This is a genomic window from Halomonas sp. 7T (assembly GCF_025643255.1).
Classification (GTDB): domain Bacteria; phylum Pseudomonadota; class Gammaproteobacteria; order Pseudomonadales; family Halomonadaceae; genus Vreelandella.
Genome location: NZ_CP087112.1, coordinates 343,488 through 804,860 on the forward strand (window position 1 = coordinate 343,488; position 461,373 = coordinate 804,860).

The 461,373-nt window shown below is 54.2% G+C and carries 397 protein-coding genes, 5 tRNA genes and 1 pseudogene (2 of these 403 running past the window's edge); 248 read left to right on the top strand and 155 right to left on the bottom strand.

Going from position 1 to position 461,373, the window contains the following annotated elements:
• Together mnmC and LOS15_RS01640 are read right to left on the bottom strand one after the other, a co-directional pair.
• Positions 1-166: the 5' end (the start) of a bifunctional tRNA (5-methylaminomethyl-2-thiouridine)(34)-methyltransferase MnmD/FAD-dependent 5-carboxymethylaminomethyl-2-thiouridine(34) oxidoreductase MnmC gene (gene mnmC, locus LOS15_RS01635; protein ID WP_263067659.1), read on the bottom strand. 1,865 nt of this gene lie to the left of the window's left edge; the window shows 166 of its 2,031 coding nt (coding positions 1-166); it begins with the start codon at positions 164-166; its stop codon lies off the left edge, out of view.
• A gap of 169 nt (positions 167-335) precedes the next feature.
• Positions 336-635, bottom strand: coding sequence for a YciI family protein (locus tag LOS15_RS01640; protein WP_263067660.1), 300 nt, complete (start codon positions 633-635; stop codon positions 336-338).
• A 166-nt stretch (positions 636-801) separates the two neighbouring features.
• Between LOS15_RS01640 and LOS15_RS01645 the strand changes: the two genes are divergently transcribed.
• Together LOS15_RS01645 and LOS15_RS01650 are read left to right on the top strand one after the other, a co-directional pair.
• Positions 802-1,731, top strand: coding sequence for a PHP domain-containing protein (locus tag LOS15_RS01645; protein ID WP_263067662.1), 930 nt, complete (start codon positions 802-804; stop codon positions 1,729-1,731).
• A gap of 80 nt (positions 1,732-1,811) precedes the next feature.
• Positions 1,812-2,435 carry an L-threonylcarbamoyladenylate synthase gene (locus tag LOS15_RS01650; protein WP_263067663.1) on the top strand — a complete coding sequence of 208 codons (624 nt, stop codon included), beginning with the start codon at positions 1,812-1,814 and terminating at the stop codon, positions 2,433-2,435.
• 55 nt (positions 2,436-2,490) lie between these two features.
• Here the strand turns inward: LOS15_RS01650 and LOS15_RS01655 are convergent, their stop codons facing one another.
• Positions 2,491-3,372, bottom strand: coding sequence for an ion transporter (locus tag LOS15_RS01655; RefSeq protein WP_263067665.1), 882 nt, complete (start codon positions 3,370-3,372; stop codon positions 2,491-2,493).
• A gap of 29 nt (positions 3,373-3,401) precedes the next feature.
• Positions 3,402-4,301 carry a CYTH domain-containing protein gene (locus tag LOS15_RS01660; protein ID WP_263067667.1) on the bottom strand — a complete coding sequence of 300 codons (900 nt, stop codon included), beginning with the start codon at positions 4,299-4,301 and terminating at the stop codon, positions 3,402-3,404.
• 136 nt (positions 4,302-4,437) lie between these two features.
• Here LOS15_RS01660 and LOS15_RS01665 point away from each other — a divergent pair, with 136 nt between their 5' ends.
• The 4 genes from LOS15_RS01665 to LOS15_RS01680 all read left to right on the top strand — a co-directional run bounded on the left by LOS15_RS01665 (position 4,438) and on the right by LOS15_RS01680 (position 10,137).
• Positions 4,438-5,118: a TIGR00153 family protein gene (locus LOS15_RS01665; protein WP_263067669.1), complete on the top strand. Its 681-nt coding sequence runs from the start codon at positions 4,438-4,440 to the stop codon at positions 5,116-5,118.
• 9 nt (positions 5,119-5,127) lie between these two features.
• Positions 5,128-6,393, top strand: a complete 1,266-nt coding sequence (locus tag LOS15_RS01670; protein WP_263067671.1) for an inorganic phosphate transporter — start codon at positions 5,128-5,130, stop codon at positions 6,391-6,393.
• Positions 6,394-6,532: 139 nt separating this feature from the next.
• The gene (gene argA, locus LOS15_RS01675) at positions 6,533-7,849 is read left to right on the top strand and encodes an amino-acid N-acetyltransferase (protein ID WP_263067672.1); all 1,317 of its coding nucleotides are present in this window, start codon (positions 6,533-6,535) and stop codon (positions 7,847-7,849) included.
• Positions 7,850-7,953: 104 nt separating this feature from the next.
• Positions 7,954-10,137 (top strand): OsmC domain/YcaO domain-containing protein, encoded by a 2,184-nt coding sequence (locus LOS15_RS01680; protein WP_263067673.1) that lies wholly within the window; start codon positions 7,954-7,956, stop codon positions 10,135-10,137.
• Positions 10,138-10,211: 74 nt separating this feature from the next.
• Here the strand turns inward: LOS15_RS01680 and LOS15_RS01685 are convergent, their stop codons facing one another.
• From LOS15_RS01685 to LOS15_RS01710, 6 genes are all read right to left on the bottom strand, one after another.
• The gene (locus LOS15_RS01685) at positions 10,212-11,081 is read right to left on the bottom strand and encodes a DMT family transporter (protein ID WP_263067675.1); all 870 of its coding nucleotides are present in this window, start codon (positions 11,079-11,081) and stop codon (positions 10,212-10,214) included.
• 191 nt (positions 11,082-11,272) lie between these two features.
• The gene (locus LOS15_RS01690) at positions 11,273-12,505 is read right to left on the bottom strand and encodes a DUF3422 domain-containing protein (RefSeq protein WP_263067677.1); all 1,233 of its coding nucleotides are present in this window, start codon (positions 12,503-12,505) and stop codon (positions 11,273-11,275) included.
• 54 nt (positions 12,506-12,559) lie between these two features.
• Positions 12,560-13,798, bottom strand: a complete 1,239-nt coding sequence (locus tag LOS15_RS01695; protein WP_263067679.1) for a nucleoside recognition domain-containing protein — start codon at positions 13,796-13,798, stop codon at positions 12,560-12,562.
• A gap of 84 nt (positions 13,799-13,882) precedes the next feature.
• On the bottom strand, positions 13,883-14,815 hold the full coding sequence (locus LOS15_RS01700) for a lysine exporter LysO family protein (RefSeq protein WP_263067680.1): 933 nt from the start codon (positions 14,813-14,815) through the stop codon (positions 13,883-13,885).
• The gene (locus LOS15_RS01705; RefSeq protein WP_263069592.1) at positions 14,816-15,412 is read right to left on the bottom strand and encodes a hypothetical protein; all 597 of its coding nucleotides are present in this window, start codon (positions 15,410-15,412) and stop codon (positions 14,816-14,818) included.
• Between the two features lie 212 nt (positions 15,413-15,624).
• Positions 15,625-16,560, bottom strand: coding sequence for a 2-hydroxyacid dehydrogenase (locus LOS15_RS01710; RefSeq protein ID WP_263067681.1), 936 nt, complete (start codon positions 16,558-16,560; stop codon positions 15,625-15,627).
• A gap of 269 nt (positions 16,561-16,829) precedes the next feature.
• On the opposite strand from LOS15_RS01710, the gene doeA reads away from it, so the two are divergent.
• From doeA to LOS15_RS01780, 14 genes are all read left to right on the top strand, one after another.
• Complete coding sequence (gene doeA / locus LOS15_RS01715; protein ID WP_263067682.1) at positions 16,830-18,029, top strand: ectoine hydrolase DoeA; 1,200 nt, start codon at positions 16,830-16,832, stop codon at positions 18,027-18,029.
• Between the two features lie 30 nt (positions 18,030-18,059).
• Entirely contained in the window at positions 18,060-19,091 is a 1,032-nt protein-coding gene (doeB, locus tag LOS15_RS01720) for a N(2)-acetyl-L-2,4-diaminobutanoate deacetylase DoeB (protein WP_263067684.1), read from the top strand.
• Between the two features lie 8 nt (positions 19,092-19,099).
• Positions 19,100-19,576, top strand: a complete 477-nt coding sequence (locus LOS15_RS01725) for an Lrp/AsnC family transcriptional regulator (RefSeq protein ID WP_263067686.1) — start codon at positions 19,100-19,102, stop codon at positions 19,574-19,576.
• Between the two features lie 179 nt (positions 19,577-19,755).
• On the top strand, positions 19,756-20,619 hold the full coding sequence (locus tag LOS15_RS01730; protein ID WP_263067687.1) for a carbon-nitrogen hydrolase family protein: 864 nt from the start codon (positions 19,756-19,758) through the stop codon (positions 20,617-20,619).
• Between the two features lie 165 nt (positions 20,620-20,784).
• Complete coding sequence (locus LOS15_RS01735) at positions 20,785-22,257, top strand: biotin carboxylase (protein WP_263067688.1); 1,473 nt, start codon at positions 20,785-20,787, stop codon at positions 22,255-22,257.
• A 2-nt stretch (positions 22,258-22,259) separates the two neighbouring features.
• Complete coding sequence (locus tag LOS15_RS01740; protein ID WP_263067689.1) at positions 22,260-23,297, top strand: C45 family autoproteolytic acyltransferase/hydolase; 1,038 nt, start codon at positions 22,260-22,262, stop codon at positions 23,295-23,297.
• A gap of 63 nt (positions 23,298-23,360) precedes the next feature.
• Complete coding sequence (locus LOS15_RS01745) at positions 23,361-26,138, top strand: aminotransferase class I/II-fold pyridoxal phosphate-dependent enzyme (protein ID WP_263067690.1); 2,778 nt, start codon at positions 23,361-23,363, stop codon at positions 26,136-26,138.
• A gap of 215 nt (positions 26,139-26,353) precedes the next feature.
• A complete protein-coding gene (locus LOS15_RS01750; RefSeq protein ID WP_263067691.1) occupies positions 26,354-27,850 on the top strand; it encodes an NAD-dependent succinate-semialdehyde dehydrogenase in 1,497 nt (498 codons plus the stop codon).
• Between the two features lie 77 nt (positions 27,851-27,927).
• A complete protein-coding gene (locus LOS15_RS01755; RefSeq protein ID WP_263067692.1) occupies positions 27,928-29,361 on the top strand; it encodes an aspartate aminotransferase family protein in 1,434 nt (477 codons plus the stop codon).
• Between the two features lie 131 nt (positions 29,362-29,492).
• A complete protein-coding gene (locus tag LOS15_RS01760) occupies positions 29,493-30,170 on the top strand; it encodes a haloacid dehalogenase type II (RefSeq protein WP_263067694.1) in 678 nt (225 codons plus the stop codon).
• A gap of 25 nt (positions 30,171-30,195) precedes the next feature.
• Positions 30,196-30,651, top strand: a complete 456-nt coding sequence (locus LOS15_RS01765) for a DUF302 domain-containing protein (protein ID WP_263067696.1) — start codon at positions 30,196-30,198, stop codon at positions 30,649-30,651.
• 85 nt (positions 30,652-30,736) lie between these two features.
• Complete coding sequence (locus tag LOS15_RS01770; protein ID WP_009721375.1) at positions 30,737-31,084, top strand: putative quinol monooxygenase; 348 nt, start codon at positions 30,737-30,739, stop codon at positions 31,082-31,084.
• Positions 31,085-31,137: 53 nt separating this feature from the next.
• Positions 31,138-31,605, top strand: a complete 468-nt coding sequence (locus LOS15_RS01775) for an S-ribosylhomocysteine lyase (protein ID WP_263067699.1) — start codon at positions 31,138-31,140, stop codon at positions 31,603-31,605.
• A 209-nt stretch (positions 31,606-31,814) separates the two neighbouring features.
• Positions 31,815-33,566 (top strand): HD domain-containing phosphohydrolase, encoded by a 1,752-nt coding sequence (locus LOS15_RS01780; RefSeq protein ID WP_263067701.1) that lies wholly within the window; start codon positions 31,815-31,817, stop codon positions 33,564-33,566.
• A gap of 63 nt (positions 33,567-33,629) precedes the next feature.
• On the opposite strand, the gene LOS15_RS01785 is transcribed toward LOS15_RS01780, so the two are convergent.
• Positions 33,630-36,458, bottom strand: coding sequence for an EAL domain-containing protein (locus LOS15_RS01785; protein WP_263067702.1), 2,829 nt, complete (start codon positions 36,456-36,458; stop codon positions 33,630-33,632).
• A 340-nt stretch (positions 36,459-36,798) separates the two neighbouring features.
• Positions 36,799-38,781, bottom strand: a complete 1,983-nt coding sequence (locus LOS15_RS01790; protein WP_263067704.1) for a diguanylate cyclase — start codon at positions 38,779-38,781, stop codon at positions 36,799-36,801.
• A 426-nt stretch (positions 38,782-39,207) separates the two neighbouring features.
• Between LOS15_RS01790 and LOS15_RS01795 the strand changes: the two genes are divergently transcribed.
• Together LOS15_RS01795 and LOS15_RS01800 are read left to right on the top strand one after the other, a co-directional pair.
• The gene (locus tag LOS15_RS01795) at positions 39,208-41,748 is read left to right on the top strand and encodes an EAL domain-containing protein (RefSeq protein WP_263067706.1); all 2,541 of its coding nucleotides are present in this window, start codon (positions 39,208-39,210) and stop codon (positions 41,746-41,748) included.
• Between the two features lie 68 nt (positions 41,749-41,816).
• On the top strand, positions 41,817-42,908 hold the full coding sequence (locus LOS15_RS01800) for a sensor domain-containing diguanylate cyclase (RefSeq protein WP_263067707.1): 1,092 nt from the start codon (positions 41,817-41,819) through the stop codon (positions 42,906-42,908).
• Between the two features lie 12 nt (positions 42,909-42,920).
• Here the strand turns inward: LOS15_RS01800 and LOS15_RS01805 are convergent, their stop codons facing one another.
• From LOS15_RS01805 to LOS15_RS01825, 5 genes are all read right to left on the bottom strand, one after another.
• Positions 42,921-43,337, bottom strand: coding sequence for a DUF3037 domain-containing protein (locus LOS15_RS01805; RefSeq protein ID WP_263067709.1), 417 nt, complete (start codon positions 43,335-43,337; stop codon positions 42,921-42,923).
• 5 nt (positions 43,338-43,342) lie between these two features.
• A complete protein-coding gene (locus tag LOS15_RS01810) occupies positions 43,343-43,849 on the bottom strand; it encodes a hypothetical protein (protein WP_263067711.1) in 507 nt (168 codons plus the stop codon).
• A 3-nt stretch (positions 43,850-43,852) separates the two neighbouring features.
• Positions 43,853-47,320 (bottom strand): class I SAM-dependent DNA methyltransferase, encoded by a 3,468-nt coding sequence (locus tag LOS15_RS01815; protein ID WP_263067713.1) that lies wholly within the window; start codon positions 47,318-47,320, stop codon positions 43,853-43,855.
• A 112-nt stretch (positions 47,321-47,432) separates the two neighbouring features.
• The gene (locus LOS15_RS01820) at positions 47,433-47,915 is read right to left on the bottom strand and encodes a phosphate-starvation-inducible PsiE family protein (protein ID WP_263067715.1); all 483 of its coding nucleotides are present in this window, start codon (positions 47,913-47,915) and stop codon (positions 47,433-47,435) included.
• A 162-nt stretch (positions 47,916-48,077) separates the two neighbouring features.
• On the bottom strand, positions 48,078-48,737 hold the full coding sequence (locus LOS15_RS01825; protein WP_411537340.1) for a DUF1826 domain-containing protein: 660 nt from the start codon (positions 48,735-48,737) through the stop codon (positions 48,078-48,080).
• 80 nt (positions 48,738-48,817) lie between these two features.
• Here LOS15_RS01825 and dksA point away from each other — a divergent pair, with 80 nt between their 5' ends.
• From dksA to LOS15_RS01850, 5 genes are all read left to right on the top strand, one after another.
• Positions 48,818-49,300, top strand: coding sequence for an RNA polymerase-binding protein DksA (dksA, locus tag LOS15_RS01830; RefSeq protein ID WP_411537341.1), 483 nt, complete (start codon positions 48,818-48,820; stop codon positions 49,298-49,300).
• Positions 49,300-50,442, top strand: a complete 1,143-nt coding sequence (locus tag LOS15_RS01835) for a CobW family GTP-binding protein (RefSeq protein WP_263067716.1) — start codon at positions 49,300-49,302, stop codon at positions 50,440-50,442. The genes dksA and LOS15_RS01835 overlap by 1 nt, the downstream gene beginning before the upstream one ends.
• Entirely contained in the window at positions 50,442-51,326 is an 885-nt protein-coding gene (gene folE2 / locus LOS15_RS01840; RefSeq protein ID WP_263067718.1) for a GTP cyclohydrolase FolE2, read from the top strand. Before LOS15_RS01835 ends, folE2 begins: the two co-directional genes overlap by 1 nt.
• Positions 51,327-51,440: 114 nt before the next feature.
• The gene (locus LOS15_RS01845) at positions 51,441-52,478 is read left to right on the top strand and encodes a CNNM domain-containing protein (RefSeq protein WP_263067720.1); all 1,038 of its coding nucleotides are present in this window, start codon (positions 51,441-51,443) and stop codon (positions 52,476-52,478) included.
• Between the two features lie 101 nt (positions 52,479-52,579).
• Entirely contained in the window at positions 52,580-53,230 is a 651-nt protein-coding gene (locus tag LOS15_RS01850; RefSeq protein WP_263067721.1) for a peroxiredoxin, read from the top strand.
• A gap of 55 nt (positions 53,231-53,285) precedes the next feature.
• On the opposite strand, the gene LOS15_RS01855 is transcribed toward LOS15_RS01850, so the two are convergent.
• The 8 genes from LOS15_RS01855 to LOS15_RS01885 form a co-directional block, all read right to left on the bottom strand.
• Entirely contained in the window at positions 53,286-54,164 is an 879-nt protein-coding gene (locus tag LOS15_RS01855) for a methyl-accepting chemotaxis protein (RefSeq protein ID WP_317629625.1), read from the bottom strand.
• Positions 54,149-54,541 (bottom strand): PAS domain-containing protein, encoded by a 393-nt coding sequence (locus LOS15_RS16970; protein ID WP_317629626.1) that lies wholly within the window; start codon positions 54,539-54,541, stop codon positions 54,149-54,151. The genes LOS15_RS01855 and LOS15_RS16970 overlap by 16 nt, the downstream gene beginning before the upstream one ends.
• A 271-nt stretch (positions 54,542-54,812) precedes the next feature.
• Entirely contained in the window at positions 54,813-55,562 is a 750-nt protein-coding gene (locus LOS15_RS01860) for a VIT1/CCC1 transporter family protein (protein WP_263067722.1), read from the bottom strand.
• A 155-nt stretch (positions 55,563-55,717) separates the two neighbouring features.
• Positions 55,718-56,392: a DUF3047 domain-containing protein gene (locus LOS15_RS01865; protein WP_263067724.1), complete on the bottom strand. Its 675-nt coding sequence runs from the start codon at positions 56,390-56,392 to the stop codon at positions 55,718-55,720.
• Positions 56,379-56,594 (bottom strand): zf-HC2 domain-containing protein, encoded by a 216-nt coding sequence (locus LOS15_RS01870; RefSeq protein WP_263067726.1) that lies wholly within the window; start codon positions 56,592-56,594, stop codon positions 56,379-56,381. The genes LOS15_RS01865 and LOS15_RS01870 overlap by 14 nt, the downstream gene beginning before the upstream one ends.
• Before the next feature lie 187 nt (positions 56,595-56,781).
• Complete coding sequence (locus tag LOS15_RS01875; RefSeq protein ID WP_263067728.1) at positions 56,782-57,240, bottom strand: thioredoxin family protein; 459 nt, start codon at positions 57,238-57,240, stop codon at positions 56,782-56,784.
• A gap of 1 nt (position 57,241) precedes the next feature.
• The gene (locus tag LOS15_RS01880) at positions 57,242-57,808 is read right to left on the bottom strand and encodes a sigma-70 family RNA polymerase sigma factor (RefSeq protein ID WP_263067729.1); all 567 of its coding nucleotides are present in this window, start codon (positions 57,806-57,808) and stop codon (positions 57,242-57,244) included.
• Positions 57,809-57,891: 83 nt separating this feature from the next.
• On the bottom strand, positions 57,892-58,449 hold the full coding sequence (locus LOS15_RS01885) for a carboxymuconolactone decarboxylase family protein (protein ID WP_263067731.1): 558 nt from the start codon (positions 58,447-58,449) through the stop codon (positions 57,892-57,894).
• Between the two features lie 282 nt (positions 58,450-58,731).
• Here LOS15_RS01885 and LOS15_RS01890 point away from each other — a divergent pair, with 282 nt between their 5' ends.
• From LOS15_RS01890 to LOS15_RS01900, 3 genes are all read left to right on the top strand, one after another.
• Entirely contained in the window at positions 58,732-59,436 is a 705-nt protein-coding gene (locus LOS15_RS01890; protein WP_263067732.1) for a c-type cytochrome, read from the top strand.
• A gap of 137 nt (positions 59,437-59,573) precedes the next feature.
• A complete protein-coding gene (locus LOS15_RS01895; RefSeq protein ID WP_411537347.1) occupies positions 59,574-59,729 on the top strand; it encodes a hypothetical protein in 156 nt (51 codons plus the stop codon).
• A gap of 2 nt (positions 59,730-59,731) precedes the next feature.
• Positions 59,732-60,796 (top strand): L,D-transpeptidase family protein, encoded by a 1,065-nt coding sequence (locus LOS15_RS01900; protein WP_263067733.1) that lies wholly within the window; start codon positions 59,732-59,734, stop codon positions 60,794-60,796.
• Positions 60,797-60,892: 96 nt separating this feature from the next.
• On the opposite strand, the gene LOS15_RS01905 is transcribed toward LOS15_RS01900, so the two are convergent.
• The 3 genes from LOS15_RS01905 to LOS15_RS01915 form a co-directional block, all read right to left on the bottom strand.
• Entirely contained in the window at positions 60,893-61,501 is a 609-nt protein-coding gene (locus LOS15_RS01905) for a hypothetical protein (protein WP_263067735.1), read from the bottom strand.
• Between the two features lie 74 nt (positions 61,502-61,575).
• The gene (locus tag LOS15_RS01910) at positions 61,576-61,836 is read right to left on the bottom strand and encodes a hypothetical protein (RefSeq protein WP_263067737.1); all 261 of its coding nucleotides are present in this window, start codon (positions 61,834-61,836) and stop codon (positions 61,576-61,578) included.
• Positions 61,837-61,890: 54 nt separating this feature from the next.
• Entirely contained in the window at positions 61,891-64,227 is a 2,337-nt protein-coding gene (locus LOS15_RS01915; RefSeq protein WP_263067738.1) for a PqqD family peptide modification chaperone, read from the bottom strand.
• Positions 64,228-64,490: 263 nt separating this feature from the next.
• On the opposite strand from LOS15_RS01915, the gene LOS15_RS01920 reads away from it, so the two are divergent.
• Positions 64,491-65,474: a sulfurtransferase gene (locus LOS15_RS01920; RefSeq protein WP_263067740.1), complete on the top strand. Its 984-nt coding sequence runs from the start codon at positions 64,491-64,493 to the stop codon at positions 65,472-65,474.
• 70 nt (positions 65,475-65,544) lie between these two features.
• Positions 65,545-66,183 carry a TetR/AcrR family transcriptional regulator gene (locus LOS15_RS01925; RefSeq protein ID WP_263067742.1) on the top strand — a complete coding sequence of 213 codons (639 nt, stop codon included), beginning with the start codon at positions 65,545-65,547 and terminating at the stop codon, positions 66,181-66,183.
• A gap of 104 nt (positions 66,184-66,287) precedes the next feature.
• Here LOS15_RS01925 and LOS15_RS01930 read toward each other — a convergent pair whose 3' ends face one another.
• Positions 66,288-67,301 carry an isocitrate dehydrogenase gene (locus LOS15_RS01930; protein WP_263067744.1) on the bottom strand — a complete coding sequence of 338 codons (1,014 nt, stop codon included), beginning with the start codon at positions 67,299-67,301 and terminating at the stop codon, positions 66,288-66,290.
• A gap of 523 nt (positions 67,302-67,824) precedes the next feature.
• Here LOS15_RS01930 and LOS15_RS01935 point away from each other — a divergent pair.
• Together LOS15_RS01935 and LOS15_RS01940 are read left to right on the top strand one after the other, a co-directional pair.
• Positions 67,825-69,315 carry a SulP family inorganic anion transporter gene (locus LOS15_RS01935; protein ID WP_263067746.1) on the top strand — a complete coding sequence of 497 codons (1,491 nt, stop codon included), beginning with the start codon at positions 67,825-67,827 and terminating at the stop codon, positions 69,313-69,315.
• 19 nt (positions 69,316-69,334) lie between these two features.
• Positions 69,335-70,192 (top strand): universal stress protein, encoded by an 858-nt coding sequence (locus tag LOS15_RS01940; RefSeq protein ID WP_263067747.1) that lies wholly within the window; start codon positions 69,335-69,337, stop codon positions 70,190-70,192.
• Between the two features lie 104 nt (positions 70,193-70,296).
• Here LOS15_RS01940 and LOS15_RS01945 read toward each other — a convergent pair whose 3' ends face one another.
• From LOS15_RS01945 to crcB, 3 genes are read right to left on the bottom strand one after another with little or no spacing between them, the layout of a single operon-like run.
• The gene (locus LOS15_RS01945; protein WP_263067749.1) at positions 70,297-71,256 is read right to left on the bottom strand and encodes an arsenic resistance protein; all 960 of its coding nucleotides are present in this window, start codon (positions 71,254-71,256) and stop codon (positions 70,297-70,299) included.
• Positions 71,256-71,660, bottom strand: coding sequence for a fluoride efflux transporter FluC (locus LOS15_RS01950; protein WP_263067750.1), 405 nt, complete (start codon positions 71,658-71,660; stop codon positions 71,256-71,258). The genes LOS15_RS01945 and LOS15_RS01950 overlap by 1 nt, the downstream gene beginning before the upstream one ends.
• Positions 71,657-72,046, bottom strand: a complete 390-nt coding sequence (gene crcB / locus LOS15_RS01955) for a fluoride efflux transporter CrcB (RefSeq protein WP_263067751.1) — start codon at positions 72,044-72,046, stop codon at positions 71,657-71,659. Before crcB ends, LOS15_RS01950 begins: the two co-directional genes overlap by 4 nt.
• Before the next feature lie 177 nt (positions 72,047-72,223).
• On the opposite strand from crcB, the gene LOS15_RS01960 reads away from it, so the two are divergent.
• The gene (locus tag LOS15_RS01960) at positions 72,224-73,078 is read left to right on the top strand and encodes a universal stress protein (RefSeq protein WP_263067752.1); all 855 of its coding nucleotides are present in this window, start codon (positions 72,224-72,226) and stop codon (positions 73,076-73,078) included.
• 184 nt (positions 73,079-73,262) lie between these two features.
• Here LOS15_RS01960 and LOS15_RS01965 read toward each other — a convergent pair whose 3' ends face one another.
• Complete coding sequence (locus LOS15_RS01965; RefSeq protein WP_263067753.1) at positions 73,263-74,951, bottom strand: 2-isopropylmalate synthase; 1,689 nt, start codon at positions 74,949-74,951, stop codon at positions 73,263-73,265.
• 217 nt (positions 74,952-75,168) lie between these two features.
• Between LOS15_RS01965 and LOS15_RS01970 the strand changes: the two genes are divergently transcribed.
• Entirely contained in the window at positions 75,169-75,657 is a 489-nt protein-coding gene (locus tag LOS15_RS01970; protein ID WP_263067754.1) for an Lrp/AsnC family transcriptional regulator, read from the top strand.
• A 69-nt stretch (positions 75,658-75,726) separates the two neighbouring features.
• On the top strand, positions 75,727-76,086 hold the full coding sequence (locus tag LOS15_RS01975) for a RidA family protein (protein ID WP_263067755.1): 360 nt from the start codon (positions 75,727-75,729) through the stop codon (positions 76,084-76,086).
• Positions 76,087-76,112: 26 nt separating this feature from the next.
• Here the strand turns inward: LOS15_RS01975 and LOS15_RS01980 are convergent, their stop codons facing one another.
• The 4 genes from LOS15_RS01980 to LOS15_RS01995 all read right to left on the bottom strand — a co-directional run bounded on the left by LOS15_RS01980 (position 76,113) and on the right by LOS15_RS01995 (position 82,780).
• On the bottom strand, positions 76,113-76,976 hold the full coding sequence (locus LOS15_RS01980; RefSeq protein ID WP_263067757.1) for a MurR/RpiR family transcriptional regulator: 864 nt from the start codon (positions 76,974-76,976) through the stop codon (positions 76,113-76,115).
• Positions 76,966-78,735, bottom strand: a complete 1,770-nt coding sequence (locus LOS15_RS01985; protein ID WP_263067759.1) for an EAL domain-containing protein — start codon at positions 78,733-78,735, stop codon at positions 76,966-76,968. The genes LOS15_RS01980 and LOS15_RS01985 overlap by 11 nt, the downstream gene beginning before the upstream one ends.
• Positions 78,732-81,344, bottom strand: coding sequence for a GAF domain-containing protein (locus LOS15_RS01990; RefSeq protein ID WP_263067760.1), 2,613 nt, complete (start codon positions 81,342-81,344; stop codon positions 78,732-78,734). The genes LOS15_RS01985 and LOS15_RS01990 overlap by 4 nt, the downstream gene beginning before the upstream one ends.
• Before the next feature lie 80 nt (positions 81,345-81,424).
• Entirely contained in the window at positions 81,425-82,780 is a 1,356-nt protein-coding gene (locus LOS15_RS01995) for an aldehyde dehydrogenase family protein (protein ID WP_263067761.1), read from the bottom strand.
• Between the two features lie 172 nt (positions 82,781-82,952).
• On the opposite strand from LOS15_RS01995, the gene LOS15_RS02000 reads away from it, so the two are divergent.
• From LOS15_RS02000 to lpxL, 12 genes are all read left to right on the top strand, one after another.
• Entirely contained in the window at positions 82,953-84,101 is a 1,149-nt protein-coding gene (locus LOS15_RS02000; protein ID WP_263067763.1) for a GNAT family N-acetyltransferase, read from the top strand.
• 112 nt (positions 84,102-84,213) lie between these two features.
• On the top strand, positions 84,214-84,567 hold the full coding sequence (gene ftsB, locus LOS15_RS02005; RefSeq protein WP_263067764.1) for a cell division protein FtsB: 354 nt from the start codon (positions 84,214-84,216) through the stop codon (positions 84,565-84,567).
• Positions 84,564-85,274: a 2-C-methyl-D-erythritol 4-phosphate cytidylyltransferase gene (gene ispD, locus LOS15_RS02010; RefSeq protein ID WP_263067765.1), complete on the top strand. Its 711-nt coding sequence runs from the start codon at positions 84,564-84,566 to the stop codon at positions 85,272-85,274. The genes ftsB and ispD overlap by 4 nt, the downstream gene beginning before the upstream one ends.
• The gene (ispF, locus tag LOS15_RS02015; RefSeq protein ID WP_263067767.1) at positions 85,274-85,762 is read left to right on the top strand and encodes a 2-C-methyl-D-erythritol 2,4-cyclodiphosphate synthase; all 489 of its coding nucleotides are present in this window, start codon (positions 85,274-85,276) and stop codon (positions 85,760-85,762) included. The genes ispD and ispF overlap by 1 nt, the downstream gene beginning before the upstream one ends.
• Complete coding sequence (gene truD, locus LOS15_RS02020) at positions 85,755-86,795, top strand: tRNA pseudouridine(13) synthase TruD (RefSeq protein WP_263067769.1); 1,041 nt, start codon at positions 85,755-85,757, stop codon at positions 86,793-86,795. The genes ispF and truD overlap by 8 nt, the downstream gene beginning before the upstream one ends.
• Positions 86,796-86,844: 49 nt before the next feature.
• Positions 86,845-87,591 carry a 5'/3'-nucleotidase SurE gene (surE, locus tag LOS15_RS02025; RefSeq protein WP_263067770.1) on the top strand — a complete coding sequence of 249 codons (747 nt, stop codon included), beginning with the start codon at positions 86,845-86,847 and terminating at the stop codon, positions 87,589-87,591.
• On the top strand, positions 87,578-88,255 hold the full coding sequence (locus tag LOS15_RS02030) for a protein-L-isoaspartate(D-aspartate) O-methyltransferase (RefSeq protein WP_263067771.1): 678 nt from the start codon (positions 87,578-87,580) through the stop codon (positions 88,253-88,255). Before surE ends, LOS15_RS02030 begins: the two co-directional genes overlap by 14 nt.
• Entirely contained in the window at positions 88,252-89,247 is a 996-nt protein-coding gene (locus tag LOS15_RS02035; RefSeq protein ID WP_263067772.1) for a DUF368 domain-containing protein, read from the top strand. The genes LOS15_RS02030 and LOS15_RS02035 overlap by 4 nt, the downstream gene beginning before the upstream one ends.
• Positions 89,248-89,254: 7 nt before the next feature.
• Entirely contained in the window at positions 89,255-90,313 is a 1,059-nt protein-coding gene (locus tag LOS15_RS02040; protein WP_263067773.1) for a peptidoglycan DD-metalloendopeptidase family protein, read from the top strand.
• A gap of 220 nt (positions 90,314-90,533) precedes the next feature.
• The gene (gene rpoS / locus LOS15_RS02045) at positions 90,534-91,508 is read left to right on the top strand and encodes an RNA polymerase sigma factor RpoS (RefSeq protein ID WP_263067774.1); all 975 of its coding nucleotides are present in this window, start codon (positions 90,534-90,536) and stop codon (positions 91,506-91,508) included.
• A gap of 139 nt (positions 91,509-91,647) precedes the next feature.
• Positions 91,648-92,748: an alanine racemase gene (gene alr, locus LOS15_RS02050; RefSeq protein ID WP_263067775.1), complete on the top strand. Its 1,101-nt coding sequence runs from the start codon at positions 91,648-91,650 to the stop codon at positions 92,746-92,748.
• A gap of 12 nt (positions 92,749-92,760) precedes the next feature.
• Positions 92,761-93,675 (top strand): LpxL/LpxP family Kdo(2)-lipid IV(A) lauroyl/palmitoleoyl acyltransferase, encoded by a 915-nt coding sequence (lpxL, locus tag LOS15_RS02055; RefSeq protein ID WP_263067776.1) that lies wholly within the window; start codon positions 92,761-92,763, stop codon positions 93,673-93,675.
• 140 nt (positions 93,676-93,815) lie between these two features.
• On the opposite strand, the gene speD is transcribed toward lpxL, so the two are convergent.
• The 4 genes from speD to LOS15_RS02075 form a co-directional block, all read right to left on the bottom strand.
• Positions 93,816-94,610 carry an adenosylmethionine decarboxylase gene (gene speD, locus LOS15_RS02060; protein ID WP_263067778.1) on the bottom strand — a complete coding sequence of 265 codons (795 nt, stop codon included), beginning with the start codon at positions 94,608-94,610 and terminating at the stop codon, positions 93,816-93,818.
• 213 nt (positions 94,611-94,823) lie between these two features.
• Positions 94,824-95,243: an OsmC family protein gene (locus LOS15_RS02065; RefSeq protein ID WP_263067779.1), complete on the bottom strand. Its 420-nt coding sequence runs from the start codon at positions 95,241-95,243 to the stop codon at positions 94,824-94,826.
• A 71-nt stretch (positions 95,244-95,314) separates the two neighbouring features.
• Entirely contained in the window at positions 95,315-95,986 is a 672-nt protein-coding gene (gene murU, locus LOS15_RS02070; protein ID WP_263067780.1) for an N-acetylmuramate alpha-1-phosphate uridylyltransferase MurU, read from the bottom strand.
• Positions 95,983-96,993, bottom strand: coding sequence for an aminoglycoside phosphotransferase family protein (locus tag LOS15_RS02075; RefSeq protein ID WP_263067781.1), 1,011 nt, complete (start codon positions 96,991-96,993; stop codon positions 95,983-95,985). The genes murU and LOS15_RS02075 overlap by 4 nt, the downstream gene beginning before the upstream one ends.
• A 70-nt stretch (positions 96,994-97,063) precedes the next feature.
• Here LOS15_RS02075 and LOS15_RS02080 point away from each other — a divergent pair, with 70 nt between their 5' ends.
• The 7 genes from LOS15_RS02080 to LOS15_RS02110 all read left to right on the top strand — a co-directional run bounded on the left by LOS15_RS02080 (position 97,064) and on the right by LOS15_RS02110 (position 104,898).
• Entirely contained in the window at positions 97,064-99,511 is a 2,448-nt protein-coding gene (locus LOS15_RS02080) for an LPS-assembly protein LptD (protein WP_263067782.1), read from the top strand.
• A 35-nt stretch (positions 99,512-99,546) separates the two neighbouring features.
• On the top strand, positions 99,547-100,584 hold the full coding sequence (locus LOS15_RS02085) for a peptidylprolyl isomerase (RefSeq protein ID WP_263067783.1): 1,038 nt from the start codon (positions 99,547-99,549) through the stop codon (positions 100,582-100,584).
• Entirely contained in the window at positions 100,584-101,648 is a 1,065-nt protein-coding gene (gene pdxA, locus LOS15_RS02090; RefSeq protein WP_263067784.1) for a 4-hydroxythreonine-4-phosphate dehydrogenase PdxA, read from the top strand. Before LOS15_RS02085 ends, pdxA begins: the two co-directional genes overlap by 1 nt.
• A 95-nt stretch (positions 101,649-101,743) precedes the next feature.
• A complete protein-coding gene (gene rsmA / locus LOS15_RS02095) occupies positions 101,744-102,571 on the top strand; it encodes a 16S rRNA (adenine(1518)-N(6)/adenine(1519)-N(6))-dimethyltransferase RsmA (protein ID WP_263067785.1) in 828 nt (275 codons plus the stop codon).
• Positions 102,568-102,945 (top strand): Co2+/Mg2+ efflux protein ApaG, encoded by a 378-nt coding sequence (gene apaG, locus LOS15_RS02100; protein ID WP_263067786.1) that lies wholly within the window; start codon positions 102,568-102,570, stop codon positions 102,943-102,945. The genes rsmA and apaG overlap by 4 nt, the downstream gene beginning before the upstream one ends.
• 23 nt (positions 102,946-102,968) lie before the next feature.
• A complete protein-coding gene (locus tag LOS15_RS02105) occupies positions 102,969-103,781 on the top strand; it encodes a symmetrical bis(5'-nucleosyl)-tetraphosphatase (protein WP_263067787.1) in 813 nt (270 codons plus the stop codon).
• Position 103,782: 1 nt separating this feature from the next.
• A complete protein-coding gene (locus LOS15_RS02110; RefSeq protein WP_263067788.1) occupies positions 103,783-104,898 on the top strand; it encodes a polynucleotide adenylyltransferase in 1,116 nt (371 codons plus the stop codon).
• Positions 104,899-104,906: 8 nt separating this feature from the next.
• Here LOS15_RS02110 and folK read toward each other — a convergent pair whose 3' ends face one another.
• Positions 104,907-105,452 (bottom strand): 2-amino-4-hydroxy-6-hydroxymethyldihydropteridine diphosphokinase, encoded by a 546-nt coding sequence (folK, locus tag LOS15_RS02115; RefSeq protein WP_263067789.1) that lies wholly within the window; start codon positions 105,450-105,452, stop codon positions 104,907-104,909.
• Positions 105,449-105,829 carry a dihydroneopterin aldolase gene (folB, locus tag LOS15_RS02120; RefSeq protein ID WP_263069595.1) on the bottom strand — a complete coding sequence of 127 codons (381 nt, stop codon included), beginning with the start codon at positions 105,827-105,829 and terminating at the stop codon, positions 105,449-105,451. The genes folK and folB overlap by 4 nt, the downstream gene beginning before the upstream one ends.
• Positions 105,830-105,946: 117 nt before the next feature.
• On the opposite strand from folB, the gene plsY reads away from it, so the two are divergent.
• Positions 105,947-106,516 (top strand): glycerol-3-phosphate 1-O-acyltransferase PlsY, encoded by a 570-nt coding sequence (gene plsY, locus LOS15_RS02125; RefSeq protein ID WP_263067790.1) that lies wholly within the window; start codon positions 105,947-105,949, stop codon positions 106,514-106,516.
• Here the strand turns inward: plsY and tsaD are convergent.
• The gene (tsaD, locus tag LOS15_RS02130) at positions 106,500-107,558 is read right to left on the bottom strand and encodes a tRNA (adenosine(37)-N6)-threonylcarbamoyltransferase complex transferase subunit TsaD (RefSeq protein ID WP_263067792.1); all 1,059 of its coding nucleotides are present in this window, start codon (positions 107,556-107,558) and stop codon (positions 106,500-106,502) included. The genes plsY and tsaD overlap by 17 nt on opposite strands.
• A 210-nt stretch (positions 107,559-107,768) precedes the next feature.
• On the opposite strand from tsaD, the gene rpsU reads away from it, so the two are divergent.
• The 3 genes from rpsU (at position 107,769) to rpoD (ending at position 112,102) form a co-directional block, all read left to right on the top strand.
• Entirely contained in the window at positions 107,769-107,984 is a 216-nt protein-coding gene (gene rpsU, locus LOS15_RS02135) for a 30S ribosomal protein S21 (protein WP_007113641.1), read from the top strand.
• Between the two features lie 187 nt (positions 107,985-108,171).
• Positions 108,172-110,022 carry a DNA primase gene (gene dnaG / locus LOS15_RS02140; protein ID WP_263067795.1) on the top strand — a complete coding sequence of 617 codons (1,851 nt, stop codon included), beginning with the start codon at positions 108,172-108,174 and terminating at the stop codon, positions 110,020-110,022.
• A gap of 223 nt (positions 110,023-110,245) precedes the next feature.
• Positions 110,246-112,102, top strand: a complete 1,857-nt coding sequence (rpoD, locus tag LOS15_RS02145; protein ID WP_263067797.1) for an RNA polymerase sigma factor RpoD — start codon at positions 110,246-110,248, stop codon at positions 112,100-112,102.
• Between the two features lie 105 nt (positions 112,103-112,207).
• Here the strand turns inward: rpoD and LOS15_RS02150 are convergent, their stop codons facing one another.
• Both LOS15_RS02150 and LOS15_RS02155 read right to left on the bottom strand, forming a co-directional pair.
• On the bottom strand, positions 112,208-113,779 hold the full coding sequence (locus LOS15_RS02150; protein WP_263067798.1) for an AbgT family transporter: 1,572 nt from the start codon (positions 113,777-113,779) through the stop codon (positions 112,208-112,210).
• A 187-nt stretch (positions 113,780-113,966) separates the two neighbouring features.
• Positions 113,967-114,614 carry a hypothetical protein gene (locus tag LOS15_RS02155; protein WP_263067800.1) on the bottom strand — a complete coding sequence of 216 codons (648 nt, stop codon included), beginning with the start codon at positions 114,612-114,614 and terminating at the stop codon, positions 113,967-113,969.
• 187 nt (positions 114,615-114,801) lie between these two features.
• Here LOS15_RS02155 and LOS15_RS02160 point away from each other — a divergent pair, with 187 nt between their 5' ends.
• Complete coding sequence (locus tag LOS15_RS02160) at positions 114,802-116,169, top strand: L-serine ammonia-lyase (protein WP_263067802.1); 1,368 nt, start codon at positions 114,802-114,804, stop codon at positions 116,167-116,169.
• Here LOS15_RS02160 and LOS15_RS02165 read toward each other — a convergent pair.
• Positions 116,166-117,062 carry a LysR family transcriptional regulator gene (locus LOS15_RS02165; RefSeq protein ID WP_263067804.1) on the bottom strand — a complete coding sequence of 299 codons (897 nt, stop codon included), beginning with the start codon at positions 117,060-117,062 and terminating at the stop codon, positions 116,166-116,168. The two genes, LOS15_RS02160 and LOS15_RS02165, sit on opposite strands and share 4 nt — an antisense overlap.
• Before the next feature lie 160 nt (positions 117,063-117,222).
• Between LOS15_RS02165 and LOS15_RS02170 the strand changes: the two genes are divergently transcribed.
• From LOS15_RS02170 to mtgA, 3 genes are all read left to right on the top strand, one after another.
• A complete protein-coding gene (locus LOS15_RS02170; RefSeq protein WP_263067806.1) occupies positions 117,223-118,332 on the top strand; it encodes an S-(hydroxymethyl)glutathione dehydrogenase/class III alcohol dehydrogenase in 1,110 nt (369 codons plus the stop codon).
• A gap of 80 nt (positions 118,333-118,412) precedes the next feature.
• Positions 118,413-119,267, top strand: a complete 855-nt coding sequence (gene fghA / locus LOS15_RS02175) for an S-formylglutathione hydrolase (RefSeq protein WP_263067808.1) — start codon at positions 118,413-118,415, stop codon at positions 119,265-119,267.
• A 10-nt stretch (positions 119,268-119,277) separates the two neighbouring features.
• Positions 119,278-119,994 carry a monofunctional biosynthetic peptidoglycan transglycosylase gene (mtgA, locus tag LOS15_RS02180; RefSeq protein WP_263067809.1) on the top strand — a complete coding sequence of 239 codons (717 nt, stop codon included), beginning with the start codon at positions 119,278-119,280 and terminating at the stop codon, positions 119,992-119,994.
• Here mtgA and LOS15_RS02185 read toward each other — a convergent pair.
• On the bottom strand, positions 119,991-120,680 hold the full coding sequence (locus LOS15_RS02185) for an EAL domain-containing protein (protein WP_263067810.1): 690 nt from the start codon (positions 120,678-120,680) through the stop codon (positions 119,991-119,993). The two genes, mtgA and LOS15_RS02185, sit on opposite strands and share 4 nt — an antisense overlap.
• A gap of 120 nt (positions 120,681-120,800) precedes the next feature.
• Positions 120,801-121,724, bottom strand: a complete 924-nt coding sequence (locus tag LOS15_RS02190) for a DMT family transporter (RefSeq protein WP_263067811.1) — start codon at positions 121,722-121,724, stop codon at positions 120,801-120,803.
• Positions 121,725-121,855: 131 nt separating this feature from the next.
• Here LOS15_RS02190 and LOS15_RS02195 point away from each other — a divergent pair, with 131 nt between their 5' ends.
• The 3 genes from LOS15_RS02195 (at position 121,856) to LOS15_RS02205 (ending at position 125,180) form a co-directional block, all read left to right on the top strand.
• Positions 121,856-122,245, top strand: coding sequence for a DUF4168 domain-containing protein (locus LOS15_RS02195; RefSeq protein ID WP_263067812.1), 390 nt, complete (start codon positions 121,856-121,858; stop codon positions 122,243-122,245).
• Positions 122,246-122,542: 297 nt separating this feature from the next.
• A complete protein-coding gene (locus LOS15_RS02200; RefSeq protein WP_263067814.1) occupies positions 122,543-124,453 on the top strand; it encodes a DUF294 nucleotidyltransferase-like domain-containing protein in 1,911 nt (636 codons plus the stop codon).
• 1 nt (position 124,454) lies between these two features.
• Positions 124,455-125,180: a 3'-5' exonuclease gene (locus LOS15_RS02205; RefSeq protein ID WP_263067815.1), complete on the top strand. Its 726-nt coding sequence runs from the start codon at positions 124,455-124,457 to the stop codon at positions 125,178-125,180.
• A 78-nt stretch (positions 125,181-125,258) separates the two neighbouring features.
• Here LOS15_RS02205 and LOS15_RS02210 read toward each other — a convergent pair whose 3' ends face one another.
• From LOS15_RS02210 to LOS15_RS02230, 5 genes are all read right to left on the bottom strand, one after another.
• Positions 125,259-126,899: a BCCT family transporter gene (locus LOS15_RS02210; RefSeq protein WP_263067816.1), complete on the bottom strand. Its 1,641-nt coding sequence runs from the start codon at positions 126,897-126,899 to the stop codon at positions 125,259-125,261.
• 82 nt (positions 126,900-126,981) lie between these two features.
• On the bottom strand, positions 126,982-127,404 hold the full coding sequence (locus tag LOS15_RS02215) for a universal stress protein (RefSeq protein WP_263067817.1): 423 nt from the start codon (positions 127,402-127,404) through the stop codon (positions 126,982-126,984).
• Between the two features lie 169 nt (positions 127,405-127,573).
• Positions 127,574-128,446: a glycine betaine ABC transporter substrate-binding protein gene (locus tag LOS15_RS02220; RefSeq protein WP_263067819.1), complete on the bottom strand. Its 873-nt coding sequence runs from the start codon at positions 128,444-128,446 to the stop codon at positions 127,574-127,576.
• A gap of 104 nt (positions 128,447-128,550) precedes the next feature.
• The gene (locus tag LOS15_RS02225) at positions 128,551-129,387 is read right to left on the bottom strand and encodes an ABC transporter permease (RefSeq protein ID WP_263067821.1); all 837 of its coding nucleotides are present in this window, start codon (positions 129,385-129,387) and stop codon (positions 128,551-128,553) included.
• Positions 129,387-130,589 carry a glycine betaine/L-proline ABC transporter ATP-binding protein gene (locus tag LOS15_RS02230; RefSeq protein WP_263067822.1) on the bottom strand — a complete coding sequence of 401 codons (1,203 nt, stop codon included), beginning with the start codon at positions 130,587-130,589 and terminating at the stop codon, positions 129,387-129,389. The genes LOS15_RS02225 and LOS15_RS02230 overlap by 1 nt, the downstream gene beginning before the upstream one ends.
• Before the next feature lie 476 nt (positions 130,590-131,065).
• On the opposite strand from LOS15_RS02230, the gene LOS15_RS02235 reads away from it, so the two are divergent.
• Both LOS15_RS02235 and LOS15_RS02240 read left to right on the top strand, forming a co-directional pair.
• Entirely contained in the window at positions 131,066-131,470 is a 405-nt protein-coding gene (locus tag LOS15_RS02235) for a hypothetical protein (protein ID WP_263067823.1), read from the top strand.
• Between the two features lie 226 nt (positions 131,471-131,696).
• Positions 131,697-131,915 carry a YgdI/YgdR family lipoprotein gene (locus LOS15_RS02240; protein WP_263067825.1) on the top strand — a complete coding sequence of 73 codons (219 nt, stop codon included), beginning with the start codon at positions 131,697-131,699 and terminating at the stop codon, positions 131,913-131,915.
• A 57-nt stretch (positions 131,916-131,972) separates the two neighbouring features.
• Here LOS15_RS02240 and LOS15_RS02245 read toward each other — a convergent pair whose 3' ends face one another.
• From LOS15_RS02245 to LOS15_RS02280, 8 genes are all read right to left on the bottom strand, one after another.
• Positions 131,973-133,376 carry a sigma-54-dependent transcriptional regulator gene (locus LOS15_RS02245; protein ID WP_263067826.1) on the bottom strand — a complete coding sequence of 468 codons (1,404 nt, stop codon included), beginning with the start codon at positions 133,374-133,376 and terminating at the stop codon, positions 131,973-131,975.
• An 11-nt stretch (positions 133,377-133,387) separates the two neighbouring features.
• Positions 133,388-134,833, bottom strand: coding sequence for an ATP-binding protein (locus tag LOS15_RS02250; protein WP_263067827.1), 1,446 nt, complete (start codon positions 134,831-134,833; stop codon positions 133,388-133,390).
• 110 nt (positions 134,834-134,943) lie between these two features.
• Positions 134,944-136,146 carry a PQQ-dependent sugar dehydrogenase gene (locus LOS15_RS02255; protein ID WP_263069596.1) on the bottom strand — a complete coding sequence of 401 codons (1,203 nt, stop codon included), beginning with the start codon at positions 136,144-136,146 and terminating at the stop codon, positions 134,944-134,946.
• A gap of 82 nt (positions 136,147-136,228) precedes the next feature.
• Positions 136,229-137,104 carry an AEC family transporter gene (locus tag LOS15_RS02260; protein WP_263067828.1) on the bottom strand — a complete coding sequence of 292 codons (876 nt, stop codon included), beginning with the start codon at positions 137,102-137,104 and terminating at the stop codon, positions 136,229-136,231.
• Positions 137,105-137,173: 69 nt separating this feature from the next.
• Positions 137,174-138,097, bottom strand: coding sequence for a LysR family transcriptional regulator (locus tag LOS15_RS02265; protein ID WP_263067829.1), 924 nt, complete (start codon positions 138,095-138,097; stop codon positions 137,174-137,176).
• 140 nt (positions 138,098-138,237) lie between these two features.
• Positions 138,238-141,399 carry an efflux RND transporter permease subunit gene (locus LOS15_RS02270; protein ID WP_263067830.1) on the bottom strand — a complete coding sequence of 1,054 codons (3,162 nt, stop codon included), beginning with the start codon at positions 141,397-141,399 and terminating at the stop codon, positions 138,238-138,240.
• Entirely contained in the window at positions 141,399-142,496 is a 1,098-nt protein-coding gene (locus LOS15_RS02275) for an efflux RND transporter periplasmic adaptor subunit (protein WP_263067831.1), read from the bottom strand. Before LOS15_RS02275 ends, LOS15_RS02270 begins: the two co-directional genes overlap by 1 nt.
• Positions 142,497-142,728: 232 nt before the next feature.
• Complete coding sequence (locus LOS15_RS02280) at positions 142,729-144,942, bottom strand: TonB-dependent receptor domain-containing protein (protein ID WP_263067833.1); 2,214 nt, start codon at positions 144,940-144,942, stop codon at positions 142,729-142,731.
• 313 nt (positions 144,943-145,255) lie between these two features.
• Here LOS15_RS02280 and LOS15_RS02285 point away from each other — a divergent pair, with 313 nt between their 5' ends.
• The 5 genes from LOS15_RS02285 (at position 145,256) to LOS15_RS02305 (ending at position 151,074) form a co-directional block, all read left to right on the top strand.
• Positions 145,256-146,191 (top strand): ABC transporter substrate-binding protein, encoded by a 936-nt coding sequence (locus tag LOS15_RS02285; RefSeq protein ID WP_263067835.1) that lies wholly within the window; start codon positions 145,256-145,258, stop codon positions 146,189-146,191.
• Positions 146,192-146,265: 74 nt separating this feature from the next.
• Positions 146,266-147,234, top strand: coding sequence for a FecCD family ABC transporter permease (locus LOS15_RS02290; protein WP_263069597.1), 969 nt, complete (start codon positions 146,266-146,268; stop codon positions 147,232-147,234).
• Positions 147,235-147,258: 24 nt separating this feature from the next.
• Positions 147,259-148,389, top strand: a complete 1,131-nt coding sequence (locus tag LOS15_RS02295; protein ID WP_263067836.1) for a FecCD family ABC transporter permease — start codon at positions 147,259-147,261, stop codon at positions 148,387-148,389.
• A complete protein-coding gene (locus LOS15_RS02300) occupies positions 148,386-149,186 on the top strand; it encodes an ABC transporter ATP-binding protein (protein ID WP_263067838.1) in 801 nt (266 codons plus the stop codon). The genes LOS15_RS02295 and LOS15_RS02300 overlap by 4 nt, the downstream gene beginning before the upstream one ends.
• A 112-nt stretch (positions 149,187-149,298) precedes the next feature.
• A complete protein-coding gene (locus tag LOS15_RS02305; RefSeq protein WP_263069598.1) occupies positions 149,299-151,074 on the top strand; it encodes an ABC transporter ATP-binding protein in 1,776 nt (591 codons plus the stop codon).
• Between the two features lie 26 nt (positions 151,075-151,100).
• On the opposite strand, the gene LOS15_RS02310 is transcribed toward LOS15_RS02305, so the two are convergent.
• On the bottom strand, positions 151,101-151,676 hold the full coding sequence (locus LOS15_RS02310) for a hypothetical protein (RefSeq protein ID WP_263067840.1): 576 nt from the start codon (positions 151,674-151,676) through the stop codon (positions 151,101-151,103).
• A 141-nt stretch (positions 151,677-151,817) separates the two neighbouring features.
• Between LOS15_RS02310 and LOS15_RS02315 the strand changes: the two genes are divergently transcribed.
• Positions 151,818-151,894: transfer RNA gene (locus LOS15_RS02315), tRNA-Ile, on the top strand.
• Positions 151,895-152,383: 489 nt separating this feature from the next.
• Here the strand turns inward: LOS15_RS02315 and LOS15_RS02320 are convergent.
• Positions 152,384-153,103, bottom strand: a complete 720-nt coding sequence (locus tag LOS15_RS02320; protein ID WP_263067841.1) for a Crp/Fnr family transcriptional regulator — start codon at positions 153,101-153,103, stop codon at positions 152,384-152,386.
• Positions 153,104-153,666: 563 nt separating this feature from the next.
• On the opposite strand from LOS15_RS02320, the gene LOS15_RS02325 reads away from it, so the two are divergent.
• Complete coding sequence (locus LOS15_RS02325) at positions 153,667-155,502, top strand: putative bifunctional diguanylate cyclase/phosphodiesterase (RefSeq protein WP_263067843.1); 1,836 nt, start codon at positions 153,667-153,669, stop codon at positions 155,500-155,502.
• Positions 155,503-155,610: 108 nt separating this feature from the next.
• Here LOS15_RS02325 and LOS15_RS02330 read toward each other — a convergent pair whose 3' ends face one another.
• A complete protein-coding gene (locus tag LOS15_RS02330) occupies positions 155,611-156,669 on the bottom strand; it encodes an SPFH domain-containing protein (RefSeq protein ID WP_263069599.1) in 1,059 nt (352 codons plus the stop codon).
• A gap of 14 nt (positions 156,670-156,683) precedes the next feature.
• Positions 156,684-157,178 carry a nodulation efficiency, NfeD-like protein gene (locus LOS15_RS02335; protein WP_263067845.1) on the bottom strand — a complete coding sequence of 165 codons (495 nt, stop codon included), beginning with the start codon at positions 157,176-157,178 and terminating at the stop codon, positions 156,684-156,686.
• A gap of 164 nt (positions 157,179-157,342) precedes the next feature.
• On the opposite strand from LOS15_RS02335, the gene LOS15_RS02340 reads away from it, so the two are divergent.
• Positions 157,343-157,768, top strand: coding sequence for a DUF305 domain-containing protein (locus LOS15_RS02340; RefSeq protein WP_263067847.1), 426 nt, complete (start codon positions 157,343-157,345; stop codon positions 157,766-157,768).
• 118 nt (positions 157,769-157,886) lie between these two features.
• Positions 157,887-158,600: a trimeric intracellular cation channel family protein gene (locus tag LOS15_RS02345; protein WP_263067848.1), complete on the top strand. Its 714-nt coding sequence runs from the start codon at positions 157,887-157,889 to the stop codon at positions 158,598-158,600.
• Positions 158,601-158,638: 38 nt separating this feature from the next.
• Here the strand turns inward: LOS15_RS02345 and LOS15_RS02350 are convergent, their stop codons facing one another.
• The gene (locus tag LOS15_RS02350) at positions 158,639-161,587 is read right to left on the bottom strand and encodes a hypothetical protein (protein ID WP_263067849.1); all 2,949 of its coding nucleotides are present in this window, start codon (positions 161,585-161,587) and stop codon (positions 158,639-158,641) included.
• Between the two features lie 107 nt (positions 161,588-161,694).
• On the opposite strand from LOS15_RS02350, the gene LOS15_RS02355 reads away from it, so the two are divergent.
• Positions 161,695-162,402, top strand: coding sequence for a DUF3581 domain-containing protein (locus tag LOS15_RS02355; protein WP_263067851.1), 708 nt, complete (start codon positions 161,695-161,697; stop codon positions 162,400-162,402).
• Positions 162,403-162,432: 30 nt separating this feature from the next.
• Here the strand turns inward: LOS15_RS02355 and LOS15_RS02360 are convergent, their stop codons facing one another.
• The gene (locus tag LOS15_RS02360; RefSeq protein ID WP_263067852.1) at positions 162,433-163,332 is read right to left on the bottom strand and encodes a universal stress protein; all 900 of its coding nucleotides are present in this window, start codon (positions 163,330-163,332) and stop codon (positions 162,433-162,435) included.
• Between the two features lie 215 nt (positions 163,333-163,547).
• On the opposite strand from LOS15_RS02360, the gene LOS15_RS02365 reads away from it, so the two are divergent.
• Genes LOS15_RS02365 through LOS15_RS02375 form a run of 3 tightly spaced genes read left to right on the top strand, consistent with a single transcriptional unit; the run spans position 163,548 to position 166,376 of the window.
• Positions 163,548-164,534 carry a TRAP transporter substrate-binding protein gene (locus tag LOS15_RS02365; protein WP_263067854.1) on the top strand — a complete coding sequence of 329 codons (987 nt, stop codon included), beginning with the start codon at positions 163,548-163,550 and terminating at the stop codon, positions 164,532-164,534.
• 43 nt (positions 164,535-164,577) lie between these two features.
• Entirely contained in the window at positions 164,578-165,114 is a 537-nt protein-coding gene (locus LOS15_RS02370; protein ID WP_263067855.1) for a TRAP transporter small permease, read from the top strand.
• Positions 165,111-166,376 carry a TRAP transporter large permease gene (locus tag LOS15_RS02375; protein WP_263067856.1) on the top strand — a complete coding sequence of 422 codons (1,266 nt, stop codon included), beginning with the start codon at positions 165,111-165,113 and terminating at the stop codon, positions 166,374-166,376. The genes LOS15_RS02370 and LOS15_RS02375 overlap by 4 nt, the downstream gene beginning before the upstream one ends.
• 18 nt (positions 166,377-166,394) lie before the next feature.
• Here the strand turns inward: LOS15_RS02375 and LOS15_RS02380 are convergent, their stop codons facing one another.
• The 3 genes from LOS15_RS02380 to LOS15_RS02390 form a co-directional block, all read right to left on the bottom strand.
• Positions 166,395-167,276 (bottom strand): transglutaminase family protein, encoded by an 882-nt coding sequence (locus LOS15_RS02380; protein ID WP_263067858.1) that lies wholly within the window; start codon positions 167,274-167,276, stop codon positions 166,395-166,397.
• The gene (locus tag LOS15_RS02385) at positions 167,273-169,681 is read right to left on the bottom strand and encodes a circularly permuted type 2 ATP-grasp protein (protein ID WP_263067859.1); all 2,409 of its coding nucleotides are present in this window, start codon (positions 169,679-169,681) and stop codon (positions 167,273-167,275) included. Before LOS15_RS02385 ends, LOS15_RS02380 begins: the two co-directional genes overlap by 4 nt.
• Before the next feature lie 76 nt (positions 169,682-169,757).
• Entirely contained in the window at positions 169,758-173,108 is a 3,351-nt protein-coding gene (locus LOS15_RS02390; protein ID WP_263067861.1) for a DUF2126 domain-containing protein, read from the bottom strand.
• A gap of 464 nt (positions 173,109-173,572) precedes the next feature.
• Between LOS15_RS02390 and LOS15_RS02395 the strand changes: the two genes are divergently transcribed.
• Both LOS15_RS02395 and LOS15_RS02400 read left to right on the top strand, forming a co-directional pair.
• Positions 173,573-175,057, top strand: a complete 1,485-nt coding sequence (locus LOS15_RS02395) for a circularly permuted type 2 ATP-grasp protein (protein ID WP_263067862.1) — start codon at positions 173,573-173,575, stop codon at positions 175,055-175,057.
• Positions 175,058-175,061: 4 nt separating this feature from the next.
• Positions 175,062-176,066 (top strand): alpha-E domain-containing protein, encoded by a 1,005-nt coding sequence (locus LOS15_RS02400; RefSeq protein WP_263067863.1) that lies wholly within the window; start codon positions 175,062-175,064, stop codon positions 176,064-176,066.
• On the opposite strand, the gene LOS15_RS02405 is transcribed toward LOS15_RS02400, so the two are convergent.
• Positions 176,067-177,128, bottom strand: a complete 1,062-nt coding sequence (locus LOS15_RS02405) for a putative zinc-binding metallopeptidase (protein ID WP_263067864.1) — start codon at positions 177,126-177,128, stop codon at positions 176,067-176,069.
• A gap of 191 nt (positions 177,129-177,319) precedes the next feature.
• The gene (locus LOS15_RS02410; protein WP_263067865.1) at positions 177,320-178,492 is read right to left on the bottom strand and encodes an RNA-guided endonuclease InsQ/TnpB family protein; all 1,173 of its coding nucleotides are present in this window, start codon (positions 178,490-178,492) and stop codon (positions 177,320-177,322) included.
• Positions 178,493-178,719: 227 nt separating this feature from the next.
• On the opposite strand from LOS15_RS02410, the gene LOS15_RS02415 reads away from it, so the two are divergent.
• Positions 178,720-180,216 carry a CoA-acylating methylmalonate-semialdehyde dehydrogenase gene (locus tag LOS15_RS02415; RefSeq protein ID WP_263067867.1) on the top strand — a complete coding sequence of 499 codons (1,497 nt, stop codon included), beginning with the start codon at positions 178,720-178,722 and terminating at the stop codon, positions 180,214-180,216.
• Positions 180,217-180,312: 96 nt separating this feature from the next.
• Here the strand turns inward: LOS15_RS02415 and LOS15_RS02420 are convergent, their stop codons facing one another.
• Positions 180,313-181,005, bottom strand: a complete 693-nt coding sequence (locus LOS15_RS02420; protein ID WP_263067869.1) for a hypothetical protein — start codon at positions 181,003-181,005, stop codon at positions 180,313-180,315.
• A gap of 214 nt (positions 181,006-181,219) precedes the next feature.
• Between LOS15_RS02420 and LOS15_RS02425 the strand changes: the two genes are divergently transcribed.
• From LOS15_RS02425 to LOS15_RS02445, 5 genes are all read left to right on the top strand, one after another.
• Complete coding sequence (locus tag LOS15_RS02425; RefSeq protein WP_263067871.1) at positions 181,220-181,804, top strand: peroxidase-related enzyme; 585 nt, start codon at positions 181,220-181,222, stop codon at positions 181,802-181,804.
• Between the two features lie 91 nt (positions 181,805-181,895).
• A complete protein-coding gene (corA, locus tag LOS15_RS02430) occupies positions 181,896-182,864 on the top strand; it encodes a magnesium/cobalt transporter CorA (RefSeq protein WP_263067872.1) in 969 nt (322 codons plus the stop codon).
• Between the two features lie 104 nt (positions 182,865-182,968).
• A complete protein-coding gene (locus LOS15_RS02435; RefSeq protein WP_263067873.1) occupies positions 182,969-183,547 on the top strand; it encodes an NnrU family protein in 579 nt (192 codons plus the stop codon).
• Positions 183,548-183,686: 139 nt separating this feature from the next.
• On the top strand, positions 183,687-184,868 hold the full coding sequence (locus LOS15_RS02440; protein WP_263067874.1) for an alcohol dehydrogenase catalytic domain-containing protein: 1,182 nt from the start codon (positions 183,687-183,689) through the stop codon (positions 184,866-184,868).
• Positions 184,865-185,917 (top strand): proline racemase family protein, encoded by a 1,053-nt coding sequence (locus LOS15_RS02445; protein WP_263067875.1) that lies wholly within the window; start codon positions 184,865-184,867, stop codon positions 185,915-185,917. The genes LOS15_RS02440 and LOS15_RS02445 overlap by 4 nt, the downstream gene beginning before the upstream one ends.
• A gap of 30 nt (positions 185,918-185,947) precedes the next feature.
• On the opposite strand, the gene LOS15_RS02450 is transcribed toward LOS15_RS02445, so the two are convergent.
• Together LOS15_RS02450 and arfB are read right to left on the bottom strand one after the other, a co-directional pair.
• Positions 185,948-186,160 carry a DUF1289 domain-containing protein gene (locus LOS15_RS02450; protein ID WP_263067876.1) on the bottom strand — a complete coding sequence of 71 codons (213 nt, stop codon included), beginning with the start codon at positions 186,158-186,160 and terminating at the stop codon, positions 185,948-185,950.
• 57 nt (positions 186,161-186,217) lie between these two features.
• On the bottom strand, positions 186,218-186,631 hold the full coding sequence (gene arfB, locus LOS15_RS02455) for an alternative ribosome rescue aminoacyl-tRNA hydrolase ArfB (protein ID WP_263067877.1): 414 nt from the start codon (positions 186,629-186,631) through the stop codon (positions 186,218-186,220).
• Between the two features lie 236 nt (positions 186,632-186,867).
• Here arfB and LOS15_RS02460 point away from each other — a divergent pair, with 236 nt between their 5' ends.
• Together LOS15_RS02460 and LOS15_RS02465 are read left to right on the top strand one after the other, a co-directional pair.
• Positions 186,868-188,022, top strand: coding sequence for an ABC transporter substrate-binding protein (locus tag LOS15_RS02460; protein ID WP_263067878.1), 1,155 nt, complete (start codon positions 186,868-186,870; stop codon positions 188,020-188,022).
• A 46-nt stretch (positions 188,023-188,068) separates the two neighbouring features.
• Entirely contained in the window at positions 188,069-190,189 is a 2,121-nt protein-coding gene (locus LOS15_RS02465) for a methyl-accepting chemotaxis protein (RefSeq protein ID WP_263067880.1), read from the top strand.
• 105 nt (positions 190,190-190,294) lie between these two features.
• On the opposite strand, the gene LOS15_RS02470 is transcribed toward LOS15_RS02465, so the two are convergent.
• Positions 190,295-191,065, bottom strand: coding sequence for a DUF1499 domain-containing protein (locus LOS15_RS02470; RefSeq protein WP_263067881.1), 771 nt, complete (start codon positions 191,063-191,065; stop codon positions 190,295-190,297).
• Between the two features lie 108 nt (positions 191,066-191,173).
• On the opposite strand from LOS15_RS02470, the gene LOS15_RS02475 reads away from it, so the two are divergent.
• Positions 191,174-191,527: a hypothetical protein gene (locus tag LOS15_RS02475; protein ID WP_263067883.1), complete on the top strand. Its 354-nt coding sequence runs from the start codon at positions 191,174-191,176 to the stop codon at positions 191,525-191,527.
• A gap of 10 nt (positions 191,528-191,537) precedes the next feature.
• On the opposite strand, the gene LOS15_RS02480 is transcribed toward LOS15_RS02475, so the two are convergent.
• Positions 191,538-191,756, bottom strand: a complete 219-nt coding sequence (locus LOS15_RS02480) for a DUF3820 family protein (RefSeq protein ID WP_263067884.1) — start codon at positions 191,754-191,756, stop codon at positions 191,538-191,540.
• Between the two features lie 215 nt (positions 191,757-191,971).
• Here LOS15_RS02480 and LOS15_RS02485 point away from each other — a divergent pair, with 215 nt between their 5' ends.
• Positions 191,972-192,397: a VOC family protein gene (locus LOS15_RS02485; RefSeq protein ID WP_263067885.1), complete on the top strand. Its 426-nt coding sequence runs from the start codon at positions 191,972-191,974 to the stop codon at positions 192,395-192,397.
• A gap of 26 nt (positions 192,398-192,423) precedes the next feature.
• Here LOS15_RS02485 and LOS15_RS02490 read toward each other — a convergent pair whose 3' ends face one another.
• The gene (locus LOS15_RS02490) at positions 192,424-193,317 is read right to left on the bottom strand and encodes an AraC family transcriptional regulator (protein ID WP_263067886.1); all 894 of its coding nucleotides are present in this window, start codon (positions 193,315-193,317) and stop codon (positions 192,424-192,426) included.
• A 198-nt stretch (positions 193,318-193,515) separates the two neighbouring features.
• Here LOS15_RS02490 and LOS15_RS02495 point away from each other — a divergent pair, with 198 nt between their 5' ends.
• A complete protein-coding gene (locus LOS15_RS02495) occupies positions 193,516-194,577 on the top strand; it encodes an NAD(P)-dependent alcohol dehydrogenase (protein ID WP_263067887.1) in 1,062 nt (353 codons plus the stop codon).
• A gap of 87 nt (positions 194,578-194,664) precedes the next feature.
• On the opposite strand, the gene LOS15_RS02500 is transcribed toward LOS15_RS02495, so the two are convergent.
• A complete protein-coding gene (locus LOS15_RS02500; RefSeq protein ID WP_263067889.1) occupies positions 194,665-195,432 on the bottom strand; it encodes a class I SAM-dependent methyltransferase in 768 nt (255 codons plus the stop codon).
• 258 nt (positions 195,433-195,690) lie between these two features.
• Between LOS15_RS02500 and nfsA the strand changes: the two genes are divergently transcribed.
• Positions 195,691-196,422 carry an oxygen-insensitive NADPH nitroreductase gene (nfsA, locus tag LOS15_RS02505; RefSeq protein ID WP_263067890.1) on the top strand — a complete coding sequence of 244 codons (732 nt, stop codon included), beginning with the start codon at positions 195,691-195,693 and terminating at the stop codon, positions 196,420-196,422.
• An 82-nt stretch (positions 196,423-196,504) separates the two neighbouring features.
• Positions 196,505-197,134 carry a hypothetical protein gene (locus LOS15_RS02510; protein WP_263067891.1) on the top strand — a complete coding sequence of 210 codons (630 nt, stop codon included), beginning with the start codon at positions 196,505-196,507 and terminating at the stop codon, positions 197,132-197,134.
• A gap of 56 nt (positions 197,135-197,190) precedes the next feature.
• Here the strand turns inward: LOS15_RS02510 and LOS15_RS02515 are convergent, their stop codons facing one another.
• From LOS15_RS02515 to LOS15_RS02535, 5 genes are all read right to left on the bottom strand, one after another.
• Entirely contained in the window at positions 197,191-197,988 is a 798-nt protein-coding gene (locus LOS15_RS02515; RefSeq protein WP_263067893.1) for a PEP-CTERM/exosortase system-associated acyltransferase, read from the bottom strand.
• A 7-nt stretch (positions 197,989-197,995) separates the two neighbouring features.
• Positions 197,996-200,869, bottom strand: a complete 2,874-nt coding sequence (locus LOS15_RS02520; protein ID WP_263069601.1) for an EAL domain-containing protein — start codon at positions 200,867-200,869, stop codon at positions 197,996-197,998.
• 26 nt (positions 200,870-200,895) lie between these two features.
• On the bottom strand, positions 200,896-202,107 hold the full coding sequence (locus LOS15_RS02525; protein WP_263067895.1) for a hypothetical protein: 1,212 nt from the start codon (positions 202,105-202,107) through the stop codon (positions 200,896-200,898).
• The gene (locus LOS15_RS02530; RefSeq protein ID WP_411537381.1) at positions 202,076-202,561 is read right to left on the bottom strand and encodes a hypothetical protein; all 486 of its coding nucleotides are present in this window, start codon (positions 202,559-202,561) and stop codon (positions 202,076-202,078) included. Before LOS15_RS02530 ends, LOS15_RS02525 begins: the two co-directional genes overlap by 32 nt.
• A 305-nt stretch (positions 202,562-202,866) precedes the next feature.
• Complete coding sequence (locus LOS15_RS02535) at positions 202,867-203,802, bottom strand: glycerophosphodiester phosphodiesterase (RefSeq protein WP_263067897.1); 936 nt, start codon at positions 203,800-203,802, stop codon at positions 202,867-202,869.
• Between the two features lie 224 nt (positions 203,803-204,026).
• Between LOS15_RS02535 and LOS15_RS02540 the strand changes: the two genes are divergently transcribed.
• The 4 genes from LOS15_RS02540 to LOS15_RS02555 all read left to right on the top strand — a co-directional run bounded on the left by LOS15_RS02540 (position 204,027) and on the right by LOS15_RS02555 (position 206,573).
• Entirely contained in the window at positions 204,027-204,656 is a 630-nt protein-coding gene (locus LOS15_RS02540; RefSeq protein WP_263067898.1) for an SDR family oxidoreductase, read from the top strand.
• 148 nt (positions 204,657-204,804) lie between these two features.
• Entirely contained in the window at positions 204,805-205,374 is a 570-nt protein-coding gene (locus tag LOS15_RS02545) for a DJ-1/PfpI family protein (RefSeq protein ID WP_263067899.1), read from the top strand.
• Positions 205,375-205,478: 104 nt separating this feature from the next.
• Complete coding sequence (locus LOS15_RS02550) at positions 205,479-205,841, top strand: ribbon-helix-helix domain-containing protein (protein WP_263067901.1); 363 nt, start codon at positions 205,479-205,481, stop codon at positions 205,839-205,841.
• Positions 205,842-205,970: 129 nt separating this feature from the next.
• Positions 205,971-206,573 carry a glutathione S-transferase family protein gene (locus LOS15_RS02555; protein WP_263067903.1) on the top strand — a complete coding sequence of 201 codons (603 nt, stop codon included), beginning with the start codon at positions 205,971-205,973 and terminating at the stop codon, positions 206,571-206,573.
• Positions 206,574-206,610: 37 nt separating this feature from the next.
• Here LOS15_RS02555 and LOS15_RS02560 read toward each other — a convergent pair whose 3' ends face one another.
• Positions 206,611-207,504 carry a LysR family transcriptional regulator gene (locus tag LOS15_RS02560; protein ID WP_263069604.1) on the bottom strand — a complete coding sequence of 298 codons (894 nt, stop codon included), beginning with the start codon at positions 207,502-207,504 and terminating at the stop codon, positions 206,611-206,613.
• Between the two features lie 123 nt (positions 207,505-207,627).
• Here LOS15_RS02560 and trpB point away from each other — a divergent pair, with 123 nt between their 5' ends.
• From trpB to LOS15_RS02575, 3 genes are all read left to right on the top strand, one after another.
• Positions 207,628-208,845 carry a tryptophan synthase subunit beta gene (gene trpB, locus LOS15_RS02565; protein WP_263067904.1) on the top strand — a complete coding sequence of 406 codons (1,218 nt, stop codon included), beginning with the start codon at positions 207,628-207,630 and terminating at the stop codon, positions 208,843-208,845.
• Between the two features lie 20 nt (positions 208,846-208,865).
• Complete coding sequence (trpA, locus tag LOS15_RS02570) at positions 208,866-209,714, top strand: tryptophan synthase subunit alpha (protein WP_263067906.1); 849 nt, start codon at positions 208,866-208,868, stop codon at positions 209,712-209,714.
• 156 nt (positions 209,715-209,870) lie between these two features.
• Positions 209,871-210,191 (top strand): hypothetical protein, encoded by a 321-nt coding sequence (locus LOS15_RS02575; RefSeq protein WP_263067908.1) that lies wholly within the window; start codon positions 209,871-209,873, stop codon positions 210,189-210,191.
• On the opposite strand, the gene LOS15_RS02580 is transcribed toward LOS15_RS02575, so the two are convergent.
• Together LOS15_RS02580 and LOS15_RS02585 are read right to left on the bottom strand one after the other, a co-directional pair.
• The gene (locus LOS15_RS02580) at positions 210,175-210,786 is read right to left on the bottom strand and encodes a LysE family translocator (RefSeq protein ID WP_263067910.1); all 612 of its coding nucleotides are present in this window, start codon (positions 210,784-210,786) and stop codon (positions 210,175-210,177) included. The two genes, LOS15_RS02575 and LOS15_RS02580, sit on opposite strands and share 17 nt — an antisense overlap.
• A gap of 27 nt (positions 210,787-210,813) precedes the next feature.
• The gene (locus LOS15_RS02585) at positions 210,814-211,641 is read right to left on the bottom strand and encodes an AraC family transcriptional regulator (RefSeq protein WP_263067912.1); all 828 of its coding nucleotides are present in this window, start codon (positions 211,639-211,641) and stop codon (positions 210,814-210,816) included.
• A gap of 175 nt (positions 211,642-211,816) precedes the next feature.
• Between LOS15_RS02585 and LOS15_RS02590 the strand changes: the two are divergent.
• Together LOS15_RS02590 and LOS15_RS02595 are read left to right on the top strand one after the other, a co-directional pair.
• A pseudogene (locus LOS15_RS02590) lies at positions 211,817-212,570 on the top strand (SDR family oxidoreductase).
• A gap of 55 nt (positions 212,571-212,625) precedes the next feature.
• Positions 212,626-213,519 carry a dihydrodipicolinate synthase family protein gene (locus LOS15_RS02595; RefSeq protein ID WP_263067913.1) on the top strand — a complete coding sequence of 298 codons (894 nt, stop codon included), beginning with the start codon at positions 212,626-212,628 and terminating at the stop codon, positions 213,517-213,519.
• Positions 213,520-213,543: 24 nt separating this feature from the next.
• Here LOS15_RS02595 and LOS15_RS02600 read toward each other — a convergent pair whose 3' ends face one another.
• Positions 213,544-214,512 carry a putative zinc-binding metallopeptidase gene (locus LOS15_RS02600; RefSeq protein WP_263067914.1) on the bottom strand — a complete coding sequence of 323 codons (969 nt, stop codon included), beginning with the start codon at positions 214,510-214,512 and terminating at the stop codon, positions 213,544-213,546.
• A 166-nt stretch (positions 214,513-214,678) separates the two neighbouring features.
• Between LOS15_RS02600 and LOS15_RS02605 the strand changes: the two genes are divergently transcribed.
• The 9 genes from LOS15_RS02605 to LOS15_RS02645 all read left to right on the top strand — a co-directional run bounded on the left by LOS15_RS02605 (position 214,679) and on the right by LOS15_RS02645 (position 223,299).
• Entirely contained in the window at positions 214,679-215,014 is a 336-nt protein-coding gene (locus LOS15_RS02605) for a zinc ribbon domain-containing protein YjdM (RefSeq protein WP_263067915.1), read from the top strand.
• An 82-nt stretch (positions 215,015-215,096) separates the two neighbouring features.
• Positions 215,097-215,351: a type II toxin-antitoxin system Phd/YefM family antitoxin gene (locus LOS15_RS02610; protein WP_062360219.1), complete on the top strand. Its 255-nt coding sequence runs from the start codon at positions 215,097-215,099 to the stop codon at positions 215,349-215,351.
• Positions 215,344-215,610 carry a Txe/YoeB family addiction module toxin gene (locus LOS15_RS02615; RefSeq protein ID WP_159342812.1) on the top strand — a complete coding sequence of 89 codons (267 nt, stop codon included), beginning with the start codon at positions 215,344-215,346 and terminating at the stop codon, positions 215,608-215,610. Before LOS15_RS02610 ends, LOS15_RS02615 begins: the two co-directional genes overlap by 8 nt.
• Positions 215,611-215,702: 92 nt before the next feature.
• The gene (locus LOS15_RS02620) at positions 215,703-216,497 is read left to right on the top strand and encodes a carbon-nitrogen hydrolase family protein (RefSeq protein ID WP_263067918.1); all 795 of its coding nucleotides are present in this window, start codon (positions 215,703-215,705) and stop codon (positions 216,495-216,497) included.
• An 84-nt stretch (positions 216,498-216,581) separates the two neighbouring features.
• Entirely contained in the window at positions 216,582-216,866 is a 285-nt protein-coding gene (locus LOS15_RS02625) for a DUF427 domain-containing protein (RefSeq protein ID WP_263067920.1), read from the top strand.
• 275 nt (positions 216,867-217,141) lie between these two features.
• The gene (locus tag LOS15_RS02630; RefSeq protein WP_263067921.1) at positions 217,142-218,026 is read left to right on the top strand and encodes a hypothetical protein; all 885 of its coding nucleotides are present in this window, start codon (positions 217,142-217,144) and stop codon (positions 218,024-218,026) included.
• Between the two features lie 159 nt (positions 218,027-218,185).
• The gene (locus LOS15_RS02635) at positions 218,186-220,192 is read left to right on the top strand and encodes an AAA family ATPase (RefSeq protein WP_263067923.1); all 2,007 of its coding nucleotides are present in this window, start codon (positions 218,186-218,188) and stop codon (positions 220,190-220,192) included.
• Complete coding sequence (locus LOS15_RS02640; protein ID WP_263067925.1) at positions 220,189-221,955, top strand: UvrD-helicase domain-containing protein; 1,767 nt, start codon at positions 220,189-220,191, stop codon at positions 221,953-221,955. The genes LOS15_RS02635 and LOS15_RS02640 overlap by 4 nt, the downstream gene beginning before the upstream one ends.
• Positions 221,956-222,387: 432 nt before the next feature.
• A complete protein-coding gene (locus tag LOS15_RS02645) occupies positions 222,388-223,299 on the top strand; it encodes a DUF6602 domain-containing protein (protein WP_263067927.1) in 912 nt (303 codons plus the stop codon).
• Between the two features lie 120 nt (positions 223,300-223,419).
• Here the strand turns inward: LOS15_RS02645 and recD are convergent, their stop codons facing one another.
• Both recD and recB read right to left on the bottom strand, forming a co-directional pair.
• Positions 223,420-225,627, bottom strand: a complete 2,208-nt coding sequence (gene recD, locus LOS15_RS02650) for an exodeoxyribonuclease V subunit alpha (protein WP_263067928.1) — start codon at positions 225,625-225,627, stop codon at positions 223,420-223,422.
• Positions 225,624-229,412 carry an exodeoxyribonuclease V subunit beta gene (recB, locus tag LOS15_RS02655; RefSeq protein ID WP_263067929.1) on the bottom strand — a complete coding sequence of 1,263 codons (3,789 nt, stop codon included), beginning with the start codon at positions 229,410-229,412 and terminating at the stop codon, positions 225,624-225,626. Before recB ends, recD begins: the two co-directional genes overlap by 4 nt.
• Before the next feature lie 246 nt (positions 229,413-229,658).
• Here recB and LOS15_RS02660 point away from each other — a divergent pair, with 246 nt between their 5' ends.
• A complete protein-coding gene (locus tag LOS15_RS02660; RefSeq protein ID WP_263067930.1) occupies positions 229,659-231,230 on the top strand; it encodes an ATP-binding protein in 1,572 nt (523 codons plus the stop codon).
• A 30-nt stretch (positions 231,231-231,260) separates the two neighbouring features.
• Here the strand turns inward: LOS15_RS02660 and recC are convergent, their stop codons facing one another.
• Positions 231,261-234,821: an exodeoxyribonuclease V subunit gamma gene (recC, locus tag LOS15_RS02665; protein WP_263067931.1), complete on the bottom strand. Its 3,561-nt coding sequence runs from the start codon at positions 234,819-234,821 to the stop codon at positions 231,261-231,263.
• A 145-nt stretch (positions 234,822-234,966) separates the two neighbouring features.
• Between recC and LOS15_RS02670 the strand changes: the two genes are divergently transcribed.
• From LOS15_RS02670 to chrA, 4 genes are all read left to right on the top strand, one after another.
• Entirely contained in the window at positions 234,967-235,287 is a 321-nt protein-coding gene (locus LOS15_RS02670) for a type II toxin-antitoxin system RelE/ParE family toxin (RefSeq protein WP_263067933.1), read from the top strand.
• On the top strand, positions 235,284-235,577 hold the full coding sequence (locus tag LOS15_RS02675; RefSeq protein WP_263067934.1) for a helix-turn-helix domain-containing protein: 294 nt from the start codon (positions 235,284-235,286) through the stop codon (positions 235,575-235,577). The genes LOS15_RS02670 and LOS15_RS02675 overlap by 4 nt, the downstream gene beginning before the upstream one ends.
• A 95-nt stretch (positions 235,578-235,672) precedes the next feature.
• Positions 235,673-237,358, top strand: a complete 1,686-nt coding sequence (gene ilvD, locus LOS15_RS02680; RefSeq protein WP_263067936.1) for a dihydroxy-acid dehydratase — start codon at positions 235,673-235,675, stop codon at positions 237,356-237,358.
• An 87-nt stretch (positions 237,359-237,445) separates the two neighbouring features.
• The gene (gene chrA, locus LOS15_RS02685) at positions 237,446-238,639 is read left to right on the top strand and encodes a chromate efflux transporter (protein ID WP_263067938.1); all 1,194 of its coding nucleotides are present in this window, start codon (positions 237,446-237,448) and stop codon (positions 238,637-238,639) included.
• A 19-nt stretch (positions 238,640-238,658) separates the two neighbouring features.
• Here chrA and LOS15_RS02690 read toward each other — a convergent pair whose 3' ends face one another.
• The 6 genes from LOS15_RS02690 to LOS15_RS02715 all read right to left on the bottom strand — a co-directional run bounded on the left by LOS15_RS02690 (position 238,659) and on the right by LOS15_RS02715 (position 244,133).
• Positions 238,659-239,141, bottom strand: a complete 483-nt coding sequence (locus tag LOS15_RS02690) for a molybdopterin dinucleotide binding domain-containing protein (RefSeq protein WP_263067940.1) — start codon at positions 239,139-239,141, stop codon at positions 238,659-238,661.
• Positions 239,142-239,240: 99 nt separating this feature from the next.
• Entirely contained in the window at positions 239,241-239,573 is a 333-nt protein-coding gene (locus tag LOS15_RS02695) for a hypothetical protein (RefSeq protein WP_263067941.1), read from the bottom strand.
• Positions 239,549-241,753, bottom strand: a complete 2,205-nt coding sequence (locus LOS15_RS02700; protein ID WP_263067942.1) for a molybdopterin-dependent oxidoreductase — start codon at positions 241,751-241,753, stop codon at positions 239,549-239,551. Before LOS15_RS02700 ends, LOS15_RS02695 begins: the two co-directional genes overlap by 25 nt.
• Positions 241,746-242,921, bottom strand: coding sequence for an NrfD/PsrC family molybdoenzyme membrane anchor subunit (gene nrfD / locus LOS15_RS02705; protein ID WP_263067943.1), 1,176 nt, complete (start codon positions 242,919-242,921; stop codon positions 241,746-241,748). The genes LOS15_RS02700 and nrfD overlap by 8 nt, the downstream gene beginning before the upstream one ends.
• Complete coding sequence (dsrO, locus tag LOS15_RS02710; RefSeq protein ID WP_263067944.1) at positions 242,806-243,603, bottom strand: sulfate reduction electron transfer complex DsrMKJOP subunit DsrO; 798 nt, start codon at positions 243,601-243,603, stop codon at positions 242,806-242,808. Before dsrO ends, nrfD begins: the two co-directional genes overlap by 116 nt.
• Positions 243,604-243,860: 257 nt before the next feature.
• A complete protein-coding gene (locus tag LOS15_RS02715) occupies positions 243,861-244,133 on the bottom strand; it encodes an XRE family transcriptional regulator (protein WP_009097209.1) in 273 nt (90 codons plus the stop codon).
• Between the two features lie 219 nt (positions 244,134-244,352).
• Here LOS15_RS02715 and purE point away from each other — a divergent pair, with 219 nt between their 5' ends.
• From purE to LOS15_RS02730, 3 genes are all read left to right on the top strand, one after another.
• Positions 244,353-244,871 carry a 5-(carboxyamino)imidazole ribonucleotide mutase gene (gene purE / locus LOS15_RS02720; RefSeq protein WP_263067945.1) on the top strand — a complete coding sequence of 173 codons (519 nt, stop codon included), beginning with the start codon at positions 244,353-244,355 and terminating at the stop codon, positions 244,869-244,871.
• Positions 244,872-244,883: 12 nt separating this feature from the next.
• Positions 244,884-246,023 carry a 5-(carboxyamino)imidazole ribonucleotide synthase gene (locus LOS15_RS02725; protein ID WP_263067946.1) on the top strand — a complete coding sequence of 380 codons (1,140 nt, stop codon included), beginning with the start codon at positions 244,884-244,886 and terminating at the stop codon, positions 246,021-246,023.
• Between the two features lie 158 nt (positions 246,024-246,181).
• A complete protein-coding gene (locus LOS15_RS02730) occupies positions 246,182-247,807 on the top strand; it encodes a diguanylate cyclase domain-containing protein (protein WP_263067947.1) in 1,626 nt (541 codons plus the stop codon).
• Here LOS15_RS02730 and LOS15_RS02735 read toward each other — a convergent pair.
• From LOS15_RS02735 to LOS15_RS02775, 9 genes are all read right to left on the bottom strand, one after another.
• Complete coding sequence (locus LOS15_RS02735; protein ID WP_263067948.1) at positions 247,785-248,603, bottom strand: conjugal transfer protein TraX; 819 nt, start codon at positions 248,601-248,603, stop codon at positions 247,785-247,787. The genes LOS15_RS02730 and LOS15_RS02735 overlap by 23 nt on opposite strands.
• Positions 248,604-248,684: 81 nt before the next feature.
• Positions 248,685-249,848 (bottom strand): beta-aspartyl-peptidase, encoded by a 1,164-nt coding sequence (gene iadA, locus LOS15_RS02740; protein WP_263067949.1) that lies wholly within the window; start codon positions 249,846-249,848, stop codon positions 248,685-248,687.
• Between the two features lie 90 nt (positions 249,849-249,938).
• Entirely contained in the window at positions 249,939-250,736 is a 798-nt protein-coding gene (locus tag LOS15_RS02745; RefSeq protein ID WP_263067951.1) for a transporter substrate-binding domain-containing protein, read from the bottom strand.
• Positions 250,737-251,065: 329 nt separating this feature from the next.
• Positions 251,066-251,836, bottom strand: a complete 771-nt coding sequence (locus LOS15_RS02750) for a transporter substrate-binding domain-containing protein (RefSeq protein ID WP_263067952.1) — start codon at positions 251,834-251,836, stop codon at positions 251,066-251,068.
• Between the two features lie 137 nt (positions 251,837-251,973).
• A complete protein-coding gene (locus LOS15_RS02755; protein ID WP_263067953.1) occupies positions 251,974-252,705 on the bottom strand; it encodes an ABC transporter permease in 732 nt (243 codons plus the stop codon).
• Between the two features lies 1 nt (position 252,706).
• Complete coding sequence (locus tag LOS15_RS02760; protein ID WP_263067954.1) at positions 252,707-253,408, bottom strand: ABC transporter permease; 702 nt, start codon at positions 253,406-253,408, stop codon at positions 252,707-252,709.
• A 19-nt stretch (positions 253,409-253,427) separates the two neighbouring features.
• Entirely contained in the window at positions 253,428-254,198 is a 771-nt protein-coding gene (locus tag LOS15_RS02765; RefSeq protein WP_263067956.1) for an ABC transporter ATP-binding protein, read from the bottom strand.
• A gap of 233 nt (positions 254,199-254,431) precedes the next feature.
• Entirely contained in the window at positions 254,432-255,415 is a 984-nt protein-coding gene (locus LOS15_RS02770) for a succinylglutamate desuccinylase (protein WP_263067958.1), read from the bottom strand.
• A 203-nt stretch (positions 255,416-255,618) separates the two neighbouring features.
• Positions 255,619-256,059 carry a hemerythrin domain-containing protein gene (locus LOS15_RS02775; protein ID WP_263067960.1) on the bottom strand — a complete coding sequence of 147 codons (441 nt, stop codon included), beginning with the start codon at positions 256,057-256,059 and terminating at the stop codon, positions 255,619-255,621.
• A 227-nt stretch (positions 256,060-256,286) separates the two neighbouring features.
• Between LOS15_RS02775 and wrbA the strand changes: the two genes are divergently transcribed.
• Positions 256,287-256,886 (top strand): NAD(P)H:quinone oxidoreductase, encoded by a 600-nt coding sequence (gene wrbA / locus LOS15_RS02780; RefSeq protein ID WP_263067961.1) that lies wholly within the window; start codon positions 256,287-256,289, stop codon positions 256,884-256,886.
• A gap of 79 nt (positions 256,887-256,965) precedes the next feature.
• Here wrbA and LOS15_RS02785 read toward each other — a convergent pair whose 3' ends face one another.
• Positions 256,966-258,039, bottom strand: a complete 1,074-nt coding sequence (locus LOS15_RS02785; RefSeq protein ID WP_263067963.1) for a tartrate dehydrogenase — start codon at positions 258,037-258,039, stop codon at positions 256,966-256,968.
• 130 nt (positions 258,040-258,169) lie between these two features.
• Here LOS15_RS02785 and LOS15_RS02790 point away from each other — a divergent pair, with 130 nt between their 5' ends.
• Positions 258,170-259,087, top strand: coding sequence for a LysR family transcriptional regulator (locus LOS15_RS02790; protein ID WP_263067965.1), 918 nt, complete (start codon positions 258,170-258,172; stop codon positions 259,085-259,087).
• A gap of 9 nt (positions 259,088-259,096) precedes the next feature.
• Here LOS15_RS02790 and LOS15_RS02795 read toward each other — a convergent pair whose 3' ends face one another.
• Entirely contained in the window at positions 259,097-259,630 is a 534-nt protein-coding gene (locus tag LOS15_RS02795; RefSeq protein WP_317629642.1) for a lipocalin family protein, read from the bottom strand.
• Positions 259,631-259,822: 192 nt separating this feature from the next.
• Between LOS15_RS02795 and LOS15_RS02800 the strand changes: the two genes are divergently transcribed.
• The 4 genes from LOS15_RS02800 to LOS15_RS02815 all read left to right on the top strand — a co-directional run bounded on the left by LOS15_RS02800 (position 259,823) and on the right by LOS15_RS02815 (position 262,932).
• Positions 259,823-260,242, top strand: a complete 420-nt coding sequence (locus tag LOS15_RS02800; RefSeq protein ID WP_263067967.1) for a secondary thiamine-phosphate synthase enzyme YjbQ — start codon at positions 259,823-259,825, stop codon at positions 260,240-260,242.
• Positions 260,243-260,354: 112 nt separating this feature from the next.
• A complete protein-coding gene (locus LOS15_RS02805) occupies positions 260,355-261,806 on the top strand; it encodes an alanine/glycine:cation symporter family protein (protein ID WP_263067968.1) in 1,452 nt (483 codons plus the stop codon).
• Between the two features lie 188 nt (positions 261,807-261,994).
• Entirely contained in the window at positions 261,995-262,603 is a 609-nt protein-coding gene (locus LOS15_RS02810; protein ID WP_263067969.1) for an FMN-dependent NADH-azoreductase, read from the top strand.
• 29 nt (positions 262,604-262,632) lie between these two features.
• A complete protein-coding gene (locus LOS15_RS02815; RefSeq protein WP_263067970.1) occupies positions 262,633-262,932 on the top strand; it encodes an MGMT family protein in 300 nt (99 codons plus the stop codon).
• 54 nt (positions 262,933-262,986) lie between these two features.
• On the opposite strand, the gene LOS15_RS02820 is transcribed toward LOS15_RS02815, so the two are convergent.
• Both LOS15_RS02820 and LOS15_RS02825 read right to left on the bottom strand, forming a co-directional pair.
• A complete protein-coding gene (locus LOS15_RS02820; RefSeq protein WP_263067971.1) occupies positions 262,987-264,555 on the bottom strand; it encodes a carbon-nitrogen hydrolase family protein in 1,569 nt (522 codons plus the stop codon).
• Positions 264,556-264,596: 41 nt separating this feature from the next.
• Positions 264,597-265,514: a DMT family transporter gene (locus LOS15_RS02825; protein ID WP_263067972.1), complete on the bottom strand. Its 918-nt coding sequence runs from the start codon at positions 265,512-265,514 to the stop codon at positions 264,597-264,599.
• Positions 265,515-265,706: 192 nt separating this feature from the next.
• On the opposite strand from LOS15_RS02825, the gene LOS15_RS02830 reads away from it, so the two are divergent.
• From LOS15_RS02830 to LOS15_RS02850, 5 genes are all read left to right on the top strand, one after another.
• Entirely contained in the window at positions 265,707-267,728 is a 2,022-nt protein-coding gene (locus LOS15_RS02830) for an NADPH-dependent 2,4-dienoyl-CoA reductase (RefSeq protein ID WP_263067974.1), read from the top strand.
• Positions 267,729-267,870: 142 nt separating this feature from the next.
• Complete coding sequence (locus tag LOS15_RS02835; RefSeq protein ID WP_263067976.1) at positions 267,871-268,914, top strand: threonine aldolase family protein; 1,044 nt, start codon at positions 267,871-267,873, stop codon at positions 268,912-268,914.
• 276 nt (positions 268,915-269,190) lie between these two features.
• Positions 269,191-271,113: a PrkA family serine protein kinase gene (locus tag LOS15_RS02840; protein WP_263067977.1), complete on the top strand. Its 1,923-nt coding sequence runs from the start codon at positions 269,191-269,193 to the stop codon at positions 271,111-271,113.
• Between the two features lie 19 nt (positions 271,114-271,132).
• A complete protein-coding gene (locus tag LOS15_RS02845) occupies positions 271,133-272,422 on the top strand; it encodes a YeaH/YhbH family protein (RefSeq protein WP_263067979.1) in 1,290 nt (429 codons plus the stop codon).
• Between the two features lie 20 nt (positions 272,423-272,442).
• On the top strand, positions 272,443-274,005 hold the full coding sequence (locus tag LOS15_RS02850) for a SpoVR family protein (RefSeq protein WP_263067980.1): 1,563 nt from the start codon (positions 272,443-272,445) through the stop codon (positions 274,003-274,005).
• Between the two features lie 86 nt (positions 274,006-274,091).
• On the opposite strand, the gene LOS15_RS02855 is transcribed toward LOS15_RS02850, so the two are convergent.
• Positions 274,092-274,406: a high-potential iron-sulfur protein gene (locus LOS15_RS02855; RefSeq protein ID WP_263067981.1), complete on the bottom strand. Its 315-nt coding sequence runs from the start codon at positions 274,404-274,406 to the stop codon at positions 274,092-274,094.
• 264 nt (positions 274,407-274,670) lie between these two features.
• On the opposite strand from LOS15_RS02855, the gene LOS15_RS02860 reads away from it, so the two are divergent.
• Both LOS15_RS02860 and LOS15_RS02865 read left to right on the top strand, forming a co-directional pair.
• Positions 274,671-274,946: an Lrp/AsnC family transcriptional regulator gene (locus LOS15_RS02860; protein WP_114486176.1), complete on the top strand. Its 276-nt coding sequence runs from the start codon at positions 274,671-274,673 to the stop codon at positions 274,944-274,946.
• A gap of 94 nt (positions 274,947-275,040) precedes the next feature.
• A complete protein-coding gene (locus LOS15_RS02865; RefSeq protein ID WP_263067983.1) occupies positions 275,041-275,889 on the top strand; it encodes a DNA/RNA non-specific endonuclease in 849 nt (282 codons plus the stop codon).
• A 306-nt stretch (positions 275,890-276,195) separates the two neighbouring features.
• Here LOS15_RS02865 and LOS15_RS02870 read toward each other — a convergent pair.
• From LOS15_RS02870 to LOS15_RS02880, 3 genes are all read right to left on the bottom strand, one after another.
• A tRNA-Leu gene (locus LOS15_RS02870) sits at positions 276,196-276,282 on the bottom strand.
• 45 nt (positions 276,283-276,327) lie between these two features.
• Positions 276,328-276,414: transfer RNA gene (locus LOS15_RS02875), tRNA-Leu, on the bottom strand.
• A 76-nt stretch (positions 276,415-276,490) separates the two neighbouring features.
• Positions 276,491-276,577 (bottom strand) — tRNA-Leu (locus LOS15_RS02880).
• Between the two features lie 282 nt (positions 276,578-276,859).
• Between LOS15_RS02880 and rnr the strand changes: the two genes are divergently transcribed.
• From rnr to LOS15_RS02925, 9 genes are all read left to right on the top strand, one after another.
• Positions 276,860-279,244 (top strand): ribonuclease R, encoded by a 2,385-nt coding sequence (gene rnr / locus LOS15_RS02885; protein WP_263067984.1) that lies wholly within the window; start codon positions 276,860-276,862, stop codon positions 279,242-279,244.
• A gap of 2 nt (positions 279,245-279,246) precedes the next feature.
• Positions 279,247-280,044 (top strand): 23S rRNA (guanosine(2251)-2'-O)-methyltransferase RlmB, encoded by a 798-nt coding sequence (gene rlmB / locus LOS15_RS02890; RefSeq protein WP_263067986.1) that lies wholly within the window; start codon positions 279,247-279,249, stop codon positions 280,042-280,044.
• 211 nt (positions 280,045-280,255) lie between these two features.
• Entirely contained in the window at positions 280,256-280,633 is a 378-nt protein-coding gene (rpsF, locus tag LOS15_RS02895; RefSeq protein ID WP_263067987.1) for a 30S ribosomal protein S6, read from the top strand.
• Positions 280,634-280,666: 33 nt separating this feature from the next.
• Positions 280,667-280,894 (top strand): 30S ribosomal protein S18, encoded by a 228-nt coding sequence (gene rpsR / locus LOS15_RS02900; RefSeq protein ID WP_009097135.1) that lies wholly within the window; start codon positions 280,667-280,669, stop codon positions 280,892-280,894.
• A gap of 12 nt (positions 280,895-280,906) precedes the next feature.
• A complete protein-coding gene (locus LOS15_RS02905) occupies positions 280,907-281,758 on the top strand; it encodes a hypothetical protein (protein ID WP_263069607.1) in 852 nt (283 codons plus the stop codon).
• Positions 281,759-281,773: 15 nt separating this feature from the next.
• Positions 281,774-282,220 carry a 50S ribosomal protein L9 gene (gene rplI / locus LOS15_RS02910; protein ID WP_263067991.1) on the top strand — a complete coding sequence of 149 codons (447 nt, stop codon included), beginning with the start codon at positions 281,774-281,776 and terminating at the stop codon, positions 282,218-282,220.
• A gap of 247 nt (positions 282,221-282,467) precedes the next feature.
• Positions 282,468-285,104: a replicative DNA helicase gene (locus LOS15_RS02915; RefSeq protein WP_263067992.1), complete on the top strand. Its 2,637-nt coding sequence runs from the start codon at positions 282,468-282,470 to the stop codon at positions 285,102-285,104.
• 98 nt (positions 285,105-285,202) lie between these two features.
• The gene (locus tag LOS15_RS02920; protein ID WP_263067993.1) at positions 285,203-285,496 is read left to right on the top strand and encodes a hypothetical protein; all 294 of its coding nucleotides are present in this window, start codon (positions 285,203-285,205) and stop codon (positions 285,494-285,496) included.
• Positions 285,497-285,635: 139 nt separating this feature from the next.
• Complete coding sequence (locus LOS15_RS02925) at positions 285,636-285,938, top strand: DUF6482 family protein (protein ID WP_263067995.1); 303 nt, start codon at positions 285,636-285,638, stop codon at positions 285,936-285,938.
• Between the two features lie 38 nt (positions 285,939-285,976).
• Here the strand turns inward: LOS15_RS02925 and LOS15_RS02930 are convergent, their stop codons facing one another.
• Both LOS15_RS02930 and LOS15_RS02935 read right to left on the bottom strand, forming a co-directional pair.
• The gene (locus tag LOS15_RS02930) at positions 285,977-286,387 is read right to left on the bottom strand and encodes a thiol-disulfide oxidoreductase DCC family protein (RefSeq protein ID WP_263067997.1); all 411 of its coding nucleotides are present in this window, start codon (positions 286,385-286,387) and stop codon (positions 285,977-285,979) included.
• Positions 286,384-287,967: a cryptochrome/photolyase family protein gene (locus LOS15_RS02935; protein WP_263067998.1), complete on the bottom strand. Its 1,584-nt coding sequence runs from the start codon at positions 287,965-287,967 to the stop codon at positions 286,384-286,386. Before LOS15_RS02935 ends, LOS15_RS02930 begins: the two co-directional genes overlap by 4 nt.
• A 111-nt stretch (positions 287,968-288,078) precedes the next feature.
• On the opposite strand from LOS15_RS02935, the gene hemH reads away from it, so the two are divergent.
• On the top strand, positions 288,079-289,149 hold the full coding sequence (hemH, locus tag LOS15_RS02940) for a ferrochelatase (protein WP_263067999.1): 1,071 nt from the start codon (positions 288,079-288,081) through the stop codon (positions 289,147-289,149).
• A gap of 8 nt (positions 289,150-289,157) precedes the next feature.
• Here hemH and LOS15_RS02945 read toward each other — a convergent pair whose 3' ends face one another.
• The 6 genes from LOS15_RS02945 to LOS15_RS02970 are packed head-to-tail and all read right to left on the bottom strand — an operon-like array spanning position 289,158 to position 295,062.
• The gene (locus LOS15_RS02945; RefSeq protein ID WP_263068001.1) at positions 289,158-289,595 is read right to left on the bottom strand and encodes a Na+/H+ antiporter subunit G; all 438 of its coding nucleotides are present in this window, start codon (positions 289,593-289,595) and stop codon (positions 289,158-289,160) included.
• Between the two features lie 11 nt (positions 289,596-289,606).
• Positions 289,607-289,876, bottom strand: a complete 270-nt coding sequence (locus LOS15_RS02950) for a K+/H+ antiporter subunit F (RefSeq protein ID WP_009097114.1) — start codon at positions 289,874-289,876, stop codon at positions 289,607-289,609.
• Positions 289,870-290,361, bottom strand: a complete 492-nt coding sequence (locus tag LOS15_RS02955) for a Na+/H+ antiporter subunit E (protein WP_263068002.1) — start codon at positions 290,359-290,361, stop codon at positions 289,870-289,872. Before LOS15_RS02955 ends, LOS15_RS02950 begins: the two co-directional genes overlap by 7 nt.
• Positions 290,361-291,893: a monovalent cation/H+ antiporter subunit D gene (locus LOS15_RS02960; protein ID WP_263068003.1), complete on the bottom strand. Its 1,533-nt coding sequence runs from the start codon at positions 291,891-291,893 to the stop codon at positions 290,361-290,363. Before LOS15_RS02960 ends, LOS15_RS02955 begins: the two co-directional genes overlap by 1 nt.
• The gene (locus tag LOS15_RS02965; protein WP_263068004.1) at positions 291,893-292,234 is read right to left on the bottom strand and encodes a Na+/H+ antiporter subunit C; all 342 of its coding nucleotides are present in this window, start codon (positions 292,232-292,234) and stop codon (positions 291,893-291,895) included. The genes LOS15_RS02960 and LOS15_RS02965 overlap by 1 nt, the downstream gene beginning before the upstream one ends.
• Positions 292,234-295,062, bottom strand: coding sequence for a monovalent cation/H+ antiporter subunit A (locus LOS15_RS02970; RefSeq protein WP_263068005.1), 2,829 nt, complete (start codon positions 295,060-295,062; stop codon positions 292,234-292,236). Before LOS15_RS02970 ends, LOS15_RS02965 begins: the two co-directional genes overlap by 1 nt.
• Positions 295,063-295,438: 376 nt before the next feature.
• Here LOS15_RS02970 and LOS15_RS02975 point away from each other — a divergent pair, with 376 nt between their 5' ends.
• The 12 genes from LOS15_RS02975 to LOS15_RS03030 all read left to right on the top strand — a co-directional run bounded on the left by LOS15_RS02975 (position 295,439) and on the right by LOS15_RS03030 (position 305,572).
• Positions 295,439-297,787 (top strand): putative monovalent cation/H+ antiporter subunit A, encoded by a 2,349-nt coding sequence (locus LOS15_RS02975; RefSeq protein ID WP_263068006.1) that lies wholly within the window; start codon positions 295,439-295,441, stop codon positions 297,785-297,787.
• Positions 297,780-298,211: a Na+/H+ antiporter subunit B gene (locus LOS15_RS02980; RefSeq protein WP_162218899.1), complete on the top strand. Its 432-nt coding sequence runs from the start codon at positions 297,780-297,782 to the stop codon at positions 298,209-298,211. The genes LOS15_RS02975 and LOS15_RS02980 overlap by 8 nt, the downstream gene beginning before the upstream one ends.
• Positions 298,212-298,229: 18 nt before the next feature.
• The gene (locus LOS15_RS02985) at positions 298,230-298,577 is read left to right on the top strand and encodes a Na+/H+ antiporter subunit C (RefSeq protein WP_263068008.1); all 348 of its coding nucleotides are present in this window, start codon (positions 298,230-298,232) and stop codon (positions 298,575-298,577) included.
• The gene (locus tag LOS15_RS02990) at positions 298,574-300,175 is read left to right on the top strand and encodes a Na+/H+ antiporter subunit D (RefSeq protein WP_263068009.1); all 1,602 of its coding nucleotides are present in this window, start codon (positions 298,574-298,576) and stop codon (positions 300,173-300,175) included. The genes LOS15_RS02985 and LOS15_RS02990 overlap by 4 nt, the downstream gene beginning before the upstream one ends.
• Positions 300,172-300,645 carry a Na+/H+ antiporter subunit E gene (locus LOS15_RS02995; protein WP_263068011.1) on the top strand — a complete coding sequence of 158 codons (474 nt, stop codon included), beginning with the start codon at positions 300,172-300,174 and terminating at the stop codon, positions 300,643-300,645. Before LOS15_RS02990 ends, LOS15_RS02995 begins: the two co-directional genes overlap by 4 nt.
• Positions 300,645-300,914 carry a cation:proton antiporter gene (locus LOS15_RS03000; RefSeq protein ID WP_263068012.1) on the top strand — a complete coding sequence of 90 codons (270 nt, stop codon included), beginning with the start codon at positions 300,645-300,647 and terminating at the stop codon, positions 300,912-300,914. Before LOS15_RS02995 ends, LOS15_RS03000 begins: the two co-directional genes overlap by 1 nt.
• The gene (mnhG, locus tag LOS15_RS03005) at positions 300,907-301,311 is read left to right on the top strand and encodes a monovalent cation/H(+) antiporter subunit G (RefSeq protein ID WP_263068013.1); all 405 of its coding nucleotides are present in this window, start codon (positions 300,907-300,909) and stop codon (positions 301,309-301,311) included. Before LOS15_RS03000 ends, mnhG begins: the two co-directional genes overlap by 8 nt.
• A gap of 238 nt (positions 301,312-301,549) precedes the next feature.
• Entirely contained in the window at positions 301,550-301,687 is a 138-nt protein-coding gene (locus tag LOS15_RS03010) for a DUF2256 domain-containing protein (protein ID WP_263068015.1), read from the top strand.
• Between the two features lie 22 nt (positions 301,688-301,709).
• A complete protein-coding gene (locus LOS15_RS03015) occupies positions 301,710-303,161 on the top strand; it encodes a DASH family cryptochrome (protein ID WP_263068016.1) in 1,452 nt (483 codons plus the stop codon).
• Entirely contained in the window at positions 303,142-303,588 is a 447-nt protein-coding gene (locus tag LOS15_RS03020) for a DUF3429 domain-containing protein (protein ID WP_263068017.1), read from the top strand. The genes LOS15_RS03015 and LOS15_RS03020 overlap by 20 nt, the downstream gene beginning before the upstream one ends.
• A gap of 74 nt (positions 303,589-303,662) precedes the next feature.
• On the top strand, positions 303,663-304,976 hold the full coding sequence (locus tag LOS15_RS03025; RefSeq protein ID WP_263068018.1) for a lytic murein transglycosylase: 1,314 nt from the start codon (positions 303,663-303,665) through the stop codon (positions 304,974-304,976).
• A gap of 23 nt (positions 304,977-304,999) precedes the next feature.
• Entirely contained in the window at positions 305,000-305,572 is a 573-nt protein-coding gene (locus LOS15_RS03030; protein ID WP_263068019.1) for an ATP-dependent zinc protease, read from the top strand.
• Here the strand turns inward: LOS15_RS03030 and LOS15_RS03035 are convergent.
• Positions 305,569-306,282 (bottom strand): 16S rRNA (uracil(1498)-N(3))-methyltransferase, encoded by a 714-nt coding sequence (locus LOS15_RS03035; protein ID WP_263068021.1) that lies wholly within the window; start codon positions 306,280-306,282, stop codon positions 305,569-305,571. The two genes, LOS15_RS03030 and LOS15_RS03035, sit on opposite strands and share 4 nt — an antisense overlap.
• 134 nt (positions 306,283-306,416) lie before the next feature.
• Here LOS15_RS03035 and phaR point away from each other — a divergent pair, with 134 nt between their 5' ends.
• From phaR to LOS15_RS03070, 7 genes are all read left to right on the top strand, one after another.
• Positions 306,417-306,893, top strand: coding sequence for a polyhydroxyalkanoate synthesis repressor PhaR (gene phaR / locus LOS15_RS03040; protein WP_263068022.1), 477 nt, complete (start codon positions 306,417-306,419; stop codon positions 306,891-306,893).
• Between the two features lie 133 nt (positions 306,894-307,026).
• The gene (gene purD / locus LOS15_RS03045) at positions 307,027-308,313 is read left to right on the top strand and encodes a phosphoribosylamine--glycine ligase (protein ID WP_263068024.1); all 1,287 of its coding nucleotides are present in this window, start codon (positions 307,027-307,029) and stop codon (positions 308,311-308,313) included.
• Between the two features lie 72 nt (positions 308,314-308,385).
• The gene (locus tag LOS15_RS03050) at positions 308,386-308,826 is read left to right on the top strand and encodes an acyl-CoA thioesterase (protein ID WP_263068025.1); all 441 of its coding nucleotides are present in this window, start codon (positions 308,386-308,388) and stop codon (positions 308,824-308,826) included.
• Entirely contained in the window at positions 308,826-309,698 is an 873-nt protein-coding gene (locus LOS15_RS03055; protein WP_263068026.1) for a phosphoribulokinase, read from the top strand. Before LOS15_RS03050 ends, LOS15_RS03055 begins: the two co-directional genes overlap by 1 nt.
• A gap of 72 nt (positions 309,699-309,770) precedes the next feature.
• Positions 309,771-310,112, top strand: a complete 342-nt coding sequence (locus LOS15_RS03060; protein WP_263068028.1) for a histidine triad nucleotide-binding protein — start codon at positions 309,771-309,773, stop codon at positions 310,110-310,112.
• A gap of 50 nt (positions 310,113-310,162) precedes the next feature.
• Positions 310,163-310,804, top strand: a complete 642-nt coding sequence (locus tag LOS15_RS03065) for a 3-demethoxyubiquinol 3-hydroxylase (RefSeq protein ID WP_263068029.1) — start codon at positions 310,163-310,165, stop codon at positions 310,802-310,804.
• Between the two features lie 253 nt (positions 310,805-311,057).
• Entirely contained in the window at positions 311,058-311,216 is a 159-nt protein-coding gene (locus LOS15_RS03070) for a DUF1328 domain-containing protein (protein WP_263068030.1), read from the top strand.
• A gap of 103 nt (positions 311,217-311,319) precedes the next feature.
• Here LOS15_RS03070 and ettA read toward each other — a convergent pair whose 3' ends face one another.
• The 4 genes from ettA to LOS15_RS03090 all read right to left on the bottom strand — a co-directional run bounded on the left by ettA (position 311,320) and on the right by LOS15_RS03090 (position 315,697).
• On the bottom strand, positions 311,320-312,981 hold the full coding sequence (gene ettA, locus LOS15_RS03075) for an energy-dependent translational throttle protein EttA (RefSeq protein ID WP_263068032.1): 1,662 nt from the start codon (positions 312,979-312,981) through the stop codon (positions 311,320-311,322).
• Between the two features lie 260 nt (positions 312,982-313,241).
• A complete protein-coding gene (locus tag LOS15_RS03080) occupies positions 313,242-313,454 on the bottom strand; it encodes a PA3496 family putative envelope integrity protein (protein WP_263068033.1) in 213 nt (70 codons plus the stop codon).
• 186 nt (positions 313,455-313,640) lie between these two features.
• Entirely contained in the window at positions 313,641-314,078 is a 438-nt protein-coding gene (locus LOS15_RS03085) for a PAS domain S-box protein (RefSeq protein WP_263068034.1), read from the bottom strand.
• Positions 314,079-314,383: 305 nt separating this feature from the next.
• A complete protein-coding gene (locus LOS15_RS03090) occupies positions 314,384-315,697 on the bottom strand; it encodes an MFS transporter (RefSeq protein ID WP_263068036.1) in 1,314 nt (437 codons plus the stop codon).
• Positions 315,698-315,852: 155 nt separating this feature from the next.
• Between LOS15_RS03090 and LOS15_RS03095 the strand changes: the two genes are divergently transcribed.
• The 8 genes from LOS15_RS03095 to LOS15_RS03130 all read left to right on the top strand — a co-directional run bounded on the left by LOS15_RS03095 (position 315,853) and on the right by LOS15_RS03130 (position 335,629).
• On the top strand, positions 315,853-316,122 hold the full coding sequence (locus tag LOS15_RS03095; protein WP_263068037.1) for a SelT/SelW/SelH family protein: 270 nt from the start codon (positions 315,853-315,855) through the stop codon (positions 316,120-316,122).
• The gene (locus LOS15_RS03100; protein ID WP_263068038.1) at positions 316,119-317,009 is read left to right on the top strand and encodes a DMT family transporter; all 891 of its coding nucleotides are present in this window, start codon (positions 316,119-316,121) and stop codon (positions 317,007-317,009) included. The genes LOS15_RS03095 and LOS15_RS03100 overlap by 4 nt, the downstream gene beginning before the upstream one ends.
• Before the next feature lie 251 nt (positions 317,010-317,260).
• Positions 317,261-319,060 (top strand): TolC family outer membrane protein, encoded by a 1,800-nt coding sequence (locus LOS15_RS03105; protein WP_263068039.1) that lies wholly within the window; start codon positions 317,261-317,263, stop codon positions 319,058-319,060.
• A gap of 64 nt (positions 319,061-319,124) precedes the next feature.
• Entirely contained in the window at positions 319,125-321,302 is a 2,178-nt protein-coding gene (locus LOS15_RS03110) for a type I secretion system permease/ATPase (protein WP_263068041.1), read from the top strand.
• Complete coding sequence (locus LOS15_RS03115) at positions 321,302-322,732, top strand: HlyD family type I secretion periplasmic adaptor subunit (protein WP_263068042.1); 1,431 nt, start codon at positions 321,302-321,304, stop codon at positions 322,730-322,732. Before LOS15_RS03110 ends, LOS15_RS03115 begins: the two co-directional genes overlap by 1 nt.
• The gene (locus LOS15_RS03120; RefSeq protein WP_263068044.1) at positions 322,732-323,361 is read left to right on the top strand and encodes a response regulator transcription factor; all 630 of its coding nucleotides are present in this window, start codon (positions 322,732-322,734) and stop codon (positions 323,359-323,361) included. Before LOS15_RS03115 ends, LOS15_RS03120 begins: the two co-directional genes overlap by 1 nt.
• A gap of 199 nt (positions 323,362-323,560) precedes the next feature.
• Positions 323,561-335,218: a BapA/Bap/LapF family large adhesin gene (locus LOS15_RS03125; protein ID WP_263068045.1), complete on the top strand. Its 11,658-nt coding sequence runs from the start codon at positions 323,561-323,563 to the stop codon at positions 335,216-335,218.
• An 87-nt stretch (positions 335,219-335,305) separates the two neighbouring features.
• Positions 335,306-335,629 (top strand): tryptophan synthase subunit beta like protein, encoded by a 324-nt coding sequence (locus tag LOS15_RS03130; protein WP_263068046.1) that lies wholly within the window; start codon positions 335,306-335,308, stop codon positions 335,627-335,629.
• Between the two features lie 50 nt (positions 335,630-335,679).
• Here LOS15_RS03130 and LOS15_RS03135 read toward each other — a convergent pair whose 3' ends face one another.
• The 3 genes from LOS15_RS03135 to LOS15_RS03145 all read right to left on the bottom strand — a co-directional run bounded on the left by LOS15_RS03135 (position 335,680) and on the right by LOS15_RS03145 (position 339,201).
• Positions 335,680-337,584 carry an EAL domain-containing protein gene (locus LOS15_RS03135; protein ID WP_263068048.1) on the bottom strand — a complete coding sequence of 635 codons (1,905 nt, stop codon included), beginning with the start codon at positions 337,582-337,584 and terminating at the stop codon, positions 335,680-335,682.
• Positions 337,585-337,598: 14 nt separating this feature from the next.
• On the bottom strand, positions 337,599-338,312 hold the full coding sequence (locus LOS15_RS03140; RefSeq protein WP_263068049.1) for a transglutaminase-like cysteine peptidase: 714 nt from the start codon (positions 338,310-338,312) through the stop codon (positions 337,599-337,601).
• Between the two features lie 127 nt (positions 338,313-338,439).
• Positions 338,440-339,201: an arylesterase gene (locus LOS15_RS03145; protein ID WP_263068051.1), complete on the bottom strand. Its 762-nt coding sequence runs from the start codon at positions 339,199-339,201 to the stop codon at positions 338,440-338,442.
• Between LOS15_RS03145 and LOS15_RS03150 the strand changes: the two genes are divergently transcribed.
• The 3 genes from LOS15_RS03150 to glyA all read left to right on the top strand — a co-directional run bounded on the left by LOS15_RS03150 (position 339,200) and on the right by glyA (position 344,043).
• Positions 339,200-340,024 carry an ABC transporter ATP-binding protein gene (locus tag LOS15_RS03150; RefSeq protein WP_263068052.1) on the top strand — a complete coding sequence of 275 codons (825 nt, stop codon included), beginning with the start codon at positions 339,200-339,202 and terminating at the stop codon, positions 340,022-340,024. The two genes, LOS15_RS03145 and LOS15_RS03150, sit on opposite strands and share 2 nt — an antisense overlap.
• Complete coding sequence (locus LOS15_RS03155) at positions 340,017-342,581, top strand: ABC transporter permease (protein ID WP_263068054.1); 2,565 nt, start codon at positions 340,017-340,019, stop codon at positions 342,579-342,581. The genes LOS15_RS03150 and LOS15_RS03155 overlap by 8 nt, the downstream gene beginning before the upstream one ends.
• A gap of 196 nt (positions 342,582-342,777) precedes the next feature.
• Positions 342,778-344,043, top strand: a complete 1,266-nt coding sequence (gene glyA, locus LOS15_RS03160) for a serine hydroxymethyltransferase (protein WP_263068055.1) — start codon at positions 342,778-342,780, stop codon at positions 344,041-344,043.
• Positions 344,044-344,150: 107 nt separating this feature from the next.
• On the opposite strand, the gene LOS15_RS03165 is transcribed toward glyA, so the two are convergent.
• From LOS15_RS03165 to rfaH, 3 genes are all read right to left on the bottom strand, one after another.
• On the bottom strand, positions 344,151-345,590 hold the full coding sequence (locus tag LOS15_RS03165; RefSeq protein WP_317629628.1) for a phosphomannomutase: 1,440 nt from the start codon (positions 345,588-345,590) through the stop codon (positions 344,151-344,153).
• A 123-nt stretch (positions 345,591-345,713) separates the two neighbouring features.
• Positions 345,714-346,880 (bottom strand): nucleotide sugar dehydrogenase, encoded by a 1,167-nt coding sequence (locus tag LOS15_RS03170; RefSeq protein WP_263068057.1) that lies wholly within the window; start codon positions 346,878-346,880, stop codon positions 345,714-345,716.
• A 22-nt stretch (positions 346,881-346,902) separates the two neighbouring features.
• Positions 346,903-347,436, bottom strand: a complete 534-nt coding sequence (gene rfaH / locus LOS15_RS03175; protein ID WP_263068059.1) for a transcription/translation regulatory transformer protein RfaH — start codon at positions 347,434-347,436, stop codon at positions 346,903-346,905.
• A 203-nt stretch (positions 347,437-347,639) separates the two neighbouring features.
• Between rfaH and LOS15_RS03180 the strand changes: the two genes are divergently transcribed.
• The 14 genes from LOS15_RS03180 to LOS15_RS03245 all read left to right on the top strand — a co-directional run bounded on the left by LOS15_RS03180 (position 347,640) and on the right by LOS15_RS03245 (position 367,675).
• A complete protein-coding gene (locus LOS15_RS03180; RefSeq protein ID WP_263068060.1) occupies positions 347,640-349,406 on the top strand; it encodes a type I secretion system permease/ATPase in 1,767 nt (588 codons plus the stop codon).
• A 1-nt stretch (position 349,407) separates the two neighbouring features.
• The gene (locus LOS15_RS03185; RefSeq protein WP_263068061.1) at positions 349,408-350,787 is read left to right on the top strand and encodes an HlyD family type I secretion periplasmic adaptor subunit; all 1,380 of its coding nucleotides are present in this window, start codon (positions 349,408-349,410) and stop codon (positions 350,785-350,787) included.
• Positions 350,787-352,241: a TolC family outer membrane protein gene (locus LOS15_RS03190; protein WP_263068063.1), complete on the top strand. Its 1,455-nt coding sequence runs from the start codon at positions 350,787-350,789 to the stop codon at positions 352,239-352,241. Before LOS15_RS03185 ends, LOS15_RS03190 begins: the two co-directional genes overlap by 1 nt.
• Positions 352,242-352,250: 9 nt before the next feature.
• Positions 352,251-353,627, top strand: a complete 1,377-nt coding sequence (locus LOS15_RS03195) for an undecaprenyl-phosphate glucose phosphotransferase (protein WP_263068064.1) — start codon at positions 352,251-352,253, stop codon at positions 353,625-353,627.
• A 79-nt stretch (positions 353,628-353,706) separates the two neighbouring features.
• A complete protein-coding gene (locus LOS15_RS03200; protein ID WP_263068066.1) occupies positions 353,707-355,146 on the top strand; it encodes a mannose-1-phosphate guanylyltransferase/mannose-6-phosphate isomerase in 1,440 nt (479 codons plus the stop codon).
• Positions 355,147-355,161: 15 nt separating this feature from the next.
• Positions 355,162-356,310 carry a glycosyltransferase family 4 protein gene (locus LOS15_RS03205; RefSeq protein ID WP_263068068.1) on the top strand — a complete coding sequence of 383 codons (1,149 nt, stop codon included), beginning with the start codon at positions 355,162-355,164 and terminating at the stop codon, positions 356,308-356,310.
• 136 nt (positions 356,311-356,446) lie between these two features.
• A complete protein-coding gene (locus LOS15_RS03210; RefSeq protein WP_263068070.1) occupies positions 356,447-358,387 on the top strand; it encodes a hypothetical protein in 1,941 nt (646 codons plus the stop codon).
• 5 nt (positions 358,388-358,392) lie between these two features.
• On the top strand, positions 358,393-359,382 hold the full coding sequence (locus LOS15_RS03215) for a glycosyltransferase family 2 protein (RefSeq protein ID WP_263068071.1): 990 nt from the start codon (positions 358,393-358,395) through the stop codon (positions 359,380-359,382).
• Positions 359,372-359,779, top strand: a complete 408-nt coding sequence (locus tag LOS15_RS03220; RefSeq protein ID WP_263068073.1) for a GtrA family protein — start codon at positions 359,372-359,374, stop codon at positions 359,777-359,779. The genes LOS15_RS03215 and LOS15_RS03220 overlap by 11 nt, the downstream gene beginning before the upstream one ends.
• Before the next feature lie 188 nt (positions 359,780-359,967).
• The gene (locus tag LOS15_RS03225; RefSeq protein WP_263068074.1) at positions 359,968-360,762 is read left to right on the top strand and encodes an ABC transporter permease; all 795 of its coding nucleotides are present in this window, start codon (positions 359,968-359,970) and stop codon (positions 360,760-360,762) included.
• The gene (locus LOS15_RS03230) at positions 360,759-362,036 is read left to right on the top strand and encodes an ABC transporter ATP-binding protein (protein ID WP_263068075.1); all 1,278 of its coding nucleotides are present in this window, start codon (positions 360,759-360,761) and stop codon (positions 362,034-362,036) included. Before LOS15_RS03225 ends, LOS15_RS03230 begins: the two co-directional genes overlap by 4 nt.
• Positions 362,036-365,548: a glycosyltransferase gene (locus LOS15_RS03235; RefSeq protein ID WP_263068076.1), complete on the top strand. Its 3,513-nt coding sequence runs from the start codon at positions 362,036-362,038 to the stop codon at positions 365,546-365,548. The genes LOS15_RS03230 and LOS15_RS03235 overlap by 1 nt, the downstream gene beginning before the upstream one ends.
• 143 nt (positions 365,549-365,691) lie before the next feature.
• The gene (gene gmd, locus LOS15_RS03240) at positions 365,692-366,723 is read left to right on the top strand and encodes a GDP-mannose 4,6-dehydratase (protein ID WP_263068077.1); all 1,032 of its coding nucleotides are present in this window, start codon (positions 365,692-365,694) and stop codon (positions 366,721-366,723) included.
• 43 nt (positions 366,724-366,766) lie between these two features.
• Complete coding sequence (locus LOS15_RS03245) at positions 366,767-367,675, top strand: GDP-mannose 4,6-dehydratase (protein WP_263068078.1); 909 nt, start codon at positions 366,767-366,769, stop codon at positions 367,673-367,675.
• Positions 367,676-367,692: 17 nt separating this feature from the next.
• Here LOS15_RS03245 and LOS15_RS03250 read toward each other — a convergent pair whose 3' ends face one another.
• Positions 367,693-368,679 carry an acyltransferase family protein gene (locus LOS15_RS03250; protein ID WP_263068079.1) on the bottom strand — a complete coding sequence of 329 codons (987 nt, stop codon included), beginning with the start codon at positions 368,677-368,679 and terminating at the stop codon, positions 367,693-367,695.
• Between the two features lie 479 nt (positions 368,680-369,158).
• Here LOS15_RS03250 and LOS15_RS03255 point away from each other — a divergent pair, with 479 nt between their 5' ends.
• The 3 genes from LOS15_RS03255 (at position 369,159) to LOS15_RS03265 (ending at position 373,910) form a co-directional block, all read left to right on the top strand.
• Entirely contained in the window at positions 369,159-372,662 is a 3,504-nt protein-coding gene (locus LOS15_RS03255) for a beta strand repeat-containing protein (protein WP_263068081.1), read from the top strand.
• 206 nt (positions 372,663-372,868) lie between these two features.
• The gene (locus LOS15_RS03260; protein ID WP_263068082.1) at positions 372,869-373,681 is read left to right on the top strand and encodes a SapC family protein; all 813 of its coding nucleotides are present in this window, start codon (positions 372,869-372,871) and stop codon (positions 373,679-373,681) included.
• A gap of 22 nt (positions 373,682-373,703) precedes the next feature.
• Positions 373,704-373,910, top strand: coding sequence for a DUF6447 family protein (locus LOS15_RS03265; protein ID WP_263068083.1), 207 nt, complete (start codon positions 373,704-373,706; stop codon positions 373,908-373,910).
• Between the two features lie 71 nt (positions 373,911-373,981).
• On the opposite strand, the gene LOS15_RS03270 is transcribed toward LOS15_RS03265, so the two are convergent.
• Positions 373,982-376,054, bottom strand: coding sequence for a hypothetical protein (locus LOS15_RS03270; RefSeq protein ID WP_263068085.1), 2,073 nt, complete (start codon positions 376,052-376,054; stop codon positions 373,982-373,984).
• Positions 376,055-376,290: 236 nt separating this feature from the next.
• Here LOS15_RS03270 and LOS15_RS03275 point away from each other — a divergent pair, with 236 nt between their 5' ends.
• The 6 genes from LOS15_RS03275 (at position 376,291) to LOS15_RS03300 (ending at position 381,910) form a co-directional block, all read left to right on the top strand.
• On the top strand, positions 376,291-376,455 hold the full coding sequence (locus tag LOS15_RS03275) for a hypothetical protein (RefSeq protein WP_263068086.1): 165 nt from the start codon (positions 376,291-376,293) through the stop codon (positions 376,453-376,455).
• 250 nt (positions 376,456-376,705) lie between these two features.
• Entirely contained in the window at positions 376,706-377,902 is a 1,197-nt protein-coding gene (locus tag LOS15_RS03280; RefSeq protein ID WP_263068087.1) for a Calx-beta domain-containing protein, read from the top strand.
• An 85-nt stretch (positions 377,903-377,987) separates the two neighbouring features.
• Positions 377,988-378,602, top strand: a complete 615-nt coding sequence (locus LOS15_RS03285; protein ID WP_263068088.1) for a hypothetical protein — start codon at positions 377,988-377,990, stop codon at positions 378,600-378,602.
• 99 nt (positions 378,603-378,701) lie between these two features.
• Complete coding sequence (locus LOS15_RS03290; RefSeq protein ID WP_263068089.1) at positions 378,702-378,914, top strand: DUF6447 family protein; 213 nt, start codon at positions 378,702-378,704, stop codon at positions 378,912-378,914.
• Positions 378,915-379,103: 189 nt separating this feature from the next.
• Entirely contained in the window at positions 379,104-380,522 is a 1,419-nt protein-coding gene (locus tag LOS15_RS03295) for an MBL fold metallo-hydrolase (RefSeq protein ID WP_263068090.1), read from the top strand.
• Between the two features lie 131 nt (positions 380,523-380,653).
• Positions 380,654-381,910 carry an O-antigen ligase family protein gene (locus tag LOS15_RS03300; protein ID WP_263068091.1) on the top strand — a complete coding sequence of 419 codons (1,257 nt, stop codon included), beginning with the start codon at positions 380,654-380,656 and terminating at the stop codon, positions 381,908-381,910.
• Between the two features lie 3 nt (positions 381,911-381,913).
• Here the strand turns inward: LOS15_RS03300 and LOS15_RS03305 are convergent, their stop codons facing one another.
• Both LOS15_RS03305 and LOS15_RS03310 read right to left on the bottom strand, forming a co-directional pair.
• Positions 381,914-382,501, bottom strand: a complete 588-nt coding sequence (locus tag LOS15_RS03305; RefSeq protein ID WP_263068092.1) for a FlgO family outer membrane protein — start codon at positions 382,499-382,501, stop codon at positions 381,914-381,916.
• Between the two features lie 4 nt (positions 382,502-382,505).
• Positions 382,506-383,243 carry a hypothetical protein gene (locus LOS15_RS03310; protein WP_263068093.1) on the bottom strand — a complete coding sequence of 246 codons (738 nt, stop codon included), beginning with the start codon at positions 383,241-383,243 and terminating at the stop codon, positions 382,506-382,508.
• A 102-nt stretch (positions 383,244-383,345) separates the two neighbouring features.
• Between LOS15_RS03310 and LOS15_RS03315 the strand changes: the two genes are divergently transcribed.
• From LOS15_RS03315 to LOS15_RS03365, 11 genes are all read left to right on the top strand, one after another.
• On the top strand, positions 383,346-384,413 hold the full coding sequence (locus LOS15_RS03315) for an OmpA family protein (protein WP_263068094.1): 1,068 nt from the start codon (positions 383,346-383,348) through the stop codon (positions 384,411-384,413).
• 401 nt (positions 384,414-384,814) lie between these two features.
• Positions 384,815-385,759 (top strand): HAD-IIB family hydrolase, encoded by a 945-nt coding sequence (locus tag LOS15_RS03320; protein ID WP_263068095.1) that lies wholly within the window; start codon positions 384,815-384,817, stop codon positions 385,757-385,759.
• A 19-nt stretch (positions 385,760-385,778) separates the two neighbouring features.
• On the top strand, positions 385,779-386,999 hold the full coding sequence (locus LOS15_RS03325) for a glycosyl transferase (protein ID WP_263068096.1): 1,221 nt from the start codon (positions 385,779-385,781) through the stop codon (positions 386,997-386,999).
• A gap of 201 nt (positions 387,000-387,200) precedes the next feature.
• Positions 387,201-388,067, top strand: coding sequence for an MBL fold metallo-hydrolase (locus LOS15_RS03330; RefSeq protein ID WP_263068097.1), 867 nt, complete (start codon positions 387,201-387,203; stop codon positions 388,065-388,067).
• Positions 388,068-388,097: 30 nt separating this feature from the next.
• Positions 388,098-388,289 (top strand): DUF2892 domain-containing protein, encoded by a 192-nt coding sequence (locus LOS15_RS03335; RefSeq protein WP_263068098.1) that lies wholly within the window; start codon positions 388,098-388,100, stop codon positions 388,287-388,289.
• A gap of 63 nt (positions 388,290-388,352) precedes the next feature.
• On the top strand, positions 388,353-388,814 hold the full coding sequence (locus LOS15_RS03340) for a YeeE/YedE family protein (protein WP_263068100.1): 462 nt from the start codon (positions 388,353-388,355) through the stop codon (positions 388,812-388,814).
• Entirely contained in the window at positions 388,811-389,239 is a 429-nt protein-coding gene (locus tag LOS15_RS03345) for a DUF6691 family protein (RefSeq protein WP_263068101.1), read from the top strand. Before LOS15_RS03340 ends, LOS15_RS03345 begins: the two co-directional genes overlap by 4 nt.
• 165 nt (positions 389,240-389,404) lie before the next feature.
• A complete protein-coding gene (locus tag LOS15_RS03350; RefSeq protein ID WP_263068102.1) occupies positions 389,405-390,106 on the top strand; it encodes a response regulator in 702 nt (233 codons plus the stop codon).
• Complete coding sequence (locus LOS15_RS03355) at positions 390,103-391,419, top strand: ATP-binding protein (RefSeq protein WP_263068104.1); 1,317 nt, start codon at positions 390,103-390,105, stop codon at positions 391,417-391,419. Before LOS15_RS03350 ends, LOS15_RS03355 begins: the two co-directional genes overlap by 4 nt.
• Before the next feature lie 110 nt (positions 391,420-391,529).
• Positions 391,530-392,210, top strand: coding sequence for a c-type cytochrome (locus tag LOS15_RS03360; RefSeq protein ID WP_263068106.1), 681 nt, complete (start codon positions 391,530-391,532; stop codon positions 392,208-392,210).
• On the top strand, positions 392,207-393,262 hold the full coding sequence (locus tag LOS15_RS03365; RefSeq protein ID WP_263068108.1) for a c-type cytochrome: 1,056 nt from the start codon (positions 392,207-392,209) through the stop codon (positions 393,260-393,262). The genes LOS15_RS03360 and LOS15_RS03365 overlap by 4 nt, the downstream gene beginning before the upstream one ends.
• A gap of 96 nt (positions 393,263-393,358) precedes the next feature.
• Here the strand turns inward: LOS15_RS03365 and hdhA are convergent, their stop codons facing one another.
• The 5 genes from hdhA to LOS15_RS03390 form a co-directional block, all read right to left on the bottom strand.
• Complete coding sequence (gene hdhA / locus LOS15_RS03370; RefSeq protein WP_263068110.1) at positions 393,359-394,126, bottom strand: 7-alpha-hydroxysteroid dehydrogenase; 768 nt, start codon at positions 394,124-394,126, stop codon at positions 393,359-393,361.
• A gap of 127 nt (positions 394,127-394,253) precedes the next feature.
• On the bottom strand, positions 394,254-394,700 hold the full coding sequence (locus tag LOS15_RS03375; RefSeq protein WP_263068111.1) for an META domain-containing protein: 447 nt from the start codon (positions 394,698-394,700) through the stop codon (positions 394,254-394,256).
• Between the two features lie 66 nt (positions 394,701-394,766).
• Positions 394,767-395,561 carry a thiol:disulfide interchange protein DsbG gene (gene dsbG, locus LOS15_RS03380; RefSeq protein WP_263068113.1) on the bottom strand — a complete coding sequence of 265 codons (795 nt, stop codon included), beginning with the start codon at positions 395,559-395,561 and terminating at the stop codon, positions 394,767-394,769.
• 46 nt (positions 395,562-395,607) lie between these two features.
• Positions 395,608-396,423 (bottom strand): TlpA family protein disulfide reductase, encoded by an 816-nt coding sequence (locus tag LOS15_RS03385; protein ID WP_263068115.1) that lies wholly within the window; start codon positions 396,421-396,423, stop codon positions 395,608-395,610.
• Between the two features lie 105 nt (positions 396,424-396,528).
• Positions 396,529-398,310 carry a sugar phosphorylase gene (locus tag LOS15_RS03390; RefSeq protein WP_263068116.1) on the bottom strand — a complete coding sequence of 594 codons (1,782 nt, stop codon included), beginning with the start codon at positions 398,308-398,310 and terminating at the stop codon, positions 396,529-396,531.
• Between the two features lie 169 nt (positions 398,311-398,479).
• Here LOS15_RS03390 and nrdR point away from each other — a divergent pair, with 169 nt between their 5' ends.
• The 18 genes from nrdR (at position 398,480) to LOS15_RS03480 (ending at position 421,444) form a co-directional block, all read left to right on the top strand.
• Entirely contained in the window at positions 398,480-398,980 is a 501-nt protein-coding gene (gene nrdR / locus LOS15_RS03395) for a transcriptional regulator NrdR (protein WP_263068117.1), read from the top strand.
• Positions 398,980-400,179 carry a bifunctional diaminohydroxyphosphoribosylaminopyrimidine deaminase/5-amino-6-(5-phosphoribosylamino)uracil reductase RibD gene (gene ribD / locus LOS15_RS03400; protein ID WP_263068118.1) on the top strand — a complete coding sequence of 400 codons (1,200 nt, stop codon included), beginning with the start codon at positions 398,980-398,982 and terminating at the stop codon, positions 400,177-400,179. Before nrdR ends, ribD begins: the two co-directional genes overlap by 1 nt.
• 73 nt (positions 400,180-400,252) lie before the next feature.
• Positions 400,253-401,419, top strand: coding sequence for a bifunctional 3,4-dihydroxy-2-butanone-4-phosphate synthase/GTP cyclohydrolase II (ribBA, locus tag LOS15_RS03405; protein ID WP_263068119.1), 1,167 nt, complete (start codon positions 400,253-400,255; stop codon positions 401,417-401,419).
• 4 nt (positions 401,420-401,423) lie between these two features.
• Positions 401,424-401,912, top strand: coding sequence for a 6,7-dimethyl-8-ribityllumazine synthase (ribE, locus tag LOS15_RS03410; protein ID WP_009098693.1), 489 nt, complete (start codon positions 401,424-401,426; stop codon positions 401,910-401,912).
• A complete protein-coding gene (nusB, locus tag LOS15_RS03415; RefSeq protein WP_263068120.1) occupies positions 401,909-402,412 on the top strand; it encodes a transcription antitermination factor NusB in 504 nt (167 codons plus the stop codon). Before ribE ends, nusB begins: the two co-directional genes overlap by 4 nt.
• Before the next feature lie 34 nt (positions 402,413-402,446).
• Positions 402,447-403,424: a thiamine-phosphate kinase gene (thiL, locus tag LOS15_RS03420; RefSeq protein WP_263068121.1), complete on the top strand. Its 978-nt coding sequence runs from the start codon at positions 402,447-402,449 to the stop codon at positions 403,422-403,424.
• Positions 403,421-403,894, top strand: a complete 474-nt coding sequence (locus LOS15_RS03425) for a phosphatidylglycerophosphatase A (RefSeq protein ID WP_263068122.1) — start codon at positions 403,421-403,423, stop codon at positions 403,892-403,894. The genes thiL and LOS15_RS03425 overlap by 4 nt, the downstream gene beginning before the upstream one ends.
• A gap of 102 nt (positions 403,895-403,996) precedes the next feature.
• Complete coding sequence (locus LOS15_RS03430; protein WP_263068124.1) at positions 403,997-405,256, top strand: YdgA family protein; 1,260 nt, start codon at positions 403,997-403,999, stop codon at positions 405,254-405,256.
• A 132-nt stretch (positions 405,257-405,388) separates the two neighbouring features.
• Positions 405,389-407,866 (top strand): endopeptidase La, encoded by a 2,478-nt coding sequence (gene lon / locus LOS15_RS03435; protein ID WP_263068126.1) that lies wholly within the window; start codon positions 405,389-405,391, stop codon positions 407,864-407,866.
• A 186-nt stretch (positions 407,867-408,052) separates the two neighbouring features.
• Positions 408,053-410,212 (top strand): PAS domain-containing methyl-accepting chemotaxis protein, encoded by a 2,160-nt coding sequence (locus LOS15_RS03440; RefSeq protein ID WP_263068127.1) that lies wholly within the window; start codon positions 408,053-408,055, stop codon positions 410,210-410,212.
• Between the two features lie 306 nt (positions 410,213-410,518).
• Positions 410,519-412,681, top strand: a complete 2,163-nt coding sequence (locus LOS15_RS03445) for a methyl-accepting chemotaxis protein (RefSeq protein ID WP_263068128.1) — start codon at positions 410,519-410,521, stop codon at positions 412,679-412,681.
• Between the two features lie 140 nt (positions 412,682-412,821).
• A complete protein-coding gene (ilvD, locus tag LOS15_RS03450; RefSeq protein ID WP_263069609.1) occupies positions 412,822-414,666 on the top strand; it encodes a dihydroxy-acid dehydratase in 1,845 nt (614 codons plus the stop codon).
• Between the two features lie 75 nt (positions 414,667-414,741).
• A complete protein-coding gene (locus LOS15_RS03455) occupies positions 414,742-415,797 on the top strand; it encodes an oxidoreductase (RefSeq protein ID WP_263068129.1) in 1,056 nt (351 codons plus the stop codon).
• Positions 415,798-416,136: 339 nt separating this feature from the next.
• Positions 416,137-417,489, top strand: coding sequence for an NADP-specific glutamate dehydrogenase (gene gdhA, locus LOS15_RS03460; protein ID WP_263068130.1), 1,353 nt, complete (start codon positions 416,137-416,139; stop codon positions 417,487-417,489).
• A gap of 107 nt (positions 417,490-417,596) precedes the next feature.
• On the top strand, positions 417,597-418,010 hold the full coding sequence (rnk, locus tag LOS15_RS03465; RefSeq protein WP_263068132.1) for a nucleoside diphosphate kinase regulator: 414 nt from the start codon (positions 417,597-417,599) through the stop codon (positions 418,008-418,010).
• A gap of 271 nt (positions 418,011-418,281) precedes the next feature.
• Positions 418,282-420,303 carry a diguanylate cyclase domain-containing protein gene (locus LOS15_RS03470; protein ID WP_263068134.1) on the top strand — a complete coding sequence of 674 codons (2,022 nt, stop codon included), beginning with the start codon at positions 418,282-418,284 and terminating at the stop codon, positions 420,301-420,303.
• Between the two features lie 65 nt (positions 420,304-420,368).
• Complete coding sequence (locus LOS15_RS03475; protein ID WP_263068135.1) at positions 420,369-421,316, top strand: AEC family transporter; 948 nt, start codon at positions 420,369-420,371, stop codon at positions 421,314-421,316.
• A gap of 51 nt (positions 421,317-421,367) precedes the next feature.
• A tRNA-Arg gene (locus tag LOS15_RS03480) sits at positions 421,368-421,444 on the top strand.
• A 160-nt stretch (positions 421,445-421,604) separates the two neighbouring features.
• Here LOS15_RS03480 and hmpA read toward each other — a convergent pair.
• A complete protein-coding gene (gene hmpA / locus LOS15_RS03485) occupies positions 421,605-422,777 on the bottom strand; it encodes an NO-inducible flavohemoprotein (RefSeq protein WP_263068136.1) in 1,173 nt (390 codons plus the stop codon).
• 231 nt (positions 422,778-423,008) lie between these two features.
• Between hmpA and LOS15_RS03490 the strand changes: the two genes are divergently transcribed.
• Entirely contained in the window at positions 423,009-424,220 is a 1,212-nt protein-coding gene (locus tag LOS15_RS03490) for an NnrS family protein (RefSeq protein ID WP_263068137.1), read from the top strand.
• 7 nt (positions 424,221-424,227) lie between these two features.
• On the opposite strand, the gene LOS15_RS03495 is transcribed toward LOS15_RS03490, so the two are convergent.
• Positions 424,228-424,674, bottom strand: a complete 447-nt coding sequence (locus LOS15_RS03495) for an Rrf2 family transcriptional regulator (protein WP_263068138.1) — start codon at positions 424,672-424,674, stop codon at positions 424,228-424,230.
• A 308-nt stretch (positions 424,675-424,982) separates the two neighbouring features.
• On the opposite strand from LOS15_RS03495, the gene hemN reads away from it, so the two are divergent.
• Positions 424,983-426,368, top strand: a complete 1,386-nt coding sequence (gene hemN / locus LOS15_RS03500) for an oxygen-independent coproporphyrinogen III oxidase (RefSeq protein ID WP_263068140.1) — start codon at positions 424,983-424,985, stop codon at positions 426,366-426,368.
• 73 nt (positions 426,369-426,441) lie between these two features.
• Here hemN and LOS15_RS03505 read toward each other — a convergent pair whose 3' ends face one another.
• The 3 genes from LOS15_RS03505 to LOS15_RS03515 are packed head-to-tail and all read right to left on the bottom strand — an operon-like array spanning position 426,442 to position 430,729.
• On the bottom strand, positions 426,442-427,593 hold the full coding sequence (locus LOS15_RS03505; RefSeq protein WP_263068142.1) for a lipocalin-like domain-containing protein: 1,152 nt from the start codon (positions 427,591-427,593) through the stop codon (positions 426,442-426,444).
• Positions 427,590-430,067 (bottom strand): ABC transporter permease, encoded by a 2,478-nt coding sequence (locus LOS15_RS03510; protein ID WP_263068144.1) that lies wholly within the window; start codon positions 430,065-430,067, stop codon positions 427,590-427,592. The genes LOS15_RS03505 and LOS15_RS03510 overlap by 4 nt, the downstream gene beginning before the upstream one ends.
• Positions 430,064-430,729 carry an ABC transporter ATP-binding protein gene (locus LOS15_RS03515; protein WP_263068146.1) on the bottom strand — a complete coding sequence of 222 codons (666 nt, stop codon included), beginning with the start codon at positions 430,727-430,729 and terminating at the stop codon, positions 430,064-430,066. Before LOS15_RS03515 ends, LOS15_RS03510 begins: the two co-directional genes overlap by 4 nt.
• A gap of 524 nt (positions 430,730-431,253) precedes the next feature.
• Between LOS15_RS03515 and LOS15_RS03520 the strand changes: the two genes are divergently transcribed.
• The 14 genes from LOS15_RS03520 (at position 431,254) to LOS15_RS03585 (ending at position 450,701) form a co-directional block, all read left to right on the top strand.
• The gene (locus LOS15_RS03520; RefSeq protein WP_263068147.1) at positions 431,254-432,777 is read left to right on the top strand and encodes an SrfA family protein; all 1,524 of its coding nucleotides are present in this window, start codon (positions 431,254-431,256) and stop codon (positions 432,775-432,777) included.
• Between the two features lie 30 nt (positions 432,778-432,807).
• Complete coding sequence (locus tag LOS15_RS03525) at positions 432,808-435,885, top strand: virulence factor SrfB (protein ID WP_263068149.1); 3,078 nt, start codon at positions 432,808-432,810, stop codon at positions 435,883-435,885.
• Positions 435,882-438,623: a putative virulence factor gene (locus tag LOS15_RS03530; RefSeq protein ID WP_263068150.1), complete on the top strand. Its 2,742-nt coding sequence runs from the start codon at positions 435,882-435,884 to the stop codon at positions 438,621-438,623. The genes LOS15_RS03525 and LOS15_RS03530 overlap by 4 nt, the downstream gene beginning before the upstream one ends.
• Entirely contained in the window at positions 438,613-439,755 is a 1,143-nt protein-coding gene (locus LOS15_RS03535; protein ID WP_263068152.1) for a hypothetical protein, read from the top strand. Before LOS15_RS03530 ends, LOS15_RS03535 begins: the two co-directional genes overlap by 11 nt.
• Complete coding sequence (locus LOS15_RS03540; RefSeq protein ID WP_263068153.1) at positions 439,752-441,752, top strand: vWA domain-containing protein; 2,001 nt, start codon at positions 439,752-439,754, stop codon at positions 441,750-441,752. The genes LOS15_RS03535 and LOS15_RS03540 overlap by 4 nt, the downstream gene beginning before the upstream one ends.
• Positions 441,753-441,785: 33 nt before the next feature.
• Positions 441,786-442,484: an ABC transporter ATP-binding protein gene (locus LOS15_RS03545; RefSeq protein WP_263068154.1), complete on the top strand. Its 699-nt coding sequence runs from the start codon at positions 441,786-441,788 to the stop codon at positions 442,482-442,484.
• Positions 442,468-443,697 (top strand): ABC transporter permease, encoded by a 1,230-nt coding sequence (locus LOS15_RS03550; protein WP_263068156.1) that lies wholly within the window; start codon positions 442,468-442,470, stop codon positions 443,695-443,697. The genes LOS15_RS03545 and LOS15_RS03550 overlap by 17 nt, the downstream gene beginning before the upstream one ends.
• Positions 443,687-445,258, top strand: a complete 1,572-nt coding sequence (locus LOS15_RS03555) for a formylglycine-generating enzyme family protein (protein ID WP_263068158.1) — start codon at positions 443,687-443,689, stop codon at positions 445,256-445,258. Before LOS15_RS03550 ends, LOS15_RS03555 begins: the two co-directional genes overlap by 11 nt.
• 21 nt (positions 445,259-445,279) lie before the next feature.
• Positions 445,280-446,044, top strand: a complete 765-nt coding sequence (locus tag LOS15_RS03560) for a hypothetical protein (protein ID WP_263068160.1) — start codon at positions 445,280-445,282, stop codon at positions 446,042-446,044.
• A 29-nt stretch (positions 446,045-446,073) separates the two neighbouring features.
• Positions 446,074-446,568, top strand: a complete 495-nt coding sequence (locus tag LOS15_RS03565) for a hypothetical protein (protein WP_263068161.1) — start codon at positions 446,074-446,076, stop codon at positions 446,566-446,568.
• 15 nt (positions 446,569-446,583) lie between these two features.
• Positions 446,584-447,888, top strand: a complete 1,305-nt coding sequence (locus tag LOS15_RS03570) for a vWA domain-containing protein (RefSeq protein WP_263068162.1) — start codon at positions 446,584-446,586, stop codon at positions 447,886-447,888.
• Between the two features lie 115 nt (positions 447,889-448,003).
• Positions 448,004-448,441 carry a hypothetical protein gene (locus LOS15_RS03575; RefSeq protein WP_263068165.1) on the top strand — a complete coding sequence of 146 codons (438 nt, stop codon included), beginning with the start codon at positions 448,004-448,006 and terminating at the stop codon, positions 448,439-448,441.
• A 228-nt stretch (positions 448,442-448,669) separates the two neighbouring features.
• Complete coding sequence (locus LOS15_RS03580) at positions 448,670-449,641, top strand: GlxA family transcriptional regulator (RefSeq protein WP_263068167.1); 972 nt, start codon at positions 448,670-448,672, stop codon at positions 449,639-449,641.
• A 112-nt stretch (positions 449,642-449,753) separates the two neighbouring features.
• On the top strand, positions 449,754-450,701 hold the full coding sequence (locus LOS15_RS03585; RefSeq protein ID WP_263068169.1) for an ABC transporter substrate-binding protein: 948 nt from the start codon (positions 449,754-449,756) through the stop codon (positions 450,699-450,701).
• 7 nt (positions 450,702-450,708) lie between these two features.
• Here the strand turns inward: LOS15_RS03585 and LOS15_RS03590 are convergent, their stop codons facing one another.
• From LOS15_RS03590 to LOS15_RS03610, 5 genes are all read right to left on the bottom strand, one after another.
• Positions 450,709-451,527, bottom strand: a complete 819-nt coding sequence (locus LOS15_RS03590) for an alpha/beta hydrolase (protein WP_263068170.1) — start codon at positions 451,525-451,527, stop codon at positions 450,709-450,711.
• Between the two features lie 98 nt (positions 451,528-451,625).
• Entirely contained in the window at positions 451,626-453,176 is a 1,551-nt protein-coding gene (locus LOS15_RS03595; RefSeq protein WP_263068171.1) for a BCCT family transporter, read from the bottom strand.
• A 233-nt stretch (positions 453,177-453,409) separates the two neighbouring features.
• Positions 453,410-453,865, bottom strand: a complete 456-nt coding sequence (locus LOS15_RS03600; protein WP_263068173.1) for a thioesterase family protein — start codon at positions 453,863-453,865, stop codon at positions 453,410-453,412.
• Entirely contained in the window at positions 453,865-454,821 is a 957-nt protein-coding gene (locus LOS15_RS03605; protein WP_263068175.1) for an L-carnitine dehydrogenase, read from the bottom strand. Before LOS15_RS03605 ends, LOS15_RS03600 begins: the two co-directional genes overlap by 1 nt.
• Positions 454,818-455,738, bottom strand: coding sequence for a 3-keto-5-aminohexanoate cleavage protein (locus LOS15_RS03610; RefSeq protein WP_263068176.1), 921 nt, complete (start codon positions 455,736-455,738; stop codon positions 454,818-454,820). Before LOS15_RS03610 ends, LOS15_RS03605 begins: the two co-directional genes overlap by 4 nt.
• 199 nt (positions 455,739-455,937) lie before the next feature.
• Between LOS15_RS03610 and LOS15_RS03615 the strand changes: the two genes are divergently transcribed.
• Positions 455,938-456,411 carry a CreA family protein gene (locus LOS15_RS03615; RefSeq protein WP_263068177.1) on the top strand — a complete coding sequence of 158 codons (474 nt, stop codon included), beginning with the start codon at positions 455,938-455,940 and terminating at the stop codon, positions 456,409-456,411.
• A gap of 82 nt (positions 456,412-456,493) precedes the next feature.
• Here the strand turns inward: LOS15_RS03615 and LOS15_RS03620 are convergent, their stop codons facing one another.
• Positions 456,494-456,982 (bottom strand): pyridoxamine 5'-phosphate oxidase family protein, encoded by a 489-nt coding sequence (locus LOS15_RS03620; protein ID WP_263068178.1) that lies wholly within the window; start codon positions 456,980-456,982, stop codon positions 456,494-456,496.
• Between the two features lie 263 nt (positions 456,983-457,245).
• The gene (locus LOS15_RS03625; RefSeq protein WP_263068179.1) at positions 457,246-458,262 is read right to left on the bottom strand and encodes a potassium channel family protein; all 1,017 of its coding nucleotides are present in this window, start codon (positions 458,260-458,262) and stop codon (positions 457,246-457,248) included.
• 193 nt (positions 458,263-458,455) lie between these two features.
• On the opposite strand from LOS15_RS03625, the gene LOS15_RS03630 reads away from it, so the two are divergent.
• The 3 genes in view from LOS15_RS03630 to LOS15_RS03640 are tightly spaced (at most 44 nt apart) and all read left to right on the top strand, a layout consistent with a single transcriptional unit that may run on beyond the window.
• Positions 458,456-459,964: an amidase gene (locus LOS15_RS03630; RefSeq protein WP_263068180.1), complete on the top strand. Its 1,509-nt coding sequence runs from the start codon at positions 458,456-458,458 to the stop codon at positions 459,962-459,964.
• 44 nt (positions 459,965-460,008) lie between these two features.
• Positions 460,009-460,842, top strand: a complete 834-nt coding sequence (locus LOS15_RS03635; RefSeq protein ID WP_263068181.1) for a methyltransferase domain-containing protein — start codon at positions 460,009-460,011, stop codon at positions 460,840-460,842.
• Positions 460,839-461,373: the 5' portion of a methyltransferase gene (locus LOS15_RS03640; RefSeq protein ID WP_263068183.1), read on the top strand. Its footprint extends 521 nt past the window's final position; only the first 535 of its 1,056 coding nucleotides appear in the window; it begins with the start codon at positions 460,839-460,841; the stop codon falls past the right edge of the window. The genes LOS15_RS03635 and LOS15_RS03640 overlap by 4 nt, the downstream gene beginning before the upstream one ends.

Below are 461,373 nucleotides of genomic sequence, written 5' to 3' on the forward strand. Positions count from 1 at the left end.
CTCCTAAAAAGACGTGCTCGGTCTCTGCGCGGCCATCTTCGCGAGAAAAGTACACATCACCGAAGGCATCCGAATGCGGCGAGGCGTCGTTCCAAGAGAGCAGCGGGGCACTTAGCGCAGAAAGCGGAGGAAGGGCATTTGAGCGATGTTCAGAACGATGGTGCACGCGGGAGTCCGTGGTGGTGAAGTCAGTAATGAAAATTGGTTAAAAAACGACCAATTTGTTAATCGTAGCGCTATCTCTGGCTTATAGAAAAGCGTCCGCCGAGTTTTCACAGAGTTTTCCACAGGCTCTGTGAAAAAGACGGCGGACCCTCCACACTCGCGCTAATCGGTCAAGGCAAAACTTTCTTGAACGGTTTAACAATGACCTTGGCATACACCCCGGCAATGATATAAGGGTCGGCGTCTGCCCAGGCTTGAGCGGCCTCTAGGCTTTCAAACTCTGCAACCACCAAGCTACCGCTAAAGCCAGCTTCGCCCGGGTTTTCGGCATCAATCGCCGGGTGGGGGCCTGCTAGCACCAAGCGACCTTCATCGCGCAGTGCCTCTAGCCGGGCGAGGTGGTCTGGTCGGGCCGCTAAACGACGCTCCAAGCTGTTAGATACATCTTCACTGATAATCGCATATAGCATGGGTGTAACTCCTTGAATGCAAGAGTCGGCTGTTAACGTGTAGCATTGACCGCCCCTACATTAGCGCGCACCATGGCGAGCGCCTGTGAACCGTTAACGGGAAACAGGATGCCTGTTTGTGTATGACTCACCTATTCTGACAAACTCGCCACACGGCGTCATGCTTATGCCCTTACTTCCTGCAATTTCTCTGCCCCGCGTGTTTGATGCCGACCAGCGTTATCCGGTGGATTTACACATGCACTCAACGGCGTCCGACGGCGCACTTCATCCTGCGGAGTTAGTAACGCTGTGCGCTGAGCGCGGCCTTACCCACATGGCACTCACTGACCATGACACCATGGACGGCATCGCCGATGCGGCAGACGCTGCTCAGCATGCGGGGCTTTGCCTGATACCTGGGTGTGAAGTATCTACCCAATGGCAGGGAATTAGTATTCACGTGGTGGCGCTTATGCCCGGCGGATTGCAAGGCCCCATGGTAGAAGGGCTGGAGCAGCAGCGGCTGGCACGTATACAGCGTTCCGAGGTGATTGCGGAGCGGTTAGAGAAAGCGGGGCTTGCCAACGCGCTGGAAAAAGCGCGTGCTCAGGCGGGGAGCGAGCGCCCTCTGGGCCGCCCGGATTTTGCCCGCGCTTTGGTCGCCGATGGCATGGTTCCCGACTGGGCTAGCGCGTTTAAGCGCTACTTGGGCAGCGGTAAAAAAGGCGATGTGAAAGCGCTTTGGCCAGACATTAGCGAAGCCGTGGGATGGGTCGTGGCCTCGGGGGGCGTGGCGGTATTGGCGCACCCGTTACGCCACGGGCTAACGCGGCGTAAGCGCGGCCTGCTTATGGATACGTTTCAAGCAGCGGGCGGACAGGGGGTTGAATTGGTGAGTGGTCAGCAAAACCCGGACAGCACCCGTGATCTGGCACGCCAGCTGGTCGAGCGTGAGTTATACGCGTCTATGGGCAGTGATTTTCACTTTCCCGGTAGCCATGCGGCCCCGGGGAGTATGAGTCTGATCCCTCGTACCGCTGCGCCACCTATCTGGGAGCACCCGCGCCTCGCGCATCTGCGTGATGCGCCCAGTGGAATGCTGGCGCGTGGGTGACAAGCCTGCGAATCAGCTAAGCTGAACGGATAAAGCTAAAAAATACCTAGCGAACATAGCCCTACCAGCAGGAGCAAGCGATGAGCCAATATTTCCAGATACACCCAGAAAATCCGCAAAAGCGCTTGATCGACCAAGCGATAGAAATTATTCGTAACGGCGGTGTGGTCGCGTATCCGACAGACTCAGGCTATGCGCTGGGCTGCCACTTGGGCGAAAAAAAGGCGATTGAGAAAATAAAATGGCTGCGCTCTTTAGACGATAAACACAACTTTACGCTGGTATGTTCGGATCTTTCAGAGATAGGGACCTACGCCAAGGTCGATAACGCCGTGTTTCGGCTATTAAAAGCGCACACGCCTGGCCCTTACACGTTTATTCTGGATGCCACCACCGAAGTGCCGCGCCTGTTATTGCACCCGAAGCGCCGCTCCATTGGTGTACGTGTCCCTGATCATCGCATTACCCATGCACTGCTAGATGCGCTTCGGGAACCGCTGATGAGCGTTACGCTAATTCCGGTCGGTGAAGACCTGCCAATGAGCGATCCTGAAGAGATTCGTGAACGCTTTGGCGCTCATTTAGACGCCATTATCGACGGTGGTGCCTGTCATTTAGATCCTACCAGTGTGATTGACCTGCGTGAGCTGCCGCCCAAAGTGGTTCGGGAAGGGCGCGGCGATATTGCTCCTTTTATCAGCTAAAGCGTATCCGCTAAAGCGTTAGGAAGTACCACCTAGGCTATGTATATGGGCAAGACTATGTATCTGGGTGGTGCTGTTGATTGCTTTTGCGTGGGTCTTCGCTCTCTTCATCCAGCCATGTGCCACAACGCAGGCAGTAGCGGGCGCGCTTTTCGTGTCGGTCGTGGCCGCAACCGGGGCAGGCTTCTTCTGAATAGCGATCTTCGCGAATGGAGCGGATTACTTGAGCGGAAAACACGCCGGTAGGCACGGCAATAATCGAGTAACCAATGAGCATTAAAATAACGGTGATCGCCTTACCAAGCGGGGTGGCAGGCACAATATCGCCGTAGCCCACGGTGGTCATGCTGACAATCGCCCAATAAATCGACATGGGAATGCTGGTAAAGCCTGCTTCTGGCGACTCAATCGTGTACATCAGCGCGGCGAACAGCGTGACGACCATCAGAATGCTGCTAAAAAACAGCAGGATTTGGCGAAGGCTGCGCTTAAGGGCATCCATTAATAGCCGCGCTTCGCCGACAAACTCCATTAAGCGCAAAATGCGGAAAATGCGCAGCACACGAAGCAGGCGAACAATCACTAGTCCTTGGGCGCCGGGCACTAGCAGCACTAGCCAGGTGGGAATAATGGCAATCACATCCACAACGCCATAAAAGCTTTTTAAATAAATCGTAGGGCGTTCAAGGCAGTAGATTCTCACCGCTAGTTCAACCGTGAACAGCAGAGTAAACATCCACTCCACATAGAAGAAAAATTCCCCGTAGCGCTCGGCGTAGGCGTCCACGCTGTTCAAGAGAATCACCAAGACACTCAGTAAAATGGCGATAATCAGCGCAATATCAAATGCCTTGGACCCCGGCGTATCCGATTCAAAAATAATATGGAAAAGCCGTGTGCGCAGTCCCTCTGCACCGGGAGTTAAATGAAAACTCATCGAATCTTCCTGAAGTAGGCTAATGCGTATTAGCGTAGCGTGGTTTGCCCCGCCAAGCGATGGGCCAGCGTTAACGCGGCGTGGCCATAGCCCGCGCTAGGTTGCCCACTGTGGTTAAGTGCTGTGGGCAACTGCTGAGCGGTAGGGCGAAGGCGACTCGCTAATAAAGGATGCGTCGCAAGGGCGCTCAAAGCCTGCTGGGCCGCTACTAAATGCGCGTCCTGTCCACTGTCGTGATACGCGTCCAGCGCGACCGTCGCACGGTGTAGCCATTGAGAAGGTGTGCTGGCCTCAGGAAGCGGCCAATGGTGAGCGGCCAAAGCATTGCCTCGGGCAGCTTTACTGCTATCAGACGGACGCAGCGGCACACTTTCTGCGAGCGCGAGTGCCAGCGACCATAGCGCCTCGGGCTCGCCAGCTTTTAACTCCAGTTCGATTTCGCAAATGGGGGCGCAGGCACCACCGCTAGTGATCTCCCCGTTGTCCAACACCAGCTCAATGTGGCTATTTTGCCACGTCAGCTGCCAACTGTGACGGGTAAAGTCGGTATTTAGCGTTGGGGCTAGCTGTTCAATGGCGCTTAGAAGCTCACCTTGAAAGGGGGGTAATTCTCTCAAGGCGGTAGCGTCAAGCTGCTGGTGGGTAAGCACCCACTCCCACTCTTGCCGGCTGGATAAGCCACCGCCGCCATGGCCTGCGGTTTTTACCGTTTGCAACACGTGGTGATCGACTTGACGCAGGCGCACGGCAATCTGTGCCTTCGCTAAATCACCGCTGGGCGTATCGAAGTAGGTATTAACCAAGTGCTGTTTTAATGGCGCCGTACCTGTCACGGCTGGGTGGTTAAACAGCGCGTCTATCTGTGTGGAAGGCAGCGCTAACTTAAGCTCGATTTCGTTGACAGCGGTATTGGCAGTTGAATTTTTCATGGCATTAGCCACCTTGGAAGTGAGACGAGTGGGTGCGTTTTTAAAGGCAATGTGAACTTTTTATGACGGCGGCGGGCGCACTCTTTATACTGGCGCCCGCCATTTCCAGGCTCCCCGAAAACAGGCTAAAGGCTATATGGTTACCTCCAACCCTTTTTCCGCGATGTTTGGCCGCTCGCCATTCCAGCCGCTGCTGGCCCACATCGTCAAGGCCAATGAATGTGCCGATCAACTGTTGCCGTTCTTCGAGGCAACCCTTAGTGGTGATTGGGAAACCGCCACCACGTTACGCGAAAACGTGACCCGGTTAGAACACGACGCGGACACGCTGAAAACCGAGCTGCGGCTCAACTTACCCAATACGATGTTCTTACCCGTATCGCGCTCTGACCTGCTCGACTTGATCAGTGTACAGGACAAGATCGCTAATAAAGTACGCGACATTACCGGCATCATGCTGGGCCGTAAAATGCGCGTGCCCGACGAGCTGGCGGATCTCATGCGTGAATACATGATTACCAGCGTGGCTTGTGTCGCTCAAGCGCGCCAAGCGCTTGAAGAGCTGAAAGATCTGCTGGAATCGGGTTTTGGCCGCAATGTGTCGGAGGTAATGCAGAACATGATCCGCGAACTGCACACCCTGGAGCATCAGGCTGACGATCAACAAGTCGCTATCCGCCGCCGTCTGTTCGAGCTGGAAAGCCAGCTGCCACCGGTAGATGTGATCTTTCTCTACAAGATCATTGATTGGGTGGGCGAGCTATCCGATCGCGCCGAACGCGTGGGCAGCCGCCTACAGATTTTGACTGCTCGCTAAGGGAACCCCATGCTGATTATTGCCCAGCACGGTGACATTTTTATCATCTTAGCCTGTTTGTTTGGTTTCTTTATGGCGTGGGGCGTTGGCGCCAATGATGTGGCCAACGCCATGGGAACCTCGGTGGGGTCGAAAGCGATCACCATCAAGCAGGCCATCATTATTGCGGTTATTTTCGAATTTTTAGGCGCCTGGCTGGCCGGTGGTGAAGTCACCGCGACGATTCGGGGCGGTATGCTCGACCCGGCACTGTTAGAAGCAAACCCGCAGCTGTTGGTGTACGGCATGCTCTCCGCGCTGCTGGCCGCTGCGATTTGGCTGATGATTGCCTCTGCTCGCGGCTGGCCGGTATCGACCACCCATTCCATTGTGGGCGCTATTGTCGGCTTTGGTGCAGTGGGCCTGGGGATGGAAGCGGTCGCTTGGGGCAAGGTGGGGCAAATTGCCTCAAGCTGGGTTGTGTCGCCTTTACTGGCCGGTAGCATTGGCTTTGTGCTGTTTAAATCAGTGCATCATCTGATTTTCGAAAGCAACGACCCGTTTGCCGCTGCCAAGCGCTACGTGCCGGGCTACATCTTCCTGGTCGGCTTTATTGTCTCGATGGTCACCCTCACGAAAGGTCTTAGCCACGTTGGGTTAGATCTCTCTTTTGGTCAAAGCTTTCTGCTGTCGGTTCTGATCGGGGTCGCCATTATGGGGGTAGGCGTCGTGATGCAGCGGCGTATACAGTTTGAGCAAGACGCTAGCGACCACTTTGGTTACGCCAACGTTGAGCGGGTGTTTGGCGTGCTGATGATCTTTACCGCCTGTGCCATGGCGTTTGCCCACGGTTCTAACGATGTGGCCAACGCGGTTGGCCCGCTAGCAGCGGTGATTAGCGTCGTGCGCAGTGACGGTGTGATTGATAGTGCCGCGTTAGTGCCTTGGTGGGTGCTGGTGTTGGGCGGCGGCGGTATTGTCGTTGGCCTGGTGACGTACGGCCATAAAGTGATTGCAACCGTTGGCACGGGTATCACCGAATTGACCCCTAGCCGTGGCTTTGCGGCAACGCTGGCAGCGGCTACCACGGTGGTGTTGGCTTCTGGCACCGGTCTGCCGATCTCCACCACGCATACGCTCGTCGGTGCCATTCTTGGGGTAGGCCTAGCTCGCGGTATGGCAGCGCTGAACCTGCGGGTTATTGGCACCATTGTGATGTCGTGGCTGATTACCCTTCCGGCTGGCGCAGGCTTGGCCATTCTATTCTTCTTTATGTTCAAGGGCATGTTTGGCTAATCAGTTGCCTTTGTGTAGCGCCAATGAGCTGCTACTGCTTTCAGCGGCACCTTCTTTTCACAAGAAGGTGCCGCTGCTTTTTGTGCTCTGTTAAAGTAAACACGCTTACTTTCATTCACCTGCTGCCGGAGAGCGGCCCTTGGACACACGGTTCCCCTTTGTTGATTGGTTTCGTAACGCTTCCCCTTACATTAATGCGCACCGGGGGCGAACCTTTGTCATCTTAATTGAGGGCGAAGCGATGGCGTCTGGGCGAGGGGAGCAGTTGATTCAGGATTTGGCGCTACTACATACCTTAGGCGTGCGGCTGGTGGTGGTGTTCGGTATTCGACCGCAGGTGCATGAGGCGCTAATGGCGGCGGGCGTAGAGCCAACGCGAGTGGATGGCCGCTGGGTGGCTGACCGGGCCGTGATGGCCCAGGTGGAGCAGGTAGCTGCGCACCAGCGGCTGTGGTTGGAAGCGCGTCTCTCCCTAGGCCTGCCAAGCACCCCGCTGCATGGTGTAGAACTCAGCGTGATTTCCGGCAACCTAGTGACTGCCAAACCGCTGGGCGTGCGCGAAGGCGTCGATTTTGACCACAGCGGCGAAGTCCGCCGGGTGCGGGCAAGCGCCATTGAAGGGCTGCTTGAGAAAGGCTCGCTGGTGTTGCTGCCGCCGCTGGGCTTTTCCAGCACAGGGGAGGTGTTTGATTTAGATGCCTCAGAAGTGGCTCAGCACGCTGCGGTTGCGCTTAAAGCCGATAAGCTGATTTTACTGGGGGAGTCTGAAGGGCTAGAAGACGAGCAGGGCGCGTTGATGCGCCAGCTTTCCCCGTTTGAGGCCGAGCCGCGACTGCAAAACGCCGTGCCAGGCAGCGAGCTGGCGCGGCACTTAAGCGCCGCTTGCACCGCCGCTCGGGAAGGGGTGGCGCGCACGCACCTACTTTCCTGGCGCAATCACGATGCGCTGCTCGGTGAGCTGTTCACCCGCGACGGTGTGGGCACCATGATCACTCAGCACCGTTACGAGCAGCTTCGTCCTGCCACGCTTAACGATGTGGCCGGCCTGCTGGAGCTGTTAGAGCCACTTGAACGGCGCGGTATGCTGGTGGCCCGCTCCCGCGAGCGGCTAGAGCATGAAATTGATGACTACATGGTGATTGAGCGTGACGGCATGGTGATTGGCTGCGCGGCGCTGCACGTGTTTCCAGGTACCACCGTAGGCGAAATGGCCTGCGTAGCCGTTCACGGTAACTACCGAGGCGGTGAGCGGGGCGAGCGCTTGGTTGAGGCGCTAGAGCGTCGCGCGCGCCAGCGTGGTCTTGCGGAAATGTTTGTGCTGACTACCCATACCGCCCACTGGTTTGTGGAGCGCGGCTTTCGCACGGCGAACCTGGACGACCTGCCGCCGTTAAAACGCGAAACCTACAATCACGCCCGTAAATCAAAGGTGCTGGTGAAATCACTAAACGGGTAACGTGAACCAAGACGAAGCGGGTGAAAAACTGGATAATGGCCGCCATTCGCCTATCGGCATAGGTGTTATCGCCCAGGCACACTCATTACTCCGGATGCCCGCTCATGGAAATCAAAGTTAACTATCTCGATAACCTTCGCCTAGAGGCGAAGTTCGACGACTTCACGGTGATCTCTGATCAGCCGATTCGCTACAAAGGCGACGGCTCCGCTCCCGGCCCGTTTGACTACTTCTTGGCGTCGTCGGCCATGTGCGCGGCTTACTTCGTTAAAGTGTATTGCAACGCGCGCAATATCCCCACTGAGAACATTCGTCTTTCTCAGAACAACATTGTCGACCCAGAAAACCGCTACAAGCAGATTTTCAAAATCCAGGTCGAGCTGCCGGAAGATATCTCCGCGAAAGACCGCGAAGGCATCCTGCGCTCCATCGACCGCTGCACGGTGAAGAAGGTGGTGCAGGAAGGACCCGATTTTCAGATTGAAGTAGTCGAAAATATCGACGAAGACGCCCAGGCACTGTTAATGGGCGCGCCAGAAGGCAGTACGACCTACATCCCAGGCAAAGACCTGCCGCTGGAACAGACAATTGCCAATATGAGCGCGATGCTGGCGGATCTCGGCATGAAAATCGAGATCGCCTCTTGGCGTAATATCGTGCCCCACGTCTGGTCGCTGCATATTCGTGATGCGGCATCGCCGATGTGTTTTACCAACGGCAAAGGCGCCACCAAAGAGAGCGCACTCTGCTCGGCGCTGGGCGAGTTTATCGAACGTCTGAGCTGCAACTTCTTCTATAACGATCAGTTCTTCGGAGAAGAGATTGCGAACAGTGAGTTTGTTCACTACCCCAATGAGAAGTGGTTTAAGCCAGGGCCCAATGACGAGCTGCCCACCGAGATTCTCGACGAGCACTGTTTAGCTATCTATAACCCGGAAGGTGAGCTGTGTGGCTCGCACCTGATAGATACTAATTCAGGCCGTGAGGATCGGGGTATTGTGTCGCTGCCGTTTGTGCGCCAAAGCGATGGCGAGACGGTCTATTTCCCTTCGAATCTCATTGAAAACCTGTTTCTCAGTAACGGCATGAGCGCGGGCAATACGCTGGTAGAAGCCCAGGTGCAGTGCCTCTCGGAAATTTTTGAGCGGGCGGTAAAGCGTGAGATTCTTGAGCAGGAGCTTACTCTGCCCGACGTCCCGCAAGAGGTGCTGGCCAAGTACCCGGACATCTTGGAGGGCATTAACGCCCTGGAGGCTCAAGGGTTCCCGGTGCTGGTGAAAGATGCTTCCATGGGCGGTCAGTTTCCGGTGATGTGTGTGACCCTGATGAACCCGCGCACCGGCGGTGTGTTTGCCTCCTTTGGTGCCCACCCAAGCTTTGAAGTGGCGCTGGAGCGCAGCCTGACCGAGTTGCTGCAAGGCCGCAGTTTCGAAGGCTTTAACGAATTGCCGTTGCCAACCTTTAACTCACAGACCGTCGCCGAACCCAACAACTTCGTTGAGCACTTTATTGACTCGTTTGGCGTGGTGTCGTGGCGCTTCTTTAGCGCCAAGCCTGATTTTGAGTTTAGCGAGTGGGACTTCTCTGGCAGCAACGAAGAGGAAGCCGCAACGCTGTTTGGTATTTTTGAGGAGCTGGGCGCAGAAGTGTACATGGCGGTACATGAAGACCTGGGCGCGCCGGTGTGCCGCATCCTGGTGCCGGGCTACTCTGAGGTCTACCCGATTGAAGATCTGATTTGGGATAACACCAACAAGGCGCTGGATTACCGCGATGATATTCTCAACCTGCACCGTCTAAATGACGATCAGCTCACCGATTTAGTTGAACGGCTAGAAGAGAGCCAGATGGATGACCATGCCGATATCATCACACTGATTGGTATCGAGTTTGATGAGAACACCGTGTGGGGCCAACTGACGATTCTGGAATTGAAGCTGCTGGTGTATCTGGCGCTACAGCGTCACGAAGAAGCGTTGGACTGTGTGCAGATGTTCCTGCAGTACAACGATAACACCGTGGAGCGTGGCCTGTTCTATCAGGCGGTGAATGCGGTGCTGGAAATTGTGCTGGATGACGAGCTGGAACTGGATGACTACCTGCCCAATTTCCAGCGTATGTTTGGTGAGGCCACCATGGCGGCGGTGGTGGGCTCAGTCAGTGGCGAGGTTCGCTTCCATGGCCTAACGCCAACGAATATGCAGTTAGAAGGCCTAGAGCGCCACCAGCGCCTGATCGAAAGCTATAAAAAGCTTCATGCGGCTCGGGCGGCAAAGGCGAATAGCTAACCCGTTGGCTTTATCGTGATCAGCGCCATCTAGCGATCAACGGTGCGTCGCCTTACAAGGCGCGCACCGTTTTGCTATTTGCTTGAAGAGACGCTGAGTTTTGTTACGGTCGCGAGTATTAACGCCATGCCAACCATTTGAACAACGCCCAGCTGTTCGCTCAGTATAACAACGCCAAACAGCGTTGCCGTAACGGGCTCAACCATAGCAATCATAGAGGCGAGGGCCGCCGACGTATGGTGGATGCCTACGATATACAGTAGGAAAGAAAGCCCAGCGCCTAAAATGCCCAGCGCCAAAAACAGCGGTAAATCGGGCGTGCCTAACACGCTGATCGCTTGGTTGATATCAGTGGGCAGTATGAGAGCGATCGCCAGGATGGCAAAGGCAATAGAAAGTATCGCCTGAGGGCTACCATGGGGTGCGGCATATTTAAAACCAAAAATGAAAGCGGCATAGGAGAGACCCGCCAGTAGCCCAGCGCCTACCCCAAACAGTGACAGCTCGCTTGCGCCAATCTCATATAGCTTGGTCAGCATTACGATGCCTAGCATTACTAGAGCGATCGCCGTCCATTTTGCAACCGTCGACTTTTCGAGCTTCAGCATAAAGGAGATTAGGTAAACAAATATCGGCGCGCAGTACATCAAGGTAGCGGCTACCGCCACATTACCGTAGTCAATACTGATAAAGTAGAACGTGAAATTACCCGCCACGCCAAGGCCAGCGATAACTGACCAAAACCAAAGTTTTTTGTTTCTTAGGCCGCTGTGCTTTCGCTGAAGCAGTAGCCAGAGTAGGGCAAAGAGAAGCCCGACGGCCCCGCGGTAAAATGACACGACGGATGCATCCCACCCATCGTCTAAAAGAATGCCCGCTATTCCCCCTGATACCCCCCAGAAAAAAGCGGCAAGCACAATCAATATGCTGCCTTTACTTAGCATAACCTCTCCCATCATCCATGATGTCGCCTACTACAATGGCGTAGGTGTGGTCGACCAATGAATAAAACAAAAGCCCTAAAACAAGTATGGCAGCCATATAGGCTGCCAAGATATAACTTAGTTTAAAGATACACATAACCTGCTTGTCGATGAAACCGTGGGCCAGGCCTGTGTCTCACCTTACTAGGTGGCTAGTGCTTTTTTACCTTCCAAATGCGCCAGGTGAGTGTCGCGATAGTAAGCGCACCCAGTGGGGCTAGCACGGCTGCGGCAACGTTAGGTTCGATATCGATGCCTAGCGCACGTAAGCTTTCCAGGCCTAACTTCATCAGGCTGAAAATGTAGTAGCTGATCACAATGATCGAAAGCCCTTCGACCGCTTTTTGTATTTTAAGCTGGCTACTGGCGCGCGCATCTAAGCTCTGCAAAATTTTATAGTTTTGCCCCTCGATTTCTACTTGAGAGCGTGTGCGTAGCAGATCATTCAAGCGCGTAGCACTGGTAGCGAGGGTTTCAACGCGACGGTTCATGGCATCGCAGTAGCGTATCGCAGGCTCGAAGCGGCGCAAGATAAACATGCCAAGCTGAGGATAGTGGCCGACCCGCTCTTCGCGCAGTTCACTGATGCGAGTAAACACGATACTGGAATACGCTTCGGTTGCGCTAAACCGCTGACGGGTTTGGACACCGCAGCGTTCAAGCTTTGCTGAAAGTAGCGTCAGGGCGCTTAGTAATGGTTCCGCCGGGGACGTGTGCTGCTCGGCGTGTTGGTTAGAGAGGGTCGACAGTTCGGCTTCGTAGTATTGCAGTTCACTGCTCAGTGCTTTTGCTTCAGGCAGCGCCAGCATGGCCATCATGCGGTAGGTTTCAATATCGAATAGGCGTCTTGCCATTCTGCCAAGCCGGTAGTTGTCCAAGCGGTCGTTGACCAGTAAAAAGCGGTTGATATGCCGTTCATCGAGATTGAAGTCGCTCCACACCGTGGCATCACCGCCTCCTACGCGCGAGCCGGCGGGCTTATCCAGTCCGTAGGCTTCAACGCTGCCAGCCCAGCGGTTGGCTGTTTCCACGCGTAGTGTGCTGGCGCTAATCATTTTGTCCGCATAGTCTGCCAAGACGCTGAGTAAAAACTCGGGCGGCGTTGGCCAGATTTGCGGGTCTTCACTGTTGGCTTGCTTAATGGTCAGGGTAAAAAACTCGGTGTGCCGTTCCCATTTCACCGAGCATGCTTGGTAGCTGACAATCTGCTGCACTTGTTCAGGGGTGAACGTTGCGCCCGTTGCGTCGGCAAGACGAGCGAGCAGCGCGTCAACATCATCGCCTTCAATAACAAAAGCGAAGTGATGCAGGCAGGCCGGGCCTTCAAAATAGATAGGGGGTCTTGCATGGAGCTCGTTATGGAGCGCCGCATGTTGATGATGCATAGGTACTTATCCAATATATTGTTATAGAAACACTATGTGTGGCTGAGTGGGTGGCTAGACGGCCTGGCCGAAAAACCAATAGCAGACGGCAATCGCCGTTAAAATACCTGCTGCATCGGCTACCAGGGCGCAGCCTAAGCCGTGACGAATACGGCGAATACCCACTGCGCCAAAGTAGACGGCAATAACGTAAAACGTGGTTTCAGTGCTGCCCTGTAGGGTGGCGGCCAACAGCCCTGGGAAGCTATCAACGCCGAACGTATCCATGGTTTCAATCATCATGGCGCGGGCACCGCTGCCGGAAAGCGGTTTTACAAAGGCCGTAGGTAGCGCATCTACAAAGCGGGTATCCCAGCCAATCCCTTCTACCAGCCAGCGTACGCCGCTTAAGCCTGCATCAAGTACGCCGCTGGCGCGCAGTACCCCCACAGCGACCAGCATGGCAATGAGATAGGGCAGCAGGGTGATGGTAAAACTGACGCCCTCTTTCGCGCCTTCAATAAATGCGTCATATACCTTCACACCCCGCAGCGCGCCCACCACTAAGAACATCATCACAATGCTAAAAAGCGTAAGATTACCCACGAGCGTTGACGCTGCCGCCAGCGCCTGTGCTGACATGCCCGCCAGCGTTGTCATTAAAAGCCCTAAGGCCAGCGCGGCGGCAAGTAAATAGGCCATTACGACAGGCTGCCAGAGCTTTAAGCGCTGCATTAACGCTACCGCAAGCAGCCCCGCCAAACTAGAGGCGCTGGTGGCGAGTAGTATCGGTAAGAAGACGAGCGTTGGCTCAGCAGCGCCTTGCTGTGCGCGGTACATAAAAATCGTCACTGGCAGCAGCGTGAGCGAGGACGTGTTCAGCACTAAAAAAAGAATTTGTGCGTTGCTGGCGGTTTCTTGACGGGGGTTGAGGCTCTGCAGCGAGTGCATCGCTTTAATACCAATCGGCGTGGCGGCGTTATCTAACCCAAGAATGTTAGCTGCAAAATTCATACTGATAAGCCCCATGGCTGGATGACCACGGGGAACCTCAGGCATTAAGCGGCAGAACAGCGGGTCCAGCACGCGCCCTAATAGCCGTATCAGTCCTGCTTTTTCAGCAATCGAAAGAAACCCCAGCCACAGCGTCATGGTGCCCAGCAGTACTAAAATGATATCGACACTCACCCGCGCCATATCGAACAGCGACTGCACTAAGCGCGCAAAGACCTCGCTGTCGCCCCCCACCAGCCACTGCCAGAGCGATGCGGCAAAGGCGGCAATAAAAAAACTTAACCAAATTCCGTTGAGCATTGGGTGCGTGCATCCTGGGCATTGAAGCGATGGCGATATAAACCGTCAGAGCTGCTTATCCTAACCAATACGCGCTTACGATGACTAACCGGAAAGCGAGAGAAAGAACAGAATCAGCGGCGGGGAGAGCAGCGAGAGGATAAAGCCGCTGACCACGGCCACAGGCACACAGGCCACGCCGCCATGTTGTTGGATGACGGGCAGGGTGAAATCCATGGAGGTGGCCCCGCCGTAGCCAATCGCCAGGGCGGTGTGGCGGTGAATAACGAGCGGAATCAGGATAAACGCCAGCAGTTCACGGGTAAGGTCATTAAAAAATGCCACGCCACCCATCAGTGGTCCCAACTGGTCGCCAATCAAAATAGCGGAAAGTGAGTACCATCCAAAACCCGACGCCATGGCAAGGCCTTCATTCCAACTCAATGAAAGCAGCGGGGCGGCTACCAGCCCCGCTAACAGAGAGCTAGCCGCAAGGGTTAAGGCAATGGCCAACCCCAGGCGGTTGAGCAAAATTTGTTTTAACGGCATGCCCGAGTTGCGCAGCTGGCAGCCAATCAGCACCAGTAAAAGATACAGTACCCACTCTGCAAGCTGCTCTGCTGTGGCAAATAGGGGAGCGCCTATCCAGGAGCCAAATAGCAAGCCCAGCACCACCCCGGCGGTGACCACCGCGACTAACAGTAGCGACCCTGTCATAGCAGCTAACTTGCTGGTAGGCGCCCCTTTTACCACGGGTGAGGACCCCGCCTTTAGCGCTAAGCGTCGTGAGAGCCACCATAGCGCCACTAAGTTGCAGGCCGTGGTAATGCTAAACAACAGCAGCGCATTGCCGCCCAGCCGTGACAGCTGGCTGGCGAGGTTCTCAAGCCCGGCAAGGCTAACCCCCATCAACAGCAAAATGGCATAAACCGATCCGCTAACGGCTCGGTTTATCAGGTCTAGTAAGTAGGGTGAGCGAATGCGTACTAAGTAGCCTAGTACCAGGGGCAGTAAAACGATCAGTAATCCTGAGAGCATTTAGGGCGTTTCTACCTCGGCAGGTTTAAATTGCGTCATCGTCAGCTGTGTTTGCCGCCGGCCCTCTTTCTCATAGCGTGCCGAAAGCACTAGCCCTGGCCATTCAGGGTGGAAGTGAATCTGTAAATGGCGGTTTGGCTTTTCCACATCGAACAGGGTAACGCTGCGCGCTTCAAATTCACCTGCCGGAACGCTAACCGTGCCAAGCTCGTGCGCATAATACTGAAAATGCTCGTCGCGTCCGCGGTGGTCGACGAATTCGATATCGCAAGGAGCGTCTACGGTGCAGCTCTCGTGACCTGCTCGGCGGGAGAGGTCGAACAGCGCCGCCTGACGGTCAAGGGAGATAATGTCATCTTCAGAGAGTTGATAACTATCGCCTACGCCAAACAGCGAGTAGCTGCTGTTATAAAGCAGTGAGCGGGTTTCATCGTCACTTAGCGCAAAGCGGCTGCGCTCTTGGCCGCGCGCCACAGCGACAGAAAAACGCATATCACTCAGCCAGTGAAGCCCTTCATTGTTGAGCGTGTGAGTAATGGTCGCACTCGGCCAGCCGCGAATTTCAAGCTGGTACTGAGCCTCAAAGGGCTGCGGCATGGGCAGCAGTTGAGCCGTGGCATTAGGCGTAGCATCGGCGGCGCAAGTGCCGTAAATAACCAAGCTACCTATAGCCAGAGCGGACGCACGGTATATCTTGCTTTTAGTTGAACGCTGAGAAACGTTACGCAAAAGCTCATCCTCCGTTGATGGTGTTGTCCTAAGAGACTTGTACCAGCGCTTGGTTCCTGGGTGCGAGTATAGCGAGTGCGTCAGTATCCTGCGTCTGGATTAACCGTCTCGAGCGTTTCACCGGCTTCAAAGGCGCGAAGATACGAGATTACCTGGTCAATCGCATCGTTAAGCGGTGTGGGGCCGGCCATATGGGGCGTGATAGTAACACGTGGGTGCTGCCACAGTGGATGGCTGGCAGGCAGTGGTTCTTCGCAGAAAACGTCCAGCAGCGCACCGCGAAGATGCCCTGGCTGGCCATCTTGGCCAAGAGCCTCTAGTAACGCCTGCTCGTCGATAAGGCTGCCCCGGCCTGGATTAATGACACTGGCGCCTTGGGGGAGTGCTGCCAGGCGTTTAGCATCAAGAATTTGCTGAGTCTCTGCGGTATCAGGCAGCAGCGCTACGACGCACTGTACCTGACTTAACAGCTCATTGAGCCCGCTTTCACCATGCAGGCAGCGCACACCGCTAATCTCTTTAGGCGAGCGGCTCCAGCCCAGGGCGGGAAAGCCTGCCTGTGAAAGACGTGTTGCTACCAAGCGACCAATCGCCCCAAGACCCAGTACCCCCACGGGCCATTGAGATTTTTCAGGTACTGGGTGCGGTTGCCACTGGGCGTCACGCTGGTGTTGGGCGTAGCGGTCCATGCTGCGGTAAAAATGAAGTACACCATAAAGGGTGTAATCCGCGATCAGCTCGCCCATCCCCGCATCGCGTAGTTTCATAATCGGCACATTACTGGGTAGTCCAGGCGTATTCAGCAGATAATCGACGCCAGCGCCTAAGTTAATAATGCCTTTCAACTGGGTTTGTTCCTGCAATAAGTGCGCCGGCGCTTTCCAAACCGCTAAATAATCAGCATGGGCGCGCTCTTCAGCTGGCGCCTCGCTCGTTAGCACCGTTGCGTGGGGGAGCGCTTTTTTAATCGCTGCCTGCCACTGGTCTGCGTCATCAATATGCACCACTATTTTCATACCGTTTCCTCTGCTTAGCGTCGTGTTTTGTCAGCCTAGCATGTTGCGTACTAAAGGGAGCCCCACGCTGTTAGCACGTATATCATCGTCCAGTATGCACTTTTTGTAATAAAGGCTTTGACCGGCAACCAAGGGTGAGTGCTAGTATCGGCTTAAGACGACATTGGCGGGCCTACTGCGGCGGTGGCCAGGTCGATCCTGTGGCCCAGCGCAGCGCCTATTATGGGTGGTGTGATGGTTCTTAGTGATCTTTGATGGCGAGTTGCCCGATGACTGAGGTTTCCCTGCCTTTTACGCGCGAAGAGTATGCTACTCGCCTGTGGAAGGTGCGTGCAGAGATGGCTGGCCGTGGCATTGATGTGCTGATCGTCAGCGACCCCTCCAATATGGCGTGGCTAACCGGCTATGACGGCTGGTCCTTTTACGTTCACCAGTGCGTGCTGGTGGGTCTTGAAGGCGAGCCGGTATGGTTTGGACGCCGGATGGATGCTAACGGCGCGCTGCGCACCTGTTGGATTCATCCCGATAACATTACCTATTACCCGGATTACTATGTTCAGAACCCGGATATGCACCCCATGGAGTATCTGGCGCAGTCCATAATGCCTGACCGTGGCTGGCATACCGGCGTGGTGGGTATGGAGATGGACAACTACTACTTCTCCGCCAAGGCGTATCAAAGCCTGTTGCGTGAGCTTCCCCACGCGCGCTTTATGGATGCTAATGCCCTGGTGAACTGGTGTCGGGCGATTAAGTCGCCACAGGAAGTTGCCTACATGCGGGTGGCGGCCAAAATTGTGGAAGGCATGCATACGCGCATTTTAGAAGTGATTGAACCCGGCCTGCCTAAAAGCAAACTGGTGTCGGAAATTTACCGTGTTGGCATCGAAGGTTTTATCGACGAGAACGGCAAAGTGTTTGGCGGTGATTACCCCGCGATTGTGCCCATGCTGCCTACGGGCAAAGACGCCGCTGCGCCACACCTGACCTGGGACGACACGCCCTTTCGCAAAGGCGAAGGCACGTTTTTCGAAATTGCCGGGGTGTTTAAGCGTTACCACGCACCGATGTCGCGCACGGTGTTTTTAGGCACGCCACCCGCAGACTTTATTCGCGCGGAATCCGCCCTCCTAGAAGGTATTGAAAATGGCTTAGCCGTCGCCAAGCCTGGCAACCGCACGGCAGATATCGCCATGGCGCTAGGCGCGGCGATGGATAAATACGGCTTTGATCGGGGCGGCGCTCGCTGTGGTTATCCTATTGGTATCTCGTACCCGCCCGACTGGGGTGAGCGCACGATGAGCCTGCGCCCCTCCGATGAAACCATCCTAAAGCCCGGCATGACCTTTCACTTTATGCCCGGCCTATGGGAAGACGACTGGGGCCTGGAAATTACCGAAAGCATACTGATTACCGACACCGGCTGCGAAACCCTGGCCAATTTCCCCCGCCAGCTATTTGTTAAGTAGCGGTTTGTAAAAGATAAAAAGGAAAACGTAATGACCGATCAACTAAGTCAAAAACGGCCCAGCCCGATTTCCGCCACCGTTGATTTTGATGCCGATGGGGTGCAGCACGGTTTTTTGAAGCTACCGATCTCTACCGATGAGTCCGCGTGGGGAGCGGTGATGATCCCCGTAACGGTCGTAAAAAATGGTAACGGCCCGACGGCACTGTTAACCGGTGGTAACCACGGTGACGAGTACGAGGGTATTACCTCGCTGCTCAAGCTCTCTTCGACGCTGAAGGCGGAAGAAGTGACCGGACGTGTCATTATCGTGCCCTGCATGAATACGCCGGCGGTTATGGCGGGCAAGCGCACCTCGCCGATGGATAAAGGCAATTTGAACCGCAGCTTCCCTGGCGATCCCAACGGCACGGTGACCTCGCAAATTGCTGACTACTTTACCCGCGTGCTGGTGCCCATGAGCGATGTGGTGCTCGACCTCCACTCTGGCGGCCGAACGCTGGATATCCTGCCGTTTGGTGCGTCTCACGTATTGGATGACAAACGCCAGCAGCAGGCAGCCCTGGAAGGTGCCAAAGCGTTTGGTGCGCCATACGCCATGGTGATGTTTGAGCTGGACGCTGAAAAACTTTTTGACACTGCCTGTGAGCGCCAGGGCAAGGTATTTGTAGCCACCGAGCTAGGCGGTGGCGGTACCTCCACGCCGCAAAGCATTGCCATTGCCGAGCGCGGTGTGCGCAACTTCTTAATTCATTATGGATTGGTAGCGGGTGAGGTGGAAATGCCCGAAGGCGGTCAAATGTATCTCGATATGCCGGATGCCAGCTGCTACGTGCAGAGCCAGCATTCCGGCGTACTTGAGCTGCTTGTCGCACTGGGTGATGAAGTGACAAAAGGCCAAACCATTGCCTATGTGTACGACATGACCCGCAGCGGCACCGCTCCGGTGGCTTATAAAGCAGAACGTAACGGTGTTTTAATGGCCCGCCGCGCGCCCTCGCTTATCAACATGGGGGATACCCTTGCGGTGATCGCCGATGTTGTTGAACGCCTGGAGGCTTAGCCCTCGGCATGATGAAACTGGACCGTTATGATTTAAAGATCCTCGATATCCTCTCCCGGGATGGGCGAATCACCAAATCGAAGCTGGCGGAAGCCATTAACCTTTCGGTAAGCCCTTGCTGGGAGCGGGTGAAGCGGCTGGAAAAAGCGGGTGTGATTGAAGGATATACCGCCCGCATCAACGCCGATGTGTTGGTGCCGCGTAACTCCGTATGGGTGCAAATCGAGCTTAAGCAGCACAATGCTGAAAGTTTTTCCCGCTTTGAAGCGTTAGTCATGCAAACGCCAGATGCCACAGAGTGCGTAGCGGTAGGTGGCGGTGTGGACTATCTGGTGAAGTTTGAAGTGTTTTCCATCGACAGTTACCAACGTTTGATCGATAGTTGGTTGGTCTCCGATGCGGGAATAGAACGTTATTTCACTTATATCGTAACTAAGTCGGTAAAACGAACCGAGCCAGGTATTGGGTCAAACGATTTTTTGTAATATTGCCTGCACAAATCGAATCTAACAATTTATCCAGGTGCTTGATCAACGCCATTTCAGCGTTCCGTTGGCTTAACATGAAAGTTGAGGCCATTCACCACCCGCTTAGCGAAAGACATTCATGAAATGTTAGTGTGCTAAGCGGAAACAGTCAGATCGCCTGACGCAGAGAGAAGCTAATGTCATATTTCACCATTGCCGGTGTTCAAATGCATGCCCTGCACCATGGCGACAATACCGAGGCTATGCGCCATCGGATCGATGCGCTAATGAACCGTTTTCCTCAAGTTCAAATGGTGCTGTTCAGCGAATTAATGCCGATGGGAGCTTCACCGCTCCATGCTCAAACGTTGCCCAGCGATACTGAAGCATTTTTTTGCCAACTGGCCGCGCAACATCGTATCTGGTTAATTCCAGGCTCCATGTTCGAGCAAGTAGGCGAACATACCTACAATACCCTGGTAGTCATTAACCCCTTGGGCCAGGTTGTAACGCGGTATCGCAAAATGTTCCCGTTCCGACCTTACGAAGCAGGCGTAGAAGGCGGCAGTGAATTTGTGGTCTTCGATGTACCAACGATAGGTCGCTTTGGCGTTTCTATTTGTTATGACATGTGGTTTCCCGAAACGACGCGTACTTTGGCTTCAATGGGGGCTGAAGTTATTCTTCACCCCACTATGACGGATACCATTGACCGAGATATTGAGCTGTCAATTGCCCGCACCAATGCGGCGATCAACCAGTGCTACTTCTTCGATATCAATGGCGCTGGCGCGTTAGGAAATGGCCGCTCTATCGTCGTTGGTCCCTCTGGCGACGTGATCCATCAAGCGGGGATAGGGGAAGAGGTCATGCCCATCGAAATTGACCTCAACCGCGTCCGCCGCGAGCGCGAAACAGGGTTGCGCGGTTTGGGCCAGCCACTGAAAAGTTTCCGTGACCGTGAAGTCGATTTCTCGCTATACCGTAGCGAAAATAAATCCTCTCCTTTCCTTGATACCTTAGGACCACTTGCTAAACCCGTACGAACTGACCTGACCTAGACATTTTTTAGGAGTCTATTTGGCTTGCCCTATCACCACAAGAAGAACGGACTTCGCGCCAAGTTGGATGATCAATTTAGGCGAATATCGCGATATTTAGCGAAACTCCTAGGCAGCACGAGTTCCACGCAGCCTTCTGTACCAGTCATACAAGGAGCGAAAACAATGAATAAAATAACGTCCATTGCAGATGTCCGTAGGCATTTTCTAAATAATAAAGAGCCGATTTACTTTATTTCTGCGACGAACTTCAACCTTCTAGGTATTGGTGATTGGGTAGGTAGCTTCCGTCATATTAACTATATCGACTGCTTTGAAGGTAAGCAGCGAAATGTCTTCGTGCCTAAACAGAAGTTTTCCCGCGACTTCGAGAGCATTGAAGACATTAATAACTATCTGCTTGAACACAAAGAAGTCATTGATTTCATTCAATCACGAGCCAACAGCGAAAGTGCTGGGGTGGCATCGTTTTTAATGTTCGATGAGCACACTGAAGAAATTTGTGAGCAGTTGGGTCTGCGGGTTGCTTTCCCCCCCGCCGAACTGCGCAAGCGGATGGATAATAAAATTGAGACAGTGCGTATTGGCAACAAAGCTGGCGTGCCCAGCGTGCCCAACGTGTTGGCCAGAGTAGGCAGTTATCAGGAGCTTCTAGAGGTCAGCGAGTCGCTCGGTAACGATTTAGTGGTACAGACCGCGTTTGGCGATTCTGGGCACACCACCTTCTTTATTGCCAGTGAAGAAGACTATTACAAGCATGCTGAAGAGATCGAAGCCGAGCCCGAGGTCAAGATCATGAAGCGCATCAACTGCCGCGGCTCGGCGATAGAAGCTTGTGCCACGCGTTGCGGTACGGTTGTTGGCCCGTTGATGACAGAGCTTGTAGGTTTCAAAACATTGACTCCATATAAAGGCGGTTGGTGTGGCAACGAAATGTTCGCTGGCGCCTTTAGTCAGGAAGTGCGTGATTTAGCGCGCGAATACACCTTTAAGTTTGGTGAGGCACTCCGCGAAGAAGGGTATCGAGGATATTTCGAGCTCGATTTTCTGATCGATATGGATACCAATGAAGTGTATCTAGGCGAACTTAATCCCCGCGTGACAGGGGCAAGCTCCCTGACGAATGTGGCGGCGTTTGCCCACTCCGATATTCCGCTGTTCCTGTTCCACCTGCTTGAATTTTCGGATGTCGATTTTGACCTGGATATCAATGATATCAATGAGCGCTGGGCGCATCCTGAAAGTGTCGACAGCTGGAGCCAGCTGGTTATCAAGCATACCGATGAAAGCGTTGACCTGTTAACTCAGGCGCCTACAACCGGCGTATGGCGCATGAATGATCAGGGCGGGATTGCCTATGATCATTATAGCTATCACCCTCATGCGGCAGAGAACGAGGAGGAAGCCTTTTTTCTGCGCATTAGTGGCGCAGGAGACTTCCGATATGAAGGGGCCGACCTGGGTATTTTGATTACCCGAGGACGGTTAATGGATGATGACTTCCAGTTGAACGAGCGTGCCAAGGCCTGGATAGACGGCATTCGTGGTCAGTACACCGGACAGGCGTTGCAAGATCCAGTGGTGGAGGAAGTTGCCGTTAGCCATGCTATCGGCGGTGGCAACTTTAAAATCCTTTAATCATGGATAGCAACTTTGCTGCAGGCCGAGCGCCTGGTGTGGAGCTGGACAAGGCACTGACGTTTCGCACTGTGCACGAAGAAGTAGCGGGACCAAAATGGCAGTCGTTGTTCCATTACCACTGGCCTGCCTATGAGCCTTGGTATCTGGCCGAAGGTGAGCGCGAGCGTCCCTCTTACTTAGAGTGTCATAACGCTTTACGCAAGCACATGCCCGAACTTCTGGCTACTTACCGCACGCTATGTGAACTCGCTGGTGGAGGAGATCTTTCATCACGGCTACTGAGTTTGTACCGTCCGCCGCCCTATATTACTGGTTGCTCGCAGGCGGTACTAACACGGCCGATATCAACCATGTTGGCACGCAACTACGACTACCCGCCGGAGCTGTGCGAGGGCACTATTCTCTACACTCGATGGAATCAGCGCCGTGTTATTGCCATGTCTGATTGCCTGTGGGGCGTGCTAGACGGGATGAACGATTCAGGACTTGCTGTTTCTCTGGCGTTTGGTGGACGTAAGGTGGTAGGGGATGGATTCGGTGCCCCGATAATACTTCGCTATATCCTTGAGTTCTGCGATACCGTGCCCGAAGCAGCGGCGGTACTGGCGAGAGTGCCTACCCATATGGCCTACAACATTACTGTGGCAGACGCCTCAGGTCGTTATGTCACAGCGATGATTGCTCCTGATTGCCGCGCTAGCATTCGGCGCGTAGCGGTGGCTACTAATCATCAAAAGAAAATTGAGTGGTATGCCCATGCGCTGGCTTCGGAAACCTTGATTCGCGAGCGTCAGCTCTCGATTCTGGTGGACGACGACGCCACCACTGAAGAGCGACTAATTTCAGCTTTCTCCGCTCCCCCTTTGTTTCGCCATGACTATCGGCGCGGCCTGGGCACAGTATATACCGCGGTATATCGCACCAAGGAAAGACTTACTCAGTTTCGTTGGCCCGGTAGAGTGTTGGATTTGAACTTCGACGTGTTTCCTGAAGAGCAAATTACCGTTCGCTATGGCTCACGTGGGCTGTACGGCTGATTTAGCACTATTGCTGAGGAAGTGTCTTTTCCAGATAAATACCTACAAAGGATGGGTGTCGTCATGCAAGAGAATAATTCAACCGAAACTTCCTACACCGCCCTGGGTTTTTATCACAAAATTTCCCAACTTCGTGCTGATACCTGGAATGAGCTTAAGCGTGATCTGGGTATTTTGATGCGCCTTAAAGAAGAGGATCGCGCCAAGAACTTGATTAAAGCTATCGACATCAAGTTGACACGCTTAGAAATTATTGAGGATTACCACGCATTTCCATCCAAAGAGGATTTTCGCCACCTTTGGACGCTATTTAATCGCGGCGAATATGCGCTGCTGGATAAAGTTGTTAAGCGTTTAGTAAGAGCCTTGATCAGTGAGTCTTATCGTCGACGACATGTGGATCTCTCTGAGACAGATGCCGGTGCTGAAGACATGGAGGCACTGGACGCGCTTAATCAACTTCGCCGCGGGCATCCGGCTTCCAATAGCTCGGCGCAACCTTACTTTGAACTGCTGATCGTAGATAATCTTTCTAACCAAGAAGAAGACGTGGTACGTGAAGCATTTCACAACATGCGTCGCCCTGAAGATCGCTTTGTTTACGATGTTGTAACGGTAAAAAGCTTTGAAGATGCGTTGATTGCCGTATTGGTGAATCCTAATATACAGGCATGCCTGATTCGCTACGAGTTTCCGTACAAGTCCAAGTATAACCTCAGTGCTTTGCGTAATTATCTAGAAGGTCTCTCAGAAAATGAGCTGGAGCACCATAGCGAAGCTGAGCGCAGTATTCTGCTGAGTTCGATGATTCATGAGCTGCGCCCAGAAATTGATCAATTTCTAGTGACGAGTGGTGATGTTGAAGCCACGGCAAGCCGAGATATTAAGCACTTCAACCGTATTTTCTACCGTGAAACGGACTATATCGAGCAGCATCATACGATTCTACGCGCCATTGATAATCGCTATCGCACACCGTTTTTTGATGCTCTGCGTGAATACAGTAGAAAGCCCACTGGGGTGTTTCATGCCATGCCCATTTCCAGGGGCAAGTCGGTGACTCGATCCCACTGGGCAGGGCACATGATCGACTTCTACGGCATTAATATTTTTCTGGCAGAAACATCAGCAACATCGGGGGGGCTAGACTCGCTGTTGCAACCGTTCGGGCCAATCAAGAAGGCTCAAGAGTACGCTGCCCGAGCCTTTGGAGCTCGTCGTAGTTTCTTTGTAACCAATGGCACGTCCACGGCTAATAAAATTGTGGTACAGGCGCTTATTAAGCCGCGAGACATTGTGCTGATCGACCGTGACTGTCACAAATCGCATCATTACGGCATGGTGTTAGCCGGTGCACATGTCAGTTATCTAGACTCCTATCCACTTGATGACTATTCCATGTACGGTGCGGTGCCGCTGCATGAAATAAAGAAAACGCTGCTCGCCTACAAGCGCTCCGGCGAACTTCACAAGGTGAAGATGTTGTTGCTGACCAACTGCACCTTCGATGGCATTGTGTATAACGTGCGCCGGGTGATGGAAGAGTGCTTGGCGATTAAACCAGATCTGGTTTTTCTTTGGGATGAAGCATGGTTTGCCTTCGCTGGTTTTAACCCGACGTATCGGCCACGTACCGCCATGAATGCGGCACGGACGTTGCGAGATCGTTACCGCAGTGAGAGTTATCGGGAAGAGTATGCGGCTTGGAAAGCCGAGTTCGATAAGCTCGATCCAGAAGATGACGCTACATGGCTTGACCAGCGATTGATGCCCGACCCGGATGAAGTACGTATTCGCACTTATGCGACTCACTCAACCCACAAAACGCTGACCTCGTTACGCCAAGGCTCAATGATTCACGTGTGGGATCAAGATTTTCGTCAGAAAGTGGAGGCTTCTTTCCATGAAGCCTACATGACTCACACTTCTACTTCGCCCAATTATCAGATTGTGGCATCGCTGGATGTGGGAAGAATGCAGGCGGAAATGGAAGGGTTCGAACTGGTGCATGCTCAGGTAGAAACGGCGCTTTCGTTACGCGAACAGCTTTACACCCATCCCTTGCTGCAGAAGTATTTCCGCGTATTGAAGAATAGCGACATGGTGCCCGAAGCCTATAGAGAGTCGGGTGTCGAGTCCTATTTTGACCCTGTGACGGGCTGGAACAAAATGGAGGAAGCCTGGGCGCGAGACGAGTTTGTTGTTGATCCTTCACGTGTCACGATTGCCATCGGCAATACTGGTGTTGATGGCGATACATTCAAAAATGAATACCTGATGAATAAGTACGGTATTCAAATTAACAAAACGTCCCGCAACACCGTACTGTTTATGACCAATATCGGTACTACACGGGGTTCTATTGCCTACCTGCTGGATGTGCTGATCAAATTGGCGAAAGAGTTCGAATATCGCTTGGAAGACAGTAGCCGCCCTGAACGCAAGATTATCGAGAACCAGGTGCACTCGCTGAATCATGATTTGCCGCCCCTGCCTGACTTCAGTCGTTTCCACGATGCCTTCCGGCCGAATCCCGATACGCCTCAGGGCGATATTCGCTGTGCTTACTTTTTAAGTTACGACGAAGAGAATACTGAATACTTACGCTTCGATAATGGTAAGTTGCAGGCGCAGATGCGTGCTGGTCGCGATGTTGTATCGGCAAGTTTTGTCATCCCTTATCCGCCAGGATTTCCGGTATTGGTACCAGGGCAGGTCATCAGCGAAGAAATCTTATCGTTTCTTCAGGCGCTGGATGTCACTGAGATCCATGGCTACCGGCCGGAGTTAGGACTAGTGGTATTTACTGAGGAAGCCTTGATTAACCCCGCAGCAGGTTAAATGCAGCAGATTAAATAGAGGCCTGCCAAAAAAAAGCACTGTAAAGATAGCTTTCACAAAAAAAGCGCCGGAATTATCCGGCGCTTTCAAAAACACTTCGTGACCACTCTCCCTTACTCTATGGACATCGAATCAGCTCGGCTGTTAAGCCGAGCGATTCATCTTTTTTATCACGGTTTGTTGCCCGCTTTTGGCTGCAACCTGGGGAGGTGCCCATGACCACATTATCGACCACGCTTGCGAAACGCCTGGAAGATCCACGCCTTTTCCGGCAGTACGCCTACGTAGACGGAAAGTGGACCCATGGCGAAGGCGGCCGCGAAGAAGCGGTGTATGACCCCGCGACTAACGAAGCCATTGGGCATATCCCGCTGCTGGAAGCCAGCCAAATAACCGCGGCGGTAGATGCTGCAGAAGAGGCGTTTACACATTGGCGTGCCTTACGTGCTGATGAGCGCTGCGAACGGCTGCTTGCTTGGTACGATCTCATCCAAGCGAATCGCGAAGACCTAGCGACCATCATGACTCTGGAACAGGGCAAGCCGTTGCCCGACGCCCGTGGTGAGGTGCAGTATGGCGCGAGCTTTGTGCGTTGGTTTGCCGAAGAGGGCAAACGCACCTATGGCGAGACCATTCCCAGCCACATTCCCAATGCATCGCTTGGCACCATTAAAGAGCCGGTGGGGATCGCCGCGATGATTACGCCCTGGAACTTCCCACTGGCGATGATTACCCGCAAAGCTGCCGCAGCGCTTGCCGCCGGCTGCCCGGTAATCGTCAAACCTGCCAATGAAACGCCGTTTTCAGCGCTGGCGCTCGCTGAGCTGGCTGAGCGTGCGGGGATTCCGGCAGGAATTTTTAACGTCGTGCTGGGCGAGCCTGCTGAAGTTTCCAAGATTCTGTGCAGCGAGCCGCGTATTCGTGCGCTGTCGTTCACCGGCTCCACCCGCGTGGGCCGTCTGCTGATTGAGCAGAGTGCAAACACCGTTAAGCGCCTCTCGCTTGAACTAGGCGGCAATGCGCCGTTTATCGTTGGACCGGATATGGATCCTAAAGAGGCGGCTTTCGCGGCTATCGACGCCAAATTCCAGACTGCCGGGCAGGATTGCCTGGCCGCTAACCGCATTCTGGTTCACGAGTCGATTCACGATGAGTTCGTTGAATATTTCAAAGAGCGCATGGCGGCCCTCACCGTGGGGAATGGCTTACAGAGCGAAATTGACCTTGGCCCGCTCATTCACCGCCAAGCGGTTGAAAAAGCAGCCGCCATTGTTGATGACGCTATTTCCAAAGGCGCCACCGTCAGCGGCGGCGATCAAAGCCAAGCGCCCGGCGAGAACTTCTTTATGCCCGTCATGCTGACAGGTGTAACGCCGCAAATGAAAGTATGGCGGGAAGAGAACTTTGCGCCTGTCGCCGGTATTACCGCTTACAGCACCGATGACGAAGTGATCGAGATGGCCAACGACACCGAGTACGGCTTGGCAGCGTATATTTACACTCACGATATCCGTCGTATTTGGAAGCTGATGCGCGCGCTGGAGTACGGCATGGTCAGCGTCAACTCCGTGAAGATGACCGGCCCGCCGGTGCCCTTCGGCGGCGTCAAACAGTCAGGCCTTGGCCGTGAAGGCGGCGCGACGGGTATCGATGAATACCTGGAAACGAAGTACTACTGCCTGGGGGCGCTGGGTTCCGTATCGGGTAGCTAGTGATTGTTCAAAAAAGAACCTGCTAATTTAAAATACCCTCCCCGCTATGGGGAGGTTTATCGTACAGAGAGAACGCTATGAGCTTGCATCAGGATTTGATCGAACGCGACCGTAAAGTCACTTTTCACGCCTCAACCCACCTACGCGATTTCGCCCATGGCGATTCGCCGGGCCGCGTGATTACCGGTGGTAAAGGTATCAATATCGTGGATAAAGATGGCCGTGAATTTATCGACGGCTTTGCCGGCCTGTACTGCGTCAATATCGGCTACGGGCGGACGGAAGTAGCGGAAGCAATCTATAAGCAGGCCCTAGAACTGTCTTACTACCACACCTACGTGGGCCACTCTAACGAGCCGCAGATTGAGCTTTCAGAGCGCATTCTGAAGATCGCGGGCATGAACATGTCCAAGGTCTACTACGGCATGTCCGGCTCAGACGCCAACGAAACCCAGCTCAAAATTGTGCGCTACTACAACAACGTACTGGGCCGCCCGCAGAAGAAAAAAGTTATCTCGCGCATGCGCGGCTACCACGGTTCCGGCATTGCCTCTGGCTCATTAACCGGCCTTAAAGCGTTTCATGATCACTTTGATCTGCCAATCGACACTATTCGTCACACCGAAGCGCCGCACTACTACCTGCGCGCTGCTGAGCAGCACGGCATGACGGAGCTTGAGTTCTCAGCCCACTGCGCCGGGAAGCTGGAAACGATGATTTTGGAAGAAGGCCCGGACACCGTTGCCGCCTTTATCGGTGAGCCTGTGCTCGGCACGGGTGGCATTGTGCCGCCGCCGGAAGGCTACTGGGAAGCGATTCAGCCGGTACTGGAAAAATACGACGTGCTGTTGATTGCTGACGAAGTGGTGTGTGGCTTTGGCCGCACCGGCTCTGACTTTGGCAGCCACCACTACAACATGAAGCCTGATCTGGTCACCATCGCCAAAGGCCTGACCAGCGCGTACCAGCCGCTGTCGGGTGTAATTGTTGGCGATAAAGTGTGGAAAGTGCTGGAGCAGGGCACCGGTGAGTTTGGCCCCATCGGCCACGGCTGGACCTACTCAGGCCACGCCCTAGGCTGTGCGGCGGGCCTTGCCAACCTGGATATCATCGAGCGTGAAAACCTCGTGGGCAACGCGGCGGAAACCGGTGCTTACTTCCAGCAGCAGCTTAAAGCCAACTTTGAAAGCCATCCGCTGCTGGGTGACGTGCGCGGCGTTGGCCTGATGGCCGCGCTGGAGTTCTCACCAGACGCCAAGCAGCGCCTGCACTTCGACCCCGCTCTGAAAGTTGGCCCGCGGGTGGCGGCAGCGGCGATGGAAGAGAACCTGATTGCCCGCGCCATGCCCCAAGGCGATATTCTTGGCTTTGCGCCGCCGCTCACCATCAATCGTGGAGAAGTAGATGAAATGATAGGCCGTGCCAAACGTGCCATTGATCGTGTCACCGATGAGTTGGTGCGCTCTGGCGACCTGAAAACGGGTCAACAGGAAGCGGCCTTGACGATTTAATAGCGCTTAATGCTCTCTACGCCGCTGCCAATATCGCAGCGGCGTTTTTGTTTTTGATGGGGGCAGCTATGCTAAATGCATGAGATTGCCTATCTCCAACGATTTTTCAGCCCACTAGACCAGGAGTGATCATGCAACCGGTACTTGCCTTTGATGTATATGGCACGCTGATTGATACCCATGGCGTTACCATTGAGCTGGAGCGTAGGTTGCGCGACGCTCAGCAGGCGGGTGAGTTCGCTAAACGCTGGCGGGAGAAGCAGCTTGAATACAGCTTTCGCCATGGGTTGATGGGTGCCTACGTACCGTTTTCGGAGTGTACCCGAGAAGCGCTTGTATTTACCGACCGCGCGATGCAAACCGGTCTTTCTGATCATGATCAAGACCACTTAATGGCCGTGTATGCCGAATTACCCGCATTTCCTGATGTGGTGCCTGCCCTTGATCAACTTCGCGATGCCGGTATTCGCTGTGTGGCATTTTCCAATGGCACCCAAGAGGCCGTCACTAAACTGCTTGCTCGGGCAGGCGTGGAGAGCCACATGGACGCTGTCGTCAGCGTCGATGACGTAAAACGCTTCAAGCCTGATCCTGCAGTTTACGCCTATTTACGCAGCCGGCTAGAGGTCCGGCCAGAGCATACCTGGCTGATTTCCAGCAACCCCTTTGACGTGATTGGGGCCATTCATGGAGGGCTGCGCAGTGCCTGGATAAGGCGTCAAGCTGACGCGCCATTTGATCCATGGGGTGGGGAGCCCGATATGACCGTCGCTGATCTTGAAATTTTCGCCGACCGTTTACTCAAATAACCTACCCTAGCGCGAAGGAGATAGTATGCGTTTTACTTACTACGCTTTAGCCGCCGCTGCATTAACTCTTGCCCAACCTGCTCTGGCCTCTTCTTCCATGGGGATTGAGCATGTCAACAGTGAGCACTCATTCGAGCAAGTGACCGATCAACTAAGCTCGACACTTGCAGAAAAAGGGCTGACGCTGGTCGCCAGCATCGACCATGCTCAAAATGCCGCTAATAACGAGCTATCGTTGCCTGCCACCACGACGTTTATTTTCGGCAACCCTAATGTTGGCACCCCGATGATGCAGTGCCAGGGCAGCGTTGCGTTAGATTTGCCGCAAAAAATGGTTGTGCGCGAAACAGGGGAGGGCGTACGCATCGAATGGAATGCCCCGCAATATCTTGCCGAACGTCATCAGTTGGAGACGTGCGATCTACCACTTGATGACGTGGCTAATGTATTACGTGACGTGGCTGAAAGTGCCGCCCAGTAGTCGCTTGAACGCAGCAGCTTAAAGGCTGTCAATATGCCCAGTGGCCGCGCATAATAATGGCCGTTTAATCAGTTAGGATGTCAGCATGTCGGAAAAAATCTACTGTATCGCCAGTTTTAAGCCTAAAGCCGGTAAGGAAGAGGCGGTATTTAAAGCGTTACAGAGCCTGGAACCGAATACGCATCGCGAAGATGCTTGTATTCATTACACTGTGACTCGGCAGATTGATAACCCGTTTGCTCAAGGCACTAGCTACCCGATCGTATTTCACGAGATTTGGGCTAGCCGTGAAGAGTTTGAAGCCCATTGCCAGCGCAAAGAGATTCAAGATTTTTTCGCTAAGCACGTCGAGTCACCCGATGGCGATATTGAAGATGCCAACGTGTGTGTTTATACCGATGAGCCATGGAATTTTGACGCTCCCAAGGTGTGAAACCGGCAAGCGCTTAGAATACATTTGCGAAACATCAAGATAGCGGAGCCAATATGACCGAAAAGAAAATGAACGTTGAAAGCTTTAATCTGGACCATACCAAGGTAAAAGCACCTTACGTGCGTTTGGCTGATATTAAAGAAGGCCAAAATGGCGATCGTATCCATAAGTACGATCTGCGTATCTGCCAGCCCAATAAAGAGCACATGGAGATGCCTGCGTTGCACTCTTTGGAGCACTTGATGGCTGAAATGTCACGCAACCATACGGATAAAGTGGTCGATATAAGCCCGATGGGCTGCCAAACCGGCTTCTATATCGCGCTGATCAACCATGATGATTACGACAATGTGATTAATATCATCGAGCAAACGCTCAATGACATACTCACTGCGACGGAAGTACCTGCCTGCAATGAGTTGCAGTGCGGCTGGGCCGCAAGCCATAGCCTGGAAGGTGCTCAAGAGCTTGCCAAGGCCCTGCTGGCCAAGCGTAGTGAATGGACCAGCGTGTTCGCGTAAGCAAAGCGAATACGACAATAACCTCAACGCCTCCGTGCTGTTAGTAGCGGCACGGAGGTGTTTTGTTAAATGATGATATTTAGATTTTTTGGGAGTCGTGTATTTGTTGATAAAATAAGTCTTTATAGCTATTTTTAATAATGTGTAACCCTTAGTTTTAGAGGTTCATTGCCCCACCAATATAAGTACAACGTATATGGGGATTAACTATGCACACCCTCTACAAAAGCAAGAATCCGTCCGCTAAAGTTCTACAAACGTTTATCAATCACGAGTATGAGCTTTGCATCTATGCCAAAAATGTACCTAATACATTAGCGGCTGAAGTGGTGGGGCTTAGCCTGGATAGTGGGCAACTACTGCTAAAGGTAGAGACCCAGGGGGAGGAAATAGAGCATTATTTCGAGGAAGAGTGCATTAATTTTGATATTGAGGCACTTCATCCCTATGAGTTAAATGATATCAAAGGTGCGGTTAGACGCGACGCCTATAGTATTAGCAATGTCCCCGCTGTGGCAAAAAAGCTCAATGCGGGTGCTTGTCAGTTATCTTGCCAGCTACCCCCCTCCGTCTTTTTAGTAGAGCACCGAGGCACTGCCAGAATTCCCTTCATTTTAGGAATGAGCGCGCGGGTAAATATTGAAGTTTATAGCAACGGGTTAGTCGTTAACGGCTCTCTGCGTAATATCTCAGTAGGTGGCTGCTTAGTCGATATTAGTGTTGAGGATAGTAATGCGTTAACCGTTGATCTTTTGCTGCCTGGAGTGACCATTGAGTTTCCAAACGGTACATATTTTCATTCAAAAGCGTTACTGCGCCACATGCGTCCCTTTGGTCACCACGGCTATGCCGCGCTTGGGCTTCAGTTTGAGGAGCTAGACCCACAACAAACAGAGGAGATTTTTCACTTGGTCTCCGAAGTGGAGCGCGAAGCTGCCTATCGCTCAGGTATTAACGATAAAATAGTGAGCCATTCGTATCTTTTTCTACCTGGTACAAAAGAGAAAACGATGCTTCGCCGTGAAGAGCAGGGTTTGGAAAAGCGCAAACGTCAATCATCTATACAGCGGGGGATTTTGGACTTAGCGCATCAGCTTCAATATGCGCTTATGTATATTAAAAGCCGTAGTCACTTTCCTGAAAAAACACTCTATGACTGTGCTGAAACGGTACTTTATTTGGTTAGGCAGGATAGGAAGTCCGCGCTTTACGCGCTTACTTTTTTGCACAATGAGCCTGACTGGGCAAGGCACGCAATACGCGTCGCCATGCAAACTGCTGACATGATGCTGTTAAGAGATGCCCACTCAAAGAGCGTTAGGGAAGTGGTCATGGGCGCGCTCATGCATACCATGGGTAAACCTTTGATGGTCAGCGAAGAGATACCTTCTTTAAAAGAGAGCATGAACACGCGTCAGAAGCAGCTGTTAAAACAGCATGTCAATGTGCTGCTAGAAAAGCTGACTGCACTGAGTTGGGTGCCAAGCGAGATATGCGAAGATGTGATGATACATGCGAACGAGCGTTTGGATGGCGCTGGGTATCCCAGAGGTTTGAAAGGTGAGCAGTTATCAGATGTCGTTAAGCTCATATCTATCATTAAAGCGGTGGATAAGTTAACCCATACGCGCAACGGCACCCCGCCCCGCGCCCCTTTAGATGCGTATCGAATTATCAATGAGCAGCACGGCAGTTATGATAAAACAGTGTTAGTAGAGTATATCCAGTGTTACGGCCTTTATCCTATAGGCAGCTTGGCTAAGTTTTCAGGTGGGTTTTTAGCGTGGATAATGGATGTTGATAATAAGGGAATGCCAGTAAAAGTCGAAGTAGTTAAAAATTTAACGTTTAAAGATACTAATATTGATACGGTTTTAAACGAGAGTGACTTTGATCAAATTGGCAGGCTAGAAGGAGTGGTCAACCCTGATGACTATGGCATTACGTTTGCAAAAATGTGATTTCAGCGATTGATGCACACGCCCCTGCTTAAGCACGTTAGGGGCATGTGGAAAGGCGGTACATCAGCGTGGTGCTAGCCATTTTTTCATAAACTCATCACCGGGCAGAGGTTTGTCGTACCAATAGCCTTGTCCCTCTTGGCAGCCCATTTCAAGCAGGGCGGTGGCTAGCTCGCAAGACTCGACACCTTCGGCAACCGTGACCATACCAAGACTATGTGCCATCGCAATAATGGTTGCCACGATAGTACGATCGTGATGGTTGTTTAGCATGTCGAGAATAAACGACATATCAATTTTAAGTTTGTCGGCTGAAAAGCGTTTTAAATACGCCAGCGATGAGTAGCCTGTACCAAAATCATCAATGGCGAGCCCATAGCCAGCCTCTTTAAGAGTTTGTGTTATCGCCACGGCTTCTTCTGGAGCTTCCATAAAGCCACTTTCAGTTAGCTCAAGACAAATCTGTGAGGGTGTAACGCCATGGGCAGTACATTTGTGTTGCAGGTTGTCGATAAGTCGAGGGTCTTCGAAGTGGCGAGAGGCAATATTAATCGCTATTTGTCCGGGCATGGTGTGCCCTTCCAACTGCCAAACGGCTAACTGGCGAAAAACCTCATTAATCACCCAGTTGCCCAGTGGGATGATAAGGCCGCGCTCTTCTGCTAAGGGGATAAACTCATTCGGCCCAACGGCGCCTAGCACGGGGTCGTACCAGCGACAAAGCGCCTCTGCACCGGTTAGCTGGCCAGTTTTAAAATCAATTTGTGGTTGATAATGAAGGCTTAACGACCCATTGACGAGCGCTTCAGAGAGCCGCTTGGCCATATCCAGCCGTGAAGCAAGTGCGACCCCCATTTGGGCTTCAAAAAACAGGTAAGGTAATTTTTGTTGCTTGGCTTGGTACATAGCAATGTCAGCGTGTTTGAGGAGTTCGCGGGCGCTGCCAGCGTCATCCGGATATAACGCAACGCCAATGCTGACTTCTAATTCAAAGCTTTGACCATCGATGACCAGAGGGTCAGCCAGAGAGTGCAGCAAGCACTCTGCCGTATGGGTAAGCAAACCCTGAGAGTTTGGTTCAAGCAGCACCACAAACTCATCGCCCCCCAAACGCGCCAGGTACTCATTATCCTTAAGCGATCGCTGGAAAGCCGCTGCTACCGCTTTTAATACTTTATCGCCAACATCGTGACCTTGGGTATCGTTGATCTCTTTAAAGTGGTTCAAATCGAGCAGCATTAGGCCTAATTGGTGGCCATGTTCTACCGCATGGTTAAAGCTGTTTTCCAAGCGCCGCATAAACGCAGTACGATTTGGCAGCCCGGTGCCTATATCGTAGAAAGCTAGTTGACGAATATGCGCTTCATCTTTTTGACGCGCCAGCTCAGCGGTGACTCCAGAGGCGAAGATTTGCAGAACGCTGGACACTAATTCAGTGTCGTGTAGTGGTTCCCGATACATCACGCCTAACAGCCCAACGGCTTTGCCCTCATTGTTGTCTAACCGACGACCTGCATAGGCACGCACCCAATGAAGCGCCTCACGACCTTCCACTGGTAGGGATTGCCCCGCGCCATCAGCGACAATACATTCGCTATTAGCCAATACCTTTTCACAGGGGGAGCCTGGTAGCGTGTAGGTAAAATTGGCCTGAGGCTCGCCGTCAATCACTACTGCCAGAGTATCTGCACGACTGGGGGCATCAGCATTGAGCTGTGCAATAAACGCCAAGTCGGCGCCTAATGCATCCGCCATGTGATGCGTTAGCTGATCAAGAAACTCGCCACCTGTGCGCGCAGAAACAGCCAGCGTGATTTTGAGAACGGCACGCTGGATGCGTTGCTGTGCCGCTTTACTACGCAGCGTATCAATCCCAAAGGCGATATTACCCGCTAGCGCGTTAAGCAGTTGTAATTCATCATCATCAAATGGTTGAATCTCCGACTTGTAGAGCGTTAACAGACCATAACATTGGTCGTGACACTCAAGCGGTAGGCATACCACGCTGCGTAAATGGCAGGCTAACGCGATATCTTTTAGCGTGCTGAAGGCTGGATGATGCGCCATATCCGCGAGCTGGATAGGCGTGCAGCTGCCTGCTTCGGTATGCTCAATGTGGGGAGATGTTGCATAGAACTTCCCAAACGCCTCCACAATAGGAGATAAATAATGGCTTGCTTTACCAGCAGCGGCTTGGGGAGTGATGACATCTCTATTGCCTGGCTGAGAATAGCCGATCCAAGCCATTGAGAACCCGCCAATCGCAATCGCTTGCTGACAAATAGTGTCAAATAGCGCCTGTTCGCTGCTGGCATGTGTGATGACCTGATGGCTTTGGCTTAATAGCTGTAGCGCTTGCCGTTTGTACAGCGTGCGCTGTTGCTGCCGCCGCTTTTTTTCTAGCCGGGTAATCTCTACCGCTATATTCACCGAGGCAAGGCGTAGGACTTCCACTGGATATTGGGAGTTTTTAACCGGGCTTGCGTTAGCAGCGGCGACAAACCCTGTGCTGCCTCTTTGAGAGTTCACAGACGAGGGCAGAGAGAAAGAAACACTCAAATAGGCATGAGCATCTAGCGAGGTGAGGAGCTGGTTCTTCGGAAAGCGCTGTGCCGCGCTTTCAGGAATATGAATAAAGTCTGAAGTGTCCGAAGCGCTAATCGGCAAATCATCTAATTTAAAAGTGATGTTATGTTGTAGCTTGCCTTTCGACCACAGGGCCAATGTAGTGGCTTGTTGGCTCTCATCAATACGCCCGATGATCAGGTGATCAACTGCCAGCGACGCGCCTAATGCGGCGGCAACTTGCTCAAAATAGCCCTCACCTTGGGCCTGAGAGAGCGCATTGGCGAGGTGATGAAAAATATTAGCGTCTGAAAACTGGCGGTTCATTCATTATCCTAAGAATTTTTATGTAAACGCCAATGTGCGTATTAATAATCTCATTGCTTAAATGGGTAGAGGCTGCTTCTGCTAGTTAAGATGCAGCTAACTTTTAGGCGCTGTTTATTAAGTTTTTTATCAGCTGCCTATGGCGAGCGGAAATTATAAAATTAACGCTAAATGCCTAGATAAACGAAAGATGTAGAAAGTAGCGTCAGCAGGGCGAATGCGGTGACTTTTTAGACCGTTGCTATTATGGCGATGATATCACGTTAGGCAAAAAGGCTTAAAAAAATTTCACCGGTAGTGCCAGGCAGCTGCCTTATGGCAATTTAAAACGCTTGTTAGATTAAACGTCTTGCCAGTGGGACTGGTTGCGCCCTGCTTTTTTTGCGATGTAAAGCCCTTGATCGGCGCGCTTGATCGCGGGTTTTAGCAACGTTTCATTGATGCTAACAAGGGTAACGCCTAACGAAGCGGTATAAGAAACAACGCTCTTGGTGATGTTACTTATCTCATCAGATGTTAACTCAACGGGTGTGCGCTCTACCGCGTGGCGTAGGCGCTCCGCCACCTGCATGGCTTGCCCAGCGGTAGCGTTGGGTAGCAATATAGCAAATTCCTCTCCTCCCATGCGGCATAGCACATCGCCGTCACGCAGCTGGGCGCGTGCCGTTGCGGCGAAGGCTTGTAGTACCTTATCGCCGCCATCGTGGCCATAGGTGTCGTTAATATGTTTGAAATGGTCTAGGTCAATTGCGATCAAGCTAAGTGGTTCACCACTACGTTGCGCGCGGGCAATCTCCATAGCAGCCTGATCCTCTAAAAAACGCCGGTTGCCAAGACCTGTCAGTGCATCTGTCATTGCCTGCTGCTCTAGGCGGGACTCTAGCTGCTTGCGTTCGCTCAAATCGAAGACGGTGGTGCGGGTATACTGAAAACCCTCTTCGGTCACATGTGCAGTGGCTAAGATAGCCACTGGCAACATGGTATCATCGCGTTTTAGCAGCGCGCACTCAGCCGAGGCCGCTTGTTCCATGTTAATCATTTGCTGAAACGCTGCATCGAAGGCCGGTCGGGTATCGGGGGTAATAAAATCCCGATACAACCGTTTACCGATGAGCTCCTCGGCGCAATAGCCTAGCCAGTTAAGCTCCGTACGGTTGATTTTGACGATATAGCCTTGGCTATCTAAAGAGTGGTAGCCACAAGGGGCATTTTCGTAAAGATCCTTCACTTCGCTAGCGTAATGCCGCGCTTCACGCCTTAACCGCCGCAGGCGATGGGTGCTAAGTGCCCAAAAAAGACTAAAAGCGATAGCCAGTAGGTAAACCAGTATCGTCGCAAGGAGTTGCGTTGGGCTTTCCAATATTAGCCCTTTCAAGCTGGGCTTGGTCATCACAATGCCTAGCCGCCAGGGCTGAGAGTCAGGGTGGCTGGTTACCATCCCCGCTTGGCTGCGGTAGTGATGCGTCCGAATATCATGGCTTAAAAACCATAAAAGCTGATTGTCAATGGTGATGTCGCCACGATTGCGCCGTGCCATTTTCTGCCACGCGTCAGGCCACAGTTCTGTTAGGGTATCGTTAAAAGGTATTAGCCCTTCGCTACTGTCGGGCAATAGGCCAGTGCCCCGCGCATCGACCAACAGCACCTGGGGGATGTTGGCTGTGACAGTCGACCAGTCGAGTGTCAATAGCAGCACGCCGAGGCGGTTCCCCATGTTATCGAACACGGGGGTAGCGATATCGATGACCGGCGTGGTTGTGAGGGTGGTGCTGGTGCCGTATGTCGCGCTGTGTGATTGGGCGCCTAAATAAGGGGGCGATACGTACAAGTCACGTTGCTGCAGTGCCATTGCTTCGTTAAAGGCGGCGTTAGCGGTGTAAGTTGTCAGTGGAGCATCCGGCAATAGCGTGGACGTGTTGACGGAAAGCAACCCTTTGCCCTCTGTATCAATAAGTACTACACGCGTATAGCGTCCAAAATGCACTAACAGCGTGTTAAAGAGGTCGTTTAGCTGCTCTGCGAAGCGTGAAAGTTTTTGGTTTTGAACATCATTCGGAAAAGCAGAAAGGGACGCCCGTTGGTGGGCCACTAACATTAGACGCAGTAACGGAACTTCTGCGGTGGCAAGAACCTGGTTAAAACTGTCGTTCATATCTTGCAACAGGGTAGCGTACTTGGCCTCCAGCAAGGCATCGGCGGTCACACGTGTTCTTTCCAGCTGGGTGTCTAGCTGTGCGTTAAACATAGGGTAGAGTGTTGCCGTCACTAACATAATGGGTGTGAAAATAGCGACGGCTAATCGGGCCCACAGCGTTTTGAGCATCAGCGGTGAAACCTCGTATAGCGTAACAACCAGCGCACCTCACGCTGCATAATGCGGCTGGGATGACGTGTGTCGAAAAGGGGGTGTGTTGATGGTGGCGCAGTATCGTCCATCATGCGTCGAACGTCATCAAGAAAATGATAAACAGAACAACAACTTTCACTACAGCTGCTGTTAGCTGTAGTGGCGATGCGTGTCGGTAGGTTAAGCGAACAAACATTAGTCAAAAACTAATATTCTCTTAGTGACTATTTTAATAACAAATACGCTTATGATAGCCATGCTTTTGTTGTGTAAATTCATGGTATCAAGCATTGTAAAGGCGTGATGCATGTTAGTGTTCTTAGTGCTTGGTTTACCAGCGAGAAGTAAGCCGCGCTAGCTATTAATGGTCAGCATAACAATAAACGGAGTGTTAGCGCCTTCATGCTACTCAATGTGTTGTCGGACCCCCAGGCGCTTGATGCGATTCAGGGAAAACACGATATACCGCTTGTCTTTATTTCATGGCTCGTGGCGTTGGCAGCCTCTTACGCGGGCTTGGATATCATCAAACTCGTACGCTGGGTGTCTAGTCCGGTTGGGCGTAGCCTATGGTTTCTTGCGGGTGCGAGCGCAATGGGGCTGGGGGTTTGGAGCATGCACTTTATTGGCATGCACGCCTATCAGTTGGACTTTCCCGTTACCCATGCGCCGTTGCCTACGCTGCTTTCGATACTGCCAGCGGTTTTAGGTAGCCTGAGTGCAATGGTGGTGCTTTCGCGTCAAGCTCCTTCACATCAAGCGTTATGGCTGGCGGGGCTTGGGCTTGGGCTGGGTATTGGCGCAATGCACTACAGTGGCATGGCGGCGATGCGTATGCCTGCCGAGCTTTATTATTCGCTCAACTTTTTTCTAATCTCACTGCTCGTGGCGGTCGGCTTGGGCATCGCGAGTGTCTATGTTTACCGCTTCTGCCAGCACGAGTGGGGCATACAGCACTCCAGGCGCTGCGCGTTTATCGCCGCGCTGTGTGTTTCTACTGCCGTGAGTGGCATGCACTATGTGGCGATGCAAGCGGCGTGGTTTGTTCCTATCGCCAGCCCTACGTTTTCCGTGCTTCCTTCCGCTATTTCTGAGTCGGCTAACGCGGGATCTGTCGCTTCATCACACGCCAGTTGGCTGATTTATTTGATTGGCGTAGGCGCTGTACTCACCGCCTTGCTTACGTTGATTGCCACGCAGGTGCAGCGTCGGCTACACACAAGCCAGCGCCATGAATATATGACGCAAACGCGCTTGTTAGAGGTGATTTCCTCCCTGCAAGATAGCGTGGTGTTGCTGGATTATCGTTCACGTATTCGCTTATGCAATGCCGCGTTTGCGCGCTGGGTAGGGGTGCCAGGCGACCACCTAGTGGGTAAATCTGCCTCGCAGCTTGCTTACGCGCAAGATCACCAAGCACTGAACATAGTGATTCGCCAAGCGCTTGCACAACGTGGCGAATGGAGCGGCATGATACAAGCGTTACGTGCCAATGGCGCTGTGTTTCCAGCGTGGTTAAGCGTCACCCGTGTGAAGTACACCGACAGCGATGATAGCGATTACGTCGCGCTACTTAGCGACCGCTCAGCAGAGCAGCAAGCCCAACAGCGTATTCACTATCTGGCCTACCATGACGTGCTAACAGAACTTCCCAATCGACGAGCATTACAAGCGCGGTTAAGCGAGGTTGGCAACACGCACCCAAGTGGCCATCGCTATGCCTTTATGGCCCTTTTGGATATCGACCGTTTCAAACTTCTTAACGACAGCTTAGGCCAAGAGATCGGCGATGAGTTGCTGCGTCAATTAAGCAGGCGGCTTCAGTATTGGGCAGAGTCGGGCTTGTATGCAGCGCGGTTAGATGGCAATGAGTTCGCCTTATTGGGCGCGTTTTCAGCCGCAGATGATGCCAGCGCAGAGCGTGGCGTTGATATGCTTATGTCGAAAGTGTTGGCCTCCCTAAGCGCGAACTATGAACTAAAAGGGCACGCCTATCCGTGTAAGCTGAATGTAGGCGTGCTGCTATTTAACCCGTTTACGCGAGAAGGCATTGCCCCTTTATTTAAACGCGCCGATCTTGCGCTACTGGCGGCAAAGCGCCTTCGTGATGGTAAGCCCCAGTTCTTCCAAGTGGAGCAAGAGCGCGAGCTTGAAGCGCGTTTGGTAATGGAGCGCGAGCTACGCAGCGCCATTGAACAGGATGAGCTGTGCCTGCATTTACAGCCCCAGGTGGATGTACAGCGCCAGGTGATAGGGGCAGAAGCCCTGGTGCGCTGGCAACACCCGACGCGGGGCATGGTATCGCCCGGTGCTTTTATACCGCTAGCCGAAGAGACCGGGCTGATTTTGCCGCTGGGTGGATGGGTGCTTAAGGAGGGGTGCCGCCTGTTAGGCGAGTGGCGCCACGACGAGCGGCTTAAGCATGTAAAGCTATCGCTGAATGTGAGCGTGCGCCAATTTCAGCAGCCCGACTTTACTGAACAAGTGTTGTCGGCCATGCAGCAATATGGCGCCCCGCCTGAACGCTTAACGCTGGAACTCACGGAATCGCTTCTGCTCAGCGATGCAGAGGGCACCATTAACAAAATGCAGCAACTAAAGAGCTTAGGCGTTAGCTTTGCATTGGATGACTTTGGCACGGGTTATTCATCGCTTGCCTATTTAAAGCGCCTGCCGCTGGATACGCTGAAAATTGATATCGCCTTTGTGCGCGATTTAGCCCTCGATATGCAGGCAAAGCCTATCGCCGAGACGATCATTACCCTGGCGGAGAGCTTAGGTCTTGGCGTAGTCGCTGAAGGCGTAGAAACGGAAGATCAGTGTAAGGTGCTGACCCATCTGGGATGCGGTGTTTATCAAGGTTTTTTGTTTGGCCGTCCCGCGCCGGTTGAGATTTTTACTGAAGCGTTAAAGCGTCCGTTAGTCAGTGCCCCGTTTGAGTAGCTTCATGTGTTATCACGAATGAATCACGAAAAAGGCGATCCAGTGATGAGTTTTTCTAGAGAGATTCAATGCAATGGCGAGTGCCCATGAACGGTGAGCAGACAGCGCAAGATTACGAAGCTGCACGCCTAGCGGCCTTGGTGGAGTATCACATACTGGATACCCCTCAAGACCCCTTGTTCGATGAAATTGTTGAGCTAGCCGCTATCATTTGCCAGGCGCCTATCGCCGTCATCAATTTTATTGACCGTAATCGGCAGTGGTTTAAGGCGGTGAAGGGGCTTTCCGTGCGTGAAACGCCGCTGGATATCTCTATTTGCTCCCACGCTATTCTTCAGCCAGGCCTTTTTGTGGTGTCCGACACCACCCAAGACGAGCGCTTTACGTGTAACCCGCTGGTAACCGGAGAACCCTTTGTACGCTTCTACGCGGGGGCACTGCTTAAAAGCCATGACGGCCACCCATTAGGCACGCTCTGCGTGCTGGATGAGAAGCCGCGCGAACTTAATGATCAACAGCGCTTTGCTCTACAAGCGCTGGCTAACCAGGTAATGGCGCATATGGAACTCATGCGCTCGCATCGGGAACAAAAACGTCTTATCGCAGAGCTAGAAAACGCACGTCGCGAAATGGCTAGCTTAGCCGCCACGGATGTACTTACCGGGCTATTAAACCGCCGGGCGTTAGAGCGAAGGCTGCGTAATACGTTGGCCTCTATCAAACGCGGTGCTTCCCCTGCGGCGATCGTGATGATCGATATTGATAACTTTAAACATATTAACGACAACTATGGCCATCCAGTGGGAGATAGGGTCATTAAACGCTTCGCGCAGCGCTGCCGCTCCATTATACGGCAGGCGGATGTACTAGCCCGTTGGGGCGGTGAAGAGTTTATGTTGCTCATGCCCCACACATCCGTAGACGAAGCGTACCAAGCCGCTAACCGGTTGCGTGACAAGCTGGCCCGCCAACCATTGGTCGCCGATATCGCTGAGCCGCTCTATGTAACGGCAAGCATGGGAATTTGCAGTCTGAAAGAAGCCAACAGCCTGCAAGAACGGCTACACGTGGTTGACCAACTGCTATATCAAGCCAAAGACCAGGGGCGAGACTGTATTGTGTTAGAAAAATCACTGCCACACATTGAGCGAAGTGCTTAAGCCTGATATGGCCTACTTGCCTTCTGGTGATGCTACGTGCTTGAAATCATGATGAATATAGCGGTTGAATAGCTCATCTAGCGCTGCTTGTGGGTCTTTAGCGACGAGCGTGCCTGCTTGGCTGTAAGTAAAAACGCCTTCACCAGGTTCAATAAGGTTCTTAAACAACTGCTGTTGTGCGTCAATCTTACAGTTACTGGCGAGTGTTTCGATACGCGATAGCTCTCGTTTCAGCGGCTTAAGGTGTTGAGCAAACAAGCCTTTTAGCAGTGCCGGAAATACGTCATAAACGCGAGAATAGCCTGCATCAACGACCCGCGTAGAAAAGCTACCGTCATTGCCATGGATGACGATGCCGATATTAATAAATTCGCCTATGTCTCTGTAAGGCAAAAAGCGGATGATTGAGTAATTAAAGTAAATATCCACCTCATTTAGCGCCGTGGCAGAAATTTAAGAAACGTCCAGCGTAAATCTTTCCGGGCAACAGGGGTTAGCTGGTCAATTGTTTCAATGACAATACTTTCGTGCTGACTGAAGCCATCGCTAATGTAGGTGTCATCATAGCCGCCCATTTGGGCATGCTCTACCCAGTCAAATTCTTGTTGCTTAGCTTTTTTCACATACTCATCGATAACACGGGTTGCCTCTGCAGAAATAAACAGCGAGGCAATGGAACGATGATGGGCGAGCCAGTTGACATTGTTTGCAATTAAATAGCGAATCTCTGCTGTGGATTTATCTGTTAGAGCTGAGCCCACAGGTAAACTAGTAATGGCGGCATCCGCTGAGTAGCTACGTATCTCATCTAGCTTCACCAAGATGCTTTGGTAGTGGTCGTTTTTAAACGACCATGCCCGCTCATATCTAAGCCGAGCGACACCGGCTAAGAAGCCAATGATGCCGCCTAACAATAGTGTCGCCAAAGCCTCAAACGTCATAAATCACCTCACCAGCCGCCAGTGTTCGCCTTCTTGGTGGGCTTGGCCGAGGGCGGCTAGCGCCGAGAGCACCTCGTTGACGCCTTTTAACGGTTTGCGTTTGAACTGGGCGGCTAGGCTTTCCGCACTGTGGGGGCTGGCGGCGAGCATGTCGCGCAGTAGCGTGACCTGGGTGGCGAGGTCTTTGGGCCAGGTGGCTTTGGTTTTGTCGGCGGCTGGGGCGCTGGCCTCAGCCGTAGCGCTTTGTAGCTCGGTTTGGGTAGGCGCGGCTTCTTCCGGCGCTTGGTAATCCGGGCGCAGCCAGCGCACCTTGCCTTGGGCTTCCTCTGCGGCGCGTTGTTGGTTGAGCGCCACTAGGCGCATCAGCAGCTCTTCCTCGGCTTCGGCTTGAGCGGCGGGTTTATCCGGCAGCGGCGTGGTGGCACCGGGTAGTCCGACCAACTGTTTGGCTAAATCATCCCAGCCGTAGGCGTTAAATACCGCGCGGTCTAAGGCGTCGTGGTCGGCGAGCAGGGTGCTGACCAAGCCTTGCTGGTTGATGGTTTGCTCTTTGGCGTTGAGCTCTTCACCTGCTCGCAGCTTCTCCATCACGTTATACATGCCGGTGAGCGTGAGCGTTGGGTGCTCTGCCTGCTGGCGCTTGCGATGGGCGTCGATCTGCTCGGCCAGCTGGCCGATACGGGTTTCTTGCTCGGCTGTGAGAGCAGGAAAGGGAAAGGTCTCAAAGCACAGCGTATTATTATAAGTCGGTCGATCTTCTAGTGTGCCGCCGGATTTAAGCGACCATATGTTATGTACTCTAGAGCTTAATATCCCTAGTGAATGAGGCTTACCTAAGGCAATGCAGGCAAGGTTATAATCAGCTGCTGTCGATACCCTAATTGTGGTAAACACGCGATGCTTCGCTACTCGAGTGGTTACAATAAAGTGTGTCAACTTTTCTGTCATTTCACGCAAGTCGCTACGCGAACGCCTATGGAGCCACCAGTTTTTTCTTAACTTGGGATCCCTGTTTTGCTCTCTTTCAGGTTTTACTCGGTTCAAGGCCCACTGATAAAGCTCAGGGTAAATATTACGAGCTTCGCTTTCATTTAAACCATTAAAATCAATTAGATATACATTTCTTGGGGTCTGGATTATATCTTTTCCGTTGACATAGTAGCGTAGAGCAGGCGCTTCTTTATATTTTTCAATTAGTTGAAGTTGCTCATGATCGTTAACTGAAAGAACGAATCCTGTACTACCTGGTTCAAAACCACGTTGACTGATTCCAGAGTTGCTTTTAAGCGATTTAGCCCCTGCTACATCCGCCCCAATACTCAAGTCGGCAAATACCTTACCCTCGCGGCGGCTTAATGCCACGCTGCGGGCTTCGCGGTTGTCGTCGCTGCTTTCGCTGGTAACTTGCTGTAGCAGCCCAGGCGCTTCGCCTGCGCGGCCGACGGTCATGGCGATGCGCACGGCGGCGCCGTCGTTGCCGTCTACCCAGGGGTGGTCGGGAATCGCAAAGGTCAGCGAAAGCGGCTTTTTGGCGTCGTTTAGGTGCGGTTCCAGCACGCGGCGGTTGAAGGTTTGGCGCAGGCTGTTGGTGGTAATAAAGCCAAACTGCTCGGCGTGGCCGTTGCGCACCGCTTCGGCAGCGATATGCCACCAGTACATCACAAAATCAGCTGATTCCGGCACGCTGCCTTTAAATACCTGCCGCACGGCATCCACATAGCCATCGCCGAGGGCACGGCGCATGGTGGAAGCGCCAATAAACGGTGGGTTGCCAACAATGTAATCCGCCTGGGGCCACTCGGCGCGCTTGGGGTTGTGGTAGCGGTACACGGGCGTGCGGGCGCTTTCATCGGGGATCAGCTCGCCGGTGGCGGGGCTTTTCTTCATGCTGATGCCGTCCCAGATGGTGACTTCTTTGCCTGCGTCATCCAGCAGCGGTTCGCGGTGTTCAAACTCGATCAGCGCATCGCGGTTTTCGATGTTGTGGAAATCTTTGAGAATTGGCTCGGGTAAATCGAGGCTGCCGTTAATGCGGTAGTGCCACTGCAGGTAACCAATCCACAGCACAATTTCCGCAATCGCGGCGGCGCGGGGGTTAATTTCCATACCAAGGAACTGCTGGGGCGAGACGGTAAAGCCTTCGGCTTCTAACGAGTCTTGCCCGCCGCTTAAATCGGCAATCACGTTCAGCACTTCACCTTCCAGGCGCTTCATGTGTTCCAGCGCCACATACAAAAAGTTGGCGCTGCCGCAGGCGGGGTCAAGCACGCGCACTTGGCACAGCTTGTGGTGAAAGGCGCGCAGGGTTTCCAGCGCTTTATCGGTTTTGCCTTTCTGGTTGTGGGCTTCTGCGACTACCTGGGCGGTGGCCCATTCGCGGCGCAGCGGGTCAATCAGCGTGGGCATTACTAGCCGTTCGACGTAGGCGCGGGGCGTGTAGTGGGCACCCAGTTTGTGGCGTTCGCGGGGGTCTAGGGCACGTTCTAACAGCGTGCCGAAAATGGCCGGTTCGACAAAGCGCCAGTCGGCTTTGGCGGCGTCAATCAGCAGCTGAATTTGTGCGGGGGTGAGCGGGATTGGGTCGATGCCTTTAAACAGGCCGCCGTTAAAGCGCAGCACCTTAGCGGTGAGCACGCCGCTGAAACCGCCGCTGTTCATGCTTTCCCATAGCGAGCCAATGGCGTCAGTAAAGTGTTCGGGGGTTTCTTTCATGCGCTCTAAAAACGCGGTGAAGCTGCCTTTGGGCAGTAGCTCTACGTCTTCACTGAACATGGTGAACAGGCAGCGCTTCAAAAAGTGCGCCACGCGGTCTACTTCATAACCGTCGGCTTCCAGCGCTTTGGCAAGCAGGGCTAGCGTTGCGCTCACCTCACGGGTGACGCGGGCGGCGTATTGGCTGGGGTCTAGGGTGTTCGGTGCTTCCCACAGCGCTTTTAGGCGCTGTTGCACTTCCGGCTGGCGCAGGTCTTCCAGCTTAATGCGGTAGTTGCGCGGGTCGGGGAAGGGCACATAGGTGCCGCCAGAACACGAAAATTCTGAATACAGCGCCAGGGTGCGGCCTACATCCGTTACCACAATAAACGGCGGGCGGCCTTCGTGGGCGGGCAGGGCGCGCACGTACTGGTCGGCTTGGTTATAGGCCGCCTGCATGGCTTTGTCCCAGCCTTTGGTTTCCAGCCCTTTGCCGGTTTGCTTGGCTTCCAGCACGAACGCGCCGCGCTTGTAGAGGTCGATAAAGCCGCGATTTTCACTGCCATCGGGGTTCTGAATATCTACCCGCCGCTCGAAGGTGTAGGCGTTTTCGCGGTTGTCTTTGCTGGCAGGGTCTGGCGTGGGTAGCGTCAGCAGCGCACACAGTTCTGAAAGGAATAGCTGGTAGTTGGCCTTTTCGGTGCCGGTGGTGCCCTTCCAGCGGGCAATAAAGGTCTCAACGGCGTCAGGCGTGGCAACAGCAGCGGGCGTATCAAACATCAGCAAGCATCCTTTCAGGCCTGGGTCTTTGGCACAGTATTCAAGAGAGTTAAGCAGGGTTAGATAGTAGCATGATTGCATGTGCTTTCGAGACGGTGCGTGTTATCCGCCGTCAGTGACTGCTTGGTTTACCTACCAGCCAATGCGTGACGCCGAGTGCCAGTACAATCGCTGCAATGCCGACCATTTCAGCGGCAGTAATCAGGCTAATATCAAGAATGATGACTTTACGGGCGATGGCCATCAGCGCGGTGGCGACGACCAGCCGAATGGGCAAGATGTTGGTGCCGAGATAGAGTCGGATATTGATAAAGATTTCGACGGCGATGAGTACCACCATAAAAGCACCGAAGATGACAAAGATGTCTTTTACTTCGAATAAAAACAGCGGCGGTGCGATAAACCGGGTGTAAAGCACATAGATAACATCGAACACCCCCCAGATAATGACCAGTACCATGAGCACGGCCAGCACCTTGACGGCAAAACGGATAACGAGATGAAGGCGTCGGATGAGCGGATCTTCATGCTCGGCAGGCAGTTCATCATGAAGCAACTGAGGGAGGCGTTTCGTCTCTTGGGTGTGTTTTTCCATGCGGGCGTCCTTTTAAACTACTAGCGCTAAGGGTGGTGGCCTGTGCTGCTTAGCAGGCTGGCAGTGATGCTGCCGGCACCGTTTTCCGGTGCCAGTCAGTTTCAATAGGATAGGCATGCTAAGCAGAGCGTTAGTTCCCGCCAGAGACTGTGTGTCGGGTGACTAAGCCGGGTCAATGGTCAGTAGTAGCCGCTTTTGCCCTGCTTCTAAAGAGGGACTGCGGTGGACTAAGCCATGCTCTTCACAGCCCACCCATCCGCTGCCTTTTATCAACGCAATGTCGCCCGCTGCCATGCGCTGAATGGCTTGGCTGTCCCGCAAGATCTCTGGGCGGTTGGGTGTAGGCGCGCCTAGTCCTTCACGGTTAACGGCGTATTCGGGTAGCCATTCGCTTCCAGGGCCTGCGTAGGTTGTTACTAAGCGGACGGGTAGGTTATCGCAGTGAAAGCGTGGGCACATCGCGGCGGTTAATAGGCGTAAACGAATGCCAACGGAGTCAGTATCAAAGAGGTAGGCAATCGCTTCGGCAATGGTCGCAACATCCTCAACCAGTGCCTCACCTGCTGAGGGTTCTGGCAGGTTACGGTAGAGGTCTTCTCTTAACGCGTCAGTTGGGTTGCCTAGCCATCCATATTGCCAATCGCGGTTGGTTTGGCACTGGGCATTTGCACTGATGGCTAGTTCAGCCGGTAGCGTGCGTTGAAAAATGGCAATGTTGATAGGCGCTTCAAAAATACGCGGCAGTACGCTGATGTCACTACCCATTGCGGCATATGGATAGAGGTTGTGAGTCGTCACGTTTGCTGAAGAAGGCATGGGCATATGAAGGCTCCTGAAAGAAAGACAAGTCGCAGTGATCTATTTGTTATGTTATAACGTTTTTATCAAAAGGAGGCTACCCATTGCAACGCGATACGCATCCATCCCCCCAGGAAATAGAAGTCATAGCGGCGGCCAACTCTCTGCAAAAAGTGCAGGAGAGGACGCTATTGGCGCAGCCGGAAAGCGACTATATGAATGACAGCCAGTTGGCATTTTTCCGGCAGCGTTTATTAGACGAGCGTGAGGAGCTAACGGCGCATTTAAGAGAAGTAAAAGCTTCTATTGCCTCTCATGAGCGAGATAGCGACGAAGCGGATCAAGCATCGTTTGAAGAAGAGTTACGCTTAGCGCTGCGCCAAGCCGACCGAGAAAGCAGGCTCATCACTAACATTGATGCGGCGCTAAAACGTATTGAAAGCGGCGATTATGGCTACTGTGAAGAGACTGGCGAGCCGATTGGCATTCCAAGGCTGCTGTTTCGGCCTACAGCCAAGCTCTGCATAGAAGCGAAAGAGCGCCAAGAGCAAAAAGAGCACCATTATCGCAAGGCGCGGGGGGAGTAATGCAGCTCACAAAGCTAACGCCCGTTAACGTACTCACCGGTTTTTTAGGAAGCGGTAAAACCACGCTGTTGAACCGCTGGGTGCGCCAAGCCTCTATGCAAAACACGCTTGTCGTGATTAATGAGTTTGGCGCTATTGGTTTAGATCATCAGCTGATTACCCAAAGTGATGAGCAAGCGGTCGTGGAGATGAGTAGCGGCTGTTTGTGCTGCACACTGCGGGGTGATTTAAGCCGTACGCTGCAACAAGCGATTGATGAGCTGCAGGCAAAGGGTAAGCCTGCGCCTTCCCGTGTGGTGATTGAGACCACGGGGCTTGCCGACCCCGCGCCTATTTTACAGATGTTAATGACCGACCATTGGCTGGCTCACCGCTTTCAACTGGATAGCGTGGTGTGCTGTGTTGACGCTGCCAATGGGGAAGCCACACTGCAAGCGCATCGTGAGTCTCAGCGACAGGTAGCAATCGCTGACCGCTTGCTTCTTACCAAAATCGATCTAGTTGATGAAGGCCGTTTGGCACCGCTAGCCAACCAGCTAGCGTCGATAAACCCGGCCGCTGAACAGTGGCAGGTGTTGCATGGCAATTTATCCCCTGATCTGTTGGTAGGCGCAGGGATTTTTCGCGCAGACGCCAAACTGTATCAAGTGCAGCAATGGCTTAAAGCAGCCAGCTATCGCACCCATCAAGCAGATGCCAGTGGGGTGATAGATGGGGAAGATATATCGGACGCAGCGCTGAGTATTAACAGCACAAGCCAGCCCACGCTTACCCGCCATGGTGAGCATATCAATGCGTTCTGTTTTTGTGTTGAGCCGTTGATTACGCCAGATGCGCTAGAAAACTGGTTGGATTTATTGATGTCGTTGATGGGCGAAAAAATGCTCCGTATTAAAGCCATCATCCATCTTACTGATCGAGAGGAGCCGCTTGCGCTGCATGGTGTTCAGCACATTTTTCACCCGCCCGCGCCCTTACCCATGAACTGTGTTGATGACCGTATTTCTCGGTTTGTTTTTATTACGCAAAATGTCGCGCCTGACACGGTGGCGCAGCTCTATCGTTTTTTTGCGCCCTCCGGCGTATCAACTGAGTTACCTACCCGTTCACCTACCACTTCATCTACCCACGAGGCAATGTAATGACGGCTTTCACCTTACCCGATATCGCCCAGCAGTCTGCGGGTTTGGCGGGTACGCTTTCCTGGGTGGGCATGGAAGGTATTGCGTTACCCATTCAGCTGGAGGGAAGTCACGTTAATGCTAGAGTGTCCGCTGGCGTTAGTCTGGAAGCAGCCGATGCGCGTGGAATTCACATGTCACGGCTGTATATTGCATTAGACGAATTAGCGCACCAGCCGCTAACGCCCATCCTGATTCATCGCGTCCTTACTGTTTTCTTGGAAAGCCATCAAACGTTATCCGAAAATGCGTATTTAACGTTCAGCGGAGACGTGTTGCTAAAGCGTGATGCGCTGATCAGCCCTTTGTCAGGGTGGAAAAGCTATCCGTTTACGCTGCGTGGGCAGTTAAACTCGCGAGGCTTTCGGCTTGAGCTAGATGTCTCCGTTGGATACTCCTCAACATGCCCCTGTTCAGCTGCATTAGCTCGGCAGTTAATTCAGCAGGCGTTTGTAGAAGATTTCGATGATATACCGCTTAGCAAGCAGGCGGTATTGACGTGGTTGGGAAGCGAAGAGGGTATTCTTGCTACGCCCCATAGCCAGCGTAGTACGGCTAATTGCTCCATACGGCTTGCGGGCAATGACCATATACCGCTTGCTGCTCTGATTGAGCGTATCGAGCGCGCGCTGGGTACTGCGCTGCAAACGGCGGTAAAACGGATTGATGAACAGGCATTTGCCCTCGCCAACGGCCAAAACCTAATGTTTTGTGAAGACGCAGCCAAGCGCCTAGATGCAGCAATTCGAAAGATGCCTGATATTTCAGCCTTTCAGCTCAAGGTCGTTCACGCAGAAAGTTTGCACGCCCATGATGCCGTGGCCAGAAGCGAGTGGCAGTGGTGATTAATGCCCATTAACGGGCAGTAGCAACAGAAAATATTAAAAGATGAATTTATGGATTGACACCACGTGGGTGTGGCCCTATATACGGTACATCACTCACCACCATGGGCTCTCATGTTCCTCCTCATCACGATTGCTACTCTTTCAATCGCGCTCTCTTTTCTGTGTTCTATCCTTGAAGCAGCGCTGCTGTCTATTACCCCAAGCTACATTGCCAAACAAAAAGAAGATAATCCCAAACTTCATGCAGCGCTGTTCAAATTAAAAACCAATATTGATCGTCCGCTGGCCGCGATCTTAACGCTTAACACCATTGCTCATACCGTTGGTGCAACGGCAGTGGGCGCGCAGGCCGCCATTGTGTTTGGTGAAGCGTCCATTGCTATTGTGTCAGCTGTTATGACCATGCTGATTTTAATTCTTTCTGAGATCATTCCCAAAACGATTGGCGCTACCTATTGGAGAGGTCTATCTCCCATGTTGCCCCGGTTACTGAACCCAATGATCGTTGGGTTGCTGCCGTTTATTTGGATGTCTGAACAGATTACGCGTCGTCTGGGTAAATCAGAACACGATGTTGATCTACGTGATGAAATTAAAGTGCTGGCGCGGGTAGGTTTGGAAGAGAAAGTGTTGGATGCGGACGAATCTCGCACCATTATTAACATGCTGAACTTGCATGAAATTGCGGTTAATAACGCGATGACGCCCCGTACTGTCTGTGAAACGGTGCCACCTAACATGTCGGTTAAAGAGTTTGACGAGCAGTATGGCAAAACGCCGTTCACGCGATTTCCCGTGATGGATAACGGCGAGCAGGCATTTGGTTATGTACACAAGGCCGATATGTATCACGCCGATGACGACAAAACCATGCGTGAGCTAATGCATCCAATTGGCAGCGTAGACGTATTGAACAATGTCGAGCAAGTATTTACATCGATGTTGAAAGACCATTTGCACATGCGGGTGGTCTACGACGAGCATGGCACGTTTGTGGGCCTTATAACCCTAGAAGATATTATTGAGACGATATTAGGCCAAGATATTGTCGATGAAACTGACAGTGTGGCGAACTTACGCCATTACGCGAAACAGCGCTGGGTAAAGCGTATCAAGCGGGATGAGAAAGACCCCAAGCCGCTTGATTGATCACCGCGTGGTTTAATTGCTATAGCGCGAAACGTTCTATAGTGAAGGGGTTGAAAGTCATATAAGGTATGAAGGTCACTTGACCCTAATGAGGAGGAACGATGTCATTACGTATTAATGCAGTAGTGCCTGATTTCGAAGCAGAGACCAGCCAAGGCCCCATTCGTTTTCATGACTGGATCGGCGACAGTTGGGCGATCCTCTTTTCTCATCCTAAAGACTTCACGCCGGTCTGCACGACAGAGTTTGGCGCCGTGGCAACGCTAAGCGCCGAATGGGAGAAGCGGGGCACTAAGGTCATTGGCGTTTCCATTGATGGCGTTGAAGATCACAAGCGTTGGGCAAACGATATTGAGACAGTGTGCGGTAATTCTGTCGGCTTCCCGATTATTGCCGATGAAGGCCTGAACGTTTCTAAACTGTTCGACATGCTGCCGGAAGATGCGTACCTGCCCGATGGCCGCACCCCGGCTGATAGCGCAACGGTCCGCTCGGTGTTCATCATTGGCCCGGATAAACAGCTAAAGCTCTCCATGACCTATCCGATGACAGTCGGTCGTAATTTCGCAGAAATTTTGCGTGCGCTGGATGCCCTTCAAGCCACGTCTAAACATGGCATTGCAACGCCCGCTGATTGGACCGTTGGGCAAGACGTTATCATTCCGCCGAGTGTGTCGGATGAAGATGCCAAGCAGAAGTTTGGTGAGTTTGAAGCGGTTCTGCCTTACCTGCGTAAAACAAAATTACGCTGATAGGAAACGGTTAACAGCAGTAAGCCAGCACGTTGGTGCTGGCTTTTTTTATTTATTAACTAGGCGACTCTAACGCTAACTGATCGATAGAGCTTGAAACGCTGCGTGCTCCCGTGAGTATCTCGTTGACGATCGTCTCAATTTCCCCAACGCTCGTTTGGCTAGACTTGCCCTGTTCGACAACCTGCTGCATGGCTTGGGTGGTGCGTTTTACAAGATCGCTGTTTTCTTTAAGCAATCGGGTAATATCGTCAACGGCTTCACTCGACCCTTTCGCTAAACGGCGAACTTCGTTGGCGACTACCGCAAATCCACGGCCTTGCTCTCCTGCCCGTGCGGCTTCAACGGCGGCGTTAAGCGATAAAAGGTTAGTTTGATTAGCTATTTTGGCAATCGACTCGGTAATGCTATTGATGCTTTGTGCCTGCTGCGTCAGCGCTGCTATTAGCTGCTGCGCTTCTGCTAACGTCAGTTCTGCTCTCTTTGAATCGTCCATCACCTTTTGTAAGTGATTAAGCCCGTTTTGGGCAATCTGCTCTGTTTGAGAAGAGGTGCTTTGTGCGGCAGTGACGGCGTTTGTTGCGGAATCAGCCGCTTCAACGGAGCGAGTGATATCGGTGGCAAATTTAACCACCTTCACTACGTTACCTTTACTATCTTGGATGGGGTTGTAGGTGGCTTCTAGCCAAATGCTAGCTCCACGTGAGTCTAGGCGTTCAAACTTCCCTTGCATATACTCGCCCTGTGCAAGCTGCTCCCAAAAGTGGGGGTGGGTGTTATAAAACTCAGAAGGACAAAATATATGGTGATGTGCGCCAATAATGTCTTCTTTGCTATAGCCCATAACGCACTCGAAATTTGCGTTGGCATTGAGGATTTCACCGCTAGGGGTGAACTCAATCACCGCCATAGAGCTATTTAACGCGTTAAGCACGGCATTTTTACGCTCAGACTAATGTCACTCGCAATTTTCAAGACCGACACAACCTTTCCCCGGCGATTGCTAATCGGTAGGTATGTCGCTTCCAGCCAAACGTCATCGCCTTGGGCATTCAAACGCTTAAAGGTACCTTGGCGACTCTTGCCGTCGGCAAGTGATTGCCAAAAATCTCGATAAGCGTGCGTGTTGATTTCGGCAGCATCGCAGAAGATGCGGTGATGCTCGCCTTTAATTTGTTCAAAGGTATAGCCCATCGTGGCCAAAAAAAGCGGGCTGGCCTTTGTTATAGCGCCGTCAGGTGTAAACGCAATGCAAGCGGTATGCTGCATCAAGGCGTTATCGAGAGGATTGGCAAGCATAATACCTAGCATATTGGCGTGACCTATTTTGGAAATTATTTTTAAAGGTGATGTTAACTATAATTTATCAGTCATCTGGCGCATTGACATAGCTCAATATATGTAAATGATTCTTCGGGATTACACGTATGGAGGCTGATACACGTAAGTCACTGTAATAACAATATTATGCGCTAATTTAGCATCCACCATGTGAGCAAACGGCGGGATAGTTTAGTTGGTAAGGCAAGGTGTTGGAGCTTGAGTTTGGAAAACTCCGCGCAGCGGAGTTCTTGCCGGGTCACTAGCCACCGATAGCCCCCTGGGCAATATAGCCAGCACCATAAGCCAGTCCTGCGGCGACCGTTCCCATCAATAATGTGCGTATGCCCGAGCGCCATATGGGTTGTTGGTAAAAGGCGCTTTTGACCATGCCAATCGCTAGAAAAACACCGCTGGCTAACCCCAGGCTAATAAAAAATTGGATGTTATTGGGCACCGGAAGGGTGTAAGCCAGTAGCGGAATAACACCAACCACTAAAAAGGCTATAAACGTCACCAGTGCTGAGCGCAGTGGGCTAATACCCTCCACGGTTAGGCGGTGCTCCTCGCGTAACATCGTGGTTATCCACACCTCTGGGTCGCGGCAGATGACATCGACGGCATCTTCAAGTAACTGGCCCTCAAACCCTTTCGCACGGAACAGCTGACGCACCTCTTCACGCTCTCCTTCGGGTATAAGCGCAATATGCTGTCGCTCGGTGCGTTCAGCGCTTGCGACTTGGGCCAGCTGTGCACAGCCTGCTTCATAATTACTGACGGCCATACTAAAGCCGTCAGCGAGTAAATTGGCGAAACCAAGTACCAGGGCGACCTGTGGAGAAAAGCCTGCACCGAAGGCGCCTGACACAACGGCAAAGGTAGTGACGCAGCCATCAATACCGCCAAGCACGGCATCGGGAAGGGTAGAAGCCTTGGCGGGTTTGGCTAATCGTGCGCGTATAGCGGCGGGGTGGTGGTCGTGTATAAGCTGCTCATGTTCTGGGGTGGGCATGAGGAGACCTCTGGAAAACTACTAAGATAAGTGCAAGCGGCAGTATTGTTGTACGTTATAAGATAGCTGAGAAAACGAGAGCTAAGATATCGCGGAATAATGAGTGATGCGTGGTGGCCGTGATAACTAATCACGCATTGTGAATGGTGACTCAATTATGGACAGCTAGGTGGTGTGGTGGTGCTAGAAAAACCGAGTTGACTAAACCAAGCGGTGGCATTGCCGCCTGCATTATCGCCATCGCTCATTAACGCGATGCCGTTGATCTGGCTGGGGCTGCTGCCGAAAAGTGCCTGATAATCAGTGCGAACGTCACGCACCTCTGCTACCCAGTCACCCACGTCATCGTTGCCACTTCGCAGCGCCATTAATTGAGCGCGGCTGGTAAACGCATTTGACCAGGTCGCCCCCTGGGGTTGCGTTGACGCCCATACGTAGTTGACTGACTCCACCTGCCACGGCAGCAAGCCTGTTTTGTGCGCCACGTATACGCGGGCTGGGTAGTCATCGCCTGCCTTGGTGGTTTCATCGATGCCTGGGTACGTAGCGCTTACCTGCCAGCACCAGTGAAGGTAGGGCGTTTCATTAAGGTCAATATCACGCTCTAAGTAGCGTGCTGATGCTTGGCCCTGTGCGCTGGCTTGCAGGACGCGCTGACCCGACTTTTCAACAATGTCGTAATAGGTTTCACCTGAAAAGCTACGCGTCGGCCAGGTCATGATCTGGTTAGGCGAGAAGTGAATAGCTTGGGCATGGGCTGCTGAAAACGGTATGACGAATAGGCACGTTATGGCAGCGGTTAGAGCCGTTAGGGTATTAGCGCGGCTCATGGGGGGCACCATTGCTGTTTGGCTTGTCTAGCAATGCGGGGTGGTGGCGACCTATTTTATGTAACAGATCGAACTGACGAGCACAGGCTCGGCAGGCGCCACACATCGAGAGATGAAAGCCCAGTGACGCCTTCTCACGGAAAGTAAGCGTTCTATCCTGTTTGAGCGACATTAAGCGCGTCGCCTCACGGCACATGATCATAACGTGGCTCTCCTTTCACCAGGCGAAAATCCTGCGCTGGCAGTGGATACTAACCGTCAGCGCTAAAGCATTTTGGTTTCAGTGTTTGCTAAGCGCTTTTCCTTACATCGACCCGCTATTATAAAGGACAAAAGGCCTGAAAAAGGGCGGGTACCCCTAGAGGCTGAGGTTTAAAAACGTTACGACGCTAGCGACGTGAGGCCGTTAACTGTTCAAAAGACGAGCGTAACGAAGGCGTGCTGGTGACCCCTTGAATCGTATCCTGGCGATTTCCTTGCCCATCAAAGAGCAGAATCGTTACGTGACCAACGCCATATTGGTTGGCAAAGTCAGCGCCTTTTGTGGTGTTAATGTCCACAATGCGCCAAGCGGGCGGAGCATCCATTTGAGCTAATGCGTCTTCAGCATTGGCTTTTAAGCGCTGGCAAAGCGGGCAGCTATGATCATGAACTTGTACGGCTACCGGCGTTCCACTGCCAAGAACGCTTAGGTCTGATTCGGCGCTGGCAGTGCGTTCGTTTACGATCAGCCAAGCGATAGGCACCGCTAGAAATGCAAGCGCTATCAGAAATTTGCGAGCTGCTGCTATTAATCGACGCTTAACTGGCTTGCGGCGAGGCGGTGCTTTTGGCGTTTTCTTTTTCATTCTATGTTAACCACCCTTTTTCGATACAGGCGCGTAGCTTCAACCTAGCGCGGTGTAGCATCACCCAGCAGTTAGCATCGCTTAGCGAAAGTGCGTCGCAAATTTCCTGGGTGGTGAGCCCCATAAGTTCACGCATCGTAAATACGCGGGCTGTGCTGTCGGGTAGTACCAGTAAACAGGTGTCTAGTAGTTTCCAAAAGGAGGCGTTTTCAAGTACTTGGTCTGGATCACCCCAGGATTGAGGCTTGTGAGCCGGTTGCCAACGCCCATTATCTTGAAACAGATTCTCGAAAGCGTCCTCATCGCTTTTTTCATCGTCTTGCCAAGAACAGTAACGTCGTTCGTAGCGTATACGCTCAAGAATTTTGTTTTTTAAAATGCCAAATACCCAGGTTTCAAACGCCGAACGCCCAGCGAAAGCGTCGTGCTTCTCCAGTGCGACGATGAGGGTGTCTTGAACCGTGTCTTCAGCGGCAGCACTATCTCGCAACTGCAACCGTGCAAACGCAATCAGTTTCGGCCTTAGGGCGGCGATATGGCGTTCAATGGAAAGAGTGTCAGTGTTCACATGCGTCCCCAGAAGAGCACTCAGTCGAGTGTTTTAAATACAACAGATGGCCGCCTTAACGACCATTGGACGCTACGCTTACGTTATGACGTTGGGACTTCCCAGGCGAGTGGCTTAAGCTCTTCGTTGAGCGGGGTGCCAGCAACATGGTTAGTGTAGTTTGAAAGCGTTTTCAACGCACAAGCGATAACCAGCTCGAGTACTTGTTGTTGCGTGAAGCCAGCTTCCAAAAACGCATCTAACTCGGCTTGTTCGGCCCAGCCCCGTTGGGCGTTTAAATGGCGAGCAAAACGAGTCACTGCCGCCAGCTTGGTGTCATTAGGCGTAGCGCGAGCACGTAAATCTTTAATCGTTGCGTCATCAGCACCGGCTTTTTTGATCCCGCCGGTGTGGGCGGCAACGCAAAAAGCACAGTGGTTGTCGGCGCTGATAGCCAATAAAGCAGCTTGTTGCTCTACCGGGCTGAGGCTGGTTTTAGCGTAAATCCCATCGAGTGCCAAGTAGGCTTCTAGCAGCGTTGGTGCTTCCGCCATTTTGGCGAATATATTGGGCAGAAAGCCCATTTTCTTCTCTGCCGCCTGCAAGTTCGCTTTAGCTTCTTCTGGCGCGGTATCGATTGTGTGCAGTGTAAAATCAGTCATTTATTCAATCTCCTTCTGAATGTTGGGTTATGCCCCTGCGTGTTCAGCCGTTTGGCTTGGTTTGATTATGGAACGTTAAGTGCAAAAATAGCAATGGTCAATTTTTTCGTTTTATTTATATTGGGCAGTTTTTAAGCCATGGGGGTGTAAGGGTTTTGCCTTGGCAGTCACCAATAGGTGTTACTCAACAACAACACGCAACAATGATAAGCAACAAAATAAATAGAGCGGCGGCGGTGTGGATTAGCGCTCAAATAAAAACAGCGATAAGAGGTGGGTACCATGTCTAAAGAACAGCAAAAACGCCGTAAGTTACTCAGTAAACTGCGTCTGAAAATGAGTTATACCGCGCCTGTTTTAGCACTGGTGGCGGGGGGTGTGACGTTACAAGCCGTTGCCAACAGCCAGGCGGTGAATGCCTATGGCGAAGCCCCTACAACGCTGCTGTTGGCTAGCCATCACGCTGAGGCCCAAGGCGAGGCGGAAGCAGAGGGAGAGGCTGAAGGTGACGCCCAGGGTGAAGGTGAAGCGCAAGCTGAAGGTGAGGCAGAAGGTGAAGCCCAGGCCGAGGCTGGCGCGCCAGCCAATGCGCGTACACAAGCCGTGTCGCGGCCGGGTGGCTACGTGCCCGGTTACGACGAAAGCGGTAATAACCCCGTCTCGTTGGTCGAGCGGGGGAGAGCGCTCTTTAACGATTCTTCCTTGAGCAGTAATGGTCTTTCCTGTGCCAGCTGCCACGGTGCCGATGGTCAGTCGGGCTATCAGGACACCTTTAATCAGCCTTATCCTCATGCCGTTGCGATGGGCACCAATATGTTTGGTATGGAAACAGTGCATGCCGATGAGATGGTGCAGCTGTGTATGGTAGCGCCCATGGAAGCAGAGCCACTCGATTGGGAGTCGGACGAGTTAGCGGCCCTGGCAGCCTACGTGGTGAGCATCCAGCAAAAATTTGCGGGGGAAGCGGACGGCCACTGCGATAACTAGCAGGAAACAGCCATGCGTGGTAGGCGGCTTGTTGGGCTAAAGGGGCAACTCGGCAAGCCGCAGTGTGTGGTAAGGATAATTGTGTCGAGCAGATATCGGGTGTTTTCTTACTTGCCTACGGCATTTTTAGGTTTGCCGTGGAGTTTGTTCGCCTCACCGGTGCGCATTTGGGTTTTATCGCCTTTGAGTGGGTCACGATGGGCCATTTACTGACACTACCTATGTTACTGGGTGGGGCGGCACTGATCGTATGGTCGCGTTCCCAGCCTGTTGCTAGCGTTAAAGGAGCTTAAGCATGATGAGCTTAATGAACACCAGTACGCGCCGTGTTTTTTTAAAAAAGAGCGTGATCGCTGTATGCGGTTTAGCCACCGTGAGTGTGTCGACATGGCCCTTATTAGCACAAGGCAGTGAGGAGGATATGCCTGACAACCATTACCCTCTTCCCGAAAAGGGCGATATTATCGGCCAAGATTATCAGGTAGTAGCCAATCAAGACGATACGCTCGTTGATATTGCCCGTGCACATAACGTGGGCTATGAGGAGATTCTTTCTGCGAACCCAGAAGTAAGTGTGTGGATGCCGGGAGAGGGGACCGCTGTGACCATCCCTCGGCGCCATATCTTACCTAACGAGGCGCGTACGGGGATTGTGATTAACGTCGCAGAGCTCAGGCTATATTACTATCCTGAGGTCAAACCAGGAGAAACGCCCTGGGTTGAAACCTACCCTATTGGGATTGGTCGTGAAGGCTACAACACGCCACTTGGCATTACCAAAACAACCATTCGCTTAGAGAATCCGGCGTGGTATCCGCCCCGCTCTATGCGTGAGGAAGCCGCTGAGCGGGGAGACCCTGCTCCGGCGGTGGTGCCACCTGGCCCTGACAATCCGTTAGGTGAGCATGCGATTTTATTGGATATTCCTGGCTACTTGATTCATGGCACTAATCAGCCTGATGGTATTGGCATGCGCGCTAGCCGAGGCTGCATACGCATGTACCCAGAGGATATCAGCTCAATATTTGATAACGTGCCCAGCGGCACCCAGGTCAACATTATTGACCAGCCCGTCAAAGTGGGGGCCAGTGAAGAGGGCGAAGCCTATGTGCAGGTCTTTAAAACGGTTGATAGCGATAAGGTCGGTGTTGATGCATTGAAAGCGATGCTTCGCTTGCGGCTGTTGGCGTCTGAGGACAGCCTCGCTGAGCTGGATGATCGTCAGTTACAGGCGCTATTTGATAATCCGGATGATCAAATAGCAGCGTTATCGTCATTTCATCAAGCGCCGGATGAACGCGAAGAAGAAGCGGCGAGTATGGATATTTATCAAAGAGTAAGCCAGGCAACAGTTAGATAATGAGAGCACTGTAGGCACCTTCATGCGTTTGGAGGTGCTTTCGTTATTCAACACAACGTAGCGCTGTGTCTCTATTTGACGGTGGTGCCTTCATCGCTAAAGCGCTGTGCGCTGCTGTTCCCAAAAGCGCAACGTAGAAGGATGTACGCCGAAGTCGCTGGGGAGCACAATATCCAGTTGGTCACAGAGCAGGCTCAGCAGTGCCATGTGGTGAATGCTATGGCTGGTTAAAAACGCAAGCTCGCGACCTAGACTAGAGGGCAGCGGCAGCGCGTTTACAGGCGGCGTATGCCCTGGTTCTTCGACGGGGTAGCAAAGTATCAGCAGTGTATCGTGGGGCGTTGTTGACAGAGCTTTTAAACCTGCCTGCAGCTCATGTAGACGCTGTCGTGCCTGAACAGGGTTGTTTTCCAGAGCCGCTTCCCGCTGGCGATGTTCATAATCCAACGATGCCGTGGATTGAGAGGTTTCTAGGGAGGGGGCTGGAGAAAGTTCTGGCGCATCTATCAGCGTCTGATAGTGCTCCAATATATGGCGGACATGCTTACCCAGCGATTGCGTTTGCCTGCTGCCCACTAGGCGTTGGTAGGTTGGCGCAGGGGTGCGTTCCAGTAACCTGGCGAGCTGTTCCAGCGCTTGCAGGTTTTCATCGACCAGCAGCGCCGTGGCGCTTGAACCTGACTTTAACGGTGTCGGCGAGGGCATAACGGGCTCCTGTTAAGCTGTGCCGGCGATTAAACCGGCACAGGGCACTTGGCCGTGTAAGGAAAAGGGGATATTTAACCGGCTTCAGCGCCGCCTTCACCCTCGGCCTCTCCTTCAGCCTCACCTTCTCCCTCTCCCTCGGCTTCACCTTCTGCATGGTGGGCTTCAGCCAGCATCAACGGCGCTTCTTGCATATTGGTAAATGCGTCTGTGGGCTCGTCAGCGTGTGCCTGAAAGGCAAGGCCGCTAGCCACTAGCGCAAGCGCCGGTGCGGTGTAACCAAATTGGCGGCTTAAACGGCTAAGTAGACGACGTTTGGCTTCTTGTTGAGACATGATGTTTCTCCTGAATCATGGCGTTTGATGGCGCCGAATGGCGCAACTTCTCCGCTATACGGCGGCGCGAGAAGGGGTTGAATGAGGTGATGGATTAAGCCAGGGCGTTAATGTTTGGCGAATGGTGAGCGTTGAGTTACCCAAGTGTGCGCGCTGCGGCTGTTGGCAAAGCTGTCGCAGTGCTTCTAAGGCGGCAGGGCTTAAACGCTGTTGCTGCTCTTGTGCAAAGGGCAGTAGCGCGCCTAATAGGTCAAGGAAGCTGGGCACGTTTGAGCCGGGTGCTGCTGCGTCGCTTAGCCATAGAATGCCCGCAAAGCGCTGGGTGCGTGAGGGCGTTAAAGGGGTATCGGCGAGCGGCAGATTAAGCGGCTCGATAACGCCGGGCGTGTTAAGCGCTAAACGCGCGCCACGCGAAAGCGTCAGCCCTTGCTGCTCAGCGGCTTCACCCAGGGCGTTAATGGCCGTGAGGTAGGCATCACCCTCGGGTAGCAGGCAGACGATATGCTGCTGGTCGTCACTTAATAGGGCAACATCCAGCACAAGATGCTCTTGGCGTGCGGCGCTACGTAAGCAGAAACGGGTGATGGCCGGCAGAATGTCATCGATAGATAAACGTGCGCTAACCACATGGCTGTCGGTGGTTAAACAGTAGCCGTTAGCGCTCTCTAAAAGGTGCAACGACTCACCTAGTGGGGTGGCATCGGTCGTGGTTAGTGGTGGAGAAAGTGGTGGAGAAAGCAGCGGAGAAAGCGCCGATGTGATGCGCTCGGCAACAGGGCCTGCCGGTGCGGTAATCGGCCAACGGCGTTGGTCGAAGGTCAGCTGGCCGTGCCAGGTGACTGGCATTTCACGCGCTTGCTGCTTTTGGGCGGCTGTTTCAGTACTGTGACTAGGCGCCAGCAGACCGTGTTTCCACCACGGTGTTAACGTTGCCCAGAGATCGCTTTCCAATTGGGCCGTTGTAGCTTGGCCGCCACTGGCGGCATGCAAGTGGCTAACAATACTGTCAATCGGCTCGCCTTCACTCACTAACAGCCAGATAAGCGCTGCGCTGTCGTTAAGCTGGTAATAAAGCCCGCTAACATGGTGGTAGAGCGCCAAGCGGTCATCGTCGATGAGTTCACTGACGTCGTTGGCGCGGAACGACATCGCTTGGCGCGCTGCTGCGTGGGCTAAGCGATAATCTAACAGGCTAGGTAGCCCGATAACCGCCAGATACGCTTGGGTAAGCAGCGGGTTATGTGCTGGGTAGAGCGGTACGAAGCCACCGGCTCGCTGGTGCTCTGCAGCCAGTGCTGCTGCATCAAATTCAGCCTCATGTGCTGGTTGCGTCAAGCCAACGAGCTCGATCATATCGCGCACCAAGCCGCCTTTGACGCTCTTTTCAATGTCGCCACCGTGCTCTGGTTTGGCGCATATCCCCAGTGAAGGGCTTAGATTGCACTCCAAAATCCAGGGCTTTAACTGATCATCTACCAGGCAGTCCAAGCCAATCAGCTCATAGCAGCCGCGCGGGTCTGCACCTGCTGCTTGAGAACGCGTACGCATGGCGTCTACCCCAGACAGGGCGGTGAGCGTGGCTAAGTCATACAGCTGGTCAAACAGCGCGTTGTCATCATGGCCTTGCTCACGTAGCCAGTGGCGGTAGCGTTCCAGATCAATAAACTCCACGGGGATCTCGGCATTCAGGTTGAGCGCGTTGATATCCGGGTTGGTTAACTGGCTAAACGGGTTGTCGACGTCGTCAGGGTCCCATGGTTCAGAGGCCAGCTTGGCAAAGCCCTGGTCATACAGGTAGACACGCAGCGGATCGATACTGGCAACCAGCATATAAAGTCGTAATACGTATTTATGCCCGCGAATGGTATGTGGGTTAGCCACGTACTCCTGCACTAGCCAGTTGGCTAAAAGAGGCGCCTTGGCGGGGTCTTTAAGTACTTGAACACCTTGGCCTTTTGAGGCGTTGGTGGGTTTTAAAATCCAGCGCTTATCAGGGTTAGCCGCTGCGTCTTCTATTAAAGCGGGGTAATCGTGGGGCATTTCATAGGCCCGAGGGAAAAAAGCCAGCCGTTGGGTGAAGGGGTGATCATTGCCAAAGTGACACCGCGTCCGTTCGCGTAGCGCGTTGAGGCTGGAGTGAAGCCGACTTTTAACGGTTAACGATGCGTTGCCAGGAATGTGGTTCATCTTGGCGCTAGGAGAGGCAGCTTTAAACGCTGTGTTGGTCGGCATGCCCGTTACCCAGGCGGCTTGCCAATGCTTTTCGTCACCTTCTGCCCAGCCATGTGCTTCCAGCGTTTGGCGAAAAAAGTGATCCTGCTCGGCATGGCGTTTGCCGCTTAGCCAAAATGCAGGCGCTGAGGCCGGTGGGCTAGAAGCTGAGGTGGGCATCGTTAGTCTCCTTGGGCGTTGTTATAACCTTCAGTGGTGCGGGTGGAGAATTACTTACAGCTTTTTGCGTTGTGTTTTAAAAAAAGCCTACAAACAGGTGCTTGGCAAGTAATGATCGCTATATGAATAAGCCTAATCTGTATTGTCAGTCACTCACTATATAGCGCATCATGATAATAATGTACCAGTCGTTCTTTGGTTTTTTTAAATGCAGGCCAACCGTCATGATGGCGTGACGCCATCACTTTCTGGGAGTAACAATCATGATGCCATTATTATTGAAGTTGCCGCTGAAATGGGCAGTGGGCTGGCTGGGCGTACTCAGCTTAGCGGCCCATGCCCACGCACTTGAGTTGACGCCATTAGTGGATGCCCAGTGGTTGAATGAGCACCTTGATAGCGAGGCGTTGGTAGTTATTGATGTTCGATCATCGATCGATAATGGTGGCGATGAAGATAGCTTTATCGAGGCGCGCATACCGGGTAGCCGCTACACCAGCTATACCGATGACGGCTGGCGTGAAACCCGCGATAGTGTCGCGGGTTTAATGCCAGAGGTGGGCGAGCTTGAACGATTGATTGGCAGCCTGGGGGTGGCGAACGATAGTGCCGTCGTGATCGTGCCCGCCGGTACAGGGGCGACTGACTTTGGCAGCGCGGCGCGGGTTTACTGGACGCTTAAAGTGCTTGGTCATGACGAGGTGGCTATCTTAAACGGCGGTTTTACAGGCTGGCAGCAGCAAGGGTTTGAAGTCGCTAGCGGTGAACCTGAAGGGTTTGAGACAGCCGAGTTTACAGCGGCTGCGCTGCGTGAAGAACTGATTGCTACTACCGAAGACGTTGAAGCCGCTCGTACCACACAGGCACAGCTAGTTGATGCGCGGCCAACGGACTATTTTATGGGCGATGCTAAGTCCCCTGCTGCTAGGGTGGCGGGCACGATACCGGGCGCACGCAGCCTTCCTCATCAAACGCATCTCAATAATCAAAATGGTGCTTACTACTTAGACACGGACGGCTTGCAGTCACGTATTAATGCAGCCGACTTAGATAACCAGGAGCGTACGATCGCGTTCTGTAATACGGGGCACTGGGCCGCTACCGACTGGTTTGTACTCAGCGAAGTGGCCGGTTTTAGCAACATTGCGATGTACGATGGCTCAATGGCCGCGTGGACCATTAGCGATTCGCGGCCGGTGCAGTTTGCCCGAGATGGGATAAGGCAAGTGCGGGAGCTGCTGAATTAATACGCCATAGCGGTCATACGTCGCGCTCACTGTGGTGGGCGCGGCATCATTGAGGCGGCACAAGGAGGATATGATACATTACCCCGCTAACTTAAATGCCGGTGTTGAGGGTGTGAACATGCGTCTTGGTCGACCACTGCAACATGAACCCGAAGTAGCGCTGTCTGCCGCGATGCATGCGTTTTGGCGTTCAGGATATCACCATACGTCTATGCGCGATTTGCTGGACGCGATGCATATTTCCCGAAGTAGTCTTTACCAAGCTTATGGGAATAAAGAGGCGCTATTTTTGCGTGTGCTTGCGCGTTATCGCGAAGCACTGCTTGATCGGCTGGCTGAATCGCTAAGGCAAGAAGAGAGTGCTTGGGCATTTATTCAAAGCATGCTGAAGCGTACGGCACAGCAAGCAGAAAGCGAACAGGCGGCGCTGGGCTGTTTGATTTTTAACTCAGCCACCGAGCTTGGTAATACAGGAACGGCGGTGTCGGATGCCGCTGTAGAGAGCGTGCAGGCGATTACTCAGTTTTTTGTCTACGTAGTGGAGCAAGCGCAACAAGAGGGAGCCATTCCTGCAGCGCGCGATGCGCAAAGTTTGGCCTATTTTTTAACGCTTTCCATGTCAGGGCTAAGGCTGTTGCTGAAAAGTGGCGCTAGCCAGCCACAGGCCGAACAGCAGGTGGCACACATTTTACGTGGGCTTAGCTCGTAGACAGGAGTGCGTAGGCAGGACGACCTGTTAAGCATTGGCGTTAGCTTGACGGCTAACACCGCTATCAGCGTATTGCGCTGATAGCGGTGCTTCAGGCGTTTCGCTTACGCGTTGATGTGTTCTACCAATGCTTGAGCGAAGGTATCGGTGGTGCCGGTGCCGCCCATGTCTGGGGTAACCATATCACGGCGGGTTTCCAGTACGGCACGAATACCCTGGCGGATAGCGTCGCCTTTTGCGTTCATCCCCAAGTGGTCAAGCATCTGTGCTGCAGCCAAGAGCAGGGCGCAAGGGTTGGCAATTTTTTGGCCTGCAATATCCGGTGCTGAGCCGTGTACGGCTTCAAAAATCGCGGCCTTTTCGCCGATGTTAGCGCCGGGCGCTAAGCCTAAACCGCCCACTAACCCAGCGCACAGGTCAGAAAGAATATCGCCAAACAAGTTAGTGGTGACCACTACATCAAACTGATGGGGGTTCATCACCAGCTGCATGCAGGCGTTATCCACGATCATTTCCTGGAATTCGATCTCTGGATACTCTTTGGCAATTTCCCGCGCCACCTCTAAAAACAGCCCCGAGCTGGTTTTAATAATGTTGGCTTTATGAACGGCGGTGACTTTTTTACGGCCATTGGTTTTGGCTAGCTCGAAGGCATAACGCACGATGCGTTCAGAGCCTTGGCGAGTGACCTTAATGACTGAAATGCCGGTGTTGCCATCATCAATCATCTCTTGGCCATCAGAGAGGTAGGCACCTTCGGTATTTTCCCGCACGGTAATCATGTCGATATCGTCGTAACGCGACTTTGTGCCGGGGAAACTAATGGCGGGGCGCACGTTGGCGTAAAGGTCAAAATGGCGGCGCAGCTGCACGTTGATTGAGGAGAAGCCTTTGCCAATGGGCGTGGTTAGCGGGCCTTTAAGGGCGAGGCCATATTTTTCAATGGCGTCCAGCGACTCTTGAGGAATCAGCGTGCCGTGCTTTTCAAGAGCGGCCAAGCCAGCATCAATAAATTTGTACTCTAGGCCGCACTCTAGGGCGTCCAGCACTTGCAGGGTCGCGTCCATAATTTCGGGACCAATGCCATCACCCTTAATCACTGCAATTGACTGGCTCATATACTGCTCCTCTAACGTAAAATCATTCGCCCAAATGCTGAGCATTGCTCTATCTATAAGGTGGCTTATGGTAAGCCATGCCAAGGTGATAGGTCATCCTGTGGCCGTCGTCTAAACGTCTAGGGTGACGGGTGCGGCGAGGATGCTTTACTGGTAGAATGCCGTGCTCAGGTGATGAGAAAGCACTAAACGTAACCGGTGCTCACCCGCCTGAATAATGATGATAGTCAGTCATAATGACAGAAAGAAGGTGTAACGTTTATGACCACTGCTATGGCAGCGATGGCTCTGCCAATACTAGGGCTGATGACTCCACCCTAGGTTTTCCCTCCTTATCAGCGCTGTAACGCTTTTCGCGTTATACCGGCGCTACGATATCCCGTTGCCGTTATTTGGCGACTGGCGCTTTTGCGTCTTCGATAGATAGCACTTTTCCCAAGTTCGATTCAAAGCGCGTTCTTCGCTGCCATTGGTGCGGCTGTGGCGTGCAATGTCTTTAAACCTTTAACCATGGACTCCCTGAATGACCCTTTTCAGTAAGCAAGAGTGGTTTTCTAACATCAAGGGCGACACGCTCTCAGGTATTGTCGTCGCGTTGGCGTTAATTCCTGAAGCGATTGCCTTTTCTATTATTGCGGGCGTTGACCCGAAAGTAGGGCTTTATGCTTCATTCTGTATCGCGGTAGTCATTGCGTTTACCGGCGGTCGCCCCGGTATGATTTCCGCAGCGACCGGGGCGATGGCGCTGCTGATGGTTACCCTGGTAAAAGAGCACGGCCTTGAGTACCTGCTGGCGGCCACGTTGCTAACAGGGGTGCTGCAAATTATTGCCGGTTACTTAAGGCTTGCAGAGCTAATGCGCTTTGTGTCCCGGTCGGTGGTCACCGGTTTTGTCAACGCGCTGGCGATCCTGATTTTTATGGCTCAGCTGCCTGAGTTAACCAACGTGACCTGGCATGTTTACGCCATGACAGTGGCGGGCTTAGGCATTATTTATCTCTTCCCCTATTTGCCGGTGATTGGTAAATCAATTCCCTCTCCATTGGTATGTATTGTTGTTCTCACCGTTGTTTACATGGTCACCGGTATGGAGATTCGCAGCGTCGGCGATATGGGCGAGCTGCCCGATACGCTGCCTATGTTCTTGTGGCCAGACGTACCGCTCAACTTAGAAACGCTGATGATTATTTTCCCAACCGCGTTAATGCTGACGGTGGTGGGTCTGCTTGAGTCGATGATGACCGCCACAATTGTGGATGACTTAACCGATACACCCAGCGATAAAAACCGCGAGTGTAAAGGTCAGGGGATTGCCAATATTGGTTCAGGCTTGCTGGGCGGTATGGCAGGTTGCGCGATGATAGGACAGTCGGTGATCAATATTAAGTCCGGTGGCCGCACGCGTCTTTCAGCATTAATTGCCGGCGTTGTGCTACTGATGATGGTGGTGTTTCTCTCTGATTGGGTATCGCAAATCCCCATGGCGGCGCTGGTGGCGGTGATGATCATGGTCTCGATTGGAACCTTCAGCTGGGAGTCGATTCGCGATCTCAAAAAGCACCCTATGAGCACTAACGTAGTCATGCTCGCCACGGTGATTGTGACAGTGGCAACGCACAACTTGGCCATTGGCGTGTTTGTGGGTGTGCTGCTGGCGGCCATGTTCTTTGCTAATAAAGTTGGCAATATCATGTACATCGGTTCGAAAGAAGTCGAACCCGGTAAAGAGCGTGAATACCAAGTGATTGGGCAAGTGTTCTTTGCTTCGTCTGAGCGTTTTATCGCGGCGTTCGATTTTAAAGAGAGCATTGATAAGGTCACGATCAATCTGTCTCGCGCCCACTTTTGGGATATTACCGCGGTACAGGCGCTTGACCGCGTGGTGATTAAGTTCCGCCGTGAGGGTACTGAGGTAGAACTGGTGGGCTTGAGCGAAGCCAGCGCCACCGTTGTTGACCGTTATGCAGTACACAACGACCCAGAAGCTGTTGAAAAATTGATGGGCGGCCACTAACCACCGCAAGGAGAGCGAAATGAGTGAACACGTATTTGCCGCAATTGATGGCTCCCAGTTTTCAGAAGGCGTATGTGATTACGCCGCTTGGGCAAGTTTGGCACTAAGCGCTCCATTAAGCTTCGTGCACGTGGTGGATAACCACTCCCAAGTGCCCGACGAGCAAAACCTATCGGGTAACCTGCGCTTTGGTGCCCGTGAGCGCTTGATGAAAGAGCTTTCCGAGCTTGACGAGCAGCGCGCTAAGATAAACCGCGAGCAGGGAAAGTTCATGCTGGAAGCTGTCAAAGCGCGGGCCGTGGAAGATGGGGTGAATGCCCCTATTACCCGCCAGCTTAATGGCACGCTGGTTGAAACTTTGGTAGCGCTAGAAAAAGATATGCGCCTGCTGGTCGTAGGCAAGCGTGGCGAAACCGCTCACCAAGCCAGTGGCCATCTAGGTTCTAACCTTGAGCGTGTGGTGCGTGAAATGCATCGCCCAATACTGATGGTACCCAAAACCTTCAAGCGGCCTGAAAAAGTATTGATGGCGTTCGACGGCAGTAAAACTGCCCGTAAAGGGGTGGAAATGCTGGCGCGTTCACCATTATTTGCGGGTACAGAATGCCATGTTCTGATCGTCGGTGCTGACACTGCAGAGCACCGCAGCGAACTTGAGTGGGCGCTGACGACGCTTCGTGACGCAGGCCACCAAGCCGAAGGTGCTATTCGTGCTGGCGATGTAGACGAGACGCTGCAAGCCTACGAAAAAGAGCATGCTATTGACCTGCTGGTGATGGGCGCCTACGGCCATTCACGCATTCGCCATTTGCTGGTGGGCAGCACTACCACCACCATGCTGCGCAATAGCCGGATCCCGGTGCTGATTTTGCGTTAATCCCGACACCCGCTGACGACTAAGAGTCAGCGCTTAACCATTAGCGCGCTTTTGCAATTGTTTACCCCGCAGCCGGCCCTCAACCATTTGAGTGAGCCGGCTTTTTAGTGGCTATCATCAGGCAGCAGCTTAGGCACCCAGCGTAAATACGCTACCATGCCAAATAGCTCTACTAAGGATTGAAAGACAATTACCACTACCGCAGCCTGCCATCCGCTTGGCAGGGCAAGCGCAATAGGTAGCATCACGAAAGAGTTACGCGTTCCAAAGCTAAAGATGAGGGTGCGAGCGCTTGTGGTAGGCAGTTTAAATAGCCTGCCCAGCAGTTTGCCTAGCATTGCCGCAACCACCAAATAGCCCGCAAAAATAAACACGACCTGCACCAGCACATGGGAAAGTGACAGCACGCTATTAACTTGTGTGGCAGCAATCACTAATACGACGAATGCCAGCAGCGGCACCGGCAGGTAGCCAAGCTGATGAATGGTGCGTTCAATGGCGCGGTAACGCCGGGCGCCAAGCTCGGTTAGCCATGCCAACATCAAGGGCAGCAAAATAAGCCCTGCAAACGCGCTGAGCAGGTTCGTGGAAAACGTTAGCTGAAACCACTCGCCGCCCAAAAACAGCCAGAGGTAAACGGGTAATGCAGCCATCTGTGCCAATAGCAATAGCGGCGTTGCCGCAATAGCGCGGGCGGCATCGCCTTTGCCTAGATGCGTAAAGGTAATAAACCAATCGGTGCAAGGCACTAGTAGCACTAGTAGTATGCCGGCGAGCACCGGCGGGGAAAGCGGTAACCACAGCACCAAAAGCCATAATAAAGCGGGGATGACAATAAAGTTGCCTAAGAGCAGTGCCGTCATAAAGCGCACATCAGCAACGCTTTGTTTAATATGCAGCAGCGGTATTTGGGTAAAGGTAGCGTAGAGCAACACACCAAGTAGCGGCCATAGCAACGGCTCAAGGGCGGTTACCCGTACGGGAGCTAAAACACCCAGCGCAAGCCCTAAACTAATAAACCCCAGGTAGAGCCAAGATTGATGCCTTTCGAGCTGCTCGCGCATTAGGCGCCCGAATGCTTAGACGGGCGAGGAAACGCTAGGCGGCTACCTAAGTAAGCAGCCAGTAGCCAAAGTGGCAGGCTCATGGCCATATAAACCAGAGCGAGCCCCGCTTGGCCTTGGTTAACGAAGTGTAGGGTTTCGACGCTAAACAGTGAAAACGTGGTGAACCCACCGCAGAAACCCGCAACCAGCAGAGGCTGTAAGCGCGCTATTCTGCCAGCTGGGTGGTTGACCACGGTGGCAGCCAGCCAGCCAATCAACCATGACCCTAATACGTTAACTAGCAGCGTACCCCAGGGGAAATAACTGCCCAATGCCGCCATAGAGGCTAGCGAAACGCTATAGCGCAGCACGCTGCCAATGCCACTCCCAACCCCTACCGCAAGATATGCTTGCCAACTCATAGCACGCCTCCGGCGAGCGAGAAGCCCATTGCTGCCATAGCCATGCCGAGCGCGAGGGTAGCGGTTATGTTCAGGCCAGCACGCAGCCACTGGCCGCGTTGCCACAGCGCAAGGGTTTGTAAACTGAACGAGGAAACCGTGGTATAGCCGCCCAATAAGCCAATGACGGCCAATACCCAGAGCGCAGAAGGCGACGTATCAGATTGTCCGAGCTGGCCATAAAACCAGCCGACAATGAGCGCGCCGCTGGCATTGACCGCCAACGTGCCCCAGGGGAAATGGCTACCGTAACGGCTGGTTATCCAATTGGAAACAGCGAAACGCCCCATTCCACCCAGTGCGCCACCTATCGCTACTAATAACACGCCGGTAAAGCCGTGCCCCATATTCGCCTCGTTAACTGGCTTGCTGAGAGGGGGCAAGTGTATCACGCTGTTTGCAGCGTTTTGGGTAGTGCGCCTGGCATTGGCGAGAACGTGGACCGGTGTCACTGGTCGATAAGTTCGTGTAAAAGGATTGAGAATAACAATAACGTTGATGCACCCGCTCTAGGAGAAGCTTGTATGTCTGATTGTGTTCTTGCGGCCATTGATGGCTCGCAGTTTTCAGAAGGCGTCTGTGATTATGCGGCGTGGGCCGCGAAGGCCCTGGATGCACCGCTGCGCTTTATTCACACTGTGGACAACCACGCTCGCATTGCGGAGCCTGACCTGACCGGAAACGTAGGTTTAGGCACCCGGGAGCACCTGCTTGAAACATTGTCAGAGATCGAGGAGCAGCACGCTAAAGTGTCCCGCAAGCAGGGACGCTTGATGTTAGATGCTGCTAAGGCACGGGTTGCTGCGTTAGGCATTGAGGAGCCTGCATGCTTACAGCGCAACGGTACGCTGGTAGAAACACTGGTAGAGAACGAAAAAGAAGTGCGTTTGCTAGTAGTCGGCAAGCGTGGCGAAACCGCTCATCAGGCAAGCGGCCATTTAGGTTCTAATCTGGAGCGCGTGGTGCGTGAAATGCACCGCCCAATCTTGATGGTGCCTAAAACGTTTACGCAGCCACAAAACGTGATGATGGCCTTTGATGGTAGTAAAACTGCCCGCAAAGGTGTGGAGATGCTGGCAAAAAGCCCGCTGTTTGAAGGAGCCACCTGCCATGTGGTGATTGTTGGCGCTGAAACCGCCGAAAATCGCTCGCAGCTTGCGTGGGCCACCGAAACCCTTGAAGTAGCGGGCCATACGGCTAAAGGAGCCATCCGTGCCGGCGAGGTAGAAGAGACGCTACGCGCCTATAAGAAAGAGGAGAGTATTGATTTGCTGGTGATGGGCGCCTACGGTCACTCGCGTATTCGCCACCTGCTGGTAGGCAGCACCACCACCCAAATGCTGCGTAATGCCCAGGTGCCGGTGCTGATTCTGCGCTGACGCCAAGAGGAGGCTTAGATGAATCACCCTGAGGTGGACATTTCCGCAATCCGGCATTGATCAGGAGAGCTTTGGCGAGTGCGTTACGTGGGGCGAATGGAGTGGTGCCAAACGCCTCACGTCAAACCCAGTGGTGCTGAAGTGTACGAATGCGCGGAGTAACGCGCACGTTTGCAAACGTTATTTAAGCTTCCTGCGTGGCACTTTCACGCTGGGACTGAGTAGCCGATGGGTAAACCGAATTAATACCTGATAACAGCGCCTTTAGCGAAGCGCTTACGGTATCGCTATCCTCTGCTACAGCGCATACCCGCTGGCCGTCGATGTTGAGCTGCACAAAGGCAATGGCGTTGGCTTCGCTGCTGCCACCCAAGGAGTGCTCGCTGTAGTCAATAATCGCCACGTGGCTTCCTGAGTGTTTTTTCCATGCATCGGTGAACGATGACATAGCGCCATTGCCCGTGCCGGAAAGCCGCAGCGTTTCGGTTCCCTGCCAAAGCGTAATGTCGATGCCCTCGTGCTGCCCTTTGGAAAGCTGATAGTCAGCCAGTGCAAGCGGGGTCTCAACAGCAAAGTGATCAAACATTACCTGGCGGATAATAGCGCTGGAAAGCTCGCTATTGCGCCGTTCGCTCTCTTGCTGCACGTAGGGTGCTAGCGCGAGCATCATCCAGCGGGGCAGGTTAATGCCGTAATCCCGCTCCAGCAGAAACGCCATGCCGCCTTTGCCCGACTGGCTGTTCACCCGAATAACGGCTTGGTAGTCGCGGCCAATATCGTGAGGGTCAATGGGCAGGTAGGCCACTTGCCACGGCTCGTCGGGCTTTTGGTGTTTGAGCGACTTGCGGATCGCGTCCTGGTGGCTGCCAGAAAAGGCGGTGTAGACCATTTCGCCAACCCAAGGGTGGCGGGGGTGTACGGTAATGCCGGTGCACTCATGCACGACCTGGACAATTTCATCGGGGTTCGAGAGATCAAGCTCGGGGTCGATGCCTTGGCTATAGAGATTCATCGCCAGCGTGACGATATCCATATTGCCAGTGCGTTCGCCGTTACCCAGCAGCGTGCCTTCAACCCGATCCGCACCGGCTAACAACGCAAGCTCCGCAGAAGCCACCGCACCGCCCCGGTCGTTGTGGGTGTGTACGGAAACAATCACGCTGTCGCGGCGGCTAATATGCTGGCAGAAGTACTCAATCTGATCCGCATGATGGTGCGGCCCTGCTACTTCTACCGTGGTGGGCAGATTCAGAATGCACTTGTTGTCAGGCGTTGGCTGCCAGACATCCATCACGGCTTCGCAGATAGCGAGCGAGAAGTCGATTTCAGTGCTGGAAAAGCTCTCCGGCGAGTATTGGAAGCGCCAGTTAACATCTGGATACTGCTCGGCATAGGTTTTTACCCAGGTAGCGCCCTGCACGGCGATATCGGTAATGCCGGCGCGGTCCATCTCGAACACCCGCTCGCGCTGGATGGTAGAGGTGGAGTTGTATAGGTGAATGATGGCGCGCTTGACGCCCACCAGCGACGCAAAGGTTTTCTCGATCAGGTGTTCACGGCACTGCACCAGCACGGCAATGGTAACGTCGTCTGGAATTTGATCCTCTTCGATCAGCCAGCGTACAAAGTCATAGTCGGGCTGACTCGCCGAGGGAAAGCCAACCATCACCTCTTTAATGCCTACCTTGATGATCTGGTGCCAAAAACGCTGCTTTTGCTCAACGGTCATCGGCTCAAGTAGCGCCTGGTTGCCGTCGCGAAGGTCTTCGCTAACCCAAATCGGCGCCTGGGTAAGGTCGCGGTCGGGCCATTGGCGATTAAACGCGGGAACACGAGGGGCGGGGCGATACTTGCGATGATCAAAAGCGGGCATGGTGAACTTCCTGTTAGTCAGCGTTGTTAAGAGCGGCCGCTTGTGGCATTGGCCGCATGTTGTGGTGCCTAGATAAAGCACCGCTTGGCGCTGCTTTTGGCAGTAAAACCAGTTTATGCGAATCTCGGCGAAAGGTTATTGCTAATATAGGGTTTTTTGGTCAGTATTGAGCAATTAATGTCGTTAATAGTGTTTATGTTGGCAGGAGTTGCTTTTTATGCCGGTGATGCCGCTGGAACTTGATCGTTTTGATCGCCGCATTCTGAATGTGCTTCAGCAAGAGGGCCGCATCAGTAATCAGGAGCTTGCAGAGCGCATTGGCCTCTCACCATCGCCCTGCTTGCGCCGCGTGCGTGCGTTGGAAGAGCATGGGTTAATTACCCAGTATCGTGCCGATGTGGATGCGCGTCAGTTGGGGTATCAGCTCATGGTGCTGCTGCACATCTCCATGGATAAACATACCCCCGAGCGCTTTGATAACTTCGAGCGCCATATTCGCCAAATCCCCAATGTGATCGAATGCTTGATCATTACCGGCCAGGCCGCTGATTTTCAGCTCAAGATACTAGTGCGGGATATGGATGATTATCAGCACCTCTTGCTTCACGTGATTAACCGTATTGAAGGGGTGACCGGCGCCCACACAAGCTTTGTGTTGCGGCGCGTATTTGAACATCGCCCGGTGCCCACGGAACACTCGCGATAATGAAGGCGTAGGCAATCGCGTAATAGCGGTTTACACTGCCTTTTTTTGGAATGCTTAGGAGATTATCCCATGACAATTCAGCGCCATGATACAAAAGCACGTATGAGCCGCGCCGTGATCCATCAGGGAGTGGCCTATTTATGTGGCCAAGTCACAGGCCCTGAAGCGCGTAATGAAGGCATTACAGCGCAAACCGAAAGCATGTTGGCCCGGGTAGATGCGCTGCTTAAAGAGATTGGTTCCAGCCGAGAGCAACTGTTAAGCGCGACGATTTATCTTAAAGATGGCAGCGATTTTGCTGCGATGAACGACGTGTGGGATGCCTGGGTGCCGGAAGGCTATGCACCGGCACGCACCTGCGTATGCGCGCCGCTACCCGCTGATGAGCTAAAAGTAGAAATTACGGTTACTGCAGCTGTTAGCCACTAACACAGCTTTTTATGGTGGCCTGCCGATTATTTGCTGGCTTTCTCAATAGGAAAGCGAGTGTCGCGTAGGCTGTCTTTAATCTTCTTTAAGTGGGGTAGAAAGTCTTCTCCACGCCTCAGAGTAACGCCGGTTGCCAGCGCATCAATGAGGGTCAGCTGAATCATCCGTGAGGTCATCGGCATGTAGTGATCGGTGTCCTCTGGTGTGGCCACTTCCAGAGTGGCGGTGCACTCTTGTGAAAGCGGTGAATTAGGAGCGGTAATGCCCAGCACTACGGCGCCTGCTTCGCGAGCTACCCTAGCAATATCGACCAGCTCCCGCGTACGGCCGGTGTAGGAAATAACCACCACTACATCGCCGGTATGGCAGGCGGCGGCTACCATACGCTGCATTAATACATCCACATAGGCCATGACCGGCAGGTTGAAGCGGAAAAATTTGTGCTGGGCGTCTTGCGCGACGGCACCAGAGGCGCCAAGGCCAAAAAAATGTATCTGCTTCGCCTGGGTGAGGTAGTCAACCATGCGCTCAATGGCCGCCATATCCACTTCCCGCTGAGCTTCATCTAAAGCGGCGATAGTGGCGCCAAAAATCTTATGCGTGTATTGGGTTGCGGAGTCACCAGGCTCCACTGCCCGGGTAACATAGGGCGTTCCGCCTGCTAGGCTTTGGGCAAGCTTGATTTTAAAATCTGGGAAACCTTTCGCACCAAAGTTGCGACAAAACCGGTTGACCGTAGGCTCGCTGACGCTGGCCGCTTGGGCGAGGCTGGCTATGCTCAGGCTGGTCGCGGCCGCGGGGTCTTCAAGAATCACGTTGGCGACTTTGCGTTCCGAGCGGTTCAACTCTTCCAGACGCTGGCGTATTCGGTCAATCAGGTCATGTGCCATTGATGGACTCCATGTCGGTGGCCGGGTGCCGGCGAGGTGACCACGCCTTGCACCAGGTAACAAATTCGTTAGCGGCGAGTGGGCGGGCATAGTAATACCCTTGTGCTGCTTCGCAGCCAATTGAGCGCAGGTAGTCTGCCTGCACGGCGGTTTCTATGCCTTCTGCAACGACATCGCAGCCGACAGCATGGGCTAGCTGGGTGATAGTGAGCGCTAACTGGCGGTCGACAGCGTCCCCTTCCAGGTCCATGACGAAGGCGCGATCAATTTTTAACGTTTTAAACGGCAGCGTTTTTACATAGGCCAGCGATGAGTGGCCTGTGCCGAAATCGTCAATGGCGACGTCGATATTGGCCTCTGCCAGCTGCATAAGCTGCGCACGGGCATTGTGCATGTCGCTCATTATGCCCGACTCCGTCACTTCTAGGGCGAAAAAACGCTGCGGAATGGCTTGCTCGGCGAGCCGAGCGAGCAGCTGTTCAGCAAAATCTTTTCGCGCAAGTTGGCGGGCAGCGACGTTGACGGCGATGTGAAAATCGTCGTTAAGAAGGCCTTGCTCACGCCATGCCACGATATGTCTCATGGCTTCATTGAGCACCCATTCGCCAATGGCGAGGATATCACCGCTGGCTTCGGCCAGCGGGATAAAGTCGGCAGGCGATACCTGACCCAGCTCAGGATGGTGCCAGCGGAGCAGCGCTTCGGCGCCTATGATGCGCTGTGTGGTTAACGAGAGTTTAGGCTGAAACGCGAGGGACATCTCGCCGCGCTCGGTGGCACCGCGTATTGCTTGCTGCAAGTGCAGCCGGTGTCTCTGCTTGGTTTCTAACGTTTCGTTATAGCATTGAATCTGCAGGGTGCCGCTTTGCGGAAGCGCAAGGGCGGCCATGTGTACAAGGCGTGCCATTTCAAAGTGTGATTCGGCACGGCTGATGCCAATACGGGCGCTAAGGGGCAGCAGTAAATCTCCCAGCGCTTGATCCTGATCGAAACAGCCCAGTAGCGTTGCCGCTAGTTTACGCAGCTCATCGAGCTCGGCACTATCGGCAATCACTAAAAGCTCGCTGCCCCCCCATAGTCCTAGGGCGCAGTGCGCCGTTAACCGAGTCGACAGCTGACGAGCAATATGCCCCATGAGCTGGTCGGCAACGTCGTAGCCGTGTAGCCGTATCACGTCGTCTAAGTGATCCAGGGCAATAAACAGTAGCCCGGTGCCGTTGCCCGCCATTGCCGCTTTGCGCAGCATTTCGCTTAAAGCTCGCCGATTGGGAAGCTGAGTTATCGGGTCCGTGCGGGACTGGCGCTCAAGTTCCTGGGTGCGTTTAGCCACCATGCGCTCTAAGTTTTCGGCCTGCTGATCACGCACTTGGTAACGGTGTTCGACGCTCAAGGCATTACGAATACGCTGTAAAACTTCATCGTGCTTAAACGGCTTGGTCACAAAATCGCGTATGCCAAGATTAAGAGCCCGTTGGCGCGTCTCGTCATCGATCTGTGCCGTCAGCACGATAACCGGTGGGGCATTGTGAGCAAAATGGTTCTGTAGCTGGTGGATGACCGCATAGCCGTCTAAATACGGCATGCGAATATCCAGCAGGATTAAGTCGGGCAGCTGTTGCTGACAGTAGGCAAGTACCTGGCGAGGATCGCTGATGCCGTGTGTGTTGGCGAAACCGTGATCATCTAGCAGGTCGAGGAGAAGCTCGACGTTGATACTGTTGTCATCGACCACCAGTAGATGTTTTTGCAGGAAGTTCATGGCTCCTCCTTGAGCGTCACCGCAAGAAACCGTTTAAGCGTTGCGGTTAATTTTTCAATCTCAATGGGCTTCGTGAGGTAGTCGGCGAAACCGGCGGCTAAGCCATATTTTAGATCGCGGGCCATGGCGTTGGCGGATAGCGCCACCACGTTGATGTGCTGCAGCTGAGGATCTTGTTGCATGGCGCTGAGCGCCTGGTAGCCATTCATGCCTGGTAAATGAATATCCATGAGCACTAAATCCGGCGGGGAATGGCGCATAATTTCCAGCCCCAGCTCTGCGCTGGTAACGGTTTGCAGCTGGATTTGTTTAAAGTCCTCGATGATATCTTCCATCAGCCGCTGGTTGGTGGGGTTGTCCTCGATATAGAGCAGCGTGTAAGTGGATGCACTGCTGTCGATTGTTCCATTATCGTTGGTCGCCGTAACGTGAGCAGGCTGCGCTGCCTGATCGGTAATGGGCAACGTGAACCAAAAGCAAGACCCCTTTCCTGGCTGGCTCTTAAAGCCAATTTGTCCGTCCATGCGCTCCACAAGCTGTTTTGTGATGGCCAGCCCAATGCCGGTGCCTTGAATGGTGCTGTACTCGGCATCGAGCCGGTTGAACGGCTCAAAAAGTTCGTGCTGGCGCGCTACTGCAATACCGCAGCCGGTATCAGTAATGCTAATACGCAGCACATTGCCATCCTGTTCAGCCTCAATCGTAATTGCGCCATCAGCACAGTTGTATTTGATGGCGTTAGAGAGCAGATTAAGCAGAATTTGCTTGGTGCGAGTGTAGTCGGCAATTACCTGCCAGGAGCAGGAAAAGGGGGCTCGGGTTAAGGTAATGCCAGCGGCATCAATGTTCGCTTCTAACGTGCTGCAGGCATCATCCAGCACGTTAGCAATAAGGAGTGGTTCGAGGGAGAGCGGCGTCAGGCCTGCTTCTATTTTGGCTAGGTCGAGCACATCATTAATTAAGCTTAATAGGTGTTGGCCGCTTTTCTCAATTTGGCTGACCTGGCGCTGTTGTTTATCGCTCAGCGGCTCGCGGCGCCCTTTAGCTAATAGCTGTGCAAAACCAATAATGGCGTTGAGCGGGGTACGCAGCTCATGGCTCATTGAGGAGAGAAACTCACTCTTGGCTTTATTGGCTTGCTCTGCCTGATCCCGGGCGGTCGCTAAATCCCGGGTGACCTGTTCGCGCTCGGCCATTTGCCGATACAGATTAATCAGCAGGGCGCAGGTGTCCGTAAACGGCTGGAGCCACTCCAACAGCGCCTGATTTAGGGGCTGCTTGCTGTTGGCAATGGCAAACATGCCAATTAAGCGCTCGCCGCTGAAAATCGGTGCGCCCAGGTAGTTGGTCAAGCGAGGGTGGCCGGGGGGAAACCCGCCGCGCTTTACATGGCCATACACGTCGTCCGTTATGATGACTTCTCCGTGTGCAAACACACGGCCCAGCAGCGAGCTGGGGTTGGTCAACATCATATCTCCGCTGCGTAACTGCCCCATTAAATGGCGCGACTCCGGGTTCCAGGAAAGGTCGGTAATCGCATGAATTTTAAGCGCGTTGGTGGTGTCGGTGGGCAGCACTTCGCCAATCAACGCGTAGTCGCTGTCGGTAAGTTCGCGCAGCGCTTCCATTAAGAATGTCCACAGCCGTTCGCCAGACATTAATGCTTGGTAATCCGTAATACCCTGGTGGAGCACTTTTAATAGGCTTTGCTCTTTTTGTATGCGCTGCGTGGCGTCATGGACGCTGCTTAAATCGGTCAAGATACCTAGAAATTCAGCAACGTCGCCGTGCTCGTTATGGATAGCATTGACGGCTAAATGCACCGGAATGGCATGGCCCTGTTTATGCTGCGCCTCCACTTCGCGTCCTCGGCCAATCACCTTGGGTGCGCCACCGGCTAAGAAATTGCTAATAAAGCCGTCGTGCCGTGCGCTAATAGCGGCAGGGGTTAGCATGGCAACATTGTGGCCAATGACTTCGTGGTGGTCATATCCCAGCATGGTGAGCGCAAAGGGGTTAATGCTTAATATCTTGCCGACTCGGTCGATACGAATAATGCCGGTGGCGCTCTCATTAAACAGCGCTTCATAGCGTCGGGTGGTTTGCGCCAGGGAGCGGCGCATTTGATGGTGGCGCAGCAGCTCTTCAACTTGGCCCGCGAGGCTTTTTAACAGGTGGCGGTCTCGCTGACTAAAAGCGCGTGGCTTTCTATCAATTAAGCACAGCGTGCCAATGGGTAAACCCTCACTAGGGCACAAAGGGTGCCCCGCATAAAAGCGTATTTGAGTGGCGTCTTCTACCAGTGGGTTATCGGCAAAGCGCGCATCATTCAGTGCGTTTTCAATCACTAACGGTGCGTTTTGAGCGACAGCATGGGCGCAAAATGAAATCTCACGGCGAGTTTCACAAGCGTCTAGCCCGCTATGGGATTTAAACCACTGGCGCTCTTTATCTACCAGGGAAACCAGTGCAATAGGCACGTCAAAAAGATCGCGGGCAAGCTGCGTAATGCGCTCAAACGCTTCATCTATGGGAGTATCAAGCACATGGAGCGCATGCAAAGCCGTCAGGCGCTGCGTTTCGTTATCAGGTAGATCGGCGGCTTGCATAGTGATTCCAAAAATATAATGAAGATACGGTTCCGCCTTAGCATTATCGGGGATTTATCCGTTAGCTTTAACAATTATCGTTAACCAAGCCTGAGTAACTTCATCAACCAGCGACGATAGGGTGGCCTAATAAGCCGGCTAGAGGGTCGTTTGGCTTGATAAAAAAGGCCACGCAGGTGACTAAAGCGTTCAAAACCATGACGCCCGTGGTAAGCCCCCATGCCGCTTTCGCCTACGCCGCCAAAAGGTAACGAAGAAACCGAGTGATGAAGCAGCGTTTCATTAAATACTAGCGCCCCAGAGCGGGTGTGGTGGCGCAACCTTAGCTGGAGTGCTTTATCGTCTGTAAATGCGTAAAGCGCCAGTGGGTGAGGGCGAGCATTCACATAGGCGATGGCATCATCGATGGTTTTAACGCCAATGACGGGCAGGCAGCGGCCAAAGATCTCCTCGCGCATCATCGCTAAGTCTTTGGTGGGGTCAATAATCAGCACGGGCGCATGGGGGCCTGCATCAATAATGCGACAGCCGTGGTCGCGGGCTTCTTCCAGCAGGTCATCAAGGCGCTGATGATGACGCTCGTTAATGGCAGAAGTGGCTTCTTTATCGTTGGGTCGCTGCTGGGCGATGGCTTGGCTTAGCGCTTTAATCAAAGCGTCCAGACTGCGGCTTTCTACCAAAACATAGTCGGGTGCGATGCAGGTTTGCCCGGCATTCATGCCTTTGCCAAACACAATGGCGGCGGCGGCGCGCTCGAGATCAGCGTCCGCGGCAACAATGGCGGGCGATTTACCGCCAAGTTCAAGAGTCACCGGCGTTAAGTTGGCAGCGGCTGAAAGGGCGACGCTTCTGCCTACCTGGGTGGAGCCCGTAAAGAGGAGGTGGTCGAACGGCAGGGCGCTGAACGCTTCTGCTACCTCTACACCGCCTTCAATGACGCTCAACTCCTCTTCAGTAAAGTATTGAGGTATCAACTGGGCCAGCAGTGCACTGGTATGCGGTGTATGTTCGCTGGGCTTAAGCATGACCACGTTGCCTGCGGCAAAGGCATCGATAACCGGCATGATGGCCAAGCTCCACGGGTAGTTCCACGGCGCCATCACCCCGACGATACCCAGTGGCTGAGGCACAATGCGTGCTTTAGCGGGCAGTAGCCGCCAAGGCATGCTTGCCCGCTTAGGTCGCATCCAGTGCCAAAGCCGCAGACGGGTGTAGCTAATGGCGTGTAGGACGCTACTGATTTCAGCGAGGCGAATTTCGGCGTCGCTGCGTTTGCCAAAATCGGCCTGAATGGCGCGCACAATGTCGTGCTGGTGGCGCTTAGTCATACGGGCTAAACGCGCCAACCGTTCACGGCGAACGCTAAGGGTAGGGAAGGGGTCCTGTTCAACGGCATGCTGCTGAGCGTGGAATACACCGGTTAGATCGCGTTTCATGGCCTCTCCTTGATAAACGCACGATGAGATACGCCATAGCAAAAATAAATAAGAGATCGCGTAGTCATCGTCGTTGAGCGCTATGGGTAATGGTAGAGTGTTGGCGTAAACACTGTCGGTTGTTTTGCGTTTTGACTGCCGGCTGTTTTAGCCGACGCCCTTGAGGGACGCCATGCCAGCACGCTCGTTATCATTCGCTATTCTACCCGCCATTGAGGCTGTCGCGGCAAGTCAATGGGACGCGCTGGTGGGTAACGAACAGCCATTTCTTCGCCACGCTTTTTTGCAAGCCCTAGAGGGCAGCGGCTCGGTGAGCAGCGTAACCGGGTGGGAGCCGTGTCATTTAAGTGTTTGGCAGGCTGACCGGCTCGTGGGGGCGCTGCCCATGTACCGCAAACATCACTCTTATGGTGAATATGTCTTTGACTGGGGATGGGCTGAAGCGTTAGAGCGTGCCGGAGGGCACTACTACCCTAAAGCGCTAAGCGCTATCCCTTTTACGCCGGTGCCGGGGCCGCGCAGCTTGGTTGCCGGAGATGTGAATGCCGATGCAGTACGCGAGCAGTTGGCGTCGGCCTGGCAAGCCCAATGTGAAGAGTATGGGCTTTCAAGCTGGCACCTGCTGTTTGCTGAAGAGCAGGAAGTGGCTGCTTGGCAGCGTCAGTTTCCGGGGTTGATGGCTAGAGAAGGGGTTCAGTTTCAATGGCGTGACCGGGGATTTAATGACTTTGACGGTTTCCTGGCGAGCCTTACCTCTAAGCGCCGCAAAATGATCAAACGAGAACGCCGTTTGGTGGCAGAGCAAGGGTTTACCATGCGGCGCTTAGAAGGGCGCGCTATTACCCAAGACGCCATGACGCATTTTTATCGCTGCTACACCATTACCTATCACGAGCGCGGCAGGCCTCCTTATTTAAACCAAGACTTTTTTGAGCGCTTACGCCATACCATGCCTGAAGCGCTGGTGCTGGTGCAGGCACTATTGGATGGACAGCCGGTAGCCGCGGCGCTCTGCTTTCGAAGTGAAACAGCGCTTTATGGCCGCTACTGGGGGAGCGAAGTAGTGGCTGACTGCCTGCACTTTGAAGCCTGTTACTACCAGGGCATTGAGTACTGCTTGGCGAATGGCTTAACGCTGTTTGACCCAGGAACCCAGGGCGAGCATAAGCTGGTGCGTGGTTTTGCCCCTCAGCGCGTGCGTTCGCTGCACTACATAGCGCACCCGGGGCTAGCAGCCGGCGTGGCTCAGTTTTGTCAGCAGGAAGCCGCGCATATCAAGGCCTACCGTCAGGCCGCAGCGCAGGCGCTGCCGTTTAAGTAACGGTTGGGACAACCCTGTCTTAATCTGCTATTTAGCGCTTGGCATGCTCGCTGGGCAGTCCACCTTAATGGCATAATGCGCGGCGTTTAGGCCGTCAAAAAGGAACTCGGTGATGCATAAATGGCTCGTGGTTGCGCTACTTGCCGTGCTGGGGCTGCTCCAATACCAGCTGTGGCTAGGTAACGGCGGCTGGCAGGATCTTCAGCAGGTAGAAGAGCGCGTTGCCGTGCAAGAAGCGGCCAATGTTCCCCTGCGCGATCGCAATGCTCGGCTAGCGGCTGAAGTCACCGACCTGAAAACGGGCCTGGATGCTATTGAGGAGCGTGCGCGCAGCGACATGGGCATGGTACGCAGCGACGAGCAGTTTTTCTGGGTGCCCGGTGTGGCCATTGAAGCTGAGTTGATCGGTCTTAATGCCGGCTTAGTGGCGCAGCCATCCCTGGTGGATGAAGAGGGAGGCCAATGAATCGCTCACTCTGGCTAATTGTGCCGGCCGCGGGGCAGGGTAAGCGTATGGGCGCCGATAAGCCTAAGCAGTACCTAACCATTGCCGAAAAAACCATACTGGCACATACCCTTCATCGTCTGCACGCCGCCTTTCCTGAAGCACAGCTAGTGCTCTGCTTAAACAGCAATGACCCATGGTTTGACCCAGCGTGTGTGCCGTTCAAGCAGTGGCAGCGGGTTAGCGGTGGTGCCGAGCGTATGAACAGTGTATTGAATGCATTGCGGGCGATACCGGCCAACCCCAGCGACCTCGTCATGGTGCATGATGTAGCGCGACCCTGTATCACCAGCGCTGATTTGCATGCACTTTATCAGGCCGCTAGTGAGCATCCTGACGGCGCGCTACTGGCGATGCCGGTGGCCGACACCATGAAGCGTGCCAATGCAGCGCAGCGCAGCATGACCACCGAGCCACGCGACGGGCTATGGCACGCGTTAACGCCACAAAGCTTTCGCTATGAGCTGCTACGCACCGCCCTTGAGCATGCCATTGAAACGCGCTGTGTGGTCACCGATGAAGCCTCCGCCGTCGAGGCGTTGGGTAAAACGCCACAATTAGTCAGCGGGCGGCGCGATAATCTAAAAGTTACCCATCCCGATGATCTTCACCTTGCTAACGCGATCATGGCGTCGCAAGCGGCCTGTGTGACTGAAAGGAGCGTTTAATGCGAATTGGTCATGGATTCGATGTACACCGTTTTGGGCCTGGCGACCACCTAATGATTGGGGGCGTAAAGCTACCCTTTGAACAGGGGTTTGTTGCCCATTCCGATGGTGATGTGTTGTTGCATACGGTCAGCGACGCGTTGCTGGGGGCCTGCGCATTAGGCGATATTGGCCGCCATTTCCCCGATACCGACCCCACCTGGGAGGGTGCCGATAGTCGTGACTTACTGCGCCGCGTGGTGCATCTTGTGCGTGAGCAGGGCTTTGGTGTGGTTAACTTGGATGCCACGCTGATGGCACAGGCACCTAAAATGGCGCCGCATATCGATGCCATGCGGAGGGTGATTGCTGAAGATCTAGGCGTGGACGTAGGGCAAGTAAATGTAAAAGCCACCACCACCGAACGGCTAGGCTTTACCGGACGCGGTGAGGGAATTGCCGCTGAAGCCGTGGTGTTAGTCGAGCGGTTAGAGGCGTTGAATGCTTAATTTATCGCCCTGGCAGCGCTTGCAGGATAGCTATTTGGGGGCGCCTAAGCCGGGTCAGTACCGCGCCCAGCCAGAAGATTTTATTGTCGACGAGCAGCTCGACTTTACCCCTGAAGGCCATGGGGAGCACCTGTGGTTGCGGCTTGAAAAGCGGCATCAAACCACGTTAGATGTGGTCAAAAGCGTTAGTCGGCTATGCAGTGTCACGCCTAGAGACATCGGCTACTCCGGTATGAAAGACCGTATTGCGGTCACTCGGCAATGGATAAGCGTTCACTTACCTGGGCGAGAGGCGCCGGCGGAACTCTCGACAGCGCTGGATGCCTTGGGTATTAAGGTGTTGGAGCAGGTGCGCCACCCCAGAAAGCTTAAACGCGGTGTTCATCGCACCAACCACTTTACGCTGATGTTGAGCGGTGAAGCGGTGCAGGCCGATGATTTTGAGCAGCGGTGGCAAGCGCTGTGTACCGACGGCGTAGCCAACTACTTTGGCCCCCAGCGTTTTGGCCCCGGTGGGCGTAACCTGCAGCGTGCACAAGCACTGCTCGCCAAGGGCTGGCGCAAGCGTGATGACCGCCAAGGGATGATGCTTTCAACCGCGCGCAGTTTCTTGTTTAACGAGTTATTAAGTGCCCGAGTAATTGATGGCACGTGGTGCCAGCCCTTATCTGGCGATACGCTAATGCTTGACGGCACCCAGAGCGTGTTTAGTGTGGATGAGGTTGATGATAGCTTAGTCGCACGCGCGAGAGCGCTGGATATTCACCCAACCGGCGTACTGTGGGGTGTCGGCGAAAGCGCACAGCAGCAGAGAGCCGCGTATGAGTCACGGCTCTTGGCGCAACACCCCAAGCTATGTGAAGGCTTGGAAAAAAGCGGCGTTAAGCGTTCCCAGCGAGCGTTGCGGGTTAGGCTGCTGGCGCCTCAGCTGCGTAGAGAGCAAGACGCGGCAGTGCTCTCCTTCGCACTGCCACGGGGTAGCTTTGCGACGGCAGTGGTCAGCGAGTTGATTGAACATCCTGATTTTGCGTAACGCATCATCCAGGGCAAAACTGAACACGGTTTATCTTAAGGAGACGCTGATGCGGCGACTGCTGCTTTCCAATGATGATGGTGTCCATGCGCCGGGGTTACGAGCACTGCATGATGCATTAGCGGCCCATGCCAACCTGCGCGTGGTGGCCCCCGACCGCGACCGCAGCGGCGCCAGTAACTCGCTTACGCTGTCACGGCCGCTCTCATTAACCGCCTTAGATAACGGCTTTTACAGTGTCGATGGCACGCCAGCGGACTGCGTCTACCTGGGTGTTAACGGCGTTTGGAATGAGAAGCCTGACCTAGTGGTATCGGGGATTAACCACGGAAGTAATCTGGGTGATGACGTGCTCTATTCCGGCACCGTAGCCGCAGCAATGGAGGGGCGTAATTTAGGCATGACGGCTATCGCCATGTCGCTGTGTGGTGAGCGTCATTTTGCGACAGCAGCCAAAGTGGCGGCCAGTTTAATTGGGGCTGCCGAGCAGCTCTCGCTGCCGCCGCGCACGCTGCTAAATGTGAATGTTCCGGATGTGCCGTGGGAAGAGATCAAAGGCGTTAAAGTGACGCGTTTGGGCTATCGCGGGCCGGCAGAAAAGCCTGTGCCGCTCAAAGACCCCAGAGGGCGTACACGCTACTGGATCGCGCCGGTGGCGGCGAACGCTGACGACGGAGAAGACACCGACTTTGCAGCGATTGAAGCGGGGTACGTTTCGATTACCCCTCTCCAAACTGATCTAACGCGCCACCCCGCGCGCAGTGATGTGCAGGATTGGTTGGATGCCTTTGCCTGAATTATCACTTGGCGAGCTGCGCGGGCGGGGGATGACCTCTCAGAGAACCCGCGACCGCATGGTTGAGCGCCTTGTTCAACAGGGGATCCGTGATACGCGTGTCTTGGATGTTATGGCCAGCGAGCCTAGGCACCTGTTTGTCGATGAGGCCCTTGCTCACCGCGCTTATGAAGATACCGCGCTGCCCATTGGATTTGGTCAGACGCTCTCGCAGCCGCTGACCGTTGCACGAATGACAGAACTTGTGCTGCGCGCGCAGCCGCGCCGTGTGCTAGAGGTGGGCACCGGTTCTGGTTACCAAGCGCTTATTTTGTCGCGGTTAGTGGATTCGCTTTACTCCCTAGAACGTATTTACGCCCTGCACGAGCGTGCTGCAGAGCGGCTATGGCGGTTAGATGCAGAAGCGGCGCTTGCGGTATCCGATGGTGGCGATGGCTGGCCGACGGCAGCACCGTTTGACGTTATTTTATTAACCGCCTGCGCCCAGTCGCTGCCAGAAGCGCTGCTTGAACAGCTTAGCCGCGATGGAATGTTAATTGCTCCGTTAGAAGAACCTGATGGCAGCCAGTGGCTTACCCAAGTGAAGCGCATTGGTGGCGCCTTTGAAAAGCGGCGGCTTGAACCCGTTCGCTTTGTACCCCTTTTGCAAGGAGTGGTGGATTGAAGCGGCGATTTTTAGGTCTATTTTTTAAAGGCGCTGGAATGGGCGCTGCTGACGCGGTGCCCGGTGTTTCGGGCGGCACCATTGCGTTTATTACCGGTATTTATGAAGAGCTGATCAATACGATTAAGCAGTTTGGGCCCAGTGCGCTGTTTGCGTGGCGTCGCCAAGGTTGGGCGGGCTTAAGCCAGCACTTGAACTTAACCTTTTTGGTTCCGCTGCTCTTAGGCATCGCGGTCAGTCTGTTCAGCGTGGCTCATTTAGCGCTCTGGCTCATGGAGGCTTACCCACTGTTGCTGGATGGCTTCTTTTTTGGCTTAGTAGCGGCCTCTGCACTGGTGGTTGGCAAAGCGGGGCAGGGCTGGAAAATCTGGTATTTGTTGCCGTTAGCGGTTGGCTTACTCTTAGCGCAAGCCTTGCCCGCGATGATGCCATTGGTTCTGTTGGTCGGCAATGAAGCGCTGGTGGTCATGCTGGCCGGTGCCATTGCTATCAGTGCCATGCTGCTGCCCGGCGTTTCTGGTAGCTTTTTATTGCTCACGATGGGACTCTACGGCACCATCATGGGCGCTATCCGCAGTTTCGATATAGTCATCATCGCCCTGTTTGGCGCGGGCTGCATCGTGGGGCTGGCGCTATTTTCCCGGCTGCTTTCGTGGCTGCTGAGCCGCCACCACGGCTCCACGTTGCAGCTGTTGCTAGGCTTTATTATCGGTTCATTACCAGTGCTTTGGCCTTGGAGAGAACTGGTACGCTACCAAATTGGCCCTGAAGGACAAATGATTCCGCTCGCTCACCGCTATTTATTGCCGGATGACTACGCAGTGCTGACCGGGGCTTCAGCACAACTTGTCGGCGTGGTGGCGCTGATGGCCGTTGGTGCGCTCTTGGTAGTATTACTTAATCGCCGCGCAGCGGTTCACGGCGTAACATCTGAAAAGAGCGCTGCCGAGCACCATTTAACAGATAACGCACGCGGCGTTGAAAAGGAGTAGGGTTTGCATGCGTAAGGTTTTCATGATGTCTGTGTTGGCGCTGGCTATTAGTGGCTGTGCAAACCAACACCAAAATACCCCTCAAGTACGTGATTTAAGCGACGCACGCCGCGCAGTCGATAGCTCGCCGCAATACACCGTGAAGGCGGGAGATACGCTGTATGGTATCGCGTGGGAGCATAATCTTGATTATCGGCAGCTGGCTGCGCTTAACAACATCCCGGCGCCTTATCAAATCCATCCAGGGCAAACTATTGCGCTGCGTGAAGGGGCAGACGTTGCCGCTAATCAATCAGGGGCTGCCGCTAGCCGACCAGCCTCCGGCGCAGTAGCAACGGGGTTGAGGCCGCAAGCGACGGCTGTTGCTACCAACGATCAAAACATGGACTGGTTATTACCTGATGAAAGCGCGATTGAACGCAATCAACGTATAACTGCAGAGCGCTCAGCGGTAGAGGCCGCCGAGCAAGTCGCTCAGGGTGAAGCCCCTAGCCGCTCCGCTGTAGAAGAAGCATCAAGCGTTGAAGCCTCCCAGCCCGCCGCGCAAGAGCAAGCTTCAGCTCAGGAACCTGTACCAGAGCCTACGCCCGCTGAGCCTGAGCCTCCGCGTGCACCTGAACCCGAGCCTGTGGTCGAACAGCCGACTCAGACGGCGCAAACTGACCGCTCCTCGCGCACCTTCACACCCGTTGAGAATATTAACTGGCGTTGGCCTACCGATGGCGAGGTAACCGGTGAGTTTGGCCAGGGGGGAGCCATTACTGCCGGGATTGATATCGCTGGGCAAAAGGGGCAACCTGTTAGAGCGGCCGGTCCGGGGATTATTGTTTATGCAGGTAGTGGTGTGCGTGGTTATGGCAATTTGATTTTGCTGAAGCACAACGACCAATACCTTAGCGCCTATGCCCACAATGACAGCATAAACGTCAAAGAGAATGATGTGGTTGAGGCGGGCGAGGTGATCGCTACGATGGGGGATAGCGATGCCGATAGCGTTAAACTTCACTTCGAAGTGCGTCGCGATGGGCAGCCTCAAGATCCGCTGAACTATTTACCGTCTCGCTAACCACGGATTTGGTTCGTTAACGACGAATCAGTTCCGTTAACGGTCAAGCCGCGGTATAAAAAGAGATGCAGTAAACATAGCAAATGCTAGGCAATTGGCCAGCGGGTAATACCTGATTAGTCAAATCAGGCGTCATATAACAACAACGGTGAACGCGTACAGGGAGTACAACCACTTTCACTTTAAATGGCGGGAAGGTGTAACAACGGGGGTTAAGACTATGAGTATGCTGGAGAAGGATCTGCAGGAGATTGACCTAAACGCGGTAGAAGAGGCGGTGGACGAACCTGATGATGATATTACCGCAGAGGAGGAAGCCTTCGAGAAAGCCTTAGGCCGTGAAGACCGTCAATCGACTCAAAGCTTGGATGCAACGCAAATTTACCTCAATGAAATCGGCTTCTCGCCGTTGTTGACGCCTGAGGAAGAGGTCTATTACGGTCGTTTAGCACGCAAAGGCGATGCCCTTGGCCGTTCTCGGATGATTGAGTCAAACCTGCGGCTGGTGGTTAAGATTGCTAGACGTTACCTTAATCGCGGTTTGACGCTTCTAGATCTGATTGAAGAGGGTAATCTAGGGCTTATTCGTGCGGTTGAAAAATTTGATCCTGAGCGGGGTTTTCGTTTTTCAACCTACGCGACCTGGTGGATTCGCCAAACCATAGAGCGCGCCTTAATGAACCAAACGCGCACCATTCGTTTGCCAATTCACGTCGTCAAAGAGTTAAACATCTACCTGCGTGCAGCGCGGGAGTTGACCCAGAAGCTGGATCACGAAGCCACTGCAGAAGAGATTGCTGACCATCTTGATAAGCCCGTGGAAACCGTCAAGAAAATGCTGGGCCTCAATGAGCGTGTCTCCTCGGTAGACTACCCCATGGGTGGAGAGAGCGATAAGCCCTTAATTGATACGCTGGCCGACGATGACGTGCAGGGACCAGAGGGGCGATTAGTTGATGGTGATGTGCGTGAACACGTTGACCATTGGCTTGATGAGTTAAGTGAAAAGCAGCGTGAAGTTGTCGTGCGTCGTTTTGGCCTACGAGGCCATGAGGCCGCAACGTTAGAAGAGGTAGGCGCGGAAATAGGCCTAACCCGAGAGCGAGTGCGTCAAATTCAGGTAGAGGCCCTGAAGAAGCTTCGTCGTTCGCTTGAAAAGCAGGGGTTATCTCTCGCGTCTATCTTCGAGAGCTAACCGCTAGAGTTTAAGGCCTGATAAGGCCATGTTGATGAAAACAGCACCAAATAGCGCACCGAGTCGATCACTCGGTGCGCTATTTTTAGGCTCAGCCTGTTTATGAATACACATTGAATAACGGTAAGTGAGAAACGTAATGCGCCCGCTAGTGGCCCATATTGATTTAGACGCTCTGCGTCATAATTACCGGCTGGCGTGCCACTGCGCACCCCAAAGCCGTTCGGTAGCGGTGATTAAAGCTGACGCCTATGGCCATGGTGCACTTATGTGTGCCCGTGCTCTGGAAGCCGATGTGCCTGCTTTTGCTGTGGCCAGCATCGAAGAGGCGCTTAGCCTGCGCTCAGGTGGTATTACAAAGCCGATTATTCTCTTAGAGGGGATTTTTAGTGCCGATGAGCTGGCACTGGTTGACCAGCATGGGTTTTGGGTTAGCGTGCACAGTGAGTGGCAGGTCGCCGCATTGCTGGCCTTTTCACCTCGCCAGCCCATCCCGGTGTGGCTTAAAGTCGACTCAGGAATGCACCGGTTAGGCTTCTCTCCAGAAGAGGCTCCAGCGGTGTGGCAGCGGTTGGTTAACGCACCACAGGTAACTGCCCTGCATTTAATGAGCCACTTTGCGACGGCAGATGCCCGTGAAGGTAGTTACTTCAACCAGCAGATGGCGATCTTAAAAAAGCTGGCCGAGCTGTTGAACGCTCCTCTTTGTTTAGCTAATTCGCCGGCCACCCTCGCTTGGCCCACCGCCCACGGTGACTGGAACCGCCCAGGCATAATGCTCTACGGCAGCGACCCGCTGGAAGACGCAAATGCAATTACCCAGCAGCTACGCCCAGTTATGTCGTTGCGCTCGGAAATTATTGCCCTGCGTGAATTGGCAGTAGGTGAGCAGGTGGGCTATGGCGGCCGATGGCGTGCCGAGCGGCCGTCGACAATCGCGGTGGTGGCCGCAGGCTACGGCGACGGCTACGACCGACACGCGGTAGATGGCACTCCGGTGTTGGTTAACGGTAAGCGCTGCGCTATCGCCGGCAAGGTCTCAATGGATATGTTAACGATTGATGTGACCGAGATTCCCGATGCCGCGATTGGTAGTGAAGTGGTGCTGTGGGGGGCATCCCGAGGGGGCGAAGTACTATCGGTTGATGAAGTAGCCCAGTACTGCGATACGATCAGCTATACCCTGCTAACCGGAGTATTGCCCAGAGTCCCACGCCGCTACCAAGGGCTCTGTGTTTAAACGGTTATATGTATGTCAAAAAAGTCATACCCTCGGTCATTTGCTCACCCTCGCTACTGGCTTACCTGGTTAGCCATCGGCTCAATGTACGTTGTGGCCTGGCTCCCCTGGTCATTGAAGCTAGGCATCGGGAAAGCCCTTGGCCTATTAGCATGGCGCTTTGTTAAACGGCGCCGGCAGATTACGGCCACGAATATTGCTCTCTGCTTTCCAGAAAAAAATGCCGCGCAGCAGCGACAGCTGGTTAAAGAAACCTTTATTGCCAACGGGATTGGCCTGGTGGAAACCGCTACGGGGTGGTGCCGACACCCGGAAAGCCTGCGCCATCGCGTCGCGTACAATGGACAGGAGCACCTCATCCGCGCAAAGGCACAGGGTAAAGGGGTGCTGGTGGTCGGCATTCACTTCTCAACGCTGGACTTAGGCGGTGCCTTACAAACGCTGTTTACGCCGGCGGATGTCGTTTATCGACCGCATAATAATCCTTTGTTTGAACGGTTTATGACCCGTGCGCGTTCCCGTCTGTTTGGGCAGGCGATTGATCGCCACGATCTGCGCGGCGTCATACGACGGATTAAGGCGGGACATACTGTCTGGTATTCACCGGATCAAGATTTTGGCCGCGATGTCAGCGTCTTTGCACCGCTCTTTGGCCAGCAGGCAGCCACTATTCGCCTAACCGGCAAAATTGCCCGTATGACGGGGGCTCCTGTAGTGCCTATCATGTTTCATCGCAATCCTGATAACCGCAGCTATACGATTGAGTGCCTGCCTGCATTTGATAATTTTCCAAGTGGGGACGACGTGGCCGATGCTACCCGGGTTAATGAATTTATTGAACGTGCTATTCGCAAACATCCAGAGCAGTACTTGTGGCTTCACCGGCGGTTTAAAACGCGCCCGGAAGGAGAGATGGGTTTTTACTAAGTCATTGGTTTAGCTATAATAATGAGTGAGACTGCTTCGTCGCCGCGACATAAGAGAGCAGGCCTCAAAGCGACTTTAACTTCTTGTTATGCCATAAAAAAAGCCAGCGAAAGCTGGCTTTTAGTGTTTCGGGACGGCGCTTAGTCTAAGTTGCGAGAGTAGAAAATCTCCAGCATCTCTTTTCGCAGGCGGCTTTCGATGTCCCGCGCTTCTTCAAAGGTGATGTCGCGGCGTGAGGTGCCAAACAGGTAGTTATCCAGTTCGAAATCTTTCAGCAGCATCTTGGTGTGGAACATGTTTTCTTGATACACGTTCACATCAATCATCTGGTAAGCCTGCTTGGTGTCTTCTGCGAGGTAGTCTTGGATGGAGGTGATGTCGTGATCAATAAACAGCTTTTTACCGTCCACATCGCGGGTAAAACCGCGTACGCGATAATCCATGGTGACGATATCGGAATCAAAGCTGTGGATCAGGTAGTTTAGCGCTTTAAGCGGGCTGATATGGCCACAGGTAGAGACGTCGATATCCAAACGGAAGGTGCTGATGCCGTTATCTGGATGTGACTCGGGGTAGCTATGCACCGTGACGTGGCTTTTATCCAGGTGAGCGACAACGGTTTCGGGCAGCGGGCCAGGGCCAGGCTCGGTCTGCTCAAGGCTCGGTTCATCCAGCTCGTGTTCAGCGATAAGGATGGTGACGCTGGCCCCGTGCGGCTCATAATCTTGACGCGAAATATTCAGCACGTGCGCGCCGATAATGTTCGTGACGTCTTTAAGAATCTGCGTCAAACGTTCGGCGTTGTAAAGCTCATCGATATAGTCGATATAAGCCGCACGCTGCTCTTCGGTTTTGGCGTAACAGATGTCGTAAATATTAAAGCTCAACGAGCTAGTCAGGTTGTTAAACCCGTGGAGTCGGAGATTATCTGACACGTCCGAACCTCCCTATGGCAGATGAAGACACCCCGACGAGCCAGCGCCGGAACCGATAAATACTTGTCACCGTGCTTGTCAGGTGGCGTTCATAAGCACGTGCTACGCAGTAGGGATAAAAACAAGCGGGCGTATTATGCCCGCCCATAGCGTGGGATGCATCCAACCACGCCATTTTTTTTGATATTGGGTGGGTGTTGCGCTGAACGCCGTTCAAGCTTCGATGATCTCGAACGAGTGGGTAATTTCAACACCCCCTTTCACGAGCATAATCGACGCGCTGCAGTATTTTTCAGCGGAAAGCTCAACGGCACGCTGTACCTGCTTCTCTTTCAAGCTGCGCCCGGTCACCACAAAATGAACGTGGATTTTTGTGAACACGGAGGGCACGTCGTCGGCGCGCTCAGCCTCAAGCTCGGCTACGCAGTCGGTGACATCCGCCCGGGCTTTGTCGAGGATATTCAGGACATCGAACGCCGTGCAGCTACCCATACCCATCAGCAGCATTTCCATGGGGCGTGGGCCTGTGTCTCGGCCGCCATGGTTAGGCGGGCCGTCGACCACAACGCTGTGCCCGCTGCCTGATTCCGCGACAAACTGGCGACCATCTGTCCATTTTACCCGTGCTTTCACGTTGCTCTCCTCATCTTGGCGACGAAAGGTAAGTCGCGCAGCATAACATTTCTATCGGCTAGCGCACTGCCTCATCGCTCCCTAAGCTGCATCAGGTGGTGCTCAAGGGCCGTTAAACGTTCTGGAGTGCCGACATCCACCCAATGGCCTGCAAAGTGCTCGCCGCTTACTCGGTTATCTGCCATCGCTTGCTTGAGCAGCGGCGCTAGGGCAAATGCCCCCGGTGGCTCGTTTACCAGCAGCGCAGGGTGCAATAGGCTAATACCTGCGAAGGTTAAACGTGGCAAGCCGTGAGACGTAACGCGGCCGTGGTCTAGGGCAAAGTCGCCAGTCCGGTGGTGGTCAGGGTTATTCACCAATACCAAGTGGGCGAGGTCGTCTTTTTTTAGTGCGGTGTCAGTAGGCAGGTAGTCGCACCAGACGTCGCCATTAATGAGCATAAAAGGCGCGTCACCAAGCAGTGGCAACGCCTTTTGTATACCACCACCGGTTTCTAATGGGGTGGTTTCATGACTCCAGTGGATGCGCAGCTGATACGCTGACCCATCGCCCAGCGCTGCCATTATTTGTTCACTGCGGTAGCTCACGTTGATGACTACCTCGGTGATGCCTGCGCGTTTTAAGCGCTCCAAGTGATGGACAATTAGCGGTTTTCCCGCCACAGGTAGTAACGGTTTAGGGCAGTGATCGGTTAACGGGCGCATCCGTTTACCTAGCCCGGCGGCGAGAATCATCGCTTTCATAGGGGGCTTTCCGCGAGGCGTTGAAAAATCGCGGGGCGAAGCGTTGTGCTTATCCATCGGCTTACGTCGTCATGCTGCTCAAGTGCCGCTAAGCTATCCTCTAGGTGGTCTAAAAAGTGGGGCAGACGGGCTAAGTAACCCTGTTTGTGGTCACGCAGCGTTAGCCGGCAGAAAATCCCAAGCACTTTTAATGAGCGCTGAGCGGCCATGGCGTGGCACCGGGTTAGAAATGTCGCCTCACTGGTTTGGGAGGAAAGCCGCCCATCTTGACGCGCCTGTGCGTAAAAACGCAGTGCGAAGTGGTTAAACTGTCCGTTAGAAAAGCGGCAGTAACGCCCTCGTAGTAGCGAGATAACGTCGTAGCTGATTGGGCCGGCGACGGCGTCTTGAAAGTCGATCATATAGAGCTGCTGATTTAGCACCATAATATTCATCGCATCAAAGTCGCGGTGTACGCTCACCACGGGCTGATCAAGCGCCTGTTCGATTAATGCGCTACGCAGGGCTTTCCAGCTGTCGGGCGTTGGCAAGCCAAGCCACTTATCCAAGCACCACGTGGGAAAGAGGTCGAGTTCGCGCCCGAGTAGCGCCGCATCATAGGCAGGCAGTGCCTGTGGATTGGCACGATTTTGCAGCTGGGCAATTAAATCGAGCGCTTGGTGGTGGCTTTTTTGCGTACTCTGCTCATCGGTGAAAACGTCTTGTAACGGCTGGTTGCCCAAGTCATCTAGCAGTAAAAAGCCGCTGTCTAGGTTGGCTGCGTGAATCGTAGGTACGGGCAGCCCTGCGGCATGCCAACGTTGGCCTATGGCCACAAAAGGCGCAGAATCTTCTTGGGCGGGGGGCGCATCCATCACAATTTGGGTGCTGTTGTCGGGTAACGTTAGCCGAAAATAGCGCCGGAAACTGGCGTCGCCACCGGCGGGTTCAACCATAATATCGGCCACGTTAAGGCCATTTTGTGTCGCGGCCCACTGAGTGAGGGCGTCGATCCTGGAAGAGGACATGCAAGCTCCTTGCTGGTCGGGCATCATGCGGCCTGTATAATACCGATTCTGGATGCCAAGGATAACGAACATGGGCAAGCGATTTTCGCGCACCGCTCCGGTCGCGCACACGCTGTTGGGCAGTTTGCTCGCGGGCGCCTCCTTTTCAGCGGTGGCCCAAGGCCAACCGCTGCCCGCTGAGGCACTCGATTGGCAGCCGTATGGGCAGGATGAGGCGTCACAACACGTGTGTCGTGGGCGTTATGTAATGCCTGGTTACCGTCTGCCGGCGGAGCAGAACCCCGAAACGCTCTCGGTTGAAACCCAAGAGGTGGACTACGCCGCAGACGGTGAAGCGCTGCTGCGGGGCGATGTGGTATTGCGGCGAGGCAATACCGAGCTGACGGCGGAACAGGTTTATTTGCCTGCTGACCGCCAGCAGGTCGAGGTTCAGGGTGATTTAGCCCTGCGCGATGGTCAAGCGCTGCTGCGAGGCGACCACGCTACGCTGATGCTTAACGAAGATCGTGCTTCGTTAAGCAATAGCCATTATGTCCTCTATGAACAGCATCTGCGCGGGCAGGCCAGCCAGCTTGAGCAAACCGGCGAAGAGCAGTATCGCTTACGTAACGCCACCTTTACTTCCTGTGATCCGGGGGCCAATAGCTGGCAGTTAGTGGGCAGCGATATCAAGCTAGACCGGGCCGAGGGGTTTGGCACCGCCCGTCATGCGCGCTTAGAAGTCAAAGATGTGCCGATATTTTATTGGCCGTGGCTACGCTTTCCCATTGATGATCGACGCCATACCGGTTTGCTTTCACCTTCCGTGGGCTTTTCGAGTGAAGGGTTGGACTATACCCAGCCGTTTTACTGGAATATCGCGCCCAACCACGACGCGACTATCACCCCGCGCTGGATGTCGGATCATGGTTTACTGCTTAACGGTGAGTACCGCTATTTGCTTGCGCAAAGCCAGGGTATCGTCGAGGGTGGCTTTTTAAGTAACGACGGGGGAAGCAGCACGGGCAATAACCGCTTTGAGGGTGAAGATCGCTGGTATATCGATACGTATCATGCCGGGCGAGTTAATGAGCGCAGTGGTTACAACTTACGCTATGGCGCCGCCAGCGATGGCCGCTACTTTGATGACTTTGGTGGCGAATTTGGCAATAGCGAACGAGTGAGCATGGAGCGGCTGGCTCAGGTCGATTATCGCGGCGAGCGCTGGCAGCTGGATGCCCGCGCCCAGGGCTTCCAGCGTTTAGAAGATCCACTGAGCGATACTGATAAACCCTTTTACCGACTGCCTAGCGTAACGGCGAATGCCGACTGGCAGTTTGGCAACGGGTTCTATAGCCAGTGGCGCTCTAACGCCACCTATTTTTGGCGTGATGTAGACGAGCGGCAAGTGCCTGAGCGTGAGGCGGCTATTGGTACGCGTCTGCACCTTGCCCCTACGTTTGGCTGGCGAGCCGAGCAGTCGTGGGGGTATATCGAACCGCGTACCGAGCTATGGCAAACCGCCTACGCTCTTGATTACGGTCAGCGTGTCACTAACCGCGAGACATCGCCGAGCCGCAGTATTGTGATTACCTCCATCGATAGCGGCTTGGTCTTCGATCGAGAGCTTGAGCTGGGCGGGCGCGATTACCGCCAAACGCTGGAGCCACGCGTGAACTATGCCTACGTGCCGCGCACTAGCCAAACGCAACTGCCCGATTTTGACAGCCGAGAGCGGGTCTTTTCTTGGGATCAGCTATGGTCGCCGCGTCGCTTTTCGGGTACCGACCGGGTCGGTGATCTAAACCGCGTCTCTGTGGGGGTGCAGTCGCGCTTGCTTGAAGACAGTACCGGGCGTGATCGACTGTCCTTCGGGGTGGGCCAGAGCCTGTATTTTTCTGAGCGTCGCATCGATAGCGAAGGAGACCCCGACACGCTGCCAGCGCGGCCAGAAGACGACCCTAGCGTTAACCCCCAGCGCCGTTATCAGGCCACGCGAGACCGTTCACCGCTGGTGACTCGGTTGGATTGGCAGATTAATGATCGCTGGAGCACCGGCTATGAATGGCTTTTTGATGACCACCGTGAGCAGACCGAGCGCTCAAGCGTAGACCTACGCTATCGCCATCCAGAAGGGCATGTGGTGAACCTTGGCTACCGTTGGGAGATCGAAGGGTTCGATCCCGGTGTTGTTCCTGGGGATGATGGCTTTCGCAACTACAACCGCGAAGAGTGGGATCTCTCATTTGCCTGGAAAGCCAGCCCTCGGATAGATTTGATAGGCCGTTACCTCCACGATCAAACCAATGACCGTTCACTGGAAAAGTTAGCGGGGCTGCAGTGGAACGACTGCTGCTATGGTGTGCAATTGGTGTGGCGTGAGTGGGTGGACGATAACGACACCGCCCGAGTGAATGATGATTTCAACGACCGCGGGCTGTTTTTACGCTTTGTGTTCCGTGGCTTGGGAGGCGTTGGACAGGATGCCGACAGCTACTTTGAGCGGGCGATCCCTGGCTATCGCCCAACACCCCTTTAACGACCTCCTTACTTTGCGAGTGAAAGAGACTTTATATGACGATCAGAAACACCCTGCTAACTAGTGTCGTTACAAAACGGGCAAAACAGCTCTCTGTGGGTAGCATGATGGCACTCTGCCTTGGCGCCAGCGCAGCGCTGGTGCCAATCACCCTGCATGCGCAGAATTTTGAGTCCACGCAGCGTCAAATGCTGGATAGCGTGGTGGCTGTCGTGAACGAAGGCGTGATTATGCGCAGCGAGCTTGATGACCGTATTAATCAAGTGGAGCAGCAGGCAGAAGCGCAAGGCGGTAACTTGCCGCCCCGTTCTCAGCTGGCGCAGCAGGTGCTTGAGCGCATGGTCATGGATGAAATTCAGCTGCAGATGGCGCGTCAAGCTAATTTGAGCATTGATGATACCGAGCTCAATCGCCAGCTGCGCACGATTGCAGAATCTAACGGCATGTCGCTGGATGAGTTTGCTGATGCCGTGGAAGCCGATGGCATGAGTTTGGCGGAGGTGCGTGACGATATTCGTCGTGAAATGCTGATGCGCCAAGTTCAGCAGCGGCGTATCAGCCAGCGCGTTTCCGTCAGCGAACGCGACGTCGAGCGTTTTCTAGATCAGCAGGGCGTGCAGCAAGGTCAGTCTTTTATCGAAGAGACGCGCGCCCGCCATTTATTGATCGAGCTGACGCCAACGCGTGATGAAAACCAAGCACGCGCCAGGGCCGAGCAAGCGCGTCAACGTTTGCAGCAAGGCGTCGATTTTGCAGCGGTCGCCCGAGAGTTTAGCGACGACCGAGGCAGTGCCATGAACGGCGGTGAGCTGGGCTGGGTGCGCCCAGGCCAAACAGTGCCCGCGTTCGAAGAGGCGATGGGCTCACTGGGCCCCAACCAACTCTCTGAGCCAGTTCGCTCACAGTTTGGCTACCACATTATTGAGGTGCTGGAGCGTCGCCGTCAGGATGTCACCGAGGAGAGCCGCCGCGAGCAAGTGCGCCAAGCGATTTTTCAACGCCGAGCAAATGAAGAGCTTCAGGCCTGGCAGCGTGAAATTCGTGAACAGGCCTTTGTGGATATCCGTCTTTAATGCTGGGTCAAACAGGCCCTGGCCAACCAAGCTTGCCACTGCTAATCACCACCGGCGAGCCAGCAGGCATTGGCCCTGAGTTAACCCTAATGCTCGCGGCACAGGGGCGGTTGCCCAAAGGCACGCTGGCCGTGGGCGACCCCGACATGCTGCGCCAACGGGCAGCTCTGCTAGCACTCGAGGTTGAGGTTGTTGAGGCTTACCCTGGCCAGGGCGTTGCTTCATCAGCGGGACGCTTAGCTGTGCTACCCGTTGGGCTGCAAGTGCCTGCAACTCCGGGGGTGTTAAACCCTGCCAATGCACGCTATGTGCTGAGTACCCTGCAGGCCGCCGTGGATGCCTGCCAGCAAGGCCAAGCAGCGGCGATGGTCACCGCGCCGCTGCATAAAGGGGTGATTATTGAAGGGGGCTTTGAACGCTTCACAGGCCACACCGAATGGCTGCGGGATGCCTGCGGTGTGGATGAAGTGGTGATGCTATTAGCGACCGATGCCGCTCTGCATGCTAAGGCCGAGAGCTGGCAAGGCAGTGGCGACCTGCGGGTGGCGCTGGTGACTACGCACCTGCCGCTGCGCGACGTGGCAGATGCGATTACCTATGAACGGGTGTTAGGTATTAGCCGCCTGCTAGCGCAAGATCTCAAGCGCCAGTTTGGGATTGCTGCCCCGCGTATCGCAGTGTGTGGGTTAAACCCGCATGCTGGTGAAGATGGTCACCTAGGCCGCGAAGAGCTGGAAATCATTACGCCCGCGCTTGATGCGCTGCGCGCAGAAGGCTTGGACATACAGGGGCCGCTTCCTGCTGATACGCTGTTTACGCCAAGGCACTTAGCGGGCGTAGACGCGGTATTGGCGATGTATCATGACCAGGGGCTTGCAGTGCTAAAATATGCAGGCTTTGGGCAGGCCGCTAATATCACTCTTGGGCTGCCGCTGGTACGCACCTCAGTTGACCATGGCACGGCGCTGGATCTCGCCGGGCGTGGCGTTGCCGACCCCAGTAGCCTTGCGGTTGCGCTAACGCTGGCGCGACGTCTTGCTGACCAGCGCCAGTTGGCGACTTAATAACGTTAGCCATACCGCTTGCGTGTTCACCCAACTATCCGCCCAGCCCCATTACATCCGCTTCACGAACTATCACTTCCAAGGATCACTGTTAGATGTCTCACGTGCCCCAGCAGCACCGCGCTCGTAAACGCTTTGGTCAGAACTTTCTTCGCGATCTTGGCATTATCTCGCGTATCGTCCGCTCAATTGGGCCTCGCGAAGGCGATCGTCTCGTTGAAATTGGCCCTGGCCAAGGGGCGCTTACCGCCCCGTTGCTGGAGGCGACTGGCAAGCTTGAAGTCATTGAGTTAGATCGCGACCTGATTCCCGGCCTGCGGGTTCAGTTCTTTAACTACCCCGACTTTGTGATTCACGAAGGCGACGCGCTGAAGTTTGATTTTGCCGCCCTTAAAGGGGATGGCCCTGCGCTGCGCGTGGTAGGCAACCTGCCCTATAACATCTCCACCCCTCTCATTGTGCACCTGCTGACCATGGGCACTGCCATTGCCGATATGCACTTTATGCTGCAAAAAGAGGTTGTGGAGCGCTTGGCGGCGGAGCCGGGTAGCACTGACTGGGGTCGCCTATCAGTGATGGCTCAATATTACTGTCACGTGGATCAGCTGTTTATCGTGCCCCCAGAGGCCTTCGTTCCCCGCCCAAAAGTGGACTCAGCTATTGTCAGGCTGACACCTCACGACCGTTTGCCTCACGTAGCCGATGACCCGGCGCTGCTGTTCGAGCTGGTCAAGCTTGCCTTTGGTCAGCGGCGTAAAACGCTGCGCAATAATTTGAAAGGCCGCGTAAGTGCCGCGACCTTAGAGGCGCTGGGGATTGATCCTGCTCGACGCCCGCAAACGTTGAGCGTGGCGGAGTATGTTGCTATCGCCAACCAAGTGGCGGTTGATGAAGCAAAAAACCTAGGGGAGAGTGACACGTGAGTGACCTAGCCATTGAGGTCAGCGTAGCTCCCGAGTACCGTTTGGACGAGTCAAGCGATGCCGAATCGCGCTATGTCTTCAGCTATACCGTCACGGTACATAACCAAAGCCCTCACAGTGTGCAACTAATGGCGCGCTACTGGAAAATTACCCAAGGCAGTGGCGATAGCCAGGAAGTGCGTGGGAAAGGCGTGGTCGGGCAGCAGCCGTTGATTGGTCCAGGTCAGCGTTTTCGGTACACCAGCCGGGCTATTCTGCAAACGCCAGTGGGGGTCATGGAAGGTGCCTACACAATGCTCAACACCTATACCCAGCGCGCGTTTGACGTGCCTGTCGCGCCTTTTCGGCTAGCGGTGCCGCGCCAGCTTCATTGATTATCTGCTAGAGGGTGACGCCTATGAGCACGTATGTGATTGGCGATCTACACGGCTGCCATGCTGAATTTGTCAGCCTGCTTGAGCAGCTGAACTTTAATCCGGCCAAGGATGCGCTCTGGCTGGTAGGTGATGTCATCAACCGAGGGCCCGGCTCGCTTGCTTGTCTACGCGAGGCAAAAGCGCTGGGCAGTAGGTGCGTGCTGGGTAACCACGATTTCCATCTGTTGGTGGTGGCCCGCGGGGGCGGCACGCTAAAAAAACACGATACCCTGAACGATATTCTCACCGCGCCAGACCGCGAAGGGCTGCTGGATTGGCTGCAAAGCCAGCCTCTGGCTATCCAGGACAGTAATACGCTGATGACACATGCCGGCGTTTTACCCACCTGGAGCGCCCAGCAAACGCTATCGCTAAGCCAAGAGGTGCAGGCAGCGCTGACGGGGGAGCGCTCTGGGGAATTCCTAACCCAGCTGTTTGGTAACCAGCCGGACCGCTTTGATAACGCATTAGAGGGCGTTGACCGCCTGCGCTGCATCGTCAATGTGTTAACGCGCATGCGCTTTATTGATGACCAGGGGCGGCTGGACTTTGCTGCAAAAGAGGGGCTGGATAGTGCCCCAGTAGGGTTTTATCCCTGGTTTCAGTACCCAAGAGGCGACGCGCTGCAGCTGCTATTTGGGCATTGGGCGGCGTTAGAAGGCCGAACGCCGAGTTCAAAGGTTAACGCTAGCGCCATCGATACGGGGTGTGTTTGGGGTGGTTCACTGACCGCGCTCAACCTCGATACTGGCGAGCGAACCAGTGTGCCCAGCCAGCAACCGGGAGGCCGTTAACGTGTTTAAGGAAGACCCCAGATTAAAAGGGCTTGAGGTGTATCGGGTAGGAGGGGCTGTACGCGATGAGCTGCTGGGCTGGCCGGTTTATGATAACGACTGGGTGGTGGTCGGCGCGACGCCAGACATGATGCGTAAGCGGGGTTTCAAGCCCGTCGGTCGTGACTTTCCCGTATTCCTGCACCCAGAGACCTCGGAGGAGTATGCGTTAGCTCGCACCGAGCGCAAGTCAGGGCATGGCTATGGCGGTTTTGAGGTGCACGCGAGTCCCGATGTTACTTTGGAAGAGGATTTGCTGCGTCGAGACTTAACCATCAATGCCATTGCTCAGCGAGCCGACGGGGAGCTCACCGACCCGTTTCATGGCCAGCAAGATATTCAACATCGTTTGCTACGCCATGTGTCGCCAGCATTTAGCGAAGACCCGTTGCGGGTGCTGCGTACCGCTCGCTTTCTGGCGCGCTATGCCAATCTGGGGTTCACCATCGCCGCTGAAACACTCGATTTAATGCAGCAAGTGAGCCGTAGCGGTGAACTTGAACACTTGGCAGCAGAGCGGGTGTGGGTTGAAACCGAAAAAGCACTGGCTGAACCAAGCCCCGATATCTATTTCACAACGCTGCAACGCTGCGGCGCATTGACCGTGTGGTGGCCAGAGCTACATGACCACCTGTCGGCAGGCTTAACGCGACTGGCGCAAGCGCCAGAGCCGGCGCTTGCGCCCTTGGCCTATTGGCGCTACGCACTGCTTGTCTCGGTGCTGGATGACGCACAACGCGATGCCATCGCTCAGCGGCTTCGCTTGCCTAACGCCGTGGCCCAACTTGCTCGCCACGCGGCGCTTAGTCTTAACCTGATGGCGGCACCGCTAACGGATGAGCGCGTGCTGCACTGGTTGGAGCGTTTAGATGGGTGGCGAAAGCCCGAGCAGGTTGAGGCGCAGCTACAGCTGATTCGTCAGTTTAATAGCGAACACGAGGCGCCGCTGCTTCGCGCTTGGAAGAGCGCCAGGGCGGTTAATCCCCAGGCGCTGGTAAGCGAAGGCTTGCGTGGCGGCGCGCTGGGTGAGGCGCTGCGTGCTAGGCGGCAGGAGGCGGTCGCCGAGGCCCTTGTTTAACCTAGCAGTTACCTTGCCTGGGCGGTTTGGGGCTGAGGGTCTGCCTGAGAAACCCAGCGGCCGCGCCAGTAAAAATCCACGGCCCAAAGGCGCTGTTTGCCCATCTTAAAACGCTGCCACAGGGTGGCGTAGGGCGTTGAACAGCTTGGATGGCGCTGTGTAGGAAGCAGCTCGGCTAGCGGCTGCAGTACAAACGCGTTTTGAGTGATTTCAGCGCGGGGCAGGGGGATGCCGTCTACTATGCCGCTGGCATCGCCCACCGTAAGCAGGTCAATATCCAGCGCTCTGGGGCTACACTTGGTCATTTCGGGGGTGCGCCCATAGGCTATTTCAAGCTGTTTGGCCCACGCCTGTAGTTCACCCGCTGACCAGTCGCTATAAAAGGCAACCACGGCATTATAAAAATTACGGCTATCTTTAAAGCCTACCGGTTCGCTTTCAAAGATACGCGATATTTGTAAATGGCCGAACGTGTCCTCAAGGGCATCGAGACAAAGGCGGATATGTTTGTCGGGGTAAATATTGCTGCCTAAACTGACGGTCACCAAGCTCATGGATGCGTCGCCTCGATGGCCTCCGGTAATTTGCCGCGGGTAATTTCAAGCCCTACGCTGGAAGCTTGGGGGACAGCGCCGGGCTTGCGCAGTGTCAGCCGTAACCAGCTAATCGAAAACTCGCTGCGTAAACACGCCGCGAGGCGCTCAGCAAACGTTTCCACTAGTGCGAACTGGTGCTCATTTGCGAACTGCTGGATTCGTTGACAAATAGCGGCATAATCAAGCGTGAGGCGTAAGTCATCTGTGGCCGCTGCAGGTCGGATATCCGTGGCTAGCGATAAATCTAAGCTCAGCGATTGCGTTATCGTGCGCTCCCAGTCATAGACACCAATCACGGTCTCGACATTGAGTGCTTCGATCAAAATACGATCCACAGGCATTCCCCTCATGGCAACAAGCGGGCGATTGTACTTGAGGATGGCACCAAACGACAGTAAGGCAATAAACAAGGTGTCGGTGGAGGATTCCGTCACGCTAAACGTGAGCAGATCATGGTCTTGATAGTGCTAGGTTACCTAAGCGGTAGCTGGCTGGCGGCACTTAGCGTGTGTCGCCTAGCTGGCGTGGCAGATCCGCGGGTGAACGGTTCCTGTAACCCTGGATTTTCCAACGTGCTGCGCCTGTATGGCCCGCGTTTGGCGGCCGCGACGCTGTTATTGGATGCGCTAAAAGCGGTGCCCACTGTGTTGGCTGCTAAGTTGCTTGCGCTGCCGGTCTGGTTACAGGGGGCGGTAGGGTTGGCGGTGTTGCTGGGGCATAGCTACCCGCTGTGGCATAAATTTCGTGGCGGCAAAGCGGTGGCGAGCGCGTTTGGCGTGCTTTTGGTGCTCGTGCCCAGCGTTGCGCTGCTGAGCGCCCTGTGCTGGGCGCTACTCGCATGGCGGCTACGCACCGCTGCCGCAGCATCGGTGGTGAGTGCCGTGATTGCGCCCATAGCCTGTTTTTGGTTAGCCCCTAATTACGTCAGCGTGGTGGGCGGGTTCAGCCTATTGGTGTTGGCCCGCCACTGGTTAAATATTCGCCGCTTGCATCAAGGAGAAGAGCCTAATCTGCGTGGCTAAGAGAAGGTGGCGACAGCGTGTCGAGCGGCCAACGAGGCGTTGCTTGCATTATCCCGCTCTTATCGCACTCGCCCGCCGCTAATCGCTGAGCGCCCACATAAGCAATCATAGCGCCATTGTCGGTACAAAAACGGCCTCGCGGGTAGTAAGCCCGGGCATTGCGTTTTTCAGTTTCCAGCGCCAATCTTTCCCGCAGCCGGGTATTCGCGCTCACCCCGCCGGCCATCACGATGCGTTTTAGACCCGTTTGATCCAGCGCGCGGCGGCACTTAATGACCAGCGTATCCACCACGGCTTCTTCAAAGGCGCGTGCCACATCAGCTTTCGCCTGTGCATCTAGCTCGCCCGCTGCTTCTAGCTGGCGAATAGCGGTGAGGGTGTGAGTTTTTAACCCGGAAAAGCTGAAGTCCAGGCCAGGTCGGTCGGTCATGGGGCGGGGAAAGCGGAACCGTTTAGGGTCGCCCTGTTCGGCAAGTTTGGCCACCAGAGGGCCGCCTGGGTAGGCAAGGCCCAGCATTTTAGCGGCTTTATCAAACGCTTCGCCTGCGGCGTCGTCTACCGATTCGCCCAGTAGCTGGTAGCGGCCTAAGCCCTGTACTTCAACAAGCTGCGTATGCCCGCCAGAAACGAGCAGCGCTACAAAGGGGAACTCGGGCGCCTCATCTTCAAGCATGGGGGCGAGTAGATGACCTTCCATATGGTGAACGCCCAGCACGGGTATATCTAGCGCACGTGCCATGCCATGGGCAGTGCTGGCGCCCACCATAAGAGCACCTACTAGGCCAGGGCCTGCGGTATAGGCTATGCCATCCAAGTCTTGCCGAGTGAGCTTAGCGTCGCGCAGTACCTGCTCAATGAGCGGCAGCAGCTTGCGGGTATGGTCGCGGGAGGCAAGTTCTGGCACGACGCCACCATACTCAGCGTGCATGGCAATTTGGCTGTATAGCGCGTCGGCCAACAAACCGCTGCCGCCAGTTTGTGTGGCGTCGTAGATCGCGACGCCTGTTTCGTCGCAAGACGTTTCAATGCCTAATACGCGCATAACAAGGGCACCCGTTGAGATAGTCGTTGAAGTAATCGGAATAAGATCGTCGTAAAAAGCGTCAGTAATCGTTAAACGGCGTAGTCTAGCATTTGCAAAGATAGTCAACCACGACTAGACTACTGTGCGCTGTAAAACTGGGTCGCATACCGCATGTTGCAGTATGCGTACTATCCGAACTCAAGACTCCTTAAGGTAGGTGAGTGCTTAATGCCTTCTGTAAAAGTACGTGATAACGAGCCGTTTGACGTCGCCCTGCGTCGCTTCAAGCGTTCTTGCGAAAAAGCCGGTGTTCTCTCTGAAGTACGCCGTCGCGAGCACTACGAGAAGCCGACTGCTGAGCGTAAGCGCAAAGCGGCAGCTGCCGTAAAACGTCACGCTAAGAAGATCCAGCGTGAACAAAAGCGTTTCGAACGGCTCTATTGATCCGTACCTGGGGATAGCCAGCGCTGTTAGCCGGTTATCTCAAGAGGGATGCCAAGCGGCCGCCACTAGGTGGCCGTTTGTTTTTCATTGTTGGTCGTGTGTTTTGCGTTGTTTAAGGTGATCGGGCACGCTGCCTGATGACGTTAAACTCGCTTGTAAGCGCTTCGCGCGAGGATGCCCGCAGTTCATGGCAGGCCAGATCCCACAGCGTTTTATTGACGACTTGCTTGGCCGCGTCGATGTGGTTGAGGTCGTTGGCGAGCGCGTTCAGCTCAAGAAAGCGGGCCGAAACTACGCTGGCTTGTGCCCCTTTCACCAGGAAAAATCGCCATCGTTTACCGTCAGTGCAGATAAGCAGTTCTACCACTGTTTTGGCTGTGGCGCTCACGGTAATGCGCTGCGTTTTTTAATGGAGTACGACAAGCTGCCGTTTCCGGAGGCGGTTGAGCAGTTGGCCGGCAGGCTAGGTATCGAGGTGCCAAGAGAGGGCGCTGATGATCCGCGCGCCCAACAGCGTGAGAAAAAGCGCAAAGAGGGCGTCAACTTGCTTGAGGTGGCCGCCAGTTTCTATCGCGAGCGGCTAAAAATGCAGGAGGGGCAGAGCGCTCAACGCTATTTACAGTCACGCGGCTTGTCGCCTGAGGTCGTTAGCACTTACGGCATCGGCTATGCGCCGGGAGGCTGGGAAGCGTTAAAACAGCACCTGAATGCTAAAGGTATCAGCGAGCCAGTCCAGGTGGAGTATGGCCTGCTGATTCATCGCGAGGATACCGGGCGAACCTACGACCGCTTTCGCGACCGGGTGATGTTTCCGATTCGCGATCTGCGTGGCCGAACGATCGCCTTTGGTGGCCGGGTAATGGGCGATGAGCAGCCTAAGTACCTCAATTCGCCAGAAACGCCTGTTTTTCATAAAGGGCGCGAACTTTACGGCCTTTATGAAGCGCGACAAGCGTCCAGTAAGCTGGAACAGTTGGTGATTGTCGAGGGGTATATGGATGTAGTGGCCCTAGCCCAATACGACATCCATAATGCCGTCGCGACGCTAGGCACCGCCACCACAGAAGATCATCTTAGCCGCTTGTTTCGGTTGGTGAGTCGCGTGGTTTTCTGCTTTGACGGTGACCGCGCAGGTAGGCAGGCAGCTAGTCGGGCGCTGGAAACCGCGCTGCCGCAAATGATTGATGGTCGTGAAGCGAGGTTTTTGTTTTTGCCAGAAGGTGACGACCCTGATTCCTTGGTGCGCCGTGAAGGCACCCAGGCATTTCAGGATCGTGTGACCTGTGCCATGCCGCTTTCCGAGTTTCTCTTTGAACAAGCTGCCCAAGGGCGTGATCTCAATACAGTGGAAGGCCGTGAGCGGTTTGCGACTCACGTGCTTGAGGCGTTGAGCAAAATTCCCGAAGGCATGCTGAAGTCACTGCTGCTTGAAGCGCTTGCCAAGCGCAGTGGCCTGGCGCAGGCACAGCTTCAGGAGTTGCTTGCAAAGCGTGCTAGTGCCAAAGAGCGGAACGAGCAGGCGCATTGGGAGCCTGTGGAGGTGTCGTCAACAGCCCCCGTGCCTGTTGCTAGCCCAGGCCTCAGTGCTCGCTCTCGTCGTCACGGCGCGTCGCAGGTGCTCTCTACGGTGGGGCGGATTGTGCAATTGCTCCTGCATGAGCCAACGCTGGTAGCAGCGCTGCCGGATACATTGGATTGGTTGCCTGAGGATGAGGAAACACCGCTGTGTCGAGAGCTGATCGCGCTACTGCGTGCTGGCCGTTATCGAAGCCCTCAAGTGGTGTTAGCCCATTTTCAAGGGAGTCATGAGGGGCAGGTGTTAGCGGCGCTGGCAAAGCGTGAGCTGCTGATACCGAAAGCGGCGCGGGAAGCGGAACTTGAAGGGCTGATTGCGCATCTGTTGGATAGGCAGCGCAAGCGGTCGCCTCAGGAAGAGTATGAAGCGCTGATTAATCTAGAGCGTTCTGGTCAAAAGCTTGATCATGCTCAAAGGCAGCGTCTAGCAAGCTTGGTAATGGAGCTTGCCCAACGTCATTAGCGGTATTTGAGGTTGAGGGGGTTGAATTCCTCGTCTTTGATACCACATAAAGGTCAGTCGCCAAACACTGGCCTAACCGAATAACCTAACACACCTGAAAGATCGCGCAAATACGTTCTGCTGGAAAAAAACCAGCTATTTACGCTATACTAATCGGCTTGTTGAGTTTAAACGATTCAGCGCCCCCAGGTGTTTCATTCTTCTTCGTCGAGATAGGGTTTCTATGGCTGGAAATGCGCAGCAGCAGTCACGTCTGAAGGAGTTGATCGCGCGCGGCAAGGAACAGGGCTACCTGACCTATGCCGAGGTCAACGACCATCTACCCGAGGATATCGCCGACCCGGATCAAGTGGAAGACATCATTGGCATGATCAACGACATGGGTATAAGTGTCGCTGAAGAAGCGCCAGATGAAGACACTTTGATGATGTCGGATCACTCCGCGGACGAGTCCGCTGCGGAAGAGGCCGTTGCGGCCCTCGCCGCCGTGGAAAGCGACGTGGGTCGCACCACTGACCCCGTGCGCATGTACATGCGCGAAATGGGCACGGTTGAGCTTTTAACCCGTGAAGGCGAAATTGAAATCGCCAAGCGGATTGAAGAGGGTACCCGTGAAGTAATGTCAGCGCTGGCGTATTTGCCGGGCGCGGTTGCCTCTATCCTTCAAGCCTACGATGCCACTCAGGATGAAGAGGCTCCAGGGCGTTTATCAGACCTGTTCTCTGGCTTTATTGACCCGGATGAAGGGATTCCCGGCGTTGCCGAAGCAGAAGTGCCCGAGCCAGAAGTCACCGCTGAGTTGAGTGATGACGACGACATCGAGGGTGATGCCGACGACGAGGATGATGACTCCACCGCAAGCGAGGGTGGCCCTGACCCCGAGGAAGCGAAGGCGCGTTTTGAGCAGATCCGTGAGCAGAATGCCGCCGTTGAAGCAGCGCTTGCCAAGTATGGTCGTGGCAGTGCTGAACTCAAGGTTGAGCAGACTCGCTTAGCTGAGCTGTTTTCACCGATTAAGCTAGTGCCTAAGCACTTCGAGCGCTTGGTAGGTCAGGTGCGCATCAGCGTTGAGCAGGTGCGTGCGCAAGAAAAAGCGATCATGCAGCTCTGCGTTAAGAAAGCGAAGGTGCCGCGTAAGACATTTATTAAGTCTTTCCCAGGCAGCGAGTCTGACCGTAAATGGCTAGACGCTTTCCAGGAAGCACAGCCTAAATATGCCGATCGTCTAGAGCCGCTGCGTGCCGATATCGCTCGCTCACAGCGCAAGATCGCATTCGAAGAAGACATGGTGCAGCTCTCTGTGGCTGACCTTAAAGAGGTTAACCGCAAGCTATCCATTGGTGAGGCGAAAGCGCGCCGTGCCAAGAAAGAGATGGTTGAGGCGAACCTGCGCTTGGTTATCTCGATTGCTAAGAAGTACACCAACCGTGGCCTGCAGTTCTTGGATCTTATTCAGGAAGGCAACATCGGTTTGATGAAAGCGGTCGACAAGTTTGAATATCGTCGCGGTTACAAGTTCTCGACCTATGCGACGTGGTGGATTCGTCAGGCGATTACGCGTTCTATCGCGGATCAGGCGCGTACCATCCGTATTCCGGTACACATGATTGAGACGATTAACAAGCTCAATCGCGTATCTCGCCAGATGCTTCAGGAAATGGGCCGCGAGCCGACCCCTGAAGAGCTGGGTGAGCGCCTGGAAATGCCGGAAGACAAAGTACGCAAAGTCTTGAAAATTGCCAAAGAGCCGATCTCCATGGAGACGCCGATTGGTGATGATGACGATTCGCACTTGGGCGACTTTATTGAAGACGGTACGATGCTGCTACCGATTGATATGGCGACCGGCGAAGGCTTGATTGAAGCCACGCGTAACGTTCTGGGTGGCCTGACCGCCCGCGAAGCGAAAGTCCTGCGTATGCGCTTTGGTATCGATATGAATACCGATCACACGCTGGAAGAGGTGGGTAAACAGTTTGACGTTACCCGCGAGCGGATTCGTCAGATCGAAGCCAAAGCGCTGCGCAAGCTGCGCCACCCCAGCCGTTCAGAGCCGCTGCGTTCGTTCTTGGATGAGTGATGCGTGAGTAGTCAGTAAATAGCTGGTAGCAACAACTAGCTGCTAAGACCAAAAAGCCCGCTGTTCTCAGAACAGCGGGCTTTTTGTGTTATGCCGTTTAAGCGCTTATAGCGTGTAGTGTGTGGCAGACCCAGGGCCGACCGGCAAGCCGAAAACAAACACCCAGATAAAGAACAGCAGTGTCCAGCCAACCAGCATAAACAGCGTGTAAGGCAGCATGATAGCAACCAGGGTGCCTATACCCATGTCTTTACGGTAACGGGTTGCCACGGCAAGAATCAGCCCAAAGTAGCTCATCATCGGTGTGATCAGGTTGGTCACCGAATCGCCAATACGATAAGCCGCTTGAATGACTTCCGGCGCATAGCCCATCAGCATTAGCATGGGAACGAAGATGGGGGCCGTGACTGCCCACTGTGCTGACGCGCTGCCAAGCGACAAGTTAACGAAGGCACACATAATAATAAACAGCGCAAACAGGCCCGGACCACGTAACCCGAGTGATTGTAGCAAGTCGGCGCCAGCAACGGCGGTGACCGTGCCAAAATTGCTCCAGTTAAATAGCGCTACAAACTGAGCCGCAAAGAACACCAGAACAATATAAAGACCTAGGCTGCTCATGCTCTTTGCCATCGCGTCGACCACATCGCGATCGTTTTGCATGCTGCCGGCTAAGCGGCCATAGGTGAAGCCTAATACAGTAAAGGAGATGGCGACGATGACGACAATGCCACGTAAAAAAGGTGAGCCGCTAATTAAGCCGGTGTCAGGGTTGCGTAAAATGCCGTTCTCCGGAACGACCATAACGGCAACCAGTGCGATGAGCGCTAAGGTGGCTAACCCCGTCCCTTTCAGTGCACGCTTTTCGGTGCTGGTGAGGCCTTCCATGCGCTGCTGGTCGATATCGCTGTCCGCGTAGGCAGAGTCAAATTTGCCCAGCTTGGGTTCCACAATACGCTCGGTAACCAAGCCACCAATCAGCGTAACGAAAAACGTGCTGGCAAACATAAAAAACCAGTTGGCCTCAGCGCCCACCACATAGGCGGGGTCGAGAAGACGAGCAGCTTCTTGGGTAATGCCCGAGAGCAGAGGGTCGACAGTGCCGATCAAAAGGTTGGCACTGTAGCCACCGGAGACGCCGCAAAATGCTGCCGCTAAGCCCGCCAACGGGTGCCGCCCCAGTGAGTGAAAAATCATCGCCGCTAGTGGAATCAGTACCACGTAGCCAAGCTCAGCTGCCATGTTGGACATAATGCCCGCAAACACCACGGCGTAAGTCACGATGCGTGGTGAGCGGTTCAGCACCAGCGCCCGCATGCTGGCAGATAGCAGGCCAGAGTGTTCGGCAACGCCCACACCTAACATGGCGACCAGCACTGTGCCGAGAGGCGCGAAACTGGTGAAGTTCGTCACCATTTCGGTCACTAGGCGTCTCAGGCCCTCAGCGTTTAGCAGCGAATTAACAGCAATCCACTCCCCCTCATTTGCGGGGCGTGGGTCGGCCACCGAAACGCCTAATGCGCTAGCAATACCGCTGGCGATGACAACCGTTACACAGAGAATGGCAAACAGGGTGACGGGGTGGGGCAGTAGGTTGCCGAGCCATTCGACGCTATCGAGAAAGCGTGTAAAGGCCCCTCGTTTTAGGTTTTCTTCACGATTTTTTAGGTTTGTCATAGGGTTTATGTCGTTAGTGTGGGGTTTTTTAGTAAAAGTGCCCATAAGGCCTAGCGCGCGACACTACGTTGAAGCGAGGGATCGCGCAAATGGCTTTGCGTATAGCGACATATAAAAAATGAAATGCCGCCTTATGCGGGCTGTTAAACCGAATAAAGGCGGCGGGTATAGACGGCTAAGGAAAGAGTTACTGAGCGGCGTTGCGAGCTTTATGAATGCGCAGGGCGAGTAGCAGTAATTCCAGAGTGGCGATCAAAATTAAGCTATATCCAAGGAGTTCAACGACTTCTTCAGCAACGCTTTTGAAGGTTCCCGAATAACTCTCTTCAAGCACTGCGCGCCAAAAGTCTTGCCGACCATAGAGGCGTGAGAATATATAGGTCGTCAGCACGCCGGCAGTGAACAAGCCAAAGGCAAATGTATTGCTATAGTGAGCGAACTCTTCCAGAAAGCGACGACGATGAATAATGACCCAAGCCAAAGAGGGAACGATAATGAGAGCAACCAATATCTTCCACATGTGCCGAGCCACGTAGGTATCAAGAAAGTGATCCTGTTCACGCACCAGCGAAGCAGCGACAAAAGCCAACAGTAGCAGCGTGACAGTGGGCCACACCTTAAGGATATGGCGGATATAAATCAGCATTGCGCAGCACGTAGCCAGCACTAGTGTTTGGGTGAACTCAGTAAAACCTAGCTCTGAAAATCGCACGTTGGGAAGGTAAAGCGCTTCAAGATAAGCACCTTGGGCAATGGCGCCAATAAATAAAACGTATAGCACTGCACGCACGAGGATAGTTTGAAATCCTATCGGCCAAGCAGGGGGAGAAGGCATACCAACATCCTTTGTATGTAGGCTGAGTCATTATCTGCATGTGATACATGCATAGGTGAATGTTCATTATATCGTCACACTTATATGTTCGCACGTCGATATTGCGCTTATTAACGCGACATCTAGTCGTCGGCGCTACAACATGTTACCCAGGTAGGTATAAACAACGTGGTGAGGCGTTAAAGACATGGCAATTAGTGTATTTGATCTTTTCAGAATTGGGATTGGGCCCTCTAGCTCTCATACGGTTGGGCCAATGCGCGCCGCTAGTGCGTTCGCGGGGTCATTAAAAAAGCAGCCGCTAAGCCGTCTGGTGGTTCGGCTGCATGGCTCTCTAGCATCGACAGGTATTGGGCACGGCACCGACCGAGCGGTTGTTATGGGGCTGATGGGCGAAGCGCCGGAGACTATTGACCCTGATACCATCGAGTCACGCTTGAAGGCGCTTGACCAAGGTGCTCCGTTATCACTGCCGGGCGGTCAGGCGCTAACGTTTGATCGCCAGCGTGATATTGAGTGGGACGAGAGCTGCCTACCCTTTCACCCCAATGCAATGGTGCTGACCGCCTATCAAGGGGCGCACGTGGTGGCTGAAAATACGTATTACTCCTTAGGCGGCGGCTTCTACATTGATCAGGCAAGTGCCGATCAAGGCGGTATTGAGGAGGATGCAACAAGACTGCCTTACCCGTTTGAAACCGGCAATGAACTGCTTGAGCTATGCCAGACTCATGAGCTGCGAATCAGCCAGCTGATGCTGGAAAACGAGAAAGTGTGGCGTAGTGAAGAGGAAATTCGTCAACAGCTACTAACAATTTGGCAGGCCATGAGCGACAGTATTGATAATGGCCTAAAAGCATCGGGCTACCTGCCGGGCGGGCTTAACGTCAGGCGGCGCGCCAACTCATTGCATCAACAGCTGCTCTCACCACCCGCTAACCAGCGGCTAATTGTGTCTAGTTTTACGGTGATGGATTGGGTCAATCTTTTTGCCCTTGCAGTAAACGAGGAGAATGCTGCCGGAAGGCGTATGGTGACTGCGCCTACGAACGGCGCGGCGGGCATTGTGCCGGCGGTATTGGCTTATTACCGTAAGTTTGAGCCTGACGCCTGCGATGCGGACGTCGTGGACTTTTTATTGGCGGCAGGGGCGATCGGTATTTTGTGCAAGAAAAATGCCTCGATATCCGGCGCTGAAGTTGGCTGCCAAGGAGAAGTGGGCTCTGCCTGTGCCATGGCGGCGGCAGGGTTAGCAGAGGTATTAGGAGGCTCAGCAAAGCAGGTGGAAAACGCGGCCGAAATTGGCCTTGAACATAATCTGGGCCTGACCTGCGACCCAGTGGCGGGGTTAGTACAGGTGCCCTGTATTGAGCGTAATGCGATTGCCTCCGTAAAGGCCATTAACGCAGCGCGTATGGCGCTTCACGGCGACGGCGACCATTTTGTCTCGCTGGATAAGGTCATACGCACCATGCGCGATACCGGTCGCGATATGCAGGATAAATATAAAGAGACCTCCAAGGGGGGCTTGGCTGTCAATGCCATTGAGTGTTAAGTCAGCGAGTTAGATGGCAGCGTGGCCGTAATATTGTCGACCAAATAATCAACCAACTGGCGGATTTTGGGTGATAGATGGCGGTGGCGAGGGTAAACCGCCCACACGGCGGTATCGTTGTGTTGAAAGGGCTCCAGTACCGAGATCAGCTCGCCACTGGCCAGGTAGGGGGCCACATAATAGTCCGGTAGCTGGGCTAGCCCCAGCCCTTTGCGCGCGGCATCCAGCAGTGCGGGGCCGGAATTTCCGCTCCAGCAGCCTTCCACCCGCACCTCGCGGCGCTGGCCATGAACCTCAAAAAGCCAGCTGGGACGCGAGCCAATCAAGCAGCGGTGTTGGCTCAATTCTGAAAGGGTATGCGGCCTAGGCGCCTGGCGAAAATAGGCACGCGACCCCACGATATACTCCCGCCGTTCGCAGAGCCTGCGCGCAATTAAACTAGAGTCCTTGAGTACACCCATGCGTATAGCAATATCGTAGCCTTCCTCGATTAGCTCCACAGGGCGATTAGTAAAATGCATGTGTACATCTAGCTGAGGGTGCAAGCGTTGGAAATCATTGACCAGTGGCGCAATGTAGCGCTCGCCAAACGTGGTGGCAGAGGTCAGTTTCAATAGCCCTCGTGGGTTGGCCTGTAACTCGCTAATAGCTTGTTCGGCATCCCGCAAGCCGTCAAATAAGTGGCGGCAGTGCTCGACGTAAATAGCGCCTGCATCGGTTAAGCGAATTTGTCGGGTGGTGCGATATAAAAGCTGCACGCCCAACTGATTTTCAAGTTGGCTAACGAGTCGACTGATATGCGAGGTGGAGACTTTTAAATGCCGAGCGGCAGCTGAAAATGTGCCTAGTCTCACCACCTCTACAAAGGCTTCGATGCGGTCCCAGCGCTGCATGGACGCTCCTGATAAACGGTTATTGTTGCTCAGTGACAATAATCTTATGAGTGTATCCCGCTTTATCCGAGTCGACTAGCTGACCTACACTGCAACTCACCAAGGTTGATACCCAAATTAAATATCCGACATTGATTGATACTGTTTAGGAGATAGCACAATGAAATCACGTGCCGCCGTTGCATTAGAAGCAGGCAAGCCGCTTGAACTGGTTGAAATTGATGTGGAAGGCCCGAAGGCGGGTGAAGTGCTTGTCAAGATGGCTGCTACCAGCGTTTGCCACACGGATGCTTACACGCTTTCTGGCGCTGACCCTGAGGGAAATTTCCCTGCGGTACTCGGTCATGAAGGGGCGGGCGTTGTTCAAGAAGTGGGCGAAGGCGTCACGAGTGTCAAACCGGGTGATCATGTCATCCCGCTTTACACCGCCGAGTGCGGCAAGTGCAAATTCTGTTTGTCGGGTAAAACCAACCTGTGCGGCAGCGTTCGTGCGACCCAAGGGAAGGGCGTTATGCCTGACGGCACGTCGCGTTTCTCCCTTGACGGTAAAATGCTCCATCACTATATGGGCACCTCCACGTTCAGTGAGTACACCGTGTTGCCGGAAGTCTCGCTGGCGGTGGTCTCCAAAGAAGCGCCCATGGATAAAATTTGCCTATTGGGCTGCGGTGTCACGACAGGTATTGGGGCCGTGCTCAACACTGCCAAAGTAGAGCCGGGATCGACCATTGCCGTGTTTGGCCTGGGCGCCATTGGCTTGGCGGTGATTCAGGGAGCGGTAATGGCCAAGGCGTCGAAGATTATTGCTATCGATGTTAATCCTGATAAATTTGAACTAGCTAAGCAGTTTGGGGCCACCGATTTTGTGAACCCGAAAGAGTACAGCGATCCTATTCAGCAGGTGATTGTCGACATGACCGACGGCGGCGTCGACTACTCGTTCGAGTGTATCGGTAACGTCAACGTAATGCGTTCTGCGCTTGAGTGTTGTCATAAAGGTTGGGGCGAATCGATCATCATCGGCGTGGCCGGTGCCGGAGAGGAAATCTCAACGCGTCCTTTCCAACTGGTCACTGGGCGCGTGTGGAAAGGCTCAGCGTTTGGCGGCGTAAAAGGTCGCAGTGAACTGCCGGGCTACGTGGACCGTTATATGAGCGGCGAGCTCAATATAGACGACTTTATTACCCACGATATGCCGTTTGAGAAGATTAACGAGGCGTTTGAGCTGCTCCATGCGGGCAAGAGCATTCGTACCGTGCTGCATTACTGAGTATTATCTATTAAAGCGTACCGGGTAAACGAACGCGGTAGGGTAACCTGCCGCGTTTTCATCTTTAAAGGAGCCTGCCCATGAGCATGAGCGAAACGTTAGAACTGGTGTCGGCTAACCGCAGCTTTGGTGGTTGGCATAAGCGCTATCGCCACTACTCCCGCGCGCTGGACTGCGACATGGTCTTTGCGGTGTACTTACCGCCACAGGCCGAAAACGAGCGGGTACCGCTACTTTGGTGGTTGTCGGGCTTGACCTGTAACGACGAAAACTTTATGCAAAAGGCGGGTGCTCACCGTCTTGCCGCAGAGTTGGGCGTGGCAATTGTGTGCCCTGATACCAGCCCGCGGGGTACCGACTTGCCAGGTGAGCACGATAGCTACGATCTCGGCTCAGGGGCAGGCTTTTACGTTAATGCTACCCAGGCGCCATGGAAGTCCAACTACCGCATGTATGACTATGTAGTCGAAGAGTTGCCTTCGGTCGTGCGCCAGCACTTCCCGGTGAACGGACGCGAATCGATCAGCGGCCACTCAATGGGGGGGCACGGGGCGTTGATTCTTGCGCTGCGCCACCCTGGCAGATTCCGCTCGGTTTCGGCGTTTGCTCCTGTCGTTAATCCCATGAACTGTCCCTGGGGGCAAAAAGCATTCGCCAGCTATCTGGGCGATGATACGTCCCGCTGGCGCCAATATGATGCTTGCGAACTGGTGGCTAACGGTGCTTCCCGACAGCGGCTGTTTATCGACCAAGGCGAAGCAGATCAATTCTTAGAAGAGCAGCTAATGCCTGAGCGTTTAGAGGCCGTTTGCGAAGAGCATGATCACCCGCTTACGATGCGTCGCCAGCCTGGTTACGATCATAGCTACTTCTTTATCGCCTCGTTCATTGAGGATCATTTGCGTTATCATGCGGAACACCTCATGAAGCGCTAAGGATACCGAAATGCTCAATTGCGCGCTGCGCCGTTTTCTTCGCCTGCTATGGCGTCTTGTTTGGCGTACCGCGTTGGCGTTTGTCGTGCTTTCTGTGGGATTCGTGCTGCTATTTCGCTTTGTGCCTCCCCCGGGTTCCATGGTGATGGTGGAGCGTAAAATTCAAAGCTGGGTAAACAGTGAGCCGATCACTATCAACCGCCAATGGCGCAGTTGGGATGATCTGTCCAGTAATGCCAAACTTGCGGTGATTGCAGCTGAGGATCAGCGTTTCCCCCTTCATCGCGGTTTTGACGTTGTTGAACTGCGCCGTGCTTGGCAAGCGAGCCGTGACGGTTCACGATTACGCGGGGCCAGTACGCTCAGCCAGCAGACCGCGAAAAATGTTTTTTTATGGAGCGGCCGCAGCTGGGTACGCAAAGGTCTTGAGGCATGGTTTACGCTGCTGATTGAAATGCTGTGGAGTAAGCAGCGCATTCTTGAGGTGTATTTAAACGTCGCCGAATGGGACACCGGAGTGTTTGGTTTGGAAGCGGCAGCTGGCCACTACTTTGGTGCTTCTGGCAGTGCCTTGACCGAGCGTCAAGCAAGTCTTTTGGCGGCGATCCTTCCCAGCCCACGTACGCGCAGCGCCTCTCGGCCGGATGCTCAGGTAGAGCGCCGCAGCCAGTGGATACGTCAGCAAATGCGCAACCTTGGCGGCACGCGTTATCTGGAGCAGCTTTAATCGTATTTTTCGTCGGCGACTTTCGGCAACTTCTCCACCTGAGGACGAGCAAAGTAATAGCCCTGCTGAACCGGAATGCCTAATGCCAGCAAGCAGCGCGACTCTTCACGTGTTTCGATACCTTCGGCCACCAAATGTATGCCCAATGCGTCTGCGAGAGCGACCAAGCTTTTCAGGATAGCCTGCCGCCGCTTGCTAGCGTTGCAACCCATGACCAGTTCGCGGTCGATTTTTAGCGTGTTCGGGCGGAGATCCGTCAATAAGTCAAGGTTGGCGTAGCCGTTGCCAAAGTCATCCAGCGAGGTGCTAAAACCCATTCGGTGATAGCTCTCGATGATTGAGCGCATGTGCTCACGATCAACCACTCGCTCAGTTTCAGTGATTTCAAAGTTAAGGCGCTCGGTTGGCCAGCCTACCCGTTGTGACGCCTCAAGCGTTGCCTGAATACAGGCCTCCGGCTCATAGACCGCGTTAGGTAAAAAATTAATCGATAGCCGCTCCTGCATGCCGAGTGCGCTGGCAAGCTCTATTGCTTTTACTCGGCACTCCTGGTCAAAGCGATACATCAATTCATCGGTGACTTGCTCAAGAATCGAGAAGGCTGACTCCCCGTTGAGGCCTCGCACCAATGCTTCGTAATAAACGATGCGGCGTTTTTCAACATCCACAATGGGTTGAAATGCCATGGTGAAGGCAAAAGGAACCTTAGTGTCACAACGGTTGCAGACTCCGTTCACTCTGGCGCAGTGAGGTTGTGCTGTCATGGTTGTCCAAACCTTAGAAGTTTCATTGCTGTTATTAATTACTTATTTTGTGGCTGGCCGTACTGTCAAAATCACTCCCGCAATAGTGACCGCCATACCTATCAGTCCGAGCAGTGGCAAACGTTCATCAAATAGCCACCACGCCTGTAGGGCGGTAACCGGTGGCACTAGATAAAAAAGACTCGCTACTCGCGAAGCTTCCCCCTTTTTTATCAAGGCCATTAACAGCAGGATAGCGGCAATTGAGAGAATCAGCACCAGCCAACCAAGCGTAAGAATAAATGTTGTACCCCACTGCACGTCTCGGCTTTCAAATAGCAACGCTCCGATGCCCAACAGCGTGCCAGCCGCCATGTACTGAACCACCGCTCCTGACAGTAGCGGCATGCTGGTGCAGTAGCGCTTTTGATAAAGCGTGCCCAGGGAGATGCCTAACAACGCGGCAATAACGCTAAAAAGGGCGCCAAGGCCGAACCCATCAAACAGCGAACTGCCCAGCTCCAGTTTACTTCCCAGTACCAAGCTAATCCCGAGAAGCCCAAGTAACAGGCCCATCCACTGGCGGATACTTAAGCGTTCACCCAGCAGCGGCCCAGCACAGGCGGCGGTTAGTAGCGGCTGTAAACCCACTAAAAGCGCTGCAAGACCGGCGGGCATGCCCAGATAAATGCCATAAAACACCCCGCCCAGGTACGTACCATGCACCAGTAAACCAGAAACCCCGATATGCGCCCATAACCTAGGTGAAGTGGGCCAAGAAATACCCATGAAATGAATAAGAGGAATCAGTACCAGCAGGGTCAAGACAAAGCGGATAAAGAGAAACGTGAAAGGTTCCGCGTAGGGCAGGCCAAATTTTGCGCCAATAAAGCCGGTACTCCAAAGTAAAACAAACACGATGGGCATGGCCGCCAGGCCAAGGGAGGATACGTTTATACGATTGATGTTTTTTAAAGAATTGAACATAAGGTCTCGATTAGCCCCCTGGTGATTGTTTGATTACTTTTTGTTACTTAAAATCACTCTAAAATTTGAACTTGAGCCTGAACAACGCGTCACAGGGCCACATTCATAAAGCGCCAATGAGGTTTCTTATTATGCAACGCATGACTGCTCTGTTTTCTGCTGCTCTTCTTGCTACCGGCCTTCTTGCAGGTACTGCACATGCCCAGCAGACCCAAGATCCAGCACAAGACCCGATGGCGGCACAGCAAGCGCCAGCTCAGGACTTCTCTGATCAGCAGTTACAGCAGTTTGCCGATGCTGCCCAAGAAATTGCCGTGATCTCGCAAGAGTACACGCAGCGTCTGCAGGAAGCAGAGGGTGAAGCTGCACAGCAGGAAGTTCGTGCCGAGGCCAACGATCGTATGATTGATATTGTTGAAGATAGCGGTTTAGATGTGGACACCTTCAATGCCATTGGTCAGTCTATTCAGCAAGACCCAGAAATGATGCAGCGTGTTCAAGAGATGGCTGGTCAATCCTAAGGAGCAATCCTAAGGACAGTAGCTGCTTAAAAAGCTTTGTCCTAAAAGCTCGGTACTAAAATATTAGTACTAACGTAACGACAGACACGTAAAGATAGTGACAGATTTTCCTTAACCAGCGAAGTATCTGCCCACTAAATCTTTACTGTCACCAAAGCCCGGCACATAAGTGCCGGGCTTTTTTTGGCTGTCAGGGTTTACGCTGCCCCCTAACCCCGCCAAACTTCAAGTAGAAATAGGCGATTGATATAGCCAAGGTGAATTTTGAAAGGTGCCCGGATAGGGAGAGGAGGTTGCATGGAGGTAGAACTGTTAGAGATACGTCAGCATATGGGACAGTTCCCACCCTTTGACGGCCTATCCGATGAGCTACTGGATGCCATTGCCACGGAAGTTGAAGTTCGCTACTTCAAAACGGGCAGCGAGATTCTGACGCTTGATCAAACGCTTGATGAGCTCTGTTATATCCGCAGCGGCGCGGTGGAGGTCTATCGCCGCCAGGGAGAGCTGTATAATCGCTTAGGCGAAGGGGACATATTTGGCCACTTTAGCTTACTGCGAAACCATAAAGTACGGTTGCCCGCTACCGCCATAGAAGACACCCTGATTTATTTTATTTCCGGCACCGTTTTTAAACGCCTCTGCGAGGAGGATGACAACTTTGCCGATTTTGTAGAACTGGAGCGCCCACGTTTAGAGACAGCGGCAGAGCAGCAAAAAAAATCTAACGACATGATGGTCTCGCGTATCCGCAAACTGGTAAGCCGCTATCCAGTGATGGTGCCGTCAACGACAAGCGTCCAAGAAGCTGCCAAACAAATTGGCGCTGCCCAAGCGTCTGCCGTTCTGGTCATTGATGAAGGCAGCAGTCATCCCCGCTATAGCTTTCAAGATAGCGAAGGCAAAACTTGGCAGATGTGCGGCATCCTCACGGATAGTGACTTCCGTACTCGCGTTGTTGCAGAAGGTCTGTCGCCGCAAACGCCGATTGGTGAGGTGGTGTCTGAGCGGCTGATAACCGTTCAGTCAGATGCATCCATCTATGAAGCCATGTTAACGATGCTACGCAACAATGTGCACCATTTACCGGTGCTCTACCGTCAGCGCCCCGTCGGGGTGGTGCATCTCTCTGACATCATTCGCTATGAAACCCATAGCGGGCTCTACCTGGTAAGTAATATCTTCAATCAATCCAGCGCTCAGGGGCTAGCTAAGCTATTACCCGATGTGCGTGCCGCCTTTGTGCGTATGGTGCAAGAGGGTGCCAATTCGCAAATGGTGGGCAGCGCCTTATCAACCATTGGACGTAGCTTTACCCGGCGGCTGCTAGAGTTGGCGGAAGAGTCACTAGGCCCGCCCCCCGTGCCTTACTGCTTTATGGTCAATGGTTCCATGGCTCGGAACGAGCAGAGTATCGTTACCGATCAAGACAACGCGCTTATTTTGTCCGATGACTTTAATCCAGAAGAACATGACGCCTATTTTCACGCGCTGGCCGCATTTGTAAGCGATGGCTTAGATGCCTGTGGTTATACGTACTGTAAAGGCGACGTGATGGCCACTAACCGCCAATGGCGTCAACCGCTGCGGGTATGGAAAGGCTACTTTAAAGACTGGATGGCAAACCCAACCCCCGAAAAGTTGCTGCACAGTTCTATCTTTTTTGATTTAGACAGTATCTACGGAGAGGATCACTTCGTAGAAGCGCTGCAGGACTTAATCGCCGAGACGGCTCCACAAACGCCGCTGTTTTTGGCTGCTATGGCGCGCAACGCCCTCAATCGCACACCGCCGCTAGGCTTCTTCCGCACGTTCGTGATGGAAAAGGATGGTAAGCACAATAACTCGATTAATTTGAAGCGCCGCGGTACCGCCCCGATGGTCGACCTTATTCGTGTGCATGCGTTAGCCTGTGGTTCAAAAGCGCAAAACTCGTTTCAACGGTTGGATAATATTAGCAAGACGCAGCTATTAGCCACGGGGGTCAGTGATAAGCTCAGCTATGCGCTTGAGTTTTTGTGTATGTCACGAATCCGACATCAGGTGATTGATCTTGAGGAAGATCGCATGCCAGACAATAATATCGAGCCTGAAAATGTCGAGGACAGTGAGCGGCATACACTGAAAGACGCCTTTCAAGTGCTAAGTAATGCGCAGAAGTTTTTGAAGTTTCGTTACCCAATGCCTGCACAGCGGCAGGGCCGTTAAGATGTATGAAATTCGACCTCGCCAAAAACTCGTGCAAGCCGATTGGATCAGCTACATGGCTGAGCGCGCCCGACGATCTCATGACGGTGCGTTAAAGCGGTTTTTTGAAACGCCTCTTCCTGATCCCAGCACGCCTATTTCAGACGTGCCCATGGTGGCGCTGGATATGGAAACAACCGGGCTTGACGAGCGGCGCCACGGCATTATCAGCATCGGGGCGGTGCCATTTACGTTAAACCGCATCAAGCTAGCACAGCGCCGCTACTGGGTGATTAAGCCGCCGAGGCCCCTAGATGAAGCGTCTATCGCGTATCACCATATTACGCATTCAGAGATCGCCTATGCGCCTGATTTAGATGCGGTGCTCGATGAACTATTAGCAACGCTGGCAGGCCGGCTGGTGGTTGTACACTTTCGCAATATTGAGCGGCCGTTTTTAGATGCAGCGGTAAAAGATAGGCGCGGGGAGGGGGTTATGTTTCCGATGATTGATACCATGTCCCTTGAAGCACGCTTGCACCGTCAAACGCTATGGGCGCGTTTTCGCCGCTGGTTAGGCCAGCCGCCCGTCTCTATTCGTTTAAACGCTAGCCGCGCCCGTTATGGTCTGCCTGGTTATCAGGGCCATCATGCTCTGTTAGATGCGCTGGCGACCGCAGAGCTATTTCAGGCACAGATTGCTCACCGTTATGACCCGGATACGCCACTGAAAGCGCTGTGGTGTTAATACTGCGATGAACGGCAAACGCAAAACGGGCAGCCATTGGCTGCCCGTTTGGGTTTCACCTACGCTAATGATCGGCGGTTATACGGCTTTAGGTTCCGTCATTAACCCTTTGATAATGGCATAGCACGCCACTAACAAAATAATCGTGAACGGAAAGCCTGTTGAAACCGCCATTGTTTGAAGCGCGGTCAAACCACCGCCAAGCAGCAGTGCAATGGCGATAGCGCCTTCGATGATTGCCCAAAATACCCGCTGAGGTTTGGGTGCATCGACCTTACCGCCTGCGGTAATAGAGTCGATCACCAGTGAGCCGGAATCCGAAGAGGTCACAAAGAAAATAATCACCAACAGAATGGCAACAAACGAGGTGATTTGTGACAGCGGAAGTTGCTCAAGCATGATAAACAGCTGGAGATCCACGCCCGCATCGCGAACAGCTTCAATCCCTTGGCTAACGTACTGGTCAATGGCGGTGCCGCCAAAGGTGGTCATCCACAATACCGAGACCACGGAAGGCACCAGCAATACCGAAATCAAGAATTCACGAACGGTACGGCCACGGGACACGCGCGCAATAAACATACCCACGTACGGAGACCAGGAGATCCACCATGCCCAATAGAAGGCTGTCCAGCCCTGGCTAAAGTTAGCATCTTCGCGACCAAATGGATTAGAGAGCGCTGGCAGGTGTATTGCATAGTTGAGCAGATTTTCAAAGAAACCCGTCGCAATCAGAAGCGTTGGGCCAACGGCAATCACGAAGAAGAGCAGCAGTGCCGCCATTGCAATGTTGATTTTCGATAGCAGCTGAACACCCTTATCGACACCCGCCATAATGGAACCGATGGCAATAATCGTGATGCCGATGATGAGTAAAATCATCGTGATGTCGGTTTCTGGTGCTCCAAACAGGTAGCTTAAGCCAGCAGCTGCCTGGGTGGCGCCTAGTCCTAACGAAGTTGCCAAACCAAAGAGCGTGGCAAATACCGCAAGAATATCAATCACATGTCCAGGCCAGCCCCATACGCGCTCACCCAAAATTGGGTAGAACACTGAACGCATGGAGAGAGGAAGCCCCTTGTTAAACGAAAACAGTGCTAATGAAAGGGCAACAACCGCGTAAATAGCCCACGGGTGTAAACCCCAGTGGAAGATGGTGGCCGCCATGCCTAACGCAGCCGCGCCTGCAGTATCGCCTTCAGCACCGGCTAATGGCGCCCAGCTGCCGCCATCCAGTGAGGTGCCAAAATGGGTCAATGGCTCGTTAACGCCAAAAAACATCAGGCCAATGCCCATGCCCGCAGCAAACAGCATTGAAAACCAGCCGACATAGGTGAAGTCGGGCTTAGCGTCAGCACCACCGATACGAATTTTACCCAGGGGCGAGATAATCAGACCCAGGCAAAGAATGACAAACACATTGGCAGCCAGGATAAAAAACCAAGCCAGGTTGCCCGTTAAAAAGCCAAAGACAGCATTGTAAATCGGTGCAATGGTGTCTTGTAAGGCGAGCGTTAATATTACAAACAGCAGCACCAGAATTGACGAGATAGTGAAAACCTTGCCGTGTAGGTCAAGGTTAACGCCCATGGTGCTGGTGGTTATATTGTCTTGACCAATAACGTAATCGGTATCGATCAAGTTTGCCGCGCCCTCGGGGGCAGGAATGCCTTCCGAGACCGGCTCTTCAGGTGGTCGATTTTGCGGCGTTTTATCCACAAATTTGCTCCCATCATTATGTAAAGTACGTGCTGTTAAGCGCGAGTTGTCAACGCATTGCTTCTACAGCGCAAGAGCGCGTTTACTGGGTCACTCGAATCAGGAAAACGGAGGCGTCTGTGTGGGTGGCTACTTTACCGCCATGGGAGGGCATAATAATGTCCAGGTGGCGGGGTAGATGGGTGGCCATCATTACCAAGTCAGCCCCTGTTTCCTCGACGGCCTCGACAAGCTGCTTATCTACATTAGCAACGGGATCCGTCGAGCTGTAAACCTTAATACTTACCGGTTGACCGTGCACTTTGTGTCGCTCGTGGGCAAAAGCTTCAAGTTTTTGCTGGTACTCTTGGGGTGTGCGGGCAACGCTTGTAGGTGTATTAGCGGTAACGCTAACGTAGGTGATATGAGCATCATATTGCTTCGCAAGGTCTGCCACTACGCTTAAGGCAGGCTCCAGTAGCTCTAAATGAGCAAGGTCGACTGGTACCATAATGTTCTTAAACACAGTACGCTCCTCATATGGCTCTATTTAGCATGGGTTTACCTTACTAATTAAAGCTATATCGTTGGTTGAAAACAGTTGCTTGCAGCATATGCAACAAATGAGCTGAAGCAAAGTGCAGCTTCAGCCCATTGATCATTCTACTAATAAACTTTATTTAGCCAGGAAGATATTAGTTGCTCAACCATTGTGCGACGACATCTTGGTTATCTTCTACCCACTGTTGGGCGTTTTCATAAGGATCGCTGCCGTCTTCCTGGTTCATCAGCATGACCTCACCCATTTGCTCTGGCGTCCATTCGAAAGCATCCAGAATGGCATAGGCCTCAGGCATATCGTCTTTTAAGCCTTTACGCACCACGGTATGAATTTGCTCGGCACCGCCGTAGACGTTCTCTGGATCTTCAAGGTACTTAAGGTCAAAGCGAGCAAACATCCAGTGCGGTGTCCAGGCGGTAACCACAATGTCTTCTTCATTGTTGATAGCGCTGGAAAGCGCTGCGGTCATGGTTGCACCGCTGCCACTACGCAGGTTCAGCCCGAGGTCATAGGTATCCACGACCTCTTCGGTGATCGACATCAAGCCTGCACCGGGGTCAATACCGATGATCTCGCCGTTAAAGCTGTCGGCGTTATCGTTCAAGTCAGCAATCGAGTCGACATCTGTGTAGGCGGGCACTACTAAGCCAAGTTTAGTGCCATCAAGGTTCATACCCAGATCTTCAACATTGCCACCCAGGCGTTCCATATAGTCTGCGTGGGTAGTGGGTAGCCAAGCGGCCACAATAGCGTCGGCATCGCCTGAGGAGAGCGCCTGGAACATGGCTGCTGCGGAAAGCGACGTTAGTTCAACGTCAAAGCCCGCCTGTTCAAGCGTTGCAGCAATGACATTGGTAGAGGCAACTTCAGAAGACCACTCCACATAGGCAAGATTGACGGTGCCCTTATCTTGCGCCTGGGCGAGGCTTCCAGCGACAACGCCGGTGCCGGCAACAAGCGCTAATGAGGCGAGACGAATACGCTGATTCAGTGTGCGATTTTTCATACACTTACTCCTTCTTATTTAACGTAAAGGTAATTTTGCCCGATGGTTTTGGCCATCGGGCTCTTTCAACCCTTTGGTGCTTGCATTATGTCGATATCAGGCTACTAGCTTTCACGGCGCGTTTTGCGCAGTGATTGGGTTAAGCGATCCAGCAGCATGGCCAGTATTACGACCGCAATGCCGGCCTCAAAACCATCGCCCGGGCGCAAGCGCTGAATAGCGCGCCATACTTCGCTGCCTAAGCCGTCAGCACCGATCATGGCGGCGATCACCACCATAGAAAGCGCCAGCATGATGGTTTGGTTAATGCCGGCCATCACCGTTGGTAATGAGAGCGGTAACTGAACCTTAAACAGCTTTTGACCACGAGTGGCGCCGTACGCATCCGCCGCTTCGATAAGTTCTACCGGCACTTGGCGAATACCCAGCGTGGTAAAGCGAATCGCGGGCGGCATTGAAAATATAACCGTAGCAAAGATGGCCGATACCGAGCCAATACCAAAAAATGGAATCGCTGGAATTAAGTAGACAAAGGCCGGCATGGTCTGCATGAAATCCAGTATCGGCATGATTAATCGGTAAAGCCGATTAGATAGCGCCGCGGCAATGCCTACCGGCAAGGCGATGATAACGGCCACCAGCGTCGCGAAGACAACCAGTGTGAGCGTCTCTATCATCGGGTTCCAGAGGCCCAGGTTCCAAATCAAGGCGAGCCCGGCCACGGCGCCAATAGCTAAGCGGACGCCCGCTAGCTTCCAGCAGAGTAGGGCAATTAAGCCAAGTAGTGCCCACTCAGGTAACCACATCAAGCTATCGTTTAATACGTCAATCCCGGTTTGTGTGAAGCGTGATATTCCTCGGGTTACGGATGAATACTCGCTGGTTAGCCAAGACAGGCCGCTCTCAATCCAATCACCAAGGGGAATGCTGGGAATATCCATTACTGCTCTCCTGCTCGTGCTAATTCATCCAAAACCGCGCCTTTTACCACCACGCCAAGCAGTCGCTGCTGCTCATCAACCACGGAGATCGGGAAGCTTTTATCGCTAAACATGGCGAATAGATTTTGCAGCGGTTCTTCAGGAGGCACTTTACGGAAGTCTTGAGTTAGGTAGTCAGTAATCGTTTCAGACTTAGCATCGATAGCCTTACTTGCGGCCTCGGCTTCTAACAAACCTATTAGGCGGCGATCTCGATCGGTGACATAAATGGAGTCAATGCTATGGTCGCGCATACGGTGCAGTGCCGTACGAGGGCCGTCGCTGTCGCGGGCAGTGGTACGCACGGGCCGCATAGCGCTTTCAGCGGTCAGAATGCGTGAACGATCGACCCCTTCAATGAAGCGACGTACGTAGTCATCGGCAGGCTTGGTCAGAATCTCTTCAGGGGTGCCGATTTGCACCACTTCACCGTCTTTGAGTAGCACGATGCGGTCGCCAATGTTGAGCGCTTCATCCAAATCGTGGGTAATAAAGACGGTAGTTTTCTGCATTTTTGACTGCAGCTGAATAAGTTCTTGCTGCATGTCCTTACGTATCAGCGGGTCAAGGGCTGAGAAGGCTTCATCCATCAATAGTACGCTGGAGTCATTCGCCAATGCCCGTGCAAGACCAACACGCTGTTGCATACCGCCAGATAGCTGGTTGGGATACGCATCTTCCCAACCATCAAGCCCGACTTGCGTTAGCGCATTTTGAGCAATCTTTTGACGTTCTACTTTTTCTACACCACGAATTTCAAGGCCAAACTCGGCGTTCTGCTTCACCGTTCGGTGTGGAAAAAGAGCAAAGTTTTGGAACACCATTGAAAAGTGGCGGCGGCGACATTCCAGTAGCGCTTTTTCACCGAGCGTCGGAATGTTTTCGCCGTCGATGATGATTTCGCCTTCAGTGGTTTCGATTAGGCGATTTAGGCAACGGATAAGGGTGGATTTACCCGAGCCTGACAGCCCCATGATTACCAATAACTCCCCTTCGTAGACGTCAAAGGAGATATTAGATAAGCCAAGGGTTTGGCCAGTTTTCTCAAGAATTTCAGGGCGTTTTAAACCTTGATCGCGAAGCTCAAGGGCTTTTTTGGGCTGTTTGCCAAATACCTTGCTTAAGCCGCGCACTTGAATTTTGACAGGGCGTGTTTCTTCCATTAACGATGCCTTTTATGGATATGAATCGCCTGACAGCGAACCTTCTAAAAAGTAACGGCAGGCGTTGGTTTATAAGTAGAGATTAATGTTGAATGCATAAATGTATTAACAATTATTATACATAAGTGCGGGTGGTGTGTCACAAAGGCCCGGCAGGCAGGGCGTTAAACGCTACATGTGCCAAAATTAACCCACCGATTTCTTCACATAAAGGTCAAAACGGCCTGTGTGTGGTTTATTAAAATTATGATTTTAAAAGTTTTTTATTTTTTTTAAGTCTTTTGGCATGCTGCGTGAAAGGTAGTGGCTAGTGTAAAGGGTATTTAAATGTCAATTGTTTAACGTTAAATGCAAAAAGCTGCATGACCGTGTTGAGAGTGGTGTGGAAACAGCCACTCACCTAGCGAGATAAACAGTCAGCAAAATTGCCCACCCTGCATTAGCGATGTAAACCAGTTTTAACGGAGGCTAGTTTTATGGATAAGCAAGCAAAACCTGCTATCAAGCGCCCGCGCGTATTAACGCTATGCATGTTGGCAGCTACCGTAAGCACACTAGCGCTTGCAGGCTGTGGTAATAACGATGATGAGCTACCACCAGCGCAACAGCCAGAGCCAATGGAGCAGGATGCGACGACCCAGCAAGAGCAGGCTCCTGCCCTGGGTGAAGAACCTGCCATGGCAGATGACCCAGGTATGCAAGACCCGGCAATGGATGATTCTGCGTTAGATGAAAACGCAGCGGCCTCACAAGAGCCTATGCAAAATGAAACAGCGGGCATGGGCACCACTGATCCTGAGGAAGAGCCAGGTTTTGGTGAAGGCGCAGAGCCTATGCCCGGTGCCGACGAAGACGATGATGAGACCATGCAAGGCCAGTAACCGTTTATCACTCCCTACGATGATAAACCGACCCAGCTGTCTGTTCCCTGCGGCTGCTCCACACGGTTTATCATCCTTTTCCCTCGCGCCCGCGGGGGTTTTTTTGTTGCTAGCATAATCACGTGCACAAACCGTGAGTGCATCGATACAGGGTAAGTTTGGTAAAAGGCTCTATCAGCCACTATGTGAAAAAGTAGTTAGCCCCCAACAAAGGAAGGAGCATGACATGATGTCACGATTAGGCCACGTACGTGGATTAGCGCTACTGTTTAGCGCGTTGCTAATGGCGGGAGTGTTGGCAGGTTGCGGTGATACAGCAGAAGCCCCTCCCACGACAGATTCGGAGGATTTGATCTCTGATGATCCCCAAGAGCCCATGGATACAGGGCCAATGTCTAACGATGGAGAGACGCCCGGAGAAGCGCCTGGTGGTGTGACAGAGTAAACAAGCCACTGCCGGTCGCTCAACGACGACCGGCATACTGCTATTACGATAGCGCCACTACTCTTCGCTATCTTCCAAGCGGCGGTAAAGCGTGCGGCGAGCAATGCCCAACACTTCGGCTGTGCGCCGTTTATTGCCCCCTGTCGCTTCTAGCACCTTACGGATATAACGTTTCTCCACCTCTTCCAGGCTAGGCCAGCGTGCGGGAGCCGGTGCTGGCACGTGGTTGCCGGGTAACACTTCTCCACTTACCGTCGGTGCCATTTCACTCACGCTTTCCTGACTGGTTTGTTCGCGTAGCCGTTCAGGCAGATCCTGATGCTGCATCACGCCTTCTTCGCTTAACGTGACAGCACGCATAATGGCATTTTCAAGCTCGCGTACATTTCCGGGGTAGGGGTAGTTGAGCAAGCTATTAAGCGCTTCTGGCTCAATCTGCTCAATGTGCTTTTCCTGGGCCTCAGCAAGCTTGTCGATGAGCGCAAAAATAAGGTGTTCGATGTCACTTCCACGCTCGCGTAGCGGCGGGATCCGCAACGAAAAGGTTTCCAAGCGGTAGAACAAGTCGCTACGAAAATTCTCCTGTTCAATTTCTTTGTCTAGGTTACGGTGAGTGGCGGCAATAATACGCACATCAACGGCTTCTTCACGTTCGCCCCCTACCGGGCGCACGGTTTTTTCCTGTAAGGCACGCAGTAGCTTAGCTTGCAGATTAATGGGCATTTCACCAATTTCATCTAAAAACAGGCTGCCGCCTTGGGCACTTTGGAAAAGCCCTTTGCGTGCTTCATTCGCGCCGGTAAACGCACCTTTAACATGACCAAAAAACTCACTCTCCATCAGGTCTGCAGGAATGCTGGCGCAGTTAACCGGCACAAACGGCGCATCGTGGCGTGGACTTTCTTGATGAATTGCGCGAGCAAGTAGCTCTTTACCGGTACCGCTCTCGCCTAAAATAAGAATAGGAGCGTCGCTTTTGGCAAGCCGCGAGGCGTCATGAAACAGCGCCTGCATAATATTGCTTTTCCCGACAATGCCATGGAAATGGCTAAGCTTGGCCTCTTCATGGGAAGTCGATAAACGCTGGCGCTCCAGTACACGAAATACGGCCTCGCGAATGGCGTCTAAATCGAGTGGTTTGGTAAGAAAATCATCTGCACCCAGCTTAAGTGCTTCTACCGCCTGATCAATCGTGCCAAACGCCGTAATCACAATAATGCCGAGTTCGCTGCCGCTGTTACGCAGCTGTTGAAGGAGCTGAATGCCAGTCATTCCAGGAAGACGTACATCCGTAATCATCATCGCCACAGGTGTGTGGCTAAGAAGTGCCAGGGCGTCTTCTGCACTGGGAACGCCTAGCGTTTCGTAGCCCGCGTCGTTGAGCTCTTCTTCTAATAACTCACGTATAGCGGCGTCATCCTCCACCACCAACAAAGGTAAAAGGTGTTCCTGATGGGTCACAAACGTTGTCCTCAAGCGGATGCGGTTTCACTAAGGGGTAGCGTAATCTCAAAGCCAGCGCCACCAAGGCTGCTGTTAAATACGCCAATCGTCCCGCCGTGGTCGTTAATAATGCGATGCACCATTGATAGTCCTAACCCGCTACCTTGCCCCACGGGCTTCGTGGTAAAGAAGGGGTCAAATACTTTGTGGTGATCTGCTGTTGGGATGCCCGGTCCGTTGTCCTCGACCCAAAGCGTTAACTCTTCACTATGCTGCTCTGCACGTACTTGAATAAGGCTTACACCAGGCGCTTGGGCAGCATTGCGCAATAAATTGGTTAACACCTGCACAATTTGCTGACCATTGACCAACAAATGGGGGGACGATGCAGGCAGATCAACGTCTAGACGAATATTTCTCGGCTCAAGCTCCTCTTCGACTAGCTCGCTGGCGCTTAGAATAAGCTGATCGAGGGCTTGGTTATCTTTCTCTACGTTATGTTGCCGGCCTAACTCCATCAGTTGACGCACAATCTCGACAATTCGCTCTACCTCACCGCGTATACGGCCAAGTTTTGCCCGCTCATCATCGCCAATCACTTCTCGCCGAGCTAAACGCTGGGCTTGGCCGTTAATGACGGTGAGCGGTGCGCCGATTTCATGGGCAACCCCGGCGGCAAGTACGCCTAATTCGGCAAGCTTTTTAGATTTGCGCAGGCGTTTTTCTAGCTCGATCTCACGCCGCTGGCGAGCATCTATATCGCGGTCTTTTTCTGCCATGGCGTCTAGCATGCCGTTAAGCCCAGAGGCTAAACGGCGGTACTCAATCGGCCCGTCAACGGTGGCACGCTGGCTGCGATCGCCGCCTTCTACTAATAGCATGACGCGGAGCAGCCGGTTAAGTGGCCGTTCGATATAGTGGCGAAACCCCCACCAAATACTGAATACAATACCTGCCGCGCCAATCACAAACACCAGCACCGCGACAACACTGATAAAGCCCGTGTAATTTTCGATGCCGGTATTGAGACGGTTTACCTGCAGCACGCCTTGCACGGTGCCATCCTGAGCGCGCAGCGGTGTTAGCGCAGCGTAGTATGTCCATCCTTCTTGCTGGCGATAACTGCTGTAAAGGTCATCACTCTCGATAACCTGGCGAATCTCTTCTGGGGTAAACAGGTTTTTACCCAAACCCAGCCCGTAGACCTCTCGCCCTTGTGTATCAAATACGTAGGCACCGTAGATGCGATGAAAAGCGAAGGCAGACTGCAGTGCCTCTTCTAGCGGCGTCCCACTATCTCGCGCTACGGCATAGCTTAACGAGGAGCTTAGCGCCCGGGTGATAATGTCGACTTCCGTTTGTAGCTTAGAGCGCACGTTATCTTCCAGTGACTTAATAGCCACGAGGCTAAACACCACCAACACGACAAACAGCGGAACAATCACCGTTAAGATAATTAAGTTACGTAGTCGCATTATGCATCCGCGTTCGGGTGGGTGACCATAACATAGAGCTTAAAATAGGGCTTAAAGATAGCGCGTACAAACAGTGTTTGCCTTGCCTTCAAGCGCAGCGTGGCAAATAGTTAGTTCGCTACGTGCAAGCGATAAAGACTGCCCTGGTTGCTATCGGTTAGCAAGTAAAGGGCATTGTCCGGCCCTTGGCGCACATCGCGTATGCGGCCTATGTGGCCGTCAAGAAGGGTCTCTTCACTTACAACGTTGCTACCTTCTAGTTGCAGACGCAGCAAGGTTTCACTAGCGAGGCCACCCGCCAGCAGGCTGCCTTGCCAGGGACCAAAGGCATCGCTGGTGACTTCGGCAAGACCGGAGGGGGCAAAGCGACCCTCAAAACGGTACACCGGGTCTTCCATGCCGGGTTTTGAACGCACGCCAATAGGCTCGTTGGTAGCGTAGTCGTTGCCTAAGCTTACTTCTGGCCAGCCATAGTTGTTGCCAGGTACGATCTGGTTCAACTCATCGCCGGTGCGCGGGCCGTGTTCGGTGGCCCAGGGTTCACCATTGCTGAGCACGGTCATGCCCTGAATATTACGATTGCCCAGGGTGTAAATTTCATCCAGCGTGTTGCTGTCATCCACAAACGGGTTGTCGTCCGGGGCTTCGCCGGTTTCGGTGAGCCGAAGCGTAGAACCTGCGTGGTCATCGCTGGCTTGAGCGCGGGAGGGGTCGACGCCACGGTCGCCAATGCTCATCAGCAGCGTGCCATCCTGAAGCCAGGCCAAGCGGGAGCCGTAATGCCGACCGGGAGAGGAAGCGCGATCCTGCTCGAACAAGTGCTCAACGTCGCCTAGGGAATCCCCCTGCCACTTAACACGAGAGAGGGCAGAGCGGCTTTGGCGGCCTTCCGGCTTACTCCAGGTGAAGTAAATCCAGTCGTGCTCGCCGTCGCCAAACTCAGGGTGTAACGCTACGTCGAGCAGTCCCCCTTGGCCATTTTGACTCACGTCGGGCATGCCTGCCAGTCGTTGCGATTCGCCAGTGGCGTGTACAAGGTTTAACGCGCCGCTTCGTTCACTCACTAGATAGCGGCCGTCGGGAAGAAACGCCACCGCCCAGGGATTCTCAAACCCCCCGGCCACCCGCTCTATGGTGATCGCGAAGTGATCGGTTTCCAGCGCGCGGTGCACAACCTCCGCGTAGGCAGCATTGGCGAAGAGTAGGCCCGCCAACGAGGGGGCTACCCAACGTGCTGCCAGTACACGTAACAAGCAGCGCGGTGTCGTTTGCGGTCGAGCGGATATGAGGTGTCGCGTTGGCATGGTGTGCATGGGCATCGTTTGTCCTCGGTTAGCGCGGAGTCAGTGTAGTAGTCTAGCAGTGACTGCCTTAAACGGGCGGGGGTTCCCGTCGCTACATTAGTAGCGCCAGGAGTGCCGGTAAGTAGAACAGCGCCATTAGCGTTGAGCAGAAGACGAGGCTTGCCACATAGGCAGGTTCGCGCTGGGCACGTTGGGCAAACAGGTAGTTGAAGACCGCCACCGGCATACACATCTGCACTACTAAAATGTTCTGCGCCAGCGGCGGTAGGCCTAGCCAGCCGGCAATGAACCAAGCAGCCGTGGCGGCCAGCGGAATACGGATGAGGCTAAAGCCGACGCCAGAGCGCAGGCTTTTCACCTGAATACTGGCCAGCGACACGCCTAGCGTGATGAGCATCAGAGGCACGGTAAAGCCCGACATAAGGTCTACCGTATTGGCCATCCACAGGGGCAGTGAGGTATCGGTGAGCAACAGCGTCATAGAAATGACGATGGCATACACCGTTGGGGTACTGAGCAGTGTTTTTATCGGGCTACCGTTGCTGCTTAGCACGGCCCCCAAGGTGAACTGAAACAGCGAAACCGTCACCATCACTGTAATACCGTAGGCAAACCCCGCGCTGCCGAAAGCGTACAGCACCACCGGCAACCCCATGTTGCCGGTGTTGGGGTACATCATCGGCGCAATCAGCACCCGCCAATCGCGGCGCAGTAGCTTTGCGACGGCAAAGCTGGCGGCGCCCATGCTCATAATGACGAGGGCCGAGGCAAGCATCACTTGCCCAAACGTGCTGGCATCGATGGCCGCCCCGGAGAGTGACGCCAGCACTAACGCAGGAGTGCCAATATTGAAAACGAGGCGCGTCACAAAATCGACCGGGTAGGGTTGGCCGAGACGAACCCATAAAAAGCCCAGTCCGGCACCGGCCAGCACGGGTGCCATGACGGCGAAGAGTTCAGCGAGCATTATGGTTCCTTGACGATCATCGGCTGCCTATTGTGGATAATTAGGCGGCTAACTGGCAAGGCGAATCTTTTAACCAGAGTGAACGGCTTCTGTACGGGTTTGCCACGCGGCGGGTACCTGCTCGCGCAAAAATGCCAGTAGGGCGTTTACCCGGCTAGAGTGGTGCCCGTAGGCGTACAGCAGCGTGACAGGGAGCGGAGCAGGCTCCCAACCTGGCAAACAGTTTATCAAATCGCCGGGATGATGCCGTTCGCGTCCTTCAACCACCCAATGTGGCAGCAAGCCGATCCCCTGACCGTAAGCAATGGCATCAATGTGCAGCGCCGTGAGATCCACTCGCAGCCGCGAGCGGGGTGCATTAAAGAAGTAATCAGCGTGTTCTGGATGATGCAGCAATAGGCCGCTGGAGGCGGTATCCAACAGGTCGATCCAAGCGTGTGCGTCAAGCTCGTTGGGGTGCTGCGGGGTTCCTGCATTAGCCAGATAGCGCGGGTTGGCGTAAAGACCACGGGTGAGATGGCCTAAACGCTCTTGATTCAGGCCGCACTCATGGGTGGCGCCTAGCCAAATGTGCACGCTGTTGCTGTGCATTTTCGTCGGCGGCGTTTCCCGGGTATGCAGCGTTAGTTCGACTTTGGGATAACGGGTTAAAAATGCATCCATTACCCCCGCCATCCACCCCCGAGCCAGGGCGCCGTGTACCTCTAACGTGACTTTACCGCTGATCTCCTCGCGCAGCTCTGCCAGGGCCTCTTGGCTGTGGGCGGCCATGGCCAGCAGCTCGATGCAGTAGTGATGAAACAGTAGGCCCGCTTCGGTAGGAATCAAACGATTTGCCTGGCGACGCAGCAGCGGCTGCTTGAGTCGAACCTCTAGCTGGCTAATTCGGCGGCTTAAGGTAGATTTTGCAAGCCCGAGCTTCTGTGCGCTGCGCGTCAAGCTGCCGGTGGTCATCACGTCGGCAAAGGCGGCAAGTTCATCAAAATCGTACATAGTCGGAGCCACTGGAGAAACGGAGGCGCTATTGTGCCATTTAATTTATTGAATGAAAATAATTGCTATTTGTGTTCCGGTTTTTTTGGACACATATTTCTGCCGTTGGATGGCGGCCACCCTTGGGTGGCCGCGTTTTGTTATGCCTGCGAACGGGGTGAGCGGCGCTCTGTGATGTTTAGCACGCTGATCATCAGCGCGGGAAGGAACGTCACCGTGACCACCGCTGCGCCTAACAGGCCAAACAGAACAATCGCCCCTACGCCGCGATACAGCTCGGTGCCTTCACCGGGTAAAAAGACTAGCGGCGAGAGCCCGCACAGAGTGGTCAGCGTGGTGATAGCGATGGGGCGCAGGCGGGTTTGTACCGCCTGAGACACCGCCTCCTGAACGCTGAGCGTTTTGTCATGCAATCGCCGCCGGGCCTGGTCGACCACCAGAATCGGGTTGTTCACTACGGTGCCCATCAGAATCAAAAAGCCCAGCATGGTAATCATATCGAAGGGCTGGCTAAGCGGTGCCAGGCCGATTAACGGCAGCAGGCTGCCCACGCCATTCATAGTGGCCAGCCCCATAATGCCGCCCACTGCGCCTAGCGGTATCGAGGTCAAGATCAGCAGCGGATAGCCCCAGTGGGAGAAGATCGCCACCAGCAGCAAGTAAACAATCACAATAGCGATCAGGAAGTTGTCGGTGAGCGCCTCGCGGGTGGCGTTCAACTGGTCGCTGGCACCGGAGATCGAGACACCTACCGACGAGGGCAGCACGCCCTCCTGACGAAGCCGCTCCAGCATGGCCTCGGCCTGCTCAACGCCCTCCTCAAGGGCGATGCTGGCGGGTGGAATCACGTTTAAAGTTACCGTACGGCTACTGTCCACGCGACGAATCACGCTGGTATCCATGGTTTCATCGATACGTGCCACCGCCGACAGCGGCAGCGTGTAGCCATCGGGGGTATGCAGCGGCAGATTCGGTAACTGATCTAGCGGCAGCGACGGCTGCGAGCCGTAGAGGTAAATATCGATCTTCTCATCGTCCAGAAAGAAGTCATCCACATACGCTCCTTCCCCCAGTGCGGAAACGCTAAACCCTATAGCCTCGGCAGAAATACCCAGCTCCGCGACCCGCGCCCAGTCGGGGCGAATTTGAACCAGCGGCTGGTCGAGCGACAGCGACGAAGGCTGGCTTTGGATACGCGGGTTGCCAAACTGCGCCTGGGCTTCCCGGTAGAGCGTATTGGCCGCGCTGTACACCGTGGCTAGATCCGGGCCAGACACATCCAGGTTGATACTGCGCGTGCCGCCATCGTTGCTGGAAATAATCGAGCCTTTCGAGGCAAAGGCGCGCATGCCAGGGAAGCGCTCATAGTAGTTTGTGAGCGCTTCCATCAGCGCTTCGATATGCCCAGGGTCGGCTGCTTCGGCGACGATAAAAAGCAGCGTCGGGGCCACCCGCATACTCATATAGGCCAGCGGCGGCACCTCGGTATCGCCCGCTAAAAAAGCGTCAGGCTCTGCCTGCACGTGGGGCAGAAAGTACGCTTCTACCTGCTCGGCAATGCTTTCCATCTCCTGCAAGCTGTAGCCAGGGGGCGGGCTCATGCGTGCGAAGGTTTTCGGCTCTTCGCCTTCGGGCAGGTACTCTGCGGGCGGTGTCAGGGCCAGTATGGTCCAGCCGCTGATCAGCAGCGTGAGCACTAAAATAGACCCACGCCGCAGCGGCGTCGCAATCAGCCGTTCCAGCAGCGCGCCCAGCCGAGAAGTACGCTGCTCGCTGGGCGATGCTTCCTTGTCCTGATCCATGGAAACGTTGTTCATAGAGAAGCTGAACCGTGAGCAGAGCGAAGGCACCAGCGTGACCGCCACCAGCATGGAGGCAAAAATCGCCGCCGAGACCGCAATGGCCACATCCGAGTAGAGCTGCCCGGCCTCTTCTTCGATGAAGAGTATCGGTAAGAACACCAGAATGGTGGTGGCAGTGGAGGCAAGCGTGGCGGGCCAAACTTCCTGCACGCCGCGCAGCGCCGACTCAATACGATCCAGCCCCTGGCGGCGATAGCGCTCGATGTTCTCTAGCACCACGATGCTGTTATCCACGCTCATGCCAATGGCGAAGGCAATGCCTGCCATGGAGATTACGTTAATCGTGCGGCCGGTCAGCATCAGCCCCAGAAAGGCGGCAATGGTGCAAAACGGAATGCCGATCACGCCGATAAACGTGGCGCGGGCTGAGCGCAAAAACAGATACATCACCAGGGTCGCGAAGGCCGCCCCTAGCAGCAGGTTGCTCCACACGTTGCTTACCGAGGCTTCTACGTAGCGAACGTCATCGGCCGTCAGCACTATCTCCATGCCCGCAGGGCGCAGAATGGTCTCGTTGATCGCCGCCAGTTCGTCCTGCACCGCGTACTTGATGTCGATCACATTCGCGCCGCTCTCCCGGCGCAGGTCCATCCCAATCCCCGCTTCGCCGTTATAAAACGACAGCTGATTAAGCCGCGACTGCCCTTGGCGCACCTCCGCTACATCGGACAACCGCACGATGCTATCGCCCTCGCGAGCCACTACCAGCTGCGCCAGCGCCTCGGCGCTATCAAACCGGCCTAGCGTGCGTACCAGATAGCGCCGCTTGCCTGCTTCAAGTTCGCCGCCGGAGATATCGCGGTTGCGCTGGGTAATCGCTTCGCGCAGTTCCAGCAGCGACACGTCGCGCTGGGCGAGGGCCGTGGGGTCGACCAAAATTTGCAGCTGGCGCTGGGCGCCGCCGTTCACACCCACCTCTGAGACACCTTCGATGCCCTCCAAGCGCGGGCGCACTCGGTCTTCGATGAAGTCGCTCATCAGTTGGATATCCAGCGCGCTGGGGTTGCCGGGCAGGGTGCCCACGTGAAAACGCAAAAACGCATCGGTGGAGAACGCCGCCGAGACCACCCGGGGCTGATCGACATTGTTGGGGTAGGAGGAGACTTGGCTTAAGGCGTTGTTCACCTGGATCAGCGCAGCGGTCATGTCCACGCTGAACGGAAACTCCAGCTCGATTTCGGCGCTGCCGCTTTCGGCCACCGCCGTCATACGAGTAAGGTTAGGAACGTTGCGCAGGTACTGCTCCTGCTCAATCAGGATCTCTTTTTCGATATCCTGAGGCGTGGCCCCAGCCCAGCGGGTTTCCACGGTAATGGTGCGGGCTTCAATATCAGGAATCATCTGCACCGGGATTCGCAGTGTGGCGGCGATGCCCAGCAGGATAAAAATCAGCGCAATCACGATCACCAGCGTGTGCTGGCGCAGCAGGGCAGCAAACATTATTCGTTCTCCGCCGAGACAGCCTCAACGCTGACGCCTTCCACCAACGATTCATTACCGCGAACGACCACCCGCTCGCTGCCGGAAAGCCCGCTGGTGATTTCGACGCGTTCAGCAAAGTTGATGCCCACCTCGACCCGTTGTTCGCGCACCTGGTAGGTGTCGCCGCTTTCGGGCGTGGCGACCCACACCGTGACCCGGCCATCCGGGTAACGGCTCAGCGCATCCCGGGAAACAGTAAGCCCCTCGCGGCCAGCGGCGGCTTTCACCACGGCTTCCACCGCATTGCCAGGGGTGAGCGAAAGCGATTCAGGCACGTGGGCGCGCAGTAAAAAGGTGCGTGCGCCGCTGGCGCTGACGGGCACTATAGTGGCAATGGTTGTTTCTGCACTCTGTTTACCTGCTTTAAGGGTCAGGGGGGCATTGGCCTGAAGGGCGCTGAAAAACGCTTCGGGCACCTGAAGGTCAGCGCGCAGCGCGTTGAGGTTCACCAAACGGGCGACGCTATCCCCCGGCGATACCCATTCGCCCAGGTTGACGCTGCGTTCGCTGACCACGCCGCTGAACGGGGCGGTTATGGTGTGGCGCTCTAAGAGCGCATTGAGCCGCGACTGTTCGGCGTTAAGGCGTGATAGGGTGGCGTTGGCAACGCTTACCGCGCTGCGCCGGGCGCTGACCTCGGTGGCGGCAATGTTGCGCCCAGCCCCTACGGATTCCGCTTCCCGCAGCAGCCGCTGCGCCTCGGCAAGCGCTGCCCGCGCTTCTTCTTCCGCCGCCTGCGCACCGGCAAGCTCAAAACGTGCGAGGTCATCATCCAGCGCCACCAAAGGGTCGCCTGCCGCCACGGCGTCGCCTGGGTTTACGGCAATGTCGTTAATCAGCCCCGCCACGGACGAAGAGAGCAGCGCATCTTCAAGTGAGTTCACCGTGCCAACCAAGCTAAGCTCTTGATAAATGGGTTCACGGTTTACGCTGGCCAGTTCAACCCGTGGGGAGGATTGGGCCAGCGCAGTGCTGGCGAAGAGCGAACAGGCCAGTATCAGTAAAAACAGTATCAGCCAAAAAGAGAGGAGGCGGGCAAACGGAGGCACCGTCATAACAGGTTTTTTCCTAACATTAAGTGAGGGGCGGTTAAAGGCGCAGACGAGCAAAAGGTGCGTCTTGCTCATACTACCTAAGCGTATGCGTTGAAATAGATTAAAAGCATGAATCGCTACCATAGCGGGAAGCTACTGTGGCGGATGTGTGGCAACGAGACGCTTTATAAAAAAGCCCCGGCACAGGGCCGGGGCATCAAGTCAGCATTGAAGCAGTAAGAAACCTCAAACGTTAGAATTCGTAAGTGGCGGAGACCCAGAAACTGCGGCCATCTAGGGCAATACCGTCGGTGGCACGGCCTGTTTGCGTAAAGCGATAAGCGCGTAGAGTTTCGCCGTTATGCTCGAAGGTATCTGAACCCGTAAAATCTTTATCGAACAGGTTGTAGATGGTGCCGGTCAGGCGCACGTTGTCGCTGAAGCGGTAGGAGCTGCGCAGGTTAAACAGCTCGTAACCATCCAGCTTGTTGCCCAGCTGTTCCACCAAGGAGGCAGATTCACCGCTGATATCACCAACGAAACGCTCGCGGGAAGAGTAGTACTCACCTTCCAGCGTGGTGCTCCAGCGATCGTTGATCGCCCAGGTCAGATCGGCGGTCAGCTTGTGGTCAGGCGTGTTGGTCAGCACCTGGCCTTCATTATTTCCCGAGGTGATTTCTGAATCGGTGAAGGTGTAGCCACCGCTGATACGCCACGCCGGGGCAATTTGGTAGCTGGCATTCAGCTCAACACCACGGGTTTCGGCTTCGTCGATATTGGTCAGCTGGCCAAAGCTCTCCTGCTGGGTGAAGTTACCAACGCTCAGGCAGTTCGCCAGCCCGGCGTTCGGCGTATTGCCGTTGCTGTCCACGAATTGGCAGTTAGGAATGTCTGCCGCATCGGCAATGCGGTCGGTAAACTTGTTATAGAAAACGGTAGCTCCGGTAGAGAAGCCGTTTTGATTGTCGTAAATGGCGCCAATTTCGTAGTTGGTGCTTTTTTCTGGCTCTAGCGTCGGCGAGCCAAGTGTCACGGTGCGCCCCTGGGCGGTGAAACCGGTTACGCCATCATGCAGGTCATTAAGCGACGGCGTCTTATAGCCACGGCTTACGCCGCCTTTCAGCGTCCAGTTAGGTGTGGTGTTCCACACTAAATAGCCGCGTGGACTAAAGTGGCCGCCAAAGGCATCGTGGTGTTCATATCGGCCACCGAGTGTTAGCGCCAGGTCGTCGCGCAACAGCCACTCATCTTCGGCAAACAGCGCCCAGCTAGTTTGTTCAAACGGCTGGTTGCCTGCAGCGCCATCTTCTAATTCAGCATCAATGTACTGACCGCCAATGGTTGCAATATGATCGCCAATGGGGGCGACAAACTTGGTGTCGACGATAATGTCGCGGTTTTCCAGCAGGCGATCTTCGCCCCCTTGGGCCTCGTAACCATATTCAGGCGCACTGCCCGCTGGCAGGGTGCGGCCTAGGGTCTCAGTGACGTTGCGGGTAATGCTGCTTTCCCAGGTGCCTGCGCTATAGTGGCCGGTGTGGCCAATGGCGATTTGGTCGCGATTAAAACGCAGCTCGTCTTTATAGCCGTTCACCGTGCCGGGAGAGGGTTGGCCCGCGCGGTTGGTACCGTCTTGGGTGCCCAAGCGGTTATCGTCATTGGAGTACACCTGACGGGCGCGTTCGGCATCCAGCCAGAACTCGTTCGCCTCATCCGGGGTGACGTTTAAACGCCCACCGATGGAGTAAATACGTGCTTCTACAGGGCGCGGATCGCGGCCGGCGCTGTTTTCAACCATACGGTCTGAGCTATCGCGGTCAAACAGGCGGCCTCGCACCTGTAAGCCCACCGTGTCTTCCACCAGCGGCCCTGCGCTGTAGAGGTTAATCGCCGAGCTGTTGCCCGCATTGCGATCTTCCTGGAAGGTGTTTTCAACACTCACCGAGCCTGCCCAGTCGTCGCCAATGCGGCGAGTGATGATGTTAACGACCCCGCCCATGGCGTCAGAACCATACAGTGTCGACATCGGGCCACGAATGACCTCAATACGTTCAATGGTAGAGAGGGGCGGTATAAAACTGGTGGACGTTTCACCAAAGCCGTTCGGTGTGACGCTACCCGACGTGTTCTGGCGACGCCCATTGATAAGAATCAGCGTGTAGTCGCTGGGCATGCCACGGATAGAGATATTCAAACCACCGGTTTTGCCAGTACCCGCACGAACGTCGACGCCTGGCACGTCGGCAATTGCCTCAGCAATGTTTGCGAACTGTTTTTGCTCCAGCTCTTCACGGGTGACTACGGCAATACTCGCAGGGGCGTTGTTCAGCGTTTGCTCATAACCGGCGGCGGTGACCACCATGTTGTTAAGCTGAGTGCTGTTCTGAGTGGCCTCTTGGGCATGAGCCGTCGCAGTAACGCTGAGCGCGATGGCGCTTACGAGGGCGGTGCGAGTAAAGCGTGGCATGGCGATCCCCTGATATGAGTATTATTTACTAATGAAATTGATTATCAAATGAGTCGTAGATTCTAAGAAGAAAAGTTCCCACTTGCGAGGTTGTTTCATCGAACATTGCGTTGCGTTTAATGGAACAGGGTGCTTCAAGGCGCAATGCCCTCAGCGTTTTACCCTGCTGAGAAAGTGCCGAAGGCCAGGGTTGCAGAAACGGCAACACGCTATTCGTTGGAATAGAAGTGCAAGTGCTTTTGAGAATCGTTATTATTGGTGAGTTGTTTGTTAAAACAAAGCATTTCACTGGGCATTTCACTGGGAGAGTCACATGCGACACACGTTACTAAAGCGCGGTTTACTCGGGGTGCTGATAAGCAGCTTGCTGGTGGGCACCGCCCAGGCGCGCACGCTGGAGACCGCTTATGGTGACGTCGAGGTGGCGGATGCCCCCGAGCGTGTGGTGACGCTCTATGAAGGCGCGCTGGATGCTGCACTGGCGGCGGGTATTTATCCGCTAGGCGCAGTGACCACCCGTGGCGGCGATAATGTGGCGGCGTATGTGAACGACTACATCGAAGCACACGGTAGTGCGCGTCCAGAGATCGTGGGCGTAGTGCGTGAAATCAACATTGAAGCCGTGCTGGCCCAGCAGCCGGATCTGATTTTGGCCGCCCCGCAACTGCCTGACGCGCAGTACCAACTGCTATCGCAAATCGCCCCCACCGTGGTGCCCCACACGCAGCCGCTCGCCGCCGACAACTGGGAAGCCGAGGCGCGCCTTTTCGGCCAGGCTTTGAACCGTGAAGAGGCCATCGAAGAAGCCATTAGCGCCGTTGATCAGCGGGTAGACGCCATGGCGGACGCGGTGGCCGAGGCACAGATAGGCGACAACGCCTATCTGGTGCGTTGGATGCCCGGCGGCCCCATGGTGATGTCGGAAAACCTGATTGCCACCGGCCTGTTAGAGCGCGTGGGCCTCGATGTTCAAGGCGGCGAGCTGATTGGCGAGCGGGGCGTGCACAGTGACGTATTAAGCCTTGAAAACCTGTCTCAAGTAGACGGCGACTGGCTGTTCTTAGCCACGTTAAACGATGACGGCCAAGCGGCACTTGATAGCGCTAAACAGAGCGCTGCCTTCAACCGTTTGAACGTGGTGCAGAGCGAGCGAGTGGTGCCGGTGAACGGCCAGCTCTGGAGCAGCGCCAACGGCCCGCTGGCTGCCCAAGCGATTCTAGATGACATCGAGAAAGCCTTATTGCCGTGAACGATGCCGTGAACTCCTTTGCTAACGCTATTACTAACAATGCGAGTGGTAGGCGCTGCTCACCACGCACCTGGATGTTCCTTCTGCTCACCGCCCTTGTGGCGGTGAGCGTCGTTAGTTTGTTGATTGGCGCAGGCAGCGTTGGCCCACGCCAAGTGCTGGGGCTTTTAAGCGGAAGCGATCATGCGGAAGCGCGTTTTATCGTGTGGGAGCTGCGTGCACCGCGCACGCTGATAGGTATTGCGGTAGGCGTGGCGCTGGGCGTGGCCGGGGCGCTGCTGCAAGCGGTTTCACGCAATCCGCTGGCCGAGCCAGGGTTGTTGGGCGTGAGCGCAGGCGCTGCGTTTGCCGTTTCCCTGGCGCTGGTGTTAGGCGCCAGCGCCGCCACCCTACGTATTCCCGTGGCCCAGTTAGGAGCGCTCATCGGCTGCGTGTGTGTCCTCAGCGTGGCGCGGCTGCGCGGCGTAGGGAACGACCCGGTGCGCTTGGTGCTGGCCGGTGCCGCCTTCTCTGGGCTGCTGGGTTCGCTGAGCGCCCTGATGCTGCTCTACGACCAGCGCGCCGCCGATGAAATTCGCTTTTGGGTGGTGGGCAGCTTGGCCGGTAGGCGGCTAGACGATTTATGGGCGGTACTGCCGAGCCTGCTGGTCGCGGGGGCAGGCGTTGTAGTGATTGCCCGGCCGCTGGCCGCGCTGGCACTGGGGGAAAGGGCCGCGAGCGGTTTAGGGCACCGCCCTGGGCTGATTCGCTGGCTGGCCGTTGGCTGTGTGGCGCTATTAGTTGGCGCAGCCACCGCCATTGCTGGGCCAATTGCTTTTGTCGGGCTCGTGGTGCCGTTTGTGGCCAGGGCTATCGCCGGGCCGGATATTCGCCGCACGCTCTGGTTCTGCCTACCCATTGGCCCGCTGATTGTGTTAACCGCCGATATTATCTCCCGCGTTGTAGTTGCCCCTTCCGAGCTGCCGTTAGGCGTGCTCACCGCGCTCTGCGGCGCGCCGGTGCTGATCGCGGTGGTGCGGGCCAAACGCCTGCCCATGCTCTAACGCTCCTTTTGGTTATCTGATGCTATGAAAATAACGGCAAAACAGTTGCTCAGTGGTGTGGCGCTGCCCCACACCTCCACGGCTTATCATGAAAGCACGAGTGCCCAGGCGGTGGCTGCCCCGCAGGGCTACTGGCGTGCCGCGCTGCCCCGCTATGGGGTGAGCGTGCTGTTGGAAAAGCGCGCCGTGGCGGTGAACATGGGGCTTAGCGCCGCGCTGCTGGCCGCCTGCGTGCTCTATTTAAGCCTGGGGAGCGTGACGCTTTCTCCGAGTGCGGTGGTGGCTTCTCTAGTGGGGCAGGGCGATAGCATAACGACGTTTATGGTGCAGCAGCTGCGCCTGCCGCGCCTCATCGCCGCCTGCTTCACCGGGGCCGCCTTTGCGCTGGCCGGGGTACTGATGCAAACCCTGGCCCGCAACCGTTTGGCGACGCCTGGCATTATCGGGATTGATAACGGTGCCACCGCCTTTGCGGTTGCCTCGATTGTTGGGTTAGGCGTAGGGATTGCCCCGCCTGCCATGGCGCTGGCAGGCGCGACTACCGCCGCCGTGCTCACCTTTGGCCTAGCCGCAGGCAGCGGCACCCAGGGCTATCGTTTTATTGTGGCGGGCATCGGGGTGGGCGCCGTATTTGGCGCGGTGACGCAGCTAATGCTGGCGCGGGTAGCGATTGATACCGCCAACGCTGCCTACCCCTGGACCGTTGGTTCCCTCAATGCCCGCCCGGCAAGCGCAGTACGGCTACTGGGTATTGGCTTGGCGCTTGGGCTGGTGGCCTCGCTGGCGCTGGCCCGCTCGCTCACGCTGCTGCGCTTTAAGGATGCCATCGCCAGTGGCTTGGGCACCGCGGTGAAAGCGCGGCGGCTTCAGGTGCTGTTACTGTCAGTAGTACTCACCGCGCTGGCCGTTGCCGTGGCGGGGCCGGTTGGGTTGGTAGCGCTGATTGGCCCTGAAATTGCCCGCTCGCTCTCTAGCGCCCGCCATGTTCCCATTCTGGCCGCCACGCTGGCGGGGGCGTTAGTGATGGTGCTGGCGGATTTAGCGGGCCGCACGCTGTTTGCCCCCATCGAGATCCCCGTAGGGATTGTGACCGCCGTGGTAGGTGGCCCCTGGCTACTCTGGCTATTAATGCGCCCGCAACGGAGCCGCCCATGAACATATTACCCACGCTTTCCACCGATGCGCTCAGCATGAGCTACGGCCATCGCCAAGTGATTCGCGAGCTGGGGGTAAGCCTGCCCAGCGGACAGGTGACCGCCATCGTTGGCCCCAACGGCTGCGGTAAATCCACGCTGCTTTCCGGGCTTGCCCGCCTGCACACCCCCGACAGCGGAGCTGTGCTGCTCAATGGCCACGACATCGCCCAAATGCCTGCCCGCAAGCTTGCCACCAAGCTGGCGCTGCTGCCCCAAGAGGCGGTCGCCCCGGAAGGGCTGACCGTTACCGAGCTGATTCGCTTTGGCCGCCAGCCTCACCAGGGCTGGCTGCGCCAGTGGTCGTCGGAAGATCAACAGGTGGTAATGTATGCCCTGGCCGCCGCTGGGCTGGAAGCACTGGCCGACCGGCCGCTAGAGGCGCTCTCCGGCGGCCAGCGACAGCGTGCTTGGATCGCCATGACCATCGCTCAGCAAACGCCGCTTTTGCTACTCGACGAGCCCACCTCCGCGTTAGACTTAGGCCATCAAATTGAGGTGTTCGAACTGGTGCGCGACTTGGCCTGCCACGGCCGCACGGTGGTAATGGTGCTACACGACCTAGCCAGCGCCTGCCGCTACGCCGACCATCTGATTGCCATGCGCGATGGGCAGATTATTGCCCAGGGCGCGCCCGCTGACGTGGTGACGCCCGCGCTGGTGCGGGAGCTGTATCAGGTGGAGTGTACGCTGCTGCTCGACCCCGATACGGGAAGCCCCTTACTGGCCAACGTGCGCCGGGTGGCACAGCCCGCTTAATGGCGGCTAATGCTCGATAACAACGCTAGATAACAACGTAAAAGGAATCGATGTGGCTTCTTCCCCGACCCGCGCCGACAAAGCGTCCGTCAATCAAAGCTTCCACGCCTTAATGCGCCTGCTGCGCTACGCCAAAGGCTATCGGCGGCAAATTATCACCGCCACGATGTGCTCAATTATCAACAAGCTGTTTGATATCGCCCCGGAAATCCTGATTGGCGTGGCCATCGACGTGGTGGTGAACCAGGAAAACAGCTTTGTGGCGCGGCTAGGGTTTGAATCCCCCCAGGAGCAGATCACCATCTTGGCGTTGCTCACCTTCTTTATTTGGGCGGGGGAGTCGCTGTTTGAGTACCTGTTCCAAATCCTCTGGCGCAACTTGGCCCAGCGGCTACAGGCGGATATGCGCCAAGACACCTACGAGCACGCCCAGCGCCTTGATATGGCGTTTTTCGAATCGAAAAGCTCTGGTCAACTCGTGGCCACCATGAACGACGACGTCAACCAGCTAGAGCGCTTTCTGGACGGCGGTGCCAACGCGTTGATTCAAGTGGTGGTTACGGTAGTGGCCGTAGGCGCGGTGTTCTTCGTGCTCTCGCCGCTCATCGCGCTGCTGGCGTTTACGCCGATTCCGCTGATTATTTGGGGCGCGTTCTTTTTCCAGCGCAAAGCCGGGCCGCTGTACAGCGACGTGCGCGAAAAAGTGGGCGATCTTGCCAGCCGTCTTTCTAACAACCTCAGCGGCATTGCCACCATTAAAAGCTTCACCAGCGAAGCGCGGGAAGCCGAGCGGCTGCGGGATGCCAGCGAAGCCTACGTAGAAGCCAACCGTCGTGCGATTAAAGTCAGCTCTGCGTTTATTCCGGTGATTCGCATGGCGATTCTGGCGGGCTTTCTTGCCACCTTTACCGTCGGCGGCATGATGGCGCTGAACGGCAGCCTCAACGTGGGCGCTTACGGCGTGCTGGTGTTCCTGACCCAGCGCCTGCTGTGGCCGCTTACAGGCCTTGCTCAGGTGATCGACCTGTTTGAGCGCGCCATGGCCAGCACCAAGCGGATTCTGGATTTGCTCGAAGTGCCGATTACCGTGAAGGACGACAGCACCACGCCATTGGCGGCCCCCGTGAAAGGCGAGGTGCGTTTCGAGGCGGTGAGTTTCCAGTATGAGACGAGCCAAGTAGGCGTAAACGGCGTGGACCTGCACGTGCCCGCGGGCAATACGCTGGCGCTGGTGGGGGCCACCGGCTCGGGTAAGTCGACGCTTATCAAACTGCTGCTGCGTTTTTACGACCCCGCCAGCGGGCGTGTGCTGGTAGACGGGCAGCCTATCACCGACGTAAGCATGCACTCACTTCGCCAAGCCATTGGGTTAGTCAGCCAGGACGTGTACCTGTTTGAAGGCAGTATTCGCGACAACATTGCCTACGGCCAGCCGGATGCCGACGATGCCGCGATTATCGACGCCGCCAAAACCGCTGAAGCCTGGAGCTTTATTGAAACGCTGCCGCAAGGGCTGGATACACCGGTGGGTGAGCGGGGCGTGCGCCTTTCCGGTGGCCAACGCCAGCGGCTTTCACTGGCGCGGGCGCTGTTAAAAGACCCGCCGATTCTAGTGCTGGATGAAGCCACCAGCGCGGTAGATAACGAAACCGAAGCGGCCATTCAGCGCTCGCTAAAACGCATCGCCCACGGCCGCACGGTGATCATGATTGCCCACCGGCTCTCCACCATTGTGCACGCCGACGAGATTGTGGTGATTGAAAAAGGCCAAGTGGCCGAGCGCGGCACCCACGCCAGCCTGCTAGAGGCCAACGGCCACTACGCCGCCCAGTGGCGAGTACAAACCGGTGCCGCCCAAGCAGGCGATGTAGAAGCGTTTAGCCACTAAGCGCTCATCATTGGCTAAGCCAAGCGTTAGCGGTTTACCAGCAGCGCATTTAGCGTGACGGGCACATGCCCATCAATCTGCTGGTAGCCCAGCATCGACAGCACGGTACGCACCGTGCTGTTGGCCATCAGCGCGTTGCCATCCAGCGCCATGGGTTCGGCGTGGGTTACGCGCACCTCGTTTAACCCTTCGCGGGTAAAGCGCAGCGGCACCGCTTCTTCTTGGTTAATCAGGTCGGTTTGCACCCGGAAGGTGAGGGTTTCCACCATCGACTCGCCAATATCCAAGCCGTCTAACCGCTCCGGCGGCATTTGCGCCACCAGCGTGACCAGCGTGGTATTCGCCAGCAAGCTCACCCACGGCGGCAGCTCCCCAAAGCGATTAAGCAGATCGGTTTGGCTCAAGCGTAGCGGCAGGCGCAGCGTGCCATCGGCAGCAATATCACCCTGTAAATTACTCACCTGATGGTGATGGGTTTGCGGGGCCTCACCATCCAGTTGGGTAATCAACGCCTGCACCCGAGACTGGCCAGGATCAAGCTGCCAATCCGCCTGCACCGGCAGCGCCAACAGCAGTGGAAAAAGAACTATCAAAGCTTTCAAAGCGCGTCTCCGCATTAAGAACTCACTAGCAGACCCCAGGGGGTTCAATAAGTGCAACAAAAAAGTGCCGCTATCACCACAAGATACGCCATTAAGGGGTAGCCTCGCCCGAGCACATTCGCTATTATATGCACGCTTTTTGGGCCTATAGCTCAGTTGGTTAGAGCAGGGGACTCATAATCCCTTGGTCGTAGGTTCAAGTCCTACTGGGCCCACCACTTATCAATGATTTCCCCGCGCGTTACTCCTTTCTAGCTGTACTTTTACTAATAGTGTCAACAAAGTGTCCACGCACTAGAGCTTTAGCCCATACGTGACGGCTTGCGTTATGGGGCATGGGTGTTGTGTGCATGATTCGGCTATTCATAGTGGCATGCATCGCCGTTCAACATGATAGCGTTGTTAGCAACGTCGTAAGGGTAGGGGGCAGGGAAAAGGAGAGCTAAAGCGGTTATTGCCGATTTAAAATGCCGCTAATACCCGGGTATACAGCGCGCAATCTTCGATATAACACTCGCAGGAGGCTTCAACTAGGCTCGGCCGCTTTCGCGAATTGATACATCATAACATAAAGGTAGCTTTTAAGCCGTTGATATAGAACGGGGCTTTCCGTTAATAGCTGCTGGAACTGAGTGGCATTAATGCGCAGGGCGGTACCAGCCTCTTGAACGAGCGCTAGTAGTGGTTTACAGCATACGCTTAGCGAATTACATCACCTCATGGTGATTGAGTAGGCGGTCATACTCGGCTTTAACCACCGCGTAACATTCGCATACACGTGCCTCCAGCGCATGCCTATCGGTCACCGTGATATGGCCACGGTTATAGGAAATAAGCCCCGCCCTCTGCAGCTTACCAGCGGCTTCGGTCACTCCTTCACGACGTACGCCCAGCATGTTGGCGATCAACTCTTGGGTCATGATCAGTTTATCTCCCGGTAGCCGGTCAAGACTGAGCAGCAGCCAGCGGCAGAGTTGCTGGTCAACGCAGTGGTGGCGGTTGCACACGGCTGTCTGCGCCATCTGCGTTAATAGCGCTTGGGTGTAGCGCAGTAGCAAACGCTGCATCGGCCCAGCGCGGTAGAACTCGTTTTTTAGCAGCTGGCCCTTGAGTCGATACGCTTGCCCAGCGCTCTGCACGATGGCCCGGCTGGGGGTCGTTTCTCCCCCCATAAATAGCGAAACACCGACGACCCCTTCATGGCCTACCACGGCAATCTCCGTTGAGGCTCCATTTTCCATCACGCACAGCAGCGAGACGATGGAATCAATTGGAAAGTAGACGTGGCTCATTTGCTGGCCTGATTCGCATAGCGATTGGCCTAACGTCAGGGTAATCTTCTCCAAATGCGGCAATAGGCGATTCAGCTCCTCTTCTGGCAGCATGCCAAGCAGCGAGTTCTGCTGAAAGTTACGCGTTTTAAGCATTAAGTACCCCCGTTATTCGGAGCTGTCGCACAGTACTGGCGGCGGTCGCCTATCGGTATCAGGCGATTTGATATTGTTATGGGGCCATCCCAAGCCATATAGGTATGCCACCATTAAGTATAGAGGGCCAAAAGAGCATGCCTGCACGCTAGCACACATAGTTTTTTAGCGCGCTAATAAAAAATGTGCTGTTTTTAAAGGAGAGACGTGGCGAATCATGTGCTTCTACATGTTCGCCAGCGCACGGTGAGGCGCTGAGTTAGCCTCTAGTATCAGTTTCAGTGCGGCAATGGAGATGCCAAACAGGATGTTGCACTTTGCGCTGCAGGGAACGTAGCGCCCCCCCTTTTATCATTCGTTAGCTATTCATTGCTTCTCGTTCGTACCAAAGGGGTCATGAGATGCAGGTAACAATGCGCTCTATGTGCGCTTGCGCACAGAAACAGGGCTGATAGCTCTCATAGAGTTGAAACGGTGGCCGCAATATTGCTATTGCCAGTGCATGAATAGCATTCAGAATTTAAGGGATAGGGGTACTGGTTTTTATAAAAAGGAGCAGGCCCGTGGAATCAAAAGCAACCACATTAAGCGGCATCTGCCAAAGCAGTCATCATCAAAAGAGTGGGGGGCGTGCGAAGGCACACCACATCAACGTACGATTACGTGACGCCGAAGCAGCCCTCCAGGCTGTAAAGGAGTGGGCTCAGGTCACCCTGGACTCGATCGGTGATGCGGTAGTGACGACCGATTTGGTCTGTCGAGTTACTTATATGAACCGTGTGGCTGAGCGCCTGACGGGGTGGTCAAGCGTCAATGCGTTGGGTAAACCATTGGCTCAGGTCTTAATGCTGGTTGACGGAAAAACGCTTTTAAACGCAACGAATCCAGCTCAGCGCGCGATGGAAGAGAATCGCACCGTTGGTTTGGCGATGGATTGCCTGCTTATTCGTCCCGATGGCAGCCAGCTAGAAATTGAAGATTCTGCAGCGCCTATCCATGACCAAGACGGCTGTATAAAAGGGGCGGTGATTGTTTTCCACGATGCCTGCCAGTCGCCTATCCAGTCGTCTAAGCTTGCCTATCAGGCGCAGCATGACCCGCTTACCGGCCTGCCTAACCGTATCTTGCTGTCAGAGCGTCTTTCACGGGCGATTGGTTTAGCAAAGCGCCATCAGCACCAAGTGGCGCTCATGTATCTGGATCTTGACGCGTTTAAGCCCATTAACGACGCTTTAGGCCACGGAGTGGGGGATCGCTTGTTACAGTCGGTAGCTTACCGCCTCAGCCAATGTGTTCGGGATACAGACACGATATGCCGCCAGGGAGGCGATGAGTTTGTGGTGCTGCAGAGTGAAACTGAAAAGCCCCAGGATGCCATAACGCTTGCCCAGAAAATTCTTAGCGCGCTGGATGAGCCGCACCAAGTTGGTAATCACGCGCTGCGCATTACCACCAGTATCGGCATTAGCCTCTATCCCGACCACGGTATGGATGCCGGCACGCTGCTGAATAATGCCGACACAGCCATGTACCACGCAAAAAATAGCGGATGCAATCAATACCGGCTGTTTAGCGCTAGCATGAATGATTTGGTAGAGCAGCACAGCCATATTGAGTCGCAACTGCAGCGGGGCTTAAAGGATGGCGCGCTATTTCTCGATTTCCAGCCCAGGGTTGAACTCGCCACTGGCAAACTAATGTGTGCCGAGGCGTTAGTGCGTTGGCGGAACCCAACGTTGGGGCTTATGCAGCCATCAACTTTTTTACCCGTTGCGGAAACCCATGGTCTGATTGTCCCAATTGGGCATTGGGTGCTGCATGAGGCTTGCCGCCAACTACAGGCGTGGCGTGACGAAGGTAGAGAGATCGTGCCCATTGCGGTGAATATGTCGGTCATTGAATTACATGATAAACGCTTGGCTGCTTATGTGGCCGATGTATTGGCTAACACAGGCGTCGAGGCCCATTTTTTAGAAGTAGAAGTATCTGGCAGCAGCCTTGTTCACCACCTAAATGATGTCACAATCTCTACGCTTTCGGCTTTAAGGGCGCTAGGCATCCGGATTGCGATGGATGACTTCGGGGCCGGGGATACCAGCCTGACGCATCTGCAGCGCTTTCCTCTTGATACCATCAATATCGCCCCCTGCTTTGTGCAAGAGATGCTCAATAATCTCGGGAATGCCAATTTTATCAGGGCGCTGATCAGCTTTGGGCAGCAGTTATCTCTGCGAGTGATTGCCAAGGGTGTCGAGACAACCGCACAGTTTGAACATCTTAAGTTACATGGGTGCGATGGCGCTCAGGGCTTCTTATTCAGTAAGCCGCTATCGGCAAACGATTTTCGCTTATTGCTTGGCGCTGCGCCGCTTTCTGATCGTTTCAACTCTACGGACTAGGGGGCAAGCCAGGCTAGGCTAGGTAGAGGGGTAGGCGATAAAAAAAGCCGGGCACCTAGGGCCCAGCTTAAGCGTTCTACTATGAACGGTTGCTTCAGCTTTTAGCGTCTAATTACCGCCAGCGGCACCGCCTACAATACCGCTGCGAAAGCCGCCGTCGCTTGGGTTATTGGTGCGGTTTTTAAGGTGGTTGGAAACCGTATCCTCAGGTGAACCCGCCATTTCGCGGAACATACCCATTGAGCCAAGCAGCGCTGATGATTCGTAAGGCACAAACACGCGTTCGCCATCTTTCGCCATATTGGGTAAGCCTTTGATGTAGCTTTGCCCCAGTAGATAACCTACGACGGTGCGCTTGTTCTCTTCGCTGTCGCCGATGGCATTGAGTACCAGTTTGATGGACTCTTGCTCACTCTGAGCGCGTAAAATGGCCGACTCTTTATCACCCTGGGCGTTAAGGATAGCCGACTCCCGCTGACCCTGGGCCATGGCAATGGCGGCTGATTTTTCGCCTTCAGCTTCGGTAACCGTCGCGCGGCGCTTACGCTCGGCGGCCATTTGTAGGCGCATGGCCGACTCCACCTCGTCAGGCATGGCAATATCCTGAACCTCCACCCGGGAGATCTTGACACCCCATTTGGAGGCTGGCTCTTCCATGGCGGCTTGAATTTCGTTGTTGACCTCAGCGCGGGATTCAAACAGCTTATCCAGCTCCATTTTGCCGACCACCGAGCGCAGCGTGGTTTTGGCGAGGACTTCCACCGCTTGGCTCATGTTTTCGACTTCATACACGGCCCGCTTGGGGTCGATAATCTGGTAGTAGAGGGCGCCGTTGATGCGTACCGTTACGTTGTCCGTGGTAACCACCGGCTGGCCGGGAAAGTCCATCACCGTTTCACGGCGGTCGATGCGGAACTCTTCGTTCATAATGGGTTGGTAATCTTCGCCCATTTTTTTGTAGCGAATCATCTTGATGGCGCGGGGTTGTTCAATAAAAGGAATGATAATGTTGATACCGCTTTCCAGTACGCGGTGAAACGAGCCGAGTCGCTCTACGACCATTACTTCGGATTGGCGGATAATCACCAGCCCTTTAGAAATAATCACAATCGCGATGACGGCAATAATCAGGCTAATCAGTAAACCTGGGCTAATGGATAAGTCCATGAGGTCATTCATGCTTATGGCTCCTTGCGTTGGGAAAGATCATCCTGACGAGTTAAGTCTTCTGGCTGTGGCAGCATAATTAAGGCCGTCGTGCCCTCAAAGCGTTTGAACACTACAAGCGTCTCGGGCGGAAGTTCGGTTTCACCGCTTTCTACGACGCGTATGCGGTAAAAATCGCCGTTCACTTTGATACCCGTGGCGTTATCAAAATCGCGTCTTTGCGTTCTGTAGAGGTTACCTTTTTCAACCCCGGTGCCGGTGGTGCCGTAAGCCACGCCCTTGGGAGTAAAGCGCGGGCGAATCACCATCACACCGAGCGGTACCAACACGCCTGCGAAAACAGCCATGCTGACCAACTGCCAGGGTAGTGTGAAACCAAGGGCCGCAATGGCGGCGGTAAAAGCCGCCGCGATACCTAGTGCAAGCAGCACCATTGCCCCAGAGCTAAGTTCGGCCAAGCTCAGCAGCAGGGCGACAACCAACCAGCTATAAGCAGGGTCCCAGTCCATGTGTGCTCCTATGCAAACTATAAAGGGTGCTATCGCCAGAGTAACGCACTCGGAACCGCTTGACCTGTGGGTAGCCCATAGGTTTTAAACTTTAATGGTTGCTAACGCCTATTTCTCTTAGCGTTATCTGTTGTTTACAGGCTATTTCTTAAAGGAAAGGTGTTATGAGTTCCAATATGGCTGAGCGTTTACAAAACCGCTGGAAAATGATGGCAAGCGTATGTGCAGTGGCGGGGCTGTTGGTCGCTCCCACTGTTTATGCCCATCACCACGACACCGATAATGGCCATGCCGGTCATGGGCAGCACGAGAGCACTGGCCAAGACCACCGCGGCAACCCGGCGGTAGCCGCGTATCAAGCCGCCAACGACCGCATGCATGAAGATATGTCGATGTCATTCACCGGTGAGCCGGATGTGGATTTTGCCAAAGGGATGATTCCTCACCATGAAGGCGCCATCGCCATGGCGGAAATTGTTCTTGAGCATGGTGAGGACGAAGATATTCGCCAGCTGGCGCAAGAAATAATCGACGCCCAAGAGAGTGAAATCGCTTTCTTGCGTGAATGGTTAGCGCAACAGGGCCACTAAGCCGCTCCTAAACGCTTGCCGTCGTAACCTCAACAACTACCCACAAAGACGCTAGATAGGGTGCTATTCTTCCGGCTTAACTATTTTCCTCCTAACGAGGGTGATAAAGGAGAGCCGCGTGTCGGGTGTTATTTACTGGTTGGATATGGCGGGGGTGATTGTATTTGCCCTTTCCGGGGTGATCTTAGCGTGCCGTTCGCGGATGGACCCGTTCGGCATGCTGGTATTAGCCGCGGTCACCGGCATTGGTGGCGGCACCCTGCGTGATTTAGTACTCGGCGTGCGGCCAGTGTTTTGGGTGACAGACCCTACCTATCTATGGGTTGTTTTCGCCACGGTAGGCGTGTCGCTGATTGGGTTTCACTATATCCACCGTTTGTCCCGGGGCTTTTTACCGGTTGCGGATGCCTTTGGGCTTGCACTGTTTACCGTGATAGGTACGCACAAAGCGCTGTTGTTGGGGGCGCCTGGCGTGGTGGCGGTGCTAATGGGGATGATGACCGGCGTGGCGGGCGGCATGATTCGTGATGTGCTGGCCCAACGAGTGCCTATGGTGCTGCGGGAAGAGATTTATGCCACCGCCTCCTTGGCGGGAGGAGTTGTGTATGTGGCACTGCATACGCTTGGCGCGCCGCTTACTGCCACCATTGCGGCTTCCCTAATGGTGACGTTAGGGCTGCGGTTAGCCGCTATTCATTGGCACTTAGCGCTGCCCGTATTTGCTTGGGTAACGCTGCCGCCGAAAAACAACGATGCCGCCGCGCCACTCTCTACCCCTGAAAAAGCCAAAGAGCGGGTGCGCATTATTCGGCGAGAGCGGACCCGCCGCTAGTTGTTGGTAGTTGAAAGCTACACCCACGCTCTGATCCTTCAGGGCCTGGGAAAGCGCTGTGCTTCCCGCCAGCGCTCAAACCAGCGCCTTGGCTGCCATACGCGTAAAGAAGGCTCGCTATCGACCAGTTCGACGCCAACGCCCACTGACCCCAACTGTGCATACAGTGCGCCATTAGCGCTTTTATCTGCCAATACCACATCAGAAAGCAGTAATAGCGGGCCGCCGGTGAGCGTTACATCCTGCAGGCTAATCTGTTCGCCGTTAATGCGTAGCTGCGCGGTGCCATCAATATGGCGCACGTTTAACAATCGGCCTAGCCAGTCACTTTCTCGGGCGCGGGTTAGAAACAGCCTGGCCAACAGGCCGGAATCGCGCATGCTAAGGCGCAGTTGGCTGCTTAAACGAACGGGGTCATCCCACTCCAACTCTGCTTCATCCATGGCGAGCTGTACCCACCAGCCGGCATCCTGCGCACCAGCCTCACTTTGCCGGAGTACGTTTTCAAGGCGCAAAAACGAGTCATCGGCGGTAAAACGTCGCGTTTCAAGGTCGCCCTCGGTGAGCTGTAAGCGCAGCTCCACATCTCCCCGTAAATGCTGCTCAAGCAGCGCCAGCTCTGCCCCAAAAGCGCGCAGGTGGATCTCTCCCTGGGCGGTTGACCCCTCTAATAACCACTCGCTGGAGAGACTGGCTTGACCCCCGAGTAGTTCGACCCCTGTATCTTCCGGCAGGTAGTGGTTATAGCGGGTGAAGTCGGGGACTTCGGTAATAGGTAGTGCGATACGGGTGGTGAAGTATCGGGGTTCAGGGGACGCCAGTACATCGCTAAAGCGCTCGGTTTGGGTGGTCAGTGCAAAATGCCGACCCTCCAGGTGAGGGCGCTCATCGCCTTGGCGGCGAAGTGAAAAGCGAGGAATGCCGAGCGAAAGCTGCGCCTGCTCGGCCGTGTCGAGTTGCGCCGTTAGCTCACCTCGTCCGGTGGCGAGGTAGTCTAAAAACGCGACTTCAAGCTGGTTGGCGTTCACCCGTAGGCGAGTGGGGGAAAGTAGGCGGTTATCGCGAAACGCCCCCTGGGCAAATAGCTGGCCGTCACCGGAAAGGGCCAGGCCGTGGGCATCAGGAAGAAACGCATTTAAAAAGCCTAGCCGCTGTACGCTGCCTTCCAGTACAAACTCGCCGCTGAGGGTATCGTGGTTCTGAAAGCGTCCTTCACGTAGCACAAGCGTGCTTTCCAAGCGCTCGCTGGGGGCTTGGATGTCGGCTATTTGCCAACTTAAGCGTGTTCCGCTGAGATCCAGCGCTGAGCCATCCGTGGTGGCCCGGTGAATATTCAGATGTAGCTGGGCATCGCTTTCCAGGGTGCCGGAGCGTTCATTGTGCTGCCAGCGGGTGGTTAGCTGCTCGCCTGCAAGGTGTATCTCGCCGCTTAGCTCGGCGGTGGTAAAGGCAAGCTCGCCACGGCTGGCTGCTTGGGCGCTGAGTAGCTGAAGCGGGCCGGGGCTGGGCAACACGGCACCTAGATAGCTTTGCAGCACGCTGATATCCGGTAGGCGCGCGTCCTCCCAATTTAGTTGGCCAGAAGCTTGCTCTTGCGCGTGCTCCGGGTCAATTGGGCTACGTGCTTCCAGCGTGATGTCGGCATCTGCCAGTAGCGTTTGTTGGCGGTGTCTGAGCGTGGCATCACTGAGTACGAGCGTGGCATTAAGGGTTTCATCGGGAGAAAGCGCTGCTGTTAGTGAGCCATCGCCCTGGGCAGAAAAATCAAGCAGCTCAGCGCCCAGCGTTTGGGCTTGCACCTTAAGTGAAGCCTGATGAGGCCGCGAATCGAGGAGGGTGGCGCTGGCCTCGATATGGCCGCTACCGGAGAGCCGTATTCCTTGGCCCTCAACGGTGTGGGCGAGGTAGCGGTCCAGCATATCTAATCGGGTGACATTGCCCTGTATTTCCACGCTTACGTCGGTGGGAAGGTCTAGCTGGTCGAGATGCCGGTTGGGCACGCTGGTGGCTAAACGTAGCTGGGTATCGGTGGCGTAGGTGTGTGTGTCGGCAAGTACGACCTCGTTTAGCTGGGTTGAAAAATGCAGCTGGTCAGCCTCTACGGATAAGCGCACCTGCCCTTCACCGCTAGCCGTGTGGTGGGGCGGTGGGGCGTCGGGCATTAGCCAGCGGCGGGTTTCCTCGGTTGGCCGCAGGCGCTGCTCGTCAAGGGTGACACGCAGAGTAGGGGCATCCAGAATCAGCTCGCTGTCAGGTTGGAATTGGCCGTTCGCAAGATTAAGTTCACCTGACAAGGCGCCACGACCATTCAGCGTTAACCAGGGCAGCGCTTCTAAATAGGGCATGAAAACATCCCAAGCGTCTGCTTGGGCGTTGATAGAAAGCTCTGCCGAAAAGGCGCTCAGCAGGGCTGCTGTTAACTCATTACTTGATGGCTGTGTCGTGACGAGTGGCTCAAGCGTGGCATCAGCACGCAGATTGATATCGCGTACCAGCGTGGCTTGGTCACTTAAGCGCAGCAAGCGCCCTTGGGTAATGTCTAACGATGCGCTGGGAACCGCCAAGTTGTCACGGCTTAATTGGGTGTTGCTCACCTGCAGCTGGCCTTCCGCTTCTAGGGCAATATCGCCCACGGTTAGGCGGCGAATACCCAATGCATCCAGCGCCTGTATATGCAGCTCGCCACGCAGTAGCCCCAGCAGCGAGAGGGAAAGCGTGGCCTGGCGGGCTTCCACTGCAATGGGAAGTGCGCTGTCATCGCGCGCCAGGTAGAGATTTTCCACCTCCCAGCGCCCAGGGTGAAGGCTGGTCGCGTCTGTCCAGCGGATTTCCACACCGTCAATCTGTGAGATGCGCTGGGGTAGCCACTGGCTATTAAGCAGCCATGTACTGCCTATTAGCCATGTTAAGGCGACCAGCAGGGCGCTTAGCAGAGTGATTACGAGCAGGCGTGGCAAGCGGCGCGGCGCGTGTTTCGTGTTCGTCATACGGGCTTCCTAGCAGGTGACTCCTTTTGGCGCATGTTTTATGGCATTATGCGCGTCGTAAGGCAGTGATGGGTTTTCGATTTCAACGCTAGGCAGGCAGCAAAGCCATGTTCAAGGATTTTTACGCGCAGCGCGGAGAGTATGTGGTGATCTCCGCTGAGCAGGCCAGCCGCTTCGCTAAGGGCGTGGCCGGTGATTACAACCCAATTCATAATCCGGATGCGCGGCGTTTCTGCGTGCCGGGTGACCTGCTGTTTACGCTGGTGCTGGTAAAATTTGGGTTGTCGCGACAAATGGAGTTTCGCTTTACCAATATGGTGGGCGCCGATACGCCAGTTATGTTTAGTGAAGTAGACAATGGCGATATTCACGTTGTTGATGAAAGCGGCAAGTGCTATTTACAGGTAACGCGCAGTGGTGAGGTTACCCGTGAAGAGGCCGCAGTTGAAGCGTTTGCCCGCTGCTACGTTGCGTTTTCAGGCAAAAATTTCCCGCATTATTTGAAGCCGTTGATGGAGCAACATGGGGTGATGTTTAATCCTAAACGCCCGCTGGTCATTTACGACAGCATGGGGTTTTGCTTAGAGCGCTTAGACGGTTTTGCACCTGGATTGGCCCTGACCCGCTCCTCCTTAGATGTTCAGGGTAAGCGCGCCGATGCGCTGCTAGAGTTTTCGATTGAATCGGCAGGGGAAGCGGTGGGGGTGGGCTCCAAAAAATTAGTGGTTAGCGGCCTGTGTGACTACGACGCCGCTGAAATGGCCGCCATTGTTGACGAGTTTTATCGGTTAAAAGCAGCTTATGAAGCTGCCTAAGCGTTGTTAAACGCGTTGTTAAACAGTGGGCTAGGCCACTACCGTGACCGGGCAGGGGGCGAGCTCAATGACTTTTTGGCTTACGCTGCCTAGTAACGACTCCTGAAGATACCCCAAGCCCCGGCGACCCATCATAATCACGGGGCTGTCGGGGCATTGCTCAGCTTGCTCAATAATGGCCTCGGCGTAGCGCTCATCCTGTAAAAGTTGCTCGGTGACGCCCGCTGGAACCTCTCCTAACATCTCGCGGGTACGGCGAAAAACTCGTTGCGCTTCGTTCTCGTCGCTGTCCAGTAAGGGTTGTGACCCTGGGAGTTGGCAAAACAGCATCTCAACGCTGATGTGACCGCTGCGTGCCAGGTCGCCCGCTAATTGTGCGGCCGCGTCGCTGTGAGAAGAGCCATCCACCGGCAATAAAATACGCCCAATCTTTGCGGATTCAATACGATTGGCGTCGGCATGGATGATGGTAACCGGCCCACGGGCACGATGAACCACCGCATTGCTCACGCTCCCTCTTAGCCATTTACCCACCTCGCTAAGGTGACGGGCACCCATGACGAGCAACGTCTTTGAGTGCTGGCGGGCGTGTTCCACAATGATGCGTTCTGGCTGGTTTACAAACCCTTTGTCGTGCAGGCGTACCTCTTCAACGGTGAGCGACGCTGTAAAAGGCAGTGCCGTTAACTGCTGATGTGCGGCTTGAAAAACAGCGTTAGCTTTTGCATCTTGCTGGGCGCGGTCATGGTCGGCGCTAATCTCGCGGTTACTGGGCACATCGCTGAGCTCGGCGGGATTGAGCGGCAGGACATGAATCAGCTGTAAGGTGGCATCGAGTAGACTGGCTAGCAGAGCAGCATGGTGGGTGGCCGCTGCCGCTGCTTCGGAACTATCAACCGCTACCATCACCATGGATATTTGTTCGCTCATGCGTGTAGCTCCTTGTGGTTAAGAGCGTAATTTTTATAGTCGATAGCCTATCTCAGTCGCGCTTTAATATCTGCGTCAAGCGCAGTAAAGTTTTGCCATCCCGTTAACGGCAGCGGGTGCCATTAACGCAACCGCTAAGGTATTCTCAAAGCTGACTAATTAAAAAAACACCCAAAGCGCTAATATGGCGCTTTGTCTGGACAACGAGGCTTTGCATGAACCGAATGAAAACGCTGACGCTCGCCTGCGCTGCAGCCGCCCTGGCCGTTTCCTCTGTTAGCGCTCAGGCGCGTGATTTCCGTTTAGGGCTGATCACCCCCGCCCAACACCTGTGGTCCACCGAAGCCGAAGCGTTTGCGCAAACGTTAAACGAACGCTCCAATGGTGAGCATAGCGTAAGCGTGTTTCCTGCACAGCAGCTGGGCAACGAAGCGCAGATGGTGCAGCAACTGCAAACCGGCGCGCTGGACATGGCCTTTCTGACCATCGCCGAAATCTCCAACCGTATTCCCGACTTTGGTGCGCTCTACGCCCCCTACCTTGTCGATGACGTGAACCACGCGGCGCGCCTGCTGCGCTCCGATGCCGCCGGTGAACTGCTGGACTTAATGCCAGAAGGCGTGGGGCTGGTCGGTGTCGGTTACGGCATGGTGGGTATGCGCCAAGTGCTGAGCCGCAGCCCCATTGAAAGCGCTGATGATTTGCAGGGGCAACGGCTGCGTATTACCCCCTTCGAGCCCATCCGTGACTTCTACACAGCGACTGGCGCGGCGCCTGCCCCGATGCCGCTATTGGAAGTGTACGACGCGTTGGCGAACGGCCAAGTCGATGCCATCGATATGGATTTCGACTCGATTCTAATTTTGAAATTCTACGAGCAGGCAAACAACCTACTGATTTCCAACCATATGATGTTCCCCATGGTGGGGGTCGTATCTGGGCGGGTATGGCGCGAGCTCTCTGAAGAGGATCGCGAGCTGATTGATAACGCGATGGCCGAACACCTGGAGAACGTGCTGACCGGTTTTGAAGCGAAGGACGCCGCCCAGGAAGAAGAAATTCGCGCGCTGGATATTAATATCGTCGAAGCCGATGCCGAGTTCTTCGCCGAGGCGATTGCCGAGTGGGAACGCATCTGGGCACCGAAAGCGCCCATGCTGGAAACCCTGCGTGACGAGGCGGATCGCCTGCGCGACGAGTAATCTTTAACGCCAAATAAGCCGTTGATAAAGGCCTTAAATCATCATGTTGCAACGCCTTTCCAAAGGGCTTGCCCGCTGCGAAGAGATCACCGCCGCTGCCCTGGCAGCGGCGGTGACGTGTTTAATCCTCACGAATATCGCCTTTCGCGTGCTGGGCAGCCCGCTTTATTGGGTCAGTGAATTGGCGATTTATGCCATGATCTGGATGACTTTTTTGATTGCCGGGGCCGTGCTCAAACGCCGCCAGGGCATCGCGGTAACGCTGGTCAGTGACCTGCTGCCGACTCAGGGTGGAAAGTTAGTGGGCGTCGCGGTGGATGCCATGGTGCTGCTGTTTGCGCTGCTGTTGGTCTGGCTCTGCTGGCGCTGGTACCAGCCGCTGACGCTGGTCCAAACTGGCTTCGATACCCGGGCTTTTCAGGGGCAAACGTTCAATTTCATCTATGCGGAAAATACCTCCACCCTGGGCATTAAAAAGTTCTGGGCGTGGCTGATTGTGCCCTGGTTTGCGCTCTCGCTAAGCCTGCACGGCGTGGCGAATCTGGCACAATCGCTGAGGGCATTGAGGGAGCGCGTATGACGGTCGTGGTGTTCTTGCTGCTGCTACTAGGCGCGGTGCCCATTGCGCTGGTGCTGGCGCTTACGGCGATGTGGTACATCCAGGCCTCCGGTAATACGGTGCTGTTTGACTCTTACCCGCAGCAACTGTTTAGCGCCATCGAAAGCTACGGCTTGCTGGCGATACCGCTGTTCATGTTGGCCGGGGAGTTAATGAACGAGGGCGGGCTGACCAAGCGCTTGATTGCCCTCGCGCGGATTCTGGTGGGGGGCTTTCGCGGCGGCTTGGCCTACATCAACCTGGTGGCCAATATGATGATGGCGGCAATCATTGGCTCGGCGGCGTCACAAATCGCCATTATGTCCCGCGCCATGGTGCCTGCTATGGAGCAGGAGGGCTACGACAAGCCCTACAGCGCGGCGATTACCGCCGCTGGCGGGCTGCTCTCGCCGATCATTCCACCCTCCATGCTGTTCGTGCTGTTTGGCGTGATGGCCCAGGTACCCATTGCGGAGATGTTTATCGCCGGGCTGCTGCCGGGGCTACTGCTGGGCGCAAGCTTTTTTGTGGTCATCGCCGTGGTGGGGCTCGTGCAGCAATACCCAAAAGGAGAGTGGCCTAGCCGTCAACAGGCACTGCACGATGCGCTGTGGGGCATGCCTGCGCTGCTGATTCCGGTAATTATCATTGGCGGTATTTTACTGGGTATCGCCACGCCCACGGAGTCGGCGGCGCTGGCGTCACTAGCGGCGCTATTGATGGGGCGCTTTGTGTATGGCGACCTGCGTTTGACGCAGCTCCCGCAGGTGCTTACCCGCACCGCGATTAACGCTGGGCTGGTGATTATGTTGATTGCAGCGGCAGGCGTGTTTGGGTGGGTGGTGATTTACGAGCAGCTGCCGCAAATGGCCGCCGCGTGGATTGCCGCGCTGACCAGCAGCCCGTTTCTGTTTCTGCTGCTGGTGATCGGGGCGCTGCTTATTGTTGGCATGATCATTGATGGGATTGCCGCGCTAATTCTGGTGGTGCCTATTTTGATGCCGATTGCTCAAAGTCAGTTTGCGATTAGCCCCTACCAGTTTGGCGTGGTGGTTTGCTTAACCCTGGTGATGGGGTTACTTACCCCGCCGGTGGGAGCGGGATTGTTTATCGCATCTTCGATGACCGGCGCGCCGCCGCTGAAAATCTTCCGGGCGCTGCTGCCCTTTTTGTTGGCCACCCTGGTGACGCTGGTGCTGCTGGCGTGGCTGCCGTGGTTAACCAACGGGCTCATTCAGCGATAAAGACCGCTTGGGCACAGTTTAAGCCGTGCCCAAGCGCTCCGTGAGCGGCATCACATCAACCTCCACTTCGAGCTTGTGGTCACCTCCGCCGTTCATCACCCCTTTGAGCGGTGCTACATCCGCGTAATCTCGGCCCCAGGCCAGCACCGGATGCTGCTCGCCAGCCACCGTGCCGTTGGTCGGGTCGAGCGCCAGCCAGCCCCAGCCTGGAATCCAGGTGGCCAGCCACGCGTGGGAAGCATCGGCGCCAATCAGCCGCGGCTGCCCAGGCGGCGGCTGGGTTTCCAAATAGCCGCTCACGTAGCGTGTCGCTAAACCCACCGAGCGCAGTGCGCCAATCGCTAGGTGGGCAAAGTCTTGGCATACGCCACGTCGGTTGGCGAGCACTTCGCTTAATGGCGTTGCCAGCGTGGTGAAGCTGGGGTCGTACTCGAAGGTGTCGTAAATCAACTGATTGAGTGCCAGCGCGGCATCAACCAGCGGGCGGCCAGGCGTGAAACAGCTGCGGGCAAACGCCGCCAGCTCGTCGTTACGACGAATAAACGGTGAGTCGAGCCGGTAAAGCTGCATATCGAAGCGGCTATCGTGACGTAGCTGTTCGGCCACGCTCTCCCAAGCGGGAGAGCTGCCGGGCAGAGGCTCCAGGGGTTGGGTGTTGAGCGGTGTGACGACGGTTACATCCAGCGTTTGATGCACGTCTTCCAGGGCAAAGTAGAGCACTCGGTTGCCAAACACGTCGCGGCGTTCTGCCTGTACCTGGGGCAGCGGGCTGATCGTCAGCTCTGACGCACCACACTGCTGGTGCTGGGTTTTGCGCGGCAACACTCTGGCCTCGCTATGGCAGAGCGTCACCGGAGCGCTGTAGTGATAGCGTGTGGTGTGCCGCAGCGTGTAGTTCATTCGTTGAGCTCCATGCTGACAAGTTGGCGCGGCCGCTCCACATGGCTGAAGTGGCTGTGGCTAATCGCATCGGAGAGCGCATTGAGTGGGGCAATCAGCGCGTCCAGCAGTTGCTCCAGCGCGACCTGGGCATCTGGGGTGTCGGCCAGATGGCTTAATCGGTCAATATCGGCGAGATGCAGTGCGGCGTTGGCTTGAATGAGCAAGCGTCGTTCGGCATTACGATAGGGGGATGAGCTGCCGGGCAGCCGGTCCATCTGTCGTTCCAAGCGCTTGAGCATATAACCCACCGAGCGTGGATTGGTCTCATCGAACAGCAGCAGGTCTAAAATCGCTTCTGGATGCAGCTCGCTACGGTAGCGCCGCCGGTAGGCGGTAAAGTTATCGGTAGTGGCAAGCACTACTTCCCACAATGCCAGCCCCGGTGAGTGGGGCGCGTTGAGGGTGAGTTTGAGCAGCGACAGCAGCCCCAGCACCCTATCCAGAAAGCGGCCAATATCCATAAACCGCCAGCCGTAGTGGTGGGGCATGGTTTCATTACACAGCCCGAAGAACGCGGCAATCTGCGCAGACAGCCCTTCGCAGGCACGCCGAGCGGCGCTCGGAGCCAGCCTGGGATTAAGAGCGTCCATCTGTTGGCGTAGCTGGTGCGCTACCCGCCATGAGTCATCGCCTAAATGATCGCGCACGCTGCGAGCATTGCGCAGCAGCTGGGTAAACAGCGGCTGCAGAGCCTGCGGGTCGTGCTCATCGAACTGAGTCAACAGCGCCGTGCGTTTCTGCGCAAAGCCAACGAGCGGCGGTTTGGCGCCCTCACCGTCATGCTCGAGTGTGGTGATCTCCAATGCCAGCAGCAGCTCATCCAGCAGCTGGTCGGCGATTTCGTCCTGGTCGTACTCCATGAGCCGCATCAGTGCTTCACGCAGCAAGCGGGCGCGGGCGTCTAAGCGTTCGCCGTAGCGCCCCAGCCAAAACAGGCTTTCGGCCACTCGGCTGGGAAGGTCGGTGCCATCGCGGGTCGCCACCACCGGGCCACGCGCCTGGCGTAGCTGGCTCACATGGGGCTGAGGCGTATTCGCCGTGATCCAGACGTCTTTAACGATAGGGCTACTTAGCGAAGGTGAACCAGGCGCGCCAACCCACGCCAGCCCGCCGGGCATGACGTGATAGTCGCTTGACTGCTGGCGCTGTGTTGCGACGCTGCTGGGCATTCGCGAGACAAAGCAGCGCAGGTTCAGCGTCGCCGGTGACAAGCGCTGCATGTTGGCATCGAACACCGGCGCTGAGGCCGAGCGGGTGCTGGCATCGGCATTGGGCAGCAGCAGCGGTTCACCGAGCAAATGCTGGCAAAGCGCAGGTAGGTACGTGGCCAGCTCGGCCATTTCCAGCACGCCAACGCCCAGCGCATTCGATATAGCCACACCGCTGGCACGGGTGGCTTGCAGCAGCCCTGGAACGCCCAATTGGGAGTCGCCGCGCAGCTCCAGCGGGTCGCAATAAGCGTCGTCGCAGTGGCGCAACACAACGTCCACTGGCTGCAGTCCTCCTAACGTGCGCAGCCATAGCTGGCTATCGCGCACCACCATGTCCTGTCCTTCGGCGAGGTTGATATTCAGGTAGTTCGCAAGGTAAGCGTGCTCGAAGTAGCGCGGGCTGCCGGGGCCGGGAGTGAGCAGTACGATGGTCGGGTTGTCGCGGTGCTGGTAGGCCAACGCCGTGAGGGTGCGGTGGTACTTATCCAAGAAGCCCGCTAGCCGCTTGAGCGGGGCGTTACGGTACATCTCTGGCAGGGCGCGAGCCATCAGAATACGGTTTTCCAGCGCAAAGCCGGTGCCCGACGGTGCCTGCAGGCGATCGCCCATTACGCGCCACTGCCCGTTGATATCTTGAATGACATCGATACCGTGGAAGCTAATCGCTGGGCGGTCGCTGGGCTGCGAACCGTGGCAAGGCAGCAACAAGTGGGGCGAGGCCAGGATGGCTTGGGTAGGCAACAGCCCTGCATCAAACAGCGTGCGCGGACCGTAGATATCTTCATACAGGGCATTGAACAGGCGAGTGCGCTGGGTCAAACCGACCTCTAGCGCTTGCCACTGCACCTGATCAATCACCCAAGGGAGTGGGTCGAGCCGCCATGAGCGCCCCTGGGTGTCTTCGTGCATGTTAAAGATCACGCCGTTTTCCGCTAGCAGGCGCTGAATCTCTTCATGCTGCTGGTGGCGGCCATCCGCGCCGAGTGCTTCCAGCGCGCCGAGCAGGCCCTGCCAGCCGGGGCGCAGTTGTCCCTGCCGGTCGAGCATCGCATCAAACGTGCTGGGCTGTCCCTTGCCTAGCTGGTTCAAGTAATCCTCAACAAGCCCGGCAGCGCCGAGCTCAAGCAGTGAGGGAGAGACAGGGGCGGTCATGAGCCTATTTGTCCTGAGCGTGTGGGGGGCGGATTATCCTGCAGCTAGCGCGGATAAGAAAGCATTAGCCGCTCCATTAGCGTGGGCGCCAGCGTAAATCCAGCGTGCAGGGCAGCTCCTGGCTTGGCATTTCGGGCGTGGGTGCCTGGTAGCCATGGCCGTGACCGCTATCGCTAAACCGACCTAAGCGGCGGGCTTCTGCTTCAAACGCATTCACCGGGAAGGTTTCAAAGCTGCGTCCTGTGGGATGTACCACATAGTAAGTGCAGCCTGCGACTGAGCGTTGGTTCCAGGTGTCGATGACATCGAACACTAGCGGCGCGTGAATCGGAATCTGCGGATGCAGCGCAGAGGGCGGTTGCCAAGCACGGTAGCGCACCCCCGCCACGGCTTCGCCGTTGCGTCCTGTGGGCGTAAGGGGCACTTGCCGACCGTTACAGGAAATCACATAGCGGTCGCCGCTCATGCCGCTCACTTTGACCTCTAAGCGCTCCACCGAGGAGTCGACGTAGCGCGCGGTGCCGCCAGCGGTGGCTTCCTCACCCAGCACGTGCCAGGGTTCGATGGCTTGGCGAAGCTCGATCGAAAGCATCGGTGTGTGTAGCCGACCGTGCACTGGGAAGCGGAACTCCAAAAACGGCGCAAACCAGGCAAGTTCAAACTCAAACCCGTGATGGCGCAGGTCGCTGAGCACATCGCTGAGGTCTTCCCATAAATAGTGGGGCAGCATCCAGCGGTCTTGCAGGGCGCTCCCCCAGCGTACCGGCTTAGCGCGATATGGTATTTTCCAGCAGCGGGCCACCAGCGCACGAATCAGCAGCATTTGCATCAGGCCCATGCGCGCGTGGGGCGGCATTTCGAAGCCGCGCAGCTCTAACAGCCCCAGACGGCCGCTGTCGCTATCCGGCGAGTAGAGCTTATCGATACAGAACTCTGCGCGGTGAGTGTTGCCGGTTAAGTCGGTGAGCAGGTGGCGCAGCAAACGGTCGACCAGCCAGGGCTGTACCACCTCGCCTTCGGGCATTTGCTGCAGGGCAATTTCCAGCTCGTAGAGCGCTTCATGGCGCGCCTCATCGACCCGCGGGGCTTGGCTAGTGGGGCCAATGAACAGCCCGGAGAAGAGGTACGAGAGGCTAGGGTGGTGCTGCCAGTAGGTGACCAAGCTGGCCAGCAAGTCGGGACGACGCAAAAATGGAGAGTCGTCTGGGGTGATGCCGCCTAAGGTAACGTGATTGCCGCCGCCGGTGCCAGTATGGCGGCCGTCCAGCATGAATTTTTCGGTGCCAAGGCGCGCCTGTCGTGCCTCGTCGTAGAGCCGCTCGGTCTGCGCGACCAGCGTTTGCCAACTGGCGGCGGGCATGATGTTGACTTCGATAACACCGGGATCGGGGGTAATCTGGAAACTCTCCAGGCGTGGATCGCGGGGCGGCGCGTAGCCCTCGATCATGACTGGGCAGGCCAGCGTGCGGGCACACTCTTCGATGCTGCTGAGCAGGTCGAGATAGTGTTCGAGCTGGGTGAGTGGCGGCAGGAAGATATGTAAACGGCCCTCGCGGGGTTCGATACATAAGCTGGTGTGAATGATCTTATGGTCACGATCCTCCACCGCGCTTGGCTGCTGCTGAACCGACTCGCCTTCCGGGTGGCTATGGCTTGGATGCGTGGTGTGGCCCAGGCGTTCTGCGCTGGTAAAACGGTGCTGTTCGGCGTTGCGGCGGGCTACTTCGCCGTGAATGTCGCCAAGTACCGGGCGCGGGGCAAACAGCGACTGTGGCTGGGGCTGGTCTTCCGGGTCGGCCCAGGGTAGCGCAGAGAGCGGTAATCGAAGGCCCATGGGCGAGTCACCGGGCACCAGGAAAAGGTGGTCGCGCTTCAGCGGCCAGCGCCCGCTTTCCCAGCGATGCGATTGGGCAATGGAGTGGCGCAGCGGCAGGGCATAGCCGACCACCGCGCTCAAGTCTTGTTCCAGCAAGCGTGCTAGGCGGTGTCGTTCGGCGTCGTCTTTTAAGTCGGCCTGGCGCGGGTCGACGTTGACCGGCAGCGTTTGCTCTTTCCAGAGGTAGTAGTAGGCATCTTCATAGGCGGGAATCCAGCAGCGCTGTGCCACGCCCAGACGTTCGCTTAGGGCGCGAGTGAAACGCTGGGCCATGGCGTCATCGGCCACCACGGCAGGCGCGCCTTCCATGCAGGCCAGCCAGTTGGGGTCGCGCCAAAGCGGCACGCCATCTTTACGCCAGTAGCAGGCCAGCGCCCAGCGGGGCAGCGGCTCACCGGGATACCACTTGCCCTGCTGCTGTTGAATCACACTGCCAGGGGCGTAGGCCGCCTGCAAACGGCTCAGCAGCGCTTCAGCACGCTCACGTTTGTGCTCACCCAGGGCGTCAGTGTTCCACTGAGGGCTTTCCATATCGTCGATAGAGACAAACGTCGGTTCGCCGCCCATGGTGAGCCGGACATCCTGCTGGTTCAGCTCGTGGTCAACCTGGTCGCCAAGCGCCAGGATACGTTGCCACTGCTGGTCGCTGTAGGGGTTGGTGACGCGAGGGTCTTCATGAATACGCTCGACGCGCATCTCCACGTCAAACGTCACCTCGCACTTTTCCGAAAAGCCGGTAATGGCGGCGGCGCTGCCGGTCGTCGGCGTAGCGGCTAGCGGAATGTGGCCTTCGCCCGCAAACAGCCCTGAGGTGGGGTCTAGGCCTACCCAGCCCGCGCCGGGTAGGAACACTTCGGTCCAGGCGTGGAGGTCGGTGAAGTCCACATCGGTGCCGCTGGGGCCATCCAGTGCCTTCACATCTGGCGTGAGCTGAATCAGGTAGCCCGAGACAAAACGAGCGGCAAGGCCCAGGTGGCGCAGTATCTGCACCAGCAGCCAAGCGCTGTCACGGCAGGAGCCGCTCGCCAGGGTTAGCGTCTCTTCGCAGCTCTGTACCCCAGGCTCCATGCGCACGAGATAGCTGATATCTTTTTGCAGACGCTGGTTGAGGGCGACGAGGAAATCGACGCTGGTGGTCGGCTCAAGAGAGACGTCTTTTAGCCACTCCAGCAGACGTGGCCCCGCCTCGGTCACTTCCAGGTATGGTCCTAACTCCTTGGTGAGTTCATCGGGGTATGCGAAGGGAATCTGTTGGGCGACATCATCCAAAAAGAAATCGAACGGGTTGATCACCGTCATGGGGGCGATGAGCTCGACGGCAATCGTGAGCTCTTTGCGGGGTTCGGGAAAAACCAAGCGAGCGTTAAAGTTGCCGAATGGGTCCTGCTGCCAGTTTAAAAAATGATCATCGCCTGAAATGTTCAGCGAGTAGGCATCAATATGGGTACGGCAGTGGGGGGCTGGGCGTAGCCGAACCACATGAGGTGATAATTTAACGGGTCGGTCGAAGCGATACGTTGTGCGGTGATGCAAAGCAACGCGAATGGTCATTAGGCAGCCCCTAAAGTAAGCCGTGTTCAACCGACCCAGCAGTTCGCCAGCACCGGTAAGGACAACAACAGTTAAAAGTTAAGTATAAAAAGTATCGTTGCTGTTGCTCTTTTTTGCAGCTGCAATATTTCATCATGCGTTTAAGAAGTGTGGAAAAACTTCCAAAATTCTAGTTACGGCAGTATTTGCACATTAATGGTGCTTTCTTCAGGTGCTGTGTTGGTAAAACTGTTGGTAGAGCACCAGAAAGGTGCGCGAATAAATAACGACAGCGGCAATCACTCTCTTATGAGTTATCTAAACGTTGAAATAACGCGAAAGATGGTACGTATTTTGCCTAAACACTTATGTAGTTAACTAAAGGCGTCGCTAATGAGTGTCGTTAGCTATGTAGATTGCGCGCGGCAGGCCTACACTCGGTTTAATGTAGATGTCGCTTCTACCCTTGCGCTAGGAGAGCGCCCATGAGCCAAGTAAATTGGAATAACTATGTGTGCCATGACTTTTACGACGAACTGTTAGCGGCGCCGGGGCAGCCCCGTACATCGGCAGACGAGCTTTGTAATATGCTGGCTCACTTTAGCGCTGAAGAGTTGGCTGAGCGTAAGACCGCGGCAGAGATTGCCATTCGAACGATGGGGATTACGTTTACCGTTTATTCAGAGGGAGCAATGATTGATCGCGCTTGGCCGTTTGATATTGTCCCGAGAATTATATCCGCCAGCGAATGGCGTAAAACAGAGGCTGGCTTAAAGCAGCGTGTACAAGCATTAAATCTTTTTATTGATGATCTTTATCATGAGCAAAAAATTATTAAAGACAAAGTATTACCCGCTGAAGTGTTGGCTCAGTCGGTTAATTTTCGCCCCCAATGTGTTGGTGTAAATCCGCCTCACGGCATTTGGGCACACATATGTGGGTCTGATTTAGTGCGCGGCGGCGATGGGGTGCTGTATGTGCTTGAAGATAACTTGCGTATTCCATCGGGTGTTTCCTACATGCTTGAGAATCGCAACGTGACCAAGCGCGTGCTGCCTGAGCTTTTCGCTTCTGGCAAGATTCTGCCGGTGGATGATTACGTCGCTCAGCTCTACGACATGCTGGCGGCGATGTCGCCTCGTCCAGGAGATGACCCGCAGGTGGTCGTGCTAACGCCGGGTATTTATAACTCTGCCTATTTCGAACACGCCTACCTTGCGCAGCAAATGGGGGTGGAGCTGGTGCAGGGCAGTGACCTGTTGGTCGACGATGATGATGTTGTTTATATGCGCACCGTGGAGGGGTTGCGGCGGGTAGACGTGATTTACCGCCGGGTTGATGATGAGTTTCTCGATCCTGAAGTCTTTAACCCAACCTCTGTACTTGGGGTGGCGGGGTTAATGCGCTCATGGCGAGCGGGCAAGGTAGCGCTCGCCAATGCCCCGGGGGCCGGGGTCGCGGACGACAAAGTGGTTTATGCGTTCGTACCTGACATTATTCGCTACTACCTGGATCAGGAGCCGCTGCTGCCCAACGTGCCGAGTTACCTATGCATGTTCGAAGAGGATCGCAAATATGTGTTAGAGCATTTAGACGAACTGGTGGTCAAGCCCGCTAACGAATCAGGCGGCTACGGCATGCTGATTGGCCCCCGCTCCACCCAAGAGACCCGCGATGAATTTGCCCGTCTAATCAAAGCGAATCCACGTAATTATATGGCCCAGCCGACGTTGGCACTCTCCACTACGCCTACGCTTGCCAACGGCTTGCCTCAGCCGCGCCATGTGGATCTGCGTCCATTTATTCTATCTGGGCCGGAAATTCATGTGACGACGGGCGGGTTAACCCGTGTTGCACTCGTAGAAGGTTCGCTAGTCGTTAACTCTTCCCAGGGCGGTGGTAGTAAAGATACCTGGATAGTGGAAACGGATGAGAACGCGGCGCCCGCCACTGAGCATAAAGGAGCCTAGCGTCATGCTGTCACGCGTAGCAGAAAACCTTTACTGGATGGCGCGCTACATTGAGCGGGCCGAAGATACCGCGCGGCTATTGAGCGTCAATAGTCACTTAATGCTGGACTTGCCACGCCACTTACCGCTGGGCTGGGCGCCGCTGATTGAGATGACGGGAACACTGGAGTTCTTCAATGAGCGCCATACCAGTTTCGATGAGCGCAGCGTGGTGCACTTTTTGTGTGCCGATGCCCAAAACGGCAGTTCGATTCTTTCTGCGCTAGCCAGCGCCCGGGAGAACCTGCGCACGACACGCGATGTGGTGCCCCGCGAGATATGGGAAGAGGTTAACCAGCTCTATCTCAGTGTGGCGGATCACGCTGAAAGTGGAGTCAGTCCCCGGCGGCGCGATATGTTCTTAAAAAGCGTGATACGCGGCTGCCAAACACTAACAGGGCTGATTGAAGGTACCTTGAGCCACGGCCCCGCGCGCACGTTTATCGAGCTGGGGCGTCAGCTGGAGCGGGCAGATATGACGACGCGTATTGTTGATGTGCGCTCTGCCAGTTTGCTGCCTCAAAACCCTGAAGAGCTGCTGCCGTTTGAAAACTTGCAGTGGATGAGTGTGTTGAAATCACTCACCGCTTACCAAATGTATCGCCAACAGGTGAGGCTTCGGGTGCGCGGGCCAGACGTACTGCGTTTTTTACTGCAGGATCCTAACCTGCCACGTTCAATTGCGTGCAGTTTGGAAACCTTAGGTCACGAACTGCAGCTGCTACCCAGGCAAGACCGAGTGGCCGCAACGGTGTCGCTGGTGCGGGCGGATGTTGTTGACGCCGATATACAGGCGTTGGCCCACTCGCCAAGTAAGCTGCATGCCTTTGTGGACGAGCTGCAAATTGGCTTTGCCACTATTCACGACACGCTCAGCGCGACCTACTTTGTGAATAGTGATGAAGTGCCGAGGGTGACGCAATGGCAGAGCCAAAGCCAGAGCCATGCCGGGGATAACGACAACGACTAATTATGCCGATAACGAGCTGGCGCGTGCCTTCTGAATGAGGGCATGGATATACGCCAGCTTATCGTGCACGGCCGGTGCAAGCACTCCCGGCGCTAAATCCAATAAGCCCATATCGCGATTCAGCTCATTCACCGCCATGCCGACCTTGTGAAAGTCCCTGAGCATACTTTCCAAGGTGTCGTCACACTCTGCGCGAGCAAGCCCCATGTGTATGGCGGTGTCCAGCACAGCTACCATATCCAGATAAAACGCAAACGTCTCGGCGAAATCCTCCCAGGGGTGCATGGCCGCATAGGCGGAAATAAAGCGTGTTGGCCAGTCAGCAGGTGCGCCTTGTTGATAATACTGCTCTAGCGCATCGCTATAAGAGGGATGGTTGTGGTCGCCAAAAACGCGGCAGCTGGCCTCTTCGTCTTGCTCTTTTACCAGCAAGTCCCAGTAGTAGTGGCCAATCTCATGGCGAAAGTGGCCGATCAGCGTACGGTGGGATTCGTTCATATCCACCCGCAGCCGCTCGCGTTCAACGTCATCCGCCTCTTTCACATTGATGGTGATGTGGCCATTGGCATGGCCCGTGTAGACCTTCTCTTGATTAGCCGTTGAGCGCCAAAGCCCCTGATCGGGGAGGGCGTCGGCCATAAACGAAAAGCTTAGCGCTACACGAATATTTTCACCCTCCATGCCATGGGGCAGTTGGAGGTGGTCTAAGGTATGGAACAGGCGGCGTTTGGCTGCTTCTAGCGCCGCCCAGCGTTCGCGGTTACCTATAATATCAAGGTCGGGGATCACCTCATTGTAGCGGCAGCAGTCGCACAGCGTATCGGCGTGTCCTTCGTTCATCACTACCATACGGTTACACACATTCTCGACAGCGTAGTTGTGGCACTTCATCAGCGCAGCGTTGCAGCTAAGGTGTGTGCAGCGGTAGCCCCCGTTTGCTAAAGGCGCTAACGCCACAATATGTGAACAGGCCGGGCACCAGCCCACTTCCGACTCACAGGCAAGGCAGTGGGTGTTTTCATAGAAAAGCGGATTGCCGCAGCGGCAGCTAAACGTCTGCATGGTTGCCTCCTGGTGGGTGTTGCACCTTAAAAACCACAGGCGTAGCGATGTGAGGGCTTGTCTTTATCGTCAGCATAGCGATGGGATGTCGGCGAGGGAAAGGCTAATTATTAGCGTATTAAAAACAGGCACTGCAGTGACTGCTCCTCACCCTACGTCGCTACGCGACCACGGGTGAGGCTTCCCACTTCTCAGGCCGCAGCCGGTGCGTGACCGGTCTTACACAGGCCTCGATGGGCAGAGGCCGACAGTCCTTCGGCCTTTAATTTTAAAATGCCTTGCTGGCGAATATTGATGGCGGCGTTAATGTCGCGGTCAATCGCCTTTGTGCCGCAACGTGGGCAATCCCAGGTGCGAACCTTTAGTGGCATTTGTTCGACCTTATGGCCACAGCCTGCACAGGTCTTGGAGCTGGCGAACCACTGGTCTATTTTGACCAAATGCTTACCTTGCTGCTTCGCCTTGTAGTCCAGTTTTTGGATCAAGCTATACCAACTCGCATCGGCAATATGTTTCGCCAGCTTGCGGTGTTTCAGCATGTTTTTGACGTTCAAGGTCTCGACGACCACCGCTTGGTTGTCGTCAATGAGTTGTCGAGACAGTTTGTGCTGGAAGTCAGCACGGGCATTGGCCAACCGCTCGTGCGCCTTGGCGAGCTTAAGCCGTGCTGTCGCACGGCCTTTGCTGCCTTTCTGGCAGCGAGAGAGGGCTTTCTGCTTGCGGCGCAGGTTGGCACGCGCCCGCTTCAAGAAGCGAGGATTGGCGACCTTGCGGCCAGTGGAGTCGATGGCCAGATGCGTCAAGCCCATATCGACCCCCAGCACAGTGTCTACTGTTTGCAGAGGAGTGGGTGACTTTACACCGTCCTCGACCAGCAGCGAGGCAAAATACTTGCCCGTGGTGGTGCGGGTTAAGGTGATACTTTTCAGCGTGCCGGTGATCTCGCGATGAATCCGTGCCTTAATCGGCGGGAGCTTCGGTACTTTGATCCAGTCATCACCCGCCTTAACGCTGGTGCAGTGATAGCTCGATTGCTTGCCATGCTTGCGTTTAAAGCGCGGATAGCGGGCTTTTAGCTGGGGGTTAAAGAAGTTCTGGAAGGCGCGATCCAGGTTAATGCACGCCTGTTGCAACGCAATCGAATCGTAGTCTTTCAGCCAGTGGTATTGACGGGATTTCTTGGCCACCGCCAGCAGCGGCTTGAGGTCTTTTTTGGCACGGAGCTTGGTGCCATGCCGTTTGTACTGCGTACTGATGATGTGCAGTGCCTTATTGTACGTAAACCGCACCGCGCCGAATTGCTGATTCAAAAAATCAGCCTGTTCGGGGGTGGGATAGATGCGTACTTTCGTGGCGTTTAGCATGGCATGGGGCTGTGAAGGCTGTATATTTATCCATAATAGACAACAAGGGGCAAAGATCAACCCCTGCAGCGCTAGCGCGCTGCCCGCTTGTATCCCCGCCCTCAATCGGGCGAGGGTTTACGCGAATTTTTGCTAAAGGCGATGTTGACGTTTACGTCAACTTGCTGATATACCCTAGAGGCTCCTAATTAGAACCCATAACAAACATAAGCGTGAGGAATAGTGCTATGCCCGTTCGCGAAATACCGATGTATATCGATGGTCAGCAAGTCGTATCCGAAAGCCAGGATTGGCGTGATGTGGTAAACCCCGCTACGCAAGAAGTCGTTGCCCGAGTACCTTTCTGCACCGCCGAAGAAGTAGAGCGCGCTATTGCCAGCGCCAACACTGCGTTTAAAACGTGGCGTAAAGTACCGCTAGGCAAGCGTATGCGCATTATGCTGAAGCTTCAGGCGCTGATTCGTGAAAACACCGCTGAGCTGGCGGCGCTGATTACCGAAGAGCATGGCAAAACACTGCCCGATGCAGAAGGTGAGGTAGGCCGTGGCCTTGAGGTGGTTGAGCACGCCTGTTCCATTACCTCGCTACAGCTGGGTGAGCTGGCTGAAAACGCGGCCAATGAAGTCGATGTGTATACGATGCATCAGCCGCTTGGCGTCGGTGCCGGTATCACGGCGTTTAACTTCCCGATTATGTTGCCCTGTTTTATGTTCCCGCTGGCCATCGCCACCGGCAATACGTTTGTTCTCAAGCCCTCTGAGCAAGACCCCAGTTCCACCATGCGTCTGGTAGAGCTTGCCCATGAAGCAGGTGTCCCTGCTGGGGTTCTTAACGTGGTACATGGTGGCCCGGATGTCGCTAATCAGATTGCCGATCACCAGGATATCAAAGCGCTCTCCTTTATCGGTTCGACCCATGTAGGCTCGCTGCTTTACAACCGCGCTGCGGCTGCTGGCAAGCGCATGCAGGCGATGATGGGGGCGAAAAACCACTGCGTTGTTATGCCAGATGCTAACCGCAGCCAAGCCATTGATAGCCTGTTAGGCTCCGCGTTTGGCGCGGCAGGCCAGCGCTGCATGGCAAACTCGGTCGTGGTGCTGGTGGGTGAAGCCCGCGAGTGGGTGAAGGATATTGAAGAAGGCGCGCGGAGCATGAAAGTGGGGCCAGGTACCCAGCGCGATGCGGATTTAGGCCCGCTGGTTTCGCCTCAGGCCAAAGAGCGCGTAGAGCGCCTGATTACCGCTGGCGAAAAAGAGGGTGCCAAACTGCTCGTCGATGGCCGTAACTTTACCGTGGAAGGGTATGCTGAAGGTAACTTCGTCGGGCCTACCCTGTTTGCTGACGTTACCGCCGATATGACCATCTACCGTGAAGAGATCTTTGGGCCAGTACTCTGTGTGGTGAGTGTTGAAACGCTGGATGAAGCCATCGAGTTTATTAACGCTAACCCCAACGGCAACGGCACGTCCATTTTCACTAACTCCGGCTGGGTAGCGCGGCGTTTTGAAACTGATATCGACGTTGGCCAAATTGGTATTAACGTGCCGATTCCGGTGCCGGTGGCCTATTTCAGCTTCACCGGCTCGCGGGCCTCAAAGTTGGGAGACCTAGGGCCAAACGGCAAGCAAGCTATCTCTTTTTGGACCCAGACGAAAACGGTCACCGCTCGCTGGTTTGAGCCGGAAAATGTTTCCAGTGGTATTAATAGCACGATCTCGCTTTAACGCTTTTCGCACGACCAGAGCTAAACCCAGCAGTGTGAAACGCAACAAGCCCCGTATAGGCGGGGCTTGTTCACATACAAGGTTGATTTGCTGGACTTAAAAGTTATCAAACAGCGGTAAGCTTTTTTCAAAGAGCTGTTCGATGGGGCCAAGCTGACTTTCGTGCATTACCAGCAGCGTTGGGGCATCTTTGAAGTGCTCGCGTAGCGGGACGAGTAGCGCAAACTCTCCTTCTTCAAGGTGAAATTCGTGGATTTCACGTAGCCCGTGAGGGGTTTCAAGCTGAGAGCAACGGTAGTTGTCGTCTTCGCTATAAATGAGACGATGATACATTTTGAACAGGGTATAAAGGGCGAGGCCACCACTAAAAGCAGGCCAGCGCGCTGGAGTTTCGCGGATGTCTGGGGCTAAGGTTTTGCCATCGGCTTCAGCATCGGCAATGGCTTCTGCCAAGGGTTCTGCCAGAACCGCCTTAGCGTCGGCGGGCAGCGGGCTATTTTGACGCGCTGCCTGAGCAAAATCGCTAACGGCAGCGCGAAAATCATCCAGAGAATGAATCGCGTAATCCATGTGTTGCAGATCGGCAGGCTCAAAGCCACCGTTTTCCCAGCCATGGATAACACGTAACGTTACTTGACCCCGGCTCATCGGGCGTGCCAAGAGCATATGCAGCATCGTGCGGATATGCATTTGGCGCTCATCGGCATCATTCTCGAAAGCGCTGTATGGCTCGGCAAATAGTTCGTGCAGTCGTCCCTGAGTATGCTCTTTGGCTTCGGCGTATTGCATGGTAGTTTCCCTGTTGGCGAGCCGTTTAAAGCGCGCTATGCACGGCTTTTATGATGTTTTAGTAAGGTGAAAGTATGGCGAGCGTGGCCCTAGATTGATAGTCACTTTGTATAGTATTTTGTTACTGAATTACTAAGCTTATTACATTTTACTGGCCGCACAACCTACTCCTACGCTGCGAACATAACCATAAGATAACAACAAGAGTGAAACTATGATGGCTGCTATAAGTCGTTTTTCCGTACCAGAAACCATCGATGAGCTGCCCGACGATATTCGCCGCTCAATCTTAAGCGTGCAAGAGAAGGCCGGGTTTGTACCGAATGTATTCTTAATGTTGGCCCATCGGCCGGATGAGTTTCGCGCCTTCTTTGCCTATCACGACGCGTTAATGGAGCGGACGTCAGATACGCTTACCAAAGCTGAAAAAGAGATGATCGTGGTGGCAACGAGCGCCCGCAATCGCTGCTTATACTGTGTCGTGGCCCACGGTGCTTTGGTGCGTATTTACAGTAAAGACCCCCTACTGGCCGATAACGTGGCGGTTAACCATACCGTAGCGGACCTAAGTGATCGCCACCGGTTGATGCTCGATTTCGCCCTGCACAGTGCCATTGAGCTAGGGGAGTTCTCCCACGCTTGGCAGAAGCGCTTGGCGGAGGTTGGTTTCACTCTGGACGACTGCTGGGATATAGGCGCTATTGCGGCTTTTTTTGGTATGTCTAACCGGCTGGTCACCTTGGCGGGAACACCGCCTAACCCCGAGTTTTATACCATGGGGCGTGAACCTCGCAGGTGACTCTGGCGCTCCACTTCATGCGTCATCGGCGCGCTGAGCATCCCAGGGCCGTGCCCCGTTAAACTCTATAGCCACCGCATCAGGGACGATTATGATTCGTAGTATGCTCACCACGCCCGACGGGCTGGTTCACGAAGGCGATGAAAACCTCATTGAGCAGTGGCAGGCAACGCCGGAAAGCCATATCTGGATAGATATGCAAGGCGAGCCAGAGCCGCGTGAGCGAGAACTGCTTGAGCGTCTGAAGTGCCACCCTATGGCCATTCAGGATGCTCAAAAAGAGCGTCATCCGCCTAAAATTGAAGAATTTGAGCACCATACGCTGATCATTTACCGCGGTATTTCCTCTTTTGATGCACAGCTCAACTTCGTGCCTCAGCAGGTTTGCTTTTTTATTGGCGCACACTTTCTGATTACTCTGCATCCCGGCAACGCGCTTAGTATTGATCGTTTTTTTAACGAACAGGGCAGCACGCTGCTAAAGGAGTCCCCCGAGCGTGTAGCGCTCAGAATCATGTATACCTCAGCAGGGTTTTACATCGATAGCTTGCTGGAGTTCGAAAGCGAACTGAGCGATCTAGAGGATGAGTTGCTAGAAAATGGTAACGACGTCCTGATGCGTAAACTAACCACCTATCGTTCACGCCTGGTGAAGCTACGCCGTATTTTTAGTTATCACAAAGGTATTACCCAGGAGTTGACCGCCTACGACTACACGCACCTGCCGCGAGATGAGAATGAAACCCTCTACGCGATTAACGATGTGGCTGAGCGCTTTGAGCGCCTCTATACCCTGACGCAAATGTATTACGACATTTGTGGCGACTTAGTGAACGGCTATATTTCGATTTCTTCGCATCAGCTTAATATTACGATGCGGGTATTGACGGTGATTACGGCCATTTTCGTGCCGCTGACGTTTATTGCCGGTATCTACGGTATGAACTTTGAGTACATGCCGGAGCTGGGTTTTCAGTATGGTTACTTCTTTGTGTGGGGAGCCATGGTAGGGATTGGGGGAAGTTTGATTTGGCTTTTTAAACGTAAAAACTGGTTTTAAGCTGACTAACGGGTAAAAAGTTACCCCCCTCCCATGTGGTTTAGGCCGGACTGTGGCATTCTCTGCGTCGACCAATGATGTGCATACACCTGGGAGCAAACACCATGACCATTATGATACTTGGCCTGCTGATATTTCTTGGCAGCCATTCTGTGCGTATTTTTGCAGAAAACTGGCGCCAGCATCAGGTAGACAAGCTGGGCCTAACCACTTGGAAAGTCGCTTACTCTGCGGTATCGGTGGTGGGCCTGGCCATTGCTATCTATGGCTTTGGCCAAATGCGCATGGATCCTATCTATATTTGGTTTCCACCGATGGGGTTACGCCATGCGGTAGCACTGCTAATGCTACCCGCCTTTATTTTTCTAGTTGCCGCTTATGTGCCGCGCAATGCTATTAAGGCGAAGCTAGGTCACCCGATGATGCTGTCCGTTAAAGTGTGGGCACTTGCCCACCTGCTGGTTAACGGGCGGCTTGGCGACATTATCTTTTTCTCTGCCTTCTTGGTGTGGGCTATTTTGGCGTTTAAAGCGGCCAAAAAGCGCGACCGCCTTCATCCGCCCGCAGCCGTGGCAACGTCTATTCCTGCGACAGTGGCCACGGTGATCATCGGTGTTGTTGCTTATGTCCTGTTTGCGCTCCATCTGCATATGTTACTCATTGGTGTGCCTGTATTTGGCTAACCGGCACCGTGGTTGAGCGTGTTCAACGGTGGCAGTGCCTTTAGCGCTGCCACCGTTATTTTTTATGTAGGGTGACGCGGGCGAAATTTGCTACTTTGTCAGGCAGGTAGTCAACACGGTCATTTATCGGAGTCAGCCTATGAGCGAAGTAGCTAGCGCTGTGCCAGCAACAATGTCTGCCATGCTGTTAACGGGCCACGGCGACGTTGATCAACTGCAGTACCATCAAGATGTACGTACGCCTCAGCCCGGCCCTGGTCAGGTGTTGGTTCAGGTGACGGCCACCGCGAAAAACAACACGGACCGTAAAGCCCGCGAAGGGTTGTACCCCACCAAGGGTAAAGAGGAAGTGACCTCGTTTGCGATGGGCGGCTCGCCGACACTTACCTTTCCACGTATCCAGGGCGCTGATGTGGCGGGGCGCGTCGTTGCCGTAGGGGAGGGGGTAGATGAGCGCCGCATTGGCGAGCGCGGCCTGCTGGATTTCAACATCTACGCTGATGAGCGTCGTGATATCAACCTCACGCCGGACTACTACGGCCACGGAGCGGACGGTGGCTATGCTGAGTACATGGCGGTGCCCGCCGATCAGTTCCATCACGTGGCTAACCCGGAGCTGCACGATGCAGAGCTGGCGGCCATGGGCATGTGCTCCTACCAAACGGCCTACCATATGATGACTGCCGCCAACGTGCGTGCTGGCGAGCGCGTGCTTGTGAGCGGCGCTAGCGGTGGCGTCGGCACGGCATTGATTCAGCTATGCCGCATTGTGGGAGCTATCCCCTACGCGGTTAGCCAGCGCGATAAAGCCGAGGCGCTGCGCACGCTCGGTGCGGAGGCGGTCATCGACCGTGGCGATCTGCCATCGTTTGTCGAGCGTGTGCTGGCAGCCACCGAAGGCCATGCCATTGATGCGGTGATGGACTTAGTGGGCGGTGACATGACCGACCTGTTCATCGACACCATGATCGGCGATATGCAGCGCCGCACTACCTACCCACGGCTCTCCATTGCTGGGGCTAGCGGCGGCAATATCAGTGAAATTATGTGGACCCGTATTTATCTGTATCAGGTGCAAATCTTTGGTGTGTCCCACGGCACTCGTGAAGAGGCAGAGCAGCTGATCGAATGGATACGCAATGGCAATCTCAAACCCGTTTTGCACGGTGCGTTCAAACTCTCTGACTTACACCAAGCCGAGCGCTATTTTGTAAACCGGGGCAGTAACTATCTAGGCAAAATCGTAATTGTTCCTGATGCCCAGTGGAACATGCACGGCGCACCGTTTGCCATCACCCCTGCCAAGGAGTTGGGTTCGTGAAACACCTCCACACGATTCAATTGTTAGACACGCATGCCGGTGGCGATGTTAGCCGAATTGTGACCGGCGGTATTGATACGCTGCCCGGCGCCACGGTCCGTGAGCAGATGGAGTATCTGCGTGACGATGCCGATGGCCTCAGACGCTTGTTGCTGGAAGAGCCCTACGGCATTCCCGAGATGTCGGTGGATTTACTGGTGCCTGCCACAAACCCTGAGGCCGTGGCGGGGTATATCATCATGGAAGTGATGGGCTATCCGATCTATTCAGGCTCCAATACCCTGTGCACCGCAACGGCCGTGCTAGAGACTGGTATTGTGCCCAAGCAAGAGGGCATCCAGCGCTTTAAGCTAGAAGCGCCCGCGGGGCTGGTGCAAATTGAAGCGAGCGTGCGTAACGGCGTTGTGGAGTGGGTGACATGCGAAGGCCTGCCCAGCTATATCGATACCTACCGTGACACCATTCACGTGCCAAGCATTGGCAACGTGACTTACTCGATTGCTTATAGCGGTGGTTTTTACGCCCTGGTCGATGCCGAGGCCCTGGGGTTTAAACTAGTACGAGACGAAGAGCAGGCCCTAGCGGCCTGCGCCTATAAAATCGTTGAAGCGATCAAAGCCCAGCGTGGCTTTTCTCATTACACCTTGGGCGACGTAGGGCCGCTGCCATTTTTGCACTTTATGGGGCCAGAAGAGCAGGTGGCCGAAGGCTATATCCGCTCACGCTCGACCACCTATGTGCATCCTGGGGTTATCTGCCGTAGCACCACGGGAACCGGAACCTCAGCCCGCTTGGCGCTGATGAACCACGAGGGTCGGTTAACGGTAGGTGATAAGCTAGAAACGGTGTCGCTGCGAGAAACCGGGTTTATCGGTACATTTACCGGTACGCACCAGGAGGGCGTTTACCAAGTGGTGGAAAACACCATTACGGGGCGCAGCTATGTGCTGGCAGAATCAAAGATAGTGATCAATTGTGACGATCCGATGGTGGCCTGTGGCGAACTGCATCCTATTCTGAGCGACCGTCACACGACGCCATCGCAATAGGCGCATTAGCGGATAGCCAAGAGCGTGAATCTACTGGGATGTTTTGACATACCCTTCGCGCTCTAGTCTTTCCCAGACGGGCGCTTTCTCTGCTTCGGTCATGCTGCCCCAGCAGGCAATCTCATCGAGTGTACGTCCACACCCTTGGCAAAGTTCTTGAGATAGACCTTTATATTGCGAAGCCACTGGTTCGATCTTACATACTTGGATACAAGGCGACAGGGGGCGGGTAGGTGGTGACATGGTCAATGCTCAATGGAGTAAAGGTAGGCGCAGTCAGTGGCGAACTAACACAGCGTGTCAAACCGGCACTTTACCACGCAGCGATTTGGTTTTGCCCTTACGCGTTTTGTGATCTACCCGGCGCCGCTGGGAGCCTTTGGTCGGCTTGGTAGGGCGACGCACTTTGTGCTGCTTAGTGGCGCTTTGTATCAGCGCTTTTAAGCGAGCCAGAGCATCCTCTTTATTGAGCTCAAGTGTGCGGTAGCTTTGCGCCTTAATAATAATCACGCCCTCTTTGCTGATCCGTTGATCAGAGAGCGCCATCAGGCGTTCTTTGTAGATGGGCGGCAGGGTCGAGCTGTGAATGTCAAAGCGTAAATGAACCGCAGAAGCGACCTTATTGACGTTTTGGCCGCCTGCACCTTGGGCGCGAATTTGGCTAATATCAATTTCCCAATCCGCCAGCGTCACGCTATTTGAGATAGTGAGCATTGCGTTCCTCTGTACCACATGTAGCCAGTAAGGCTAGCATATTTACTCTCTGGCGTTTTTAAGCCCCTACCGGCAAAACAATAAATTACTTTTTGCTACGCAGCGTTTAACGCTAATGTAGATTAAGTCGTATATTCTCCCGCCATAATTAAAAAAGTTTCATTCAGGTACCAGCGTGGGCAGCCAATTTGGCGGCAGTGCTCACGATCTCAATTTAAAAATAGGGGGACGGCCCAATGCGGCGAATAAGCGTATGGTTAGTGGTGGGGATGCTCTTTTCTCCGTTGGCTCAGGCAGAGTTAACCTTTGGTCTCGTCGCTCCCGCTAGTGGCAGCGCAGCGCCGCTGGGTATAGGGATGCAGGAGGGTATAGAGGCCTACTTTTCCGAGGTGAATGCCTCCGGTGGCGTTAATGGTAAGCGGCTAACGCTCACGACGTTCGATGATCAATACCACCCCCTGCAAGCCGCAGAGCATACTCGTCAACTGGTTAGCGAAGAGCACATACTCGCGGCCATTGGCAATGTCGGTACGCCGACGGCCGCTGTTACCATTCCTATTTATAACGAACATAAAACACTGCTATACGGCGCGTTTACAGGGGCTGGGATTTTACGCCGCTCACCGCCGGACCGCTATGTGATTAACTTTCGCGCCAGCTACTTACAAGAAACCGCCGCCATGATTGATGGCTTACTTGAAGCGGGCATCCAGCCGGAAGAGATCGCCTTCTTCACCCAAAACGACAGCTTTGGCGATGCGGGCTACAGCGGTGCCATCCGAGCGCTTGAAGGACATGGTTTTACGCAGACCTCGCGCTTAGCTCATGGCCGGTTTACCCGGGGTACGCGAAATATTCACCAGGGGTTAGCCAGTATCCTTCAAGCACCGGTGGCCCCTCGGGCAATTATTATTGTCGGCACCTACGGCCCAGCGGCGGATTTTATACGCGAAGCCCAGCGCGATTTGCCGTCAGCCGTCTTTCTTAATGTGTCGTTTGTGGGTAGCCAAGCGTTGCTGGCGTCGCTGGGCAACCACGCTGAAGGCGTGATTGTGACGCAAGTGGTCCCGCCTCTAGATGCGGATTTGCCCGCCGTTGACGCGTATCGCCAAGCACTATCAACCTATCAGCCAGGTGTTGAGCCAGACTTTATCTCCCTGGAAGGTTATCTTGCGGCGAAGCTATTGGTGGAGGGTGTAAAAGCGGCGGGTAATCACCCAACCCGCGAAGCGATTATTGATGGCTTGTTAGGGTTAGGCAGCGTGGATATCGGGTTAGGGGAAGCCCTTAGCCTGGGGCCTAACGACCATCAAGCAAGTGATGCAGTATGGCCGACAATTATTCGCAACGGCCGTTTTGAACCGGTGGACTGGTCAACCGTTGCTCGGTAGTAACGCATTTACTGCACTATATTCCTGACATAAGCGAACACCTGAAATGAAAAAATCTTTAAGTATCCGCGCTATGTTAATTAGCCTTTTCATAGCGGCGGTGTTGGGTGCAGTTGTACTTGCTGCCACCGGCTGGGCAACGAACCAGCGGCTTATTAATGCTCAGCGCTATATCACCGGCGATGTCTTGCCACTGCAGGATGCTAGTCGCAGCATGGTGCTGGCAATGGGGGCCTTTGGTCAGCGTCATGCGGATTTGCTGGCGGTACAAAACGAAACAGCGCTGGCTGAGGTAACCCCCCGCAGCGCGTTAAATGAACGTTTCAGTCAAGCGCGTGAAGGCTTAGCGCGAATTGAACAGCCAGAGCAAAGAAGCCAATTAACGGCGCTCGATAGCCATTACCAGGCACTGCTCGCAGGCGATGAAGCGCTCGAAGCTGCGCGCCGAGAAGCCCTCAGCTTACAGATACAGATGACGTCGCAGATTAGCCAAATGGAAGCTGCGATTACCAACGTAATGCTGAGTGCAGATGACCTGGCTGGCCGCGCCGCGCTGGATCAAGTGCGTCACGAACGGCGCCTGCGCGATCTCATGGAGGCATGGCGTGAAGAGGGCACCACGTCGCTGCCCACCCAGTTACTCGACGATATGTTTGCTCCACGGGCCGATATTGGTCGACTTAGCGGTAATGCGCGTATGGCTGTGGCAATGCTTTCTGACCTTGGGCGTCAAATGATGCAGGTCAATCACGTTGATGCGCTAGTGAATTTACGCAATAACGAGATTTCACAGCAAGTGGCGCTGGCTCGCCAATCGTTGAGCGCGATTGCGGAGGCGCCCAGCACGGAAGTGGATCAGCGAGCGATGATCAACGAGCTTAATACGGTGCTACTCTCGCTCAATGGGCTGATGGTGGAAGATCCTGATTCGGTTTTTGCGCTACGTCAGCAGCAGCTTGTGCTTAATGATCAGGTTCAGGCGGCGCTTACCCGCGTTTCTCAAGCAACGCGTGATATGCGCGCTGCTCTTGGCGAGCTTGAAGCCTCCATTGTGACGCAGGCGGCTACCGCCAGCAGCGACGCCGAGACGCTGGCGAATGCTGGCCGCACGCTATTGATTGCGGTCACGTTAGGGGTTATCGCGCTACTCGCTATTTTCGGCTGGCGCACCCTGGTTCGCGTGCTAGGGCCGCTGGTCGCTATGCGTCAGCAAATGGAGAGCATTAGCGGTGCTGCGGGTAAGAATGCAGATCTTTCAATGCGCTTGGCGTTAGAGCGCAACGATGAGGTAGGCCAAGCTGCGCAGGCCTTCAACCGCATGATGGATACCTTTGAGAGCATGGTGGCGCAAATTCGTGAAAGTGCTGAGGCCATTGCGGCGAGTAGCCGTCAAATTGCGGCGGGTAACGAAAACCTTTCTCAGCGTACCGACCAACAGGCGGCGTCTCTGGCCGAAACAGCATCAAGCCTTGAGCAGATTACCGCCACGGTGAAGCAAACGGCCGACTATGCTGAGCAGGCCAAAGGCGCCAGCGGTGGCGTTGACCATCGGGCGCGTTCGGCAGGAGAAGTCGCCAAGCGCACCACCGAAGCGATGAGTGACATTCGTCAATCAAGTGAAAAAATCACCTCGATTATTAAAGCGATCGACGACATCGCGTTTCAAACGAACCTGTTGGCGCTTAATGCCTCCGTAGAAGCGGCCAGGGCAGGCGAGCAGGGACGCGGTTTTGCCGTTGTGGCGCAAGAAGTGCGTAAGCTTGCCGGGCGCAGCGCTGAAGAGGCGGCGCAAATTCGCCATTTGGTAGATGACAGCGTTAAAAAAGTGAGCGAAGGCGAACAGTTGGTCACCGCGTCCAGCAACCATTTGCAGGATATTATCGATAGCCTGACGGAAGTGACCCGCTACGTGACGGAGATTGCCGATGCTACTCAAGAGCAGTCCGCCGGCATCGTCCAAATCAACCAGGCGATTTCGCAGCTGGATCAAGTGACGCACCAAAACGCACGCTTGGTACAAGAAGCCTCTAGCGCAAGCCACACGCTGGACGAGCGTGCGGGGGAGATGCACTCTCTGGTCAGCCGTTTCCAGGTCACGAGTACGGGTCAGCGCCCTGCTTCATTGCCTCAGCCAGAGGAGCAGGTGCGCCTGCAGCCGCCCGTTTAACCCTTGTTTGCCACGCTACATAGCAAGATAACCACTAGGCAAGCCTGCCGCTTTCGCAAGCGGCGGGCTTTTTTATCAGGCGTATACGGCACCGTTCTGGGCTGTTTACTCTAAGCGTTCACGCAGTGCTGTTAGAAATATCTCGATTCGCTGGGCATTGGTGCCAATGTCACTGGCGCCTAGCCGAGAGGCAGAGCGCATATCGACACGCACAGCGTCTTGTTGCTCGGTTAGGCGTATTACCACGTCATCTTCAAAGCCAAACCATTGAGTCGTGGCGGTCGCTTCAAGGGTGTTCTCGGTAATTGCCGCCACCTGCCAGCCAGATGCTTCTACCTCCGCTTGGGCTGCCGCTAAAACGCGCGTGACAGGGCCGTCGACCACGAGCGGCTGCACGTTAGGATACGCCGCCCGCTGCTGGCGAGCGGTGGCCTCGCCGGGGTAGTCCACTGCATTAGGTGCCGCTTCGCGGGCGTCTTTTAAGGCAGTGAAGACGGGAGGATTTTGCATGTCGGTCGTAATGTCGTGAATCACAGGGGCCTGCTGCGCTCGCTGCCACTGTTGCCACGGTGAATAAAGCAGCGCCAGGGTAGCTGCCATCACCACTACCGCTACCACCCCAGCACGAAAGCGGCGGGTGATGCCACTTACCACCAGCAGTAGCACACTGAGCAGCATCGCACCTGCAGCGGCGTATACGCCGTTACGTAGTAATGCGAATGCCTCGCCAAGTCCAAGCAGTTGCCAGCGGTAAGCCGGGCCAGCGCCCGCCATCAACAGAACAGCAATAAAAAGCGTTAAAACGCTTACCCAGGCCAATAGCGTTGGCCAGAAACCGCCTTTAGATCGTTGCGAGGTGTTTAATCGTTGAGTCATGCCTTTTTCCTAGCGTCTATCGCGTTAACATACCTAGAGAGTGTCTTAAGCATCACCATCGCTTCCATGGTGTGCTGATTAACCTGACAAAGAGAGTACGCCACAACGATGACTCAACGCGATACAAGCGCCGCCTTAGCGCCCCAGGTGCGCTCACTTCTACTCAGTATGCCTCGCGCTAAGCTGCCCATGACCTATCAGCAAGTAGCGATTGCGTTAGGACTCAAACCACCAGGCACTATTCAGCGTGTTGCCCAAGCGCTTGAACAGCTAATGGAAGAAGATGTTGCCGCCGGGCAGCCAATGATTGCCGCGCTGGTGGTTAGCCGCCGAGGTGATCACTTGCCCGCCGTGGGCTTTTTTGAAAAAGCGGTGGCGCTAGGCCGATTTCCTGAGGATGTTGAGCAACATCACGCGCGTTATGCCGAAGAGCGTGAGCGGGCGCTGAACACTATAGATTAAACGCTATAGATTAATAGGTTCTTTTGCGCAGTGGCTCAAGCAGATCGCTTAAGCCGTTATGGTCAATTTCATGCATTAACTGAAGAAGCTGGCCAATCTCTCCTGCAGGAAAACCCTCCCGCGCAAACCAGTTGAGATAAGGCCCAGGTAGGTCGGCAATAATCCAGCCGTGGTGCTTTCCAAAAGGCATCGTCCGGGTGACGAGTTTTTCAAGGTCTTCAGGTTGCATAAGATAACGTCCGTGCTTGATTAACCGCGTGGGCAAGCATCATGTTGAGTTAGCGAAAAAGCGAAGATGTTTATCTTCATTAGGATGTTTATTTTCGCATAGCGGGCGCTGGGATAGTGAGCCAACGGATCGCTTTATGCGATGATCTAGCGTAGCGGTGAATCAATCGTACAATGAAGTCGACCTCAATAACGCCAACGTAACAGGAGATAATCATGAGCCTTTCCCCTTTCCATTTAGCGATTCCAGTCTACGACGTGGCGCTTGCCCGCGCGTTTTATAACGATGTGTTTGGCCTTGAAGAAGGGCGCTCTAGCGACCACTGGGTCGATTTTAACTTTTTCGGCCACCAGCTAGTGATTCACGAGCATCCCAAAACCCCCGGTCAAGAGAGCGCCCACACCAACCCCGTGGACGGTCATAACGTGCCGGTGCCTCATTTTGGCGTGATTTTAGAGTGGAATGAGTGGGAAACACTGGCCGAGCGCTTAAAAGAACGAGACACCGATTTTATCATCGAGCCTTATATTCGCTTTAAAGGCGAAGTCGGCGAGCAGGCCACCATGTTTCTACTCGACCCCTGCGGTAACGCCCTTGAGTTCAAAGCGTTTAAAGATAAAAGCCAGATATTTGCCAAGTAAGCCTACCGCCTATTGAGGCCGACTATCTATGCACGTAGTGCCTGTTCCTGGCGCTTATGCTGTAACGGTGACTCGCCAAAGTAGCGCTTATAGTCTCGGCTGAACTGAGGCACGCTGCGGTATCCCACGGCCAGTGCGGCTTGGTTCACATTGTGACTATCTTGCAAAATGAGTTGCTGCGCTTTAATCAGGCGCAGCCGCTTTAAATATTGGGCAGGCGATGAGCGGGTAATCTGCTTAAAGTGCTGATGAAACGTTGATACGCTCATGTTCGCCTGTTGGGCGAGCTGTTCGACGCTAAAATCATCAGCAAACTGCGCGTGAAGCTTCGAGAGTATCTGCACTATGCGTGCGTAGTGCCCATGCCCTGTTACCAGTGCTCGCAGGGCGGGGCCTTGCTCCCCTTTTAGCGCTTCAAATACCACATCCCGGATGCGGGCATCGCCCATCAGCGTGCACTCAAGGTCGTCATGCAGCGTGTGAGCTAAGCGCAGCATCGCCATTTGCATTCCTTCGGTCATCGCAACAGACGCCATGGGCTTAGGGGGCGTTGGGGGCAGGCGACTCTCTCCCATGGCAGTCACCATTTCACTGAGTAACGCGGGGTCCAGCTTGACAGAGATGCCGAGCAACGGCGTATCCGGTGAACCATGGGTTTCACACTCGAAAGGCATGGGTAGCGTCTGCACGAGATAGTGGCCCGGGTTGTAATGGATCTCACGGTCGCCCAGGTAACCCACTTTACGGCCCTGGGCAATGATAATTAAGCTGGGATCGTACATTAATGGAGTACGCTCCTGATGACGCCCCAGGCAGAGTAACCCCACCCGTGCCAGTCGAGACGCATTTATCCCGTTCCCGCTCACTAATGGTTTGATTAATTCAGCGAGCGCGCTGCCCGTATGCGCTGTGCTAGTCAAGGCTGCTCCCCCTTCGTGATGTGACGTCAGTAGTAATCGACAATTATGATGTTTTTTAGCTATTTTTTGTTATTTTATTGCACATAAAGAGAGAAATGAGCAAAAAAAACGTAGCTTCGCTCATCGCTATCTCTCCGTTAGCAGCGAATAATGGAACGACACTTCCGCATATTCGGAACGTTTTAAAAAGGAGTTTGTATGAGCCAAGCAACATCCTACGCGGCGTTTTCTGCCGACAAACCGCTGGCACCGTTTACCTTTGATCGTCGCGAGCCACGTGCCGACGACGTTGCTATTGAAATCCTCTACTGCGGTGTTTGCCACAGTGACCTGCATTTTGCCCGTAACGATTGGGGTATGAGCCAATACCCAGTGGTGCCCGGGCATGAAATTGTTGGCCGAGTGACCGCTGTGGGTAGCGACGTAACGCGCTTCAAAGCCGGTGATTTGGTCGGTGTCGGCTGCATGGTTGATTCGTGCCGTACCTGCTCCGCGTGTAAAGACGGCGTAGAGCAGTACTGCACGGAAGGCTTCACCATGACCTACGGCAGCCCCGACCGCCAGGACGGTACCTTAACGCAAGGCGGCTATTCTGATGCGATCGTGGTTAGCGAGCACTTTGTGCTGCAAATGCCTGCTGGTATCGACCTCGCCTCTGCGGCGCCCATTTTGTGCGCGGGCATCACGACCTATTCGCCCCTCAAGCACTTTAACGTTGGCAAAGGCCACAAAGTAGGCGTGATTGGCATGGGCGGCCTTGGTCATATGGGCGTCAAACTTGCGAAAGCGCTGGGAGCTGAAGTTACCGTATTTACCCGTTCAGACGCTAAAGTAGAAGAGGCCAAGCGCAACGGTGCCGACCACGTGGTGGTTTCTAGCGATGAAGCGCAGATGAAAGTGGTCGCAGACTCCTTCGACTTTATGCTCGATACCATTCCGGTACAGCACGACCTGAATCCCTACCTGACCTCACTGAAGTACGATGGCACCCACATTCTGGTGGGCTTGCTAGAGCCTATCGAGCCTGCGATTGAAGCGTTTAACTTGGTATTTAAGCGCCGCGTAGTGGCGGGCTCTCTGATTGGTGGCATTGCTGAAACTGAAGAGCTACTTCAGCTGTGTGCTGAGCAAAACATCACCTGTGATATCGAGATGTTAGATATTAATAACATTAACGAAGGCTTTGAGCGCATGGAGAAAGGCGATGTGCGTTACCGCTTTGTCATTGATATGGCGACGCTGAAAGACGCTCCTCTGTAAACCCTGTGTAAATAGCGCCATCAATGCATACCCACCGCCTGCAAAACGGTGGGTTTTGTTAAGTGCGGTACTGTAAAACTCGTGATATTAGACGTGTGCGGAGACACGCAGCCGGACATAGTCAGCTGTCCAGTTGCCGTGTCCATCATTTAGGCTGTGGGCAAGAAGGCTCATCGTATTATCAATAATGGCCTCTTGCAGGTCTTCGTCTAAGTTATGCAGAAAGGGACTGGCGAAGGTTTTAAGCCAGCCCGCCATACCCGTAGGCAGCGGCGTTGGGCGGGGGATTAGCTCAATAGAGTCGACATGAAACCCTACCGTTTGCAGCAGGTGGGCATACTCTTGCGTGGTAGGGAAATACCACGGATGGCGCCCGTGTGAACTGATACCGCGAAACTGCAGCGAAGCTATGAGTGCGGTGCAAATAGCCGCTACATTGCCGTGGCCGCCAAACTCTGCCACAAAGCGCCCACCCGGTTTTAGCGCACGCTTCACGCCAGCAAGCACCTTTTGTGGGTCGAGCATCCAGTGTAATGCCGCATTGCTAAATACCGCATCAAACTCATGATCAAAGGGTAACTGGTGGGCATCAACGACGCGGGCATTCAGGCCCCGCTGGCGTGCAGCATCCACCATCTGCTCCGATGCATCGACACCTAATACATCCGCCCCTGCTTGGGCAATACGCTCGGTTAATGCACCATCACCACAGCCAATATCCAATATGCGCTGGCCCGCTTGCGGGGCTAAAAGTTTTAACACCTCGCCTCCCAGTTTGGGAACGAAGCTAGCATTTTCCGCATAGTGGCTGGCATTCCATTCCTGCCCTGACGGTGTGTGTGAGCTGTAAGACATGGTGGCTTCCTGGTAACGTTATTCCATTAATTCCATACCCAGCAGTATAGCGCTACACGGGATAACTTATTAGCTAAGAAACAACTGATTAACGAGGGTATTTGTCCATGTGGCTTGAAAGTGGCCGCGTACGCTGGTCAAGTAAACGGCTGCCGTACCCCGCTGTTAAAGCCGACTCAACGACACATCATAAAGAGGCCGAAGCTGTGCCTAGCTCTAGCTGCTGATTGATATCCCCCTACTGATAAGTGAGACACCATGAACGACGTTATTAAATTACTGCAGTCCCACCGCTCCATTCGAAAATTTAGCGACCAGGAAATACCCCGTGGGTTGCTGCTTGAGCTGATTCAAGCGGGACAAAGCGCGGCGACCTCAAGCCATGTGCAAGCCTATACCGTGATTCATGTTAAAGACGCCGCTAACCGCGAGCAGATCGCCGAGCTGGTGGGTGGGCAAGGGTATGTCGCTAGCTGCGCAGCATTTTTAGTATTTTGTGCTGATATGAAACGCCCAACAGAAGCATCGGCCCGCACGGGCGCCAACGTTGAACGGGGTATGACCGAGCAGTTGCTGGTCGCCACGGTAGATACCGCGTTGATGGCGCAAAATGTGGTGGTCGCTGCAGAGTCTGAAGGACTAGGTATTTGCTATATCGGTGGTATTCGCAATAACCCTCAGCAGATTAGCGACCTGTTGCACCTTCCTGAGCACGTTTATCCGGTATTTGGTTTATGTCTTGGTTACCCAGCGCACGAGCCAGAAATAAAACCGCGTCTGCCCGTAGAAGCGATTTTAAAAGAAGACTACTACACTGAAGACTCTGAGCTGGTACATGCCTTTGATTCCACCATGCAGGCTTACTACCAAGCGCGGAGCAGTAGCAATAAGAATACCGACTGGTCCCATAACTTAAAGCCACTGTTTGACGACAAGCTACGCCCCCATATGCGCGATTTCTTGGTGAAGCGAGGCTTTGAAATGAAATAATGCAATAAGCGGCATAGCTTCAACCTGCCCAGCTGGGGTGCATAGCAAACAGCGGCACTAAAAACTATAAAAGGAGCCATCAATGACGCTCACGCGCGCCTACTATCTCTTAGCTGGTTTTTATACGCTTATCCCTATCATGGGTGTGGTTGCACTGTTTTCAGGTGGGGGCACACCGCTTGCTATCGCTCATCTAGCATTGGGGGCATTAGCTGTGGTGGGCCTATGGGGTTACATCTTAAAACGGGGCTTTATGAATCCGCGCATGTGGCGGCCTTTTGCCATCCTATTGGCCATTGGGGCGGTATTACAGCTGGTGGTGATTTTTACCATGCCAGTGGCGAATATAGAGCTAACCTGGATGCTGACCAGCACGGTGTTTTCAGTATTGCTAGTGATTTTGCTTTACCACTACGGCAACCGTGACCAACCGCTGTGGGCAACGCCAGAAGAGCAGGCAGCTGCTCGCCAATTGTCGGCACTGCTGGAGACCTCCATGCCGTTAACTGCGGTTCATCGCGAGGGTGAACGGGAAAATAGCGTCAACGTCAGTAAGGAGGGTGATGAGTACAAGGCGCGCATTACACGCCGCACGCACGAGCAGCACGAAGCCTTTGAACAGCGTTTCAAACATCCCGAAACCTTGGTGTTTTTTCTGGAGAAGTTTGCCAGCGTAACGGTGCAGGATTTTAAACAGCAACATGCTTCTTAGCCCTGGGCAAGGGCTGGCTTAGGGGCAGTGTTCAGCTCAAAGTGGTGAGGCGTCACTCAGTGTAGGGGGGCTGCCTGTGCTAGCTGGGTCGCTACGCTGGATTTAATCAGCGCATAGAGGGGGACAAGTGGCGCTGGTAAGCGGAGTTCAGCTGCCCGCTGGTCGATATAAAAGGCGGCCCTTTCACCGCAGTAGTGAATGAGCTCGCCTACCTGTTGGAAGTGCAGACCTGAAGCACCAAGCAAACGGTGAAATTTTGGCTCAAGCATCGCAAAAACATGGTGGCGCTGCGTAATCCCTACAACGGCTGTCGCGGCTAGAAATAAACTCAAACTAACCAGCGCTGGGCTTTCACGAATACTGCTTTCATGGTTGTGAATATCCGTGGCGCTTTTCCTTCTAAAGGCAGGGTGTACCGCTAAACGCGAAACTTCACAAACGCTTTCAGATGAGAAGTAACGTGGATGTTGGTGCGAGGTAAAAAGGCTTTTATCATAATACTCTTCCAGAGGAAGGCTGGGCGAAGAGGAAAGGCGCTGCTTGTTGATCAGTACGATACGCACGCACCCCACATCAATACCGGTATCCTTATGGTGCAGTAGACAGAGTATTGAGTGCTGATTGTGAATGTCTTTTTCAATATTTTGATGGCGCGTGTCACCCATATTGTAATTAAGCTCTTCGTTAAAAACGGCATGACGAAGTGAAAAGGCGCGTGTTTTTTCAGCGTTGGTTTGCGCAATGATTAAAGAGAAATGGCTATCAAAAAGCTCGGGTGAAAAAGTGTGTTGTTTGAGGTCTTCGGGGGTGGTGGTGGGAGGCTTAATAGTGCTAATAATGGTCGGTTTATTCACGGCTACGTTATTCCTTTAGCAGTTGCACTAACCTTTCTGGCTTACCCAAGTGGAAGCCTTGTCCATACGTGATGCCGTACTCTTTAAGAATAGGTGTTAATGCTTCCTGGTCAACATACTCAGCAATAGCCTGCTTTCCAAAACCTTTGGCGATGTCTGCTATCGCTTTCACAATGGTGTGGCTATCGGGGTTAGTCAGCAGGCTGCGAATGAACGAACCGTCTATTTTTATGTAATCAACGGGTAGCTGGCCCAGATAATGGAAGCTGCTAAAGCCGATACCAAAATCATCCAGCGCGGTGCGGCAGCCTAAATCGCGAAGGCTTTGAAGCACATTACGTGCCGTGGAAAAGTCGGTAATCGCGGCCGTTTCGGTGACTTCTAAAATCAGGTGGTGCGGGTCTGCGCCACTGGTGCGCAACTCTTTCATTAGGTACTGCCTTAAGCCTAAATCGTGTAAGGATTGCCCAGATAAATTGACTGCGAGTGAAATGCCGCGCTCTTGTAGTTTTTTAAGCGCCTGCAGGCTGTGTTTAATAACCCAGTGGTCAACCTGAACAATTAAGCCGCTCTGTTCCGCGATAGGTATAAAATGGTCGGGCGAGATTAAGCTGCCGTCTGGGTTTCGCATCCGTAGTAACACTTCATAATGTTTGATATCGCGATCCTGCAGTCGAACAATGGGCTGCGCCATTAATTCAAAACTGTCTGTTTCTAGCGCGCTATGCAGCTGCTCTACCCAGTAAACGCGCTCTTGGAGTTCGTCTTTCGCATTCGCCTCTTGGGATTGCAGGTACCAGTGGGGCTGGCCGCGCTCTTTCGCTTTGTACATCGCCATGTCGGCACTGGCGAGCAGGTCTGCTGGGGTTTGCCCATGGCTTGGGAACAGGGCGATACCGATGCTGGCAGAGATGTGGTGTTTTCTGCCTGCACTGACAAAGCCAATAGCATCTAACAGCTGGGTGATATATTCGGCAATATGGATAGCATGCTGACTGTTAACACTCTCTAGTAGCAGTGCAAACTCATCTCCGCCTAAGCGGGCAATCGTGCTGCGTTGGCCTAAATTAGCATATAGCGTTTCCGCTACTTTGCAGAGTAATTGATCACCAATATGGTGGCCGCTAAGCTCATTGACGTCTTTAAACTGGTTAAGATCCAGCAGCAGAATGGCCCCCTCATTTCGACGCGAAAGTGAGTTAAGCAGCGCATCCTGGAAGTAGCGGCGGTTGAACAGCTCCGTTAACGGGTCGTGTTCGGCCAGCCATGTCAAGCGTGCTTCGGCCGCTTTGCGTTCGGTGATATCTAATCCAACTGAAATGCGGGCATCGCTGCCATTGTGATGGTTGGCTAAAGGGGCATGGTACCAAACGACGGTGTACAGGCGATTATTAACCGTGTGAAACGTTTTCTCTTCCTGAGTGGGAGCATCCAAAGGCGCTTCAAGGGAGGCTGTTTCGCTACCCTCCGTTTGTGATGTTGTGCGGCGGCTGAGGGGCAACGGATCGTGTTGATCAAAAATATCCAGAAAGTGACGACCGAGCAGGTCGCTATCCTTGAGGCCGAGCCCCTCCCGCGTGTAGTCGTTTACCAGCTGGATGCGACCGGCAGCGTTTTGTACAACGATAAAGACCCGGGCGGTATCTAAGAGGCTGCTGATGAAGTCGCGCTCGGTAGCGAGCTCCTCAATGCGTTCTGCGAGCTGGTTGCTGCGCTCTTGTACCGCGTTTTCCAGCGATTCAAGCTGATAAGCGAGTTCGCGGGTAGAGTGCTCCAAGACATCAATTTCATTGGAAAGGCGCGGCGTTGAGCGAGGCAACTTAGCGGTGACACGGCTAAATTGGCCATTGGCTAGTGCGGGGAGTAGGCCAGCAACGCGTCGCAGCCGAGCCATCGGCCCCAATAAAATAATTAACAGCAGTAGTTGGGCCGCCAGCCAGCCCATTACCCCAACAAAAAGCAGTGTATTAGTGGCGGAGGTAATCGCAGCCACCTGAGACGTGATATCGGAGATAAGTAGGAAGTAGCTAGTGCTACGCCAATCCGCATCATCCTCCATATAAATCGCGCCGAGTTCTAACTGACGGTTGGCATACTCAGTTTTGAAAGGCGTATTTGTTAAGGGATGAATAGGTGTTTCAGCCGCCACAGTTTGCAGGAGTGACAGGGTAGGTTCACGATTAGTCAGCGCGACTAGATGGCCATTCCAATCTTGTAAACGGCGCTCTTCTAAAATCCCAGGGATCTCACTATCGCCAATGACCAACAGCGCAATTTCGCTGCCGGAGACCTCTTTCGCTTGGCGAGTAACATCCGCTAGCGAGCGTGAGAGCACTACGGTGCCAATACTCTCGCCTTCCATCAGCATAGGCACCGCCGCAAATTGCTGGCAGTCGTCGGCGCAGCGCAGTGTGTTGATGGGGGAATCTGTGGCTAATACTTCACCTATCCAGCTTTCTAAGGGGAGGTCAGCAGGGGAGGCGCTAGCCCCTGAATGGCCAGCTAACTGCCCTTGGGTATCAAATACAAATACGTCGTCGACGCCCGCTTCAAGCTGTAAGGCTGGCCAGCGGGCATTTAGAGCGGTCTCTAATGCGGAATCGCTGCGACGTGCTAATGCTTCAGCCAAATCAGGCGCGGCGGCTGTTAAGCCTGCTAGTTGGCGCAAATTGTCCGCAGAGCGCTGCATCGCCAAGCGCACTTCACGCTGCTGGCGTTCGTGATGTGAAAGGCGATTGTTTTCAAACTGCTGGGTTAGATAGTAGTGCCCCAGCCATGTGGAAAGCGCCACTAGCACCAGCAGCAGCAGGCTACTAAGCGCCGTGACGCGCCAAGTTAAGCTAAGCCGTTGTCGTGCTCGTACATTCACAAACGCTTTCATCACGGACGCTCCGGTGTCTTGCCGCGTTAAAAGCGCAGCGAAAGCTGAAAGAGCAGCATGTTCCAGTGCTGGCGAGTGGTTGAGGCGTCAGGGTTATCTTGGGACGGTAGCCAGCCGGTACCATTAACGTGGTGGTACTCCCCTGCAAGCATCCAACGGGCATTAGGTGTCCATTGAAGTCCAAACGTTACATCATCTGCAAACTGTGAATGGGCTGGCCCAAAGCCGCTCTGCTCGTATTTGCGGCCCGAGCGGTCATCAATATTGTTAACGAGGCTGTCGTACCTTACCAGCCAGCTCCAGCTGGGCGTCAGGCGGCGCTGATACTGTACGTACCAACTATGGCCGGTGATGTCTAAATCTCGCGGTAAATTATCGCCTTCGAGGGACTGTTTTCGCAGAGCGAACTCAGCCGTCAGGCTCCATAGCTCTTCGTTGTATTGCAACGATGCGATCCAGGGTTGAAAGCTAAAGTCTGCAGCATTGCCTGCTAAGTCAGCGTCTAGCTTCACGTTGGCAGCGCTTAAAGCGGCAAGAAACTTACCGTTCTGATCTTCATATAAAATCTGCGAAATGGCCGATAGCGATGACGATGAGACATGAGCGTCAGTATCACCAAATAGCTGTTTAGCGAGCAGGGAGCCTGTTTGTGGTTGGCCAACGCCGCTAACGACTCTCAGCGTCCCTGATGGCAGGCGCTCTTCCAGATAAACATTAACACCATCGGCGGCTAACCCCAGTGCCCGGGTGCGGTCAAAATAGATCGATTGAGGCAGTAAAATGCTTGGCCGTGTAAAGGCCACGTCGCGGGTTTGATTGTAGAGGCCAAACGGGTTTTTAAACCGGCCCGCCTGTAGACCCAGCGTACGCGCTTGGTTTGAGATCATCTGATAATCAATCACGCCGTAGTCTAATGTAGGGCGCGCGTCGCTGGTGTCACCGCCTGCTCGGCGGCTTAGTAACTGGGCAGCCACCAATACATTTTGATGAGGACGAAGCGATGCGTTAACCCCAAGCTCGGTAAACTCTGCACTACCCGCATTTTGACTGCTTGGACCAAAAAAGTTGTTCTCGTCGGTGACGATAAGTGCCTGGCTCAGAAAGCCGTGCACCTGCAGCGTATCCAGTAGGTGCTCATCGGCGAGGCTAGCCGCTGGGGGCGTTAACGACACAAAGCACGCCATCAGCGTTTTGGCGAGTTTGTGATCACTCCATTGAAATGACTTGGACGCTTTCATCCAGGTACTCCCTTTCAAGGTATCCCAGCGCACCGGGCGTATTGGCCACTTTTTCTTGCATTTCAGTCAGGTTGCGCACACGGTTGGGTGCTTGTCCCCTGCCAGAAAACACCACACGATCCCAGGCCAATTGAAGCTGATGAGGGTAAACAGCGAGCTGCTCTTTGGTAAAGCGTAGATGGACGGGGTCGCGATTGGATAGCACAAACACCTGTACGGCTTGGCCATCTGGCCAAGAGCGTTGGCGCATGGCGAATATCGCGCGGGCGGTATCCCGAGTTAGCCAGCGGGTGGGCACGTCAGGATGTGCCACTAATACAATCACGCTTTCATCGGCGATCGACTGGGCTTTTGTAAACCCTGGGAACAGCGCAAGCATTAAGCAGATGGTGACCCAAGCAAACGGCTTGCGTGTGGCACTAAAAAAACAGAACGGCGCTGAGCGTCTAGTCATTGCCCATTAAGCGCCAAGCCATGCACTCTGCAGGCTTTGCCCACACGGAAGATGTGAATGCGTAAATAACGTTTCTCCTTTGCAGCCGTGTTTTCAAAAGCCCTTGTGTGAGGAGCTTATCGGTATTTTTTATTAACGGAAACTACAAAATAATTAGGCCGACACAACCGGATACACCTAGAAACACTACACCATCGATAGAGCATTAACCGATACACAAAACGTATCATTATTACATGACATAAAGCCTACATAACGAAAACGCTCGGCAAAGGCCGAGCGTTTCATTCCTCTACCGCACAGGCTTACTCAACGAGTTCAAGCAGGCGGTCAGGGTAGTCTGTAAACAGCCCGTTAACGCCCCAGTCCAGCAAGCGCTGCATTTCGTCTGGCTCGTTGATCGTGTAAATATGCACGGGCAAACCATTGGCCTGTGCTTGGCTAATAAAGTCTGCATCAATAACGTCGTTTCCATCGTAAGTGACGTTAGTTCCGATTCCCGCTGCGTATTCAGCGACGGCTTGGAAGTCTTCATCAGTAATCTCAGCCGGTCCCGGTGTGACGCCTGTCCACTCTTGTAGCTGCGAATCATCCTCTTCATTAGTGTGGTACCACACCAGTTGAATGAGTGGCACGTTCTCATTTAACTCGCGCATTTTAAGCAGGCTGTCTTGCTCAAATGATTGAACCAGTACGCGCCCTGTCTCAATCATATCGTGGGCTTCTAATGACTCAACCAGGGCTTCTTCCAACCCCGGGTTTAACTGCGGCGACTTGGTTTCAATGTAATAACGCGCATCATGTCCGAAGTGCTCAAACAGCTCACTTAACGTGAGAATTTGGGCGCCTTCAAACTCGGCATCTGCTTTATCGGCATTAGCTTCATTGAACCAAGAGCCAGTATCTAGCGCTTTTAACTCTTCCAGAGTGTGGTCATTAATTGTGCCCTCACCGCTGCTGGTGCGGTCAATCGCATCATCATGAAACACGACCAGCTCACCGTCGGCGGTTATTTGAACATCCAGCTCCAAATAATCAACGCCCCATTCATGAGCCAGCTCGTAGGCTGCCAGGGTGCTTTCTGGCGCGTGGCCGCTAGCGCCCCGGTGCGCAATGACCTGAAAAGATTCGAGATCTTTTAGCTGTTGCTCCAGCGGGGTGGCTTCAGCCAGCGCAGAAGTGGTGGCAGCACCAGCGAAAAGACCTAGCGATAGAGCAGCAATCATTGGATGACGTTGCATAGAAACTCCTTAATTGAATGGTTGTTCAATTATCCTACCTGCCCTAACAGCAAAATGCCAAACATCGCTCCCTTGGCAGCCAATGTGTAAAAACGTTGTTAAAGCGTCTAAGTTAGATAGGGCCAAGATGGGGAGGCAATGCGCCTATGGGTTGAATTTCCGCTGTGTGCCTGCACCCATGTTAGGTAGCCAGTTAAAAAGATAGCAACGCACAAGGAGACGTTATGACAACGTTAGTGATTGGTGCCAACGGACAAATTGGCAAACAGTTCTGCGAATTAGCGCAGCAGGCAGGCGAACCCGTTAAGGCGATGATTCGCAGCGAAGAGCAGGCGGGCTGGTTTAAAGAACGCGGCATTGAAACCGTCATCGCTGATTTAGAAGGCGAGCTTGAACATGCGTTTGAAGGCTGCGACCAAGTGGTCTTCACTGCGGGCTCAGGCCCCCACACCGGACCTGATAAAACGCTGTTGATCGACTTGTACGGGGCCATTCGCGCCGCCGATCTTGCGAGTCAAAAAGGCCTTTCCCGCTACATCATGATTAGCGCGATGCGCTCTGAAAAACCGCTGGAAGCGCCGGAAAAAATGCGCCCCTACATGGCGGCGAAATTTGCCGCTGATGCGCATCTAGCGAACAGTAAAGTTCCTTATGTGATTCTTAAACCAGGGCGTTTGACGGATGAAGGTGCAAGCCGGCAATTTGCGAGCACCGTAGAAGAGGCTGGCGATAACCAAATTTCCCGGGCCAATGTCGCTCATGCGCTTCTGCATGTTGTGCAAACCCCCAATGTGGTGAATCAAGAGTTCCTGCTGTTAGATGGCAAGCGCCCCATCGGTGAGCTTATTGGCTAAGCTGACGCGCGGATTCATGGATCAAATCGCTGGTAATGACGCTGTAGTAAGGGGCTAATACCCACCTGTTAAAGCTTCTTGCTAATTTTATCTCTACACGCTCTGCGTGTGCTCAGTGACTCAACGAATAACGATAAGGAGCATAGAGATGAGCAGTAAACGAATTTTAATGATTACCGGCGACTACACTGAGGACTACGAAACCATGGTGCCTTTTCAGGCATTAATGGCAGTGGGCCATCGTGTCGATGCAGTATGCCCTGGAAAAACCTCGGGAGATACGGTGGCTACCGCGATCCATGATTTTGAAGGCGATCAGACGTATTCAGAAAAGCCCGGTCACCGCTTTGCCCTTAATGCCGATTTTGCGAGCATCAATCCCGCCGACTACGATGCCCTGGTGGTACCCGGTGGGCGTGCGCCAGAATACCTGCGTTTGGATAAAGAAGTGCTCTCCATGGTTCAGCACTTTTTTGAGACGGACAAGCCCGTCGCCGCTATTTGCCATGGTGCTCAATTGCTAGCCGCCGCAAAGGTGCTGGAAGGCAGGCAGTGTTCCGCTTACCCGGCCTGCCAGCCGGAAGTGGAGCTTGCAGGGGGCCACTTCGCCAACCTAGATGTCACCGATGCCGTTACCGATGGCAATTTAGTGACAGCGCCTGCTTGGCCTGCTCACCCTGCGTGGCTTGCTCAGTTCATGGCCTTGCTGAATAAGTAGGCCGCAAAGGTGGCCGCACCGTGAGAGGGCGCCCAGTCTCTTGCTGGGCGCTTTTCATGATGCTCGCTATCCTGAGATGAGGCCTGAACGTAAAGAGAACCCCCATGTGTAAACTGTTTATCAAAGCCGATCCCGAGCTATGGCGAAGCGCCACCCACTCGCTGCGCATCGATGGCATGGTAACGAGTGTGAGAATGGAGAATTACTTCTGGCACCTTCTAGAGGAAATCGCGCAGCGCGATGGGATGAACACCGCCCAGATGATTACTCGCCTTTACCATGAATCCATTGATGCGGGGCACGATTTGGGGAACTTCACCTCATTTCTGCGCGTATGCGCGTTACGCTACCAAGCGCTCCAGTTAACGGGGGATATTCCCAGTTATCAAGAGGTGCCCATCGCTACGCTGGATGCAGAGGAGATTCTCGCTCGCGAACGGCGCGGCGGCGTTAATCAAGTCCACTAATAGAGAGCAGGTAAAGGGCTGCTTACTAAAGAGTGAACGTAAAGGTCAGCGCGGGTGATTGCCTCGTCGGTAGCTTCTGAACCACATCAGCGGTAGGGTCAGTTTAAAGGCTATCTCAACGAGGCAAATATGGAACTCTTTCTAAACGCAACGTCCCCCTATGCGCGTATGGCGCGCATCATCCTGCTGGAAAAAGGGCTCATGGAGGATGTGACGCTGCGCTGGTGCGACCCCTGGGCAGATGATCCCGCGCTGCTGGCAGTCAATCCCGCTGGACGAATTCCCGTACTCATCACCAGTGACGGCACAGCGCTTAGTGAGTCGCTGCTGATCGCGGTTTACCTGGATGCGCAGCACCCGAATTCGCCGATTGTCCCTGCTGCCCAACGCGCTGAGGTGTTGCGTTTAGCCGGGCTGGGGCAAAACCTAATGGATGCCTCCTTCACTACGGTGATCGCTCGAAAACATTATGGTGCTGAGATTGATCAAAGCGAACTTGGCGTAAGGCGCCAGCGTGCTATTCAGCGCCTGACAAAGCAGCTTAGCGATGAGCTTCACGAAAACCAGCTAACCGAATCACTCACCCTTGGCGACATCTCCACGGCGGTAGCGTTGGACTATTTAGCGTTCAGGCTGCCCGAGGTGAACTGGCAAGAAACATATCCGCAGCTTCAGGCATGGCACGCTAAGGTAGTGGCGCGAGAAAGCTTCCAGAGCACCGCCTTTGCATAATCAGCCTTGCTTAATAGCAGCAGCGAGTGCATCGCTGCTATGCCTTCAGTTCTTCCTTAAACCAGTTAGCCAACGATTCGCTGCGGCGGGCGTTGGTGTGTTTGGGTAGCCACAGGCAGAGCCTTGCCGGGGTTTCAATGCTGCCCCAGGGGGTGACTAGCCTTCCGCTTTTCAGATCATCCTCCACTAGCAGCCTAGGGGCAATAGCCACGCCCAGGCCCGCCACGGCGGCTTCCATTAAGTAATAAAGGTGCGCGAAGCCTTGGCCCTGTTTGAGCGCGGCCTCTAGTGCGGCGGGCGCAAGCCCTTGGGCGGCTGCCCACTGGGGCCAGGCTTGAGGGCGCGAGGCGGTATACAGCAGTTTATTGGTAAACAGCGAAGCGGGATCAGTAGCATCGCACGCCTCTGCCAAACGCGGGCTGAGTACCGCGCAAATTTCTTCAGGGATGAGTTCGATCACTTCCACATCGCTAGGCCAGGGCGGCGCAGAGAATGCCAGGGTCGCGCTGGCGTCTGAAGGCGTGCCGGGCTGCTCGGAATCGCTCACCACCACTTGCAGCTTTAGCTCCGGCAGCGCTTGGTTTAAACGGTCTAGGCGAGGAATCAGCCAGCGGGCCAGCAGGCTGCCGGGGCAAGCCAGGGTAAACGGCGCTTCTTCCACCTCATGCTTGAGCAAAGTGCAACTATCTCTCAGTTTTGCGAAGGCATCCCCCACGCCACTTTGCAGCCGTTCGCCGTGGTGGGTGAGCACTAGCCCACGCCCCGCTTTGGTGAACAGCGCCACGCCAAAGTGCTCATCTAAGCTCTTTAATTGGCGGCTTACCGCGCCGTGGGTCACGCTTAGCTCGTCGGCGGCGGCGGTTACGCTGCCTAACCGGGCAGTGGCTTCAAAGGCGCGTAGCGCACTTAAGGGCGGCAGGCTGTGGTGCATGGGTGCCTCTTCCAATAGTTGCGTAAAACTCACAGGTGGTTGCCATCTTATCGATTTTTCTTCTCACCTGCCTGCGTTAACGTCGTGAGCATCTTAAATCGCCCCGAAACCGCAGAGGTCGTGATGAACAAACCCCTAAGCCTACCCGATGCCAACGGGCTGTTTGGCAGCTTTGGTGGCCGCTTTGTAGCGGAAACCCTGATGCCTTTGATTCTTGAGCTGCAGGATGAGTACGCCACCGCCAAAAACGACCCTGAGTTTCAGCGCCAGCTTGCCTATTTCCAGGGCGACTACGTTGGCCGCCCCAGCCCGCTCTACTTTGCCGAGCGGCTCACCGAGCACTTTGGCGGCGCAAGCATTTATCTCAAACGTGAAGAGCTAAACCACACCGGCGCGCACAAGATTAACAACTGCATTGGTCAGGTGCTGCTCGCCAAGCAGATGGGCAAAAAGCGCATCATCGCGGAAACCGGCGCGGGCATGCATGGTGTTGCTACCGCTACCGTGGCTGCGCGTTTTGGGTTGCCCTGCGTGATTTACATGGGCGCCACCGACATCGAACGTCAGCAGCCCAACGTATTCCGCATGAAGCTGCTGGGCGCGGAGATCGTGCCAGTGACCTCTGGCACCGGCACGCTGAAAGACGCCATGAACGAAGCGCTGCGCGACTGGGTCACGAACGTCGACGACACCTTCTATATTATTGGCACCGTGGCAGGCCCGCACCCGTACCCGGCCATGGTGCGCGATTTCCAAGCGGTGATTGGCCATGAAACCCGCACCCAAATGCTCGAAAAACAGGGCCGCCTGCCGGATTCACTGATTGCCTGCGTAGGCGGCGGCTCTAATGCCATGGGCCTGTTCTACCCGTTTATTGATGATGAAAGCGTTCACATGGTGGGCGTAGAGGCGGGCGGTAAAGGCGTTAACAGCGGCCTGCACGCCGCCAGCCTCAACGGCGGCACCCCTGGCGTGCTGCACGGCAACCGTACCTACCTGCTGCAAAACGAAGATGGCCAGATTATCGATGCCCACTCGATTTCCGCTGGGCTAGATTACCCCGGCATCGGCCCTGAACACGCCTGGCTGCACGAACAGGGCCGAGTTGAGTACGTTTCCGCCACCGATGATGAAGCGCTAGAAGCGTTCCAAATCTGCTGTTGCCAAGAGGGCATCATCCCGGCGCTGGAAACCGCCCACGCCCTGGCCGAAGTGGCTAAGCGCGCGCCAACACTTCCCCGCGAGCATCTGATGGTGGTCAACCTCAGTGGCCGTGGCGATAAAGACATGGTGAGCGTGGCCCATCACCTGGGTGATAAGTTCGGAGTAAAAAACGTATGAGCGCGCTACAGGAGAACGACATGACTAACACTTCTCGTCTTGAACACTGCTTTACCGCGCTCAAGCAACAAAACCGCCCCGCGCTGGTGAGCTACCTCACCGCGGGCGACCCGGACGCCGAGACCTCCCGCCGCCTGCTGCACGGGCTGCCGGAAGCCGGGGTAGACATCATCGAACTCGGCATGCCGTTCAGCGACCCCATGGCCGATGGCCCCGCCATTCAAAAAGCCGCCCTGCGTGCGCTGGCTAACGGCCAAACCCAAGCCAAAACCCTGGAAATGGTGCGCCAGTTCCGTGAACAAAACAGCACCACCCCCATTGTGCTGATGGGCTACTACAACCCTATTTACTGCTACGGCGTTGAGCGTTTTCTAACCGATGCTGCCAAGGCCGGGGTAGATGGGCTAATCGTGGTGGACCTCCCCCCCGAACACGATGAAGAGCTGTGCCAGCCCGCCGCTCAACACGGCATCGATTTTATTCGCCTCGCCACGCCCACCACTGATGCCAAGCGCCTGCCCAAAGTGCTGGCCAACGCTTCCGGGTTTATCTACTACGTTTCCGTGGCGGGTGTGACGGGCGGCAGCGCGCCCACGCCAGAGCGGCTAGAAAGCGCCGTGAACCAGCTGCGCGAACACACGCCGCTGCCCATCGCTGTGGGTTTCGGCATTCGCACCGCCGAGCAGGCCGCCACCATTGGCCGCTTCAGCGACGCTGTGGTAGTAGGCTCCGCGCTGGTAGATTGCATCGAACACGCCAGCAGCGGCGATGACGCCGTAGCGCGGGTGCATGGGCTCGTCAAAGAGCTGGCGGAGAGTGTGAGAGGGTGTCGAAAAGCCCAGCAGGAACATGCCAGTTTGCCAGCCTGATAAGAAGCTGCATCAAACCACAGCGCGGGCAAAAGCCTGCTCTGTGGTTATTCTGAAAGTTCCATTCTCCCCTTGTCGTTGTTTCCAGAAAACAGGCATCATCCATGTTTGATGTTGGGCGTCATTGCGCCACGACCACACAAACAGAGGAAGACAATGGGCAAGCTCTTTTCATTGCTGGTACTGCTGGGGCTAGGCTACGCAGGCATCTATTTCTACTATGGCGTGGTGATCGAGCGGGAAGTCGAGCAGCAGTTAGAAGCCCGTGGGCTGTCATCGGTGAGCGTGGATAACGTCGAGTACGATTGGCTGGCCCCGGTGAGCGACAGCGCCAATATTGCTGTGACGCTTAGCTACCGTGGCTCCCAGGCGGCGGTCAACATGCAGGTACAAGGCCATCCGTTGGTGTCTGATGAAGTCACGGTACAGTTGGACGGCCTGCAAGCGCTGCGTTTGGGGATTAGTTTCGGGCAGTAACCACGAGCCAAACGTGTTCATGACCAATCGACACCGCTACAGCTACCAGCAACCCTGACATCACCCAGTTGAACCCTTTGATAAGCATCGGCTGCCTGACGCGCTGGCCAAGCAGGCTGCCGATCACCACATAGCTGCCGGGTGCGCCTGCCGCCAGCGCGGCCAGTCCCAGTGCCCAGATAAACAGGCTCATGCCCTGAATGCCCTCTGCAGGAAACTGCAGCGTCGCGATGGGCAGCGTCGCCACCATGGCTTTGGGGTTGAGTAACTGCATCATCAGACCATCACGAAAACTGAGCATGCGTGGTGCTGGGGCATGGGTATCCAGGGTGGCATTGGCGCGAGCCACCTTGTAGGCCAGATACAGGATATAAGCGCAGCCGAGCGCGCTGAGCAGCACCAGAGAGTCTTGAGATATCCAGGCGGCTCCCGCCCATCCTAATACCAGCAAGTACAGCAGCATGGCCAGCCCCACGCCCAGGCAAAAACCCAGTGAGGTTTTACCCTGTCCGTTGATACCGACATTCAATCCCAACAGATTCACAGGCCCAGGCGTGTACATGACGCCCAGGGCATAGGCGACGATTGCTAACATGAGAAAACCTCTAGGTGGAAGTGATGCTTAACGCGTGATATCGCGTTGGTACTGGAAAGGGGTCATGCCATAGATGCGCTTGAAACGCCGATTGAAGTGACTTAAATCCGCAAAGCCGAAGCGCAGCGCTATCTCGGTTAGTGGCGAGCCCTGGTCGAGCGCGGAGCGTGCCGCGTTCACGCGGCAATTGAGCACGTATTGGTGAGGGGTCATGCCGAACTGTTGGCGAAACAGCCTCAAAAAGTGGTACTTCGACAAATGCGCGGCCTGACTTATATCGTCCAGTGAGATATCTGCTTCAAGATGCTCATGAATATAGGCTTTGGCGTGGCCTAGCAGCGTGTCTGGGCGGCTGGTGCGTTTGCTAGTCACCATGTGGCCCCCAAGCTGAACCATGCGTTCGATCACGCGATACAACGCGTTTTCCTGGTCGATGCAACTGCCCGCTTGATGAGTGGTCAGTCGTGCGATCTCCTGTATCGCCTGGCGTAGCAATGGGTCGTGAATCAGCGTGCTTTGGGAGCGAAACGGTGACGTTTGTGGGCGGCCAAGCATCTCCTCGAACAGTGGCAACACTTGGCTGGGATGGACGTACACCATCACGTAGCCCAGGGCCTGCTCACCGCCAGCGTGGCCGTCGTGAACCTCTTCAGGGTTAAACAGAATCACGTTACCCGGTGGGCTACGATGAAACTGCCCGCCGCTGAAGAAATCCTGCCGCCCCGCCAGCGTCACCCCGAAGGCGTACTCCTCGTGGGCATGGCGGTCATAGCTAAAATCCTCGATGGCCGCTTTCAAGACAGTCAGTGACGGCACATGATGACTTTTGAAAAACTTGAACTGGCTGCTGCCCATGCCAACCTCCTTGATCGCAATCAGCCCATGGCGGGCTTACCCTAACCCGTTTCAGGATATGTTGTGGGTGCCATCGTGGCTTGTACATAATTGCTCAACGGCGGTGTCAGTGTATATTCACTAGACGGTGCAGAGTGGGCGGCACACGCAAAACGCTGGCAAACGAGGAGGGCGCATGGCAAACCCCAACGTGGTAGTGATTACCGGCGGGAGTCGAGGCATTGGTGCCGAGACGGCTAGGTTGTTTGCTCAACATGGCTACGATGTCTGCCTCAACTATGTCGAAAACGACGCGGCCGCCGAGCGCGTGCGCAGTGACATTCTCGCCCTGGGCGTGCGTTGCATGGCTGTGAAAGCCGATGTGTCGAAGGCCGATGAGGTGGCGAACCTGTTTCGCCGGGTCGACCAAGAACTCAGCATGCTGACGGTGCTAGTTAACAACGCCGCCATTCTCAACACCCAGGCGCGGCTGGTGGATATCTCGCTGGAGCGTTTTGGCAACGTGCTACAAAAGAACGTCATGAGCTGCTTTCTCTTCTGCAAGGAGGCCGAGCAGCGCATGGTCGACGCACCAGGGCGGCACTGGCGGTAGTATCGTCAATGTTTTCTCGACGGCAGCCAAAAGCGGCTCGCCCAACGAGTACGTGGATTACGCCGCCTCGAAAGGGGCAGTGGATACACTGACCAGAGGTTTGGCCCTGGAAGTGGCTGCCGAAGGCATCCGCGTAAATGCGGTACGCCCCGGCCTGATTCACACCGAGATGCACGCCTTGGGCGGCGAGCCTGGACGGGTGGATCGCTTAAAATCACGCATCCCAATGCAGCGGGGCGGCCAACCTTCTGAAGTGGCCGACGCTATTTACTGGTTAGCCAGCGATAAGTCATCGTTTGCCACCGGTACCCTGTTGGATCTCGCGGGTGGGCTGTAGCGCCCTCGTCAGCACACCGTTGCTTTCTTCTATGACCCCCTAAAAGGACACCCCCATGTTTACCGGCCTGAGTGCGTTTCCGTTAACCCCCATGAATGAGCAGGGCATCAACGAGCAGGAATTTACCCAGCTAGTGGCTCGTTTGGCCCAGGCGCAGGTGGACTCCATTGGTGTGCTGGGCTCTACCGGCAGCTACGCCTATTTAAGCGTGGAAGAGCGGGCGCGGGTGGCCAAGCTGAGCGTGGAGAGTGCGGCAGGGGTGCCGGTGGTGGTGGGCATTGGCGCGCTTCGCACTCGCGATGTGCTAGCCAACGCCGAACACGCCCAGCAGGCCGGGGCGAGCGGCCTGCTGTTAGCGCCTGTTTCGTATCAAATGCTGACCGATGACGACGTGTTCAACCTGTTCAGCACCGTCAGCCGCGCCATCAGCGTGCCGTTGTGCGTGTACGACAACCCCGGCACCACCCACTTTACGTTCAGCGACGAACTGCATGGGCGCATTGCCGAGTTGCCCCAGGTGCGCTCGATTAAGATTCCGCCAGTATCCAACAATCTAGACGACGCCAAAGCCCACGTGGCGCGGCTGCGGGCGCTGATTCCCAGTGATGTGACCATCGGCATCAGCGGCGACCCCGCCGCCGCCACGGGCCTTCTTGCGGGCTGTGATGCGTGGTATTCGGTGATTGGCGGGCTATACCCGGAACTTGCGCTGGCGCTCACCCGCGACGCCCAAGCCGGAGACGCCGAACAAGCCCAAGCCCGTTCAGACGCCTTAGCACCGCTATGGGCGCTATACAGTGAGTATGGTGGCAGCCTGAGGGTGGTGGCGACTATCGCTGAGCTCACCGGTCGCGTTAGCGCCCCCTGCCTGCCCCAACCGCTGAACACCCTGCAAAATGATGCCCGCCAGAAGGTCGCAGCGGTGATCGAGGCGCTTGGGCTTCACTAACGGCAGCGTTTTAAAAGGGTTGGCTTATAGCCCCTGAGCACCGCGCCGCAGCCAATCGTGAACAAACGCCAGCTTTTTCATCGCGACATCGGAAAGCACAAACGGATAAAGATCCGACAGCCCCATCGAGCGGTTCACATGGTTCACGCCCGCCACTAACGAGGCGGCAATGTGAATCAGCCGCTCGGCATCCGGCTCGGCGTAGGCATCCCAGTTGTAGGTGTTGGGCAAGGCCGGAGAGGTCATGCCCGAGGACACAAAGCTGTCGGTAATATCGGTAAGATGCAGCAAGTGCGATGCGGTTTCAGCGAAGTCTTCATGCGGGTGTGCCGATGCATAGGTAGTGAGAAAACGCTGGCGCCAGTCGGGCGGGGGGCCATCTTGGTAGTGGCGCTGTAACGCCGCTGGGTAATCCGCGCGCTCATCGCCAAACATCTCACGAAACGCATCTAGAAAATCATCCCGCAAGCTTAACCGCCACCACAACATATGGGCGATTTCATGGCGCATATGGCCAATCATCGTGCGGTAAGGCTCATCCAACGCCTCTTTACGGGTCGTGCGCAGCACGGCATCGGCTTCCGCCACGCTAATCGTTACCACGCCGCCGACATGGCCCATGGGCACCGGGATTCCGCCTTCGGCTAGCATGTGAAACACCGGCGGCGCGCCGGGGTCTTCCGGGCGGAACCAGTTCCAGCGGCCCAGGTTATCAATCACCCAACGCTTGGCTGCCTCGGTTTGCGCCCAGTTGGGCATCGCACCGGCAATGGAAGGGTCTGGCGCTAGGGCGGTCATCGCGCAGGCGCGGCAGAACTCGCCCTGCTTGGGGGCAATCCAATTACAGCCAATCACCTCGCGGTTGGCGCAGAAGGGCGGCATGGGAATAAACGCCCGCGCCTGGGGGTCGTAAGCCACCGGCACACCATCCGCCGTGACCAAATTATCAAACCAGAGTGAACCGGCACCGACCGGATTAGAAAAAACACGCATAGGCCGGGTATCTCAAAAGAAACGAAGCTTCAGTTTAGGAGCCGAGACCCGGTTACGTCCAACGGCGATTGCAGGGCACGGCCGTTGATGAGACGCGTAGAGCAGTCGCCAAGGCCGCCCAGGCTCAGTATCATCACCTGCTCATTCATTATAGAAGCCACTGCTTATGTCTTGCCCGCCATGCCCCCGCTGCCAGTCCGAATTCGTTTACCAGGATCAACGCCTGTTCATCTGCCCCGAATGCGCCCACGAATGGAACCCTGAAGAAGCCGCCGCCGAAGAGGCCGTGAACGTGGCAGATGCCAACGGCTCCACGCTGGCCGAAGGCGACAAGGTCACGCTGATCAAAGACCTCAAGGTCAAAGGCAGCTCCCAAGTGCTCAAGATCGGCACCAAAGCCGTCATCAAACGGCTAAAAGAGGGCAAAGACCACCAGCTAGACTGCAAAGTAGACGGCGCAGGCGACATGATGGTGACTGCGCAGTTCGTGAAAAAGGCTTGAAGCAATCGTTCTGTCTTATTAGCTGTACAGGTTTGCTAGCAACGGCTAGACTTGTACCCTAAATAGTACATGTGAGGCGTGTATGAAAATCGTGTCTTTTACAGAAGCGAGGAATGGCTTGAAAGCTGTGCTGGATGGCGTCGTTAATGATGCGGATACCACCGTGATCACGCGCAGGGATGCTGAAGATGCCGTGGTGATGTCGCTGGATTATTACAATAGCCTAATGGAAACAGTGCACCTGCTTCGTTCGCCTAATAATGCTGAACACCTTAACCGCTCAATAGCGCAATATCGTGCTGGCCAAACAAGCGCACGCGAGTTAATGGATGAGTAGTCAGCGACTGTTGTGTTGGACAGATGAATCTTGGAACGACTACGTCTACTGGCAAGCGCAGGATAAGAAAACCCTTAAGCGCATTAATAAGCTGATAAACGATGTAAAGCGCTCCCCCTTTGAGGGAATCGGCAAGCCAGAGCCCTTAAAAGAAAACCTAGCGGGCTTTTGGTCTCGACGTATAGACGATACTCATCGGCTTGTTTATGCAGTCGATCACCACGCGATCACTGTCATTTCTTGCCGCTATCACTATTAGCCCGCAACTGAATCGCCCCTGAGAGTGAGCCAGCAGTGGGAGGTGGCTTTAGCCCGCGACTGTGCCTGCACCCAGCCAGCTAAGTGGAAAAAATGACAGCTACCACACCAGCTCCCATCACCACTGCACTGGCCCAACTGCCCGTCAGCAAAGCAGCGGTAGACGACAACCTACAAACCCACTTGGCCTACATAGAACGCGCCGCCGCGCTGGGGGCCAACGTGGTGGCCTTTCCCGAACTCTCGCTCACCGGCTACGAGCTGGCGCTACTCGGCCAACTGGCCATGCCCCGCGACGATGCCACCTTTGCCGCCCTCACCGCCGCTGCCGTCGCCAATAACACGGTGGTAATGGCAGGCTGCCCACTGCACAACCCCCACGGCAAACCCCACATCGCAGCGGTGATCTGCTACCCCAACGGTGAACATACCTTCTACTTAAAACAGCACCTTCACGAAGGGGAGGAGGTTTACTGTGCCCCCGGCCATGAAAGTGGCCTGATCAACGTGAACGGCACACGCATCGCCCTGGCCGTATGCGCCGACTTCACCCAGCCAAGCCACGCCGCTACCGCCGCCAAACAACAGGCGGATGTATATCTTGCCAGCGCGCTCATCTCCCTAGGCGGCTATGCAAAAGATGCCGAGCTGCTCGCCACCATCGCAAAACGCCACCAACTGCCGGTACTGCTCGCCAACCACATTTTCACCACGGGCGGCTGGCAAACCTGTGGCAATAGCGGCGGCTGGAATACAGCAGGGGAGCTAACCGTGAAAGCCAACGGCACCCAGCCCAGCTTAGTGCTGTGCCACATTAATCACGGTGTATTAAGCGGTAGCGTAGAAGTGATGACTCACCTACCTTCCAAAGCATTCATTACCGACTAAAAGTTAAGCTCCCAAGGTAGGCTTAACTTATGTTTGCTGCTAGTCTCAAAGTATTAGAGCGAACAACGCCGCAGGGAATTTACGATGCAGAATGCCCGCATAACGCTTCACCCTACCAACAAACGCATGCAAGTGCGGGTGGATGGTGTTCTGCTAGCCGACTCTAGCAATACGCTTGAACTCCGCGAACACGGCTACCCGCCACGCCACTACTTCCCATGTGAAGACATGCGGATGGACTTACTCACTGTTTCAGAAAAGACCACTTATTGCCCGTTTAAAGGGCATACGGTGTACTTTTCGCTGGGTGAACGGCGGGATATTGCTTGGAGTTATGAGGAGCCGGTTGAGCTGTCGCGGGTAGGGTGACTTTTTATGAAGAAACGTGCGAATGACTTTTTCGACCCAAAGCAGCCCTTCCGACGAAATTGGCATGCTGATTTGGCCGTGTTATGCAGCCGGCACTATAATCCATGTCATTCAGCCTATTTATATTTAATTAATTTTGATTTCAACGAGTTAGTTCGTGAATAAAGGGCTGTATACCCTGAATGAACGCGCCGTCGGGTTCATTCAGGTTATGTAGTGGGGTGTGTATTCACTGTTAGGCAATTCGTAGCTCGCCACGGGCAAGTGATTTAAATATGAATTATTCCAATGAAGTTGATGTGAGAATCGGAACATGCGCGCTCTGCGATCAAGAGGAAGCCAAGTTAAAGGAATCGCACAGCATTCCTAAGTTTGTTTACCAATGGATCAAAGAAACAAGTCCAACGCCTTATTTGCGAAGCAGTGATAATGTGAATAAGCGTGAACAGGATGGGCCTAAAGAATATCTTTTGTGCGAAAAGTGTGAAGGCAATCTTTCGCTAATGGAGGATGAGTTCGCTGAGAAAGCATTCAAAAAAATTGCGAACTACCGGGGGCAGGCGCCAGAAATTTTAGTCACAGAACCAATGCGCGTATGCGTCCTATCGATATTTTGGAGAACTCTGCTAACGTCACTGAGCCGAGAAAACAATCGCACCGATGAAGACAAGAAGGTAATGAACGAGTTTTTGGCATCCGCCAAGCATCAAATTAATAAGAATGTTGCCACAACACCTATCTTTTGGGCACCGATTTATGGTGACCCTCCGTTCTATGATTTGCCTCTATCTATGACCTATCAACTGGATAGAATGGTTGGCGCACCCGACATACGTTTTTTTGATGACCCGCATCGATATTTTGCAGTATTTAAGCTGCCATTTATTTTTTTCTTTATTTTTAGCGAAGGGTGGTCGGATGACAAGGATGACAAAAACAAGTTCGCAGGCGCCGTTAGTCTGAGTGACATTAAAGTAATTCCGGACTTTCTTCGGGACTATATTAAATTTCTGAACGATCAGTTTGAAGCGTCGAAGCTGGCCATGAGTAGTTACAATTTAGTGAAAATTGAACAGGAAATTTCTGAAAGTGAAAGAACTACTGGCGCTCACAAATCTCTCGCAAGATCGCAGCGACCCAATAAATCTGGATATGCCTAACCCCAGCGCTCAACCCTGTTCGCTTCGCTCTCTGGACGCTGCGTGATAAAGCCGCGCAGCGCCGGTTAGCTCTACGATATGTCGATAGCGAAGTGCAACGAAGATATTGATTTTAATTGTTGACAGGTTTGTCTATTTGCATATTAGCAAGGAGGAAGAATGAAAATAAAAAGTGCCCGCATCAAAAATTATCGCTTGTTGAAAGACGTATGTCTGAGCCTAGATGACAGAACGACACTGATTGTTGGGCGAAACAATTCTGGTAAAACTTCGTTTGCTGAAATATTCCGGAGCTTCCTAAGTTCAACGGGGCCGAAGGTTCGTTATGAGGACTTTAATCAGTCTTGTTTAGCAGAGTTTGAAAAAGCCTTAGAGGCTTTCAAAAAAGGTAAAGAAGAAGAAGTCATTCGTCTCTTGATGCCAGCGATTGAGCTACAGCTACTTATCCACTATAAAGACGATGAGAACGATTTTGGAGTCTTGGGTGACTTTATTATTGATCTCGACGATGCATTGTTTGAAACCTATATATTGGTTTCTTACCAGTTAAAAGACGGAAAGATTAAGGATTTCTTTCAGGCACTGGATGCAGCTAATCGCAAAAAATATTTTGCTGATCTTAAAGTTTTGATCAACCAGCATTACGAGCCCGCGATCTATGCGATCGAACCGACCAATTTGAATAATAAGGTCAGGCTCGAATTCTCTTCCTTCAAACGGTTGATATTGTCAGGATTAATTAATGCTCAGCGCGGCCTCGATGATGAAACTCACAATGAGCGCGATGTGCTGGGGAAGTCACTAGGAAACATTTTTAAAAGTGCAAACAGTGCCGGTGCGCCTGAAGCATTTAAAGCCAAGTCCGATGAAGTCAATACAGTAGTAGAAGCACTCCAAGAGAAAGTCGATACGGACTTTCAGGAGAAAGTAAAAGCGCTTTTGCCAACGCTTAACATCTTTGGGTATCCCGGTCTGCAAGATCCAAATTTGAGTGCTGCTACTGAGCTAAATGTAACGTCATTGTTGGAGAGCAATACTAGGGTATTCTATGCAGGCGATGATCATTTTACTCTGCCAGAAACCTACAATGGCTTGGGTATTCGTAATTTGATTTTTATTCTCTTTCGAATCTATGAGTACTTTAGAGAGTTCCAGTCACAGCCTACCCCACCGAAAGGCCATTTAATTTTTATCGAAGAGCCCGAAGCCCATCTGCATCCGCAAATGCAGGAAGTTTTCATTCGTCAGCTTGAGGAAATAGTCAGTGAGTTCCAAAAGCAGCTTAATGATGGGAATATTTGGCCAGTGCAGTTTGTGGTCAGTACGCATTCCTCACATATAGCCAACGAAGCAGATTTTAGCAAAGTCCGTTATTTTTTATCCAAGGGGAGAAAGGGAACCAAGGTGAAAGACCTGGGCGAAGCATTTGGCAGCGATGAGGTGAAGGAAGACAAAGAATTTTTGCATAAGTATTTAACCCTGACCAAGAGCGACCTCTATTTTGCAGATAGAGCAATTCTTATCGAAGGGGCCACTGAAAGAATTCTACTGCCTGAGATGATTAAAAAAGTGGATGAGACGCGGCAGTGTGGTTTACGCAGAAAGTATATGTCTGTAGTCGAGGTTGGTGGAGCCTATGCTCATCATTTTTATAAGTTCATCGACTTTCTTGAGCTACAGACCCTGTTCATTACTGATTTGGATTCGGTAAAGAAAACCGAAGGTGGGAAGAAGGCAACATATCCTGCTTCAATGGTAAGTGATGGTTCACATTCAAGTAACGTAGGCCTGTCTAAATGGTTTGGGATAGATGGGTATTCTGAATTGAAGGATATACGTTTAAAAGACGATAATACTAAAATTTCTGGATGTCGTCGATTAGCGTTTCAGGTGGATGAAGGTGAAAGTGGTCTGTGTGGCCGTAGCTTTGAGGATGCGTTTATTCTGGCGAATACAACCCTTTTTGAATTAAAGGATAAAAAGGGTGTGGAGCTGGAAAATTCTGTTTTTGCACTGTCTAAAAAAATTGGAAGTAAAAGTAAAGCTAACTTTGCTATTAAATATGCTATTGAAACAACAGATTGGTGTGTTCCTGAGTATATTTTAGAAGGGCTCGAATGGCTGGCTAAAGACGTTGCGTTTAATGCTGAGGAGGTTCAGCCATGACCAACATAAACCCTGCCGAGCAGGCTTCTATAGAAGCGCTAGAGAAGCTAAGGAGCTGTATTGATAAAGGTCAGTGTTTTCGTTTAGAAGCAGGTGCTGGTGCAGGCAAAACCTATTCCTTGATCGAATCAATTAGGTATTTGATATCGAATCGCGCAGCTGATTTACTAGGTAGTCAGCAGCAGATAGCATGTATTACATACACAAACGTAGCAAAGGATGAAATAAAGGATAGAACGGATCATCATCCAGTTATATTTGCCGATACAATTCATGCGTTCTGCTGGAGCATACTGCAACATTACCAGATTAAGCTTCGAGAACATCTTCCAGAACTTGGTGAAAAATGGAAAAATCGAATAGATGATTCGGTAGGTGTCACGAACCAGAAGGTTAAGTACGAGTTAGGGTTTCCCGCTGTCAATGAGCGCGAAATTACTTTGCATCATGATGACGTAGTCGGGTTGATGGCGCGCATGCTTATGTATCCAAAGTTTCAGAAGCGACTTAAAAGCAAGTTCCCTATTGTTTTAATCGATGAGTACCAGGATACCAATAGCAAGCTGGCTGATAGCATTGTCACTAATCTTATCGATAATGACTCCGGTGTAATGGTTGGCCTTTTCGGCGATCATTGGCAGAAAATCTACGGCGCTACAGCATGCGGCTTAATTTCGAGCGAAAAAGGAAAAATCGTAGAGATCGGAAAAAAAGCAAACTTCCGGTCGGATCGAAATATAGTTCAGTGTTTTAACAGAATGCGTCCAGATCTGCCTCAAGCAGAATCAGACCCTAACTCAAATGGAGTGATAAAAGTTTTCCACTCCAATAATTGGGTGGGTGCCAGGAGAGATGGTAAAGGCGGCGGCCACTGGAAGGGTGATCTTCCAGAATGCAATGTGAAGGAATATATTGAGAAAACGAAAGAGTTGATGGTTGCAGATGAATGGGATATGTCTCCCAAGAAAACTAAAATCTTGTTTTTAACAAACAACCTTATAGCAAGTGAGCAAAACTTTAAGAATCTTACTGATTGCTTTCGATATACAGACGACTATCTCAAAAAAAATGACAAATATGTCCAGTTTTTTCTTGAGGTGATAGAGCCAACTGTATTCGCTTATGAAAAACAGCAATATGGTGGATTGTTGCAGATTAAAAAGAAAAACCATCCACCATTGAAGTGTCAGGCTGATAAAACAGAATGGTTAAATATTCTTGATAGAATAATGCACGCAAGAAAAAATTCTAACGTTGGCGATATGCTAGACATTTTGATGGAAACCAAAGTGCTTAGAGTTTTATCAAAAATTGAAGAATCAGAAAATCGATATAAGCGTCTGATATTAAAGTCGATTGACGAGCTGGATGAGGATGAGGCGAAATTTGTGGAAAAGCTTAGAAAGTTGCGCTCCGTCGATTATCTTGAGGTTGCTAACCTGGGTGAGTACATCGATGCAAAGACGCCTTTCTCGACGAAGCACGGCGTGAAAGGAGCGCAATTTGATAATGTTCTTGTCGTTTGTGGTCGCGGATGGAATCAGTACAACTGGAATCAGATGTTGGAGTGGATGGACGGTAGCTGTCCCGAAGACAAAAAGGATACGTTTGAGCGAAATCGAAACTTGTTCTACGTGAGCTGCTCGAGAGCTAAACACAATCTCACTTTGCTGTTTACGCAAGAGTTATCCGATAAGTCAATAACGGTACTTGATAGGATATTTGGCAAAGATAATGTATTAGGTAGCCCACTTGATGCTTAGGCTCTGCTTGTATTTAATCAGTGTGATGAAAGGGTATAACAATAAGTGTCAGTCGTAAAATTTGTTCCTTGGCTCTTTTTATTCTGGCCGCTACGCTAGCAAAAACTGCCGCTTCTCTCAGCGTTATATTAGATTTCCTCAACATCCGCTCTTGGCCGGATGCAGAACTTCGGGTTACGCTGATGGAGATGGATCTGGAGCGGCAACTGACGACCCAAAGCGGCCCTTCCGGCGAAAGCGGCATGCTGATTCAGATGTGTTATGCAGCCCGCGCGATAATCTATGTTATACTGCCTATCTATACTTAATATATATTAATTTCAATGTGATAGATCGTGAATTATTGGCTGTATAACCTCAATGAACGCGTCGGTGAGTTCATTGAGGTTATGTAGAAGAGAGTATAATCACTGTTAGGTTTAAAAGGTAGTTATGAGTGTAAATAGGTTTTATAAAATTGAACAAGAGATGCTTTTGCTAGAAGCGGAGAAAGTGTCACTTTTTACAAAGCACAATCCATCTATAGGCAGTTATCGTGAGGCTGTTTTAAGGGATTATATAAGAAAATTTCTACCTAGTACGATAGAGGTGAAATCAGGCTTTATTGCCAAAAATGACAATCAGGATGAAATTTCTAACAGTCAGAGCAGGCAGGTTGATTTACTTATATATAGCAATGAGAAATTCATCCCGTTATTAGAGACTGATGATTTTTCTGTAGTTCGTCCTGAATCTTTTCTAGGTTGTATTGAAGTAAAGTCAACGCTTACTTTCTATAAAGAAAAAAGGCCTAATGGCTCAAAGGAAACCAATAAAGACTACCCGTTCGGCGGCGGTTATACTGAAGCTTATCGATGGAGTGGTACTTTAGTTGATGCTCTAAAAAACATCCAAGCTGCCGCACATGTCTGCAGGGATAAAGAACGAACTTACTATAGCGGGATTATCGCATACTCTTCAACCTTCGACCCCCATAAGGTCTATGAGGCTCTAGATAATGGTGATCTTCAAGAACAGCTTGGATTAAATCATTTAAAAGAATTGCCAATGAATATCTGTGTGATTGGAAATTTTATTACTTTGTTTTCACATGTCGAATTAATACAAGAACATGGTAAGTGTTATGAAGACTCCCACTACGAGTACGAATCTTACTACAATGAAATCTCCGTTAGCGGTGAAGATTTTCAATACCCTCTTCAATTCTTTTCTGTTAATGCCCACAATCAAATATGCTATCTTCATTCTGGGAAAGCGCCCGATGACGTAGGGCTATTTTCTGCTATGACTGCGAGAATGAAGTTTAGGATGATGCATTTTGATTTAATGTCAGATGGAATATAAACCTAACAAGTAAATCCAGCTGACGCCTACAGCGCACCTGATTTAGGCGTTATATCAGAGACTCCTAAAAGGCGGCTCCTGGCCGAAAACTGACACCATCAACGATGATGTCGGCTTTGATTACAACTTCTCCATTCCACTAACCCTCATAACCTCCCTAGTGACCGCATCATTCAATATTCCGCGCTTGGCTTCCACCACCGTGAGCCATTCGCGGGCGCGGGTAATGCCGGTATAGACCAGCCCGCGGGTCAGGATGGGGCTTAGCGTGGGTGGCAACAGCAGGGCGGTGTGCAAGAACTCCGAGCCTTGGGACTTGTGAACCGTCATCGCAAACACGGTTTCTACCGCGTGCAGGCGGGAGGGCAGCACCCAGCGGATGGGCTTTTCGGTGTCGCTGCTGGGGAACGCGACTCTTAATAGCGTTTGCTGCGGGTGGCGCGGGTCGGGCACGGCCAGGGTAATGCCGATATCGCCGTTCATTAGTTTCAGGCCGTAGTCGTTTTGAGTAACCAGTACCGGGCGGCCTTCGTACCAGCCTTTCTCCAACGTGTAGTCACTGCCGTACAGCAGCTTTTCGCGGCGCAATGTGCTGGCGATACGCTGGTTTAATCCTTCTACCCCCCAGGGGCCTTTGCGCAGCGCGCACAGCAGTTGGAAGTGGCTGTAGGCGCTGAGTACCTCACTGGCCCAGGTGTTGTAGGCGGTTTGGTTCTCCTCGAATGACTCCCCCCGTGGGCGCTGTGCGTGCAGCACGTTGAGATAGTGGCGGTAGCCCGTGGGCGGGGTGATGGGCTGGCCTTCGCGGTCGGTGCGGCCTTCGCCGTTGCCCGCAAAACCGTTTGGGTTGCCGTGAATCACCAGCTTATCCAATGCGGCGTCGTCACTCATTACCAAGTGGTGAATATCCGGGTAGCCGTGGCGCAGCACGGCCGTTACCGCCTGCTGTTTTTCCCGTTCGCTTTGGGTATGGCCCGGCTGGTTAATGGCTTTTGCCAACTGGCCGATGCCGCTGTGTTCATTGAAGCGGTGGCTAACCCGCAGCATGGTAATGGCTTGGTCGAGTGGTTGGCCTGCGGGGTCGGTGAAATCTGCGGGCAGCGGTTGCCCGGTGGCCTGGGCTAGCCAGTCGGCGGTGGCCGGGGTGTAGTGGGCGTCGTCGGCGCGGCGGCATAGGTCGCCGAGTACCGAGCCTGCCTCTACCGAGGCGAGCTGGTCTTTATCCCCCAGCAGAATGCACTGGGCGTGGGCGGGCAGGGCACTGAGGGTGGCGGCCATCATTTCGATATCCACCATCGAGGCTTCGTCGATCACCAGCACATCCAGCGCCAGCGGATTGGCGGCGCTGTGGCGGAAGTGGCGGGTGTCGGGGCGTGCGCCGAGTAGGCGGTGCAGTGTTGTCACTTCCGTAGGAATCGCGACCTCGCTGTCTGCCGCAGAAGGTGAGTGTTCACTTAACAGCGTTGCCAGCTCAGCGAGCGGTAACGCATTCACCTGTCCGGCAATGGATTCGTTCAAGCGGGCGGCGGCTTTGCCGGTGGGGGCGGCTAGGCGAATGCGCAGCGGCTGGCTGGGGTGCTGGGCCAGTTGCAGGGTTTGCAGCAGGGCGAGCAGGCGCACCACGGTGGTGGTTTTGCCGGTGCCTGGGCCACCGGTAATAATGCCGAAGCGGCTGCGGGCGGCCAGGGCGCAGGCGGTTTTTTGCCAGTCTAGGCCGTTGCTTTGTTTGAACAGGATGTTGAGCGCTTGGGGGAGTAACCCCGAGGCGCTGGCGTCATTCGTTTCTTCCAGGCGGGCGGCGATGTGTTGGTGCAGGCTTTGCTCGTACTGCCAGTAGCGGCGCAGGTAGAGCCGCGTGCTGGGGGTGCCGCTGGCTGAGTGAGTGGTCACTACTACCAGCGGCGTGTTGCCGGGGCCTTCGCTAATGAGCAGCGGGTGGTGCAGGGCGGCTTGCCATTCGCTGAGCGTGAGCGTGGCCAGCACGTCGCTGGGCAGCGGCGGCGGGTCGGTGAGGTCGTCGCCTTCGGGCGGAAGTGAAAGGGCGAAATCCGGCGCGTTCAGCGTGGCGTTAATATCCAGGCATACGTGGCCGCGGCCTAGCTGGTGGCTGGCAAGTGCTGCCGCCAGTAGCAGCAGCGTGGGGGCATCTGGGGCTTCGCTGGCTAAAAAGCGCACCAGTGCGCGGTCTAAATCCCGCAGCCAGCCGCGTGCTACCCAGCGTTCGCACAGAGCCAGCAGTTCCGGGGTGCTGCTGAGTGCCGGGTGGGCGCTGGCGGTGGGCGCGTCGCTAAACATATCGAAAGTGTGGCTATCGTGCTGGCGGCTCATGCCGTGGCCTCCTGCTGGGTGGCGTGTGGCTCGCCTGCAAACAGGCTATCCAGGGCTTCGATGAGTTCAACTGGGGCGGGTTCGCCCACCACGCCGCGCCCAGGGCTGCGGCTGCCGCGTAGAAATACCGTCATTGAACCGCCCAGATGCTGGTGCGGGTCGTAATCCGGCAGGCGCGCTTTTAACAGCCGGTGCATGGCGAGTAAGTAGAGCGCGGCCTGAAGGTCGTAGCGTTTAGCCAGCAGCGCGTGGCGCAGGGCCTCGGGTTCGTAGGCGCTGTCGTTGGGGCCTAGGTAGTTCGATTTCCAGTCCAGCACGTAAAAGCGCCCTTGGTGCTCGAAGGCCAGGTCAATAAAGCCTTTCAGCATGCCGTTTAGCGTGTCGGCATCCAGCGCGGGGCGCTCTACCCCTGGCAGTAAGTGCTTGCTTACCAGCGCATCAATGGCTTGTGTGTTCACCCGCTTGGCGGCAAACCAGAACTCCAACTCTACCTGGTAGCTTGCCAGCTCATTCAGCGCCACGCTTTGCAGGGTGGGCGCGGCCAGCGGTAGCGGCGTGGTGAGCAGGGCGTTTAGCCAACCCGCCAGCGGTTCTTGCCACGCTTGCCAGCCGCGTAGCTGCACCCGCCGCCACAGCATATCGTTAAGGGCTTCCCTATCGTTGGCGGCGGTATTAAAACCTTGCTTGCCGGCCCACTCCAGCAGCCCGTGCAGAAAGGTGCCGGGGCCGGGGCCACGGGGGAATTTGTGCAGGTGATACGCTTCCGGCTCAGAAAGATCCCGAGGTTCATCCAGCACTTCAAAGGCGGTGGCTTCTTGGGCGGTGGTGGGTTCCAGCGGCTGCAACACCGGGGCGGTAAGCGTGCCGGAAAGCCGCAGCGCGGAGTAGCTGGCAATCCACCAGTGCTCTTTGGCGGGGCGCGTGGGCGTGCGGGCGTGGCCAAGCTCACTGCTTTGCTCCACTTGGGCAACGCGCTCTGCGGTGGGCGCGGGTGGTTGATGAATCTGTATCTCGCTGCCTTTCACCAGTTCATCAAGCGCGTTATTGAGCGTTTCCGGTGACAGGGCGCTGCCGCCTTTCAGCAGGTAGCCCAGCGCGCTGTTTTCCAGCTCTTTCAGCGGGGCCAGCCCCAGCCAGGTGGCGTGGCGGGCGCGGGTGAGCGCTACGTAGAGTTTGCGCAGGTCTTCTCCCAGCCGTTCCCGGTCGGCGGTGGCCAGTGTTGCTTCATCGGCGTCTAAGCTGAGCTTTAAGTTGCCTTCGCTGTCGTGCCAGCGCAGCGGTACGTCTTCGGCTTTCACCGGGCGGTGGTTGGCGATAAACGGCAGGAACACCAGCGGGTACTCCAGCCCTTTGGATTTGTGGATAGTCACCACCTTCACCAAATCCGCGTCGCTCTCTAATCGCAGCTTGTGGCTGTCGCCGTGGCTTTCCGGGTCGGCAATGGCATCAAACAGAAAGCGAATCAGCGCGTGTTCGCCGTCCAGCTCGGCACTGGCCTGTTGCAGCAGTTCGCCCAAGTGCAGCAGGTCGGTGAGCAAGCGCTCACCCTCTTCAAACTCCGCCAGCAGGCGGGCGGGAATATCGAAATCCACCATCATGCGGCGCACCAGCGGCAGCACGCCTTGGCGCTGCCATAGGCGGTGATAGCGGCTGAACTGCTCTACTCGCTCTTCCCAGGCCAGCTCGTTTTGCTGCAGGTGGTCTAGGTCCGCCAAGCTTAGTCCCAGCACCGGCGTGGCCAGTGCAGCGCGCAGGTGCGCTTCGGCTTGGCGTGAGCTGGCCAGCGGCTCGGCGCAGGCGCGTAGCCAGCGCTCTACCTGGGCGGCCATAGGCGAGCTGAACACCTTGTCGTGGTCAGAGAGATACACGCTCTTCACCCCACGGCTGGCCAGCGCTAGGCGAATGGCGCGGGCTTCCTGCAGGCCGTTCACCAGTACCGCCATATCGGAAGGTTTGAGCGGGGTGAGCGCGTCCTCGGTTTGAAATCCGCTCTTGCCTTGTTGGCCTGCGCTGAGCAGTTCCGCCATGTACGAGGCGCAGCGTTCGGCCATCTCGGTTTGGTAGGCGGTTTTAGAGAGCGGCTCGTCGGCGGTGAGCGGCCAGAGCGTCATAGCGGGCAGCGGCTGGCCCTGGTGAACAAGCTGTTCACTTCGGCCTTTGGCCTCTACCGGCAGAAACGGCAGCGGGTTGTCGCCGCCTTCTTCGCGGAACAGGAAGGCCCCTGCCGGGTGCTCATCGGCGTAGCGGAAACAGTGGTTCACCGCCTCTACCATGGCGCGGCTGGAGCGGAAGTTGGTGCCCAGCGTGACGTGGCGGCCTGCGGTGTCTTCGCGGGCGGTCAGGTAGGTGAAGATATCCGCGCCGCGAAAGGCGTAAATGGCCTGCTTGGGATCGCCGATCAGCAGCATGGCGGCGTCGCGGCGGGGCTTGGCGACCTCGTACACCGCGTTAAAGATGCGGTACTGGATGGGGTCGGTGTCCTGGAATTCGTCGATCAACGCTACGGGGAACTGGCGCAGTATTTGCGCGGCCAGCGCCTCTCTGTTGGGGCCTTGCAGGGCGCGGTCTAAATGGGTGAGCAGGTCGTTGGGGCCCATTTCAGCGCGGCGCTCTTGCTCCCGTTCCAGGCGCACTTTGCACCACTGCACGGCGTGAATCAGCAGGTCGTTACGCGGCTCGGGCAGCGTGTTGAGCGCGGCGGGCAGTTCGCCCAGCGCTTCCCAGGCCTTCGGGCAGGGTGGCGCGCCTTCTTTCCATATTTCCGCCATGCCGTCTGGGGTCAGGCGTTTCCAGGCGGCGGGGGTGAGCGCGGGGCGCTCTAGGTCGGTGTCGCTCCACTCCCGCAGCGCGCCTAGCCAGTTGGCGCGGCTTTTGGCGTTAAAGCTTTGGCCTTTGAAGGCTTTGCGCGTGGCGGCGTCTTCCAGTGCGGGCACTAGGTCGTCTAGCCACGCGGGCCAGGGGGCTTTTAGCGTGCTGAGCAGGGCGCTGCGTTCGGCGGCGGCGGTGCTTAAGGTGTGCGTGGGCTCGGGGCGTGGGGCACCCAGCGCGCCGCTTTCGTGCAGCAGTTTGCGCACGTCTTGATGCAACTGGTCGGGTGATTTCCAGTAACTGGTGATGCTGCCCAGCGCCTCGGCGTCTAGCGGGTAGTAGAAGGTGCGCCAGTAGTCGCGTACCACTTCTTGCTCCAGCTCTTGCTGGTCGTTTTCTAAATTGAGCGAGAACAGGCTGCCGCTATCGAAGGCGTGCTCCCGCAGCATGCGGTAGCACCAGCTGTGGATGGTGGAAACGGCGGCTTCGTCCATCCACTCGGCGGCTAACTCCAAGCGGCGGGCGCAGGCGGGCCAGGTGGTCGGGTCGTATTGGTCGCGGAGCTTCAGGAGCAGCGGGTCATCAGCAGGAGGCTCGGCAGCAGGCCGACGCGAGGGCGCCGTGGAACCTTCCCTGGGGGCTACTTTTGCCATCCCTGGCAAAAGACCCTCGCTTTGGCCTGCTCCCTCCGCCTGGTCTGGCTCTTTACGAAACACCCCTGAGGCCTCCACCAGCCGGTGGCGAATACGTTCGCGCAGTTCCTGGGTGGCGGCGTTGGTGAACGTGACCACTAGAATTTCCGGCGGGGTGAGCGGGCGTACAAAGGCGGTGTCGTCTTCGCTGTGCTGCCCGCCCAGCACTAGGCGCACGTAGAGCAGCGCGATGGTGAAGGTTTTCCCCGTGCCCGCGCTGGCTTCAATCAAACGGCTGCCGTGAAGCGGCAGCGTCAGCGGGTTCAGCGGGGCGGGCTGGCTCATTATTCAGGCTCCAACAATAACGCGCCCCTGCTTGGGGCCTAGACTGTATGAGTGCTTCGCCACCTGCTAATCTAGCCGCCAAGCCACTCTTAGGATGCTCAGTTTACGCTACCAGCGGCTTCGGTTCACTCACACGAAGGGATCTCATGCTGACCTCGCTTCTGGATAACGTCTTCTGTGACGCTGCCAGAATCAACCGCATGCTAAACTGTTTTTTGTATCGCACTTTTTGTTCTGGAGGCCGCCGTGCAGGATGCCCATCGCCGTAAGCTCCCCATCGGGATTCAGACGTTCTCGGATATCCGCGAGGGCGGCTATTATTACGTCGATAAAACTCCGCATATCGAGCGCTTGGTCAACCAAAATAAATACTACTTTCTCTCGCGGCCGCGCCGCTTTGGTAAAAGCCTGTTGCTGGATACCCTGCGCTGCTTGTTCGAGGGCCGCCAAGCGCTGTTTGAAGGGCTCTATATTCACGATCAGTGGGACTGGCAACAGCGTTACCCGGTCATTCGTATCAGCTTTGCCGATGGCGTCATGCAGAGCCGTGAAGAGCTCGATGAGCGTATTCGTGATCAGCTCCGAGTGCAGCGTGAGCAGCTGGGCATTACCCAACACCACAAGACGGATATTCCCGGCGAATTTTCAACTCTGATTCGCAGCGCCCACCAGCAATATGGTCAGCGGGTGGTGGTGCTGATCGACGAATACGACAAGCCGATTCTGGATAACATTCTGGCGCCTGAGCGTGCTCGGGAGGTGCGCGAAGGGCTGAAGAACCTCTACAGCGTGCTGAAAGATGCCGACCCCCATTTGCACTTCGTGCTGCTCACCGGGGTTTCCAAGTTCAGTAAGGTGAGCTTATTTTCGGGGTTGAACAACCTCAACGATATCACCCTGGATGCTCACTTAAGCACAATCTGCGGTTACACCGACGAAGACATCGATACGGTGTTCGCGCCGGAGCTACCCGGCTTGGATCGTGAAGCCATTCGTCAGTGGTACAACGGCTACCGCTGGGGCGGGCGCGAGGTGGTGTCCGTCTACAACCCCTTTGATGCGCTGCTACTGTTTCAAAAGCGCGAGTTCGCGCCGTACTGGTTCGAGTCTGCCACGCCAACGTTTCTGGTCGATATTCTCAAGCAGCGGGGGGTATTTACGCCCTCAATGGATCACTGGGAAACCGAGTATGAGCTGCTTAGCCAGTTTGATGTAGATCAGATCAGCACCGAAGGCCTGCTGTTTCAAACCGGCTACCTGACCATTCAGCAGGTGGAAGAGCCCTTGCTGGGGTATCGCCAGTACACGCTGGGCTTCCCTAACCGTGAGGTGGAAACCAGCCTCAACCACGCCTTGCTGCCATCGCTGGGGGTTGAAAATGCCCCACGTGAACGCAGGACGCTGTTCCGCCATTTAAGCCAGCATGATCTTGTCGGCCTAGAAGCGCACCTTAAGGCGCTGTATGCCGGGCTTCCTCACGACTGGTACCGCAACAACCCGATTGCTCGCTATGAAGGGCATTACGCCAGCGTATTCTACAGCCACTTCGCGGCCCTGGGCCTGGATGTGACGGTGGAAGATGCCAGCCACCACGGTAAGGTGGATATGAGCGTGGACTTTGGCGGGCATATCTACCTGTTCGAGTTCAAAGTGGTGGAGCAACTGCCGGAAGGTAACGCGCTGGCGCAAATCAAGCACAAAGGGTACGCGGACAAGTACCGCGCCTCTGGCAAGCCCATACACCAGATTGGCGTCGAATTTTCCAGCGTCAAACGCCAGATTGTGGCGTTTGACGTTGAGACGCTAGGCGCTGTTTAACATCAAGCGCCGGGGCTGACGGGCCAGCCTTTATTTTTCACGCTTACTTTTCACTGCTTTGAACAGCGGTGCGTACAGCGCTTCAGCCAGCGTGGCAAAGGTGTGCCCGTTGGCCTGCTCGAAAAATAGCCGCTCGAAGCGGGGCCATTGGTGGCCTAGATAGGCGCTTTGCGCTACTTCCCCAGTCACTTTGTAGCCGCCTTCGTAGGCGGCTTCGGCGGCAGCAAAGGCGTCGCTTTCGCGGCCTTTCTCTTGGGCCACTTCCGGCGTGCCTTGTTTGGTTAACCAGGCAAACGCGGCGTGGGGAGCCAGCGGCAGTGGGGTTGCTAACCCGGTTTTCCAGGCGGCTAGCTGGGTTTCCAGGTGCTGGCGGGCGGTGTCGGCGGCCACGGATTCAAAAGTGACATGCCCCGCTTTGGAGAGCAGCTGTGTGGTCATCGGGCCGCTCAAATTGCCTGCCAAGTGCGCTACCCAGGGTCGCAGCAGCAGGTGCCACTGGTACTTGCTGTTCTTGATCAAACTGCTGCTGAGCAGCAGTAGGCGGCAGCGGTGGCCCGCCTCATCCTGGCGTAGTTCGCTCAGCCAATCTTCCAATACGCTGCCCTCAAGGCCCTCCAGGTAAATCGCTTCGGGCTCGTTAAGGGCGATGGGCCACGCGGCTAGCGCTTCTTCGTAGTCGTTAAACAGGGCTTCCATGGGTTCGGCGAGGGCATTGCGCATGCGCTCGCCGAATGCGCCCATGGCCAGCACGCCCTGGCCCTGAAAGCGCTCTAAAGCGTCGTGCAGTGCTTCCATACGCGGCTGGCCGTTATCCACCGCGTGGCGCTGGGCGGCAATCAGTTGGTCTTGTAGCTGCCAGTTTTGCAGGCCATCCAGGGCGAAGGGCTCGGCGTCTAATTCTGCAATCGCCTCCTGCTCGAAATAGACGCCCAGGCGGGTATTGAAGAAGCTGCGCACCGGCTCGCGCAGAAAGCCGCCCAGTTGCCCAAGGGAAAGCGTGGTGGGTGCGTTTTCCGGTGGCGGCAGCGTGCGGCTCGCGGCGGTGGGCGTGCGCGGGGCGTGTACTTCGCGCCATTCGTGGGCATAGGTGAACAGTCGGCTTGTGGAGGGGGTGAAGTAGGCGCGACTGAATGGCTGCAGCGGGTGCTCGGTGGTGAGGCTTTCCAGCAGCGCCGCGCCGTTTTCCGTTTGCCAGCCGGCTTCTAAGTGGTCGCGCAGTTGGCCCACCAGCACCGAAGGCGCAAGCGGCGTGTTGTCGATTTGGCTGCGGCCAACCCAGCTCACGTAGAGCTGGTCGCGGGCAGAGAGCAGCGCTTCCAAAAACAGGTAGCGGTCGTCTTCCCGGCGGGAGCGGTCGCCGGGGCGGTAGTCGCTGCCCATTAGGTCGAAATCCAGCGGCGGCTGGGAGCGGGGGTACTCGCCGTCGTTCATGCCCAGCAGGCACACCCGCTTAAAGGGAATGGCGCGCATGGGCATCAGCGTGGCGAAGTTGACCGCCCCGGCCAGGAATCGCTGGGAAAGGCTGTGTTCATCAACCTGTGCCAGCCAGTGCTCGCGCACCATGGAAAGCGGCAGCGGGTCGTTGAGTTCGGCCTCTTGGCTACTTTCTAGCATCTGCTGCAAGCCGCTTTCCAGCTTGGTGAGCATGATGCTCTCTTGGGCATCGTCGGTAAGAAAGAAGGTTTCCAGCAGCGCCCGCAGCCGCGCGACCCAGGTGGCCGCATCGGTGGGTTGGCAGAAGGTCTCCCAGGTGGCTTCGAGCTTTTCTAGCAGCGTGGCCAGCGGCCCCGCCAGGCCCGCTTCCAGCCCGCCGATATCATCAAACGGCTCGATGCCTTGCCACGCGTGGCCGTCGCCCACGGTGTAACCCAGCAGCAGGCGGCGCAGGCCGAAGGCCCAGGTGTTTTGGCTCAGCCCGCCGGGTAGCTCCAGCTTTTGACGCTGCTTGGCGTTGAGCCCCCAGCGGATGCCTGCGCCTTCCATCCAGCGCTCTAGTACCGGCAGGTCGCGCTCTTCTAGTCCAAAGCGCTGACGCAGGGCGGGTACCTCTAGCAGGTCGAGCAGGTCGCTCACCGATAGGCGCAGCTCCGGCAGGCGCAGCAGCTTTTCCAGGGCAATCATCAGCGGCAGGCGGTGGCGGCTGGCTTGGTCCGAGAGCGTGTAGGGAATGTGCCGCGGGTCGTCGGTGGGCAGCTGGCCAAATACCGCTTCAATGTGCGGCGCGTAGCGGTCGATATCCGGCACCATAACGATGATATCTCGCGGGCGCAGCTCTGGGTCGGCGCTGAAGGCGGCCAGCAGCTGGTCGTGGAGAATCTCTACTTCCCGCTGGGGACCGTGGGCGATATGAAATACGATGGAGTCATCGTCTGCGGGCAGTGCGGGCCAGTGGTCGTGGGTTTCTGCTACCGGGCGCAGCTCGCGGATATCGTCTTGCAGCTGGCTGAGCAAGCAGTGGCGCTCATCGCCACTAAACGGCTCGAACATATCGATGCGCAGCGCCTGCTGCTCAAACAGGGTTTGGTAGTTGCCAGAGTCGTCGTGCTCATCGAGCAGGCGCAGGTAGTCGCGACCCTGCTTGCCCCAAGCGGCCAGCAGCGGTTGGGCATGCAGGTGCAGGGCGTCGTCGGCATCGCCGGTGCCCAGTACATCCAGCGCTTCGGGCATGCCGGTTTTGCGCCGCTGGCGGTAGCGCTGGGCGCGCAGCAGGTCTTTGTGCTCGATGATATCCGCCCAGTAGAACTGGCAGGGGTTGTGAACGCACAGCACGATTTGGCAGCAGCGGGAGAGCGCCGCCAGTGCTTCCAGGGTTTGTTGCGGCAGCGATGAAATACCGAAAATAATCAGCCGACGGGGCAGCCCCGGCGGGCAGGCTTGCCCCTCTAGCTGTTCGGTGGCTTTCAAGAAGCGCTGGTGTACCTGGGCGCGGCTGCTGTTTAGCCCAGCATCGCCTTGGGTGGCAGCCACATCGTCACGCAGGATGCGCCACAGCGCAGGCTGCCAGCGCTGGTGCTCTTCCAACGGGCGGTGCTCGCCTTTTGCGGTAATCAGCACATCGTGGCCGTTGGCCCAAGCGTCTAGCCAGTCGGCGCGGTAGACCTGGTACTGGTCAAACAGATCCGCCAGCCGCTCGGCCAGCTGGTAATGCTTGCGCTGGTCGCGGTCGATGTCTAAAAACTGCGCCAGTGGCTCAAACACCGGCTGCCCGGCCAGGGTAGGCAGCAGGCGCAGCAGCCGCCATACCAAACGCGATTTATCGAAGGGTGAGGTTTCCGGCACGGCATCGGCGTCTTGGGAAACGTGGGTGAGCACCTTGCGGTAGGCCTGCCATAAATACCGCGCGGGCAGCATCACGTCCAGCGCTGCCGCAATGCCCGCTCCGCCGTTTTTAGGATCTTCCGCCAACGCCAGCTTCAGCCACTGCCCAATACCGTTGCTCTGCACCAGAATGGTTTCGTTCTCCAGCGGCCCCAACGGCTGGCGGCGCATCCACTCCACCGCCAACCCGCGTAAATCTTCCAAGCGGTTAGCATGCACCACCATAAAGCCAGGAGGGAGCGGAGTAGGGGAGAACAAGGCATTAGCAGGCATACGGCGGCGTTCCTTCACGGCAATCAGCGTCACGGGGTGCGGTGAGGCTATGGTGCCATAAGTTGGGGGTACTCGCGTGTATATGAAGTAGGAACTTTTATACACTCTGAGTTATCATAAAAGATAACTTTAGTGGGGTTGGGCAATGGATTGGCAGGTTGAGTTTTACCCAGGGGTGGAAAAAGAAATTTTAAGTATGCCGCCTAAAATACAGGCCAGAATGCTCCGTTTGCTGGAGATGGTAGAGGCTCATGGCGCTCACCTAGGGCCACCTCACACGGAGTCTATTGGGGACGGCTTGTTTGAAATTCGAGCAAAGGCACAAGAGGGAATTGGCCGTTCTTTGTTCTGTTACGTGCATGGGAAACACATTGTCATTCTTCATGCATTCGTCAAAAAAAGCCAAAAAACGCCGCGTCAGGCGTTAACGTTAGCGCGGACAAGACAGCGCGAGGTGCAGTCATGATGAACTTAAAGGCACTAAAAGAGCAGGCGCTTCAGAATCCTGAAGTAAAGGAAGAGTATGAGCGTTTGGCAACGGAGTTTGAGCTTGCCTCCACGCTCATTTCTATGCGACAGCGTGCTGGGTTGACCCAAGAAGAGCTGGCCAAACGCTTGGATACACAAAAAAGTAATATTAGCCGCTTGGAGCGGGGAAGCAGTAACCCCGGCTGGAAAACATTACAGCGCTATGCACATGCTTGTGGCTTCGAGCTAACGGTACATGTCGAGCAGCAGAAACAGCCAGCCCATTAAGCAGCCAGAGCGCCTCAATAGTGGAACTCTTCTTGCGTCATTGACCCACCGCCGCCAAGCTGTGCCCTTTGTTATGCAATCTAGAGGAGTCCGTGATGACCGAGCCGACCAATCATAATACCCGCCGCCATTCTGCCACCGTTGTAGATGGCCCCGGTAAAGCGGCTAGCCGCGCCATGCTGCGCGCCGTGGGCTTCAACGATGACGATTTTCAAAAGCCCCAGGTGGGCGTTGCCTCTACCTGGAGCATGGTGACGCCGTGTAACAGCCATATCGGTGAGCTGGCGGAGTTTGCCCGGGATGGGGCCGATGCCGCAGGCGGCAAAGGGGTGATTTTTAATACCATCACTATTTCCGACGGCATTGCCAACGGCACCGAAGGTATGAAGTACTCGCTGGTCTCGCGGGAAGTGATCGCGGATTCGATTGAAACCGTGGCGGGCTGCGAAGGGTTCGATGGCTTGGTCGCGATTGGCGGCTGCGATAAAAACATGCCGGGATGCGTGATGGGCTTAGCGCGGCTCGACCGCCCCAGCGTGTTCGTTTACGGCGGCACCATTATGCCCGGCAAAGGGCACACCGATATTGTCTCGGTGTTTGAAGCGATGGGCGCCCATTCCCGTGGCGACATCGATCTGATCGAGCTGAAAAACATCGAAGAGACCGCGATTCCTGGCCCTGGCTCCTGCGGGGGCATGTACACCGCCAACACCATGGCCTCGGCCATTGAGGCGCTGGGGATGAGCCTGCCGGGTAGCTCGGCACAGAACGCGATTTCCCAAGAGAAACGCGACGACTGCAAAGCTGCTGGTGAAGCCGTGCTGGCGCTGCTGGCTCAAGACATCAAACCTTCCGATATCATGACCCGCGAGGCGTTCGAGAACGCGATTACGGTGGTGATTGCGCTGGGTGGTTCCACCAACGCCGTACTGCACTTGATAGGCATGGCGCGCACCATCGGAGTTGAGCTGACGCTTGCCGATTTCACCGAGATTGGTAAGCGCGTGCCGGTGCTGGCCGACCTGCGCCCCAGCGGCCACTACATGATGAGCGAGCTGGTGGCGATTGGCGGTATTCAGCCGCTGATGAAAATCCTGCTGGACGCTGGGCTGCTCAACGGCAACTGCTTAACCGTGACCGGTAAAACGCTGGCAGAAAACCTCGCTGACGTTGAACCGTATCCCATGGATCAGCAGATCATCGCGCCGCTGGGTAACCCGATTAAAGCTGAAAGCCACCTGCGTATTCTGTTCGGTAACTTAGCGCCGGAAGGGGCCGTGGCGAAAATCACCGGTAAAGAGGGCACGCGCTTTAGCGGCTCGGCGCGGGTGTTTGGCTCGGAAGAAGAGGCCCAGGCACGCATCAACGATGGCACCGTGGTGGCGGGTGATGTGGTAGTGATTCGCTATGAAGGCCCGAAAGGCGGCCCTGGTATGCGCGAAATGCTCACGCCTACTTCCGCGATTATGGGGCGTGGCTTGGGTAACGATGTGGCGCTGATTACCGATGGCCGCTTCTCCGGCGGCAGCCACGGTTTTGTAGTCGGGCACGTCTCACCGGAAGCGTTTGATGGTGGCCCGCTGGCGCTGGTAGAAGATGGCGATGCCATCACCATCGATGCCGAAGCGGACACCATTGATGTGCATATCAGTGACGAGGAGATGATGCGCCGCCGCGCGGCTTGGCAGCAGCCAGCACCTCGCTATACGCGCGGTGTACTGGCGAAGTACGCCAAGTTGGTCAGCTCTGCTAGCACGGGTGCAGTGACCGATCAGGAGTAGCCCTCTCGGCTGTTCTGTCATGAAATTGTCAAACGCAAAGCGTATATTTAACGTTTTGCGTTTTTTTATGGGTAAACGGGGGCACAGATGTCGGTAGAGAGTCAGACTCAAGGGCGAGCCAGTGAAGTGTTTTGGGCGTTTTTAGCACTGGGGCTAACCTCCTTTGGCGGGCCGGTGGCGCACCTTGGCTACTTTCGCACGGCGTTTGTAGAGCGCCGAAAGTGGCTCAGCGAGCAGGCCTACGCGGATTTAGTCGCGTTGTGCCAGTTTTTGCCGGGGCCAGCGAGTAGCCAAGTAGGCTTTGCGTTGGGCTTAATGCGCGCAGGCCCTTGGGGGGCGGCCATGGCGTGGCTGGCATTCACGCTGCCTTCTGCCCTGGTATTGGCGCTGTTTGCCATGGGCGCGGCAGTGCTGGAGGGTCCGATTGCCAGTGGCATTATTCATGGCTTGAAGATTGTTGCTGTGGCCATTGTGGCCCATGCGGTGTGGGGCATGGCGCGAAACCTTTGCCCAGATAAAACCCGTGCAGGTATTGCGCTTGCGGCGGTGTTTGCGGTGGTTATCGTGAGCGGGCCGTTGGGACAGGTGAGTGCGATTGTGCTGGGTGGTTTGGTGGGGCTGCTGCTTTGCCGTGAAAGCGCTCAAGGGGAGCTGGCGGACTCGTTACATTTTGCGGTGTCCCGTAAAGTAGGCATGATTTCCCTAGGGCTTTTTGTTGCGCTGCTGGTGCTATTGCCGCTACTGGCCGGTGGCGCTATGTGGCTCGCCGTGTCGGATGCCTTCTACCGTTCGGGCGCGCTGGTGTTTGGCGGTGGACATGTCGTCTTGCCGCTGCTGGAAGCCGAAGTGGTTCAGTCAGGCTGGGTGACTGCGGATGAGTTCTTGGCTGGCTATGGGGCTGCGCAGGCAGTGCCGGGGCCACTGTTCACCTTTGCTACCTACCTGGGGGCGTTGCTGCCGGGGTTGCCCAGCGTGATTGGCGCACTGTTGGCGCTGCTGGCGATTTTTGTACCGGGCTTTTTGCTGTTGGTCGGCGTGCTGCCGTTTTGGAACCATTTTCGCCGGTGGGGCAGCGCTCAAGCACTCATGCGCGGTGCCAATGCGGCGGTAGTGGGTATTTTAGCGGCAGCGCTGTTCAACCCCGTGTGGACTAGCGCCATTGTAGGGCCTTACGAGTTTGCGCTAGCACTCACTGGATTCTTACTGTTAACCATCTGGAAGCTGCCTGCCTGGGTCGTTGTGATCGTCGTCGCATTGGGCGGGGTAGTGATCACGATTTAGCGCCACTACCCCAACCGGCTTACACGCGGCTCACTTTAACCGGCAAGCCTTGGCGCACGCTGGCGCCGCTAATCGGTTCTAGCCAAGTGCCATCCACGTTGCGCGTGGGGTCTTTGAAGCCCAGGTCGTTGATGTTGATGCCTGCGCGCATCCAGGGCATATCGGGCTGGGATTGCCCGTCAATGATGTGCGGCGTGGCGCCTAAATCTTTATGCCCGTAGCCGTGTTCAATACCCAGGGCGCCGGGCACAACGCTTTCGCTTACCAGGGCTAGCCCCACCACGCTGCCGCCGGGGCTTTCAATGCGAATGGTGTCGCCATGCTGAATACCAAAGCGCTCGGCGTCTTGGCGGTGCATTTGCACGGGGTTATAGGGCTTGATCATCCGCAGCCGCTCGTTACCAATGGCGTAGGAGTTCATCAGGTTAGACTTGAATGAGAACGCCAACAGCGGCCACTCTTGCTCTGAGAACACCTCACGCATGGGCTGCTTATTCGCCATTTGAGGCAGCGAGTGACACGGTACTCCACGGTTTGGTAACCCATTGGTGGTATCAATACTGGTGCCTACCGCTTCGTTATAGACACACAGGGTTTCTTTTCACTGGCGTTTTAAATGCTGGCCTACGAAGTGTTCACTGGCATCTTCAAAACGCCCACCTCGTGCGTACAGGTAGGCCACACGATTGCGCTCGTCGGCTTTCAGCGTGCGCTCAAGCTTAGGCAGCAGTGGTGCAATGCCACTATGGGCAACGTCAGTTTCGTTCGCTTCTGGCAGCGGTTCATCTTGGAACGCGATGTTGGCGGCTGCCCTGAGATAGTAATCTTCGGCGCGGTTGAGCGGGTGCAGGTTGCCTTCAGCATCGGGGATTGCGTTATCACCGAAGCCCGGCAGCCCCAGCCGTTTAGCTACGGCGATAAAGAAGCTGTCCATGGAAACTGGTTCACCTTCGGCGGTTTTCTGTTGGCGCGGTTCCACGACGGGCCAGCAGGCGTAGTGAGCTTGCCCAGCGTGCCTTTCCAGGAGCCTGCAAAGCCCCATACTTCGTACATCACTGAGTCCGGTACGATGTAATCGGCGTAGCGGTTGGTCTCGTTGATAAAGCCATCAACCGCGACAAACAGCCCCAAGCGCTTGGGATCTTTCAACTTATCAACAACCACGCCTTTTAAGCCCGCTTGGCCATAAATCGGGTTAGCCATGCAGCCAATCACCGCCTTAATGGGGTAAGGGTAGCCATCCAGCGCGGAAGGTAAATGTTCGGTGAGTGTTGGCGGTGCGAGCGAGCGCCAAGGAGCTTTGGCTGGGTAAGGGTTTTCGCCAGCCGCTACCTTGCGTTGATACTCCGACGATTTTTCATAAGGAAAACGTGAGCGCGAGAGAAACACGCCTTGAGGCCCACGCTTTCCGGGGAAGCTGGCTAAATCGTAGCGCGGACCTGCTCCCGTACCGCTGTAAGTGCCACCGCCCACCGCGCTGCCACCTTTCATGTTGTAGTTGGCTGCCAATAGGTTGAGCATTTGAACGCCAAAGGCAGCGTAGAAGCCGTTGCCCGACATCATGCCGCCGTGGCAATTAACGGCTGCCTTACGCCCGTGGCTGGCGTACTTTTTGGCTAAATCGATAATCGTTGCTTTGGGAATACCACAGTGTTCCGCGTAGGTGTCCATGTCGTATTCATGGGCCGATTCACGCAGCAACGTTAGGCTGGTTTTAACGGTGACGGTGCTGCCATCGGCCAGCTCTACCGCGCGCTCGGCAAATAGCTCGGCGGCCATGACATCTTCGCTTAGGGCGAGTTCTCCGTCTGAAACAACGACAGGAATATCCGCATCGCTACCGGCCTCAGCAAGACCCAAATCGCTGGCGCGCAAAAAGTAGCCACGGCGCGGATGTTCAAACGTATCAATGACCAAGTGCGTCGCGTTGGAGTGGGTGGTCTCGCCTGCAGCATCCGCAGCGGTCTGGCCCGGCAGGGCGAGGAAGTCGCTGGCGTAGCCTTGGTTATCGAGTAGCCACTGAATCATCGCCATGGCAAAGGCGCTATCGGTGCCGGGGCGAATGGGCACCCAGCGGTTATTATCCGCTGCGTGGGAAGTGGCGGCATTTAGCGCAGGGTCGACGACCACGTATTCAAGCGTTTCTGCGGCGCGTGCCTGAGCAATCAAGCGGCCCTGCCGCTTGAACGGGTTGCCTGCTTGGCTGGGCGCGCAGCCAATATACATGATGAACTGTGCGTTCTGAATATCGGGCTTTACGTGGGCATTGGTGACGATGTTGTTCATGACTGCCCCGGAGCCCATGCGGAAGGCCAAGCCGCAGTAAGCACCATGGTGGCCGTAGTTGCGCGTGGCAAAGGCGTTGAGGGTGAAGCGTTTAAGCAGGTCTGAACGTCCGTAGTCGGTGGCTTCCATCACCATCAACTGGTTCGCCTTGGGACCGTACTCTGGATTGGCAGGGTCGATAGGTGTGTCGTGGTCGTGAATAGCGCGCAGCCCATCCACATGGCCTTCACCAAATAAGTCACCGCCTTCGCAGACTTCCTCAATCAGTTGCTCGAAAGAAATTTTCTGCCACTCGCGATTGCCACGTTCACCTACCCGTTTAAGGCAGTGGTCGATACGGAATGGGTTGGTAATTTGGCTCATCATGGCGTTGCCCCGGGCACAGGCGGTAGAGCGGTTGACCTGCCCCTGTTCGCCGTAGGCGCTGACGCTGCGAAGCGCATCGACCACTGGGGTGCGCATGGGTAAATGATCATCTGCCGAGAGCGGATGGTAAGGGTTGCCAGATATGCGCAGCACTTCGCCTTGGGTGTCATCGACTCGCACACGCACGCCGCACTGGGTGGTGCAGCCGTAGCAAATGGTAAAGGCGGTGCGTTGGTCGGGGGTGAGGGTTAGCTCGCCAGTGGCTAAGTCAACGCGGTACTCCGGCGTGAGCGAGTTGCCGTGAATGTTGTGCTTGGGTTTTTCCCCTGCGCTGCCACTGATTCCTTTGGCCATTTTGGCCAGCGGGTCAGCGTAGCCTACTGCAAAGGTGGCGGCGCCGCCTGCGGCAGCAGCGCCTTTTAGAAACCGGCGGCGTGAGGGGTCTTGAGCAGACTTAGCCATGGTTAGGCGCTCCTTGTTTGGCGTTAAGCGAGTCACTGGGTGCATGGGTATCGAAAGAGGAGGGCGGGTTAACGCCACCTTGCTGTGCTTGACGCCATGGGATAAGCAGTTCAATCAGTAAGATAGCGGCGAGCCAAAGCCCAAACGTACCGACGATGCCTAACATGCCGGAAGAGCCAGCGGGAATGCCATAGTGGTGAAAGCCTGCGCTGTTACGGGCGACGTGTTGAACATCCATCAGCACCACCCAGCGGAACATCCAGCCCATATGAATGGCTACCAGACCGAGTAGCCAAGCCCAGGCAAGCAGTGCGGGTTGGCGTTGGGCAGGGCGCGAGAGTAACCACGCCACTGCTATAAAGAGCGCTATGCCAGTAATGCCGCCCCACAGCGCTGTGCTACGCCAGGAAGGGCTATGACGAACAGACTTCAGCGCTGCGGCTACCGAGCCAACATGTGCGTTAACGCCATCCAAGAACCAGCTCGCCGCGATTAAGCCCGCCACGCCACAGAAGGCGAGTAGGACATACAGCATTTGCCGAGCGGTGGCGTGTGAACGCAGCCCGCTTACCCGGTTGAGTACCAGCACCAGCCCGGCTGCTGCGATGAAGCCTGTGGCGACCAGCATGGGTGGAAGCCATACGGTGTTCCATAGCGGGCGTGCTTTCACAATGGCAAGCTCCGCACCGGTATAAAGCATAATGCCGCTGGAAAGCAGGAGCGCGGCTAACCCCACAATGGCTACTAGCGCTCTGGGAGTGGCGCTATCGCCCAGACTTAGCCATTTAGCTACCAATCCGCTCAGCCCTGGCGTATTGCGCTGGGCCTGCAGTGCTGGGCGCCAAGCCAGCCAGGCAAGGCCCAGTACGCTGACGAGATAGAGCGGCAGCACCACGCTACCAATCGACATCCAGGAGTGGGTGTTGGCGTAAGCATAAAAGTGCCAAAAGCGCAGCGGTTGGTGTAGATCTGCTAATAGTGCAACGGGCGCCACCAGCGTGGTGCTGACGCAAGCGATGAGTGCGAGACGTGCGGTGGGCAGCCACGCTTTTTTACCGAAGATTAACGCGGGGGCTGCCAGCCAGAGACTCGCGTAGGAGACGGCGATCATGAAAAAGTACTGCACTGCCCACGGGTTCAGCCACGGGGCGTGTGGTGAATCGTTCATCCATCCCGAGGTAGAACACTTGGGGAAGTGTGTTTTTTTCTGGCTGAAGCACCATCAGTGCATCACGGTGCTCCTGAATCATGCGGCTGATTTGGCTGTCCGGATTGCGCATATCACCAATAATCCGCGCCCCTCCAACACAGCTTTCGACACAGGCGGGCAGTAGTCCCGCCTCTAAACGATGCGCACAGAACGTGCACTTGTCGGCGGTTTGGGTGCGCTCGTTAATAAAGCGGGCATCGTAAGGGCAGGCGTTAACACAATAAGCGCAGCCCACGCAGCGGTCACTGTCCACCACGACGATGCCATCTTGCTGTTGATAGGTGGCTTCAACGGGGCAAACGGGCACGCAGGGCGGGTTTTCGCAGTGATTGCACAGCCTCGGCAGCATAAACGTGGCGAGTTCACCACTCTCCTGGTGCTGCACTTCGTACTGGGAGACCGTGGTGCGAAATTGTCCAAGCGGAGCAGCGTTCTCAATATGGCACGACACTGTGCAGGCTTGGCAGCCGATGCACTGGCGAAGATCAATCAGCATGCCGTAGCGTTTAGTGGGGTCACCTTCGCGGCGGGTCGGCTGTTGATTAATGCCAGCTTGAGCAAGGCTGGAAAGCGGGACTAGCGCAGCGCCTGCGCTTAAGCGGGCCAGCTGGCCGAGTAGCGAACGGCGTATGGCGTCCATAGCGCCTCCTTAGCGGGTAAAGCGTCATTCGCAGGGGGCGAATGGTCGGGGTACGCTAAGGTTACGCCTTTAGTTGGAGGAGAAAGTTGATTCTCGTCAATTAGTTAGCGCGCTTTTCTTAATGCCCCCTTAATCTTAAAGCGCTAACTAATTGTTTTCATAAAAGACCCACTATTAAGCAGTACAAATAAAAACAGGCTGACCCAATGGGCCAGCCTGTATCGAAAAGGGGGGAGATTCTGATGTAGTAAATGTTGCTATGGCGCCTCCAGCTCTAAGGTGCGACGCAGTACATTGAGTTCGTCAATGTTGAGGTGCTCGAGCCTTCCGGCGAGCAGGTCGCTGACCTTTTGCACTGGAAGACCCGCCCGGCGGGCAATATCACGGCTTCCTAAGTCTGAGATAGCAATCAGACGAGTAATAATACGCATTAAGCGCGTACGTTTTTCTAAATCCCTGACGTCGAGGTCAGGGCTGCTTCGCGGAGGATCCAGCGTTTCTGCGTAAGCGGTTGAGTATGCCGTACTCATGGGACTCCATCAGTCTGAAATGACAATCACACAATGCCGCCAAGTCGCGCTGTTTTCAATGCCTAATTTGATGAAAATTTCACGATCACGCAAACGCCCGCAAACGGCTACGGCTCTGGTAAACTACGCGCCTTCCTATTTCTGAGTGAGCTGCGCACTGTGTGCGGCTTTTTCCACTGCTTTTTTGCTTAACGAGGCCGTTGGCCGAGGAGTTTTTGCATGTCGAACAGCGCACCTAAAGTGGGCGTGATCATGGGGTCAAAATCTGATTGGCCGGTCATGGAGCACGCGGTGGCGATGTTAGAGCGGTTGGGCGTTGCCTATGAAACCCGTGTGGTGTCAGCGCATCGGACCCCAGACCTGCTGTTCGAATACGCGAAAAGTGCCGCTGAGCGTGGCCTCCAAGTAATTGTGGCGGGTGCAGGCGGTGCCGCCCATTTGCCAGGTATGGTGGCCTCGCAAACGGTGTTACCGGTCTTAGGTGTGCCGGTTGAATCGAAAGCGTTGAAAGGTTTGGACTCGCTGCTCTCTATTGCGCAAATGCCGGGCGGTATTGCGGTAGGCACGCTGGCCATTGGCAAAGCGGGTGCTACCAATGCAGGCTTGCTGGCAGCACAAATTGTGGGTTTGCAAGACGCCGCTATTCGTGACGCTGTGGAAGCTTTCCGAGCTGAGCAAACCCAACTTGTTCTAGATAACCCCGACCCGCGGCCCGATACAGATGCGCAAGCACAATAGGAGTTCTCATTGATGAACACGGGCATTGCAAAAAATATCGGTATTTTAGGGGCCGGTCAGTTAGGTCGCATGCTAGCGCTGGCGGGCTATCCGTTGGGCAACACGTTTACGTTTTTGGATACGACGGGCAACCCTAGTGCGGGCATTGGCGAGGTGATCGTCGATCCCGATAACCAGCGTTTGGCAGAATTCCTTGATAAGGTCGATGTGGTGACCTACGAGTTCGAGCACCTACCGGTCGAGTTAGTAAAGCAGATTGAGCAGCACAAACCGGTATACCCAAGCAGCCGTGCTATCGCCGTTTGCCAAAACCGAGTGGAAGAGAAAACGCTGTTTGACCGCTTGGGTATTCCAACCCCTGCTTACCATGTTGTCGAAAGCGCGGCACAGCTTGAAGCCGCAGCGGCTGAACTAGGTTGCCCAGTGGTGGCTAAATCGGTCACTGAAGGCTACGACGGCAAAGGCCAAGCGGTGCTGAAAGCGCCGGAGCAGGCTCAAGAGGCGTGGGAGTCGATTGGTCATGCTCAGCTGATTGTCGAGGCGTTTGTCGACTTCGTTCGCGAAGTCTCGCTGATTGCCGTGCGCGGCCGCGATGGGGAGGTAGTGTTTTACCCCATGGCGGAAAACCAGCACGTTGAGGGTATTTTGCGCTACTCCGTTGCACCACTACCGGATGTAGACGCTAGCGTTCAGCAAACTGCCGACAGTTACATACGTGCGTTGTTAGATGAGCTGGACTACGTGGGTGTGCTGGCGCTGGAGCTTTTCCAGACCCGTGACGGTAGCCTGCTGGCGAACGAAATGGCGCCTCGCGTGCATAACTCAGGCCACTGGACCATGGACGGCGCGGTCACCAGCCAGTTTGAAAACCACCTACGCGCGGTGCAGGGGCTACCGTTGGGCAGCACTGCCGCCATTGCCCCGACCTGTATGGTCAACGTGATCGGCCGCGAAGGCGATAACGCTGCGCTGCTGGCGCTTAGTCACACACACCTACACCGCTACGACAAAGCCGAGCGCGCTGGGCGCAAGCTAGCCCACGTTAACGTGGTAGCCGAGAATCATGCGGAATTAATTGAAAAAGTGCGCGCTTGCCAGGCGTTGATACCGGACGCCCCGCCCGTTGCGTGGAGTTTTAATATTTCTCAGTAAAGAAGCTTCTTTTTATGAGCCGCCTACCTCGGGCGGCTTTTTTTATTAGCGCAATAGGCTACTTTTATTTCGTAAACGTGCTAAAACAAACGTACGAATATTATTCGTATGAGCAAATAAGATTGGTTGATAAGCCGACATCTATACAGGGAGTTTGTATGCCGCCCCCCAGCTTTATAGCCACAACGGCTACGGCGTCTGGGCTGCGCAGTGGTTATCTGCGCGACCATCATATTACCCAGCAGCGTCTGCGCTGTGAAAAAGTGCGTTTACTCTACGATAATCTGTGGCAGCCGGTGTTAAGCAGCGTGTTAGCAGGCGGGTTATTGGTGGCTGCCATGTGGCCCGTAGTGAACGCAACGCTGCTGCTCTGCTGGTTTGTGACACTGACGGTCATTTCAGGCCTGCGGCTTCTGTTGGCGTACCGTTTTAAGCAGATGCCTATTATGCAGCAGCATCGGCGCCGCTGGCTGCGCTGGTTTGCTATCGGGGCGATTGCCGCAGGCTGTGTGTGGGGGGCATCAGGGCTGCTGTTGTTCAGCGCAGAACACCCCGGCCAAGTGGCGGCACTTTCGATCGTATTAGCAGGCATTGCGGCAGGCGGCGTTACCACGCTCTCTTCAGTGTGGTGGGTGGCGCTTGGCTTTGTGCTGCCCATTTTATTACCGTTGAAAATTCAGTTCATGCTGATGGGCACGTCTTTGTCAATTTTGATTGGCCTGATGCTTGTGCTGTTTTTAGCCCTGATTCTGATTGCCAGCCGCCGCTTTAGCTACACGATTCACGACAACATCGCCCTGCGGGTAAGCATGGCCGCCCGTGAAGCACAGTTGCAGGAGAGCGAGAATCGCTATCGCTCTATTTTTCACCACTCGCCATTAGGGGTGCTGCACTTTGATGCCCAGGGAGTGATCACTGACTGTAACAACAAGCTTCTCGACATCCTCGGCGTTGGCCGTGCTCAGCTTATTGGGTACCGGATGCTGGCGCGTTCAGCGGATAGTGAGGTCGCGCAGGCGGTCAGGGATGCCCTGGGAAATGGCTCAGGCTACTACGAAGGCACCTATCGGTTGCCTCAAGCGAGCGAAGGCACGCCGCTGCGTGCTTTTTTCAATGGTGTGAATAGTGCTAATGATGAGCGTGTCGGTGGGGTGGCGATTATCGAAGATTTCACTGAACGTAAGCACAACGAGGCGATTATTTACCGTCAGGCTTACTATGACGCGCTCACTGACCTGCCGAATCGCCGGCGATTTATTGAGCGTTTAAAAGCGCTGTGCCATGAGCACGATAGTAAAACGCGCACCGGATTAGTGATGTTTATGGACATGGATCGCTTTAAGCTGATCAACGATACCTTGGGCCACGCAGCAGGGGATGAGCTGCTCGTTCACGTTGCGCGCCGACTTGAACAGTGCTTAAAAGAGAACGACATGGCGGCCCGCTTAAGTGGCGATGAGTTTGTGCTGCTGGCGCTGTTTGATGAGGTGGCCCCTGACGCGTTGGAAGCCCAGGCTGAGCGCTACATGCAGAACGTACAGCAGCGTTTATCCGGCTATTATCCGTTAGAGAATCGTATAGTCGAGGTAACGCCCAGTATGGGGTATACCTGCTTTAAAGCTGCAGAGTGTGACCATGCTGAGGTATTAAAAGAGGCCGATATCGCGATGTATCAAGCAAAGACCGAGGGCCGGGCGCGGTTGCGGCGCTACCAGCCCTGGATGCGCGATGAAGTGAATAAACGCATGGCTGAAGAAGCATCTAGCCTGCCAGCTGGCCGCTGAGTAGTAACCACAGGGCGATAAGGGCAAAGTGACCTGGGTACCACGCTAACCAGAGGCGGCGTGGCATGGCCAGCACCACCGGCGGTACTCGCTGTGCAGCGCCTGTGGCGAGCATGAGCACGATCACGCAGGTCGCCACGGTGAAGGACTTTGCCATGTCGGAGGCATTCATTTGTCCTGCAATCCATAGCACCGGAAATGCGGCTAAGCCCGCCCAAAGGCGCGATACGAATGCATCGCGGGTTTCACTCAGCGCCTGCATCGCAAACATGAACAGTGGGATTAACAGTAGCCCGTTATGCCCATACTCCACCCAAAAACCCAGCAAGTACCATACGGTTACGCCAACCCCAGCGCCGAACATCAGCCAGCCTAATCCTAAGGTTTGCTGCTGATAGTGCTGCCAGCCTTGGCGTACCAACGCTCCCAGCGCCAAGCCGCTCGCCAGGGTGAAGCAGACATTAAGAATAAACGCATCAGAGGCGCGGGGCATCAGCATATAGGGCACTTGTGCGGCAATGCCGATAATGAGAATTCGCCAGGCGTAACGCAGTGGATTGCGCGTGTTAAACAGCCCGTGCCACGCTACCATGGCTGCAAATAGCGGAAACGCAATACGCCCAATAGAAGACCCCGCCCAGTCGAGTTGCCACGTGCCAGGCAGTACATAGCGGGTCAGGTGGTCGACCGTCATGGTGAAAAGTGCGAGCCACTGGCCCCATGCCGTCCAGTGGGACGAGGGACGAAGTGTCTCAACGGGACGGGATGGCAAGTGCAGAGCCGTTTGTTCAGCCATGGTACCTCCTTGTAAATGGCCACGCAGGAGTAAAGACCCGATTTTACGAAGCAAGTTCGGCGCTTAACACGGCGACGTCTGTCATATCACTTTATTGCCGGATTCACGATCGTAAATGGGCTTACCCAATGCCCATACTTGTTCAATTTCCCAGCGCCCCTCGGAGAGCACGAGAAAGTCGGCGTCCGTTCCTTTTGCAAGCCTTCCTTTACGAGGCAGCTTTAGAATATCGGCCGCGGTTGTTGAAGCGCATCTTAACGCATGCTCGATATCAACGCGGTGCTCATTGATACACTCACCTAGCACGTCAAACAGGCTGCCTAGTCGACCTGGCTTTAAGCCAACAAAGCGGCGCTGTTCGTCAAACTCTGGCAGCGAGGCATTAGCATCTGAAGAGAGGCTTATCTGAGCGGGGGCGATACGTGCTTTCAGCGCTCTGGCAACGGCTTCTGAGGCCGGCACTTCGCCGCCTGCTAACAACTCTGGTGTCGTACTGGTAGTGAAGTCGATGAAGCCGCCTTCACGCGCAAAGCGTAAGCCATCCTCAAATAATTCAGCGGTACGATTAATGTGGGTAGGGTAGAACTGCGAAAGCGGAATCGCGCTATGTTTAGCAACGTTACGCAGTGGTTCCAGGTGAGTGTCGGCATCACCAGTGTGAATGAAGACAATCCCTGATTTTCCTGCCAGCAAGCCAGCAGTGCGTGCATCCGAGGCAAGTCGCGTCAGCTCCTGGTTGGTTGGTTGTGAGCCTCGGTGGTCGCTAATAGCGACTTCCCCTACACCGATAAACTCTGGAATATAGAGAATATCGCTGGCGATGGACCCGGTAAGGGTTACCGGGGGAAGTTGATAAGAGCCGGTGTAGGCATAGGTGCTGAGCCCACCGGCGGCAAGCTCCCGCGCTTTGCCAATCAGGTTAGCGGGGGTGCGGGTTAGGGCATCGGTGCCTAGAGCGCCAATCAGCGTGGTCACGCCTGAGGCGCAAGCATCTCCTAAGCTGAGCTCCGCCGTACGATTGCCAAAGCCGCCTTCACCACCACCGCCAATGTAGTGCACCAGCGGGTCGACTAAACCAGGAACCACACGGCGCCCTTCAAGATCGACGGTGGTAATGAATGGCCCTAAATTCACCGCTTCGGAGGCATCTATTACCGCTGCAATACGCTGGTCAGCGATAAGTAGGTGGCACAGGCCGCGGGGTTCTGGCGAGAAAAGCTGGGCATTTTTTACTAGTGTCAGCATAGGGTTCCCAGGAGAGTTATCAGCAAACGATAAGCGCCGACCTGGGGTCGGCGCTCGTATTGCCGTCGTAACGCTGTTTAAGCGGATCTTTTATAACCGCACATCGTAGTTAAAGTAGCGGTTCATAATTTCATCATAAGTGCCGTCTTCCTTGAGTGCGCTCAGTGCTTCGTTGAAACGCTCTGCCAAGGCTTCGTCACGTGGGCGAAATGCTACTCCAACCCCTTTGCCGAAGATATGCTCAGGCTGTTTGATAAAGCCGCTAATACGCTGGAAATCACTCTCAGGCGTATCAATTTCAATCGCAGCTTCCGCGATTGGGTAATCCATAAAGGTGAGGTCTAATCGTCCGGCCATGAGGTCGGTCACGACATCATCGACGCCGGTATAACGACGGATTTCTAGTACGTCGCCGTAGAGCTCAGTGACGTAGTTATCTTGCAGTGTTGCCCGCTGAACACCCACGGTGAGCCCTTCGAGGCTGTCGCGGTCTTCAATGTCGATATCTCGCTCTTGCGTGGTGATCCAGGCGCTGGGCGTTGTGTAGTAGGCGTCTGAAAACAGCACACGCTGTGCACGTTCATCGGTAATGGCCATAGAGGACATGATGGCGTCGTAGTTACGAGCGAGAAGGCCGGGAATAATACCGTCCCAGTCCTGCTCGACCCAAGTGCAGTTGGCTTCTAGATACGCACAAACCGCGTTGCCCAGCTCAATTTCAAAACCGGTGAGGGTGCCGTCTGCTTCACGGTACATAAAGGGTTCGTAGGGGATATCAACGCCAAGGCGAATGTCATCGTAGTCCCTGGCTTCGGCATGAGAGGGAACAACAGCCGTCGAAAAACCAACCGCTAAAATAGCGGCAAGGGGTAGCGTTGCATAACGCATAGGTAGTCTCCTGAAGCGATTTTTAGGTATTGATAACATGCCCAGCGGCGATTTTTTATGGGCTAAAGCATGTGGTATGCGCTAAGCGCAGGGGCGTAATGCGTTTTTTCTGCATTACCAAGATCACGCACAGAGCGTGGAATGGCACGGGCGTGCCAAGAGGGGAAGGCTATTCGTCGAACCATTCGCTCAGGTAAAAACGGGCGATGGTGCCACGGATACCTGGGCGAAGCGCATGCAGCGCGGGGGATAACACATGGTGTATAGGCATGATGGCGTCTCGCTTTCATGCCTCCCCGGGCGGGGAGGCAATCTTAGGCAGCTAGCGCTTACTCTTCGCCGAAGTAACGGGCGAAGATTTCATCGTAAGTGCCGTCTTCTTTAAGCTCAGCAAGGGCTTCATTGAATTTCTCAGCCAGTGCTTCATCACGCTGACGGAAGGCGATGCCAAAGCCGTCGCCGAAGTACTCTTTTGGCTCGCTGATGCGCTCACCGACGACAACGTACTCGGCTTCTTCGCTCTCTAGCAGCGTGGACTGGCCGATCGGGAAGTCGAGGAACACGATATCCAGACGCTGGGCTTCCATATCCAGCACCATGTCATCGGCAGTGGAGTAGCGGCTAATGCTAGCAACGCTTGAGAAGTTGTCGGTCACGAAGTTGTCTTGAAGTGTACCACGCTGAACGCCAATTGTTTTGCCGGCGAGCGTCTCTTGATTCGCTTCATTGATGTCCAGGCTGCTCGGTGCAAACCAGGCTGAAGGCATGGTGATGTAGGGGTTGGAGAACAGCACCTGCTGGCGACGCTCGTCGTTGATGGTCATTGAGGACATGATGGCGTCGTAGTTACGCGACATCAGGCCAGGAATAATGCCATCCCACTCCTGCTCAATCCACTCACAGGTAACCCCCATTTGTTCGCACAGGGCATTCCCTAAATCGATATCAAAGCCGGTCAACTCACCATCAGCGGTGCGATACTCCATCGGCTCGTAAGGTACGTCAACGCCAATACGCACGTTGTCGTAGTCGCGCGCTTGGGCAGAGGAGGCCGCCGCAATCGCTAAGCCAAGCACCGAAACAGTTAAGAGTTTTTTCATTTTTTATACTCCATAGGTAGCAGGTTCACGTGTAGTGATCCCTCTTAACGTAACCCAGGTTGGCGCTAACGGGAAGAGGGAGTTTTCAACAGAACCAACGTTTGTTTGACGGTTGTTTTATTTTTATTTTTGGTGACTCAATTCGTTTGGGGCCTTAAGTGAGCCAGCAGCTTTTTCTCCAGGAAGCGGAAAAAATACAAAATTGCAAAGGTGAGGCAGAGATAGATAGCGGCCACGAACAAAAAGGCCTCGAAGGGAGCATAAAAGCGTGCGTAGACGAAGCGTGCGGCACCGGTGAGATCCATCAGCGTGACAACGCTGGCAATAGCGCTGGCGTGGAGCATAAAGATCACCTCGTTGCCGTAGGCGGGTAGCGCCCGTCGAAACGCGCTAGGCATAATAATGCGCCGCATCATCAGGCTTTGCGACATGCCGTAGGCCCGTGCTGCCTCGATTTCACCTTGCGCGGTGGCTTTAATCGCCCCACGGAAAATCTCGGTGGTGTAGGCGGCGGTGTTCAGCGTAAAGGCGATGAGCGCCGGATAGAACGCTTCGCGGAGGACAGGCCACAAAAATGTTTCTTGAATGCCGTCAATAAAGACAACGCCGTAGTAAATGATATAGAGCTGAATAAGTAGCGGCGTTCCGCGAAACACATAGGTATAGAGATAAACCGGCAGGCTGATCCATTTGCGCTTGGAACTGCGCATGATGGCTAGCGGTATCGCGAGCACCAATCCCGCCACCAGCGATAAGAAGACAAGCTGCGTCGTAGTGACCAGCCCCTCCCAGTAGTAGCCCAACGTGGTGGGCGTGAAAATCAGATTGCCAGCGAGCAGGTCGTTGAACCACGCAGAAATATCTAGCATCTCACTGCCCCCCAAAGCCAATGTCGTAACGTTTTTGTAGCCTCACGAAAATCCATTCGGATACGCTTGCGATAAGCAGATACACTGCCGCGACAGGAAGTAGGAAGGCAAAGGGTTCATGGGTGGCCCGCGATGCCTCAGCGGCGACACGCACCATATCGGTTAAACCGATAACAGAGACCAGCGCGGTAGTTTTGAGCAGTACCATCCAGTTGTTAGATAAGCCGGGCAGCGCGTGGCGCATCATTTGTGGGAAGCGGATGCGTCGAAAGACCAAGGCATTGCTCATGCCGTAGGCTTTTCCTGCCTCTATTTGGCCATTATCGACCGCCATGAACGCGCCTCGAAAGGTCTCACCCATGTAGGCACCAAAGATAAAGCCAATGGTAATGACACCCGCAGCAAAAGCATTGAAATTGATATAGATATCAATGTCATAGTTGTAGTAAAGCACATCGCTGATGGCATTAACGCCGATTTGGCCGCCAAAGAACAGCAGCATCATCAGCACTAAATCCGGAACGCCACGAATCACCGTGGTATAGACGGTGGCTGTGCGGCGTAACAGCCAATTACGTGACATTTTGGCGGTAGCGGTAAACAGGCCAAGCACAATGGCGAGTATTAGCGATAGCACCGCTAGCTGAATGGTGACGCCCGCCCCTTCGATCAGGCGGGGGCCGTAACCTTGCAAATCAAGCATAGTGTACGTGCCTCGCAGATCAATATTTGGGGGCCAGGAACTGCTTTAAGCGCGGCGACTGTGGGTTGCCGAGCACTTCCGCTGGTGGGCCAGCCTCTTCTACCAAGCCTTGGTGAAGATAAATCACCTGGCTGGATACATCCCGTGCAAAGCTCATCTCATGGGTGACCACCACCATGGTGCGTCCTTCCTCGGCCAAGCCGTGCATGACTTTCAAAACGTCGCCTACTAGCTCTGGATCGAGGGCAGAGGTGGGTTCATCAAACAGCATCACTTCTGGGTCCATGGCCAGCGCTCGGGCAATGGCGCCGCGCTGCTGCTGGCCGCCGGACATTTGTGCCGGGTAGGCATTGGCGCGTGCGCTTAACCCAACGCGATCCAGCAGAGCGTGGGCGTGTTCGATGGCCTCTTTTTTCGGCTTGCCAAGCACGTGAATCGGCGCTTCGATGATGTTTTCAAGCAGCGTCATGTGTGCCCACAGATTGAAGCTCTGAAACACCATGGAGAGCTTGGCGCGCATCTGCACTACTTGTTTCCAATCCGCGGGTTCGCGACCGTGCTTGGTGGTCTTGAAACGGATTTGCTCGCCGTGAACATACAGCTCGCCATCGTCGGGCTGTTCCAACAAGTTCATACAGCGCAAGAAGGTACTTTTGCCTGACCCTGAGGCACCAATGAGGGTGATGACGTCACCTTTTTGGGCTTCAAGGGAGAGGCCTTTCAAGACTTCTGTATCGCCAAAGCGCTTTTTAATATTACGCACTTCAAGGGGAGTAGGCGTATCAGCCATAACTTAGGCTCCAGTACAGGGTTGCCGCAACAGCAACGAGTTTAAAACGTGTGCTTGATTGGCGGCTGGCGCGAAAAAGGGGCGATTCTATCAGGACTCTGCATGATGCGCGTGTTTTATAAGAACGGCTTTTATCGTAACACCTATCTAGCAGCCTGAAATCACCTCTACGTTGTTGTTATCAAAGCTTTTTAAAGATGCTGATATGGGTAATGTGGGTAGCATCAAAGCAGCTACGCCGGTTGATAGGGCACCACCAGCAGCGCTGCCCGTGCGCCGATTTCTACGTGGGCATTAGGAAACACTACGTGCAGCGGCGTTTCTTGTACTACAAAGTCACCCGCCACGCCGTCTTTGGCTAGGCAGGTGCCGGGTTCGAAGCGGCTGAAGTTGGGCACGTCGTCGTCAAAGCAGAGGCTAAAGGCTTCCGCTTGGCGCATCAGTTCATGCTGCACTTTGAAGAAAGCCATGGTCTCTGACGGCTTTTTCGGCGGTTCTTCGCCTGCGCTGAGCGCACTTAGCAGGGTTAACATCGGTGCCAGAGCGTCCATATCGTTCTCGCCAAACGGGGCGACGCGGCCAAGCTCAAAGGTAAACGCCTGGGCGTGATGGTAGTACTTGCTGTAGTGGGAGAACGTCCAGCTGTGTTGGTGCTGATGCAACACAGCCTGCATGTCGGCCGCGGCGAACCATGCCCACTGCTGTGCGTTGGTGACAGTTTCTGCATATGGCTCGACCACAAAGCGCGTGTATAAACTGCCGCGTATGGCGGTGTGCAGGTCGTAGTGTAGTTTGGGTAACGCGTGGTAGCGGGCGAAGAACGCATCCACCGCTTCCATTAGTTCCCGCGCCCGATCCGGCTCGCTGCCCTGTTCGTCAAGCTCTCGCTTGAACAGCCGGTTGAGGTTGGTGGTGATAAAACGTTTCTGTGCTTTTAACGCGGGAATGTTGCCCAAAATCACTAGTACGGGTGCACCTAATGACAGCGTGTTGGCTTCCAGAGCGCTGAGCCATTCACCCACAAGCTCCACCGGCGCGGTTTCATTGCCGTGGATGGCCGCAGAAAAAACGCAGGCATGGGCGCCAGGGTGGGCAGTATTGGGCGTTAGCTCCAGAATACCTGGCCCGTGAAGATGGTAAGTGCCGCTGGGAAAGCGGCCGATGCGCGGAGAAGGGGATTCCTCGTCGAGCGTCCAGTCGAGCCATTGGCCTAGCATGAAAGTGTCCTTAAGCATGGGCATTTGCTTTTTTATAACGTCTACCATTAACCATGCTTGCGGCTGTTCACAAGGGTAGGCGTCGTTCGCGTGAAAATGGCCGGTGGGATGATGAAAGTTGTCGGCACAAAAAAAGCGCTTATGGCCCATCGCCACAAGCGCTTTGATGACTGGCGCTCTTAAATCTATCGCACTAGAAGCTTCTAGCCTGCCCGCTGTCGCTTCATCTCTTGTTGATACTCTTTGGCTAGGGAGGATTTTTGATTCTCCTGAAGGCCCCGTCCTGCCAGCTGAAATACCTCTTGCTCCTCTTCATCCAGGTGGTGGGTCACTAAATGTTGCAGCTGTTTGGCATGGGTGAGCCAGTGAGTGGCGCTATATTCAGTCTCGTCCAACAGCTCAATTAGTTCATCGATTTCGTGGTGCTCGGCCACGCTATGGCGCGCTTTTTCCTGAGTCAGGTCAATATCCATCATAGGGATATACAGTGCGCGCTCTTCCGCGTTGGCGTGGTACTTCAGCTCGGCGCGCACCTGCTGGTACAGCACGTCGCGCTCTTCACTATCGCCATGGGTTTCTACCAAGCGTGCCAGCAGCTCCCGCTGAATATCGTGATCTTTGCGCAGCGCTTCGAAAATCGTCATGCCGGACTCCTTGGCGGTATATATGAATAAAACATCTGGTAAGAACAGTACAAAAAAATTAGTGGTGAAATAGCAAAAGCGCAAGGTCGGTACATCGAGAAAATCGAAGCTCGGCGTCGAAAACATTCGCTTTTATCTACACTTAACTACGCTATGTTTTAGTGAGTTTTCACTGCCCGCTGTGGCAACTTGCTTGATACTTAAATGCAGATGCAAAGGAGTGAGTAATGACGAAGGTACTGGTGCTTTATTATTCCATGTATGGCCATATCGATACCTTAGCAGCCGCTGTGGCGGAAGGAGCAAAGGGTGTTGATGGCGTAGAGGTCACGGTGAAACGCGTGCCCGAAACCATGCCAGATGAGGCGTTCAAAAACGCGGGCGGCAAGCAAGATTTCACCACGCCAGAAGCCACCCCCCAGGAGTTGGCCGATTACGATGCCGTTATATTTGGCACGCCGACGCGCTTTGGCAACATGGCTGGCCAGATGCGTACCTTCCTCGACCAAACCGGTGGCCTATGGGCGAACGGCGCGCTGCGTGGCAAGGTAGCCAGCGTGTTCACATCAACCGGCACCGGCGGTGGCGATGAGATGACCATTACCTCTACCTGGACCACGCTGGCCCACCACGGCATGGTGATTGTGCCGATTGGCTACGGTATTGAGGAGCAGTTTGATATTTCGAAAGTGAGCGGTGGCACGCCTTACGGCGCCGCCACGCTGGCTGGTGGCGATGGCTCTCGCCAGCCGGATGAGCGCGAGCTAAAAATCGCCCGTTTCCAGGGCAAACACGTCGCTGAGATTGCCGCTAAATTGGCAAGCTAATCGACGCTTAAAACGCGTAACGCCTCGCTGCTGATGCAGCGAGGCGTTTTTCGTTATAGGCCGCTTTGATCAGGGGGTGTCAGCCGAGAATCCGCGCGGCAATGGCGCTGCCTAGGCTTTCGGTGGTGCCCTGGCCGCCCACGTCGCGGGTCAGTACTTGGCTGTCGCCTTCGCTCAGCACGGCTTCAATAGCATCGACCATCGCATCGCCCGCTTCTTTATACCCCAGGTGTTCTAGCATCATCGCACCCGACCAAATCTGGCCGATGGGGTTGGCAATGCCTTTACCCGCGATATCCGGCGCACTGCCGTGAACCGGCTCGAACAGGCTGGGGAATTTGCCTTCTGGGTTGATGTTAGCCGAAGGCGCAATGCCAATGGTGCCGGTGCAAGCCGGGCCTAAGTCGGAAAGAATATCGCCAAACAGGTTGCTGCCTACGACCACGTCAAACCAATCCGGATGCAGGACAAAGTTAGCGGTCAAAATATCGATGTGGAACTTATCCACAGCTATCTCTGGGTACTGCTTGGCCATCTCGGCTACGCGCTCGTCCCAGTAGGGCATGGTGATGGAGATGCCGTTGGACTTCGTGGCCGAGGTGAGCTTTTTGCGCGGGCGGGTTTGCGCTAAGTCGAAGGCATACTTCAGTACGCGATCAACGCCGGTACGGCTCATGACCGTTTCCTGAATAACGATTTCACGCTCGGTGCCTTCATACATCTTGCCGCCGACGCTGGAGTACTCGCCCTCGGTATTTTCACGCACCACGTAAAAATCGATATCGCCGGGCTTGCGGCCCGCCAGCGGGCTTTTAATGCCGGGCATTAATCGGCAGGGGCGCAGGTTGATGTATTGATCAAACTGGCGACGGAACTGCAGCAGCGAGCCCCACAGCGAAATGTGGTCGGGCACTTTGTCCGGCCAGCCTACCGCTCCATAAAACAGCGCATCAAAGCCTTTTAGCTGCTCGAACCAGTCGTCGGGCAGCATTTTGCCGTGTTCCAGGTAGTAGTCGCAGCTACCAAACTCGAACGTGGTGAACTCCAGGTCGATATTGAAACGCTTGGCGGTGGCTTCCAGGGCGCGAATACCTTCCGGCATCACTTCGGTACCGATACCGTCACCAGCGATGACTGCAATACGATGGGCCATGGGGGCTCCTTGTTGTATGAGGTATGACACATGCGATGGGCGTGTTCCTGTTCTAGGAGTGTAGCGCCTGTTGGCGGCGAGATAATCAGGCTACTATGCAAGCTATTGTTGCCTAAAAGTGAAGAATCCTATGATGCTGGATGATCTCGCCTTTTTTCAGCAGCTTGCTAGGGCAGGGAGCTTAACCGCCACGGCTCGTGAGCTTGGGCTGTCGCTCTCGGCCGTCAGCAAGCGCTTAAAGCAGCTTGAAGCCCGGCTGGGCGTCACGCTGGCGGCACGCACCACCCGCCGCCTGACGCTGACCGCTGAAGGAGAGCGCTATCTCACCCAGGGCGGGTTGATTTTAGAAGAGCTGCAAACGCTGGAAAGCGCGCTCAGCGATACCGCCAGCCACGGGCTAAACGGACGGCTGCGGACGAACGCTACCTTTGGCTTTGGCCGGCGGCATATTGCGCCGCTGCTGTCGCGCTTTTGTGCCCAGCACCCGGCCATAGAGAGCTGGCTGGAGCTAACCAATTTCCCGCTGAATTTAAGCGACCACGGTTTTGATGTGGGTATTCGCATTGGCGAACCCCCCGATTCTCGCCTGGTGGCACGGCGTATTCTGCCCAACCGGCGGGTACTGTGTGCCGCGCCGCGTTATATCGCCACGATGCCTGCATTGAACGGGCCAAATGATCTTGCCCAGCACAGCTGCCTGGTGATTCGTGAAAACGACAGCGATTTCCCGCTGTGGCGTTTTGAGCACCGCCACCTGCCGCAGCGCCAAGCGGTGAAAGTGAGCGGGCAACTGGCCAGTAACGATGGCGAGGTGATTACTCGGCTTGCGCTGGATGGCCACGGGGTGATGCTGCGCTCCTGGTGGGATGTGAACGAGCACTTGGCCAGCGGGGCGTTGCAGCCTTTATTACCCGATTGGCAGGGGGTGCGGGCCGACTTTTATGCGGTGTTTGCACACCGCCGCCATATTCCGGCGCGCATCAGCGCGTTGATTGATTTTTTACAGCGGGAAATGGCGGGCCGGGTGCCCGCCTTGCCAGATGGCTAACGTGGGGTGTTAACGGCCTGGGCAGGTTTGATCCTGCACGACCTCAATCAGCTCATCGGTGGGGAAGTCTAGCTCGGCGGCGCGCTGGCGCAGGCGCTGCTCAACGTCGCCCTCTAGCGTGGGTGTGCGGGCTAACAACCACAGGTAGTCGCGGTTGGGGCCTGCCACCAGTGCCCACTGATAGTCGTCATCGAGTTCAAGAACGTTGTAACCGCCGTAGAACGGGCCAAAAAAGCTGACCTTCAACCGCCCAACGTTCTCGTCATCGATGAAGTAGGCGCGCCCTTCAGCTGCATCCCAGGCTTGCTCTTCCAGATTGTAGCCTCGGTTAATCACCTTGACGCCGCCATCGTCACGCAGGCTGTAGGTGGCGGTCACGCAGTCCAGCCCCTCTTCAAAAGAGTGATCCAGGCGGGCGATTTCGTACCATTCGCCCAAATAGCGCTCTAGCTCAAAACCAGTGACGGGTTCGGTGCCCTCGGGAATGCCGGTGCAGCCCATCAGCAGCGTGCCGGTGGTGGCTACCGCTGCTAGGGTGGCCATGCTCCTTGGCCGCCATGCGGATTTCATCATCTCGCTCCTTGGTGAGTGCTTGAATAAACAGCGTTAAATCTATCAGTGCAAGACTTCAAGCGCCACGGCTCCCCTCTAGGGGCTGCCAGGCAGGCCGAGGAAATAGGCTATGGTATGTCTGTCACCGTCTTCGTTTACCACGCTGATAACAAAGGAGAGAATATGTGGCATCAACAAGAGATTCACCTGCCGGAAATGCCTAGGGGCTTTCACCTGATTACCGATGAGATTGCTAGAGCGCTGCCCTGTTTGGCGGAGTGCCGTCAGGGTTTGCTGCATGTGCAGCTCATGCACACATCAGCATCGTTAACGCTGAATGAGAACACCGACCCGGATGTTCGTCACGATTTGGACGCCTTTATACGCCGACTGGTGCCCGAAGGGCTGAACTACTTTCAACACACGTTAGAAGGCCCCGATGATATGCCCGCACACGTAGCGGCTAGCCTGCTGGGTACGCAAATAACGTTAGCGATACGCGATGGGCGTTTAGCGTTGGGCACATGGCAGGGGGTGTGGTTAGGCGAGCACCGTGAGCAGGGTGGGTCGCGGCGTTTATTGGTGACATTGACTGGTTGCTAAGGTTAATAAGGGAATTCTTGCTGTTTTTAGATTATTTTTCCAATTTTCTTGCCATTTTCATGCAGCCGTGAAGAATGATGCGCCTTAACTTTTAATACAAGGCATTTACAGTATGGATTTTACTCTTCCTCCCCTGTTGACTGCGATGGTTGATCGCGGCAATGGACTGCTGTGGGGCAGCGTGCTGATTTATCTTTTAATCGGTGCGGGTCTCTATTTCACTGTGATGACGCGTGGCATTCAGGTGCGCTATTTCGGCCATATGTTCAAACTGCTGCGCTCTTCTCGCCAATCTAATGGTGGCATTTCTTCGTTCCAAGCACTCTCCACCAGCCTGGCGGCGCGGGTAGGCACCGGTAATTTGGCTGGGGTCGCGGTGGCGATCTACTTTGGTGGCCCCGGCGCGATTTTCTGGATGTGGATGACCGCCATGGTGGGCATGGCAACCAGCTTTGTGGAGTCAACCCTTGCCCAGGCGTATAAAACCGACCACGGCGATAACACTTTCCGAGGTGGCCCGGCTCGGTATATTGAACGTGGCCTGGGCCTTCGCTGGCTGGCGGTGCTGTTCTCGATCTGTCTAATTATTGCCTTTGGGCTAGCCTTTAACAGCGTGCAGGCCAATTCCATTGCCCAGGCGATGGAACAGGCGTTCGCGGTGCCTACCTGGGTGATGGGGCTGGTGTTAATGGTTGTGGTAGCGCCGATTATCTTTGGCGGCTTGAAGTCAATTGCCAAAGTTGCTGAGTTGGTGGTGCCGCTGATGGCGCTGTTGTACTTGGTGCTTGCGCTGATCGTTGTAGCGTTGAACATTAGCGATTTACCCGCTGCCTTCATGACCATTATACAAAGCGCATTCGGCTTAGAGCAGGCGGCTGGCGGTGCGATGGGCTACGCAATTTCTCAAGCGATTATGAACGGCATTCAGCGGGGGCTGTTTTCTAATGAGGCGGGTATGGGCTCTGCGCCCAACGCAGCGGCAACAGCGACCACCCGCCCCGATCATCCTGCCGCTCAGGGTTTTATCCAAATGCTGGGTGTCTTCTTGGATACGCTGGTGATTTGTACCGCAACGGCGGCCATTATCATTATGGCGGGCCCTGAACTGTTAACCAGTGAAGAGAGTAACGGTATTCAGTTAACTCAGATGGCGCTTTCCAGCCACGTGGGCGACTGGGGCGGCATGTTTATTGCTGTGGCTATTTTGTTGTTTGCATTTACCTCCGTCATTGCGAATTACTCTTATGGCGAATCAAATATCGAGTACCTAGCCGGTCGCCGGGCACCAATTGCAGTGTTGATCTATCGCTTAGCCGTGCTGGGTATGATCATGGTGGGCTCTGTCGCGAGCCTTGGCGCTATCTGGAACTTTGCCGATCTTTCCATGGGGATGATGGCCATCATCAACCTGGTGGCCATTTTGCTGCTGTCGCCGATTGCGTTTGCGCTGTTTAAGGATTACGACACTCAGCTGAAAGCGGGCAAAGAGCCGGTCTTCGACCCCAGCCAGTTCCCAAAACTGGCTAATAAGGTAGACCCTAATGCATGGCCTGCTAAGAAGTAACCATGCGTTAGCCTGTTAGGCGTTACCAGCCCCACGTGATGCGCGGTGAAAGCAGCGTCACGTGGGGCTTTTTCGTGGGTAGATAATTCGATTTTGTCGAATGAAACTCGGAAAACGTTGCGCTTTTGCTTAATCAAAAGCGCCGTAGAATAGCGAGCAGCTTCTTCATTGAATGATAAGGAATTTTTATGACTACCCGTGCCCTGCTCGTGACCTCTTCCATCCTAGGTGATAACGGCCAATCCAATGCTTTGGCCGCACGTTTTCAACAGCAAGCTGCTGCACGCGATGGCGTCGCCGTGACCCACCGCGATGTAGTGGCCAACACACTGCCGCACCTTGCCATTGAAGAGCTGGGTGCTTGGCAAACGCCTGTCGAGGAGCGTACCGCTGAGCAGCAGGCGCTGGCCGCCCACTCAGATGAGCTGCTGGCCGAACTGCGTACGAACGATGTGCTGGTGCTGGCGGTGCCGATGTACAATCTGGGTATTCCGTCGCAGCTAAAGGCGTGGTTCGATCGCGTGCTGCGTGCCGGTGAGACCTTCCGCTACACTGAAAATGGCCCACAGGGTTTGATTGAAGGCAAGCGGGCGATTATTCTCGCTGCTCGTGGCGGCCGGTACGCGGGCACCGAGCTTGATAGCCAAACGCCACATCTAAAAACCATGCTGGGCCTGATGGGTATTAGCGATGTAGAGGTGGTATTTGCCGAAGGCTTGAACATGGGAGATGCTCACCGTGATGCCGCGCTGAAAGAAGCCTTCCAAGCCATTGACCAGCTTGTCGCTGCGCTCTAAACCAACATTACCAACCCAACGAGGTCATCATGCCACGCCCGGAATTGCTTGAGCAGATTTACACTATTGTGGATCAGATTCCGGCAGGGCGGGTCACCACCTATGGGCGCGTTGCAGCAATGACAGAGGGCGCGACTCCGCGCATGGTGGGTTCGGCCATGCGTCACTTGCCTGATGGGCATCAGTTGCCCTGGCACCGGGTAATCGCCGCTTCGCGGAAGCTAGCTGATCATGGTGGCGCTGAGCGCCAGTATCAAAAGCTGCGTAATGAAGGCGTGGTGTTTGATAGCAAAGGGCGGGTGCCTACTCATCTTGTCTGGCCTGATTGAACTAAGTGACGCGCTTTAAAAATAACGCCGCTCGAATTGAGCGGCGTTATTGGCTTACTCCTCCAGATTAGCCCCAGATTTCCATGACCAATCGCGCCAGCGAAGGTCAAATAGATCCTTGCGGCGGTCTTTCAGGTTGGTCACCGAGCCTTCGGCACGCACCACCGTCAGGCGCGTTAAATCAAGATCCGAGAAGAAGATCATTTCGGTGTTAGGCGTCGTTTCTGCCAGTACTGCATCATGGGGGAAGGCAAAGTCAGACGGCGTAAACACAGCTGATTGCGCGTACTGGATATCCAAGTTTTCAATAGAGGGTAAGTTACCCACACTGCCGCATATCACCACGTAGCACTCGTTTTCGATGGCACGTGCCTGTGCGCAGTGGCGTACACGCAGGTAGCCGTTTTTGGTGTCGACCCAAAATGGCACGAACAGAATATCCATATCCTGGTCAGCCAGTAGGCGGCCAAGTTCCGGGAATTCCACGTCGTAACAGATTAAAATGCCCACGCGCCCTGCGTCTGTGTCGAATACTTGCAGTTCGTCGCCACCCTCAATCACCCAATCGCGGCGCTCTTGTGGGGTGATATGCAGTTTAAATTGCTTCTCTACTTCGCCGTCTCGGTGGAAGAGATAAGCGACATTATAGAGTCGATCATCTTCACCCACCTCAATCATAGAGCCGCCAACAATGTTGATGTTGTATGAGACTGCCATTCTCGACAGTTCGCTCTTGAATCGGTCGGTAAAGCTTGCAAGGAAGCGTATAGCGGCCGTCTGGTCTTTTTGGGCGGCGCGATCTTGCAAGCCCATCAGTGGCGTTGTGAAGAGCTCGGGAAAAACGGCAAAGTCGCTTTGGTAATCTGATAACGCATCTACAAAGTATTCAATCTGCTGTAGTGCTGCTTCAGCAGAATCGAACTCACGCATCTGCCACTGCACGGCACCGACGCGAACTTGCGTGGGGCGGGTATCGAGCACGCTTTCAGCGGGTTCAAACAGGATGTTATTCCACTCAAGTAGAGTGGCGTAGCCACGCGACTGTTCATCTTCTGGCAGGTACTTACGCAGTAGTCGCTTTACCTGGAAATCATTTGCCAGTTGAAACGATAAAATGGGGTCGTAAATTTCTTTACGAGAGACTTTTTCAATATATTGGGCTGGCGTAAGTTCTACTGCGTGTTGATGATATTCAGGTATACGCCCGCCAGCTAAAATAGCGCGCAAGTTGTGTGACCGGCACAGTTCTTTGCGTGCTTCATATAAACGCCGCCCCAGACGATAGCCACGGTAGTCGGGGTGGATCAGCACATCCAGCCCGTACATGGCATCGCCATCCTCATTGTTGAGGATCGTTTCACGATGGCCGATGAGGTCGTCATATTTATGCGGATTAGAAAACTCGTCGTAATCGACCTGGACGGTTAGCGCTACCCCTACCAATATTCCATCATCCTCAATGGCAATTTGGCCATCGGGAAATTCCTTGATGAGCTTGTCAATGGTGTGCTTTGGCCACGCACCGCCGATGTCGTGATACACCGCGTCCATCAGCGTTTTGAGCTGTTCGTAGTCATCGCTGTTGAGATTGCGAAGATTAAGATGCAGGTCTTCTAGGGACATGTATAAGGTTCCCGGCCGTCGAATGAAGTTAGCCTATTGTATCATTGCTGAGCGCTGCTCGTTTTATCGGCTGCCACCGAACGGACCAGCGGCCGCGTAAGTGTCTGCGCCATTATCACGCCAGCGAGAATTAACAGCCCCCCTATAAAGTGGAAGCCAGCCACGCGTTCGCCTAAAAAAGCCATCGCGATCAGCGCACTAAAGAGCGGCATTAGATTGATAAAAATGCTCGACTGGTTGGCGCCGATTTGGCGAACTGCGCGCATCCACAAAAAGGTGGTGATAATGGAGGCAGGAATACCCGCATAGAGAATCAACCAAATATTGTGGTTATCGACCGGCGTCATTGGCCCCATTAAGTAGGGGGGCAACAAGAACAGCACCGCAAAGCATACCTGGGCATAGAGCATTACCCAGGGGGGTAAGTTCATTGCCCAGCGTTTAAGCATTACGCCATAAAGCGCGTAGCAGGTCGCTGCAACAACCATTAGCGCGTCACCATAAGCGACCTGGAGTTGCAGCAGAGAAAGGGGGTTACCCCGGCCAAGCAGTACGGTAACGCCCACAAAAGCGAGCACGCCGCCAACGACACCGCCCAACGTAGGCGGCTCACGTAGAATGAGGGCGCTTAATAGCACGGTTAAGAGGGGCACCATGGCGGCGAGTATGCCCATATTAGTTGCGGTGGTCGTTTCTGCCGCTACATAGGCAAGACCTTGCCATAACCCCATGCCTAATAGCCCCAACAACGCGAGTTTGGGCCAGTTGCGATATATCTCTTCGCGGTAGCGCAGCACCGCCGGTAATACAAACGGGGTCATGACTACCAAGGCTAGTAGCCAGCGTAAAAAAGCGATGCTGCTAGGCGCAATCGCACCGACGGTTAATTGGTTAATGGTCATATTGCCTGACCAGATCAATACCGTGGCCAGGGGCGGTAAAAAATAAATCAATGGCATAGCACGTTCCCTTATCGTTAGCCGGTTAATGTGACTTGCTTTGTTGTGAGGAGCAAGTGCTTTGCCATAATGGATGATGGTTTCGCAAGACGCCTAAAAGGTGACAGATTAAGGAGGGTAAAGGACTGTACCTCAGGGAGCGTATGTCATACGCTTGTTTGAATATTCTTAACAATATAATGGAGTGCCGTGATGAACCATACGCCCGCTTACCCTCATCTTTTTCGCCCACTGACTCTCGGCCATTTAACGCTTCCCAATCGTGTGCTAATGGGGTCTATGCATACCAATTTGGAAGAAGCGCCCAATGGCTTTGAACGCTTGGCCGCCTTTTATGCTGAGCGTGCACGTGCGGGCGTTAGCTTGATCGTTACGGGGGGGATTGCGCCGAATGCCGAAGGTGCGGTGTTTCAAGGCGCTAATGCGCTAACCGAAGAGTCCCAGCTGCCTGAGCATCGGCAGGTGGTAGACGCGGTGCATGAGGCGGGCGGTCATCTCTGTATGCAGATTCTTCACGCTGGCCGTTACGCTTACTCCCCGGAGCTAGTCGCGCCGTCCGCGATACAGGCGCCCATCAACCCGTTTACTCCGCGGGCGCTTTCAAGTGACGAAGTGGAGCAGCAAATCGCTGACTACGTGCGCTGCGCACAGCTTGCCCGGCAGGCGGGTTATGACGGTGTTGAGGTGATGGGGTCCGAAGGCTATCTGATCAATCAGTTCATCTGTCAGCGTACTAATCAGCGGGATGACGAGTGGGGCGGGAGTTTCGAACAGCGTATCCGCTTTCCTGTGGAAATTGTTAAGCGTATTCGTGCCGCCGTTGGGGAACGCTTTTTGCTGATTTTTCGCCTCTCGATGATTGATCTGGTCGAAGAGGGCAGCACCTGGGAAGAGGTGGTGCAGCTAGGGCAAGCGATAGAAGCTGCCGACGCGGACGTGATAAACACTGGCATTGGCTGGCATGAAGCGCGTGTCCCCACTATTGTTACCAGCGTTCCGCGCGCCGCTTTTACCGAAGTCACTAAGCGCATTAAAGCAGCGCTTTCCATTCCGTTAATTACTACCAACCGAATCAATATGCCAGAGGTTGCCGAGCGCGTGCTGGCTGAAGGGCACGCCGATATGGTGTCCATGGCGCGTCCTTTTCTGGCCGACCCCGCGTGGGTACGCAAAGCCGAAGCCGGCTTGGCGGAAGAAATTAATACCTGCATCGCCTGTAATCAGGCGTGCTTGGATCATACCTTTATGGGCAAGCTGACCTCTTGTCTGGTGAACCCCCGTGCTTGCCACGAAACGGAGTTGAGCCTTGACCCCGCGCAAACACCTAAGCGAGTAGCGGTGGTAGGCGGTGGGCCGGCAGGCCTTGCAACCGCTGTCGCAGCGGCGAGCAGGGGGCATCATGTGGTGCTGTTTGAGCGTCGCAGCGAGCTAGGTGGGCAGTTTAACTATGCGCGCAAAATTCCCGGCAAAGAGGAGTTCAATGAAACCCTGCGCTACTTCCGCGTGATGTTGGAAAAGCATGCGGTCGAGGTACGCTTAAACACGGCAGCCACCCCCGATAACCTAGCGGAGTTTGACGAGGTGGTGATTGCCACCGGCGTGATGCCCAGAGAGCTGGCGCTTCCAGGGGCTGATCACCCCAGCGTGCTTAGCTACGCAGAAGCGATAGAGCAACCTGAACGGGTAGGCAAGCGTGTCGCGGTCATTGGCGCAGGTGGCATTGGATTTGATGTGTCGGAGTTATTAGCCCACCAAGGGCATCCTTCACTGGACATCGCTGACTGGTGCGATGAGTGGGGCGTCGACCTTGCCATGGGTGATCGCGGGGGGCTGAAGGCGCCCATGCCGCCAGCCTCGCCGCGGGAAATCGTCATGCTGCAGCGCAAACGTTCGAAGCCGGGTAAAAATCTGGGTAAAACCACGGGCTGGGTGCACCGCGCATCATTAAAACAGCGGGGTGTTAAAACGTTGACCGGCTGCGAATATCTTAAAATCGATGATGCAGGCTTACATATTCGTCGTGATGACGAAGAGCAGGTGCTGGCGGTCGATACCATCGTCGTGTGTGCAGGCCAGGAGTCGGTGCGTGATTTAATCGCGCCGCTTACCCAAGCAGGCGGTCGTGTCCACGTGATTGGCGGCGCAGATGAAGCCGCCGAACTGGACGCCAAGCGTGCGATTGACCAAGGTACACGTCTTGCCGCTACGCTCTAGCCTCGCACCTGGTACGGGTGACGTGACCGTTGAAATGGCGATAGACTGGTTAACCCATTTAGCTGTTAACCACGGTTAAATCTCAGGTGCGGGTGGCACCCAGCCCGCGCCGTACGACCGCGAGATAAAAAGGACTATCGCCATGCCCTCGGAGTGTACCCCACGATTTTTGGCCAGTGATAATACGTCCGGAATTTGTCCGGAGGCCATGCAGTATCTGTTAGAAGCTAATCAAGCCGATGACTTAGCCTACGGAAATGACCGCTGGACCGCCCGTGCCGCTGATCGTTTTCGTGAAATGTTCGACTACGATTGCGACGTGTTTTTTGTCTTTAACGGCACTGCCGCCAACTCATTGGCGCTCTCTGCGATGGGGCGTAGCTACCACAGCGTAATTTGCCATGAGCTGGCGCATATCGAAACGGACGAGTGCGGTGGGCCCGAGTTTTTTTCCAACGGGGCTAAGCTGCTCACCTCACCAGGGGCGAATGGTAAGTTAACGCCGCAAGGTATCGAGGCGCTCGTCACTAAGCGTAGCGATATTCACTACCCCAAGCCCAAAGTGGTTTCGCTCACTCAGGCAACTGAAGTGGGCACGGTGTATTCGCGGGAAGAGCTGCTCGCCATCCGCGCCATGGCGGATAAACACGATCTGCGCCTACACATGGACGGCGCGCGGTTCGCAAACGCCTGCGCCAGTCTCAACGCTAGTCCCGCTGAGCTCACCTGGCAGGTAGGTGTCGATGTGCTGTGCTTTTCAGGCACCAAAAATGGCCTTGCGTTTGGTGAGGCCATTTTATTCTTCAACCGTCATTTAGCGGAAGATTTTGCCTACCGCTGTAAGCAGGCAGGGCAGTTAGCGTCGAAAATGCGCTATGTTTCCGCGCCCTGGCTGGGGCTGTTGGAAAGCGGTGCCTGGTTAACCAATGCGCAACATGCAAATGCCATGGCACGCTATTTATCGGAAGGATTACAGGCGCTACCTGGGGTCTCACTGATGTTTCCGACTCAAGCGAACAGTGTCTTCGTTGAATTACCTCCCCATGCTATTGAAGCGTTGAAAGCCAAAGGGTGGACCTTCTACACCTTTATTGGCGCCGGTGGTGCGCGTTTTGTGTGTGCTTGGAACACCACTATCGAGTTGTTAGATCAGCTATTAGACGATGTGAAAGCGGTATTAGAGTAACGCCCACCGTGTTTTTATGCCGTCGCGCCGCCTTATGGCGGCGTTTTGCGTTCTATGCAGTGCAACTTTTTTATCTAGCGAAGATGGGCGGAAAGCTTTTCAACGCAACTAAACCTCTTTTGTCGTGCTCATAACTGTAACGCTGCTGCGTTGAAGGATTAGTAATTACTTTTTGCTAATGCTGACTACGCTGATAAAGCGACACCTCGTTTTGCACGCCGCGATAACGCTGTGTTTGCGCGGTAGATGCCTGGGGATGGGCTACAGGAGAGTTCAATGAGCATTTTTGATCACGTTCAAGACCGATTCGCCCGTGTGCAGCAGGAAGACATTAGCCTTGAGGAGTATTTGGCGCTTTGTCGCCGCGATCCTAAGGTATATGCCAGTGCTTCTGAGCGCATGCTGGAAGCCATAGGCGAACCTGAAGTGATCGACACGGCGAAAGATCCGCGTCTATCACGCATTTTTTCGAATAAGGTGATTCGCCGCTACCCTGCCTTTGCTGAATTTCATGGAATGGAAGAAGCGATTGAGCAAATTGTGGCCTATTTTCGCCATGCCGCCCAAGGGCTAGAAGAGCGCAAGCAGATCCTCTATCTATTAGGGCCGGTGGGTGGCGGTAAGTCATCATTGGCTGAGCGTTTGAAGCTGCTGATGGAGCGCATCCCCTTTTATGCCATCAAAGGGTCGCCAGTATATGAGTCGCCGCTAGGGCTTTTTTCTCCCGAGGAGGACGGCGAGCTGCTGGAAAAAGAGTACGGCATTCCCCAGCGCTACCTGCGAAGCGTGATGTCGCCTTGGGCGGCTAAACGCCTTAAGGAAGCCGGCGGTGATATTTCCCAATTTCGGGTAGTGCGGCTTTACCCCTCGCGCCTCAATCAAATTGCCATTTCCAAAACCGAGCCGGGTGATGAGAACAACCAGGATATTTCGTCGCTGGTCGGTAAAGTAGATATTCGCCAATTAGAGCTTTACTCCCAAGACGACCCCGATGCCTACAGCTTCTCAGGTGGTTTATGTCGCGCCAATCAGGGGCTGATGGAGTTTGTGGAGATGTTTAAAGCACCCATTAAGGTGCTGCATCCACTGTTAACCGCGACCCAAGAGGGGAACTACAACCCCACTGAAGGTATGGGGGCGATTCCCTTTGATGGGGTGATCTTAGCCCACTCGAATGAATCGGAATGGCAGGCGTTTCGTAATAACCGTAACAACGAGGCATTCCTGGACCGGGTTTATATCGTCAAGGTGCCCTACTGCTTGCGGGTTTCCGAAGAGATCAAAATTTATCAAAAGCTGTTGGAGGACTCTTCGCTCAACGCAGCGCCTTGCGCGCCTGATACGCTACGTATGTTGGCACAGTTCTCGGTGCTTTCACGGCTTAAGGTGCCAGAAAACTCCAGCATCTACTCGAAGATGCGCGTTTATGACGGCGAAAATCTGAAGGATACCGACCCTCGGGCTAAGTCAATCCAGGAGTATCGCGATGCGGCCGGTGTAGACGAGGGCATGCAGGGGCTATCGACCCGTTTTGCGTTCAAGATTCTCTCTAAAGTGTTTAACTTCGATAGTACCGAAGTCGCCGCTAACCCGGTGCATCTCCTCTATGTGTTGGAGCAGGCACTGGAGCGTGAGCAACTACCTTCAGAAGTGTTCGAACGCTATATCGGTTTTATTAAGGAATTTTTGGCGCCCCGCTACGTTGATTTCATTGGCAAGGAGATTCAAACCGCCTATCTGGAATCCTATAGCGAGTACGGCCAAAATATTTTCGACCGCTATGTGACCTACGCTGATTTTTGGATTCAGGATCAGGAGTATCGCGACCCCGAAACGGGCGAGCTGCTTAATCGTCAGTCGCTTAACGAAGAGCTTGAAAAAATCGAGAAGCCGGCGGGTATATCTAATCCGAAAGATTTCCGCCACGAAGTGGTTAATTTCGTGTTGCGTGCCCGGGCGCAAAATAACGGCATGAACCCCAGCTGGCAGTCTTATGAAAAACTAAAAGGTGTTATCGAACACAAGATGTTTGCCAACACTGAAGAGCTGTTACCGGTTATTTCGTTTAATGCTAAAGCGTCAAAGTCGGATCAGAAGAAACACGAGGACTTTGTGGCACGTATGGTAGATCGTGGCTATACCGAGAAACAGGTTCGGCTGCTTTCCGAGTGGTACCTACGCGTGCGCAAGTCCCAGTAGCGGATAATCGGGAGGTCGTATGACCTACTTTATTGATCGCAGACCTAACGCGAAGCATAAAAGCGCGGTCAATCGACAGCGCTTCTTAGAACGTTACCGTAAGCACATTAAGCGTTCGGTGGAGGAGGCGGTGAACCGCCGCTCCATTACCGATATGGAGCGGGGGGAGAAAATATCCATACCCACTAAAGATATTTCTGAGCCGGTTTTTCAGCACGGCCCTGGCGGTGCGCGCCATATCGTATCGCCGGGAAATAAGGAGTTCTTAGAGGGCGATAAAATCCGCCGCCCTAGCGGTCAGGGCGGTGGGGGTGGCGCAGGAGAGGGCGGTGCGTCTAATCAGGGCGAGGGCGATGATGAGTTCGCCTTTACGCTGAGCCGGGAGGAGTTTTTAGAATTTGTCTTCGACGGTTTGGAGTTGCCGCACTTGCAACGTAAGCCGTTGAAGTCACTCGAAGAGATAAAAATGGTGCGTGCAGGGCTGGCGCGTGATGGCGTACCGTCGAGAATTAGTATTACTCGATCAATGCGCGAAGCGTACGCACGTCGTATTGCTATGCGTGCGCCCATCAAGCGTGCGTTGAAAGAGGCGCAGGAGGCGCTTGCCGCAGAAGAGCGTAAGGATCCTGTATTGCGCAACCCGGCGCGGATCACGGAACTCAAAGCAGAAGTAGAGCGGTTGGAAAAGCGTATTGAAAAGGTGCCGTTTATCGATACCTATGATTTGCGCTACCACCAACTGGCCGCACAGCCCCAACCTTCAAGTCAGGCGGTGATGTTCTGTGTCATGGATGTCTCGGGCTCCATGACCCAGAACCATAAAGACATCGCTAAACGGTTTTTTTTGTTGCTCTATCTATTTTTAGAGAAACATTACGAAAAGGTTGAGCTGGTGTTTGTGCGTCACCATACCGCCGCCAGGGAAGTTAATGAGGAGGAGTTTTTCTACTCCCGAGAAACCGGTGGCACTATCGTCTCAAGCGCACTGAATCTGGTTAATAAAATCATCGAGCAACGCTATCCCGTTGGGCAGTGGAACCTCTATGTGGCCCAGGCTTCTGATGGAGACAACTGGGATGATGACTCAAATATTTGCCGGGACTTACTGGTCAAGCAGCTCATGCCACAGCTGCAGTACTTCGCCTATGTCGAAATCACCCCTCACGACCATCAGTCACTTTGGCACGAGTATGAAGCGGTGGCTGAGCAGTTTTCAGAAAGGTTCGCCATGCAACAGATTGTTGATGCGGGGGATATCTACCCGGTCTTCCGTGAGCTGTTTAAGCGCCGCTTAAGCCAGGAGCGGTAACGCGAGTTAAGGAGTGCGCTATGAGTGTAACCCGCAAGCCAATAGCGACCGGTTCAGACTGGAACTTTAGCGTGTTAGAGCGCTTTGATGAGGAGCTTGCCAGGCTCGCTGATGAGTATCGTCTGGATACCTACCCCAATCAAATAGAGGTGATCACCACTGAGCAGATGATGGATGCCTACGCCAGCGTTGGCATGCCGGTAGGCTACCATCACTGGTCGTTTGGTAAGCAGTTTCTTGCCGTTGAGCAGGCTTACAAGCGTGGTCAGATGGGACTCGCTTACGAGCTGGTGATTAATTCTAACCCCTGTATCGCGTATTTAATGGAAGAGAATACCTTGATGATGCAGGTATTGGTTATTGCCCATGCCTGCTATGGGCATAACTCTTTCTTTAAAGGTAATTACCTGTTTCGTGCCTGGACCGATGCGGACTCCATTGTGGATTATCTGGTGTTTGCCCGTAAGTACATTGCGCAGTGCGAGGAGCGCCACGGGGTTCATGCGGTAGAGCAATTGTTAGATGCCTGCCACGCGCTACAAAATTATGGCGTTGATCGTTATAAGCGACCTTCACCTATTTCTGCTGAAGAAGAGGCCAAGCGGCAAGAAGAGCGCGAAACGTATCTGCAAACCCAGGTCAATATGCTGTGGCGCACTATCCCTGAGCCGCCCAATGGTGTCGCTCCGCTGCCGGGTAGTCTGCAAAGCGATGATGACCCGCTGGGATTGCATGAGGGGGGCTGCTACCCGCCTGAGCCGCAGGAGAATCTGCTCTATTTTATCGAGAAAAATGCACCGTTATTAGCGCCTTGGCAGCGTGAAATTGTGCGTATTGTACGTAAATTGGCGCAATACTTTTATCCACAGCGTCAAACGCAGGTGATGAACGAAGGCTGGGCCTGCTTCTGGCACTACACGTTAATGAATCGACTCTATGACGAAGGTAAAGTCAATGAGGGGCTGATGCTGGAGTTTTTACAATCCCATGCAGCGGTTATCAATCAGCCAGGCTTTGATAGCCCTCATTACAGTGGCCTGAATCCCTATGCGCTGGGTTTTGCAATTTTTATGGATATCAAGCGTATCTGCGAGGCCCCCACCGAGGAAGATAAAGAGTGGTTTCCTGAGATCGCAGGCAGCCAGTGGCGAGACACCCTTGAATTTGCTATGCGCAACTTTAAAGATGAATCGTTTATTCAGCAGTTTTTGTCGCCTAAAGTCATGCGGGATCTTAAGCTTTTTTTGATTGTTGACGATGACCAATCAGAAACGATGGAGGTCGCAGCGATTCATAATGACCGGGGATACAAGCGGGTGCGTAACGCACTTTCAAGCCAATATGCGCTTTCGCTACGCGAGCCGAATATTCAGGTGGTAGAGGCCGCGATACGGGGTGATCGTTCGTTAACGTTGCATCACGTTCAGGATAGTCGCCGTCCTTTAGGTCGCAGCGTTTATCCGGTGATACGCCATTTGCAGCAGCTTTGGGGATTTCCAGTACAGCTGGTTTCAATAGAAGAGGGGAGAGTTACCCATCGTTTCCGCTGGCCGGTAGAGGAGGAAAGTAAGAACGCGAGTTAGCGTGTCAAATTTGTTCGCCTATAAAAACCATTACCCCGCAGCAAGCGCGGGGTAATGGTTAACGGCGTCAGCTTAGTAGCTGGGTGTTATGCTTTGGCAGTCCAGGACTGACACCAGCCTTTCGGCTCGACACTGTTTTGTGGGAAAAGCTGGCAACCTTCGTTGCTCTCTGTGTAGAACATGCAGTTATCGCAAACTTCGCCATCCTCGTAAGCTGGGTGATCGCTTGCCTCGCTTGCGACTTCGACGTAGTTAAGTGCCTGCGCCGTTGGCGAAGAAGGGTCTAAGCGGGGCAGCTCCTGTGCAAAAGCAGTTTTCGACAGGATGCCGGCACCAAACGGCAGGGCAGCCAGGCCCAGCACGCTGTTACGCATGAACTTACGACGGCTTTGATTAGCCATGGTGTCTCCTTATCGTCACGGACTGACGTTTGATCATAGTTAGCGGGTGGTGGTTCCACCTCTTTAACGCTCCAACACATAATACGCATACGTAGTATATGGAGGCATCAAAAACATGCTAGCGCATGCTTAAAATTAGTGCGAATAACCTGATAAAAGCGCGACAATTAGTCACGTTTTTTGATCATGCTTTGCCCTGACCAGTTGGCTGGTATACTCAACAGCCTGTTACTGTGCAATTTTTATACTCTTTGTGAGGGTGCTATGCAAAACGCCGTTATTTTAATTAATACTGAAAAAGGCCAAGTGAAAGCCGTTGCTGAACGGTTGGCCGATGTAGAAGGCATTAGTGAAGTGTACTCCACCTGTGGCCGCTACGATTTGGTGGCGATTGCTCGAACCCGCGATTTTGAAAGCTTAGCAGAGCTGGTAACGGAGCGTCTTAACGCAGTTGAAGGTGTCAGTGATACAGAAACGCTTAATGCGATGCAGGTGCATTCACGCCATGATTTAGAGACGATGTTTTCGCTGGGTTGGTAGCGCTCTATATATGGTTAAAACACTCTAATACGCGCTTGCAGGCACGCTGAAAAGATAATTATGCAGGGGAGAGGGGCTGTTGGGAACATCATTTTTGCGCTGGCGCCGGCAGGGACGCCGCCTGGGCATCGCTGTGCTGTTTGTGGTGGTAGGTACCGGCTTATGGGAGTACCAGGAACGCCAGCATAAAGATGCTTACACATGGATGGGCGTGCCTACTTGGGATGGTTTTCACCCCAAAATGTTTCATCGCGTATTGCGTAATGAGGGGTTTTTGGTCGGATGGTCAGATGTGCGGGTAAATCCTCTGTGGGTGAGTTACCAAGTGGCTGCGGTGCCAGAGGATACGCGGATTGGTTCAAGGCCTAACTTTCAAACCGATTGGAGAACGTTGTGGCCAGTTAATACCAACAGCTACGCTGGCAGCGGCTACGATAGAGGTCACTTGGCGCCTAACTATGCCATTGCCGCTGTGCACGGTCGCAGTGCTCAAGTGGATACGTTCTTAATGAGCAATATGACTCCCCAGCGGCCCAACTTAAATCGTCAGCTTTGGCAGCGCCTTGAAGAGTCTGTGATGGATCACTTCGCGCCGCGTTTTGACCGCCTGCAGGTTATTACTGGGCCGGTATTTCCCGAGCGCTTCATGGACAACGTATTTAATCGCGTTGGTTTCGTAGAAGTGCCTGAAGCCTTTTATAAAATTATTGTTGCGCCCCACGATGAGGCGCCGCTTGCACTGGCATTTATTATGCCCCAGAACGTAAGGGGCAATGAGCCGCTTGAGGATTATCTAGTCACAATAGATGATATTGAAGCGCGGACAGGGCTTAACTTTTTTCCAGACTTAACGGTAGAGCTTGAATCCGTGCTGGAAGGAGAGCTACGTACTCAAGGCTGGGCCTTAGAGGAAGTTTCTCGTCGGCCAGGTCGTTTTCAGTAACGCTTGAAAGTTTGAAAAAGCCTAGCGAATCCCGGGTGCGGGTGGGCAGTGGCGCGAGGAAGATGCTTGAGGTGCCACGCCTGCCTTTGTGAGCGATCTGTTAAGCTCTGCTTATGGCAGGCAAGCGCCATAGAATCGTTGGCATAAAAATATGCAGGCGTTAGACGCCAGTCACACAGTAAACAGCTAAAAATATAGCGCTTCTCAACAGAGCGCTCACGCAGTCTGAAGAGACTTAGCTGAGTAAGAAATTTTGGTGAGTAATAGTGTGTAAATTACTACTAATCTGAAGGGTATTACTTGATATGGTGCCCAGGAGAGGACTTGAACCTCCACGTCCATACGGACACTAGCACCTGAAGCTAGCGCGTCTACCAATTCCGCCACCTGGGCATATCATTCACAACATATACCAAGCATGGGCTGCTTATATTCGTATGGTGCCCAGGAGAGGACTTGAACCTCCACGTCCATACGGACACTAGCACCTGAAGCTAGCGCGTCTACCAATTCCGCCACCTGGGCGAATATAAGCTTAATGCCTATGCCACTTGCGTTTGCACCTAACCATATTATGAAAAGGGGATAACATAATATGATTTGGTGCCCAGAAGAGGACTTGAACCTCCACGTCCATACGGACACTAGCACCTGAAGCTAGCGCGTCTACCAATTCCGCCATCTGGGCAAGTGGCGCGTATGATACCGGGGTCGCCGTTAAATGCAAGCCCCGCCAGACGTTTTTTATGCCTCAAAACCCACATTTACGATGCCAGGTGGTTGGGTGATTGAACATGCAGCGCTATACTGCATGCATGACCAAACAAAACATGAATTTATTCAGCTTTCTGGACATTAAACCAGCCGCTGAACGAGCTAGTAAAAAGCTAGCTAAATGTCCCCGCCCGCAGCATTTTTTTGCTGCGCTTATTATCCGCCTCCCGCAGCCGCCACTAAGGATGTTGATCGCATGAAGTATTGGACGTTGAGTGATGATCCGCACGCTGAGCGCGAGGCGCAAAAGTACGATAACCCTGCGCCTAGCCGCGAATACCTGTTAGCTGCTTTGGAAAGCTACGGCAAGCCGATTACCCATGAAAACATGAGTCGGATGCTCGGTATTGAAGACGAAGACCATTTAGAAGCTGTGCGTCGGCGCATGGCGGCTATGGAACGCGATGGCCAAGTATTGCGCGATCGTCGCGGTGCCTATGCGCTCATCGATAAGCTTGATTTAATTAAGGGCAAGGTGCTGGGTCATCGTGATGGCTTTGGCTTTATCCTGCGCGATGATGGTAAAAAGCCTGATCTTGTACTGCCTCCACGGCAGATGCGCCGGGTATTCCACGGTGACCACGTGTTGGTTCGTGTGAGCGGACGTGATCGCCGCGGGCGGGATGAAGCGACGATTGCCGATGTCATTGCACGCAATACTCAAACGATTGTGGGGGTATATCGCAGCAATTCGCCGGAATTTGGTGTGCTAATTCCTGAGAATCCTCGCATCACGCAAGAAGTGATTATTCCCCATACGGCCAGCGCGGGCGCTAAAGATGGCCAAGTGATTTCTGCCAAAATTGTCAAGCAGCCGGAAACCCGCGTTCAACCGGTGGGTGAGGTGATTGAAGTGCTGGGTGAGCGTATGGACCCCGGCATGGAAATTGATATTGCGATTCGCAGCTACGATATTCCCGCTGAGTTTCCGCCTGAAGTGCTAGACCAAACGAGCGGCATTTCCGCTGAAGTGTTAGAAGAGGATAAGCAACACCGGGTAGACTTACGCGATATACCGCTGGTCACCATTGACGATGAGTCTGCCAAAGATTTTGACGACGCGGTCTGCGCTTGGAAAACCAAATCGGGCAGTTGGAAGCTCTTAGTCGCGATTGCGGATGTTTCTCACTATGTGCGCCCCGGCACTGCGCTTGATGATGAGGCCCGCACGCGAGGCAACTCGGTCTATTTCCCCGGCCAGGTAGTGCCGATGCTGCCTGAGTTGCTCTCTAATGGGCTGTGTTCGCTCAACCCTCATGTAGATCGCTTGGTGATGGTTTGTGAGATGAACATCTCCAAGACTGGTGCGATTAGCCGCTACTCCTTCTATGAAGCGGTCATGAAGTCTCACGCTCGCCTTACCTATAACAAGGTAGCGGCAATGCTTGATAATGACAGCGAAGAGGGGGAGACGCTGCGCAATGAACACAAGGCGCTTGTGAAGCCCCTGCAGAATTTGCATGAGCTGTACGGCCTGCTGCGCGCCGCCCGGGAAGAGCGTGGAGCGATTGATTTCGATACCACTGAAACGGCGATTATCTTTAACGATGAGCGCAAGATCGAAAAAATTGTGCCGCGTACCCGCAACGATGCCCATAAGCTCATCGAAGAGTGCATGCTGGCCGCTAACGTGGCTACCGCTCGGTTCTTGGATAAGCACGACTTGCCTGCGCTTTACCGTATTCATGAGCGCCCCACCCCTGAGCGCCTCGACAAGCTGCGCCTTTTCTTAAGCGAGCTGGGGCTTTCAGTGGGGGGAGGGGATATGCCTACGCCCCAAGATTACCAAGCGCTGCGGGAAGTGATTATTGACCGCCCCGATGCAGACATCATCCAAACGGTGATGCTGCGCTCGATGAATCAGGCCGTTTATTCACCACAAAACGAAGGCCACTTCGGTTTGGCGTATCAGGCGTACGCCCACTTTACCTCGCCGATTCGTCGTTATCCGGATCTGCTGGTACACCGGGCTATTCGCTCAGTGATTCGTGGTCCCCGCCAGACCAATACCGTAGTGCGGGTAGAAGGCGCGCCGGTGGAGCCGCCGAGTAAGTGGTGCCCCTACACCTTCGAGCAAATGCTGGAACTGGGTGAGCACTGCTCGATGACCGAGCGCCGGGCAGATGAAGCAACCCGCGATGTTGAGAGCTGGCTCAAGTGTGAGTTTATGTCCGACAAGCTGGGTGAAACCTTTGACGGCACCATTGCCTCAGTAACCCAGTTTGGTCTATTCGTTCGCCTGGATGATTTCTACGTGGAAGGGTTAGTCCACGTGACGTCGCTGCCCTCTGACTACTACCACTACGAGGCAGAAAAGCATCGCCTCAAAGGCGAACGAACGGGCACTACCTATCGTCTGGGTGACGGCTTGACCGTTCAGGTGGCTCGCGTCGATATGGATGACCGTAAAATCGACTTTGGTTTGGCTGATGAGAAGCCCCGCCCCCGCCGCCAGCCGCGTAAGCGTCGTGGTGAAAGCGGTGGCCCAAAAGCGGCAGCAGCGACGGATAAACAGCCCACCCGTCGTGGCCCTCGCCGCACACGCAACAATTCGCGTAAACCTTCACAAAGTAAGGGTTAAGCATGAAATCGTCGTCGTCTCGACGTAATCCACGCACTGCCATTCGCACGCCGGATGGCTTAGACCAAGTGTATGGCATTCATGCCTTGGAAAGCCTTCTTGAGAGGGGCGAAACCCCGCGTGAGTTGTGGCTTCAGCAAGGGGCAGGCAGCCGCTTGAAAGAGGTTGTTGCTAGCGCGCAAGCCGGTGGAGCACGCGTTAAAGAGCAGCCTCGAGATGTGCTTGATCAGCTCACTCAAGGGGCGGCTCACCAGGGCGTTGTGGCGTTTTGTCCTCCGCTGGTTCCCGAAGGAGAAGAGTCGCTGTGGCTAAAGCTGCGTGCATGGCAGGCAGCTGCACCGCCGCTGTTACTAGTGCTGGATGGCGTTACCGATGTGCATAACTTCGGTGCCTGCCTGCGTAGCGCTGATGCGGCAGGGGCACATGGTGTTATTGTGGCCAAAGATAAGGCAGCGCCGCTCAACGCAACGGTAAGAAAAGTCGCCTGTGGGGCGGCAGAGGTTGTGCCGGTGTACCAGGTGACCAATTTGGCGCGCACGTTAGCAAAACTTAAAGATGCCGGCGTATGGATTACCGGGACAGCTGGAGAGGCTGACGCTAGCGTCTTTGAGATTGATATGACCGGGCCAACAGCGCTTGTCATGGGGGCTGAAGGGAAGGGAATGCGCCGCTTGACGCGGGAAGCCTGCGATAATTTAGCCAAGCTGCCTATGGCAGGGCAAGTCTCCAGTTTGAACGTCTCCGTCGCCACTGGAATTTGTTTGTTTGAAGCCGTTCGGCAACGACAGCTTGCAAGTTAACTACCCGCCCACTAAAATGCTTGCGCCCGTTTATCTATAAGCGGGCGCAAGGTATTGGCTAATAACCAGTACAAAACACAGTTCTGCTTGATGTCCTGGCGCCCATTGCTGTTTGCGGTAAGCCACGGGCATTTCAGTTAACTCCTTGCTTCCCTGTCGTCTGCGCGTTTGCGTGAGCACACCGGAAGCTGTCAAACCGCAAGGAGATTCCATGCGTCATTATGAAATCGTGTTTATGGTCCATCCGGATCAGAGCGAGCAAGTGCCGGCTATGGTCGAGCGCTACACCAGCATCGTTACCGAAAACGCTGGTACTGTGCATCGCTTAGAAGATTGGGGCCGTCGTCACTTGGCTTACCCAATCAACAAGATCCACAAAGCCCACTACGTGCTGATGAACGTTGAATGCACCGGTGAGACGCTCGACGAGATCGAGAACATCTTCCGTTTCAACGATGCCATCATCCGCAGCCTAGTTGTTCGCTGCAAAGAAGCCGTCACTGAAGCTTCCCCGATGATGAAACCGGCAGAAGAAAAGCGTCCGCGTCGCGAAGAAAAGCCGCGCGAAGAAGCTGAAGAAACTGCCTGATTCAATCCACCGCACGTTTTAAGGAGCTAGTCCATGGCACGTTTTTTCCGTCGCCGTAAGTTTTGCCGCTTCACCGCTGAAGGCGTCAAGCAGATCGACTACAAAGATCTCGACACGCTGAAGGCTTACATCACCGAAACCGGCAAGATCGTTCCGAGCCGTATTACGGGTACCAAAGCACGCTATCAGCGTCAGTTGGCGACTGCTATTAAGCGTTCGCGTTATCTGGCACTGCTGCCCTACTCCGATAGCCATCAGTAAGCGTTTAACGTGATGCTGGCACTAGCACGATGGCTGATGCGTGGCACGCCCTACGCAGCAGGCGGGGCAGCGCTAGCAACGCTAGTACCTTGGCTGTTCTGGTTAGGAGCAGCCATTGCAGCGCTAATGACGCTACGCAAAGGCTTCGCGCCTGCGCTACCCGTTATTATTGCAGCCGCTTTACCGGCAGGCTTTTGGTGGGCACAAGGTGATGTTATTCCGTTAGCCAGCCTATTATTGGTTACGCTGATGGCTGTTATCTTGCGCGAAAGGATGCGCTGGAGCGAAGCTTTAATTGTGGGGGCCATAGCCGCTGCGGTTATGGTTCAGCTTGGCATCTTTAGTCCACCAGGTGGCACCCAGCTAATGCTGGAGCAGTTACGAGAGGGTTCGGATGAAGTCGATCGTATGCTCACAGAGTTTGCAAACCAAGGGTACGATACTCAAACGCTGGCCACGATAGTGGTGGGTGGGGTGACCGGCCTGGTAGTGCTTCTAGCAGGTATTGCGTGTTTAGCGCTTGCGCGAAGTTGGCAAGCTGGGCTTTATAATCCAGGTGGCTTTCGCGAAGAGTTTCATGCGTTACGCCTAACCCCTAAAGAGCTAGCTATTTTAGTCGTGCTTGGCGTGGTGGGAATGATGCTAGGTGCGCATGCGTTAGCAATGTTGGGCTGGATTCCGCTATTGGTTGCTGGTGTTGCGTTAGTGCACGGGTTTATTGGATTAAAGGGGATGAACGGGCTGTGGCTGGTAGCATTTTACGTGCTACTGATCACGACCTGGCCCACGATTCTCATTGTGCTGCTGTTGGGGCTGATTGATACATTCGCGAACGTTCGCGCACGCCTTGCCCGCAGCAATTGACAAGAGGTTTACGAGATGGAAGTCATTCTGCTCGATAATATTGGTAAGTTGGGCGGCCTAGGTGACAAGGTCACTGTAAAGCCAGGCTATGGCCGCAACTATTTGGTTCCTTACGGCTTAGCCGTACCGGCAACCAAAGAGAACGTAGAAGCGTTTAACGCACAGCGTGCCGAGCTTGAAGCCCAAGCCGCTGAGCGTAAAGCAGAAGCTGAAGCACGCGCTGAGCAGCTTAACGACATCGAACTGTCGTTGGTTTCTAAAGCGGGTGACGAAGGCAAGCTGTTCGGTTCTATTGGTCCTCGTGATCTGGCGGACGCTATTTCTTCTGCTGGCATCGACGTTGCCAAGAGCGAAGTGCGTATGCCGCAAGGCCCGATTCGCCAAACGGGTGAATACGACATCGCTCTTCACCTGCATGCAGATGTTGACGCTGTTGTACGCGTGGTTGTTGTCGCAGAGTAAACACTCTCGCCAATGCTGACGCCTCAAAGGGCGCGGGAATTCCCGCGCCCTTTGTTTTTTATAGCTAATAGTTATTTTTTATAGCTGATCGTTCTTCCAGCTTGTGTTTAGGCGCTGGTCAAAAGCGCGCGTCGATTAAATGCGCTTTTTGAATGTCGCTTAGCGTTAATGTCTCGCTTATGGTGTGGGCGGGGTTGCGTTAACATAAGCGTCGTTGTTGGCTATGTTTTTTGTCAAGGAGCTTGCTATGCAAGACCAGCCTTCTGCTGATCAGGAAACGGCAGCGCTTAAGCTGCCGCCGCATTCGTTAGAGGCGGAGCAGTCGGTGTTAGGCGGGCTAATGTTGGATAATCAAGCTTGGGATAACGTCTCAGAGCGCTTGGTAGCCGACGACTTTTATCGCTATGAGCACCGCCTTGTTTTTAACGTCATGATTCATTTGGCGGAATCGGGCCAACCTTTAGATGTAATAACGCTTTCTGAAGCGTTGGAAGCCAGAGATCAGCTCGACACGGTGGGTGGGCTAGCGTTCCTCGCCGAGCTTGCTCGCAATACCCCCTCAGCCAGCAATATTCGTGCGTATGCGGACATTGTTCGCGAGCGAGCAACGCTACGTAAGCTCATCCGTGCGGCGAATCAAATAGCCGATGGGGCTTTTTCCCCCCAGGGGCGGCCAGCGGATGAGCTGCTAAACGAGGCTGAGCGGCTAGTATTCCAAATTGCTGAAGAGCGCCCAAAGACCGGTGGCCCTATCGGCATGAGCGAGCTGCTCACAAAAGCCGTCGACCGTATTGATGAGCTGTTTAATCTCAAAGGCGAAATGACCGGGCTGTCCAGTGGGTTCCGCGATCTCGATGAGATGACCTCTGGCTTGCAGCCTTCAGACCTGGTGATTATTGCTGGCCGGCCCTCCATGGGCAAAACGACGTTTGCCATGAATCTTGTAGAGCATGCGGTCATTTCCAGCGATAAGCCGGTCATGGTGTTCTCCATGGAGATGCCCGCTGAATCACTGATGCTGCGCATGCTGTCATCGCTAGGCCGGATCGACCAAACGCGTGTTCGCTCAGGGCAGCTGGAAGATGAAGATTGGCCGCGCCTAACCTCCGCTGTGAATTTGCTTAAAGATAAGCAGCTGTTTATTGACGATACCGCCGCGCTCTCACCGAATGAGATGCGCTCACGCCTGCGCCGCGTGGTGCGTGAGCACGGCAATATGGCGCTGATCATGATCGACTATCTGCAGTTGATGCAGATCCCAGGTTTCTCTGAAAACCGCACTGGTGAGATTTCTGAAATTTCCCGTTCGCTGAAAGGCTTGGCAAAAGAGTTTCAGTGCCCGGTTGTGGCGCTTTCGCAGCTTAACCGCTCGTTAGAGCAGCGTCCCAATAAGCGGCCGGTGATGTCGGATTTGAGGGAGTGTGTCACGGGAGACACATTAGTGATGCTAGCCAATGGGGAACGGCTGCCTATTCGGGAGCTGGTAGGGCAAACCCCGAACGTTGTGTCGCTAGGAGAGGATGGAAAGCTGCACTGCTCTGCGACGGATTTAGTGTGGTCAGTGGGTACTAAGCCGGTCTTTGAGGTTTCTCTTGCCAGTGGGCGGCGCATACGCGCGACAGGTAAGCACCGCTTAAAAGCGCTGTGGGATTGGAAAATGGTCGCCGACCTTAAGATAGGTGATCGTATTGCATTAGCCAGGCAGTTATCCGAGCCTGAGTGCCCGATAGTGTGGGAGGAGCATGCACTTATCCTGTTGGCCCATTTGTTAGGTGACGGCAGCTATGTCAAAGGCCAGCCACTACGCTATACCACCGCTAGCGAAGCGAATAGCGATGTCGTGAAGCGCTCTGCCGAGCAGTTTGGTTCGAAAGCGACTCGTCATGCGGGACGCGGGAACTGGCATCAACTCGTTATCGCTGGCAATGGTAATCGCTGGCATGCGCAAGCGGTGGGACGCTGGTTGAAGTCACTAGGTATTTTTGGGCAACGTTCTGCTGAAAAATATATTCCGAGTGATATCTTTAAGCTTTCCAATCAGCAACTTGCTCTGTTTATACGTCACCTGTGGGCCACTGACGGTAGTATTACAACAGATAAAAATGGTCGTACACGGCTCTACTTCTCTACGGTTAGCCGACGTCTTATCGATGATGTCAGCGCACTGCTGCTGCGTTTCGGAATTGTGACCCGAATTCGTCATGTAATATCGGGAGAAGGGGGAGGATGGTATACCGCAGATGTATCTGGAAGTGATCAACAGCAGCGCTTTGCACAGCGAATTGGTGCGTTTGGGCATCAGGAGGCAGCGCTAGAGTCGCTTAAAGTGGCGGTCGTCGAGGCTAATACGAATATCGATACCTTGCCTCAAGAGGTGTTCGATTATGTTAAGCAGGTAATGGTGGCCAAAGGGATAAGCCAGCGGCAAATGGCTGCAATGCGTGGTACTGCTTATGGCGGCTCGTCCCACTTTAGCTTTGCACCTTCGCGCGCCACCCTGAACAGCTACGCGGATGCACTAGGCGATGAGGCTTTATCACAGATAGCCTCCAGCGATCTCTTTTGGGATCAGGTCGTCGATATACGCCCTTGCGGTGAAGAAGAAGTCTTTGATTTAACCGTTCCAGGAGATGCCTGTTGGTTAGCGGATGGCGTTGTTAGCCATAACTCGGGAGCGATTGAGCAGGATGCGGACGTGATCGCCTTCGTTTACCGGGATGAAGTGTATAACCCGGATAACCCCGATAACCAGGGTATCGCCGAGTTGATTATTGGTAAGCAGCGTAACGGGCCGATTGGGACGGTGCATATGGCGTTTATTGGTAAATACACCCGGTTTGAAGATTTAGCGCCCGATAGTTATGGCGAAGCATTTGGTGATTAAGGTGCGTTGTTTTTATGTGCCTGGGTAATTCACTTGTTTGCAGCAGGGTAGGTCGTATAATGCCCACCCCTTTCGAAGCAGATAGACAGGAGTAGAAAATGGCAGGTGGTTTTAGACGTGGTAACCGAAAGCGTCTTCCTAAGCTTGAAGGCCGTGGGGAGCTGCAGTCGCTAGAGCGCGAAGGGCCATTTAAAGAGTGGCTGGGGATGCCGGATCTTTACCGCTACTTCCTGGTGGTCGAAGGCGAGAAATACAGTTATCAGACGGAAGATAGTGAGTTGCCAGTGGCGGTAGGGGACAAGGTCGTCTTCCGGTATAAGGAAACCAAAGGCGGTAACTGGATTGACCGTAACTCGCTGGGTAAGGCGATCGACCCCTCTGAATATCAATAATTGCACGCATAAGTTGACGTTTTGGTCAGGAACTCTTTTGTTATGTTGTCGTCTTAGGCAGTTAGTGCCAAGGTAATATTACTGTCATGGGTTTGCGGGATGCTGTGCCCATGACAATGACAAATAACAGGAGGGAACCATGGAACTGAAAGAACTTAAGCAGTTCGTCGCCAACCACGATAACTTTGAAATCCGTGTTATCACCCACTCTGGCAGCCGCTTCTATCAAGTAGAGCTTGAAGATGTTGAAGGCGAGCGCCACATGCTGACACAGCGGGGAAAACCCATGCTGTTTCGCGCACTAGACGATGTCTATTTGGAGCTAAAGCGAACCGGTATTCATCGTGCTTACCTGGTGCAGCATGTGCCCCAGGATGAAGTCATTGGGCGCGACGCTCATTACAGTGCGCCGCTAACCTCGCGTATGCCGCTGGTGTTTTGATTTTAAAAGCGTGATTTCAAAAACGTCATCACTAAAACTTAATCACGAGAAGATAATTTCGCCTGACGCTTTTCCCACCACTGCCCCAGCCGGATACGGCGCCGGGCAAAAAAACGATAGCCTGCATCCATGATGCTTTGCAGGCCCGGTAAGCAAGAGAGCCTTACCAGCCGCCGGTAACCTAAAACAGCATAAAGGGCCCGGCTGGCATCCATACCGATAAACCATCGTCCCTGACTATCCTGTAAATGCAGTTGCCCCATCATGGCCTCAAAGCTGCGTCCTGTCTCTTCAGCATTAAACTCACTGCTTTGAATATCAACAAGCTTTACGCGCTCTTGATGGCGATGTTTAGCAAGCCAAGCGACTTCAACCCGACAAAAAGGGCAGTGGCCATCATGATAGAGCGTAACTGGAGCGCGTGCCTCTAGTGTAGCGAAGCGGTTCATGAGCGATTCTCCTGTGTTGCGTAACCTTGGGTGTGGGCAGCTTGGCCATAGCCTGTTTGGGTGGGTAACTGAGTGAGAAACTGCTCCGCTTGCTGGCGAATTGCCGCTCGCTTTTCCTCTTTCATCCGTGAAAGCGACCCATAAATAAGCTTCATACGCGGATTACGGTTCAGCTGCTCAGCATTGGTTTCCAAAAAGTGCCAGTACAAACTGTTAAACGGGCAGGCCCTCGGGCCGGTCACCTCTTTGGGGGAGTAGCGGCAGTGTTGGCAATGGTCGGACATTTTGTCGATATATTTACCTGATGCGCAGTAGGGCTTAGACCCCATTAGCCCGCCGTCCGCGTGAAGCACCATGCCTAGTGTATTGGGTAGCTCTACCCATTCGCACGCATCGGCATAAACAGCCAAGTACCAGTCGCAGAGCGCTTCCGGCTTTACGCCACACAGCAGCGCAAAATTACCGGTTACCATTAAACGCTGAATATGGTGGGCATAGCTGTTGTCGATGGTCATTTGAATGGCGCGTTGTAGGCAGCGCATATCGGTATTGGCATCCCAATAAAAAGCAGGAAGATCACGTTTTGCGCCTAAACCGTTTTGCTGCTTGTAAGCGGGCATTTTTGTCCAGTAAAGCCCACGGACATACTCTCGCCAACCCAGTATTTGGCGGATAAACCCTTCTACCGCATTAATGGGCGCTTTGCCTTTATAGTATTGCTGTTCGGCTGCTTCACATACTTCGTGAGGTGTAAGTAACCCAATATTAAGTGCCGCTGATAGCCGAGAGTGATACAAAAAGGGTTCGGCATCGCTAATGGCATCCTGGTAACGGCCAAAATCCGCTAGCCCATGGTCGATAAAGTGGTGTAAATCGACCAGCGCTTGGCGGCGGGTCACAGGTAAGTTAAACGTTTCCAGCGTTCCTATATGGTCATTAAAATAGCGTTTGGCATCGTCGAGCGCTTGCTGGGTTATCTCATCCTGGCGGTGTTGAGGTAGCGCTGGAAAGCTAAGCGTTGCGCTCATCGGTTCACGATTATCGTGGTCAAAATTCCACTTGCCGCCTGTTGGCGCATCACCTTCCATCAACAGGCCAGTGCGTTTGCGCTGCTCACGGTAAAAGTACTCCAAGCGCAGCTGCTTGCGGCCTTCTGCCCAGCGAGCAAACTCCTCTGGCGTAGTGAAGTAGCGATCATCTTCCAGCAGCTTCCATGGTAAGGCAGCGCTCTCTCGCTGCTGCATATCGTTCCAGAGTCGCCACTCGCCGGGGCGGGCGACCCTTATTTCATCGCAGCCATGATACTGGGCAATTCGTTCGGCTTCGCTGACAAGCGACTGAGTATTGTCGGCATCATCAATTCGGCTGTAATGAACGTTAAAGCCTTTCTCGCTCAGAGTGTGGGCAAAGTGACGCATGGAGGCCATAAAGAGGCCAATTTTGTGTATATGATGGGGGACATAGCGCGCTTCATCGGTGACTTCGCAGATGGCGATGACGGCGTTAGAGGGCGCCTCTTTCAGCGTAGTGAGCGACAGCGAGAGCTGATCGCCCAGTACCAGGAGTAACGGCTTGGACATAGGTTTGCCTACAGTTATACAAATAATGTTAATAGTATAACTTTATGTCGCAGCTTTGCTGGAAAGTGTTACTATTTTAGCCATTAAAAGTAGTCTCTTAGGAGTAGATGTATGACCGACAGTGTTGTGAAGGATCAGCCAGGAGAGGGCCGCTTAGCCCATGCGCCAAGCGACCACCCTGCGGTTCCCCGAGCTAAGGTGGGCGTGGTGTTGGCAAATCTTGGCACGCCAGATGCCACCGACTACTGGTCAATGCGTCGCTACTTGAATGAGTTCTTATCTGATAAGCGGGTAGTGGATTATGCCGGTTGGAAATGGCAGCCGCTGCTTCAACTGATTATTTTGACGAAACGCCCCTTTTCTTCCGGCCATGCTTATAAAAGTATTTGGAACACGGATAAAAATGAGAGCCCACTGCTGACGACGACTCGTGCGCAAACGGAAAAAATGACCGAGCGCCTTAAGGCGCTTTACGGCGACGATGTGGAAGTCGACTTTTGCATGCGCTATGGCAACCCTTCCACTGAGAGTGTGCTCAATAAGATGAAGGAAAAAGGCTGTGAGCGCATCGTCTTTTTCCCGCTTTACCCTCAGTACGGTTCGCCCACCACGGCAACGGCGAATGACCAAGCCTTCCGTACCCTGATGAAAATGAAGTGGCAGCCGTATATCCGTACGGTGCCTGCTTATTTTGAGCACCCAGCCTACATTCAAGCGCTAGCGAACTCTGTGCAAGAGGCTTATGACAATCTTGAGAGCCGTCCCACCAAGCTGGTGGCGAGCTACCACGGGGTGCCTGAACGCTACCTGATGGAAGGCGATCCCTACCACTGCCAGTGCCAAAAAACCACACGCCTAATGCGTGAAAAGCTTGGCTTTACGAAAGAGGAAGTGGATACCGCGTTTCAGTCACAGTTTGGCCCTGAAAAGTGGGTTGGGCCACAGACGGTCGATCACGTGGCTGAGTTAGCTAAGCAGGGGCACAAGCACATTGCAATTATGTCGCCCGCTTTTTCCTCTGACTGTGTAGAAACACTAGAAGAAATCAAAGAGGAGATTCACGACAGCTTCATGGAAGCCGGCGGTGAAACCTTTAGCTACATTCCCTGCTTGAACGACAGGGATGACCATATCGATGCGCTGCTAGCGGTCGTCAATAACGAGCTATCGGGTTGGCTATGACAAGCGGGTTATCGGCCTCGCGTTTTCAATAGCTGACGGCGGCGGTTGTTAATGCCGCCAGGACGTTTGGGGCGAGCGGGTTTTGCCACTCGACTTTGCCCCACGTCCTCATCTAATAGTTCAGGCAGTGAGCCGCGGGTGCTGGTGATAAAGCGGAGACGCATGTGTAGCCCTGTTTTTGCCAGCATGTGGCCCGTCACAGGCGCCGTTAAAAACAGAAACAGGGTGATAAGCAGCTCCTGCATGTGCGGTTCATGTTGAGTCGTCGTAAAGTAAATCATTGATGCAATCAACACACAGCCAATGCCTAGGGTGGTGCCTTTGGTGGGACTATGTAGGCGCATAAAGAAATCTTTAAATTGCAACATTCCCAGTGAGCCTGTAAAGGCAAACAGTCCGCCAAAAATTAGCAGCAGTGATACCAGTGCTTCCACTACCAACGCCATCGTAGCCTCCATTACTCGATAATATCGCCGCGCAGTAAATATCGACAGATTGCCATAGTGCTAATAAAGCCAAGTAAGGCGATTAGCATGGCGGCTTCAAAATACGTTTTTGTATTAAACCAGAGCCCAGCGATAACGATCAGGGCAATCGCATTAACGTACATGGTATCTAGCGCTAGCAATCGATCCGGTATATCTGGGCCTATGAGCAAGCGGTAAACATTCATGGCGAGCGCTAGCACAATGAGCGTTAAACTAATCCACAGGGCGATCGCTAGCATTCAAATATCTCCTTTATGGGGCGTTCGTAACGCTCTTGTATATCTTGAATGAGCGCCTGTTCATCCTGCATGTCGAGGACGTGAATCAGCAGTGAGGTATGATCTAGCCGTATATTGGTAGAAACGGTGCCGGGCGTCATGGTGATGGTATTGGCGAGTAGGGTGATAGCCAGACGATCCTGTACCTGTAGCGGGTATTCAATAAAGCCAGGATGGGGAGTCCGTTTAGGACTTAATATCAATAAGCTCACCTGTAGGTTAGCGATAACGATATCGGCCAGTACACGCAAGATGAAACGTATCAGCTTGATAGGATGCTTGACTCTAGGGAAGGGTAACCAAAAGGCGCGGGTTAGCAGCGGTATGCCAATGGCCAGTAACACCCCTAGCAATAGCTGGCCGAAAGATAAGCTGCGCACCATGAGTAGCCAGGTAACAAAGAGAATGAGCGACAGTGCCGGTGCAGGAAAATAGCGGGCTAGCATTAGTGATTCCTCTCTGCGCGCAACGCAAATTCTGAAACATTGGCCTCGGGGAGTACCGTCTGAATCGTCTGCTGGGGTGATGCAAGCTGTTCAGCAGTGGCTTGCGTGTACTGGCTGACAGGTCCCGCCAATAAGACTAAAAGCGGTGCGCTAATCAATAGCCATGTGACGCCCGATAGCTGCAAGGGAGTGATACGTGGTCCGGAGGGTGTGCCCTTATAGCTAGCCCAAAAAAATACCGAGCCAGCGCGTGAAAGAGCCACCATGGCCGCTAAACCAGCTAGCAGCAGTAGAGGCCACAACCATAGCCGCTGTGCACTATCGGCAGCCTGCATTAGGAGTAGTTTACCCAATGCGCCCGCTAAAGGGGGTAAGCCTGCCATGGCGACGGCCCCAATCAAAAACATACCGCCAAGTAAGGTAGGTTGATGGAGCTTACGGGCACGAACCAAGCGGGTACCCGCTTTGCCACGCTGAAGGCCAATCAGCTCTGCCAACAGGAATAGCGCTCCCGCAATAAGCGTGGTGTGCACTAAATAGTAGAGTAAAGCGCCTGTGCCTGAAATATGACCCATGCCCGCGCCGCTCATTAGCGTCCCCACTGAGACAAGTACTAAATATGCCACGAGGGTGCGTAAATCCCGAGCGGCTAAAACACCGATGCCTGCCAGGAGCAGGGTGGTTAAGCCGCCCCACCAAAGCCACGCATCGATATAAACAATGGCCGGACTCTCTGCAAATACCAGTGTTTGCACCCGAAGCAGAGCGTATAACCCCACTTTTGTCATAATCGCAAACAGTGCCGCTACCGGAGCGGGCGCAGAGGCATAGGTGCTCGGTAGCCAAAAATAGAGGGGTAAAATAGCCGCTTTCAAACTAAAGACAACGGTAAGCAGTAGCGCGCCTGCCGTTACGAGGGCTGCATTGGCTTCTTCCATCTGGGCAATGCGACGGCCCATATCTGCCATATTGAGCGTGCCCGTCGCGCCATAAAGCACCCCAAGCGCAATGAGAAACAGCGCCGACCCCACCAAGTTCAGCACTACATAATGTAGCCCTGCACCAATGCGAGCTTTACCTCCACCGTGCATCAGCAACGCATAGGAGGCCAGCAGTAAAATTTCAAAGAATACGAAGAGATTAAATAGGTCCCCAGTTAAAAAGGCGCCGTTTAAGCCCATTAGTTGAAGCTGAAAAATACCGTGAAAGTTACTGCCACGAGCATCGTCTCCCGCGCTGGCAAACATGATGCATCCCAAAGCCAGTGCGGCTGTTAGCGCCACCATCAACGCCGAAAGACGATCTAAAACCAGCACAATGCCAAACGGAGCCTGCCAGTCTCCCAGGTTATAAACGCTGATGACATTGCTATTGGCAGTGACAAGAAGTATGCCGGATAGCAAAACGAGCAGCGCAGTTGAGGCAATGCTAATGCGCCGCTGTAACGCATTGGGAGCCTGACCCATGAGCACTAAGCCCAGCGCTGTCAGCATAGGTAACAGAATAGGAAAGATTAATATGTGCTGGCCCATTAGCGAGTACTTCCTTCTTCACCTTGCTTGCCATCGACATGGTCATTACCGAGTTCGGCGCGTGCTCGTATGGCCAGAATGACCATAAATGCGGTCATGGCAAAGCCAATCACGATCGCGGTTAGAACCAACGCTTGGGGAAGAGGGTCTGCGGGCGTTTCCGATGCACCAATAACGGCGGCTGAGTGGGTTTGCAAGCCGCCTGTTGAAAACAGAAATAGGTTCACCGCATAGGAGAGTAACGTGAGCCCTACAATAATTGAGAAAGTGCGGCCCCTTAGCAGAAGGTAGAGACCGCTAGCGCTTAATACGCCGGTGACGAGCGAAAAAAGTAGCTCCATTATTTGTTGCCCTCTTTTGATGCCGTTTGCTGCGTTGTTTTGAGCGTGGGGCGATGGGCGGTGGTCACGCTGCCCAGATTTACTAAGATCATGAGTGCGGCGCCGACGACGGCAAGGTAAACCCCCAAATCAAATAGCATCGCTGTCGCAAGCTCAGTTTTGCCAATCAGTGGGATATCAAAGTAGCCAAATGAGGACGTGAGGAAGGGGTAGCCGAACAGCCAACTTCCTAAGCCAGTGAGCACCGCAACAACAAGGCCCAGCACTGAAATAACCGGATAAGAGAGCGGTAAGCGGCTGCTGGTCCATTCATAGCCACGTGCAATATATTGCAATAGCAGCGCGATAGCGGTGATTAGCCCGGCAATAAAGCCACCGCCGGGCTGGTTGTGTCCGCGTAAGAAAATATAGACTGAGACCAGCAGGGCCAGCGGTAAAATGATCTGAGCGACGACTTCAAGAATCATTGGGTAGCGATGACGTGACCAGCGAATCCCTTCAAGGTTGCCGGAGGGCTTAAAGAGTCTTAGTCGATTAAGTAGTTTGTAGGTAGCTAACCCAGCCAAGGTCAGTACGGTAATTTCCCCTAGGGTATCGAACCCACGAAAATCTACCAAAATGACGTTAACCACGTTGGTACCGCCGCCGCCAGGCACGCTATTGGCAAGAAAGTAGTCTGAAATGCTCAACGTTTCTCGAGTCAAAAGCGCGTAGTTTAACCCCGCTATCACGAGACCTAATGAGCCTGCCAGTACGATATCGCGTACGATCCGCTGTGACGATACCCAGCGGGGAGGCCGTTGTGGAAGAAAAAACAGGGCGAGTATCAGCAGTATCATGGATACCACTTCAACAGAGAGCTGCGTCATTGCAAGATCGGGTGCTGAAAAGCGGATAAAGGTTAGCGAGACGGTAAGCCCGACCATGGAAAGCATTAACAAAGATACCAGTCGCCAACGGTGAGCAAGCGCGCTGCCGATGGCACCTATCATCATCACTCCGGCGCCGAGCAGTGTCAGTCCATCAACTTGCTGCATGTTAATGCCCCCGGCTAACGACTCTAGCTGGCTCAGGCCGAGCGCTGTCATACCGAGTGCTGTCAGAAGAAGTAGCGCTTGATAGCGCTGTAGAGAGCCGTTTTCTAAACGCAGTGTTAACCAAAGTGCCGATTTAATAAGGCGTGTGACAGCTTTTTCAAAAAGAGCAGGGGCATTGGGCGCCGGTAGTAGGGAGGCTAAGTGACTGATGTTTTTATGCCGCCACAATAAAATGATGCCGCCGAGAATAGCGACCACGCTCATTAATAGCGGCAGATTAATACCGTGCCACAGTGCGAAAACGAAAAGCGGCGCGTTGTCCCCTTGCACGGCCATGCTCGCGGTGCGAACAAGAGGGGCCGCTAGTGTCATGGGGAATAAACCCACCAAAAGGCATAAGCAGGCCAGCGTTAAGCCCGGGAGATACATACCTCTTGGTGGGTCATGGGGGGTGATCACTTCTTCTGATGGGTTAACGTTAGGGGCAAAAAATACGCAATATACCAAACGCAGTGAGTAAGCCACCGATAGGGTAGCGCCGACTAGCACCAGCAGTGGAATCACGCTGCCTAAACCACCAAAGAGTTCGGTGGCTAGGGCTTTGGTCAACAGCATTTCTTTGGATAGAAAGCCATTAAAGGGTGGAAACCCCGCCATAGCAGCGCCTGCCATGAGCGTTAATGTGCCTGTAATGGGCATAAGCGACCATAGACCACCCAGGCGTCTGATATCTCGGGTGCCCGTTTCATGGTCAATAATGCCAGCACTCATAAACAGCGTTGCTTTAAACAGCGCGTGGTTAAGGATATGGAACAGCGCCGCTACAATGGCCAGCGGGGTATCTAAACCAAGTAACAGCACGATCAAACCCAGATGGCTAACCGTTGAAAAGGCTAAAATGCCTTTTAAATCACGTTCTAATAAGGCGAACCAGGCGCCATACACAAGCGTCGCTAAACCCGCCAGTGTTAGACTGACCGCCCAAAGTGATGTGTCACCGAGCGCAGGGTGTAGCCTTGCGAGCAGAAAAATCCCTGCTTTTACCATGGTAGAGGAGTGCAGGTAGGCAGATACCGGCGTAGGCGCTGCCATGGCGTGAGGTAGCCAAATATGAAAGGGGAACTGGGCTGACTTAGTAAACGCGCCCAGCAGTACCAGGGCCATAATGATAGGGTAAGTGGATGCTTGTCGTAACTGATCGCCAGCGGCAAGTACGTCAGGTAGGGCGAAGCTGCCTACTTCGTGGCCGATCAGTAAAATACCGGCCAGCAACGCTAAGCCGCCAGCGCCAGTAACCGTGAGCGCCATACGTGCACCACGTCGCGCATCGCTACTGTGCCCCCAAAAGCCTATCAATAGAAAGGAGGCAATGCTGGTGAGTTCCCAAAAAAGCCATAAGAGCAGCAGGTTATCGGCCATCACAATGCCGAGCATGGCTGTCATAAACAGCATCATGTAAGAGAAGAAGCGTCCGTCATTCTCGCTTCTGGCTAAGTAGTAGCCAGCGTAAATGATAATGAAGCTGCCAATGCCTAAGATGAGCAGGCCAAATAGCAGGGTCAGACCATCCACTCTCAGGGCTAGATCAAGCCCCAGCAGCGGTATCCAGCTCAACTGCTGTGACACTGTGCCGCCGTCTAGTAGTATCGGTAGGTGGCTGAGCATCAAGGCTAAGGCAGCCAACGGGAGAATTGCGGTTGCGGTGGTACAGAGCAATCGCCCGCGAGAAGCAGTTAATAACGGCACTAATGTGCCAGCCAGTGTTAACAGTGGTATCCATAGCAGCGGCATTGCTAGCGTTCCACATTCTGGGCGGCAGCGGGTGCTATCGATAGATAGGCTACGCTGCAGGTAAGGGGTTAGGGGTTCGTGCTAGCGAAAAAGGCGCGTTTATAAGCATGACTGGTAAGCCGCAGGTGCCTGAGATAAGGTTTGCAGCTTAAAGATTCCTGTTATCTAACACGGCTTTGACTGCTAACGTAGGTCAGTTTATCGAAGCAGAGGTCTAGGTGATAGGCGACTTATGCCTATCGCACTTTAGTGTTACATCCTCAGCAAAGGTGAAGCTGTCTTCGCGTGTAGCACCGAGTAAAAGTGACAAGGCATTATGCCGAATGGGTTTTTCCATATGGGGAAAAATAGTTTGTTAATCAGGAGATTTTGCTAGATGCAACTCACCGTATTAATGGGATTTGTGCTGGCTGCCTCGTCGCCGCTGCTGAACCGCTGGTTTGGCCAGCGAGCAAGTATGGTGCTCGCGCTGTACCCAGCTTTGATGGCTGCTTGGCTCTTTAGCCAAGCCCCCTCAGTACTTAATGACGGTCCGTTGCTACTGGAATGGCAGTGGGTACCTTCGCTAGGCATTAGTCTGACGTTTATGCTCGATGGGCTTTCGCTGCTCTTTGGGCTGCTGATTACCGTGATTGGTACTTGCGTTTTAATTTATGCAGGGGGGTATTTAAAAGGGCATGAGGACATTGCGCGTTTCCACTTGGCGCTGCTGGCCTTCATGGTGTCAATGCTGGGGTTGGTGCTGGCTGACGGGTTGCTCACCCTGTTTGTTTTTTGGGAACTCACCAGTATTACCTCTTACCTGCTGATTGGCTTTAATCATACGGACATAGAAGCGCGGAAATCGGCCCGGCAGGGGCTCTTTGTCACTGTTGCAGGCGGGCTTGCGCTGATGGCAGGGCTTGTGTTGCTAGGCGTGGCAAGCGGCAGCTGGTCACTTTCAGACATTGGCCAGATGGAAAGCGATTTGCGGGAACACGCCCTTTACACGCCTATGCTGATCTGCTTACTGCTGGGTGCGTTTACTAAATCAGCGCAGTTTCCTTTCCACTTCTGGCTGCCTAATGCCATGGCAGCGCCCACTCCCGTATCGGCTTACTTGCATTCGGCCACGATGGTGAAAGCGGGCATTTATTTACTGGCGCGGCTGCAGCCTGAATTAGGGGGCACCGCGTTATGGGTGGGGGTCCTCTCGGTAGTGGGTGCGACCACGATGCTTACTGGCGCATTCTTAGCGATCCAGCATACCAATATTAAGAAGCTGCTTGCTTACTCCACCATTATGGCACTGGGGACGTTGACCATGCTGTTGGGGATTGGTACTGACTACGCGATGACCGCCTTTGTGACGTTTTTACTGGGTCACTCGATGTACAAAGGCGCGCTGTTTATGGTGGCCGGGATTTTAGATCATGAGACCGGTACCAAGGATGTGACCGCCATGGGCGGTTTACGCAGGCAAATGCCAATCACCGCTGTGATCGCGCTAATCGCCGCACTTTCGCTGGCAGGTGTGCCGCCACTTTTTGGATTTATCGGCAAGGAGTTAATGCTGGAGTCAGTGTTTGGTGCTGAACGCTTCAGCGTCTTACTGATATTGTTCGCATTTGTGTCTGCGATTCTCACTATCGCCGTGGCGGTTATTATTGCGCTAAGACCCTTTTATGGACGGCGCCATGAAACGCCTAAAACGCCTCATGAGGCCCCCTTCAGCATGTTGTTAGGTCCTGGGCTGCTGGCCGTCTTGTCACTTTTATTGGGCTTGCTCCCGGGCCTGCTGGGAGGCGATTCACTCTTGACGGCCGCGGCAACCGCAGTGTCCGGCCAACCCTTAGAGGTGTCTCTCTCGCTTTGGCATGGCATTAATGCCGCACTCATTATGTCGATTATTAGCCTTGGACTAGGGTATCTGCTGTTCAAACGCTGGGATAGCGTGCGTGCCAAACTCTCCGTTTTGGCGCCGGTAATGCGCCGCGGTCCAGAAGCGGGCTACGAGGGCCTAATGAACGGTATTGTGCGCTTCTCTGAGTGGCAAACACGCCTGCTGCAAAACGGTTATATGCGTAACTATATCCTTGTCATGCTGCTGGTGCTGATCGGTCTGATTGGCAACTCCATCTTACTGCGTCACTCCCCTCAGCTAGCCTTTACGCTGGACGTCCGCTTCCATGAAGTGATTGTGGTCGGCACGATGGTGATGGGGGCGCTGTTTGCAATCATTTCCCGCTCACGCTTAGGCGCTGTGGTGTCGGTGGGCATAATGGGCTTCTCCATTGCGCTGATCTTTATTCTATTTAGCGCCCCTGATCTGGGGATTACCCAGCTGTTGGTCGAAACCCTTACCGTTATTTTGTTGGTATTGGTGCTGTTCCGATTACCGAGGTTTTCTAACCTCTCAACCAGCCTTGAGCGCGTGCGTGATGGCTTTGTCGCGGCCACGATGGGGGTATTGATTTTTCTGCTTATCATGACCGCATGGAGTATCGATCAGTTTGAAACGATCTCCACTTACATGGTTGAGAACAGTGCGCCGCTTGCTCACGGCCGTAACATCGTCAACGTTATTCTGGTGGATTACCGAGCGCTCGACACCTTGGGTGAGATGTTCGTGCTCGCATTGGCCGCTATTGGTGTAATTGCCATGCTGAAGCTACGTCACAACACCAGTAGTGATAAAGCCAATGAAGGCGACAAAAATAGCGCTAAGGAGCCGTACGATGGTTAAGTCAGGCACCATTATTCTCAACACGGCCGCGCGCTTTTTAATGCCGTTACAGCTGATGTTCTCGGTCTTTTTATTACTGCGTGGCCATGATGAACCCGGCGGTGGGTTTATCGCCGGACTAGTGGCAGCAGGGGCGTTCACGCTCTACCTGTTTGCATTTGGCGTTAGTGCCACTAAAGAAGTGCTGCGGATGGTGGACCCCCGAGATTTGATCGGCGTGGGGCTGCTGCTGGGTATGATCTCTGTGGTGCCAGCGTGGTTTATGGGGCAGCCCTTCCTAACGGCTCAGTGGTGGACGATCCCTGTTATCGATTTTAAAGCCTCCACCCCGCTTATTTTTGATGTTGGGGTTTACCTTGCGGTGCTGGGCTCGGTAATGGGAATGGTGATGGCCTTGATGGAGGTGGATAAGGATGAACCCTAAGTTAACAGGAGGCCTTCAATGGAACCGATAATGGCATTGGCGATTGGGCTACTGTACGCCGCCGCCATTTTTATGATGCTTCGCCGCTCAATTGTTAAATTGGTCATTGGTCTATTACTGCTCTCGAATGCGGCTAACCTGCTCATTTTTACAACAGCCGGGATGACACGTGGTGCGCCTCCCTTAATACCTGAAGGAATGCTGCAACCTTTGGGAGAGGTCGCTGACCCGCTACCCCAGGCAGTGGTGTTGACCGCTATCGTGATTGCGTTTGGCGTGTTGGCATTCGCGGTGGTGTTGATTCGCCGAGCCTACGAAATTGTTAAGGCAGATGATTTGGACAAGATGAAGGATACCGACACGTGAGGCCTGAAGTTGCACTTCCCGTCCTGTTACCGCTACTTTCTGGCGCTGTCTCACTGCTCTTTTGGCGCTCACGTCCCATGCAGCGCTTTGTGGCTGTCGCGGGAAACGTAGCGCTTCTGCTGGTTAGCTTATGGCTATTTGTCGTGGTGCTGTCAGAGGGCTACGTCACTATGCAGATGGGTAGTTGGCCTGCGCCTTTTGGTATCACGTTGATCGCGGATATGCTCAGCGCAGTCATGATCCTAATGACCGGTATCATTGGATTAGCGATGGGTATTTACTCGCTGGCCTCCACGGGGCGTGGGCACGAAAAGTTTGGTTACTACCCGTTAATGCACCTCCTGCTGGCGGGCGTGGCCGGTGCGTTTTTAACCGGAGATATTTTTAACCTCTACGTCTGGTTTGAGGTAATGCTGGTTGCCTCGTTTGCGTTGCTGATTTTGGGGGGAGAGCGTGCTCAGATGGAAGGTGCCATCAAGTACGTGACGTTGAACCTACTAGCATCTGTTATCTTCCTAACCGCCGTTGGCCTGCTTTATGGCACGTTAGGTACGCTGAACATGGCCGATATCGCGCTACGCCTAGATGAGGCAGAGCACAGCGGTATGGTGGAAGTGCTCGCCGTTATGTTCATGGTGGCTTTTGGTATCAAAGCAGCGGCGTTTCCGCTGTTTTTCTGGCTGCCAGCGTCTTATCACACGCCCCCCGTCGCTGTTTCAGCGCTATTTGCCGGTTTATTAACCAAGGTGGGTGTTTACTCACTTTTCCGTGTTTTTACACTGATGTTCGATCAGACCATGGGCTACTTACAGGATATTATGCTGTGGGGAGCCGTATTGACCATGGTGACGGGGGTGCTAGGCGCCGCAGCTCAATACGAGTTTAGGCGTATTCTCTCCTTCCACATCGTGAGTCAGATTGGCTATATGATATTAGGGCTTGCACTTTACACGCCGCTGGCAATTGCGGGTGGTGTATTTGCCATCATGCATAACATTATTGTGAAGACGAATCTTTTCTTGATCAGCGGTATTACGCACCGTTTGCAAGGCACTTACCAGCTAAAAAAAATGGGCGGACTATATCGTGAGCGCCCCTGGTTAGCCGTGGCTTTCTTCATTTCCGCCTTTTCCTTGGCAGGTATTCCCCCGCTTTCGGGATTCTTTGCCAAATTCGTGCTGGTGCGAGCGGGTTTAGAAGCGGAGGCCTATGTGGCGACCGGTATTGCGCTGGCGGTAGGGTTGATGACGCTCTATTCCATGGTGAAAATTTGGAATGAGGTGTTTTGGAAAGCGCTGCCTGAAGATAACCACATACCAGAATTACAAACGCCAGTGGGTGATGATGGTCGACTATTAAAACCCAACCTCTGGATTATGTATCTACCCGTGTTGGTGCTAGCCGCAATGTCGTTGCTGATTGGTGTATTTGCGGAACCCATTATTCAGGTGATGATGCTTGTGGGTGATCAGCTTATGTCCCCCGAGGGGTACATCGAGGCCGTGATGGGGCCTTCAGCCAGCGCCGAGTCGGCACTGTTAACACCTATTGATATTCAAGCTGAACAGATAGGTGAACCCATGGAGGAGACACCATGACCGGTGCAATTTGGAACCTGCTGTTAGGGTTGGCCTGGGTACTGTTAAGCGGCGACTTTTCCGGCCTTAATCTGCTGGTTGGGGTGATCTTTGGCTACATTGCGCTGTTACTTATTGAGCCTCAGGTAGACTCTTTAAAAGGCTATCCAGCACGTATACCCAGAATTATTGGCTTTATCTGCTTTTTTATTAAAGAGCTGATCCAGGCCAATATGCGCGTCGCCTTTGACGTATTAACCCCGCCTTGGCACATGCAACCTGGTGTTATCGCCTTGCCCCTTTCGGCCCGCACTGAAATGGAAATCACTATGGTGGCCAGTCTAATTTCGCTAACACCAGGCACACTCAGCTTAGATGTGTCTGACGATAAGAAGGTGCTCTACATCCATGCCATGTTCTTAGACGATGAAGATGAACTGCGGCGTAGCCTTAAACATATGGAGCATCGGGCTTTGGAGTTATTTCGTTAATGGATACCGTGATTGTAATTAGCCAGATTATTATGGGGTTAGCGCTCATTTTGACCTTTGTGCGGGTTGTGCGTGGCCCCAGCCTGCCAGACCGCGTTGTGGCATTAGAGCTTTTTTCTACCACCGTTGTAGGCCTGGTGGGGGTGTACGCCATTCAGTCTGGCGTGGCGAGTTTTCTTGATGCAGCCATTGTAATTGCGCTAATGGGCTTCTTGGCTGCCATCGGCTTTGCGCGCTTTTTGGAACGTGGAGGGCCGCGAGATGATTGAATTTATCAAAGGTACCATGCTGATCGCAGGGTCGCTGCTTATGTTGCTGGCAGCCATTGGGTTACTGCGTTTACCTGATTTGTTAACCCGAATGCATGCAACCACTAAGGCCGCCGCGTTAGGGGTGATTTTGATTATGCTCGCGTCAGCCATGCACTTTGCCGAAGTGGGCGTAGTAGCGCGCTCGTTCGCCATTATTGTATTTATTTTGATGACAGCGCCCGTCGCTGCCCACGTCATTGGCAGGGCGGCGTATTTTGTTGGCTCGCGGCTATGGAGTGGCACTGTCAAAGATGAGCTTCGCCCTAACTATGACCCGCTGACCCATGAGCTTAAAAGCGGACTTGAAACCCACGAAAATGCCAAACGGCATCCTCGAGATACAGATCCTAACTAAGCCAAGTGCCGTTGAGTAAAGCGAGTGCAGCAAGATATCAACGTACCCTCTGATGCCGCTCACTACGACAACTGCCCATAAGCAGCCACCCGCCAGGGTGGCTTTTTTTATACCTGAAAATCATAAATAGCGTCGTGTCGGCGTATTATCATGTACAATAATTGTACTTGTATGTGAGCGTGTCTATCTTTTAGGACTGGCTAACAGTCCTCGCGCGTCGAGACATAGAGAATAGCGAATGCACCATAAGCAACATCTACCGCAAAAAGAGTGTGCCCATTGTCAACGCCCGTTTAGCTGGCGCAAGAAATGGGCGCGCTGCTGGGATGAAGTGCGCTACTGCAGCGAACGCTGTCGTCGCGAATCCAAGCTGTAAAGGATGCCTAGGAGGCAAGCGCATGACTACTTCGATCGATATTGTCTGGCTGCAAGACAACTTGCGCGTAGCCGATAATTTATTACTACAGTTTGATTCTCCTCCTGACCAATTACTTTGTCTTTATGTGCTGGATCAGCGCTGGTTGCAGCCTGGTGTGGAGGGAGAGCTAACGCCGAGGTTAGGCCCTGCTCGTCTCCGGTTCCTCTGGCAAAGTCTGATGGAGCTACGCGGAGAGCTCTTGCAACGGGGTAGCGATCTGCTAGTGCGTATTGGCGAACCAGCCGAGGTCGTTGTTCAATTAGCAACCTCGCTTAATGTGCGGGAAGTTCGCACCTCGGCCCACGCTGGCAGTGAAGAAGTGGCGCATATCGCCAAGGTGTCACAGCAGCTTCCAGCAGAGACTCAGCTAACATGCATTGATAACGGATATTTGATTAGTGCCGATGAGCTACCTTTTGCCGCTGATTTGCTACCCGCCAGTTTTTCTGCGTTTCGCAAAATTGTTGAAAAGCAGTGCGTTATTCCACCGCCCAAGCATGCACCCATCACGTTGCCCCCTTGGCCAGAGGCAGCACGCGGCTTTCCACCACTTAAGTCAGTCTGTCCAGACAGTGATGCATGGCAGCCAGACGATCGCCAAGGCTTCAGGTTTATGGGGGGAGAGGCGGCCGCTTTCGATAGATTGAAAAGCTACTTATGGCAGCAAAATGGCGGTGACTCTTACAAAAAAACGCGCAACGGATTGCTAGGTGCCAACTTTTCAACACGACTTTCTCCCTGGCTAGCTCGCGGCTGCTTATCGGCGCGACAAGTCCATCAGGAAGTTAAAACATGGGAGGAGGCAAACGGTGCGACAGAATCAAGTTACTGGATTATTTTTGAACTGTTGTGGCGAGACTACTTCCAGCGTGCCGCTCAGCTAGAGGGTCGTTTGTTGTTTGGTGGTGAGCAGTTACCCAAGCCAGACGCAGCATTTAATGCATGGCGCAATGCGACTACCGGTGTGCCCTTTATTGATGCTGCGATGTTAGAGCTATACCGCACTGGGTGGATATCCAATCGCGCGCGTCAAAACGTGGCAAGCTTCCTGGTCAAAGACTTACAGGTAGATTGGCGGCTAGGTGCGTGGTGGTTCGAACACTGCTTGATTGATTACGACGTGGCTAGTAATTGGGGTAATTGGCGTTATATTGCGGGCGTCGGGCGTGATCCGCGCCAGGATCGCTACTTCAATGTACTTAAGCAGGCTGGGCACTATGATCCAAAAGGGCTGTATGTGGCCTACTGGTTGCCTGTACTAGCGTCGCTGCCGTGTGGTCTGGAACGCCATCAGCCTTGGCGGGTTGCACCGGCAGAGTTCCCAACGCCTCTGGTGATGCCTGATGAGTGGCAGCGTTGGCTGATTGACGAAGCCGCGCTTGAAGAGGCCGAGTATAAACAAGGAGGAAGTAATGAAGCTGCTGTGCAGTGATCGCCGTTTGGCTTGGGGGTTAGGCATTGCAGGGTTAATTCCGTTTGCGGCTGCCCTTGGACTCGCGTGGTGGGGTCCCATTGCGTGGCAAATCATGGCGATTTATAGCTTTGTTTATTACAGCGCCGTGATTTTGTCGTTTTTGGGCGGCGTGCATTGGGGGGCGGCTATCCAAAACGCCCGGGAGGGCAACCGCCGTCGATTAGTGCTTGCGATGGTGCCAAGCTTAATTGCTTGGCCAGCACTGATGATGAACACCGTTTCGGGCCTCTGGGTTTTATTAGCGGGCTTTGTGCTGATAGGTGGTTACGACGTGAGCCGAGAAGGGCGGGTAGGCTTTCCGCGCTGGTATCTCATACTGCGTCTACTGTTAACGCTATTCGTACTGCTCTTCCATATACTTTTACTGTTTCGTCTGGGTGGCTAGTACCAGGACTAGTAACGATCGGCTTTCTGCGTCATGATCAGACTCACGCTAAGGATTGCTGAGAGACTATTCCCATGTTGTTGAAACATAAAAGGTTATTGAAAAACAAAGAGTTGTTGAGAAATAAAAAGTTGTTGAGAAATAAAGGACCGCTAGGTTCTAGTGCAGCGTTTTGTCTTTCACTCGTGCTGGCCGCAGGTGTCGTTTCCCCAACGAACGCCAACGCACAGGCGAGTCAGCGGTTAATGACGGAGGTGGACGCCCAGGCCGCAGAGGAGTTGCGCTATGCCAGCTTTAACCAGTGGTTGAGCGAGTTTCGTCGCTTCGCTGCTGCTCAAGGCATTAGTGAAGCGACACTGTCGTCTGCTTTCGATGGCGTGCGCTATCGTGACCGCGTAATTGAACTTGACCGCTACCAACCAGAGTTTGTCCGCCCAATATGGGATTATCTAGACACTGCTGTTTCCAGCACGCGGATTAATAACGGCCGTGAAAAGTATGAGCAGCACCGTGATACAGCACATCAAATGCAGCAGCGTTATGGCGTACCTGCCGAGATTATTGTCTCAATCTGGGGGGTTGAAAGTAACTATGGCAGCAACTTCGGCGATTTCTCTACGCTTGAATCTCTCGCAACGCTTGCCTATGACGGTCGTCGTCGGGAGTTTGCCCGTGGAGAGCTGCTAGCCGCACTGCGGATTATCGACCAGGGCGATATTGCTGCGGATCAAATGCGCGGTTCGTGGGCTGGCGCGATGGGCCACACCCAATTTATACCCAGCAGTTTTGAAGCGTATGCGGTGGATGGCGATAACGACGGGCGCCGAGATATCTGGGGCAGCATTCCTGATGTGATGGCCTCAACAGCCAATTACTTGGCGCGAGCCGGCTGGCAGCCCGGGCAGCCTTGGGGTGCCGAGGTAGTGCTACCGCCATCGTTTGATTACTCACAAACCGAGCGCCGCAGCAGCGCAGAGTGGGCAGCGCAAGGCGTGCGAGCGGTTAATGGCGAGCTGCCTGACGTTGATAATGCGGCCATTATCGTTCCTGCGGGTGCAGAGGGGCCTGCCTTCATCGTTGGGGCTAATTTCCGCGCTATTTTACGCTACAACAACGCTACCAGCTATGCATTAGCCGTCGCGACGCTTGCCGACGCTATTGCGGGCCGTGAGGGGATTGCCCAGTCCTGGCCTAGAGATCAGGCACCTTTGACCCGCGATGATGTTAGAACCCTCCAGCAGCGACTGAACAGTGCTGGTTATTCGGTAGGCGTTGCAGACGGCATTATGGGGCCTAATACGCGAGAAGGAGTGCGGGCCTTTCAGCGTGATCAAGGGCTAACGCCGGACGGCTTTGCCACCCAAGCGCTGCTTGAACGACTTCGTTAATTTCTCAACAGGGATGAGATGCAATGGGTAAAACGTTTTTAGGCCGAACGTGGGCGGCTACTTTAGCAAGTACATTAATGGTCGGTACGTTAATGGCAAGTGCCACTGTAACGGCTGAGGAACCTGTGGTATTCGGGTGGGTTGAAAATGCCACCGTTGAACCATGGGGCATTGCGGTGAAGGCAAAGCTAGACAGCGGCGCACTTACCTCATCCCTAGATGCGCGAGATATTGAGATGTTTGAAAAAGCGGGCGAGGAGTGGGTGCGTTTTCGGTTAAAACTTGAGGATCAATCAAGTGGCGAAACATTTAGCGACCAAATCGAGCGCCCGCTCTACCGCGAACTCGCAGTGCGTGGCGCTGGGGGCCGCGACGAACGCCCAGTGGTACTGATGGACGTGTGTATGGGCGATACGATTTATGAGGAGCAGTTTAGCCTGCGTGACCGTGAAGAAATGATTTACCCGCTGCTGTTGGGGCGCCGCACCATTAGCCACCTGGGCTTGCTAGACGTGCGTAGCACGTTTTTACAAAACCCACAGTGCGGGGAGAGCGCGAAGCGCGTCCCCCACGATCCAGACGATAACCAGTCCTAGAACAGCCTGGATAGCAGGGCTGTTACGGCGGTTTCTACCCGCAAAATGCGAGGGCCAAGATGTATGCCCTCGCAGCCTGCCGCTAGCAGCTGCTCTACTTCCCACTCAATAAACCCGCCTTCAGGGCCAACGAGCAATAGCGTCGCGTCACTGATGCCTCTGGGGCACGAGTTCGGCATGCCTGGATGAGCCACTAAGCCGCGGCGCCCATTCAGTAGTAAGGGCAGTTGCGCTTCAATAAAGGGCCTAAAGCCTTTACTTAACGTGACCGTAGGTAAATGGGTATCTTTGGCTTGCTCAAGGCCTAGCATCAGGTGCTGGTGAATTTTGTCGGGGCGCAGTTCCGGCGACTGCCAGTAACTCTTTTCTACCCGCTTGGTGTGTAGCAGCGTAATATCCTTTACCCCTAGCGCAGTAACGTGCTCCAACGTACGGGCCAGCATACGCGGGCGGGGCAGAGCCAGCACCAAATGAACGGGAAGCGGCGGCGGCGGCAGTTCTTCTAAGGTGTCGAGTGAGAAAATAGCCTGTTCATGGCTGAGCTCCACCAGTTCGGCTTTACCAATGTGGCCGCCCTGAATGCCCACACTGAAGGTTTCACCTTGGGTGGCGCGATGAACCTCCCTTAAATGTGTGAGGCGGCGGTCATCGGTAATTCGGGCATGGCGGTCAGCGCCAATGTCATTGGGATCAAGCAAAATCAGGTTCATGGCAGTCGTCTATTGTCAAAAGAGAGGCTCGCTTAACGCGGGTAATCGGTTAAGCTGGCTTGCATGAGCGTGTGTTGCAGGCACAATACCAGCAACGGCGACAAAAGCCTCTATCACGTTTAAGGAGATGCGCAGTGCGCGTAATTCGCAAATATGCCAACCGTAGGTTGTACGATACTCAGCAGAGCCGTTACGTAACGCTTGAAGATTTGCGGCGTTTGATTATCGATGAAGAACCTTTTCGCGTCGAAGATGCAAAAAGCGGTGAAGACCTAACGCGCACGATTTTACTGTCGATTATTATCGAACAGGAACAAGCCGATAGTGAGGCCGAGGTGTTTTCTAATGACCTGCTGGCCCAACTGATCCGTGTTTATGATATGTCCTCACCGCTACCCCTGGCGCGCTACCTGGAGCAGGGTACGCAGCTGATGCTGGAGCAACAAAAACGTATGCAAACCCAGTGGAAGCAGGCGATGCGCCACTCGCCCATTGAGTTCATGCGTGAACTGGCAGAAGAGAACATGCGTTTTTGGCAAAAAGCCATCAATCAGCCAACGTCATCGGAAGATGACGACACGCAGGAGCCGAAAGAGGATAAAAACTCCTAATATCACGGTGACTGCCCCCCGCCATTTATCGCGCTCGTTGCAGGCAACGCCGCTACGGACGCATAAGACCACTTGGGGGCGTGTTGTGGCATAATGCGCCCGATAAACGCTCTCTCGTGTAAGAAGGACGACCATGAAAGTTTTGATGATAGGTGGCGGTGGCCGTGAACATGCGTTGGCATGGAAATTGGCGCAATCCAGTGATGTTGAACAGGTGTTTGTTGCACCTGGCAATGCGGGCACAGCAACAGAGCCTGGGCTGACCAACGTTGATATTGCTGCCACCGATTTGGCCGGATTAGTCGCATTTGCTCAGCGCGAGCAGATTGGTTTAACCGTGGTCGGGCCTGAAGCCCCCTTGGTGGACGGCGTTGTTGACCGTTTTAAGGCGGCAGGATTAACGATTTTTGGCCCTACGCAACAGGCCGCCCAGTTAGAAGGCTCTAAATCGTTTACTAAAGACTTCTTGGCACGCCATCACATCCCCACCGCTGACTATCAAACGTTCACCGCAGTAGAGCCAGCGCTTGCCTATTTAGCAGACGTAGGCGCGCCGATTGTGATCAAAGCAGATGGGTTAGCGGCAGGCAAAGGCGTTATTGTGGCGATGAGTGAAGCTGAAGCAGAAGCGGCGATCCGCGATATGCTCGACGCTAACGCCTTCGGGGACGCGGGTGCTCGCGTGGTGATCGAAGAGTTCCTTGAAGGGGAGGAAGCGAGCTTTATTGTCATGGTGGATGGTGAAAGCGTGGTGCCGATGGCCACCAGCCAAGACCACAAACGCGCCTACGACGGTGACACCGGCCCGAATACAGGTGGTATGGGTGCCTACTCCCCAGCCCCGGTGGTTACCCCTGAGGTAGACGCGCGCATCATGGAGCAGGTCATTTTGCCCACCGTGCAGGGCATGGCGAAAGAGGGCAATGCGTATACGGGCTTCCTTTACGCCGGGCTTATGATTGATGCCGAAGGCAACCCTAAAGTGATTGAGTACAACTGTCGTTTTGGCGACCCCGAAACACAGCCAATCATGTTGCGTTTGAATTCTGACCTTGCTGCTCTCTGCCTGGCTGGCGCAAAAGGTGAGCTTGCTGGAAAGCAGTGCGAGTGGGATAGCCGTGCTGCGGTCGGGGTCGTGATGGCAGCAGGTGGTTACCCGGGTAGCTACCGCAAAGGCGATGTTATTCAAGGTTTGGAAGCGGCTGAAAAAGCGCGCTGTAAGGTCTTTCATGCAGGCACTGCGCAAACTGAGCAAGGCAGTATCACCACAGCCGGTGGCCGAGTGCTGTGTGTTACCGCATTAGGTGAAAGCGTATCAGCTGCTCAGCAGCAGGCTTACCAAGGGGTCAGCGCGATCCATTGGGAAGGCGTAGAGTATCGCCAAGATATCGCCTTTCGTGCCATTGCGCGGGAAAAGTAAGCGCGAATTCAAAGAGGGCTTTCATTCAAAGAGAGCTTTTCACTGCCTAGTTTCACCGATAAGGAGTCATGCATGGAGCGAGTTACGCTGGAATTTCCTGCGGAAGCGGTTATTCATCGCCATCCCTTAACGGTACGCGTCACCGATATGAACTACGGGCGACACTTAGGGCATGATGCCTTGGTGTCGCTGCTCCACGAAGCGAGGGTACACGCCTTCGCCGCTCTTGGTTTGCCCGAGTGGGATATGCAGGGGTATCCCAGCGTGGTGGTAGATCTGGCGGTACAGTATCAACATGAAGCACGCTGGCCCGATGCTCTGGTTATCGATACAGCGGTGCCTGAACCGACGGGGAAAGCGCTGACGATTTATCAGCGTATTCGCAACGCCGAAAAAGATAACGTGGTAGCCACTGCCAGAGTGAACCAGCTGCTGTTAGATCTTTCGACGGGACGGCCTGTGGATGTGCCTGAAAAAGTGAAACAGGCCCTAGCCCAGGCGAGGGGCGCCTAATGTCTCGGGAGTATCCCATCATTGGGATAACGGGCTCATCAGGCGCCGGAACCACGACGGTTAGGCGCAGCTTCGAGCGCATGTTCCTGCGTGAAGATGTGCACGCTGCCATGGTGGATGGGGATGCGTTTCATCGATATACCCGTGATGATTTGCAGCGCATTTTCCGTGAGGAGCCAGAGCGTAAAGATGAGCTCTCTCACTTTGCTGTGGAGGCGAATCTTCTGGATCGGCTCGAAGGGCTGTTTATTGAGTATGGCGAACATGGAACAGGCACTTTCCGACACTATATCCATGCTGAAGATAAGCAGAAAATTGAAGCTGGATATCGAGTAGGCACCTTTACTGAATGGCAGTCGCTGCCTTGTGGTACCGATCTGCTTTTTTATGAAGGGCTGCACGGTGGTTTGGTGACCCAAGAGTACGATATTGCGCGTCATGTGGATTTGTTAGTGGGTGTCGCACCGACTATGAATCTGGAGTGGATTCAGAAAATTGACCGTGATACGAAGCTGCGGGGTTACTCTCAAGAGGCGGTTATCGATACGATTCTAGGCCGAATGGATGACTATGTGCGTTATATCCAGCCGCAATTCTCCCGTACCCACATCAATTTTCAGCGAGTGCCTACGGTAGACACCTCAAACCCGTTTGAGGTGCAGGATATTCCCACAGATGCTGAATCATTTGTCGTTATACGGTTTAGGGATCCATCAACGGTGGATTTTCCGTGGCTGTTAGCAATGATTAAAGACTCCTTTATGACCCGTCCGCATACTTTGGTTGTGCCGGGAGCGCGTATGTCGTTAGCCATGGAGTTAATCTTAGCGCCGTTGGTACGCCATCTGCTTGCCCAGCGCCGTTTTCGCTAGGCAGCGGGTGTTTTTTCGGGTCGTATTGCTTATATTAAGTTCTACTTTATTAAAATAACGAAGGAGCTTTCCATGGAATGCTTGTTTTGTAAAATTATTAACCGAGAAATCCCTGCTGACATCGTGTTTGAAGATGAGCACGTGCTTGCTTTCAATGATATAAGCCCCCAAGCGCCTACCCATCAGCTCATCATCCCTAAAAAGCATATTGCGACGTTAAACGATATTGAGACAGATGACTTGGCTATTATTGGTCGCTTACAGTACACCGCTGCTCAGCTAGCCAAGCAGCAAGGGTTTGCCGATGATGGCTATCGTGTAGTGATGAACTGTAATGAGATGGGTGGGCAAACGGTTTACCATATTCACATGCACTTGATGGGCGGACGCCAATTTACGTGGCCTGCAGGCTAGTGAACAGGTAGCGTCGCCCACATATACTGCTGAACGGAGTAAGCGCCATCATGGAGCGTCAGCTGAGCCGGTCGGATCGTTTAATTGCGCACATGGACAGTGCTTTACGCATTTTGATGCCCGGTGCCGCAGTGGCGCGCCGAACCAACCCGGCGGCGGCTGTAGGCCAGGCAGCGCTAGATGAGTTTGAGCGCCAGCATGTTGCTGGGGTGGTGCGGGCAGCCCATAGTGCGACAGTAGGCACACAAGGATTTTACCAAGGGCAAATGGCGCTTATTAAATTGCCGGCCTCACGGAGGCAAATTGAGCCATTAGAAGGGGAAACGCTGGATCATCTTGCCTGGTGTCATCAACGGCTTGTCCAGCTTAATAGCCGTACTAGTTACTTTACGCCCGTTTGGTATGGTCTCTCCCTTGGCCTCGGGTTAACCGCAGGCGCGATTGGCGACCGTTTTGGTTTGGGTATGACCGCTGTCACAAAAGAATTAATGAGCCAGCAGCTTAATAAACAATTTACCCAACTCCCTGTTGCTGACCATAATTCCCGCCCTCTTTTTCGCCAAATGGCGGCAGATAATGGTCATCATGCCCGGTTGGCGATTGAGGCCAGCGGCTCTCGTTTTCCAGCGCCGATCAAATGGGGCGTGGGCGTTCTGGCCAGCGGCGTGATGAAGGTTGCCTACTACGCTTAGCACCGTTATTTGCAAACTCTTGCCAGGGCAGGCAGGCGATGATTGTTGCTTGACGAATAGCATTTTTTGGCTAAACCTTATTAGGGTAGTCAGCCGATAGACAGAGATAAGTACGATAAAAAGTACTGAAAAGAGTACTTAAAAGAGTACTTAAAAATGTACTGAGCTAAATATGCAATTGCATACACGTCTCTGGCAATAGGATCTCTATCGGCTATAGCAGAAACGTCACCATGGAAAAGGAGAGAAGACGATGCTAGGCAATGCCATGCTGTTTTTGATTATCGCCATTGTTGCGGGTGTACTAGGGTTCTCTGGTATCGCTGGGGCGGCCTCAACGATTGCACAGATTCTGTTCGCAATCTTTTTAATTCTGTTTTTGGTATCGATTTTTACCGGCCGGCGGCGTTAAAAAAACGAAAAGATGCAATGTGTGAATAAAAAAAAGCCCCTAATTAGGGGCTTTTTGCTGCATGGGTGCGTTCTCATGTTAATCACTGAGAAGCAGTAGCATCTTAGGCATCAATGCGCTTATATTTCATGCGCTTAGGCGTATCGTTGCCCACCCGCTTTCTATGATCAGCTTCATAGTCGGTGTAGTTGCCATCAAAGAAGACGACTTCTGAATCGCCTTCAAACGCTAGAATATGTGTCGCGATCCGGTCTAAGAACCAGCGGTCATGCGAGATCACCATGGCGCAGCCGGGGAACGCCAGCAGTGCTTCCTCAAGCGCACGCAGCGTCTCGATATCCAGGTCGTTGGAAGGCTCATCCAGCAGCAGCACGTTAGCGCCTTGCTTAAGCGTTTGTGCCAGCTGAAGGCGACCACGCTCACCGCCGGAGAGTTCGTCTAAGCGTTTCTGCTGGTCGTTACCCTTAAAGTTAAAGCGGCCAACGTAAGCGCGGGACGACACCTCATAGCCATTGATATTAAGGATATCTTGACCGTCAGAGACGGCTTCCCAAACGGTCTGCTTATCATCCAGCGCATCGCGCAGCTGTTCAACGTAGGCAATCTCAACCGTTTCGCCAATGACAACGTCGCCTGCGTCCGGCTGCTCTTTGCCTGTAATCAGCTTAAACAGCGTTGACTTACCTGCACCATTGCCGCCGACGATGCCCACGATAGCCCCTTGTGGAATGCTGAACGAGAGGTCTTGATAAAGCAGCTTATCGTCGAAGCGCTTGGCCACATTGTGAAACTCAATGACCTTATCACCCAGGCGAGGGCCAGGTGGGATATAGATTTCATTGGTTTCATTACGCTTTTGGAAGTCGCCTGATTGCATCTCCTCAAAGCGGTTAAGGCGCGCCTTACTCTTAGCTTGGCGACCTTTAGCGTTACTACGCACCCACTCAAGCTCTTGCTTGATAGCTTTTTGGCGGGTGGCCTCCTGCTTGGCTTCCTGGGAGAGACGCTGCTCTTTCTGTTCTAACCACTGAGAGTAGTTACCCTCAAACGGAATGCCTTGCCCGCGATCTAGTTCTAAAATCCAGCCTGCGACATTGTCGAGGAAGTAGCGGTCGTGGGTAATCGCCACCACCGTGCCGTTATAGTCATGTAGGAAGCGCTCTAGCCAGGCAACCGATTCCGCATCCAAGTGGTTGGTCGGTTCGTCAAGCAGCAGCATGTCAGGGCTTGAGAGCAGCAGGCGGCACAGTGCCACACGGCGTCGCTCACCACCGGATAAATTGCCGACTTTGGCGTCCCAGGGCGGCAGACGCAGCGCTTCAGCCGCAACTTCAAGCTTACGCTCAAGATTGTGGGCATCAGCAGCTTCGATAATATTCTCAAGGCGCGCCTGCTCGCTGGCTAATGCATCAAAGTCTGCATCAGGCTCAGCATAGGCGGCATATACTGCGTCTAGCTTCTCTTGGGCTTGTTTAATTTCGCCCAGCGCTTCCTCGACGGTGTCACGTACATTTTTTTCGTCGTCGAGCTGCGGCTCCTGGGGGAGATAGCCCACATTGATGCCAGGCATCGGACGAGCTTCACCTTCAAACTCTTTATCGACACCGGCCATGATGCGTAGCAGTGTGGACTTACCCGCACCGTTCAAGCCGAGTACACCAATTTTGGCGCCAGGGAAGAACGATAGCGATATATCCTTGAGAATTTGCTTTTTGGGTGGCACAACTTTGCCAACCCGGTTCATGGTGAATACGTATTGCGCCATGGATATCCGTTAGGTTGATGAAAAAAAGACGCCACTAAGGTGTTGGCGTAAAGCCTAGATGATAGTGCTCAGCGCGGACAAAGGCCAGAACAGCGATAGAGACATCGCTATTCTGGATATAACCGGGCACCACGGAAATAATAGCTAGGCACAAAATGCCTAATTGGATGTTAAAACAGATGAGAAAACTGATGATGCCCGAGCATGGTGAGGCGATGATCTTAATCTGCGGTGTAGATGCTTAACGGCTTGAATGCACGTTACTCTTCTTCATCCCAGTCGTCTTCAATCGCGCGCTGCAATCGCCGCTCCTCTAACCAAGCTTCTACCTGCCGACGAGCGCGTAAGGTATCTGCCTTGCTGGGTTTGCTTTTGCCGTAATGGTCATCGTTCACCGCGTCTAAGTTATCAAACTCGTCAGCGTCGAGCGCTTCGGTGGTATATGTTTCACGATTTAAGGGGTCACGGCTCATGGTATGCCCTCCAACCCAAGCCGGCGCGCCGGCATCACAACGGCTTCTAATCTTACGCTGTTTAAACGTTAATGAGATAAGAAGCGCCTAGCACTGTGTATGCTGTCGATACATAAGTACTTAGCCGCTATATAACGCTGCTCGGGTTAAAGTTCAAGCGCAATTTTCGCATTCGTTAAAATAAAATTATTGGGCAGACCCCTGCTGCTTCTGTAAGGCGGCAAGTGCTAGCTGCGCTTCTACGCGCTCAGTAACATCTTTTTGTACGCCGATGTAGTACATCAAGTTATCGGCTTCATCGTAAACGGGCGTAATCGACAGCTCATTCCAGAACATGGTGCCGTCTTTACGATAGTTGCGCAGCACTTCTCGTGAAGGGTGCCCATCTTTCAGGGCCTCTCTAATAGATGCCAAAGCGTCTTGATCGCGGTCCTCGTTTTGTAGAAAGCGGCAGTCGCGGTAAAGAATCTCATCAGCACTGTAGCCAGTTAAGCGTTCAAACCCCTTGTTTACATAGATGAGTATATTTTCGTCGCCTTCCTGCTCCGCAACGACAATACCATCTTCAGAAGCGTCGACAATGCGTTCGAGTAGCTCCGGGCTAATTAAAGGAGATCGTTTCATCAATGGGTTCCTGTTGCTGCTCTCGTTCTTCCGTAGCCATGACGTTGTAGGTCAACGCGGGGCTCGCCTTATGGGAATCTCTTACTGCAGGACTATGCGGCATTTCATACCCGCAAACAAAACAAAAATAGCAAAAAAACAACTAGCCACCGCTATCACTCCCTCTATCATGGCGAGCGTTGGCAAGCATTGCAAACCACTATTGCGTCTATTGGCTTTATCTATTTATCCGCGCTCATATTAGCAGCCAGCCGTCACCGAGGCGCTCGCTTAAAATGGGAGTAGTTTAAAATGAAAGTAGTAGGCTACTCGACTTCAGGTAATCTCTGGGCGCTGAGCATTGCACAGAAGGCAGTGCCGGCCAGTATCACCAGTAGCATGGCGCTGCCTAGCCACTGGGCAATGACGCCGATAATGCCCCCGACGATAAGCATTAATACGCCCGTTAACGTATTAGAAAGCGCAACATAGAGCGCGCGATTATCTTGGCTTGCCATATCCACTAAATAGGTTTTTCGCCCCAAGCGAACGCCGTGATGGACAATCACCAGCAGGCCATAAATAGCGGCATAAGGCCACACGCTCTGTGTCCATCCGCCCGGTAGCCAACTTAAACCCGCGCCTAGCAAGCAGCACAGTAAAGTACCAATGGCCGCATCACGCATGACGCAGCGGCTCGATTGGTCAGCGCGCTTTCCCCATGCAGGACTTGCGACCATCGCGGCGATGCCCGAGACCACCACCAGCAGCCCCAGGCCGCCTAATTCAGTGCCACTCTGCTGTTGGCCGAGGAGGGCCAAGTAGGGGAGAGCTAATGCGCTGGATAGCAGAAGGGCGCGGGCAAGATTAAAGTGTAAAAACGTGGGATCTGATCTCATCAGTGATAGCCCCAGTTTAATGCTGTCCCAAGCATTTTCACCGCCTTCGACCGCTCCAGGGACTTCTTTTATTCTCGCCGCGCAAAACGCGTTCAGCAGCCATCCTAATCCAGCTACGCTAAGCAAGATGGCCAGAGCCGTATTGCCGGGACGATCGCCGAACCACATCAATATGCCACCCGCAACAAGCGTGGCGGCTCCCGCCACACTGCCACTCCAGCCCATTAACGTGCCGCGCCGCCGCTTGGCAATGGTTTTGCCCAAGACATCCTTGGTCGCAATAGATGAGAGCCCTCGGGCTAAGGCAAGCATGACAAGCGCACCCAGCACCAATATACCGCCGATTGCGCCGCTGCCCATCAAGGCAAGTAGCGCCAGAGCAAAGGCGGCCAGGGCTTGAAGCATGGCACCGGCGACCCACACCCATTTACGCTGTGGCCGTAAGCGAATAAAACCCGCCACAAAAAGCTGCGGCAGCAGCGCGCCGGCCTCACGGATAGGCACTAACAGGCCGACCATCCAGATAGGGGCACCAATAATACCCATCAGCCAGGGAAGTACTAGGCGAGCGCTGGAAAGCTCATCGGCCAATTTATTACCCAGCGAGGCGAGAAGATGTTTGAAGAAATTATGCGGCTGTTCACTGCAGGCGTCTTCAGGAATGTCATCACACATGCGGCTGTCATCGTCTCCTGTCAGCCATTCATATAACCGTGATTGAGATACGTTATGTTCAGCCATGCGGGGTCCTTGGCAGTTGCGAATATAAGGTGACAGAATGCCCGACTATGACGCTGTATTAGCATGTGCTGTCTAATACTGTCAGCGCTGCAACAGCTTATATAGCGCAATAGGCATTTCAAAAAACATCCATTTTCCCAAACAGGAAGTGTCAGATGTCACGCATTCAAATTCGTTATTGTACCCAGTGCCAGTGGTTGCTTCGCAGCGCTTGGTACGCGCAAGAACTGCTCTCTACGTTTGGCGAGCGTTTAACAGAGGTAGCACTCTCTCCCTCTCATGGTGGCACATTTGAAATCTGGTGCGATGACAAATTGCTGTGGGAGCGTCAACGTGATGGCGGTTTCCCCGATATTAAATCACTGAAAAAGCAGGTGCGTGACCATATCGAACCCGACCTTACGCTCGGACATATCGACCGATGAGTCAGGATCGTTACGCCATTCTGTGTGGGTTAGGCGCCGTTGCTCTGTGGTCAACCGTTGCAACGGCATTCAAAGTAGCGCTTGCCTGGATGAGCCCGCTAGAGCTGATGTGGCTAGCCGCGCTGGTATCTTGGCTGTTAATGAGTGCCATCGTCATCATGCAAGGCAACGTGCTCACTGCACTACGTAGTGGATGGAAGACAGCCGCCTGGGCCGGGTTGATGAACCCCGTTGCCTACTATTTGTTGCTGTTTGCTGCCTATGATCGCCTGCCTGGGCAGGAAGCCATGGCACTGAATTACACCTGGGCACTGGCGATGGCGCTTCTTGCCGTCCCTATTCTGGGACAGCGGCTTACCCGAACAGATATCGTGGCAGGGTTAGTTGCCTACAGCGGTGTTTGGGTAATAGCAACACGAGGTGCTGTGTTTAATGTTGCGTTCGAGGACCCGCTTGGCGTGGCATTTGCGCTTGGCTCTACCTTGGTCTGGGCACTCTACTGGCTATTAAATGCGAAGGATAAACGTCAGCCTTTGATAGGCCAATGGCAGAATTTTAGCGTAGGGCTACCGGTGTTGTCAGCGTTGCTGCTGCTGGGGCCTGGCATTGAGTGGCATGGATGGCCTGCTGCTGGCGCTGGCGTTTACGTGGGCCTATTTGAAATGGGGGTCGCCTTTATTCTTTGGCAAGTAGCCGTTCAAAACGTTTCTCGCACTGCAAAAGTGTCGAATCTTATTTTCCTATCGCCGCCCATCTCCTTACTACTGCTCTACATTGTTATCGGTGAGCCGTTGCTGCCCTCTACATTAGTGGGTCTAGTGTTGATTTTGCTCGGACTGGCACTTCAGCAGCTTTCTGGGTATGGGCAACGTCATAAGAAGGAGTAATGTTTTTTTAAGAGTTTGATTGTAAATTTTTGTGACTTTTGGTTTGATGGTAAGCGAAGATGCTAATGCCATTAAATTAAGCTAGCCTAAAAAATAATGCGCGTTTATAAGGCGTTTTAATTAGCAATCTAATAATTACGGTCAGTCAGCGTTTAATGCCAGCTAGTGGTAGTCGGGATAGTGGTAGGGATGCTGAAAGAGGGCTGCTTATCGACTAAGTAGCGCACAACGTTTATTGGGGAACGAAGACTATGAAAGGCAATGCCGCATTGAAATTAAAAAACTTATTTTCACAACACGCTTTTCGGCCCTTAACGGTCACCACCCTGGCGTTTATCCCTCTTACAGCGCTTGCGCAATCGCTTCCGGCGAGTTTATACGCACCCGGTGCCACAGACCTACCAAGCACCATCCAACAAACCATTGTTACAAACCCTCAAGTGAATGCTGCCTGGGCAAACTTCAGCGCATCGGGTAGCGATGTGAGAGTTGCGCAGGGCAACTATCTGCCTTCTATTGATGTATCGGCTGGGGTTGGGCGACAGGATCAGCAAAACGATGGTCGCGGCAGCTATAACTCTGATTTCGCTGAATTGACGCTGACCCAGATGGTATTTGATGGCTTTGCGACCCGCAGTGAAGTAGAGCGCTTGGACCGTGCCCGGTTAATCGCCTATTTTGAGCTGCTCGGTGCAAGTGAAGAGATCGCTCTGGAGTCTTTCCAGGCGTATGTTGATGTGCTTCGCCATCGTGAGCTGGTTCGGCTAGCACAAGATAACTACCGAGAACACCAGCGTGTTTTTGGTCAAATTGAAGAACGGGCACTTTCTGGCGCTGGGCGCGGTGTTGATTTAGAACAGATTAGTGGCCGGTTAGCACTTGCTGAATCGAATCTCATGACCGAAGCATCCAATCTCCACGATGTAACGGCACGCTTTCAACGCATCGTCGGGACGCTACCCGCACAAAACATGCTGCCTGCCCCGTCCCTTGCGGATGAGCTGCCCAGGGATGTTAGCCAAGCGATCGAAATGGCCTTCCAAGGCAATCCCGATTTCCACGCAGCCATCGAGAACATTGCTGTTCAAAGGGCTGAGCTAGAGGGCGCCCGGGCAGCCTACATGCCTCGTTTGGATATCCAAGGGCGCACGGGCACCAATAACCAAGATGATGCGATTGCCGGACGTAGAGACGAGCATAGCATTCAGCTAGTGGCCAGCATGAACCTCTATCGCGGTGGTTCTGACCAAGCAGTCTTCAATGCAGCAACCACTCGTATTGAGCAAGCTGAAAATCAGCGTGAAACAGCCTGTACTAATGTCCGGCAAACGACGCAAATTGCGTATAACGACACTCAGCGTTTGAGCGAGCAGCTGAGCTACTTAAATGAACACCGCCAGTCGATTGACCGTGTCCGCGGCGCTTATCAGCAGCAGTTTGATATTGGTCAGCGTACTCTGTTGGACGTGCTGGACAGTGAAAATGAGTTTTTCGAAGCAAGCCGTGCTTACTCCAATGCGCAGTTTGACCTGACATTAGCGCAGGCGCGTACGCTGGCTGCCATGGGGCAGCTAATGAGCACGCTGCAAGTGACCCGTGAGGATATTCCAAGCCTCAGCGAGCTTGGCTATGAGGACATGGCTGACAATATCCGCATGGCGTGCGGTGTCGAGGGGCCACGTGGTTTTACCTTAGACGACTTTACCCGTGGGATTTCTGCACAACAAGGCAGCAGTGCGCCCATCAGCGCCTACTCAGAATCTGAAGAGATGACGGTAGCGATCCCCGTCGAAGCTGCTGTGACAGAGGAGTCAGCACCCAGTCAAGCGCAAGGGCTCTATGTTCAGGTGGCATCCTTAAGCGCTATTGAGCGTGCTGAAGCACTTAGCCAACAACTAAATAGCGAGTTATCTAGCAGCGCAAGAGTGGTGGCTGCAGCAGGCAATTTCCGCGTGCAGGTGGGGCCGTTAGCGACCTTGGAGGACGCGCGCTCCCTACAGTCTGAGCTGCGAGGCGTTGGGTACGCGGATGCGTTTGTAACGCGTGGTTAAACAGTGGGCGATAAGCATCTGAGTATCCGAGATGCTTATACTTCGGACGGGAAATGAGGTTTCTGTGACGCAAAGTGAGCTGACAGTTTCTGAGGCTGCCCGTAGCGACGGGAAAGAACCAAGCGATGAGTTGCTGGAGTGTTTGAAAACTGTTGCTTCCTACCATCAACACGATGTGTCATCTGAGGCTTTGAAGGCTGGCTTACCGTTAGAACAAGGTCGGCTTATTCCCTCGGTGTTTGGGCGAGCAGCTTCGCGGGCAGGGTTAACCGCTAAAATTGTAAAAAGTAAGTTATCAGCGCTTAACCCCGCCTTATTTCCCGCTATTCTCTTGCTGGAACCGGGTCGTGCGTGCGTACTATTAGGGCTAGACCTTAAACAGCAAAAAGCACGGGTTATCTTCCCTGAACTTTCCGAGGCCGATATAGACGTGCCTTTGGAAGAGCTATATTCAGGCTACAGTGGCGAGGCCATTTACGTACGCCCCAAGTTTCGTGCAGATAATGCCTCAGAGCCGGGTGTTAAAAAGCGCCGGGATCAGCACTGGTTTTGGGGTGTTATTCGCGAGAACAGGCGGCTATATCGCGATATCGTGCTCGGCTCCATCGCCATCAACATGTTTGCACTGGCGATGCCGCTGTTCGTGTTGAATGTCTATGACCGCGTAGTGCCTAATCAGGCGACAGAAACCCTCTGGGTGCTGGCGATCGGTATTTTTATCGTGCTGTGTTTCGACTTAGCCCTGCGTTTAATGCGCAGCAGCTTTGTTGATTTGGCCGCCAGCCGGGCTGATGTCAAACTCTCCTCTTCAATCATGGCGAAAGTGCTGGGGATGCGCTTAGAGGCGCGCCCGGCATCGACCGGCTCGTTCACGGCCACGCTGCAATCGTTTGAGTCCGTGCGGGCGTTTATCGGTTCTGCCACCATCATCGGCATCGTTGATTTGCCCTTCGTGCTTCTCTTTGCTGCCATTATTGCGCTCATCAATCCCTGGCTAGTACTGCCCGTGCTGGCCGGTATTGTGTTTGTGTTGCTCTATGCCTTAGCGGCCCAAGGAAAGCTGCATGAGCTTTCACAAACCACCTGGGAAGTGGGCGCCCAGCGTAATGCGCTGCTGGTTGAGTCGGTTTCTCAGCTGGAAAATGTGAAGGCACTGCGAGCAGAAAGCCGCATTCAGCGGCATTGGGAAAAAGCGTCTGCTTTTCTTTCCAGAACCTCTGCTCAACTACGGTTGGTTAGCACCTCCGTCTCTAATGTTGCCCAGTGGGCTCAGCACAGCGTAGCCGTGTGCGTCATTATTGTGGGGGTTTACCAGATCATCGAAGGCAACCTGACCCAGGGCGGCCTGATTGCCGCCTATATGCTCTCATCCCGCGCTATGGCACCGATTAGCCAAGCCGCCGCTTTATTAGCGCAGTATCACCAGTCTTCGACGGCATTAGAGTCGCTGAATAACGTGATGGATAAACAAGTCGAGCGGCACGAAGGCAAAGCGTATGTAGAAAAGCCGAGTGTTTCGGGCAATATCCGTTTAGAAAAAGTGACGCTACGTTACCCTAATGAAGAGCGCGAAGCGCTGCGTGATGTCTCTATTGCTATAAAAGCGGGTGAGAAAGTGGCACTGCTGGGCCGCATTGGTTGCGGTAAATCCTCCCTTAATAAGCTGTTATTAGGGTTTTATCAGCCGACGTCAGGCGCAGTGCTGGTTGATAATGTCGATATTCGCCAGTTAGACCCGCTACAACTGCGCCGACATATTGGTTATGTACCCCAAGATGTGAGTCTGTTTGCCGGCTCATTGCGTGAGAACATAGTGGCAGGGGGTGGAAGCGACCGTGTCGATGACGAAGCGCTACTCAGAGCTATCGACATCGCTGGCCTTGAGTCGCTGGTTAATAGCCACCCGAATGGCGTCGATCTTCAGGTAGGCGAGCGGGGCCAAGCCCTTTCTGGTGGGCAAAAGCAGGCCGTGGCTATCGCGAGGGCGTTAGTGCAAGACCCGCCTATTCTGCTCTTGGATGAGCCTACAAGCTCGATGGACAACGCCAGCGAGGAAGCTTTCAAAGCCAATTTAACGAAAGTAGCCGCAGGCAAAACCATCTTAGTCGTTACCCACCGCACCTCGTTACTTTCCCTCGTGGATCGCATCATTGTGATGGATGCCGGCAAAGTCGTTGCGGATGGCCCCCGTGATACGGTCGTTGAAGCACTGCGCAAAGGTCAGATTGGGAGGGCGTCGTAGTGGCTAAAAAGTCCTCTTCAACCTCAGAGCAAAAAGGCTTCGAAGCCATAGGGCGCTTCTCGGAGAAAGGCCAAAAACCGTTTCGTCCCTTCATGGATCGCCTCTTTGCTCGGCGTGTGACATCGGCGCATCTCAATCGAGATTGGGCGAGCGACACTGATTGGGCGCGCATGCAGCAAGAGCCCATCCGCGCTCGGCTATTCCTTTACACCGTTCTGCTGACCATTATCGCGTTGGTGGTATGGGCCTATTTTGCTCCTATCGACGAAGTGACCCGTGGCTCAGGACGGGTAATCCCTGCTAGTCAGCTACAGCGTATTCAGTCGTTTGACGGCGGAGTGATAGAGCAGATCATGGTGCGAGAAGGGCAGGTAGTCAGTGCAGGCGAAGTGCTGATGCAAATTGACCCCACCCGGTTCGTGTCAGATTTTCGGGAAAACCGTGCACAGCGGTTTGCACTGGAAGCCCGAGCAGAGCGGTTACGCGCACTAGCGACCAATACAGCGTTTGAACCATCCGATGAACTACGCCAAGAAGTGCCTAGCATCGTGATGCAAGAGCGTGAGGTGTATGTAAGCAGGCGAGAGGAGCTTAGAGAGCAAGAAAATGTCCTCGAAGATCGTATTCGCCAGCGTCGGGAAGAACTGAGGGAAGCGCAGGCGCGGCGGGATACTGCCCAGCGTGAAGCCAGTATGGCTGGACAAGAACTAAATTTAACCCGCCCCCTGCTTGCCTCGGGTGCTGTTTCAGAAGTCGAAGTGCTTCGCCTACAGCGTGAAGTATCCCGCGCTACCGGTGAGCGTAACCAAGCCGATGCCGCCGTCTCTCGCTTAGAAGCCGCAGTAGAAGAAGCACAAACGCAGCTGCGCGAGTTAGGCGCAGAGCGAAGGAGTGAGTGGCGCAACGACTTAGCCCAAGTGCTGGGTGATCTCAATGCGCTTCAGCAGTCGGGCACGGGGTTGCAGGATCGCGTGCGGCTTACCGAAATTCGCTCGCCCGTTGATGGTGTGGTACAGCGGCTGCATATCAACACCATTGGTGGTGTCGCCCAGCCGGGCCAAGAGGTCGTCGAGATTGTTCCCAGCGATGAGCAGTTATTGGTAGAAGCGCGGATTGCACCCCAAGATATCGCGTTTCTGCACCCTGGGCAGCCAGCTACTATCAAACTGACAGCCTACGATTACGCCATTTACGGTGGGTTACAGGCAGAGCTTGATCATATTAGCGCGGACACGATTACTGATGACGAAGGCAATACATTTTATCTAGTGCGCGTGCGCAGTTCTGAAGATGAAAACATCGCCGAGCGGCTTCAGGTCATCCCCGGGATGACGGCACAGATAGATATTGTGACAGGGAAGCGAACGGTGATGCAGTTCCTGCTTAAACCCGTTTTAAGAGCATGGCGAGATTCCATGGGGGAGCGCTAATGACACATTGGTTTGTAACAACAGATGGCAGTCTAAAAGCCCGTTGGAAAAAAGCGTTTCCCGAGGCATTGGCCTTAACTCCTAGCACGCTAGGCGTCCACCTTCAGCCCAGCGATGTGGTCTGGTTGCTAACGACAGTGGCCGAGTGGGATACCCTCGTTGCCAAAGTGAACGCGCAAAAAGCAACTGCGGTCGTGATGAGCTATTCCCCCGATGATCGAGAGGCGTTAAAAGCGCTCGATTTAGGGGCAAGAGGCTATGTGCATACGCTTGCCGCTCCCGAGGTGCTTAACCAAGTCTCGCTAGTGGTTAGCAATCAGGGCGTTTGGGTGGGGCAAGCGCTGCTGGCCAAAGTGCTAGGCGGCACTTTCAAAGCATTACAGCAGCGTGGTGACGTGAGCGACTATCAATTCAGTGAGTGCTTGCAGCAGTTGACCGAGCGTGAGCGCGGTGTCGCGCTCGCGGTTGCCAAAGGAGCGACTAATAAAGAAGTAGCACGCCAGTTGGATATTACCGAGCGTACGGTGAAAGCCCACCTAAGTGCGATTTTTAAGAAGCTCACAGTGCGAGACAGGTTACAGCTGATATTAAAGCTGGCGCCTGTCTCAGAACAAATAACCAACTCATAGCCCTTAATAGTAACTAGTTACACTCATGAGATAGCCATGCCGATACCTGAAGCGCGCCTCCTAACAAGGCGCGCTTTTTGTCCATCGGTACAATACTTTTCTGTTGTCTTACCTCCTACTATCGATACATATGCCGCTACTCGGTTTAGTGCCAATGCACTAAAGCAGCGGCCCCATATTGGTGATCGAGGAGTGACACATGGCAGCTGCAACCGTTATTGCAATTACTGGTCAGGCTTGGGCGCGTGATGAAGCGGGCAATCTACGCGAACTGCGTGTTGGCGACGTGCTACAGGAAGGCGAGGTATTAATTACCTCGGCAAACGGCCAGGTACAGTTAGATTTTGCTGATGGCAGCGGTGCCAGCGTTGTGGAAGGTGGGCAAGAAGTTGCCGTCACTCCTGAGTTAGACAGTGATCTTATCGTCGCTACCGAAGAAGCCAGCGCGATGGACGACGACCTCGACACGCTGCTGGCGGCACTTGATGAAGAAGGCGACCTTCTTGACATACTTGACGCCACCGCAGCCGGTGCTGGTGCTGGCGGCGGTGGTGGCGGGGGCAGCAGCTTCGTGCGTGTTGCCCGCGTTGCTGAAGAAACCGACCCGCTCGCGTTTAGTACTGAAGGAGGCTTAGAAGGCGCCGAGTTTTTTGAGCTTGATGGTGGAGCCGTCGCTGCTGCGGATGGTGTAGCAGAGGATGATGCGGTCTCTCCCGAGCCAGAGCCAACCCCTGAGCCAGAGCCAACCCCCGAGCCAGAGCCAACCCCCGAGCCAGAACCGACCCCTGAGCCAGAACCGACCCCTGAGCCAGAGCCGACCCCTGAGCCAGAACCGACCCCTGAGCCAGAGCCGACCCCTGAGCCAGAGCCGACCCCTGAGCCAGAACCGACCCCTGAGCCAGAGCCGACCCCTGAGCCACAGCCGACACCTGTGCCAACTGTTGAAATTACAGCCTTCGTTATAGATTCAACTAACAATACCGTCAGCAGCGAACTGACCGGCACCGCCACGAATGCCACCAGCGTGGACGTCATCGTGACGGGCCCCAATGGCGAAGTGTTCTCCGGCAACGTCCCGGTTGAAGACGGCATCTGGAGCGTAGATCTGGGCACTGAGCTACCCGCCGGCGAGTACAGCGTTTCAGCCACGGCGCGTGATGACGCAGATAACACTAGCTCCCCGGTGAGCGCGGAAAGCGGCTATACGCTGCCGGACGTCTCGATCGACAGCTTCGATATCGTAGCCAGCGAGTTTGTAGACGGTGACTCTGGCGAGACAGCCGCGACGCTGGACATTACCAATGTAAGCAACGCTACCGGCGTGCAAGTCACCATCTCGGCAGAGGGAGAAGATGACCAGACCTTCACTGCTACCAACGACGGTGACGGCAACTGGAGCGTTGACCTATCTGGCGGCACCTTTAATGAAGGGGTCACCTACACCGCCCAGGCGGTGGCCACCGATGCCAACGCCAACACGGCCAGCTCAGCAGAGCTGACCGCTGACTTTGGGCTGCCGACGGTATCAATTGAAAACTTCGATATCGTAGCCAGCGAGTTTGTAGACGGTGACTCTGGCGAGACAGCCGCGACGCTGGACATTACCAATGTAAGCAACGCTACCGGCGTGCAAGTCACCATCTCGGCAGAGGGAGAAGATGACCAGACCTTCACTGCTACCAACGACGGTGACGGCAACTGGAGCGTTGACCTGTCCGGCGGCACCTTTAATGAAGGGGTCACCTACACCGCTCAGGCGGTGGCCACCGATGCCAACGCCAACACGGCCAGCTCAGCAGAGCTGACCGCTGACTTTGGGCTGCCGACGGTATCAATTGAAAACTTCGATATCGTAGCCAGCGAGTTTGTAGACGGTGACTCTGGCGAGACAGCCGCGACGCTGGACATTACCAATGTAAGCAACGCTACCGGCGTGCAAGTCACCATCTCGGCAGAGGGAGAAGATGACCAGACCTTCACTGCTACCAACGACGGTGACGGCAACTGGAGCGTTGACCTGTCCGGCGGCACCTTTAATGAAGGGGTCACCTACACCGCTCAGGCGGTGGCCACCGATGCCAACGCCAACACGGCCAGCTCAGCAGAGCTGACCGCTGACTTTGGGCTGCCGACGGTATCAATTGAAAACTTCGATATCGTAGCCAGCGAGTTTGTAGACGGTGACTCTGGCGAGACAGCCGCGACGCTGGACATTACCAATGTAAGCAACGCTACCGGCGTGCAAGTCACCATCTCGGCAGAGGGAGAAGATGACCAGACCTTCACTGCTACCAACGACGGTGACGGCAACTGGAGCGTTGACCTGTCCGGCGGCACCTTCAATGAAGGGGTCACCTACACCGCTCAGGCGGTGGCCACCGATGCCAACGCCAACACGGCCAGCTCAGCAGAGCTGACCGCTGACTTTGGGCTGCCGACGGTATCAATTGAAAACTTCGATATCGTAGCCAGCGAGTTTGTAGACGGTGACTCTGGCGAGACAGCCGCGACGCTGGACATTACCAATGTAAGCAACGCTACCGGCGTGCAAGTCACCATCTCGGCAGAGGGAGAAGATGACCAGACCTTCACTGCTACCAACGACGGTGACGGCAACTGGAGCGTTGACCTATCTGGCGGCACCTTTAATGAAGGGGTCACCTACACCGCTCAGGCGGTGGCCACCGATGCCAACGCCAACACGGCCAGCTCAGCAGAGCTGACCGCTGACTTTGGGCTGCCGACGGTATCAATTGAAAACTTCGATATCGTAGCCAGCGAGTTTGTAGACGGTGACTCTGGCGAGACAGCCGCGACGCTGGACATTACCAATGTAAGCAACGCTACCGGCGTGCAAGTCACCATCTCGGCAGAGGGAGAAGATGACCAGACCTTCACTGCTACCAACGACGGTGACGGCAACTGGAGCGTTGACCTGTCCGGCGGCACCTTTAATGAAGGGGTCACCTACACCGCTCAGGCGGTGGCCACCGATGCCAACGCCAACACGGCCAGCTCAGCAGAGCTGACCGCTGACTTTGGGCTGCCGACGGTATCAATTGAAAACTTCGATATCGTAGCCAGCGAGTTTGTAGACGGTGACTCTGGCGAGACAGCCGCGACGCTGGACATTACCAATGTAAGCAACGCTACCGGCGTGCAAGTCACCATCTCGGCAGAGGGAGAAGATGACCAGACCTTCACTGCTACCAACGACGGTGACGGCAACTGGAGCGTTGACCTGTCCGGCGGCACCTTCAATGAAGGGGTCACCTACACCGCCCAGGCGGTGGCCACCGATGCCAACGCCAACACGGCCAGCTCAGCAGAGCTGACCGCTGACTTTGGGCTGCCGACGGTATCAATTGAAAACTTCGATATCGTAGCCAGCGAGTTTGTAGACGGTGACTCTGGCGAGACAGCCGCGACGCTGGACATTACCAATGTAAGCAACGCTACCGGCGTGCAAGTCACCATCTCGGCAGAGGGAGAAGATGACCAGACCTTCACTGCTACCAACGACGGTGACGGCAACTGGAGCGTTGACCTGTCCGGCGGCACCTTTAATGAAGGGGTCACCTACACCGCTCAGGCGGTGGCCACCGATGCCAACGCCAACACGGCCAGCTCAGCAGAGCTGACCGCTGACTTTGGGCTGCCGACGGTATCAATTGAAAACTTCGATATCGTAGCCAGCGAGTTTGTAGACGGTGACTCTGGCGAGACAGCCGCGACGCTGGACATTACCAATGTAAGCAACGCTACCGGCGTGCAAGTCACCATCTCGGCAGAGGGAGAAGATGACCAGACCTTCACTGCTACCAACGACGGTGACGGCAACTGGAGCGTTGACCTGTCCGGCGGCACCTTTAATGAAGGGGTCACCTACACCGCTCAGGCGGTGGCCACCGATGCCAACGCCAACACGGCCAGCTCAGCAGAGCTGACCGCTGACTTTGGGCTGCCGACGGTATCAATTGAAAACTTCGATATCGTAGCCAGCGAGTTTGTAGACGGTGACTCTGGCGAGACAGCCGCGACGCTGGACATTACCAATGTAAGCAACGCTACCGGCGTGCAAGTCACCATCTCGGCAGAGGGAGAAGATGACCAGACCTTCACTGCTACCAACGACGGTGACGGCAACTGGAGCGTTGACCTGTCCGGCGGCACCTTCAATGAAGGGGTCACCTACACCGCTCAGGCGGTGGCCACCGATGCCAACGCCAACACGGCCAGCTCAGCAGAGCTGACCGCTGACTTTGGGCTGCCGACGGTATCAATTGAAAACTTCGATATCGTAGCCAGCGAGTTTGTAGACGGTGACTCTGGCGAGACAGCCGCGACGCTGGACATTACCAATGTAAGCAACGCTACCGGCGTGCAAGTCACCATCTCGGCAGAGGGAGAAGATGACCAGACCTTCACTGCTACCAACGACGGTGACGGCAACTGGAGCGTTGACCTGTCCGGCGGCACCTTCAATGAAGGGGTCACCTACACCGCTCAGGCGGTGGCCACCGATGCCAACGCCAACACGGCCAGCTCAGCAGAGCTGACCGCTGACTTTGGGCTGCCGACGGTATCAATTGAAAACTTCGATATCGTAGCCAGCGAGTTTGTAGACGGTGACTCTGGCGAGACAGCCGCGACGCTGGACATTACCAATGTAAGCAACGCTACCGGCGTGCAAGTCACCATCTCGGCAGAGGGAGAAGATGACCAGACCTTCACTGCTACCAACGACGGTGACGGCAACTGGAGCGTTGACCTGTCCGGCGGCACCTTTAATGAAGGGGTCACCTACACCGCTCAGGCGGTGGCCACCGATGCCAACGCCAACACGGCCAGCTCAGCAGAGCTGACCGCTGACTTTGGGCTGCCGACGGTATCAATTGAAAACTTCGATATCGTAGCCAGCGAGTTTGTAGACGGTGACTCTGGCGAGACAGCCGCGACGCTGGACATTACCAATGTAAGCAACGCTACCGGCGTGCAAGTCACCATCTCGGCAGAGGGAGAAGATGACCAGACCTTCACTGCTACCAACGACGGTGACGGCAACTGGAGCGTTGACCTGTCCGGCGGCACCTTCAATGAAGGGGTCACCTACACCGCTCAGGCGGTGGCCACCGATGCCAACGCCAACACGGCCAGCTCAGCAGAGCTGACCGCTGACTTTGGGCTGCCGACGGTATCAATTGAAAACTTCGATATCGTAGCCAGCGAGTTTGTAGACGGTGACTCTGGCGAGACAGCCGCGACGCTGGACATTACCAATGTAAGCAACGCTACCGGCGTGCAAGTCACCATCTCGGCAGAGGGAGAAGATGACCAGACCTTCACTGCTACCAACGACGGTGACGGCAACTGGAGCGTTGACCTGTCCGGCGGCACCTTCAATGAAGGGGTCACCTACACCGCTCAGGCGGTGGCCACCGATGCCAACGCCAACACGGCCAGCTCAGCAGAGCTGACCGCTGACTTTGGGCTGCCGACGGTATCAATTGAAAACTTCGATATCGTAGCCAGCGAGTTTGTAGACGGTGACTCTGGCGAGACAGCCGCGACGCTGGACATTACCAATGTAAGCAACGCTACCGGCGTGCAAGTCACCATCTCGGCAGAGGGAGAAGATGACCAGACCTTCACTGCTACCAACGACGGTGACGGCAACTGGAGCGTTGACCTGTCCGGCGGCACCTTTAATGAAGGGGTCACCTACACCGCTCAGGCGGTGGCCACCGATGCCAACGCCAACACGGCCAGCTCAGCAGAGCTGACCGCTGACTTTGGGCTGCCGACGGTATCAATTGAAAACTTCGATATCGTAGCCAGCGAGTTTGTAGACGGTGACTCTGGCGAGACAGCCGCGACGCTGGACATTACCAATGTAAGCAACGCTACCGGCGTGCAAGTCACCATCTCGGCAGAGGGAGAAGATGACCAGACCTTCACTGCTACCAACGACGGTGACGGCAACTGGAGCGTTGACCTGTCCGGCGGCACCTTTAATGAAGGGGTCACCTACACCGCTCAGGCGGTGGCCACCGATGCCAACGCCAACACGGCCAGCTCAGCAGAGCTGACCGCTGACTTTGGGCTGCCGACGGTATCAATTGAAAACTTCGATATCGTAGCCAGCGAGTTTGTAGACGGTGACTCTGGCGAGACAGCCGCGACGCTGGACATTACCAATGTAAGCAACGCTACCGGCGTGCAAGTCACCATCTCGGCAGAGGGAGAAGATGACCAGACCTTCACTGCTACCAACGACGGTGACGGCAACTGGAGCGTTGACCTGTCCGGCGGCACCTTCAATGAAGGGGTCACCTACACCGCTCAGGCGGTGGCCACCGATGCCAACGCCAACACGGCCAGCTCAGCAGAGCTGACCGCTGACTTTGGTTTGCCCACGGCCGAGATCACTATCAATATCATTGCCGATGACGACGTAATCAACGCCGAAGAGTCAGGACAAGACGTCATCACTGTTAGCGGTACAGTAGGGGGTAGCGTGAAGGTCGGTGACGAAGTCACACTGACTGTCAACGGCAAAACCTTAACAGGTGACGTATTCGAAGATGCTGATGGAAATTTAGTTTACAGCGTAGACGTTAACACCGGTGATCTGATCGCCGACAATAATGTTGAAGCGAGCGTTACGGCGACAGATGAAGCGGGCAACAGTGCGACTGACTCAGAGACGCGCATGGTTTCTGTGGATAACACGCCCCCCATCGCTGATCCGGTGCTCACCAATGCTGATTTCTTCACCGAAAGTGATAAAACCCCAGAAGGGGTTGTAACAAATCCCTTATTCTTCCGCAGCTTCAAGGTTGGGGGTGGTGTAGATGAAGGTGAAACTACGCCAACAGTTCGAGAGAATGATCCTTCTCTCGGCGGTGAAGATAGGGAAACAGATGAAGTAGACCTGAACTTTACCCTTATATCGCTACCTATTTACGGCAAACTCTATTTGGATGCCAACGGTAACGGTACTTTCAGTGAGGCTGAGGTGGGTACTGAATTCAGTAAATTCAGTACTATCTCTGAACTGTACTGGGCAGTGAGCGCTAGCGAAGCGGCTGAAGAGGGCGTTGCACGTAGCCTCAATTTCAATAGGGGGAGCGAAGCCTCTGATTGGGAGAATACCGGTGTTTCAATATATGCCTATGGTTTTGACGGTCAGCAAAATAATGATTTGTTGAGCTTTCAGTCGAATGGCATGGGGGTAAGAGATAGCTCTGGCGTGCAGAACGAAGTGCCTACACAACTTGGTTTCCGTGGAGTAGGTTCTCAGACTATTGTTGTCGACTTTGATAAGCCTTCAATGAACGCAGAGGTGTCTGTTAGAAACCTAATTGCTAATGAAGGTGAAGTAGGGCGTGTTGAAGCTTGGCTCGATGGTGAGCAGGTTGGGTCGTGGACTTTTAGTGGTATTAACGGAGCAGAGCTAAACGACGTGCCGGTTGATTTCAATACAGGTGGCAGCAATGGCAGCTTTAGTCTGCCGGATGGCACCATTTTTGACCAGCTTAGGTTCACGGCAACTGAATATGCTGACGGTTATAGCGCTGGTACAAACAGTACAGATAGCAGTGACTACTTTATTGCAGGTATTTCCTGGAGTGAGCTGGCTTCGGCCAACTTTGAGTACAGCGTTACAGATGAAGCGGGCAATACTAGCGGTTCAGTGCAGGTATTGATAGATCCGATGGAAACCGATACGGAAGTTCCGGAATTTTTTGATACCCCTCCCCACATCCTCGGCCTCGACGGCGGCGGTGCTGATGTCATCCTCAACGAGAAGAACCTTGGCGATGGCACCGATCCTGATACATCAGCTCTCACTCAGAGCGGGCAGTTCACGCTTGTAGCTGCCGCCGGTATAGATAAGCTGGAGATCGGCTCTACCGAGGTGACTTTGGCTCAGTTGGAGTCTCTTGGGACTACACCAGTCGAGCTTGTTTCCGACTCTGGCAATATCCTGACGTTGACGGGCTTTGACGCTAGCACCGGAATAGTCTCTTATGAATACACCTTGGTGAGTAATCTTGATCATGCGTTAGGCGATGGAAGAAATTCATTAGGCAAGGAGTTCGATATCGTTCTCTTTGATCAGCTTGGCCGTGATATATCTGCCACGCTGGATGTAGAGATCATCGATGATGTGCCTGAGTTTGATGAGGCTGGCATCAACGATGTAACGGTTTCCGCCGCTGAAGGTAGTGAGGCATCCGGTGAACTCAATCTGATTATTGGTGCTGATAGCGACGGTTCGTCAGTACAGAACGTTACTTTGAAAGAGAGTGGCGGCTTTATTCAGGTGGACTATACCGATGACGGCTCTTCCAATACTACATTCTTGACCTCAGGTGGCAGCAAGCTGCAGTACGAGTTTAACCAAGAGAGCCAGCAGCTAATTGCTTTTAAAGAGGGTGGGGATAGCAGTAGCCCGGTCTTCACCATTGACCTAAATATTAATAGCGGCAGCTATGAGCTAAACGTAATCGAGGCTTTAGATCCCGTGGCTGCCAGTTTTGGAACCACTGTTACGGGCATTAAAGGTGGTGGTATTGACGGTAATTTGGAAATTGATAGCCCGAATCTGGAGGTATCGTTTAGTTCATCTGGTGGGAATGTTAATTGGTCAACCAATGGTATCGGAGTTGATAATAACTTAATTAATGATGGCCAAACATTGGTAGCGAATTTTAGTCAGCAACTGACAAAGCTATCGTTTGAGATGGGCAAAGATGGGGCAATGAGCTGGGAGATTTTCAGTGCTGGTACGTCGGTTGGCACTGGTTCTGCATTGAATGTTGATTATCAACAAGGCTTTGACGAAATTCGCTTCTACGGTAGCTCTAAAGGAGGTCAATATAATGTTAATAATTTTAGCGGTGAATTCCTTGATACGCTTCTCCCGTATGAGTTGCCGGTAAATGTAGCTGTTCAAGATGGTGATAATGACGAAGCTTCGAGCAGCTTTGACATTACTTTTGAGCCAGTTGATTCCACAATCGACTTGGCCCCAGCTCCAGTGCCAAATTATCCTGTTATTCGTGGTCTTGGTGTCCAAGGTGGCGATGTTATCGTCGATGAAGCTTGGCTCGAAGGCGGCACGCATGAAGGTGATGGTAGCTTGATACAGAGCAGTTCCTTCACTTTAGAAGCTGAAGGCGGCATTCGCTCGCTGACAGTTGCTGGGGAAGAGATTACCTGGGAGCGCTTGCAAAATCTTGCCAATGAAGGTCCTGTGGTAATTGAATTGTCCAGTGGCAATATTCTAAGCATTACTGGCTTTGCAGGGGATCTCTATGGTGGTGACGTCAGTTATACCTACGAGCTCAAATCCAACACGCTAGAGCATGATGAGCAAGGGACAGATAATGTCGGTAAAGAAATAACAGTCGCATTGGAAGATCGTTTCGATAATATAGTTGAAGCAGATATATCTGTGGTGATTGTTGACGATCTACCTAGCGAATCCGGCGATAATAGCTCGATAACAGTGCCTGTCAGTGAACTAGCTGTTGGAAACTTAAATGCAACATGGGAAAACCTAACAGCTACTTCAGGTAGTGGTGGAGTCACAACAAATACTAATGCGGCAGGCATATATATTAACTGGGGTGGGGGCGGCTCTGGCTACGATTTTACCTATGCCAGTAGTCTTACTGACTCTGAAGGTGTGGGTGCTGATAAATTGTTCTCATTAGGTACGTTGACGCATAACAACTTTGTGAGTAATGCGGGTAGCAGTTCACTTAATACGGTTGATCTCAACGTTACATTTAAGGTTATGATTGATGGTGTGGCAAAAGAGGTGTCCACGGTTATTCAGCTTGAGCATGATGAAACGGTCAATAGTAACCCAGACATTTCACATCCCGATAACGACGATGTGATCAAAATTTCCAATCCAGGACAGTTGCAGAATGTTCAGGTAGGTGACCGCGAATTTATTCTAAGCATTAAAGGCTTTATGGATAATGGCAACCTTGTCGATACGGTCTACACCACTGAAAGACAAGCAAGTTCTTTTGAACTGTTTGCAGAAATTGTGTCAACCGATGATCTGCCGGTGTTGAATGGTCAAATTGAAGAGCCTTTCTGGGGCGCCGATGGCCCAGATGATGAAGATCCATTGTTATGGTCGACTGAATTAGGTAACCAGGCAGTTGCTGAAGGGCAAACGCTGTCTATTCAAGGTCAATTTGGCACGTTGACCGTAAGTGATGACGGTAACTATACCTACGAAGTTAATCGCGAAACCCGTGACAGTATGAACATCGGTGATGTAGAGCAGGATGTGTTTAGTTACTACCTGCGAGATGCCGACGATGACACGGTAAAGTCAACGTTAACCATTACCTTGGAAGGCACGGTTAACTCCATTGAGCTGGAGAGCCAACAAGCAAGTGCTGAGGTCAATAATGAATCTGTGACGCCAGACCCAGTGTTGGAAGAATCAACATCTGATTACTCACTTGATAACCGAGATGGGTCATTTGGGTTTTTTTCCAACAATGGTTATAAGGCCGTACAATGGACTGAAGGATTCAATATTGGCGAAGACGCTGAAAGTGGCTCTGGTCGCTTTAGCGCTGACGTTGATTTGGATTCGCCCGGTAGATCAAGCGCCTCTCTTACTTGGTCCTTAGAGAAGGAAGGGGCATCAGGAGATTGGGTCATTTTAGAGAGCGGTAGCGGCTCTGTAGATGTTAATGGCCTTGAGGCTGGAAATTACAGAGTTACTTTCAACGCGGAGGTTGAAGGTAGAAGTTGGAAAAGTACAGGGATAATTTCTGGTTATTATCAATACCCGTCTGTTGAGGTGGAGAATATTGTATCCAGTTTCCAACCTGGCTCCTATGAGCAGCTTAACATCGAGTCGTTTACTGGCAACGTGCTCGAAGGCGCAACACCAGGCTCCATTAATTCTACGCTCAGCGTCAAACTACCCGACGGGGAGTGGCAGCTCGTGGGTGAAAACGGCCTTACCTTAGTCGGCCTGTATGGAACGCTGGTCATTCAGAAAAATGGCAGCTATACCTACACGCCTGAGGCCAATGCCGCTAACGTGGGTATGTCAGAGTCTTTTGAGATTAAGCTAACGCATCCCGACTCCACTGATGAGAGGCCCTTCACGGCGGAGGCGACATTAACCATCAATATTGGTGGTAATGCCGAGCCAAACAGCGACGAGATAAGCGGTATTCAAGCCACCGGTTTTGGGCTCTTCGCGATGGAAGACCTGGATGCGCTTGTTGCTGAAGAGGGTGGTGCTTCTAAAGCCGAAGAAGATATTCTTTCTGAAGACGATCAAGACGATCAAGACGATCAAGACGATCAAGACGATCAAGACGATCAAGACGATCAAGACGATCAAGACGATCAAGACGATCAAGACGATCAAGACGATCAAGACGATCAAGACGATCAAGACGATCAAGACGATCAAGACGATCAAGACGATCAAGACGATCAAGACGATCAAGACGATCAAGACGATCAGGGCGATCAGGACGATCAGGACGATAAAGAAGATAAAGGCGATCAGGACGATCAGGACGATAAAGAAGATAAAGGCGATCAGGAAGACGCTGCCGAGAAGTCATCTTCTGGTGAAGGTGAGTCGTCAGAAGAGACAGAATCATCCACGAATACTGCAAGTGAAGGTGGATTAGGCCTTGATGATGTGATCAATGGCGGTGAGGATATCTTTACTGAACCAGGATCTGATTCAGCGACGCCAGTCAAAAATGTAGAAGGAGAAGGTGCTACCGCCCCTTACACCCAGTATCCTGGCGTTGATATTGATACCTCTACTAAAAATATTGAACCGTAACCAAGCGCTCTAACTCTAGCCCTACTCGGTTCGCCGAGTGGGGCTTTTTGATATGCTGAGTAAATGTAAATTTCCAAGGAAGCCGCTATGCTCTACATCAAACGAAATGCCCGTGGGGAGATTGTGATGCTCAGCAAAGAGCCATCGCCTGAGTGTAATGACACCATCGCGGCGGATTCACCGGAGGTATTCGCCTTTCTGGCCCAGCAAACGGGGCAGTCGGCGCAAATGATCGCGTCAGACTTGGCGTTTGTGCGGGTAGTGGAAGACATGCTGGAAGTGCTGCTGGAGAAAGGCGTGCTTAGCTTTACTGATTTACCCGCTGCCGCCCAGAGCAAGGTGATGGAACGGAAATCACTGCGTGCTAAAAACGATGTCAATTTATTAGGAGATGGGGACGAGCTGATTTAAGGCAGCGCGTCGTGAGACGCGCTGCTGAAGTGTATGCCGTCGCTTACTTTTTAGAGACGTACACCTGGGCCTGTGGCACCATCCGCTCCTATACGGAACAGGCTTTCCAGCTCCGCTTTTTCTGTTACACCTTCCGCAATCACTTGAATGCCTAATGAGTGGCATAAGGTGGCCATACCGCGCACAATGGTTTGCTGCTCGCTAGAGGTGTGAATCCCGCGAATTAAGCTGCTGTCTACTTTCAGATAGCTAAGCCCTACATCATGCAGATCGGCAAGTTTAGTGAACTCCGCCCCTACGTGCTCAATACCAAACTGACAGCCAAGCGGCCGCAGTGCGCTGCATAGTCCACGTAAGCTGCCAATGGCATGCGCGTTTAATACTGCGGGCACTTCAAAACAGAGTTGTTTGGCGAGCTGCGGTTGCTTCTCTAACAGCGCTCTTAGTTCAATAACAAACTGTCCGTTGGTAATGGAGGCAAGTGAGAGGTTAATCCCCAGTTTTTGAGTAGGGTCAATCGTGAGCTGCTCAAGGGCTTGCTTAATGACGGCAATATCGAGCGCTGGCTCTAAGTCGAAGCGCGATATCCAGGGAATAAATACGCCGGCTGTTTGCCACGTATCTGCAAGCTCTAGGCGGGCAGGGCACTCGTAGTGAAGCACGTTATTTTCGGCATCCGTCACGGGGAAATAGGCCAGCTGTGGCCCTTTGAGGATGGCTGAATTCAGTGCGGTGCGCCATTCGGCATGGGTGTTAAATAAGGAGCTTTGCTTCGCTTCACGAATAACAATACGGCTATGTGCACTGCTGCTTTCCGCTTCGGCTAGAGCATCGTCTAAGGTTGCCATAAGGACGCCGCGCTCGTCGTGGGGTGTATAAGCAACCACGGCAGCTGGCAAGTGAATGCCCGTAGCGGGTGCTTGGAGCGCGATGGTATCCAACGCTTGGTGAAGGCGAGGTAGAAGTGCTTTTGTATCTTCTTCTAATGGCAGTAGCAGCATAAAGTCGCTGCCGTTAAGGCGGCCTACGAAGGTCTCCCCTGCAGCATCGTCTAACGAGGCAAGTTGTGTTACCAGCTCGCGCAGTAAGCTATCAGTTGCCTGATGGCCCAATTGTTCATTCAGCTGTTCCAGGTCTTGAACCCTCACCATCACCATTAAGCCCGTAGCACGGGCATCGTCGCTCCCCAGTAGCGATGCTAGCCTGCCCATAAACACATCACGGGTCAGCGCGTCGGTGACTCGGTCATGCTGAAGATGGCGGCGCAGTTCATCTAGCTTTTGGCTCTCTTGGCTGAGCATTTGGCGAACGTTGGCTGACAGCACATTCATTGCCTGGGCAACTTCTTTAAGTTCTAACGTGCGGGGCTCTTTAATAGTGGTAAAGCGGCGAGCGCTGATGTCTTTTGCTTGGGCCACAACACGTACTAGCGGATGCTTTATACCACGCACCAGTAAGGTAGCAATGGCTAAGCTTATCGCCCCGGCCAGTAAGAACCAGCTCGCTAACTCAAGCATGCTGCGCCATAAAGAGGCGTAGGCAAAGCTATGCTGGCTTTCAAGTTCTAAGGTGCCGAACTGCCGCCAGCCATCTTGTACCGTGGCCACGCCTATGGGGACGTCAAACTGAACTAAGCTGCGAAACCATGCGGGGACGTCACCGCTATATTCACCGGCAGAGCGCTCAGTAAGTATGTTGTCCTCGGTGTCTCGTAGGGTAATACGGCGGTAGTAGCCAGTATCAAACTGGGCTGAAATGAGCAGCTCTAAGATCACCATATCTTTATCGAGCTGGCTCATCGAGAGGGCTAGCGCAGTGGCGTTATCTTCATTTTTGATGCGCACTTCTTGCTCAATGTAGCTGCGGCTTGACGCAATGCTAATGGCAAGGCTGCCGACAAACGAAAGCAGAAGTAGTGCGATAATGGCCAGCCAAAGCTGTTTAATGAGCGACATAGTGCCTAATCCTTTTAAATGAAGCCTTGTGATTGCATGCGTTCAATCACGTTACGCCAGCGAGACAAGCGTGCTAATGGATCAGCGCGCGACTCTGATGAGCCGCCAGCCCACAGCCCTTCACTGTTAAAACTAAACACAGGGTCTAGATCAGTACGTTGGGAGGCGGGGCTAATCGACGGGGCGATGTTATCTAACACTAACGGTTCAGCATTTGGAGTTGAGTAGTAACCGAGCACCATGTGGGCTTGGGTAATTTGGCTTCGGCCAATGCGGGCGCGCACGTAAATCATCCTCAGGCGCTCCCCAGGGACGCCAAGCTGTTTAAGGGTGATATATTTGGCAATCGAGTAATCTTCACAGTCGCCTCGCCCTTCGCCCATGGCCTCTAACGGAGTCGCCCAGAAGTCCTCTTGTCGCCAGACGTGAATATCCTCCACCCAGCGGATTTGGCGATTAAAGAAATCATTAACCTCGCGTAGCTGTCGCTGCACATCTTGCCCGCGCAGGCGATCCAAGAGGGAAAACCACGCCTCTAATACAGCGAGCCCGGCCTGCCCATATTGCTGTTGCATGCTTTGGCGCAAACGCTGGGGGTTAAAAGCAGAGGCGGGAGTAGGGAATAGCCCCATTCCTGCGCCCAGCATAAGCGCGCCGGCAGTAGCTAAAAACTGCCGACGGGAGAGAGAGCCAAGCGAGGAGCGGGAAGAGTCAGGCATAAGCGCCATTAGCGTTCGTCAAGTATTGCTTAAGACTACAAGCTACGGCACTTAAGCGCTATATCTTCCCATTAGAAAGTATGAACAAGACAGTATGAACAAGAACGGGCTGGTCACCCGTGCTTTTTCATGAGTGCTACTGAGCCGAGGTCTGCAATGCTATTTCTGATGCGCGCTCAGAAAGCAGCGGCTCAAGCGTCGGCCATACGTTCTCTAGAATAATCGGCTGTGCCTCGGCGGTGGGGTGAATGCCGTCGCTTTGCATTAGCTGGTTATTGAGGGCGATGTCCTCCAGCAAAAAAGGCACCAGCGGAATATCGTATTCATCGGCTAGCGAATGAAAAACACCGGTAAACGCATCCCGGTAGGCCTGGCCATAGTTAGGCGGTATATCAATGCCAAGCAGCAGAACATCCGCATCGGCTTGCTGGCTTTGTTCAATCATGCGGGCGAGGTTGGCACGCATCTGGTTAGGCGCTAAACCGCGCAGGCCATCGTTGCCCCCTAGTTCCAATAGAACGATATCAGGCTGTCGCTGTCCGATGATATCGGCGAACCGCTGTGCACCTCCGGAAGTGGTTTCGCCACTGATGCTGGCATTAACCACCGTTGCCTGGCCTTCAAGACGCTCTTCCAGCAGTGCTACCCAGCCCTGTTCCTGCTCTATGCCATACGCGGCGCTAAGGCTGTCGCCCATCACAAGCAGAGTAGGGCCTTGGTGAGCAGGGTCTGAATGAACAGAAGCTTGGTCTGCGTTGAGTGATGAGGTGCCGAAGGTGACTATCAGTGCCAGTACCCCACCGGTTACCATACGGTTCAGGTTTCGCCATGCCAGTTTCTGCCACGCTCGTTTTTGAAATGCTAGTTTCTGCCACGCTACAGGGATGCCACGCTTCATGCCTTACTCCTCTGACTCAATGTCTACGCTGCCAGCCGATGACGCGACTGCGCACTCGCCTAAAACCTCGCCTTCCACCGACACTACGTCTACTCATAAGGTTCCTAGTGGCGACGCGAGCGCGCCTGTGCTGCTGGCTGAAAAGCTTTCGAAGCAGGTAATCAGCGGTGAGCGCGCATTAACTATCTTACACGACCTTTCCTTAAGCGTGGCGGCAGGAGAGAGCGTGGCTATTCTTGGCAAAAGCGGTGCCGGTAAATCAACGCTCTTAGGGCTTCTAGCAGGTCTTGATACCCCAAGCGATGGCGAATTAACGCTTTTTGGGCAGCCATTAAGCCGCTTAGACGAAGATGGCAGGGCGGCCCTGCGGGCAGGGCGCGTCGGGTTTGTGTTTCAAAACTTTCAACTGCTGCCTACGTTAAGCGCGCTTGAAAACGTGCTCTTGCCCCTAGAGCTATCTCCGCGTGCAGGCGGCGATAGTACCGCTGCTCACTGGCTTGATCGGGTCGGGCTGGGGGAGCGCACAGGGCATCTGCCTAAACAGCTCTCTGGGGGGGAACAGCAGCGGGTGGCGATTGCTCGCGCCTTCGTGACCGACCCAGAGCTGGTATTTGCCGATGAGCCTACCGGCAACCTAGACCCTGATACCGGCGCACAAATTATTGACCTGCTATTCACGCTTAACCGCGAAGCGGGTACCACGCTGATTCTCGTCACCCATGATCACGCGCTTGCCAAGCGCTGCGACCGCTGCCTGCGGCTCGCCAATGGCAAGTTGGAGCCTTTTGAGCCAACCCTCATCAACGGGGGTGGCAATGAGTGATCTTAACTGGCGTCTTGCTGCCCGCAGCCTAAAACGAGACCTGCGAGCATCCGATGTGCGGGCGCTGTTTATTGCACTTATGCTGGCGGTAGCGGCGTCAACCATGATTGCTTTCTTTCTCGACCGGCTAGAGCGTGGCTTAGAGCGTCAGGCGGGCCAAATGCTGGGCGGCGATCTGGTGCTCGAACAGCGCGAGCCGTTCTCTGAAGAGCTGCGCGCAACGCTAGAACAAGCCGGCTTTACGCTGAGTGATCAGGTAGATCTCGTATCGATGATTAGCCGGGGTGAGCGCTTCCAACCGGCAAGTTTGAAAGCGGTTGACGACGTGTACCCTCACTACGGCGTTTCCCATGTGGATCGCGGAAACGGAGTAGAGCAAATTGCCTCTGGGCCGCCGCCAGGAGAAGCCTGGGCCGACCCCCGGTTGGCTCAGCTAATTAACATAGAGCTAGGCGACCGCGTCCAAGTCGGCCAAACCGAACTCACCATTAGCGGCATTATTGAGCGCGAAGCCGACCAGTCCGGCGGCTTTGGCAGCTTCAACCCACGTTTGATGCTACATACCGCTGACCTGGAAGATACCGGTTTAGTGCAGCCAGGTTCGCGTATTGAGTTTGAGCTACTGGCGGCGGGGCCGCCCGCCGCATTGGCAGAAGTACAAACGCTACTGGCCGAGCTGAGAAGGGACGGCGTGGACGTGCGCGATGTGCGGGTAGACCGGCCCCAATTAGGTAATGCCCTTCAGCGTGCCGAAAGCTATCTTGGTCTTGCTGGGTTAGCCGCCGTGCTGCTGGCTGGGGTGGCGGTAGCGATGTCAACCCGCCGCTACGTGGAACGCCACCTGGATACCGCCGCACTGCTGCGCTGTTTTGGGGCGAGCCAGTACCAACTTGTGACGATTTTTTCCCTGCAGCTATTGGGGCTAGCGCTGGCAGCGTCGGCGGTTGGAGCGCTGTTGGGGTTGGTCGGTCAAGCCGTGCTGCTTTGGCTACTCACCAGCTTTTTACCAATGACGCTCCCGCCCCCCGGCATCATGCCGCTTTGGCTTGGCATTTTTACTGCGCTGGCGGTGTTGGTAGGGTTTGCGGGCCCAACGCTATTGCGCATTAAACAAGTGAGTGCGCTTAAAGTACTGCGCCGCGAGCTGGACCCACTGCCGCCATCAGCATGGTTGGTGGTGGGTGTTGCAAGCATTGTGTTTGGCGGTCTGCTGTGGCTCTACTCCGGCAGCTTGCCGCTAGCGGTTGCGCTGCTGATGGGCGGCGCTGCGCTGTTGGGCGTGCTTTGGTTAGTCAGCTCGATGCTACTAAATGGCCTTCTCAAAGTGATACAGCGCCTTTCGGGGGGCAGTGTATGGTCCCAAGCGTTTCGTTTAGGGGGGCGGCAGCTAGCACGGCGCAAGCAGGCAGGCTTAGGGCAGCTGCTGGCCTTTTCGGTAACGTTCTTTGCCATGGCGATGATTGTACTGGTGCGAGGCGACCTGCTGACGACTTGGCAAGATCAGCTACCCGACGACACCCCCAACTACTTTGCGATTAACATACAGCCCGGCGAACGCGACGCCTTTGAAGAGGCCGTGGCTCCCCGAGTAGACACCCAAAGCACGCTGTATCCTATGGTGCGCGGGCGTATTACCGGCATTAATGGGCAACCTCCGCGGGACGCCGTACCGCCAGATGCCCGAGGTGATAACTCACTACGCCGCGAACTAAATCTCACGTGGCAAGCCGATGTTCCTCCAGGTAATCAAGTCGTGGCTGGGCAGTGGTTTGCAGCGCAAGACGAGCCACAAGGCTTTATGAACGAAGTAGAAGCCACCCCCGCTGGAAGAGACGCGATGGTGCCGATCTCCATGGAAGACGGGCTCGCCCAACGGTTAGGGTTAAGCATTGGCGACGAGCTAACGTTCTCGATCGGCAGCGATACCATTGCCACCCGTATCGAAAGCTTGCGCAGCCTCAATTGGGACAGCTTTACCCCCAATTTCTTCGTTATTTTTCCACCGGGCGTCCTGGAGTCTTATGGGCATAGCTATATCACCGCTTTCCATTTGCCAGACGTTGAGCAAGGGTTAATACGTCAGTTGGTGAGCGATTTCCCCGGCGTCTCGCTGCTCAATGTGGACGCCATATTAGGCCAAGTACGCGAAGTGCTCACGCAAGTGACCCGAGCCATAGAGCTGGTGTTAGCACTCGTGTTACTGGCAGGCATCAGCGTGCTCTATGCTGCTCTAACAGCAAGTAGGCCGGTGCGCGCCCACGAAAGCGGCTTGCTGCGGGTGTTTGGCGCAGGCACTAAGATGATTTCCCGCGTGCAGGGGGCTGAATATGCACTGTTAGGGTTTGCCAGCGGTTTAATGGGAGCAGTGCTGGCGGAGCTAGCCACCGCCGCGCTTTACCTCTACTGGCTGGATTTAACTCCACGCCTGCACGTAGGGCTTTGGTTCATACTACCGATAGGGGGCGCGCTGCTGATTGGCGTTATCGGCCACGCGCTCTCCGCCAGCCTAAGGCGCCAAGCTCCCGCAGCCAGCTTAGGGCTGTTAGGCGAGGCATAGTCATGGAGATAAATAGCCATGGAGATAAACAGATCAAGACGCAATGCTGTCCATTTGGTCAGCCCGCGGGGCGCCTGTAACATGAAACATACTCATGCAACACCTGATGCGTATGCGATGAAAGTCGCGTCAGGCTGCGTTATGATAGCGCCCTCGCTTCTCCCATGATGATCGTTTCGTTACGAGGTTCTCGCCGATGTTCAGCCGCGACATGACAATTGCCGGATTCGATGACGCGCTTTTTGATGCGATGCAGAAAGAAGTTGCACGCCAAGAAGCCCACATCGAACTCATTGCTTCTGAAAACTACGCCAGCCCCCGCGTACTGGAAGCCCAGGGCAGCCAGCTGACCAACAAATACGCCGAAGGCTATCCTGGCAAGCGCTACTATGGCGGCTGCGAGTTCGTCGATATCGCCGAAAACCTCGCCATCGACTACGCCAAAGAGCTATTTGGTGCCACCTACGTTAACGTTCAGCCTCACTCGGGCTCCCAGGCAAACAGCGCAGTATTCCAAGCGCTGGTGACGCCGGGTGACACCATCCTAGGCATGAGCCTGGACGCGGGCGGCCACCTAACGCACGGTGCCAAGCCTAACTTCTCTGGCAAGCACTACAACGCCATCCAGTACGGGCTGAATGAACAGGGCTTTATCGACTACGATCAGGTGGCCCAGCTTGCCCGTGAGCATAAGCCGAAAATGATCATCGCCGGTTTTTCAGCCTATTCACAAATTGTTGACTGGGCGAAGTTTCGCGAAATCGCCGACGAAGTAGGCGCTTACTTACTGGTTGATATGGCCCACGTATCAGGTTTGGTAGCTGCCGGTGTTTACCCAAGCCCGCTGCCCCATGCTCACGTGGTCACGTCTACCACGCATAAAACCCTGCGTGGCCCGCGTAGCGGCGTGATTCTCTCGGCGGAAAACAACCCAGAGATCGAGAAAAAGCTACAGTCTGCCGTGTTCCCCGGTGGCCAGGGCGGCCCCTTGATGCACGTCATCGCCGCGAAAGCCATTTGCTTTAAAGAGGCGATGGAGCCAGGCTTCAAAACCTATCAGCAGCAGGTCGTTAAAAACGCCCAAGCCATGGCGAAAGTGTTTATCGATCGCGGTTACGACATCGTTTCCGGCGGCACCGAAGACCACCTGTTCCTACTCTCGCTAATTAAACAAGGCGTGACCGGTAAAGATGCGGATGCCGCCCTTGGCCGTGCTCACATCACCGTTAACAAAAACGCCGTGCCCAACGACCCGCAAAGCCCGTTCGTCACGTCTGGCCTGCGCATCGGTACGCCTGCAGTCACCACGCGTGGCTTCGGTGAAGAAGAGTGCACCCAACTAGCCGGCTGGATCTGCGATATTCTTGATGTCCTCGCCAAAGGCGAAGATACCAGCAGCATCGAAGCCCAGGTGCTGGATAAAGTCGCTGCCGTATGTGGCCGCTACCCGGTTTATAAATAAACCAAAGCGTGTAGCCTAATTAGTTTCTCCTAGGCTAAGGAAAGCCCAGAAAACGGGTGCCCTGAAAAGGGTGCCCGTTTTTTGTTGGCTAATTTATGCTGGCTAATTTAAAGCGTTAGCGTGGCTAGCGCATTCATGCACTGCTGTACTAATGACAAGGCTTTGTTCTGCTCATCCGATTCACAGTAGCAGCGTAGCTCCGGGGCGTTGCCGGAAGGCCGCAAATGAATAATATCGCCATTTTCAAGAGTCGCCCTAAGGCCATCTGTATTATCTATATGCACAATGGAGGCGTCTAATCCTAGCGCTTGCTGCAAAAGCTCAGGTGAAGCTTCCCATTTTGTTAGTAAGGCATGGCTTTTCTCAGTGGGAAAACTCTTCAGCCGGTCGCTGGCAGTGTAACGGGCAGGCAGCTCGGCAAAAAGCCGTGAAAGGGCTATGCCTCGTTCAGCGGCGACGACCATCAGCGTTAGCGCAGGCAACAATGCATCGCGGGTAGGAAGAGCAGTTAATCGGCGGCCCTCTTTTTCCAATGTGCTCGCCAGCAGAAACCCGCCATTCGCCTCAAATCCTGCTACCCGCTCAAAACGCTTGGTTAAAGAAGCCATGCTTTCCAATACATACGGAGAGCCAATGCGGGTTCGTTCCACTGCTTGGAAGGCGCCGCAAGTTTCAATCGCTGTATTACAGCTAACGGGAACCGCAAGTGCTTCAATGTTTAACGCACGAGCGCATAGCAACCCCACAATGTCGCCACGCTGCCAGGTGCCTGTCTCATCGCCAAGTAAAGGGCGGTCACCATCTCCATCGGTAGAGAATAGCGCGTGTAACTTATGCTGCTTTGCCCAAGCACGCCCTTGAGCCTGATCTTCTTCACTGACCGCTTCTGTATCAACCGGCACAAACGCCTCACTGCGCCCCAATACCACCACGTCTGCACCCAGCTCGCTTAAAATATGCGCGCTTAAATCACGTCCAGAGGCTGAGTGTTGGTAAAGGCCTATTCGCCAATCTTTCAAGGGCTGACCGGAAAACCACGAGGTAAATCGTGTTGAGTACGCCTGATTAGCCGCCTCAGAGACAGCGCTGCGTTCCGGTGCGGGTAAGGAAGGCATCGCCGCTTGAGCCTTCAAAATAGCCGTTTCGTCAGCTTTGGTAATCTCACCGTCTGGACGGTAAAACTTAATGCCGTTGCGATCAAAGGGGATATGACTGCCGGTAATCATTATACAGGGGATGCTCTCCGCCATGGCCTGTAGCGCCAAAGCAGGGGTGGGCAGTACACCGTAATCGTCTACCTTAACGCCCAGCGCACGTGCGGCACTGGTGCAGGCCGCCGCCATGGCTGGGCTGCTTGGGCGGCGGTCCATGCCTAGCGCAATACGTTCAACGTTAAACGATGCCTGCATCGCTGTAATAAATGCTACGGTAAACGCTGCACACACTTCATCCGAAAACTGCTCGACCAAGCCACGTGCACCGCTGGTTCCAAAGGCTATGCCGCTTTCGTCGATAATAACGGTCGTAGAACGTACTGAGTTCAACATATTTCTCCTGACTAAAAGATGTAGCGAGTTTAATACCCTAGAAGGTAAGCGCTATGCAGTACTTGTGGTGATGAACGCGGTACTGTCTGGAAACTATGTAATAAATAATTGACTAAGTAGCGCTCAATCGCTCCCAAACAGATCTCGCGTGTAAACCTTCTCTTCAATATCTCGCAGCTCTTCCGTCATACGGTTGGTTAGCACTACATCGCACAGCTTTTTAAAGGCGGCTAGATCATTGATGACGGCCGAGCCGTAAAACTCGCTCTGCTCCAATACCGGCTCATACACCACGACTTTAATGCCCCTGGCTTTGATGCGCTTCATCACACCCTGCATGGCGCTTGCGCGGAAGTTGTCAGACCCCGTTTTCATAATGAGCCGGTATACGCCGACTACCTGCGGGTTACGCTTAATAATGCTTTTGGCAATGAAATCCTTCCGGGTGCGGTTAGCCTCCACCACGGCTTGGATCATGTTGTTAGGTACATCGTGATAGTTGGCCAGTAGCTGCTTAGTGTCTTTGGGAAGGCAGTAGCCCCCATAGCCAAAGCTTGGGTTGTTGTAGTGTTTGCCGATGCGCGGGTCCAGGCCCACGCCTTCAATAATTTGCCGGGTATCTAGCCCATGGGTTTCGGCGTAGGTGTCCAGCTCATTAAAGTAAGCGACGCGCATGGCCAGGTAGGTGTTGGCAAATAGCTTAATGGCTTCTGCCTCGGTGCTATTGGTAAGCAGGACAGGAACATTCTGCTTGATCGCGCCCTGGGCCAATAGCTCAGCAAACTGCTGTGCACGGGGCGAATGTTCGCCCACCACAATGCGCGACGGGTGCAGGTTATCGTAAAGCGCTTTGCCTTCGCGTAAAAACTCCGGAGAAAAGATCAGGTTCTCAGTGCCGAAGCGCTGGCTTGCCTCAACGGTATAGCCCACCGGTACGGTGGATTTAATCACCATCACTGCCTGGGGGTTAGTCGCCATTACCTGTTGAATGACCGTCTCAACACTTGAGGTATCAAAGGTGTTGGTTTCAGGATCGTAATCCGTTGGGGTGGCGATAATTACAAAATCAGCGTCGGCGTAAGCCACCTCAGGCGCAAGCGTGGCATGAAAATGTAGTCCATCTTTCTGTAAAAAAGCTGAGATTTCTGCATCTTCGATAGGTGAAAGGCGCTTATTCAGCATCGCTACTTTCTCAGGCACGATATCAAACGCAACCACTTCATGGTGCTGAGCCAGCAGCATGGCATTGGAAAGGCCAACGTAGCCGGTTCCAGCGACAGCAATTTTCATGTTTCAAACCTAGGAGAGTTGATTAATCTTTCAGTGAAAGGTGATCCATGGGAACGCTAATATGCTGTGTTCGATTTAACAGTTCAATGAGCAGCATGGCGCGTTTTTCGCCACTTTTTTGATTGAATAGCGCTTGGCTGAAAACAGCTTCTCTGCCAGAAAAAGGCCCTTCTGCAATCGACACCGTCTCGCCAGGCTTGATAAGGGGAGCTTCAGCGGTATGGAGGGCAGCAAGGTTATGTTGGCTCTGAAGCGAAGAGATTAGATCATCGGGTACCTGCGCGGGGACATGGCCAAAGCTTACCAGCTTCGCTACACCGCGCGTTGAGCGGATAGGCCCCCAGTTGCTGGTGGCTTGGTTAAGCCTAATAAATAGATAAAAAGGAAAGAGTGGCTCGGTAACCCAGCACAGGCTGCCTTGGCGCTTTTTGCGCAGCCGAAGCGTCGGGTGAAATATTTCAAACCCCTGGTTTTCAAGGTTTTCAGCAGCACGGAAAGATTCACCGCCTTTGCACTGAATCACGTACCAACACGCCCTTGTTTGCTTGTGCTCCATTGCGCTCAATCCGTTGCTTTACGTTTAACTGATTAGGTTAGCAGTATATAGCGTTCCAGCAGAGGGGTAGTTTGACAGGAAGATAGATTGATAGAGGGGCAGAGCGCTAGGGTGGCAGTGCGACCTACCGCGTGTAGAGCACATCTGTTATGCTGCCGCGATTAACATATGTGTGATTTCTTCGATTCAACGGTGACCCCTTCATGGCAAAGCAACAGGAAGCAACGGATCTGCAGCGAGCATTAAGCGCGTGCAAGGGTTCGTTTATATCGGTGGGCTTTTTCAGCATGTTTGTTAACCTGCTCATGCTGGTACCCCCGATGTATATGCTCCAAGTATACGATCGCGTACTCACCACCCAAAGCCTCGATACCCTTATCATGCTCACCTTAGTGGTGGTGTTTCTATTTATGATAATGGGCGGTCTAGAGCTGGTGCGCTCAAGAATGCTGGTCAGGGTTGGTAACAAACTCGACACCACGATTAACCAACGTTTATATAGCGCGATGTTTCGCCGTAGCTTGGTTGCTCAAGGTACGCAGAGCGCCCAGCCGCTGAATGACCTTACCAGTCTACGACAGTTTTTGACCGGTAACGGCCTGTTTGCTTTCTTTGATGCGCCCTGGGTGCCTATTTATCTAGGTATTTTGTTTATTTTTCACCCATGGCTAGGCGTATTCGCTACCTGCGCCGGTATCATTCTTTTTGCATTGGCGGTTGCCAATGAAAAGTCGACAAAAACGCTATTGGCAGAAGCCAGCAGCGAACAAATTCAAGCCCAGAATTTAGCAAATTCAAATTTGAGAAACGCTGAAGTGCTACATGCCATGGGCATGCTGCCAGGTATTATGGGGCGCTGGTCAAAACGTCATCATGAATTCCTCGCTAAGCAATCCCAAGCGAGTGATCGTGCCGGCGCGCTTACGAACGCCTCAAAGGTGATGCGGCTGCTGTTTCAGTCGATGATTTTAGGGCTAGGTGCACTGCTTGTACTTAGGGGGGATATGACCCCAGGTATGATGATTGCGGGCTCAATTATCATGGGGCGCGCCTTGGCACCTATTGACCAAATGATTGGTGGCTGGAAGGGCTTCGTTTCTGCACGTGGTGCCTATGGACGTTTGAATGAACTTCTCACACAAATTCCTGATGAGCAGCGCCGCATGTCGCTACCTTCACCGCAAGGGATTATTGACGTTGAAAATGTGGCTGCAGCGCCTCCCGGTACGCGTATGGCAACCATCCGCGGTATTAACTTCAGCGTTGCAAAAGGTGAGCACGTAGGAATTATCGGGCCCAGTGCTGCCGGCAAGTCTACGCTGGCACGCGTGCTGTTGGGCATATGGCCCACCCAGGTTGGGGATGTACGGCTTGATGGCGGTGAAATTAATCAGTACAACCGCGACGAGCTGGGGCCTTATATAGGTTATTTGCCCCAGGATATTGAGCTTTTTGATGGCAGCATTAGCGAAAATATTGCTCGCTTTGGCGATATCGACCCGCAAAAAGTAGTCACCGCTGCTAAAAAAGCCGGTGTTCATGAAATGGTGCTAGAACTATCCGATGGCTATGACACTATCATTTCTTCCACAAGTGGAGCGCTATCAGGTGGACAACGTCAGCGTCTCGGCTTAGCGCGTGCACTTTATGGTAACCCTGTGCTTGTTGTGCTTGATGAGCCGAATGCCAACTTGGACGACGCGGGAGAAAAGGCGTTAGGGCAAGCGATAGCTCACTTGAAGGCCGAAGGCACGACGCTGTTTGTTATCAGCCATCGTACAAGCGTGCTAAAAACCATGGACAAGCTCTTGGTGATGAAAGAAGGCCAAGTCAGTATGTTCGGCCCGCGTGACCAAGTACTCGCGCAATTTGCTAAAAAACCGCGGCCCCAAGTTAATCAGCAAAACGCAGCACGCCTATCAGCAATTGCGGGTGGTCGAGGCGCTGGTAATGGCAGCGAGGAGTCGTAACATGAGTCAAGACAAAGATCAGCTTCCCACAAAAAGTGAAATAGATATCACACCACAAGGGCCAGCCACTATTGACGGCGAAGCTCATGAAGCACTGCCTACCAGTGATAAAGGCTATCGAAAGCTAGGTTACGCTATTCTTGGTATTGCCCTTGGTGGATTCGTGCTTTGGTCTGTCACGGCTTCATTAGCCGTAGCGGTCGTTGCTCCAGGCAACGTATCCATGGAGTCTTTCAAGCGCACGGTTCAGCACCTAGAGGGCGGCATTGTCCGCGAACTGCTTGTACAAGACGGCGACAAAGTAGAAGCGGGTCAGCCATTAGTGATCCTCAGTGATACGCAGGTGCGCTCTCAGCTAGAAATTGCTCAATCGCAATATTTTATAAATCGCGCAATGGAAGTACGGTTGCTGGCAGAGCAACAAGGTACCGATACGCTTGAAATGCCTGAAGAGCTAATGAGCGTAGACAACGAAAGAATTCAGCAAGTAGCCGCTGTTCAGCAGAGTTTATTTGTTGCCCGCCGTCAGTCCTTGCAAGGCACGCTGAATGCAATGGATCAGCAAATTATCCAAATGCAGGAGCAAATTGAAGGGCTGGAATCGCGTATTCGCGTCAACAACCAACGTATTAGCTCGTTACGTTCAGAAGCCGAAGACTTCCGTTCGTTGTATCGGGAAGGGCTTGGTGATAACCAGCGCTTACGGGAGCTTGAGCGCCAAGTACTGCAGTACGAAGGTGACAATGCTGAGTTTCAAGCCAATATTGCTCAGCTGCGTTCGCAAATTAGCGAAAACCGCATGCAAAAAGAAACGACTATCCAAGAGTTTCAAGCTGAGGTAGGTGAGCAGCTGCGCAATGCCCAGGCGCAAATTGCTGAGTCTGAAGAGCGCATTACGTCGTTAACGGATCAAGTAAACCGTACCATGATTTATGCACCTGTTTCCGGCACGGTTGTGGGCCGACAAGTGCATACCATCGGCGCCGTTGTTCGTCCAGGCGACCCCATCATGGAAGTTGTGCCTTCCAACGACGGTTTTGTAGTGGAAGCACGAGTGCCTACTCGCGACATTGATAATCTATTTATCGGGCAGCTTGCAGAAATTCGCTTTTCTGCCTTTAATCAGCGTCTTACTAATATTATTGATGGTGAGATTATTCACTTAAGCGCTGACAGCTTTGAAGACGAGGCAACGGGGCAGCGCTACTATAAAGCACGAATCAGGGTGACTGAAGAAGGGCAACAAGATATGACAGAGCAAATGCAGCTACTGTCAGGTATGCCTGCGGAAGTAATGATTCGTACCGGTGAACGCACGTTTGCCAGCTACATAGCTAAGCCAGTAACAGATATGCTTGCTCGCGCTATTCGGGAGGATTAATGACAAGGACGCCAAGCTTTACCCTTAGCGCGTTGGTAGTGGCTATCTCTGTACTGAGCCAGCCGCTACAAGCACAAAGTGATGTGCCTGCCGATGAGCAGGCGCTCACAGAGTTACAAGCGTTAGCGAACAGTGAGTCTAACGCGCATACGTTACCGTCGCTGCCTGAGCTGTTTGCCCGGGCACTGCGCCATGATGCTGATCTATCCCGGCAACGTTTTGAGCTAGAGGCAACGCGTGAAGAGGTTCCCATGGCGCGTTCGCAGCTTTTGCCGCAAATTAGCGCCTCAGGTAGCTATCTTTGGCAAGACTCCACCAATATTCAAACGTCTCCCGATGATTTTGGTTTGGATCAGGAAGCGACGCGCCCAGGTGAAATAGATGAAACTGTGTGGCAAGTGCAGCTGCAGCAGCCTTTGTTCAGCTTGGAGCGCTGGCGGAAAATGGATGTGGCAGGAGCCCAGGTGAGTGCCGCGGAACTAGAGCTTGCCGTAGTCGAGCAAGAGCTTGCACTAAAGGTCAGCGAAGCGTACATCAAAGCGTATTTAGCGGCGCAAAGACTAGGCTTATTGGAGGCCCAGCAAGACTCGCTAGATTTACAGGTTCGTCAAGCTAGCCGTGCATTTGATTTAGGTGTAGGCAATCGAGTAGATCTGCTTGAAGCGCAGTCACGCTACGACCAAGCTGTATCGGATGCGGTTGAGGCTGAAAACGAGCTAGACAATGCGCTTAGTGAACTAGAGCGCTTAACAGGCGTAATGCCAGGCTTTCAGAGTACCGCGCCTGGAGAGCTCAGAACAGTAACACTCGATAGCAACTTGGGCGATCCTGATACCTGGATTGCACGCACGAATCAAAACCTCAACGTACTGTTAGCGACGGAGCAGCAACAGGTTACGAAAGCTGATACAAGCGTCAGGCGATCAGGCTATTACCCTGAGCTAAATTTAAACGTTAGCTATTCAGACCGTGCCAGCGATGATGAGCTTCGAGAGAGTGAAGATTACCGTGCAAGCGTAGAGCTAAGCGTACCGATTTACCGTGGTGGGTACACCAATGCAAGTGTTCGCCAAGGTGAACGCCGTATCGAAGCAAGCATGGCGGCTGTGGATAACGAACGCAATCTTGCTACCCAAGAAGTACGCCAACGTATGCGCTCGCTAAAGGGTGGAGAGCGCCGCCTGCAAGCGCTGAGTCAAGCGATTGAGTCCAGCCAGCTGTTTTTAGAAGCCGCAGAGCGTGGAGAGCAGTTGGGCTTACGAGACCTAGTCGACGTGCTAGATGCGAGAGCGAGTCTCTACGACCAGCGTATTCAATATGTCGACACGGTGGGTAACTACGCACTGGATATGCTTGCGCTGCACACTGCGGTGGGTAACCTAGAAAGTCAGCATCTAGAGCGAATGATGACGCTGCTTGCGTCAATGTCCGCATCAGCTCAGATCGCTCGGTAACGACGTACGATGGCTGTTATAAGAGCAAGCCAAGGTAGCGAATGGCTGCGACGTGCCATGCGTTGTTTCGACGCGGGTATTGCAACTGCGGTGGCACTGGTTGTGCTTTGGCTGATGCCCAATGTTGAGCAAAACGGCAACGACTACCTGTTTCTAATTCTGATAGGCAGTCTGCTGCTACCGGCCGTAGGCGAGCTTATCGGCCTCTATCAGCCCTGGCGAGGGCGCAGCTTGTACACCATGTTGGGCATGTACACTGTGGCTTGGTTGGCGACTATTGGCCTGCTTAGCTTATTAATGGTGTTATTGAAAGAGACTCAAAGCTTCTCTCGCCTATGGATGGGGACATCTGCGCTGGCGGTTTTACTCGTGGGATGCGTAATGCGCGCAGCCCTTTATAGTTATTTGAAACGCCTTCGTGCCAAGGGGCGTAACTTAAAACGGGTGCTTTTAATTGGTAAAAAAGAAAATATTGCACTGCTAGAAAAAAAGGTAATGGATATACCGCACGCGGGTTACATCATTGTGGGGCATCACATTGATGAAGAGAACACCGCGTTTTTTCATAAAATGGCGGCTTTTGCTAAAGCTAGTACTTTTCAGCGCGAGTTTGACGAAATTTGGCTGGGATATCCCCTGGTTCAAGGAAACCGTGTTCGTCACTTGATGCGTTTGTTAGCCGGAATACCGACCAGCATCCGCTTTTTTCCAGATTTGCCGGATATACGCTTGTTAAATCACCGAATTACTCAAGTCGCCGGCCTGTACTCGTTAGAGCTAAACTACACGCCCCTCAATGGCCCTATGCGGCTTATCAAAGCGCTTGAAGACCGCCTGCTTGGTTTGCTGCTTTTTGTTTTTTTTACACCTGTCATGTTGGGTATTGCCATTGCGATTCGTTGGCAAATGGGCGGCCCCGTGCTCTTTAAACAGGAACGCCATGGCCTCGATGGTAAACGTTTTAAAATTTACAAATTCAGAACCATGCAGCTGCACAATAGTGAAACAACACAGCAGGCTGCTTACGGCGATGCGCGTATTACGCCACTGGGCCACTTTCTGCGGCGAACCAGTTTAGACGAACTTCCACAGTTATATAACGTCCTACAAGGCCGCATGTCGCTCGTCGGCCCAAGACCCCACGCAATGGATCATAACGATCACTACAAAGACCATATTGATATTTATATGCAACGGCACCGTGTGAAGCCGGGCATGACAGGATGGGCGCAGGTGAACGGCCTGCGGGGCATTACGGATAATGTCAAGCTGATGGAAAAGCGAGTTGAGTACGACTTGTACTACATAGAGCGCTGGTCGTTAGGGTTTGATTTAAAGATTCTTATGATGACGCTAACCAGAGGCTTTGTTAATGGCCAGCCTTAGTCAAGTAAAGTTAAAAAGCGATGGCATTTAAAGATTGGGATGGTTGGCGTTAACCAATGACTTATCTCAAGGAGGAAGAATGATTTTACCCGTGATTTTATCTGGGGGTTCTGGTTCACGCCTATGGCCCGTCTCTCGTGAGCATTACCCGAAGCAGTTCTTAAATTTACATAAAGACGACTGCAGCCTGTTGCAAGAGGCGGCTCAGCGTCTTGAAAACGTTGAAAATACCGGTGCGCCGATTGTTGTATGCAACGAAGAGCATCGCTTTCTGGTTGCCGAACAGATGCATCAAATCGGCTTCGAAAACGCGCAAATTATTTTAGAGCCGTGTGGACGTAACACTGCACCTGCGCTTGCCCTCGCCGCGCTGTCGGCTTGCAGCGCTAGCGCAGAAGCAGAGCTGCTCGTGATGCCTGCGGATCATGTCATCAAAGATGAAGTAGCCTTTGCTGAGGCGGTGGCCAAAGGGAGTGAACTGACGCGCTGTGGTAAGTTAGTCACCTTTGGTATTACGCCTAACACGGCTAATACCGGTTATGGCTATATTAAGCGCGGAGAGCCGCAAGGGGCTGGTTACAACGTTGATGCATTTGTAGAAAAGCCGGACCAAGCCCGTGCTGAAAGCTACTTGGCCAGCGGCGACTACCTTTGGAATAGCGGTATTTTTCTGTTTAAGGCCAGCGCTTACCTAGAGGCACTACGCCAGTATGCACCTGATATTTTAGAAGTTTGCGAGCGTGCCTATGCCAAGCGTAGTGAAGATCTCTATTTTCTACGGGTTGACCAAGTAACGTTCGCTGAATGCCGTACTGAGTCCATTGACTACGCCGTAATGGAGCATACAAAAGAGGCTGCTGTTGTTCCTATGGCGCCCGGTTGGAGCGACATCGGCGCATGGGATGCGTTGCACGAACTGAAAGCCAGTGATGATGAAGAGAACGGCAACGCTATTCATGGCGATGTCATGCTCCATAATACCCGTAATAGTCTAATTCACAGCGAATCGCGGTTAGTCGCTGCAGTGGGTGTTAACAATTTAGTAATTGTGGAAACTGACGACGCACTCCTAGTCGCTGACCGACATCAAGCTCAAGATATCAAGCTGATTGTCAACGCGCTCAAAGCCGCCGGACGTAAAGAGTCACAGTCGCACCAGCGCGTTTATCGTCCCTGGGGTAATTATCACACCATGGTATTAACTGACAGTTTTCAAGTGAAGGAAATTGTCGTGAAGCCCGGTGCTAAGCTATCACTGCAGATGCACCACCACCGCGCCGAACACTGGGTGGTGGTTCAGGGCACAGCAAGGGTCACCCAAGGAGAAGGGCATGGCGATCTGAGTAAGCTCAGAAGTTTCTTACTCTCAGAAGATGAGTCGACCTATATACCGCTTGGTACCGTTCATCGTCTTGAAAACCCGGGGGTAATACCGCTTCATTTGATTGAAGTGCAAACAGGCTCCTATTTAGGGGAAGATGATATCGTCCGTTATAACGACGAATACGGACGCGAATAGGAGCCAGAGGGATTCATGAAAGTCGCCATCGTTCACGACTGGCTGACCACTTGGGCTGGCGCTGAAAAAGCGCTGGCCGAATTGCTCGCTTGTTACCCCCAGGCGGAAGTCTTCACGACAGTCAATTTTCTGCCTTCAGATGAGATACCCTGTTTAAAGGGGCGCACCATTCATACCAGCTTTATCCAAAAGCTGCCCGGTGCGCGTAAACATTATCGGCGCTATTTGCCGTTAATGCCTTTAGCCGTGGAGCAGTTCGATTTAAAAGGCTTCGACCTAATTCTTTCCAGTAGTCACGCCGTCGCTAAAGGAGTGATTTCTGATCCTAGCGCGGTGCATATTTGCTACTGCTATAGTCCCATGCGCTACGCCTGGGATATGCAGCATCAATACTTGCGCCAGTCCGGTAATGCTCGTGGCCCTGTTAGCTGGCTAATGCGCTGGCAGTTACACCGGTTGCGCCAATGGGATTACCTTAGCGCTCAGCGAGTCGATCACTTTATTGCTATTTCGCACTATATTAAGCAGCGCATTGGAACGTTTTACAGGCGCGAGGCAGAGGTTATCTATCCGCCCGTCGACGTGGATAAGTTTCGCCATGACCGCCCTCGGGAATCATTTTATCTAACAGCTTCCCGTATGGTGCCCTATAAACGCATAGACTTAGTAATTGAAGCTTTTAACCAGATGCCCGAGCGCAGGCTCATTGTGATTGGCGATGGCCCAGACTACGCCAAGCTAAAAGCCTTAGCAGGGCCAAACGTTACGCTGCTGGGATACCAACCGGATGATGTTTTAACAGACTATCTAGAGCGGTCGCAGGCTTTTGTGTTTATGGCAGAAGAGGATTTTGGCATCCTACCGGTTGAAGCCCAAGCTGCAGGAGCGCCAGTAATTGGATATGGTGTAGGTGGCTTAGCTGAGACAATTCAAAACCATGTTTCAGGTTTGTGGGTTGAAGAGCAAACAAGTGCAGCACTGACAAAGTGTGTTCAACAATTTGAAGCACATAAACGTGAAGATGAGGCAGCATTCTCCCCTGAAGTGTGTAAACAAACGGCACAGCAGTTTGCGACCTCTAATTTTACCCAGGCACTGCAAGCCCTGGTTAGAAAGCACGTAACTGCCTTAGCTAATGATATGCCTCCTTGTAAGCCAGATTGATGGAGGCTTACTCAACGGTGAAGATAGACAATTTTTTAAAGGTTGAGTAGTTCAGCACGAAAATTAAGCCCGAAAATAGGGTGCGATGTTTTAGCAAGATTTCTATAGCGACAAAACTATTAATAAAGGATTAATCTTGGTGAAGGTTTTAGGCGATAGGGAACAAACGCTTTGTCATAAGAAAGACGTAAGTAAGTACGGTATAAGCGCAGCGTTGGCTATGCTGCTTATTATCCAATTAGTACTTTTTACGGCGGGTTATCGGCTAACGGCTGATGACGCGATGTTTTTACAATATGCTTGGCGTGGCTTGGACCATGTGTGGGAAGCCGCACGAGAATTTGCTTACTTGACGGGGCGTATTGGCCACTTCTTCATGACGCCACTGAATGCGTTAGGTGCCTACTGGGCAGGTAATTGGTTGACTCGGCTTTTGATGGTGCTCGGCTATTTTGGCGTCATGGTACTGATAGCTTGTTATGCTAGTCGTCTATTGGCTGCTGGGGCATGGCGTGTTACTGCATTTATGTTGCTGGGAATGCTCGCTTTGCACCCGCTCGCATACGAGCATATGCCACCGAATGCCTACCCACTGCAAAACACCGTACCATTTCTATTAGTCTTGGCCGTGCGGCTGTGGTTAGTCACGCAAAGCCAAGCTCCGACACCACTGGTTGCTATTCTTTATGTTATACAAGGAATAGCGATGCTGGTCAGTGAGTATGTAATTCTTTTAGCGACCGCACTTATAGCAATAGAGCATTTAAACCATGCCGCAACATCTTCAGGAAATCAGCGAAAATTTTTAGGAATATCGGTATGTGGCCCAAAGCTTCTGGCCGATACACTGTTAGTGGCCCTGGTTATGGCAATTTATTTGCTGTTTCTATGGGGATATCCGTCGCAATATGAAGGTAACAGTATTGATGGTCTGCCTAATCTTGAACGCTTCTTTTTGACCTCTGTTTATCATGTGCTGTCAGGTCTATCTTTTTATCATTTATCTCTACCGGAAATGACGCTAGCCACATGGGGTATGACATTACTAGTGTCATTAACAACATTCGCAGCGGCTTGGTACTTGCTGTTACGTATGCCACTTCCTAGTCGTAAACAAGCTATTATTACGTTATTAGTGACGGCATTTTTCATGCTATATATGGCGTTTCCGCTAGCAGCCACCTCTCGTCAGCAGCAGTGGTGCCTTGAGTTCAATAGCTGTGGTTACCTAGATAGCCGAACGTCTTTTTTAGGGGTTGGCGTTCTACTATATTGCTGTGCTGGATTATTGTTGATTAAACGTCCTAGGCGTAAAGTGGCTCCTGTATTAGCTGCCTTACTAGCCTTGACGGCAGGGTTAAACCACGCCTCAAATCAGCGTACTGCCAATAGCATGGCACAGCGCTCCCAACCATGGGAGGCGGCAAGCCAGCTTGCATGTGAACTGCCTTCTGCTGCGGTTATACGTGCAGGATTTATTAATACGATTGACCCTCAGCAGTTAGTAGCCCTCCATGATTATGCTCAGCCGCAGTTGTACTGGCTAGAGTATATGAATCATTTGCGTTCATCGGGCCACTGTGGAGACGCTTTGGCCACTGAGCAAGATGCGATACGCAACCCTTTTTATTTACCTCTTGCTGACCCAGGTTTCGTGAAAGTAGGGAATATGCGCAGTGTAGGGTATGAGGTATTAGGTAGCGGTTGGTCCAGTATTGAGTCTTGGGGAGTGTGGAGCGATGGAGAGTCATCAAGCTTAATATTAGATCTTTCTGATCCAGAATTGGCAAACGTGTCAGCGTTAGTGCTTCATTTTAGTGTTTACTTCGGCCCGTCTATTGCGGAACAGGAAGTTGCTGTATGGGTGGAGGGTGAACTTCAGCGACGCTGGTTTTTCCCAGAAGAGGATTCTGCGAACTGCTGCCTTCGTCACATTGATGTGCGGGAACACATAGGAAAAGAAGAGGTTAAAGTGCGTCTAGATTATCAATTCCTCAGAGATCCTAGTTATCCAGGGGAAGGCGGTGATACTAGGCAGCTTGCCTTAGGACTTCGTTTACTTGAATTGGTGGAGTAGCCAGAATGACCCGGAAAGAATTAGATGCCGAGACACATTCCGTGACGTTGGGTGAGAAGACAATATCATTAGTGGTGCCCGCGTTTAATGAAGAAGCGTCTATCCCTCTATTTATTGAGGCTTTCATGCGTGCTCGTCAGGGATGGGAATTCAACAGTGAAGTCATCTTTGTTGACGATGGATCTAGTGACGGCAGTCTGGCCCTACTGCGTCATTATGCGAGTCAACATGAGTGTCTTAACTATATCTCTTTTTCGCGTAATTTCGGGAAAGAAATAGCGTTGTCAGCAGGTATTGATCATGCCAGCGGCCATGCTGTGGTGATGATGGACGTGGATCTTCAACACCCTTTGTCGACAGTGCCCGAATTTGTGAAGACCTGGCATGAGCAAGGTGTAGATATTGTGTACGGTGTACGTGATGAAGATAACCAAGAAACACCGTTAAAGCGCTGGACATCGCGACAGTTCTACCGCTTTTTTAATAAGATGGCGCACACGCGTTTGCCCGAAGGGGGAGGGGACTTTCGTCTGCTTGACCGGCGGGTGGTAGACGTCTTAAAAAGCCTGCCAGAGCGTAACCGCTTCATGAAGGGGTTATACGCTTGGGTAGGTTTTGATACCCAGGCGCTGACCTATGAACAACCACCCCGTGTGGCAGGCAATACAACGTTCAACTATTGGAAGCTCTGGAATTTCGCACTCGATGGCATTGTGAGCTTTTCCACTTGGCCCCTACGGGTTTGGTCATATTTAGGGGTAGGCGTTGCGCTGATCGCTTTCCTTTATGGCGCTTATATCGTGTTGCGTACACTTGTACTTGGAGCGGATGTTCCAGGCTACGCATCTTTGACTGCAGGCGTCATGTTCTTAGGCGGTATGCAGCTGATTTCCATAGGTGTTATTGGCGAATATCTTGGTCGGCTGTTTATAGAAACGAAAGATCGCCCTCTGTATATCGTGGCTGAGTCGCGGGTTCCTGATAATGAAAGCTGAATTAAGATACGCCGAAATACGCGGTTTGATAGGCCAAGTAATGCGCTTTGGCCTCGTCGGAGGGCTGGCGACGGTAGTTCACCTGTTCGTTGCTTGGTGGCTATTGCGCGTGTGGGTGGAAGGCTCTCCTTTTCTGGTCAACTTCATTGCGTTTGTAGTGGCTTTTCAGGTGTCTTTCTGGGGACACTCGCGTTTTACATTTCGTCAAAAAGGCAGTGCTTGGCGTTTTTTGTTGGTAACACTAGGTGGCTTTGCTATTAACAGTAGCCTGTTATGGGTCTTTTTGGCGTTGGGTGTTAGCTCTCCCTTCTTGGCCATCTGTTTATCGGTATTTTTGGTGCCGTTTTTCGTTTTTCTTGCATCGCGTTTCTGGGTGTTTTCATCAGTGCCCAAGTGAACAGTATGTAGAGTCATTCACTCCCGAAGGCTGGTTTTTAGTTTCTTAAACCACAAGCCATGCTGAAAGGAACTTACGCCACACCTGAGTGCCTGTAACGGTGGTGCCTATTCAGCCCTTGGCTTACCATGGCGCTCTCTGCAAGGCACCTTGCGACCCAACGACTGCCCACGGCAAAAGGTAACGGAATGCTGGAATCCCTAAAAGGGGCATGGCGCTATCGCCAATTTATTGCCACATCTATTCGTCACGAACTGGTCACCCGTTTTGCCCGCAGCCGAATAGGCGGCGCATGGATGATTATTCACCCGCTTTCGATGGTGCTTATCTACGCGCTGATTCTTTCAGCGGTGCTCTCTGCCAAACTGCCTGGTATCGAAAGCCAATACGCGTACGCCATCTACCTTACAGCGGGCATGCTGGGCTGGAGCTTATTTAGCGATATTCTCAACCGCTGCTTGGGCGTATTCATTGAAAATGCCAATTTAATGAAAAAACTGGTGTTTCCCAAAATAGCGCTGCCCGTCATTATTACAGGCTCCTGCTTGATTAATAACATTGCATTATTTGTAGTGATTTTAGTGGTGTTTGCAGTACTTGGGCATTTCACCCCAGCGACACTGTTGTGGGTGCCACTACTCACGGGTATTACAGTGCTGCTAGCGTTGGGCTTAGGGCTGATGCTGGGTATTCTAAACGTGTTTATTCGTGATATTGGGCAGTTGATGCCTATTATCATGCAGTTTCTCTTTTGGTTTACGCCGGTGGTATACCCCGCAGAAATTGTTCCAGAATCGCTACAAGCGGTATTGGCGTTTAATCCGCTGTTTCACTTAGTAGGCGCTTACCACAGTGTACTGGCCTATGGCCAAGCGCCTTCACTGCTAGCCTTAGGAGGCTTAACCCTGTTAGGCGGAGGTCTAGTGATGATGAGTGCCGTCCTGTTTCGTAAAGCCAGCCCAGAAATGGTGGACGCCCTATGAAGACAAACGCTCACATCGAAAAAAAGCCCCTGCTAGAAATACGTGAATTAGGCAAAGCTTACCGCCGATACCGCAACGAACTCATGCGCGTTGCCAGCTGGTTTAGCACAGTGCATGCCGAAGAAGAGACCTGGATACTTCGCGATATCAATTTCGATGTTGCCCAGGGCGAAGCGGTAGGGATCGTAGGACAGAACGGCGCAGGCAAAAGCACACTGCTGAAAATGATTACTGGTACCTTGCGGCCCACCGAAGGATATATTCGCACCCACGGCCGTGTAGCCGCCATTTTGGAACTCGGTATGGGGTTCAATGGTGAGCTTACCGGCCGCCAAAATGTCATCCACTCAGCTGGACTAATGGGCTTTACCCACGCTCAAATTAGCCAAGCGATGGGTGATATTGAAGCCTTTGCTGAAATAGGTGACTACTTCGACAAACCCATGCGTGTCTACTCCAGCGGCATGCAGATGCGCGTCGCGTTTTCGGTAGCCACAGCGTTTCGTCCAGAAATTCTGATTGTCGATGAAGCTCTTTCAGTGGGCGATGCCTACTTTCAGCACAAAAGCTTTGACCGCATTCGCGAATTTCAGCGCCAGGGAACCTCGCTGCTGATTGTTTCCCATGACAAAGCAGCAATACAGAGCCTTTGTGACCGCGCTATTCTGCTAGAGCAGGGAAGAGTGCTGCAAGATGGCCTGCCTCAAGACATCATGGACTACTACAACGCCATTATCGCCCAAAAAGAGAATGCCAAAGTAGAGATTACCCCGTTAGAAAGCGGTCAAATACAAACGCGTTCCGGCACGGGCGAGGCCAGTATTAACCAAGTGAGCTTACACACGGCTAACGGTAACTCGCTCGAAGTTGTTGATGTAGGCCAGGAAGTAGAGCTGCGCATAGATGTAGCCATTCATGCCGACCTACCCGAATTGGTGATTGGCTACAAACTCAAGGATCGAGTCGGCCAAGACGTTTTTGGAACCAATACCTGGCACACCCACCAAATAGAGCGCACGCTAATCGCAGGCGAAACGCTTACTTATCGGATGCGGTTTAATGCCAATCTAGGCCCAGGCAGCTACTCGGTATCGCTTTCAATACACAGTGGCGATACCCACCTAACCCGTAACTACCAATGGATAGATCACGCCCTGGTCTTCCAAATGGTTAATATGGAAAAAGACTTCTTTTTAGGCAGTAGCTGGGTCATGCCCACCATCGAATGCGAACGCCAAGCCGCAACACGCTCAGCATCTAACGAGTCAGTGTAATGGATTTTTATACCCGTTTTACCAATCACTTTCGCGGCGACAAAAACGCCATTAAAGAGCGCCTTAAGGTGTACGTGCCGCTGCTAGCCCCCATTATGGCGCGCTACCCAGACGCACAGGTGGTCGACTTAGGGTCAGGCCGCGGTGAATGGCTAGAGCTAATGCAGGAAAACGGCTGGCCCGCCAAAGGCATTGATACCAACGAAAGCATGGCCCAAGAGTGCAACGAAAGCGGCCTATACGTTGAAGTGAACGACGCCATTACCGCGTTGCAACACACAGAAAGCAATAGCCTTGCCGCCGTCACCGGCTTTCATATTGCCGAGCATATCCCCTTTGATGGCCTGGTAACGCTAATTCAAGAAATACACCGAGCGCTACTGCCCGGTGGCGTCCTGATTCTAGAAACACCCAACCCTGAAAACCTCACCGTTGGGCTGTGGAGTTTTCACCTAGACCCCACCCATATTAAGCCGCTGCCGCCGCCGCTGTTACACTTTGTGGCAACAGACACCGGCTACGGCAAAGCCCACATTTTACGCTTAAACGGCCCCAAACCGCCGGAAGATGGCGCACCGGTGCGTCACTACTTAGACTGGGTAGTATCCGCTCACCCAGATTATGCACTGATAGCCCACAAAAAAACCGATGAAACCAGCGGCCCCTGGTTTGAGTACCTGGAGCAGCTTACCCAAGCGCAGCAAGGCAGCTTGGAAACGTTGGCAGCCCAAATAGAAGCGCAAACCGAGCAGCTCACCCAGCTCCAACAGCAGCACAGTCAATATGAGCAAATGCTCCACACGTTACGGCAAGAAAAACAGCTGTTAGAACAACATAATGGCCACCTAGAGCACCACCTAAACAGCGTGCTGGCAAGTCGCTCATGGCGGATAACGCTTCCACTGCGCTATGTGATGGGCTGGCAGCGTCAATCAGCACAAGAGAGTGGTAAAGTGCTGAGCCGTTTGGCGCAAATTCCCTGGTTAAAACGGCTGGCGCTGAAAGTGCTCAACCGTTTTCCTAGTCTAAAAGTGCGGATTCTTAGGCACATGGCGGCAAGTGATGGACTGTTTAGCCGGGCAGGGCAGTTCCGCGAAGAAGATTTTCAAAACCTTGAGGCAGAAATTACCGCTGCCGTGCGCCTGGAAGCTGCAGCACTCAGAGATACACCGCTTGCCAAACCGTTAACAGCGCCTCAAGGGGTGCGCCTGCAAGGTCATATTAATGGCAGCTACAGCCTAGCCGCTGTTAATCGCCATTTGCTTAGCCGCTTACACACCAGCTCGCACGTCCCAATACTCTGTTTAGCCCCCCATGAAGGCACTCCAGAAGCACATGTGCGCAGCACCCCAGGTGGCGAGCAAGAAGTTGCCCAGTTAAATGCATTAACCGATGCTAGCGCATGGCAAACGCTCGCCCAAGAGCAGCGGGTTGCGCTCTATCACCACTACCCGCTCATCGAGCCGGACCCCACCCACGGCTTGCCCATCGCGCTGTTTTTCTGGGAAGAGTCCTGGGTGCCCAGCGAGATGGTTAGCACCCTCAACCAGCACTATGCCGGGGTAATCGTCACTGCGTGGTTTGTAAAAAAAGTGCTGATGGATAGCGGCTGCACCCTGCCCATTCACGTAATAGCGTTACCGCTGGTCGCCAACCCGCACGCACAAAAGAGCAGCGCCGCTGACCTTTCGCGGGTAGCGGAAAAGCACAGCGTGAGCCTGCTGCATGTCTCGTCTGCCTTCCCCCGGAAAGGGGTAGATGTATTGCTGCAAGCGTTTGAAACGCTGGCAGCGAACGACCCAGCCATCACGCTTACGCTTAAAACGTTCCCCAATCCGCACAACCAAGTGGACGCTTGGGCCGAACAATACGTAAGCGAAAAGCACCGGGAACGTTTGCACATCATTATGGAGGATTATAACGCCCAGCAAATGGCCGAACTTTACCAAGCGGCCGATGTGGTCGTCCTACCCACTCGGGGCGAAGGGCTAAACATGCCCGCCATTGAAGCGGGAGAATTCAGCCGTGCATTAGTGGTAACCGGTTATGGCGCCCACACTGATTTTACCCCGTCAAAGCATTCGGGCTGGGTAAACTACTGCTTCGACCACGCTCAGTCTCACTTCAGCGCCGGCCAAGCAGTATGGGTAGAACCCAGCGTGAACAGCGTAGTAGAGCAAGTGCAGCAACAGGTGCAGTTGTTACGCCAGGGCGGCGAGCGCGCAACCCGTGCCGCTAACGAGTTGCACAATGCCATGCAGGCGCGCTTCTTCGCCCCTAGCGCAGTAAATTCGGTGCTTAGCGCGCTAGGCCGTCTACAAGCGGTTGCTCACTCGCCGGTGCCCACACTGGCTATTAGTCTATACACAAGCTGGGATGAGCCATGCGGTATTGCCCAATACAGCGCTCACTTAGTCGAGGCGCTACAAGCGAAAGACCCTGCGCTCGCGGTCACTATTCATGCGCCGCAGCTAGCCAATAACAGTACCAATAACAGTACTAATAACAGTAATAGCGCCCCCCAAGGCAAGCTCAGCCAGCACCGCTGGCAGCGTGGCCAAAGCCCCACGTTGACAGAAGCCACTGGCAACGTTGTATGGCTACAGCACCACTTTGCCTTCTACGAGCTAGACCGAGCTTTGCAAAGCGAAGTACAGCATAGCCGACGCCAAGGTAAGCGGGTGTACATCACCCTGCACACCACGCGCCCCGTGATCGACTTTGATACACAACGTCGTCGCACGGTAGCGGCTACCCTCGCCGCGTTTGACCGAGTGTTCGTGCACACCCTCGACGACCTCAACTACCTAAAGCGTATTGGCCTAACGGATAACGTTACTCAGCTCCCACAAGGCGTCGATACGTGTCAAACCCCACCGGCAACCAGCAGCCGCCCAGCGCCCATTATTGGCAGCTTTGGTTTCTTGCTGCCCCACAAAGGCGTCAATACGTTAATCGAAGCCTTTGCCGCCTTGCGCAAACAGCAGGCACTGCCGGAAGATGCCAAGCTTCGGCTGGTAACGTCCGTGCGCGACGAACCAAGCTCCCAAGAAGAGCTAGCTCGCTGCCAGCGCACCGCCAAACGGCTAGGCGTTGATAGCCACATCGAGTGGCTAACCGAGTTTCTGCCGCTGGAAGACGCCCAGCGTTATCTCTCTGAATGCAACGTGGTGGTGCTGCCATACCAGTACACCCAAGAGTCCAGCAGCGCTGCAGTACGTACCGCCGTAGCAGCGTGCCCCCATATTTTGACCACCCCAGCACCGATTTTTGATGAAGTAAAAGAAGTCGTGTGGCAAACCCAAGGGTTTGATAGCCCACACATTGCGGCTGGCATAACCCACGTGCTTAACGCGACCCCAGCGCAGCGTGAACGCTACTACCAAGCAAGAGAGCAGTGGCTGCATCAGCGTAGCTGGCCTACGCTCGCCACCCGCTATCACGGCCTGTTAAGCGCTGCATTAGTTGACCACGTGCTTCACAAGGCTGACACAATTCAGGTTGACACCTAAGGCTAGCCAGCCACAATACCCCATCAGCAGTAGCGGGCTGCCCAGGCAGCCCGTCACACTATTTTGTGTGTTAAATGAATGCATGTTGAATGAATGAATGTTGAATGCATACCCCTTGTACCTATGAAGAAAGGAACTGCGTCATGAACGCGATCGTGACAGGAATTACAGGCCAGGACGGCGCATACCTCGCAGAACTGCTGCTAGAAAAAGGCTACACCGTTTACGGTACCTATCGTCGCACCAGCTCGGTCAATTTTTGGCGTATTGAAGAACTCGGGATTGAAAACCACCCCAACCTACACTTAGTCGAATACGACCTCACCGATCTTTCCTCCAGCATTCGTTTGGTGCAGCAGTGCAAGCCAACTGAAATCTATAACCTTGCCGCCCAAAGCTTTGTGGGCGTCTCGTTTGATCAGCCGCTCACCACCGCTGAAATTACCGGCCTGGGCGCAGTAAATCTGCTTGAAGCCATTCGTATCGTGGACACCTCTATCCGCTTCTACCAAGCCTCCACCTCAGAAATGTTTGGTAAAGTGCAGCAAGTGCCGCAAACCGAAGCCACGCCGTTCTACCCCCGTAGCCCCTACGGCGTTGCCAAGCTCTACGCCCACTGGATGACCATTAACTACCGCGAGTCCTACAATATTTTCGCTACCAGCGGCATTCTGTTTAACCATGAATCGCCCCTGCGGGGCCGTGAATTCGTCACCCGTAAAATCACCGACGGTGTAGCGCGCATCAAGCTGGGCAAGCAGAGTCATCTAGCCCTGGGCAACCTCGATGCCAAACGCGATTGGGGCTACGCCAAAGAGTACGTAGAAGGCATGTGGCGCATGCTGCAAGCCGACACCCCCGATACCTATGTACTGGCCACCAACCGCACCGAAACCGTACGCGATTTCGTCACGCTTGCTTTCAAAGCCGCTGATATCGAACTGCGCTGGGAAGGAAGCGAAGAAAACGAAATTGCCCTTGATGCGGCCACCGGCAACACCGTGGTAGTGATTGACCCTAAATTTTACCGCCCGGCAGAAGTAGAGCTACTGATTGGCAGCCCCGCCAAGGCCACCGCCGAACTCGGTTGGAAACCCACGACCACCTTAGAAGCGCTATGCAAAATGATGGTAGCCGCCGACCTAGAGCGCGTAAAAAACGGCACCGGCGGTTAAGCAAATCTATTCAGCGCTTAAGCCAAATAACCAAGGAGCCACCATGCCAACGTGCCTGGTAACGGGCGGCAGCGGCTTTACCGGCCGCTACCTCATTGCCCACTTAAAACACCAAGGCCACCGCGTGGTGGCCCTGGCTAGTCAACCGTGCGGTGCCGATGAAACCCACCCCATTGACCTCAATGACAGCAAAGCGCTAAGCAACCTTATAGCGCAAGTCGCGCCCCAGCAGGTTTACCACCTGGCCGCACTCTCATTTGTAGGGCACCCCACGCCGCTCGATTTTTACCGCGTCAACGTGCTTGGCACCGAAACGCTGCTGAAGGCGTTAAGCACGCTGCCGAAGGCGCCCCGGGTGTTATTGGCCAGTAGCGCCAATGTTTACGGAGCAAATGCCCAGGCCAGCATTAACGAACACGTGCCCCCAGCGCCGGTAAACCACTACGCCGCATCAAAGCTAGCGATGGAACACATCGCGCGTACCTTTGCTGATCGCCTGCCGCTGCTCATTGCTCGGCCCTTTAACTACACCGGCCCAGGGCAGGCCGCACACTTTTTAATCCCAAAATTGGTGGCTCACTTTCGCCAACGCGCCCCCTATATCGAGCTAGGCAACCTTGACGTAAAGCGTGACTTTAGCGATGTGCGCGATATAACCGCCGCTTACGTCAATGTGCTACAGCAGTGGCCGCAAAACGCCAGCAGTGGTGATGTATTCAACTTGGGAAGTGGGCAAGCAACAGCGTTAAAGGAAATTCTGCACAGGCTGGAAGCGCTAACCAACCACACGCTTGAAGTGCGCGTAAACCCCGATTTTGTAAGAGCCAATGAAATACCAGAGCTAAAAGCCGATACCCAGCGCCTGAAACAATGGTGCCCAAGCGCTAAACAACGGCCGTTAGCAGAAACGCTGCGTGATATGTTGGCAAACGGCGCGCCTGAAACAAGCTAACCCGCTGCGCCTAATCGCTACGTCAGCATTTGTCGGTAACGTTGCCACAACGGGCGCTCAACGCAAAAATGCCCAATGATAGCTAGGCATGTGGTGAGCGCCACCACCGCCACGACGCTGTGTTCCAGCCCTGGGCGAAACAGAGCCAGCAGCCACATAGCAGGGAAGTGGAGCAGAAAAACCCCGTAGCTGAGCGCGCCCAACAGGCGTTGTACAATGTGCAGCCAAGGTGCAACCCGAAGGCGAGAGAACAATACAAGCAGTGGAAACCCAACCGCAAAGCCAAGCGCTACCTCTAAATTGTAAGGCGCCCGCCACTCAACGTGCATAAACAGCCAGCCTGTGTAGGCCGTTATTACCGCCCACAGGCTGAAAAGCAGTAAAGATTTGACCTGGGTCAAAGAAGCCGCCAAATCGCGGCTTTGCCAAACACCCCCCACCACAAAAATGAACAGCACGCCGGGCAGTAGCCGGTAGCCAAAAATATCCGTGTTCAGCAGCGGGAGTTGTGCCAATACAAACACGCCGATGCTAAGTGCCGCCGCTAACGCAGCAAACTGCCAGCGCACAAGAAGCAGTGGCACCAGCAGATAAAACTGCAGCTCCACCGCCAGCGACCACGCGGGGGGCAGCAGGGTAAAGCGGTCGATGCCACTTACCATGTAATAATTCAGCGGCACAATCAGCACATTCTGTACCAGGGCCAACATTGAAAGACCCTCCGAGATAAAATAGCTCTCAGCCCCCAATGCCCAGGCCAACAGGCTAATCAGCAAGGCATAACCATAAAGGGGAGCAATGCGCCATACCCGGTCACGATAAAACCAGCGCAGCTTATCGCTAACGCGCTGAAACGCAAGACGTTCCCAAAGCCGGCACACCACGTGCCCGGCTAACAGATAAAACACCACCACGGCACTCACCCCCAGGTTAAGCCCAGCCACATAAATATGCATATGGCTGAGCAAGACCAGCAGCGCTAACGCAAAACGCAAAACACCCATGTTAAAACCTTATATTTCATTCGATAGAAAGGGAGCGACGATGCTTACACTGGCTAGCCACGTGCAAATCGTGCAAATGCTGCTAGATTAACTTCAGCAGCCTTGGAATTGTCACAAACACCACTATAATGGGTGTGGCTAAAAAGCAGGAACGTACTAAAAAAGCGGCCAGCAATAAAGCGTAAACAAAAGGTATTAGCAGCATGGGTAATTCAGGGGGAACCTTTCTTGCCTTTTTAGTTGTGCGGTTATACCTCTTTTTGCGGCCGAAACGTTCCTTTCGATTAGCTTTGTGCCACAATGGTAAACCAAGCCCAACGGCATGTACTTTGCGCAAGGTAGTGTCACGGGGTTGTTGAAATTCGTGCTGAACGAATTGTTGACTTAGATTAGCAGCTCATGCATCTTTGCTGGAGCTGTACAAAGCAGCGGTAAACTCGTCGATCTAGATCGCGGTACCGATTAGGAGAAAATGGATAATGGCTTTAACCAAAACACAAGTTTCTGAGCTCTACGTAGCCATATTTAATCGAGCTTCGGAAGGCGAAGGTAATGCTTACTGGCAGGGGCTTGGCCTTTCCAGCGCCCAAGCGGCCGACGCGATGCTCGCAACTACCGATGCACAAGAGTACTTTGGCGACACGCTGAACGACGACCAAGCATTCGTTGAGTTGATCTACGCCAACACGCTTAACAAAACGCCGGAAGACGACGCAGAAGGTATTGCTTACTGGACTGGCCTGCTGGAAAGCGGCCTGAGCCGTGGCGAAATGGTTGCTGCATTAGTAGCTGCCGTTGCGGACTACGCTGATTCTGAAGACCCGGCTACTCTGCAAGCCTTCCAGCAGTTCAACAACCGCGTAGCGGTTTCTAACTACACCGCTGATAACTTAGAGACAGTTCCGGCTGACTACGCCACGTCCTTGAACTTTGGCGCAGACCTCACCGTTACAGCGGACAGCGCAACAGTTATCAACGCCCAAACAGCAGTTGATGCACTGGTTGAAGCCCAGCCGGAACCACCGATTGATCCAGGTGTTGATGGCGAAACCTTCATTCTGACTGACGGTCGTGACAACATCACTGGTACTGACGACAACGACACCTTCATTGGTACCGTTGGCCAGAACCAGAACGGCGCAGTATCCAATGCGTTCGCCACTGGTGACGTTCTTGACGGTGGTGCAGGTCGTGACAAGATCGAAGCGACCATGATCAACGACAACGAAGTCGAAGGTCTTACTAACACCGCTCCGCGTCCAGTCACCAAGAACATCGAAGAAGTTTACATCGAAGCGCTGGAAAACGTGACGCTTGATGCAACGCGCATGGAAAACGTTGAGCAGTACTGGGCCGATTTCGGTCGCGGTAACATGACGTTTGAAAACGTCAGCCTGCAAGGCGACAACCTGAGCATCACCAAAGATGTGACTTTCGGTATTCGTGATACGCAGTTTGATACCAACTTCACTGCTGAATTCGACAGCCAGTCGTTGATTCGTGAAGCCGCTAGCCAAGTCAACTCTTCGCTGCTGGTTCGCATCGCGGACGTAAGCACTGAAACCCCGACCACGCCGCTGGCCAACGTCGACCTGAACCTGAGCTTCAACCTGGGTGGCGAAACCGTTACCTTGGAAGGCGTTCGTTCTACCGACGGCACTTACCCAGGCCTAGCACTGGCGCTGCGCAACGCGCTGGAAGAAGCAGGCTACGGCGACATCAACGTTAACCTGTCTACGCCGTACGATCAGGTAACTGTTGGTCAAAACACCGTTAACCTGGACTTCACTGCACAAGAAATTCTGCTGACCGATCCGGCCGGTAACGAATTCAGCAACGTGAACTTCACCCAAGCGGCAATTCAGCCGGTTGCAGACGGCTTCCTAGTGGCCGGTAACGCTCAGCCGCAAGACCCGTCCTCTACCAGCAGCCTGATCGAGTCTAACCTCGTGCTGGACAACGCTGGTCGTGGTTCTATCGCGGGTGACGTGAACATCGGTGGCGGTTCTAACTCTGATCTGGGTGTTGAGCAGTTCAACGTTCTCGTTGATCGCAGCAGCAAGATTGAGTCTTTGAACACTACTAACGATAAGCTTCAGAACATCGTTATTAGCTCTATCGGCGCAGCGGGCAGCCTGTACATTGGCGCTACCCAAGCTGACCTGACTGAAATCGACGCGAACGCGTTCGAAGGCGCTGAGCTGAGCCTGGGTGAAGGAACGGTTGTATCGGATCTGGTAAACCTGGATGCCGGTGGCACTTCTGCAGACGTAACCTTTGTTGCTGATTACGACGGTGCTGGCCGTGCTTCTGACGCGCAGTCGTTTGTGATTAACACCGGTTCTGGCAGCGACACCATCACCGCTGATCTGACCGGTACGTCTACTTCTGGTAGCACACAAGCCAGTCTGACAATCAATGCAGGCGCTGGTAACAACGTTATTACGTTGACTTCTACGGATGATGAAGTTAACGAAGCAACCGTAGTGACCGCTGGTGGTGCTGACACTGTGACCGGTGGCGCTACTCACCTGACCGCTGAAACGGGTGCTGGTGCAGATACCATCTACGCTGAGAACACGGGCTTTAAGGCTATTTTAGAAATTGATGCTTCCGCCGGTCAGTTAGTAGCTGCAGGCGACGCTCAAGACGTTCAATTCTTGTTCGGCAAGCAGATCCAGGTAACCCTAGAAACTGATGGTGTTGTCGGTGGTGCTGATGGTCTTGTAGATGGCTTTGAGAGTGGTTTAATCGACATCGTTGATAGCACCTCTGCTCGTTTGACGACTGTCGAAGATCTGAACAACGCTATCCTTAAAGCAATTAACGAAGATCCTAAGCTGAGCAAAATTGCTACTGCTTCTGTTGATTCTAACAACGTTGTCACCGTTCAGTACCTTGTTGACGGTCTGCAAGTAGAAGCTGGCGTTGAAGTTAAGTTCTTCGGCAGCAACTGGGCAGATTTGACTGGCACTCAGCAAACAGCTATCCAGAATGCCTACTGGGAACAAGAGCAAGACTCTACTATCAACGTTGCAGCTCGCTATAACGCTGCAGTAAACGTTGTAGCTGGCTCTGAGACAGTTATCGACTCTGCGGATGCAAACGCCTTCAGCAGCATCACTGTTGGTGGTGTGTTCGCTGCTGGCGAAACTATCAGCATCACTGTTGACGGTACTACTTACAACGTCGAAACAGTTACTGATGAAGCTACTACAGCGTCAAATATCGCTGCTACGCTGAATGCAAATGGCATCACTGCAGAAGTGGACAGCGGTACTCCTGCACAGGTCAATATCGCTACTACTTCCACTGTAACTACTACAGTTGGTGATCTTGCGACCACGACTGCTACAGTTGCTGCTCAGTCCTCTCTGGGTACAGACTCTGGTACTGTAGGCGTAAACACTGTTAACGCTGGTGCGGGCGATGATGTTATCGTTCTTAGCTCCAACGACGGTACTAACGACACTGTTGAATTCGATGCGGGCGGTTTTGGCAACGATACCATTGTTCACTTTGAAGATGGTGCAACTGGTGACGTTCTGGACTTTAGCGCTTGGCTGAACAATACAGTAGATGCATCAACAGGTAACTCTAACAACCTGTCTGAGCAGCGTGTTGCGGGAACTATCGATGCAATCACTGCTATCGGTGAGAACGGCGTTGCTATTACAGACTTCACTGTTCTTTCTGGTGCTGCTACTGGCACGGTTGAGTTTGAAAGCCTGACAGGGGCGCAAGTGCTGACTGCTCTGAACAACGGCGGAACGTTTGGGTCGGCTGCAGCATCTGCTAACTTGGTTCAGAATGAACTCAAGTCCATCCTAATGGTTGAGAACGTCGACAACCTGGGTGAGTACAAGGTTTTTGAAGTGACTTCAGGAACTACAGCCGCTGACGATAACTTTACCGGTGCAACCCTGGTAGGTACTGTTGACTTCGGTGAAACTCAGGTATTTAATGACGCCAACATCGCTTAATCTCCCTGAGATTAGCTAAGCACTACTAGGCAAGTCGTTCGCGAAACTGCCTACGCCCCCAACGCTCATTGAGCCGCGGGGGCAACAAAACCCCAGCCTTTTGGCTGGGGTTTTTTGTTGGTTGCAGGGTTGCTCGGCAGGGCATCGGTTTTGCGTTGCCCCTGTGCTATTCTGCGGCACACAGCGTCAATCAACGAGAGGACGATATGCCCCGTTATGTTGCACTAAGTAAATCGACCCACCGCCACGCGGGCTTGGTGCCTAGCGGCCTAAGCCATGCACTGGGGCAAGCGGCGGTGCCCGTAGTAGCGGAAGAGCTGCCCCACCTAATGCCGACCATGGCACTGGCCTTTGTGCCTTCTTCCGCTCAGCAAGATGAGCTGGAGTTGGTGGCCTTGCAGTCACTTCAGGCAGGTGTAAACGTCTACGTGCACACCAATGGCCGCTGGATTGGCGGCTATCAGCCCGCTTGGTACCGTGCGCACCCGTTTAAGCTGCTGCCAGAGGAAACCAGCAAACGCCAAGTGGTCTGTATCGATGAAGAGGCCGCCGCGTTAGAGCTAGAAGCCAGCGAAGGAGCCACGCGCCTGTTTAACGATGAAGGCGAGCCGACCCAGCGCTTAAAAGACACTATTACCTTTTTAGAAAAAGTAGGTAATGCGCAAACGCTAACGCAACGGTTAGTTAACCAACTGCATCAGGCAGGCGTAATCGTGCCCTGGCAGGTAACGGCGCGCAATCCGGAGAGCGAAGCAGGGCGGCAGGTGCCGGGGCTTCATCACATTGATGAAAACACGCTTAAAGCGCTTGCCCCCGAAACACTTGCCGAACTCGCCCAGTCAGGCGCGCTAACGGTCGCGTATTCGCAGCTACTGTCCGAGCACCGCTTAAAAGGCTTAGAGCGCTTATATCAGCTGCGTAACGCCGCTGAAAATGAAACCCCCAGAGAAGAGATGGATTTAGAAGAGCTATTTGATAGCGGCGAAGACGACGATATCACGTTTAATTTCGATAGCTAATTGATGCATAAGGAGTTTTTTTATGGCCGATGAAGCGCAAGTCACCATCGGTGGCGTTACTTACCAGCAAAGTGAGCTGAATAACGCCGCTAAAGTACAGCTAAAGCAGTTACAGGTGAGCGAGCAAGAAATCGCCCAGCTTAAGCGTCAGCTAGCCATTGCCCAAACGGCACGGGCGGCCTATGCGGGCGCGCTGAAGGCGGAATTGCCGGAAGACGTAAAGCACTAACAAAAAACCCCACCGCTGAGTGGGGTTTTTAATGCCGGGCTGGCTTAACACGTGGGTTCGCTAAACCGTGCTTAACGCACCACCAAGCGGATCGTGCAGGCATTGCCAAACCAGGCAACGCCCTCTTGCAGCAGGTCAACGTCTAGCCGGTAATCGCCAGCCTCGGTAGGTGGAAGAAGGATCTCAACCGAATCCTGCTCTCCTGGAGCAAGGTTAGCGGTTAACGCGGCCCGCAATAGGTCGGCCTGCACCGGCTCACCGTTGGGGGTCAGCAGGTGAGCACCCAGCCGCACCGGGTAAGCGCCCCGGTAAGGCCAAGTGATTTGCGAAAGGTTCGTAACGTTCAGTGCAATGCGACGCTCTTGGCCGGCGGGCATCTCTAGCACTGCTGGGCAGCCGCTTAATTCGCCGTAGCGTTCACTCGCAGGAAGAGGCTCGCGAGCGCTGCCATCATAAAGCTTGTCCATAATATTAAAATCGTAAACAAGCACTTTGAAGGCGCCAACCTCATGAACAGCGCTAGGCTCTGCTAACGGCTCGGGAAGCTGATCCTGCATGTGTTGGCGCTCTTCTCCCCTTAACAGCAGAAAGGTTGGCCCCTGGTGAAAAGAGGGGCGGTACCACGCCTCAGAAGCTAACACCCTAAACGGCGAAATGTTGTCAGGCTGAATAGTAACACCCACGATGTTCACGTCCCCGGCACTTAATACAGTGTTAACGGAAGCATTCCAGAAGCTCGCATAGCCATAGACGAGATTATGTTCGCGTAGCAAGGCGATTAAAGGGTCGAATGGGCTCTCTTTAAACGCGACGCTGCCATTTTGTGTACGGGTTAGGCCATCTCCGACTAAGTGTTGCCAAGCGAACAGCGAATGAAAAACCACTACCACAAAATAAAGGTGCCAAACACGCCCTCCCCAAAGGTCTGCCAACTTGGCAATAAACACAATGCTGATGACCGCCGATAATATTTGCAGTAGCGCAAAGTAGCGAATTGCCGGCATAGCAACAGCGAGGTTATTGCTAAACACATAGAAAATAAACGTCAGCATAAAGCTAAAGCAGTAAAAGAGTACTAACGTAAAGAGTAAGCGATTATCCTCTTTTGCTGATTTAAACAGCAGAGCCCAGGGTAAAAAGAAAAACCAAGTAAATAGTACGGCCCGAAAGATAAGCTCAACACCGGTAAGCGAGACAATCGGCGCGCTGTGAAATGTTGGTAGGCTATAGTCAGAGGGCGGGTTAAGGAGTATGCCCGCAGAAAAGAAGTACCCTTCAATAAATAGCCGGAAGTGTGTTGCCACCTCTTCAAAGCTAGTAATCGTCAGAGATGAGGCGATATTCATATAGCTGATGGTTTCAGTCAGCCAGAGTTTGTTCAGCACCAACCCTAAGCCGTAGCATACGCTACAAAAGCCTATGACGGCGGCGAGCCATGTAGAGTGATAGCCATCAAAAACAGGATGATAAGACAGGCGTTGATGGGGTTGAGCGCCATCACGCAGGTATTTAACGCACGTTAGAGTGGCTAACACGGCAAAAAGAGGGAGCAAAATACTGAAAAGAAAGCGTACCCCTGTTAGCCCTAACAAAAAAAGCAGCACTGCCAGAGCGCCCAAGTGCCATCGGCTTTTGGCACCCTCTGAAAGCGTCTGTGGGGGAAACACAGCCCCAAGGGTGAGCAGGAGAAATAGAAAGCCCCATGCATAGCCATGAGACATTTGCCCAAACAGGCTTTCGGATACATAAGGCGATATGCCCGTAAACAGCGTGGCCAGCAGTGCAAACGTGGCTATTGTGGGTAGCTGAGCGCGTTTTGCAAAGTATATCGTGGACAATATCAGCAGCCCGGAAAATATCCATCCTGATGCTGCGTGTAGCGCGAAGCTGTTTTTAAAAAAGAGCAGCAGTGGTGCAATAAATACATGGTTATAAACAATCCATACATCGCCATAGCCGTAGAACCACTCCTCCGGAAAAAAACGCCCGGTTCTTACCATTTCACCAGCCAATACATTAATGATGGCGGAGTCGGAGTGAAAAAATACGCGGTAGGTAACGGCTTGATAAAACAGAATCGCGAGAATATTGATAACCGCAACGGCAAAAAAAAGCCTTCCAATCATCCTTGGGTTTTTGTTCACTTTTCTTTCTCCTGAAGGGTTAGCGCACATTCCATGCTGTCTCTCGCTCTTGAATAAAACATCGCATCCTAAAGAGCCGCCGGTGCAATAGCAACGATAAGTCGCGCGCGCTCATGCCCTCTCGTCTGCTTTGTAAGTTATTTCTTACATGCTGTCAGACATCTCTTACAAAATTAACCCTGTGTCCGGCGTAGCTCCCATGAAGCGGGCGTTTCTACCTTTCAGAGCTAGGGCTGGTGGCCATTGATGCCAGTGTTTCGCCGCGCACGACTCGTAATTTAGAAGCCACCAACCCAACGCTGAACGATGACCTGCGTGCGGAAGAGCAACGCTTAAAAGACGATATCGACATTCCGGTGTTTCCCGTGGCCGTATTTGGCATCGCTACACGTTTTAATTAGCAAGCTTAACGGCTTGGTATTGAGAGTCAGGTTTCTGAGTAGTCGTTGGGACTACCCGGAAACATGTTACCCGTAAAAGTGAAAACGCCGCAGAATAAGCGCTTGTTTGTAAAAATAAGCGCTAGCGGTTGTGATAAATTGGTGGATTCAAAACACTTCTTATTAAAACGCTGCCTGATTCCTGCCTGTGTCATTTTTGTTGTCACTATTTGGCGTTCATTGGCAAACTAACATACTGAGGTAAGTGACGATGGTGACCGTTACCCGCGATCCAGAGCGTTATCGTGTGTTTCCAGGGGATGGCTTTGATGGCGTGGGGCTGGTAGAAGCCGGCGGTTCCTACGGCACGGGCACACTGCTTTATGGTGGTCGTGCCGTATTAACCTCCGCCCACGTGCTGGAGGGGGCAGAGGCGGTAACGGTACGCCTGGAAACACCAGCTGGGCGTGTTCATTTGCCCGCTTCGGCGTATGGCCTACATCCGCGTTACGATACGTTCCAGAACAACAGTGATCTGGCGCTGTTATGGCTAAGCGAACCCGCACCTTATAGTGTTGAGCGCAGCACGCTTTATCGTTATGGCGATGAGTTAGGCAGTATTATCTCGTTAGTGGGTTACGGCCTAACGGGGGAAGGCGCTGGCGGCTATGTGGAAAACGGGCGCGAAGGGCCTGTGAAGCGCATGGCGGCTAATCGTTTTGATACGACGGGTGAGGCGTTGAAAGACACCTTTGGGCAGGGGATCAATTGGGACCCGTTGCCAGGCTCGCAGTTGATTATCGATTTTGATAACGGTAGCAGCGCTAATGATGCGCTGGGCGCGCTGATGGGCCTGCATGATACGGGGCTGGGCAGCGCAGAAGGGATGATTGCGCCAGGTGACAGTGGGGGACCCGCGTTTATAGGCGATAAGGTGGCGGGTATCGCGACCTATACCGCGTCGTTAAGCCGCAACGGTCAACGTCCGGACGTGAATAGCAGCCCAGACAGTAGCTTCGGTGAAATTGCGGGTTTTCAGCGTGTTAGCTTTTACCAGCAGTGGATCGATCAAGCGCTTCGTCAAGCAGACCCTAATGCGCCCAGCCGGCCAGAGGATGTTGCTACTTCAATAGTTGAGGGTGATGAAGGGACTCAACTGATCTATTTCTTGTTGGAATTTACTGGCCAGCGCGACGATCCAGATCAATGGTTAAGCGTTGATTTTGCCACGCGAGATGGCACCGCTACAGCAGGGGAGGACTACTTGGCAGTCGCGGATACGCTCATTCTTTATCCTGGTGAAACTCAAGCCACTATTGCTGTAGAGATCATTGGGGATGATGTACCAGAGCCGGATGAAACGTTCTACCTGGATGTGTTTAATCCGGTCGGCGGCAGTTTTGGCGAAGGCGTTGCCCAGTTAACGGCCATGCGCACCATTGTTGATGATGATGGCTGGATTGCGTAAAGCGCTACCGGTAGGGTGCTATTTTACCGGCCGATGCGAATTCAGTAGAATATTGCGCTTATATTAGGCGACAAGCGGGAACATAATGCCGAAACTGCCCAAAAGCGTTGTCATTGAAGGCCGTCGTTATCCAACCTGGGCGTTGAGTTCCCGGGCGCGGGAACAGCTAGTCAATTTGCACCTCGTCGATGCGCATATAGCTGAGCTACGCCAGCGCCTGGCGTTATATAGCGCTGCTTACCAGCAGGGCCGTGCGTCTCTCCGTCAAGCGCTTTCTGAACCCACAGGCTCTGAACAGGTGCTACCTGAGCGTGCCCCGCCGAAAGAAGCTCCTGCTGTTGAACAGCGCTATTTCTGGCATATTCTGCCGCTAGCGTGGGGCAAGGCGAACTTTCCTATGCAAACCTCTGTCCTAAATTTGCACGCTATTGGGGCAGGTGGCTATTACCAAGAGGGCGACCAGCTGCTGCTCTATGTAAAAGGTTACGGCGTTGTGGGTTGGGGAGCCGTAGAAGCGAATACCCCGACGGAGCAACTGTTATCATTACGCTTTCAGGCTGCTTCGCTTGATGATGCGTTGCCAGCAAGCGCTCTGAAGGCGTTTTCACTGCGTCACCCTAATCGTGCTTCTCAACAGTTGCCTAAAAGCGCTGATGTTGAGGGTTTACTAGCTGAATTAGCAGCTCTACCTGCTGCTTAACAAACCCTCTGTATTGGGTGGGCGCTGTCAGCAATCAGCAGCGGGCAAAGCTGTTATAATCCTATTTCACTTTTTATTGCTAATTGAAGGGAGCTTTACATGGCGAAGGATCAATCAAAAACCGTTACGATTGATGGTCGCGAATATAATTTGGCCGATCTGTCTGAAAACGCTCGTAATCAGCTGCTTAACCTGCGTGTTACTGACCAAGAAGTTCAGCGTTTGAATCAGCAGCTAGCGATTGCCCAAACAGCGCGTACTGCTTATGCCAACGCGCTGAAGAAAGAGCTGCCTGAGCAGAAAACACACTAATCGACCGTAGATACCAAGGTCGCGTTAGCGCGTTTACAAACCCCACCTTGGTGGGGTTTTGTTGTTTCAGGAACGTAAAAAAGTGTCTGCTCCCCCGTTATGGTGCTTTAGGTTGTATTAGCTCTCCATAATGGTTAAATATAGTAAGGCTTGTAATACTTAGGTTTTCTACGCGTGGGGAGCTGGTACATGGCGTTTCCGAATATTCTTCACCATGGCGGGGCGGGTGGCGTCACCGGCAGCTGTCATCAGTTAATCGCCAATGATGAGGCGTCACTGTTAATTGATTGCGGTCTGTTCCAGGGTGAAGATGCCGCCGCCGACAGCTTTCAGCAGTTGGAGGTGGGGTTTGATATCTCCACGGTGAAGGCATTGGTAGTGACCCATGTGCATATCGACCATATTGGCCGCTTGCCCTATTTGCTAGCCGCGGGATTTGAGGGGCCGATTATTTGCTCTGAACCCACGGCGCTGCTGCTGCCGCTGGTGATTGAGGATGCGTTAAAGATTGGCTTTACCCGTAATGCGCGTTTAATCGAGCAATTTCAGCAGCGGGTGCAGGCGCAGTTAGTGCCGGTGGATTACGCGCACTGGCACACGGTGGTAGACGATTCGGCGCTGCGTATGCGGTTAAAGCTTAAGCGGGCTGGGCACATTTTAGGCTCTAGCTTCGTGGAGGTCGCGCTTAACGATCGTGTGCTGGGCCAAAAGCAGCGAGTAGTATTTTCAGGCGATTTAGGGGCGCCTGGCTCGCCGTTGCTGCCTGCGCCTAAGTCGCCTTCAAAGGCGGATGTGTTGGTGCTGGAATCGACTTACGGCGACAGGCTGCATCAGCACCGCCGTGAACGGGCGAACACGTTGAGGCGTGCTATCGAGCGTGCCTTAGAGAATCAAGGTACGGTGATTATTCCTGCGTTTAGCGTTGGGCGTACCCAGGAGCTGCTGTATGAGCTGGAGGGTATTATCCATAGCGCTGGCCGTCAGCATGCTTTGTGGCATTCGCTGGAAATTATTGTCGATTCGCCGTTGGCAGCGCGGTTTACCAAGGTGTACCGCTCGCTGAAGCCGTATTGGGATAACGAAGCCCATCAGCGTCTGCGCGCCGGGCGCCATCCGCTCAATTTCGCCAACCTGTACACGGTGGATGACCACACTATCCATGAGCAAACCGTGCGCTATTTAGCCGAAAGCGGGCGGCCTGCAGTGGTAATTGCGGCTAGCGGTATGTGCGCAGGCGGGCGCGTGGTGAATTATTTGAAAGCGATGCTGGGCGATGCCCGCCATCAGGTGCTGTTTGTGGGTTACCAGGGTGCTGGCACGCCAGGGCGCGATATTCAGCGCTACGGCCCGCAAGGTGGCTGGGTGACGCTCGACGGTGAGCGCTACGATATTCGTGCCGGGGTCACCACCATTAGCGGCTACTCCGCTCATGCCGACCAACAGGATTTGCTCAACTTTATTAAACGTATGCGCCAGTGGCCTAAGGAGATTCGTCTTGTGCATGGCGACGACTCGGCCCGCCAAGCGTTGAAAGGGTCTATTGAAGCAATGGCGGCGAAGCATCATCGCTCGGTGGTGGTGAGCTTACCCGATAGCTTTTCATCTTGAGATTGCTTCGTCGCAGGCTCCTCGTAATGACACGGGTAGATGTCCTCTAGCCTGACACTATGGCGGAGCATTACCTAACTCTTGGGTGTGCTATTATCCGCAGCTTTCATGCCCTGGTCAGGTTGTTCACTATGCTGAGTCATCTTGCTTCTCGTGAAGAGCGGGTGCGCTGTTTTATCAGCGGTGCTGTTTTCCTATTGGGTGCTCTTGCCCTGGTGGTTCCTTCGGGTTACTCCATTGGCGCAGCTTTGTTGGTGCTGGCCAGTGCGGTGTGGGGCCGCTCTGTTTTTCCGCTCTCTGCTCAAGACCGTTGGATTATTGTGGCGCTGGTTACGTACGGCGTCGTTGTTGGCGGGCTGTCGATGCTTGACCATGGCTCGAAAGGGTTTGATCGCCCGGTGCGCTTTTTGCTAGCGGTGCCGGTTTTGCTACTTGTGCTGCGTTTTCCACCGCGCCAGGCATGGCTGTGGGCCGGGTTAGCCATTGGGGCTATTGGCGCGGGCAGTTGGGGGATGTGGCAGAAGCTGGTGGAGGGAGCGGAGCGTGCAGACGGGCATTTGCAAGTTATCCAGTTTGGTAACTTGAGCATGTTAATGGGCGTGCTGTGTTTGGCAGGATTGGGCTGGGCGGTAGTTCAGCGTCAACGTGCACTGTGGGTAGTCTTGTTGTTATTAGGCGCGCTGTTGGGCATGGTCGGCTCGCTGATGTCGGGTAGCCGAGGAGGCTGGATTGGTCTGCCGGTGATCGCTTTTGTCCTCTATCGTGGTTATGGCCGCCAGCTGGCAACCTCCGTAAAACTGATAGCCGTGGGTGTGATGCTGACCATCGTGACGACGGTATATCTACTGCCGCAAACCGGTGTGCAGCCTCGAATCCAAGCGGCGGTTAATGATATTAGCCTGTATGTGTCGGGCGGCGAGCGGAATACCTCGCTGGGCCTGCGTTTTGAAATGTGGCGCGGCGCAGCGCAGCTGATTAGCGAACGGCCGCTGCTTGGTTGGGGAGAGACGGGCTATTACGAGGGGCAGGTGGCGCTTGCTGAACAGGGGGCCGTTACCCAGATGGTCACAGAGTTTGACCATGCGCATAACGAGTTTATCGATGTACTAGCGAAGCAGGGGCTGGTGGGGCTGGCTGCGCTGTTGCTGCTTTATATGGTGCCGCTTAAGGTCTTTGCCCCAGGGCTGCTGCATCCAGACCTTCATGTTCGGGCGTTGGCGGTGGCGGGAACACTTCTGCCTGTGGCGTACATTGATTTTGGGTTATCGCAAACATTTTTAGCCCACAACAGTGGCGCCATGTTTTACGCCTTTTGGCTGGTCGTGCTGTGGGGCAGTTACAGTGCTTCCTGTCGGAAGCACATCACTAAACCGAACGCGGACGGCTAAACGTTACCAGCCGCCTTGGCCTTCTAACAGGCTGCGGGTGTTGTTGTTCAGGGGCAGCCTAAAATCCGTGCTGCCCAGCACCATAGCATCGCCTGCTCTGACTACCCGCGCACTGACATAAACGTAGTCCTGCCCTTGGGCGTAGGTGCCCATCAGGATAGAGCGCGCATTGTGCTGGGCGCTTAAACGCTGTACCTGGCGGGATAAAATCAGTTCGCCGACGCTCTCTTCAATAAACATGCTGTCGCGCATTTTGACTTCGCGCACCTGCATGCCTTCTCTCGCCAGGGCAGAGGCCATGAGTTCAGAGCTAATTCGGCCAAGCGTTGAGGATTGGCTGAGGTTGTCGATGCTGACAAACGTCGCTGCGATCATCGGGCTGTAACGAGTGATGTCTGGGTTGCTTGCCACCATTTGGCTAGCGGCGGCGTGGACTAGCTCAGAAAGGTCGGGCTCAGGCGGCGGTGCTTGGGTGTTAGTGTTGCCAAAGTTGGCGCATCCTGCCAGTAACAGCGTGACCACTATCAGCAGTAAAGAGCGGGTGCGGCGCGCTAAACTGCGCCCGAAAGTGACAGTCGAAGATAAAAACATAGCGTTACCAATTATCGGTGATGGAAACAGTGGGCGTAATAGGCGCTTGGGGAACGCGATGCGGAGCGTAGTGGCGACGATCTCCCGCATTGATGTAGTAGATATTCGAGGAGGAGTAGAGAATTCGATCTTCCTCGACAATTTGCGTGGTCACGATAATTTCTTCATTGCTGGTATGGGTCCAGCTGCCGCTAGTGGTGTCTGCTAAAACGCCGGCGGGAATAAGCCCTAAGGCAGGTTCGCTCCACTGGTTAAACGGGATAGTCGCCACGGCGACCCCTGCCGTTAATGCGGTGAAGGCGCCAACGGGCGGGCGAATAAACCCGCGATCACGGTGCTCGACGACTTCCACATCAATTTGGATGGTGGCGCCACCTGCTCGGGGCTGAGTGGTTACGCTGCCCCCGCGGGAAACTAGTTCGCTGGTCAGCAGTGTGCGAAAGCCACGCTCGAATTCGCCGCCGCTGTAGGCGCTGAGATAGGCGTGCTCTTTAGCGGGAATGTGTAAATCCCTAAAGCGCACGCGCTCGCTACGCAGAATGCCGCTGGCTTCATGCCGGGCAAGCACTTCCCAGTGGTGGGCTGCCTGCATGCGTTGCTGCTCTGTGTAGGGGTAGGTGGTGGCCACCGGCGCCTGTGAGGTATTGGCATAAAAACAACCGCTGAGCATTAGGCCGGCAAGCCCTACGCTAACAGGGCGTAAAAAACGCAGGTTAGAGGATGAAATAAAACGATTACGCACCTGATAGTTCCTTCTCGCTACAAAACGGCTTTTGGTAGACTAGTCTGCCACGCTTAGTCTATATCGGCCATGAGGTTAAAAACTTAATGAGTAATTGCCCGAATGCTTGAAGATCACCGCGCTGGGCCACGTCATGATTCGCTGCTCACTGCCTATTCAGATGATGATAGCAATAGCGGTTGGATGATTAGCTACATCGATATAATGACGTTACTAGTAGCGCTCTTCGTGATTATTATTGCCGGGGCTGGGGTCACTAGCCCAACGTGGAAACCGCAAGAAGAAGCGCCAGAACCACGTTATGATGCTCTGCCCATGCTGGACATACCGTTGCCTATCGAACTTGCCGGTGTGCGTCCTCCGCGTGAAGGCTTTTATGTAGCGCCCACTCAACCCGGCGAGCTGAGCCAGATGGCCATCAGTGCTGCGTTAGGCGTGGCTGGATTGCCGGAACGCCGTCCATTAGTGGGGGTGCCGCCCTTATTGGCGCGTGTGATCGCGGAACCTGCGCAGCCTGAAGCGCCTACGATTGAAACGGTAATTGAAGCGGTACTTGATACGGTACTTGAAACGGCGCCTGAGACAGTACCTGAGACGGTATTGCCGCGCCCGCTGTTAGCGACGAGCGAGCAGGCAGTGTCGCCATTTGCCGATTATATGGTGCTGCTGACCGATCGTCCGCCGGTGAATGTACAAGAGGCAGACGAGATCGTTAGCCATGCGCTGGCGCTGGATGAAGCGCTAGTCGAACGGGTAGAAACGTCGCCTTACCTTCCTAACCTGGAAGGCGTTGAAGTGTCGCGCGTTGCCGAAGGTATTAGCCTGCGTGTACAGGATCGGTTGCTGTTTCCATCCGCGGCGGCGGAGCTTTCAGAAGGCGGCACTTCGCTTGTCAGCAGCCTGCTGGAGACAATACAGCGTTACGATGGTGAGGTGTGGGTAGAAGGGCACTCGGATAGCCAGACGATTAATACCCCTGAGTTTTCATCTAACTGGGCGCTTTCCAGTGCACGTGCCATTGCCATCGTAGAGGCGCTTGAAGCGGCTGGCGTAGAACCACAGCGTTTACGCGCGGTAGGGCTTGCGGCAACGCAGCCGCTAGAAGATAACAGTACCGCAGAAGGGCGTTCACGCAATCGCCGCGTCGAGGTGGTTATTCACGTTGAGTAGCGTTTAGCTGAGTCAAAAAAAAGCCCGCCGGGGGAGGCGGGCATTAAAGGGCTTGGCTCACTGCAGCTCACTGGCATCAGGTGAGGGGGTGTACAGAAGTGCCAGTGAGTACAATGTCAGTATAGCTATTTGAGATGCTTTGCCAAGGGTTTGTGCAAATATTTTCGTCTTTTTTAAATTTTTGTAGCAGCCGCTTGGCGCTTCACGGAATCGTTTTTTGCACCTTATTGGTGCTAGCTAGATGCCTTTTATTGGTGCGCCCGCATATTTAGCCTCTTTTTTATTCCTATCTACCTGTTTTTGAACGCTTGTATTTGTTTGGCATATAACCTGCTTTATTTGTTTATCGACGCGTTAGCGCTGATGTACTGAACGCTTTTACGATAGCAAAAGGTGATGTTATGTCTAAACAGGCCAACGCTCCTTCAACACCGGTGGCATTGCCGCAACACGTAGCCCCGTGTGCTACAGACCCAGTACTGCCGCCGCGCCTGGTAGTAACAGACCTTGATGGCTCACTGCTGGATCACCATACCTACGACTTTTCCCCTGCGGCCCCTTGGCTAGCACGCCTTAAACAGCTAGGCGTGCCGGTGATACCTGTGTCCAGCAAAACCCGCGCTGAACTGATCCCCCTTCGTGAATTACTTGGCCTAACGGCAACCCCGTTTGTTGCTGAAAATGGCGCCGTGATTGGTTTGCCGCCTGGCTGGTGCCATGCCCGTTTAGACCGACCAGGCAGTGCCTGCGATGGGGTGGTCGTTAAACACACGGGGGTAGATGTGGGGTTTATTGGCGCTCGGCTAAAAATATGGCGAGAACGACTTGGCCTTCGATTCACCCGTATGAGTGAGCTGAATACTCAGCAAATCATGCAGCTAACCGGGCTGGACGAGGCGCGGGCCAGGGCGGCTCAGCGGCGGGAGGGGAGTGAGCCGCTGATTTGGCAGGATGATGAGAAAGCGATTGAGGCGTTTCGTCGTGCGCTAGCGGGCGATGGCCTTGAGCTGACCCAAGGGGGGCGTTTTTGGCATGTGATGGGGCGCGCCTCCGATAAAGGCAGTGCCGTGGCGTGGTTAATTAAACGCTTCAGCGCGCTTAGGGGTAGCGCGCCGATTGCGCTGGGGCTGGGCGATGGCCCGAACGATATCACCATGCTAGAGGCGGTGGATCAGGCCGTGGTGATTAGAGGGTGCCATGGCTTAGAGGTATCGCCGCAAAGTGATGCCTTATACCGCACCGAGGCAACCGGGCCAACCGGCTGGGCCGAGGGGGTGGCCCACTGGTGGGGGCGAGATAACCGCCAATTAGCGGCGGCACCCCGTCTACCGTCTGCTACAGCCTAATGCAAAAAAGGATCAGCGAATGAGTGACTTTCATCAAAATGGCGTGATTACCGATTTTCATAACCTAACGCGCCGCCCGGTAGAGGTGTTGGAACAGGAGCTGAGCCAGTTTGCCAAGCGGCGCCCCATGGGGTTGATCTTGCCCTCGTTGTTTTCAGAGTTAGAGGGGCCAGCGCTTTCTGCTATTGTCGATGAATTAGTTAACGTGCCCTATCTCAACGAAGTGGTGATTGGCTTAGATCGCGCCGACCGCGACCAGTTTTTATATGCCCGGGAGTTTTTTGCACGCCTGCCTCAACATACCCGCATTTTGTGGAACGATGGCCCACGGTTAAGGGCGCTAGATGCCGAGCTGGAGAGCCATGGGTTAGGCGCGTTGGAGCCGGGCAAGGGGCGTAATGTCTGGTATTGCGCAGGCTATATTCTATCCTCAGGGCGCTCATCGGTGGTGGGGTTGCATGACTGCGATATTCTCACCTACGACCGCAGCCTGTTGGCACGCCTTATGTATCCCGTTGCACATCCACGGTTCAACTATAGTTTTTGTAAAGGTTATTACCCGCGCATTGCCGAGGGGAAGCTAAACGGGCGAGTCTCAAGACTGATGGTGACGCCACTCATACGTGCCCTGAAGACAGTGTGCGGGCCGCTGCCTTATCTCGATTACTTGGATAGTTTTCGTTACCCGCTGTCTGGCGAATTCGCGATGCGCAGTGAAGTACTGGAGGGCATACGCATACCGGCAGACTGGGGCCTAGAAATTGGCGTGCTTTCCGAGTTACAGCGCAATTATGCGCCAAGGCAGCTGTGCCAGGTCGATATCGCCGATGCCTATGACCATAAACACCAGCCGGTGAGCGAAGACGACCCTAATGGCGGCCTTAACCGCATGAGCTTGGATATCGCCAAGGCGCTGTATCGCAAGCTTGCCACCCACGGAGTGAGCTTTAGCAGCGAGGATTTCCGCACGCTCAAAGCCACCTATTACCGCTATGCCTTAGACCTTATCGAAGCCTATGATCACGATGCCACCATGAACGGGTTGAGCCTGGACCGGCACTGTGAAGAGCAGGCGGTTGAGCTGTTTGCCAGCAACCTGTTAGAAGCAGGTAACCTGTTTCTAGAAAACCCACGGGAGCGGCCGTTTATACCCAGTTGGAACCGTGTTCAAGCTGCAGTACCCGATTTGCTAACGCGCATGCACGAAGCAGTGGAGCTGGATAACCAAGGCAAGGTGTAGCGGCAACGATGTTGTAACCCTGCTTATGGCAGGGTTTTTTTTGTTCATTTCTCTAGTGCTTCACGCGATGCCAGCTACGCGCGAACTTAATAGAGGCGTTAATAAAGCGATCTTAAATACCATAAAGGTATAAACATATAACCATATATGGTCTATAGTAGGTGTATAGCAGCATCAAAAACCACCGACGGGAGGCCCTGTATGCAACGCCCAATTGTCACCCCCTTTTTTGATGAGCCCACCAATACGTTTAGCTACGTGGTGCAAGACCCTGATAGCACTGCCTGTGCGATTGTCGACTCCGTGCTGGATTTTGATTATGCCGCTGGGCAGACGGACGTACGTTCAGCCAATGAGATCATTGGCTTTATCCGCGATAACGGCTTGACGGTTGCATGGATTCTGGAAACCCACGTACATGCTGATCACCTTTCTGCAGCACCCTATTTGCATCAGCAGTTAGGCGGTAAAACCGGTATTGGCGCGCATATCGTTGAGGTTCAGGAGATCTTTGGCAAAGCGTTTAATGCGGGTACGGAGTTCGCTCGGGATGGCAGCCAGTTCGATGCGCTGTTTAATGAAGGGGATACCTTTACCATCGGCGGCTTGCAAGGCCAGGTACTCCACACACCGGGGCACACGCCTGCTTGTTTAACGTATGTCATAGGCGATGCGGCGTTTGTGGGCGATACGCTGTTTATGCCCGATTACGGCACTGCGCGGTGTGACTTCCCGGGTGGCGATGCCCGCACCCTTTACCGGTCGATTCAAAAAGTGCTGGCCTTGCCGGAGCAAACACGGCTGTTTTTGTGCCACGACTATAAAGCGCCAGGACGCGATACCTACCAGCACGAAACCAGCGTGGCAGAGCAGCGCGCCGCTAACGTGCATGTTCATGAAGGCATTAGCGAAGACGCCTTCGTCAAAATGCGCTCCGAACGTGATGCCACGCTGGGTATGCCGAAACTCATTATACCGTCGGTGCAGGTCAATATGCGGGCCGGTGAAATGCCGCCTGCAGAAGATAACGGTCAGGTGTATTTAAAAGTCCCCATTAATCGTTTTTAAGCGTTTTTATCTGAAGGAAAGGAGCTATTCATGAAATCTAACGTAGGCGGTATCGATAAAGTGGCGCGCATTGTGGTGGGTGCCGTACTGATTGGGCTGGCGCTGACCGGTACGGTAGGCGCCTGGGGCTGGATTGGCGTTGTGCCGCTGGCAACCGGCCTGTTTAATTTTTGCCCGCTTTATCCGCTGCTGGGCATCTCAACGTGTAAAACCAAGCGCTAATACGGTGTTTAGCCTTGCGGCACATTAAATCAACAGCGTTACATGCACTTTTGGGAGTTCGCCGTGGACTGGACAGCGAGTCTGCAAGGGTTGGTCGGGGGCGTATTAATTGGCCTCTCTGCCGTATGGTTGATGGGGTCGCTTGGTCGCATTGCGGGCATTAGCGGCATCATTGGCACGTTAATTACTCAGCCGCCGAAAGGCGACAGCGCCTGGCGGCTGGCGTTTTTAGTGGGTTTGGTGAGTGGCCCGCTAGTGGTGATGGCTTTTGGCGGCGGGCTTGGCAATGTGGCAAGTGCCCCCGGCGCGGTGATTGGCGAGCCAGCAGGCGGTGTGCCGCTCATGCTGATGACCGGGCTGTTAGTCGGGCTAGGCACCGGCATTGGTAGCGGCTGTACAAGCGGGCACGGTGTTTGCGGCTTAGCGCGCTTGGCGCCGCGCTCCATCGCCGCGACGGGGCTATTTCTTGTGACGGCCATTGCGACCGTTTATATCGTGCGCCACGTTTTAGGAGGTGGTGTATGAGCCGGGCTATTAGCGCGAATGCGGCTAAAACGGCGGCGGGTTATCTGGCAGGGCTGCTGTTTGGGCTAGGGTTAGCCATATCGGGCATGACAGACCCCGCGCGGGTATTAGGGTTTCTAGATGTTGCCGGCGCCTGGGACCCCACGTTGATGTTTGTGTTAGGCGGCGCGGTGGTGACCACCTTTATCGGCTATCGGCTGGTGTATGCCCGTGGCACTCCGCTGTTTAGTAACGCCTTCCAGCTGCCCAGTAAGCAGGATTTAGACGCCAAGCTGCTGGGCGGTGCGGCGCTCTTTGGGATTGGTTGGGGGCTTTCTGGCTACTGCCCTGGCCCGGCGATTGCTTCGGTTGGGGGCTTATCGTTACCGCTGCTCGCCATGTTAGTCACCATGGTGGTGGGGTGGATAATAGCGAAGCGAATTTAGCCTAGCGTATAACACGCTTCACTCTATTGCCCGCTGGATGACGTTTTCACCCTTACTTTCACAGTAGGGGTGTTTTTATTGATACGGGTCATGCATGTGGCTCGGCGCTTAACGCTGGGTTAATGCGCGTTTGCCATGCTGGCCCCACTGTAGAAGGAAACCGCTATGCATGTCCTACTCATTGAAGATGACCCGCTGGTGGCCTCGGGTATTCGCTCAGGCTTGATGATGTACGATTTTGTCGTCGATCACGTCTCTTCGATGAAGGCCGCGCGCCAAGCCATGCAGTCAGTCGAGAGCGATGTGGTCATCCTGGATCGCGGGCTGCCCGACGGTGACGGGTTGCAGCTGTTACGAACATGGCGGGAGCAGGGCGTCACGACACCGGTATTGATATTAACCGCCCGGGATGCCGTGCGTGACCGGGTGGATGGGCTTCAATGCGGCGCTGATGACTATCTGGTAAAGCCGTTTGATCTTGATGAGTTAGTGGCGCGCTTGCACGCGTTGCTGCGCCGTGTCTCAGGGCGCAGCAAAGGATTGACCGTTCATGGGGCGTTAACCCTCGACCCGGCCTCGCGCGAGGTGAGCGTTGCCGGGCAGAAAGTGGCGCTTTCCCGACGTGAGCTGGTGCTGCTGGAAGCGTTTTTGCACTCGCCACGCAGCGTGCTGTCGGCAGACCAGTTAAAAGATAGCCTGTACGGTTTAAACGATGACGTAGAGAGCAATGCGCTAAACGTGCATATCCATCACCTTCGCCGCAAGCTCGGCAGCGGTGTGATTGAAACCGTGCGTGGCTTGGGGTATCGGCTTGGTAAACCTGAAGCGGTGCATCTACCCGGCACACCTCATAAGGGGCAGCAATGAGTTTACGTGCCCGCTTATTGCTGACCCTCGGCTTAACGCTGGTGGTGCTATGGGGCGTAGCGGCGGCTTGGCTACTGAATGATCTAGAGGAAAAGTTTGTCGAAACCCTCGATCAGCGCTTGGCTCAATCGGCGCGTATGGTTGCGGGGTTAGTGCTTCAGCTGCCTGAGGAGGTGTGGGCGCAGAGTGCAACAGCGGCCCTTTCGATTCCACCGATTGAAGGCTTGGCCTGCCAGGTTCACTCGCCACAAGGCAACATCATTGCTCGCACACATGCCGACCTTGAAGCGGTACTTTCGCCCGGCGCTAGGGGGCACACCTACCGCGAAGAGGGGGATACCACCTGGCGGGTGTTTACCTACGAGCGTGGCGATTTAGTCATCACCACCGCCGACCGTATGGATGAGCGCGATAAGCTGCTCAGTGATGTTATCCGCGTGGCGGTGGTGCCCTTTATCGTTGCCTCGATAGGCAGTTTTATTGCGCTCTGGGTGGGGGTGTGGCGGGGGCTGCTGCCGTTAGCGCGCCTGCGAGCGGCGCTGGCTAGTCGTCACCCTGAGGCGCTGGCGCCGGTTTCGACTTATGGTGTACCCAAAGAGATCAAACCCCTTATTGATACGCTTAATGGGCTACTCACCCGTGTGCAGTACACCCTGGTGCGCGAGCAGCGCTTCACCAATGACGCCGCCCATGAGCTGCGTACCCCGTTAACCGCTATTAAAACCCACCTTCAAATTGCTCGCCGCGCTGAAAAAAGTGCGGCTGAAGAGTCGTTGCGCCACGCTGAAGCAGGCGTAGTGCGACTAGCACATACGCTAGATCAGCTGCTGACGCTGGCCCGCGTGGAAGGGCGCATGCGCTTTGATGATGGCGAGCCGAGCCAGGTGGCTGAGATTGTGGAATACGCAATAGCCGACTGCATAGCCGCACCAGGACAGTGCCAGCCGCCGGAGGCACTCCCTCCTGTATGCCTGGCAATGCCCCGAGAGCTTGCCGTCACGGCGCTACGTAACCTGCTGGATAACGCGCTGCATCATGGCCCCCATGGAGCGCCGGTGACTTTAGCCGTGAACGGTGGTGATGGCCACGTGACGTTTAGTGTTTGTGACCAGGGGCCAGGGGTGGATGAGGCCACCTTAAAGCAGCTTACCCAGCGGTTTTGGCGAGCCAGCAAGCAGCAGGGAAGTGGCTTAGGACTTGCCATTGTGGAGGCCATCGCTGAGCGCTTTGGCGGCAGTGTGACATTCGAAAATATGAAAGCAGGTGGTTTTAGCGCGCACTTAACGGTGCCAACGGTGACGTCAAACACCTAAAAACAGCAAAAAACGTAAAACGAGCGCGTTACTAAAAGCGTGTTAATGAAAACGTAGTAATGAAAAAGCGTTAATGAAAGAGCAGTAACGACCAAGCAATCGGGGGAGTTATGAATAAAAAACAGTGGAGCAAGGCGAGTTTGCTAATCAGTGCTTGCCTAGCGGCCAGCGCAACGTTTGCCCAGGAGGGGGATGCAGAGCGTGGCCAAGCAGCTGCAGCAACCTGTACCGCGTGCCATCAGGCAAACGGTGCGGGTATGAATATTCCCGGTGGGGAGTCCTGGCCGCGTTTGGCGGGGTTAGACGCGGGCTATATCGCCAAGCAGCTACATGATTTTAAAGCGGGGCACCGACAAAACGCCTCGATGATGCCGTTTGCCAATATGCTCAGTGACGAGCAAATTGCCGATGTGGCGGCTTACTACAGCCAAATGCCGGTCACGCCTGCCCAAGGAGGCCAAGATGCCAGCGAGGCGACTCTAGCCCGCGGGCAGCAACTGGCTGAGCGTGGCGACTGGGATGACTATATCGTGTCTTGTAAAAGCTGCCATGGCCCAGGTGGGCAAGGCGCTGGAAGTGATTTTCCGGGCATTGCCAGCCAGCATGCGGGGTACATCAGCGCTCAACTGCTGGCATGGAAAAACGACGAGCGTAGCAACGACCCGCAGAACTTGATGGGCGCGATTGCCAAGCGCATGAGTGATGACGATATTCAGGCCGTATCCGCATGGTATGCGACGCAAACGGTGAGTGAACAAACGGTCAATTCAACCGGGGAGGCAGCGCAATGATGTTCTATAAAAAGCGTCTCGTGTTAGCGCTCGTTGGAGGCTCATTAGCCACGGGGTTGGTGATCAACGCCTTTGCCGATAGCGATGCCACCCAGGAAGATGAAGCGGCTTACCAAGGGTTGGTTGAACTAGGCTTTCCGGCCCCCCAGGAAGGTGAGCTTGTCCATGTTCCACCCACCATGGCGGACCTCGACGCGGCGGATATTCATCCCGAGCTTAAAAAAGTCATTCGTTACGGTTATGAGCTTTTCACCGATACCCAGCAGCTGCGCGGGGAGAATGTGTATAACGACATGAACTGCTCTAGCTGCCACTTGGGTGAGGGACGTCAGCCATTTAGCGCGCCGGTTTGGCCAGCGGCGGTCACGTTGCCGGATTTCCGTGGTAAAAATCAGCACGTTAATAATCTAGAAGAGCGTATTGCCGGCTGCTTTGCGTACTCTATGAACGGCACACCGCCGGAGTACGGTAGCGATGAGGTGCTCGCGCTGAGCGCTTACCACCAGTGGCTGGCCACCGGGGCGCCGATGTACCCTAGCCAGCCTATCTACGGGCGCGGCTTTCCTGCGCCTGAGGAACCCGCTCAAGCACCCGACTATGCGCGAGGCGAAGCGGCCTATCAGGAGCAGTGCTCAATTTGCCACCAGGAGGATGGCTCGGGGCACTATGAAAACGGTGAGTACGTCTTTCCTGCTCCGTGGGGCGATGGGTCGAACAACTGGGGAGCGGGTATCGTGCGGGTGGACACCGCCGCAGGCTTTATTTACAACAATATGCCGCTTGGGCAGCCCCGGTCGCTCGACCCCCAAGAAGCATGGGACATTGCGTACTACATGAGCAGCCAAGAGCGGCCCCAAGACCCGCGCTACACCGGCGATGTGGCCGACACGCTAGAGCGCTTTGGGCCGACGTTCCACCGTCGTTCGTTGTACGGGCAGACGCGTGAGCACGACGGGCATGTGCTTGGCGATCATGCCAACACCGGCGAGAAAGGCGACGTGATTCCTTGGAACGTGGGCGAGCCGCGTTTTGAGCAGCTTGCCGACGAGTAAATTAACGTTATCAAGCGAAGATAGACGACAAGAGAAGAGAGATAATTAAGCGAGGCGGCCCACGGGTCGCCTCCCTTTTTTGCAGCGACGTTTGGGCTAGTCTAACTCCTGCACGCCGCCCCCAGAGACGGTCAGGATCTGGCCGCTAATCCAGCTGGCGGCCGGTGAGCAGAGAAATAGCGCTGCATTGGCCATATCTTGGGGCTCACCCAGCCGCTGCAGCGGTGTATGGGTTAGCATGCGCTGCTCAATTTCGTCCGTTAGCACCGACTTTAATGCTTCGGTGCGCGTGGCGCCTGGGGCGATGCCGTTAACCCGGATATTCTGCGGTCCAAGGTCGAAGGCGATGTTACGCACCAAGTGGCTGGTGGCGGCCTTGGAGGAGCCATAGGCGGCCATGCGCTTGTTCTTGTTTTCCGCTGACATCGAGGTAATGGCCAAAATCGCGCCGCCGCCCGCTTTTTCCATTTCGGGAGCGGCCAGCTGCGCCAGACGGAAGAGGGAGAACACGTTAAGGTCATAGGCACGGCGAAAGTCCTTCATGGGCATATCGAAGGGCTTGGGGCCGCCACCGCCGGCATTGCTGACCAGCAGCGTCAGTTTGCCGAAGGTGTCGACTGTTTTGGCCACCACGGCGGCAAGATCCTCTTCGCGGGTGACATCGCACGCTATGCTCGTTGCCTTGCCGCCATCCGCCGAGATACCTTCTGCTACGAGGTTGGCCGATGCGGCATCCAGGTCGCTGACCACGACGGCTGCGCCAGCCCCGGCGAACGTTTCAGCAATGGCGCGGCCGATGCCGGCGCCAGCACCCGTGACCAGGGCAACGTGGCCGGTTAGCGTAAACTGTTGGGGATCATACATGTAACGCTCCTTATCCATGATGCTAGCAGTAAAACTGCGCACGTGATGCCAGTGTGTGTGCCACGTTAACGCAGTTAAATACAGGGGGCTGGGTAGGCGAGGCTTATGAGAGGCGCTCAGTCGGGACTCAGTACAGATGCACCGCCTCGAAACGAGCACGCGCCGCGTTCTCTGTGTCGATAAGTGTCAACGTTTTGCCTTCTATCTGCCAGCGGGCAGTCTCGTTGAGCGCCTCAAGAACGTGTTGCTCCTGCATCATCGCTTCGCTGGGGCAGGCCATTCGGGTGGTGGCGAGTTGGCCGAAGCTTAATCGGTCATCATCACGTTCGTACTGCCCCATCAGGCGGTTACAGCCGGTAGAGCCTGCCAGGCGAGACTCCTCAGTGTGTAGCACCAGATGCGCTTCACTTGCCTGGTCGGTGGTCACCGCTGCGTGCTCCCCCACTGATAATAGCTTCCAGTAAGTATTCTCTAGCGGCTCATCGTTGACTGTCGCATCCTGCGTCGCGCAGCCCGTCAGCGCCACGGTACCTAGCAGCAGGGCTGCAAGAGAAAGCTTATGCGTCAGTTTCATTAAAAACACTCCATTGTTTACAAGAAGCCTAATAAGACCCCGCCGTGGCTAAAGGTTCCCCGAACCTCAAGGGGCTTCGCTGCCCATCATCTCAATCAGGCGTTCTTCACTAGGCAGGCCTTGAACACGATCAATACGGATGCTGCCGCTCTCTGTTTCGCGCTGAAACGCGCTGGTTGGCGTGGCGTATAGGCCTAACGCTTCAAACAGCTGATTATTGGAATAGACCTGCTCTTCAATCTCCCGTGATTGGGCGCTGGCACTAACGCGCTCCCCTTCGCTATGGGCACTCAGCGCGGCGCTGGGGTTATCTGCGCCGAGCATTGTGGCGGCGAGGGCTGGGCTGTCAGGGGCTAAAATGCCGACCATAATATGGCGCAGCTGCACTTTGCCAGCGTCTATCCAGGGGCGGGATTGCTCCCACAGCTGGTGGCAGTAGGGGCAGTTGGCGTCAGTGAAGGTGTAAATAATGCGCGGTGCTGCGCTGTCGCCATCCTGTATCCAGTGGCTCTCTTCCAGCAGTTGCCATGTTTCTGCTTCTAAAGGAACGCGGACGTGCTCGTCGAGCTGGGCTTCGGTAAGGTCGTTCCCTTCACTATCCATTAACGTACCCACAATGGCGTGCTCGCCATCGGGGGTTAAGTAAATAGCCATATCCTGACCCTGCACGCTAGCACCATAGCCCCTTAAACCGCCGGGTGCCTCGAACTGGCCGTGGATGGAAAGCCCTTGGTCGCGCAGCGCCTGAACCGGCGCGGGAAGCGCTTCTGCATAGCTTAGCGGGGCAGCACCAATGCCAGCTAACATGACCATGCGGCCTAGGGTGGGAAGCGCTAGGCTAGAAAGCGTAAAACGTTGCATAACCGTATCCTTAATGAATATTTAGCATCAGCGGCATTGAAAACCGTTACCTTAAACGCTCTAACCCTTGCGTTAGGGTGGCGCGGGAAAGCTCACCGAAGTGAGTGTTTACCAGCTGGCCTTCGGCATTGTAATAGAGCGTGGTAGGCATGGCATGGGCACCGGTGGCTTGGCCCAGGGCATTGTTGGGGTCTTGCCAAACGTTTTCCAGCGAAAACGCGTGTTGGTTCATAAACGCTTCTATTTGCTGAGCGCTTTCCCCTTGATTGACGAAAACAAACGTAATGTCCTGCTCCGCCTGCTGGGCGTCTTCAAACACCGGCATTTCACGAATACAGGGCGGGCACCAGCTGGCCCAAAGGTTCACCACCATGGGCTGCTGCTGTTGCTCTGCTAGTTGCGCTAGCGTGGTGGGCGCTCCGTCCCGCGTGGTCAACGCCACATCGGGTAAGGGGCGGGACTGTTGCTCAATCAGAAGAGAGCCTCCCGCGATTAGGCCCCAGGTGAGGCCGCCCACCAGCAATGCTCCGCTCAGCGGGATTCGCTGGCGAGGGGAACGCCATAGCGCCCAGGCGGCATAGCCCAGCGCGGCCACTAAACCACCGACGATATCGAAGCCGCCGTCGCGAATGTCCAGGCGGTCAAGCACGCCTTCATACTCGCCCCAGTAGCGCGCCACAAACACCAAGCGCGCAGCGATGATCGCGACAAACAGCACGGTGAAAAGGGTATCGCTCACACTTACCCGGTGGCGTTGACCGATCAGCGCGCCGGCGAGCAGTGCGAGCAAAAACGCTAACCCGATGATGAGCTGGTGAAGACTAAAGCCCATCGGGCCGATCGCAATGCTTTGCTGCAGCATAATTAACTAAAACCCCTATTAATGATCTTGGCCACAGTGTGTCATTGCGCGATTACTTGGCGATTATGTTTTTCTGCCCTGAGGCGATATGCCGCAATGCTCGCGTTAACCCGTCGCTACCAGCCAGTACACCGCATAAGGCGGCAGCGTTGGTTCCTCTTGCCCGCCGTTTTGAGGTGTGAGCGGTTGCCAATCATGCAGGCGCAGAGTGTGATTGACGGCGTCTCCAGCGCTATGCAGTGCAACCGGGGCGTCGGTCACGTTAAAGATTGTCAGCAGGCGACGGCCATCGCTGAGCGGGCCGCGCTCAATCGCCAATAGGTCAGGTGGGCTTGGCAGTACGCGTTGGGCAGCGTGGGGGTGGAAACAGGGTTCACTGCGACGCAGTTCAAGCAAGCGGCTAAGCGCATGAAACACGTCATGGGTGGGGGTAGAGGGGGTGTCAAGCAGCAGCGTTAGCTCATCACGTTTCCAGCGCCGCCGGTTAATCGAGCGTAGCCGCCCGCTGCGTTCAACCCCTTCTAGGTCATTGAGCGTAGCGGTCAGCGTATGCAGATAAAGCGCGGGAATTCCCTGTAGGCTCAGCATAATCGCTTGGCTGCAGATAAAGCGGGCTATTTGCCAAGGGTCTGGCCCACGCCGCGTGCCGCGCATGGCCTCAAACCAGGTAATGTTAATTTCATAAGGCGTGTCACTACCGTCGGGGTTGCTGCGCATGCTAACGAAGCCGCCAAAACGGTGCATTAACTCCAGCAGAGCGTCGCGCTCGTGGTCGGGCAGCAGCCCTTCAAGCGGACGTACGCCAATACCATCATGGCTGGCGGTAAAGTTTAAATACGTACACTGTTCAGGTAGCACCGGCAGATTAGCAAGCCAGCATTGCAGAGTGGAGGCTTCTCCACGGGTGAGGGTGTGTAGCAGCAGCGGCGGTAGGGCGAACTGATACACCATGTGCGCTTCATCGGGTTTGCCTGCGGGTAGGCGTTCCAGGCCAAAGTAGCTGATGTTTTCCGCGTGGGGCACGTTGGTTTCGGTAATCAGCAGAGTCCCGGGTGCCATCTCATCGACGATGGCTCGTAAAAGGCGCACCACCGTATGGGTTTCCGGTAAATGGATGCAGGCGGTGCCTAGGCGTTTCCATAAAAATGCGACGGCGTCTAAACGAATGATGCGTATGCCTTGCTGGAGATAAAACAGCAAAATGCCCACAAATTCGAGCAGTACATCGGGGTTTTCAAAGTTCAGGTCGATCTGGTCTTCGGAAAACGTTGCCCACAGGTGACGGGTGCCTCGTCGCGTTGCCACGGGCACTAAGAGAGGGCTGCTGCGCGGGCGCGTGACTTGAGAAACATCGGTTTCGGGGGCTACCTCTATAAAGTAGTCGCGTCCTGGCAAGCTGCCGGCAAGGTAGTCCACAAACCAGAGTGATTCTCGTGACACATGGTTAAGCACCAAATCCGCCATCAGGTCATAGTGGCTGGCGAGTTCGCGGATATGTGCCCAGTCCCCCAGCGAGGGGTCTACTTCCCGATAGTGAATCACCGAGAAACCGTCGTCGCTGCTCCAGGGAAAGAAGGGTAAGACGTGCACGCCGCTGATGCGCTCACCCAGATAGCGCTGGAGGAACGCATCGAGGACGGCAAGGGGAGGCGCATCGTCTGCCACAATGGAGTCGCCGTAACTGATCACCCACTGGTCTTTCTCGCTCCACATTGGTGCATCAGTGGCCTCAGGTGGTTCAGCGGCGTCAGCAAAAGACGCTGGGGCTGTCGGCAGCTGCAGGCGAAAGTGTGCCAGGTGCTGGGCTAGGCGACGCTGAACTTCACCGGCCCGAGGGCCGTAAAGGTGCGTTAAATAGGCGTGTACGGTTTGGTCGAAAGTGGGCATGCGGGCGTTCTCCTAAACAACTTACGACAAACGCTGCAGCTTGTGTGCCAAATCGTTACAATGCTAGGTTAATGCCGCGTTGAATGAAGAATCTGCTTTTTTGTGCTGTTAGCTGCACGAACTGACGCACGTAATAAATACGCCCGTAATAAATAATAGGTTGACTGCCATGCATTGCCCTTTTTGTGGTGCTAATGATACTCGAGTGTCTGATTCTCGGCTGGTAGCAGAGGGTGACCAGGTGCGTCGGCGTCGCCAGTGTGCCAGCTGCCATGAACGCTTTACGACGTATGAAACCGCCGAGCTGATTATGCCGCGGGTGGTGAAGTCCGACGGCTCCCGGGAGAGCTTTAACGAAGCCAAATTACGGGCAGGCATGCTGCGTGCGCTGGAAAAGCGTCCCGTGAGCGCGGAAGCCATCGAGGCGGCGGTTGAGCGTATTCGCCAATCGCTTCGCGCGCGAGGAGACCGTGAAGTTAACGCCCGCGAGATTGGTGAGGCGGTTATGCAGGCATTAAGCAACCTCGATCAAGTGGCCTATATTCGGTTTGCCTCGGTGTACCGTAAGTTTCAAGACTTGGACGAGTTTCGTGCTGAAATAGACCGGCTGTCGCAGGAGCCTGACCAAGCACGCGCGTTAGTGTCGCCCTCAAACGGCGGTAAACAGTAATGGGTGCTGGGTCTCGCTACGTTGCGTTTTCCCTGCAGGACCATCAGTACATGGCGCGGGCGCTTCAGTTGGCCAAACAAGGGCTCTATACCACCGACCCCAACCCCCGCGTTGGCTGCGTTATCGTTCGTTATGATGGCAGTGATGAAGGGCAAGTGGTCGGTGAGGGCTTCCATATCAGCGCAGGCGGCCCCCATGCGGAAATACACGCCCTCCAAGCAGCGGGCGATTTAGCCCGTGGGGCAACCGCTTATGTCACCCTTGAGCCTTGCTCCCACACGGGCCGCACAGGGCCTTGCGCGGTGGCTTTGGCAGAGGCCAAGATTGCTCGTGTGGTGGTCTCGATGGTCGACCCCAATCCTCAGGTAAGCGGGCAAGGTATTCAACAGCTTGAAGCTGCCGGTGTCACGGTGGAGGTAGGTCTGCTAGAGGCCGATGCCCGCGCGCTCAACCCTGGTTTCATTTCCCGTATGCAGCATAAGCGCCCCTTTGTGCGGCTCAAAATGGCGATGAGCCTGGATGGGCGCACGGCGATGGGGTCAGGTGAATCCCAGTGGATTACCGGCCCCGAAGCGCGCAGCCAAGTGCAGCGGTTGCGGGCGCGCTCCAGCGCTATTTTAAGCGGCGTTGAGTCGTTAATTATGGACGATTCACGGCTGACCTTGCGGGCCGACCAGCTGGCGCTGGCGAATGCCGAGGAGGTGGTTAAACGCCAGCCGCTGCGGGTTATTTTAGACTCCCGGCTGCGCTTGCCGCTGGCCGCTGCCTGTTTACGCGAGCCGGGACGTACACTGATTATCACCACCGAGCAGCACAGTGAAGAGAAGCGCCATAAGTTAGCTGCAGCGGGGGCTGAAATCGTCGTATTTCCTGCCGATCAAGCGGGGCGAATCGTGCTAGCTGACATGCTGGGCTGGCTGGCGGATAATGAGCAGGTTAACGAGCTGCTGGTGGAAACCGGCGCCACGCTGGCGGGCGCGCTGTTAGACGCTAACTTGGTTGATGAACTGCAGCTGTTTGTTGCCCCTACGTTACTGGGGGGAGAGGCCCGGCCGCTATTTGCTCTGCCGGGGTTAACGCGCATGGCAGACCAGAAACGGCTGACCATCAAAGAGATGCGCGCCGTGGGGCGTGACTGGCACATTATTGCCGAACCCCTAGCGGCGCCGTCTGACGCTGCCAAACCCGAGGCTGACTAGCGCAAGAAGGGATACCAAGGTACCCTGACGCGCGAAATCGCATGCAATGCGACCACTTTATTTTGGAGATTCCATGGCGCACGTCTCTTCTGAGGGGCTATCCCCTATCGCTGAGCTGGTGGAAGATATTCGCCAGGGCAAAATGGTGATTCTCATGGATGATGAGGATCGCGAAAACGAAGGTGATATCATCATGGCGGCCGAAAAAGTTCAGGCCGAGCATATCAACTTCATGGCGCGTTATGCGTGTGGCCTGATCTGCATGCCCATGACCCGCGAGCGCTGTGAGCAGCTGAATTTGCCGCTGATGGTGCGCGACAACGGTTCCGGCTTTGGGACTAAGTTTACGCTCTCTATCGAGGCAACAGAGGGAGTGACCACCGGTATCTCAGCGGCCGACCGTGCCCGCACCGTGCAAGCGGCGGTGGCGCCTCACGCTAAGCCGACCGATATTGTGCAGCCAGGGCATATTTTCCCCCTCATGGCGGAGCCGGGTGGGGTGTTGCGCCGTGCAGGCCACACGGAAGCGGCGTGTGACCTGGCCGCGTTGGCGGGTTGTGATCCCAGTGGGGTGATCTGCGAGATCATGAATGATGATGGCAGCATGGCGCGCCGCCCGGAGTTAGAGGTGTTTGCCAAGCAGCACGGTATTAAAATTGGCACGATTGCTGATTTAATTCATTACCGTATCGTCAATGAGCAAACCATTGACCTGCTTGAATCCTCAACCGTTAATACGGCCCACGGCAAGCTAGCACTGCATGTATTCCGCGACCGCATTCAAGGCGCGCACCATCTGGCCCTGGTAAAAGGGCAGCCCACTCCCGAGCAAGCGACCACCGTGCGCGTGCATTTAGCCGATACGCTGCGGGATGTGCTTGGCTTACTGAAAAATGAGCAGGGCCGCTGGGATGCCCAGCGTGCGATTAGTGAAATTGCCCAGGCATCTGCCGGGGTGTTTGTACTGATTGACGATGGTCGGCCACATCAGGATTTGAAAGATCAGCTGGATATTTTCCTAGATCGCGTGCGTCAACCGCGCACCAGCGACTCGGATGGTTCTGGCAACTATTTAACGATTGGTACCGGCTCGCAAATTCTGCGCCACTTGGGCGTAGGTAAAATGCGGCTACTTAGCTCCCCGTGGAAATTCTCGGCCCTCTCCGGGTTTGATCTCGAAGTTGTCGAGCGCCTGGGGCCTAATGACACGGCGTATGAGCCAACTTTTCAGCAGGAATAAATTGATGCAATCCCTTTCGCAAGTTGAAGGCACCTTTGTAGATGTTGATGGCCGTTATGTCATCGTGGTTGGGCGGTTTAACCACCACGTGGTGGACAGCCTGGTGGAGGGTGCGGTTGATAGCTTAACTCGCCACGGTGTTGATGCTGAGAATATCCATATCGTTCACGTGCCCGGCGCATGGGAATTGCCGCTGGCGGTAAAGCGCGTGCTTAAGGTCATGCAACCTGATGCCGTCATTGCATTAGGTGCGGTCATTCGCGGCGGTACGCCCCATTTTGAATACGTGGCGGGTGGCTGTAACACCGCGATGAATCACCTCCAGCTTGAGTTTGATACGCCGGTAGCCAACGGTGTATTGACCGTTGAGTCTATTGAGCAGGCCATTGAGCGTGCGGGTACCAAAGCCGGTAATAAAGGTACTGAAGCGGCCATGGCCGCGATGGAAATGGTCTCGCTGCTGCGCGCACTGCCCTTAGGAGATAACCAATGAGCGAACGTCGTGAGCGTAAGCCCTCTGCTGCGCAGCAAGGGCGCCACGCTGCGCGTGAGTTGGCGGTGCAGGGGCTTTACCAGTGGCAGATGACCGGTAAATCCATCACCACGATTGAAGCTGAGTTTCGTAGCCAAGTGGCTGACGATGACCTGGAAGATCACGAAAACTGGGTCAAAGTGATGGAAATTGCCGATAAAGCGCTTTTCCATGAGCTGCTGCACAATACGGTGCGCTTCAAGGCGGAGCTTGATCGTGAAATTTCTCCGCTGTTGGATCGCCGTTTAGAGGATCTCGATTCGGTAGAGTTGGCGATTCTGCGTTTAGGCGCTTACGAGCTTTCCCGCCGAATGGAAGTGCCGTACCGCGTCGTCATTAATGAGGGCGTTGAGCTGGCTAAATCATTTGGCGCTACTGATGGTCATAAGTACGTGAATGGCATTCTCGATAAGCTGGCGAACCGCTTACGTAGTGCCGAAGTCAGCGCCCGCCGTTTATAAGCGGGCGGCCTGATCCAGCGTTTAAGGGGCCTTTGTGCTTGCCGAATTTGAACTGATTCGACGCTATTTCATGTTGCCGCAGGAGGCGCAAGCGACAGATGGCGTTGCCCTAGGAAATGGCGACGATGCCACGCTACTGGTGCCCAAGGCTGGGCACCAGTTAGCGGTTAGCGTCGATACGTCCGTTATCGATGTCCACTTTCCCTGCGATGCTCCCGCGTATGCGGTAGGGCATCGCGCCCTTGCCGTGGCGTTAAGCGACTTGGCTGCCATGGGCGCGACCTCGCGCTGGTGTTTAATGGCGTTAACGTTGGATCAGCGGGCATTTACAGAACATGCCGCCGCCGAGCAGTGGCTAGCGGACTATGCAAAAGGGTTTCACAACCTCTGCCAGCAGCACGCCACTGCGCTGGTGGGCGGTGATGTTACCTCTGGAGCGCTGACCATCGGCGTTACCGTGATGGGCGAGGTGCCCGCCGGTGAAGCGATGACCCGAGCCGGTGCTAAGCCCGGTGACGTGGTTGCGGTAACCGGTGCATTAGGCGGTGGTGCGGGCGGTTTGAGCCATTGGCAACAGGGGGGGCGTGACGTATCGCACCCCTTGCTCCGGCGCTACCTGTTGCCTGAACCCCGGCTTGCAGCGGGCACTGCGCTTCGGGGCATCGCCACGGCAGCCATGGATATCTCCGATGGTCTGCTGGCAGACCTTGCCCACTTGCGTACTGCTTCACAGGTAGGTGTAGTACTGGATGTGGAGGCGATTCCGTTAGCGGAAGGGCTGGTCGAGCAGTGCGGGCTTGATGCGGCTCGTCAAGCAGCCCTTTCAGGTGGCGACGACTACGAGCTGTTGGTAACGCTCGCGCCTGGCGATGTGGCGCGTGCCCAGGCAAGCCTTGCTCACCTTGGTTTGCCCCTTACCGTGATAGGGCAGTGTTGTGAGGCGCTGGGAGTGAGCGGTATCGCTGCGACCGACTATGCCGGCTGGCAGCACTTTAGCGGGGGTGAGCGATGAACCGCGCGCCCGCCAGTGTTTGGCGAAGGCCCACCCATTTTTTTGCTTTTGGCCTGGGTAGTGGCACCGTGCCTTGGGCGCCTGGTACCTTTGGTACGTTGGCGGCTATTCCTTTTTACTGGATGATGGCCGAGCTGCCGTTGGTATGGTATTCAAGCATAGTGCTGGCCGCGTTTATCGTAGGCGTTTGGCTCTGTGAGAAAACGTCGCAAGACCTAGGCGTCCATGACCACTCAGGCATTGTCTGGGATGAGTTTGTAGGCTACTGGATTACCATGGCGGCGGTGCCCTTTTCCTGGGAAGCCGCACTGTGGGGCTTTATTGTATTCCGCATTTTTGATGTCTTTAAGCCCTGGCCTATCCGCTGGGCAGACCGACGGGTAGCCGGTGGTTTTGGCATTATGATCGATGACGTGATGGCAGGGATTTACGCTTGGAGTACCATGCATCTGTGGTTCTGGCTGCATTGAATCTGGTTATGTTTATTTAGGCTGCACGTTGTGGCTTTGTTTGTATAACCCGTTAGGTAACGCTGGCTCCACTGGCCATTTTGGGCTGTCAAAGGAGAGGGCATGCGCAAGGAACGTCTAATTGCTCCGATTCTCGCCGTTATCGCCGTTGCTTGGATGGTGGCTCAACTGCTGTCAAGCGTACTGTTTGAGCGCAGCCTTCGCCAGGCGCTCGAAGATCTAGAGGCGCGCGGGGAGTGGCGGGTGAGCCGTACGGAAAGTCGCCAAGGGTGGCTGACCTCAAAAGGAAGTTTGCTGCTGTCGCCGCTGCTTGGCCGTCCCTGGCGTCTAGAGCTCAACTACCGAGCACGCCACGGTATTTTAAGTACGGATGTAGAAGGCACCCTGCTGCCGCGTTTAGACAGCGTTCTACAGAAAGCCCTCGGTGAAGTGTCAGCGCCTTCGGTGCCGCGCTGGCAGGGGCGCTATCACACGCTGAGCGGTTATAGCGAACTGCGTTTAGCGCTGGCTCCGTTTGTCATTCAACAAAATGGCCGAGAGCTGGAGGTGCGCGGCGCGCGCGTCCGCCTAGAAGGCGTATTTGGTGACTGGCGCACCCGGGTGCTATTGGATCAGCTGACCTTAACCGACGGGTTGGCGCAGCTCTCTTTGGGCCCTAGCGTGCTGGAAAGCCGCTATACCTATATTGACGATGCCTACCATTTTGCCCAGCGCGACCATCTGCATATTGAACACCTAGCGCTCAACTATCCCGCCTATGATATCCAGGTGGAACCCCTGGATGTGCATAGTTACATGGTGCTTGACGAGAGTGAGCTGCGCCTTAAAGGTGAACTTATTGTGGGTGACGTTCGAGTGCCCAGTGAAGCCCCCGAAACGTCCCTGTTTAGCGGCAGAGTAGAAGCAGAGCTGTCACGCCTTAATGCAGATGCCGTACGCGAGACGATTCGGCGGTTGCGGCAGGAGGCTGCCTGGGGAGATGCAAGCCTGCCCATGGCAGAGGGGCTGCTGGCCCGTTTAGAGCCGCATCTACTGCAGGTGTTAAGCGATTCCCCCCGCTTGGATGTGCCGGCTATCGTGATAGATAGTCCGTTGCTGGGGCTGAGCGTTGAGGCAGACGGTGCGCTGTTTTTCGATGGTCGCGATTTGGAGGACTTAAGTATCGCTGCCCTGGAAAAGCCTGAGGAGCGTGCTCGTTGGGTTGAGCGTATTGATGGCGATTTCATATGGCGCGATGCGCCTACCGTAGCGGCACTCTGGTTAGGCTTGCCACTCGGCACCCGTGAGCTACAGTTTGATGTGGTGCGCGGTGTATGGCGGGTTAATGGACGTCCCATGCCAGCGTTATGGCCATCACCCTAGTGGTCTTAGCAAAAAGCCGCGTAAACCGTCGTAAAGGGTTGAAGTTTTAGCTCTCTGCCCGCATCCCACAGGTTATATCAAGCAGCGTCAGTGCTTAGTCACTGTTGCTGGTTACTGTGGATTGGAGGGCGCATGAGCGACCAAGATTACGACCGCGATGACGAACATCTAGATTGGCTAACCGATGAGGAGCCACAAGAGGCCCACGAATCGTCCTCTAATAGTGAAGATATCTCTGCCAATGAAGAGCTCCGCTCCGATGGCGAGCGAATTAACTCGCTGGTGCCTGCGAGTGATATGCTGCCAGAGCGTATTTACCTGCTGCCGATTCACAATCGTCCCTTTTTTCCTGCCCAAGTTCAGCCGTTGGTGATTAACCGCGAGCGTTGGGAAGAGACCATGCGCCGGGTGGGCAACACGCCTCATCACACCATTGGGGTTGCGTTTGTCGGTGAGCAGGGCGTGGATTCGCTTGACCATGAGCGTTTTCCCGCGATTGGGACTGCCGTTAAGGTGCATAAGCTGAAGAGCGAGGATCAGCAGATCCAGTTTATCGCCCAGGGGCTACAGCGTTTTAAAATTACTCGCTGGCTTTCCAAAGAGCCGCCCTATTTAGTTGAAGTGACTTACCCCAAAGAGCCGGTTGACGCGGAGAATGAAGAAACCCGCGCTTATGCCATGGCAATTATCAACGGCATCAAGGAGCTGCTGCCGATTAATCCGCTATATGGCGAAGAGTTAAAACACTATCTCAACCGCTTTAGCCCCCACCAGCCGGGGCCGTTGACCGATTTTGCCGCAGCGATTACCTCCGCGAAAGGCCCTGAGCTTCAGGACGTGCTGGCCACCCTTTCAGTAGAAGAGCGTATGCAAAAAGTGCTGCCGCTGCTGCGTAAGGAAATTGACGTGGCGCTACTGCAGGGCGAGATCAGCGAGCAGGTGAATGCGCAGATGCAGGAGCGTCAGCGGGAATTCTTCCTGCGTGAGCAGCTGAAGGTCATTCAGCGCGAGCTGGGCATCTCAAAAGATGACCGCGAAAACGATGTCGACACCTTTAGAAACCGTTTGGAATCGCTGGTGGTGCCCGAGCGGGTGCAAGCGCGCATCGATGATGAGCTCAATAAGCTCAGCGTGTTGGAAACCGGCTCGCCAGAGTATGGAACGACACGCAACTATCTGGATTGGCTAACTTCACTGCCCTGGGGAGTCACCAGCCAGGATAAACTGGACTTGGCCCATGCCCGTGAAGTGTTAGACCGTGACCACGATGGCTTGAAAGATGTGAAAGAGCGGATCATCGAGTTTTTGGCTGAGGGCACGTTTAAAGGCGATGTGGGTGGTTCTATCGTGCTGCTGGTTGGCCCGCCTGGAGTGGGTAAAACCTCGATTGGACGCTCGATTGCTGAAGCGCTGGGCCGCGAGTTTTACCGCTTTTCCGTGGGGGGCATGCGCGATGAGGCCGAGATCAAGGGGCATCGGCGCACCTATGTTGGCGCCATGCCCGGCAAGCTGGTCCAGGCCTTTAAAGAAGTGGAAGTTGAAAACCCAGTGATTATGCTGGATGAGATCGACAAACTTGGTCAATCCTTCCAGGGTGACCCCGCTTCGGCACTGCTAGAGGTGCTGGACCCTGAGCAAAACGTTGATTTTCTTGATCACTACCTTGATGTGCGGATGGATCTTTCTAAAGTTTTGTTTGTATGCACGGCGAATACCCTGGACAGCATTCCAGCCCCGCTGTTAGACCGGATGGAACAGATACGCCTGTCAGGCTATATCGCTGAAGAGAAGCTGCAAATTGCCAAACACCATCTTTGGCCTAAATTGCTTAAGCGCGATAACTTGCCTAAAAAGCGTATTAATTTAACGGATGCTGCGCTTAAACAGGTAATTGATGGCTACGCCCGCGAAGCAGGGGTACGTCAGTTGGAAAAGCAGCTGCACCGTATTGTGCGTAAAGCGGCGGTTAAGTTGTTAGAAGAGCAAGTTGAAACAGTTAAAATTTCGGTTAAAAACCTGGAAGAGTTTTTAGGTGCGCCCCTATTCCGGAAAGAGAAAGTGCTTAAAGGTGAGGGGGTGGTCACCGGGCTTGCCTGGACATCGATGGGGGGCGCTACGCTACCGATTGAAGCCGGTAAAGTGCATGCTCTAGACCGTGGGTTTAAGCTCACCGGTAAACTGGGCGATGTGATGAAAGAGTCCGCCAATATTGCCTATAGCTATACGCTGGGCCATCTGGCTGAGTACGGCGCTGATGCGGACTTCTTCGACTCAGCGTTTGTGCACCTTCACGTACCCGAAGGTGCCACGCCGAAAGACGGCCCTTCTGCTGGGGTTACAATGACGACTGCGCTGCTTTCCCTGGCTAAGCATCAGGCAATTACGCGGCCGCTCGCCATGACAGGTGAGCTAACGCTAACGGGGCAGGTGCTTCCCGTAGGAGGAATCCGTGAAAAAATTATCGCCGCACGGCGTAGCGATATCTTCGAAGTCATTCTGCCGGAAGCCAATCGTCGCGATTACGAAGAGCTGCCCGACTACTTAAAAGAGGGAATGACGGTGCATTTTGCTAACCGTTACCGTGATGTCGCTAACGTAGTGTTTAGCTAGCTAACATTTAATCTATAATTCGACCGTTTAAATCAAGCGCCATTCTATAAAGAATGGCGCTTTTTTACATTTGTTTACTAGTTAAATTAAGCGGGGAGAAAGGATAATATCCGCCAATATAAAAGGGCTTCTGATTCGCGGTAAAGCTTTCAGCAGTTTCTAAATTACAACCCTGGGAACCCCTGAATGCGCAATAACCAACCTATCACGCAACGTGAATACGCGCTGGACGACGAAACGGTGTTAATTTCTCGTTCTGACTTAAAAGGCAATGTGACTTACGCAAACGCTGCGTTTGTGGAGGTGAGCGGCTATACGCGGGATGAGTTGATGGGCGCGCCTCACAATCTGATTCGCCACCCCGATATGCCAGAAGCGGCCTATGCTGATTTTTGGAAAACCATCCATTCTGGCAAGACGTGGCAGGGTACGGTGAAAAACCGTCGTCAAAACGGCGATCACTACTGGGTCAATGCGACGGTTGCACCGCTAAGGGATGGTGATCGGATTGTTGGTTATACCTCGTTACGGCGTAGAGCATCGCCTAAGCGCATTGCCCTGGCCGAAAGAGTGTACGCCGAGATTCGTGAGAAGGGTAAGTCGCGCCGTTACGCACTTTCAGAAGGCCAACTAAAGCGTCGAGGGATCGGCGGTATTTTTGCCCGTTTTCAGCTAACGAGCTTAAAAGCCAAGCTGACCGGCATGGTCATTGCCGCGTTGGCTCTGCTCGCGTTGGCCGGTGGGTTGGGAATGTACGGGCTAATACAGTCCGGTGAGCGCTTGGAAACGCTAAACCGTTCTGGCCTTGAAGCCGTGGCGAATTTGCAGCGTATCGAGCGACATATTGGGCAGGCGGTTGAAGTCATTGAGCCAGCGGTACGTAATCCAAGGCGTGTCGATATCGAGGCTACGGCCATCTCATTGAATGAGCATACTCAAGGTGTCGACGCCTTGTGGAGTGCGTACCGTGCCCAGGATGATTCGGATGACGAAAGCGTGCAAGCGTTTGAGTCAGCGTTGACTACTTGGCGCAACGGCGTGGATAGTGCGCTAGCGGCCATCATAGATGCCAATGGATTTGCAGCATTTGAAGCGTTTAATGACAGCGTTCAGCCCACCACTGATGTGCTTCGCGAAGCGAGCAGCCAGCTCGTTAGTCAAGAGCGTCAGCATGCCGAAACGCTCGTCTCTGAAGCGCAGCAAGGGCGCCAGAAAATGCTGATGGCGCAGGTCGTACTAATGGTGATAGGGCTGTTAGTGATGGTAGGGCTAAGCTTTGTCATTCTTAAATCCGTATTTCGCAGCTTGGCGGGCGCACGCCATATGACGTTTCAAATTGCGGCGGGCAATCTAGCGGCGCGAGAACGTCGCGAGACAAATGATGAGCTAGGCGAGTTGCTCTACTCTCTGGACACCATGCGCTTTAGCCTGGCGAGTATTGTCGGCGATGTTGAAAATCGCGTCTCAGTGGTGACGCCTGCGGTGCAGCAGATTGCCGCTGAAAATGAAGAGCTTGCGTCGCGCACCGAGCAGCAGGCGTCTTCGCTTCAGCAAACGGCGTCTAGTATGGAAGAAATGACCTCGACGGTTCAGCAGAATACTGAAAATGCCCGACAGGCTACAGAGCTTGCTGCGCAGAATGCAGTGAGTACCCGGGGCACCCGCGAGCAAATGGTGCAGTTGGTCGAGCGGATGCAGCGTATCGCTCAGCGGGCCGATAAAATGACCGAAATGATCGGCGTGATCGACGGTATTGCGTTTCAAACCAATATTTTGGCACTGAATGCCTCTGTTGAGGCGGCGCGTGCGGGTGAGCATGGCCGTGGATTTGCGGTTGTCGCCAGCGAAGTACGTACGCTGGCCAGCCGAAGTGCGGATGCTTCAAAAGAAATTCGTAAGATGATTGATAGCACCACCGAGGAAGTCAGCGGCGGGCGTAGCGCCGTTGAGCAAGCAGAGCAAGCGATTGAAAACGTTATGCAGCAGGTGAGCCGTGTCAGTGAGTTGATGGAGTCGATTAGTACGGCTTCCAGCGAGCAGAGCAGCGGCATCGGCCAGATCAATTCAGCGATTGCCGAAATGGATAACGTTACGCAGCAGAATGCCACGAAGGTACAGAGCATTGCTGCCTCGGCGGATAACTTAGCCATAGAAGCGTTTGAGCTAGCTAACGTTGTTGACGCGTTCCGGTTAGAAGGTGCTCAGGACGAAAGCGTTCAAGCTGCCCGTGAAAAACTCAACCATGTTAACCAGGCGCTGCGCAAAGCATCACTTAGTTTGCCTGCCACCGCATCCTCGACAGCGTCTAACCACGCCCAAGATACGCAGAGCTGGGAAAGATTTTAAGCTTTGGATAGGCAGCTTACCGTTTGCAAGAGGCGCCTCGACGAGTAATTTGAAACTAGTGCTTTGTGCTTAAGACCTTTGTGCTTAGGACATCAACTACGTTAATGCCACTTTCGGGTGGCATATTTTATGCAAGGTATTACGCTAAAAGTAGCTGTGAGTTTTTTGAAAACCGCTCTTTAAACAGAGCCATGCGTGCTAGGTATGTGCACCACTCACATCGGCTTTCTATATCCATTAGCGTAATACGGGTCGCATTGCCAAGCGATGTATCGAACCTGTCATAAAAAAAAGTAGGGAATTTTAATGAGCATAATTGCCCAGGCAACCTTTGAACTTGCTGATGATGAAGTACTGATCTCCCGCTCTGATCTCCAGGGGAATATCTCCTACGTGAACCAGACATTTATCGATGTTAGTGGTTACTCGCAGGCAGAGTTAATAGGTGAGCCCCATAGTGTTTTTCGTGATCCAGAAATTCCCTCTTTGGTATTCAAAAACATGTGGGACACCATCGGTAAAGGGAAAACCTGGCAAGGAGTGCTTAAAAATCGCTGTAAAAATGGCGATACCTACTGGGTGGACACCACGGTAGCACCGTTGCTGGATGGCGATCGCGTGGCCGGTTATACGGCGATCCGCCGTAAAGCGGGGCCAAAATCTATTGCTCGCGCTACCAGGGGCTATATCGCTATGCAGCAAGGGCGCGGTCGAGGTTTTAGGCTCCATAATGGTGCATTGCGTCGTGCTGGGCTGCGTGGTTGGGTGCAGCGGTTCAGCTTTAGCAGCATGCAGGCCAAGCTGATGGGTATGGTGGTTGCGGCTATCGCGCTACTGATAGTGGCAGGCGCTGCTGGTGTTTATGGATTAACCAGCTCGTCAGAGAGGTTACGCACGCTAAACCAAACAGGGCTTGAGGGTATCGCTATTTTGCAGCAGCTTGAGCAGCGCACGGGGCAGCTGCTGCAAGCGTTAGAGCCTGCCGTGCGTAACCCACGCCGTGCCGATTTAGCGCTGCTTGAAGAGCAAGTCACTAGCCTCAGCGCAGATATGGGTCAAACGTGGCAAGCGTTTTCACAGCAGCGCAGCCATGCCAGTAGTTTTCAGCAAGGGCTCGCCGCTCATATTGATACTTTTTTAGCGGGTACTGACGATGCTTACACCGCTATTCGTGATGGCAACGGTTTCGCCGCTTTTGAGGCCTTTAACAATATTGTTCAACCTACTTCTGAAAGTATTAGCGCGACTGTTAATGTATTAGTTGATCAGGAGCGATTGGCTGCCCAGAGCTTGATGGAGAGTGCCGAGCGTCAGCAAAAAAACTTGCTGTGGGGGCAGTTAGGCGTTCTTTTATTCGGCATTGTGGTGATGGTTTGGCTGAGTGTCGCTGTTCTGAAGTCACTGCTGAGGTCACTTAGTGAGGCCCGCCGAGTCACGTTCCAAATTGCAGCGGGCAATCTTGCCAACCGGGTGACCCTCAAGCGTGATGACGAGCTAGGTGAACTGCTGGCGTCACTGGAAACGATGCGGGCGAGTCTGTCGGGGTTAATTACCGAAGTGGGTAATAAGGTAGACGTTGTGACGCCCGCCTCGGAGCATATCAAACAGCAAAATGAGGAGCTGGCGTCTCGTACTGAGCAGCAAGCTTCTTCGTTGCAACAAACCGCTTCCAGCATGGATCAAATGACCGCGACGGTGCAGCAGAACACCGAAAATGCGCGTCAGGCCAATCAGCTCGCCATGCAAAACGCCACGACCAGTCGTGAAACAGGCGAACGTATGCAGGCACTGGTGGAGCGCATGGAACGCATTGCCGCGAGCGCCGATAAGATGAACGATATTATTACGGTGATTGACGGCATTGCCTTCCAAACCAATATTCTGGCATTGAATGCCTCCGTTGAAGCTGCCAGAGCAGGCGAGCAGGGTCGCGGCTTTGCCGTAGTGGCCAATGAGGTGCGTAACTTGGCAGGCCGCAGTGCTGATGCCGCGGGTGAAATCCGCCGTCTGATCGATACTTCTTCCCAGGAAATTGCCGGTGGCGCTGACGCTGTGAAGGAGGCCGAACAGGCCATTGAGCAGGTCGTCAAACAGGTGATGCGGGTCAGCGACATTATGGAAGAGATTAGCACCGCCTCAGATGAGCAAAGTAGTGGCATTGCGCAAATTAATACGGCGGTCTCTGAGATGGATCACGTCACTCAGCAGAATGCTGGCAAGTTGCAGTCAATCTCCAGTGCGGCGCAGCAGTTAACGAATGAAGCAAAGGACTTGGCCAATGTTATTGCTGCCTTCCGGCTAGAGGGGGCAGAAGAGGAGAGCAGTGAAACGGCGCGACTGCGCTTGCAGCGCCACGATGCTCAATCGCCTAGCCTACCGCTACAGCGTGATCAGCAAACGGGGTCCCAGCCACTGCCTAAACAACGGCCGTCAACGGCTGCCACGGAAGAGGAGTGGGAAACCTTCTAGCCGCTAGGCGGCCTTATGCGCTTTGGTTGTCCTCTATATCTAGTCTCGGCGGGGCGCTCATGCCACAATCTAAAAACCGCTGGATTCAACTACCTGCCGCCAAGTCTGCGGCAGGCCATGATAAAGATGTAGAGGACACCATGCCTGAGTATCGCTCCCGTACTACCACTGCTGGCCGTAATATGGCCGGTGCCCGTGCCCTTTGGCGTGCTACGGGTATGAAAGATGACGACTTCCATAAGCCCATTATTGCAGTGGCTAACTCGTTTACTCAGTTTGTACCGGGTCACGTTCACTTAAAGGATATGGGGCAGCTCGTTGCCCGTGAAATCGAAAAAGCAGGCGGTGTTGCTAAAGAGTTCAATACGATTGCGGTAGATGACGGCATCGCGATGGGCCACGACGGCATGCTTTACTCGCTGCCTAGCCGCGACATCATTGCAGATAGCGTCGAGTATATGTGCAACGCCCACTGTGCCGATGCATTGGTGTGCATTTCTAACTGCGACAAAATTACTCCCGGAATGCTGATGGCGGCTATGCGTCTCAATATTCCGGTGATTTTTGTTTCCGGTGGCCCCATGGAAGCGGGTAAAACGAAGCTGCTCGATCATGGCCTCGATCTTGTCGATGCCATGGTGATGGCCGCCGACGATAGCGTCGATGATGAAACCCTGGCCGAAGTCGAGCGCAGTGCGTGCCCCACCTGTGGCAGCTGTTCGGGTATGTTTACCGCCAACTCCATGAACTGCTTAATGGAAGCGCTGGGACTGGCGCTGCCGGGTAACGGCACCGTGCTGGCCACCCACTCAGACCGTCGTCGACTGTTTGAAAATGCCGGCCACCGCATTGTCGAACTCGCTAAACGTTTCTACGAAGGTGAAGAGGCTCACCTGTTGCCCCGTGCGATTGGTAATAAGGCGGCGTTTAAAAACGCCATGACGCTCGACATTGCTATGGGTGGCTCGACCAATACGATTTTGCACCTGCTAGCGGCGGCGCAAGAGGCGGAAGTCGACTTCTCCATGTCGGATATTGACCGCCTTTCCCGTGAAGTGCCGCAGCTATGTAAAGTGGCCCCCAATACCCAGAAGTACCATATTGAAGATGTGCACCGCGCAGGCGGCATCATGGCGATTTTGGGTGAACTCGACCGAGCAGGCGTGCTGGATACCTCGGTTCCCACCGTCTACGGCGACAGCTTGAAAGCGGCGCTGGAGGAGTGGGATATCATGCGTTCGCCAAGCGCAGAGGTGGTGGAGTTCTTTAAAGCAGGCCCCGGTGGCGTGCCCACTCAAACGGCGTTTTCGCAAAGCACTCGCTGGCCAAGTCTCGATGGCGACCGCGCGACTGGCTGTATCCGTGATTTGGAGCATGCGTTCTCCCGCGAAGGCGGCTTGGCCGTGCTGTATGGCAATATCGCGCTTGATGGTTGCGTCGTGAAAACCGCAGGCGTTGATGACTCCATTCTAGTGTTTGAGGGCAAAGCCCACGTGGTGGAGTCTCAAGACCAAGCCGTTGCCAACGTATTAGATGGCAAGGTGAAAGAGGGTGATGTGGTCGTCATTCGCTACGAAGGCCCCAAAGGTGGCCCCGGCATGCAGGAGATGCTGTACCCGACCTCCTACTTGAAATCGAAAGGCTTGGGTAAGGCTTGTGCGCTGCTCACCGATGGCCGTTTCTCCGGCGGTACATCAGGTCTCTCGATTGGCCACGTCTCTCCAGAAGCGGCGGCAGGTGGCGCGATTGGTTTGGTCGAGCAAGGCGATACCATCTTGATTGATATTCCTAACCGCACCATCAACGTACAGCTCAGTGATGCAGAGCTGGCCAAGCGCCGGGAAGCCATGGACGCTAAGGGCAAAGACGCCTGGAAGCCGGTTGAACAGCGCCCGCGCAAGGTGACTCCCGCGCTAAAAGCCTATGCGCTGCTCGCCACTTCCGCTGATAAAGGCGCGGTGCGCGACCTCTCCAAGCTGGATTAATTGCGTCATAACAGCCCGTCTCGTACGGGCTGTTTTTTTGCCAACCGTGAACCGTCAAATCGACTAAGGATTGTAATGAAGGCGATCATCAACGTTGGCCTTGTTGGCTATGGCTTCGCAAGCAAGACCTTCCATGCCCCGCTGATTCAAGCGACGGAAGGGTTGGATCTAGTGGCGGTTTCCTCAAGCGATGCGGCCAAGGTGAAGGCGGGTCTGCCCAATGTGGAAATAGAAAGCCAAGCGCTGGCGCTATGTAGGCATCCAGACCTTGATCTCATTGTGATTCCCACCCCGAACGATACCCACTTCCCCTTAGCCAAAGCGGCACTCTTAGCGGGTAAGCATGTCGTGGTCGATAAGCCATTCACCGTGACGTTCTCAGAGGCAAAACAGTTAAAAGCCCTAGCGGTGGATAAAGAGCGGCTGATATCGGTCTTTCACAACCGCCGCTGGGATAGCGACTTTCTGACCATTCAGGCGCTCTTAAAGGAAGGCACGCTGGGGCGCATGACGGGGTTTGAGTCGCGCTTTGATCGCTTTCGCCCTGAAGTGCGTGACCGCTGGCGGGAAAAAGCCACGCCAGGTGGCGGTATTTGGTACGACCTAGGCCCGCACCTTTTGGATCAGGTTTGCGAGCTATTTGGGATGCCCAACGCCATTTTACTGGAGTTAGGCATGCGCCGTGACGGTGCCAAAGCGGATGATGACTTCCTCTGTTTGCTGGAGTACGACGGTTTTAGAGTGTGCTTAAGTGCCGGTACGCTGGTAGCCGAGCCGACGCCGCGTTTTCGCATCCACGGCACCAAAGGTAGTTACACCAAATATGGTCTTGACCCTCAAGAAGAGCGCTTAAAGGATGGCGAAATACCTTCCCCGCACTGGGGGGTGGATACTCCTGGTACGTTGGCACTTAACGAAGATGAAAACGAGTCCGCGTCTATTCAGCATCGCGAGCACCCAACGCTGCCGGGGAACTACCTTGCTTACTATCAAGGGGTTGCGGCCGCCTTACGTGATAGCGCTCCGCTGCCGGTCAATATCGACGATGCACTGCGTAGTATGATGCTGCTGGAAGCGGGTCTAGACAGCCATCGGCAGCGGCGTTGGATAGCGCTTAAACCTCATTTGTAGCGAGAGGCGCTGTTTACTGGCCGGTTTGGGCCTTTTATGTGGATACAGCACGACTGTCCCTGAGTTTCGTAGCCTGGGCTGGGTGAAAGAGAGAGTTGAAGAACTTTTAGCCACCATTGAGCAACGCTAGCCCATGCGTTTTCGTTTATTAATCGTTTATTAGGATATTTAGATGCACCAGAATTGCGCAATTTTTTTTAGACTTTAGTCCTGTTTTGCTCTATTTTTTTCCTATACCGAACCGGCATAGGGTATGCAGGATTAAGCTCGCGCAGTTAAATATGTGAAAGCTCTGGCCAGCCAATAACGTATTTTACAAACTGCAAATGGTGTCTTTTTATGCCCTATGTCCACGATACACTGACGCGTTTAGCAAAAAGTAGCCCTGCACAGTCAGAGTTTTATCAGGCCACAGAAGAAGTGCTGGAGTGCCTTCGTCCGCTGTTCGAGCGTGCGCCTCATTACCATCAGCACAGCATCATCGAGCGCATTGTTGAGCCCGAGCGCCAAATTATGTTCCGTGTAAGCTGGGTGGATGACGCCGGGCGTGTACAAGTAAATAAAGGTTACCGTGTTCAGTTTAATTCCGCGCTAGGGCCATATAAGGGCGGTCTGCGTTTCCATCCTAGCGTCACCTCAGGAACCATTAAGTTTTTAGGGTTTGAGCAGATTTTCAAAAATGCACTTACCGGTTTGCCGATTGGCGGCGGTAAAGGTGGCTCGGATTTTGACCCCAAGGGTAAGTCTGACAACGAAATCATGCGCTTTTGTCAGTCGTTTATGACAGAGCTTCATCGCCATATTGGGCCGCATTCCGATGTGCCAGCCGGCGATATTGGTGTAGGTGCAAGAGAGATTGGCTACCTGTTTGGCCAGTACAAGCGCTTAACCGGCCGCTACGAGGGAGTGCTGACCGGCAAAGGACTTAACTGGGGCGGCTCATTGGGTCGCAAAGAGGCGACCGGCTACGGTGCGGTTTACTTTGCTCAGAATATGCTGGCCGCTCGGGGTGAAGAGCTGCGCGGTAAAACCTGTTTGGTGTCAGGTGCGGGCAATGTGGCTATCTATACGATTGAGAAGCTGTGTGAGCTGGGGGCGAAGCCCGTAACGTGCAGTGATTCCACGGGGACGATTCATGACCCTAACGGCATCGATTTAGGCTTACTCAAGCACTTAAAAGAAGTGCAGCGCGTTTCCCTGGAAAACTACCTCCACGACCACCCGGACGCACACTTTATTTCGGTACGCGATTATCCTCAGGATGGGCATGCGGTATGGCGTATTGAGGGCGATGCAGCTTTCCCATGTGCAACTCAAAATGAGCTGACCGAAGCTGATGCCAATGTCTTGCTGGCTAACGGTGTTAACTGTGTTAGCGAAGGCGCGAATATGCCTTCCACCAAAGAGGCCGTTGACCGTTTCTTAGAAGCTAAGATTGCCTACGGCCCAGGGAAAGCCGCCAATGCGGGTGGTGTGGCGACCAGCCAGTTGGAAATGGCGCAAAACAGCAGTATGGAGCAGTGGCCGCTTGAGAAAGTTGATGACAAGCTGAAGCAAATTATGGCGGATATTCATCGCCAATGTGCTGAAACAGCCGAAGAGTTTGGCGAGCCCAGCAACCTGGTATTAGGTGCTAACATTGCAGGTTTCCGTAAGGTGGCAGACGCTATGATTGAGCAAGGTGTGACCTGATCGCTTTTGCATACTAATCTGTATATAGTGGTAATACATAGTCCTTCCCTTCTAGGGGAGGGCTTTTTTTGTGGTTAATTTTTTACTGCTTTCCAAGGAGAGTGAGAATGGGGCAGCGTCCTCCAATTATCATAAATCGTATTGATGCCGAACGCCTTCAGCGTCTGATCGATAACGCCGCTGAAAAAGATTTAATGGTGGCGGAGCTACTCGAAGAGGAGTTGCTGCGTGGTGAAGTGCTCGACCCCCAGGATATCCCTGAAGACGTAGTGAGTATGAATAGCCAGATACGCTTTACCGATCTGACCCGTGAGCGTCAGATGATTCGAACGCTGGTTTACCCGCACTCGCTAGAGAGCGTGCCCGACGGGATTTCGGTGATGGCGCCTATTGGTGCGGCGTTAATCGGCCTAAAAATAGGCGATGTGATTGAGTGGCCGCTGCCCAATAATACGGAAGTGCGTCTGCGTGTTGATGCGATTTTCTGGCAGCCTGAAAGGGAGAAGCAGTTTCATCGATAATAATCCGCTGATAGCCTCTCAATATTTCACGTTTAAAAATGGGTTGCATCCGGGGCGTGAGTTACCTTTTGTAGCAGTTAGCTCGCGCCTTCATTGCGCTAATATCATTTCTTGATAAACTAATTTGAATTTATTCAACGCGCATTTACTCACTATTTTTGATACGTTTTGTCGTCAAGTGGTGGTGAGCAATCTCATACGCGACGTTATATTGATCTGCTAAATGCTAGGAAACATAGATAGGGAAAAATAATGGTAAAAGGAATGCTTGGTGCGTTTAGCCCGCTTAGTTAACAAACTTGCGGTATTGCGTTCGTTAAAAGGCCGGCTATTGCTGGGACTCTCTTGCGCGCTGTTGTTGCTGGCGGCTTTGGTATTGGGCATGGCATGGCAGGTGGGTAAAACGATGCTGCATGAAGCGAACATGGCGCATTTGCGCTACGAGACACAGCTTCTTGCCGATGAAATGACCCAGCAGATTGAACAGCGTTTCCAAGCACTGGAGCGTTTAAATCAGTCGCTCGATATACATGAAGACCCAGACGCTTTGGAGGCTACGCTCAGCCAAAACGATGCATTACTCGCATGGTTTGAGGGCGTTGTCATTGCGGATAATCAAGGACGTATTATTGCAGATTGGCCCCGCGTAGAGGGTAGGCAGGGACTGGAAACGTCGGCACTTGAGTATTTTAAAATGTTGCGAGGGACGCGCCAGCCCTACGTCAGCGAACCGTTTGTTGGGCGAGCGAGCAAGATGCCCTTAGTGGTTGTCGGCGTGCCTCGAAAAACCGCCGATGGGGAGTTTGATGGCTTTATTGGTGGGGTAGTGAGCCTAGATGCAGGCGGATTATTTGGCCGTTTAGCTAAGGTGCGACTAGGTGAGGATGGGTTTGCTAGCGTGGCAACCTCCACGGGAATTATTCTGCATCACCCCAATCGAGCGTTAATTAATTCACCGATTCCGAATTTGTCTGGCAATCCTTTGCTTGAGCTAGCGCTTGACGGCTGGCAAGGGCATGGGGTGGGAAATTTAATTGATGGGCGGCTTAGCCTGCAATCCTATGCCCAGATTTGGCCTGCTAGTTGGGTGGTGGGGTTCTTTTTACCCATTGAGCAAGCACATCAACCTCTGGTTGATTTCATCAAGAAGCTATGGTGGATATGGGCTGCCCTGGCGTTATTAATGATGCCATTTTTATGGTGGCTATTGGCGCGTATTCTGACCCCTTTGAAACAATTAGAACGACAGATTGGTGAAGTAGGGCGGGGGCGTCGTGACCATGTGCGGCTGGCAACGACAATGCAAGAGCTTCAGCAGGTAGCGACCACCTTTAATCGGGTAGAGGATGAGCGCCAGCAGCTTGTCGGTAATCTACAAGAGCGAGAGGCTTTTTTAGATTCAGTTCTGAGTGCTTCCCCTCAAGGCATGTTCGTTGCTAACTTTGGCGGCGTGATTACCTATATGAATCCGGCGCTGCTGGAAATTTTGGGTATCTCTCCTAATACCCCCATGCAAGTATGGATGCAGCAAATCCATCCTGATGACCTGGATGGTGCTGGAGATATGTGGCGCCATAGCCTGAAATCAGGCAGCGACTTTGTTCGACAGCTGCGGTTTATTCGTAACGATAACGAAACGCTTTGGTTAGATATCCATGCCCGCGTGGTCATGCTTTCCCAAGGAGGTCATTCATTGGGTTTAGTCGGCGTGGTTAAAGATATTACCGAGCGCCGTGAGCAAGAGGCGTTGCAGCGCTGGGAGGCAGAGCATGATCCGCTAACTGGCCTGCTCAATCGCCGCGGTTTCGAGCGACGCCTTGAAGAGGCATTTGCGGATTTTCAGAAAACCAGCACGCCCTCGGCACTGCTCATGTTTGATCTTGACCACTTTAAGCCTATCAATGATGAAGGCGGACATGCGCTAGGCGATGAAATGCTGCGTCGGATTGCCCAGGTGGTGGCGTGGGAAGTACGTCGTAGCGACCATGTAGCACGGCAGGGGGGAGATGAGTTTGCTGTTTTACTGCCGAGTTGCACGATTGGGCAAGCAGAGCGGATCGCTGAAGCGTTGCGTCAATCTGTGAGTGAAATAACAGTGAATCAGGAGGGACGAGAGTACACAGTAACCCTGAGTATTGGTGTCACGCGTTTTGATGAAAGCGATGACAGCGTTGACGATGCGCTGGCCCGTGCAGACGCCGCAAGTTATGAAGCCAAAGGGCTTGGCCGCGACAGTGTGGTTTTGCGAGTGCCAACGGAGCAGGACCTAGGCGCGCTGTTTGATAAACACTAGCATGTCGACAAATCGTTGCTAACGATAGAATATAAGTGACTACTTATTAGACTGAGAGTGCCCTTGTGGAGCTACTTGCGCTATTTTCCCGCACACTGGACGTTACGCTGCCGGTATTTGCGATGGTCTTTGTGGGTATTGGCTTAAAGCGTTTGCGATGGATCGATAGTGCCTTTGTGGCGACCGCGTCAACATTAGTCTTTAAAGCGACACTTCCTACCCTTATCTTCCTAAGTCTCGTTAAAGCCGATTTGAGCGTCGCGCTCGATGTGTCGCTGCTGCTCTTTTTTGCAATTGCTACGCTGGCGCAGTTCGCATTTAGCTGGGGGTGGGCGCATTACCGAGTCCCTAAAGCGGAAAGGGGAATTTATGTGCAGGGTGCCTTCCGCGGCAACTGTGGTGTTGTGGGCTTAGCGCTAGCGGCAGGCATGTACGGTAACTATGGGCTTTCAGCGGGCAGCTTACTGCTTGGGGTTGTCATTATTATGTACAACGCATTATCTGTGATTGCCTTGGCGGCGTACCAGCCCGGACAAGCAACCGATTGGCGCAGCATGCTCAAACATATGGTGACTAATCCACTTATCCTTTCCGTATTTGCAGCGCTGCCATTTACGGCGTTCTCACTTCCATTGCCCAGTTGGGTAATCACTTCTGGCGATTACTTTGCCTCATTAACGTTACCCCTGGCATTGATCTGTATTGGCGCAACGCTCTCGGTGGCCGGCATTCGCGTAGGAAGCCAAGTGGCGCTCAGTGCAAGCAGCATGAAGATGATCGTACTGCCTTTTGCCTCTACGTGGGCGGCATGGATGGTGGGGTTCTCTGGGGAGCAGTTGGGTTTGCTGTTCCTATTTTTCGCTAGCCCCACGGCCGCTGCCAGCTTTGTGATGGTCAAAGCGATCAACGGCAATGTGGTGTTAGCGGCGAATATAATCGCCATTACCACACTGATGGCGAGCATGACGGTAACGTTGGGTATATTTGCGCTTCGCCTGTTAGGGTGGATTTAGCCGCTATGGTTGGCCGAGGTAACGCAACACGCTATACTACGTGCCCGTTAAGTCCCTGTAGCTCAGTAGGATAGAGCAGCCGCCTCCTAAGCGGCAGGTCGCAGGTTCGACTCCTGCCAGGGACGCCATATAGCATCAAGTTCTCACTAATATCTCGTTTACCTTTCCGTTAATTCCCCAATGTCTTCCTGCTGGATTCTTTAAACCGGTAAACGTTGATCAGGGATTCACTAGGAATCCCTGTCGTTCATAAAAAGCCTCTCAGTAGGTGATCCTAACTACCCATTCCTAAGCTGCCTCAAGCGGACGCGAGGGCCCAAAGTGTTCAAAGTGACGGCGGTCGGCGCTGACACCCAGATCAGCCAGAGCGACATTAATGGCTGTCATAAAACCTTGGGGGCCGACAAAATAGCAGCGAGCCATCGGGCTAGGCAGGTAGTCGGCTAATAAAGCGCGGTTGATACGCCCGGTATGGTCAGCGCGGTTCCCTCTTTCATGAATGCTGACAGCTTGAAAATAGCGAGGGTAGGCAGCCTTTAGTTCTTCAAGCTCGTTATTAAAAGCGTGATGATCGGCATCTAAAGCGGCGTGTAAATAGACGACCTGGCGCCCAAGCGCTAGCGCATGCCGCGCCATGGGGAGAAGTGGCGTTTGGCCAACACCTCCGCTGGCAAGTAGCAATGGTTCGTCACCTTCTATCAGCGTCAGGTCGCCTGCTGGGGGAAGCAGTTCGATGCTATCACCGGGTTGCAGGGCGTCATGGAAATGGCGGCTGACTTGCCCTTCCGCTTCGCGTTTGATTGAGATGCGATAGCGTCGGCCATTGGGGGTATCCGATAAGCTGTAATGCCGATAGATGGGTTCGCCATTAATGGTGAGGCGTACGCCGATATATTGGCCAGGCTCATGGTCAGCCACAGGACCGCCATCTTCGGGTTCGAGAATAAACGAGCGTATTAAGACACTCTCCTGCTGGGTGCTGGCAATTTTGAAGCGGCGAGTGCCCCGCCAACCGCCTGGACGCTGCTCAAACTCACGGTATCGCTGGTCTTCAAGGTCGATGAGTAGGGCGGCAAGCTCGTTATATAGCGCTCCCCAAGCATCGGCGATTTCCGGCGTTACGGCATCACCAAGAACATCGCCAATCGCTGCGAGTAGGCATTCCCCGACGATGGGGTACTGCTCAGGAAGAATCCCTAAAGAGACATGCTTGCTGACCACAACCGCCAGTGTAGCGCGTGCCTTTGCAGGATTACTGCGTAGTTTTACATAGGCTAATACGGCGCTCGCTAAAGCACGAGGTTGCCCACCACTTTGCTGATGCGCCTCGTTAAAGAGGGGTCTTACCTCGGGATAGCGGGTAAACATCAGCGGGTAAAAATGCTGGGTAATGGCGTCTAGATGTTCAGCAACGACGGGCGCCGTAGCGTTGATCAGTGTTTCCTGTTCATGTGTTAGCACGAAAAACTCCGCTGGCATTAAAGATGGATATATAATGCATCTTAATGCCGAAAGGGTGCAAATACCAAACTTTCAGCGAGTTTTATTAACAGGGACGTTGAATTGGCGACTGCCCTTAGCGGGCGACTTGACTACTGAAAGTTATAAGATGTATTTTTGATACTTGTCATAGTTTTTAAGGGTTGCGAGGCGCACAATCGTCTTTCTAAGCAAAAAAGTCGGAATAATGCCATGCCAACCGTCAACTCATCCCAGCCAGCCCCCAAGCTTAAGCACCTGCCATTGATGCGCCTGGCATTTCGGCCTTTCTTCCTTTTGGCAGCGCTATTTAGCGTGGCATCGATGTTGGTTTGGTTAGCGTTCTGGCACGGCAATATGCTGCTGCGCCCCTATGGTGGGCTGATTTTTTGGCATCAGCATGAAATGCTGTTTGGCTTTGCGGCGGCGGTAGTTGCAGGCTTTTTACTGACCGCTGTGCGCAACTGGACTGGGTTACCGAGCTTAAGCGGCGCTCCGCTATTGGCGCTCGTCGTGTTGTGGCTATTGGGGCGGCTGTTGATGGCTTTTCCCATGGCGTTGCCGGGCTGGCTGATACGAATGGTCGACTTAGCGTTTCTGCCGGTGGTTGCCATCGTTATGGCGAAATTGGTGATCTCTGCGAAGCGTTGGCGCAATTTAATCTTTATCCCGGTGCTCGCGCTGTTGGCGTTGGCGAACCTGGCAATGCACCTGGGGTGGGTGAATGGCGATGCAGAGTTGATTCGCCAGGCGGCCTACTTAGCCGTGCTGTTGATCACGCTTTTGATGACAGTGGTTGGTGGGCGGGTGATTGCCATGTTTACCGCCAACCGTTTAGGGCGCCCCAAACTAGCGCCTATTCCCTTGCTTGAAGGCGTTACGTTGGCGAGTACAGTGAGCGTCGTATTGCTGCAGTTAGCCATCATGCTGGGCGTTGCTGTTCCTGCGCTGTTAATGGGCGGAGTAATGCTGTTTGCGGCATTGGCTAACACACTTCGCATGGCGCGCTGGGGTGGTCTACATAGCGGGCGTGAGCCGTTACTGTGGGGGTTGCACGGTAGCTACGCCTTCATCCCCTTGGGTCTTGTTATGTGGGTATTAGCGCTGATGGGGCTAATGCGCACTGAACTAGCCGTTCATGCTCTGAGCGTTGGTGGGATGGGCGTTATGATGCTGGCGATGATGGCCAGGGTGTCACTAGGCCATACCGGCCGGCCAATAAAAACCCTGCCGGGTATTGGCGTTGCGCTGGGGTTGTTGCTAATAGCCGCTTTGCTGCGCGCACCCCTATTGGCGCTATTTCCTCAGATTACCCACTGGGTCTATACCCTCAGTATCATCTTATGGTGCTTGGCTTATGGCGTATTTCTTGCGCATTACACCTTGCCGTTGATGCAGGCGCGGGTCGACGGTCAGGATGGCTAAATGCGTATTAAGCGCTAACGGAGGGGATGCGCATCAGGCGGGCCAACTGAGGTTGTTGATTGCCCAGTAAATCAGCCAGTGTGTAGTGGTCGAGTACGTCTAGAAAAGCGGACAATGCATCCGTAAGGATCGATTGAAGCCGACAGGCTGGCGTAATGATGCAGGCGTTATCGCTATGAAAGCACTCGACTAATGCCATGTCATGCTCCATCTCCCGCACCAGCTCCCCTAACACGATGGTGGTGGGGTCACGTGTCAGCAGTAGGCCACCATTCTTGCCGCGAATAGCCGTTACGTACTGTTTTTGGCTAAGTTCTTGAACGATTTTCATTAAATGATTGCGTGAAATATCAAACGTTTCGGCAATCTCGTGGATAGTAGAGCGCTCCTCTCCCTTGGCAGCAAGAAAGATCAATACGCGTATCGAATAATCAGTGAATCGAGTGAGGTGCATGGAGTTTACATTGCTCCGCAGGTCATTCAGGTATAAGTCATCTGGCGATAAAAAGCATATTGTATGAATGTTCAGTAGGTTGCAATCAGAGCATGAGGGAGTATCACGGATTTATCGCTGTTGCAGCGAATATCCGAGTACTTTAAGCGCCAATTTATTGCCGCTCTTTGACCTAAGTCATGGTGCGGTAGCGGGCTATTAACTGGGGAGGGACAGAGAGGCTTTAAAACGTATATTGTATGAATATTAACCATCGCGTGCTGCGCCCACTATCTAAATAGAGACCTTTCTCAGGGACTTTCCCGATTATGTTCGATGAGCAGTTGTTCAACCGCCCCCTAGTAGAAAAGTACGACAGGCCGGGGCCACGCTACACCTCTTATCCTACCGCTCCGCAGTTTTATGCTGCGTTTGCCGAGGATGACTACCGCAGTGCTGCTGAACGTAGTAATCAGGCTGAAGAACCAAAGCCGCTGTCGGTCTATGTGCATATCCCTTTCTGCAAAAGCCTCTGCTACTACTGCGCTTGCAATAAGATTATTACCCATAACACAGAGCGGGCGGCTGAGTATCTCCAGTGGCTAAAGCAGGAGATTCGCGTTCAAGGAGCGCTGTTTGATAGCACTCGGCGGATGACTCAATTACACCTTGGCGGAGGCACGCCCACCTACCTGACTAATCCCCAGCTAGGCGAGTTAATGGCAGCGCTGGACGAGGCCTTTCATTTTGCGGCGCCTGCCGAGCGTGAGTTCTCGCTAGAGGTTGATCCGCGTACGGTAACCCCAGAGCAGGTTTATGAACTGTATGCGCTGGGGTTTAATCGGTTGAGCTTTGGCGTGCAGGATTTTGATCACGAGGTGCAGCAAGCGGTCAATCGTGTGCAGAGCGAAGAGCAGGTGGTGTCGCTGGTTAAGGCAGCCCGGGATGCCGGGTTTGAATCGGTGAGCGTGGACTTAATCTACGGCCTGCCGCTACAGACGGTGGCGAGTTTCGATACCACGCTGGCCAAGATTATCGATCTGCAGCCGGACCGCATTGCCGCCTACAGCTACGCTCATCTACCCGAGCTGTTCAAGGCACAACGATTGATAAGCCCCGATGATATGCCGCCGCCGGAGCGTAAGCTGGAGCTGCTGGAATTAACCATCAATCGCCTGACCGCTGCTGGTTACGTCTACATTGGCATGGATCACTTCGCCTTGCCGGATGATGAGCTGAGCTTGGCCCGTGAAAATGGCACGCTGCAGCGTAACTTTCAGGGTTACTCCACCCAAGCCGACTGCGACATGATTGGGCTGGGTATCACGTCTATAGGGAAAGTGGGCGATACCTACAGTCAGAACGTCAAAGAAACCGCTCAGTACCAGCACCGCCTGGACGAGAGGCGCTTGCCCGTTTTCCGAGGCTACCGGCTTAGCGACGATGACTGCCTGCGCCGCGATATCATCAATACACTGATGTGTCATGGGCACCTTGAGTTTGCCGCTATCGAGGCCCGCCACCGCATCGACTTTCGCACTTACTTTGCAAGTGCATTAACGAGTTTGGAGGAGATGGCGGAAGATAGTCTTATTGCTTTGCGTGACCACGAGATAGAAGTACTGCCTGCGGGGCGATTGATGGTTCGTAATTTAGCGATGGCGTTCGATGCTTACTTGAAGCCGGCTGAAAATCGCTATTCGCGAACTGTATGACCCCAGGTCTACGGTCGTCTTTTCTTGAATAGGTGCTGCCGACATGCTGCTCCACCGGCGCAAATGACACCCGCTACTCGTAGCCCGTCATTTCGAGATAGCCAACGCCGATCTCTTCTTGGGTCGGCGTGTTGCGTACTATCACGTCGCCTTCCCAGTACGGCACGCTAGTAGGCATCCAGCGGTTAGGGTGGCGCGCCTCAATGGTCATATCAATGTCAGCGGAGGTGAGTGTCAGTTGCCAACGGGTGGGAATCTCTCGCTCAGCCACGCGTGCGGTGGAAAGGGGCGTGAGGGTCAGAATGTCGGTACCTATTTGCTGGGTATTTCCCTTAGCATCAAATAAGTGAGCGAACAGGTAGTCGCCACCTTTTTCACCGCCACCTCTTAGCCGGTAGGCCATGAGCTTGCGTCCATCGTTTAAATGTAGCGAAAACCAGTCCCAGCCGGTCTGTTCGGGGGTCAGCAGTTGGCTGCTCCACTCGCGGTCCAGCCAGCCGTTGCCCTGAACCTCACGGGTTTCTCCGTTCAACGTTACGCTGCCTGTAATGGTTAGAAAGGGCTGGCTGTAGTAGTGAGAGCCTTGGCCTTCCACAGTTTTGGCGTTAAACCCGTTTTCGCCGTGCCACACCAGCGGGCCTTCTGCCTGCAGGGCAAGGTCATAGCCAAAACGTGCGTCGCCTTCACCGCTGTAGGCGGTGAGGGTAAAGCGCTCAAAGTTTTCATCTGAGGGGCTTTGGAATGTCCAGTTATCTATCCAGGCCTGAAAAGGGGCGGCGATGACACCGGCTTGCCCTTGGGATTGGCCGCTATGGCTGCGTGCGAAGCGTTCTGCAGCGAGTTGCGTGGCCTGTTGGGAAATGCCCATATGTGCCATCCATACCTGATCGCTGGCCCAGGGGGCTGGGGCGGGGCGTTCCTGGGGTGGCATAAGTGCTTGGCGAAACAGTGTCCACTGCAGCCCTAGCGGTTCGCCCGTCTCATCTTCAAGGTTGGCGGTTAAGTACCACCACTCAATACGATAGTCAGGGTGCGGGCCGTGATCGTTGGGAAACACCAGCGGCGTAGCAGCGTTGGCGTGGGCAAATCCGTCGGCCTGTGCGCCAAGGCCAGCAAAGCCCTCTTGGGCAGGTGGCGCGCTTTCAATGTCGGCGTCGTTACAGCCGGAAAGGGATATAAGCGTTATGGCGCTGAATAAAAGTATGCTTAAACAATGCTGTTTCATGTATCGCCCTCATTGAGCAGGGCGCGAGGCGAGGTGCGCCAGAGTTGAAGACAGGGCAACACGGCTGCCAGCAGGGCAACGCCCAGGGCGGTGAGGAGCATTGTGACGATATCCAGCGGAAATAGCTGCAGTGGAAGCCGCCACCCGAAGGCGGCGACGTTGATCACTGCCACTAACAGCCAGGTAATCGCGATGCCAAGCGGTAAGGCAATAAGGCCCGTTAAGAGCGCTAGCCCACCCAGCTGAAGTAAAGGCAGAGTTACCAGCGTAGCGCGCGGCACACCCAGTGCCCAAAGGGCTGCTAGCTGGCGCTGGCGTTGATGCGCTTGGGCCAGCAGCGTCGCGAGCAGCGCCAGGGCGGCAACGCCAAGCGTTAGCCCATTAAGGGCACGGGTAATGCTAAAGGTGCGCTCAAAGATCTGGGTGGCGATCCGCTTAACCTCTTGCTGGTTCACCAGCGCCTCACCGGAGAGGTTAAATTCATCCATCAGGGCCTGGCGAAACTGGCGCTCATCGGCGCCCTCGTTTAGGGCAACACCGATTGAGGCTAACTCCCCATCAAAGCGCTGCGTTAGTGCCTCTAACGTGAGCAGTACCTGCTGTTGGGGGTTGCCGTAGTCAGGATAAATCGCGGCTACCTTAAAACTGTCAGCGCCTTGTTGGGTATCGAGTGTCACGCTGTCTCCCGGTACGAGGGCACGCGCTACTGCCATCTGTTCGTTGATAAAGACGCTGTCGGCACTGAATGCTTGCCAAGCGGAAGTGGTATCGCTTTCGATGTCTAGTAGGGGCCAGTTATCGGTCAATAATGGCGAGGGGGTGACGCCAAACAGCGTCACCGTGCCTTGAATGTTTTGCTTTTCCTCTGCGGAGGACGTGCCCAGCAGCTCCGTACTGCCTCTTGCGGTGGGTAATATTTCAAGCACGCTCTCTTGCGTAAGTAGCCACTCGTTGAGCGGTGCTAACGTCGAGGGCACGGCATTGATATAGAACGGTGCACTTAAGCGCTGGTCTAGCCACTCTAAAAACGTCAGCCTGAAGCCACCAACCATACTGCTCACCCCCAGGTTAGTTGCCAGCGCAATTAACAGTGCCACCATAGCAAGCGATAAGCGGGGTAGTTGGAGCTGCATATCGGCGATTGCCCACTGCACCAGGGCGAAGCGGCGTAATATTTTTTGCAAGATGTGAAGCGCGCCGTACATCAGTGGCGGTAAACACAGGGCGCAGGTAAACAGTAGCGATGCCACGAGGCTGAAGCTCACCACTAAGCCGCTGCCAGCGGGCAGTCTGCTCAGCCAAAATGCTAACAACAGGGTGAGTAGTGCTGCTACACCGCCAGCTTTTAGCATGTGTGCGAGCTGGCGCTGATAGCCGCTGCGCCATGCGTAGGAGTGTCCGAGCGCTAATACATTTAATCGCGCAGCGCGCCATAGCGTTCCGCTGGCGGCGAGCAGCAAGCCACCTAGTGTAATCGCGACGCTTCCGATCCAGTAATGCCATGGGAGTGATAACGACTGCTGAACGTCTGCCCGGTAGAGCGAGGAAATAGTGCTCGCTACGTCTGGCAGGAGCTTCCCGGCAAGCCAGAGCCCGCTGATAAGGCCAAGAGAGGCGCCGAGCACGCCAAAGACGAGCAGCTCCATGAGGATGGCGAGCATTAGGGTCGTTGCAGGGACGCCAAGGGCGCGCAGCGTACGCAGCGAGGCCAAGCGCTGCTCCATGGCCAACCCTAAGGCAGCTTGAACAATAAATAACCCAACCACTAGCGAGAGTAGCGCTAAAGCGGTCAAGTTTAAATGAAAGCTATCGGTAAGCTGTTCGGGTGACGCGAGATTGGCTGCACGGGTTATCCGGTAGCCGTCGGGCGGCTGATCAAGCGCTCCTGGAGCGGACGCCAAGCTCAGCGATGCCTGCTCTCCGAACAGGCTAGACGCCGCCGCAATATCCATGATGAGCGTGTCAGGCGGCAGGTCGTTACGCAGCATAAGGGGCGGTAGGGTGTGCCCGGCAACAGTTGGTGTTGCGCCCGTCGCCTCCTCACGGCGCAGCCCTAAGGAGGGCAAGGTGTCTGGCGCTAGCTGTGTTTGCCAAGGTGGGGTGATGAAATCGTTTAAGGAGCCACCGCCTGCCTCCGAGGAGTGCAGTGTGAAAGGGTCAATGCCCAGCACGGTAAAGCGGGTATCGTTATAGGTGAAGTTGGCTTCAAGCAGCGGCGAAACGGGGATGCCTGCGCGACGCAGTGTCAAATAGTCGTCAATGGTTAGCGGGTTTCCGTCACGTCGGTCAAGCTGGTCGGTTTCAGCGCTGAAGAGCGCATTGGCTCGGGCATAGCTCTCTTTTGCTGTGGTGTTAATTGCCTGGACGCTGCTCCATAACGCGCTGGCCACCCAAAGCCCTATCAGCAGCATGACAAGCTGTGCCGGGTGGCGCTTGTAGTGGCTCAGTAGCGTAATCAGTACGCGCCCTATCATGCGCGTATTTCCTGCAGGTGGCCGAGATGAAGCCGGTAAGTGCGGCTGAGAGGCGCGGCGACGCGTGCGCTATGCGTCACCATCAGCAGGGCACACTGCGTCTCTTTAACCAATGCTAACAGCAGGTTAAGTACAGTATCGGCCGTTTGCTCGTCCAGGTTACCCGTAGGCTCGTCGGCTAATAGCAGTGCCGGGCGAACAGCCAACGCGCGACCAATGGCAAGGCGCTGCTGCTGGCCACCGGAAAGCTGCTCTGGGTAGTTCGCTTCTCGCCCGGCAAACCCTAGTCGTTCTAGCAGATGCTGGCTCCAGTCGGGGTTTTCGCGCCCTGCGAGCCGCGCTTGCAACCGCAGGTTATCGGCAACGTTTAGGCTGGGCACCAGATGAAACTGTTGAAAGATAAGCCCAAGCTGCTGACGACGTAGCGCGGAACGTGCGGACTCATTTAGGCCAGAAAGTGTTTGCCCGTTGATGATGACACTGCCTTGATCCGGCGTATCTAGCCCGGCAGCTAGATGGAGCAGCGTTGATTTACCGCTACCCGATTCGCCCATTAGCGCCACGCTGCTTCCTGGCTGAAGCGTGAGGTTGACTTGGTTGAGGACATGAATATCGCCCTGCGGCGTGCTGAACGTTTTGCTGATGTGCTGCAGGGCTAGCATGGTGCCCCTCCTGGGTGACTTGTAGCTATTACTATAGCAAAGCGGTTCTAGTTAAAAGACTAAAATTGTACATTCATTGTGTATTGTTTTGTTTTTGTATAGATATTGGTGGGCACAGTGAGTGTTCAAGTGTGGTGTAAACGTTAGCGGAGACCCCTCTTTAGTCGAGTATTAAGTAGCTAAAAGCTTGCTGGGAACGCCTAAGTCATGGCTTAGGGCAAAAGACAGTTTATTTACTAAACAAAATTAGTTATCTTGTATTAGATTACCTGACAGTAACGAACAGACATAGGTGCTTGCACTTGTGGCTAAGCTAGCTTTACGACGTATTGAAAAACTGACTCACATCAAATTAATGGTAGAAAGTTTAAAAAAAGAGAATGCAACTTGTATGCGGTGAGTTAAAAAATAATATTTTTCAAAATGCGCCTGCACGTTGTTTTTTTATTCTAATAATGACGCCTCCATCTTCTAACACTGGTATCTAGTGGTGCTGGGTAAATATAAAACTCAAGGGTTCAAGTATGCAGGGCGTACTACTACGCAGCGGTAAAAGTGAGCAGTTCTCAGCGCTGGGAGAGACTGGTCAGCCTGTTTTTCGCTCGGCTCATCAGCTTCGTGAGTCTATCCGAAGAGAATCACTTAAACGGAAGTCGCAAGAGCCTGACTTTCCAAATATGGAGCGGTATCTCGCTATTCCCCAGAGCGATCAACAGGGGGAGTTGCTGGATTGGTATAGCGCCATTGAAGGCGATGTCATTCCGTGGAGTGCCGCCAGTGAGGAGGAGCGAGCCCCCGCCCGGCAAGAGTTACGTCAATTTGAAACCTTTCTCAAAAGCTTCAGCGACACTTCGATGGCCAAAGCAGATGGGGCCCATAATGATCGCGGTGTGCTTGCTAAATTACTCAAACAAGTCATTCGAATTCCTGACCAAGACTACGTTTATCTAGTCAATGGCACACCGGTACTTACCTTTTGGGGGTTTGAACATCCGGATGCCAAGCGCTCTACCGACCCCTTACATTTTCTTTATCCGCAAGATCCTACTCCAGCACCCACTGCTATGCCGAAGCCTGCGATACCGCTCGCGGTAACGCCAACGGTTGAAACTGCTGTTGAACCAGCCCCCGTATTGGAAGAACGACGACCCTGGTGGCGACGCTGGTGGCCGTTAGCTCTCCTGTTGCCGTTGCTGCTTCTTCTGGGTTTCTTTGGACTGCGCAGTTGCACGCCCAACGCCAACTTGCCTGGCGTTGGGACTGGCAATATGCAAACACCTGACTTTCAAGCACCTGGCGTGGGCGTGAGTAATTTACGCATGCCTACGATACCTGATTTGCGTTTTCCAGCGTTTTCTATGCCTGATCTTTCCAGCCCGCGGTGGTGGGGGGGGGCGAGTAGTGGTGTGAATAATAGTGGCGCTGCAGGCAGTGGCATGGCGCTTGATGGAGGTGGGACAGGATTACCCGCAGTGGGGGTGCCGGACGTAGGCGCGCCAGACCTGGGTGCTACTGGCGTAGGTATGCCGGAAGCCGGTATGCCTGAAGTGCCAGCGCTGCCTGAAGGCGAAGGGCCGGTAAATGAGCAACCTGCCAATCAGCCTGAAGCGCCGATGGCACCACCCGAGTTGGGGCAAGAAATTTTGCCGGATACGGCAGCGTCAGCTCCTCCGGAATCGTTTGAGCCGCTGACTATTCCTTCCCAAGCAGCAGATGGCCCCGCTAACTTTTTAAACGGTAATTGGCGTGCAGCGGGCGTCATGGATAGCGAGACAGGACGCCCATTACGTGTCTCGTATGAATTTGAAGAGGGGCGGGGACAGGTGCAGCTGCGTCAAGGCGGGGTTACCTGCACAGGCCCGATCGATGCGGCAATGCAGGGGGGGGCGCTCTCGATCCAAAGTCAGGGGCAGGCAAGCTGTGAAGATGGCAGCCTTTACGATATGCCCCAAGTGCTTTGCGAGCAGGGTGCCACTGACATGGCCGACTGCGCTGTCAGCTACGCCAACGAGACCTTTCCCATGCAAATGTGGAAAGACAACGAATAACTGCGGAATAGTTGAAAGAAGAGTTGCGACATGTTGCCTGAAGTTACTCAGTTCCAAGACGTTGTCCCGTTGGTCAACGATACCGGCGTTCAGTTTCTAGATTTTGCCCTGACGCTTGAGCCTCGCAAGGAAACTGGCGGTGAGTTTGCCAAATTGGCGGATGACCTTTTGGTACGTCTGCTCACTAATGAGGAAGATGGCACCACGTTTTATGAGCCGGAACCTAACAAAGTTGAGCGGGTGAATAAGCCGTATCTCGATATGGATATGGAGTCGAGCTTGGCGCTATTGGATCGCCAATGGGTGCCGATACCGTTTTTTCGACATATGCCGCCGCACCGTTTTGATGAGGGCCCCAGCAACTGGGCGCGTCTGCGTTTGGTTGCGCTAGACACGCCCGATGTTGATGGCCATACCCACCGTCTGACGCTCGCGTTTGATACGCGGAGTATGCCCAAACGCGAGGGCACGGCGTACTTAGCGCCCAACGAAGAAGATGTGCGTTCGGGAGAGTTGTTCAAGCTTGCCTTGACCCCCCATGAAATGGGCTGGTTCATGGACTTGGCGTGGGTTAAAGAGTGGCTCAACGATCTATATCGGGAAGGCCATCCTGAAATGGATCTGAACGAGCTGGAGGATGACATTAAGGCGCTGCATCCTCAGGCGCACTATTTGAACCTACTGAGCCTGTTATGGAAACCGATTCCCGCTGAGCGTACGCAGCGAAAGCCCAAGGTACGTGTACCTGAAATTCGCTTGGTAGGAAAAGATGCGAGTCAGAAAACGCCTATCGATGTTGACCTCGTTTTGGATGTAGGGAACTCGCGGACGTGCGGTATTTTAATTGAACACCATGAGCAGTCGGGCTCTGGTTTAAAACAGAACTATGTGCTGGAACTACGTGATTTAGTCGATCCTGAGTATGTTTACAACGAACCTTTTGAAAGCCGTGTTGAGTTTTCCCAAACCTTCTTCGGTAAAGACCACCTGTCGGTTAAAAGCGGCCGCCATGATGCGTTTCGCTGGCCTACCATCGCTAGAGTAGGCGGGGAAGCAGGTCGCCTGGCTAGTCGCCGTCGCGGTACCGAAGGCTCCACTGGGCTTTCAAGCCCAAAGCGTTATTTATGGGACGGCAGCCGTTACACACATGGCTGGCGCTTTAATAGTGCTTATGTAAAAGCGGATAAAGAACCCTTCGCCACGGCTGCTCCTTTTTCTAACCTAATCAATGAGCGCGGCAAAGCGATCTATGCGGTCATGCGTGATGGTGAAGAGGATGATCTTCCGGTCTTCAAGCCGCATTATTCCCGCAGCTCCTTGATGACCTTCATGCTTTCGGAAGTGCTGGCGCAGGCACTGATGCAGATCAATAGTCCAGCCCAGCGCTCTCGTCAGGGCAATATTGATGTTCCCCGCCGTCTACGCTCCATTATTTTGACGGTGCCGCCCGCTATGCCGTTAGCAGAGCGCAGTATTCTGGATGAGCGTATGCGTGAAGCGGTGGGGCTAATTTGGCAAGGCATGGGATGGTATCCGGATGAAGATGACCCCTTCGATGACGATGCCCCCACACCAACTCCCCCTTTGCCACAGATTCGAGTGGAGTGGGACGAGGCCACCTGCGGTCAGCTGGTGTACCTGTATACCGAGATCAACGAGAATTTTGCAGGCCATCCTGAAGAGTTTTTCGACACATTATCACGCCCAGAAAAACAGCAGCGCGACCGTATAACCCTCGCCAGTATCGATATCGGTGGGGGCACCACTGATTTAGTGATCACCGATTATCGTATTGAGAGAGATCAAGGGGGGGGCAACAGCAGTAATGTTCATATCGTGCCCGAGCAACGCTTTCGAGACGGCTTTCGTATTGCCGGGGATGACATTCTGCTTGATGTCATCCAGACCTTCATACTGAAAAGCTTTGAGGAGGCGCTCCGGCGGGCAGGGGTATCTTCTCCAGATGCCATGATGTCGCAGCTGTTAGGTGGGGAAAGCCTGAGTGCTCAGAACCAAGTATTACGTCAGCAGCTCAATTTGCAGGTCTTCACACCACTGGGGTTGAAGTTACTGAGCTACTACGAAAAGTTTGATCCTCAAGAAAAAGAAAGCGAGGAGAATCCGCACCTTATCACCGCCACGTACCGAGAGCTCTTGGGTGATCACGCAGCAAGTGAGGCGGTTAGGGAGTATGTGCACGGGGCCGTACGACGTGACGTGAAAAACAGTAACACCTCATCGTTTGAGCTCATGGATACACCGATCACGTTTAACTTGCCTCTCGTTCACAAAGCCTTCTTGGGCGATGGTATTAACATCGGCAAGACTCTCGGCGCCCTGTGTGAGGTGATCCATCAATATAGCTGCGACATGTTGCTGCTAACGGGCCGTCCGTCACGGTTGCCAGGTGTCCAAGCGTTTTTACGCAAGATGTTGCCGCTGCCCCCAGGGCGTATTTTGCCTATGCAGAACTACCGCACCGGTAACTGGTATCCCTTCCATTGCAATGGCGAAATTGATGACCCCAAAAGTACCGCGGCGGTCGGTGCGATGCTGTGCCTGTTGTGTGATCAGTTAGATTTACCCAGCTTTTACTTCCGTACTCAGGAGCTAAAGCCGTATTCACTCATTCGCCACCTAGGGTCGATTGATAACAACAACGTTATGAAAAGCGATGACGTGGTGTATCGAGATATCAAAGCCAATGAAAACGGCACGGCGATCGAGTTGCCAGAGGACGACGAAACAAAAGTACAGGTGCGCGGGGGTATCGTGCGTCTTGGTTATCGTCAGCTGGATGCCGAGCGCTGGGTGGCGTCGCCGATCTATACCCTAGAGCTGACTGAGTCGGGTAAGGGGAAATACCGAGAAGCCGTAGTGAACGATGGAAGCGGCGGTCAGCCGGTAGTCGAGGTTGAACTTAAAGTTGTTGATAAAAAAGAAAAAATTGGCTTGGTAAGTGATGAATTGAAGGTTAATCGAGTCAGTTCCAATACCAATAAGTCATTTAGCAAAGCCGATATCAATCTTCAGCTCAATACCATGATTGATGCGGGTCTAGGGGATTCTAATTATTGGCTCGACAGCGGGAGTGTGAAGCGCAAATGAGCAATCTGACGGCTAAACAACACCAACTGGGCCAAGGCTGGGGATCTGTACATTCGGGTGCCGGTCAGGCCATCGAGTGGATCGAAAGCGTGCGTGGCAATGCCCCGCGCCTGGATAGTGAAGCTGATAACTTGATTCTGGAATTGCACAAAGCGCGCAACTTGGCATCGAGCCTGGGGCGTGCTGCAGGCACTCCCATGACCATCGGATTTTTCGGGCTTTCCCAGGCAGGGAAGTCCTACTTAATCTCGGCGCTGGCCGCAGGGCACAACGGCAAGCTGGAAACCGATTACGGTGGCAAGCGTCTTGATTTCATCGAGCACGTTAACCCTGTTGGTGGGGGGAAAGAAGCGACCGGGCTAGTGACCCGTTTCAGCCGTACGGCCACTAGCGGGCCAGCCGACACCCCTGTTGAGCTGCGGCTTTTCCGAGAAGTTGAAGTGGCAAAGATTTTGGCTAATGCATGGTTCAACGATTTTGACCATGAACAGCTGCATTACGAGCTGGATGAAACGCGTATCGAGCGTATTCTCAAACCATTCGAAGGCGTCGACGTTACAGGAAGCACACAGCCAGGGTTAAGCGGTGATGACGTGGTGTCTCTCTGGGACTACCTGACAGGCAGTTTTAAGAAGTCGATCAGTAAGCTGGAAGCGCGCTACTGGCCGCGGGTTCTTAAACTGGCACCGCGTCTATCTTGCGAACAACGCGCGGACCTGTTTTCCCTGCTGTGGGGTGAGCAAGAAGAGCTCACTCGCCTTTATATGCAGTTGGCGTCCACCCTGCGCCGCCTTGGCAATGCCCCCACCGTTTATGCGCCGCTGACGTGCCTCGTGACGCCCGAAGGCGACGGCTACAGCCAGCGCGACAGCATTATGAACGTGGATATTCTCGAACGCTTGGGGAGCGCCGATGACCACCGCCTGGAGGTGCGGCCGGTAGAGCAAGGAACGCCCGGTAATGCGGTCGCGGTATCGGTCGCTCAGTTAGCCGCACTGACCGCTGAGCTCACGTTTCCGCTCATTGAGCCCACCCAAGACCCCCACGTTGAAAAAGTTGATTTATTAGATTTTCCGGGTTATCGCGGTCGCCTTAGTTTAAAGAGTGTCACGGAAGCGGCCAGTCAAGCCAGTAGCGAAGGGGGCAATCCTGTTTCGCAGCTAGTACTGCGCGGCAAAGTAGCTTATCTATTCGAACGCTACACAGACAGCCAGGAAATGAACGCTCTGGTGGTGTGCACGAGCTCGGATAAACAAAGCGACGTGACCTCGGTTGGCCCGGTGCTAACGCGCTGGATTGAAAAGACCCAGGGCGTCACCAGCCAAGACCGTGCGGGAAAAGCGCCGGGGCTAATCTGGACGCTGACGATGTTTGATAAGCGTATCAGTGGCGCGTTGAACCTGACGGAAAGCCAGTTGCGTGAAGGGTGGGAAGGGTTGATTAAGATGACCCTGTTGGAGCGTTTTGGTCAGTACGACTGGATGAGCCAGTGGGCGCCGGGTGAACCTTTCAACAATACTTTTCTAGTGCGCAAGCCGCGGCTGCCTGTTCCTTTCCTTGATAGCCGTGATAACGAAGAGCTGGGTATTAACGATGACTGCACAACGCCTCTTGTGCGTATGGCGTCTACCTTTGCTGAGAATGCCAGCGTTCAAAAACATGTCCACGCCCCTGAAGAGGCTTGGGAGGCGATGCTGGCGCTGAACGATGGCGGCATCAAGCGTATCAGCCAGTACTTAGGCCGTATCGCCACCCTGGACTTTAAGCTGGCCAGTATCGAAAAGCAGCTGACCGACACCCTAACCTCTTTGGTTGAAAAACGTTTGGCTCCTCTTCATCACTCCGATGGCAGTGGCGAAGTGGCTAAAAAGCGCGAGGCCGCAAAGCTGTTGTGGCAAAGCCTGGGTCAACGGCTAGCCACGTTAGGTGAGCTTCAGCATCAACTGGAACTTCCCCAGCAAACAGTTCGCGATCTGTACCTGAGCGATAGCGAAGAAGACGGTATGCCAGCCTCAGAAGGCGATGCAGATAACGAAGAAGCCAAGCAGGCCGATAGCCTCTACTGCAATAGCGGTTTTAGCCTGAATGATGACCCCTTTTCCGCTGGCTCTCCGTTTGACGATACAGCTCCGGCTGCCTCTGCTACCCAGAACGCACCAGTGCTGCAAGGTGCAGATCATCGCTTTGCACGCAAGGTTTTCCAGGCGTGGGTAGCCCATCTTCGAGAAATCCCGGGGCGCCAGGCGTTACTGCAACTGTTGGGGTTGGAAAAAGCCGTGGTTGAGTCGCTGACCGACGAGCTGATCACAGCCGCTAATCGTATGGAGCTACAGCAGCATTTGGATCAAGCGCTTCTTAGACGTGCCCAAAGTAGTGCTAAACGTGATCAGTTGGTAGAGCGTCAAGTATTAGCCGCTCAGCTGGTGCTGCGCGACTTTATTGCTTGGCTGGGGTATCAGAATGTGCCGGTTGACCAGCGACCTAACAGCCTAGCGGGTAAAAAAGAAAAGCTGTTTTTGCCGAATCCTCCCATTTTGCCGGGGGAGCTACCGCACCTTGCGCCTCAGCCGGTGAATCAAGCCGTGCTTTATTTGGCCGATTGGCTTTCAGGACTTTGTATCGTGACGCAGGAAAATGCAGGCCATACCGCTGGAAGGGAAATTACCATGGAACAAAACGAGCGCCTGGGTGCTGTACTGACAACGTTTCACCAACCGGAGGTGACCCATGCGGGTTGAACTGCGTCCGCTGGAATCCGGTGCGCCGGGGCAAGGCCGTTTACTGCTTAAGGGATGGAAAGGGGCTACGACGGCACTGCAACTGACGATTCAGGAGAGTCAGGATCAACAGTTTTTGCACCCAGGCAAAACCTGGAGCACTAAAACGCACTCGTTTGAAGTAGCAAGCCTGGAAGAAGCCGATGCCGAGCGTCTTCAGGTAGTGCTCGACAGCACGATTATTGACCCGCTGTTGGAGCTTCCCGGCTCTACCCAATATCTGCTGACACTGCAGGACTCAGAAGGCACGAAAAGTGAAGGGGTGATACGGCTATCACGCGATTTAATGCCGTCTAGCGCCGCAGGCACTACACCTTCTACGGGTGCTAGTACAGCGCTGCATTCACCCCCTATTGTGGAAAAAACGCCTGATCCAGCACCAGAGCCTGAAATAAAAGCGCCTGCTGAGCCGGAACCCGAACCTGAGAAGCCGGTGGCGGAACCCCCGTCCGTGAGTAAGGCAAGCAAGCGTGGGCCGTTGCTGTTTTTATTGCTCGGGCTACTGCTTCTTGCCGCCGTAGCATTGGGAGCCTGGTACTGGTTCAGCAATAACGCTTATAACGCAGGAACTGAGCCGGTTACCCAAGAGAACATCGAGGAAGAAGATAGTTTCGAAGAGGAAGAAGTCGTACAAGAAGATAACGACGTTAGCGAAGAAGAGGCTGACCTCTCTTCTGAAGAAAACCAGCAAGCAAGTATCGATGAGAACATCGATGAAAGCAGTGCTGAATCATCGGCTGGCCCGGCAACGGCATGCTCGATTGAAGCCCTTGATGAGCAGGATGAGCTGACGTTTGTGCAAGGCTGTTCCCAAGCGGATATGACCCCAGAAGCATTGCTGTCGGTGATTGAAGCCGCGCGTGATGCCGATCACTGCGGCATAGCGCGGCGGCTATACGCCAACCGCGCTCTTGCAGGGGATGCCAGCATCGCGCTGGCCTATGCGCGTGAATACGACCCCGCCTATCACCAGGCCAACACCTGCTTTAGCGCCGCTGATGCGGAAACCGCGGGCTATTGGTACCAGATCGTTCTCGATATTGAACCTGACAATAGTGAAGCACAAGCACGTTTTGAGGAGCTGGGCGGATGATACGTAAAACGCTCGCGATCTTAGCGTGTTCGACAGTTACTTTATCAGGCATGGGGCTGGGTGCCACTGCAGCGCTGGCCGACCCACGCCCGCTACTGCAGGAAGGCAAACAAACCCTGTATCAGCGTGTCTTGACGACACCCGGGTGTGAATTAGCGCCAACAGCGGGAAACAGTGGCGAACTGCAGCCAGCGTTTACCCGTTTCTATGTCTATGAGCGTAGCGATATCGATGGGCGCGAATGGTTGAACGTTGGGCCGGATAGCTATGGTGATACGAGCGGCTGGCTACCGGCGGATTGTAGCGTCGCGTGGAAAATGCAGCTTACGCTGGCGTTTACCAATCCGGCAAACCGCCAACGCCTGCTGTTCTTCCGTGAGCGAAATGACCTTCAAGACATTCTCGATGAATTCGAGCCTTCCAGTCAGGTCGTTCCTTTGCATGCTGCTCTGGATCGTGAGGAGGAGGTGCCTGCCGTTTTGGCACGGGAGCCAGAGTACTTTGTTGATCTTCAGGAACAGTTTTACTTGTTGCCGATACTCGAAGGCGAAGAAGTTTTCACCGAAGCAGGCTTTCGCACACGCTTATTGAACGTGGCGTCGGTGAGTAAAGCAGGAGAGCCGGACCCTGCTGGAACTGAAGTGGATCCAGCAGGCGACACGCCGGCTAGCCAGCTGCGTGAGTTCAATGCAGGCGTTGTGTTCGTTATCGACTCGACGATTTCCATGGGGCCGTATATCGAGCGTACGCGCGAGGCGGTGAGCAAGATACTTGATCGAATCGAAGCGGAAAATCTCGATCAGCAGGTTAAGTTTGGCTTGGTGTCTTATCGTGACAGCGTGGAAAGCGTGCCTGAACTCGAGTACATCAGCCGTATGTATGCCAACCCGATGGATGTTCAAGGCAGGCAAGATTTGATGGCACGCATGGATAAACTCCATGAAGCTACGGTCTCCACGCCGGGGTTCGAAGAAGATGCCTACGCCGGAGTGATGCAGGCCATCGATGACGTGGATTGGAGTCAGTATGGCGCCCGCTATATCGTGTTGATTACCGATGCCAGCGCCATTGAAGGTGATAACGAACGCTCGTCTACCGGGTTAAGCGCCGATCAAGTGCGCCTTGAAGCTGCCAATCCGGGGGTGGCGATTTACACGCTTCATTTGAAAACCGCGAGTGGCGAGCGCTTTAACGACCATGCAAGGGCCGAGGCGCAATACGCTAATCTCTCGACCTATGCAGGAACCAATACGTCGTTGTACTACCCGGTAGAAGCAGGGGATGTCGACGCGTTCGGCGCTAAGGTGGATGCTCTGGCCGAGGCCATCACGTCCCAAGTGCGAGCGGCTTACCTCGGTGATGGCGCTATCGGCAGTGCTTTGAACGCACAGCAGCCTGACCCTGATGAGACGGACCCCGACCAGCAGCGCCTGCTAGAAGATGCGAGCCTTATTGGCCACGCCATGCAACTTGCTTACCTGGGTCAGCAGGCGGGAAGCGTCGCCCCACCGGTGTTCCAGGCGTGGATTAGCGACCGTGATCTAGTACAGCAAAACCGGCCAAGTACGGACGTGCGAGTGCTGCTGACGAAATCTCAGTTGAGCGATCTTAGTGATGTCGTCGCGCAGATTTTGGATGCTGCCAACCAGGGGCTGATTTCACCCACCGACATGTTTGATCGGCTGCGCTCGGTGGCAGCGGCCATGGGCACTGACCCCAATCAGCTGCAACAAAACGAGGCCACACAATTGGCCGAGCTAGGTTTGATGGGAGAGTATCTGGAAGACCTGCCTTACCAGAGTGAAGTGCTCAACTTAGATGAAGCCACCTGGAAGAGCTGGGATGGCTTATCTCAGGAGCGCTTCATTCGTAATCTGAGCATTAAATTGCGCCACTATCAACGCTATAACGAAGATGTCGACCGATGGGTTTCGCTGGCCGAAGGCAGTGACCCAAGAGACGACGTCTATCCTGTTCCTCTTGAAATGATGCCCTGATGATCGGCGTATAAAACCATAGAGGTAGACAGGATGTTGGCGATACAGGGCATGGTGGTGCAGCGTGGTCAAGGCGCACAAGTACATAAAATACGCTTGCCAGAATTATGCCTGTCGCCAGGTGAATGCGTGGCGATTACCGGCCCTAGTGGATGTGGCAAAAGTACCTTGTTAGAAGCGGTGGGGCTGCTGCTGGCACCCAGCGAGCTTGAGCATTTTATGCTTGGAAAATCGCAGCACGACGTGGCAGCGCTTTGGCGGTCTGATGAACAAGGTGAACTGGCGAAGCTTCGTGCGCGTGACCTAGGGTTTGTGCTGCAAAGCGGGGGGTTACTGCCGTTCTTAAATGTGGCTGACAATATTGCCCTGCCACGCCGCTTGCAGGGGCTGCCTAGTGAAAGCAAGCGTATTGCGCAAGCGGTCAAACGCCTGGGTTTAACGCCGCTGATGGATAAACGTCCGGCCATGCTTTCCATTGGTGAGCGTCAGCGGGTCGCTTTTGTGCGTGCTTTGGCGCACGAGCCGCAGCTGTTGCTGGCGGATGAACCCACGGCTGCATTGGATCCTCACAGCGCGCATGGGCTCTTTGCGCTGTTTATGGACGTGGTGGAAGAGCTACAGCTTGCTGCTTTAGTCGTCTCCCACGATTGGGATCTCGTTCAGACATTCGGTTTGGCGCGCTTTGATGCCATCACGGTAAAAGGGGAGACCGTCTTTGAACCCCGCAACTGAGCGATTTCGACTGTTGGCATCGTTAGCACTAAAAGACCTTTGGTATGACCGCAAGGTGTCACTGTGTATTGCCGCGGCGCTAGTTGCTGTGATTGCGCCCTTGTTATTGCTGTTCGGGCTTAAGCATGGGGTCGTCAGCCAATTACAGGCGGAACTACTGAATGACCCGCGCAACTTGGAAATTCGTATGATTTCCAGCGGTCGTTATGATGCCGACTGGCTTGAACGGCTACGCAACCTGCCTGAGGTGGGTTTTGCGATTGGTATGACACGCTCACTCAATACCCAGGCCGATTTGGTGCGGGATCGCCGCCATTTCGTGGATAACGCTGAAATAATTCCCACAGCGGAAGGTGACCCGCTGCTGGCATCCCTTTCGCTATCCAAGCCCCTTCAGGGCCAGGCAGTCGTGCTGAGTGAGTCGGCAGCGCGTCGTTTAAATGTGGATGTCGGTGATCAATTGAGCCTGTTTGTCAGTCGCCGCCTGGATGGCTGGGCAGAGCGTGGACAGCAAGCTATCGTTGTGCAAGGTGTTTTACCTGCGGATGTGTTTCCTCGACCGGCGGCCTTTGTCGCGCTACCGCTGTTGATAGCGCTTGAGGATTTTCGTGATGGCTACCGTATTGATGGCCTTGGCGTGAACACGGGGGAGGAGCGAGGCGAGCGGGAAACGCATTTTGCCCGTGCTCGCCTTTACGCAGCCGACATAGATCAAGTAGCGGAACTGGAGCAGTGGCTCAATTCGCAGCATATCGATACGGCCAGCCGCCTGGCTGAGATCGAGAACGTTAAGGCTATCAATCATGTGCTGGGACTCGTGTTTGGGGTCATTGCGAGTACTGCGTTGGTGGGCTGTTTAGCGTCAATGCTAGGCGCTTTTTTGGCCAACATCGACCGTAAGCGCAAGGATTTAGCCGTGCTTCGTCTGCTCGGCTTTGATCGTCCGGCCATTGCCGTATATATCGTGTTGCAGGCCAGTACGCTAACACTAGCCGCCTATGGGGTTGGGCTTGCCCTTTATGGGCTGGGAAGCCAGGTATTTAACCAGGCGTTAGCGATGAGCTCGACAACCGGCAGCGTTGTTTGCCGGATCACCTTCATGCACGGCGTGATGGCACTTTTATTAGCGTTGTTAGTTGCCCTCGCGGTGGCGATGATCGGCATGCTGCGCGCTTTCAGTATTGAACCTGCGGAGAGTCTGCGTGAATTATAAATCTGTTAGAGGTCTTTCCCGATATTGGGGAAGCGCGGGGTGCGCTGCTGTTTTGCTTTTGCAGGTGAGCGCTGCCTCAGCCGAATGGGATGAGCGGTTGTATAACCCCAAACCTCAAGAGGACGATGTCATTTTGCCGATGCCTTGTGATGGCGCCATGGTGTTTCGCAAAGTGCATATTCCCGCTACTGGGCCGCTGGATGATTACCCGATTAATATTGGTCAGGACGGTACTGGCTGGGGGTATGTCGAGCAGCGCCGCCCCTCCTACGTTTCCGGTAACTTCAGTGAGGGCGAAGGCGTATCGCGTTACTACTTGTTGGCCAAGTATGAAACAACGCAATTGCAGTATGACGCTTTGATGGGGGACGAGTGCCCGTCACCGTCGACGCGCTTACGCTTGCCAATGGTATCCGTGAGTTGGTTCGATGCCACGGCGGCAGCGGACCGTTACAACCTGTGGCTGCGTGAGAACAGCGAAGATACCTTGCCTCAAGAAGATGGGGTGCTGGGGTTTGTACGCTTACCCACAGAAATTGAGTGGGAATATGCTGCGCGCGGTGGCTTGGAGGTTGGCGTTGCCGAGTTTCGCGATGGCCGATATCCCATGCCAGAGGGCTTAAATGGTCATGAGTGGTTTGCAGGCCCACAGTCCGCTAACGGCCAGCTGCAGCTAGCTGGTTTACTGCAGCCTAACCCACTGGGCTTGCATGATCTTTTGGGTAATGCGGCTGAAATGATGTTCGAGCCGTTTCGCCTCAATAAACTGGATCGTCAGCACGGGCAGGCGGGTGGGTTCGTGGTACGCGGGGGGAATTATTTAACGCCCCAGAGCGATATTCGTACAGCACTGCGCGGCGAAGAGCCGTATTACCGTGACAGCGGCCAAGCCCAAAGTGGACAAGTAGGTTTTCGCCTATCCCTGGTGGCGCCTGCATTAACCTCGCGGGATCGAATTGCTGCGATTGAAGCCAGTTGGCAAGAGCTGGGAACCGACCTAGAGGCGAGTAATGCATCTCAGGAGTCCCCGGGAACAGTGGAACAATTGAGTAGTTTGGCATCAGAGCTTGAAGACACCGCGTTACAAGAGCAGTTACGCGACTTAGAGAGCCAGCTAAGAGCCAGTAATCAGCGTCAGGAAGAAGCGCGTAACTTAGCCGTGCGCGCCAGTCTTAACCTGGGAAGTTTTCTCTGCACCAAGCTAGAGGATGACGGCGTTTTCCTCGATTTTCTCCACAACAATTACCAAATTAACTGTGAATCTGGCAATGCAGATTCAAGCTGCGGCATGCGCCAACAACGCCTGGAAGAGCAGGATGCAAGGCTGCAGGCATTAAGCCGTTATTACGCCAGCAGTTTAGTTGAATCAGCCACGCTTTACGGCGAAAGCTTGCTTGAAGAGCAAGTAGACGTATTTGAAGAAATCATCACCCGTAATCGTCAACTCACCCAGCTTAAACCTTATCTACACACGCACTGGGAAAACCAGCGCGATTACCTGCAGCAGCAACATATCTCCACCGATGCCTGGCTGGAAAACTGCAAAGCCATGGCTAACTAAAAAAACGCAAGGGAACGTACTATGCAAAGCAAACGCACATCATTTAAGACAAAGGCGTCAAGTTGGAAGAAAGCACTAATGATGTCGGCAGTGGCGGGCAGCATGTTAGTGCTCAGCGGCTGTGTCACGACGGGAAGCTCTATGCTATCCGGAAACGGTAATGGCGCTGCTGCTGACCCACGGCTAACCCAGGGCAATGACGCCAAGTTTTTTAGCCGCTCGGGCTATCAAGCCTGTGCTGCAGGTGCTGCAGCTGGCATGTTGGGGTGCGCGATTACCAATCCAGGCAACCGCACTCAGTGCATGATTATTGCAGGCTTAGGGGCATGTGGCGTTGCTATGGGGGCCAACTTTTATCTGGATCAACGCCGCAGTGAATACGCCAATACCAGCGAGCGCTTAGAGGCAATGAGTGCGGATATTCAAGCCGATACTCGTAATGTCATCGCACGTACTGAAACAGCGCGCGAGGTGATGGAGGAAGACAAAGCGCGTATTGAGCGCATTCAAACGGATATGGCAGCGCAGCAGTTAGATCAAGCGGCCGCAGAGCGCGAGTTAGCAGCGATTGATAGCAACATTGATATCTTGCGTCGTGAACTGGCCAATATGCGCAAGAAAGCAGACGGTTATCAAGAGGTTGCTGCTGCAGAAAGAGCGGAAGCTAGCCCTGCAGAAATGGCGAGTATCGAGCAGGATATCGATCTCATGAACCAGCAGGTATTGGCACTACAGCAAGAAGTAGATGAACTCTACAACATGCGCTCTGCGATCACGCTGGGCTAAGTGCTCGACCGAGACATTATGAAGAGGCCATGATGAAAAAAGCCATAATGATTGCCAGCAGCATGGTGCTGCTGGCCGGTTGTGCGACCACACCGGAACAGTGCGATCCCTATAATCGTGATGCGAGCTTAGTGGCAAAACTCTCTTGTGATACCTCCGGGGCTTATCGTGCTCAAGTTGAGCAGCGCGAGCAGCAGGTTCGTCTGGATCAAGAAGAAAATGCCCTGTTCCATCAAGTCTATAGCGATATTAGAGCCCAGCAGCAGGCGACCCGCGAAGAGCTGAGTGTTCAGCAGGAAAAGCAGCAAGCGCTTAATACCTCTCTGCAAACACTGCTAACGCGCTTGCAAGCGCGTACCGGTGAGGAACTCGGGCTTCAGCATCGTCTAAATGACATTGAGCAGCAGTTGCACGCGAATCAAGCGCCAGCCCGTGATGAAGCTGAGATGGAAGCCAAAAGGGCACGTTTGGCAGAGCTTGAGCAGCAGGTAAGCCGCCTTCAGCAAAGCCTAGGCTACGAATAAGGCGGATGCTTAACAATGCAACGGATTCTGCGTGATTCCCAAGTAATACTGGGCGGCACCTTTGAAAGCTATCAGGCTAAAGTGGCGCTTATTCATCGCCACTTTCCTCCTAGCATCGGCACTATGTTTGCTCTACCGCGTAACGGGCAGGGGGACACGCTGGAGTGGTGGACGGAACTGCCAGGACAGCCGCTGGCGTTTGATGCGTTAACAAAAGATGAGCAATCTCACTTGTTGGAGCGTTATGCGCAACGCCAGCAAAGCCTAGGACGACTAGCCGATGAATTGGTAAGGCGCGGTGATACAGGCGCTGGTGAAAGCTTGCGAACCTTGATTGGCCCCGCTGAACACCAGCACCTCTATAGCCTCAATGGCGAACCCGTGGTGATTCGCTGGGGAGCTGACATGGTGAAAGCGGCTGCGCCCAGCGTTACGCCTGCTCCAGCGCCTAGGCCCGCTGCCCCCATTACGCCACCTGTTGCCCGGGTGGCAGCGGCTTCACGTCGCAGATCCTTTAGGCCGCTGCTGTGGTTGTTGCCACTGCTTCTGCTTCTTGCGCTAGGGTGGCTTGTGTATCTACTTTGGCCTTTGGATCGCTACTGGCCCAGCTGGTTTGGAAACGGTTCAGGGACCGTGCCTTACGCCTGCCGTGAGGGTGAGCAGGGCTTACCGCCAGAGTTTGTATTGATTTTTGATACATCCGGTTCGATGAATCTCAATATTGCGGCAACACAAGAGGACGAAGAGTGGTATTTCGGTTTGTCTGAGTTTCGTCAGATGATGCTGCGTAATATGGGCAATGAGCGTCTCTTATCATTAGAGTCAGGAACCTCTCGATTAGAGGTCGCCAAGGATTCGGTCTCGCATATTATCAACCAGCTTCATCCTGACATTGATACTGGGCTCATTACCTATGCGGGCTGTGGGGTTCCGGTCAAACAAGGCATATTCAGCATGGATCAGCGGGAACAACTGGTTACCGGTATCCAGTCGTTACATGCTTACGATGGTACCCCGCTTGCTGAAAGCTTGGTGGCCGCAGCGGGTTTAGTGGATGGCCGTGAGCGAGATGCCACCATCATCGCGTTTGTTGATGGGGCCGACGGTTGCGAACAAGACCAGTGCCAAGTAGCCGCCGAGATTGCTCAAGATCAGCCACGACTCACCATTAACGTCGTTGATGTGACGAAAGGTGGTCTCTCAAATTGCTTGGCAGAACAGACCGGTGGTCAAGTGTTTAGCTCACAGGATGCCATTGAGATTAGCAGCATGCTACAGAAAGCTAGCGCTCAGCTACTGAATGCCAGTCATTGTGAATAAGCCAAAATTATCCGCCTGACGGGCGGTTCTCCTGCCTGTGATAAACAGGCAGTTTTACGACGAGGCAATGAAGCCTCTGCGCTAAAGGCGCACTAAAAATTTAAAAGGGAAAAACATGTCTCAGCTACAAAACCAAATTGGTACGGCTATTGTTCCAGCAATAATCCAGGCGCTGGTTGTATGTGTCGTACGCTTTTTTACTATTCCTTGGTCAATTTGGAAAGGCGCTGCGTTACGCCTGGCTGCCATGCGCCAAAGTAGCGATGAAGAAAAGATCGCTTCTAGCAAGTCTGAATTTCCTGTTTTTGATTGGTTTAGGGCCGCTTGGGATGGCGCCATCTTTTTATCGTGGTTTATTGGCGTACTGGTAAGTGTGATTGCGTTGATTGGCGGCAGTATGGGGTATGGCGGCCTTATGGCAGGTATCGCGGCGGGTATTACCGTATTAGTGTACTTTTACTTTGCAGTTATTGGCATGTCATTGCTAAAAGAAGGGTTAATCTTAATATTGTCCATCGCATTAAATATGGAGCGATTAGTCAATAAAGGCTGAGAAATTTACTTCATTGTTTTATGTTGGCGCCTATTAGCTAAGCAGTCTGGCTAGCACCTTCTCCCGTCAGGATGCAATGCTTTTTGATGCGTTGGAAGAGTGCCTGCCGCTTTTCTTACCTCCTCGACCACCCTATACGGGTGGTCGAGAAGTATACGTCTCAGCAAACCGTTAAACTGTCGATGTCGCGCTGTTCCTCTCCGCAAGGCCTGATAAGGAGTTAGCCACTTGCGTTTGCATTACCACGGTCTCATGCCTGAGCGTATTGGGTTTGTTTTATTGCCCCGTTTCTCAATGATGGCATTTTTTTCCGCCGTCGAACCCTTACGAATTGCGAACCGTATGAGCGGGCGCCCGCTGTTTGATTGGACGCTGTACAGCTTGGATGGGGAGCCGGTCAGTGCTAGTAACGGTATGACACTGATGGTGGATCAGCCGATCGGTGAATGTCTTGATTTGCCATCGCTGGCCGTCTGCAGTGGCTTTGAGCCAGAGACCCACCTAACGCGGCCGTTGGTCAGTTGGCTGCACCGTTTAGATCAGGCAGGCTGCGTGCTAGGCGGCATTGATACAGGATGCTTTCTGCTAGCTGCAGCAGGGCTGCTAAAAGGTGAGCGAGTAACGCTGCACTGGGAAAGCTTGCCTGCTTTTCGCGAGCGTTTTCCACGCGTCGACACATCGGATGAGCTGTTTGAGCTGGGGGAACGCCGTTTCTCCTGTGCCGGTGGTGCGGCGGCGATGGATATGGCGTTAGAGGTTATCAAGCAGCGCCATGGCGCCAAGCTTGCTGTTGATGTCTCTGAGCAGCTTATTCATGAACGTCTCAGGAATCGGCATGACCAACAGCGCATGTCGCTAGCGCGACGATTAGGCACGCATAATCGGCGCTTGATTGAAGCCGTTGCTTTAATGGAGCGCCATTTGGAAGAGCCTTTGTCCCTCAAGGAGATTGCGGAACGCATCGGCGTCTCTTCTCGTCACTTGCAGCGCTTATTTGAAGACCATCTGCATCACACGCCGCGCCAATGGTATTTATCACTTCGGTTAACGCGGGCAAAACGTCTGCTCACTGAAACCGATATGGATGTGTTGGAAGTGGGTGTCGCCTGCGGGTTTTCGTCGAGTTCAAGCTTTGCACGCGCATTTCGTGCGCAGTTTGGTGCTTCACCCATGGAGGCGCGCCGACAAACTGAAGACTGAGTAAATGTCTAACGCTTGTCGTTTTTTGAATATCTAATGTCGCCTGGTGTCGTTTCAAATGTTTTCTAGTCGTCAAACTTGTCGAACTATAACGTTAAAAGAGGAGACGACAATGAAGCATATAGCCGGTAGGTTAAAAGGTATTGGCGCCCTAAGCGTTGCAGGGTTGGCGACTTTATCAATGACGGGACCCGCTGCGGCAGACCTGGATGAGGTGCGTTTTGGTGTGCCGCCCTGGCCTGGAGTGACGGTAAAGTCGGAGGTTGCTGCGCAGCTAATGGAGGCCATGGGCTATCAAACCCGCCAGCGTGATTTGGCCGTCAGTGTGATTCTGGAAGGCTTAACCCGAAACGATCTCGATGTGTATCTAGGTGGCTGGTATCCGGTGCAAACCGATATGGTAGAGCCGCTGGTAGCCGACAATAAAGTCGAAAAGCTGGTGTCCAATATCCAGGGAGCAAATTCCGGTTTAGTGGTCCCGCAGTACGTGTACGACGCTGGCGTCACATCGGTGGCCGACCTGGACGCCCACCGTGACCGTTTCGACGGTGAGATTCAGGGCATCGAGGCGGGCACCGGGATTAATACGGCGATCCTTGCAGCGATTGATAACGATATCGTGGGGCTAGGCGATTGGTCGCTGAGGGAGAGTTCGACGGCCGCCATGCTGGCTCAGGCCGAACAGAAAATGGCAAACGGCGAATGGGTCACCTTTGTGGGTTGGGAACCCCACTGGATGAACGTCAGCTTCGATATGGCCTATTTGGACGATGCCGATGACGCGGGAATTGCCCAGATCGAGAGCACGGTATGGAGCATTGTGCCTGCTAATATGGCAACAGAAGATCCTCAGCTGCACCGTTTTCTGTCACAGTACGTAGTGGATATCGAGGATCAAAACGCCTGGGTGCATAGCTATAGCTACGAAGATCGTCCCGCCGATGAAGTAGCCTCTGAGTGGATCAGTGCCAACTTAGGTACTGTCGCGACATGGCTGGAGGGAGTAACGACAAGAGATGGCCAGCCAGCGATAGAGGCGGTGCGCGCTAGTTATCAGTAATCGAGCATCAATGATCTAGTCGTCGGTTGAGCGCCTGGCAAAAATCTTGCCAGGCGCTTTGCATTTCTGGCAACAGTGCATGGGCATGTAAGGCGGCGTGCACCATCGTGTTGGCGCGACGATACCCTACCTGCGCACCGTTACGGCGCCAGGCAGCAACGGCTTGTTCAAGAGGAGAGGTTAACGGGTCATGCTCAACGGAAAGCACTTCTAACTGCGCGGTGGGTGGGAGTGTATCAACGTGGGTGCTAAGCCCCGGGCAGAAGGGAGTCAGTGACAACACGTCGTTTCGGCTAAGCAATGGGGCATCAGGCCCCAGCGTTTGCGGGTTAAGTGGGCCGACCGGTGGATAAATGAGACCTAGCGGGACGCTATGCGGTAATCGCGGTAGTAAGTCGAGAGCCAAGCGACCGCCCGCGCTATCACCGACGATCGCGATAGGCGCCATATTATGTGCCGCGTTGATGCAATCCCCAAGCATGTCGCTGTAGTCCGCTTCAGGCGCTAGGCGGTAGTCGAGACTGACAACATGGCGCGTGAGTTGATTTGCCAAACTGGCTGCAATGCCATGGTGACTGTTGATAGACCCCAGCGTAAACCCACCGCCGTGAAGATACATAACGCGACCCGGCTTGGCAGGGGCGGGGATGAAGTGTCGGAGCGTCACACAACCCCGCGTCTCATCGGTAATGCGCATGCCGTGTGGGTCGGACGGGGCAAATGTTTCGCACAGCTGGTCGTAGCGCTGGCGCGACTCTGCGGGCGCGCTATGCGTGACGTTAGCTAAGCCTTGCTCAAAACGGGTGATAAAGGTTTCGATATTCATCAGATACTCGTTACTCACGGCGGCGGTCGTTAACGTCCAATGGCGTATTGAACACTAGGCGTCATCAGCAGACGCCTAGTGTTTTGCCGTTTGTTCGCTCAGCGTTGGCGATGCCGTGCGTCAAGCGACTCGCGGAATAGCGACACCATTACGCCGGCGGTCATTACCAGCACGACCACACTGAGTGGTAGGGCGGCTGCAATCAGTGCTGTTTGCAGCGCATTCAGACCTCCTGCCACCAGCAGCACCGCCGCTACTAAGCCAATCACCACGCCCCAGAAAACGCGAAAGCGTATGGGCGGCTCACTGTCGCCCAGAGACAAAATGGTGGTCAGCACCAACGTACCGGAATCAGATGAGGTGACGAACCAGCTCATTAGCAGAAAGACCATGAGGGCGGAGAGAACCCACCCAAAGGTGCCGCTACCCACAATGCCATCCGCCGTGGCAAACAGTGCAGCCGGTAGGTTCCAGGCGTTAACTAGCTCGATAATGCCAGCGCTGCCCGGGCCTCCTGTCGCATTTAGCTCCTGATGCATGGCGTTGCCACCAAAGATAATCAGCCATACAAAGATGATGAGGGTGGGCACGAATAGAACGCCTAACACAAACTCGCGCAGCGTGCGCCCTTTGGAAATGCGGGCAATAAAGAGTCCTACAAAGGGCGCCCAGGCGAGCCACCAGCCCCAATAGAAGATCGTCCAGCCCTGTTGCCAGGCGGCTGTCCCTTCTTCCTCTGCATACCAAAGCCCCATGGGGATAAAGTTAATCGCGTAGTCGAGAAGGGTTTCGCCAAAGACGCTGATTAGCCACAGCGTAGGGCCCGCTAGCAGAAAAATACCGATAACGACCAAGGATACCCAGATATTCATCTCGGAAATCAGCCGAATGCCGCCGCGTACGCCTGATACAGCCGAAAGTATTGAGATAACAGAAATGCCGGCAATCAGCATCAGCTGAGTATTAAGGCCAGGGTCTACGCCCGCCAGCCGCTCTAACCCAACGGCCATTTGGCTAACCCCTAGGCCTAGAGAGGTCGCCACCCCAAAGACGCAGCCCAATACGCCCAGGATATCGAACAGGTGGCCGGCAGGACCAAAAATGCGCTCACCGATAAACGGGTAAAGTGCAGAACGCAGCGCCAGGGGCAAGCCTTTGCGATAGGCAAAGTAGGCCAGTGACATACCCACAATCACATAAATCGCCCAGCCGTGCAGCCCCCAGTGAAATAGCGTGACGCGCAATGCATCAATAGCGCGCTCGTGGCCAATCGCCGTGGCGTCTGCCATATCGGCATGAGGGTTGTTGGGGTAGCCAAAGGCGCCGGTATTATCGAGGTAGAACACCGGCTCTGCGACGCCGAAAAACAGAATGCCAATGCCAATCCCGGCAGACAGCAACATCGCGAACCACGCAAAATTGCTGAACTCTGGGCGGCTATCGTCAGCGCCAAGCCTTACGCTGCCGAAGCGGCTGAAGATGATAAAGGCACAGACGGCGAGTAGCAGCATGACGGTAATGAGGTAGTAGCCGCTGAAGGTGCTCTCAATCCAGGCGCGTGTGGTACCAAAGACGCTGCTAGCAGTCTCTGAACCAAACCCAGTGAAAAGTACAAAGAGCAGCACAAGCGCGCTCGCGGTTAGCGTCATGCCTCTGTGCATACCTTGGAAGAAGCCGCCCTGGGCAAGCTCAGTCACCATGTAATCGGTGCTAAGTTCGGCCTTGGGTGAGTGATTGTGTGAGGGCGGCGTGGGGTGCTGGGGGGGAGTGGGCGTAGCGATATTCTTGTCCTCCTGGGCCGGGCGTCGGGCCGGCAGTCCCGGTAAATCGCCCGCCTAAGCGGGCGATTATGGCGGTTTTATAAGGCGCTGCGGGTGTGTTGTTATCGCCGTATGGCTATCGTGCGGCCGGCGAGTTCTGGCCAATCCGAGGGTGAGGCGAGGGGTAATGCAGCAACAGCGGCCTCAACGGGCGTGGGAAAGGGGGCAGGGCGCCCGCTATCGCTATCCATGCCCATCAGCATCTGCTCGCTGGTGGCGAGCAGGTTACCTTCCTCGTCATGCAGCTTGAAAAAAACGTGGAGGCGTTTCGTGTCGCGATCCAGTAGCGCAAGCTCTACGCTTAATGGCTGCCCCTCGTGGGCTTCACGGCGATAGCAGAGGTGCGTTTCAAGGGTATAGATAGTGTAGCAATGGCGTGTGCGGCCTGGTTCGTCTAGGCCGACGTGCTCCATTAACGCATCGACCGCCAACGAGAAGACCCGAGCGTATTCGGCATCGTTCATATGGCCGTTGTAGTCGACCCAGTTTGAAGCCACACGGCTCTCTAAAATGACCATTAGATACGCCCTTCCAAGCCCTCGGCTTCAGGCCAATACTTTTGTACCAAGCCCAGCAGTTCGACCAAAAAGTCATCGCGGCGGCGGTCAAGCTCAGCCACTGGTCGCCCCGCAGCTTGGTGCTCACAGCCCTCCACCACACGGTCGATCAGCTCATCGGTGAGCTCGGGGGCTTCCAGTTTTGTCCAAGGTAGTTTTAGCGCTGGGCCAAACTGCTCCAACATGTGGCGCATACCCTGTTCGCCGCCTGCCAAATGGAAGGTTAGGAAGGTGCCCATCAACGACCAGCGCAGGCCACAGCCGTAAACTACTGCGGCGTCGATCTCTTCGGTCGTTGCCACCCCATCATTCACTAAGTGCAGCGCCTCGCGCCACAAGGCTTCCATTAGGCGATCCGCAATATGCCCCTCAATCTCTCGGCGCACGACCAGAGGACGCATAGCAAGCGCCTGGTAAAGCGTGCGGGCGCGCTCTATCTCGTCAGGTGCGGTCGCTTCACCGCCCACGAGTTCCACAAGCGGCAATAGATAAACCGGATTAAACGGGTGCGCGACAATGACGCGGCCTGGTGCCCGCGTGCAGTCCTGTTGCAAGTCGCTGGGCTTGAAGCCGGATGTAGAAGAGCCGATCAGCACCTGTGGCGCGGCGGCGGCATCCAGCTCAGCAAGAATCTTACGCTTGAGATCTAAACGCTCTGGCACGTTTTCTTGGATCAGGTCAGCGCCTTCCACCGCCGCTTCTAAGCTTTCCACAAAGCGCAGCCGCGTTGGGTTGGCGCCCTGAGCGAGGCCATGCTTCTCCAACGATGCCCATGCATTGTCAACGAAAGCGCGGGTGCGCTGCGGCGCATCAGGGTCTGGGTCGAAGGCCACAACATCCCAGCCGTTTGCGAGCGCCCTTGCGATCCAGCCATTACCGATAACGCCCGTGCCGATAACCGTGAGCTGTTGGCTCATGATTGACCTCCATTAGCTTGACCTTCAATACCACCGGTATGCGGGTTACGTAGTTTGAGGTGTGCGCGCGTTTCAGCGGGTGTCATAACGCGGGCACCTAGGTTCTCAATAAGCGTCGAAGCATGCTCCACCAGCTGGACGTTCGTGGCGAGCGTGCCTTTTTTCAGGTAGAGATTGTCTTCTAAGCCGACCCGGGCATGGCCACCTAAAAGGATCGCCTGCGCTGCCATGGGCATTTGATGACGACCGATGCCGAAGGCTGCCCACTGGGCGTTTTCTGGCAGTTTATTGCGCATCGCCAACATGGTTTCAGGATCGGCCTCAGCGCCCCAGGGGATGCCTAAGCAAAGCTGGTAGAGTGGGTCGCCCTCAATCAATCCTTCCTGCTGCAGCTGACGGGCAAACCACACATGGCCCAGGTCAAAACACTCCAGCTCCGGTTTTACGCCAGCTGCCTGCACCAAACGTGCGTGCTCGCGTAGCCAGTCAGCGGGGTTGACGTAGACCATGTCGCCAAAGTTGAGGCTGCCGCAGTCTAGCGTGCAGAGTTCGGGCAGTAGCTCACCGACCGGTTCGTGGCGCTGGGCGGGTGTTTGAATATCTGTGCCGGGGCCGCCGCGGGTCGGGTCATTTACATCAGGAATCCAGTCGCCGCCACCGCCTGCGGTGATGTTCATGACGATATCCACGTCGGCTTCGCGCACACGCTCCATCACTTCGCGGAAGTGATCTAGGGAGTGGCTGATGCCACCCGTTTCGGGGTCGCGCACATGAATATGCGCTATGCTAGCCCCGGCTTTCGCGGCGGCAATGCAGTCATCGGCTATTTGCTTCGGCGTGATGGGCACGTGTTGGCTTTTTGCCGTCGTATCGCCAGCGCCAGTGACTGCACAGGTTAAAATCACGTTTCTATTCACTTGCTGCTCCTTTTGGGGGCTGAGAGGTTGGCCCTATTGTGGCAACAAGCTCATTGTTTCAATTGGCGTTAAGCGACATCAGATAAACATTAAGCGACAAGCGTGCTCCTTTGCGGGTGATGGGTGCGCCATGAGTGTGTTTCCATTAGGTCTGCTCTGGATCTGTTATTGCCCTGCTACAAGTGCTAAGGACATTGTTATGCGCTTTTTAAAACCGGTTGTTATGACGTCGCTTGTTCTGACTTCAATGCTATCTACCTCGCTGGTAGCGCAGGACGCCCATATAGGCAGTGTGCGAACTGAGTTCAAGCTGCTCGGTCCGAATAGTACGATTGAAGTGGAGCGCTTTGATGACCCAAAAGTGCCGGGTATCTCCTGCTATCTCTCTTACTCTCAAGTAGGTGGGATTTCTGGCGCGGTTGGCCTTGCGGAAGAAGCCAGTGAGGCGAGCGTGGCGTGTCGGCAAACAGGGGAGATTGCCTTTGACCCTGACGACGTAGAAGAGCAAGAAGTGGTGTTTAATCAGCGCCGTTCAGCGCTTTTCAAAAATATGCGTGTCGTCCGTATGCACGATGCTGAAACGCACACCTTTATATATCTAACCTACAGCACCAAGCTTGTGGATGGTTCGCCTAAGAATGCGATTTCAGCCGTCCATTATGGCGAATACTAGGGAAGGGCTTAACGGTGAGCAGCCAACAATCAGTGCCATCAAACTGAAAAGCGCCCAATGGGTAGGGCGCTTTGAGCTAAGGTTAACCACCGAATTTTTCATTTTCGCCCAGGTTGGGGGTTGCATCTTTTTTAAGGTTGGCCTTGGTGATTTCATACAGCTGGAACGCTTTGCTCTCTTTCGCTTTCCAGTGCTCACCCATCTGCACCTTAACCTCCAGTAGGGCGACATCAGGATCATCCTTGCCCTCTGGGAACCAAGCCCCAATAAAAGAGTTCCAGTATTTATCAATTAGCTCGCGGTTATCCGTCAGGTTGGCTTTGCCTGATAGCGAGACATACACGCCCTCTTCTTGGTCAGAAAAACTGAGGCAAACGTCGTAATCGCTCTTCGCTTCAAACACTTTTTCAGCACTGCGGCGTGTGAAGAACCATAGGGTGCCGTCGTATTCATCCTGCACTAAGTGCATGGGGCGAGCGCGGGGCACCTCATTATCTAGTGTCACCAACATGCCTACTTTAATATCCTTGATCATCTTCCAGATCTTCTGCTTATGTTCCGGGCTGGACATAGCGCCACTCTCCTTATGGGTTAAAAACGGATGTTTCCTATCTCAGATGCCAATGCATCATAGATAGCTATAAGTTATACGAAAGCTTTCTTTTGGTGGTGATGTTCGTACAACTTATGATATGAGCTTAGCTATTATTGCTGTGATCAGCAAACGTCCCATGGCATTTTCTTAACGCTCAAGCGGCGTAAGGGCTACTAGGCACCTGAGTAAAGATGGCGTTGACGCTGCTTGATAAATAACCCAGCCGTTACGGCGGGATGTCATTCTGTTCTACTGTTTGACCACACATCTCCCCACTTCCAGCCATCTTTATGTACGTAGGCAGCCAGGACTTTTTGGTGCTCTGTGTTGAGCAATTGCTTCAAGCCTTCGGGTGAAAGCCTTAGACCAGATAGTGATGAATAAGCTTCAAGATTAGGGGGGCGGGGCGGGTGTTTCAGAGCCAAAATGAACGCGCTATCCAGTGTCACGATGAAGCCCTCTATTATTTTCAGGCTTATAGTCATCTGCTGCTTGGTAGCGCTGTCGATATCTGGGTAGCTTTCTCTTGCGATGAGCAGCGCTTGGTAAAGACGCGTGAGCGCTAGGGCGAGTGATTTATCATGCGCTTTATCGTGGTAATAATGGAGAATGGGGTAAGCGAGGTACTGCTGGCCCAGCTTACCAATAGAAGGTTGTAATATTTGCAGCTGCTGGCTAAGGCTGCTGAATTGACCGTTGGCATGGGTTGCTTCAAGAATTTGCCAGGGCGTTGTGCCGAGCGCGCTGATGTTCAGGGCCGTTTGCCGTTTTTCCGTTACGTTAGCCACTATATTGAGCATATAGGTAATGGTTAGCGTAAATAGAAAAAAGCCATTTGCGGCGGCTATGATCGGAGCCATACGCCAGCCGTCGGAGCCGGGTACATAATCACCATAGCCTAGGGTAGTAAGGGTATAGCCAGCGTAGTAAAGCCTTTCAATGGCATCGGCGGGCTGTTGAGTATCGGCGTTTACCACGGCAAAAGGGGAGGCACAAAACAGCAGCCACCAGCCAAGTAAAATAAACAGTAACCATGTGATCATCAGGCCCACGGTCATCCATGGGCCAACCGCTGCCAAGCGTTGGTGATTAGGATAACGCTTGTGGATGAAAAGGAGCACTGCCCATATCTGGCTAATAAATCGATTAGTGAACGGGCCAGAGCTTGAAGCAGAAAGCGTTGTTTTAATGGCATCGTAGTTCGCCACTGCGATAAGCACGATGCCTAATATCCCTATTAGCGCGCTTCCTATCATGGTCATCCCTCTGTTGGTGTTTCTTCCATTTGTTTTCGCGCCTACAAGCATAAACGTAACAACGCCTTCCCGTTTGCGCCAATGCGTGTGGTAGGTATATCTATCCGGCGAGGCCCTCGTTTTTGACGCCCAAGATGCGCTCTATAGGTGCTAGGCTGTGGCTTCATGCCTGAAATAACAACGAGCCAATACGATGCATGTTTACGAGTATCAACAGCACGATGCCACGGGCTTAGCAGCGCTAACCCGGCGTGGAGAGGTCAGCTCCAAAGAAGTCTTCGATGCGGCGGTAAACACGATTGAAGCGCTAAACCCTACCCTGCATGGGGTGGTGAGAACGCGTTTTGAGCGGGCCAACCAGGAGCGGTTGAGCGTTGCCGAGCACGCCCCTTTTGCAGGCGTACCCACGTTAAGCAAAGACCTGTTAATGGCCCTTGAAGGGGAGCCGCTCGCCTTTGGTAGCGCTGCCTTATCAAACTGGCGCCCTAAGGAGGATTCGTTACTGATCAAGCGCGTGCGCGAGGCGGGCTTGGTGGTGATGGGGCAGACTGCGACGCCGGAGCTTGGGCTGATGGGGATTACCGAACCAAAGGCGTTTCCACATCCACAAAACCCATGGCGGGAAGGTTACTCCCCCGGCGGTTCAAGCGGTGGTTCTGCTGTTGCGGTCGCCAGTGGCATGGTGCCCATTGCGCTGGCGGGAGATGGCGGGGGCTCTATTCGTATTCCCGCCAGCTACTGCGGTCTGTTTGGTTTTAAGCCTTCCCGCGGTCGAGTGCCGCTTACACCTGCCCACGGTGAGGTGTGGCAAGGTGCGGTGGTCGAGCATGCGATTACTCGAAGTGTACGCGATAGCGCGGCGCTGTTAGAGCAGATCAATGGCATGGCGCCCTCGGGGCCGTATCCTGTGCCCCGTGAAACAGACTATGTGGCCGCTTTATCCTCCACCAACAAACCGCTGCGTATCGCTGTGTCGCTGGGTGATTTTTTGAGTCGCAGCCTTGGCACTCAGGTAAGTGCGGAAGTGACAACCGCCGTTGAGAAAGCGGCTCATGCGCTGGCCGCCATGGGGCATGAGGTCGAGTGGTGCGACCCGCCGGTAGAAGGCGATGCCTTGGCGGATAGCTACCTGACGCTCTATTTAGGTCATTTAGCCGCCGACCTGCACTGGGTTAGCCAGCAAACTGGGGTGCCAGTGCATCGGCTAGCCATTGAGCCCTCTACGCGGGCCATTGGCCGCTTAGGTTCGCAGCTGTCAGCGCGTGATTATGAACTTGCCAAGCGTTACTGGCATGTGGCCGCTGAGCAAATGAGCCACTTTCACCAGCGCTATGATGCGCTGGTGATGCCAGTAGCTGAAGATGTTGCCCCTAAAATTGGTGAGCTATATCCGACGGCCTCCCGTGAGCGATTCATGTCGCTGCTAGCCCTACCCGGTGTGCCGTCGCTGGCACTAAAAGCGGGAATGCTAAAACGGCTGGCGGTGGATGCGCTTCGCCGCACCCCGTTTACCCAACTGGCCAACCTTACCGGCCAGCCGGCTATGTCTGTGCCCTTTCATGTGGCGGCGAACGGCTTGCCTGTTGGCGTGCAAGTGGTAGGGCGTTTGGGGGAGGATAAACAGTTGCTACAGCTAGCGGCCGCTATGGAGCAACATGAAGATTGGCAATGCCGTCTTTGCCCGCAAGCGTTTAGCGTTTAAGCAGGGTAAACTACGCCGCTTTGAAACAACGCTTGGCGCCCTGCATGCACCCCATAGAACCATCAACACGCTACGAATTAACCCAGGCGGGGGATCGCTACTTCGACGGCTTAGTCGATAAGTTTTCGCGCTCGCTTTATCAAGCACCCCGGGGCGAATTGCGCTTGGCTATGCTGGATTATTTACTGCCTGACATGCTGACGCTAAAGGCGCAGCCTGTGCTTGATGTAGGCGGCGGCTTGGGGCAGCTTGCTGCATGGCTGGCAGAGCGTGGGCACGCAGTGACCATGGCAGAACCTTCCCCGGATATGCTTGCCCACGCAAAGGCGTGGCATGGCAAGCGTATTAACGAAGATGCCTGGCCGCCAGAAAGGCTCCGCTATCTTGATGCGCCGCTGCAGGCATTACCCCAGCAAGCCCCAGGGCCTTGGCCTCTCATTACCTGCCATGCGGTGCTCGAGTGGTTAGGTGAGCCCCGGCAAGCCATGCAAACGCTGGCGAGCCTATTAGCCCCTGGTGGGCAATTAAGCCTGATGGTATTTAACCGCGATGCGCTGCGTTTTTCTAACGTGGTGAAGGGCAACCTTCAAAAAGCGCTCAGTGACCAGTTGGAAGGTAAGGGCAAGCGACAGCGTTTAACGCCGATTTCACCCGTTACCCACGATGACGTCTGCCGCTGGGCGGCTGAGAACGGCTTAGTCATGGAAGGCGTAGCAGGTGTACGCATTTTTCAGGACTACCTGCGTCAGCCTCCTGCCACAGAGAGCGAACAAGCAACGCTGCTGGCGTTAGAAAAGCAGTACTGCCGTCACGACGCCCACTGGCGGCTGGGCCGCTATCTACTCTATACCTTTAATAAACCTGAGGCCGACCGATGAGTGCTCAACTCCCCGCTTGCCAACTTCTTGAACGCTATTACGGAAACGCTGCGCAGCTATGGCCGATTGCTCCTCTGTCTGACCCCTGGTTGATAGAGCACTCCACGGCGATGGTAAGCGGTGACGTGGCGCTGCGTGGGCAATGGGAAGCCAGAGATAAAGTTGCCGTCAGTCCGTTTGATGCGCCTTTTGTGCAACAGGCAGGGCAAGTGGTGCTGTTCTGGCCAAAAGCCCACCAGTTGGGGATCTGGTGGCTTGAGTGGCTGTGCCGCATGCTGCCTGAAAATACACCGGTGGATGTGGTGGGTGAACACCAGGGCGGTATCAAACGCGTACCCAAAATTCTTAGTGAGCTGGGAATGCGCTGTGACAAGCTTGATAACGCTCGGCGTTGCTCTCTATTTGCTACTCGAACCGTTGCGATTGATACGCCCGACAGTGGCTGGCAGCATTTTGAAGCACTGGGCATGACGCTGGTGAGCCACCCTGGGGTCTTTGGACATGGCAAAGTAGACGAAGGAACCCAGCTGC

Bases quoted from the DNA above. Each gene is read 5' to 3' on its own strand.
- LOS15_RS03130 (WP_263068046.1), top strand. From the start codon at position 335,306: ATGCTCTACATCAAACGAAATGCCCGTGGGGAGATTGTGATGCTCAGC.
- LOS15_RS02000 (WP_263067763.1), top strand. From the start codon at position 82,953: ATGCCAGCACGCTCGTTATCATTCGCTATTCTACCCGCCATTGAGGCT.
- LOS15_RS01865 (WP_263067724.1), bottom strand. From the start codon at position 56,392: ATGAGCCGCGCTAATACCCTAACGGCTCTAACCGCTGCCATAACGTGC.
- dsrO (WP_263067944.1), bottom strand. From the start codon at position 243,603: ATGGACGCCATACGCCGTTCGCTACTCGGCCAGCTGGCCCGCTTAAGC.
- LOS15_RS02830 (WP_263067974.1), top strand. From the start codon at position 265,707: ATGAACCATACGCCCGCTTACCCTCATCTTTTTCGCCCACTGACTCTC.
- LOS15_RS02250 (WP_263067827.1), bottom strand. From the start codon at position 134,833: ATGCGACTACGTAACTTAATTATCTTAACGGTGATTGTTCCGCTGTTT.
- LOS15_RS01900 (WP_263067733.1), top strand. From the start codon at position 59,732: ATGATGAGCTTAATGAACACCAGTACGCGCCGTGTTTTTTTAAAAAAG.
- doeA (WP_263067682.1), top strand. From the start codon at position 16,830: ATGACTGAGGTTTCCCTGCCTTTTACGCGCGAAGAGTATGCTACTCGC.
- LOS15_RS01665 (WP_263067669.1), top strand. From the start codon at position 4,438: ATGGTTACCTCCAACCCTTTTTCCGCGATGTTTGGCCGCTCGCCATTC.
- crcB (WP_263067751.1), bottom strand. From the start codon at position 72,046: ATGGGGCACGGCTTTACCGGCGTGTTATTAGTAGCGATAGGTGGCGCA.
- LOS15_RS01890 (WP_263067732.1), top strand. From the start codon at position 58,732: ATGTCTAAAGAACAGCAAAAACGCCGTAAGTTACTCAGTAAACTGCGT.
- LOS15_RS02575 (WP_263067908.1), top strand. From the start codon at position 209,871: ATGGGCAAGCTCTTTTCATTGCTGGTACTGCTGGGGCTAGGCTACGCA.
- LOS15_RS01875 (WP_263067728.1), bottom strand. From the start codon at position 57,240: ATGAAAAAGAAAACGCCAAAAGCACCGCCTCGCCGCAAGCCAGTTAAG.
- LOS15_RS02540 (WP_263067898.1), top strand. From the start codon at position 204,027: ATGACAACGTTAGTGATTGGTGCCAACGGACAAATTGGCAAACAGTTC.
- LOS15_RS03445 (WP_263068128.1), top strand. From the start codon at position 410,519: ATGAGCATAATTGCCCAGGCAACCTTTGAACTTGCTGATGATGAAGTA.
- LOS15_RS01945 (WP_263067749.1), bottom strand. From the start codon at position 71,256: ATGCGCGAGCAGCTCGAAAGGCATCAATCTTGGCTCTACCTGGGGTTT.
- LOS15_RS02715 (WP_009097209.1), bottom strand. From the start codon at position 244,133: ATGAGTACGGCATACTCAACCGCTTACGCAGAAACGCTGGATCCTCCG.
- LOS15_RS02075 (WP_263067781.1), bottom strand. From the start codon at position 96,993: ATGTCCTCTTCCAGGATCGACGCCCTCACTCAGTGGGCCGCGACACAA.
- LOS15_RS02965 (WP_263068004.1), bottom strand. From the start codon at position 292,234: ATGGAGCTACTTTTTTCGCTCGTCACCGGCGTATTAAGCGCTAGCGGT.
- LOS15_RS03145 (WP_263068051.1), bottom strand. From the start codon at position 339,201: ATGAAGCGTGGCATCCCTGTAGCGTGGCAGAAACTAGCATTTCAAAAA.
- LOS15_RS02840 (WP_263067977.1), top strand. From the start codon at position 269,191: ATGAGCATTTTTGATCACGTTCAAGACCGATTCGCCCGTGTGCAGCAG.
- LOS15_RS03535 (WP_263068152.1), top strand. From the start codon at position 438,613: ATGCGGGTTGAACTGCGTCCGCTGGAATCCGGTGCGCCGGGGCAAGGC.
- LOS15_RS03025 (WP_263068018.1), top strand. From the start codon at position 303,663: ATGTTGTTGAAACATAAAAGGTTATTGAAAAACAAAGAGTTGTTGAGA.
- LOS15_RS02230 (WP_263067822.1), bottom strand. From the start codon at position 130,589: ATGGAAGAAACACGCCCTGTCAAAATTCAAGTGCGCGGCTTAAGCAAG.
- LOS15_RS03490 (WP_263068137.1), top strand. From the start codon at position 423,009: ATGCCAACCGTCAACTCATCCCAGCCAGCCCCCAAGCTTAAGCACCTG.
- LOS15_RS02390 (WP_263067861.1), bottom strand. From the start codon at position 173,108: ATGACCATTCGCGTTGCTTTGCATCACCGCACAACGTATCGCTTCGAC.
- dsbG (WP_263068113.1), bottom strand. From the start codon at position 395,561: ATGCAACGTTTTACGCTTTCTAGCCTAGCGCTTCCCACCCTAGGCCGC.
- folK (WP_263067789.1), bottom strand. From the start codon at position 105,452: ATGAGCTTGGTGACCGTCAGTTTAGGCAGCAATATTTACCCCGACAAA.
- LOS15_RS03345 (WP_263068101.1), top strand. From the start codon at position 388,811: ATGAGCCGGGCTATTAGCGCGAATGCGGCTAAAACGGCGGCGGGTTAT.
- LOS15_RS01940 (WP_263067747.1), top strand. From the start codon at position 69,335: ATGAGTGAACACGTATTTGCCGCAATTGATGGCTCCCAGTTTTCAGAA.
- rnk (WP_263068132.1), top strand. From the start codon at position 417,597: ATGGGGCAGCGTCCTCCAATTATCATAAATCGTATTGATGCCGAACGC.
- LOS15_RS03575 (WP_263068165.1), top strand. From the start codon at position 448,004: ATGTCTCAGCTACAAAACCAAATTGGTACGGCTATTGTTCCAGCAATA.
- LOS15_RS02470 (WP_263067881.1), bottom strand. From the start codon at position 191,065: ATGACTCAACGATTAAACACCTCGCAACGATCTAAAGGCGGTTTCTGG.
- LOS15_RS02730 (WP_263067947.1), top strand. From the start codon at position 246,182: ATGCCGCCCCCCAGCTTTATAGCCACAACGGCTACGGCGTCTGGGCTG.
- LOS15_RS02365 (WP_263067854.1), top strand. From the start codon at position 163,548: ATGAACCGAATGAAAACGCTGACGCTCGCCTGCGCTGCAGCCGCCCTG.
- rpsR (WP_009097135.1), top strand. From the start codon at position 280,667: ATGGCACGTTTTTTCCGTCGCCGTAAGTTTTGCCGCTTCACCGCTGAA.
- trpB (WP_263067904.1), top strand. From the start codon at position 207,628: ATGAACAAACCCCTAAGCCTACCCGATGCCAACGGGCTGTTTGGCAGC.
- recC (WP_263067931.1), bottom strand. From the start codon at position 234,821: ATGCCTGCTAATGCCTTGTTCTCCCCTACTCCGCTCCCTCCTGGCTTT.
- LOS15_RS03060 (WP_263068028.1), top strand. From the start codon at position 309,771: ATGGAATGCTTGTTTTGTAAAATTATTAACCGAGAAATCCCTGCTGAC.
- LOS15_RS01670 (WP_263067671.1), top strand. From the start codon at position 5,128: ATGCTGATTATTGCCCAGCACGGTGACATTTTTATCATCTTAGCCTGT.
- dnaG (WP_263067795.1), top strand. From the start codon at position 108,172: ATGGCAGGCCAGATCCCACAGCGTTTTATTGACGACTTGCTTGGCCGC.
- LOS15_RS03295 (WP_263068090.1), top strand. From the start codon at position 379,104: ATGGCGTTTCCGAATATTCTTCACCATGGCGGGGCGGGTGGCGTCACC.
- LOS15_RS02380 (WP_263067858.1), bottom strand. From the start codon at position 167,276: ATGAACTACACGCTGCGGCACACCACACGCTATCACTACAGCGCTCCG.
- LOS15_RS01950 (WP_263067750.1), bottom strand. From the start codon at position 71,660: ATGAGTTGGCAAGCATATCTTGCGGTAGGGGTTGGGAGTGGCATTGGC.
- LOS15_RS03515 (WP_263068146.1), bottom strand. From the start codon at position 430,729: ATGCTAGCCCTGCAGCACATCAGCAAAACGTTCAGCACGCCGCAGGGC.
- LOS15_RS01650 (WP_263067663.1), top strand. From the start codon at position 1,812: ATGAGCCAATATTTCCAGATACACCCAGAAAATCCGCAAAAGCGCTTG.
- LOS15_RS03570 (WP_263068162.1), top strand. From the start codon at position 446,584: ATGCAACGGATTCTGCGTGATTCCCAAGTAATACTGGGCGGCACCTTT.
- LOS15_RS01810 (WP_263067711.1), bottom strand. From the start codon at position 43,849: ATGACGTTTGAGGCTTTGGCGACACTATTGTTAGGCGGCATCATTGGC.
- LOS15_RS03520 (WP_263068147.1), top strand. From the start codon at position 431,254: ATGCAGGGCGTACTACTACGCAGCGGTAAAAGTGAGCAGTTCTCAGCG.
- LOS15_RS02275 (WP_263067831.1), bottom strand. From the start codon at position 142,496: ATGACGGTGCCTCCGTTTGCCCGCCTCCTCTCTTTTTGGCTGATACTG.
- LOS15_RS02620 (WP_263067918.1), top strand. From the start codon at position 215,703: ATGACAGCTACCACACCAGCTCCCATCACCACTGCACTGGCCCAACTG.
- LOS15_RS03050 (WP_263068025.1), top strand. From the start codon at position 308,386: ATGGAGCGAGTTACGCTGGAATTTCCTGCGGAAGCGGTTATTCATCGC.
- LOS15_RS03590 (WP_263068170.1), bottom strand. From the start codon at position 451,527: ATGAATATCGAAACCTTTATCACCCGTTTTGAGCAAGGCTTAGCTAAC.
- LOS15_RS03030 (WP_263068019.1), top strand. From the start codon at position 305,000: ATGGGTAAAACGTTTTTAGGCCGAACGTGGGCGGCTACTTTAGCAAGT.
- LOS15_RS02765 (WP_263067956.1), bottom strand. From the start codon at position 254,198: ATGGCTGATACGCCTACTCCCCTTGAAGTGCGTAATATTAAAAAGCGC.
- LOS15_RS02695 (WP_263067941.1), bottom strand. From the start codon at position 239,573: ATGGACAGCTTCTTTATCGCCGTAGCTAAACGGCTGGGGCTGCCGGGC.
- LOS15_RS02510 (WP_263067891.1), top strand. From the start codon at position 196,505: ATGACGCTCACGCGCGCCTACTATCTCTTAGCTGGTTTTTATACGCTT.
- LOS15_RS02905 (WP_263069607.1), top strand. From the start codon at position 280,907: ATGCTGGCACTAGCACGATGGCTGATGCGTGGCACGCCCTACGCAGCA.
- LOS15_RS01835 (WP_263067716.1), top strand. From the start codon at position 49,300: ATGCAGCTCACAAAGCTAACGCCCGTTAACGTACTCACCGGTTTTTTA.
- LOS15_RS02385 (WP_263067859.1), bottom strand. From the start codon at position 169,681: ATGACCGCCCCTGTCTCTCCCTCACTGCTTGAGCTCGGCGCTGCCGGG.
- mtgA (WP_263067809.1), top strand. From the start codon at position 119,278: ATGCTCAATTGCGCGCTGCGCCGTTTTCTTCGCCTGCTATGGCGTCTT.
- LOS15_RS02595 (WP_263067913.1), top strand. From the start codon at position 212,626: ATGTTTACCGGCCTGAGTGCGTTTCCGTTAACCCCCATGAATGAGCAG.
- LOS15_RS02460 (WP_263067878.1), top strand. From the start codon at position 186,868: ATGCGGCGAATAAGCGTATGGTTAGTGGTGGGGATGCTCTTTTCTCCG.
- rpoS (WP_263067774.1), top strand. From the start codon at position 90,534: ATGAGTATGCTGGAGAAGGATCTGCAGGAGATTGACCTAAACGCGGTA.
- LOS15_RS01765 (WP_263067696.1), top strand. From the start codon at position 30,196: ATGCGTTTTACTTACTACGCTTTAGCCGCCGCTGCATTAACTCTTGCC.
- LOS15_RS02795 (WP_317629642.1), bottom strand. From the start codon at position 259,630: ATGGCCACCCTAGCAGCGGTAGCCACCACCGGCACGCTGCTGATGGGC.
- LOS15_RS03120 (WP_263068044.1), top strand. From the start codon at position 322,732: ATGACACATTGGTTTGTAACAACAGATGGCAGTCTAAAAGCCCGTTGG.
- LOS15_RS02635 (WP_263067923.1), top strand. From the start codon at position 218,186: ATGAAAATAAAAAGTGCCCGCATCAAAAATTATCGCTTGTTGAAAGAC.
- LOS15_RS02925 (WP_263067995.1), top strand. From the start codon at position 285,636: ATGGAACTGAAAGAACTTAAGCAGTTCGTCGCCAACCACGATAACTTT.
- LOS15_RS03230 (WP_263068075.1), top strand. From the start codon at position 360,759: ATGAAGACAAACGCTCACATCGAAAAAAAGCCCCTGCTAGAAATACGT.
- LOS15_RS03010 (WP_263068015.1), top strand. From the start codon at position 301,550: ATGCACCATAAGCAACATCTACCGCAAAAAGAGTGTGCCCATTGTCAA.
- LOS15_RS03615 (WP_263068177.1), top strand. From the start codon at position 455,938: ATGCGCTTTTTAAAACCGGTTGTTATGACGTCGCTTGTTCTGACTTCA.
- LOS15_RS02755 (WP_263067953.1), bottom strand. From the start codon at position 252,705: ATGCTAGATATTTCTGCGTGGTTCAACGACCTGCTCGCTGGCAATCTG.
- LOS15_RS02920 (WP_263067993.1), top strand. From the start codon at position 285,203: ATGGCAGGTGGTTTTAGACGTGGTAACCGAAAGCGTCTTCCTAAGCTT.
- purD (WP_263068024.1), top strand. From the start codon at position 307,027: ATGAAAGTTTTGATGATAGGTGGCGGTGGCCGTGAACATGCGTTGGCA.
- LOS15_RS02240 (WP_263067825.1), top strand. From the start codon at position 131,697: ATGATGTCACGATTAGGCCACGTACGTGGATTAGCGCTACTGTTTAGC.
- LOS15_RS02975 (WP_263068006.1), top strand. From the start codon at position 295,439: ATGCAACTCACCGTATTAATGGGATTTGTGCTGGCTGCCTCGTCGCCG.
- LOS15_RS02690 (WP_263067940.1), bottom strand. From the start codon at position 239,141: ATGGCGAATAAGCAGCCCATGCGTGAGGTGTTCTCAGAGCAAGAGTGG.
- folE2 (WP_263067718.1), top strand. From the start codon at position 50,442: ATGACGGCTTTCACCTTACCCGATATCGCCCAGCAGTCTGCGGGTTTG.
- LOS15_RS03595 (WP_263068171.1), bottom strand. From the start codon at position 453,176: ATGACGCTAACCGCGAGCGCGCTTGTGCTGCTCTTTGTACTTTTCACT.
- LOS15_RS02335 (WP_263067845.1), bottom strand. From the start codon at position 157,178: ATGGACTGGGACCCTGCTTATAGCTGGTTGGTTGTCGCCCTGCTGCTG.
- LOS15_RS02350 (WP_263067849.1), bottom strand. From the start codon at position 161,587: ATGACGAACACGAAACACGCGCCGCGCCGCTTGCCACGCCTGCTCGTA.
- LOS15_RS03530 (WP_263068150.1), top strand. From the start codon at position 435,882: ATGAGCAATCTGACGGCTAAACAACACCAACTGGGCCAAGGCTGGGGA.
- LOS15_RS02645 (WP_263067927.1), top strand. From the start codon at position 222,388: ATGAGTGTAAATAGGTTTTATAAAATTGAACAAGAGATGCTTTTGCTA.
- LOS15_RS03150 (WP_263068052.1), top strand. From the start codon at position 339,200: ATGCCTTACTCCTCTGACTCAATGTCTACGCTGCCAGCCGATGACGCG.
- LOS15_RS01705 (WP_263069592.1), bottom strand. From the start codon at position 15,412: ATGCCGCAGCCCTTTGAGGCTCAGTACCAGCTTGAAATTCGCGGCTGG.
- LOS15_RS03630 (WP_263068180.1), top strand. From the start codon at position 458,456: ATGCATGTTTACGAGTATCAACAGCACGATGCCACGGGCTTAGCAGCG.
- LOS15_RS03135 (WP_263068048.1), bottom strand. From the start codon at position 337,584: ATGTCGCTCATTAAACAGCTTTGGCTGGCCATTATCGCACTACTTCTG.
- LOS15_RS01825 (WP_411537340.1), bottom strand. From the start codon at position 48,737: ATGCCCATGCCTTCTTCAGCAAACGTGACGACTCACAACCTCTATCCA.
- LOS15_RS01735 (WP_263067688.1), top strand. From the start codon at position 20,785: ATGAATAAAATAACGTCCATTGCAGATGTCCGTAGGCATTTTCTAAAT.
- ispD (WP_263067765.1), top strand. From the start codon at position 84,564: ATGAATCGCTCACTCTGGCTAATTGTGCCGGCCGCGGGGCAGGGTAAG.
- LOS15_RS01645 (WP_263067662.1), top strand. From the start codon at position 802: ATGCCCTTACTTCCTGCAATTTCTCTGCCCCGCGTGTTTGATGCCGAC.
- LOS15_RS02915 (WP_263067992.1), top strand. From the start codon at position 282,468: ATGCAAGACCAGCCTTCTGCTGATCAGGAAACGGCAGCGCTTAAGCTG.
- LOS15_RS02955 (WP_263068002.1), bottom strand. From the start codon at position 290,361: ATGCTAGCCCGCTATTTTCCTGCACCGGCACTGTCGCTCATTCTCTTT.
- LOS15_RS01965 (WP_263067753.1), bottom strand. From the start codon at position 74,951: ATGCCCGCTTTTGATCATCGCAAGTATCGCCCCGCCCCTCGTGTTCCC.
- LOS15_RS16970 (WP_317629626.1), bottom strand. From the start codon at position 54,541: ATGCTAGGTATTATGCTTGCCAATCCTCTCGATAACGCCTTGATGCAG.
- LOS15_RS01920 (WP_263067740.1), top strand. From the start codon at position 64,491: ATGATGCCATTATTATTGAAGTTGCCGCTGAAATGGGCAGTGGGCTGG.
- LOS15_RS02285 (WP_263067835.1), top strand. From the start codon at position 145,256: ATGCGACACACGTTACTAAAGCGCGGTTTACTCGGGGTGCTGATAAGC.
- LOS15_RS01970 (WP_263067754.1), top strand. From the start codon at position 75,169: ATGCCGGTGATGCCGCTGGAACTTGATCGTTTTGATCGCCGCATTCTG.
- LOS15_RS02555 (WP_263067903.1), top strand. From the start codon at position 205,971: ATGGAACTCTTTCTAAACGCAACGTCCCCCTATGCGCGTATGGCGCGC.
- LOS15_RS03390 (WP_263068116.1), bottom strand. From the start codon at position 398,310: ATGCCCACTTTCGACCAAACCGTACACGCCTATTTAACGCACCTTTAC.
- LOS15_RS01935 (WP_263067746.1), top strand. From the start codon at position 67,825: ATGACCCTTTTCAGTAAGCAAGAGTGGTTTTCTAACATCAAGGGCGAC.
- LOS15_RS02205 (WP_263067815.1), top strand. From the start codon at position 124,455: ATGTATGAAATTCGACCTCGCCAAAAACTCGTGCAAGCCGATTGGATC.
- LOS15_RS03305 (WP_263068092.1), bottom strand. From the start codon at position 382,501: ATGTTTTTATCTTCGACTGTCACTTTCGGGCGCAGTTTAGCGCGCCGC.
- LOS15_RS02340 (WP_263067847.1), top strand. From the start codon at position 157,343: ATGAGTTCCAATATGGCTGAGCGTTTACAAAACCGCTGGAAAATGATG.
- LOS15_RS02735 (WP_263067948.1), bottom strand. From the start codon at position 248,603: ATGGCTGAACAAACGGCTCTGCACTTGCCATCCCGTCCCGTTGAGACA.
- LOS15_RS03290 (WP_263068089.1), top strand. From the start codon at position 378,702: ATGGCGAAGGATCAATCAAAAACCGTTACGATTGATGGTCGCGAATAT.
- LOS15_RS01925 (WP_263067742.1), top strand. From the start codon at position 65,545: ATGATACATTACCCCGCTAACTTAAATGCCGGTGTTGAGGGTGTGAAC.
- LOS15_RS02580 (WP_263067910.1), bottom strand. From the start codon at position 210,786: ATGTTAGCAATCGTCGCCTATGCCCTGGGCGTCATGTACACGCCTGGG.
- LOS15_RS03300 (WP_263068091.1), top strand. From the start codon at position 380,654: ATGCTGAGTCATCTTGCTTCTCGTGAAGAGCGGGTGCGCTGTTTTATC.
- LOS15_RS01860 (WP_263067722.1), bottom strand. From the start codon at position 55,562: ATGCCCACCCCAGAACATGAGCAGCTTATACACGACCACCACCCCGCC.
- LOS15_RS02190 (WP_263067811.1), bottom strand. From the start codon at position 121,724: ATGTTCAATTCTTTAAAAAACATCAATCGTATAAACGTATCCTCCCTT.
- arfB (WP_263067877.1), bottom strand. From the start codon at position 186,631: ATGCTCACTATCTCAAATAGCGTGACGCTGGCGGATTGGGAAATTGAT.
- LOS15_RS01660 (WP_263067667.1), bottom strand. From the start codon at position 4,301: ATGAAAAATTCAACTGCCAATACCGCTGTCAACGAAATCGAGCTTAAG.
- LOS15_RS02805 (WP_263067968.1), top strand. From the start codon at position 260,355: ATGGATTTTACTCTTCCTCCCCTGTTGACTGCGATGGTTGATCGCGGC.
- ettA (WP_263068032.1), bottom strand. From the start codon at position 312,981: ATGGCGCAATACGTATTCACCATGAACCGGGTTGGCAAAGTTGTGCCA.
- gdhA (WP_263068130.1), top strand. From the start codon at position 416,137: ATGCCCTATGTCCACGATACACTGACGCGTTTAGCAAAAAGTAGCCCT.
- LOS15_RS03080 (WP_263068033.1), bottom strand. From the start codon at position 313,454: ATGAGCCGTGACCCCTTAAATCGTGAAACATATACCACCGAAGCGCTC.
- rnr (WP_263067984.1), top strand. From the start codon at position 276,860: ATGAAGTATTGGACGTTGAGTGATGATCCGCACGCTGAGCGCGAGGCG.
- LOS15_RS03505 (WP_263068142.1), bottom strand. From the start codon at position 427,593: ATGAAACAGCATTGTTTAAGCATACTTTTATTCAGCGCCATAACGCTT.
- LOS15_RS01740 (WP_263067689.1), top strand. From the start codon at position 22,260: ATGGATAGCAACTTTGCTGCAGGCCGAGCGCCTGGTGTGGAGCTGGAC.
- LOS15_RS01750 (WP_263067691.1), top strand. From the start codon at position 26,354: ATGACCACATTATCGACCACGCTTGCGAAACGCCTGGAAGATCCACGC.
- LOS15_RS02235 (WP_263067823.1), top strand. From the start codon at position 131,066: ATGGATAAGCAAGCAAAACCTGCTATCAAGCGCCCGCGCGTATTAACG.
- rpsU (WP_007113641.1), top strand. From the start codon at position 107,769: ATGCCTTCTGTAAAAGTACGTGATAACGAGCCGTTTGACGTCGCCCTG.
- LOS15_RS03170 (WP_263068057.1), bottom strand. From the start codon at position 346,880: ATGAAAATTGCTGTCGCTGGAACCGGCTACGTTGGCCTTTCCAATGCC.
- LOS15_RS03185 (WP_263068061.1), top strand. From the start codon at position 349,408: ATGAGTCAAGACAAAGATCAGCTTCCCACAAAAAGTGAAATAGATATC.
- LOS15_RS02945 (WP_263068001.1), bottom strand. From the start codon at position 289,595: ATGGCGTTGGTAGTGGAAGCACTGGTATCACTGCTGCTAATTTTTGGC.
- LOS15_RS03265 (WP_263068083.1), top strand. From the start codon at position 373,704: ATGGCCGATGAAGCGCAAGTCACCATCGGTGGCGTTACTTACCAGCAA.
- pdxA (WP_263067784.1), top strand. From the start codon at position 100,584: ATGCTGGGTCAAACAGGCCCTGGCCAACCAAGCTTGCCACTGCTAATC.
- alr (WP_263067775.1), top strand. From the start codon at position 91,648: ATGCGCCCGCTAGTGGCCCATATTGATTTAGACGCTCTGCGTCATAAT.
- LOS15_RS02360 (WP_263067852.1), bottom strand. From the start codon at position 163,332: ATGAGCGAACAAATATCCATGGTGATGGTAGCGGTTGATAGTTCCGAA.
- tsaD (WP_263067792.1), bottom strand. From the start codon at position 107,558: ATGCGCGTATTAGGCATTGAAACGTCTTGCGACGAAACAGGCGTCGCG.
- LOS15_RS03280 (WP_263068087.1), top strand. From the start codon at position 376,706: ATGGTGACCGTTACCCGCGATCCAGAGCGTTATCGTGTGTTTCCAGGG.
- nrfD (WP_263067943.1), bottom strand. From the start codon at position 242,921: ATGAACGATTCACCACACGCCCCGTGGCTGAACCCGTGGGCAGTGCAG.
- LOS15_RS02480 (WP_263067884.1), bottom strand. From the start codon at position 191,756: ATGCAACCTGAAGACCTTGAAAAACTCGTCACCCGGACGATGCCTTTT.
- LOS15_RS03200 (WP_263068066.1), top strand. From the start codon at position 353,707: ATGATTTTACCCGTGATTTTATCTGGGGGTTCTGGTTCACGCCTATGG.
- LOS15_RS02165 (WP_263067804.1), bottom strand. From the start codon at position 117,062: ATGCAGCGCTGGGACCGCATCGAAGCCTTTGTAGAGGTGGTGAGACTA.
- LOS15_RS01770 (WP_009721375.1), top strand. From the start codon at position 30,737: ATGTCGGAAAAAATCTACTGTATCGCCAGTTTTAAGCCTAAAGCCGGT.
- LOS15_RS01695 (WP_263067679.1), bottom strand. From the start codon at position 13,798: ATGCTCAACGGAATTTGGTTAAGTTTTTTTATTGCCGCCTTTGCCGCA.
- LOS15_RS02410 (WP_263067865.1), bottom strand. From the start codon at position 178,492: ATGCTAAACGCCACGAAAGTACGCATCTATCCCACCCCCGAACAGGCT.
- LOS15_RS03360 (WP_263068106.1), top strand. From the start codon at position 391,530: ATGAATAAAAAACAGTGGAGCAAGGCGAGTTTGCTAATCAGTGCTTGC.
- truD (WP_263067769.1), top strand. From the start codon at position 85,755: ATGCTTAATTTATCGCCCTGGCAGCGCTTGCAGGATAGCTATTTGGGG.
- nusB (WP_263068120.1), top strand. From the start codon at position 401,909: ATGAGCGAACGTCGTGAGCGTAAGCCCTCTGCTGCGCAGCAAGGGCGC.
- LOS15_RS03375 (WP_263068111.1), bottom strand. From the start codon at position 394,700: ATGAAACTGACGCATAAGCTTTCTCTTGCAGCCCTGCTGCTAGGTACC.
- LOS15_RS02435 (WP_263067873.1), top strand. From the start codon at position 182,969: ATGACCATTATGATACTTGGCCTGCTGATATTTCTTGGCAGCCATTCT.
- LOS15_RS03620 (WP_263068178.1), bottom strand. From the start codon at position 456,982: ATGTCCAGCCCGGAACATAAGCAGAAGATCTGGAAGATGATCAAGGAT.
- ribD (WP_263068118.1), top strand. From the start codon at position 398,980: ATGGGTGCTGGGTCTCGCTACGTTGCGTTTTCCCTGCAGGACCATCAG.
- rsmA (WP_263067785.1), top strand. From the start codon at position 101,744: ATGTCTCACGTGCCCCAGCAGCACCGCGCTCGTAAACGCTTTGGTCAG.
- LOS15_RS02105 (WP_263067787.1), top strand. From the start codon at position 102,969: ATGAGCACGTATGTGATTGGCGATCTACACGGCTGCCATGCTGAATTT.
- LOS15_RS03125 (WP_263068045.1), top strand. From the start codon at position 323,561: ATGGCAGCTGCAACCGTTATTGCAATTACTGGTCAGGCTTGGGCGCGT.
- trpA (WP_263067906.1), top strand. From the start codon at position 208,866: ATGACTAACACTTCTCGTCTTGAACACTGCTTTACCGCGCTCAAGCAA.
- LOS15_RS02785 (WP_263067963.1), bottom strand. From the start codon at position 258,039: ATGGCCCATCGTATTGCAGTCATCGCTGGTGACGGTATCGGTACCGAA.
- LOS15_RS03585 (WP_263068169.1), top strand. From the start codon at position 449,754: ATGAAGCATATAGCCGGTAGGTTAAAAGGTATTGGCGCCCTAAGCGTT.
- ribBA (WP_263068119.1), top strand. From the start codon at position 400,253: ATGGCGCACGTCTCTTCTGAGGGGCTATCCCCTATCGCTGAGCTGGTG.
- LOS15_RS02030 (WP_263067771.1), top strand. From the start codon at position 87,578: ATGCCTTTGCCTGAATTATCACTTGGCGAGCTGCGCGGGCGGGGGATG.
- hdhA (WP_263068110.1), bottom strand. From the start codon at position 394,126: ATGTATGATCCCCAACAGTTTACGCTAACCGGCCACGTTGCCCTGGTC.
- LOS15_RS01885 (WP_263067731.1), bottom strand. From the start codon at position 58,449: ATGACTGATTTTACACTGCACACAATCGATACCGCGCCAGAAGAAGCT.
- LOS15_RS03545 (WP_263068154.1), top strand. From the start codon at position 441,786: ATGTTGGCGATACAGGGCATGGTGGTGCAGCGTGGTCAAGGCGCACAA.
- chrA (WP_263067938.1), top strand. From the start codon at position 237,446: ATGTCGGTAGAGAGTCAGACTCAAGGGCGAGCCAGTGAAGTGTTTTGG.
- purE (WP_263067945.1), top strand. From the start codon at position 244,353: ATGTCGAACAGCGCACCTAAAGTGGGCGTGATCATGGGGTCAAAATCT.
- LOS15_RS02850 (WP_263067980.1), top strand. From the start codon at position 272,443: ATGAGTGTAACCCGCAAGCCAATAGCGACCGGTTCAGACTGGAACTTT.
- LOS15_RS02950 (WP_009097114.1), bottom strand. From the start codon at position 289,876: ATGCTAGCGATCGCCCTGTGGATTAGTTTAACGCTCATTGTGCTAGCG.
- LOS15_RS03195 (WP_263068064.1), top strand. From the start codon at position 352,251: ATGGCTGTTATAAGAGCAAGCCAAGGTAGCGAATGGCTGCGACGTGCC.
- LOS15_RS02200 (WP_263067814.1), top strand. From the start codon at position 122,543: ATGGAGGTAGAACTGTTAGAGATACGTCAGCATATGGGACAGTTCCCA.
- LOS15_RS03260 (WP_263068082.1), top strand. From the start codon at position 372,869: ATGCCCCGTTATGTTGCACTAAGTAAATCGACCCACCGCCACGCGGGC.
- LOS15_RS02845 (WP_263067979.1), top strand. From the start codon at position 271,133: ATGACCTACTTTATTGATCGCAGACCTAACGCGAAGCATAAAAGCGCG.
- LOS15_RS02525 (WP_263067895.1), bottom strand. From the start codon at position 202,107: ATGAAAGCGTCCAAGTCATTTCAATGGAGTGATCACAAACTCGCCAAA.
- ribE (WP_009098693.1), top strand. From the start codon at position 401,424: ATGCAATCCCTTTCGCAAGTTGAAGGCACCTTTGTAGATGTTGATGGC.
- nrdR (WP_263068117.1), top strand. From the start codon at position 398,480: ATGCATTGCCCTTTTTGTGGTGCTAATGATACTCGAGTGTCTGATTCT.
- LOS15_RS03105 (WP_263068039.1), top strand. From the start codon at position 317,261: ATGAAAGGCAATGCCGCATTGAAATTAAAAAACTTATTTTCACAACAC.
- LOS15_RS02600 (WP_263067914.1), bottom strand. From the start codon at position 214,512: ATGCGTGTTTTTTCTAATCCGGTCGGTGCCGGTTCACTCTGGTTTGAT.
- LOS15_RS02465 (WP_263067880.1), top strand. From the start codon at position 188,069: ATGAAAAAATCTTTAAGTATCCGCGCTATGTTAATTAGCCTTTTCATA.
- LOS15_RS01680 (WP_263067673.1), top strand. From the start codon at position 7,954: ATGGAAATCAAAGTTAACTATCTCGATAACCTTCGCCTAGAGGCGAAG.
- LOS15_RS02815 (WP_263067970.1), top strand. From the start codon at position 262,633: ATGCCACGCCCGGAATTGCTTGAGCAGATTTACACTATTGTGGATCAG.
- LOS15_RS02265 (WP_263067829.1), bottom strand. From the start codon at position 138,097: ATGTACGATTTTGATGAACTTGCCGCCTTTGCCGACGTGATGACCACC.
- LOS15_RS03225 (WP_263068074.1), top strand. From the start codon at position 359,968: ATGCTGGAATCCCTAAAAGGGGCATGGCGCTATCGCCAATTTATTGCC.
- LOS15_RS02395 (WP_263067862.1), top strand. From the start codon at position 173,573: ATGAGCCAAGTAAATTGGAATAACTATGTGTGCCATGACTTTTACGAC.
- lpxL (WP_263067776.1), top strand. From the start codon at position 92,761: ATGTCAAAAAAGTCATACCCTCGGTCATTTGCTCACCCTCGCTACTGG.
- LOS15_RS02085 (WP_263067783.1), top strand. From the start codon at position 99,547: ATGACGATCAGAAACACCCTGCTAACTAGTGTCGTTACAAAACGGGCA.
- LOS15_RS02855 (WP_263067981.1), bottom strand. From the start codon at position 274,406: ATGGCTAATCAAAGCCGTCGTAAGTTCATGCGTAACAGCGTGCTGGGC.
- LOS15_RS01800 (WP_263067707.1), top strand. From the start codon at position 41,817: ATGCAATGGCGAGTGCCCATGAACGGTGAGCAGACAGCGCAAGATTAC.
- LOS15_RS02355 (WP_263067851.1), top strand. From the start codon at position 161,695: ATGTTCAAGGATTTTTACGCGCAGCGCGGAGAGTATGTGGTGATCTCC.
- LOS15_RS02550 (WP_263067901.1), top strand. From the start codon at position 205,479: ATGTGTAAACTGTTTATCAAAGCCGATCCCGAGCTATGGCGAAGCGCC.
- LOS15_RS03140 (WP_263068049.1), bottom strand. From the start codon at position 338,312: ATGGCGCTTATGCCTGACTCTTCCCGCTCCTCGCTTGGCTCTCTCTCC.
- LOS15_RS02400 (WP_263067863.1), top strand. From the start codon at position 175,062: ATGCTGTCACGCGTAGCAGAAAACCTTTACTGGATGGCGCGCTACATT.
- LOS15_RS01910 (WP_263067737.1), bottom strand. From the start codon at position 61,836: ATGTCTCAACAAGAAGCCAAACGTCGTCTACTTAGCCGTTTAAGCCGC.
- LOS15_RS03335 (WP_263068098.1), top strand. From the start codon at position 388,098: ATGAAATCTAACGTAGGCGGTATCGATAAAGTGGCGCGCATTGTGGTG.
- LOS15_RS03250 (WP_263068079.1), bottom strand. From the start codon at position 368,679: ATGGGTGTTTTGCGTTTTGCGTTAGCGCTGCTGGTCTTGCTCAGCCAT.
- rpoD (WP_263067797.1), top strand. From the start codon at position 110,246: ATGGCTGGAAATGCGCAGCAGCAGTCACGTCTGAAGGAGTTGATCGCG.
- LOS15_RS02775 (WP_263067960.1), bottom strand. From the start codon at position 256,059: ATGACGATTTTCGAAGCGCTGCGCAAAGATCACGATATTCAGCGGGAG.
- LOS15_RS02425 (WP_263067871.1), top strand. From the start codon at position 181,220: ATGATGGCTGCTATAAGTCGTTTTTCCGTACCAGAAACCATCGATGAG.
- LOS15_RS01775 (WP_263067699.1), top strand. From the start codon at position 31,138: ATGACCGAAAAGAAAATGAACGTTGAAAGCTTTAATCTGGACCATACC.
- LOS15_RS02155 (WP_263067800.1), bottom strand. From the start codon at position 114,614: ATGCCTTCTCCCCCTGCTTGGCCGATAGGATTTCAAACTATCCTCGTG.
- LOS15_RS01870 (WP_263067726.1), bottom strand. From the start codon at position 56,594: ATGATCATGTGCCGTGAGGCGACGCGCTTAATGTCGCTCAAACAGGAT.
- LOS15_RS02080 (WP_263067782.1), top strand. From the start codon at position 97,064: ATGGGCAAGCGATTTTCGCGCACCGCTCCGGTCGCGCACACGCTGTTG.
- LOS15_RS03215 (WP_263068071.1), top strand. From the start codon at position 358,393: ATGACCCGGAAAGAATTAGATGCCGAGACACATTCCGTGACGTTGGGT.
- wrbA (WP_263067961.1), top strand. From the start codon at position 256,287: ATGACGAAGGTACTGGTGCTTTATTATTCCATGTATGGCCATATCGAT.
- LOS15_RS01760 (WP_263067694.1), top strand. From the start codon at position 29,493: ATGCAACCGGTACTTGCCTTTGATGTATATGGCACGCTGATTGATACC.
- LOS15_RS02545 (WP_263067899.1), top strand. From the start codon at position 204,805: ATGAGCAGTAAACGAATTTTAATGATTACCGGCGACTACACTGAGGAC.
- LOS15_RS01815 (WP_263067713.1), bottom strand. From the start codon at position 47,320: ATGTTTGATACGCCCGCTGCTGTTGCCACGCCTGACGCCGTTGAGACC.
- plsY (WP_263067790.1), top strand. From the start codon at position 105,947: ATGGTCTTGATAGTGCTAGGTTACCTAAGCGGTAGCTGGCTGGCGGCA.
- LOS15_RS03635 (WP_263068181.1), top strand. From the start codon at position 460,009: ATGCACCCCATAGAACCATCAACACGCTACGAATTAACCCAGGCGGGG.
- LOS15_RS03455 (WP_263068129.1), top strand. From the start codon at position 414,742: ATGAAGGCGATCATCAACGTTGGCCTTGTTGGCTATGGCTTCGCAAGC.
- LOS15_RS02835 (WP_263067976.1), top strand. From the start codon at position 267,871: ATGCCCTCGGAGTGTACCCCACGATTTTTGGCCAGTGATAATACGTCC.
- LOS15_RS03285 (WP_263068088.1), top strand. From the start codon at position 377,988: ATGCCGAAACTGCCCAAAAGCGTTGTCATTGAAGGCCGTCGTTATCCA.
- LOS15_RS03090 (WP_263068036.1), bottom strand. From the start codon at position 315,697: ATGGCTGAACATAACGTATCTCAATCACGGTTATATGAATGGCTGACA.
- LOS15_RS01980 (WP_263067757.1), bottom strand. From the start codon at position 76,976: ATGGCACATGACCTGATTGACCGAATACGCCAGCGTCTGGAAGAGTTG.
- lon (WP_263068126.1), top strand. From the start codon at position 405,389: ATGAGCGACCAAGATTACGACCGCGATGACGAACATCTAGATTGGCTA.
- LOS15_RS02630 (WP_263067921.1), top strand. From the start codon at position 217,142: ATGAATTATTCCAATGAAGTTGATGTGAGAATCGGAACATGCGCGCTC.
- LOS15_RS02270 (WP_263067830.1), bottom strand. From the start codon at position 141,399: ATGTTTGCTGCCCTGCTGCGCCAGCACACGCTGGTGATCGTGATTGCG.
- LOS15_RS01790 (WP_263067704.1), bottom strand. From the start codon at position 38,781: ATGCTCAAAACGCTGTGGGCCCGATTAGCCGTCGCTATTTTCACACCC.
- LOS15_RS02610 (WP_062360219.1), top strand. From the start codon at position 215,097: ATGAAAATCGTGTCTTTTACAGAAGCGAGGAATGGCTTGAAAGCTGTG.
- LOS15_RS02725 (WP_263067946.1), top strand. From the start codon at position 244,884: ATGAACACGGGCATTGCAAAAAATATCGGTATTTTAGGGGCCGGTCAG.
- LOS15_RS02625 (WP_263067920.1), top strand. From the start codon at position 216,582: ATGCAGAATGCCCGCATAACGCTTCACCCTACCAACAAACGCATGCAA.
- LOS15_RS03065 (WP_263068029.1), top strand. From the start codon at position 310,163: ATGGAGCGTCAGCTGAGCCGGTCGGATCGTTTAATTGCGCACATGGAC.
- LOS15_RS02640 (WP_263067925.1), top strand. From the start codon at position 220,189: ATGACCAACATAAACCCTGCCGAGCAGGCTTCTATAGAAGCGCTAGAG.
- LOS15_RS02500 (WP_263067889.1), bottom strand. From the start codon at position 195,432: ATGTCTTACAGCTCACACACACCGTCAGGGCAGGAATGGAATGCCAGC.
- LOS15_RS01755 (WP_263067692.1), top strand. From the start codon at position 27,928: ATGAGCTTGCATCAGGATTTGATCGAACGCGACCGTAAAGTCACTTTT.
- LOS15_RS01690 (WP_263067677.1), bottom strand. From the start codon at position 12,505: ATGCATCATCAACATGCGGCGCTCCATAACGAGCTCCATGCAAGACCC.
- LOS15_RS02320 (WP_263067841.1), bottom strand. From the start codon at position 153,103: ATGCTTAAAACGCGTAACTTTCAGCAGAACTCGCTGCTTGGCATGCTG.
- LOS15_RS03355 (WP_263068104.1), top strand. From the start codon at position 390,103: ATGAGTTTACGTGCCCGCTTATTGCTGACCCTCGGCTTAACGCTGGTG.
- LOS15_RS02160 (WP_263067802.1), top strand. From the start codon at position 114,802: ATGGCAATTAGTGTATTTGATCTTTTCAGAATTGGGATTGGGCCCTCT.
- LOS15_RS02750 (WP_263067952.1), bottom strand. From the start codon at position 251,836: ATGAAAAAACTCTTAACTGTTTCGGTGCTTGGCTTAGCGATTGCGGCG.
- LOS15_RS02675 (WP_263067934.1), top strand. From the start codon at position 235,284: ATGATGAACTTAAAGGCACTAAAAGAGCAGGCGCTTCAGAATCCTGAA.
- LOS15_RS02305 (WP_263069598.1), top strand. From the start codon at position 149,299: ATGCGCCTGCTGCGCTACGCCAAAGGCTATCGGCGGCAAATTATCACC.
- LOS15_RS02370 (WP_263067855.1), top strand. From the start codon at position 164,578: ATGTTGCAACGCCTTTCCAAAGGGCTTGCCCGCTGCGAAGAGATCACC.
- LOS15_RS03315 (WP_263068094.1), top strand. From the start codon at position 383,346: ATGCTTGAAGATCACCGCGCTGGGCCACGTCATGATTCGCTGCTCACT.
- LOS15_RS03495 (WP_263068138.1), bottom strand. From the start codon at position 424,674: ATGCACCTCACTCGATTCACTGATTATTCGATACGCGTATTGATCTTT.
- LOS15_RS01845 (WP_263067720.1), top strand. From the start codon at position 51,441: ATGTTCCTCCTCATCACGATTGCTACTCTTTCAATCGCGCTCTCTTTT.
- LOS15_RS02195 (WP_263067812.1), top strand. From the start codon at position 121,856: ATGCAACGCATGACTGCTCTGTTTTCTGCTGCTCTTCTTGCTACCGGC.
- LOS15_RS02995 (WP_263068011.1), top strand. From the start codon at position 300,172: ATGACCGGTGCAATTTGGAACCTGCTGTTAGGGTTGGCCTGGGTACTG.
- iadA (WP_263067949.1), bottom strand. From the start codon at position 249,848: ATGCTGACACTAGTAAAAAATGCCCAGCTTTTCTCGCCAGAACCCCGC.
- LOS15_RS02810 (WP_263067969.1), top strand. From the start codon at position 261,995: ATGACTACCCGTGCCCTGCTCGTGACCTCTTCCATCCTAGGTGATAAC.
- rpsF (WP_263067987.1), top strand. From the start codon at position 280,256: ATGCGTCATTATGAAATCGTGTTTATGGTCCATCCGGATCAGAGCGAG.
- LOS15_RS01905 (WP_263067735.1), bottom strand. From the start codon at position 61,501: ATGCCCTCGCCGACACCGTTAAAGTCAGGTTCAAGCGCCACGGCGCTG.
- LOS15_RS03625 (WP_263068179.1), bottom strand. From the start codon at position 458,262: ATGATAGGAAGCGCGCTAATAGGGATATTAGGCATCGTGCTTATCGCA.
- LOS15_RS02415 (WP_263067867.1), top strand. From the start codon at position 178,720: ATGCCCGTTCGCGAAATACCGATGTATATCGATGGTCAGCAAGTCGTA.
- LOS15_RS02615 (WP_159342812.1), top strand. From the start codon at position 215,344: ATGAGTAGTCAGCGACTGTTGTGTTGGACAGATGAATCTTGGAACGAC.
- LOS15_RS01700 (WP_263067680.1), bottom strand. From the start codon at position 14,815: ATGCTCTCAGGATTACTGATCGTTTTACTGCCCCTGGTACTAGGCTAC.
- LOS15_RS02440 (WP_263067874.1), top strand. From the start codon at position 183,687: ATGAGCGAAGTAGCTAGCGCTGTGCCAGCAACAATGTCTGCCATGCTG.
- LOS15_RS03220 (WP_263068073.1), top strand. From the start codon at position 359,372: ATGAAAGCTGAATTAAGATACGCCGAAATACGCGGTTTGATAGGCCAA.
- ilvD (WP_263067936.1), top strand. From the start codon at position 235,673: ATGACCGAGCCGACCAATCATAATACCCGCCGCCATTCTGCCACCGTT.
- LOS15_RS01820 (WP_263067715.1), bottom strand. From the start codon at position 47,915: ATGGAAAAACACACCCAAGAGACGAAACGCCTCCCTCAGTTGCTTCAT.
- LOS15_RS02605 (WP_263067915.1), top strand. From the start codon at position 214,679: ATGTCTTGCCCGCCATGCCCCCGCTGCCAGTCCGAATTCGTTTACCAG.
- LOS15_RS01655 (WP_263067665.1), bottom strand. From the start codon at position 3,372: ATGAGTTTTCATTTAACTCCCGGTGCAGAGGGACTGCGCACACGGCTT.
- LOS15_RS02225 (WP_263067821.1), bottom strand. From the start codon at position 129,387: ATGGATATTCCCAGCATTCCCCTTGGTGATTGGATTGAGAGCGGCCTG.
- fghA (WP_263067808.1), top strand. From the start codon at position 118,413: ATGAGCATGAGCGAAACGTTAGAACTGGTGTCGGCTAACCGCAGCTTT.
- LOS15_RS03540 (WP_263068153.1), top strand. From the start codon at position 439,752: ATGATACGTAAAACGCTCGCGATCTTAGCGTGTTCGACAGTTACTTTA.
- LOS15_RS01685 (WP_263067675.1), bottom strand. From the start codon at position 11,081: ATGCTAAGTAAAGGCAGCATATTGATTGTGCTTGCCGCTTTTTTCTGG.
- LOS15_RS02970 (WP_263068005.1), bottom strand. From the start codon at position 295,062: ATGCCGCTGCTATGGATACCACTGTTAACACTGGCTGGCACATTAGTG.
- LOS15_RS03430 (WP_263068124.1), top strand. From the start codon at position 403,997: ATGCGCAAGGAACGTCTAATTGCTCCGATTCTCGCCGTTATCGCCGTT.
- murU (WP_263067780.1), bottom strand. From the start codon at position 95,986: ATGAAAGCGATGATTCTCGCCGCCGGGCTAGGTAAACGGATGCGCCCG.
- LOS15_RS02040 (WP_263067773.1), top strand. From the start codon at position 89,255: ATGCGTAAGGTTTTCATGATGTCTGTGTTGGCGCTGGCTATTAGTGGC.
- LOS15_RS02985 (WP_263068008.1), top strand. From the start codon at position 298,230: ATGGAACCGATAATGGCATTGGCGATTGGGCTACTGTACGCCGCCGCC.
- ftsB (WP_263067764.1), top strand. From the start codon at position 84,214: ATGCATAAATGGCTCGTGGTTGCGCTACTTGCCGTGCTGGGGCTGCTC.
- ispF (WP_263067767.1), top strand. From the start codon at position 85,274: ATGCGAATTGGTCATGGATTCGATGTACACCGTTTTGGGCCTGGCGAC.
- LOS15_RS02375 (WP_263067856.1), top strand. From the start codon at position 165,111: ATGACGGTCGTGGTGTTCTTGCTGCTGCTACTAGGCGCGGTGCCCATT.
- LOS15_RS02535 (WP_263067897.1), bottom strand. From the start codon at position 203,802: ATGCAACGTCATCCAATGATTGCTGCTCTATCGCTAGGTCTTTTCGCT.
- LOS15_RS03035 (WP_263068021.1), bottom strand. From the start codon at position 306,282: ATGAACCTGATTTTGCTTGATCCCAATGACATTGGCGCTGACCGCCAT.
- doeB (WP_263067684.1), top strand. From the start codon at position 18,060: ATGACCGATCAACTAAGTCAAAAACGGCCCAGCCCGATTTCCGCCACC.
- LOS15_RS03015 (WP_263068016.1), top strand. From the start codon at position 301,710: ATGACTACTTCGATCGATATTGTCTGGCTGCAAGACAACTTGCGCGTA.
- LOS15_RS02980 (WP_162218899.1), top strand. From the start codon at position 297,780: ATGGTTAAGTCAGGCACCATTATTCTCAACACGGCCGCGCGCTTTTTA.
- LOS15_RS01990 (WP_263067760.1), bottom strand. From the start codon at position 81,344: ATGCAAGCCGCCGATCTACCTGATAACGAAACGCAGCGCCTGACGGCT.
- surE (WP_263067770.1), top strand. From the start codon at position 86,845: ATGCGGCGACTGCTGCTTTCCAATGATGATGGTGTCCATGCGCCGGGG.
- LOS15_RS01640 (WP_263067660.1), bottom strand. From the start codon at position 635: ATGCTATATGCGATTATCAGTGAAGATGTATCTAACAGCTTGGAGCGT.
- LOS15_RS03100 (WP_263068038.1), top strand. From the start codon at position 316,119: ATGAGTCAGGATCGTTACGCCATTCTGTGTGGGTTAGGCGCCGTTGCT.
- LOS15_RS03180 (WP_263068060.1), top strand. From the start codon at position 347,640: ATGGCAAAGCAACAGGAAGCAACGGATCTGCAGCGAGCATTAAGCGCG.
- LOS15_RS02170 (WP_263067806.1), top strand. From the start codon at position 117,223: ATGAAATCACGTGCCGCCGTTGCATTAGAAGCAGGCAAGCCGCTTGAA.
- LOS15_RS02185 (WP_263067810.1), bottom strand. From the start codon at position 120,680: ATGGCATTTCAACCCATTGTGGATGTTGAAAAACGCCGCATCGTTTAT.
- LOS15_RS03095 (WP_263068037.1), top strand. From the start codon at position 315,853: ATGTCACGCATTCAAATTCGTTATTGTACCCAGTGCCAGTGGTTGCTT.
- LOS15_RS01730 (WP_263067687.1), top strand. From the start codon at position 19,756: ATGTCATATTTCACCATTGCCGGTGTTCAAATGCATGCCCTGCACCAT.
- LOS15_RS03055 (WP_263068026.1), top strand. From the start codon at position 308,826: ATGTCTCGGGAGTATCCCATCATTGGGATAACGGGCTCATCAGGCGCC.
- LOS15_RS02670 (WP_263067933.1), top strand. From the start codon at position 234,967: ATGGATTGGCAGGTTGAGTTTTACCCAGGGGTGGAAAAAGAAATTTTA.
- LOS15_RS02820 (WP_263067971.1), bottom strand. From the start codon at position 264,555: ATGTCCCTAGAAGACCTGCATCTTAATCTTCGCAATCTCAACAGCGAT.
- LOS15_RS02530 (WP_411537381.1), bottom strand. From the start codon at position 202,561: ATGACTAGACGCTCAGCGCCGTTCTGTTTTTTTAGTGCCACACGCAAG.
- LOS15_RS02300 (WP_263067838.1), top strand. From the start codon at position 148,386: ATGAACATATTACCCACGCTTTCCACCGATGCGCTCAGCATGAGCTAC.
- LOS15_RS03350 (WP_263068102.1), top strand. From the start codon at position 389,405: ATGCATGTCCTACTCATTGAAGATGACCCGCTGGTGGCCTCGGGTATT.
- LOS15_RS02930 (WP_263067997.1), bottom strand. From the start codon at position 286,387: ATGAACCGCTTCGCTACACTAGAGGCACGCGCTCCAGTTACGCTCTAT.
- LOS15_RS02255 (WP_263069596.1), bottom strand. From the start codon at position 136,146: ATGCACACCATGCCAACGCGACACCTCATATCCGCTCGACCGCAAACG.
- LOS15_RS02960 (WP_263068003.1), bottom strand. From the start codon at position 291,893: ATGGGCCAGCACATATTAATCTTTCCTATTCTGTTACCTATGCTGACA.
- gmd (WP_263068077.1), top strand. From the start codon at position 365,692: ATGAACGCGATCGTGACAGGAATTACAGGCCAGGACGGCGCATACCTC.
- LOS15_RS01745 (WP_263067690.1), top strand. From the start codon at position 23,361: ATGCAAGAGAATAATTCAACCGAAACTTCCTACACCGCCCTGGGTTTT.
- LOS15_RS02280 (WP_263067833.1), bottom strand. From the start codon at position 144,942: ATGCCACGCTTTACTCGCACCGCCCTCGTAAGCGCCATCGCGCTCAGC.
- LOS15_RS03000 (WP_263068012.1), top strand. From the start codon at position 300,645: ATGGATACCGTGATTGTAATTAGCCAGATTATTATGGGGTTAGCGCTC.
- LOS15_RS02860 (WP_114486176.1), top strand. From the start codon at position 274,671: ATGCAAAACGCCGTTATTTTAATTAATACTGAAAAAGGCCAAGTGAAA.
- LOS15_RS03255 (WP_263068081.1), top strand. From the start codon at position 369,159: ATGGCTTTAACCAAAACACAAGTTTCTGAGCTCTACGTAGCCATATTT.
- LOS15_RS03385 (WP_263068115.1), bottom strand. From the start codon at position 396,423: ATGCTGCAGCAAAGCATTGCGATCGGCCCGATGGGCTTTAGTCTTCAC.
- LOS15_RS01780 (WP_263067701.1), top strand. From the start codon at position 31,815: ATGCACACCCTCTACAAAAGCAAGAATCCGTCCGCTAAAGTTCTACAA.
- corA (WP_263067872.1), top strand. From the start codon at position 181,896: ATGATTCGTAGTATGCTCACCACGCCCGACGGGCTGGTTCACGAAGGC.
- LOS15_RS01915 (WP_263067738.1), bottom strand. From the start codon at position 64,227: ATGCCCACCTCAGCTTCTAGCCCACCGGCCTCAGCGCCTGCATTTTGG.
- LOS15_RS02585 (WP_263067912.1), bottom strand. From the start codon at position 211,641: ATGGGCAGCAGCCAGTTCAAGTTTTTCAAAAGTCATCATGTGCCGTCA.
- rplI (WP_263067991.1), top strand. From the start codon at position 281,774: ATGGAAGTCATTCTGCTCGATAATATTGGTAAGTTGGGCGGCCTAGGT.
- LOS15_RS02745 (WP_263067951.1), bottom strand. From the start codon at position 250,736: ATGCGTTATGCAACGCTACCCCTTGCCGCTATTTTAGCGGTTGGTTTT.
- LOS15_RS02760 (WP_263067954.1), bottom strand. From the start codon at position 253,408: ATGCTTGATTTGCAAGGTTACGGCCCCCGCCTGATCGAAGGGGCGGGC.
- LOS15_RS03365 (WP_263068108.1), top strand. From the start codon at position 392,207: ATGATGTTCTATAAAAAGCGTCTCGTGTTAGCGCTCGTTGGAGGCTCA.
- LOS15_RS03235 (WP_263068076.1), top strand. From the start codon at position 362,036: ATGGATTTTTATACCCGTTTTACCAATCACTTTCGCGGCGACAAAAAC.
- LOS15_RS03190 (WP_263068063.1), top strand. From the start codon at position 350,787: ATGACAAGGACGCCAAGCTTTACCCTTAGCGCGTTGGTAGTGGCTATC.
- LOS15_RS02290 (WP_263069597.1), top strand. From the start codon at position 146,266: ATGTTCCTTCTGCTCACCGCCCTTGTGGCGGTGAGCGTCGTTAGTTTG.
- LOS15_RS01710 (WP_263067681.1), bottom strand. From the start codon at position 16,560: ATGAAAATAGTGGTGCATATTGATGACGCAGACCAGTGGCAGGCAGCG.
- LOS15_RS03600 (WP_263068173.1), bottom strand. From the start codon at position 453,865: ATGGTCATTTTAGAGAGCCGTGTGGCTTCAAACTGGGTCGACTACAAC.
- LOS15_RS02220 (WP_263067819.1), bottom strand. From the start codon at position 128,446: ATGAAAAATCGCACACTGAATCAGCGTATTCGTCTCGCCTCATTAGCG.
- LOS15_RS02150 (WP_263067798.1), bottom strand. From the start codon at position 113,779: ATGACAAACCTAAAAAATCGTGAAGAAAACCTAAAACGAGGGGCCTTT.
- LOS15_RS02475 (WP_263067883.1), top strand. From the start codon at position 191,174: ATGACTCAACGCGATACAAGCGCCGCCTTAGCGCCCCAGGTGCGCTCA.
- hemH (WP_263067999.1), top strand. From the start codon at position 288,079: ATGACCGACAGTGTTGTGAAGGATCAGCCAGGAGAGGGCCGCTTAGCC.
- recD (WP_263067928.1), bottom strand. From the start codon at position 225,627: ATGAGCCGCCAGCACGATAGCCACACTTTCGATATGTTTAGCGACGCG.
- LOS15_RS01785 (WP_263067702.1), bottom strand. From the start codon at position 36,458: ATGAACCGCCAGTTTTCAGACGCTAATATTTTTCATCACCTCGCCAAT.
- LOS15_RS01795 (WP_263067706.1), top strand. From the start codon at position 39,208: ATGCTACTCAATGTGTTGTCGGACCCCCAGGCGCTTGATGCGATTCAG.
- LOS15_RS03425 (WP_263068122.1), top strand. From the start codon at position 403,421: ATGAACCGCGCGCCCGCCAGTGTTTGGCGAAGGCCCACCCATTTTTTT.
- LOS15_RS01960 (WP_263067752.1), top strand. From the start codon at position 72,224: ATGTCTGATTGTGTTCTTGCGGCCATTGATGGCTCGCAGTTTTCAGAA.
- LOS15_RS02700 (WP_263067942.1), bottom strand. From the start codon at position 241,753: ATGGCTAAGTCTGCTCAAGACCCCTCACGCCGCCGGTTTCTAAAAGGC.
- LOS15_RS01930 (WP_263067744.1), bottom strand. From the start codon at position 67,301: ATGAGCCAGTCAATTGCAGTGATTAAGGGTGATGGCATTGGTCCCGAA.
- LOS15_RS03330 (WP_263068097.1), top strand. From the start codon at position 387,201: ATGCAACGCCCAATTGTCACCCCCTTTTTTGATGAGCCCACCAATACG.
- LOS15_RS03560 (WP_263068160.1), top strand. From the start codon at position 445,280: ATGCAAAGCAAACGCACATCATTTAAGACAAAGGCGTCAAGTTGGAAG.
- LOS15_RS02560 (WP_263069604.1), bottom strand. From the start codon at position 207,504: ATGCACCACAGCCTGCCGCCCTTAAGTGCGCTACGCGCCTTTGAAGCC.
- LOS15_RS03565 (WP_263068161.1), top strand. From the start codon at position 446,074: ATGATGAAAAAAGCCATAATGATTGCCAGCAGCATGGTGCTGCTGGCC.
- LOS15_RS02405 (WP_263067864.1), bottom strand. From the start codon at position 177,128: ATGCAGACGTTTAGCTGCCGCTGCGGCAATCCGCTTTTCTATGAAAAC.
- LOS15_RS03020 (WP_263068017.1), top strand. From the start codon at position 303,142: ATGAAGCTGCTGTGCAGTGATCGCCGTTTGGCTTGGGGGTTAGGCATT.
- LOS15_RS02420 (WP_263067869.1), bottom strand. From the start codon at position 181,005: ATGCAATACGCCGAAGCCAAAGAGCATACTCAGGGACGACTGCACGAA.
- LOS15_RS02800 (WP_263067967.1), top strand. From the start codon at position 259,823: ATGTGGCATCAACAAGAGATTCACCTGCCGGAAATGCCTAGGGGCTTT.
- LOS15_RS02935 (WP_263067998.1), bottom strand. From the start codon at position 287,967: ATGTCCAAGCCGTTACTCCTGGTACTGGGCGATCAGCTCTCGCTGTCG.
- LOS15_RS03525 (WP_263068149.1), top strand. From the start codon at position 432,808: ATGTTGCCTGAAGTTACTCAGTTCCAAGACGTTGTCCCGTTGGTCAAC.
- LOS15_RS03070 (WP_263068030.1), top strand. From the start codon at position 311,058: ATGCTAGGCAATGCCATGCTGTTTTTGATTATCGCCATTGTTGCGGGT.
- LOS15_RS03325 (WP_263068096.1), top strand. From the start codon at position 385,779: ATGAGTGACTTTCATCAAAATGGCGTGATTACCGATTTTCATAACCTA.
- ilvD (WP_263069609.1), top strand. From the start codon at position 412,822: ATGCCTGAGTATCGCTCCCGTACTACCACTGCTGGCCGTAATATGGCC.
- LOS15_RS02295 (WP_263067836.1), top strand. From the start codon at position 147,259: ATGAAAATAACGGCAAAACAGTTGCTCAGTGGTGTGGCGCTGCCCCAC.
- LOS15_RS01985 (WP_263067759.1), bottom strand. From the start codon at position 78,735: ATGAACTTCCTGCAAAAACATCTACTGGTGGTCGATGACAACAGTATC.
- LOS15_RS01850 (WP_263067721.1), top strand. From the start codon at position 52,580: ATGTCATTACGTATTAATGCAGTAGTGCCTGATTTCGAAGCAGAGACC.
- nfsA (WP_263067890.1), top strand. From the start codon at position 195,691: ATGAACGACGTTATTAAATTACTGCAGTCCCACCGCTCCATTCGAAAA.
- LOS15_RS03605 (WP_263068175.1), bottom strand. From the start codon at position 454,821: ATGAGCCAACAGCTCACGGTTATCGGCACGGGCGTTATCGGTAATGGC.
- LOS15_RS03165 (WP_317629628.1), bottom strand. From the start codon at position 345,590: ATGTTGAACTCAGTACGTTCTACGACCGTTATTATCGACGAAAGCGGC.
- LOS15_RS03085 (WP_263068034.1), bottom strand. From the start codon at position 314,078: ATGAAACGATCTCCTTTAATTAGCCCGGAGCTACTCGAACGCATTGTC.
- rlmB (WP_263067986.1), top strand. From the start codon at position 279,247: ATGAAATCGTCGTCGTCTCGACGTAATCCACGCACTGCCATTCGCACG.
- LOS15_RS02330 (WP_263069599.1), bottom strand. From the start codon at position 156,669: ATGGACTTATCCATTAGCCCAGGTTTACTGATTAGCCTGATTATTGCC.
- LOS15_RS02825 (WP_263067972.1), bottom strand. From the start codon at position 265,514: ATGCCATTGATTTATTTTTTACCGCCCCTGGCCACGGTATTGATCTGG.
- LOS15_RS02260 (WP_263067828.1), bottom strand. From the start codon at position 137,104: ATGCTCGCTGAACTCTTCGCCGTCATGGCACCCGTGCTGGCCGGTGCC.
- LOS15_RS03245 (WP_263068078.1), top strand. From the start codon at position 366,767: ATGCCAACGTGCCTGGTAACGGGCGGCAGCGGCTTTACCGGCCGCTAC.
- LOS15_RS02770 (WP_263067958.1), bottom strand. From the start codon at position 255,415: ATGCTAGGCCAATGGCTCGACTGGACGCTCGACGAGGAATCCCCTTCT.
- glyA (WP_263068055.1), top strand. From the start codon at position 342,778: ATGTTCAGCCGCGACATGACAATTGCCGGATTCGATGACGCGCTTTTT.
- LOS15_RS01995 (WP_263067761.1), bottom strand. From the start codon at position 82,780: ATGAAACGCGATCTAACCGGTGTATTCCACGCTCAGCAGCATGCCGTT.
- LOS15_RS02450 (WP_263067876.1), bottom strand. From the start codon at position 186,160: ATGTCACCACCTACCCGCCCCCTGTCGCCTTGTATCCAAGTATGTAAG.
- LOS15_RS01725 (WP_263067686.1), top strand. From the start codon at position 19,100: ATGATGAAACTGGACCGTTATGATTTAAAGATCCTCGATATCCTCTCC.
- LOS15_RS01975 (WP_263067755.1), top strand. From the start codon at position 75,727: ATGACAATTCAGCGCCATGATACAAAAGCACGTATGAGCCGCGCCGTG.
- recB (WP_263067929.1), bottom strand. From the start codon at position 229,412: ATGAGCCAGCCCGCCCCGCTGAACCCGCTGACGCTGCCGCTTCACGGC.
- LOS15_RS03155 (WP_263068054.1), top strand. From the start codon at position 340,017: ATGAGTGATCTTAACTGGCGTCTTGCTGCCCGCAGCCTAAAACGAGAC.
- LOS15_RS03510 (WP_263068144.1), bottom strand. From the start codon at position 430,067: ATGATAGGGCGCGTACTGATTACGCTACTGAGCCACTACAAGCGCCAC.
- LOS15_RS02520 (WP_263069601.1), bottom strand. From the start codon at position 200,869: ATGAAAGCGTTTGTGAATGTACGAGCACGACAACGGCTTAGCTTAACT.
- LOS15_RS03205 (WP_263068068.1), top strand. From the start codon at position 355,162: ATGAAAGTCGCCATCGTTCACGACTGGCTGACCACTTGGGCTGGCGCT.
- LOS15_RS02790 (WP_263067965.1), top strand. From the start codon at position 258,170: ATGATGCTGGATGATCTCGCCTTTTTTCAGCAGCTTGCTAGGGCAGGG.
- LOS15_RS02485 (WP_263067885.1), top strand. From the start codon at position 191,972: ATGAGCCTTTCCCCTTTCCATTTAGCGATTCCAGTCTACGACGTGGCG.
- LOS15_RS03320 (WP_263068095.1), top strand. From the start codon at position 384,815: ATGTCTAAACAGGCCAACGCTCCTTCAACACCGGTGGCATTGCCGCAA.
- mnhG (WP_263068013.1), top strand. From the start codon at position 300,907: ATGATTGAATTTATCAAAGGTACCATGCTGATCGCAGGGTCGCTGCTT.
- LOS15_RS03440 (WP_263068127.1), top strand. From the start codon at position 408,053: ATGCGCAATAACCAACCTATCACGCAACGTGAATACGCGCTGGACGAC.
- rfaH (WP_263068059.1), bottom strand. From the start codon at position 347,436: ATGGAGCACAAGCAAACAAGGGCGTGTTGGTACGTGATTCAGTGCAAA.
- hemN (WP_263068140.1), top strand. From the start codon at position 424,983: ATGTTCGATGAGCAGTTGTTCAACCGCCCCCTAGTAGAAAAGTACGAC.
- LOS15_RS02495 (WP_263067887.1), top strand. From the start codon at position 193,516: ATGAGCCAAGCAACATCCTACGCGGCGTTTTCTGCCGACAAACCGCTG.